The organism is Azospirillum sp. A29, from assembly GCF_042604625.1.
GTDB classification, from domain to species: domain Bacteria; phylum Pseudomonadota; class Alphaproteobacteria; order Azospirillales; family Azospirillaceae; genus Azospirillum; species Azospirillum palustre.
The window spans coordinates 67501-490070 of record NZ_CP170464.1 but is presented as its reverse complement, the minus strand read 5'-3'; the positions used below and the strand labels follow the sequence as shown (position 1 = coordinate 490070).

Here is a 422570-nt window from a genome sequence, read left to right as displayed (position 1 = left end):
CGCCGCGCCGGCTTCACCCCTTATTTTCGTATGGCCGCCAGTTTTAATGTGGGACAGCCGAACGGTCAGGCCGGGAATTCAGGCCGGATCCAGCAGCCGCGGGCCGGCCCCGCCGTCGCCAAGCTCGTCCCACGGGTTGCGCAAGGGACAGTCGCGGATCGACAGGCAGCCGCAGCCGATGCAGCCGTCCAGATTGTCGCGCAGCTTGGTCAGCTTGGCGATGCGGTCGTCCAGCTCCTCCCGCCAGCGCTCCGACATGCGGCGCCAGTCGGCGGTGGTCGGGGTGCGGTCCTCCGGCAGGGCGTTCAGCGCGTCGGCGATGGAGGCCAGCGAAATGCCGAGCCGCTGCGCCACCTTGACCACAGCCACCCGCCGCAGCACGTCGCGGGAGAAGCGGCGCTGGTTGCCGGGATTGCGCCAGCTCCGGATCAGCCCCTGCGCCTCATAGAAATGGATGGTCGAGACCGCCACGCCGGACCGGCGCGCCACCTCCCCCACCGTCAGATCCTTGTCGTACTCCTCCGGCGACAGCATTCCGGCCCTCCCCTCTCCTGCAACCCTCCGTCCCGCCAGTCTGGCGGCTTTTCCGCTTGACCTCAAGTTCTGTTGAGGTTTTAGCCTGCCCCGACTTTGCCGCAGGAATGGGCAAAGTGCCGGTTGGGCAATCAGATATTTGGACCAGGGGAATGGGGACCGAATGACCAGGGGAAAGCTTGCCGCCCTGCGCGAGCGCTTGGCGGGCTTGGGTGCGGTGGTGTTCCGGCCGATCCTGCCCGGCGCCACGCTGCGCGATCGCATGATCGCCTGCTGCGGCGCGCTGCTGGGCATTGCCGCGACGGGGCTGCTCTGCCGCAACATGCTGGACTTCATGTCGAGCGCGCCGGTGCTGGTGGCGCCGATGGGGGCGTCGGCCGTTCTGCTCTTCGCCGTGCCGGCCAGTCCGCTGGCCCAGCCCTGGTCGATCATCGGCGGCAACACGCTGTCGGCCATCGTCGGGGTGCTGGTCGCCGCCGTCATCCCCGACCCGATGCTGGCCGGGGCCGCGGCGGTGGCGCTGGCCATCGCCACCATGTCGCTGACCCGCTGCCTGCATCCGCCCGGCGGCGCCGCCGCGCTGACCGCGGTGCTGGGCGGGCCGGCGGTGACCGAGATGGGCATCAAGTTCGCCTTCTTCCCGGTTGCGGTGAACTCCATCCTGCTGCTGACCGCCGGGCTGATGTTCCACCGGCTGTCCGGCCACCGCTATCCGCACAAGGCGGTCAACACCCACCGCACCAACGATCCGCCGCCGCAGCTGCGCCCCGGCCTGACCCAGGGCGATGTCGACGGCGCGTTGCGCACGCTGGCCGAGACGCTGGACGTCAGCCGCGACGACCTGGGCGCCCTGCTGGTCAATGCCGAGCTGCACGCGCTGGAACGGCTGCATGCCGACATCACCTGCCGCGAGATCATGTCGCGCGATCTCGTCACCGTCACGCCGGATACCCACCCGCAGGTGGCCCGCGCCCGGCTGCTGGAACACGGCTTCCGCACCCTGCCGGTGGTCGATGCGCAGAATGCCGTGGTCGGCATCGTCGGCCACGAACAGCTGTCGCACGGCGACGCCCTGCACCATGGATCGCGGGTCGCCACCGTGATGGCGCCCGCGGCGACCGAGTTGCCCGACACCCCGGTTTTCGCTCTGCTCGGCCGACTGTCCGACGGCCGCACCCACGATGTGATGATCGTCGACCAGAACCGGCGCGTGCTGGGGATGATCACCCAGACCGACCTGCTGGTGGTGCTGGCCCGCACCGCGCTCGCCCGCGCGGTGCAGACTGGGGTCGATGGGCTGAACGATGCCCTGCCCCGCGGTTACCTGCGCGACGTGACGGCCGGGCGGGCATAAAGGCTTGGTCACGGGACCCGCCCCCTTCGCAATCCGGGAGGCGGACGGCTCATTGTCCTGTCCCGGACGGGGCGCGGGAGGAAAATCGCCGCCGTAGGGTCCCCAACCGGCTCGTTTGAACTCTGGTGACGGCGGCCCGTGCGTTCAGGGGGCAATCTCGACGACGATCTTGCCGCCGGCACTGCCGTCCGTCACGGCCGCATGCGCGTCGTCGATCCGGTCCAGCGCAAAGCGCCGCGGGTCAAGACGGGGCAGCAGCTTGCCGGCTTCGACCAGGGCGGCAGCGCGGCGCAGAATTTCACCGTGATGCGGCATTCCTTCTCCCGTCAGCAGGGGCAGCAAGGTGAAAACACCCGAATAGGTTGCCGCACGGAACGAAAGCGGCGCCAGCGCATGCGTTCCCCAACCCAGGCAGCTGACCACATGGCCGAAACGCCGCACCGCCTGGAACGAGGCATCGAGCACCGGCCCGCCGGCCGTGTCATAGACCAGATCGAAACCGCGGCCCTGGGTGTGACGGGCGACGTAGCCTTCGACCGTTTCTGTCCGGTAATCGATGGCGATGGCTCCCAGCTGTTCGACGAGCGCCAGCTTTTCCGCTGATGCCGTCGCCCAGACGGTCGCACCGAACGCGCGGGCGATCTGAACCGCGACATGGCCCACGCCCCCGGCCCCGCCCTGGATCAGAACCGTCTGACCGGCTTGGACGTTGGCACGGTCGACCAGACCTTCCCAGGCGGTGATGGCGATCAGCGGCAGCGCCGCAGCCTCCCGCATCGTCAGGTTCGCCGGCTTGTGCGCAAGCAGGTCGGCCTGGACGGCGGCATATTCCGCCAGCGAGCCCTGCCGGCCGCCGACGCCGCCGATCATCCCATAGACCTGATCGCTGGGCTTGAAGGCGGTGACACCGGGACCGACGGCAACGACCTCGCCCGCCAGATCGATGCCGAGAATGGCGGGCAACGGATGTTTCGCATGTGCCGCGGCGCCGGCACGGATTTTGGTGTCCAACGGATTGACCCCGCTGGCGGCGATGCGGACCAGCACCTGACCGGGCCCGGCCACCGGCCGCGGGATATCGGTCAGCCGGAACGGGGCGCCGTATGCCTCCAGCACCAGCGCCCGCATCGTCTCTGTCTGCTCCTGTGACATGGTCTTGGTCCTCCTTGGGGACATCTCGTGGTTACTGGCTGATAGACTGTCCCCAACGAGCCCGTTTGAAAAACAACGATACTGTCTGAAGTCCATTCATTTCTGTATGATGCGGCATGGAGTGGAGCGACCTTCGAATCTTCCTGGCGATTGCCCGCGAGGGCACGCTCGGTGCGGCGGCGCGGCGGCTTGGACAGAGCCAGCCGACCATGGGACGTCGTTTGCGCGCGCTGGAGGAGGCGGTCGGCCACACGCTGTTCCAGCGGACAGGCGACGGCTTCGTGCTGACCGACGAAGGGGCTGCGGTGTTCCGCCATGCCGAGCGGATGGAAGAGGAAAGCCTGGCACTGGAACGCGAGTTGGCCGGGCAAGGCGGACGGCTGGAAGGCAGCCTGCGGCTGTCGTCCTCGGACTGGTTCGGCCTCCACCTGCTGACGCCGGTCATCCATGAGTTCACGAACCGTCATCCCGGGGTGACGGTGGAACTGCTGACCGAATCGCGGTTGCTGAGCCTGTCCAGGCGCGAGGCCGATCTGGTGTTCCGCATCCGTCCGTTCGACGAGCCGGACGTGGTGCAGCGCAAACTGACCCGGATCGACTATGCGCTTTACGGGACCGCAGGGAGCCGGATGCCGAGCGCTGGCGACGGTGCGGGATGTGCGTTGGTCACCATGGATGCCGCCTTCGGCGACATGCCGGATGTCGCGTGGCTGCGGAGGATGCTTCCGAACGCCCGCATCGCGTTTCGCAGCAACAACCGCGACGTTCAGGCCGCCATGGCCGTTTTCGGCGTCGGATTGGCCGTCCTGCCGCGCCCGATCGGCGATGCGCTGGACGGATTGCGGATCATCGACCTCGGCGAGCCTCTACCCGGACGGGATGTCTGGATCGGTTACCACCAGGATCTCCGTCGGCTGGCACGGTTGCGCGCCCTGGTCGATCTGGCGGTCGAGCGTTTTTCGCAGCCGCCCTCCCGGCCTCTGCCGTAGCCTCAGCCGGTTGGCACTCCACCCGTCCCGGTGTCCAGCCATCCTGCAACGGATAGGCTCGTCTGACGCAGGCCGGGGGTGGAGCGTCACCAGAGTTCAAGAATCGGAGCGGTCCGCGTCACCAAAGTTCAAGAATCGGAATGGCATCAGGCGATGCGCGCGACCACCCGCTCGTTGATCGGCGGACGCGACGGGTGGAGGATCAGACCTTCGCCCGATTCCTCGACACGGGCGTCCGGATAGGCGGCCATGGCGTATTTCAGATTCGGGATGAACTTCGTCTTGAACTGGCGAACCAGAGCATAGCCGGCGCCGAACTGGCCATGCAGTGCCGCCCAGGTGATCGGTGTCGGCTTGTCCAGCGAATGCAGGCGGTAGGCCAGCCAGATATAGACGTCGAGCGCCATCGACTTGCCGCTGATCGCCTTCAGCGCCTCTTCCGCCACCGGCACCGGGTGCTCGCGCAAGGCCTTGAAGAAGCTGTCGCTGAGCCGCACCGTCTCGGTGAACAGGGTGCCCTGGCGGTCGTCGGGCCGGCGCAGCTGGATGGCGTCGGCGACGATCGATTCCTTGCTCTGCCGCCGGCCGCCGTCGGCGTCGGTGAAGAAGGTCAGGTGGCAGGCGGACAGGCGCGCCGCCTGATCCTCCACGTCACGATAGGCCTTGCCGCAGATCGGGATGTCCATGCGCTTCAGCCAGTCGTGCATGGAGCCGCCAAGCTCGACCTCCGGATTCCCGGTCTGAATCGCACGGGTCTGGAGATAGAGCAGAATCATGCGGGCCCGGCTGCCGTAGGGAACGCCGATTCGGCGGGTGACGCCGCTGCGGTCCTCGATCACGCCGGGCTGGATGACCAGCTTCACCTTATGGCCGGGCCGTTCCCAATGCTGGTCGTCGGGAAGCTGGCGGTGCGGCAGCGCGGTCTGGCAGAATCCGGCATAGGTGATGCCGAGCTTGCCGTTTTCCGCGGCCTGGACCGCCGCGGCGATGTCGATCAGCGGCCGTTCCTCGTCCGAAACGAGGGCCAGCGCGCCGTCGCGTCCGTGTGTCTCGATCAAACGATGAATGCTGCCCATGCCGACCTCCAGCTTTTGGCCATCATGACCGTCCTTGTGACGGGCCGATGACCGAACCTGCCAGATACAACACCCCGGATCGCGCCGAAGGCAATTTGAACCTTGGTGACGCAGGCTATTTGGAACCTATTTGAAACCAACTATTAGATTCGTCACCAAAGTTCAGGGGATAAGTCCGAGTCGCGTCACCACAGTTCAAGCCAGGCGTCACCAGAGTTCATGGGGAAGAATCGGGCGCCAGTGGACGAATCGCGGCAGGGAACGGGCCGTTCGCTTGAACCTTGGTGACGCTGGCCTTGTCGATTCGAGGCCGGAGTCGGCCTTCGCCGCCTGCGGAGCGTCACCAAAGTTCAAGGATTCCAGGCAGCTGGGATGGGCGGAATGACGGGCTGCGCGCCGCCTGTCCGGCCCGCTGCCTGTTGAAGGTCATGCCCTTTCCGCCATCCCCGGGAAGGCGGGGATCCGGGCAAATTCCCGTCAAGTTGTTGATTTGAATAGAAACATTCCTTTGCGGCACCCGTGGAGGAGGTGAGGCGACGTTCGCTCCGCCATCCGTCATCGCTTCCCACAGTCCGGGCGTCACCAAAGTTCAAACGCCAGATCGAGTCGGTTTCGAGCCGAGTCGAGGCCCGGAGCGTCACCAAAGTTCAAACCCTGCAAGCGCCCAGCGTCACCAAAGTTCAGGAGTCACGCCGAGTCGGTCCGGCTGTCGGCGTCACCAAAGTTCAAACCCGGACCGGTCCCGTGCCCTCGAAGCGTCACCAAGGTTCAGGACTCTGGCCGCCAGGGAACCGGGCGCCGGGGAACAGGCGGAGCGTGGCGGAGTTTCCTTGCCCTGGGGCCTGACTGGCCGGAGGGGGGCGACAGGATGCGGGATACCATGGCTGAAACATCCGGGGCCGAAACATCTGGTGCGGCATCGGCGGGGGGCAGGGAAGACGGGGAGTCGGGGAAGGTCGTCCTTGCCGCCATCGCGGCCAATCTGGCGATCACCGTCACCAAGTTCGTCGCGGCGCTGATCACCGGCAGCGCATCGATGCTGAGCGAGGCGGTCCATTCCCTGGTCGATACCGGGAACGAGGCGCTGATGCTGGTCGGGCTGAAGCGGTCGAAGAAGCCGCCCGACGAGCGCCACCCCTTCGGTTACGCGCGCGAGCTATATTTCTGGACCTTCGTCGTGGCTCTGGTGATCTTCGCCGGCGGTGCGGTGGTCTCCATCTATGAAGGGGTGGAGAAGATCCTTCATCCGCAGCCGGTGGAGTCCGCCTGGATCAACTTCGTCGTGCTGGGCGTTGCCTTCGTGATGGAGGCGATCAGCTGGGTGGTGGCGCTGCGCGCCTTCAACGCCGACCGCGGCGAGGCCGGCGTGTTCGAGACCGTCCATGCCAGCAAGGACCCGACCGTCTTCATCGTTTTGTTCGAGGACAGTGCCGCCCTGGTCGGGCTGGTCATCGCCGCCGCCTGCCTGTCGGCGGATCTGCTGCTGGACCAGCCGGTCTATGACGGCGTCGGGTCGATCCTGATCGGGCTGGTGCTGGCCGCCACCGCCGCCTTTCTCGCCTATGAGACGAAGAGCCTGCTGATCGGCGAGGCCGCCCGCCCCGACCTCGTGCGCGGGGTGCGCGCCCTGGTGCGGGAGGAGGAGGCGGTCGACCATGTGAACGAGGTGCTGACCATCCATCTCGGCCCCAAGGTGGTGATCGTCAATCTCAGCCTGGATGTGCGGGACGAGGTCAGCGCCGGTGAGGTGGAGCGGACGCTGGCCCGCATCGAACGCCGGGTGAAGGAGCGTTTCCCGGAAATCCGCCGCGTCTTCACCGAGGTGCGGGCGGCAGGCGACCGCCCCAACCTTGCAGACGGCTGAACCTTGCAAATGGCCGAACCTTGCAAACGGCTGGACCGACACCACATGCCGGGCGGAGCGCAATCAGGATGGAGCAGCCCTGCCCGGCAGGCGGGGACCCGATGAACACTTCGCCAAGCGGCCCCAGATGGCCGCGGGGGATCGGATCTCCGGTCGCCCGCGGCGTAACCATATCTTTCTGCATGAGCGATCCGGTCGCTCCCATGCTGCCCGGCCTGGTGCATGGCCCGACCGATGCCTGACGCGCATTACGCTGCCGGCTCTTCTTATCCTCACCTGTTCTGTCGAACGCGGGGTGCCCCAGGCGCCGGCCGCGCGACGACTCATGCCCATTTTTCCAAGGAATCCTTCGATGCTCTCGTTTGAGATCGCCATCATCGTCGCGTTGACGCTCCTCAACGGGGTGTTCGCCATGTCCGAACTGGCGGTTGTCTCCTCGCGCAAGGCCCGGCTCCAGCATCTGGCCGACCAGGGCGACCGCGGCGCCCGGACGGCGCTGCAGCTGATCGAGGAGCCGGGCCGCTTCCTCAGCACCGTCCAGATCGGCATCACCCTGGTCGGCGTCGTCGCCGGCGCCTATGGCGGCGCCACGCTGGGCGACCGGCTGGGCCAGTGGCTGGACGGCTTCCCCGCCCTGGCCGGCAAGGGCGAGATCCTCGGCGTCGGCGGCGTGCTGGTGATCATCACCTATCTGTCCATCGTGCTGGGCGAGCTGATCCCGAAGCGCATCGCCCTGAAGAACCCGGAGCGGATCGCCGCCCTCATCGCACCGCCGATGCGCGCGCTGTCCCGCATCGCCGGCCCCTTCGTCTGGCTGCTCGGCGCCTCCACCGACCTGCTGCTGCGGCTGCTCGGCCTGCATGGCGCCCGCGAGGAGACGGTCACCGAGGAGGAGGTCCGCTCAATGATCTCCGAGGGCACCGAGTCGGGCGTCTTCGCCCCGGCCGAGAAGGAGATGATCGACGGCGTGCTGCGGCTGGCCGACCGCACGGTGCGCAGCATCATGGTCCCCCGCCCGGACGTCGCCTGGCTCGATCCGGGCAAGCCGCAGGCCCAACTGCTGGAGGCGATCCGCAGCTTCGGCCATTCCCGCTATCCGGTGTGCCGCGGCACGTTCGATGAGCTGGTCGGCGTCGTCCACACCCGCGACCTGCTGGGCGCCGTCGTCCAGGGCAGCCCCTTCGATCTGGAGGCCGGGGCCGCCAAGCCGCTGGTGGTGCATGACGGCACGCCGATCCTGAAGCTGCTCGACCTGATGAAGAACTCGGGCCACCATCTGGCGATGGTCGTCGATGAGTATGGCAGCATCGAGGGGCTGGTCACGCTGACCGACATCCTGGAGATCATCGCCGGCGACCTGCCGGAGGCTGGCGAGGCGGTGGAGACCGCGGCGATCCGGCGCGAGGACGGTTCCTGGCTGGTCGAGGGCTGGATGCCGGTGGACGAGTTCGAGGACACCGTCGGCGTGCGCGGCCTGCGCGATGCCGGCGACTTCCACACGCTGGCGGGTCTGGTGCTGCACCGTCTGGGCCATGTGCCGCAGGCCGGCGAGTGGTTCGAGTGGAACGGCGTCCGCTTCGAGGTGGTCGACATGGACGGGCGCCGCATCGACAAGGTGCTGGTGATGCCCAAGCTCGAGCAGCCGGCCGACGCGGAGGAGTGAGGTCCGCCGCCGGCCGAGGGAGCGGGGGTGCATTTGTTGTTGCAACTCCGCACGGGCTCCATTGACAAAGTTCCGGCAACTTGCTCAGACTCCGCCCGGCCGCCGATGGGGGGCGGAGTCCAAGCCGAATGACGGGCGGAATCACGGGAGTGCGGTCGATGGGTGGCGGGGGCGACGAGATGCGCCAGTTGCGCGAGCGCCGCGGCGAGAACCAGACGCAGTTCGCCGACTGGCTGAACGGGCAGCTCGGCCGCAGCTATACCAAGGCGCGGATCAGCCGCTGGGAAAGCGGGGCGGAACGCATCCCGCAGCAGCTCGTCGATTTCCTGACCCGCCACAAGGCGGACGGCCGGCCGCGCTCCGCCACATATCTGGCGGTTGCCAACCAGAAGGGCGGCGTCGGCAAGACCGCCACCGCCGTCAACCTCGCCTATGCCCTGACCGAGGGCGGGGCGCGGGTGCTGCTGATCGACTGCGATTCCCAGAGCAACGCCACCGTCCATGTCGGCATCGGCAACGCCGCCATCGTCGCCTTGGAGCAGCAGCGCAAGACACTCTATTATGTGCTGCGCTCGGAAGAGCCGCTGACCTCGGTCATCATGCCGACGACGGAGAGCGGGCTGGATCTGGCGCCGGCCGGGCTGTCGCTGGCCGATGCCGACGTGGAGCTGGCGGCCGATTCCACCGGCGGGCTGATCCTGCGCGAAAAGCTGGACGAGGTTCGGCACTCCTATGATTTCGTGGTGATGGACTGCGCCCCCAACCTGGGTCTGGTGACCGCCAACGCCCTGTCGGCGGCGGAGCTGGTGGTGGTGCCGGTGCAGACGGAGGCGCTGGCCCTGCTGGGCGTCAAGCGGCTGGTCGACACCATCGGCCGCATCCGCCGCCGGGTGAACCCGGCCCTGCGCATCGCCGGCATCATCCCGACCATGTACAACGACCGGCTGACGCAGGACCGCGCGACGTTGCAGGAACTGCACGAATCCTATGCCGGTCAGGTGCCGGTCTTCGATCCCATCCCGCGCGCCACCGTCTATGGCAAGGCGGCGGCGGCCGGCATGATCACGCTGGCCGGCGATCCCAAGGCGCCGGGAGCCGAGACCTTCCGCGAAGTGGCGCGCCAGATCCGCGCCTATGCCCAGAACCGGGAGACGACCCATGTCGCGTAAGTTCGAACGCAAGACCCGCGAACTGCTGGGCACTGCGGCCGAGCCGGCAGGATCCGCGATGGTTGGCATGGCCGGCGGGCTGACGGTGGGCAGCGACCGGCTGTTCGGCACCTCGGCCGGCTTCCCGCATGTGGTGGAGCTGGACCTCGCCCGCGTCCACCGCAACCCCGACCAGCCCCGCCGCCATTTCGACGAGGCGGAGCTGCGCGGCCTCGCCTCCTCCATCGAGCGGCACGGGCTTCAGAACCCGGTCCTGGTGCGTCCCCTGCCCCAGGGTGAGTATCTGCTGATCGGCGGCGAGCGGCGGGTTCGTGCGCACGAGATGCTGGGCCGCAAGACGGTCTTCGCCATCCTGACCTCCGGCGATCCGGACGAGATCGGGCTGATCGACAATGTCCAGCGCGTCGATTTGAACGCGGTGGAATATGCGGCGGCGTTGGCCCGGCTGATCGACAAGCATGGCTACACCCATGACGAGCTGGCCGCCGTCGTCGGGCGCGACCGCACCGACGTGACCAAGCTGCTGGCGATCATGGGGCTGCCGGCGGAGATCCGGGAGGAATATGCGACCGGGTTCGCCCATGTCTCCCGCTCCGTGATGATCGAGATCGCCGCCGCTCCCGCCGGGTTGCAGGCCGGGCTGTGGAAGCGGGCCAAGGAGGGCGCCAGCGTCAAGGCGGTGCGGCAGGCCAAGCGCGACCATGCCCAGGGCGGCGCCGCGGACGACGTGCCGGCGCAGGAGCCGGATACGAAGGAGGCGGTGCGGGCCTTGCACGCCAGCGTGAAGCGCATCCTGCGCGACGTGGCGGTGGTCCGCGAACAGCGCCGCCATCTCGACCCCGGCAACCGCGACCGGCTGGTGCGGCTGCGGGCCGAGATCGACGCCATTCTGGACGAGGGCGCCTAAACGCCCTCCCCCAGCAGCGACTTGGGTTCCAGGAAGGCGTCGAGGCCGAAGCTGCCATATTCGCGGCCGATGCCCGACTGCTTGAAGCCGCCGAACGGCGCCTTCGGATCGTGGGCGAGGCTGTTGATCAGCACACGGCCGGCGACGATGCGGTCCGCCACCCGGCGGGCACGGGCGGTGTCGCCGGCCAGCACGTAGGCCTGAAGGCCGTAAATTGTGTCGTTGGCGATGGCGACCGCCTCCTCCTCGTCCTCATAGGGGATGATGGAGAGGACCGGGCCGAAGATCTCCTCGCGCGCGATGGTCATGTCGTTGCGGACGCCGGTGAACAGAGTCGGCCGCACGAACCAGCCGCCGGAAAATTCCGGCTGCCCCTCCGGGCGCCCTTCCCCGCCGGTCAGCAGGACGGCGCCCTCCCCCACCCCGATGCGGATGTAGCGTTGCACCCGTTCCCACTGGGTCCGGCTGACCATCGGACCGACACTGGTGGCCGGATCGCGCGGGTCGCCGGCACGCACCGCCTCGACCGCCGCCTTGGTCAGCGCCTCGATCTCGGCGAGGCGGCTGCGCGGAGCCAGCAGGCGGGTACCGGCGATGCAGGCCTGACCGCTGTTCATGAAGGCGGCGCTGACCGCCAGCGGAATCGCCCGCGACAGCTCGGCATCGTCGAGGATGATCGTCGGCGACTTGCCGCCCAGCTCCAGCGTGACGCGTTTCAAGCTGTCGGCCGCCGCGCGCAGGATCGCCTTGCCGGTGGCGGTGGAACCGGTGAAGGAGATCTTGGCGATGTCGGGATGGCTGGAGATCGCCGCCCCCACGCGGTCGCCGCGGCCGGTCACGATGTTGACCAGACCGGGCGGCAGACCGGCGGCATGCAGCGCCTCGGTGACGATCTGCGTCTGGCGGGCGCTCATCTCGCTGGGCTTGATCACCGCGGTGCAGCCGGCGGCGATGGCGGTGGCGAGCTTGCCGCAGATGAAGCCGGCATTGCTGTTCCACGGCGTGATCAGCCCGGCGACGCCGAGCGGCTCCATCCTGACCTCGGCCGTGCCCATCCGGCGGACGAAGGGGTAGTCGGCGAGCAGGGCGGCGGTCTCGCGGAAGGCATTCACCGGGTGATCGACCATGAAGCCGGCGCGCGAGGCCGGAGCGCCATATTCCTCGATCACGGCTTCGAGCAGCTCGTCGCGCCGGGCGGCCACGGCATCGCCCATCCGGTGGAGCAGGGCGATGCGCTCCGCCTTGGCCGTCCGGGAGAAGGCCGGAAAGGTGCGCTTGGCGGCGGCGATGGCGGCGTGCGCATCCTCCTCGTCGGCAAGGCGGACGCGGCCGGTCACGGTGCCGGTCGCCGGATTGTGAAGGTCGAACAGCTCCGTCCCGTGCGGGGTTACGAAGCGGCCGTCGATATAGATGCTGTCGATCTCGTGCATCGGGCTCTCCCGGAACGGTCGGTGGGTGTCGGCCATTCAGGTGGCACAGGGGCCGCCGGGTGATAAGGTGGACAATCCCGCATGCATCGGTGAACGGATCGGGACAATGAGTGTGACCGGACTGGCGGAGCTGGAAGCCGTACAGGCCGTTGCCCGGCATCGCGGTTTCCGCGCCGCGGCGGCCGAGCTGGGGATGTCGCGCTCGGCGCTCAGCCATGCCATCGCGGCGCTGGAGGAGCGGCTGGGGGTGCGGCTGTTCCACCGCACGACGCGTAGCGTGGCGCTGACCCAGGCGGGCGAGCAGTTCGTCGCCGACACCGCCCCTGCCCTGCGCGACATCCGGGCCGCCATAGACCGGCTGTCCGACCATCGGCTGGCACCCGCCGGAACGCTGCGCATCAACAGCTCGGCCGGCGCTGCGCGGATGATCATGAAGCCGGTCATTCTGGAGTATCTGCGCCGCTATCCCGAGATGACGGTCGATCTCGTTACCGAAGGGAAGCTGGTCGACATCGTGCTGGAGGGCTTCGACGCCGGCTTGCGGCTGGCGGAGCAGGTGCCGCAGGACATGATCGCCGTCCCGCTCGGCCCCGCCCTGCGCTTCGCGGTGGTCGGCACGCCGGAGTATTTCGCCGGCCGCACCCTGCCGGAGACGCCGGCCGACCTCGCCGGGCACCGCTGCATCCGCAGCCGCCTGCCGAGCGGCGCCCTCTATCGCTGGGAGTTCGAGCGGCATGGCGAGGCGGTCGCCATCGACGGCACCGGGCCGCTGATCCTGGACGATGCCGACCTGATGCTCGACGCGGTGCGCGCCGGGCTCGGGCTGGGCTATCTGGCGGAATGGCATGTCGCGGAAGACATCGCCGCCGGCCGCCTGCTGCGCGTGCTGGAGGAATGGACGCAGCCGTTTCCGGGCTTGTGTCTTTACTACTCAGGCCGGCGCCATCTGCCGCCGGGGCTGCGGGCGCTGGTGGATCTGGTGCGGGAGCTTGGCGGTCGGCGGTAGGGGGACGATGTGGGACGTCCCACATCGCCCGTCCTGCTGCTCTGCGGTGTAGGATGGGCGATCCGATCCGCAGGGCTGTTTCCAGATCGGCGAGCATATGCGTCCATCGGTCTGCCGTTTCGGCGTTTCGCCGAAGGCCGCGTATTGGACGCGTTTTTTTGCCGGATGCCGGCCAGCATGTCGCAATAGTGGTCGATCCGCTCGGCTTCCTGCCGCACCGCGTCGGCATCCGTCGCCGTCTTCTCGAGCAGACGCTTCAGTTCGTCCCGCCGGTCGGCCGGCACCGGATCCAGCGTGACCCGCATCTGGCGGAAAGGGGCGGGCAGGGGGACGCTTTCGCCACAAGGAAGAATCGTTCGCATAATGGCGGTGCGCCACTGCCGCCGGCCGACGGACGGGCAACAACCGCAGAGGGTGCCGGCTCCGGGTTGGGCACGCGGCAGGGCAGGGGCGGAGACGCCGCACATCACGCGGGTATCGGTGGCGTCGCCGTTCAGCCGGACCGAAAGTTGGCTCACTGCAAATCATCTTGCAAATAAGAATCAATCTCACTAGGCAGGAAAGCGCGACGCGGTCTTGCAGGTGCGCATTCCGCTGGCCCTGACCGGGGGGATCGGCCGGGGCCGCAGCCAATAAAGCAGCCAACAAATCCGTGAATTGACATCAGCACAGCGACGAATGGGGGATCATCGGAATGACGATTGACAGGCAGCCTGGACGCCTTGGGAGACAGAACAGGGGGCGCGTCCGCCTGCTGGCGTCGGTTGCGGCGGCAGCCCTGCTGCTGCCGGCCCTGGCCTTGGCGCAGCCGACGACGAACACGGGGGCCACCGCCTCGTCGGGTGCGATGACGTCCGGGGCGATGACGCTGCCGACCATCGACGTCGGCGCCGACCGCCAGCGCGACGCCAACCCGCCGACCACCGTCGGCTCCAAGCTGCCGCTCGCCCCGCGCGAGGTGCCGCAGACCGTCACCACGATGCCGCGCGAGCGCATCGAGGAACAGAAGCTCATCACGCTCGAAGACGCTATGAAGCAGACGCCGGGCGTCACGGTGGAGCCGATCGACGGCAACCGCCTGCAATTCTATTCGCGCGGCTTCGAGATGACGAACCTGCAGTTCGACGGCGTGCCGACCACGCTGGACAGCCGCATCTTCGCCTCGCCCGATCTGGCGATGTATGAGCGTGTGGAGGTGCTGAAGGGTCCGGCCGGACTGCTGAACGGCATGGGCGGCCCCGGCGGCGCGATCAACCTCGTCCGCAAGACGCCGAAGAAGACGCTGGAAGGCTATGGCGAGCTGACCGCCGGCTCCTACGCCAATTACCGCGGCGAAGGCGACATCACCGGGCCGCTGAACCAGTCCGGCAGCCTGCGCGGGCGCTTCGTCGGTGCCTATCAGGACCGCAACGGCTTCCAGGACTGGACGACGCAGGACCGGGCGGTCGCCTATGGCAGCATCGCCGCCGACCTGACGCCCGACACCACCCTGACCGCCGGCGCCTGGTACCAGCGCATGAGCTACAAGGGCGCCTGGAACCTGCCGGGCTATGCCACGGTGGTGAACGGACAGCCGCAGTTCCGGCTGCTCGACGTCGACCGTTCGACCTCGCTGGGCGAGGAATGGAACCGCGACATCTTCACCACCAAGGGCGGTTTCGCCGATCTGGAGCACCGCTTCGACAATGGCTGGGCGGTGAAGCTGGCCACCCATTACATCGACAACGAGATGGACCGGAAGATGGCCTATGCCTACTCCCCGGTCACGCCGGGGGTGAACCGGACGACGCTCTACGCCCAGAAGGTCCGTTACGACCAGGACCAGATCGGCGCCGACCTGTCGGCCAGCGGCAATTTCGGGCTGTTCGGCCAGACCCACGAGGCGGCGGTCGGCGCCAATTACGAACGCTGGACCTTCCGCCACCGCGCGGCCAACCCGGTCGGCAGCTGGTCGGTGACGCAGAACATCTTCGCCCCCAACGCCTCCGCCCCCGAACCGGCCTGGCGCAACTGGCAGCGGGACACCAAGACCACCACCGACAGCTGGGGCACCTACGGCGTCCTGCGCCTGAAGCTGGCCGACCCGCTGAAGCTGATCGTCGGCGGGCGGATGAACTGGTGGCAGACCAAGGTCGATGCCGACGCGCTGGCCGGCACCGCGGAGAGCAGCGCGTCCGTCCGCGGCAAGGTCACGCCCTATGCCGGCCTCGTCTATGAGGTCAACTCCACCTATGCGCTCTACACCAGCGTGACGCAGATGTACCAGCCGCAATCCTTCGTCGATGCATCCGGCAAGGTGCTGGAGCCGCTGAAGGGCCGGCAGTACGAGGCCGGCGTCAAGGCCGATTACTTCGGCGGACGGTTGCACGCCACCGCGTCGGTCTTCCACATCGAGGAGGAGAACCGGCCGCAGGCCGACCCGCGCTATCCCAACCAGTCGATCTACATCTCCGGCGGCAAGGCGCAGAGCCGCGGCTTCGAGCTGGACGTCTCCGGCGAGATTCTGCCGGGCTGGGACGCCTATGCCGGCTACACCTTCACCCGCGCCAAGAGCCTGGACAGCAGCGCCAACTCCGGCAGCGCCTTCACCGCCATCGCGCCGATGCACCAGTTCAAGCTGTGGACCAACTACCGCCTGCCCGAGAGCATCGACGACCGGCTGAGCGTCGGCGGCGGCGTCACCGCCCAGACCTCGATGTACAACGAGTTCCCGTCGCTGGGCGGCGCCCGCCTGACCCAGGGCGGCTATGCGACGGTGGACGCCCGCGTCGCCTACGACGTGACCGAGAAGGTGACGGCGGCGGTGAACGTCAAGAACCTGTTCGACCGCACCTATTACCAGCGCATCAACAACGTGCAGTCGGGCAACATCTATGGCGAGCCGCGCACCGTGCTGCTGACCCTGCGGGCCAAGCTGTAACGGCGGCTGTGCGGGGGTGGGGAGGGTCGGCCTTTACCCCCGCAAGTCCCCAAGAAATCGCTTGTCCATCGCGGCGGGCGGGCGCAAAGCTCAGGTCTTGCGCCGGTCCTACCCCCTTCGAGGGGGCGGCTGGCTCCGACCTTTTCCCAAGTGCCCCTTGCGATGATGACCCTGTTCCGCCGCGCCGTCCTGCCGCTCGGGCTGGCGGCAGCCCTGCTGTGCCTGCCTGCCCCGGCCATGTCCGACCAGCGCAGCTATGCCGCCACCCATGGGGCGGCTCCCTTCGTGACCCGGCATCTGATCCCCGGATCGGACCTCGACCTCGCCCAGGTCGATCCGACACTGCCATCGGCCAGGGTGGTGGCGCTGACCATCGACGATGGGCCGGACGGGCATGACCCCCAAATCCTCGACATCCTGCGGGCGCATGGGGCGAAGGCGACCTTCTTCTACATCGGCGCCAAGATCCCGGAGCATCACGAGATCGCCAGGATGGTCGCCACCTCCGGCAACGAGGTCGGCAGCCACACCCAGACCCACCCGATGACCACCGACCTGAAGCCGGCCGAGCGCGAGTGGAACCTGGCGCAGGCGGAAAAGGCGCTGGCGTCGGTCGGGGTGACGGCGACGTGGTTCCGGCCGCCCTATGGCGATGTCGACGATGCGCTGACAGCGCTGGCGCGCCGGCACGGCATGGCGACGGTGCTGTGGACCGCCGACAGCCAGGACTGGAAGGACACCGGTCCCGACATCATCCGCCACCGCATCGTCGAACGGCTGGCGCCCGGCGCCGTCGTGCTGATGCACAGCACCAAGGCGGCGACCGTCGCGGCGCTGCCGGCGATCCTGGAGGAAGGGGAGAAGCGGGGCCTGCGCTTCGTCACCATGACCGAATGGGAGGCGGCGATGCGGCAGTCGGTGACCCCGGAACTGGCCCTGCTGCACCCGGCCCCGCGGCGGCGGTGAGTATCCGTGCCGGGGTAGGGATGCAAGGATGTCCCATCGGCGGGGACGCCCTGCCGGTGTAGGATGGCGCGGAGCAGCGCCGGTCCCGTAAGGCCGCTGCCGGGAAAACCGCCATGCCTGTCGAGCCCTTCACCCTGGTCCTCTCGCTGCTCCAGCAGATGTGCGTCTATCTGGTGATCGCCTATCTGCTGAGCCGCACGCCGCTGTTCCTGCCACTGACTCATGTGACGGTGCGCTGGCCGCATAAGCTGGCCTGCTACGTGATCTTCTCGATCTTCTGCATCATGGGCACCTATTTCGGCCTGCACATCGACGACAGCATCGCCAACACCCGCGCCATCGGCGCCGTGCTGGGCGGCATTTTCGGCGGGCCGTCGGTGGGGCTGGCCGTCGGGCTGACCGGCGGGATGCACCGCTATTCGCTGGGCGGCATGTCGGCACTGGCCTGCGCCATTTCCACCATGGCGGAAGGGCTGATCGGCGGGCTGGTCCACCGCCACATGGTTCGCCAGGGCCGGATCGAGCCGCTGTTCAACCCGCTGCGCGTCGGCGCCGTCACCTTCGTGGCGGAGGTAGTTCAGATGCTGATCATCCTGGCGGTCGCCCGGCCCTTCGAGGCGGCGATGCATCTGGTCGAGGTCGTGGCGGCGCCGATGATCGTCGCCAACACCCTCGGCGCGGCGCTGTTCATGCGCATCCTGCTGGAGCGCCGCGTGTTGGACGAGAAGCAGTCCAGCGCCTTTTCCGCCAAGGCGCTGAAGATCGCCGCGCGCTGCGACGGGGTGCTGCGCGGCGGCTTCAACAGCGAGAACAGCACCCGCGTCGCCCGCATCATCTTCGAGGAAACCGGCGTCGGCGCCGTTGCCATCACCGACCGGGAAAAGCTGCTGGCCTTCATCGGCATGGGCGACGACCACCATCTGCCGGGCACGCCGATCAGCTCGCCGCAGACCCATCAGGCCATCGCCAGCAATCAGGTGATCTATGCCGACGGCAACGAGGTGGCCTATCGCTGCTCGATCAGCCCGGCCTGCCGGCTGGGGGCGGCGCTGGTGATCCCGCTGGTCGGCGAGGATGGCGGGGTGATCGGCACCATCAAGCTGTACGAGCCGAAGACCAAGATCTTCTCCACCATCAACCGCACGCTGGGCGAAGGCGTGGCGCGGCTGCTGTCCAACCAGATCCTGGCCGGCCGCTACGAGCAGCAGAAGGCGCTGCTGGCGCAGTCGGAGATCAAGCTGCTGCATGCGCAGGTCAACCCGCATTTCCTGTTCAACGCGCTCAACACCATCTCCGCCGTCATCCGCAACGATCCGGAGCGGGCGCGGCAGCTGGTGCAGAACCTGTCGACCTTCTTCCGCAAGAACCTGAAGCGCCCCAGCCAGATGGCGACGCTGGCCGACGAGGTCGAGCATGTCAGCGCCTATCTCCAGATCGAGCTTGCCCGCTTCACCGGGCGGCTGGCGGTGGAGATCGAGGTGCCGGACGAGCTGCGCCACGCCCGGCTGCCGGCCTTCTCGCTCCAGCCGCTGGTGGAGAACGCGATCAAGCACGGCACCGCGCAGCTTCTCGGCGACGGCCGGGTGCGCATCGCGGCGCGGCGCGACGGCGGCGACCTGCTGCTGTCGGTGGAGGACAATGCCGGGCTCTTCGAGGCCAAGCCGGGCGGCGACGGGCTGGGGATGACCATCGTCGACCGCCGCATCCGCAACCGCTACGGTGAGGAGTACGGCGTCTCGGTCGCCTGCGAGCCGGATGCCTTCACCCGCGTCACTTTGCGCCTGCCTCTTGAAGAGACCGTGCCCGCATGATGTCCCCTGCCATGACCGTCCTGATCGTCGACGACGAACCGCTGGCGCGCGAGGAGTTGCGCCGGATGCTGGAGGAGGCCGCCGACATCCGCATCGTCGGCGAATGCGCCAACGCCATCGAGGCCATCGGCGCCATCAACCGGCAGGCGCCCGACGTGGTCTTCCTCGACATCCAGATGCCGCGGGTCAGCGGGCTGGAGATGCTGAGCATGCTCGATCCCGAGCGGATGCCGCGCATCGTCTTCCTGACCGCGCACGACGAATATGCCGTCCAGGCCTTCGAGGAGCACGCCTTCGACTATCTGCTGAAGCCGGCCGATCCGGCGCGGCTGGCGAAGACCTTGCAGCGGCTGCGCCGCCAGCATGCGCCGCAGGAGCTGTCGGTCCTGCCGGGGGCGGCGGAGCTGCGCCACATCCCCTGCACCGGGGTCAACCGCATCACCCTGATGAAGCTGGCCGACGTCGAGTATGTCGTCTCCCGCCCCGCCGGCGTCTATGTGGTGGGGGAGGACGGGCAGGAGCGCTTCACCGAGCTGACGCTCCACACCATTCAGGAGAAGAGCCCGCTGTTCCGCTGCCACCGCCAGCATCTGGTCAACCCGGACCGCATCCGGGAAATCCGCTTCGCCGATGGCGGGCTGGCGGAAATCCAGACCACCGGCGGGCATGCGGTTCCGGTCAGCAGGCGCTTCCTGGGGGCGCTCAAGGAACGGCTGGGGATGGGGTGAAGCCGGCGATGGCGAGATCCACGGCCGCTTCGGCATGGATGGCGGTGGTGTCGAACAGCGGAACTGCGCTGTCCTCCGGCTTCACCAGCAGCATGATCTCGGTGCAGCCGAGGATGACCGCCTCGGCGCCGCGTGCTACCAGCCGGGCGATCACCTCGCGGTAGGCTTGGCGGGACGCCGCCTCGACCCGGCCCTGGACCAGCTCCTCGTAGATGATGCGGTGGACGATGGCGCGGTCGGCCTCGTCGGGGATCAGAACCTCCAGCCCGTGGCGCCCGGTCAGCCGGCCCTTGTAGAAGTCCTGCTCCATGGTGAAGGCGGTGCCGAGCAGCCCGACGCGGCGGTGGCCGGCGGTACGGATGCGCTCGGCGGTGGGGTCGGCGATGTGCAGCAGCGGGATGGCGACGGCGGCCTGCACCTCGGCGGCCATGCGGTGCATGGTGTTGGTGCAGATCAGCAGGAAGTCGGCGCCGCCGCGCTCCAGCCGGCGGGCGGCGTCGATCATCAGGGCGGTGGCGTCCTCCCAGCGGCCGGCATGCTGCAACGCCTCGACCTCGGCGAAATCGAAGGACCACATCAGGCAGCGGGCCGAGCGCAGCCCGCCCAGCCGGTCGCGGACGCCCTCGTTGACGATGCGGTAATATTCGGCGGAGCTTTCCCAGCTCATGCCTCCGATCAGGCCGATCACCTTCTGCGACACCGGGCGGGTCTCCTGTCCTGGCTTCGGATGGAACGTTTGGAACGCCGTGAAACAGGTTTCGGGGGGCTGTTTACCTGTTCAACGGCCGCTCGCCGCTGCTTCCTCCTTCCTATCATGGAGACCCGTCGGGCGGGTAGGGCGCGATGAAACGGGCTGTCGGGCCCCCGACCATGACCGAATGGCCGCCGCCGGTGTTACCGGGGGAGACGATGCGGGACAGGAGGGGGCGATGGGCAGCGTGCGGCGGGGGTGGGCGATAGTCGTCGATGCGGCATATGGCTGGATGAACGACGACGCGATGAGCATGGCGGCGTCCATCGCCTTCTACACCATCTTCTCGCTGGCGCCGCTGGCGATCCTAGTGATCGCGCTGGCCGGGCTGGTGTTCGGCGACGAGGCGGCGCGCGGCGCGCTGGTCGACCAGCTGACGGCGCTGGTCGGGCACGATGCCGGCCAGACCTTGCAGGACCTGATCGCGCGGGCCGGCGCGAAGGAGACCGGCATCGTCGCCAGCATCATCGGCATCGGCACCATCCTGGTCGGCGCCACCACCGTCTTCGTCGAGCTTCAGGCCGGGCTGAACCGCATCTGGCGGGTGGCGGCGCCCCAGGAATCGACCATCACCTGGCTGGTGCGGGTGCGGCTGAAGGCGCTGGCGCTGATCGGCGCCATCGGCTTCCTGCTGATCGTCTCGCTGGTGGTCAGCGCCGGTCTGGCGGCGGCCGGCCGCTGGGCCTCGGCCTATCTGCCGGCGATGCCGTCGCTGCTGTGGCTGTTCGACGTGCTGGTGTCCTGGACGGTGCTGACCGGCCTGTTCGCGCTGATCTACCGCATCCTGCCCGACGCCTACATCCGCTGGGCCGACGTCTGGCTGGGGGCGGCGGTGAACGCCTTCCTGTTCGCGGTCGGCAAGTTCATGATCGGCTTCTACATCGCCACCAGCGGTGTGGTGACGGTCTATGGCGCGGCCGGCTCCTTCGTGCTGATCCTGCTGTGGGTCTATTATTCGGCGGTCATCTTCCTGTTCGGGGCGGAACTGACCCGCGCCTATTCGGAACGCAGCGGCAGCCGGGCGCGGCTCCCCGGACTGAAGCCCGAGGCCGGCCCCGGTCCCGGCTCCGGTTTGGGCGAGCCGGCTACCGGCCGCAGCAGCCCCGTCCCAGAGTCATCAGGATCTGCCGTGCCTTGAAGGACCGGGGGTCGAGCGGCGGCTCGTCCGGGGCGAGGCGGGCCTGGGCCTCGCGGTAGCGGTCGTAGCTGTCGTCGTTGAACAGGCGGCGCAGGTTGGCAAGCGCCTTGCGCAGGGGGGTACGGGGGCAGGACTCGGTCATCGGAGATCTCTGGCGAAAGCCGGCGCGGCATTGTGGGACGTCCCACCCTAGCGCCGTTGCCGCCCGCGCCGGGCCGCTTTCCGGCGAGCGGCGCTCTGGCGGTTTGAGCGGCGCATTCCGGGGACCTGAGCGGTTTTGGGGTCATGCTGCCGGGTTATCCGACCGCTCCCTGCGCCTCGCCGACCAGCCAGTCGACGAAGCCGGAGACCAGCTTCCCCGCATCGGCCTGGGGGGGAACGAGCGCCACGTACCCCGTTCTCGGAACCCGGATGTCCGGCAGCGGCGTCATCAGCTTGCCGTTGGCGATGTCGATGTCCAGCATCGGCAGCGGGCCGATCCCGATGCCAAGCCCGTCCTCCACCGCCTGACGGGTGACGAAGAAGTGATCGAAGATCTGGCGGGGATGCCCGGCCAGATGCTGGAGCCCCGCCGCATCGAGCCAGCCGGTCCAATCGCCCGGACGGGTTTCGCTGGCGAGCAGGGTGTGGCCCTCGATGTCGGCGGGCTTGCGGATCGGCCGCCGCGCGAACAGCGCCGGGCTCATGATCAGCGTGTCCACATCGTCCAGCACCGGAACGACGCGGTGCTGGGGCCACACATGCTCCCGCGCGGCACCGCGCCGGATCGCCACGTCGACGCCGCCGCGCAGTTCCTCCAGCACGGTCGAAACCGTCGTGACCGCCACCTCGACCTGCGGATGGCCGGCGTGGTAGCGGCCGAGCCGCGGGATCAGCCAGCGCATCGCGAAGCTGGTCGGGGCGCTGACCCGCAGGATGCGCCGCGCGTCGGGACGGCCGCAGGCTTCCGCCGCGACGGCCAGCCGGTCGAAGGACAGCCCGACCTCGGCGGCGAAGATCCGTGCCATCGGCGTCGCCACCATGCGGCGCCCCTCCCTGGTGAACAGCCTCTGCCCGAGCCAGCTTTCGAGCGCGGCGATCTGCCGGCTCACCGCACCGTGGGTGAGGCCGAGTTCGGTCCCCGCCTCGGCATAGCTGCCGGTGCGGGCCGCAACCTCGAAAATGCGCAGGGCGTTCAGCGGGGGAAGGCGGCGCATGGGCGATCCTTGAGAGAAACCCGTGAGGAAAACTGACGCTATCCGTGATTCAAACCACACTAGTCGATGAATCGTCACGGGTATACCCTGCCTGCCCATTCAGACCAGCCGGGCAATGCCTGTGGCGCCTCCGGGAAAGCCATCGAAGATGATTGCGAGACAGTGGTGGACAGAGAAGAAGAAAAGCCTGACGGGCGCGTGTCTTGCCCATGCGGTGCATGACGGCTACACCGACGCCCTCTATGTCTTCCTGCCGGTGTGGCAGGCGCAGTTCGGCCTGTCCTATGCGATGCTTGCCGTCATCCGCGCCCTTTACTCCGGGACGATGGGGGGGCTGCAAATCCCGGCCGACCGGGCCCTTCGCGGCCTGTCGCCGCGGGCGGCGCTGATCCTGTCGACCGTCCTTGCCGCGGCGGGCCTGCTGATCATGGCGTTGCCGCTCGGCCTGCCGGGTCTGTGCGTCGGCCTCGTCGTCGCCGGCATCGGATCGAGCATCCAGCACCCCTGCGGCTCGATGCTCGTCACCGTCAGCTATGGCGCGGCATCGCGCCATCCGCTCGGCATCTACAATTTCTCGGGCGATCTCGGGAAAGCGGCGCTGCCGGCGCTCGTCGCCGTGCTGTTGCCGACGGTCGGCTGGCAACCGGTGCTGGGGATGATGGCGGCCATCGGCCTCGTCCTGTCGGTCGCCCTGCTGCCACTGTTGCCGGCGGTTCCCATCGTCCGGGCCACCAAGACGGCTGCGGCCGGCCGCGGCCGCGGCGGCTTCGGCATCCTGACCGTGATCGGCGCGCTCGATACCGCGACCCGCATGGGCTATCTGCTCTTCCTGCCCTTCCTCATCCACGGCCAGGGCGGCGATTCGGCGACGGTCGGGCTGGCGCTGGCCCTGCTGTTCATCGGCGGTGCGCTGGGGAAGGCGACATGCAGCCTGCTCGGGGAGCGGCTGGGGGTGGTCGGCTGCGTCATGGTGACCGAAGCCGCCACGGCCCTGCTGATCGCGGCGACGCTGTTCACCTCGCTGACGCCGACGCTGGTCCTGCTGCCGCTGCTCGGCATCGTGCTGAACGGCACCTCCTCGGTGCTCTACGGCACCGTGCCGGAACTGTCCAACGGCGACACCGGCCGGGCCTTCGCCGTCTTCTACACCAGCGTCATCGGCTCCGGCGGGCTGGCCCCCATCCTCTACGGCACCATCGCCGACCACAGCAGCCAGACGACCGGCGTGCTGGCCTCGGCGGCGACCGCCGCCCTGATCGTTCCGCTCGTCCTGATGCTGAGGCCCCATCTGAACGCCTCCGCCACGGAACCGCATGGCGAGACCGGCCTGCCGCGCTCCGCCTGACCGTTCCCCTGCCATAAGGAGATCCCTCCCAATGACCACCGTCTCTCAGTCGCCGCTGATCCTGATAACGGGCGGCGGGCGCGGCATGGGTGCCGCAACCGCAAGGCTCGCCGCCGCCCAGGGTTACGACGTCGCGATCAGTTTCGTCTCCGACGAGGCCGCCGCCCATGCCGTGGTGGCGGATGTCGAAGCCCTGGGGCGCCGTGCTCTGGCGGTGCGCGCCGACAGCGCCGATCCGGCGCAGGTCGTCGCGCTGTTCGACGCAATCGACCGCGAGTTCGGCCGGATCGACGTCCTGGTCAACAACGCCGCGGTGCTCGCGCGCCAGTGCCGGACCGAGGATCTCGGCTTCGAACGGATGCAGCGCATCTTCGCGGTCAACGCCATCGGCCCGATCCTCTGCGCCCAGCAGGCGGCCAAGCGCATGTCGCATCGCCACAACGGGCGGGGCGGCGCGATCGTCAACATCTCGTCGGCATCGGCCCGGCTCGGCAGTCCGAACGAATATGTCGACTATGCCGCCTCCAAGGGCGCGCTGGAGACCTTCACCATCGGCTTCTCCAAGGAGGTCGCGCGGGACGGCATCCGCGTCAACTGCATCCGCCCCGGCCACATCTACACCGACATGCATGCGAGCGGCGGGGAACCGGGACGGGTGGATCGCGTCAAGGACTCGATCCCGATGGGGCGGGGCGGTCAGCCCGAGGAGGTCGCGCGGGCGATCCTGTGGCTGGCTGGCCCCGAGGCCTCCTTCATCACCGGCACCTTCCTGGACGTCACCGGCGGCAAGTGAGCGTGGACGGGGCGGCGGCGACCGGCAGAGGACTTGAGCGTCGCCGCTCGCCCCCCGCCCGCTGCCGCTTAGCATCTCCCGGCTGCCGCTCGCGGCATTCCACCCCACGGGAGCAAGCGGCGGGCGTACACCGGCGGCATATCCTTTTCAGGAGAACCGTCATGGATCACGCCCTAACATTTGTGATCGCGACACTCTGCATTCTTGCGCTCTGCTACCGCTTCTACGGCGTGTTCTTCGTGCGCAAGGTTCTCCGTGCCGACGATTCGGAAGTCACCCCGTCCCACGTCCTGGCGGACGGCAAGAACTATGTGCCCACCAAGAAATGGGTGAATGCGGGTCAGCATTTCGCCGCCATCGCCGCCGCCGGCCCGCTGGTCGGTCCGGTGCTGGCCGCCCAGTTCGGCTATCTGCCGAGCTTCCTGTGGCTGCTGATCGGCTGCGTCATCGGCGGCGCGGTGCATGACACCGTCGTGCTGTTCGCCTCGATGAAGCACAAGGGACAGTCGCTGTCCGAAGTCGCCAAGGCCGAACTCGGCCCGGTGGCCGGCTGGTGCACCGGTCTGGCGATGCTGTTCATCATCACCATCACCATGGCCGGCCTGTCGATGGTCGTCGTCCATGCGCTGGAACGCAATGCCTGGGGCGCCTTCGCGGTGTTCATGACGATCCCCATCGCCATCGCGCTCGGCCTCTACGAGAAGATCACCGGTTCGTCCAAGGGCGCCACCCAGGTCGGCATCGCCGCCATCGCCGCCTCGGTCTTTGCCGGCCCCTACATCCAGGGCACGCTGCTGGGCGAGTGGCTGACGCTGCATGCCGAGACGGTCGCCGTCATCCTGCCCATTTACGCCTTCTTCGCCACCGCCCTGCCGGTCTGGCTGCTGCTGACCCCGCGCGGCTACCTGTCCAGCTTCATGAAGGTCGGCGTGTTCGGCGCGCTGGTCGTCGGTGTCGTCTTCATCAACCCGGAGATCCGCTTCCCCGCCCTGACCGACTTCATCCATGGCGGCGGCCCGGTGCTGAACGGCCCGGTCTGGCCCTTCATCTCGATCACCATCGCCTGCGGCGCCATCTCCGGCTTCCATGCCTTCATCGGGTCGGGCACCACGCCCAAGCTGATCGACAAGTGGAGCGACATCCGTCCGGTGGCCTTCGGCGGCATGCTGGCGGAATGCCTGGTCGGCGTCATGGCGCTGATCGCCGCCACCGCCCTGCACCCGGCCGATTACTTCGCCATCAACTCCGCACCGGCCGTTTTCAAGGCCCTGGGCATGACCGTGGTGGACCTGCCGCGGCTGAGCCAGGACATCGGCCTCGACCTCTACGGCCGGACCGGCGGTGCGGTGACCCTGGCGGTCGGCATGACCGAGATCTTCACCCGCGTGCCGTGGTTCAACAGCCTCGCCTCCTACTTCTTCCAGTTCGTCGTGATGTTCGAGGCGGTGTTCATCCTGACCGCCGTGGACAGCGGCACCCGCGTCGCCCGTTACCTGATCCAGGACCTGCTGGGCGATGTCTATGCCCCGATGAAGCGGCTGGACTGGGTCCCCGGTTCGATCATCGCCAGCGTCATCGCCTGCGTGGCCTGGGGGTATCTGCTGACCTCGGGCGACATCAACTCGGTCTGGGCCCTGTTCGGCGTGTCGAACCAGCTGATGGCCTCGGTCGGCCTGATCATCGGCGCCACCATCATCCTGCGGCTGGCCCAGAAGCGGATCTACATGCTGACCTGCCTGGTCCCGCTGGCCTACCTGTTCGTCACGGTGAACGTCGCCGGCTACTGGATGATCGCCAACGTCTATCTGAACAAGGCGGCCAAGGGCTACAACCCCTTCAACGCCGGCATCTCGATCATCATGCTGGTGCTGGGCTTCATCATCCTGCTCGCCGCCTTCCGCAAGTGGAAGGAACTGCTCCAAGCCCGCGCCATCGAGGTTCCGATGGTCGCCACCCCGGCCGAATGACGGTTCAAGCATCGTAGAAAAGCGAACGGGCCCTGTGGAACACTCCACAGGGCCCGTTCGCTTTTGTCCGTTAGCGCTTCCGCGGCAATCAGGCCGCCGCGACGAGCGTCTCTTCCGCCGGCAGCTCGGCGGGGATCCAGGAGATCAGCTCCCGCCCGGTGTTGGCGAGGCGCTTCGGCTCGATGTGGCCGATGACGCGGGTGCCTTCCTTGGCGATGCGCAGGATGTCGCCATCCTCCGGAACCAGCGCGCGTTCGACGCCGCAGCTGCGGGCGAGGCGGGCATGGGCTTCCATATGCTCGATGGTGCCATGGACCGGCACGGCGAAGCGGGGGCGGACCATCCCGTACATGCGGGCGAGGTCGTCGCGCTTCGGGTGGCCGGAGACATGGACCGGCGCCTCGGCCGGGGTGACGATCTCGACACCCATGCCGCGCAGATGCCCGTGGATTTCGGCCAGGGCCTCTTCGTTGCCGGGGATGATGCGGGCGGAGAAGATGACGGTGTCGCCCTCTTCCAGCCACAGCTCGCGGTGCTCGTTGCGGGCCAGACGGCTGAGCGCCGCCCGTTCCTCGCCCTGGCTGCCGGTGCACAGGAACACGAGGTTGTCGCGCGGGGTCCAGGACGCCTCGCGGACATCCATGAAGTCCGGCACATGGTCGAGGTAGCCGCAGGCCTGCGCCGCCTTTTCCATGCGCAGCATGGAGCGGCCGACCAGCACCACCTTGCGCCCGACCGCCGCCGCCGCTTCCGCCACCGCGGTCATGCGGGCGACGTTGGAGGCGAAGCCAGTCACCGCGATGGCGCCCGAGCGGCCGGCGAAGGCGCCGATCAGGCCGGCGCGGGCGTCGGCCTCCGACCCGGTCGAGCCGGGCACGTCGGCGTTGGTGCTGTCGCACATCATGGCGAGCAGCCCTTCGTCGCCCAGGCGCTTCAGCGCGGCGAAATCGGTGCTGCGGCCGACCAGCGGGTTGGGATCGAACTTCCAGTCGCCGGTGTGCAGGACCGTGCCGGCCGCCGTGCGGATCGCCAGCGACATCGGCTCCGGGATCGAATGGGTGACGGCGATGGTCTCGATCCGGAAGGGACCGATGCTCAGCGTGTCGCCGATCTCGAAGGTCTGCACCTTGGCGGCGCGGTGGGCGCCCTTTTCCTTCAGCCGGTCCCGGATGATGTGGGAGGCGAAGGGGCTGGCATAGATCGGGCAGCGCAGGCGCGGCCACAGATGGTGGATCGCGCCGATATGGTCCTCGTGCGCGTGGGTCACCACCAGCCCGACGACGTCCTGCATCCGCTCTTCGATGAAGGCCGGATCGGCCATCAGGCTGTCGATGCCCGGCATCTCGTCGCCGACGAAGGCGACCCCGGCATCGACGATCAGCCATTTGCCGGCGTGACCGTAGAGCGCCATGTTCATGCCGATGCGGGAACAGCCGCCCAGCGGAAGGAACAGGATCTCGTCCTTGCCCGGAACCGGGCCGGTGGGGCCGCCGCCATGGACCGGAGTGGCCGGGGGGCGGGAGCCGTCGAAGTCATCTCGCGGACGCGGGTTGCGGTTGCGTGCGCGGTTGTTCGGCGCCATCCGGCGCCGTTTTGAATCAAACGTCATGCCTCTGTCGTACGTCTCACTTAGGCCGGCATTCGACGCTGCCGGACGGGCGTGCATCGCTCGTCGATGCGGATCCCGGTGTGGACGATCCCTGCCGGAGGCGCCGTGCGGCGGCCGTCGGACGACTGGGATCGAGTGTTTCGTGATGGCTTATGTGGGCAAAGGGGGACGCACGTCAAGGGTGGCCGTGAAAGGTCACACGAAATGGTGGGGCATTGCTGGGATGCGTGGGGGGACCACCGGTCGGGCCGATGGTACCGCCTCCCGTAAACTCCGACGCCCGCTAGAGCTGAGATGCAATCGCCGCCTTGTCGATGACCGACCATACGCTGTCGATGCGGCCGTCACGAAATCGGTAGAAGACATTCTCGCTGAACCGAACCCTGCGGCCGTTGACGGGAATATCGAACAGAAGGCCTTTCGGGGTGCAATCGAACAGCAGGCGACTTGCAACATGGGGAGCCTGCGAGACCAGAAGGTCGATGTTGAATTTCAGATCGGGGATTGCGCGGACATCCGCCTCCAGCATCTCGCGATAGCCTGACAGCCCGAATTCCCGTCCATTGTGCTGGATCTCCTCGTGGACGAAAGTCCCCAGGCTTTGCCAATCACGGTCGTTCAGACAGGCGATGTAGCGGCGGTAAAGGGCGGAAAGATCGGCCTCGGTCATCTGGCAGCTCCCAGTTTCACGCGAATATTGTCATAGGACAGGGCGAAGGGAACCACGGTTCCGGACGCTGTCCTGTATCGCGTGCGGCGACTACCGCAGCGCCACGGTCCCTCCCGATGCTTCCAGAGAGGATATGAACAGCGGCCGGCCGGCACCGCAAAGCCATTCCTCCAGGCTTTGCAGCGCCCCGAACTCCTGGCGCAGGGCCGGGATATCGACGGCGCCCGCGCATCGGCCATCGTCAACGAGTTCGGCGAGCCGCCCGAGGAACCGGTTCTGCGCAAGAAGGCTGTCGGGGAAGCGGTTGTAGGTGATCGTCCTGCCCGCAGCCCGGCTGAAAGCGTCCTGCAATCCTTTGCCGGTCACCGCGTCCCCGGCGATTTCGATGGTGCGGCCGGCGAAGCGGTCCGGATCCGAGAAGATCGTCGCGACGATCCTGCCGATATCGTCGACCGCGATGAGCTGCATCGCCTGATCGGGGCGCATCAGGAACGAGTAGGTTCCATGGTCGAGCCCCATGCCCGGCAGCATCAGGATTTCCATGAACGTCACCGGGCGCACGATGGTGCTGCGGATGCCGAGGCTCCGGACATGCTCCTCGATCTCGGTCTTCATGTCGAAATGGCCGAGGCCGGTGATCCCCTTGCCGGCAGCGGCGACGGATGTGTAGACGAGGTGGCGGACGCCATGGGCCGCGGAAAGGTCGGCGATGGCCTTGCCGTAGCGGAGCTCCTGCTCGTCGGTAATGCCGAAGACGGGACCCTGCCCGGAACTTGGCTGTACGCTGAAGACCCCATGGACGCCGGACATCGCCGCGGCGATGGAGGCGTGGTCGGAAAAGTCGCCCGGATGCAGGTCGACGCCGGCGGCCTCCAGGGCCTTCGCCTTCGTGCCGGCGGGGTCGCGGACCAGCGCTCTCACCAGCCAGCCTTCGGCCCGAAGCGCTCTGGCAACCGCTCCGCCCTGCTGTCCGGTGGCGCCGAACACCAGCACCGTCTTTTCGTCGGCCATCATAAGTTCCTCTTCGTAACCATTGTCGGTTACGAAATGACACCGCTATGAAACCCGCACAAGACGGCACATTTTTGTAAGTCGGTGACAGGAGGTGACTGTTGGAAAAGACGATCCATGGCCGGCCATACAAGGAAACCAAGCGAGGACCGGTCCTCACGCCCTGCGCGCCGAACAGCGTCCTGGCAAGACTGGGCGACAAGTGGACGATCCTGGTGATGAGCATCCTCGCGCTCGATCCCGCCAGACCGTTGCGGTTTTCGGAGATCAGGAACGGAATTCCGGACATCTCGCAACGCATGCTGACCCTGACCTTGCGGAACCTGGAGCGGGACGGCCTCGTCCTGCGCCATTATTTCGCGGAGGTACCGCCGCGGGTCGAATATGAGCTGACGGCGATGGGCAAAACGATGCTGCCAGCTCTCGAAGGATTCACCGGTTGGATCAGGGAGAACTGGCAGGAGATCGAACGGTCCCGCCAAGCCTTCGATGCAGCGGAGGCCAAGCGGCCCGCGTCCGGACCGTAATGTCCGAAAGCGGGCTGCTACCGACGGTGGTCGTTCCGTGGTGACGTGGAAGCGCACCAGCGCCCGCCCGCTGCTATGCGGGCGGGCGCTTTGCGGCTCGACAGGCTTGGGGTCAGTGGTTGTCGCGCGGGATCCCCATGGTCTGCGCCACGCGCTGGTACTTGACCGCCGGCTTCAGCACCATGCCTTCGTCCAGCTGGTCGACAATGCCGCGCTGAATTTCCTGCCACGGGGTCTGCGACGGCGGGGCGGGGTAGCCGCCGGCCGCCTCCAGCGTGGCCTTGCGGTCGGCAAGCTCCGCTTCGGAAATCAGGATGTCGGCGCTGCCGCGGCGCAGGTCGATGCGCACGCGGTCGCCGCTGCGCAGAAGGCCGAGATTGCCGCCGGCCGCCGCCTCCGGCGAGGCGTTGAGGATCGACGGCGAGCCCGAGGTGCCGGACTGGCGGCCGTCGCCGATGCAGGGCAGGGAATGGATGCCCTGCTTGATCAGGTCAGCGGGCGGACGCATGTTCACCACCTCCGCCGCACCGGGATAGCCGATGGGGCCGGCGCCGCGGATGACCAGGATGGTGTAGGCGTCGATTCCCAGCGACGGGTCGTCGATGCGGTGATGGTAGTCCTCCGGACCGTCGAAGACGACGACCTTGCCTTCGAAGGCTTCCGGATCCTTGGGATTGGACAGGTAGCGCTCGCGGAACTCGTCGGAGATCACGCTGGTCTTCATGATGGCGGCGTTGAACAGGGTGCCGCGCAGCACGACGAAGCCGGCGTTGATCTTCAGCGGATCGTCGATCGGGTGGATGACGCGGGTGTCGAGGATCTCGGTGTTGCGGCAGTTCTCGCCGATGGTGCGGCCGTTGACGTTGGGCGCGTCCTCGCGGATCAGGCCCTTGGTCATCAGCTGCCCGACCACGGCCGGCACGCCGCCGGCGCGGTGGAAGTCCTCGCCCAGATACTCGCCGGCCGGCTGGAGGTTGACCAGCAGGGGCACGCCCAGCCCGTGGGTCTGCCAGTCGTCCACCGTCAGCGGCACGCCGATGTGCTTAGCGATGGCGTTGATGTGGATCGGCGCGTTGGTCGAGCCGCCGATGGCAGAATTGACGACGATGGCGTTGAGGAAGGCGTCGCGGGTCAGGATGTCGGACGGCTTGATGTCCTGGCGCACCATCTCGACGATGCGCTTGCCGGTCTCATAGGCGGCCTGCTGGCGCTCGCGGTAGGGGGCGGGGATCGCGGCGGATCCCGGAAGCTGCATGCCCAGCACCTCCGCCAGCGAATTCATGGTCGACGCGGTGCCCATCGTGTTGCAGTAGCCGGTCGAGGGGGCCGAGGAGGCCACCAGCTCGATGAAGCCCTGATAGTCGATTTCGCCGGCCGCCATCATCTGGCGCGCCTTCCAGACGATGGTGCCCGAGCCGGTGCGCTCGCCGCGGAACCAGCCGTTCAGCATCGGGCCGACCGACAGCGCGATGGCCGGGATGTTGACGGTCGCCGCGGCCATCAGGCAGGCCGGCGTGGTCTTGTCGCAGCCGATGGTCAGCACGACGCCGTCGAGCGGATAGCCGTGCAGAACCTCGACCAGCCCGAGATAGGCCAGGTTGCGGTCGATGGAGGCGGTCGGCCGCTTGCCGGTCTCCTGGATCGGGTGGACCGGGAACTCGATGGCGATGCCGCCGGCGGTGCGGATGCCCTCGCGCAGGCGTTCGGCCAGAACCAGATGGTGACGGTTGCAGGGGCTGAGGTCGGACCCGGTCTGGGCGATGCCGATGATCGGCGCGCCGGATTGCAGCTCCTCGCGCGTCAGGCCGAAATTCAGGTAGCGCTCAAGATAGAGCGCGGTCATGTCGGGGTTGGCGGGGTTGTCGAACCACGCGCGCGAGCGCAGACGCCGTTCTGAACCGGGGACCGAACCATCGGCATTGGCGGGGAAGGGGGGCTTCGTCTCGGACATATCGACACCGGTTTCAGGTTGGGGCGCGGACCGTAGGCCCGGCGCCGGAGGTGTGGTTGCGTCTCTTTGGCCTTGTTCAAGACCGTGGTCGGGTCAGGCCGCGCGCATGTCGGCCAGGAAGCGCGACACGCAGCCGCGCAGGTCGTCGGCCTCGCCGGACAGGTCGTCGGCGGCGGACTTGACCTGACGCGAGGCGTCGCTGGTGGCCTGGAAGGCGTGGGTCACGCCGGCGATGCTGTCGCGGACATCCTGGGTGCCGCGCGCGGCGCGCTGGATGCTGCCGCTGATCTCGCTGGTCGCCGCCCGCTGCTCGCCGATGGCGGAGGCGATGGTGCCGGAGACCTCGTTGACCTCGCCGATGACCTTGACGATCTCGGTGATGGCGCCGGCCGCCTCGCTGCTGACGCGCTGGACGGCGGCGATCTGGGCCTCGATCTCCTCGGTCGCCTTCGCGGTCTGGGCGGCGAGGCTCTTGACCTCGTTCGCCACCACGGCGAAGCCGCGGCCCGCCTCGCCGGCCCGTGCCGCCTCGATGGTGGCGTTCAGCGCCAGCAGGTTGGTCTGGGCGGCGATGGAGCCGATCAGCTGCACGACGTCGCCGATCTGGCGGGCGACGCCGGTCAGGCTGCGCACCGTCTCGTCGGTGACGTGGGCGATGCCGACCGCCTGTTCGGTCACCTCGGCGCTGTGGGCGACATGCTGGCTGATGGCGACGATGGAGACGGCCAGTTCCTCGGCGGCGGCGGCTACCGTCTCGACGCTGCCGGTGGTCTCGCCGGAGCTGCGGACGGCGTCGCCGGCAAGGCGGCTGGTCTCGTCGGTGGTCGACTGGATGGTCCGGGCGGTGGACTGGAGCTGGATGGCGGCGCTGGCGACGCGGCCCAGCGTGCTTTCCACCATCCGCTCGAACTCGCGGGTCAGGCGGTCGATGCGCTCGCCGCGGCGGACGCGGGCCTCATGCTCGGCGGCCTTGTCGGCGGCCATGCGGTCGGCCTCGATCAGGCCGGCCTGGAAGACCTGCACCGCCTTGGCCATGCCGCCGATCTCGTCGCGGCGGTCGAGGCCGGGGACGGTCACCGAGCGGTCGCCGCCGGCCAGCCGGGTCATGGCGTCGGTCATGGCGACCACCGGGCGCGACAGGCTGCGGGCGATCAGCAGCGCGGCGGCAAGGCCGAGGATCAGCCCGGCGGCGGATGCTGCGGCCATCGCCTGCCGATAGCCGGCGATGTCGGCGGTGGTGTCGGCGCGCAGCTGCTGTTCGTCGGCGATGCCCTGGTCGGTCAGGCCGCGGGCCTGATCGCCGATGGCGGTGCCGAGCGGGGTCAGGGTGTCGGTGACCAGGGCGTCGCGGCGCTGGGTGGTCTCCACCAGCCGGTTGAAGCCGGCGGCATAGCCGTCGAGCGTCTTGAGGAAGGCGGACACCAGACCGCGCAGCGCCGGGTCGGTCACCGTCTTGGCCATGGTGTCGCCGTTCTGTGCGGCGGTCTTCAGCTCGGTCTTCGTCGCGGTGGCGAGGCCAGCGCTGCCCTCCCCCTGGAAACGGGCGGCGACGGTGCGGGCGGCCTGGACATGCATCGCCGCCTGGGCCGCGAGGTTCAGGGCCTCGACATTGCCGCCGCTCTTGGCATTGGTCAGGATGGTGCTGAGCATGGTCTGCAGCTTCGACCCGAACTTCGCCACCTCGGCCACCGCCTCAGCCCGCTGGCCATGGGCTTCGCGGACGGCGGCGAAGCTGTCGCGGTATTGGGCGACGCGGGCTTTCATCTGCTGCACTGCCGCAGTGTCGCCGCTGCCGGACAGGCGCCGCTCGACGGCGGCGACGAGGTTCGCGGCCTCCGCCGACAGCGAGGCGACGGCGTCGGCATCCTCGTCGCGGCCGTTCAGCAGGAAGGCGGTGGTCTTCAGCCGCATGTCCAGCATCAGCGTCTGCATGCGCCCGAGATCGACCACCTGTTCCGCCAGCACGCCGTTGCGGCGCACCACCGTCTCCGTCTCCGACAGGGCGTCGATGCCCACACCGGCGACGGCGGCGAGGAACAGCAGGATGCCGGCGCTGCCGGCGGTGATCCGGTGGCCGATGCGGGTGCCGAGTTTGATGCCGGCTGCGGTGGGCATGCGGGGGGACCTCCCAGTTGTGGGGGCTGCTACCAGTCGAAGGAGTCGGTGCGGTGCCAGCGGCCGACCATACAGGCGTCGGCGACGAGCGACAGCGGACGGCCGTCCACATCGCTCGCCCCGTCCGCCACCAACCGGTGGAAGTGGCGGTAGATGCGCTGGTACTCGGTGTCGGGCTCGGCCAGCACCGGCACGCCGTCCGCGAACAGGCGGGTGCCGCCATGGGTGAGGTCGAGGCGCCCGTCCACAGTCTCGATGACGATGGACCAGGTCTGCTCGCCCTGCTGGAGGAAGTCGAAGTCGGCGGTGACGCGGCCGATGCGGGACCCGGGGGCAGCCCCCATCTCCAGCGTCGCGGCGATGGGGGTGTCGCGGTTGGCCGGCACATGCAGGTCGGCGGCGCGGACGAAGACCGGGGCCGGCAGGATGTCGGTCAGGATCGACAGGGCGTTGATGCCGGGATCGAAGACGCCGAAGCCGCCGGCCGCGAAGATCCAGTCCTGGCCCGGATGCCAGCGCCGGACATCCTCCTTCCAGGTGATGGCGACGCTGCGGATGTCGGCATCCGCCAGCCTGCGCCTGGTTTCCTCCACCGCCGGGTTGAACTGCGAATGCCAGGCGGTGAACAGGGTGCGGCGCGCAGTCTCCGCCTCCGCCACCAGATCGTGAAGCTCCGACAGGGTGGCGGCGGGCGGCTTCTCGATCAGCACATGGCAGCCGGCGCGCAGAGCCTCCACCGTCAGGCCGTGGCGGACGGCGGGCGGGGTGCAGAGCGCCACGGCGTCGAGGCCGGGCAGGGCCGCCAGCATGTCGGACTGGGAGCGGAAGCTCGGCACGCCCCCCATTATGCCATCTGCGGTCGCACCGTCCGGGCTGACCACGGCGGCCAGATTGAACAGGCCGGTGGCGGCGATGGCCGGGATGTGCTGGTCGCGGGCGATCTTTCCCAGACCGACAAGTCCGAGGGTGGGGAGCGTCATGGCGATATGTCCGGTCGGGGAAGGGGAGGCGGCGGTCACGAGACCGCCGTCAGGCCTTGCCCTTGTTGTAGACGTCGAAGCAGACGGCGGCGAGCAGCACCAGACCCTTGATGACCTGCTGCCAGTCGATGCCGATGCCGACGATCGACATGCCGTTGTTCATCACGCCCATGATGAAGGCGCCGATCACCGCGCCGGTCACCCGGCCGACGCCGCCCGAGGCCGACGCGCCGCCGATGAAGCAGGCGGCGATCACGTCCAGCTCGAAGGACACGCCGGCCTTCGGCGTGGCGGTGTTGAGGCGGGCGGCGAAGATCAGCCCGGCCAGCGCCGCCAGGACGCCCATGTTGACGAAGGTGTAGAAGGACAGGCGGCGGGTGTCGATGCCCGACAGCTTGGCGGCCTTCTCGTTGCCGCCAAGCGCGTAGATGCGCCGGCCGATGGTGGTGTCGCGGGTGACGAAGGCGTAGATGCCGATCAGCAGCGCCATGATGATCAGGACGTTGGGCAGTCCCTTGTAGGTCGACAGCAGCCAGCCGACATAGGCGACCACCGCGAACAGCCCGGCGCTCTTCAGCAGGAACAGGACCAGCGGCTCCTGTTCGATGGCGAAGCGGTGGCGGCGCAGGCGGGCGGCGACGCTGAAGGCGATCAGGATCGCCGGAGTGGCGAGGCACAGCACCATCGTGGTGGTGTGGAAGCCCTCGGTGCCGAAGATGTCCGGGATGAAGCCGGAGCTGAGGCGCTGGAACTCCACCGGGAAGGGGCCGACCGACTGGCCGGCCAGCAGCGCGAGGCTGAGGCCGCGGAACACCAGCATGCCGGCCAGCGTCACGATGAAGGACGGGATGCGGAAATAGGCGACCCAATAGCCCTGGGCGGCGCCGATGGCGGCACCCGCCAACAGGCTGACGATGGCGGTGGGGATGAAGTGCCAGTGGAACTGCACCATCAGAATGGCGGCCAGCGCGCCGATGAAGCCGACGATGGAGCCGACCGACAAATCGATGTGCCCGGCGACGATCACCAGCAGCATGCCCAGCGCCATGATGACGATGTAGCTGTTCTGGAGGACGAGGTTGGTCAGGTTCAGCGGCTGCAGCAGCGTGCCGTTGGTCATGTACTGGAAGAACGCCACGATCGCCAGCAGCGAGATCAGCATGCCGTAATCGCGCATGTGGCTCTTCAGGAACTTGGCCATCGAGGCCTGGCGCGGCGGCGCGGCCGGCAGGTTCAGTTCGGCGCTCATTGCAGGGACTCCCGGGCGGCAGCGGCCACGGCGGCGCGGGCTGCCGTGGCTTTCGAGGCGGACGACATGATGGCGTGCATGATCTTTTCCTGGCTGGCCTCGGCCGCCGGCATCTCGGCGACCAGGGCGCCTTCGTTCATCACATAGATGCGGTCGGCGACGCCCAGAAGCTCCGGCAGTTCCGAGGAGATCAGGATGACGCCGCGGCCCTCGGCCACCAGCTGGTTGACGATGGTGTAGATTTCATATTTGGCGCCGACGTCGATGCCGCGGGTCGGCTCGTCCAGGATCAGCACCTTGGGGTCGGCGAACAGCCATTTGCTGAGCACGACCTTCTGCTGGTTGCCGCCGGACAGGTTGACCGTCTGCTGGAACACGTCCGAACAGCGGATGCGCAGGCGGCGGCGGAACTCGTTGGCGACCTCGATCTCGCGCTCGTGGTGGATGACGCCGCGCTTGGCGACACCGTCCAGATTGGCCAGCGTCACGTTGTGGCGGATGTCGTTGTCGAGCACGAGGCCGTAATGCTTGCGGTCCTCGGTGGCATAGGCGAGGCCATTGCCCATCGCTTTGCTGATGGTCGAAACGTCGATCTCGCGCCCGTCGAGGAAGGCCCGGCCGCGGATGTTGCGGCCGTAGGAGCGGCCGAACAGGCTCATGGCGAATTCGGTGCGGCCGGCGCCCATCAGGCCGGCGATGCCCACCACCTCGCCCCGGCGGACATGCAGGTCGATGTCCTTGACGACGCGGCGGCCGGCATGGATGGGGTGGTCGGCGCTCCAGTCCTTCACCTCGAACAGGATGTCGCCCGGATTGCTGGTGCGGCGCGGGTAGCGGTCGGCGAGGTCGCGGCCGACCATGCCCTTGATGATGCGGTCCTGGCTGATCGGCGCGTCGTGGCAGTCCAGCGTCTCCACCGTGGTGCCGTCGCGCAGGATGGTGACGCGGTCGGCGACCTTGGCGATCTCGTTCAGCTTGTGCGAGATCAGGATGGACGAGATGCCCTGTTCCTTGAAGCGCAGCAGCAGGGCCAGCAGGGCGTCGCTGTCGCTCTCGTTCAGGCTGGCGGTCGGCTCGTCCAGGATCAGCAGCTTGACCTGCTTGGACAGCGCCTTGGCGATCTCGACCAGCTGCTGCTTGCCGACGCCGATGTCGGTGATCAGCGTCTCCGGCGAATCGGTCAGCCCGACCATGCGCAGCAGTTCCCGCGCGCGGGCGGTGGCGGCGACCCAGTCGATGCGGCCGCGTTTCGCCTGCTCGTTGCCGAGAAACAGGTTCTCGGTGATCGACAGCAGCGGAACCAGCGCCAGTTCCTGGTGGATGATGATGATGCCCAGCTTCTCGCTGTCGGCGATGCCGCGAAAGGCGACGGGCTGGCCGCCGAAGCGGATTTCGCCCTCATAGGTGCCGTGCGGATAGACACCGCTCAGAACCTTCATCAGCGTCGATTTTCCGGCGCCGTTTTCGCCGATCAGCGCGTGGATCTCCCCCTCGCGGACCGAGAGGTTGACGTTGTCCAGAGCCTTGACGCCCGGAAACGTCTTCGTGATGCCGCGCATCTCAAGAATGCTGTCCATGGATTGACCTCTGACCGCCCGACCTTCCGCAAGGCGAGGCGCGGGAGGGGATGCCGGATGGCGCCCCGCTCCCGCGCCGTTCACTCACTTGATCTGCGATTCCTTGTAGTAGCCGCCGTCGACCAGGACCTGCTTCCAGTTCGAGGCATCGACGCTGACCGGCTTCAGCAGGTAGGACGGGACGACCTTCTTGCCGTTGTCGTAGGTCTTGGTGTCGTTGACCTGCGGAGTGCGGCCGGCCAGCAGGTCGTCGACCATGCCCACCGTGACCTTCGCCAGTTCGCGGGTGTCCTTGAAGACGGTGGAGCGCTGCTCGCCCGCCAGGATCGACTTGACCGACTGCACCTCGGCGTCCTGGCCGGTGACGACCGGCATCGGCTGCGCCGCCGAACCGTAGCCGACGCCCTTCAACGACGAGATGATGCCGATGCTGAGGCCGTCATAGGGCGACAGCACCGCGTCCACCCGCTTGTTGCCGTAATAGGCGCTCAGCAGATTGTCCATGCGGGCCTGGGCGACGGCGCCGTCCCAGCGCAGGGTCGACACCTTGTCCATCCCGACCTGGCCGCTGCCGACCTTCAGCTTGCCGCTGTCGATGTAGGGTTGCAGCACCGACATCGCGCCGTTGTAGAAGAAGTAGGCGTTGTTGTCGTCGGGCGAGCCGCCGAACAGCTCGATGTTGAAGGGGCCCTTGCCGTCCTTCAGGCCGAGCGCCTTCTCGATGTAGGAGGCCTGGAGCACGCCGACCTGGAAGTTGTCGAAGGTGGCGTAGTAATCGACGTTGGCCGAGCCGCGGATCAGGCGGTCGTAGGCGATGACCTTCACGCCGCGCTCCGCCGCCTTTTGCAGCACGTCGGTCAGCGTCGTTCCGTCGATGGCGGCGATCACCAGAACCTTGTCGTTCTTGGTGACCATGTTCTCGATCTGGGCGAGCTGGTTGGGGATGTCGTCCTCTGCATATTGCAGGTCGGTCTTGTATCCCTTTTCCTGGAAATACTTGACCATGTTGTTGCCGTCGTCGATCCAGCGCGCCGACGACTTGGTCGGCATGGCGATGCCGACGGTCGGCTTGTCCTGGGCCATGGCCGGGACGGCGGCGCCGGTGGCGACCAGGATGCCGACTGCGAGGCCGGCGAATTTCGAAGTGATGGAAGTGCGCTTGGCGGACGACATGGACCGGAATCCTCCCCGTTACTACGGCACGCGATACGCCGCCCCCGCGTTCTGTGGCGCGGATGGCGTTGGACGCGATGGTTGGTGTCCCTAGCAATCCTCCCTTTTCCCATAACTGTCAAATATGATTATTTGGCAAATCGATATGCATTTCGGTATCGGTCGTCACCGTGCTGCGGCAGTGGCGGCGGGGCTCGCGGCGACGAGGCGCATCTTGAGTTCCGAGGCCGCGCGGACGGCCGACAGCACGGTGCGGGCACCGGGCGACAAAGGCCGGTCCTTCAGCCAGAAGATGCCGTAGGGCTCGACGCTGAACCGCTTGTGGAAGGGCATGATGGCGCAGCAGCCGCTGGGCGAGAACACCTGGGCGAGAGCGCGGGCGAAGACGGTGATCGACTCGGTTTCCGCCACCATCGCCATCGAGATGACCGGAGAGGCGCTTTCGATCACCTTGTGCGGCAGCCGGGCGCCTTCGGCGCGGAACAGCGCCTCCACCCGGTCGCGCAGCAGGGTGCCGACGGGCTGGAGGATCCAGGTGGCGTCGGACAGATCCGCCGCGGTCAGCGGGCGGCCGAGCCGGAGCAGCGGGTTGGTGTCATGGCAGATGAAGCACAGCTCCTCGCTGCTGATCTCCTGATACTCGAAGGCGGTGGGGTCGTAATGGCCGGGCAGGCGGCCGATGGCGAAATCCATCACCCCCTGGTGGACCCGGTCGGCCAGCACGTCGCTGGTCTCCACCGCCACGGCGACCTTCAGGTTGGGATGGTCGCGGGTCAGGCTGCTGATGACCGGCACCACCAGCTCCACCGCCGGGGCCATCACCGTGCCGATCGACACCCGGCCGCTGTGGCCGGCGAGCAGGGCGTTCAGCTCCTCGCCCGTTTCCTGCAACTCGCTGAGGATCATCCGGGCATGGCGGATCATCAGGCTGCCGTACCAGTTCGGCTCGATCCCGCGGCCATGGCGGTCGAACAGCTCGATGCCCAGCGTCTCCTCCAGGTCGCCCAGCAGCTTGGAGGCGGCGGGCTGCGACATGTTCAGGCTGGCGGCGGCGCGGTGCAGGTTGCGGTGTTCGTCGAGCGCCGCGAACAGCTGGAGATGGCGCAGCTTCAGCCGCGCCTTCTGAAACCAGTTCGGCGGAAAGCGTTGGGGGGTCACGGGGGAAAGCCTCCGACTGGGGCGGCGGCGCCTTGATGGCAGACGTCGGGATACGACATTTGGTATCGCAAGCGCCGATCTTCGTATTGGACGATTATCAAGAGGCCTCTTATCGTTTGCGCCGTCAACAAATTTGAGAATTCACCGGTGACGGCGATTTGCCGGGGGCGATCTCCGGGACGAGAAGAGCGAAGCGAGGGGGAGTTAAGCGGGATGGCGCAGGAAGCGCGTTGCGTCTGGCAGGCCCGGGCTGTGCTTGGGGAAGGTCCGCTCTGGTCCCCGCGGCAGGATGCCGTCTATTTCGTCGATATCCGCGGATCCCGCATCCTGCGCCACGGCCTTTCGGATGGCACGCAGGCGGGGTGGGATCTGGATGACGCCGCCTGCTGGTTGGTGGAAGGCGCCGACGGCGACGGCTTCATCGCGGGCTTGCGCTCGCGCCGGGTGGTGCGGCTGCGGCTGGAGCCGGGTCAGGCGGCGGTCGTCGGCGAGGAGATCGCGCGGATCGAGCCGGACAAGCCGGGCAACCGCCTGAACGACGGCAAGGCCGACCGCGACGGCCGGCTGTGGGCCGGCAGCATGGACGATGCGGAGGAAGCGCCGGCCGGCAGCTTCTACCGCATCGACCCCAATGGCGCCGTCACGACGGTCGACGAGGGCTACACCGTCGCCAACGGGCCGGCGCTGGCGCCGGACGGGCGGACGATCTACCACACCGACAGCGCGGCGCGGACGGTCTACGCCTTCGACATCGGCGCCGACGGCAGCCTGTCGGGCAAGCGCGTCCACATCCGCTTCACCGAGGCCGACGGCTATCCCGACGGCATGACCTGCGACGCCGAGGGCGGGCTGTGGGTCTGCCATTGGGACGGCGGCCGGGTCAGCCGATTCCGCCCCGACGGCACGCTCGACCGCGCCGTCGCCCTGCCGGTCTCCCGCGTCACCTCCTGCGTCTTCGCCGGTCCGGATCTCGACCGGCTGTTCATTACCACCGCGGCGCACGGCCGGCCGGACGAGCCGCTGGCCGGGGCGCTGTTCGAGTGCGACCCCGGTGTCCGCGGCCTGCCGCCCGGACAGTTCGGGGCCCCGTCGCGCTGATTCCTGACTGCTGACTTCTGTCAGCCGATCCGATTCCGAGGAAGGACCTTACCGCCATGCCGTCCAGCGCCCGCCCCTATCGCGGCGTCTTCCCCGTCGTCCCCACCATCTTCACCGAAGCGGGAGAACTGGACCTCGACGGCCAGAAGCGCTGCGTCGATTTCATGATCGACGCCGGCTCCACCGGCCTGTGCATCCTCGCCAACTTCTCCGAACAGTTCGTGCTGACCGACGACGAGCGCACGCTGCTGATGGAGACCATCCTCGCCCATGTCGCCGGCCGGGTTCCGGTGATCGTCACCACCACCCATTTCAGCACCCGCGCCTGCGCCGACCGCAGCCGCCGCGCCCAGGATCTCGGCGCCGCGATGGTGATGGTGATGCCGCCCTACCACGGCGCCACCATCCGCGTGCCGGAAGCCGGCATCGTCGAGTTCTTCAGCCGCGTGTCGGATGCCATCGACATCCCGATCATGATCCAGGACGCGCCGGTCAGCGGCACCCCGCTGTCCGCCCCGCTGCTGGCGCGGATGGCGCGGGAGATCGCGCAGGTCTCCTACTTCAAGATCGAGGTGCCGCAGGCGGCGGCCAAGCTGCGCACCCTGATCGAGCTGGGCGGCGAAGCCATCGAGGGGCCGTGGGACGGCGAGGAGGCGATCACCCTGCTGGCCGACCTCGACGCCGGGGCGACGGGGGCGATGACCGGCGGCGGCTATCCGGACGGCATCCGCCAGATCGTCGATCCCTATCTGGCGGGCGACCGCGAGGCGGCGGTGGCGGCCTATGGGCGCTGGCTGCCGCTGATCAACCACGAGAACCGCCAGTGCGGCATCGCCACCGCCAAGATCCTGATGAAGGAGGGCGGCATCATCGCGTCCGACGCGATGCGCCACCCGACGGCCAACCCGCATCCGATCAGCCGCGAAGGCCTGCTGGACGCCGCGAAGCGTCTCGATCCGCTCGTGTTGCGCTGGGCGCGCTGAGCGGGATTCGAGTTGCGGCTGCCGAGTTGCGGCGTTCGAGTTAAGGAGAGACCCAAGATGACCATCACCGGCGAGATGCTGATCGGCGCGAGCGCCCACCGCGGCAGCCAGGGCGAGTTCCGCGCTGTCGACCCCGCCACCGGTGAGGCGTTGGAGCCCGTCTTCGGTGGCGGCGGCGCGGCCGAGGTGGAGCGCGCCTGCGCGCTGGCCTGGGCCGCCTTCGACGCCTTCCGCGAGACCGGCCTGGAGCAGCGCGCCGCCTTCCTGGAAACGGTCGCCCAGAACATCCTCGACATCGGCGACGCGCTGATCGTCCGCGCCATGGCCGAGACCGGCCTGCCGCGCGCCCGGCTGGAGGGCGAGCGTGGCCGCACCGTCGGCCAGCTCCGCCTGTTCGCCCAGGTCGTGCGCGAGGGAAGCTGGGTCGAGGCCCGCATCGACCCGGCCATGCCGGCGCGTACCCCGCTGCCGCGTGCCGACATCCGCCAGCGCCACATCGCGCTGGGGCCGGTCGCGGTGTTCGGTGCCTCCAACTTCCCGCTCGCCTTCTCGGTGGCCGGCGGCGACACCGCCTCGGCCTTGGCTGCCGGCTGCCCGGTGGTGGTCAAGGGCCATGGCGCCCATCCCGGCACTTCGGAACTGGTCGGCCGCGCCATCCAGGCGGCGGTCGCCTCCTGCGGCCTGCCGGAGGGCGTCTTCTCCCTGCTGTTCGGCACCGGCAACGAGATCGGCACGGCACTGGTCGCCGATCCGCGCATCAAGGCGGTCGGCTTCACCGGCTCGCGCCGCGGCGGGCTGGCGCTGATGGAAGTGGCATCCAGGCGGCCGGAACCGATCCCGGTCTATGCCGAGATGAGCAGCATCAACCCGGTCTTCCTGATGCCGGCGGCGCTGGGCTCCCGCGCCGAGGCGCTGGGCAAGGCGTTCGTGGCGTCGCTGACCATGGGCGCCGGGCAGTTCTGCACCAACCCCGGCATCCTGCTGGCGGTGGACGGGCCGGACCTCGACCGCTTCGTCGCCGCGGCGGTGGAGGCGTTGGGCGGCAGCGCCGCCTCGACCATGCTGACGCCGGGCATCCATGCCGCCTTCGACAGCGGTGTCGCCAAGCTGGCCGGCAGCGGCACGGTGACGACGCTGGCCCGCGGTCTGGCCTGCAACGGGCCGAACCAGGCGCAGGCGGCCTTCTTCACCACGACGGCGGACGCCTTCCTGGCCGATACGGCGTTGCAGGAGGAGGTGTTCGGCGCCGCCTCGCTGCTGATCCGCTGCGCGGACGTGGCGGCGATGACGGCGGTGGCGGAAAGGCTGGAAGGGCAGCTGACGGCGACCTTGCAGATGGATGGGGCGGACAAGGCCGCGGTGGCCGGGCTGATCCCGACGCTGGAGCGCAAGGCCGGCCGCATCCTGGCGAACGGCTGGCCGACCGGGGTTGAGGTCTGCCACGCGATGGTGCATGGCGGCCCGTTCCCGGCGACCTCGGACCCGCGCAGCACCTCGGTCGGCACGCTGGCGATCCGCCGCTTCCTGCGTCCGGTCTGCTATCAGGACATCCCCGCCGACCTGCTGCCGGAGAGCTTGCGCGACGGCAACCCGCAAGGGATCTGGCGCCGGGTCGACGGGACGCTTGGACGGGAGTAACTGCCGGTCTGACATGACCGGGGCCGGGAACGACCGGCACCACCAACCCGCAACGGCTGCGTCAGAGGGAGCGCTGACGCAGAGGACACTGTCGGACCCGGCATCGCGCCGGGCCTGACGGTCGGGCAGGGCGTGCGTCCGCGCATCGCTGAAGCATCGCTCCCACCCAGTGCATCGAAGCAAAAACAAACCGCATTTAGAGGAAACGCAAATGGTGAGATCAGCTCTGCTGCTTGGCGCAGCCACCCTTTCGCTCGCCTGTGTCATGGCGACCGGTTCCGCCTCCGCCCAATCGAAGTTCGACATCATGCTGGGCGGCGACGCCTATTTCGAAGGCGGTTACGTCAACCAGGACCGCGACTCCGGCCAGCGCAACACCGAGTTCCGCAACCGCCTGCGCCTGCTGGTGACGCCGAAGGCCAAGGCCGACAACGGGCTGGAATACGGCGCCCGCATCCGCCTGCTGGCGGAGAACGGCACCAACAACGCCCGCACCGTCACCAACGACCGCGCCTTCATCTTCGTCAACGGCGGCTTCGGCGTCCTGCATCTGGGCGTCGAGAACGGTCCGTCCGACGACAGCGGCATCATCGCCCCGTCCGACTGGGGCACCGGCGGCGTCGACGGCTCCTTCCCGTCCTGGCTCGGCAACAGCGCGGCCAACGCGCCGGTCACCATCGGCAACATCCGCGCCCTGATCTCCGGCAACAGCGCCACCCGCGCCACCTACTGGACGCCGGAGATCGCCGGCTTCAAGCTCGGTGCCTCCTACCAGCCGGCGTCGGACAGCAGCAACACCGACGTCAACCGCTCCAAGCTGGCGCTCGCCTCGGCCAACCGCACCGGCGCCTATCGCGACGTCTACGAGGTCGGCGGCACCTACACCAACAGCTTCGGCGGCGTGGCGATCAACGGCAGCCTGTTCTACCTGGGCGGCGAGGCCAAGAACTCCACCACCACCCCGTCGGCCAGCTTCGACGATCTGTCCTCGACCCATGCCGGCCTGACGCTGGCCTATGCCGGCTTCAAGATCGGCGGCAGCTATGCCTGGTCGGGCGACAGCGGCTATGCCAAGGCCGGCACCGCCGGCATCGTCAGCCGCGAGAAGCAGGATGTCTGGACCGCCGGCGCGCAGTACACCTTCGGCCCCACCACGCTGGGTGTGGGCTACCTGAACGCCAAGGATGCCGGCGATCTGACGGTGCGCGGCCGCAGCAAGTTCGAGCTGATCACCGTCGGCGCCAAATATGTCGTCGCTCCCGGTTTCAGCCTCGCGCCGGAATACAACCACTTCAAGCTCACCTCCGACGTCGCCGCCAACAGCGACAAGGGCGACATCTTCATCATCCGGACCGATCTGGCCTTCTAACAGCCAGTCGTTCTGAAAAAAGGCCAAACCGACGTCCTGGCCTTTCCGTCTCCTTCGGCTTCGCGCCGCCGCGGTGTTTCTCTCCATCCCGCCGCGGTGGTTGCGTCCCGGCGCGCTCTCCCTCGGGTGCGTCGGCCCCGGTCCAGGCTGGAGCGGGGTCACCTCACGGCCGGGCGGCACTCCGCTGCCCGGCCGTTTTTTTCACCGGATTTCGGGACGCATTTTCGGTGGGATCTGGAACCGAACATATCCTTTTCGGCATCGCATCGGTCGAGAATCGTATTGGACAGTTATGGTTCTGCGTACTTAAAGTGGGCATGACGAACAATTCCGGACCGGGTGGCGATCACGATGTTTCAGCGCCCCGTCCCGACGCCTGCCCCTCGTCCATCGCGCACCGCAATAAAACCTCGCCATAAACACTCAGGGAGTGAATCGGATGTCCAGGAAATGGGTGATCTCCGCCGCCACCGCCGCCGCGGCCCTGTTCATCGGGCTCGGCGCCGTCCAGGCCGCCGACAAGAAGCTGGTGGTCGGTTTCTCGCAGATCGGCTCGGAATCGGGCTGGCGCGCCGCCGAGACCAAGACCGCCAAGGCTGAGGCCGACAAGCGCGGCATCGACCTGAAGATCTCCGATGCCCAGCAGAAGCAGGAGAACCAGATCAAGGCGGTGCGCTCCTTCGTCGCCCAGGGCGTCGATGCGATCTTCATCGCGCCGGTGGTGGCGACCGGCTGGGATTCGGTGCTGAAGGAGGCCAAGGAGGCGAAGATCCCGGTGGTCCTGCTCGACCGCCAGATCGAGACCAAGGACCAGAGCCTCTACATGACCGCCGTCACCTCCGACACGGTGCATGAGGGCCGGGTGGCCGGCGAATGGCTGGCCAAGCAGACCGGCGGCAAGTGCGCCGTGGTCGAGTTGCAGGGCACCGTCGGCTCCTCGCCCGCCATCAACCGCAAGAAGGGCTTCGACGAGATCGTCGCCAAGAATCCCGGCATGAAGATCGTCCGCACCCAGTCCGGCGACTTCACCCGCGCCAAGGGCAAGGAGGTGATGGAGAGCTTCATCAAGGCCGAGAATGGCGGCAAGGGCATCTGCGCCGTCTACGCCCACAACGACGACATGGCCGTCGGCGCGATCCAGGCGATCAAGGAAGCCGGCCTGAAGCCGGGCAAGGACATCCTGGTCGTCTCCATCGACGGCGTGCCGGACATCTTCAAGGCGATGTCGGAAGGCGAGGCGAACGCCACGGTCGAGCTGACGCCGAACATGGCCGGCCCGGCCTATGACGCGCTGATCGCCTTCAAGAAGGACGGCAAGGCGCCGCCGAAGTGGATCCAGACGGAATCGGCTCTGTTCACGCCGGACACCGCCAAGGCCGAGTACGAGCGCCGCAAGGACGCCTACTGATCTGGGTTGAAATCTCCCTCTCCCCCCCGGGGAGAGGGGATAGTCCCCACACATTTCGTTGCGCATCCGGCGAGGTCCGCCATGACGGCATCCACCGCTCTCCCTTCCGCTCCGCTGCTGGCGATCCGCGGGTTGTCGAAGGCGTTTCTCGGCGTCCAGGCGCTCGACGGCGTCGATTTCACCCTGCGCCATGGCGAGATCCATGCCCTGCTGGGCGAGAACGGCGCCGGCAAATCGACGCTGATCAAGACGCTGACCGGCGTCTACCAGCGCGACAACGGCACCGTGGCGCTGGAGGGGCGGGAGATCGCACCGCGCGGGGTGGAGGAGGCGCAGCGCCTGCACATCGGCACCGTCTATCAGGAGGTGAACCTGCTGCCGAACCTGTCGGTGGCGGAGAACCTGTTCCTCGGCCGCCAGCCGATGCGCTGGGGGCTGGTCGACCGCGGCGCCATGCGGCGGCGGGCGCGGGCGGTGCTGCACCCCTACGGCCTGTCCGTCGACGTGACGGCCCCGCTCGGGCGCTTTTCGGTGGCGACCCAGCAGATCATCGCCATCGCCCGCGCGGTCGACATGTCGGCCAAGGTGCTGATCCTCGACGAGCCGACCGCCAGCCTGGATGCGCAGGAGGTGGCGGTGCTGTTCCGGGTGATGCGCACCCTGCGGTCGCGCGGCATCGGCATCGTCTTCGTCACCCATTTCCTCGATCAGGTCTATGAGGTCTGCGACAGCATCACCGTGCTGCGCAACGGCCGGCTGGTCGGCGAGCGGCGCACGGCGGACCTGCCGCGCCTCGACCTCGTCGCCATGATGCTGGGGCGGGAGCTGGAGGCGGCGGCCCACCGCATCGACCTCGGCCCGGCGGAGCTGGACAGCCGTCCGCCACTGGCCAGCTTCAAGGGATTCGGCAAGGCGCGCAGCGTCGAGCCCTTCGACCTCGACATCCGTCCCGGCGAGGTGGTGGCGCTGGCCGGATTGCTGGGCTCCGGCCGCACGGAGACGGTGCGGCTGGTCTTCGGCATGGACCGCGCCGACAAGGGCGAGGCGACGGTGGACGGGCAGGCGGTGCGGCTCAGGGGCCCGCGCGAGGCTGTGAGGCTCGGCTTCGGCTTCTGCCCGGAGGACCGCAAGAAGGAGGGCATCGTCGGCGAGCTGTCGGTGCGCGAGAACATCATCCTGGCGCTTCAGGCGCGGCAGGGCTGGCTGAAGCCGATCCCGCGCCGCCGCCAGGAGGAGATCGCCGACCGCTTCATCCGCCTGCTCGACATCCGCACGCCGGACGCCGAGCGGCCGATCCAGCTGCTGTCGGGCGGCAACCAGCAGAAGGCGCTGCTGGCGCGCTGGCTGGCGACCGAGCCGCGGCTGCTGATCCTCGACGAGCCGACGCGCGGCATCGACGTCGGGGCGCATGCCGAGATCATCCGCCTGATCGAGCGGTTGTGCGCCGACGGCATGGCGCTGCTGGTGGTGTCGTCGGAGCTGGAGGAGATCGTCGCCTACAGCCGCCGCGTCGTCGTGCTGCGCGACCGCCGCCATGTGGCGGAACTGAGGGGAGGGGAGGTCAGCGTGGAGCGCATCGTCGCCGCCATCGCGTCGGAGACGCCTGTTGCAGCCGGATCGGGCGCAGAGGTGCGGCAATGACGTTGTCCGCTCCCGGCCCGGCGCGCAACCTGCCGCAATATGGCGCGCTGATCGCCGTCCTGCTGGCCAACTGGCTGCTGTTTCCCGATTTCTTCGCCATCCGTCTTCAGGACGGCCGGCTGTTTGGCAGCCTGATCGACGTGCTGAACCGCGGCGCCCCGGTGGCACTGCTCGCCGTCGGCATGACCATGGTCATCGCCACCCGCGGCGTCGATCTGTCGGTCGGCGCGGTCATGGCGATCTCCGGCGCCATCGCGGCGACCATGACCGGGGCGGGCTGGAGCCTGCCGGCGGTGCTGGCGGCGTCGCTCGCCGCCGGCCTGCTGTGCGGGCTGTGGAACGGCCTGCTGGTGGCGGTCCTGCGCATCCAGCCGATCATCGCCACCCTGATCCTGATGGTCGCCGGCCGCGGCATTGCCCAGCTGGTGACGGAGGGGCAGATCGTCACCTTCACCAGCCCGGCGCTCGCCTTCATCGGCAGCGGATCCTTCCTGACCGTGCCGATGCCGGTGGTCCTCACCGTCGTCGTGCTGGCGGTGACGGCGCTGCTGGTGCGGGCGACGGCGCTGGGGCTGATGATCGAGGCGGTCGGCGTCAACCGGCTGTCCAGTGCCGGGGCCGGCGTCAACACGCCGGTGGTGCTGGTCGCCGTCTATGTCTGGTGCGGGCTGTGCGCGGCGGTGGCCGGGCTGATCGTCACCGCCGACATCCGCGGCGCCGACGCCAACAATGCCGGGCTGTGGCTGGAGCTGGACGCCATCCTGGCGGTGGTGGTCGGCGGAACCTCGCTGCTCGGCGGGCGCTTCGGGCTGGTGCTGTCGGTGGTGGGCGCGCTGATCATCCAGTCGATGAACACCGGCATCCTGCTGAGCGGCTTCAAGCCGGAATTCAACCTGATCGTCAAGGCGGGCGTCCTGCTGGTCGTCCTGCTGCTGCAATCGCCGACGCTGACCCTGTTCCTGCCGCGGCCCAAGGGCGCGCGGCCGATCGGGACGGTCAAGCCGCCGGTGGCGCCGACCAGCGGAGGGGCGAAACCATGACCGGTGCACTCCAGCGCTTTCTGCCGCTGATCGTCACCACCGCCGTGCTGGTGGTGGGGTTCCTGCTGTGCGCGGCGCAGTTCCCCAACTTCGCCTCCTGGCGGGTGGTGGCAAACCTGCTGACCGACAACGCCTTTCTCGGCATCACCGCGGTCGGCATGACCTTCGTCATCCTGTCCGGCGGCATCGACCTGTCGGTGGGCGCGGTGATCGGCTTCACCACCGTGCTGCTGGCTGTGCTGATCGAGCATGGCGGCTGGCACCCGGTTGCCGCCTTCGCCGTCGCGCTGATCGCCGCCGGCGGCTTCGGCGCCGCGATGGGCGGGGTGATCCATGTCTTCCAGATGCCGCCCTTCATCGTCACGCTGGCCGGCATGTTCATCGCCCGCGGGCTGGGCTTCGTCTTGACCACCGATTCCGTGCCGATCAACCACCCGCTCTATGGCGAGCTGAACGACATGGCGCTGCGCTTCGATTTCGGGCTGAAGCTGAGCCTGCCGGCGCTGCTGATGCTGGGGGTGGTGGTCGCGGCGGTGGTGCTGGCGCATTGGACGCGCTTCGGCGCCAACCTCTATGCGCTGGGCGGCAACCGCCAGTCGGCGGAGCTGATGGGCGTGCCGGTGGCGCGGACGACGGTGGCGGTCTATGGGCTGTCGGGGCTGCTGGCCGGGCTGGCGGGAATTGTCTTCTCGCTCTACACCGGCGCTGGCTATTCGCTGGCGGCGACCGGGGTGGAGCTGGACACCATCACCGCGGTGGTGATCGGCGGCACCCAGCTGACCGGCGGTTACGGCTATGTCGTCGGCACCTTCGTCGGCGTGCTGATCCAGGGGCTGATCCAGACCTACATCACCTTCGACGGCAGTTTGAGCAGCTGGTGGACCAAGATCGCCATCGGCGTGCTGCTGTTCGTCTTCATCCTGTTGCAGAAGGGCCTGCTGGTGGTCTGGGCCGGCCGCGGCGGCGAACCGGCGGAGGCATGATGCCCATCGAGAGTTTCCTGTTCGACACCGTCGAGGGCCATCCGGTGGAGGGCTTCACCCTCTCCGCCGGCGGGTTGGAGGCGACGGTTATCGCCCATGGCGCCCGGCTGGTGCGGATGCTGGTGCCCGGCCGCGACGGAACCAGCGCCGACGTGGTGCTGGGCTTCGACCGGGTGGCCGATTACCTGGCGAGCGACGCCTATTTCGGCGCCACCTGCGGCCGCTACGGCAACCGCATCGGCGGGGCGGCCTTCACGCTGGACGGGGTGCGGTACGGGCTGGCCGTCAACGAGCCGCCGAACCAGCTGCATGGCGGGCCGGACGGCTTCGACCGGCGGATCTGGGCGGCGGAAGTCGATGCAGCGGAAAACGCCGTCACCTTCACCCATCGATCGCCGGACGGCGACCAGGGCTATCCGGGGACGCTGACGGCGACGACGCGCTACCGGCTGACCGACGACGGGGTGCTGGACATCGCCATGACGGCGACGACCGACCGGCCGACCATCGTCAACATCGTCCATCACAGCTACTGGAACCTCGGTGGGCATGGCTCCGGCGACCTGCGCGACCATCGGCTGACGGTGCAGGGCGGCTTCACCACGCCGGTCGGCGCCGACCTGATCCCGACGGGGGAGGTGCGGCCGGTCGACGGCACCCCCTTCGACCTGCGCGGCGGTGTGGAATTGGGCGAGGCGCTGGAGGCGGTCGGCGGCTTCGGCTTCGACCACAACTGGTGCCTGGCGGGGCCGGCCGGCGAGCTGCGTCCGGTGGCGCTGCTGGAGCATCCGGCCAGCGGCCGGCGGATGGAGCTGGCGACCGATCAGCCGGGCTTGCAGGTCTACAGCGGCGGTTATCTCAGCGAGACGGTGGTGGGGAAGGGTGGGCAGCCCTACTGCCGCTTCGCCGGGCTGGCGCTGGAAAGCCAGCGCTTCCCCGGCAGCCCGAACATCGGCCATTTCCCCTCAGCCCGGCTCGATCCCGGCGAGACCTACCGCCACCGGATGCAGCTGCGATTCCGGGCGGGCTGAGCGCAGGGCGGGAACCGTCCCCCGGTTCGCGGGGTTCATCGAAGGCACGGCAGCGGTTCCGCTGTCGCTGCCGCGATGATGCTCACGACGCCGAAGGAATGGTCGACATGGCCGCGATGCCTGACGCCGCCCGCCCAAGCCCCACCTTTCAGGCCGCCCAGCCTGCGGACGGCCCAATTCTGGTGCCCGGCCGGACCTGCTGGCGGATGGAGAAGGCGGACCGCGTTGCGGTCATCATCGACGCCGCTGCCTATTTTGCCCGGATCAAGGCGGCCATCCTGAATGCCCGCCACACGGTGATGCTGATCGGCTGGGATTTCGACACCCGGATCAAGCTGGAACTCGACGACCCGATGCCAGGCGTGCCGAACGAGCTGGGCGATTTCCTGTCCTGGATCGTCCGGGTGCGGCCGGAACTGACCATCAATGTGCTGAAATGGGATCTGGCGGTCCTGAAGATGCCGTTCCGCGGCGGGACGCCGTTGGTCCTGCTCGACTGGATCAGCAGCCGGCGCCTGCGCTTCCGACTGGATTCCGCCCATCCGCCCGGCGCCTGCCACCACCAGAAGATCGCCATCATCGACGATGCGCTGGCCTTCTGCGGCGGCATCGACATGACCACCGACCGCTGGGACACACCCGACCACCGCGACGGCGATCCCCGGCGGGTGCGGCCGAACGGCGAGCCCTACGGTCCCTTCCATGACGTGACGACCGCCGTCGACGGCGCCGCGGCGCGGGCGTTGGGGGAGTTGGCGAGGGAGCGCTGGCACCGGGCGACCGGCGAGATGCTGGCCCCGCCGCCGCCGGTCCCAGCCTTCTGGCCCGACGATCTGGAGCCCGACTTCCGCGACCTCCCCGTCGCCATCGCCCGCACCGACCCGATGGCCGACCATCAGGGGACGCAGAAGACCGGCAAGCGCGGCGTGCGCGAGATCGAGGCGCTGTATCTGGCCGCCATCGCCGCCGCGCGGGATTTCATTTATCTGGAAAGCCAGTATTTCGCCTCGCAGAAGATCGTCGGAGCCATCATCGAGCGTCTGTCGGAACCGGACGGGCCCGAGGTGGTGGTGATCAATCCCGAACGCACGCCCGCCTGGATCGAGGAGGAGTCGATGGGCAGCGCCCGCTCGCTGCTGCTCCAGCGCCTGAACGAGGCCGTCGCCCACCCTCGCTTCCGCATCCTGGCGCCGGTGACCGAGGGCGGCGAGGGCATCTACGTCCATGCCAAGGTGCTGGTGGTCGACGACCGGCTGCTGCGGGTGGGGTCGTCCAACATCAACAACCGGTCCCAGGGGCTGGACACCGAATGCGACCTCGCCATCGAGTGCGCGCCGGGCGAACGGCCGGAGGTCTGCCGGTCCATCCGCTCCGTCCGCACCCGCCTGATGGCGGAGCATCTCGGCGTCTCCGTCGAGGAGGTGGAGCGCACCGAGGAGGCGACCGGGTCGCTGACCGCCACGGTGGACCGGCTGATCCGCCCGGCCGGCCGTTCGCTCCGCCCGCTGGAGCCGCAGCCGCTGACCGAGACGGAGCGCCGGCTGGTGGAGGAGCGGCTGCTCGACCCCGATCGTCCGGAGCCGATGGCGACCACCATCCTGCGCGGGGCGACGGTGTTCGGCGACGTGAACCGGACGGCATGGCGCATCGGCGCCGTGGTGGGCGCCGGGGTAGCCGCAGCGGCGGCGGTGGGGGTCGGACTGGCCCTTCTGGCCCGCCGCAACGGGCGTCAGAAAAAAATGCACGGAGAGTGAATTCTCTGCTTGCGGGCTGCGATCCATCCCGCTACATAAGCGCTCCCCGCGGCGCCCAACGCGGTGCGGGGAAAAGCGCTTGTGGCGGAATTGGTAGACGCGCTAGGTTCAGGTCCTAGTGGCTGAAAGGCCGTGGGGGTTCGAGTCCCTCCAAGCGCACCAACACTTCAAGTGTTGGTGTAGAGGTGCAGAAGTATAGTGGGGCCATAGCTCAGCTGGGAGAGCGCTACAATGGCATTGTAGAGGTCATCGGTTCGATCCCGATTGGCTCCACCACTTCTGAAGAGTTTGGGTAGGTTTAGGTCTTGTCTGTCGGGGTGAAGCCTTGTAAAAGGCGCCGCTCCTCAGCGCGGGTGTAGCTCAGTTGGTTAGAGCGCCGGCCTGTCACGCCGGAGGCCGCGGGTTCAAGTCCCGTCACTCGCGCCACTTTGCGGGCGTAGCTCAGGGGTAGAGCACAACCTTGCCAAGGTTGGGGTCGAGGGTTCGAATCCCTTCGCCCGCTCCATGACTGGAGCGACAGTTTTGGGTTCCCGTGGTCTCGTAGCTCAGCGGGAGAGCACTACGTTGACATCGTAGGGGTCACTGGTTCAATCCCAGTCGGGACCACCATTCTGAAGGCCGCCAACCGGAACGGGTTGGCGGCCTTCGCCGTTTCAGGGCCTTATTTCCAGGCCTCTTGCCGCACCTCCGCGGTGCCCCGCCGCCGGCCCGTCCGCTCCGTTCTCAAATCTCCGCCGGTGGCCTGACCGGGATCGGCCCGCCCGCAACCGGGGGAGGGGCCGGCAGCGACCGCAGCGACGCCCGCGCCGCCTCGCGCATCGGGGCGAAGCCGTCCTCCGGAAAACGGCGGATCAGCGTCTGGTAGGACGCGCGCGCCACCTCCGGGCAGTTCAGGATGCGGAACTGGTCGCCCTGGCGCAGCAGGGCTGCGGCCTCGTCGGTCTTCGGATGGCCGGCGATGGAGGACGCGACTCCGTACCAGCGCCCATAGGCCGACCACAGGTCGCGCACGGCATCGCCGTCGCATCGGCCGGCGGTCAGCGCTTTTTCAAGGGCTTGGCGGTAATCGCTGTCGGGTGCCTGCGACACTTGCGCACAGCCTCCCAGGGCAAGCAGGCAAGCAGCGGCTGCAGCCGCCGCAAGGACGGACAACGTCGTTCCGGACATGGAACCTCCTCAAACGCGGGTGCCCGGGGACCCTAGGACATCACGGTTAAACCAGCGTTCATGTTTGTAAGCGCTGGTTTTCTGTTTCATCACCAACGTTAACCATAGGGGATGGGCGAATTAATGGTTGTTTGTGGCGATCACTCTAAACTCGCATAGAATTTCCAAGTAAAACCCCACATGAATAAAAATTTATCCAGTCTTTAGTAGAACGGAACCATTAAAACCACGTAAAACCAGGGTCGCACCTATGTCTATCCGGGTAACCCAATCTGTTGACATACTGCCTTTCGATAGGTTCTTTTGGGGCTGTGATAAGCATGTGACATCAGCGCAATTGCGTAAAAAACAATGCTTTATCTGCGCTTGCTCGACAATGGAGAATCCAATGCAGGCTTTGCTGATTGAGCCAGCCGATCTGATCGCCGATGCCATCGGCAAGCAACTCGCCCTGTGCAAGGTTAACCATGACCGCCTGGACCTGAATGGACTGCGCGATCTGGTGGGCGGGCATGGCTCCGTCGATATCACCCATGACGCGATCATCATCGGCGATGTCGGCGATACCGAAGCCTGCGTCGCCATGCTGCGCGCCCGCAACGTCACCGCCGCGATCATCTGCCTGATCGAGCGCCGCTGCGCCAACACCACCGCCGGCATCCTGCGGGCCGGTGCCGACGACGTGCTGGTCAAGCCGGTCGTCAGCACCGAAATCCGCGCCCGGCTGGAGGCGATCCGCCGCCGCTCCTACGGGCTGACCAGCAACGCGGTGACGGTGGGCCGCCTGACCGTCTTCCTTGACGGCCGCGATCCGGAGGTGGACGGCGAACGCCTGCGCCTCAGCCAGCGCGAACACGCCATCCTGTCGGTGCTGGCCCTCAACCACCGCCGGGTGGTGTCGAAGGAGCACATCTACGAGGAGGTCTACGGCCTGTCCGGCTCAGACCCGCTCGACAAGGTGATCGACGTCTACATCTGCAAGCTGCGCAAGAAGATCGACACGGCGACCGGCGGCGGCCGCTACATCGAGACGGTCTATGGCCGCGGCTACAAGTTCGAGGCGCCGCCCGACCACGTCGCCCCCGACCGTGGACAGCTGATGCTGGACCGCTGGTCGAACGCCGGTGCGCTGGCCGGAGCCCGCGTGCCCTTCATCCCGCCGGTGGTCTCCCGCGCCGCCGCCCGCGCCGTCGGGCGCTGATCCTCCGCTTCCGAAAGCCGACTACCGAAAACACCGTCCGCCCCGAACGCTTCCGATTTTTTACCCCGGCTTAAACCGGCCCGGTCATCCTCGAATTCGCCGCTCGCGCCCCCGCACAACAGATCGGGAAGGCCGGCGTGAATGGCCCCGGCGTCAGAAAGGCGCCATGCATCTCGCGAATGGAGATACCCATGGCCTCGATTATGACGAACACCTCCGCCATGACCGCGCTGCAGACCCTGCGCCGCGTGACCGGAGATCTGGAGACCACGCAGGACCGCATCTCGACCGGCCTGAAGGTCAACAACGCCAAGGACAACGCCGCCTACTGGTCGATCGCCACCACCATGAAGGCCGACGTCGCCGGCTTCAAGGCGGTCAAGGAATCGCTGGAGCTGGGGTCCGGCACCACCAACACCGCGTCGGTGGCGTCCAAGAACATCGTCGAAAACCTTCAGACGCTGAAGGCCCGCGTCATCGCCGGCCAGACCAACGGCGTCGACAAGTCGCTGATCCAGAACGACGTCGACCAGCTGGTGAAGCTGATCAAGGGCGCCGCCGCCGACGCCTCCTTCAACGGCGACAACCTGCTGCGCGTCACCTATTCGAACGACGGCACGGCCAAGGACAAGAACGTCGCCATCCTCGCCTCGCTGAGCCGCGCCGACGGCACCGTCGATCCGAGCTACATCGATTTCCAGCGCCAGGACATGCGCGTGGAGTCGATCGTCGGCAAGGCCACCATCGAGCAGCAGGTCGACTCGACCAACGCCACCAAGGCCAAGGTCGACATCAAGTTCGGCGCCCCCGGCGACACCTTCATCGACGGCCAGAACCTGGGCCTCGGCAGCCTGACGCTGACCGTGACCAAGGAGAACGGCACGAAGACCGACGTGACGGTCGACCTGTCGGCCCAGACCTACGACACCGATCTGGCGACCACCCAGGGCAACATCGCCACGGCGGTCAACACCGCCCTGACGGCGGCCGGCGGTGACTTCCAGGTCGCCTTCACCGGCGACACCCTGTCCTTCACCGACCAGGACGTGAACACCGACGGCAACTTCACCGCCCAGGTGTCCGGCCTGTGGGTCGGCTCGAAGGAAAGCGACGCCTTCGGCGGCCTCGCCGATCTGACCCAGATCGACGTGGTCAACAACTCGAAGAAGTCGCTGGAGGTCATTAACAAGCTGCTCGACAGCGCCATCGGCAAGTCGGCGGTTATCGGTTCCATCGAGAACCGCGTGTCGGTGCAGAACGACTTCGTGTCGAAGCTGACCGACTCGATGAACAAGGGCATCGGCGCCCTGGTCGACGCCGACATGAACGAGGAATCGAGCCGCCTGCAGGCCCTCCAGGTCCAGCAGCAGCTCGCCATCCAGGCTCTGTCCATCGCCAACCAGGGTCCGCAGAACATCCTGTCGCTGTTCCGCTAAGCCCCTGACGGGCCGTCCCATTGTCCGAACCCCTGGACAATGGGACGGCCCCGCCGGCCATGCCCGTTCATCACGCCAGCCGCCGGACGGAGCGGGCATCGCCGACGGCCATCCGCGTCCGCCATCAAACCCACCGCAACCGGTCCGGCTTCCCGCCGCCAAGGACCCCACCGCAGGGGTGCGCCCATGAGCATCGCCGCCTACCACCAGACCATCGCCGAGTGCGACGATCCGCGAAAGATCGAGTACCGGGTGTTCCTGCGGATCACCCTGGCGCTGGAGAACAACCGCGACGCTGACTGGCGCTCCGCCGCGCTGAAGGACGCGCTGTGGCGGAACCTGGAGCTGTGGAACACGCTCCGCGCCGACCTGCTGGAGGACGGCAACGCCCTGCCGGAGGCGTTGCGCGCCGGTCTGGTCTCGCTCTCCTTCGCGGTGAACCGCAACACCCAGCGGGTTCTGCGCGGCGAGGGCGGCATCGACCTGCTGCTCCACATCAACCGCTCGGTGATGCAGGGCCTGCAAGGGGCTGTTTCTGCGGCGCAGCCCGCGCTGGAACTGGCGACGGAGGATCTGTCCTATGGCACTTAAGCTGCGCCTGAAGCCGTGCGAGCGGGTGGTGATCAACGGCTGCGTCGTGCAGAACGAGAACCGCCGCTACACCCTGACGATCTCCAACTTCGCCCAGATCATCCGTGGCAGCGACATCCTCCAGGAAGAGGACGCGGTGACCCCGGTGCGCCGCGCCTATTTCCTGATCCAGAGCATGCTGCTCGATCCCGAGGTCGCCGCCAATGGCAGCGGAGCGGTGGCGGCGATGATGGCGCAACTCTACACCGCCTTCGCCCGCCCCGACATCCAGGACCGCATCGCCCGCGCCATGGGCCATATCGGCGAGCGCGACTATTACAAGGCGCTGTCCGCCCTGCGTCCGGTGATGGAGTATGAGGGCACGCTGCTGGCGGCGCCGCCCGCCGCGTCCCCCGCTGCGACGCCTTCTGTATCCCCCCCTGCCCCGGCGGCCTCCTTCCAGGCGGACGGCATCGGCCATCACGCGGGAGGATGACGCCATGCCGACCCCCGTCAGCGGCGTGACCGGCCCGTCCGGCGACCGCGCCACCACCAGCAGCGCCGACATCATCGCGGAAGCGCGCCAGCGTCAGGCCGACCGGCTGCGCGCCGCCCAGGCCGAGACGGCCAAGCCGGTGGAGGCGGCCGAGCGGGCCCAAAAGACCGCTGCCGCGAAAGCGGACGCATCCGACGCGGAGGCGAAGCACGCCGCCCGGCCCTACCGCGTCAACCTCGATCCCGACACAAGGCGTCTCTACACCGAGGTGCTCGACACCGCGACCGGGGAGGTCATCATGCGCATCCCCGCCGGCTATGGCGCCGAAACCGATGCGGCCGACGACGATCCGGTCCTCCCGCAGGACAAGGACGGCCGGGATGGGGAGGTCGAGGCATGACGACGCTCGTCGATCTGCGGATGGTCAGCAAGAACCACGACCGCTACGAACAGGCGGTGCGCAGCCGGCCGGCGGTGCAGCGCGCCATCTCCTATTTCCAGGACAACATCGGCAAGATCGCCAGCACCGAAGACTTCATGAAGGACGACAAGCTTTACCGCTTCGTCCTCGACGCCTTCGACCTCGGCAGTCAGGCCAAGTCGCGCGGCCTGATCCGCAAGGTTCTGGAGGAAGGGGTGAGCGACCAGTATTCCACCGCCAACCGGATGAGCGACACCAAGTTCCGCGAGATGGCGACCATCCTCGGCTTCGCCGAGAACGGCGGCGCCAACCTGAAGCAGCCGGCCGTCGTCCAGGCCATCGTCGACCGCTATGTCGCCGTGACGCTGGAGGTCGAATCGGAGGACAGGAACCCGGCGGTGCGGCTCGGCCTCTATTTCCAGCGGCGGTCGGCGAACATCACCAACTGGTATCAGGTCATGGCCGATAATGCCCTGCGCAAGGTGGTCTACACCACGCTGGGGCTGCCCGACCAGACGGCGCTGCTGGACGTCGACAAGCAGAAGGCGCTCTTGGAAAAGCGGATGGACATCGCCGACCTCAAGAGCCCGGACAAGGTCGCCAAGTTCCTCGACCGCTTCGCCGCGATGTACGACATGCAGAACGGCAGCGCCGCTGCGACCGCCGCCATGCCGTCCATCGGGCCGATTTCCCGCCGCGGGCGGGCCTCGATCATCTCCATCGATCCGTCCATCACCATGACGCTGATGAGGTTCCCGCGCTTCTGACAGGGCCGCGGGGCTCGCCCGAGCGGGAGGAGTCCAGCCGTGCAGACGCCAGCCGGCACCCCACCGGACCAAAGGTCCGGCGACTTACAGGACCGCAGGTCCGGGGCCCAACAGGACCGCAAGGTCCGCGACCGCATCCGTCCGCCGGCCACCACCGGGGCCGCCGCCGTGCCTCTGCGCGGAGCGTCCGCGGATGACGAGGATGACGGGCGCGACGCGCTGCACATCCTGCCGCTGTCGATCCTGCCGCTCGAAACGCCGGGACTGCGCCGGGCGCGGCTGATCAAGAATGTCCGGCTGGAGACAGTGGCGGAGCTGTTCAACGACGCCCAGACCGGCAGCGGCCAGATCCGCATCGACCAGCTGTCGAAATGCTTCGGCATCGACGGCCCGGAATTCCGCCGCGACCTGCGCAAGATCGTGCAGATCGGCGAGGCCGCCAGCTTCGACGTCTACAGCCTGCGGCTGGAGCTGCGCCGCCTGAACATCGACGTGGAGGAAGCGGCGGCACTCCGCCTGTCGGCCGCCAAGCGGGCCGAGCTGACCAGCTACATGCGCGTCTTCACCCGGCCGCTGGTGGAGCATGTCTATGGCGTGCAGGGGGCGGACATCGCCAGCATGGACGATCTGGTCCGCCTGTTCGCCCAGCCCGACGTGGAGGAGGCGCGGCGCCGCCTGCAGCTGACCGCCGACCGGCTCGACATTCCGCTGGGCGAGATCCCGGCCTTCCTTGAGGATTATGCCGACATCTTCCTGTCGCTCGCCTATTTCAAGCGCTGCCTGGACGACATCGTGCCCGACGTGCAGGGCTTCCTCGGCTGGATGGCGGAGCTGTATCAGGTCAGCGAGGTGCGCCGCGACGCCCGGCAGAGCCGCATGCTGGACGAGATCGGCCACGACCTGACCGACATCGCCACCTCGATCACCGGGCGCTTCGAGAGCTTCGACAACCGGTCGCGCGACTTCTGGCGCGACATAAACCCGGAGAGCTTCCGCAGCATCCGCGACCTGATCGTCACCCATCACCTGACCATCGGCGGGGTGCTGTGCGGGTTGGCGGTGAAGATGAACCTGTGGAAGCACCGCTTCGGCCGCGGCGGCGGCCCGGTGCGCCGGCTGGAGTTCATCCGCTCGGAAATCCTGCCGGGGCTGGCCCACATCAAGACCATCGAACAGGCCTCGCGCAACAGCATGGGCCGATGAGGGGGCATGGTACCCCCGGGAAAAATCGGCCCCGCGCCCTTGTTTCAAGCGTCGAAACCCTCATCTATTCGAGTGTCGGCGACGCCGACGCTCTTACAGTGCGACACGGCGTGACGTGGCCCTCCGTTCCGGCCGGCGCAGCAACTTCGGTGACTTCCCTTGATCTGAGTTCCCCGGTTTGGCGGCCCGCCGTGGCTTTGCCGACCCTCTCCTCTCCGGCTCCGTGACGCGCAGGCCGCCGCGACCCTCCCCCGTGTCGTAGCGCCGCCGGTGGGGCCGGAGAGGACCCTGTTTTCCTGAATTTCCCGAGCTTTGCATCCGCGATGCGATGCGCGCACGCCGGCAGCGTCGAATGCCGGCCTTCCCGAGGCCGATCCATCGGAAAACCGACCCGACGGATTGGCGTTCGACGCACGCCCCGCGCATCCGGCGCCGGGCCGCCATAAGGAACCCCATGGGTACCCATCAGACCACCGATTTGAAAGCCACCCAAACCCCCCGTTCCACTCTGGGCCGCGCCCTCGTCCTTCACCCGGTCCTTCGCGGGACCGAAACCGACCGCAGCCCCGAAGCCTCGCTGGAGGAAGCCGTCGGTCTTGCCGCGGCCATCGAGCTTGATGTGGTGCGGGCCGCTGCCGTCAAGGTCAGCCAGCCCCGCCCGGCCACCCTGCTTGGCGGCGGCGCCATCGAGCAGTATGCCAAGCTGATCGAAGAGGCGCATGAGGCGGGCGAGGCCATCGACCTCGTCATCGTCGACCATGCGCTGACCCCGGTGCAGCAGCGCAATCTTGAGAAGGCCTTCGGCGCCAAGGTCATCGACCGCACCGGCCTGATCCTGGAAATCTTCGGGGCGCGCGCCCGCACCCATGAAGGCCAGCTTCAGGTCGAGCTGGCGTCACTGAGCTACCAGAAGTCGCGGCTGGTGCGGTCCTGGACCCACCTTGAACGCCAGCGCGGCGGCTTCGGCTTCCTCGGCGGCCCCGGTGAATCGCAGCTTGAGCTTGACCGGCGTCTGATCGGCGACCGCATCGTCAAGATCAAGCGGGAGCTGGAAAATGTCCGCCGCACCCGCGGGCTGCACCGCAAGGCGCGCGCCAAGGTGCCCTACCCGGTGGTGGCGCTGGTCGGCTACACCAACGCCGGCAAGTCCACCCTGTTCAACCGGATGGCCGGCGCCGACGTGTTCGCGAAGGACCTGCTGTTCGCGACGCTGGATCCGACCATGCGGCAGGTGGTCCTGCCGTCGGGGCGCAAAGTGATCCTGTCCGATACGGTCGGTTTCATCTCCGACCTGCCGACTCATCTGGTCGCGGCCTTCCGCGCCACGCTGGAGGAAGTGCAGGCGGCCGACATCATCCTGCATGTCCGCGACATCGCCCACCCCGACACCGAAGCCCAGAAGGCCGACGTGGAGGCGATCCTGGCCGACCTCGGCATCGACCCGGAGCGCGACCCGCGCGTGGTCGAGGTCTCCAACAAGATCGACCTGCTGGCCGGGGCGGAGCTTGACGCGGCGCTCGCCCGCGCCGGGCGGGACGGCAACGCCTGTGCGCTATCCGCCGCGACCGGGGAGCGTCTGGACACGCTGTTCCGCATCCTCGACGACCGGATGACCGCCGGCCGCGAGCTGGTGGAACTGGATGTCGAGCATGGCGACGGGGCGACGCTCGCCTGGCTCTACGCCCATGGCGAGGTGGTCGGCCGCCGCGACGACGACAGCCACGCCCATCTGCATGTGGCCATCGAACCGGCGATGCTGGCCCGTCTGGGCCATCCGGGGCAGGAGCGGGCCGCGGCCTGACCGCGAGGCTCAGTTTTCGAAGAAGAGGGGGCTACCGGAAACGGCGGCCCCCTTTTTTTTATGGAGTCGGACGGGACAGCACATAGGCCGCGGCCCCCGCCATGACCAGCCCGGTACCGGCGAGCACCGGGTATCCGGGCGACGTCAGCACCAGCACGGCGAAGCTGGACGACATCCCGCCGACCGCCATGATCTTCGCCTTCACCGGAATGGCGCCGCGGTCCTGCCACTCGCGGATGGCGCGGCCGAACCGCGGGTCGTTGCGCATCCGCTCGCGCAGTTCGGGATTGCCGCGGGCATAGGCCCAGCCGGCGACCAACAGGAAGGGGACGGTGGGCAGGATCGGCAGGAAGGCTCCCGCGGTGGCCAGCCCCACCGCGCCATGGCCGACCAGCAGCCACAGCCGCCGCCGTCCCTTGCCCATGCCGTTGCTTCCGTCCATCGCCCGCTCGTCCCGCATCCCGGTGCCGGATCATTGAACCGCGCCCGGCGGTGCCGCGCAAGTCGGGGTTGGTCACGACGCCGTGCGCACCATCCCCGGCGTGCCGGCCTTGGCCGTCGCCTCCAGGCTGTACAGCTTCGCCAGCAGCTGCGGTGCCGGCTGTTCGCCTGCCGTCGTCGCCGCCGCTGTTGCCGCCGTTTCCGTCGCCGGGGCGGATTTGCGGCGCAACGCTTCCGCCAGCGATTGGGGGGAGGGCAGGGACGGATCGCCGCCGTCCCCGCCGCCGGTCATCCAGGGCAGCCCTCCGGCCGGCGGCCCTTCCGCCGTCGCGGTCTCCGTTTCGTCTTCCAGCAGGCTGCCGATATGGCCCAGCACGCTGTCGCCGGTGACCTCCTCGAAGGCGACCATGGCGGCGCTGCCGATCAGGCCGGGCAGCCCGCCGAACAGGAAGCCGCCGGCCAGCCGCGCCGGGATCGAGATTCCCTCCCCCGTCGCCTCGCGGTAGACCGACGACACCACCGGCAACTGCTGGAGCGGGTTGACCACGTCGAGCAGGTCCTCGAAGCCGACGCTCATCTTGTCGGCCAGCGTCTCCTCCGGTTCGGCGGGCGCCTTGCGCTGGGCGGTCGGCGGGCTTACGGCCTGGGCGGCCAGTTTCCTGTCGATGCCTGGGGTGTTGACGCTCATGCGTGGTCTCCGAGGGCGGCGAGCAGCGACTCCAGCCGGGCGAAACTCCCGGCGGAGGGGGAGGGGTCGTCCTTGCCCTGGCGCAGGAAGTCCTCCAGCCGCGGGTGCAAGTCGATGGCGGCGTCGGTCTCCGGATCGGTGCCGCGCTTGTAGGCGCCGAGCCGGATCATCTCCTTCATGCCGTCATAGCTGGCGGCCAGCGCGCGGGCGCGGCCGACGATGCGGTTCTCGCGCGCGTCATGGCAGCCGGGCAGGCTACGCGACACGCTACGCAGCAGGTTGACGGCGGGATAGCGCCCCTGCTCGGCGATCTTGCGGTCCAGCACCAGATGCCCGTCGAGGATGCCGCGCACCGCATCGGCAATCGGTTCGTCATGGTCGTCGCCATCGACCAGAACGGTGAAGATGGCGGTGATGTCGCCCTCTCCGCCCTCTTCAGGGCCGGGGCCGGCGCGTTCCAGCAGGCGGGGCAGTTCGGCGAAGACGCTGGGCGGATAGCTCTTGGCGGTCGGCGGCTCGCCCGCGGCCAGCCCGATCTCGCGCTGGGCCATGGCGAAGCGGGTGACGCTGTCCATCAGGCACAGCACATGTTTGCCCTGATCGCGCATCTCCTCCGCCACCGTCATGGTCAGCAGCGCCGCCTGCCGGCGCATCAGCGGCGGCTCGTCGGAGGTGGCGACGATGACGATGGAGCGCGCCAGCCCCTCTGGTCCCAGATCGTCCTGGATGAATTCGCGTACCTCGCGCCCGCGCTCGCCGATCAGGCCGATGACGATGGCGTCGGCCTCGGCATGGCGGGCGACCATCGCCAACAGCGTCGATTTGCCGACGCCGGAGCCGGCGAACACGCCCAGCCGCTGGCCGCGGCAGAGCGGCACGAAGCTGTCGATCACCCGGATGCCGCTGTCCAGCCGTGCCCCCACCCGGCGCCGGGCGCAGGCGGCCGGCGGCGGCTGGCGCAAGCTGCGCGGATGCTCGCCGTTCGCCAGCGGACCCTTGCCGTCGATCGGTTCGCCCAGCGCATTGACCACCCGGCCGAGCCAGCCGGGGCCGGGCCGGAGCGTGAAGGCGGTGTCGTCGGTGACCGCGGCGCAGCCCTCCGCCACGCCGTCGAGACTGTCGAAGGCCATCAGCAGCGAGCGGCCGTTGCGGAAGCCGATGGTCTCGCACAGCACGCGCCCGCCGCGGACGGTCTCCGCATGGCATTTGTCGCCGACCGACAGCACGCGCTGCAACCCGTCGACCTCCAGCGTCATGCCGGCGGCCGAGCGGATTTCCCCGCGCCACCGGCGCGTCGGCAGCCGGTCGAATTCCGCGGCCAGGGTGGCGAGTGCCGGCATCGCTTCTGTCTCCACCATCTCCATCGATGCAAGGCATCCTGGAGCATCGAATTTAAATCCGGCTTTAAACCGGCGGGATCATCGTCCGATCCGGTGTTCCGGCGAGACTTGCCGGCAAGAATTGATGGGCCGAGGTCGCAATGGATTTGGGTAAAATCGGTTTCTTTCAGCTTGCCGGCACGCGGCTGGACTATCTGGCGCAGCGGCAGAAGCTGGTCGCCGAGAATGTGGTGAACGCCAACACGCCCGACTACCAGGCGCGCGACCTGAAACCCTTCGACAGCGTGATGGACGGCATCCGCCCGGTGGAGACCGCCCGCACCTCCGGCCTGCATCTGGCGAGCGCCCGCTCCACCGCCGGCTTCCGCGAGGAGGGCAAGGCTGCCCTGTGGGAGTCGACGCCATCCGGCAACGCGGTGTCGCTGGAGCAGGAGATGATCAAGGGCAGCGAGACCCGCGACGCCTTCGCGCTGACCACCAGCCTGTTCCAGCGCAATGTGCAGATGCTGCGCATGGCCTGGCGAAATAGCTAAGGGAAGAACGGTTAAGGACGGAGACGACCCGATGATGAACGATGTCCTCGGCGCCACGCTGAAGATCGCCGGCGCCGGGCTTCAGGCGCAGTCGACTCGCCTGCGCGTGGTGGCGGAGAATCTCGCCAACGCGGACAGCACCGCCACCGCCAGGGGCGGCGACCCCTACCGCCGCAAGACGGTGTCCTTCGACAGCGTGATGGACCGCGGCGTCGGGGCGGAGCTGGTGCAGGTCAAGCAGATCGGCCGCGACCGCAGCGACTTCCAGCTCGCCTACGACCCCTCGCACCCGGCGGCCGACGACAAGGGCTACGTCAAGAAGCCGAACGTCCAGCCGCTGGTCGAGATGATGGACATGCGCGAGGCCGGCCGCGCCTTCGAGGCCAGCATGAACGTCATCGAACAATCGCGCGCGATGATGACCCGTGTCGTCGACCTGCTGCGCAGCTGAGGAGCCGTTCCATGATCGAGATGTCCGTAGGCCGCGTCGCCGCGGCCTACGCCGCCAACCGCAGCCCCATCGCCAGCGGCGTCGCCGAGACCCAGGCTGCTGCCTCGCCCCTGTCGGCAGCCAACCGGACCGACGCGGTCGCCGCCGGCGCCGAGAGCGATTTCGGCGGCTTCCTCGACAAGTCGATCTCCCAGGCGGTCGACACGCTGAAGGAAAGCGAGCGGGTGTCGATGGCCGCGGTGTCGGGCAAGGCCAGCGCGCAGGAGGTGGTGCGCTCCGTCCTGGCCGCCGAGATGACGGTGCAGAGCGTCGTCGCCATCCGCGACAAGATGGTCCAGGCCTATCAGGAGATCATGCGCATCGCGGTCTGAGCGGGTGCGCTTGAGGAAGGATCCCCCATGAACCAGGCCGACGTGCTGGAAGTGCTGCGCAGCGGCATCTGGACGACCCTGCTGGTCGCCGCCCCGCCGCTGATCGTCGCGGTGGTGGTGGGTGTGTCGATCTCGCTGGTGCAGGCGCTGACCCAGGTGCAGGAGATGACGCTGACCTTCGTGCCGAAGATCGTCGCGATCCTGGTGGTGACGGTGCTGGCGCTGCCCTTCATGTACGGCGCGCTCGCCACCTACGCCGACCGGCTGAGCGACCTGATCGTCGCCATCGACTGACGGCGTCGACCGATGCGCCTCCCCCCGTTGCGAGCGGTCATGGTCCCCCTTCTCGGGCTGCTCGTAAATCCGGCCGGCGGTGCGGCGGCGCCGCCGGCCAACATCTCGCAGATCGGGGTGTGGAGCACCGCCCTCTACGCCCCGCCCAGACAGCCCGCCCCCCAGACGCCGGCCAAAGCCCTGCCGCCCGAAGCGCAGTGCATCGCCGCCATCCTCGATGCGGAGAAGACGGCGGGCATCGCCGACCACCTGCTGCTGGCGATGGGCTTCACCGAGTCCGGCCGGCGGACGGAGGACCGGCTGTTCACCGCTTGGCCCTGGACGGTCAACACCGAAGGGCGCTCCCATTACTTCCCGACGCGCGACGCCGCGATATCCTTCGTGCGCGAGACCCAGGCGCGCGGCGTGCAGTCCATCGACGTCGGCTGCCTGCAAGTGAATCTGCGCTGGCACCCCGACGCCTTCCCCGATCTCGTCACCGCCTTCGACCCGGTCGCCAACGCCCGCTATGCCGCGTCCTTCCTGTCGGCGCTGCGGCGCGACCATGGTTCGCTGGAGACGGCCATCGCCCGCTACCACTCCGCCCAGTCCGAGCGCGGCGAGGCCTATCGCCAGCGGGTGACCGGCAACCTGCGCTGGGTCGCCGGGGCGCTCGGCTACCTGGAGACCCTGGCAGCCGGCCCTGGCAACTCCGCCCCGGTCTGGACAGCGGCGGAGCGTGGGCGCCTGAGCTTCCTGTCCGGCCTGTTCGCCGACGGCCCGGCGCGGCCGCTGCTGCCGACTCAGTGATGCCGAATCGGTGACGGGCCGCGTCGCCCCGCGCCGCCCTTAAATCCCGGTTTTACCGCGCCCCCCTATCGTTGCCGGAACGCCTCTCCTCGACAAACCCGCCCCCTACACAAACCCACCGGGACCACCATGACCCTCACGGATCACGTCCGCAGCCGGTTCGGCCTGATCGGCGACATCGGTCTCGCGAACCGCGACGTGCTGTTCGCGGTCGGCATCCTGTTGGTGCTGGCGGTGCTGTTCCTGCCGGTGCCGTCCTGGTTCCTCGATCTCGGGCTGGCGCTGTCCTTCTCGGTGGCGGTGCTGGTGCTGATGGTGTCCCTGTGGATCCCGCGGCCGCTGGACTTCTCCTCCTTCCCCACCGTTCTGCTGGTGGTGACCATGCTGCGGCTGGCGCTGAACATCGCGTCGACCCGCCTGATCCTCAGCGAGGGGCACAACGGCCACGCCGCCGCCGGCCACGTCATCCAGGGCTTCAGCCAGTTCGTGATGGGCGGCAACTTCGTCATCGGCGTGGTGATCTTCTGCATTTTGGTGGTGATCAACTTCGTCGTCATCACCAAGGGCGCCACCCGCATCGCCGAGGTCGGCGCCCGCTTCACCCTCGACGCCATCCCCGGCAAGCAGATGGCCATCGACGCCGACCTGTCCGCCGGCATGATCGACGAGGTCGAGGCGCGGCGCCGCCGCAAGGAGCTGGAGGACGAGAGCACCTTCTACGGTGCCATGGACGGCGCCTCGAAATTCGTGCGCGGCGACGCGGTGGCCGGGCTGGTCATCACCGTCATCAATGTTCTCGGCGGCATGGCCATCGGCATCGCCCAGAAGGGGATGAGCTTCGACCATGCCGCCTCGATCTACACCACGCTGACGGTGGGCGACGGTCTGGCGACGCAGATCCCGGCGCTGGTGGTGTCGCTGGCCGCCGGCCTGCTGGTGACCAAGGGCGGCAATGTCGGCTCGGCCGAGAAGGCGGTGATCGACCAGCTCGGCGCTTACCCGAAGGCGCTCCTGGTGGCGTCGGGCCTGCTGGTGTCGCTGGCGCTGACGCCCGGCCTGCCGATGGCGCCCTTCCTTGCCATCGGCGCTGCCTTCGCCCTGCTCGGCTGGTACGCGCCGCGCCGCAAGGCCCGCGCCGCCGCCCTCGCCAAGCTGGAGGAAAGCCGCAAGGCGCCCGCCGCCGTGCCGGAGGAGGCGGTGGAGGACATGCTGAAGGTCGACGAGGTGAAGGTGGAGGTCGGCAACCACCTCGTCCCGCTGATCCTCAACAAGAACGGCCCGCTGACCACCAAGGTCAAGACCCTGCGCAAGCGCTTCGCCACCGAGTTCGGCTTCGTCCTGCCCTCGGTCCGCATCAAGGATTCCAGCTTCTTGGCCCCCAAGAGCTACGTCATCAGCATCATGGGGGTGGAGGCGGCGAAGGGCGAGGTGCGGCCGAAGCATCTGCTCGCCATCGATCCCACCGGCGGCGCCGTGCCCGACATCGCCGGCGACGCGACGCGCGAGCCGACCTTCGGCCTCCAGGCCAAATGGATCGACCCGGCCCGCCATGAGGAGGCGGTGGCGAAGGGCTACACCGTCGTCGATCCGGAAAGCGTCATCACCACCCACCTGACCGAGGTCATCAAGGACAACCTCTCCACCCTGCTGACCTTCGCCGCTTTGCAGAAGCTGATCGACGGGCTGGGCCGCGAGTACCAGAAGCTGATCAACGACATGGTGCCGAGCCAGATCTCGCTGGTCGTGATCCAGCGCGTGCTACAACAGCTGCTCTCCGAACGGGTGTCGATCCGCAACCTGCCCGCCATCGTCGAGGCGGTGGCGGAGGCGGTCGGCTGGACCCGCCACATCACGCTGATCACCGAACATGTGCGGATGCGGCTGGGCCAGCAGATCCACCAGGGTCTGGCCGGTCCCGACGGCTTCGTCTCTGTGATCGCGCTCAGCCCGCGCTGGGAGCAGGCGCTGCTCGACAACATCGTGGTGGAGGGCGACGACCGCCGCTTCGTCATGCCGCCCAGTCAGGTGCAGGAGTTCCTGACCGCCGTGCGGCTGAAGATCCAGAAGCACGCCACCTCGCAGATCTGGCCCGCCCTGCTGGTCGGGGCCGAGGCGCGGCCCTTCGTCCGTTCGCTGCTGGAGCGGGTCAGCCCGATGACCCCGGTGCTGAGCCATGCCGAGCTGCACCGCAAGGCGGCGCTCAAGACCGTCGATCAGGTCTGAACATGGACGCCCCCGTGGACGGCCTCAGCCAGTTCCTGACTTTGGAGATCTACCGCGGCCTGCTGGTGCTGGCGCGGGTGGCGGCGGCCATCGGCCTGCTGCCGGGCTTCGGCGAGGCGGCGGTGCCGATGCGGGTGCGGGCGGCCCTGGCGGTCATCGTCACGCTGGTTCTGCTGCCGGGGGTGGAGGGCTTGCCCGACCGCATGCCGGACCAGCCGGTGGAGATGCTGCGGGCGCTGGCCGGCGAAACGCTGGTCGGCGCTTATCTCGGCCTCGGCGCCCGGCTGTTCATGGCCGCGCTCCAGACCGCCGGCGCCGTGGCGGCGCAGGTGGTGGGGCTGAGCAACCCCTTCTCGATGGCGGCGGCGGGGTTCGAGGGCGGGTCGGTGCTGTCCGGCGTGCTGCTGATCGGCGGGCTGGCTCTGCTGTTCGCATCCGACGTGCATTACCTGATGATCGGCGCGCTTGCCCGCTCCTACGGCTCCTGGCCGGCGGGGGTGTTCCCCGACCTCGGCATGGTCGCCCAGCGCTTCGCCGAACTGCTGGCGACCACCTTCCGGCTGGGGGTGGGCTTGGCGGCGCCCTTCATCCTCTATGGGCTGGTGGTCAATCTGGCGCTGGGGCTGGTCAACCGGGTGATGCCGGCGATGCCCGTCTATTTCGTCGCGACGCCGGGCGTTCTGATGATCGGCATGGGCCTGTTCATGGCGACCGCCGGGGCGATGCTGACCGCCTTCGTCGCCGCGCTGGGCGGCTGGCTGTCGGGCTCGTAGCACATGGCGGAGCAGGACGACGAGCAGAAGACCGAGGAACCGACAGAGAAACGTCTGCGCGAGGCGGCGGAGAAGGGCGACGTTCCCCGCGCCCGCGACGTCGGGCTGCTGTCGGCGATGGTCGCCGCCTGGATGATCGTGCTGATGGCGGTGCCCGGCGTGGCGGCGAACCTGTCGGCCCTGCTGCTGCCGCTGATCGAGAACCCGGACGACATCCGCATCGACGGCAGCGCCATCGACGTCATCCACAGCCTGCACTGGCTGATCGGCGGCGTCGCCGTCGCCCTGCTGCCGGTGCTTGGCATCCTGCTGGCCGGGGTGGCGGTGTCGGCGCTGGGGCAGGGGCCGTTCGTGGTGGCGTCCGACCGCATCCGGCCGAAATGGTCGCATTTGTCGCCGGCGTCCGGCTGGACGCGGATCGCCGGCCGGCCGGCGCTGGTCGAATTCGTCAAGAGCCTGGTCAAGCTCGCCATCATCAGCGGTGCCGCCTGGCACGCGCTGGCGCCATACATCGCATGGACGGAGGATACTGTGGGCATGGACGTCGCCGGATTGCCCGTGCTGCTGCGGGACGTGACCTTGCGGCTGCTGCTGGCGGTCCTGCTGGCGACCGTCCTGATGGCGGCGGTGGACGTGCTGTGGAACCGCATGGAATGGCGCCGCCGCCTGCGCATGAGCCATCAGGAGATCAAGGACGAGTTCAAGCAGATCGAGGGCGATCCCAACGCCAAGGCCCGCCTGCGCGACATCCGCCGCTCGCGCTCGAAGAAGCGGATGATGGCGAACGTCCCGCGCGCCACGGTGGTCATCACCAACCCCACCCATTTCGCCGTGGCACTGGAATATGAGCGCGGCCGCACCGCCGCCCCGATCTGCCTCGCCAAGGGCGCCGACCTGATCGCGCTGCGCATCCGCGCCCTGGCCCAGGAGCACGGCATCCCCATCGTCGAGAATCCGCCGCTCGCCCGCGCCCTCCACGCCTCGGCGGAGGTGGATGCGACGATCCCGCTCCAGCACTATCAGGCGGTGGCGGAGGTCATCACCTATGTGCTGAAGCTGAAGGGCGGTCTGGCGCGGCGGGGGTGAGCGAGGGGCCAGCCGGACCATAGGCCGGCAAACAGGCGTCAATTGTTTCAAACAACAAATCTCGAACCTTCCAAAACACCATGCTATCGGCTTGCTAACGCGCGAATATCTGGCGCTACCTCGCAATTGTCACAAATTCGATTGAGAGAGTTGTCATGCGCATTCTGAACATCGCTGCCGTCGCCGCCGTCGCCATGATGGCCGTTCCCGCCATTGCCTTCGCCGATGATTTCGAGGCGCTGTGCACGGCCACCGACAAGTCCGAGCCGACCGTCGCGTCGTGCAAGTGCGCGTCTGGCAAGCTGACGGGCGCCGACCGCACCACCGCCATCGAGGCGATGAAGGCGATGAACGCCGCCATGGCGTCCGGCAAGGCCGAAGACGCCGCCGCGGCCACGCAGAAGCACAGCAAGGGCATCGAGATCGTGATGACCGCGCAGGCCACCTGCATGTAATCCGGCTCACGCCGTCTGCCTGTCGCCTGTCGGTTGTCCGGGCCGTCCATGGGGCGGCCCGTTCCGTTCCAGTGTCTTGCGCATCGTCCGAAAATCCCCACCGGCCTCGCCGTCCAGGGCGGCCCCCCTTGCCATCCCGCCGGTCGCGTGTCAGGAACGGATCCGTCAGTCCGTGACGTGAAGGGGACCTCCGATGCCGCCGCTCTCCGCCAAGCCCGCTGCCAAGGCGGCAGCGCCCAAATCCGCCGCCGGCTCGCTGGCCGGCTTCTGTCCCTGGGCGGGGGAAGAGGGCTTGCGGGTCTACCTCCGTCCGGTCGGGCTGATGCCCATCGCCGCCTGGGCCAAGGGGGCGGCGGTCCCACTTGCCGGCGGACGCTTCGCCTTCTCCACCGCCGAACTGATCGTCCGCGACGCCGGTTCGCGCATCGACCGCGCCTTCGCGCCGCTGTCGGAGATCCTGGCCTGGGGCTGGGAGCGCTCGCGCGCGGTGGCGGAGGCGCTGGACCGCCAGCTCGGCGCCCTGACCCGCGCCCGTGCGCCCTTCGCCGGGCTGTCGCCCGACCGGCCGCAGATCATGGGCATCGTCAACGTCACGCCGGACAGCTTTTCCGATGGCGGCGATTTCCTCGACCCCACCGCCGCCATCGCCCATGGCGAGGCGATGCTGGCGGCCGGCGCCGACATCCTGGACATCGGCGGCGAGTCCACCCGTCCCGGCGCCGTCCCGGTCCCGCCCGAGGAGGAAGAGCGGCGCGTCCTGCCGGTCATCCGCCATTTCGCCGAGAAGGGGGCGACCGTCTCGGTCGACACCCGCCACGCCCGCGTGATGGAGTCCGCCGCCGCGGCCGGCGCCCGCATCGTCAACGACATCGCCGGCCTGTCCGATCCGGACGCGCTGCCGGTGGTGGCGCGCACCGCCATCCCGGTGGTGGTGATGCACATGCAGGGCGACCCCGGCACCATGCAGGCCAACCCGACCTACCGCGACGCCGCGCTCGACGTGTTCGACTGGCTGGAGGAGCGGGTCGCCCGCTGCGTCGCCGCCGGCGTGGCCCCGGAGCGCATCGCCGTCGATCCCGGTATCGGCTTCGGCAAGAGGACGGAGCACAATCTGGAGATTCTGCGCCATACGTCGCTGTACCATGCGCTGGGCTGCACGGTGCTGATCGGCCTGTCGCGCAAGGGCTTCATCGGCCGCCTGTCGCGCGAGGAGCCGCCGAAGGAGCGGCTGGCCGGCTCACTCGCCGCCGGGCTGGAGACGCTGAACCAGGGCGCGCAGATCCTGCGCGTCCACGACGTGGCCGAGACGGCGCAGGCCCGCGCCTTGTGGGAGGGGCTGCATCCTCGGTAAGGGCCGCGACTGTGGCCCCGCAGGCCCATGCCTCTCGTAGGCAAGCGGCCGGACGGCCGCGCCCGCCGATTGAGGGAAAAGACGATCAGCCTGTAACCCTTTCGCGCAGCCGCCGATGGGGTCTTGACCCGGCCCGGCTGCCGCGCGAAGAAACATCCTTCGCTTGCACATCCGGTCCCGCACCCCGACATGCGGGGCCTGGATACCGTTCCTGCACGAGGCTCTCATGACGCGACACCTGTTCGGCACCGACGGCATCCGTGGCACCGCCAACATCGACCCGATGACCGCCGAAACGGCCCTGCGCGTGGCGATGGCGACCGCGTTGCAGTTCCGCCGCGGCGACCACCGCCACCGGGTGGTGATCGGCAAGGACACCCGCCTGTCCGGCTATCTGCTGGAACCGGCGCTGACCGCCGGCTTCATCTCCATGGGGATGGACGTGGTGCTGGTCGGTCCGCTGCCGACCCCGGCCGTCGCCATGCTGACCCGGTCGTTGCGCGCCGACATGGGCGTGGTGATCTCCGCCTCGCACAACCCCTATCAGGACAACGGCATCAAGCTGTTCGGCCCCGACGGCTACAAGCTGTCCGACGAGGTCGAGGCCGCCATCGAGGCGCGCATGGCGCAGCCCTTCGCTCCCGACCTTGCCCGTCCGGCCGATCTCGGCCGCGCCAGCCGGATGGAGGACGCCACCGGCCGCTACATCGAATATGTGAAGAACACCTTCCCGCGCGGCCTGCGGCTGGACGGTCTGAAGATCGTCGTCGATTGCGCCAACGGTGCCGCCTACAAGGTGGCGCCCAAGGTGCTGTACGAGCTGGGGGCCGACGTGGTCCCGGTCGGCGTCACCCCGGACGGCACCAACATCAACAAGGGCTGCGGCGCCACCGCCACCCAGACCCTGCAGGAACAGGTGGTCGCCCATGGCGCCCATCTCGGCATCGCGCTGGACGGCGACGCCGACCGCCTGATCATGGTGGACGAGGCCGGCCGCCCCATCGACGGCGACCAGCTGATGACCCTGATCGCCACCTCCTGGGCGCGCTCGCAGGCGCTTCGCGGCGGCGGCGTCGTCGCCACCGTCATGTCCAACCTGGGCATGGAGCGCCATCTCGGCGGGCTCGGCCTGCATCTGGCCCGCACGCCGGTCGGCGACCGCTACGTCGTCGAGATGATGCGCGAGCGCGGCTACAATGTCGGCGGCGAGCAGTCGGGCCATGTCGTGCTGTCCGACTATTCGACCACCGGCGACGGGCTGATCGCGGCGTTGCAGGTGCTGGCGGTGCTGATCCAGGCCGACGGCCGCTCGGCCAGCGAGGTCTGCCGCGTGTTCGACCCGGTGCCGCAGAAGCTGACCAACGTCCGCTTCACCGCCGGGACCAAGCCGCTGGAGGACGCCGTCGTCCAGCAGGCGATCAAGGAGGGCGAGGCGCGGCTGGCGTCGAGCGGCCGTCTGCTGATCCGCAAGTCCGGCACCGAGCCGCTCATCCGCGTGATGGCGGAGGGCGACGACGCGGCGCTGGTCGACAGCGTGGTCGCCGACATCGCCGGCACCATCCAGGCGAGCGCCGCCCGCAGCCTGGAGGCCGCGCGATGAAAGACGGTACGGTCAATGGCCGCGTCCTGATCGTCGCCGGGTCGGACTCCGGCGGCGGCGCCGGCATCCAGGCGGACATCAAGGCGGTCAGCGCGCTCGGCGCCTATGCCATGACCGCCATCGCCGCCTTGACGGCGCAGAACACCACCGGCGTCTATGGCGTGGTGCCGGTCGATCCCGCCTTCGTCGCCTTGCAGATGAAGCTGGTGCTGGAGGATATCGGCGCCGACGCGGTGAAGATCGGCATGCTCGCCAACGCCCCCGTCATCGAGGCGGTGGCGGCGGAGTACGAGGCGCGCGCGGTCAACGTGCCGCTGGTCCTCGATCCGGTGATGATCGCCAAGAGCGGCCACCATCTGCTCGACCCCGACGCGGTGCTGACCCTGCGCCGGCGCCTGCTGCCGCTGGCCGAGGTGGTGACGCCCAACCTGCCGGAAGCCGAGGCGCTGACCGACCTGCCGATCCGCGACCTCGACGACATGCGGCGCGCCGCCGAGCTGATGCTCAGCTTCGGCCCGAAGTCGGTGCTGCTGAAGGGCGGCCATCTGGAGGACGACACCCTCTACGACCTGCTGCTGACCGAGGAGGGCGAGACGGTGTTCCAGGGCAAGCGGGTGCATACCCCCCACACCCACGGCACCGGCTGCACCCTGTCCTCGGCCATCGCCGCCGGTCTGGCCCAGGGCCTGAACACCCGCGACGCGGTCGCCCGCGCCCGCCGCTATGTCGAGACGGCGATCCTGACCGCCCCCGGCCTCGGCCACGGCCACGGCCCGCTCAACCACCTGCACACGGTGCGGGAGTTTTCGTAAAGGTTGACCGCGGGTGCCCTCTCACGGCACCCGCTTCTTCTCCAGCTTGCGCGCCAGCGTGCGCCGGTGCATGCCGAGCCGCCGCGCGGTCTCGGAGATGTTGAAGTTTGTCTCCACCAACGTTTCGTGGATGCGCTCCCACTCCAGATTCTTGATCGAGGTGGTGCGGACGGTCGGCGCGATGGAGGTGTCGCCCTCGGTGCGGTCGAAGGCCGCCTCGATGTCGTCGGTGTTGGACGGCTTCGCCAGATAATGGCAGGCGCCCAGCTTGATCGCCTCCACCGCGGTGGCGATGCTGGCGAACCCGGTCAGCACGACGATGCGGGTTTCCTCGTCCGCCTCATGCAGTTCCTTCACGCATTCCAGGCCCGATCCGGTGGCGAGCTTCAGGTCGACCACGGCATAGTCGGGGTCCAGCGTTTGCAAAAGCTCCCGCATCTCCTCCAGCCCGGCGCAGGCATGGACCTCGTAGCCGCGGCGCTCGAAGGACCGGCGCAGCGCCTTGGCGAAGGACGCATCGTCCTCGACGATCAGCAGGGTGCGGAGGATTTCCTCTTCCAACTCAATCGTCTCCATCGGAGCCTCCCGGCGACAGGGCGGACAGCGGCAGGGTCAACGTCACGGTGGCGCCGCCGCCCGGCCGGTTCTTGGCCGAAACCGTCCCGCCCAGCTTGCGCAGCACATTGACCACCAGGAACAGGCCGAGCCCGCTGCCCGGCCGCTTCTTGGTGGAGCGGTAGGGCTTGCCCAGCTCCTCCAGGATGGCGGGGTCGAAGCCGGGGCCACCGTCGTTGACCGCCACCACCAGATTGTCGCCCTGCCGCAGGGCCGCGACGCCGATCCAGCCCGGCGAGGCTTCCAGCGCATTGTCCAGCACATTGAACAGCACCTGCTTCAGGGCGAGGTCGGCGATCATCCGTTCCTGCGGGCCGACCGTGTTGTCATAGTCGAAGCGCTTGGGCGACCGGCTGGACAGCCAGTCCTCCACCAGCCCGTCGAGGAAGCCCTTCACCGTCGTGCGCACCGTGCCCTCGCCGCGCGCCTCGCCCGACGACATCAGGATGCCCGACACGATGGTCTTGCAGCGGTCGATCTGGTTCTGCATCTCCGCCATCTCGTCGGCCAGATCGGGGTCGGATGTCAGCGACGGCATGCGGCGCCAGTCGTTGAGGATCACCGACAGGGTGGCGAGCGGCGTCCCCAGCTCATGCGCCGCACCTGACGCCAGCAGCCCCATGCGGACGATGTGCGCCTCCTCCATCGAGCGCTGGCGCAGCTCGGCCAGATAGGCGTCGCGGGCGCGCAGGTTGCGGTTGATCTGGGTGAGGAAGGGAACCAGCAGGCTTGCCGCCAGCACGAAGCAGATGAACATGCCCTGGATGTGCAGGCTGAACAGCTCGCCCTCATAGGCGGGCGGCAGCGGCAGGGGCTGGTGGGTGCCGATCAGCCAGGTGAAGCCGGCGGTCGCCACCAGGACCAGCGCCCAGGCCGACCAGGCCTCCAGCAGCACCGCCCCCAGCGCCACCTGGAGAAGATAGAGCGAGATGAAGGGATTGGACGCACCGCCGCTGAGATAGAGCTGCAAGGTCAGCGCCCAGACGTCGATCAGCAGTTCCAGGAACAGCTGGGTGTTGGAAACGTCGGAGCTGCGGCGGATCTGGATCAGGCTGGCGATGTTCAGCGCGATCAGGACGAAGATGACCGCCGCCATCGGCAGCAGCGGCAGGCGGATGCCCATCTGCGAATGGACGATCAGGATCGTCACGATCTGCCCGACGACGGCAAGCCAACGCAGCTGGACGAGCAGGAACAGGTTTTTGCGGTCGGTGGTGTCGCGCACGAAAGACGTCCTGTTCCTCACCCGGTTCATCAGCCCATCGACTTATATAGAGAGTTACCGGCGGGCGGGGAGTTTTAGGACGCCTGTTTTCCGCTGAGCGTTTTCCGTCGGCGCTTGCCTTCAGGCCCGCCGGCGCCGCATCTCGCTGCGGACCACGAACAGGACGGCGCCGATCAGCATCAGGTCCAGCGCGAACCAGGTCAGCGCATAGCCGAGATGGCTGTTGGGGAAGCTGACCACCGTCAGCCCGCCGACCGGCCAGCCGCCGGGATTGCGGGTGCCGTCGGCGTCGATGAAGTAAGGAGCGGTCCGCTCCAGCCCGGTCGCGGCGGCGATGGCGGCCACGTCGCGGGAATACCAGCGGCCGGCCGCCGGGTCGTTGCTGCGCAGGAAGCCGCCCTTCGGCTCGGTCAGGCGCAGCAGGCCGGTGACGGTCACCTCGCCTTGCGGCTGCCCCTCGGCGCGGGTCGCGGGATCGCGCCTGTCCGGCGGCACGAAGCCGCGGTTGACCAGAACGGTGAAGCCGCGGTCGGTGACCAGCGGCGTCATCACCCAGAAGCCGCCGCCCAGGTCGCTGACGGCCTGCACCAGCGTCTCGCGGTCGTTGAGGAACCGTCCGGTGACGGCGACCCGGCGGTATTCGTCCGACGCGGCGCTGACCGAAGCCCACGCCTCCGGCCCCGGAGCGGGGACGGGGGAGGCGTGGATGCGGGCGTCCACCCGCTCGATCAGGTCGAGCTTCCACACCCGGCGTTCGAGCTGCCAGATGCCGAGCGCGGTCAGGCCCGCGATGCCGGCCAGGGCCAGAAGGCCGAAGAGGGCCAGCGCCCAAGCCGGGCGGGCCCTCTTCACCGAAGAACCGCCCGGCTTGGGCGCGGACGGCAGTCCGGTCACGGCATCTTGCTCATGTCGTGGCCGGGCATCATGTTGGCGTTCAGGTGGTACATCACCCAAAGCGAACCGGCGAACATGATGACCACGACGATGATCGTGAAGATCATCGCCAGCATCGACCAGCCGCCTTCGACACGGCCGTTCATGTGCAGGAAATAGACCATGTGGACGATGATCTGAACCACGGCCAGAGCCAGGATCACGACCGTGGTGGTCGTGTTGTCCAGCGTGCCGTTCATCACCAGCCAGAACGGGATGACCGTCAGGATCACCGACAGGACGAAGCCGATCATATAGCTGCCGAAGGTGCCGTGGGCGCCCGCCGGGTGGCCGTGATCGTCATGGCCATGGCCGCCGTGAGCCCCATGGCTGCCGTGTCCGTGATCGGCGTGGTGGTCGCTGTGCGCGTGGGTGCTCATCGCAGCGCTCCCATCAGATAGACGAAGGTGAACACACCGATCCAGATGACGTCCAGGAAGTGCCAGAACATGCTGAGGCACATCAGGCGCCGGCGGTTCGCCGGGATCAGGCCGCGGCGGGCGACCTGGACCATCAGCGTCACCAGCCACACGCTGCCGAAGGTGACGTGCAGGCCGTGGGTGCCGACCAGCGTGAAGAAGGACGACAGGAAGGCGCTGCGCCACGGGCCGGCGCCCTCATGGATCATGTGGGCGAACTCGAACAGCTCGATGCCCAGGAAGGCGAGGCCGAACAGCAGGGTGATCGCCAGCCAGCCCTGGGTCTGGGCGGTGCGGCCCTTCTCCATCGCCAGCATGGCGAAGCCGTAGGTGATGGACGAGAACAGAAGCATGGAGGTGTTCAGCGCCACCAGCTTCAGGTCGAACAGCTCCTTCGGCGTCGGACCGGCGGCGTAGCTGGTGCCCAGCACGCCGTAGGTCGCGAACAGCACCGCGAAGATGAGACAGTCGCTCATCAGGTAGATCCAGAAGCCGAGCGCGGTGCTGGCTCCCTCGTGGGCGTGCTCGTCCGTCACATGGAAGACGGGCGGGGTGGCGCCGCGCGGGGTGTCGTGCCCCGCGTGGCTGCCATGCATGGCATCAACGGTCGTCGTCATGCTTTACACCTGTCCGGAGAGCAGACGGGTCCGCTCGCTCTCGGTCCGCACCACCTCATCCACGGGGATGTGGAAGTCGCGGTTGTAGTTGAAGGTATGGTTGATGGCGACCGCCAGCAGGCCGATGAAGCTCACCGCCGCCAGCCACCAGATGTGCCAGACCATGGCGAAGCCGAGCGCCGTGCTGATGCCGGCCAGGATGATGCCGGTGCCGGTGTTGCTCGGCATGTGGATCGGGCGGAAGCCTTCCAGCGGACGGGCGTAGCCGCGCTTCTTCATGTCCCACCAGGCATCGTTGTCATGGATGACCGGCGTGAAGGCGAAGTTGTAGTCCGGCGGCGGCGAAGAGGTCGCCCATTCCAGGGTGCGGCCATGCCACGGGTCGCCGGTGACGTCGACCAGCTGCTTGCGCTTCAGGATGCTGACGGCGATCTGGATCAGGAAGGAGCCGATGCCGAGCGCGATCAGGACGGCGCCGAAGGCGGCGATCTGGAACCAGATCTGCAGCGACGGATCCTCGAACACGCGCAGGCGGCGGGTGACGCCCATCAGGCCGAGGACGTAGAGCGGCATGAAGGCGAAGTAGAAGCCGATGACCCAGAACCAGAAGGACATCTTGCCCCAGAACGGGTCGAGGCGGAAACCGAAGGCCTTCGGCCACCAGTAGTAGATGCCGGCGAACAGGCCGAACAGCACGCCGCCGATGATGACGTTGTGGAAGTGGGCGATCAGGAACAGGCTGTTGTGCAGGACGAAGTCGGCCGGCGGCACCGCCAGCAGAACGCCGGTCATGCCGCCGAGCACGAAGGTCAGCATGAAGGCGATGGTCCACATCATCGGCAGCTCGAACCGGATGCGGCCGCGGTACATGGTGAACAGCCAGTTGAAGATCTTCGCACCCGTCGGGATCGAGATGATCATCGTCGTGATGCCGAAGAACGAGTTCACGCTGGCGCCCGAACCCATGGTGAAGAAGTGGTGCAGCCACACCAGGTAGGACAGGATGGTGATGACGACGGTCGCGTAGACCATCGAGGTGTAGCCGAACAGCTTCTTGCCGGTGAAGGTGGAGGTCACTTCCGAGAAGATGCCGAAGCACGGCAGGATCAGGATGTAGACTTCCGGATGGCCCCAGATCCAGATCAGGTTCACGTACATCATGGGGTTGCCGCCCATGTCGTTCGTGAAGAAGTGCGTGCCGGCATAGCGGTCCAGCGACAGCAGGACCAGAACGGCGGTCAGGATCGGGAAGGAGGCGACGATCAGGACGTTGGTGCAGAGCGAGGTCCAGGTGAAGACCGGCATCTTCATCATGGTCATGCCGGGGGCGCGCATCTTCACGATCGTGCAGATCAGGTTGATGCCCGACAGCGTCGTTCCGACGCCCGCCACCTGCAAGGCCCAGATGTAATAGTCGACGCCGACGTCCGGGCTGGCCTCCAGCCCCGACAGAGGCGGATAGGCCAGCCAGCCGGTGCGCGCGAACTCGCCGATGAACAGCGAGGCCATGATCAGGACGGCGCCGCCGACGGTCATCCAGAAGCTGAAATTGTTCAGGAACGGGAAGGACACGTCGCGGGCGCCGATCTGCAGCGGCACGACATAGTTCATCAGCCCCGTCACGAAGGGCATCGCGACGAAGAAGATCATGATCACACCGTGGGCGGTGAAGACCTGATCGAAATGGTGCGAGTTGAGGTAGCCCTCGCTGCCGTTGAAGGCGATGGCCTGCTGGGCGCGCATCATGATGGCGTCGGCGAAGCCGCGCAGCAGCATGATCAGGCCCAGGATCATGTACATGATGCCGATGCGCTTGTGGTCGACGGTGGTGAACCACTCTTTCCACAGATAGCCCCACAGCTTGAAATAGCTGAGGGCGGCGACCAGCGCGATGCCGCCGAGCATGACCGCGAAGAAGGTCGCGACCAGGATCGGCTCGTGATAGGGGAAGGACTCCAGGCTGAGGCGCCCGAAGAGGAAGGTCGTCAGTGTCTCAAGCATGCCGGTGTGCCCAATCAGGGATTGGCCAGCCGCTGCGGTCCGGCCGGGGAGGCGGACGCGCTGATCGGCGTGACGGTGGGGCGCTGCACGGCGCCCGAATTTGCGGCCGCTTCAACAGCCTCGGCAACGGTGCACAGGCCGGTCGCCTGCGTGTCCGGGAACCCGGCCAGCGTGTTGGCCCGCAGGATGGCGTCGGCCGCGGCCTTGCCGCCGGCGTTCAGCCCGCCCGCGCGGTCGATGGCGGCCACGTCGCTCATGCACATGGTGCCGGGACGCACGCACATGTTCACAACGGCGTTGAACAGCTTCGGATCGACGGTGCCGAAATGCTGGACCGGAACGGCCTCGCTCGGCTTTTCCAGCGCCAGATAGGCGTTGCGGTCGAGCGAGCCGCCGGCCGTCTTCACCTTGGACACCCAGCCGTCGAAATCCTGGTTCGACAGGCCGAGGAAGGCGAAGCGCATGTGCGAGAAGCCGGCGCCGCTGTAGTTGGACGAGAAACCCTTGTAGGTCCCCGGCTCGTTGATCACGGCGTGGAGCTTCGTCTCCATGCCCGGCATGGTGTAGATCATGCCGGCCAGCGCCGGAACGTAGAACGAGTTCATCACCGTCGAGGCGGTGAGGCTGAAGCGGATCTGCCGGTCGACCGGGGCCGCCATCTCGTTCACGGACGCGATGCCGTATTCCGGATAGACGAACAGCCATTTCCAGTCGAGCGCCACCACCTGCACGTCCAGCGGCTTGGCGCCGGCCGGAACGGGCTTGTCCGCCGCGATGCGGTCGAGCGGACGGTAGGGATCAAGCTTGTGGGTGGTCACCCAGGTGATGGCACCCAGGCAGATGATGATCAGCAGCGGGGCGGCCCAGATCACCAGTTCAAGCTGCGTCGAATGGTCCCAGTCCGGTTCGTAGCGGGCTGTGTTATTCGACTGACGGTAACGCCAGGCGAACAGCACGGTAAGCGCCATGACCGGGACGATGATCAGGAGCATCAGCAGGGTTGAGATGACCACAAGGTCACCCTGCTGGCTTGCAACGTCGCCGGCCGGGTTCAGCACGACCAGGTTGCAGCCACTCAACGCCGCCATCAATGGCAGCAGGGCGATTGCGCGATAACGGCTCAAGGCAGGACCTGTATCGAAGGTTTGCTTTGGGGAGAGAGCTAGCGGCAATAGCCTAGCCCCGACATTGGACAATTTGTCCAATGCCTCACTCCTGCGCGCTTGACAGATCACCGACTGTTGCGGTGACATATTGTATGATCTGCGGATCATCGCAAGCGAAATTACGCAGCCGGAGCCGACATGATGACTTCATCGATTGCGGCCGTAGAACGGGATGGAAGGCTGGTGAACGCGCGGCATCACGGGATCAATCCCGGTGAGATTGCCATCGGCGTGATCATTGGCCGAACCTCCGAGTTTTTCGACTTTTTCGTTTACGCCATCGCTTCCGTGATCGTTTTTCCGAAGCTGGTGTTCCCCTATGTCGATCCGCTGACCGGGACCCTGTGGTCTTTCGCCATCTTCGCGCTGGCCTTCGTCGCGCGACCGATCGGCACCTTCATCTTCATGGCCATCGACGAGAATTACGGGCGCAGCGCCAAGCTGACCATCGCCCTGTTCCTGCTGGGCATCTCCACCGTGGCGCTGGCCTTCCTGCCGGACTACGAGTCCATCGGCGTCGCCGCCGCATGGCTGCTGGCCCTGTCCCGCATCGGGCAGGGCGTGGCGCTGGGTGGCACCTGGGACGGTCTGGCCTCGCTCTTGGCGATGAACGCGCCGGAGAACCGGCGCGGCTGGTACGCCATGATCCCGCAGCTGGGCGCGCCCATCGGCCTGATCGTGGCGAGCGGCCTGTTCGCCTACATGGTCAACAGCCTGTCGGCGGAGGATTTCTTCGCCTGGGGCTGGCGCTATCCCTTCTTCGTGGCCTTCGCCATCAATGTGGTGGCCCTGTTCTCCCGCCTGCGGCTGGTGCAGACGCCGGAGTTCGAGCGGCTGTTCGTGAACCGGGAACTGCAGCCCGCCCCCGTGGTGGAGACGCTGCAGGTGGAAGGCAAGCGCGTGGTGATCGGCGCCTTCGCCCCGCTGGCGAGCTTCGCCCTGTTCCACATGGTCACCGTCTTCCCGCTGTCCTGGATCTTCCTGAACGCGAATCAGGAGACCGGGGTCTTCCTGGTGATCGAGGTGATCGCCGCCGCCTTCGGTGTCGTGGCCATCGTCGCCTCGGGCTACATCGCCGACCGGGTGGGGCGGCGCACGCTGCTCGGCACCTGCGCCGCGGCGATTGCGGTGTTCAGCGGCTTCGCCCCGATGCTGCTCGACGGCGGCAAGATGGGCGAGCTGGTGTTCATGGTGCTGGGCTTCGTCATCCTCGGCCTGTCCTTCGGCCAGTCGTCGGGGTCGGTGGCGTCGGGCTTCAGCCAGCAATACCGCTACACCGGATCGGCGATGACCTCCGATCTGGCCTGGCTGTTCGGCGCCGGCTTCGCGCCCTTCGTCGCCCTTTTCCTGTCCAGCCATTTCGGGCTGATCGCATCCGGCCTCTATCTGCTGTCCGGCGCGATCTGCACGCTGGTGGCTTTGAAGATCAACAAGACGCTGTCGTCCTGACCGAACGCCTTCATGGTGGATTCTCCCTCTCCCCCCGGGGGGAGAGGGGATCTCCTTCCTGCAACGCATTGACGGTCAGCCGTCCGGCCGGCCAGGAGCGGATCAGGCCGGCGGCGCGCAGTTCCGGCAGGGTGCCGCCGACCTGCTCGGCCGACAGGCCGGTCGCCTCGACCAGGGCGGGGCAGGTCTGCGGCCCGGTCTTCAACGCCGCCAGAACGGCGGCGGTAGCCGTGCCGGGTGCCGACAGCGCCTTGTCCGGGCGCGGCGGGGTCCGGCCGCGGGCGGCGGCGATGATGACCGCGAGCGCGCGCAGCTGTCCTTGCCGGTGCATGGCCTCGCCGCCAGGATCGTCGTGCAGCGACAGCGCCGTGTGGCAGCGGGCGGCAACCCGTGCGAGGGCCGCGAGGTCGTCCCTCCGGTTCGCCACCATGGCGGCCACCGCCTCCTGCGCTAAAGTCTCCAACTCGGCATCCGCAACCGTCCAATCCTGCCGCCCGATGGCATCGAGCAGGTCGTCGCCCAATCTTTCAAAGGCCGAATTAAGCGCGCTCATTCGCCCTCCTCCGAGTCGGGCAGGGCAGGCCAGTCGCCCGGTGTCCAGCGGGCCTGGACATGGCCGGGTGCCGGGTCGGACAGCGGCAACGTCAGGCATTCGATGCGCGGGGCGCTGGCCTCGCTCGCCCGAGGCTGGAACAGCAGGGCGACGCCGCAGTCCCCGATCGCCTTGTCCTCCTCGCCGTTGGCGCGGCAGGTGCGGTTGAAGCGGTGCGACAGCGCCATGCTGTTGACGACGATCACCCGGCAAGACCCGGCGCGCGACGAGGCGCCACCTTCCTTGGCCTGCCAGCGTTCCGTGGTCAGCCCGCTGTCCATCACCGGCGTGACCAGCCAGTCCACCATCATGCCGGACGCGATCCAGGCGCTGGGCTCCGTCCGTCCCAGATCCTCGCAGATGGCAACGGCGAGCCGGCCGAGGTCGGGCAGCTCGAACAGGGTGAAGCGGTCGCCGGTCTCGATATCCTCGCGCGCGCAGTCCAGCAGCCTGCCGTTGCGGTCGCGCAGATCGTAGGAGCGGCACTGGTCGCTGTCGAGGTCCCAGCAATGCAGCTTGGTCTGGCTGCCGGCCATCCGGCCGCAGCGGTCGAGCAGGATCGCGCGGTTGCGCGGCCGGCCAGCCACCTCCTCCTTCACCCCGACCAGGGCGTAGCGGATCGGGCCGTCCACCGCCTGGGCGCGCAGGGCCTGCTGGATTGCCGACAATGTTTCGGGGCCGGCGGACACCTCCGGGAACAGGATGAAGGTGGCGCCTTGCGCCGCCAGCCCGGCGACGGCATCGGCGGCGCGCTGGCTGAGATCACGTGGGGTGGGGTCGTACCAGTCCTCGCCGTCGCGGCGGAACCGGCGGATGGGGAGGTCGCCCTCGGCTTGCGCCAGGGGAACGACGCCGATGACCGGCTCCCAGGCTGGATCGCTCGGATCCCGGTCGGACACCGCGGCAATGCGGCGGTATTCCACGGCGATGCGGCGATCCGGGTCGCCGTCGCGCTCGGCTTCGATGGTCAGGCTGGGCGGCACGACGAGCAAATTGGTGAACAGGTCGACCGGATCGAAGCCATCCGGATCGGCACCCGGTGGCGCCGTCTCGCGGATGTTCATCGCGCGGGCGAGCAGGCCGGGGCGCAGGATCAACTGCCCGTCGGTCGGATCGGCGTTGAAGCGCCCGTGGCGGTTCAGCCGGCGCCGCGCCTCCAGCCGCTCGGGGGCAAGCGGTTCGTCAGCGCGAAAATCGTAGCGGCAGGCCAGCGGCGCGAACCATGCGTCGATGGCCTGCGCCGCCGCCAGGGTCCGCTCCAGCCGCGATCCGGCCCACGCCTCCAGCGCCGGGGCGCCTTGCCGCAGCCGCTCCGCAGCCTCGCCGGCCAGCCGCCCGGCGCGGGCGTGGTCCGCCTCCAGCAAGCGGGCCAGGGTGCGGACCTCGTCGCGGCGCTCCTGAAGCCGGAGCCATAAATCCATGAACAGGTCGGCCGGATGCAGCATCGATGTCAGGATTTCGCGGATTGGCTTTGCGCCTGCTCGAACCGCAGGATCTTCGGCGTCCGCATGTCCTCGCCGATGGGGGCGTCGCTGGCCACACCCCGCATGGCGGAGACCGGGCGGGGGAAGCCGCTGCGGTCGCTGTAGTCCGGCACCGGCAGGCTGCGGTAATAGGCATCCTCCCGGTGCAGCTTCTGGGCGCAGACCGCGTCGAGCGCCGTCACCGCCATCACCGCGCCGAAGGCGATGCGGGCATTGCCGGCGCGCGGGTTGTTCTCCATCCCGGCAGCCAGCGTCGCCATGTCGACGGCGTCGCCGGCGATGCGGCTCCAGATCCAGGGTTTGGGATCGCCGAGCGCCAGCAGGCCGACGCCGGCCGTGATTTCCCGCACGCCATAGGCGCGGATCAGGTTGGTCTTGTCCTCCATCCCCATCCAGCGGGCGATGCTGCGGCCGGCCATCGCTTCGGCGACGCCGAGGCCGATGCTGAACCAGCCCAGCCCGCGGGCGAGCGTGTCTCCGGCCGAGGAGCGGTCGTAATAGGCCATGATGTCACCTCAGGGCTTGAGGACCACCTTGATGCAGCCGTCCCGCTTGTCGCGGAAGGTCTTGTACATCTCGGGTCCCTGGTCGAGCGGAACGGTGTGGGTGATGACGAAGGACGGGTCGATCTGCCCCTCCTGAATCCGGTTCAGCAGATCGTCGGTCCAGCGGTTGACGTGGGTCTGGCCCATGCGCCAGGTCAGTCCCTTGTTCATCGCCATGCCGAAGGGCATCTTGTCGACCAGCCCGCCATAGACGCCGGGGATCGACAGCGTGCCGGCGGGGCGGCAGACATAGATCATCTCGCGCAGCACATGGGCGCGGTCCGATTCCAGCATCAGCGCCTGCTTGGCGCGGTCCATCATGCTGTCGAGCGTGGCGGTGGCGTGCGCCTCCATGCCGACGGCGTCGATGCATTTCTCGGGACCCTTGCCGCCGGTCAGCTCGTTCAGCCGCTCGACGACGCTTTCCTCTTCGAAATTGATGGTGATGGCGCCGCCGGCCTTCGCCATCGCCAGCCGTTCCGGCACGCGGTCGATGGCGATGACCTGCTTGGCGCCGAGCAGGATGGCGCTGCGGATCGTCATCTGCCCGACCGGGCCGCAGCCCCAGATCGCCACGGTGTCGGTCGGCTGGATGTCGCACTGGGCGGCGGCCTGCCAGCCGGTGGGGAAGATGTCGCCCAGGAACAGCACCTGTTCGTCGGTCAGTCCGCCGGGGATCTTGATGTGGGTGCGGTCGGCCATCGGCACCCGCACATATTCGGCCTGCCCGCCGGCATAACCGCCGGTCAAATGGGTGTAGCCGAACAGCCCGGCGGTGGTGTGGCCGAAGACCTTGTCGGCCAGCGCCTTGTTGCGGTTGGAGCGCTCGCAGACCGAATAGTTGCCGCGGCGGCACTGGTCGCATTCGCCGCACCAGATGGTGAAGGGAACCACCACCCGCTCGCCGACCTTCAGGGCGCTTTTGGCCTCGGCACCCACCTCCATCACCTCGCCCATGAATTCATGGCCGACGATGTCGCCCTTCTCCATGCCCGGCATGAAATTGTCGTGCAGGTGGAGGTCGGAGCCGCAGATGGCGCATGTCGTCACCTTGACGATGGCGTCGCGCGGATGCTCGATCTCCGGATCGGGGACCGTGTCGCAGCGGATGTCGTTGGCGCCGTGCCAGACCAGTGCTCTCATGGAAATCTTCCCCCCTTCGGCTCGCTTACGGTCGTCTGGGGGGCAACAGGGCCGGCGGACGGAGCGTTCCGCCGCCGGGCGCCTCCTTACCTTTGGTGGACAGTCAAAGGATCAGTGCCTTCTCGCGGGCGACGCTGCCCGACATGATGGCGGTCTGGCCGTCGTCCAGGCTGTTGCGCAGGGCGGGGAAGTCGATCTCCTCCTCCTGCCGGATGTGGCCGTCGACGATGCGTTTCAGGTCGAGCGCGACGGCGAGCCAGCGCGGATCGTCCTTCGGCGTCTGTTCCAGGGTGAAGAGGTGCATCTTCATCTCGGCGTGCTCGCCGTAGAGATGCTTGGCGTCCTCCTCCTTGCGGGCCTCCTCGTGCAGCATCGGATAGACGACGTCCTCCTCCGCCATGGCGTGGGCGGCGAGCCGGCGCTTCAGCCGCAGCAGCAGCTGGGTGCGGCGGCCCGGCGCGTCGATGGGGGTCTGCACCATCTCCACCAGCAGAGCCTGGATGTGGCGATGGTCGTCGATCAGCGCGTCGATGCCGTCGCGCCCGGCGGCATGGCGGGCGGTGCCGGCCAGCTGCGCCACCACCGGCGGCAGCAGCCGGCTCGCCACCAGGGCCAGCGCCGCGCCGCCGGCCATCATCGCCAGCCCGCGTGGCGACAGCCAGCCCGTGCCGTCGCGATGCGGGTAATCCGATCCTGAGTAACGTGCCATGACGGGACTCCTTCCTGCCGGTTGGGTCATCTCGCCCACCAACAGGCACCCGGGCCCCGGCGTTCCGCTGATCCTTCAGGAGGCGCCCCTTCAGGACCGCCGGGCCGCCCCCGATACACTGCCCGGCGCATCGCCCGGCGCATCGGCGGTCGTCACCAGCAGGTGGAGAAGCATCAGGGCAGTGAAGAACAGGTAGGATTGCAGGATGTTGTAGGAGGTGTCGGCAAGCTCGCTCAGGGGATGGAAGAAGTCGTTGCTGAGGATCGCGAAGCCGGCGCCCAGCATCAGCAGCCGGCCCAGGCTCCGGCGCCGGTCGCCGCCGGTCCGTTCCAGGGCCGCCCGGTCGATCAGCACGAACAGCAGATAGGCGCAGACCGGCAGCAGGACGCCGTAATGCGGGACCCAGGCGATGGGCGTGCCGATGGTGAAGCAGGTGCCGGCCACCAGGAAGGACGCGATCGGCTGCCGCCCGCCCTTCAGGGCGCCGGTCCGGTCCTTGATCCGCCAGAGCAGGCCGAACAGGACGAAGGCCACGCCGGAGACCAGCGTCGCGATGTGGACCAGCGGATGGTAGGGGGCGAAGGCGCTGCCCCGCCATTCGGTGTCGCCGTTGGTGGTCGACATCAGGTTGGGGCCGTTGTGCAGCAGGCGGTGCAGCAGCCCGTTGACGGTCTGGTTGGAGTAGTAGCTCTCGCCATGCTGGCCCAGGAAGGACAGCACGTCGAGGTAGTGCAGCGACGGTCCGAAGCCGTAGAGCGCGCAGGCGGCGGCGAAGCCGGGAAGCACCACGGCGGCCCAGCCGACGGCGAAACCCCATTCCCGCCGCAGCAGCGCCCAGACCAGGAACAGCGACATCTGCGGCTTGATCAGCGTCGAGGCGCCGAGCAGCACGCCGGCCAGCACCCGCCGGTCGCGCAGATAGAACAGGGTGGCGAAGACGAAGGCGGCGTTCAGCCAGACCTGGATCTGGCCGACGGCGAAGGCCTTGACCACCGGGTAGAAGCACAGCGCCGCGACCGCGCCCAGGGCGGCCAGGGTCAGCCGGCTGACGCCGCCGCGCATCGCCCGGTCGAAGCCCATGCGCTCCGCAAATTCGCGCATCAGCAGCGCCATGCCGCCGGCCGTTGCGACGACCATCAGCAGATTGATCAGGGCATAGATGCGCAGATGCATCAGCCCGACCGCCGACAGCGCCTCCATCACCAGCAGCGAGGTCAGCGGATATTGGAACTTCACATGCTGGGTGAAGAAGACGGCGTCATAGACATTCTCCTTCCCATGCTCGCGCAGCCAGGTGAAAGCCGTCATCATGGGTTCCCAGCTGTCGAGCGGTAGCCGTTCCGGCGACCGGCCCGCCACCAGCAGCAGGACATCCCACACCGTGGTGTCGCCGGTGCCGCCATCCAGATAGGGGCGGAAGACGACGCCAAGCAACGTGTCGGCACACAGCACGAACAGGAATGCCACCGACACCGTCCAGGCGGCGAAGCGGTCCTTGGCCAAGATGTCGACCGCAGCAGTCCTGCTGCTGCCCAGCGGTCCTTCCAGCGTTCCTTCCGCCGCGCGCACGAAATCCTTCGATCTCATCGACGACCACTCCCTGGCATTTGTCCCGGCTTGAGGCCGCCGGCAAGTCCGCGAAACTATGCCAGAGCATTGCGTGTGGGGAACGTGCCCCACCCGTGCCGGACCGGAGTAATGCCATTAAGCGCCAGCCACCCGCAGCGGTAGCCGACTACCCCGCCACGACTGGTGCCGGCGCGTTCGGACGAAGAATGGTGGCGTGGAAAGCACCTGGGCCGTGGCCGTCCGGACCGGCTGCCGGCGATTCAAAGTAGGGTCGCCGGCAACCCACCGTTGTCGAACGCATGGAGGTTATGCGTTTTCGGAATCCCTTGTTTTACCTTGGCTTATTGTTCTTAGGGTGCGGAGTATTCTAATGTCAGGCTACCCCCATTTCGGGTTCGGCCGGATGCCGCCCCGACAGAGACAAGCTTCAGGCCCCCGGTGACCCGACGGTGATGGCGTCCTCTCACATAATCGTCGGTGGCGCCACCTGGTTCTACCTGTCGAGCCGGTACGGGATGACCTTCGACGCGGTCGCCTTCGGGGCGGCGATTCTGGGGGCGCTCGCCCCGGACATCGACCATCCGAAATCGACGCTCGGCCAGCTGGTCAAACCGCTGTCCACGGCGATTTCCAACATCTTCGGCCATCGCGGCGTCACCCATTCCGCCCTCGCCATCGTCGGCTGCCTGTGGGTTCTGCACGAACATGCGGCCTATCAGCATGTGCTGATCCCGTTCATCGTCGGCTACCTCACCCATCTGGCCGGCGACATGCTGACGCCGGCCGGCCTGCCGCTGCTGTGGCCGATCAAGCGGCGGCGCAATTTCGCCCTGCCCATTCTGAAGACCGGCGGTTTTTCCGAACAGCTGGCGGTGACGCTGATGGCGGGCTGGATGATCTCCGGCCTGTTCTCCGGCGGCTGGCCGGAATTCCCGCTGCAACGGCCCTGGCGCTCGGTGGTGGCCGCGGCGCAGACCTATCTGGGCGAGGGCGGCATGGAAAAGGCCGCTCCCCCGCTCCCCGTGCGCAAGCCGCCGGAAACCAGCCGGACCAAGCCGCTGAAGGGCTGATGTGAGCCGCTCCGGCTATGCCGGAGCGGCTCGCTTTCAGGCTGCCCGCATTTCCCCGACCAGCCCGTCGACCTGACCGGCCAGCGTCCGCAGCTGCTCCTGCACGGTGGAGGAGGCCGACAGCACGCGGTTGGCCGATTCCCCCGATTCCCGCGCCGCGTCGGCGACGCTGTCGATGTTGCCGCGGACATGCTGGGTGCTGTCCGCCGCCTCGCCGACGTTGCGGGCGATCTCGCGGGTGGCGGCGCTCTGCTGCTCCACCGCGGCGGCGATGGTGGCGGCGATCTCGTTGACCTCGCGGATGGTGCCGGCGATGGAGCGGATGGCGTCGACCGCCTCCTGGGTCACCGACTGCATGGCGGCGATCTGGGCGGAGATGTCCTCCGTCGCCTTCGCCGTCTGGGTGGCGAGGCCCTTCACCTCCGACGCCACGACGGCGAAGCCCTTGCCGGCCTCCCCGGCGCGGGCCGCCTCGATGGTGGCGTTCAGCGCCAGCAGGTTGGTCTGGCCGGCGATGGACTGGATCAGCCCGACCACCTCGCCGATGCGGCCGGCGGTCTGGGCCAGTCCCTCCACCGTGCGGTCGGTGCGCTCCGCCTCGTCGGCGGCCTTGCGGGCGATCTGGCTGGAGGCGTGGACCTGGGTGCCGATCTCCTGGATCGAGGCCGACAGCTCCTCCGTCGCGGCGGCGACCGCCTTGACGTTGCCCTCGGCCTGCTGGGAGCTGCCGGCGGCGGTCGTCGCCTCTCCGGCGGTCAGGTCGGCGCTGCGGCTCATGCGTTCGGCCATGCTCTGCATTTCGCCGGCCGCCTGGGAAACGCGGTCGAGCACGCCGCGCACGCTGCTTTCGAAATTCTCCGCCATCTCGACCATGGCGCGGCGGCGTTCGCCGGCAGCCCGGCCACGTTCGGCCTCGGCCCGCGCGTTGGCGGCCTTCGCTTCGTTGGCGGTGTCGCGGAAGACCATCAGGGCGCGGGTCATGTCGCCGATCTCGTCGGAGCCGGCGGCGGGGATCGCCGCGTCGAGCCTGCCGGCGGCAATCGCCCGCATCGCCTCGGACAGCGCGCTGAGGCGCGCGACGATGTGGCGGCCGACCACCAGCCAGGCCAGGGCGGCGGCACCGATCAGGCTGCCGACCGCGAACAGGATCAGCATCTTGCGGCCGGCGGCGATGATGTCGTCGGTGCCGGCGACGGCGGCCTTGGCCTCCTCCCGCATCGCGGCGATCTTACGGTCCACCGTGGCGGCGAAGCGTTGGGCCAGCTGCCGGTTCTCGGCGAGCATCCGCTCGGTTTCCGCCATCGCCGCCAGTTCGCCGCGGCGCAGCGCGATCACCCCTTCCTCGCCACGGCCGAAGCCGATCAGCGCCTTCACCAGGGCGGCCAGCACCTCGGTGCCGGCGGCATTGTCGCCCGCCTGGGCGCGCAGCGTGCCGATCCGTTCGAACAGGGAGGAGGAGGAGGAGGAGAAGCGCTTTTCCAGCAGGTCGAGCCGGGCGGCGTCGGGGGCCTGCGACGCCTCGTTCAGGGCGCCGGTCAGGGCGGTGCCGTAGGTCGACAGCTCCAGGTTCGTGCGGAACTGCTCCAGCCCGCGGCCGAGCAGATCCTGCACCGCCTCCTGCACCTGGGACCGGATGTCGAAGTTGGCGCGCTTGATGTCGCTCTGCACCTTGCGCAGCGGCGCGTTCAGCAGGGTAAGCAGCTGTGCCGCCTGCGTCCGGGCGTCGGCCAGCCGTTCGGCCAGCTGGCGGTCCGCCGCCGGACCGCCGGTCCCGTCCAATGCCGCGCGGCGCAGGTCGAAGACATTGTCCTTGCCGTAGCCGAACAGGAACAGCGCATCGATCTTGCCGGAGGCGTCGGCCGGCAGCCGGTCGCCCAGCGTGCCGAGCGTGGCCGTCACCTGCGACGAGGCTTCCAGATAGGCCTGCTGCTGCTCGCCGATGGCCTTGGCGTCCTGCGCCGTGCCGGAGCGGTTCATGGCGTCGAGCGCCCCGGCGATGCCGCCGCGCAGGTCGTAGAGCGCGATCATCGAGCGCACCGCGTCCGACAGCGCCCCCATCTCGCGGTCGGTGCCGCCGTCGAGCGCCATGCCCTTTTCCTGCAACGCCTGGCCCGACCCGTCGACCAGCGGCGCCAGGGTCTTCAGGAAACCGTCATAGGTCTGGGCCAGCCGGGTGGAGGCCGCCTCGCGCCGGTCGTGCAGGGACAGGCGCCGGGCCACCCCGTCGTTGAGGCGGTCCAGCGTGCCGATCAGGGCATTGCCGGTTTCGCGCACCTCCGACAGCAGCGGGTCCTGCGGCCGGCGTCCGGCCAGCTCGTCCACCAGGGAGAGGAAGCCGCGGGCGCGCTCCTGCGCCTCCGTGCGAAGGCGCTCCCGCTCCTCCTGGCTGGCGGCGCCGTCCAGCATGGGAGCGGCCGAGGCGATGGCGCCGCTTTCACCGGCCAGCCGGGTCGCCAGCTCCATCTCCGGCAGGTTGGTATCGGCGATCTGCGCCATCGGCCGCTCGACCGCGGAGAAGGACATCAGCCCAACGCCGCTGGCCGCCACCGTCATCGCCGCCATTCCGGCGAAGGCCAGCATCAGCTTCGCCCGCACGCCCAGCTGCATGCCGGGGCGGCGTCCTGCCCTTGTACCGGACAGGTCGGGACCAGAGTGCGGGGCGGAGGGTTCGGCGATGGTCATGGCGTCGGTGTCCCTTGAGAGCGGCTGTGGTCGCTGGTCGATCTGCACGAAACGAGGCCGGCACGAAGGCTGGCCGGGCGCCGGCAGCCTCATCTGAGGACCGCACGTCCGCATTGTGCGAAATTATGGAAATGCAAGCGACACGAGGTGCTTGCGACCATCGGCCACACCGGCCCTTGCATGCTTTTCGACAGCCCGAGCAGCCGTCAACTTCTTTTTCCGTGACCGAGAAAAGATAGTCGCCCTCCTTCCGCTATACGGAAGAGGTAGGCAAAATGGATGGGAAAATTCCGCTCGCAGGAAACACTGGTGCCCACCGCCGGTGGGGTCCGGCCTCCGGTGCCGCAGGGCAGGCGCGACCTGCGTCCCAACGGCCAAGTCCAAGCCCCGGCCTGGGTCTATGCGCAAGGATCATGGCCATAGCGGGCAGCACCAAAGCGATCCGGGCGATCGACCGACCCTATCCCTGTGCTTACCCCCACCGGTGAAAAAGCGATCACTTGGATAGCGGTGCGGCCATACCGATGCCGAGTGGAAGCACCGGGGTGGCGTGGCTAGCTTCAGACCAGCAAGTTTCCCCGAGGGAATTCGAGAATGCCGCAGGATGCCAGCCCGCCTTACGCCAATTCTTCCCGTGAGGGCTTTCAGGCCGCCGGGGCCGCCGGGGGCCTCGGACGTCCGCCCGCCGGCGGTGCCGACGACGAAACGATCGTCGGCATCCGCTCCGTCCTGGCGGAGTGCGGCGGGCTGGCGGTCGATACCGGAACGCTCGCCATCGATGACGATCTCTATGCCGCCGGCCTGACCTCGCACGGCTGTGTCGGCCTGATGCTGGGGCTGGAGGAGCAGTTCGACGTCGAATTTCCGGAAAGGCTGCTGAACCGCCGCACCTTCGAGAGCATCGCCGCCATCCGCGACGCGGTGCGCGGCCTGATCGACGGGGGCGAGGCGTGAACGCGGCCCTGGCCGGCTTGGCCGAGCTGAACCCAGCTTCGGTCCAAGCCCCAGCCAATATTGTGGCCCGCGCGCGCACCATCGGTGCCGAGATCGCCGCGCGCCATGCCGCAGACGTCGACCGCGACGGCCGCTTCCCCAACGAGGCCTTCGACGCCCTGCGCGAGCAGAAGCTGCTGGGCGTCATGATCCCGGCGGACCTCGGCGGCGGCGGTGCGCCGCTGTTCGATGTGGCGGCGGCCTGCCATGCCCTGGCCCGCGGCTGTGCCGCCACCGGCATGATCTATGCCATGCACCAGATCCAGATCGCCTGTCTGGTCAATCACGGCAGCAACGGCTGGCACCGCGACCTGATGCAGCGCATCGCCGCCGGTCAGCTCCTTCTGGGATCCGCCACGACGGAGGCCGAGACCGGCGGCGACATCCGCAACAGCGTCTGCGCCGTTCGGGCGGACGGCGACCGCTTCACCCTGGCGAAGAACGCGTCGGTCATCTCCTACGGCGACCAGTCGGACGTGATCCTGGTCACCGCGCGGCGCAACCCCGACGCCCCGTCGTCGGATCAGGTGCTGGCGGTGGTGACCAAGCAGGATTACCGGCTGGAAAAGACCAGCCTCTGGGACGCGATGGGCATGCGCGGCACCTGCTCCGACGGTTACCGGCTGGAAGCGGCGGGTGTCATCGATCAGATCCTGCCCCTGTCCTACGCCGACCTGTCGGCCCAGACCATGCTGCCGGTCACCCACATCCTGTGGAGCAGCACCTGGCTCGGCATCGCCGCCGACGCCGTCAGCCGCGCCCGCGCCTATGTCCGCTCGGAGGCCAAGCGCAAGCCCGGCACCACCCCGGCGTCGGCCGTGCGGCTCGCCGAGGCGACCGCCAAGCTCCAGCAGATGAAGGCCGTCATCCTGGCCGCCATCCGCCAGTACGAGCTGGCCTGCGGCTCGCCCGAGCGGCTGACCAGCCTGTCCTTCGCCACCGCCATGGGCACGCTGAAGGTGACCACGTCGGAGCTGGTGCGCGAGGTGGTGGAGGCGGCGATCCGCACCTGCGGCCTCGCCGGCTACCGCAACGACACCCCCTACAGCCTGGGCCGCCACCTGCGCGACGCCCATTCCGCCGCCCTCATGATCGGCAACGACCGCATCATGTCGCACATCTCCACTCAGCTTCTCGTCCAGCGCGACGGGTCGGGGGCCTTCGAATGAACATGGTCGACATCACGGCCGCCCAGGCCGCCTATCGCGACGAGCTGGTGGACGCGGGCCTGCTGATTCCCACCGGCGTGGACGGTCTCTATGGCCGCAGCGGCGTCTTCGAGGATGTGGTGGAGCGTTTCGACGCTCTGGTCACCCGCTGGGGCGGCCAGGATGGGGCGGAGGTGATGCGCTTCCCGCCGGCCCTCAACCGTCAATACTTCGAGGAAAGCGAGTATCTGAAGAGCTTTCCCCATCTGGCCGGCACCATCCACAGCTTCGGCGGCGACGAAAAGGCGCACCGCAGCCTGCTGCGCCGGCTGGAGGAGGGCCAGGACTGGACCGAGGATCAGGTCGCGACCGACGTGGTGATGACGCCGGCCGCCTGCTACCCGGTCTATCCGACCATCGCGCGGCGCGGCCCGCTGCCCGGCGAGGGCAAGCTGATCGACGTCTTCTCCTACTGCTTCCGGCATGAGCCCTCCATCGACCCCGCCCGCATGCAGCTGTTCCGCATGCGCGAGTACATCCGCATCGGCACCCCCGATCAGGTGGTGGAGTTCCGCGAGCTGTGGCTGGAGCGCGGGCGCGAGATGATGGGCTCGCTGGAGGTGCCGCTCGACGTCGATGTCGCCAACGACCCCTTCTTCGGCCGGGCCGGCACCATGCTGTCGAACAGCCAGCGCGAGCAGAAGCTGAAGTTCGAGCTGCTGATCCCGATCACCAGCACCGAGAAGCCGACCGCCTGCCTCAGCTTCAACTACCACCAGGACCATTTCGGCCATCTGTGGGACATCCACACCGCCGACGGCGGCGTCGCCCACACCGCCTGCGTCGGCTTCGGCATGGAGCGCGTGGCGCTGGCGCTGTTCCGCCACCATGGCTTCGACACGGCGCAGTGGCCGGCGTCGGTGCGCAAGGTCCTGTGGGGGTAACCGGCACCATGTGGACGCAGCGCCACCCCGACGGCTACGACCGCCATCCCCTGCATCAGGGAGAGCGCATCTGGCCGGAGACCAACTGCTACGTCGATCTGTGGATCGAGGCGCTGCACGCCCGCGGACTGGAACCGCGGGCGATGCTGGGCTTCACCGTCACCCAGGATTTCGAGGGCGACCAGTTCACCTTCTTCAAGGTGCCGCTGGAGGATCTGGAGACGCTGTACGGCCTGCGCGTGCAGGAGCTGGCGATCTACGACAGCGTCGAAGCCCATGTCGCCGAGCAGCTGCGGCGCAGTCCGGCCGATAATTCTGGGGGCGGCGGTCTGGTGCTGGTGGAGGTCGACGGCTTCCACCTGCCGGACACCCGCGGCACCTCCTACGGCACCACCCATGTGAAGACCACGGTCGGCATCGTCCGCATCGACCCGGCCGCCGGGACGATGGACTATTTCCACAATGCCGGCTTCTACCGGCTCGACGGCGCCGATTACCAGGGTGTCGCCGCCGCGGCGGCCGGGCCGCTCTTCCCCTATGTCGAGTTCGTGAAGCCCGGCGGGAAGGCGCTGGAGGGCGGGGCGCTGGTCGCCGCGTCGCTCGACCTGCTGCGCCGCCATCTCGCCCGCCGTCCGGCCGGCAACCCGGTGACGGCCTACCGCGCCGCCTTCCCCGAGCATCTCGACCGGCTGCTCGCCCGGCCGATGGAGTATTTCCACCTCTACGCCTTCAACCTGCTGCGCCAGCTCGGCGCCAACTTCGAACTGCTGGGCGCCCATCTCCGCTGGCTCGACGGCCCTGGGGAAGCGGTGGAGGCCTGCCAGTCCATCGCCGAGGGCGCCAAGGCGATGCAGTTCCAGCTGGCCCGTACCGTCGCCCGGCGCAAGGCGCCCGACCTGACCGACAGCTTCGACCGGCTGGAGCGCGGCTACGACACCGTCATGGGCAGTCTGGCCCGCCGGTACGGGTGAGCGGCGATGGCCCGACTCCGAGCGGTCACGGGACAGCGGCGGACCCTTCTGGATCGGGAATGGACGCTGACCGTCTCGGCGCCCGGCGGCCCGGAAGGCGGGGAGGGCATTCCCGCCCCGGTTCCCGGCACCGCCGCCCAGGCGCTTCAGGCCGCCGGCCTGTGGTCGGCGGAGGACCCTGCGCCGCTGCACGACAGGGATTTCGTCTACCGCACCCGCCTCAACGGCCATGGCCCCCATGTCCTGCGCTTCCACGGCCTCGCCACCATCGCCGAGGTGCGGCTGGACGGCGAGTGCATCCTGACATCCGACAGCATGTATCTGGCCCATGAGGTGCCGGTGACGCTGAACGGCGAGGCGGAGCTGTCCATCCGCTTCCATGCTCTGCACCCGGTGCTGGCGGCGAAGAAGGGCCGGGCCCGCTGGCGCCCCAAGCTGGCCGAGCCGGCGGGGCTGCGCTTCGTCCGCACCACCCTGCTGGGCCATATGCCGGGCTGGTGCCCGCCGATCCATGCCGTCGGCCCGTTCCGCCCGGTGGAGCTGGTGGAGGACACCGGCCCTTGCCGCGTGATGGCCGCTGACTTGCGCAGCGGCTATGACGGGCGGGACGGCCATCTGTCGCTGCGGCTGACGGTGGAGGGGGCCGCGGCCGGCACGACAGGGTCGGTCGAGGTCGCCGGCCACACGGCGCCGCTCGTCTTCGACGGGGTGGACGGCTTCGCCGCCGACCTGACCCTGCCGGGCGTCGAGCCCTGGTGGCCGCACACCCATGGCGAGCCGGTCCTGCACGGCGTCGCCGCCCGGATTGGATCGGTCGAAGTGGAGCTTGGCCGTGTCGGCTTCCGCTCGCTGGCCGTCGACCGCGGGGCGGACGGCACCGGCTTCGCGCTGCTGGTGAATGGCGAGCGCGTGTTCTGCCGGGGCGGCTGCTGGGTGCCGGTCGATCTGGTCGGGCTGTCGTCGGACCGCGCGGTCTACGAGCCGGAGCTGCGGCGGATGCGGGAGGCCGGCGCCAACATGGTCCGCGTCGGCGGCACCATGCTGTATGAGGGCGACGCCTTCTTCGAGCTGTGCGACGAGCTGGGCCTTCTGGTCTGGCAGGACGCCATGTTCGCCAATTTCGATTATCCGACCGACGCCGCCTTCTTGGGCAGCGTGCGTGCGGAGATCGCGCAGTTGCTCGACCGCACCCAAACCTCGCCGTCGCTGGCGGTGCTGTGCGGCGGCAGCGAGATGGAGCAGCAGGCGGCCATGCTGGGCCTGCCCCGCGCCTCCTGGACGCAAGCCGCCCTGACGGCGGTGATCGCGGAGGAGACGACGGCCCGGCGGCCCGACCTGATCCAGGTGCCGAACTCGCCCAGCGGCGGGCCGCTGCCCTTCATCGCCAATGCCGGGGTGACCCATTACTACGGCGTCGGCGCCTACATGAAGCCGCTGGAGGATGCCCGGCGGGCCGGCGTGCGCTTCGCCAGCGAATGCCTCGCCTTCGCCAACTTGCCCGAGGAGGATCCGCTCGGCGTCCCGGCGCTCCACCATCCGCGCTGGAAGCAGCGGGTGCCGCGCGACCCCGGCGCCTCCTGGGATTTCGAGGATGTGCGTGAGCATTATCTGGAGACGCTCTACGCCGTCGATCCGCGCCGCCTGCGCTACGAGGACCCCGACCGCTACCGCCGCCTGTCGCGCGCGGTGACCGGCGAGGTGATGCAGGCGGTGTTCGACGAATGGCGGCGCGCTGGCTCCAGTTGTACCGGCGGGCTGGTCTGGCAGTGGCGCGACCCGTGGCCGGGCGCAGGCTGGGGCGTGGTCGCCTCCGACGGCACACGCAAGCCGGCCTGGTACGCCCTGAGGCGCGCCTTCCGACCGCTGCGGGTGATCCTGACCGACGAGGGCGTCAACGGGCTGGCCGTGCATCTGGTCAACGACGCCGCCCGGCCGGTGGAGGCTCTGCTGCGGCTGACCGCTTGGCGTGACGGGTCGGTCCCGGTCCTGAAGGCGGAGCGTCCGGTGACGATTCCGGCGAGGGGTACGGTGGCGCTGGCCGCCGCCGAGATGTCCGACCGCTTTTTTGACACGACCTACGCCTACAGGTTTGGGCCTATCTCGCACGATGTGGTCACGGCGCAGGTGCTGCTGGCCGAAAGGGACGCGGAACCAATTGACGAGTCTCATTATTTTCCCAAGGGACGCTCGCTGCCGCGCGTCGACCTGGGGTTGACGGCAGTGGCCGAGCGCCAAGGGAGTTCAGGCGGCGACGATTGGGCGTTGCGGCTGGCGACAGGACGGTTCGCCTGTTCGGTGCATGTGGAGGACGAGCGGTTCCAGGCGGATGACGGCTGGTTCCATCTCGCTCCCGGCGTCGAGCGGGTTGTCCGCCTGCGGCCGCGGGCCGGTTCGCGGAATGGGAATGGGTCTCGGGTTGGGGTTACGGACGGGACGGCATCGGCCGGACGGATGGTGCCAGACGGCGAGGTCCATGCGCTGAACGCGCTGGCGCCCGTCCGCTACAGGGGGAACGCATGAAGCCGACACCGGTGGTGTTCGAGGGTTGTTTCGGATGGCTGCACCCGGCCGAGGGGTTGCGCGGGGTGGTCCTCTGCGGTCCCTACGGGTACGAGGAGCTGTGCGCCCACCGGGCCTGGAAGAGCTTCGCCGAAAGCTTGGCGTCCGCCGGGCTGCCGACGCTGCGGTTCGACTATCCCGGCTCCGGCGATTCGGCCGGCGACGACGGCGAGCCCGACCGGGTGCGTGCCTGGCTGGACGGCGTCAAGGCGGCGGTCCGCCGCCTGCGCGAGGACACCGGCGTCACCGACGTGACCCTGGTCGGCTTCCGCATGGGCGCGCTGCTCGCCACCGCCGCCGCGCTGGAGATGGCGGAGGACGGCCACGGCATCGACAGGCTGGTCCTGCTGTCGCCGATCACCTCGGGCCGCAAGGCGGTCCGCGAAATGCAGACCCTGTCGACCATCGTGCTGCGTCCGGTCTGCAACCCGGAACCGCCGGAGCGCTCGTCCTGGCTGAACGTCATCGGCATGCCGCTGACGCCGGAAACCGCGCTGACGCTGGGCGGCCTCAACCCCTGCGACGCACCGGCCCTGCCGGCGCCGCGCATCCTGATCGCCGACCGGCCGGAGGGGAAGACCCCGGTGAAGCTGGCCGCGCGCTGGCGCACGCTGGGTGCGGTGGCGGAGCCGATGGGCGTCAGCGGCATGATGGAGCTGACCCAGCAGCCGCAGCGCGCCCAGGCCGCCGCCGCGTTCGAGCCGGTGCTGCGCTGGATCGTCGCCGCCGCCCCGGTCGCCACCGGCGCCACCCCGCCGCCGGACCGCCCGGCCGGGCTGATGATGCCGACCGCGGTCGAACGCCCGATCTTCTTCGGCAGCGCGCCGGAGCTGTTCGGCATCTGCTGCACGCCGGTCCTGGCCGATCCGGCCGGCAACCGGCCGGCCATCCTGTTCCTGAACAGCGGCGCCACCCACCATGTCGGCTCCGGCCGCGCCACGGTGGTGCAGGCGCGGCGGCTGGCGGCGCGCGGCTACACCTCGCTGCGCATCGACGCCGCCGGCATCGGCGACAGCCCCGACCGTCCCGGCTTCCCCGACAATCTGCTCTACAACAAGGAGGTGATGGACGACGTCCGCGCAGCGCTCAACTGGCTGGAGGAGCAGGGGCACGAGCGCATCGTCGTCATCGGCCTGTGCGCCGGCGGCACGCCCGCGCTGCATGCCGGCCTTGGCGATGACCGCGTCGTCGGCCAGATCGTGCTGAACCCCGGCCGGTTCGAGATGGGCGGCGGCATCGCCGTGTCGGAGCTGATGCGGACGGTCGCCTTCCGCTCCACCAAGGAATATCTGATCGAGGCGCTGAAGCCGGCCCGGCTGCGCGCCAGCTTCCGCAAGCCCGCCCGCCTGACCGGGCTGGCCAGGCGTCTGGCCGGGCGCTTCTTCCGCAAGGTGCTTCTCCGCACCGGCCTGACCCGCCACGCGCTGCGCATGTTCCGCCGCCTGTCGGCGGAAGGCCGGCGGGTGCTGGTGGTCTACAGCAGCGGCGACATGACGCTGGCCGAATTCTACCTGCATCTGGGCGAGGGCGGCCGGGCGCTCGACGGCCTGTCCGGCATCGAGGTGGCCTATCTCGACCGCTCCGACCACAGCCTGACGGTCTGGGAGGCGCGCGACCGGCTGGACCGCATGATCGACCGCCATCTGGCCAGTCTGGACAGCGCGGCCCAGGCGGACCCCGCCGCGTCAGACCTGACCGGCTGGGGGCTGGATCTATCATCGGGAGGGCTGCCATCCGGCGAGCGGGTGGGGTAGGGAGCGCATCCGGGACGGGCACGGGAGGCGTATTGACAGGGGGTCCGGTTGCGGCGGAACGTCGGCTGGATCGCCATGTCCTGCGGAGACCGTTCCGATGCACCGGGTCGAGCTTTCGGACGTTCCGGCCGACTGCGCATTGTATCGGCAGCTCCCGGCGGCGGACTTCCACGATTCCTACCGCTTTCCCGTGCCCGATCCGGGGCTGTCGCCGCTGGAACTCCTGATCGAGGTGCTGGCCGCCAGCCCGCCCTGGATCGAGCGGATGATGTGGCTGCGCAACAAGGCGGTCCGTCTGCTCGGCCTGAAGGATCTGGGCGCGCTTGGCGCCGTCGATCCCGCCCGGCCGTCCGGCTCCTACCGGCCCGGCGACCGGATCGGCATCTTCACGCTGGTCGAAAGCCGGGAGGACGAGGTGGTGGTTTGCGACCGCGACAGGCATCTCGACGTCTGGCTGTCGGTGCGCAAGCTCCCCTCCGACGGCGACCGCCAGCTGGCGGCGGTCACCACGGTGGTGAGGACGAAGAACCGGCTCGGCAAGGCCTACATGCTGGTGGTCAAGCCGATGCACAAAATGATCGTCCCGGCCTCGCTGCGCAGCTATCTCGCCCGCAAGGCCGGGTGATTTATGTCGACAGACTCTGACCTATGCCCTCCGACCCGGACCGCATGGTGCGGGAGGCGCTACTCCGTGCGGCGCACCGCACCCGCCCGGCGTGCCTTGACGAGGGCGATGAATTTTCGCCGGAGATCGTCGAAGAAGCGGGCGGGCAGCAATCCGTAACTGACGCTGCCCGCATCGTCCGGTCGCGATGGGCGAAGGTCCGGCCCAGGCCAGACGAACCGGTTCGCCTCCGTCAGCACCACCCAGGACCGGTCCGTGTCGAGGCCGAGACGCGCCTTGGTCGCCGCCGGAATTTCGACGGCGAAGGCCGGGTCCGCCGGTGGCGAATGGGTGATCGGCAGGACCGTCACGCAAAGATCGGCCTCTTCGGTCATGGTCGTCAGGACCACGGCGCAGGGGCGGTCCTTGACCCCCTCCTCTTGTCCACGCAGATGTTCCGCCCGCCAGAGATAGCTGTAGCGGATGACGAGACCGGGAACCGGGGTGGGGAACAGCACGGCTTTCAGGACGCTTTGGGCAGTTCGTCGTCGAAGGCCTCGGCATCGGCCGGAGGGCGGGCGGCTTCCAGCGCCGCGATGTCGGCTTCGGTGAAGTCCTCCGGCCCCATGACACGCCGTTCCCGCCGCTTCAGGCGGCGGTACTCTTCGGTCGAGATCAGCACCGTGCTTTGCCGCCCGTCACGTGTCACGGTGACAGGCTGGCTCAAGGCAATGTCCTGGTATCGACTGATGTCACGTTGGAACTCGGCGTCCGACACCCTGATGACGGCCATGGCACTCACCCTCCGCAGACCACTAAAAAATTAGAGGTGCTGCATGGGTTTGTCCAGTTCCCCCTCCTTACCCCAGCAGCTCCGCCAGCGACCGCGCGACCACCTGGGTCGCCTTGCGCAGATCCTCCAGCACCAGCTTCTCGTCGGCGCGGTGGCCGTTGGCTTCCAGCAGGTCGCGCGGGCCGGCGCCGTAGAGGATGGTCGGGATGCCGGCCTCCGAATAATGGCGGGCGTCGGTGTAGAGCGGGATGCCGGTCTGGCCGACCGGAACGCCCAGAACCTCCTGCGCATGGCCGGCGAACAGCGCCGCCAGCCGCGGCGCGTCGCCGACCGAGCGGAAGGGGCGGGCCAGCAGGATGCGGCGGATGGAGACGCGGATTCCCTCCCGGCCGGCGGCGACCCCTTCGATCAGGACGCGCAGTTCGGCCTCGACCTCCGCCGGGTTCTCTTCGGGGATCATGCGGCGGTCGAGGCGGATGGTGACACGGTCGGGCACCACGTTGGTGTTGATGCCGCCCTGGATCAGCCCGACGGTCAGCGACGGGTGGGTGATGCCGGCGACGGCGGAGTGGCGCGTCGCCAGCTCCGGCCGGTGGGCATAGAGCGCGGTCAGGATGCCGGTCGCCGCCTCCAGCGCGTCATGGCCGGTGTCGGGGCGGGCGGCGTGGGCGGACTTGCCGTCGACCTGCACCTCCAGATGCAGGCAACCGTTGTGCCCGGTCACCACCGAATAGGCGAAGCTGGCCGACACCGCGTAATCCGGCTTGGAAATCCCCTGGTCGAGCAGCCATTTCGGCCCGATCTCGCCGCCGGCCTCCTCGTCGTAGGTCAGGTGCAGTTCGACCGTGCCCTTCAGCGGCGCCTTTGACTCCATCAGCGCCCGAAGCGCGAAGGCGTAGCTGGCGAAGTCCGACTTCGAAACCGCGACGCCGCGGCCATACATCACGCCGTCGCGGATCTCGGCGCCGTAGGGATCGCTCGACCAGCCCTCGCCCGGCGGCACCACGTCGCCGTGGGCATTCAGCGCGACCGTCGGGCCAGGGGTCGGGCCATCGCCAAAGCGGTGGCGGATCACCAGATTGGTGGCGCTGATCATGCCGTTGGCCCGCACCAGCTCTGCCGGCACCGGGTGGCGCTCCACCGTGAAGCCCATCGCCTCCAGCAGTTCGGCGGCGCGGACGGCGTGGGGGGCGCAGTCGCCCGCCGGGTTGTCGGACGGCACCTTCACCAGCTCCGCCAGGAAACGGACCTCCTCGTCGAAGCGGGCATTCACCGCCTCATCCAGAGTGGCGGCGAGGGAGGGGGACAGGTCGGTCATGGCAGGCGGTCCGTCACGGGATGGAGGTTGCGGGCTGGAAATGTTCGACGAAGCGGGCAAGCACGCGGGCGCCGGCCTCGGCGTCGGCGTCGGTGATGCGTTCGGCCGGGTTGTGCGAGATGCCGCGGTCGCAGCGCACGAACAGCATGGCGATGTCGGTCAGCGCCGCCACCGCCATCGCGTCGTGGCCGGCGCCGCTCGGCAGCTCCGGCGCGTCCAGCCCCTCGGCCTCGGCGGCGGCGGCGAACTGCGCCATCAGCGCTGGGTGGCAGGCGACGGCCGGGCTTTCATGCAGCGTCTCGAAGCCGATGGCGACACCGCGGGCATCGGCGATGGCCTCCAGCCGGGCGCGGACGGCGCCGACCCGTTCCAGCCGCAGGGGATCGCGGTCGGCGCGCAGGTCGATGGTGAAGCGGACCTTGCCGGCGATGACGTTGGTGGCGCCGGGCGACGCCTCGATCCGGCCGACGGTGCCGACCAGCCGCTCCTGGCCGGAGCACAGCTGCTCCACCGCCAGGATCATCTCGGCCGCGGCCGCCAGCGCGTCGCGGCGCAGAGTCATCGGCACGGTGCCGGCATGGCCGGCCATCCCCTCCACCGTCACCGCCAGCCGGGTGGCGCCGGCGATGGCGGTGACCACGCCGACCGGCCGGCCCAGCGCCTCCAGCACCGGCCCCTGTTCGATGTGCAGCTCGGCATAGGCCAGCACGTCGTCGGCCTTGTATGCGGCAGTGGCCCAGGCGGCGGGGTCGAGGCCGAAGGCGGTCATGGCGTCGGCCAGCCGCGTGCCGGCGGCATCGCGTGTCTCCAGCACCGCCGGGTCGAAGGTGCCGGCGATGGCGCGGCTGCCTATCAGCGTGGACTGGAAGCGGGTGCCCTCCTCGTCGCCGAAGCCGATCACCTCGACGGCGAAGGGCAGGCGCCGGCCGCGGGCGTGCAGGTCGGCGACCACGGCGATGCCGCTCAGCACCCCCAGCATGCCGTCATAGCGTCCGGCATCGCGCACGGTGTCGAGGTGCGAGCCGATCAGCAGGGCCGGCAGCCCCGGCCGCTCGCCTTCATAGCGGCCGACAATGTTGCCGACCGCATCCTCGCGCACGCTCATGCCTGCGTCCCGCATCCAGCCGGCGACGAGGTCGTTGGCGCGGCGGTGTTCCGGCGTCAGATAGAGGCGCGACAGCCGCCCCTCCTCCGCGCTGATCGCCGCGAGCGCGTCGATGCGGTCGAGGAGGGCCACTCCTGACAACGGAGAATCGGACAGCAGGGGATCGGGCATCGGCGGTTCCGAAATGCGCTGAGGAAGCGGGACGATGAAATCAGGACGATGGAAGCGGTTATACGCCGAAGCCGCGCTGCCGCCCTAGCCCCCGGCCGGCGAAGACAGTTTCAAAGAATCCCGGAAAGGCGCGGCCTCAGCACCGTTCGCTTGTGCCGCAGCGCAAAAAGACAGGCCGGAATTCGTTGGTGGTGCCGAATAATGCCTACCACCCTCTGGAACACTCGGGCAGACTTCATAGATGAGGATGAACAAAATCGCCCGATCAAGGGACGTATCGGGGCGCGTATTTGCTGCGAGTGCGAAAGAAACAGCTGAGGGGAGGTGCGTCCATGACGTCTTTCGATCCCGACATGCCTTTCGAGAACGCAACGCCGATTGGCCGGCCCGGTGCCGGCCTGTGGTTCAACAACCGGACCGAGCTGGTTCAGGCCCGCACGCTGGCGGGGTGGATCACGCTGCTGGCGGAGGACCGCGAGCTGGACGACCGCCAGCTGGCCGTCGCCACCGGGCTCGACATCGAGGATGTGCGCGCCGTGCGCGAGGGGGCCGTGGCGATGCTGCCGCCCCGGCTGCTGAACCGGGCCCTGGCCCGGCTGGAGGGCCGGAACGACGAAGGGCGGCTGCAATAGCTGCAAACCGCCCTTCGCCAAATCTGAAGACCGTGGCGTCGCCTCAGGCGACGGACAGGACATCCACATACATGTTGGCCGGCGCCGACAGGTGGATGCGGTACAGCATGCCGGACTGGTCGACGATGATGTCGGCGACCGGGTTCTTGGTCGACAGGTCGGTGACCGCGGCGCGGACGTTGCGCGGCAGCTGGTCCAGCTCGACGTCGCGGTAACCGGTCTTGTCGGAAAGCTTGATGGTCTTGTTGCCCATGATGGCAGATGCTCTGTTCCAGAAGGCTTGAGAGGGGATACTCGATTGGCCGCGGGACAATGGTCCCCGACGGTTAACCAACGGTTAAGCAGCCTCTCCGGTCCTTTGACCCCCGGCGCAGGGCAGCAGCGCATCCGGTGCAGGGGGCAATTGCCCCCCTGCAACCCATTGATTCAGCGCCGGTCGCGCCCGCCGCTGCCGGCCATGGCGTCCCCGTGCCGCAGGGTGTCGTCTTCCGGCAGCGGCTGCTTGCCCAGCACCATGGAGCTGTTGTCGAGCGCCGCCACCATCGCGTCCCGCGCCGGGGCGCCGGGGCCGGTCACGCTGCCCTCGCCCTGCGGGGCCGCCGGTTCCACCCGTTCGCCGATACCGGCGGAGGTTGCCCCGCCCGGCGCGGTCCGGTTGGCGACGCGCAGGTCGTTCTGGACATGGCCGACGCCCGACACGCTCTCGGCGATGTCCTCCGCCCGGCGGCGCGCGGCGCGGTCGGTCACGGTGCCGGACAGTGTCACCTCACCGCCCTCCACCTTGACCCCGATGTCGGAGGCGTCGATGTGGTGGTCGTCGGTCAGGCGCTCGTTGATGTCCTCTAGGATGCGGTCGTCGGAGCGGCGGTAGTTGCGCGGGCCGACGCCGCGATAGTGGGCCTGCGGGCTCATCTTGACGAACTCCTCGCTCCAGGGATGGCGGTGCATGGCGGCCTCCGTCTTGCCGATTCCAGGGTCCTTTCCGTTCAACAAAAGTCTTGCCGGTCGCGTTCCGGCGCACCCGTAAGGTCAGCCCTGCGGGGTGAAAGGCGATACAGGTCCGAACAGGCCGCAACCTTGGCCGTGCCCGGCTGTTCGGTCCGAAAAGCTTTCGGTCGAGGTGCGTGCCATGAAACAGTCCGAATCCAACATTGCCCTCTGGGCGATGGTCATCCTGCTGGCGGTTCTGGGGCTGGGGGCGCTGGGCGGCGGCCTGTGGCTGATCCTGCTGGGCGGCTCCTGGTACTACGCCGTCGCCGGCCTGCTATTCCTCGCCACCGCCGCCTTGCTGGCGAAGCGGTCGCCGGTGGCGCTGTCGGTCTATGCGCTGCTGGTGATCGGCACGCTGATCTGGGCCTTGTGGGAGGTCGGGCTGGACTGGTGGCCGCTGTCGGCGCGCGGCGACGTGATCGCGGTGGTGGGAGTCCTGCTGCTGCTGCCCTGGATCACCCGCCGCCTGGGCGAGCGCCAGCCGATGGCCGGCGAACCGGCGCCGGGGGCTTTTCCCGTCGGCGTCTTCCGCGGCACCGGCCTGCCGCTGACCGCCTCGCTGGCCGTCGTGCTGCTGGTCGCCGTCGCCTCCTGGTTCACCGACCCGCACCGGATCGACGGCACCGTTCCGTCACGCCAGCAGACCGCATCCGCCGCGGCTCCCGCCGGTGGCGCGGGTCCAGCGGTCCCGGACGGGGAGTGGCAGGCCTATGGCCGCACCGGCTTCGGCCAGCGCTTTTCGCCGCTGACCGGCATCACGCCGGAGAATGTGGACAAGCTCCAGGTCGCCTGGAGCTATGAGACCGGCGACCAGCGCGGCCAGCCCGGCGACCCGAAGGGAAACCACCTTCGAGGTGACGCCGCTGAAGATCGGCAACCGCCTGTTCCTCTGTTCGCCGCACCAGCATGTCATCGCGCTCGACGCCACCACCGGCAAGGAGGTCTGGCGCCGCGATCTTCAGATCGACCCCAAGCAGCTGGCCTTGCAGCACCTGACCTGCCGCGGCCTGTCCTACCGCCCGGCGTCGGAAGCCGCGACGGCCACGACCAGTGGCACCTGTGCCGCCCGGCTGTTCATGCCGACCGCCGACGGCCGTCTGGTGGCGCTGAACCCGGAGGACGGGTCGATCTGCACCGGCTTCGGCGAGAACGGGCAGGTCAATCTGTGGGCCAACATGCCGAATGTCCGGCCCGGCGCCTATTATTCGACCTCGCCGCCGGTGGTGACCGCCAAGCTGATCGTTGTCGGCGGCACGGTGCTGGACAATGTCTCGACCAAGGAGCAGTCGGGCGTCGTCCGCGCCTTCGACGCCGACAGCGGCCGGCTGGTGTGGAACTGGGATTCGGCGAAGCCGGACCAGACCGCACCGATTGCCAGCGACCAGACCTACACCGTCAATTCGCCCAACAGCTGGTCCATCGCCAGCGTCGACGAGGCGCTGGGCATGGTCTATCTGCCGCTGGGCAACCAGCCGCCCGACCAGTTCGGCGGCAACCGCAGCCCGGAGGTGGAGCGCTTCTCCTCCTCCGTCGTGGCGCTCGATCTGGCGACGGGGCAGGTGCGTTGGGTCTTCCAGACCGTGCATCACGACCTGTGGGACTATGACGTGCCGGCGCAGCCCAGCCTGATCGACCTGACCGTCAACGGCCAAACCGTCCCGGCCCTCGTCCAGCCGACCAAGCAGGGCGAGCTGTTCGTGCTGGACCGCCGCACCGGCCAGCCGGTCCTGCCGGTGACCGAGAAGCCGGCGCCGCAGGGGGCTGCCGAGGGCGACCATGCCGCCCCGACCCAACCGGTCTCGGCCCTGTCCTACGACCCGCCGCCGCTGAGCGGGGCGGACATGTGGGGGGCGACGATGTTCGACCAGCTCGCCTGCCGCATCGCGCTGAAGCGCCTGCGCTACGACGGCCGCTTCACCCCGCCGTCCTTGCAGGGCTCGCTGGTCTATCCCGGCAATTTCGGCGTGTTCAACTGGGGCGGCGTCGCCGTCGATCCCCAACGGCAGGTCGCCTTCACCACCCCGACCTATCTCGCCTTCGTCTCGCAGCTGGTGCCGCGCAAGAACGACACCGACCTCTATGTCCAGGGCGGCGAGCGGCCGCAATTCAGCCTGCCGGCGCTGAACGAGAATTTCGGCGCGCCCTATGCGGTGAAGCTCGGACCCTTCGTCTCGGTGCTCGGCCTGCCCTGTCAGGCGCCGCCCTGGGGCTATGTCGCCGCCGCCGACCTGACGACCGGCAAAGTGGTGTGGAAGCACAAGAACGGCACCACCCGCGACGCCTCGCCGGTCCCGCTGCCTTTCCGCATGGGCGTGCCCAACTTGGGCGGCCCGATGATGACCGCGGGCGGCGTCGCCTTCCTGTCGGGCACCATTGACTATTATGTGCGGGCCTACGACGTCTCCACCGGCAGGCAGCTGTGGGAGAGCCGTCTGCCGGCCGGCGGTCAGGCGACGCCGATGACCTACCAGGGCGGGGACGGCCGGCAATATGTGCTGGTGGTGGCCGGCGGGCACGGCTCGCTGGGGACCAAGGGGGGTGATTCGGTGATCGCCTACGCTCTGCCGAAGTGAAGTCCGTCCGTAGAAGGTGGTGTAGGATCGCCACTCTCCGCGATTCAACCGATCCCGAGAAGGTAGTTCATGACCATCATCGTCCATCATCTCAACAACAGCCGGTCGCAGCGGATCCTGTGGCTGCTGGAGGAGCTGGAGCTTCCCTATGAACTCCGCTTCTACCACCGCGACAAGATGACCAATCTGGCGCCGCCGGAACTGAAGGCGGTGCATCCGCTGGGGAAATCCCCGCTGCTGGAGATCGACGGACGGATCGTCATGGAGTCCGGCGCCATCGTCCAGCATCTGTGCGAGCGTGCCGGCCGTTTCCTGCCGCCGGCCGGCTCGGACGACGCGCTGCGCCATCTCCAGCTGATGCATTTCGCCGAGGGCTCGGTGATGACCCCGGTGCTGCTCGACCTCTATGTCGGGCGGCTGGGCGAGGCGGGGGCGCCGCTGCATCCCCGCATCCAGGAGCAGTTGGCCAGCCATTTCGACTATCTGGAGTCCGAGCTTCGCCCGTCCGGCCATTTCGTCGGCGACAGCCTGACCGGTGCCGACATCATGCTCAGCTTCCCGGTCGAGATTGCGATGATGAAGGGCAACCGCAGCCGCTGGCCGAAGCTGGCCGTCTTCGTCGACGCCATGCACGCCCGTCCGGCTTGGCAGCGCGCGCTCGCCAAAGGCGGCGCCTACTTCAAGTAAGCACCGATAAAAAAGGCCCGCCCCGGTCTCTCAGGGCGGGCCTTCTTCACAAAACCTGCAATCCTCAGCGCGTCGGCACCGGCGGCGTCTGCGAATAGTCGTAGAAGCCGCGGCCGTACTTCTTGCCGATCCAGCCGGCCTCGACATACTTCACCAGCAGCGGGCAAGGGCGGTACTTGCTGTCGGCAAGGCCCTCGTACAGCACCTGCATCACAGCCAGACAGGTGTCCAGCCCGATGAAGTCGGCCAGCTCCAGCGGGCCCATCGGGTGGTTGGCGCCCAGCTTCAGCGCGGTGTCGATGGCATCGACGCCGCCGACGCCCTCATACAGCGTGTAGACGGCCTCGTTGATCATCGGCAGCAGGATGCGGTTGACGATGAAGGCCGGGAAATCCTCCGCCACCGCGGCGGTCTTGCCGATGGCGAGCGTCAGTTCCTTGATGGCCTCGAAGGTCGGCTCGTCGGTCGCGATGCCGCGGATCAGCTCGACCAGCTGCATCACCGGCACCGGGTTCATGAAGTGCATGCCCATGAACTTGGCCGGACGGTCGGTCGCCGCCGCCAGACGGGTGATCGAGATCGACGAGGTGTTCGTCGCGATCAGCGCTTCCGGCTTCAGGTGCGGAACCAGCTTCTTCAGCAGGTCGCGCTTCAGCGCCTCGTTCTCGGTCGCGGCCTCGACCACCAGATCGGAGTCGCCGAAGATCGACAGGTCGGTGCCGGTGACGATGCGGCCCAGCGCCGCCGTCTTGTCCGTCTCGCTCAGCTTGCCCTTCTGGATCTGCCGGTCGAAGTTCCGGGAGATGCCGGCGAGCGACTTTTCCAGCGCCGCCTCGCTGATGTCGGACAGGACGACATCGTAGCCGGCCTGTGCACAGACCTGGGCGATGCCGCTGCCCATCTGGCCGGCGCCGATGATGCCAATCTTCTTGATCGTGGTCATGGAGGCTGTCCCGCGAAGGATGTGGGGTGGTTGGTCCGCCGCGGCGGTCACCGGTTCAATCCGGCGACCGCCGCGGCGGCCTGGATCAGCGCGCCTTACCCAAGCTTTTCCGTCAGCTCCGGCACGGCCTTGAACAGGTCCGCGACGAGGCCGTAATCGGCGACCTGGAAGATGGGCGCTTCCTCATCCTTGTTGATCGCGACGATGACCTTGCTGTCCTTCATGCCGGCCAGATGCTGGATCGCCCCCGAGATGCCGACGGCGATGTACAGCTCCGGCGCCACGATCTTGCCGGTTTGCCCGACCTGATAGTCGTTCGGCACGAACCCCGCGTCCACGGCGGCGCGCGAGGCACCGACCGCGGCACCCAGCTTGTCGGCCAGCGCCTCCAGCAGCGGGAAGTTCTCGCCCGACTGCATGCCGCGCCCGCCCGACACCACCACGCGGGCGGCGGTGAGTTCCGGACGCTCCGACTTGGTCAGCTCGGCCGAGACGAAGCTCGACAGCCCGGCGGCACCGGCGCCCGCGACCTGCTCGACGGCGGCCGAACCGCCTTCGGATGCTGCGGTCTCGAAGGCGGTGGTGCGGACGGTGATCACCTTGACCGCATCGGCCGACTGCACGGTGGCAATCGCGTTGCCGGCGTAGATCGGCCGCTCGAACGTGTCGGCGGAGACCACGGCGGTGATGTCGGAGATGGCGGCGACATCCAGCAGCGCGGCGACGCGCGGCAGCAGGTTCTTGCCGACCGAGGTGGCGCCGGCCAGCACATGGCCGTAGCCAGTCTTGGCAATCGACACCACCAGCGGGGCGACGTCTTCCGGCAGCTGATGCTCGTAAGCCGCATCGTCGGCCAGCAGCACCTTGGCGACGCCGGCCACCTTCGAGGCTGCCTCGGCAGCAGCCTGCGCGCCCTTGCCGGCGACCAGGATATGGACATCGCCGCCGATCTTGCCGGCAGCGGTGACGGCATTCAGCGTGGCGGGCTTCAGCGAGGCGCCGTCGTGGTCGGCGATGACGAGAATGTTGGCCATGGTCAGTTCATTCCCCTCAGATCACGCGGGCTTCGGTCTTGAGCTTGTCGACCAGCGTGGCGACGTCCGGCACCTTGATGCCGGCCTGACGCTTCGGCGGCTCGGCGACCTTCACCGTCTTCAGGCGCGGCGTGACGTCGACGCCCAGGCTGTCCGGCGTGATGGTCTCCAGCGGCTTCTTCTTCGCCTTCATGATGTTGGGCAGCGAGGCGTAGCGCGGCTCGTTCAGGCGCAGGTCGGCGGTCACCACCGCCGGCAGCTTCAGCTCCACCGTCTCCAGCCCGCCGTCGATCTCGCGGGTCACCGCGACCGTGCCGTCACCGGCGGCGATCTTCGAGGCGAAGGTGCCCTGGCCCCAGCCGAGCAGGGCGGCCAGCATCTGGCCGGTCTGGTTGCAGTCGTCGTCGATGGCCTGCTTGCCGAGGATGACGAGGCCGGGGGCCTCCTTCCCGACCAGCGCCTTCAGGACCTTGGCGACGGCCAGCGGTTCGGTCGTCACGTCGGTCTGCACCAGGATGGCGCGGTCGGCGCCCATGGCGAGTGCCGTGCGCAGCGTTTCCTGGGCCTGGGTCGGGCCGACGGAAACCACCACGATCTCGGTCGCCTTGCCGGCTTCCTTCAGGCGCACGGCTTCTTCGACGGCGATCTCGTCGAAGGGGTTCATGCTCATCTTCACGTTGGCGGTCTCGACGCCGCTGCCATCCGCCTTGACGCGGATCTTCACGTTGTAGTCGACCACTCGCTTAACGGGGACGAGGACTTTCATAACTCACCCTGGCTGCTGAGCGCGCGCCTGTTACGGCGAACACCGCGAAAATTGCTGTGGTTGCGAACGGACCATAGGATCTGGCATTACCACTGTCAATGACGCGCCGGACACGCAAACGGCGTCGCGTGCCGCCCCGATTGTCGCGGCAGGGGTGAATGCGCAGCGCCAATCGGAATGCGCCTACTCAACGGTTGGCGCCGGGCACCCACAGCACGTCGTCCGCCCCGTTGCGGTTCACCACCCGGCTCAGCACGAACAGGTGGTCCGACAGCCGGTTGACGTATTTCAGCGCCGCCGCGGTCACCGGTTCGTGCCGCGCCAGAACGGTCATCAGACGTTCCGCCCGGCGCACCACGGTGCGGGCCAGATGCAGATGCGCCGCCGCCGCGGAGCCGCCGGGCAGGATGAAGGAGGTCAGCGGCGCCAGACCGGCGTTCATCGCGTCGATCTCCGCCTCCAGCCGGTCGACCTGGGCCTGGACGATGCGCAGCGGCGGGTATTTCGGCTCCTCCTCCTCCGGCGTGCAGAGGTCGGCGCCCAGATCGAACAGATCGTTCTGGATGCGGCCCAGCATGGCGTCGGCGTCCGGCCAGTCGCCCCCGTGCAGGCCATGGGTGTGCAGGCGCGCCATGCCGATGACGGCGTTCGCCTCGTCCACCGTGCCGTAGGCGGCGACGCGGCGGTCGCCCTTCGGCACCCGGCTGCCGTCGCCGAGCGAGGTTTCGCCGGCGTCGCCGCCGCGCGTGTAGATCTTGGTCAGCTTTACCATGGGGGAAGCGTCAGCCTTGGGTCAGGATGGCGAGGACGAACAGCAGCAGGGCGGCGCCCTGGAGCATCACGCGCAGCCGCATCGCCTTGTTGGAGCGGCGCGGGTCGCCCCTCCCGCCGCGGGCCATGAAGAAGAGGCCGACGAACAGCGAGCCGACCACCGCCAGCATCGCCATGACCAACAGGATGGGGAAGAGAGTCTGCATCGGCTCACTATATCCCAGCATCCGGCCCGCGCCTACGGCGACGGAATCGGGACTTGGGGTAATCACCCGGTTGCCAACGCCGTTGGACTGCCTACAGTGCGCGGCGTCGGGACCGGGGGAAGCCGGCGGAACGGGCCGGCGGAACCGTTACGAATTTGGAGAAGCAGGCGATGCAGCGGCGGACTTTCCTGAAGACGGCCCTGAAGGCGACCGCGGTCACCGCGGCCGGCACCGGCGCCCTGGCGGCGCTGAGCCGTCCGGCCGTCCTGGCTGCTCCTGGGGCCGCTCCCGCCGCCGCCGTCCCGTCGGTGTCCTTCCCGATGGACTTCCTGTGGGGCGTCTCCACCTCCAGCTACCAGATCGAGGGTGCCGTCGCCGAGGATGGGCGCGGCCCGAGCGTCTGGGACACCTACAGCCATTCCTACGGGCGGATCGCCAACGGCGACACCGGCGACGTCGCCTGCGACCATTACCACCGCTATGCCGAGGATGTGGATCTGATGACGAGGGCCGGGATGAAGGCCTACCGCTTCTCCATCGCCTGGCCGCGGGTGATGCCGCAGGGCACCGGCGCGGTGAACGTCAAGGGTCTGGACTTCTACGACCGGCTGACCGATCAGCTGCTGGCCAAGGGCATCCAGCCGTGGCCCTGCCTGTTCCATTGGGATCTGCCGCAGGCGTTGCAGGACAAGGGCGGCTGGACCAACCGCGACATCGCCGGGTGGTTCACCGACTACGCGCTGGCGGTGACCGCCCGGTTGGGCGACCGCGCCCGCAACTGGGCGATGCTGAACGAGCCGTCGGTGGTCGCCATCTTCGGCCACGGCACCGGCGGGCATGCGCCGGGTCTGACCGGCCGCCAGAACTGCCTGAAGGCGATCCATCACCAGAACCTCGCCCAGGGCACTGCCCTGGCTGCCCTGCGCCAGGCCGGCGGCAAGAACTGGCGGCTCGGCACCGTGCTGTCGCTCCAGCCGTCCTGGCCGGTCGGCGGGCTCGACTCGAACTATCCCGCCTCGCTGATGTGGGACGCGCTGTGGAACCGCTCCTGCCTGGACCCGCTGTTCAAGGGCCGCTTCCCGGAGCAGCTGGAGGCCGAGTTCACCCGTATCGCCAAGCCCGACGATCTGGCCCGCATCAAGCAGCCGGTCGATTTCCTCGGCGTCAACTACTACAGCCGCATGCACCAGCAGCCGGACGGGCAGGGGCTGTTCGGCACCGGCTACGGCTCGGCGCCCGAGGGCACGCGCAAGACCGGCATGGAATGGCCGGTCGAGCCGGACGGCCTCAGCGAGATCCTGGCCGAGCTGCAGGAGAAATACGGCAACCCGCCGGTCTATGTGACGGAGAACGGCGCCGATTACCCCGACAGCGTCGGCCCGAACGGCCGGGTCGAGGACCGCGATCGCATCGCCTACCTGCGCGACCATCTGCTGGCCGCCGCCAAGTCGATCGACGAGGGCTGCAATCTCAAGGGCTACATGGCCTGGACCCTGCTGGACAATTTCGAATGGTCGGAGGGCTACCGCCGCCATTTCGGCCTCGTCCAGGTCGACCGCAAGACGATGGCCCGCACGCCCAAGGCCAGCTACGACTGGTACGCCTCGGTCATCCGCAACAACGCCGTTCCGCTGGTCTGAGCAACCGCGCTAGACTGCGGCCATGCCGACCCCCCGCCCGACCCAGCCCACCCGATTCGCCATCCAGAAGGCGCGCGGCAAGGGTTGGAAGACACTGGAGGTGGGGGAGGAGCTGGCCCACGCCAAGGCGCGCTTCGACCGGATGGTCGGCGTCAACCCGCGGGCCTATTTCCGGCTGATCCAGCTCGATTACAACGCCGACTCCGGCTATGAGGGCATGGAGTTCAACTGGACGCTGATCGAGCTGTACGACCCGACCCAAGGCGGCCGGGTCAGACCGGCGGCGAAGCCGGTTCCGCCCAAGCCCGTCCCGGCGCCCCCGCGCAAGCCGGGCAGCAAGCGCAAGGCGGACGAGGCGGTCGCCCTGCCGCTGCGCATCTATCTGGCGGTGATCCTGATCGGCACGCTGGCAGGCGGCCTCGTCTATCTGCACTTCGCCGGTGGCCGGTAGAGCCTCACTCCGCCGTGTAGCCCTTGCGGCGCATGCACTGGGCGAAGATTTCCTTGCGGTAGCCGAACTGCGGCGTTTCCGGCAGCGGGCGCAGTGGATAGCCGCGCAGGCGCATGGTGGTGTCCACCTGCTCGGTGCATTCGTCATAGGCGACGGTCGGCACGTCCCGGCTGGCGGTCCATTCGCGGTAGGCGGGCGGGCTGCTGCACCCGGACAGCAGGACCAGGGCGGACAGCGCCGCGGACAGGCAGGCCAGCCCCGGCAAGGCCGCCAGGAGTCGCGGGCCTGCGGTGTCGGTTCCGGCCCTGGCGCCGGTCATGGTCCCGGTCATGGCGTGCGTCCTGTTCCTTTTTCGCCCCCGATTTGACGCTACCACGTCCGGCCCTTTCCGATCCATTTTCGCGCACCATTTCCGGGAGCGCGCCTTTTCGGCAACGCTGCGCGGCTGACAAAGCAGACGCCGAAAAATCGCCGCCGGAAATGCGACGCAATCTGGTAACACGATCCTAGTCCCCGATTCGGGGGGAGTGTCGTGGCTCTGAAGTCGGTCTGGCGTCACGGACGAAAGGGAGAGGCAATGTCTCGGATTTCGCGGCGGGTGCATGGTGGCGCCGCGGTGGCGGCTGTCACGCTGGTGGTTTCGGCCCTGACGGTGGGAGCGCCGGGCCCGGCATGGGCCGAGGCGTCGGTCGCCGACATCCAGTGGGCGCAGACCATCCTGAAGGACAAGGGTTACAACATCGGCGGCCGGGCCAAGGGCCAGATGACGCCGGAAACCCGCTCCGCGCTCAGCGCCTATCAGAAGTCGGCGGGCCTTCCCGCCACCGGCAACCTGGATCAGGCCACCATCGCCAAGATGATGGGCGAGCGCGAGAGCAAGGCCGCGCCGACCATGGGCAGCCTGTCCAAGAGCCAGGTCGGCCAGACCCGCCACGACAAGGAGGTGGCGCCGCGCGCCGCCCCGACCGGCCGGGTCGAATCCGGCAACGAGAGCGTCGGCGGCATGGCCCAGTTCGGCGGCGCCCCGGTATCGTCCTCTTCCTCGTCGTCTTCCTCCTCTGCGTCGTCCTCGGCCAATCACAGCGCGCCCGCCGCGGCACCGGCGGCCCGTCCGTCGCCGTCTGCCGTCGCGACGTCCGGCGCGGCGCCCCAGAGCGCTCCGCGCCCGTCAGTCAACGCCCCGGCGGCCAGCGCATCCGCCAATGCATCGGCCAGCGCATCCGAGGGGCCGACTCCGCAAGCGGCACCCCGCGGAGCGGTGGCGGCGACCACGCCGGACGGCAAGCCGGCCCCGGTCGAGGAGCCGGCGGCGGTCGGCGCCGCCCCCTCGATCTGGCAGTCCAACGCGGCGCGGGCCGGCGTCGCCGGGCTGATCGCCGCGACGCTGGGCGGCATCGGCTTCGCCTGGTGGCGCAGCGGCCGCGGCGTCGATCCGCTCAGCCGGCCGCCGGCCGGCGACGACCGTCCGCGTGAAAACCGCGTCGAGCCGAGCTTCGGCACCCCCCGCCGCCGCGAGGAACTGACCACCGGCCCGCGGCTGACGGCGGAGGCCCGGCGGCGTTGAGCGTCGCTGCCCCGGTCACGTCATCGATCACATCATCATCGGGCAACCGCCGCCGCTGCAGCCACCGGGGCCGCAGGCGGGGGCGGGCGCCGGCTGGGACTTTCCGACGCGCGGCGCCATGATGGCCTTGGCGGCCTCGGTGCCGCCGCAGGACGGGCAGGGGATTCCGGCGGCCTTTTCGGTGTCGTAATCGGCCATATTGTCGAACCACTGGTCGAAATCATGGCCGCAGGCGCAGTGCAGGGCGTAGACGATCATCGCGGGAGCCTCGAAAAGCGGAATTCCGGGCGCTCTTCTAGTCAGCCCGCCGGTGTCTCGCCAGGATCTGCATCAATCGCGGCATTCGGCCTTTCCTGGTGACTCCCACCGGCCGGTTGCATGGACGGTAGCGGACAGAGGGTGGCGCGGCCATTCGCCCTTGTGGCTCCATCAGGTGTCCGATTGCCCGAATATCTGAAGTATTTTCTGATACCACCAGAGTGGTAGTGGAAACTCAACTGCTTGGTAAAATATATGTTATCCGGTGAGGCTGTGATGGCGTAGAGTTTCATTTCAATTTCTGACTTGAGGATTTTCTTCGCTTCTTAAAATTTTATCTCAAGGGGACGTTTACGCCAATGTATTTACGGCTGAAGCATCAGAAGACGGATAAAGACATTTTGTATGACTTTTACATCGGCGGCATGCCGTGTCCGGTTTCGGTGGGTGCGTTCACCTACTTCTCGGCGCCGCCTGAACTCGTTGCCTATGCGGAATCCGGGCAGATCACGATTGGACGATTCTGCTCGATCGCCGAGGGGGTGCGCATACATTTCGGTGGCATGCATGCGATGAACGGTGCATCGACCTATCCGGTGGAAATGCTGGCGGACTGGATGCCCGAACTCAATGGACCGCACAGCACCTTCAGCAAAGGGCCGGTCATCATCGGCAATGATGTCTGGATCGGTGACGGCGCCTCCGTCCTTTCCGGCGTCACGGTGGGTGACGGAGCCGTGATCGGAGCGTCCGCGGTCGTTTCGAAGGACGTGCCGCCTTACGCTATCGTTGCCGGCAACCCGGCCAAAGTCATCCGCAAGCGTTTGCCGGACGCCGATATTGAGTTTCTTCTGTCGCTGCAATGGTGGTCATGGCCGTTTGAAAAGCTGCGGAAATATGCCCCCTATCTGTTCGGCAAGTGCGACATCGACGCGCTTCGCAGTGCCCTGAGCCGCGATCCGGATGGCCGCTGACGCTCGCCTTTCCTCAGCGTGACCCGGTGACCCCCACCCGTGCGCACATCGACAGCAGCGGGCAGGTGGAGCAGCGCGGCCGTTCGCCGGTGCACACCCATTTGCCAAAGGGCACCAGCCGCTCGTTGATCTCGACCCAATAGCGTTTCGGCAGCACCGCCAGCAGCGCGGCCATCGTCTTTTCCGGCGTGCGCGCCTGCACATAGCCCCAGCGGTTGACGATGCGGTGGACATGGATGTCGACCGCCAGCGCCGGGATGCCGAAGCCGACCGCCAGCGTCAACGCCGCGATCTTCGGCCCCACCCCATGGAAGCGCATCAGCCCGTCCGGCGTGTCGGGCACCTCGCCGCCCTGTTCCTCGACGATGCGGCGGGACAGCGCGCGGATGTCGCGCGCCTTGGGTTCCGGGAAGGTGGCGCCGTGCAGCAGCTGGACCAGCCGCTCCTCCGGCAGGGCGGCCATGGCGGCCGGCGTGCCGGCGACGGCGAACAGCCGTTCGGCGACCTCCAGGCTGGTTTCGTCCCGCGTGCGGGCGGAAATCAGGCTGGCGACCAGCTGCTGGAACGGGGTGGCATAGCCGCGGTCGCGCAGCTCGAACATCGCAGCCTTGGGATAGGGGGCGACCGCGACCCGCAGGCGGTGGAAGACCTCGTCGATGTCGAAGTCCTGGGACGTCGCGGGCTGTATGCTCACGGGAGGCCACCTCCGGGGAACGGGGCCGGGGAACTAGGCGCTGAAGAGCCCCGTCCGGTAACCGGCAAATCCCCCGATTGTTCCGCTTACAGCGCCTTGATCTGCATCTTGATCGGCCCGTCCGCCCGGCCATGGACGAACTGGTCGACATAGGCGTTGCCCGAATTGTCGATGTCGCGGGCGTGGCCGGTCCAGATGATCCGGCCCTGGTAGATCATGGCGATGCGGTCGGCGATCTTGCGGGCCGACGCCATGTCGTGGGTGATGGTGACCGCGGTGGCGCCGAGATCCTTCACGCACTGCACGATCAGCTCGTTGATGACGTCGGCCATGATCGGGTCGAGGCCGGTCGTCGGCTCGTCGAAGAAGATGATCTCCGGCTCGTCGGCGATGGCGCGGGCGAGGCCGACGCGCTTCTGCATGCCGCCCGACAGCTCCGAGGGCGACAGCTCCGCCACGTCGGGGGTGAGGCCGACGGCGCCCAGCTTGGCGACGGCGATCTCCTTGGCCTGGGCGCGCGGCATGTGGGCGCCCTGGATCAGGCCGAAGGCGACGTTCTCCCAGACCTTCAGGCTGTCGAACAGGGCGGCGCCCTGGAACAGCATGCCGAACTTGTGCAGCAGCTTCTCGCGCTCGCGCGAGCGCAGCCGGGTCGTCTCGACGCCGTCGACCTGGATCGAGCCGGAATCCGGCGTCAGCAGGCCGAGGATGCTTTTCAGCATCACCGACTTGCCGGTGCCCGACCCGCCGATGACGACCAGCGACTCGCCCTTCGCCACCTCCAGATCGATGCCGTTCAGCACCTTCTTCGGGCCGAAATGCTTGGTGACGTTCTTGAGCGCGATCTTGGGAACGGTCATGTGATGGCGCTCACTTGGTCGAGAAGAAGAGGCCGGTGATCAGGTAGTTCCACACCAGGATCATGATCGAGGCCGACACCACCGCGTTGGTGGTCGCAGCCCCGACGCCCTGGGCGCCGCCCTTGGAGTGGTAGCCGTGGTAGCAGCCCATCAACGCGATCAGGAAGCCGAAGATCGCCGCCTTGACCAGACCGGAGATGACGTCGACCGGCTGGAGGAATTCCCAGGTGCGGTTGATGTAGCTGGCGGCGTTGAAGTCCAGCCGGTAGACGCCGACCAGGAAGCCGCCGAACACGCCGATGATGTCGGCGACGATGACCAGCAGCGGCACCATGGTCAGACCGGCGATCAGCCGCGGCGCCACCAGATACTTGTACGGGTTGGTCGACAGGGTGGACAGGGCGTCGATCTGCTCGGTCACCCGCATGGTGCCGATCTCCGCCGCCATGGCGGCGCCGATGCGCCCCGCGACCATCAGGCCGGCCAGCACCGGCCCCAGCTCGCGCGTGATCGACAGCACGACGACGGTGGCGATGGCGCCCTCCGCCTGGAAGCGGGAGAAGCCGCTGTAGCTCTGCAACGCCAGCACCATGCCGGTGAACAGCGCGGTCAGCCCGACCACCGGCAGCGAGTAATAGCCGATGTCGATCATCTGCCGCAGGATCTGGCGCGGATAGAGCGGCGGCCGCACGCAGTGCGACAGGGCGGACCCGGTGAACAGGGCAAGGCGTCCGGTCGCTTCCAGGAAGATCAGGAAGGCCCGGCCGGTGGCGGCAAGGAAACCCATCAGTCGGACCGCATCCTTGGTTTGAGACTCATTTGGGCGATGCGGTCATAGCACCGATGAACGGCTAGGTCATCCTTGGACTTTGCAATGGTGGGACGAGGCGCCGCCCTCTCCCGCCCCGGGAGAGGGAAAGCTTGTCACCCACCCACATAAACCCGGTGATAGCGCTGGCCGAGCGAGGTCAGGACCTCGTAGCCGATGGTGCCGCCCTCCGCCGCCACGGTGTCGACCGGGCGGCTGGGGCCAATCAGCTCGACCATGCGGCCGGCCTGGGCCACGCTCTCCGGCAGGCCGGTGACGTCGATGGTGATCAGGTCCATCGAGATGCGGCCGACGATGGGGGCGGCGACGCCGTCGACGAAGACGTGCCCCTTGCCGCTCAGCGAGCGCAGATAGCCGTCGGCATAGCCGACGCCGATGGTGGCGATCCGCGCCGGGCCGGTGACCTTGTGGGCGGCGCCGTAGCCGACCGTCATCGGTGCCGTGCAGTTGCGCACCTGCAAGAGCCGCGCGTCCAGCCGCACCGTGCCGCGCATCGGGTTGGGCAGATGCGGCGTCGGGTTCACGCCATAGAGCGCGCAGCCCGGCCGGGCGAGGTCGAAATGATGGTCCGCGCCGTGGAAGATGCCGGACGAGTTGGCGAAGCTGGCCTTCGCCTTGGGCAGCCGGGCCAGCGCGCCGCGGAACCGCTCCAGCTGCTCCCCGGTCATCGGGCTGTCGAACTCGTCGGCGCAGGCGAGGTGGGTCATCCAATAGCGGACGTCGATGCCCTCCAGCCATTCCGGATGGCCGGCCAGCTCGTCCAGCTCGTCGGGGCCGAGCCCCAGCCGGTTCATGCCGGTGTCGATGTGGATCACCGCCGGCAGCACCTCGCCGCGCGAGGAGGCGAAGGCCCGCCACGCCGCGATGTCGCCCAGGTGGTTCAGCACCGGAAGGATGCGGCCGGCGAGGAAATCGCCCTCATGGCCCGGCGGCAGCCCGCCCAGCGAGAAGACCTGCGCGTCCGGAGCGACCGGCTCCAGCGCCCGGCGGACGGCCAGAGCCTCCTCCAGCTGGGCGACGACGAAGGTCCGGCAGCCGGCCGCGGCCAGGGCCGGCACCACCCGTGCCACCCCCAGCCCATAGGCGTCGGCCTTGACCACGGCGGAACACTCCGCCGGAGCCACCCGGTCGCGCAGCTGCGTCCAGTTGGCGACGACGGCGCCGAGATCCACGGTGAGGATTGCGCAGGCGCGCAGGCTCTGGTCGCTGGTCACTGTGGTCACTCGTCGGTCTGGTGGTGCTGGTCGAGATCGCCGAACTTGGTGAACTGACCGTCGAAGTAGAGGCGGACGGTGCCGATCGGACCGTGACGCTGCTTGGCGATGATCACCTCGGCGGTGTTGTGCACCTCGCCCAGGCGCTGCTGCCAGCGCTGGTAGCGGTCGTTGAACTTGTCGTCGCTCTCGTCGGGCCGGCGCGACGGCTCGGCGCGCTCAAGATAATACTGTTCGCGGAAAACGAACATCACGACGTCGGCGTCCTGCTCGATCGAGCCCGATTCGCGAAGGTCGGCCAGCTGCGGGCGCTTGTCCTCGCGCAGTTCCACCGCGCGGCTCAGCTGCGACAGCGCCACCACCGGCACGTCCAGCTCCTTGGCGATGGCCTTCAGGCCGCGGGTGATCTCGGAGATTTCCTGCACCCGGTTCTCCGCCCCGCGCGACGACGAGCCGCGCAGCAGCTGGAGATAGTCGACCACCACCATGCTGAGGCCCGAGGTCCGCTTCAGCCGGCGGCAGCGCGTGCGCACCGCGGCGACCGACAGGGCCGGCGTGTCATCGACATAGAAGGGGCAGCGCGCCAGATCCTGGCTGGCCTGGACGAACTTGGGGAAGTCGGTGTCGCGGATCTCGCCGCGGCGGATCTTGTCGCCGGGCACCTGCACCTCGTCGGCGAGGATACGGGTGGCGAGCTGTTCCGCCGACATTTCCAGCGAGAAGAAGCCGACGACGCCGCCCTCCTGGCCGGAGGAGCGCATGTGCGCCTTGGCGGCGTTGAAGGCGATGTTGGTGGCCAGCGCCGTCTTGCCCATCGAGGGCCGGCCGGCGAGGATGATCAGGTCCGACGGGTGCAGGCCGCCCAGCTTGCGGTCGATGTCGATCAGGCCGGTGGTGACGCCGGTGACGTGGCTGGAGCGGCGGAAGGCCGCCTCCGCCGTCGTGATGGCGTGCTTCACCGACTCGCCGAACGCCACGAAGCCGCCCTGCACATCGCCGGTCGAGGCGAGGTCGAACAGCTGCTTTTCCGCCTCGCCGATTTGGTCCAGCGCGGTGATGTCGAGGTCGTGGCGGTACGCCTCGTTCACCATGTCGGTGCCGACCTCGATCAGCTGCCGGCGGATGAACAGGTCGTGGATGGTCTTGCCGTAGTCGCCGGCATTGACCACTGTCACCACGTTGGCGGCCAGTTCCGCCAGATAGGCGCTGCCGCCTTCGACCGCCAGCTCGGGATCGTTGTCGAACAGGGCCTTCAGCGTGACCGGGTTCGCGATCTGGCCGCGGTCGACCATCTTGGTGATGGCGGCGAAGATGCGCTGGTGGGCCGGATCGTAGAAATGCTCCGGCCGCAGGAACTCGCCGACCTTCTCATAGGCCTTGTTGTTGACCAAGATCGCGCCCAGCAGCGCCTGCTCCGCCTCCTCGTTGTTGGGAGGCGTTCGGTATTCCGCCGTCGGCTTGACCGCGGCGGAGGGGCGGGGATCGAACAGCGATGAGGTCTGGTTGCTCATGGAGGACACAGTATCAGAAACAGAACGCGAACGCTCGGTGAAGGGCGGGGAGCCATCCACAAAAGCTGTGCACAGAAGTTATCCACAGGTTGGGAAGTCTGGGGATAACGGCGGGAAGGGCCGATGACGCCTGAAAGACGCCGCCTCACATCTTCCTGGGCTGGGCCGGATGCGCCGCGTCGGGCATCGCCCCAAGAGCCTCGAACACGCCGTCGACATGGTCGGCGACGCGGTAGAGGGCGGAGCGGTCGATGCGGGCGAAGCCCTGGGCGACCATATGGTCGATCAGCCCCAGGAGCGGGCGCCAGTAGCCGTCGACGTCGGCGATGACGATGGGCTTGTCGTGCAGCTGAAGCTGCTTCCAGGTCAGGATCTCGAAGGCTTCGTCCAGCGTGCCCAGGCCGCCCGGCAGGATGACGAAGGCGTCCGACCGCTCCACCATCATGCGCTTGCGGGTGTGCATGCTGTCGACGACGTGCAGCTCGGTCAGGCCGGTGTGCTCCACCTCGGCCGACTGGATGTGTTCCGGGATGATGCCGACTACCTCGCCGCCGGCGGCGATGGCGGCGTCGGCGGCGATGCCCATCAGCCCGACCCGGCCGCCGCCATAGATCATGCGCATGCCGCGCCGCGCCAGCCCGTCGCCCAGCGCGTGGGCGGCCTCCTTGTGGACATCGGCGACACGGGACGACGCACCGCAATAGACGCAGACGGACGACAGGCTCTTCATCGCGGGTCAACCTTTCTCGCCGCCGCCATCCATAGGGGGCGGGGCCGCAAAAAAATCTGGCGAATGCCATGGAATATCGGGTGGGGGCGGCGCGTCAACAGCGGCACAGGCACCGTTTAAGCCACGGCATCATCGGGAGGGACCACATGAGCAACCGGGTCGTCAATGTTCTTGCGGCGGCATCCGTCGCCGGTCTGATGTTCACGCTGTTCGGCATGTCGGCCGGCGCCGCCGGCGCGGCCGATCCGGCCGAGCAGGTCAAGGACCGGCAGCAGACCATGAAGAAGCTGGGCGGCGGCATGGGCGCCGTCGCCAAGTTCGTGAAGAACGAGGGCGCCACCGCCGAGGATGCGGCCAAGGGGGCGGAAGCCGTGCTGGCGGTGTCCAAGATGGACCCGAAGAAGATCTTCCCCGAAGGCACCGCCGTCGGCGTGGCCGACAGCGCCGCCAAGCCGGAGCTGTGGAAGAGCTGGGCCGAGACCCAGAAATACTGGAGCGCCGTCCAGCCCGCGGCCGAGAAGCTCGACGCCGCCATCAAGGGCGGCGACCGCGCGCAGATCGCCCAGGCGCTCGGCGCCACTTCCAAGACCTGCGGGAGCTGCCACGAGGACTTCCGCGTCAAGAAGAACTGACCGGTGCGGCGTGTCCTGACCGCCGCTGCCCTGCTGCTGCCGCTCGCCTTCGCGGGCGGCAGTGCGCGTGCTGCCGGTGATGTGCCCACAGGCGACGCTGCAAAGGACGCCGTCGGCCGGGGCGCCTACATTTTCAACGCCGCCGGCTGCCTCGGCTGCCACACCGACGAGAAGGGCGGCGGCCAGCCGCTGGCCGGCGGCCGGGCGCTGGCGACCCCCTTCGGCACCTTCTACACCCCGAACATCACCGCGGACCCGGTGAACGGCATCGGCCGCTGGAGCGACGCCGACTTCATCCGCGCCGTCCGCGAGGGCGTGCGGCCCGACGGCGCCGCGCTGTTCCCGGCCTTTCCCTATACCAGCTACACGCGGATGACCGACCGCGATCTGCTGGACCTGAAGGCCTATCTGCTCAGCCTGCCGGCGGCCCCGGCCGCCAACAAGCCGCACGACCTGTCGCCGCCCTTCTCCTGGCGCTTCCTGGTGCCGGTCTGGCAGTGGATGTACCTGACCCCCGGCCCGGTCGCCGACAACCCGGCCAAGCCGCCGGTGTGGAACCGCGGGCGCTATCTGGTCGATGCGCTCGGCCATTGCGCCGAATGCCACAGCCCGCGCTCCCAGCTCGGCGGGCTGGATTCAGACCGCTACCTCGCCGGCAATCCGCAGGGGCCCGACAACGACAAGGTGCCGGGCATCACCAACTCCAAGGCCAAGGGCAAGGGGATCGGCGACTGGTCGGACGGCGATCTGGCGCTGTTCCTAGAAGCCGGCCTGACCCCGGACGGCGATGTCGCCGGCGGCGCCATGGGCGAGGTCGTGCGCAACACCACCTCCAAGCTGACGGCAGACGACCGCGCCGCCATCGTCGCCTATCTGCGGACGGTGCCGGCGAAGGAGTGAGGCTTGGCGCCGGCCCGTCCGCACCGCGATGCGTCCTTACGGTTGAAGAAAGCAGGTGAACTGACGTTCCGATACCCGGTATCCTCGGTTGGACCGACAACCACCGACCGAGGATCCCGGACCGATGTCCCCCCAGCGCTACTCCGTCACCCCCCAGCCCATCGACACTCTGCTGGCCTGGGTCCGGTCCGGAGAGATCGCCATTCCCGAGATACAGCGTCCCTTTGTCTGGGACGCGACGCAGGTGCGCAATCTTCTGGACAGTCTCTACCGGGGATTCCCGGTCGGTTATCTGATTGCGTGGCGGAACCCGAACGTGAGGCTGAAGGATGGAACGCTGTCGGCCGGCAAGCGTATCCTGATCGACGGGCAGCAGCGGGTGACGGCGTTGATGGCTGGCCTGCTGGGCCGGCAGGTACTGACCAAGGATTACGAGGCGGTTCGCATCCGCATCGCCTTTCATCCCCTCAATGAGAAGTTCGAGGTGTTCAACTCCGCCATTGAGAACGACTGTTCTTGGATCTCCGACGTTTCGACCATATTCGAATCGGGCGGCAGCATCTACGGGCTGGTTGACGCCTATGCGACGGCCAATCCCGGCACCAGCAAGGACGACCTGTTCCGCCGGATCGAGCGGCTGCGCGGCATCGTCAACAATCAAATGGGAATCATCGAACTGGCCCCGGATCTCGACATCGAGACGGTGACGGAGATCTTCATTCGCGTGAACTCGGCTGGCGTATCGCTCAGCCAAGCAGATTTCGCCATGTCCAAGATCGCCGCCAACGAAAGCTATGGCGGGAACACGCTGCGCAAGGCGATCGAGTATTTCTGCCATATGTCCGTGAAGCCGGACTTTCACGACATAATCAGGGAGCGAGACACCGCCTTCGCGGACACCGACTATTTTCAGAAGATGCGCTGGCTGCGCAACGTGCAGGACGACATTTACGATCCCAGCTACACCGACATGCTGCGCGTCGCCTTCACCAGCGAATTCGGCCGGGGCAAGCTTCAGGATCTGGTGGCCTTGCTGTCGGGGCGCAATTTCGAGACCAAGCAGTATGAGGATGCCATCGCGGAGGACAGCTTCGCCCGCCTGCGCCAGGGCGTTCTGCGCTTCATCAACGAAACCAGCTTCAAGCAGCTGGTCATGATCCTGCGCTCCGCGGGCTTCGTCAGCAGCGACCTGATCGGCGGCAGGAATGCCGTCAATTTCGCCTACATCCTCTATCTGCGTGGCAAGGCGGCAGGCATGAATCCGGCGGCCATCGAGCGGATGGTGCGTCGCTGGTACGTCATGTCGGTGCTGACCGGACGCTATGCCGGCAATCCGGAGACCTCGTTCGACTTCGACATCCGCCAGATCGAAGCGAGGGGGCCGGAGGTTTATGTCGAAAGTGTGATCGAAGGTGAATTGTCAGATGGATTCTGGCGCACCCTGCTTCCGCAGAACATGGAGACCTCGTCCGCTTCCAGCCCCTATTTCCTGGTCTATCAGGCCGCCCAGGTGAAGATGGGCGACAAGGGGTTCCTGTCACGCGACATGACGGTGCAGGACCTGATCCTGCACAAGAGCGATGCCCATCATCTGTTTCCGCGCAACCTGCTGAAGAAGCAGGGACTGTCCCGTGGCCGCTACAATCAGATCGCAAATTTTGTCGTCGCGCAGAGCGAGATCAACATCCGCATCAGCGACAAGGCGCCATCGGTCTATTTCGCGGAGCTGCTGAGCCAGTGCGATTCGGGCAAGCCGCACTACGGCGGGATCATCGAACTGGACGTTCTGAAGGAAAATCTGCGCATGCATTGCATTCCGGAAGCCATCTTCGGGGCGCTGTCCGACGATTACGACGGCTTCCTGGCGGCGCGCCGAAGCCTGATGGCCGACAAGATCAAGGCTTACTTCGCAATGCTCTGAGCTGGCAACAGGCTCCGATTTGGTGCGGAATCATGATCCATTCGGGCAATCGAGCCCGATTGGCGGATGGATCCGCTCCAACGGCGCCATTCTTTTGCGACCTGTCCTTCTGCTATAGTCGGTCACCCTGCCAGTGTGGCGGGCCGCCGGATGGGTGCTCAGGTGAAACGAAACGCGTTGTTCGCAGCTTTGGGCGTGGCTCTGATGGGTGGGGCGGCGGCGATTGCCCTTTGGCCCGCCGGGAAACCTGCGACCGTGACGGCGACCGGACCGGCGACCCTGGCCTCCGCTCCGGCCCCCGTTCCCACGGCGGCACCGGCACAGACGGCGACGCGGACCGACACGCAGAAGGCGGCACCGGTGGCGGCAACTCCGGAACCGGCGAAGGAGCAGGCGAAGGAACCGGCCAAACCCGCGGCGCCCAGCTTCGACGTGGTGCGGGTGGCGCCGGACGGGGCGACGGTGATGGCCGGCCGTGCCGCCCCCGGTTCGGAGGTGACGGTCACCGACGGCGGCACCCGCGTCGCCTCGGCCAAGGCCGACCAGCGCGGCGAATGGGTGATGCTGCCCGACAAGCCGCTGTCGCCCGGCACCCGCGAGTTGAACCTGACCGAGACCCGTCCCGGCGCCGACGCGCCGCTTCCCGCCGACAAGGTGGTCGTGGTGATGGTGCCGGAACCCGCGGCGAAGCCCGGACCCGAATCGCCGGCCGCACCGGTCGCGGTGGCGGTGCCGCGCGACGGCTTGGCCGGCGCGGCGCCGGCCATGGGCGGCAGCTCGATCCTGCAGGCCCCGCCGCTTCCCGACAATGGCGCCCCGCCGCCGCCGGGCGGCGTGTCGGTGGAGACGATGGACTACGATCCCGCTGGCCGGGTGGCGCTGGGCGGGCGGGCGGCGCCGAACAGCGCGGTGCAGCTCTATCTCGACAACATCCTCGTCGGCAGTGCCCACAGCGACCCCAAGGGCAACTGGCGCCTGACCCCGGAAAAGCTGATCGACCCCGGCCTCTACACCCTGCGCGCCGATCAGGTCACCCTGTCCGGCAAGGTGGTGTCGCGGGCCGAACTGCCGGTCCAAGTCTCCGCCATGCCCGTCGCCACCGACGGGCGGAACATCGTCGTCCAGCCCGGCAACAGCCTGTGGCGGCTGGCACGCCGCACCTATGGCGACGGCATGCTCTACACCACCATCTACACCGCCAACCGCGAGCAGATCCGCGACCCGGACATGATCTATCCCGGCCAGATCTTCACGCTGCCGCAGGTGAATTGAGGCGCGCGGTCCCCCTTTGAGGCGGCGAGTTTCCGGAACTCTCAGCCCGCCGGCTTCCGCCCGATGGCGGCCCAGCCGAGCGGGGTGAGGCGCAGCACCTCCGGCCCTTCGCCGGCCGGATTCGGGTCGAGCGCCACCAGTTCGCGATTCTCGAACCAGGCCCAGCGCGCCACCTCGGCGGTGGTGCCGGTCCAGCCGTCGGCCAGACGCTTCAGAACCTCCAGGTCGGCCGACGCGATGGGAAAGCGCGGCTTCGCCACCGCCGGCTTGGCGGCCGGCGCCGGTGCGGCGGCCGGCAGCGGCGGGGCGTCGGCCCCGGCGCGGGTGCGGATCCACTCGGTCTGGTAGCCGCGCAGCGCCTGTTCCAGTTCCGTGCGCGCGGCCTCCACCGGGCAGCGCAGATAGGCGTCCAGCAGGGCGTGCAGCGTGTTCGTCGCGTCGGTCATGTCCGTCACCAAACTCCAAAACCAACCATGTCAAAGGTGCCGATCCAAGCGGGCCACCCCGATCCGGGACCGCCCGGCCGGGGTGCCGTCACAGCCATCCCGTTCGCCGGAAGCGGACATACAGCGCGGTGCAGACCACGGCGATCACCGCCAGCACCGCCGGGTAGCCGTACCGCCAGTGAAGCTCCGGCATATGCTCGAAGTTCATGCCGTACAGGCCGGCAACGGCGGTCGGCACGGCGAGGATGGCGGCCCAGGCGGCCAGCTTGCGCGTCACGTCGTTCTGCCGCGCGGTCGCCAGGATCATACTGGTTTCGAAGGCGAAGGACAGCACCTCGCGCAGCGAGCCGATCTGTTCGTTGACGCGGATCACATGGTCCTGCACGTCGCGGTAATAGGGCCGGATCGCCGGATCGATCATCGGCAGGTCGAAGCGCTCCAGCCGCGAGCAGACCTCCAGCAGCGGCGAGGCGTTGCGGCGCAGCCGCTCAAGGTCGCGGCGCAGCTGGTGGATGCGCTCGATTTCCCCCGTGCTGGGCGGGCGGGCGATCAGCATGGCGTCCAGTTCGTCCACCGTGGTCGCCATCTGGTCGAGCACGGGGAAGTAGCAGTCCACCACATAGTCCATGATGGTGTAGACGATGAAGTCCTCTCCATGCTTCAGCAGGTGCGGCGCGCTTTCCGCCCGTGCCCGCACCGGCGAATAGCTGGTCGAGGCGCCATGCCGGACGGTGACGACATAGCCGCGGCCGGCGAAGACATGGGTCTCGCCCAGCACCAGCTCGCCTTTTTCCAGCCGGGCGGTGCGCAGGACCATGAACAGGCTGTCGCCATAGACGTCCAGCTTCGGCCGCTGGTGGGCGTGCAGGGCGTCCTCCACCGCCAGTTCATGCAGGCCGAACTGCCGCTTCACCTCCATCAGCAGCGCCTCGTCCGGCTCCCACAGGCCGATCCAGACAAAATGTCCATCTTTCGCGGCCCAGGCGCCGGTCTCGCCGATGGGCACCTCGGCGATGCGGCGGCCGTCGCAATAGGCGGCGCTCGCCACCACGGCGCTGCGGGGCCGGTCGGGGGAAGGATCGGGAGACGGGGCAGGGGAGGGGGAGGGCAGCTGCGTCATGGAGTGGAAAACCGGAAGAGGGGCGGCAGGTCGCCGCCACTCTAAAGAGGTTCCCCGGCAGCGTCGACGGATCCGCCGCCGCCTTGCGGGCGGAGAGGCGGTCTCGTGCGTTGACACCGCCAAGGACCAGCTTGCAGGAAGGCGAGGGCGATGTTCGAATCGGCGGCACGCGGCATGTATTTTCTGGCGGCGGTGACGCTCGGCCTGTTCGCCCTGATGTTCATCGCCCTGTCGGCCCTGACGGTGGTGGAGGGGGTGGTGGCGCTGGACAGCGCCGTCCTGACCTCGGCCATGCTCGACGGGGTGGGGATGATCGTGCTGGCCATCGCGGTGTTCGAGATCGCCAAATACCTCTACGAGGAGGAGATCGTCCGCGAACGCGAGCTGCGTCGCGCCGACGAGGCCCGCCGCACCCTGACCAAGTTCCTGACCACGATCATCATCGCCGCCAGCCTGGAGGGGCTGGTGCTGGTGTTCGAGGCGCGCACCAGCGAGATTTCCGCCATTATCTATCCGGTGATGCTGCTGGGCGTGGTCACCCTGCTGGTCGTCGGACTCGGCGCCTTCCAGCTGCTGGCGCGCAAGGCGGAGAGCATCCATGTCGATCCGGCGGCCTCCGAAGCGGACGAGGCCGAGGCGGACAAGCGGCCGGGGGGCCAAGCCGATGGCGATTAGGCCGACGATGTCGGCCTTTTGCCGTGCCGCCTTTTGCCGTGATTGACCCGCCCATACTGCCTGCGCCAAGCTTGCTGCCGTCCAAGGTGGCAGAGGGAGAAGGGGCATGGCCCGCAATACGGGCAACTACACGGCCGTCTATGGCTTTCCGGAATCGGCGGACGCCGCGCGCCGTCTGGCCCAGGCGCTGGAGATCTCCTGCCACATCGCCGAGCTGCACCGCTTCCCCGACGGCGAAAGCCTGGTCCGGCTGCCGGAGCCGGTGGAGCGCGCCATCGTCTACCGCTCGCTCGACCGCCCGAACGACAAGCTGGTGGAGCTGACGCTCGCCGCATCGGTGCTGCGGCGCCAGGGGGCGACCGACCTCTGTCTGGTGGCGCCCTATATGGCCTACATGCGCCAGGACGCCATCTTCAGGCCGGGCGAACCGATCAGCCAGACGGTGGTCGGCGACTGGCTCGGCCGCTGTTTCGACCGCTTCGTCTGCGTCGAGCCGCATCTGCACCGCACCCACACGCTGGACGAGGTCTTCGTCGGCCGCCCGTCCGTCGCGCTGAGCGGTGCCGCCCCCATCGCCGAGCATCTGCGGGCGAACGGCGTGGCGTCGGGCACCGTCATCGTCGGGCCGGACGAAGAATCCGCCCCGCTGGTGGAGGCGGTGGCCGGCCCGCTCGGCCTGACCGGCATTGTCGGCCGCAAGGAGCGGCGCGGCGACCGCGACGTGACGGTGGCGCTGCCCCCCGACGCGCCGATCCATGGCCGGCCGGTGGTGATCGTCGACGATGTCATCAGCTCCGGCGAGACGATCTTCTCCTGCGCCCGCGCGGCACGGGTCCTGGGGGCCAGCCGGGTGCAGGTCTATGGCGTCCATGCCCTGTTCAGCGACATCGTCGCCGAACGCTTCACCGCCGAAGGGCTGGGCCGCCCGCTGTCCTGCGACGGCGTGCCACACCCCTCCAACGCCCTGTCGCTCAGCGGCCTTCTCGCCGATGCAATCGGGTCGTTCTCGAACACCTGAAGCATGAAGGGCGCATGGGGCGGCGGCTTCGGTCCATGCCGATAGTTTCCGGTTCGCCGCGCGTCAGCCCATCTGTAATACTAACGTTCGTGGTAGAAACTGGTGTAGTCTGGCCTCCGGGCCGTCGAGGGCGGCGGTCCGGATCTGGCGATGCGCGGGGGCGGTCCGTTGAGCGGAGGCGTGTGATGTCGAAGGTGACGGACGTCGTTCTTCGGATGGCCCGCAAATTGACCGAGGACATCGCGGCACTGGCCCGCCTGCGTGCCGCCGGCAAGCCGAAGACCTTTCCGCGCTTCCGCGAAATCCGGGCGGCCTATCTCGACATCCAGGGCCTGATCTTCTCGATCCAGGAAAGGCTGGAGGCCGCCGGCAAGGAACTGCCGTCGAATTTCCCGCAATGGGTGCTGCGGCAGAAGCTGAGCGCCATCGCCATCTTCACCGACATCAGCCATTCCTTCGTCAGCGACCCGCCGCTGGCGCTGACCGCCTCGCTGGGCGCCTTCGACGTGCTGGTGGCGGAACAGAAGGCCTTCAACGAGACGCTGCACACCTTCGACACCATGCTGATGGAAGCCGGCATCGACGACAGGATGGCCGACGAGCTGGACGCCACCCGCAGCAAGATCGAACAGATACTCGGCATGATCGAAAAGCTTCTGCTGACCAGCCCGAAGATCCTAGAGGAGTTCTGATGCCGGAACCGGCAGCCGATCCCAAGGCAGATCCCGTTGCGGACAGCCCGTCGGCCTCCGGTCCGAACCCGACAACCCGTCGCGTCATGAGCAATCTCCACGTGCCGGTGGCTGTCCCCCTGCTGGCCCTGATTGTCGGCACCGGCCTGTCCCTGCTGGCGATGCTCCAGTCCGAGCGCCTGCTGGGCCGCGAGGAGGCGCACCGCTTCTCCGCGCGGGTCGAGGAAATCCACGGCCAGCTAGCCGACCGCATCAAGGTGTACGAGCAGGTGGCGCGCAGCGCCGCCTCGCTGGCGATGACCTTCCCCGACCTGCACTGGACGCAGTGGAACCGCTTCGTCGAGGCGCTCGACATGCCGCAGCGCTACCCCGGCATCATCTCTATCGCCCATGCCCGCGCCGTCGCGGCCGACCGGTCGGGCGATCTGGTGGCGTCGATGCGGGCCTCCGGCCTGACGGCCTTCCGCATCTGGCCGGAGCATGCCGGGGCGGACCGGGTGGTCAACATCTTCACCGCCCCGGTCAACGAGGCGAATGCGCGGGCCATCGGCTTCGACATGATGTCGGAGGCGGTGCGGCGCTCTGCCATCGAACGGGCGCGCGATAGCGGCGAGCCGGCGGCCACCCGCGCCATCACCCTGAAGATCGACGAGGCGTCGGGGGCCAAACCCGCCTTCATCCTCTATCAGGCGACCTACCGCGGCGATCCCCTGCCGCCGTCGCTGGAGGCGCGCCGCGCCTCCTTCACCGGCGTGGTGCTGACCCCGGTCCGGATCGGCCCGCTGGTGGACGGGCTGATCGACGGCCAGCGGGCCGACACCGGCCTGGAGATCTACGACGTCCCGCCGGCGGAGGCCGAGTTTCCGCTCTACCGCAGCCACCGCCCGCTGGAGGCCGCGCCCACGATCAGCCTGAGCCGCGAGCTGCCGGTCGGCGGGCGCGTCTGGACCGTCCGCTACGACAGCCTTCCCGACGGCGTGATCACCGCGCATGACTGGGTGCCCGGCGCCCTGCTGGCGGTCGGCATCGCCCTCAGCATCGCGCTGTCGCTGGTCCTGCGCATGGCGCTGGTGACCCATTCCCGCGCGGTCGAGCTGGCCGGCGAGATGACCGCCTCGCTGCGCCTTCAGGAAGCCGAGCGGCAGCAGCTGTTCACCCAGGCGCCGCTGGGCATCGCGCTGGTCGGCACCGACGGGCTGGTGATGGACTGCAATCCGGCCTTCGCCAGCGCCGCCGGCCTGCCGCGGCAGGAGCTGCTCGGCACCGACGCCCGGCTGCGCTTCGGCGACCAGGCCTCGGTCTTCGCGCTGGAGGCGGCGCTGCATGGCGAGAGCGGCAAGCTCGAATCCGACCAGCCCCTGCTGATGGGCGGCAGGCGCAGCCATTTCAGCCTGCATTTCCAGCCGGTCACCGCCGGGGGCGCGCTGAAGTTCGTGCTCGCTTTCGCCGAGGACATCGGCGAGAAGCGCCGGGCCGAGCAGCACATCCAGTATCTCGCCCATTTCGACGCGCTGACCGGCCTGCCCAACCGCGTCCTGCTCTACGACCGTATCGCCCAGGCCCTGCGCGAGGGGCGGCGCGACGGCACCAAGGTGGCGGTGCTGTTCATCGACCTCGACCGCTTCAAGGTGATCAACGACAGCCTGGGCCACAGCTTCGGCGACGAGGTCCTGCGGTCGGTGGCGCGCCGGCTCCAGGCGGGGTTGCGGGAATCCGACACGGTCGGCCGGCTGGGCGGCGACGAGTTCCTGATCGTCGTCCGCCGGGTGGCGGAGCCGCTCGACGCCGCCCGCGTGGCGGAGAAGGTGGTGGCGCATCTGGCCAGCCCCTTCGCCGTTGGCGGCCAGAATTTCGTGGTGACGCCCAGCGTCGGCATCAGCCTGTACCCGGACGATGCCGACGATCCCGAAGGGCTGATCCGCTGCGCCGACATCGCCATGTACCATGCCAAGGAGCAGGGGCGGAACGGCTTCCGCTTCGTCACCAAGGAGATGGGCGCCAAGTCGCGCGAGCGCATGGATCTGGAGGGCGCGCTGCGTCAGGCGATCCGCGAGGGCGAGCTTTTCCTGGTCTACCAGCCCCAGGTCGACACCCTGACCGGCCGCATGGTCGGTCTGGAGGCATTGGTCCGCTGGCGCCATCCCGAAGAGGGTCTGATCCTGCCCGGCCGTTTCCTGCCGGTGGCGGAGGAGACCGGGCTGGTTCTGGCGATGGGCGACTGGGTGCTGTTCGAGGCCTGCGCCCAGATCCGGCGCTGGCGCCAGCGCTTCGACCTGTCGATCCCGGTGGCGGTCAACGTCTCCGGCGCCCAGTTCCGCGACGGCCAGCTGCCGGTCAAGGTCGCCCGCGCGCTCGACGCCAACGGCCTGAGCGGCTGCGAGCTGGAAATCGAGGTGACGGAAAGCACGCTGATCGACGACATCGAATCGGCGGCGGCCACCCTGGCGGCGCTGAAGCAGCGCGGCGTGCTGATTGCGCTGGACGATTTCGGCACCGGCTACTCCAGCCTCAGCTATCTGCACCGTCTGCCCATCGACAAGCTGAAGATCGACCGTTCCTTCATCCACGACCTGTCCATCGGCGCCAGCGACGCCTCCGTCCCGCGCGCCATCGTCGGTCTCGGCCGCAGCCTGGGCCTGTCGGTGATCGCCGAAGGGGTGGAGACGCAGGAGCAGTTGCAGCTCCTGCGCGATCTGGCTTGCGAAAGCTACCAGGGCTTCCTGTTCAGCCGCCCTATCCCGCCCGAGGAGGTGGAGCGGCTGCTGGAGAAGCTGACGGCGATGCAGCCCCCCGTGCAGCCCCCCATACAGCCCGTGTCGGCGGAGTAGGGCGCTGTGCCTCACTCATACACGGCGTCGCGCGGGCCGGTATCTCCCAACGCCATCTTGACGAAGGCGTCGGCCGTCAGGTCTGCGTCGAGCAGCGCGCCATGGCGGGCGAAGCGATCGCTCCGGTCGAGCCACAGCCGGTCGCACAGCGCATCGAGCGAGCCGGAAGCGCCGGGGAAGACCTCGTGCGACATCTCCTTGGTACAGATGAACCGGTCCGCCGGGAAGGTGTCGGCACCCCATGCGGCGCGTCCGCAACGCGCGAACTCGTAGTTCAGGAAGTCCATCTCGTTCTCATAGGCATGGGCCACCAGAAGATCCTCGCCCAGAAAGGCGAGAAGCGCGTCGGCCACCTCGGGAAAGCGGGGCGCCGCCTTCAGGTCGGCGGGCTTGATGCCGTGCACCTTGATGGCGTCGGGATGGAGGGGGGCGTCGGGGTTGACCCGCGACTCCCAATTGCGCGCTTTCCTCCAGCCATCGCCCTCGCGGACGAGTTCGAGACACCCGATCTCGATGATGATTCCGGGCTGGCGCAGGCCCTTTGGTGCCTTACGGATGTCCTGGAGGCTCGGCAGGCGCCGTCCGGTCGTCTCGATGTCGATCGCGACCAGCCGGTCACGTCCTTCCCATGGTTGCATGCTCATTGAGATCCAATCTTTCTTCGGTGGAGCCACCTGTGGCACGGATGTGAAACAAGCACAACGCTCCGTCACACCGCCCAGGGTAGCATGGCGAAAGCGCCATGATCGGCGCGACCACTGGCGAGCAAGGAGTATCGCTGTGAAAATTCCCGGCCCCGAGCATCCCATCACGATCATCCCCAACCCGAATCGGATCCGTGTCGTCTTTGCCGGCCGGGTCGTCGCCGAAACGGCACGCGCCCTGACGCTGACGGAGGCGAATTTGCCCATGGTCCACTATATTCCCCGCGCGGATGCCGACATGACGGCCTTCGAGCGCACGGCGCACACGACGCATTGCCCTTACAAGGGCGATGCCACGTACTACAGCCTGCGCGTGGGTGATCGCGTCGCGGTCAACGCTGTCTGGACCTACGAGACTCCCTATCCCGCCGTGGCCGCCATCCGCGACCATTTGGCGTTTTATCCGGAACGCGTCGATGGCATCGAAGAGCACGCGGTCCCATAGCGGCAGCCGGCGGAAGACTCCGCATGCGGTGTGGTTTTCATCGCAATGCCCGACGCGTCCGTCCCGCGCGCCATCGTCGGTCTCGGCCGCAGCCTGGGCCTGTCTGTGATCGCCGAGGGGGTGGAGACGCAGGAGCAGTTGCCGCTGCTGCGCGATCCGGCCTGCGAAAGCTACCAGGGTTTCCTGTTCAGCCGCCCCCTCCCAGCCGCGGAGGTGGAGCGGTTGGAGCGCCTGAGTACGGCTGCGGGTGCCAAGAAGGCCCTGCTCGAGAGGTTCAAGGCGCAGCCCATGGCGGCGGTGAAAACGACCCGCGAAGCCCGCTATGCGGCCTGCAAAGCCAGAAGCCGATAATGCCGCGGATGGCTGCCGAGCCTGGGCGCGGAGCAGCCCGGCATTGGACAGCAGAGGGTGGGAAGCGAAATTTCGGGAAACCCTGCCATTCCGCTTCAAGTCTCCACAGGCCATGCGATAGATCCCGCGCATGGCTGGCAAGCATCCGGTTTCGTTCCTGAACACCGAATAAACTTGATATTGCGGCGCAATACCTTATTATACACATATTGATCGCTGGAGGCTTGAACGTCTCTTGAGTGAGACGCGGTAGGTTTCATGGCGTGGCGCCCTGCTGCGCCCCCCAGCAAGTCGCAACTCCCTCGTTCGACCCCCCTCCTGGCGAGATAGCCGGCGCTTGACCGTTCCCCGACCGGGGGGTGGCCCGCTTTGCGCCGTCATGCTTGTGGAAGGCTCCACTCCTTGTCCGAACTGATTGTTACTGAACAGACTTTCGCTGACCTTGGCATTCATTCCAAGATCGCCCAGGCTCTCGGTGAGCATGGCTACACCACGCCGACGCCGGTCCAGGCGGCGGCCATCCCGCCGGCGCTGGCCGGTCGCGATATCCTCGCCACCGCCGAAACCGGCACCGGCAAGACCGCGGCCTTCATGCTGCCGGCCTTGACCCGCGTGGCCGAAATGCCGGTTCCGGGGATTGCCGCGCCGCGCATCCTCGTGCTTGCCCCGACGCGTGAGCTGGCCAGCCAGGTTACCCAGGCGGCGCGCAAGTATGCCAGGCCGCTGCGCATGAACATCATCGACGTGGTCGGCGGCATGCCGTACGGCGAGCAGCTTCGCATGCTGTCACGCCCGGTTCATGTCGTGGTGGCGACCCCCGGGCGCCTGATCGACCACATCGACCGCCAGCGGATCGATCTCAGCGCCGTCGAGGTTCTGATCCTCGACGAAGCGGACCGCATGCTGGACATGGGCTTCCTCGACGATGTCGAGCGGATCGCCGATGCCTGCAAGGCCGACCGCCAGACGTTGCTGTTCACCGCCACGCTGGACCGCCGCATGGGCCAGCTTGCCGGCAAGCTGCTGCGCAACCCGGATCGTGTCGCCGTCGAAAGTCAGGCGACCGCGATCAACGTGGAACAGCGCCTGCACCATGCCGACGACATGGACCACAAGCGCCGCCTGCTGATGCACTTCGCCGGCCAGGAAGAAGTCGGCAAGGCGATCATCTTCGCCGCGACCAAGCGCGATGCCGACGCGCTGGCCGAGGAGTTGAGCGCCGCCGGCCATGCCGCGGCCGCCCTGCACGGCGACATGGACCAGTCCAAGCGCAACCGCACGCTCCAGCGCCTGCGCACCGGTCAGGTCCGCCTGCTGGTGGCGACCGACGTGGCGGCGCGCGGCATCGACGTGCGCGACATCACCCATGTCATCAACTTCGACCTGCCACGCTCGGCGGAGGACTATGTCCACCGCATCGGCCGCACCGGCCGGGCCGGCGCTTCGGGTATCGCGGTGTCCTTCGCATCCCGATCCGATCGCGACACGTTGTCCCGCATCGAACGCTTCACCGGCGCGACGCTGGCGATCCACACGATTTCGGGCATGGAGCCGCAGCGCTCCTTCTCCGGCGGTGGCGGACGGCCGGCGGGCCGCCCGGCCGGCGGTCGTGGAGGAGCGAGGCCGTGGCAGCGCGACGGCGGCCAGGGCAGGCCGTCACAGGCCCGGGCCGGACGCTGGTAAGCGCCGTTCAGGCAGGATTTGAGCAGATCAGGCGCGGTTCCCCCGGAACCGCGCCTGATGTCTTGTGGGCCTGAAGCGAGCGTCGGGCGATCTCACGGAAACGGCGTAATCCAGCCTGTTCTGTCGCAAAGTTCGACGGTGGGCGCGGAGAGTCGTGGCGTCCGCGTATCGGGCGGCCACACCGAACAGGCGGGCGATTAAGGCGGCCTCGGCGGGCAGGCATCGTCAAGGTGGCGTCGGCGCAGGTGCCGGCGGCAGCTGGCCCGGGGTTTGGCGCGGGTACGACGACGCGCCCTGAACGCCCCTACGCTGGCGACCGCTCGTCAGCCGCAGCTTTACCGACGGCTCGCTTTCGCGACAGCGCCGGGGATTTCGGCTATTCCAGTTCTGAACGAGGGGCGCGACGGCTGCCGGCTTTGCCCACCCCGTTCCAGGGGCAGGCGAAGCCGGCATGGTCGCCGTCAGCTGCGCTTGATCGCGCTTTCCCAATGACGATGAAGCGCTGCGACGTCGCCGCTGGTCAGGATCGGCATGGCATCCCGCAACTGGTCGTCGGACCAATCCCACCACGTCATCTCAAGCAGCAACGCAACAAGGCGATCATCGAACCGCTTCCGGATCGTTCTGGCGGGGGAGCCACCCACAATCGCATAAGGCTCGACGTCCCGCGTCACCAGCGACCTTGTGCCGATCACCGCACCGTCGCCAATCGTGATGCCGGGCATGACGATGGCTTCCGAACCGATCCAGACGTCATTGCCGATCACCGTGTCGCCTGCGGGCCGGTAGCCGTTCTGCGCGCCGGCGAATGCCGGCACGTCGGGCATCCAGAAGAAGGGAAACGTGCTGATCCAGTCGTTCCGGTGGCCTTGGTTGCCCGCCATGATGAAGGCTGCACCAGACCCGATCGAGCAGAAACTGCCGATCACCAGCTTGTCGACCCCTTCGTCCGGGAGAAGGAATCGGGCGCAGTCATCGAAGCTGTGGCCATGGTAATAGCCGGAATAATAGCTGTAGCGGCCAAAAACGATGTTCGGGTTGGTGACCTGCTTTTCCAGAAGGATGCCCTTGAAGGGGTTTTCGAAAAAGTTCTTCATCGGATCGCTCCGCTGCATCTGAGCCGCCAGATAGGCGGTTTCCTGTCCGCGTGGGCGCGCAGACAATCGACGCGAGCCGCCAATCAGCGGTGCTCGCGGTAACGCTCTTCGCGTCAAGCGCGCCAGAGCGCGATGCAGGTGGTACTTGGTGCGGCCTTCATGGCGAGAATATTTGCAGCGGAACAGTCGGATCGCAAGAGCGAGGGGGCAAGACTTCCGCTGTGCCAATGGAGCGCGCCCCCATCTCCATTTTCAAAGAACGCCGCCGAAAAGGAAAATTTTCCTGTAATCTCCCCGCAAGCCCCCCTCACTTGCGGAGTCCCGCCATGCCTCTCGATCCCCGCAGTTTCACCGACGACCGCTTCCCCCGCTGGGCCGAAGAGCCGCCGACCCCGTCGGACGGCGCGCTGGTCCCCGGTTCGCAGTTCCATGAGGAGCAGTGGATCATGGCTGCCGGTATGCTGGCGCGCGGCAACAGCTTCCTTCAGGTCTCGCGCGCCATGGGATGCAGCCGCACCACGCTGTGGCGGGCCTATTACGGTTCCAAGGACTTTCGTCACAGGGTCTGGTGGGAACGGCAGGCGCTGAATCGCGAGGCCGAGCTGCGCCTGTCCTCTCTGCGCATCCTGGTCGCCGAGCAGATCGAGCGGCTGGTCACCTCGGGCGATCCAGCCACCGTGCGCTGGCTGGCCGAGCGGCTCGGCCTGTTCGCCGGCCTCGACCTGCCCGCGGCCAAGCGGCAGGCCGCCCAACCCGATCAGCCGCCTGACCAACAGCCCGCCGCCAAACCCGCCCCGAAACCGGAAGACCCGCCCGCCGTCATCGTCCCTGAACTGGATGACGACGACATCCCCGGCGCTCTGCGCGAACGCCATCCGCCCAGCCCGGCGCTGGTCGCCGCCGTCCTGGCCCAGCCGGAGGCAACGGGACCGAAGGGCGTCTTCCCCTATACGCTCAACCAGTATGAGGAATACCCCAACCTCAACCCCGGCCCGGTCAGTCGCCGCGCCGCCGGTGCCTTCGGACGGCGGTAGATGGAACGTCCGGCGGACTCTGTTCCACGCCGTTCCATCCGCCAGCCCGACCGCAGCGCCGGTGCCGTCAGAAGCGCAGCCCGCCGACCTCCGCCGCATTCCCCAGCAATTCCAGCGTCGCCAGCGCCATCACCTGCGCCGACTGCACCATGTCGTCGATGCCGACCCATTCGTCGGGCTGGTGGGCGAGGTCGAGGATGCCGGGGCCGTAGGCGATGCAGTCCTTCAACTGGCCGACGCGCACCACATGCTTCTGGTCGTAGGTGCCGGGGGACACCACATGCTGCGCCGGGCGGCCCAGCACCGTCTCGATGGCGGCGGCCACCGCCCGCACCACGGGGGCGTCGGCGTCGGTCATCGTCGGCAGGAAGGCCAGCACCTCGCGCAGCTCGTAGTCGAAGCCGGGACGGCTGCGGCGCAGGTCTTCCAGGATGGCGACGATCTCGCCGCGCACCGCGTCCGGGTCCTCCTCGATCAGATAGCGGCGGTCGATCACCATGCGGCAGCGGTCGGGCACCATCGGGCTGGGCAGCCCGTCATGATCCTCGCGCTGGCCGCCATGGATGGCGTTGATGTTGATGGTCGACTGGCGCGCCCCCTCCGGCACCACCGGCATGTCGGTGCGCTTGGCGGCGAGGCGCGGGATCAGCTCGGTCTCGATCCGGTGCAGCACGGCGCCCATGTGGCGAACCGCGCAGTTGCCGAGGAAGGGCATCGAGCCGTGGGCGACGCGGCCCTTGGTCTCGATCTCCGCCCACCAGACGCCGCGGTGGCCGATGCAGACGCGGTCGACGTTCAGCGGTTCCGGGATGATGACGTGATCGACCCTGGGCCGGGAGAAATAGCCGAGCTTCGCCAGATGCCCGACCCCGCCATAGCCGCCGGACTCCTCGTCCACCGTGCCGGAGATCTCCAGGGCGCCCGCCGTCAGCAAGCCTTCCTCCAGCAGCGATTCCACCGCGATGATCGAGGCGGCGATGCCGCCCTTCATGTCGCAGGCGCCGCGGCCATAGACCCTTCCGTCCTTCACCACCCCGCCGAAGGGATCGACGGTCCAGCCCTGGCCGGCCGGCACCACGTCGATATGGCCGTTGAAATGCACGCAGGGTCCCGGCCGCGGCGCCTCGATGCGGGCGACGACGTTGGTGCGCGGATAGCGGTCGCTGTCGCCGGCCGCCCCCTCCGCCCGCACATACTCCACCGCGAATCCGCGCGCCGCCAGCCTCCGGCCGATCAACTCGGCGCAGTCGGTGTAGACGTCGCCGGGCGGGTTGACGGTGGGGATGCGGATCAGGTCCTGCGTCAGCGCGACCAGCTCGTCGCGCCGCGCCTCGATCCGGTCGAAAAGCCGGCGGAACAGCTGTGTGGTAGCGGCGTCGGTGTCGGAACGCATGGCCTCTCCCGCGGCAAGGGCTCCATCAGTGTCGCCGCATCCCGATGGTCCGTCCACCCCGCCTTTCGGGAAGCGGCCCTGTTGGCGGTCTTGTGCAGCGCACTTTCCCGGATCGTCCGGGACCGCTACAGTCGCGGCGCCTCTCAGTGGAGATCCTCTATGACCGTCACGCATCCCATCGGGCTGAGCGCCCCGACCCTGGCCGACCCGGTGATCGCCGAGGCTGCGGCCCGCTTCGTCGACGCCCGCCGCAGCGCGACCGGCCTTGCCGATTTCCCCGGCCCGCTGCCGGCCGACCTCGCCACCGCCTACGCCATCCAGGCGACGGCGACCGCCGCCTGGCCCGACGAGGTCGCCGGCTGGAAAGTGGCGCGGGTGCCGCCGGCCCTGGAGGAGACGCTGGGCGCCATGCGCTACATCGGCCCGATCTTCGCCGGCACTGTGGTGACGGGTGCCGGCGGTCCCTTGACCTTCCCGGTCATCCCCGGCGGCTTCGGGGCGGTCGAGGCGGAGTTCGCGGTGCGCATCGCCGCCGATGCCCCCGCCGACAAGCTGGATTACAGCCCGGCGGAGGCCGCGGCCTTCATCGCCGCCGTCCATGCCGCCATCGAGGTGGCGGGCGGTCCGCTGGCCCCGGTCAACACGCTCGGTCCGACCGCCTCCACCGCCGTCTTCGGCAACAACAACGGCCTGATCGTCGGCGAGGAAATCGTCGGCGGCGTCGAGGGCAGCGATGCCCTCCGCGCCGAGGTGCTGATCGACGGGCAGAGCGTCGGCGTCGGCAGCAGCGCCAAGCTGCCGGGCGGCCTCGCCGCCGCGGTCGCGGTGGCGCTGAGCATCGCGGTCCGGCTCGGCCGTCCGCTGAAGGCCGGGCAGTGGATCTCCACCGGCGCGCTTACCGGCGTGCACGCCATCGCCATCGGCCAGCAGGCGCGCATTGCCTTCACCGGTCTGGAGCCGATGTCCGGCACCGCCGTCGCAGCAGGCGCAATCAGCTGACGGTTCACTCCCTTCACCATCAGCACCGCGGCCGGTGCAATCCAGGGTATGGCGCCGGTCATGGCCCGACACGGCCTTGACGGAAGCCAAATGGCGGCGGGGATGCTTCAATAGCCTCCCCCCTCCAGTCCCCGGATTTTTCCCCTTGTCCCAGTCCAGCCTGTCTTCCGAAGCGACCGCGCCCGACCTGTCCGGGGCGCGCCTGCTGCCCATCCAGATGCTGGCCGGGCTGGGGCTTGCCGTGGCCGGGGTGGTCGCCTTCTCGCTGCGGCCGGTCATCATCAAGCTGGCCTACCGCTACAATGTCGATCCGGTCACGCTGATCATGCTGCGCATGGTCTTCGCGCTGCCCTTCTTCCTGGGCATGGCGCTGTGGGCAGGGGCCAGGAAAGGGGAAAAGGCGCCGATTGCCGGACGCGACCTCGCCCTGACGGTGGCGCTGGGCGTCACCGGCTATTACGCCGCCAGCTTCTGCGATTTCCTCGGGCTGCGCTATGTCACGGCCGGGATGGGGCGGCTGCTGCTGTTCCTCTACCCGACCATCGTCGTGCTGCTGTCGGCCCTGTTCCTCGGCAAGCGGATCGGCCTGCGCGAGGTGGTGGCGCTGGTCGTCTCCTATGCCGGCGTCGCCCTGGTGGTCTGGTCGGAGATCGGGACCGGCCATTCCGATTTCATGACCGGGGCGGCTCTGGTCTTCATGGGGGCCTTCCTCTATTCGATCTATCTGGTCGGCAGCAGCCGGGTGGTCCAGCGGATCGGCTCGATGCGCTTCACCGCCTATGCGATGACGGCGGCCTGCCTGTGCTGCATCCTGCAATTCCTGGTGCTGCGGCCCCTGTCGGCGCTGGACCTGCCGCTGCCGGTCTATGGGCTGTCGGCGGTGATGGCGGTGGTCTGCACCGTGCTGCCGGTGCTGATGACGGCGGAGGCGCTGCGGCGGGTCGGCCCCAATCTGGTGGCGCTGAGCGGCGCCATCGGCCCGGTCTCCGCCGCGGTCTTCGGCTATCTGGTGCTGGCCGAACCGATGGGCTGGCTGCAACTGGCCGGTGCCGCCCTGACTGTCGCCGGCGTCATGATCATCAGCCTGTGGAAGACGGCCTGAGTTTTTCCCCTGAGTTTTTCCAGGGAATAACCGTGCGCTTTCCGTCGTCTCATCTTCCAACAGAATGAAAGGGATATCCGAGATGACGAACTATGCGACCACATCGGCGGGATATGGCGCCGCCACCACCGGGCAGGACGCGCTGCTGCTGGCGGCCCGCGTGCTGCTCGGCGCCATCTTCGTGCAGAGCGGCTTCGGCAAGCTGATGGCGCTCAGCGGCTTCATCGCCGGGATGGAGAGCCAGGGCGTGCCGATGGCCACCATCGTCGCCCCCATCGGCGCGCTGGTGGAGGCGTTCGGCGGGCTGGCCATCGTGCTGGGTGCGTGGACCCGGCTGGCAGCGCTGCTGGTCGCGGTCTTCACCGTCGCCGCAACGCTGATCGCCCACCGCTATTGGGATGCGGCGCCCGACGCCGCGAAGATGCAGCAGATCCAGTTCATGAAGAACCTCGCCATCATCGGCGGCTTCCTCTCGCTGGTCGCATCCGGCGGCGGGCGCTTCAGCGTCGACGGCTGGCTCAGCCGCCGCTGAACGGCCGAACCGGCCTGCCGATGGCCTACGAATCGTACGCCATCAGCGAGAGGCTGGGCACGTCGATCCGGCTGTGGCCGTTCAGGAAGGTCAGCTCCACCAGGAAGGCGGCGGCGCGGACGTCGGCGCCGACCTGGCGCAGCAGGCTGATGGCGGCGGCCATGGTGCCGCCGGTCGCCAGAAGGTCGTCCAGCACCACCACGCGCTGGCCGGGCTTCACCGCGTCGGCCTGCACCTCGATGGTGTCGGTGCCGTATTCGAGGTCGTAGGAATGGGCGATCTTGTCGCCCGGCAGCTTGCCGTGCTTGCGCACCATGATGAACCCGATGCCCAGCGTCAGCGCCAGCGGGGCGGCGACCAGGAAGCCGCGCGACTCGATCCCGACCAGCAGGTCCGGCTTGTGCGGGCGCACCGCCTCGGCCAGCGCGTCGATGGCGGCCTTCCAGGCGGCTCCGTTCGCCAGCAGCGGCGAGACGTCGTAGAACAGGATGCCGGGCTTCGGGAAATCCGGGATGTCGCGGATATGGTCTTTGAAGTTCATCGGAGGTCTTGTCCGTAAAGAATCGCAAGCCGGCATGCATGACCCGGTCCGCCTTCCGGCACTCTAGCCGCTGGCCACCCCGGCGCAAAGCCGCGATTGGCCGCAGACTTAAGGTGTCGCCTTGCCCCGGCTGAACCGGATTTGCCGGATGGGGTTGACCATCCGGCGATGCTCCGCCACGTTCCAGACGTGCCGGCCGAACGTACCGGTCAATGTGCGGATGCGTGCGGCGGAGCCTGTGGCAGCGACTTTAGCGAAGGACGGAGCGGCGAAGGTTGGGGCCCGGATCGAAGCCGGGAACGATCCGGGCTTGGCCGACGGCGGGTGGCGGATCGCCGCCGCCGGGCGCTGGACCCTGCAATGGGCGACGGCCGCGTCGGATGCGCTGGACCGTGCGCCCAAGCCGCCGGGCGGTGCCGCGGTGCGGCTCGATCTGGCGCGGGTGGAGGCGCTCGACACCGTCGGCGCCTATCTGCTGAACCGCCTGGCCGAACGGCTGGGGGCCGACGGGCATGCCGTGTCGGTGGCTGGCCTCCGGCCGGAGCATTCCGCCCTGTTCGACGCCGTGCGCGACGCCGGCAAGGCGCCGCCCCACCCGATCGAACGCGAACATCACCCGATCCTCGACATGGTGGTGCGCACCGGCCAGACGACGGTGAACGCCGCCAAGGAAATCCTCGATCTCGTCGGTTTCCTCGGCCTCGTCACCGTCACCTTCGCCCGGCTGATCCTGCGCCCGTCGCGCCTGCGCCTGACCTCCGTCCTGTTCCACATCGAGCAGACCGGGCTGAACGCCCTGCCGATCCTGGGGCTGCTGTCCTTCCTGATCGGCGTGGTACTGGCCTTCCAGGGGGCCGACCAGTTGAAGCGCTTCGGGGCGGAACTGTATGTGGTGAACCTGCTGGGCATCTCCGTCCTGCGCGAGATCGGCATCCTGATGACGGCGATCATCGTCGCCGGCCGCTCCGGTTCCGCCTTCACCGCGCAGATCGGCACCATGAAGGTCAACCAGGAGGTCGACGCCATCGGCACCATGGGCCTCGACCCGGTGGAACTGCTGGTGGTGCCGCGGGCGCTGGCGTTGATGATCACCCTGCCGCTGCTGGCCTTCTACGCCGACGTGATGGGGCTGTTCGGCGGCGCCGTGATGGCCTATGCCACGCTGGACATCACCTTCGGGCAGTTCATCCGCCAGCTTCACAGCGCCGTCGGCATCAACACGGTGATCGCCGGGCTGATCAAGGCGCCGGTCTTTGCCCTGGTGATCGCCATGGTCGGCTGCTACGAGGGGCTGAAGGTCTCCGGCAGTGCGGAAAGCGTCGGCGTCATGACCACCAAGGCGGTGGTGGAGGGCATCTTCCTGGTCATCGTCATCGATGCGGTCTTCTCAGTCCTCTTCTCCATGCTGGGGGTATGATGGCCGGCGCTCCCGTCATCCGCGTGCGCGGACTGGTCACCCGCTTCGGCCCGCAGACCGTCCATGACGGCCTCGACCTCGATGTCGAGCGGGGGGAGGTGCTCGGTGTCGTCGGCGGTTCCGGCACCGGCAAGTCGGTGCTGCTGAAGGAAATCCTCGGCTTGATCGACCCCGCCGCCGGCCGGATCGAGCTGCTGGGCCACGACACCGCCGAACTGGACCGGGCGGAGCGTACCGCGTTGCAGGCCCGCACCGGCGTGCTGTTCCAGAACGGCGCCCTGTTCAGCTCGATGACGGTGGCGGAGAATGTGATGCTGCCGCTGAAGGAGCACACCGGCCTGCCCCCGGCGCTGATCGCCGAGGTGGCGCGGGTGAAGATTGCCATGGCCGGGCTGCCGCCCGATGCCGGCACCAAGCATCCGGCCCAGCTGTCGGGCGGCATGATCAAGCGCGCCGGCCTCGCCCGCGCCCTGGCGCTCGACCCCGACATCCTGTTCCTGGACGAGCCGACCGCCGGCCTCGACCCCATCGGCGCCGCCGCCTTCGACACGCTGATCCAGGGCTTGCAGCGCAGCCTGGGGCTGACCGTCTTCATGGTCACCCACGATCTGGACAGCCTGACCTCCATCTGCGACCGCATCGCCGTGCTGGTCGACAAGAAGATCCGGGTGGGCACCCTGGCCCAGCATCTGGCCGATCCCCACCCGTGGATCCACGACTATTTCCACGGACCGCGCGGCCGCGCGGCCCTCGACGCCAGAGAGCGCAATCAGGCTCGACGCCACGAAGAAGAAGACGCCAGGCGTCTTGCGAAAGGGTAGGGGCACGTCATGGAAACCCGCGCCAGCTACATTCTGGTCGGCAGCTTCGTGCTGGCTCTGGTCGCCGGCCTGCTGGTCTTCACCGCCTGGATCGCCAAGGTCCAGCTCGATGAAACGCGCGAGACCTACCGCATCTATTTCACCGGCTCCGTCACCGGGTTGCAGCAGGGCAGCCCGGTGCGCTACCGCGGCGTGCCGGTGGGAACCGTGTCGGACATCCGGCTCGACCCCGACAACGTGACGCGGGTCCGGGTGACGATCATGGTGCAGAACGGCACGCCGATCATGTCCGATTCCATCGCCTCGCTGGAGGTGCAGGGCATCACCGGCGGCGCCTATGTCCAGATCTCCGGCGGGAATGTGGGGGGCAAGCGCCTGACCGCCACCGATGCCGACGGCGTGCTGACCATCCCGTCGCGGCCCAGCTCGCTGACCGCGGTGGTCGACAGCGCGCCGCAGCTGGTCAACCGCTCGCTGGAGGTCATCACCAAGCTGGGCGAGATGCTGAACGGCGAGAACCAGAAGGCCATCGGCGACATCCTGGCCAACGCGCGCACCATCAGCGCCGAGCTTGCCCGCGCCAGCGCCGGCCTGGAGGAAACCATGACCCAGGCGCGCCAGACCCTGCACGGCTTCGAGACGGTAGGACCCCAGCTGGACCGCACGCTGGCGCAGGCGCACGACACGCTGGCGACGGTCGACGGCACCGCCAAGCAGCTGGGTGGCGAGACGCGCGAGCTGTTGCGCTCGCTGAAGCGCACGTCGGACACACTGAATTCGCTGGTCGCCGAAAACCGCGAGCCGGTGCGCGACTTTACCGCCACGGGGCTGTATGAATTGACGCTGCTGATCACCCAGTTGCGCGATCTGTCCGGACAGCTGTCGCGGGTGGTCACCCGGATCGAGAACGACCCGTCGAACTTCCTCTTCGGCGGGACGCGGCAGGGCGTGGAGGTGCGTGGGAAATGAGGCGGGTGACGATGGTGCGTAGCAGGTTTGCAGGGGCTATCGTGCGTGGGATGTGCGGGGCGGCCCTGCTGCTGGGGCTGGCCGCCTGTTCGACGCTGAACCCGACGGCGCCGCATCTCTACACCCTGACCCCGCGGGCCAGCGTCGCCGCCGGCCCGAAGGCCGACTGGCAGCTGCTGGTGGAGACGCCGGCGGCGGCGGCGGGGATCGACACGCCGCGCATCGCGCTGGCCCGCACGCCGACCTCGCTCGACTATTTCGCCGACGTATCCTGGGCCGACCGGGCGCCGAACATGGTGCAGGGGCTGATCGTCCAGACCTTCGAGGACAGCGGCCGCATCGTCTCGGTCGGGCGCGACACGGTGGGGCTGCGCTCCGACTATGTGCTGAAGTCGGAACTGCGCGATTTCCAGGCGGAATACGCCACGCCGGGTTCGGCCATGCCGGACCGGGTGCATGTTCGGCTGTCGGCCAAGCTGGTCGCCATGCCGCGTCGGACCATCGAGGCCGGCGAGACCTTCGAGGCGTCGGCGCCGGTGCGCGGCCGCTCCTTCACCGACGTGATCGCCGCCTTCGACCAGGCGCTGGGACAGGTCACCGGCGAACTGGTCAGCTGGTCGCTGTCGCAGCGCTTCCGCCCTTCCGGCAGTTGACGGCCGGCAAGCGCAGGCGGGACTGCAACCGCAGGCGCGATGTCCGAAAAGACCTTGCCACGCCCGTATAGCCGCGTACGTAATAGGGATGTTCGCGCAGCACAGGATCGGGCGATGACGGATTTGTCGGACGTGTCGCGGGAAGAGTTGGAGGCGATGGCCGAGGCGGGACGCGAAGTACGCCTGTGCCAGCGCGTTCTCGCCAAGACCGGTGACACGGTGGTGGGCGAGCTACTGCGCGGCCACGGCACGCTGTACGAGTGGAAGCATTATCCGCCGGGCGACGTCTACGACGCCGAGTTCCATGCCCAGTATTATTACCACTGCCATCCCGAAGGCGAGCGGCCGCATGGTGAGCATGGCCATTTCCACACCTTCCTGCGCCCGCACGGCATGCCGCCGGGCCTGCGGCCGGCGCCGCTGGCCGATTTCATGGCACCGGACAACGACAACGACGCGCTGTCCCACCTGATCGGCATCGCCATGGACGTCGCCGGCCAGCCGGTGCGGCTGTTCACCACCAACCGCTGGGTGACGGGCGAGACCTGGTACAAGGCGGACGACGTGATCGCCATGCTCGACGCCTTCGAGATCGATCACGCCCGGCCGTCCTGGCCGGCCAACCGCTGGATCACGGCGATGATGCGGCTGTTCCGTCCCACCGTCGTCGCCCTGTTGAGCGAACGCGACACCGCCATCCGGCATTGGGCCGACAGCCATCCCGATGCCTATGTCTATGAGGACCGCGGGCTGGAGGTCGCCTCGCAACGCCACATCTCTGTGGAGCAGCAGATCGCCGAGGTGGCGCTGCAGCTGCGCGGGACGCGCCGCCGCGGCTCCATCCTGCCGGAACCGCCCAGCTTCGTCGAAATCCCGTGATCCGCTTCCCGGCGGATGGGCTTATGACCGCAGGGCGTTAAGGAAGGTTCAACCGTTTCGGAAGATCCTGAACGTGTGGACAAGTCTCCGCCCACACCCGCGCGGGTTTTGCGTTCCGCGTCCAATATGGAGACGGACCAGGGCAGGAAGGGTCCGGGACCCATGAGTGACGATTTCAAGTCGGGTCATCTGACCCAGCAGGACGTGGCGCGGCTTCTGGCCGACCCGTCGCCGAACAGCCGGACCGATCTGGCCGCCAAGCTGTCCCAGCAGTTCGACAGCCCCGAGCTGTCGCAGGCGGAGCGCAAGCTGGCGGAGGACATCATCCGCGTCATGGTCAAGGACACGGTCCTGCGTGTCCGCCAGACCCTGGCGGAAAACCTGAAATCCAGCCCCTCCCTGCCGCGGGACGTCGCCCTGACCCTGGCCCGCGACGTGGAGGCGGTGGCGATTCCGGTGCTGAGCGTCTCCACCGTGCTGACTCCGGCCGATCTGGTCGAGATCGTGCGCTCCGGCGCCGATGCCAAGAGCACCGCCATCGCCCAACGCCCGACCGTGCCGGCCGCCGTCGCCGACGCGCTGATCGAAAGCGGGTCCGAACGCGCTGTCGCAGCATTGGTCGCCAACGAGGGGGCGGAACTGGGCGAGCAGAGCCTGGGCCGCGTCATCGACCGTTTCGGCGCCAGCGAGGCGGTACAGGACCCGCTGGTCCACCGCTCCAGGCTGCCGATCACCATCGCCGAACGGTTGGTGGCGGTTGTGTCGGAACGGCTGCGCCAGCATCTGGTCTCGCACCACGAACTGCCGTCGAAGGTCGCGTCGGAGCTGATTCTGCAGAGCCGCGAGCGGGCGACCGTCGCCCTGTTCACCGGTGAAAGCGACGAAGGGGCGCTGGACCGTCTGGTGACGCAGCTTGCCCGCACAGGCCGCCTGACGCCGTCGCTGCTGGTCCGTTCTCTGTGCACCGGCGACATCGCTTTCTTCGAGACGGCGATGTCGCGCATGGCGAATGTGCCGATGACCAATGCCCGGCTGCTGATCCACGATGCCGGCCGGCTGGGGCTGAAGTCTCTGTACGACAAGGCGAAGCTGCCGCCGGCCTTGTTGCCGGCCTGCCGCATCGCCATCGACGTGCTGAAGGAGACCCCCTATGACGGCGAGCCGGGCGACCGCGAACGCCACCGCCGCCGGGTCATCGAGCGCATCCTGACCCAGTATGAGGATCTGGCGCCGGAGGATTTGGAATTCCTGCTGGCGAAGCTGGGCGACATGATGCAGCCGGAAAACGCGGCGGCGTGACCAACCCGACCTTTTTCTCCGGTCCCGGCCAGCCGGCAGGCGGCGGTCCGGCCGACGCCGTCCGCCGGCTGGAACGCCGCATTGCCGAATTGGAATCCGCTTTGCGCCAGAGCGAGGCGCGGGCCGGCGAAGCACGCTTCCGATCGCTGTTGCGGACGGCGGCCAGCATCATCCTGGTTCTGGGCGACGACGGCCGCATCGTGGAGGCCAACCGCGACGCCGAGCGCGCCTTCGGGCTCGAGGCCGGCAGCGCCATTGGCCGTCTCTGGGCCGAGGCGATGAGAGAGCAGCCGACCGGCCCCTTCGCCGCCCAGCTTGCCGTCGCCGCGATGGGCACGGAGGTCCGCAACTTCGAGCAGGTCCTGCGTGAGCAGGATCGCATGAGCGAGCGGGTGCTGCTGTGGAACCTGAACCGCCTGCCGAAGGCCGATGGCGCTTCCGGGGGCATCCTGTGCGTCGGCCAGGACATCACCCGGCGCAAGCGGGCCGAACTGGCAGTGCGGCAGGCCCGTGACGAGCTGGAGATGCGGGTGGCGGAGCGCACCCGCGCGCTGATGCAGGAGGTTCAGGAACGCCGCCGCGCCGAGCAGGCGCTGATCCAGGCCAAGGAGCAGGCCGAACTGGCCAACCGCGCCAAGAGCGAGTTCCTGGCCAACATGAGCCATGAGCTGCGCACGCCGCTGAACGCCATCATCGGCTTTTCCTCGATGATGGAGAGCGAGATCGTCGGGCCGCTCGGCCATCCCAAATATCTCGACTATGCCAAGGTGATCGGCAAGTCGAGCCAGCATCTGCTGGCGGTCATCAGCGACATCCTGGACGTCGCCAAGATCGAGGCCGGCAAGCTGGAAATGCACCCCCAGCCGATGGATGTCCGTGACGCGGTGGAAAGCTCTCTCCTGCTGATCGCCGAGCGGGCGGAGGAGGGCGGACTGACCCTGTCCCAGGACATCGCCCCCGACACCCCCCACCTGCTGGGCGACCCCGTGCGGGTGAAGCAGATCCTGCTGAACCTGCTGAGCAATGCGGTGAAGTTCACCCCCGTCGGCGGCAGCGTCGCCCTGCGGGTCCGTCCGGAGGGCGGCCGCATCCTGATCGAGGTCACGGACAGCGGGATCGGCATGAGTGCGGAGGGCATCGCCATCGCCCTGCAACCCTTCGGTCAGGTTGACAGCCAGCTGTCCCGGCGGTCCGGCGGCACCGGACTGGGCCTGCCGCTCGTGCGGTCCTTCGTCGATCTGCTGAACGGCACGCTGGACATCCGCAGCCGCGAAGGGGAAGGCACGACGGTCAGCGTGCGCCTGCCGGTGGCGTTGCCGTACGACGGGGAATAGCCAGGGCCCGAACCAATCAGGGAATGACATGTCTGAGATACAGGGGCCGGCGGCGCAGGACGGCGACCGGAACGATGTGCCGTTGTCCGTCGCGATGGTGTTCGGGATTTCCGGGGTCGATCCGCTGGATTGGGATGCCTGTGCCGCCGGCAAGGGGCCGTTCGTGAGTCATGCCTATCTGACGGCGTTGGAAGAAAGCGGTTTGGCAGGCCCGGACTTCGGCTGGCGTCCCGCTCATATGATCGTGCGGGAGGCGTCTGGCCGGTTGGTCGGCGTGGCTCCCCTCTATCTGCGCGACCGCTCGACGGACGAATTCTGGCCGGATCAGGCCTGGGTCGATGGCTATCAGGCTTCGGGTGGGCGCTATTTCCCGAAGCTGGTCATGGAGATTCCCTACACGCCTGTGACCGGGCCGCGCATCCTGCTGCGGAATGGGGCGCCGTCCGGCACGGCCGATGCGCTGATCGGCGCCCTGCGGTCGCTTGCCCACAAGCACGGACTGTCGTCCATCCATGTCTGCTTTCCCGACGAAGAGGACCGGGCCCGTTTCGAGGCGGCCGGATGGCTGACCCGCCATGCCGTCGATTACGAGTGGCGGAACGAGGGATATCGCGACTTCGCCGATTTCACCGCCGCCCTGTCGAGCCGCCGGCGCAGAGTGATGCTGTGGGAGCGCCGCAAAATCGTTGCGAGCGGGGTGCGGTTCCGCGAGGTGCCGGGCAGCCGGGTCGCGGAGGCCGATGTCGCGATTTTCCTCGACTTGCTGAGCGACCTTCATCTCCGCCGGGGGAGGCGTCAGGCACTGACCATGGATTTCGTCTTGCGGCTCTGTGCCGTCCTGGGCGATGCCGTGATGCTGACCTTCGCCGAATCCGGCGGCGTTGCGATCGGCGCCCTGATGACGGTGGAAGGGGACGATTGCCTCTATGTCCGGACCTGGGGGGCAAGGAAGGAAGCGCGCTTCGTTCATTTCGAAACCTGCTATTACCGCAGCATCGAACGGGCGATTGCCCATGGCCTCAGCCGGGTGAATGGTGGGCGCGGCGGGCCGCACAAGCTTGAACGCGGTTTCCTGCCGGTGCTGGCCCATGCCTGCCACTGGTTCCTTCACACCAACATGCGCGGCGCGGTCGCGGAAGGGTTGGAACTGTACAACGCAAAGGCTCTCGCCAAATTCGCACAGGAGCAGGCCCGCTCCCCTTACCGGCAACGGGATGGCCGATAGGTGCTTGCACGGCATGGTGAGGCGGGCCACCTTGCCTCTTTGAATGGACGAGGGGCGGAGTAGGACATGACTGTAAGCCGCGACGATCTGAAGACGCGCATCGGGCAGGCGCTGGGAGAGGCGAAGGCCGATCTGGTCATCAAGAACACGCGCTTTCTCAATGTCGTGACCGGCGAGATCGCGGAAGGTGACATCGCCGTCTGCGGCGAGGTCATCGTCGGCACCTACGAGTCCTATGATGGGGTGGAGGAGATCGATGGGCGCGGGCTGACCGTGGTTCCCGGCTTTATCGATACCCATGTCCATTGCGAGTCCACCTGCGTCACCCCGCAGGAGTTCGACCGCTGCGTCCTGCCGCGTGGCACCACCACCGCCATCTGCGACCCGCACGAGATCTGCAATGTGCTGGGGGAGCAGGGGCTGCGCTATTTCCTCGACAGTGCGGGGGGGACGGCGCTCGACCTGTTCGTGCAGTTGTCCTCCTGCGTGCCGGCGACGGAGCTGGAAACGTCGGGCGCCCGGCTGGAGGCGCCGGACCTGATGCGCCACATGGACCATCCCCGCGTGCTGGGGCTGGCGGAGTTCATGAACTTCCCCGGCGTCTTCCACAAGGTGGACGGGGTGCTGGACAAGCTGGCCGCCTTCGACGGGCGCCACATCGACGGCCACGCCCCGCTGGTGTCGGGGAAGGAGCTGAACGCCTATCTCTCCTGCGGCATCCGCAACTGCCACGAGACGACCAGTGCGGATGAGGCGATGGAGAAGCTGCGCAAAGGCATGCAGGTGCTGATCCGCGACGGGTCGGTGTCGAAGGATGTCCATGCCCTGGCCGAAGTGATCACGCCGGAGACCTCCCCCTTCCTCGGCCTCTGCACCGATGACCGCAATCCGCTGGACATCGCGGAGGAGGGGCACATGGATCACCTGATCCGCAGCGCCATCCGCCTCGGTGCGCCGGTCGCCCATGTCTATCGTGCCGCCACCTGGTCGGCGGCACGCGGTTTCCGCCTCTATGACCGCGGGCTGGTGGCGCCGGGGCATCGCGCTGACCTCGTCCTGCTCGACGATCTGGAGGACTGCGCGGTCAACCGGGTCATCCGCAACGGCAAGATCGTCGGGCCGCACAGTTTCGACGGCCGGCCGGCGGTAACGCCGGTGGGGCTCGCTTCGGTGAAGCTGGAGCCGGTGGCGGACGAGGATTTCGTCGTGCCGGCCGGCGGGTCGGTCCAATCGGTGATCGGGCTGGAGCCGGGCAGGATCCTGACCGAACACCGCCGGATCGAGGTGCCGGTGGTGGGCGGCCGGATGGTGGCCGATCCGTCGCGCGACCTGCTGAAGATCTGCGTCTTCGCCCGCCATGGCAGCAACCGCAACATCGGCCGCGGTTTCGTCCAGGGCTTCGGCATCGCGGAAGGGGCGCTTGCCTCGTCGGTCGGGCATGACAGCCACAACATCTGCGTGGTCGGTGCCAGCGACGCCGACATGCGCGTCGCGGTCAACCGGCTGATCGAGCTTCAGGGCGGCTTCGTCGCCGTGCGCAACGGGCAGGTGGTCGGCGAATTGGCCCTGCCGCTGGCCGGGCTGATGAGCCTGGAGCCGTTCGAGACGGTGGAGGTGAGGCTGCGGTCCCTGCGCGCCGCCGTCCGCGCCATGGGCTGCCCGCTGGCCGAGCCCTTCCTGCAATTGGCCTTCCTGCCGTTGCCGGTCATCCCGCACCTGAAGATCACCGACCGCGGCATGGTCGATGTCGACCGCTTCGAGCTGATTGCCGCCTGAGCGGGCGAACTGCCCAGGAAAACGGCAAAAGCCTGAGGATCGAGCGGATGCGGTCGGTTGGGAGGCCGGGAGCCTGGCCATCTGACGGCCCCCTCTCCGCTTGTGGGAGAGGGGCGGGTGAGGGGTCGCAAACACAGGGTTTCCATCGGCCTACCGGCTGCCACCTCCCTCACTCCAACCCTTTTCCCGCAGGGGACGAGGGGCTTTCATCGGGGTGGGAAACGGCCGAAAGATTTATACAATTTGGTGCAGGCGCTCTGGCACGGGCTTTGCCACGACAACACATGTTTCGTTGTCTGTCATCGAGCGAGCCCGACCCGCCATGACCCATCTGGCCCCGATGATCCATCCGTTGCACAGCCTGCTGCCGGTCCGGCCGCCGGAAACCGTGTCGATGCGGACGCGGGACGGCATTCGGCTGGATGCCGACCTTTACCGCCCCGATGCCGTGGGGACTTGGCCGGTCCTGCTGCTGCGGGTTCCCTGCGGCCGTCGCGTTGCCTTGACCAGCCATTACGCCCACCCGCGCTGGTATGCGGCGCGCGGCTATGTCGTGGTGGTGCAGGATATGCGCGGCTGCGGCACCTCGGACGGCCGGTTCCGACCCTTCGAGGCGGAACGGGAGGATGGGGCCGACGCCATTGCCTGGGCGGCGTCCCTGCCGGGATCGTCGGGGGCGGTGGCGATGTATGGCTGCGGCTATGCCGGCATGGCGCAGTGGCTGGCACTGGCCGAGGCGCCGCCGGCCCTGCGGGCGGTGGCGCCGGCCTTCGCCGGCTGGGACGTGTTCTCCGACTGGGCTTACGAGGGTGGGGCGTTCCGGCTGGCAGATGCCATGAGCTGGGCCCTGCACACCGCCGCCGACGCGGCACGGCGGGTCGAGGACGGCACCGGCCACCGGGTGCTGTCGGACGCGGCGCGCAGCCTGCCCATCGATGATGAAATTCCGTCGAGGCCGCAGGCCCTGCGCGACTATGCCCGCTACACCCATTACGACGACTGGCTGACCAACCCGGTGCCCGGACCGGCCTGGGCCGCGCTGTCGCCCAGGGCCATGCAGGACAGCATGCCGGCCGATGTGGCGGTCCTGCAGGTCGGCGGCTGGTACGATCCGCGGCTGGCCGGCATGCTGGATGCCCATGACCGCCTCAAGGAACGCGGGCGGGCGCCGGTGCGGCTGGTGGTCGGCCCCTGGGGCGCTGACGGACCGGCCGCGGCACCCGGGCAGGCTCCGACGCTCGACACGCTGCAGCTTGCCTGGTTCGAACGGGTGCTGAAGGGAGAGGTGGCCGACCGCGGCGGTCCGGTCCGCCTGCATGACGTGGAAGCGGGACGCTGGCACGACCTGCCCGACCTTCCTGCGGCCGAGGCCGTCCTGCATCTGTCCAGCGATGGCCTCGCCAACCGGCAGGGCGGGCGGCTGGAGTTGGAGATGCCCGAAATGGAGGCACTCGACGTGGTGGTCCACGATCCGCGCGCGCCGGTGCCGACGGTGGGCGGCCATGCGGTGCCGGACGCTTGCGGCCGCCCCGACCGCGCCGCCGTGGACCGCCGCCCGGATGTCGCCACCTACACCAGCCTGCCGCTGGACGAACCGTTGACGCTGGCCGGGCGGGTGGCGCTGGAGCTGTGGGTGGAGGCCGACGCTCCGTCCTTCGACATCAGCGCCGTGCTGTCGGTGGTGCGGCCCGACGGGCAGGTGCTGCCGCTGACCCAGGGCCATGCTCGGGTGGAACCGGGCGACCCGACCCGGCCGCTGACCGTCGCCATGCGGGCGGCCTGTGCCACCCTGGCGCCGGGATCGGCCTTGCGCCTCAGCCTTGCCGGCTCCTGCTTCCCGGCCTATCCGGTCAATCCCGGCACCGGGGCGGAACCGGGCGAGACCCGCCGGGTCGATGCGTTGCCGATCACGTTGCTGATCCACAGCGGTCCCGACCGGCCGTCGCGCCTGCGCCTGCCGGCCGCGCTGTCCGCTTAAGGCGTCTCGTCTCCGTCTGTGCCCTGGCCGGCGGCCTCCAGGCAGAAGTCGAGGCTCTGCGACAGGAAGCGCAGCATCAGGTCGCGGAAAGGCGTCTTGTCGCCAACCGCCCAGGCCCGCTCCACAAGATCCAGATAGAGGCTGCGGTCGTCGGCGCCGATCACCACCGGCGGATAGCCCGCGCGGTTCAGGATCAGGTTGCACAAGAGCAACGCGGTCGCCCGGTTGCCGGTATCGAAGGGGCGGATGGCGCTCAGCCGGTGATGCGCCTCGAAGGCGGTGTCGGGGCCGGCGTCGGACTTGCGCATCCAGGTCGACAACGCCGACATCGACACGCGCAGCTTGGCCGGATCCGGTGCGGTTTCCGCCGGGTCGTCCTTCGGCGCAGCATTGCGGTATTTGCCGGCGTCGTCGTCGATCCCGCGATAGAGCACATTGTGGAAGGCGGTGACGGTGCGCTCGGTGACCGCCCCCGACGGGTCGAAGGACAGCCGCGCCATCAACTCCAGGGCGGCGCGGTGGTTCAGGACGAATCGCTGCTCCTCGACCGCACGGTGGCGCAGGACGCTGCCGCGCTCCAGTATGGCCTTCACGTCGGCGCGCTTGAGCGGATAATCCTCCAGCGCCGCGGCGGCGGCGGTCAAATCCAGCTCGAACCGGTCGGCGATGCCGTGGACGACCTCCTGCGGCAGGGGGCGTGCGGCGTCCAGCGCCCGTTTCTTCTCCGCGATCTCGTCGAGCAGGGCCATCGGTTACTCTGTCGCTTTGGCAGGGGAGGGGGGAGCGCACCGCGCATCTTACCGCCCCCTGCGGGGATTTGCCGCTTGGACTGGCACGGTTGCCGGTTTTAGGATCCCTGTCAAGATGTCCACAACCCTGCCATGGCCGGCCGCAACCGCTTGATTCCGCGGGATGCACCTGCAATTGCGGGATGCGACGGGGAAGATCGCTGCGATGAGCTATGTCGTCTGGGACGAATCCATGAGCGTCGGCGTGCCCGTGCTCGACGACGAGCATCGGCGGCTCCTCGACCTGTTCAACGGCCTGCTGGAAAGCGGCATCACCCCCGCCAACCGCGAGGAGCTGTCCAGCCTGCTCGCCAGCCTCCGCGACTATGTCGCCGTCCATTTCGCGCGGGAGGAGGCGATGATGGTGCGCTGCGGCTATCCCGACCTCGACGGCCACCTCGCCGCCCACCGCTATTTCGCCGACGAGGTGGAAAAGCTGGCCCGCGACTTCGAGGGCGACAACCCCACCATGCTGCGCGTGGACCTGATACTGCTGCTGAAGGACTGGTTCGTGGAGCACATCCAGCAGACCGACAGCCAGTACAAGCCCTATGTGGGGGAGCTTGCATAAGGCGGGACAATTCCCTCTCCCCCGAAGGAGAGAGGGGCTTTTTCACTGCTTCGCGGCGGCTTTCTGGTCGGGCAGGCCCTTGTCGAGCTTGGCCTGGATGGCTCCCTTGTCGGTCTCCTCGTCGGCGCTGCGCAGCGCACGCATCCACTGGAAGCGGGCCTCGTTCCGGCGGCCGGCCCGCCAATAGGCGTCGCCGAGATGGTCGTTGATGGTCGGATCGCCCGGCTTCAACTCGACCGCGCGTTCCAGCTTGGCGACCGCCGCCTCGTAATCGCCCAGCGTGTAGAGCGCCCAGCCCAGGCTGTCGACGATGTAGCCGTCGCGCGGGCGCAGTTCCACCGCGCGCTCCACCATCGCCCTGGCCATGGGCAGATTCTCGCCGCGATCGATCCAGCTGTAGCCGAGGAAGTTGAGCAGCGACGGCTCGTCCGGGCGCAGCTTCAGCGCGGTTTGCAGGTCGGCTTCGGCCTGTTGCCACTGCTTGGTCTTCTCGAAGCACATCGCACGGGCGTAGAGCAGCGGCCAATGCCGCTCCTGCGGCGTGCCGATCCGCTCCAGCGCCGTGGTGTAGGCAGGGATCGCCTCGGCGTAGCGCTTGGAGTAGCGGTAGATGTCGCCAAGGCGGGTGATCGCATCGGTGCGCTCCGGCCGTTCGGCGGAGAGATCCTCGAGAATCGCGATGGCCTCGTCGTTGCGGTCCATGCGGGCGAGGCTGTCGGCCTCGCGCATGCGGGCGGTCCAGCCCAGCAGCGGATCCGTCTCCAGGCGCTTGTAGGCGGCCAGCGCCTCCTCGTGATGGTCGCGCGAGGCGGTGATGTCGCCGATCAGCAGATGGGCCAGCGCCAGATCGTCACGCAGATGCAGGGCGATGCGGCCGAACAGCAGGGCCGGCTCGTCGGCATTCTCGTGGTGCAGCGCACTGCCCAGGTCGAACAGCGCTTCCGCCAGACCGGACCGGGCATTGGGAACCGGGCGGGCTTCCGACGGTGCGTTCGCCATGGCGGCCAGCGCCGGCTCCACCAGCAGCCCGTCGGGGTTGTTGCCCTGGAAGGTCTGATAGAGCTTGCGCGCCTCGTCCTTGCGGCCGGTGCGCGTCATGAAGTTGCCGACGATCTGCACCACCCGCAGCGGCGCGTCGGTGTCCGTCACCTTGGCGTAGCGGGCCGCCGCCTCGTCGTTGCGGCCGGCAAGATCGAGGATCAGCGCGGCATGCAGGTTGTAAAGCGCCTCGAAGCCCTTGACGTCGGCCAGCGGCTGCAGAGCCGCCAGCGCCTCGTCCGTCTTGCCGCGGGCAGTCACCAGCCACGCGCGGGTCAGCGGCGTCAGGAAGCGGCCGAGCCCGTCGGACGGCAGCCGGGCGGCATAGCCGTCGGCCTCGTCCAGCTTGCCCTTGGCCAGCGCATCGGCGGCCAGCAGGGTCAGCGCCATCTGCGGCTCGCCCTGGCCGTTGAGCAGCCGGTTGGCATGGTCGATCGCCGCTTCGATCCGCCCCTCGCCCAGCCGCAGCAGGAAGGTGCGGCCCAGCAGGGCGGGGTCGTCCGGGTCGGCGGCCAGCGCCTGCGCGGTGAAGCGCGCCGCCGCGGTCCAATCGTCCTGGTGCTGGGCATAGCGGCCGGCCAGATAGCTGCCGGTGGCCGATCCACCGCCATCCGCGCCCCGGTCTACACCGGAGCCCGCACCGGGACCGGCGGCAAGGGCGGGCGTCAGGGTGGTCCCGGACATCAGGATGGCCAGGGAGACCGGCAGCAACCGGCGTCGGAACCTCGTCATGCTCTCGTCACCTCGTTTTCCGAGTCGGTATCCCATCATCTTCGGCAGGGCGCGGGCAAGAGACTTTCGTACGCGTCCCCTTTTCGCATTTGCTAACGCCACTCCCGCCGCACCTGCTCGATCCGTTCCGGTCGCAGAATGTCGGTGGCGTGGGCGTCCATATGGGTGCGCAAGTCTTCCGGCATGCCCGGCGACAGGCTGGCACCCTCCACCGACCAGCGGGCCATCCAGGACAGGGTGCGCAGCCAGGTCAGCCGGCGCAGTGGCTTCAGCCAGGGCAGCACCTCGTCGGCGAGGTCGCCCGGCACCGCCATCGCCCAGGCTGCGACGAAGGCGTCGATGTCCTCCGGGGCCAGTTCCGCATTCACCGCCGGGTCCCATCTGGTCGAGGTGTAGAGGCTGGCATGGGCCAAGTCGCTGGCCGGGTGGCCGTATTGCAGCTTCTCCAGGTCGGTAAACCACGCCTTGCCGTGGCCGTCGATCAGGAAGTTGCCGGGATGCACATCCACCCCGACCGCGGTCAGGGGCATCGGCGTTTCGGGTGGCGGTACGAGGTCGCCGACACGGGCGGCGGCAAGCTCCTCCGCGATCAGGACGCGGGCCTCGGTCGACAGGGGGGCATTGTCGAACCACGCCGCCTGCCGTTCGACCTGGGCCAGCAATGCGGCGACAGGATCGGGCGGGGCGGGCAGCGGCTCGTAGAAGTCCGGCGGCGCCATGCGGTGCAAAGCCGCCAGTGCGCGAGCGATGGCCGGCATGTCGCCGGGCAGGACGGGCGTCCGCCCCTCGACCTCGCCGACCACCAGGGCGCCCAGCGTCAGCCCCTCGCCGGGCGGCAGCAGGCCGGCGAAGCGCGGGGTGTGGCCTGACATCTCCGCCCGCCGGAAGGCGGCGGCCTGCCGGTCCAGTGCCGTCCAGGCATCGAGTCCGAGCTGGCTCCAGCGCGGGATGCGGGCGACCAGCCGCCGGTCGCGCAGCCGCACATGGTCGTGGGCGACGCCCTTCAGCGGCATCGGCTCCAGCGCGTCGGCGGAGAGATCGGCAAGGCGCGGCAGCCGGATCAGGGCGGCGTGCAGCGCCGCCATCGAAAAGCCCAGGGGTTCGCTCACGCCATATGCTCGCGCAGGCGGGGCATCAGTTCCACCAGATTGCAGGGGCGATGCCGGTTGTCGAGCTGCCAGACCAGGATGTCGTCCCAGGCGTCGCGGCAGGCGCTGGGCGAGCCGGGCAGGGCGAAGATGTAGGTGCCGTTGGCGACGCCGCCGGTCGCCCGGCTCTGGATGGTGGAGGTGCCGACCTTGGCATAGCTGAGATAGCGGAACAGCTCGCCGAAGCCGGAGATCGCCTTCTCATACAGGGCCTCGACTGCCTCGGGCGTCACATCGCGGCCGGTAACGCCGGTGCCGCCGGTGGTCAGGACCACGTCGATCTGCGGATCGGCGATAAAGGCCTGTACCTGGGCCCGGATCGCCGCGATGTCGTCCCGGACGATGGTGCGGACGGCGAGCCGGTGGCCGGCCCCGGCGATCCGCTCCGCCAGGGCATCGCCGGAGCGGTCATCGGCGGCGCTGCGGGTGTCGGACACCGTCACCACGGCGATGTTCACGGGAAGGAAGGGGCGGCTCTCGTCGATCTTCGGCATGGCGGCAGACGTGTCCTCATGTCGGGCCGAAGCCCGACATGGGCGCCGGCGGTCAGGGTATCGGGCTGGCCTCTCCCCGCTCAGCAACCGTTTCAACCGGCACCGTCACTGGCGCCGTTTCCACCGGGTCCGGTGCCGCAGCGACCGGCAGGTCGGCGACCGGGGGAGCCGCTTTCGCCGCAGGCTGCGGATCGGGACGGGCAGCGACCTGGGGCGGACGGCCGTCCATGGGAACATAGGCCGGCCATTTCCCGTCGGCGACGGCGGTGAGCGAGGCGGTCTCCTGGCCCAGCCGAAGCTGGTAGATCCAGAAGTTCGCCATCACCTTCTCCACATAGTCGCGCGTCTCGCCGAAGGAAAGGCTTTCGATGAACAGCAGCGGATCGGTGATGTCGCTCAGATCCCGCCGCCAGCGCGCCAGCGTGCCCGGCCCGGCATTGTAGGCGGCCGTCGCCAGGAACATGTTGCCGTCGATCTCCGGCATGCCCAGCAGTTCCGACAGGTAGCGCTGGCCAAGCTCCATGTTGCGGGACGGGTCGAACAGGGCGTCGCGGTTGGCGTCGTCGCTGCCGATGTCGGCGTTGCGCTCCCGCACATGCTGGGCGGTGCTGGGCAGGATCTGCATCAGCCCTGTCGCACCGGCGGAGCTGACCAGCCGCGGGTCGAAGCGCGATTCCTGCCGCATCACCGCGAAGACCAGCGCGCGGTCGACCGCGAAGCCGTCGCGCGGCGTCCAATGGGGCAGCGGGTAGAGTGCCGCAGCATAGGGGGCGCCGTCCGGACCGGCCACCGCATTGCCGAGCCGCAGCGCCAGCGAGGCCACCCCGGCGCGGTCGGTCAGCGCGACCATCGCCTGTTCGATCAGCGGCTCGCCCTGCGGGTCGATGCGTTGCAGCTCGAGCCCCGCCAGTTCGCGCTGACCGGCCTGGAGCAGGGCGATGGCACGGGATCCTGCCGGCTTGGCCGCCATCGCCGCCAGCTGCCGCCCGGTCAGATCCGGTGCCTGCCAGCGCACGTCGCCCAGGCTGCCCAGCGTCTGCAGGGCGATCAGGCCATAGAAGGTGTGGGGATAGCGGGCGGCGGCGGTCAGATGCTCCGCCGCCTCCTTCTCCTTGCCGGGCTTGCGGGCCAGCGCGCGGGCCGCCCAGTAATCGGCCGCGGCGGCCTTCCAGGGATTACGTGGGCCGGCGGCGGCCATGCCGGTGAAATGGCGGGCGGCGCGGTCGGTCTGCTTCAGCCGCCAAGCGGCCAGACCGGCGATCCAATGCGCCTCGGGCAGCATGTCGCCCGACCGCGCGGCACTGGCCGAGGCGAGCGTCAGTGCCTGGGCCGTCTCGCCGGCATAATAGAGGGTAGCCGCGATGCGGGCGCGGGCGGCGTCATACTGCACGGTGTCGAGCTTGCCGCCGAACTCGTCCTGGCCCAGCAGGCTCAGCGCGCTGTTGGTGCGGCCGGAGCGCAGCAGCTCTTCCACCCGCGCCACTGCCGCCCGGTCGCTGCGGGCACGGGACATTGTGCGGCTGCGCGGGGCGACGGTGACGCTGTCGTCATCGTCCTCCTCGTTGCTGGCGACGGTGCGCAGGCCGCCCAGCCGCTCCAGCGACCCGACGAGGCGGACACGCTCCTCGCCGCGCGGCGGCTTCGGCGCCCGCTGGCCGGCGGGCTGGCGTTTCTGGGCCAGAGCGTAGACCCGCTCCGCCCCGGCGAGGTCGCCGTAATCCTGCATCCAGCGGGCGAGTTCCTCGTAGCCGGCGCGGCGGTCGGGGTGGAGATAGCGCTGGCGCAGGACATAGCCGATCAGCCGGCGGTCCTTCAGCTTCACCATCTCCGCGTCGGCGGCGTCCCACTCCGCCCGCTCCTGGGCTGCGAAGATGCGGCGGTAGCGGGCGGCATCCTCCTCGTCCAGCTGGACGGCGCGGGCCTCGTCGTCGGTTCCCAGCAGCAGGGGCGCTCCAGCGGGGGCGGCGGGCATCTCGTCCGCTAACGGGGCCGCCGGTGCGTCAGCCGGCGGGCTGTCCGAGGCGGTTGGGTTGGAAATGTCGGGGAGCCCCGCGGCGGGATCGCTTGGCGCGTCACCGAAAACGGAGCTGTCGGGGTCAGGCACGGAATCCCCGCCGGGCGGGACGGCAGCGTGACCGTCCGGCGCGTGGATGATGAGGGCAGCGCAAGCGGGCCGGAGCCCGACCGCACCGTCGGGTCCCAGGGTGTAAGCCACCGTGAGACCCAGCACCCCCAGAAGGTTCCGCCGCAGCAGGGTCGCGCTCGCGACCCGGTGTGCTGCACTGCAAAATATCCGGAGCATGACTCCGGGATACCCTACGGCCGCGAGAACCGCAAGCAACGGATTCCCACGGATTGTGTCAGCGAGGGTAATCGCCAAATGTTACAACGGCTTAACAAGCCTGGGAAAAAGGCTCTAGCCCATTGGGAAGGTGCCTTTCGGCAAGTCTTGATAGCATTTGTGCGCCGCGCTGGCCGCGATCATACGAACGATTTCGGCGACACTGTGACATCGCTTTTATTACTAGATTTACTTGATCCCTTCTTCGGCGATCCTTTGCTGCAACGCAAGCATGTCCCGCCACGCTTCCCGTTTTGCGATAGGGTTGCGCAAGAGGTACGCCGGATGGAGCATGGGCATCAGCGGGACGGGGGTTCCTGCAACCTCGTAGGCCCGCCATTGCCCGCGCAGGCGGGTGATGCCCTCCGCCCGGTTCAGCAGGGTCTTGGCCGAAACCCCTCCCAGCGCCACCAGCAGCTTCGGCCGCACCAGTTCCACATGCCGCTCCAGGAAGGGCAGGCAGGCGGCGATCTCCGCCTGGGTCGGGCTGCGGTTGCCGGGCGGGCGCCAGGGCAGGATGTTGGCGATGTAGACGGCGCTGCGGTCCAGGCCGATCTGGGCCAGCATGCGGTCCAGCAGCTTGCCGCTGACCCCGACGAAAGGCTTGCCCTGCCGGTCCTCGTCCTCGCCCGGCGCCTCGCCGATCAGCATCACCCGCGCCTGCGGGTTGCCGTCGGCGAAGACGGTGTTCATCGCCGTCGCCTTCAGCGGGCAGCCGTCGAAGCTGCGCAGGGCCGCCTCCAGCGCCTCCAGCGTCTGCGCGTCTCCGGCGCGGGCACGGGCCTGGATGCCGGCCTCGCTGGCGCCCAGCGGCTGGTCGGGCGAGGCGAAGAGGGCCGTTGCAGGACGTGCTGCCGCCGGGGCCGGCGCCCGAGTCGGGGTGGGACCGCGCGCCGCGTTGGGCCCCGCAGCAGGGCCGGAAGCCGCGCCACCGGCCGCGGCTGCGCCGGCGGACGGTGCGCGTGTGACCGGCCGGGCGGTGAGGGCGGCCCAGTCGGTCGGCTCGTCGCCGATGGCCTCGTCGCAGCCGATATCGGCATGCCAGCGCAGCGCGTCGAGGATGTCGCATACGTCAATCATCGTTTGACCTTACCACAGATCGTGTGGTCTTACATGTCCAGATACCCAATTTGGGTGCGGCGCAAACCGTGCTACAAGCACGCGCCCGCAAAAAGACCATAGGGCGTCCCGAGGGAAACAGTACCAAAACAAGACGGTGGGGGAGTGTGGTGATGGAACGCGAACCGCGCGAGGTCATGGAATACGATGTTCTGATCGTCGGCGCCGGCCCGTCGGGCCTGAGCGCCGCGATCCGTCTGCGGCAGCGCGCGGCCGAGACCGGGCAGGAACTCAGCGTCTGCGTGATCGAGAAAGGGTCGGAGGTGGGTGCGCACCTGCTGTCCGGCGCCGTCTTCGAGCCGCATGCGCTGGACGAGCTGATCCCGGACTGGAAAGAAAAAGGCGCTCCCCTCACCACCAAGGCGCGCGAAGACCATTTCCTGTTCCTGACGGAAAGGAAGGCCTACAAGTCGCCCTTCGCCCCGCCGCAGATGAACAACCACGGCAACTACATCATCAGCCTGGGCAATCTGGCCCGCTGGATGGCGACGCAGGCGGAAGAGCTTGGGGTCGAGATCTACCCCGGCTTCGCCGCGGCGGAAGTGCTGTACGACGACAAGGGTGCGGTGAAGGGTGTCGCCACCGGCGACATGGGCATCGGCAAGGACGGCGAGAAGACCGGCAACTACACGCCCGGCATGGAGTTGCACGCCAAGCAGACCATATTCGCCGAGGGCTGCCGCGGGTCGCTGACCAAGACCCTGTTCGAGAGGTTCGATCTGCGCCGCGACTGCCAGCCGCAGACCTACGGCATCGGCATCAAGGAGCTGTGGGAGGTCGATCCCTCCCAGTCGAAGCCGGGCCTGATCGTCCACACCATCGGCTGGCCGATGGACCCCAAGACCTATGGCGGGTCGTGGCTGTATCACATGGAAGGGAATCTGGTGTCGGTCGGCTTCGTCGTCGGCCTCGACTACTGGAACCCCCACATGAGCCCGTTCGAGGAGTTCCAGCGCTACAAGACCCACCCGGCGATCCGCCCGACCTTCGAAGGCGGCCGGCGTCTGTCCTATGGCGCCCGCGCGCTGTCGGAGGGCGGTTTCCAGTCGATCCCGAAGCTGACCTTCCCCGGCGGCCTCCTCATCGGCGACGGCGCCGGCTTCCTGAACGTGCCGAAGATCAAGGGCAACCACACCGCCATGAAGTCGGGCATGGTCGCGGCCGAGGCGGTGTTCGACCACCTGACCGGCGGCGCCGACAACGGTCCGGAGGTCATCGCCTATCCGGAGCGTCTGAAGCAGTCCTGGGTCTGGCCGGAGCTGTACGCCGTCCGCAACATCCGCCCGGGCTTCCAGAAGGGCCTGTGGGCCGGTCTGGCGAACGCCGCCTACGAGACGGGGCTGAAGGGCAAGTCGCCCTGGACGCTGAAGCACCATGCCGACCACACCACCCTGGTGAAGGCCAGCGAGGCGCCGAAGATCGCCTACCCCAAGCCGGACGGCAAGGTCAGCTTCGACCGCCTGTCCTCGGTCTACCTCTCCAACACCAACCATGAGGAAGACCAGCCGCCGCACCTGACGCTGAAGGACAAGTCGGTCCCGATCAGCGTCAATCTGGCGCTCTACGACGCGCCGGAGCAGCGCTACTGCCCGGCCGGTGTGTACGAGATCGTCCGCAACGATGACGGCAGCGATCCGCGGTTGCAGATCAACGCGCAGAACTGCGTGCACTGCAAGACCTGCGACATCAAGGACCCCACCCAGAACATCAACTGGGTCGTGCCGGAAGGCGGCGGGGGGCCGAACTATCCGGGCGGCATGTAAGACGCTTTTGTCTCCCTCCGACCCACGGCTTCGCCACGGGTCGGAGGGGGCATGCGCATGCGCCGAAGCCACATGCAGATGGATGACCGGCACCACCCCGCGGGTGCCGGTTGCGCCGCGCGCCACTCCTATCTATAAGGCAAGCGGTAACCTTTCTGCGACGGCGCGATGATCGTTTCCTGTCCGACCTGTTCGACGCGCTATACCCTCTCTGACGAATCGCTCGGGCAGGATGGCCGGAAGGTTCGTTGCGCCCGCTGCGGTCACACTTGGTGGCAGATGCCCGACCGGGCGGAGCTTGAGCCGGTCGTCCCCGATGCCCTGACCGAACTGCGGCCCGCAAAGCCCGCAGCGAAGGCCGCCGGGAAATTCGCAGAAAAATCCAAAAGCAAATCACCGAAGGCCCCGCACGCCAAGCCGGCCCGCAGCACGGTGATCGGCTTCGCGGTGTTGGGGCTGCTGGTCGTCGGGTCCGCCGCCGGCGCCTATTTCGCCCGCGATGCCATCGTCCGCAGCTGGCCGCCCGCGGCATTGCTCTATGACGCCGTCGGCATGCCGGCCGAACCGCCGGGTTTTGGGCTGGAGCTGCGCAACATCCGCTCGGAACAGAAGCTCGAAGGCGGGAAGACCATGCTGCTGCTGGAGGGGGAGGTCGCCAACACGACCGACACCGAGCGCACGCTGCCGCCGCTGCGCGTCAACACCTTCGGTCCGGAGCACAAGCTGCTGCAAAGCTGGGCCATCGAACAGTCGGCCGAAACGCTCGGCCCTGGTGCCGCAGCGGGATTCCACCACAGCCAGCCCGATCCCGGCCCGGTGACCGAAGTGACGATCACCTTCGGCGGTCCGCCTCCCGGCCTGGAGCCGCCCGCTGCCGAGAAGCCTGGCGAGAAGGCCCCGGAAAAGCCGGCTGCTGCGAAGCCGGCTCCGGAAAAGCACCCCCCTGAAAAGCACGCGGCCCCGGCCAAGGGCCACTGATCAGGATCGGGGCGGCACTCTTCACCGCTCCGGGATGCCGTATTTCCGCAGCTTGTTGGCGATCATGGTGTGCGAGGTGTTCAGCCGCGCCGCCAGCTTGCGGCTGGACGGAAAGCGCGGGTAGAGCCGGCGCAGCAGCGTCCGCTCGAACCCGTCCACCGCATCCTCCCAGCTGCCGGCATCCTCCGCCGGCACTTCGGCCGCCTGCATGCCGGCACCGGCCAGTTCCAGGTCGGCGGCGTCCAGCGTGCCGCCGTCGCTCATCGTCACGGCGCGGAAGATGACGTTCTCCAACTGCCGCACATTGCCGGGCCAGCGGTTGGCGAGCAGCGCCGCCGCCGCCGCCGGGGTCAGCCGGCCGGGCGGGCGTCGGGCCTGAGCAGCGGCGCGCGCGATGAAATGGCGGGCCAGCAGCAGGATGTCCTGCCCACGCTCCCGCAGGGGCGGGACATCCAGAGTCAGCACGTTGAGGCGGTAGAACAGATCCTCGCGGAAGCTGTGGTCGGCGACCATCGCCTCCAGCGAGCGGTGGGTGGCGCTGATGACGCGGACATCGACCTTCTGCTCACGCTCACCGCCCACCCGGCGGAAGCTGCCGTCATTGAGGAAACGCAGCAGCTTGGCCTGGAGATAGGCCGACATCTCGCCGATCTCGTCGAGGAAGACGGTGCCGCCATGGGCCAGTTCCAGCAGGCCGGGCTTGCCGCCGCGTTGCGCCCCGGTGAAGGAGCCGGGGGCGTAGCCGAACAGCTCGCTCTCCGCCAGATTCTCCGGGACGGCGGCGCAGTTCAGCGCCAGGAAGGGCTTGTCGCGGCGCGGGCTGGCGCGGTGGCAGGCGTGGGCGATCAGTTCCTTGCCGGTGCCGGTCTCGCCCAGGATGAGCAGCGGCGCCTCCATCGCGGCGACGCGCGCGGCGCGTGCCTTCAGCGCCCTGACCGGCGGCGATTCGCCGAGGATGCGGTCGAAGCCGCCCTCATCGAAATTCTGGATCGCATCCAGCCGTTCGCCAAGGCGCGACGGGGTGAACAGGGTGATGACGGCACCCGCCGCCTCGACATCGACGATAGGCGTCACCTCCAGCAGGAAGGGCTGGCCGTTCAGCGTCACCTCGCGCCCGGACATGCGGAAACCGCCCGCGGTCAATTCACCCGTCAGGCCGGGTTCGCCGAACAGCTCCCCCAGATCGAGCCCGGCGAGGCGGGCTTCCGGCAAACCGGCAACCTGGGCGGCGGCTGCACTCGCCACCACGACGCGGGCCGCACGGTCGACCGCCAGCACCGGGTCGGGCAGGGCGGCGAGCAGCGCATCCAGATGCAGCCGCCGCCGCGTGCCCGGCAGCATGTCGATGGCCGCCACCGACCGCACCCCGACAATGCCCCGCAGCGCGTCGGAAAGAGCCGGCAGGGCCGCCGGATCGAGGCCGGGGGCGTCGATGTGGATCAGCGGCGGGTCGACCTCGACACCGACCACATTGAGCCGGCGCAACGCCAGCACGGCGAGGATCTCATGGGCGATGCCGACACGGTCGGTGAAGGTAACTTCGATGCGCATGGGCGTGGCGTTGGCAGTGGGGACGACCGACACTCACTGTACACATATCGTTACGCCGTATCAAAATCTTTACACCGCTTCAAGTCGTTGATTTCCAACATCCTAGTCCGGAAAGGCTGCCCCCCTGTAAATATGCGCATACACCAGATCACCCACCGCACCGCCCGCATTGCAGCAAATCCGCCATTTCCCGGACTGGCACGGTGTTTGCGAAACACCCACCCAAGCGAAGTCATCCATCCCTCGGGGAGCCAGTCTCATGCGCGTGATCGTTCTGGGCAGCGGCGTCATCGGTGTCACCACCGCCTATTATCTGGCGCGCGCCGGGCATGAGGTGACCGTGATCGACCGTCAGGCCGGTCCGGCGCTGGAGACCAGCTATGCCAACGCGGGCGAGGTGTCGCCGGGCTATTCCGCTCCCTGGGCGGCGCCGGGGCTGATGCTGAAGGCCGCCAAGTGGATGATGATGAAGCATTCGCCGCTGGTGATCCGGCCGAAGCTGGATCCGGCGATGTGGTCCTGGTGCCTGAAGCTGCTGGCCAACGCCAACGAGGCGAGCTACCAGCTGAACAAGAGCCGCATGGTCCGCGTCGCCGAATACAGCCGCGACTGCCTGAAGGCCCTGCGCGCCGAGACCGGCATCACCTATGACGAGCGCACCCAGGGCACGCTCCAGGTGTTCCGCACCCAGAAGCAGATGGACGCCGCCGGCTACGACATGGCGGTGCTGGAGCGCTACGGCGTTCCCTACAGCCTGTTCGACCGCGACGGCCTGACCTCGGTCGAGCCGGCTTTGGCCCATGTGAAAGAGAAGCTGGTCGGCGCGCTGCACCTGCCGGGCGACGAGACCGGCGACTGCTTCCAGTTCACCAACAAGCTGGCCGCCTATGCCGCCAAGCGCGGGGTGGAGTTCCGCTACGGCGTCTCCATCCGCGGGCTGGAGAGCGACGGTCGCAAAATCACCGGCGTGCTGACCGACCAGGGCACGTTGACCGCCGACAGCTACATCGTCGCCATGGGCAGCTATTCGCCCAAGCTGGTGAAGCCGCTGGGCATCGACCTGCCGGTCTATCCGGTGAAGGGCTATTCGCTGACCCTGCCGATCACCGACGCCGCCCATGCGCCGGAATCGACGGTGATGGACGAGACGCACAAGATCGCCGTCACCCGCCTGGGCGACCGCATCCGCGTCGGCGGCACGGCGGAGCTGTCCGGCTTCGATCTCAGCCTGCGCGAGAGCCGCCGCGGTCCGCTGGACCATGTGGTCAGCGACCTGTTCCCGAAGGGCGGCGACCTGTCGAAGGCGGAGTTCTGGACCGGCCTGCGCCCGAACACCCCGGACGGAACGCCGATCCTGGGGGCGACCAATGTCCGCAACCTGTACCTCAACACCGGCCACGGCACGCTGGGCTGGACGATGTCTGCCGGCTCCGCCCGCGTGCTGGCCGACGTGGTCAGCGGCCGTCAGACCGAGATCGACATGGAAGGCCTCAGCGTCGACCGCTACGGCCGCAAGCCGTCGGTGGCGGTGTCGCGCCCGGCCGCCGTCCGTCCCGCCTGACCTGGGCCGGCTCGACCTGAATATGTGACCCGCGCCGTACGGCGGACGCGGGTCATCGCCAGCTCAAGAAGGGCGGCGTCGGTGATCTCGGCTCCATCCAGCCGATGTCGTCCGCGCCGCCCTTCGCATTTCTCCACCCGGTGTCCGAGGCGCCTGAGATGCAGGATCGCCTCGTAGAGCCGGGTTGGCGGTTCTGCGCTCGGACGGGCCGTCACGGATGGACCACCAGGACGACCAGCCGCTTCGGCCCATGAACGCCGTAGGCCAGCGTCTGCTCGATGTCGGCGGTCTTGCTGGGACCCGACACCAGCAGAACGTTGGTCGGCATCGCCTGCGCCCATCCCTGGTCGCGCATCGCCTGCAGGAAGGTGTCGTAGAGGGCGTCCGCACGCAGCAGCGCGATGTGGATGTGCGGGACCAGCGAGAGGGTGCGCGGTTCGTCGGCCGTCGGCCACAGGATCAGGCTCCCCGTCTCGGCGATGGCGCCACGGGTGGTGGTCAGGCCGGCTTCGATGGAGTCGAACAGCTGGGGCTTGAGGTCTTCGAGCGGGCGGTCGTAGGGGATCAGGGCGGTGGAACCTGCGCCCCACCCCTCGACCAGCCGCTTTCCCGTCTCAGTCTCCGGCGCGTAGACCAGCGACCCCACCCCCTCGCGTGCCAGGAACTCGCGCAGCACCGCCGGCCAATCGGCCTCGGCCGCGTCGAGAAACTCGGTATGCACCGCCTCCATCAGGCGGCGGATGCGGGGCAGCCGCTCCTCCTCTGCCCATTGCTTCGCTTCGATCGGCGCGAAGTCCGAGACCGGCGGGGTGAGCGGGTGGGCGTCGCGCGTCTTGCGCAGCTTCGTCAGGATCGAGTTGCGGGCGTCAGACATCGGGAATCCTCTTGGCGCGGGCGAGGTCGTGCAGGGTGCGGCTGGCGAAGCGCGGCTTGGTGCGGACATTCGTCCACTCCTTCAGCATGGGCAACGACGACGGCGCCGCGTTGCCGAGCTTGCTCATCGCCAGCGTGGCGACGCGGTAGGCGGTTGGCGAGGCGTTCATCGCCGCCCAGCCGCTCCACACCATCGCTTCCGTCCGGCTGGCCTTGGCGCCGCCGTCCTTGACCGCACCGCTGGGCTTCACCGCCTCGACCCGCAGGCGCCCCATGATCTCGACGATGGGGATCTTCACCGGGCAGATCTCGACGCAGGCGTTGCACATGGTGCAGGCGTGGGGCATGGCGCCGCGCTTGGCCAACCCCTCGATCTGCGGCACCAGGATCTTGCCGATGGGGCCGGGATAGGGCGCCTCATAGGCATGGCCACCGACCTTGGTGTAGACCGGGCAATGGTTCATGCAGGCGCCGCAGCGGATGCAGCGCAGCGTGTCGCGCAGTTCCGGGTCGGCGTAGATGCTGGAGCGGCCATTGTCGAGGATGACCAGATGCACCTCGCGCGGGCCGTCCTTCTCACCCGGCTTGCGGGGACCGGAGATCATGTTGACGTAGGTGGTGATCGGCTGGCCAGTGGCAGAGCGCGGCAGCAGGCTGATGACCGGCGGCACATCCTCCAGCTTTTCGACGACCTTCTCCAGCCCCATGAAGGCGATGTGGACCGGCGGCACCGTGGTGCACATGCGGCCGTTGCCCTCATTCTCGATCAGGCAGAGGGTGCCGGTCTCCGCCACCGCCGCATTGACCCCGGACATGCCGACTTCGGCGGCCTGGAACTTGGCGCGCAGAACCCGGCGGGCGAGGTCGGTCAGATACGCGGCATCCTCGCGGCTCTCGGCGTCCTTGATCTTGCGCTTGAACAGATGAGCGATCTGCTTGGTGTTCAGGTGGATCGCCGGCATGATGATGTGCGACGGCATGGTGCCGTCCAGCTGCACGATGTATTCGCCGAGGTCGCTTTCCAGAACCTCGATGCCGTCCTTTTCCAGGACGGCGTTCAAATGCATCTCCTCCGTCACCATTGACTTGCCCTTGACCACCAGCGTGGCATTTGCCTTGTGCAGGATGTCGAGGGCGATGGCGTTGGCCTCGTCCGTCGTGGCGGCCCAATGGACGGTGATGCCGTTGCGGGTGCAGTTTTCCTCCAGCTTTTCCAGCAGTTCCGGCAGCTTCGATAGGGCGCGCAGCCGGACCGAGGCGGCCAGCGCCCGCACCCCCTGCCATTCGCCGGCATCGGCGAACTGGGCGGCGCGCTTGCTCATCAGCCCGTCCATCGCGCGGCGGAAATTGCCGCGCAGCTGCGGGTCGGCCAGCGCCGCGTGCGAGGCGGCGGCGAAATCCGGTGCGTTACCGTCCATGGATGCGCTCCTTCAGGAACTGGGCGATGTGCTGGCCGCGCGCGGCCTTGGCTCCGGCCTCCAGCGCGCCACCGATGTTCAGCAGGCAGCCGCAGTCACCGGACACCACGCGGGCGGCCCCGGTGTCCTCGATGTCCGCCACCTTGTCGCCGACCATCGCGGCGGAGATGTCCGGATGGCGCACGGCGAAGGTGCCGCCGAAGCCGCAGCATTCCTTCTCCCGCTTCAGTTCGACCAGCTCGACATTGGCGAGCTGGCGCAGCAGGGACTTCGGTTCCTCGACGACGCCCATCTCGCGCTGGGCATGGCAGGAGGCGTGCCAGGTGACGCGCACCGGCTCCCCCTTGTCGGTGAGCTGGACGTCGAGGACATGGACCAGGAACTGCGTCAGCTCCCAGACGCGGGCCGCAACCTGCACCGCCTTGGCCTCGTCCGGCTCGCCATGGAACAGGTCGGGCCAGTGCTTCTTCATCATGCCGGCGCAGGAGCCCGACGGCACGACGATGGGATCGTCGCCGGGAAACAGGTCCAGCTGGGCGCGGGCGACTTTCAGCGCGTCGGCGCGGTAGCCGGAATTGTAGGCGGGCTGGCCGCAGCAGCTCTGCCCCTGCGGAAAGACGACGGTCAGGCCCTGCGACTGCAACAGCTCGATCCCCGCCATCCCGGCATCGGGAAAGAACAGGTCGACGAGGCAGGTGCCGAAATAATAGACGCGGGTGGGTTTAGGGGTCGCGGACATCGGGCGCTTCCTCGGGAATAATCGTGTCGGCGGGCGTCGTTCAGAAGGCCGGTTCCGCCACTTGCGTCGTCGCCTCGGCCTTCGCCGTCGCGCAGGCGTCGACCAGATAGACGATGGACCGGTAGGGAACGCCCGCCTTGTCGGACAGGCCGATCTCGCAGGTCCGGCTGGTGGAGTAGCCCGACGCGCAGCCTTCCGGCACCGTGGCCGGCAGGTGGCGAAGGGCGTGGGCGTTCAGTTCCGGCGTGGTGAAGCCCTTGTCGCCGGCGAAGCCGCAGCAGCCGACGTCGGGCGGCACCACCACCGTCTCGGCGCAGGCTTTCGCCACGGCGGTCAAGGAGCCGTCCAGCCCCATCCGGCGGGTGGAGCAGGTCAGGTGCAGCATCACCGGTTCCGCCGTCTTGGCGATGTCCAGGCGGGGCAAGGCGAACTCGCCGAGGAACTCCGCCACGTCGAGGATGCGCAGCCCCGCGTCGGTCAGCCGCTTCTTCAGCCGTAGGGCGCAGGGGCTGGTGTCCATCACCACCGGGTAGCGGCCGCCCCGGCTCGCCTTCGACAGAGCGGCCAGCATGGCGTCGGCCTTGGCGTCGGCGGCCTCGATCAGGCCCTTACTCTCAAGCGGCATGCCGCAGCATTGGCCATCCGCCGCTTCCGGATAGAGGATGCGGAAGCCGGCCTTGCGCATCACCGATTCGACGACCTCGGGCAGCGGGCGCTGCTGGGGATCGCCAGCGGCTGGGCCCATAGTGCGGCTGACGCAGCTGGGGGCGTAGACCACCGTCGGCACGTCGTCGTCGGTGACCGTTTCCGCCTTTGACGAGAAGGTCGCGGCGGTCGGCAGGTTGCGCGGCAATGAGGGCAGGGCGCCGCCGGTCAGCACGCGTGCTGCGGCCTCGGCGACCCCATGTCCGACCGTGCGGCGGGCGAAATCGGCCAGACGCAGGCCGGTGCGGGCGAGGCCCAGCGTTCCTTCCATATGGTCGGCGACCAGAGCCCCCGCCTTGCGGGCCACGGCACCGCGCCGCTCGCCGCGCATGGATTTGATCAGCAGCCCGGTCTCGATCCCCACCGGGCAGGCGGTCGCGCACAGGCCGCAGGCGGCGCAGGTGTCGATGCCCTGGTAATCGTAGGCGGCGGCGATCTCGGCTAGGCGCCCGGCATCGTCACCGGCGGATTCCAGCCTCGCCAGTTCGCGCCGGCCGACGATGCGCTGGCGTGGCGACAGGGTGAAGCGGTGGGACGGGCAGGTCGGTTCGCAGAATCCGCACTCGATGCAGGTATCGACCAGCGGGTCGGCTGGCGGCATCGGCTTCAGGTTCTTCAGGTGGGCCTGCGGGTCACCGTTCAGGATGACGCCCGGATTCAGCAGCCCGTCGGGGTCGAAGAGATCCTTGATTTCCTTCATCAGCCCATAGGCCTGCGGACCCCATTCCATCTCGACGAAGGGAGCCATGTTGCGGCCGGTGCCGTGCTCCGCCTTCAGCGAGCCGTCGTAACGGGTGACCACAAGCTCCGCGACATCGTCCATGAAGCGGCGGTAGCGGTCGATCTCCGCCTGGGTGTCGAAGGCCTGGGTGAAGACGAAGTGCAGGTTCCCTTCCAGCGCGTGGCCGAAGATGATCGCCTCGCGGTAGCCGTGGCGCTCGAACAGCGCCTGCAATTCGCGCGTCGCGTCGGCCAGCCGGGGCAGGGGGAAGGCGACGTCCTCGATGATGACGGTGGTGCCGGTCTGGCGGATGGCGCCGACCGCCGGGAATAGGCCCTTGCGGATCTTCCAGAAGCCTTCGCAGGCCTTGGCGTCGGTGGTGAAGCTCGTATCGCCGATGGTGACGCAGCTGGCCAGCACCGCAGCGATCTCCGCCACGTTGGCGTCGAGCGCCGTGGCGCTTTCGGCCCGGGTCTCCACCAGCACGGCCGCCACCTCAGGGCCGAAGCTGCGGATCTGCGGCGGCATGCCCGGCTTGTCCTGGATGGAGCGGAGCGAGGCGCGGTCCATCAGCTCGGCGGCGTCGACCGGGGCGGCCTTCAGCAGCGCCACCGCGCGGCAGGCCTCGGCGATGTCGGGGAAGAACAGGAGCGCGCTGGCCTTGTGCGGATGCTCCGGCACGGTGCGCAGCGTGATGGTGGAGATGAAGCCCAGCGTGCCTTCCGACCCGATCATCAGGTGCTGGAGGATGTCGACCGGGTCCTCGTAATCCACCAGGGCGTTCAGGCTGTAGCCGGTGGTGTTCTTGATGCGGAACTTGTCGCGGATGCGGGTCGCCAGCGCTTTGTCGGCGCGGGTGCGGGATCCCAGCGCCGCCAGCCGGTCGAGCAACGCGCCGTTGCTTTGCTGGAAAGCACGGCAGCTGGCCGCATCCGCGGTGTCCAGCACCGTGCCGTCGGCCAGCACCAGCCGCATCGATTCCAGCGTGCGGTAGCTGTTCTGCGCGGTGCCGCAGCACATGCCGCTGGCGTTGTTGGCGGCGATGCCGCCGATCTTCGCCGTGGCGATGGAGGCGGGATCGGGACCGATCTTGCGGCCCAACGGGGCGAGGCGGCGGTTGGCCTCCGCCCCGATCACGCCGGGTTGCAGGGTGACGGTGGCCGCGGCCGGACCGATGGTGCAGCCCCGCCAGCCGTCCCCCAGCACCACCAGCACGCTGTCGCTGACCGCCTGGCCCGACAGGCTGGTGCCGGCGGCGCGGAAGGTCACCGGCACGCCGTGCCCGCGGGTGATGCGCAGCAGCCGCACCACCTCCTCCTCCGTTTCCACCAGCGCCACGATCTTCGGGATCAGCCGGTAGAAGCTGGCGTCGGTGCCGTAGGCCAGCGTGCGCAGCGGGTCGGTGACCAGCCTTGCCTGCGGGATGACGGACTGAAGCTCGGCCAGCACACGGTCGTAAGGGGCGGGCAGCATTGGCGGCGGCTCCTGCTTGGGGGAGGAGGACGTGGAGGTGGAAGGACCGGCCGCTTAGCGGCCGATCACCATCAGGGTGAAGGGCCAGAGATAGGCCTGCGCCATCACCAGCAGGCCGACCAGCGCGGTCAGCGCCAGCGAGTGCCAGATGACGAAGCGCAGGATCTTGCCCTCATGTCCATGCCACTTGGTGGCGACGGCGGCGACGACGATGCTCTGGGCGTCGATCATCTTGCCCATCACGCCGCCCGAGCTGTTGGCGGCGGCCATCAGCGTCGGCGGCAGGCCGAGCTGTTCCGACGACACCTTCTGCAGGCTGCCGAACAGCACATTGGACGCCGTGTCCGACCCGGTCAGCGCCACGCCGAGCCAGCCCAGGAAGGTGCCGAAGAACGGGTAGAGGAAGCCGGAATTGGCGAAAGCGAGGCCCAGCGTGGTGTCGAGGCCCGAGTAGCGGGTGGTGTAGCCGAGCGCCAGCATCGCCGAGATGGTCAGCAGCGAGTTGCGGATGGCGTAGAGGGTGCGGCCGTAGGTCTTCACCATCTCGACCGGCGAATAACCCATCAGGAATCCGGAGATGACGGCGGCGATGAAGATGCCGGTGCCGGTGGCCGACAGCCAGTTCAGGGTATAGACGGCCGCTTCCGGATGGGCCTTGGCAACCACCGGGGGAACGCGCATCACCATGTTGTGCAGGCCATCGATCGGGAACTTGAAGATCGACACGCCGTCAAGGAAGGCCTTGACCTCGGGGATGCCCCACAGGAAGACCAGCACGCTGAGGATCGCCCAGGGCATCCAGGCACGGCGGACTTCCGCGGCGCTGTAGCCGTGGCTGCGGCGCGCCTCGCCTTGGACCACGGCGGCGCCGGCGGACTGCGTCATGGCGGAGGCGCCGCCGGCGGTGTGCCAGATCGCCTTCGGGTGCCAGACCTTCAGGAACAGGGTGACGCAGACCAGCGAGACGATGGCGGCGGCGACGTCCACCAGCCAGGGGCCGTGATAGTTCGACACCAGATACTGCGGGACGGCGAAGGAGACGCCGGCGACCAGGATGGCCGGCCAGATCTGGATCATGCCGCGCCAGCCGGCAAAGGCGACGATCAGCCAGAACGGCACCAGCACCGAGAAGAACGGAAGCTGACGGCCGATCATCGCCGACAGGTCCAGCAGAGGCAGGCCGGTGACCGCCGCCAGCGCCAGCACCGGCGTGCCGAGCGCACCATAGGCGACCGGGGCGGTGTTGGCGATCAGCGACAGGCCCGAGGCGGCCAGCGGGGTGAAGCCCAGCCCGATCAGCATGGCGCCGGTCACGGCAACCGGCGTGCCGAAGCCGGCGGCACCCTCGAAGAAGGCGCCGAAGCAGAAGGCGATCAGCAGGAGCTGGAGCCGGCGGTCGTTGGTAATGCCGGTGATGCTTTCCTGCAGGATCTTGAACTGCCCGCGCTGCTCGGTCAGGTGATAGAGGAAGATGATGTTGACGACGATCCAGCCGATCGGCAGGAGACCGTAAGCCGCACCCAGCAGCGCGGTCTTTCCCGCCATCGCCACCGGCATGCCGAACACGGCGACGGCCACCGCCAGCGCCGTCGCCAGACCCAGCAGGGCGGCGCGGTGCGCCTTCATATGGAAGATGCCGAGACCGCCCAGCATCACCAGGACCGGCAGCGACGCGAACAGCGTCGACAGCCAGATGTTGTTCATCGGGTCGTAGACTTGCGACCAGCTCATCGTCAGGGGTCTCCTTCTCGGGGAGTGATGTCGGTCCGAACGGTGTCCCGGGAGAAGGAGGGCCGATTTTGCACGCATCCTGCCTGCCCGCGCCTGGAGGACGGCGCGGGAGGAAGGCCGGATGTCGGCAAAGCGGAAGCGTTCACCGCCGCCGGGGTCTTGCGGCCCCGATGCTCACGGTGCGGATGCGCCCTTGCGGGTGCTGGTCCGTCCTGTCCCGGTACGTTGTGGATGCACTTTCCGCTCCGGCCGGTTTGGGGAAAGCCCCTTGCCAGTCCGGCGGCGATGGACATCTCTTATCCATACGGTGTGCGTTGGATAAAATATTTTACCAGACTGTGCAATGGCTGAATCGTTTGTCAGCCGACCAACTTTGGTAGGGGGGTGCGACCTCGCCGGTCGCCGCCGCTCTGGACGCCTGTTCCGTCCATCGCTATTGAAGAGGATCGGGACGCACAGGGAGAGGCCGCCCACCCAATGCAGGGGACGATCAAACCGGCCAAGCTGGCCGACGCCATTGCCGAGCATCTGGAACGGCTGATCCTGGAAGGCGCGCTGCGTCCGGGGGAAAAGCTGCTGGCCGAACGCGAGCTGGCGGTGAAGCTGGACGTGTCGCGCCCGTCGCTGCGTGACGCCATCGCCAAGCTGGAGGAGCGCGGCCTGCTGGTCAGCGGGCGCGGCGGCACCCATGTCGCCAGCTTCCTGTCGCAGATCGCCGATCCGCTGATGACGCTGATGCGCAACAAGCCGGACGCGTCCTTCGACTATCTGGAGTTCCGCCGTTCAATCGAAGCGGCCGCCGCCGGGCTCGCGGCCCAGCGGGCGACCGACCTCGACCGCGACGGCATCCGCGCCATCGTCGCCCGGATGCAGGCCGCCCACGGCAAGGACGACAGCTCGGAAGAGGCGGATTCTGACGCCGACCTGCATCTGGCGATCTACGAGGCGGCGCACAACGTCGTCATGCTGCACATCATGCGGACGCTGTCCGATCTGCTGCGCAACGACGTGTTCTACAACCGCACCGACCTCTATTCCCGGCCGGGCGTGCGCGAGTTGCTGCTGCAACAGCATCTGGCCATCGCCAATGCGGTGCTGGACGGCGACGCGGATGCTGCGAGTGCGGCGGCCGAGGGCCATGTGGAGTTCACCTTGCAGACCCTCCGCGAGATCCGCGAGCACAACGCCCGCGTCCAGGTCTCGTTGCGGCGGATCGGCCGGACCGACCTGATCGACAGCGGGGTGTGAGAGGGCCCGGACCGCTCCGGATCTCTGCCCGGCGGGGCGTCATGGCGAAGGTACTATGTCTGTGGGCTTGCCCTGACTGGCGGCAAGCCTTTGGCCGGGTTACACTGTGGCATTGCTCAGTGCCGCCGCCTGCCTGACTGGACTTGCCTTATCCACGCTGCCCGAGTGCCGCCCTTGTCTTCCTTGTCCACTTCCTCGTCCTCTTCCAAGAAGCGCCGGATCCTGCTGATCGAGGATACGGTCCCGCTCGCCAAGCTCTACATCGAGTTCCTGCGCGCGGACGCGCATGAGGTCGTTCACTGCATCCGCGGGGGCGAAGCGCTGGACGCTGCGGCCTCCTCCCCGCCCGACGCAGTGATCCTGGACCTGAAGCTGCCGGACATGGACGGGCTGGAGGTGTTGCAGGCGCTGCATGCCCGCGACGCAAGCGTGTCGGTGGTCATCATCACCGCCCATGGCTCCATCGATCTGGCGGTGGAGGCGATGAAGCTCGGCGCCTTCGATTTCATCGTGAAGCCGTTCAACGCGGACCGGCTGAACCTGACCCTGCGCAACGCGCTGGAACGGCGGACCCTGGCCCGTATGGTGGAGGGATACCGCAAGGATCTGGACCGCGGGCGCTTCCATGGCTTCATCGGCAGCTCGCCCGAGATGCAGGCGGTCTACCGCACGATCGAGAGCGTGGCCGCCAGCCGGGCCAACGTCTTCATCACCGGCGAAAGCGGGACCGGCAAGGAGGTGGCGGCCCAGGCCATCCACCGCGCCAGCCCGCGTCGCGACGGCGCCTTCGTCGCGCTGAACTGTGCCGCGATCCCCAAGGACCTGCTGGAATCGGAGATCTTCGGCCATGTGAAGGGCGCCTTCACCGGAGCGGCGGGCGACCGGCCCGGTGCGGCGCTGCTGGCCGACGGCGGCACGCTGTTCCTGGACGAGATCTGCGAGATGCCGTTCGATCTGCAGAGCAAGCTTCTGCGCTTCGTCCAGACCGGCACGGTCAACCCCGTCGGCAGCGGCCGGGAGGAGCGGGTGGACGTGCGCTTCGTCGCCGCCACCAACCGCGATCCGCTGGCGGAGGTGCAGGCCGTCCGTTTCCGGGAGGATCTCTATTACCGCCTGCACGTCATCCCGCTGGCCCTGCCGCCGCTGCGCGACCGCGGCGACGACGTGATCGAGATCGCCCGCTCCTTCCTGTTCGACTATGCGCGGGAGGAGGGGAAGGCACTGGCGGCCTTCACGCCGGAGGTGGAGGCGAGGCTGCGCGCCCATGACTGGCCGGGCAACGTGCGGCAATTGCAGAACGTCATCCGCAATGTCGTGGTCCTGAACGACGGGCCGCAGGTCACCCTGGACATGCTGCCGCCGATGGGCGGCCCGGATGGCTCTGCTGCCTCCTGCGACTCCTGCGGTTCGCCGTCCGCCGATCTGCCGGAAGGGGACGATGCCGTGCAGCCGTTGTGGCAGGTCGAGAAGGAGATGATCCGGAAGGCGCTGCGGCTGACCGGCGACGATGTGCCACGCGCCGCCCTGATGCTGGAGATCAGCCCCTCCACCATCTACCGCAAGCTTCAGCAATGGCGCAGCGCCGGGGAGACGGCTGCGTGAGTGCGGATCCGGTCGAGGGGCCAGTGCCGGCCGCCCTGCCGCCCGATGAGAGCGGCCGGCTGGCGGTTCTGCACTCCTACTGCATCCTCGATACGGCACCCGAGCCGGGGTTCGACAACATCACCCGGCTGGCCCAACATTTCTTCCGGACCCGCATCGCGCTGGTGTCGCTGATCGACCGCGACCGCCAGTGGTTCAAGAGCCACGCCGGGCTGGAGGCGACGGAAACCCACCGCGACTTCGCCTTCTGCGCCCATGCCATTCTGGACGATGGCGTGCTGGTGGTTTCCGACGCGACCAAGGACCGGCGGTTCGCCGGAAATCCGCTGGTCACCGGCGAGCCGCACATCCGCTTTTATGCCGGTGCACCGCTGGTGGCGGACGGGCGGAAGCTGGGGACGTTGTGCGTCATCGACGATAGGCCCCGTGACGGTTTCGATGCCCGTGAGGCGGAGACGCTGGCCCAGCTCGCCCGGCTGGTGGTGGACGAGATGACGCTGCGCCGCGAGGTTGCCCGGCGCGAGCTGGCGGAAGCGGAACTGCGCGACCGGTCGCGCCTGCTAAATCTCGCCGAGGAGATTGGCCAGTTCGGCCACTGGTACGTCGACTTCGTCACCGATATCCGCCGCTGGTCCGACGAGGTCTACCGCATCCTGGGCCTGCCGCCGCAGCAGCAACAGCCGACCGTCGGGCTATCGCGCGCCTGTTATCACCCCGACGACCGCGAGCCCCTAACCGATCTGGTCGAGCGGGCACGGAAGACCGGCGAGGGGTTTTCAATCGAGGCACGCGTCATCCGGCCCGACGGGGCGCTGCGCCATGTTTTCATCCGCGGCATGGCCGAATGCGGCGACGACGGCCGGCCGGTCGGCCTGCTTGGCGTCGTCCAGGACATCACCGACGCCAAGCGGGAGGAGGCGGAGCTGCGGTCGAACCGCGAGCTTCTCGACCTGACCGTCCAGGCGACGCGGGACGGCATCTGGGACTGGAACCTGGAAGGCGGCGGGATCTGGTTCTCCCCCACCTGGAAGGAGCAACTCGGTTACCGTGACGGCGAGCTGGAGAACAGCCTGGACATGTGGGCCGGCCTGATCTTCGAAGAGGACCGGGTCGCCGCGCTGGAGATGGTCCGCGCCTACAATGCCGGGCTGATCCCGAAGTTCGAGGCGGTGCAGCGCTTCCGCCACAAGCGGGGCCACACTGTTTACATCCTCAGCCGCGCCATCCACATCCGCGACGCCGAGGGCCGCGTCGTGCGCATGGTCGGCGCCCATACCGACATCACGCGCGACAAGCTGACGGAAGAGGAGCTGAGGCTCGCCAAGCAGGCGCTGGACGATGCGATCGAGGCGGTGCCGGAAGGGCTGGCCTATTTCGATGCCCACGACCGGCTGATCCTGTGCAACGAGCGCTATCGCGAAGCCCATCCGCTGACGGCGCCGCTGATGATCCCCGGCCGCCCGTTCGAAGATATTCTGCGCGCCGCCGTGGTGAACGGCGAGTTCGCCGGCAATCCGGACGGGTCGAACGACGAAACCTGGATCCAGGCCGAACTGGCCCAGCACCGCAACCCCGGCGCGCCGTTCGAGCGGGAACTGCCCGACGGCCGCTGGATCGTGGTGGCGGAGAACCGGACCAGCAACGGCTCGCTGGTTTGCACCCGCACCGACATCACCGAACGCAAGCGCTTCGAGGCGGAGTTGCAGCGCCAAGCCGCCGACATGTGCGCGCTGGCCGAAGGGCTCGACGCCGCCCGCGAGGAGGCCGACGCCCTGCGCGCCCGTGCCGAGGCGGCGACCCAGGCGAAGTCGGAATTCCTGGCGGCGATGAGCCACGAGATCCGCACGCCGATGAACGGCATCCAGGGCATGACCGAGCTGCTGTTCGACACCCCGCTGTCCGACGAGCAGCGCCAGTTCGCCCAGGCCATCCGCAGCTCGTCCAATGCGCTGCTGACCATCATCAACGACATCCTCGACATCTCCAAGCTGGAGGCCGGCCGGGTCACCATCGAAACGCTGCCCTTCGACGCCGCCGATCTGGTGGAAGGGGTGGTGGAACTGCTGACGCCTCGCGCCCACGAGAAGGGGATCGAGATCGGCTTCTACATCGATCCACTGCTGCGCCGCACCCTGTTGGGCGATCCGACGCGCATCCGGCAGATCCTGGTCAATCTGGTCGGCAACGCGGTGAAGTTCACCGACCGGGGATCCGTCGCGGTGGAACTGGAGGTGCTGGACGCCACCGACGCCCATCTGGTGCTGCGCATCACCGTGACCGACACCGGGATCGGCATCCCCGCCGAAGCGATGCCGATCTTGTTCAACAAGTTCCAGCAGGTGGACGGCTCGATCACCCGCAAGTTCGGCGGAACCGGCCTGGGGCTGGCGATCTGCCGCCAGCTGTCGGAACTGATGGGCGGCAGCATCGCGGTGGAAAGCAGCCTGGGCATCGGCAGCCGTTTCCTGGTCGACCTGCCGCTGGCCCTGTCGGAAGAGGCTCTGCCGCCGGCCGAACAGCCGCTGGCCGGGCGCAGCGTGCTGGTGGTGGACGATCTGGCGGTGAATCGCCGGGTCCTGGCCTCGATGCTCGACAGTCTGGGTGCCCGCCCGACCTGTGTGGAGAGCGGGCTCGACGCGCTGGAGGCATTGCGGTGCGGTGCGGCCGGCGGCCGTCCCTTCGACGTGGTGCTGGCCGACCAGACCATGCCCGGCATGGGCGGCGATACGCTGCTGGCGACGGTCGCCGGCGATCCGGCGCTGATCGGGACGCGGCGCGTGCTGATCGTCACGCTGGGGCCGGCGGTGCGCGGCGAAAGCGGACCGGCGCCCGGTTTGGCCCATGCAACCCTGAACCGCCCGCTGCGCCAGAGTTCGGTGGCCGCATGCCTGACCGGGCTGTTCGCCGCTGCGGCCCCCGCCGCGTCTGCCGCTCCGCCGGCCGAAGCGAAGGTGGAGGACGTGCCCCGCCGCGGCCGCATCCTGCTGGCGGAGGACAACCGCACCAACCAGCTGTTCGCCACCACCCTGCTGCGCCGGCTGGGCTACACGGTGGAGGTGGCGGAGGATGGCGAGCAGGCGGTGGCGGCGGCCTGCCGCGGCGGCATCGATCTGGTGCTGATGGATGTCCAGATGCCGGGAATGGACGGGCTGGAGGCTGCCCAGGCGATCCGCGCGCGGGGCGGCGCGCTGGCTGCCCTGCCCATCATCGCCCTGACCGCCGATGCCATGCCCGGAACGCGCGAATTGTGTCTGCGTGCGGGGATGAGCGATTATCTGACCAAGCCGATCAGCCGCGCCGGCCTGCTGTCCGCGCTGGATCGCTGGATCGGCACGGCGGAACCGCCGGCCGCTGCGGCGGAGGCGGGCAAGGGGAGCGATCGGGGCAGCACCGCCGGGAACGATGATGGCAGCGGCGAGGACGGCGAGGCGCTGGACGAGGCGGTGCTGGACGATCTGGTGGAAACGGTGGGTGCCGACAGTCTGGCGCTGATCGTCGACAGCTTCCTTGAGGATGTCTCGCACCGGCTGGAGCGGCTGTCGGCGATGGATGATGCCATGCCGGCCGGCACCGTCGACCTGCGCGCGCTGGCCCAGGAGGCGCACGACCTGTCCAGTCTCGCCGGCAGCTTCGGTGGCATGGCGGTCATGCACATCGCCTGGCGCATGGAGGTTCTCTGCCGCAACGGCGACAGGGATCAGGCGGCCCGGCTTCTGCCGGTCCTGTTGCGCGAGGCCGCGCGGCTGGAGCGGAGCCTGCGCGAGCGCACCGGCGTGCCGCGGCCGGTGGTGTGAGGCCGGCGGGCTGAAGCCGGTGCGCCGCGGCTGTCCGGAACCGGCGTCAGCCGGTGCCGGGCTGGGTCGAGCCGTCGGTATCCTCGGCCCGCTCCCGCAGTTCCTTCGACGACAATCCAGCCGGGGTGGCGTCCTGCAACGTGCCGTCGCCCGGCGTCTTGGTCATGTCCTCGCGCGGGGAGCGCTCGCCGGCCGGGGTCTGGTCATGGGTGTCCGCGCCGGATTCCGCACCGGATTTCTTCGGCTGGGGCATTCCTTCGGAGGGGGTGCGCGTTTGAGGCGTGTCGGTCATGATGTCCTCTGCTATCTTCTGCCTCTGCAATCTTCTGGAGGAGTCAACGACCAGGATGGGTGCGTGTTCCGCATCCGGCCTATCCTTCGGAGGGTTGAAGGAAGACGTCTCCGTCCAAGGAGACCGGGAGAAGACGGCGCGGCGCCCCGCAGGGTGCCGAAGCGCGCAGTCCCAGTGCGTGCCAAAGTCGGGCCAACCACCAAGGTCCGGCAGCGGAGGCCGCGAGCCGCCGCCCAGCCGGCCAGCAAGGAGTGTGAAAAGGTCATGGAATCGAGCAAGCACACGCCGCATGGCGATGTGACCCAGGTCGGCACCGTCACGCTGACCGACGACGCCACCGGCAAGACTTTGAAGCTGCCGCTGCTCGGCGGGTCCACCGGTCCCAACGTGATCGACATTCGCAAACTCTACACCGAAACCGGCTATTTCACCTACGACCCCGGCTTCACCTCCACCGCCGCCTGCGATTCGGCCATCACCTACATCGATGGCGACGAGGGCGTCCTGCTGCACCGCGGCTATGCCATCGCCGACCTTGCCGAGAATTGCGATTTCCTTGAGGTCTGCCATCTGCTGCTGAACGGCGAACTGCCCAATCCGCAGCAGAAGGCCGATTTCGAGCGCACCATCACCTACCACACGATGGTGCACGAGCAGCTGGCCAAGTTCTACAGCGGCTTCCGCCGCGACGCCCACCCGATGGCGATCATGTGCGGCGTCGTCGGTGCCCTGTCGGCCTTCTATCACGACTCCACCGACATCTTCGATCCGGTGCAGCGCAAGATTGCGGCGCACCGCCTGATCGCCAAGATGCCGACCATGGCCGCCATGGCCCATAAATACACGGTCGGCGAGCCCTTCATGTATCCGCGCAACGACCTGTCCTACGCGGAAAACTTCCTCTACATGACGTTCGGCACGCCGTGCGAGGAATGGAAGGTCGATCCGGTCCTGTCGGAAGCGATGGACAAGATCTTCATCCTGCATGCCGACCACGAGCAGAACGCCTCGACCTCCACCGTCCGCCTGGCCGGCTCGTCGCACGCCAATCCGTTCGCCTGCATTGCGTCGGGCATCGCGGCCCTGTGGGGTCCGGCCCATGGCGGCGCGAACGAGGCCGTGCTGAAGATGCTGGAGGAGATCGGCTCGGTGGAGCGTATCCCCGAGTTCGTCCGCCGTGCCAAGGACAAGAACGACAGCTTCCGCCTGATGGGCTTCGGCCACCGCGTCTACAAGAACTACGATCCGCGCGCCAAGATCATGCGCGAGACCTGCTATCAGGTTCTCGACCGGCTGGGCATCCAGGACGAGCCGCATCTGGCCATCGCGATGGAGCTGGAGAGGATCGCCCTGTCGGACGAGTACTTCATCGAGAAGAAGCTCTATCCGAACGTCGATTTCTACTCGGGCATCATCCTGAAGGCGATGGGCTTCCCGACCAGCATGTTCACCGTGCTGTTCGCGCTGGCCCGCACCGTCGGCTGGATCAGCCAGTGGAAGGAGATGATCGAGGATCCGGCCCAGAAGATCGGCCGCCCCCGCCAGCTCTTCACCGGCCACGCCGCCCGTCCCTTCGTCCCGTTGGACAAGCGTTGACCCCACACCATCGGCCGCCCCCTCTTCGAAAGGAGAGGGGCGTACCGTGACCCAATCTCTCCAACTGGGCCTGTCGGTCGCCATCGTGGCGGTGACCGGCGGGACGCCGCGCGTCGTGACGGTGCGCAGCGGCTTTGCCGTGCCGGATAACCACCGGCGTGGTGACGAGCCGTTGCCGCATCGCGACGCGCTGCCCGGCGCACCCTTCGAACCCGACCGCTTCCGCACCCTGCAGGACGGCGTCCGCGCGGTGGCGGAGGGGTTGTCGGGCCTGGCGCTCCGCTATGTCGAGCAGCTCTACACCTTCGGCGACCGGTACCGCGACCCGCACGAGCTGTTCGGCGGTCCGCGCTCGGTCGTGGTCGGGTATCTGGCGCTGGTCCGGGACGGCCCCCTGGGCGGCGGCGGCTCGGCCGAATGGCGCGACCTCTACGACCATTTCCCGTGGGAGGACTGGCGCGACCAGCGCCCGCCGCTGCTGGACGGCGTGATCGCCCCGGCGCTCGGCGGCTGGATCGCCTCGGCGCCCGACGAGGAGACCCGGCTGCGCCGGGCCGAACGCGCCCAGATGGCCTTCGGCCTGGACGGTGCCGATTGGGACATGGAACGCGTGCTGGAGCGGTTCGAACTGCTTTACGAGGCCGGGCTGGTGGTGGAGTCCTTCCGCGACCGCGATCTCGCCGCCCGGGTCGAACCGTCGGTGTTGGCCGGCGGGCCGATGCCGCGCGCGCTCGGCCGGCCGATGGCGCGCGACGGCCGGCGCATCCTGGCAACCGCGCTGGAACGGCTGCGCGGCAAGCTGCGCTACCGCCCCATCGTGTTCGAACTGCTGCCGCCGACCTTCACCCTGCATCAGCTCCAACTGGTGGTGGAGGCGCTGTCCGGCGAACGGGTCCACAAGCAGAATTTCCGCCGCCTGATGATCACCGGTGGCTTCGTCGAACCCACCGGCCAATATGAAAGCCAGACCGGGGGCAGGCCGGCCGAGTTGTACCGCTTCCGCCGTCAGGCCATCCACGAACGCACCAGCGCCGGTGCCATTCCGTCCGCGGACGGATAAGGGGAAAATCCATCGGAAACGTCGACGCGCGGCATTGGGCGCAGTTGTCAACGGGCGGCTGCAAGGGGATACTGGTGGAACCGTTTTAAACCCGGACTATCCTTGTCCGGAAATTCCATTCTCGGAAAATCAATGTCGCACCGCATCCTGATTGCAGACGACCACCCGCTGATGCGTACCGCTTTGACCCAGACCATCGGTCAGGCGATTCCCGGCGCCGTGATTCTGGAAGCGTCGCGGTTCGAACAGATCAAGCCGCTGCTGGACACCGGGGAGCCGCCGGACATCATCCTGCTGGATCTGCACATGCCCGGCATGAGCGGCCTGATCGGCCTGATGATGCTGCGGTCCGAACATCCGGCGATCCCGGTGATCGTGGTGTCGGCATCGGAGGATCCGGTGACGATTCAACGCTCCATCGATTATGGCGCCTCCGGCTTCGTGCCCAAGTCGGCGCCGAACACCCAGATCGTCGAGGCGATCCACGCCGTGCTGGACGGCGAGCTGTGGCTGCCGGAGATCAACGGCGGCCCCGAAACCGAAGCCCCCGACCCGGCGCAGCGCGCTGCTACCCTGACGCCCCAGCAGCTCCGCGTCCTTGCCGGCATCGCCGAGGGCAAGCTGAACAAACAGATCGCCTATGAGATGAACGTCGCCGAAACGACGGTGAAGGCGCACGTCACCACGATCCTGCGCAAGCTGGGCGTGCTGACCCGCACCCAGGCCGCCGTGCTGGCGAGCCAATTGGCGCTGTCCGCCGTACCGCCGCCACCGGTGGAGTAGAGGCGGGCGCACCGGATCGTTGCCGGCACGCCCGCTGCCCTGGCTTCAATCGCGGGACTTCAATCCCTGGGCATCAAACCCGGCGGGCGCCGGTGTGGATCATGGTGCCGACATGCTCGCCGCGCAGCGCGGCGGTCAGCCGTCCCGGAACCAATCCGTTCACCAGCTGGACGCGGGTGATGTGGCGGGCGTTCGCCAGCACCTCGACGAATGCCCGGTCCACCGGCAGGGGACCGTCGTGGGCAGCCAGATCGGCGGCCGTGATCTCCGGCAACAGACGGGCCGTGGCACCGTCCGAACCTTTGGGATCGGTGCTGTATATGCCGTCCACATCCTCGACGATGGTCAGGCTGGCGGCCCCCAGCGCGTCGGCCAGCAGGAAGGCCCCGGTGTCGGCCCGGTGGGACGGAATGCGCGAGGTCGGGAATTCGTGATGGTGGTAGGGCGGGAAGGCGCTGCCCACCACCGCGCGGGCGGCCGACAGATGGACGGCCAGCTGGCTGGCGATGGTCGGATGCTCCACATAGGAGACGCCGTCCGGTGCCAGCAGCGAGGCCAGGATATGGCCGTTCTGTCCGGCCTCGCTCGCCGCCAGCGGCGCCAGCGAGCCGACCGGCAGGCCGAGATCGAGCCCGACGCTGTAGAGATGGCGGGCGCGGATGCCGGCACCGGTCAGGATCAGCAGACGGTATTCCGGCAGGATGCGGCGGATTTCCTCGACGACCGGCAGGATCGCGTCGCGGCCTCGATCCATGATCGACCGGCCGCCGATCTTCACCACATGCAGCCAGGGCAGCAGCGCGATCGGCCGGCCGCCGGCGACCGGACGGGTCAGGTCGTCGTTGAGAAGGGTCTGCCGCGCGAGCGGCGAGGCCACATGCTTGATGGTGTTGATGGTCTCGGACATGTCCCGGCTCCTCAGCTCGCGGTGATGATGGTGCCGACATGCTCGCCGGCGAGTGCGCGGGTCAGGTTGCCGGGGACCAGACCATTGGCGATCTGCACCTCGCGGACATGGCGCGCGGCCTTCAGCAGGTCGAGCACCGGGAATTCCAGGATCGAGTCCTGAAGCCCCTTCGCCTTCATTTCGTCGACCGAAATCTTGGGAATGAAGGTCGCATCCTTGGACGTCTTCGGGTTGGCGGTGTAGAGCCCGTTCTCGTCCTTCACATAGATCATCCGCTTGCAGCCGAACTGTTCGGCGACCAGGAAGCAGCCGGCGTCGGTGCGGTAGGGCGGGATGACGCCATTGGCCGGCGGGCGCATCCACAGCGTGTAGGGCGGCATGCCGCTGAACACCACCGCGTTCACCTCCGCCAGATAGAGCGGGACCACGGACAGGCCGGCGCCGTCCACGGCGGAGACGCCGTGCTTGGCAAGGAGCTGCCCCAGCATGGCGGCATTCTGGTCGGCGACCGAGGCGCCGAGCTGCGACAGCACGCCCGCCGGCAGGCCGAGGCCGGCGGCGATGGAATAGAGATGCCGGGCGCGGGTGCCGGCGCCGGTGCCGATCAGCAGCTTGTGGGCCTTGCGCGCCGCCGCGATCTCGTCCACCAGCGGGTAGACCGCCGACCGGCCGCGGTCGATGACGCTCTGTCCACCGATCTTGATCACCGTGGCATCGGGGAGGATGCGGAAGTCCGCCGCCGTTTCCGCCATAGCCTGAAGCTCGGCATCGGTCAGCGGACGCTGCATCAGCAGCGCCTCAAGTTCCGCAGTCGAATGTGCCGTGGAATTTGCCGCCGTGGGATTCACCATGGTAGGGCAATCCTTTCGTTCCGTCATTGCACGTCAATACCTGCCGGCGGCACCGCTGCTGCATCCTTTGTGGAACCCATCCTCCCGACGGTTCCGGACGAAGCCGCAAGGCGCCTCCCCAGTATTCGCATCCTGCCTGACGGAGCCTGTTCGGATCGTGGAGTCCGTTGACCGGAAGCTCCAAGGCTGGCCGTGACGGTCGATGCCCCGGAACCGTATGGCTCCGCGTCTCAACCGTCAATAACATCAATTTCTTTATGGTTTAATTTCGGTGCGGTTAACCTGCCACCCGCTGCCTTTCCGCGAGCAGCTGACCCAGCAACGCCCGCAGTGCGCCCGGACGCACCGGCTTGTACAGCAGCCGGCAGCCGGCCGCCTCGATGTCCTCGCGCACGGCGGCATCGCGGTCGGCGGTGACGACGGCGGCGGGGATGTCGCTGCCCAGCGAGGCGCGCAGGGTGGCCAAAGCCTCCACGCCGGTCAGGCTGCGGTCGAGGTGGTAGTCGGTCAGGATCACGTCCGGCGTCCGCCCCTCCAGCTTCGCCAGTGCAAGGTCGGGGGCGACGGCGGTGACGACGCGGCAGGACCAGCTGGACAGCAGATCCTCGGTGGCGCGGGCGATGGCCGGCTCGTTCTCCAGGCAAAGGACCAGCACGCCGCGCAGGTCGCGGCCGCGCGGGCGGACCACGACGGCACGGGCGGCAACCGGCTCGTCGGTCAGCGGCACCAGCACGGAGAAGGCGCTGCCCCGCCCGACCTTGGAGCGCACCTGCACCGTGTGGCCGAGGATGCCGGCCAGACGCTCGACGATGGCGAGACCCAGCCCCAGCCCCTTGCCGCGGTCGCCCCGATCGTCGCCGTCATTGTCGAGCTGGCGGAACTCCATGAAGATTTCCGGCACCTTGTGTTCGGGGATGCCGGGCCCGGTGTCCCACACCTCGATGGACAGGAAACTCCCCCGCCGCCGGCAGCCCAGCAGGATGCGGCCGGTGCGGGTGTAGCGCACCGCGTTGGCGAGATAGTTCTGGAGGATGCGCCGCAGCAGCGTCGGGTCACTGCGGACGATGGCGGAACAGTCGACCACCCGCAGCCCCAGCCCATGGCGGCTGGCCAGTACGGTGAATTCCTCACCCAACGGCTTCAGCAACTCCTCGATCCGCATCGGCACCGGGTTCGGCTTCACCACGCCGCTGTCGATCTTCGACACGTCCAGCAGATCGCCCAGGATCGTTTCCACCGACCGCAGCGAGGTGTCGATCTGGCGGATGGCGCTGTCGCCGTTGCGTTCGCCCAGAGCCGACAGGAACAGCCGGGCGGCGTGCAGCGGTTGCAGCAGGTCGTGGCTGGCAGCGGCCAGGAAGCGGGTCTTGCCGCGGTTGGCGCGCTCGGCCTCTGCCTTCGCTTCCGACAGGGCGTGGGTGCGCTCCTCGATGCGGCGTTCCAGCGTTTCGTTGGCCTCGCGCAGGGCGGCGGCGGCGCGGTGGCGTTCGGTGACGTCGGTGTAGACGGCGACGAAGCCGCCACCGCCGGGCCGTCCACCGGGCCTTTGACCCGGCATCGGGTTGGTGGCGATCTCCAGCACCGTGCCGTCGGGCCGCACCCGCTCATAGACGTCGGGCTTGTTGCGGCGGCGCGGGTCGGACCGGCGCTCCAGCAGGGTCTCGATCTCGCCGTTGCGGCCATACTCGCCGCGCCGGGCGATCAGCCCGACGATGTCCTGCAGCGAGGTGCCGACCTGGACGAAACCGTCCGGCAGTTCCAGCAGGACGACGAACTGGTTGTTCCAGGTAGCGACGCGCCAGTCCTCGTCGAACACGGCGATGCCCTGGGGCACATTCTCCACGGTGGCGCGCAGCAGTTCGTGCTGCTTCAAGATGGCGCGCGAGGCTTCGTCGATGATCGACCGCGCATCGGTGCGCGACAGCCGGCGGTCGGACAGCAGCCCGGCCACCACGACGCGGGCCGACGCCGAACCGACGGCGCCGGCGAGCAGACGCTCGGTCAGCTGGATCGCCTCGCCGTCGGTGCGCATCAGCAGCGCGGTGCGCAGGTCGCCGTCCGCCACGCCGGTGAAGCGGCGGAAGGCGGCATCGGCGCGCGACTGTCCGACATAGCGCATGGCCAGATCGTGCAGGTCGGCCAGCGTGGCGCCGCGCGGCCCGTGAGGCTCGCCATCGGAGGCGCGGCGCAGGCTCATGAAGCGGGCGGCCTGCTGGCGCTCCAGCGTCGACGGACGGGTCAGCAGCGAGACGACAACGAACAGCAGAATGTTCGGCCCCAGGCTCCACAGGGCGGCGTTGGTCAGCGGGTCGATGCCGGCGATGCCGGCGAGCGCCACCGGGCTGAGGCCGGTCAGGCCGAACGGCCCCTCGCGCAAGGCGCTGGAGGCCAGCCATCCGGCATCGGCGAAGGACGGCAGCAGCATGGTGTAGGCCCAGCCGACGAAGCCGGCGCAGATGCCGGCGAAGGCGCCGCTGCGGCTGGCGCGGCTCCAGATCAGTCCGCCCAGCAGGGCCGGGGCGAACTGCGCCACCGCGGTGAAGCTCATCATCCCGATGGTCGCCAGCGGAAAGGCCGGGCCGATCAGCCGGTAGCAGCCGTAGGACAGCAGAACCAGCACGATCACCGCCGACCGCCGCACCAGCAGCAGGATCCCCGCCGGATCGTCGCGCAGCCGCCGGTCGTCCGGGCGCAGCGCCATCAGCAGCGGGACGGCGACGTCGTTGCAGATCATGGTGCTGAGCGCCACCATCTCCACCAGGATCATGCTGGTAGCGGCCGACAGACCGCCGATGAAGGCGGCCAGCGCCAGCCACGGCCAGCCCTGACTCAAGGGGATCGACACCATGAAGGTGTCGGCGTTCGTGGTACCGTCCGGGAACAGCATCAGCCCGGCCAGAGCCACCGGCAGGACGAAGATGTTGATGGCGACCAGATAGGCCGGGAACAGCTTCGCCGACGACCGCACGTCGCCGCCATGGGTGTTCTCCACCACCGCGACGTGGAACTGTCGCGGCAGGCACAGGATCGCCAGCCCCGACAGCAGGCAGGCCACCCACCAGTCGGTGCCGATGCTGTCCATCCGGATCAGTTCCAGAAAACCCGGATGGCGGACGGCGGCATCGAAGAAGGTCGCCGGGTCGCCGAAGACGGAAAAGGCGATGGTCCCGCCCACGCCCAGCGCCGCGGCCAGCTTCACCACCGACTCCGCGGCGATGGCCATCATCAGGCCGCGGTGATGTTCGTTGGCCGACACGCTGCGCACGCCGAACAGGATGGCGAAGGCCGCCATCAGCAGCGCCGCCATCAGCGCCGTTCCGCCCGGCATCTGGCTGAGGTCGGTGCCCAGCGAGGCCCCTGCCAGGATTTCGAAGCTGACGCTGATCGCCTTCAATTGCAGGGCGATGTAGGGCAGCAGCCCGATCACCGCGGCGACGGTGACGAGTGCTGCCAGGCTGCGGCTCTTGCCGTAGCGCGCAGACAGGAAGTCGGAGATCGAGACGACGTTCTCCGACTTCGCCACCCGGACGATGCGGGCCAGCACCGGCCAGCCCAGCCCGATCATCAGGATCGGTCCGATATAGATGGGCAGGAAGTAGAAACCGCCGGTCGCCGCCCGCCCGACCGCGCCATAGAAGGTCCAGGAGGTGCAATAGACGCCGAAACTCAGCGCGTAGAGCCAGGGCGTGCGCCGGTCGCCGCCATGGGTGCCGGTCCGGTCGCCGTACCACGCGATGGCGAACAGCGACAACAGATAGGCCAGCGACGCGGCCAGGATGAACCAGCTTTCCATGGGGCTTTGCGCCTCCGGTTCTTTATTTTCACTCCCTGCGGGCAGCAGCCTATCACAAACCGGTCATTGTCGCCGCGCCTGCGATCCGCATCCGCTCGCGGTCTCCACTTTCGGCAGAGCGCAAAGGGATGCGCCCGGTTGTGTGGGGAGCAAAGGGGGCCGTCCTACCGCACGGCCAATCCCGTCGGGACACTTCCCATCCTTTGGTGTTCTTCCTGCAAGGCTGCAAAGCCTTTGGTCGAACACGAAAAGGTGAAGGAGAGTCCGAATGGTTTCGGTCAGCGCCGGTTCCCAGTCCAGCCTCAACACCGACGCGCTTGATGTGACGAACATCCAGGGCGGCACGATCACCGGTGCCACGCCCGACCAGCTCGTCATCACCTATCCCGGCAACCGGTTCACCGATTTGCGCGGCAATTTCACCTATGATCCGCTCACCAAGTCCCTGACCGGGGGCACCGTCACCAGCGTCACCAACGCGAGCAACGGCGTTCTCGACGTGGCGGTGTCGGATCTGAACCTGCCGGTGGCGACGGCTCTGAATTGGGCGAGCACCGGCACCAGCCCGGAGGCGATCCGCGCCGCCCTGCTGGGAGGCAATGACAGCCTGTCCGGGTCGGACCTCAACGACACGCTGCGCGGCTATGCCGGCGACGACACCATCAAGGGCGGCATGGGCGACGACCTGCTGGATGGCGGCAGCGGCGTCAATGTCATCGACGGCAGCGACGGCATCGACACGGTCGTCCGCCACGCCTCGCTGGCCGACAGCGGCGCCGTCAAATACAATGGCGAGATCTATGCGATCGACGCCAACGGCTACGACCGGCTGACCAACGTCGAGTTCATCCAGTACACCGACCAGACGGTGGCCGGCGCCTCGGCCCCGGTGTTCGACGGTCTGTCCTATCTCGCCGCCAATCCGGACCTTGCCGCCGCCTATGGGATGGACAGCGAGGCCGCTTTCGACCATTACCGCTCCTTCGGCTGGAGCGAGGGGCGGTCGCTGACCTTTAACGCCGCCGGCTATCTGGCCGACAATCCAGATCTGGCCGCGGCCTTCGGCACCAACACGGCCGACGCCACCCGCCATTACATCGAGACCGGCCGCAATGAGAACCGCCGGTTCGATTTCGATGCCGAAGCCTATCTGGCTGCCAATCCCGACCTGATCCAGGCCTTCGGCAACGACCCGACGGCGGCGGCGTTGCATTACGCCACCATCGGCCGGACCGAGGGGCGGAGCCTGGGCTTCGACGCGCAGGCCTATCTGGCGCGCTACCCGGATCTGCAGGCGGCCTTCGGCAGCGACCTTCAGGCGGCGACCGCCCACTATGTCGCCGAAGGCTATGAGGAGGGCCGCGTCGCCGCACCGCTCGCCCCCGCCACCGGCGCCGCCTTCGCCGTGGACGATGCCGCCCAGCGCAACGCGACGCTGACCATCGCCTGACGGCGAACGGGCGGAGGCTGAATGGAAAACGGGCGGAGGGTCATCCCCTCCGCCCGTTTTCCTTGTCAGACGTTCATGCGGCCGCGGTCAGTCGTGCTGGTAGATGTCCACGTCCTTGGTTTCGCGGACGAACAGCAGGCCAATCACCAGGGTTGCCGCGGCGATGATGATCGGGTACCAGAGGCCGGAGTAGATGTCGCCGGTGGCCGCCACGATGGCGAAGGAGGTTGTCGGCAGGAAGCCGCCGAACCAGCCGTTGCCGATGTGGTAGGGCAGCGACATCGAGGTGTAGCGGATGCGGGTCGGGAACATTTCCACCAGCATCGCGGCGATCGGCCCGTAGACCATCGTCACGTAGATGACCAGAACCGTCAGCAGGGCGATGACCATCACTGTGTCGATGCGGGCCGGATCGGCCTTGGCCGGGTAGTTTGCGGTCTTCAGCGCATCGCCCAGTCCCTTGTCGAAGGCGGCACCGGCCGCCTTCGCGTCGGTCGGGGTGGCGGCGGTGGCCGGGCCGTGGCTCAGCGACACGGTGGTGTTGGCCTGCGGCACAGCCGTATAGCTTGGGATGACCGTGCTGCCGACCTTGATCGACGCCACGGTTCCGGCGGGCGCCACTTCATTGGTGTAGGGGATGCCGCGCTTCACCAGGGCGCTCTTGGCGATGTCGCAGGAACTGGTGAACTGGCTGGTGCCGACCGGGTTGAACTGGAACGAGCACTCGTTGGGATCGGCGACGACGACGACCGGCGCGGTGGCGATCGCTTCCTCGAGCGCCGGGTTGGCGTAGTGGGTGATGCCCTTGAACAGCGGGAAGTAGGTCAGGCAGGCCAGCAGCAGCCCGGCCATGATGATCGGCTTGCGGCCGATCCGGTCGGCCAGCGTGCCGAAGATCACGAAGAAGGGAGTGCCGATCAGCAGGGCCGCCGCGATCATCAGGTTGGCCGCCTGGGCGTCGACCTTCAGCGTCTGGGTCAGGAAGAACAGGGCATAGAACTGGCCGGTGTACCAGACCACCGCCTGACCGGCGACGAGGCCGAACAAAGCGAGCAGGACGATCTTCAGGTTCTTCCATTCACCGAAGGATTCGGTCAGCGGCGCCTTCGAATGCTTGCCTTCGTCCTTCATCTTCTTGAAGGCGGGCGATTCGTTCAGCATCAGCCGGATCCACACCGAGATGCCGAGCAGAACGATGGAGATCAGGAACGGGATGCGCCAGCCCCAGGCATTGAAGTCCTCCGGAGACATGGCGACGCGGCAGCCCAGGATGACCAGAAGCGACAGGAACAGGCCGAGCGTCGCGGTTGTCTGGATCCAGGAGGTGTAGTTGCCGCGGCGGCCGTGCGGTGCATGTTCGGCGACATAGGTCGCGGCACCGCCATACTCGCCGCCCAGCGCCAGACCCTGCAACAGGCGCAGGCCGATCAGGATGATCGGGGCGGCGATGCCGATGGAGGCGTAGTTGGGCAGGATGCCGACGATGAAGGTCGACAGGCCCATGATCAGGATGGTGACCAGGAAGGTGTATTTGCGGCCGATCATGTCGCCGAGGCGGCCGAAGACCAGGGCGCCGAAGGGACGGACCGCGAAGCCGGCGGCGAAGGCCATCAGCGCGAAGATGAAGCCCGCGGTCGGGTTGACGCCGGAGAAGAACTGCGCGGCGATGACCGCGCTGAGTGATCCGTAAAGATAGAAATCATACCATTCGAAGACGGTCCCGAGCGAGGATGCGAAGATGACTTTCCTCTCCTCGCCCGTCATCGGTCGGACGGCGTCCGATGTCGAAGCCGCATAGGCCATGGTCTTCACCCTCCCAAGTGAATAGTCCACAACTTTGGTTGGTTTTTTGCGTGCGGTGCCTGCCGGTCACGTGATGTGATGACCGAGCCCACGCCTTGGTTATGTCACCGATAGTTGCGTGCACGAACAGTGTGCGTCACCCCCGACCATGGTCGGGGGTATCGAGAGCACGGTAATGGGTTACGCTATTCTTTTGGACAGATACCGGGCTTACTGGAACACGGGGGCATAGAGCAGGCCTCCTTGGGTCCAGGGCCGGTTCAGGCCGCGGTCGAGCTTGAAGGGCGACCGGTTCCCGAGATTGCGTTCGAAGATCTCGCCGTAATTGCCGACCTGCACCACCGCCTGATAGGCCCAGTCCGGCCGCAATCCCGCTTTCGCCGCCACCTCCGGCATGCCGGACAGCAGGCGGCGCATTTCGCTGTTGCCGGTGATGCGCTGGAAATTGGCGTTGGCGCCGGACACCCCGGCATCGTCGGTCAGGAACAGGGCGAACATGGTCCAGCGCACCGCCGCCATCCAGTTGCGGTCGCTGTTCGGCGTCAGCGGGGCCAGCGGCTCGCGCGAGGCCAGGGACGATGGGATGTCGGCGATCTCCACCGCGTCCTGCGGTGTCTCCAGCATGTGCAGCGCCGTGGTCAGCAGCGCGCGGTCGGCGCTGATCGCCGCGCAGTCGCGGCTGAGAAAGGCTTCCAGCGTATCGGGCCAGCCGGGGAAGCTGCGCAGCTTCCAGGGCCGCTTCCCGCCGCCGATCAGCGTTTCCAGCTCGGCCTGGGTGGTGGTTCCGGCCGGCACACAGACCGTGAGGTCGCCATCCAGCGCCGAATGGCCGTCGGGCAGCCGCCATGCGGCAAGCCCCTGCACGTCGTAGAAGATCGGCGGCCCGAAATCGACGGCATAGGTGGCGTCGCGCGTCAGTGTCCAGGATGTCTGGGCGAAGGAGACGTCGACCTCGCCGGTGGCGACGGCGGCGAACTCCTGCGGCTTGGACAGACGACGGATTTCGATGGCGTCGGCCTTGCCCAAAACCGTAGCGGCCAGCGCCCGGCACAGGTCGACCATGAAGCCGACCGGCCGCCCGCCATCGTCGTTGGCGGCGAAGCCGGGATTGAAGGACACCCCGCAGCGCACGACTCCGCGCCGTTCGATCTCCGCAAGGACCGGGCGGTCGCCGTTGCGTGCGGCGGCCGGCTGTGCCGCGACGGTTCCGGCGGACAGCAACGGTTGCAGCGCCAGCAGCAGGCCGACTGTGGCGGCAACAGGCTTCGACCCCATCCTTCTCCCCTTATCCGACGGCCGCGCTATGATACGCTGCCGGCGCGGCCACGCAAACGATGCGCAGCCGAGGGAAGCGGGAACGGGAATGGCGGGCGACAGCAAAGCGGGGCCAAGCGGTTCCGGATCGAGCGGTTCCGGGTCGGGAAAGGCGCCGGGGAAGGCTGGCATGGTCAGGATCGGTGTCGGCGCCCGATTGTTCGGTGCGCTCGCCTTCAACGGTCTGGTCGCCTTCCTGATCGGGCTTGGCGCTTATATCGCCTTCGACGGGCTGCATGCCGGCATCACCAAAGTCACGTCCGAGCAGTTCCCGGCGGTCGTCGCTTCCGCCAAGCTGGAGCGCCAGCACCAGCGGATCATGCGGACCCTGGAACAATTGGCGCTGTCGCAGGAGAATTTCGGACGCGAAACGATCAAGCAGGGGTTGGCCGACCAGCTGGATGGCTATGACCGGCTGCTGGCGGAGATGGACTCCTCCGACGGCCGGCAGACCCAGCGGATCACCGGGCTGAAAAGTCAGCGCGACGAGATCCTGCGGCTACGCGACGCCATCGACCGCGGCGTGACCGCCCGCATCACCGCCCGCCGTGCCCTGGCAGAGCGCAACCGAGACGTGCGGCGGATGGCCGACGCCCTGGCCGAACCTGCCCTGCGCGGGGTGGAGGATGCAGGCGTGCAGCGCTGGCTGGCGATGGCGGAACGGCTGCTGTTCCTGATCGCTTCGGTCCATCAGGCGGAGAACAGCTTCGCGCTCACCCGGCTGGCCGACAGCGCGGTGGCGCAACTGTCGGCGCTGGATGGGTCCGCCCCGGTCGGTCCGGCGGACGGTTCAGGTGACAATGTGGCGGACCGGCTCGCCCGGCTGGCGGAGGGCATGCGCTCGGTGGTGGAGGGCGACCGCTCCGTCTTCCGCCAGCGGCAGGCGGAGTTGCAGGCCTCGGAGATGCTGAACGGGCTGGTCGACCGCGCCAATCAGGTGTCGCTGGTCAACACCGGCCTCAACACCGGCATCTTCGTCGAGCAGACCAAGGCGGCGGAGGAAAGCCGCCAGCAGGTGATCGAGGTGTCGACCACCTACACCCGCCTGTTCTTCGCCTCGGTCGGGGTGGTGGTGCTGGGAATGGTTCTGTCGGTGCTGTATGTGCGGCGCAAGGTGCTGGCCCGGCTGTGGGCGGTCAGCGAGGCGATCCGCGACCGCACCGGCGGCGGCCGGGCGGAGGTGCCGGTGACCGGCGCCGACGAGATCGGCGAGCTTGCCCGGGCCCTGCGCTTCTACATCCAGGAGACGGAGGACAAGAGCGAGGCGCTGCGCCGCAACGAGCAGTGGCTGCGCACGGTGCTGGAGGCCGCACCGGTCCCGCTGGTGATCTCCGGCCGTGCCGACGGCCAGATCCGCTTCGTCAACCGCCGTGCCGCCGACCTGTTCGAGGTCGACGAGGCCGGCGAGTTGCTGGGCCGCCCCGCCGCCAGCGTCTGGTACGTCCCGCAGGTGCGCGACGAGTTCGTCCGCGACGTCTTCACCAGCGGGCTGGCACTGGATGTGGAGACCGAACTGGTGACCCGCTCCGGCCGCCGGCTGTGGGGCCTGCTGTCCGGCATCGCCTTCGAATTCCAGGGCGAGGAGGTGCTGCTGAGTTCGGTGGTCGACATCACCCGCCGCCGCGAGGCGGAGGAGCTGCTGCGCCGGACCCAGGCCTTCCTGGACGCCGTCATCGACAATGTGCCGAGTGTCCTCTACGTGCTGGACGGCGACAGCGGCCGCGTCCTGCTGTGGAACCGGGCGGCGGAGGATTGCTTCGGCACCCGCCGCGCCGACATCGAGGACCGCACGCTGGCCGATGTGCTGGGGCCGGAGACCGGCCGGGCGCTCGCCGGCGGCGATCCGGGATCCATGCGCTCGCTGGGGGTGGAGGAGCTGGTTCTTCCCCGCAACGGCGAGAACACCGTCTTCGCGTTGCAACGCCATCCCTTCGAATGGTCGGGCGACGGCCGCTGCCGCATCATCTGCGTCGCCAACGACATCACCGCGTCGCGCCGGGCGCGCGAGGAGCTGCGGCAGGCCAAGGAGCGGGCGGAGCGCGCCGACGCCGCCAAGACGGAGTTCCTCGCCACCGTCAGCCACGAGATGCGCACGCCGCTGAACGGCATCCTCGGGCTGTGCCGGCTGCTGCTGACCGGGCAACTGCATGCCGGGGAGCGCCGCTATGCCATGTCCATCATGCGCTGCGGCCACGGGCTGCTCGATCAGGTCAACGACATCCTAGACCTGCGCAAGATCGAGGACGGCAAGCTGGACCTCGACCCGGCTCCCTGCGCCCTGCTGCCGGTGCTGGAGGAGGTCGTTGCGACCGTGGAAGGACTGGCGAACGAGAAGGGGATCTACCTCGACCTCGACATCGCGCCGGAGGTTCCGGAACAGGTGGTCATCGACCGCCAGCGGTTGCGGCAGATTCTGGTGAACCTCGTCGGCAATGCGGTGAAGTTTACCGAGCGCGGCGGGGTGGACCTGCGTGTCGACATCGAACCGGGTCCGGAACGTTCCGGTGCCGGAGAGATGCTGCGTCTGGCAGTGCGAGACACCGGGATCGGCGTGCCGGCCGACCGCCGCGCCGCCATCTTCGAAAAGCTGGAGCAGGCCGATCCGACCATCGCCCGGCGGTTCGGCGGCAGCGGACTGGGGCTCGCCATCGTCCGCCATCTGCTGGACGCCATGCAGGGCAGCATCCGTGTCGACAGTGTGGAAGGGCTGGGCAGCGTCTTCACCGTCACCATCCCCTTGCTGCGGGTCGATGAGCCGGCGCTGCCGACGCGTCCCGGACGGCTGCTGCCGATCAGCCGGGTGCGGTCGCTGGCCCTGCTGCTGGTGGAGGACGATGCGATCAACCGGGAGGTGGCGCTGGGGCTGCTGTCCGACGCCGGCCACCGCATCACCGTCGCCGAAACCGGGGAGAGCGCGCTGGAACTGGCGACCCGGCGGCACTTCGACGCCATTCTGCTGGACATCCGCCTCCCCGACATCGACGGGCCGGAGGTGGCGCGCCGCATCCGTGCCCTGGAGGATGCCGATCGTGCGGCGGTGCCCATCGTCGCGGTGACCGCCAACGTCTTCGCCGCCGACCGTGCCCGCTACATCGCCGCCGGCATCGATGCGGTGATCGAGAAGCCGATCTTCCCGGAGCGGCTGATGCACCTGCTGTCGAACGCCGTCGCCCCGCGTGACGACGACGATGAGGAGCCGGGGGCGGGGATGCGCCCGGCGGAAACGTCGCCCCGCCCGCGGGTGGTCGAGGACGATGTGAACGAGGAGATTCTGGAACGCTACATCCGCTCCCTCGGCCCCGCCCGCTTCGCCACCATCCGCGGCCTGCTGCTGGAATCGGCCCAGGAAGGGCTGCCCCGCCTGACTGCCGCCGACACCCCCGACGACGAGATCGAGGACATCGCCCACCGGCTTGCCGGGGCCGCCAGCCATTTCGGCCTGACCGCCTTCGTCGGGCTGATGCGGGCGGTGGAGGACGGCATGCGCGAAGGCCGCCGGGTGGAGGCGCAGGAGCTTGCCGCCACCGCGGAATCGGCCTTCAGCCGCGGCCTCGCGGCGATGGACGCGGTGCGCGGGGTGCTGGAAGGGGTTTGAGGCGGAGGGTCGTCCCCCGCCTCAGGCCGGTTCGCTCACGCGCCCTTGGCGGCGCGATAGGCGTCCATCAGCTGGCGGCCGGCGGCGAGGATGCCCTCGCGGTCGCCCTTCTTGACCAGGGTTTCATCGACCAGCTTGCCGCCGGCGCCGACGCAGGCAACGCCGGCCGCGACATAGGAGGCCACGGTGGTGGCATCGATGCCGCCGGTGGGGACGAAGCGGACGCCGGGGAAGACCGACTTCAACGCCTTGATGTGCGCCGGGCCGACGGTGGAGGCCGGGAAGATCTTGATGGCGTCGGCGCCGGCGGAGATGGCGGCATGCACCTCGGTCGGGGTCAGGGCGCCCATCAGGCAGGCCACGCCATGGTCGCGGCAGGCGGCGGCCACCTTCGGCACGACGCAGGGCGACACCACATACTTGGCGCCGGCCTTCACCACGTCGGCGACGGCGGCGGGGGTCAGGACGGTGCCGGCGCCGATCAGGGCGCCGCCCTCCGCCGACAGTTCCTCGATCAGGCCGACGGCGCCGGGGGTCGTCATGGTGATCTCGAAGGTGCCGTAACCGGCCTCGCGCAGCCAAGTCACTGCGGTGCGCGCCAGATCGGCGGAGCTGTTGCGGATGACCGGAACGACGCCGTAAGCGACGAGCTGGTCCAGGATTTCGTTCGGGGTTTGCGTGGTGGACATCAGGATTCCTCGGTTTTTTTTCGGGTGACGGAAGACGCGGAGTTTGAAACGGGAGCCGGCCGCTCCGGCGCGCGGTGGTGCCCGGCCAGGACGGCCTTGATGCGGGCGAGACGGCGGTCGAGGCCGGGCGGTGCCTGCAGGCCGACGGCGACGGTCAGCACGTCGATCAGCGCCAGCTGTGCCAGACGGGAGGCCATCGGGGTGTGGACCGCGGTGTCCTCATCCACATCGACGGTCAGGCGGATGTCGGCGCGTTCGGCCAGCGGGGTCGCCGATGCGGTGATGGCGATCACCGTCGCCCCGCCGTCGCGGGCGATGGCGGCGACGTCGAAGATCTCGTCGCTGGTGCCGGTCTTGGAGATCGCCAGCAGCGCGTCGCCGGGGCCAAGCGTCGCGGCGGCCATCGCCTGGAGATGGGCGTCGGTGCTGGCGGTGACCTGCGGCAGCAGGCGGAACAGCTTATGATGGGCGTCCAGCGCCACGGCACCGGACGCGCCGACGCCGACGATCTGCACCCGCCGCGCCCGTGCCAGCACCCCCGCCGCCTTTTCCAGCGCCATGCTGTCGAGCCGGCCGCGCAGGCGGACCAGCGCGTCGATGGAGCGGTTCAGCACCTTTTCCGCCGCGCTGGCGACGCTGTCGCCGGGCGAGAGGTCGCGCACCAGCGGGGTCGGGCGGTCGCCTGCCTCTTCACGTGCGGCCGAGGCGGCCAGATGCTGGGCCAGCGCGATCTTGAATTCCTGGAACCCGCCGAAGCCGGCGGAGCGGCAGAAGCGCAGGACCGACGGTTCGCTGACCCCCGCCTTGCCGGCAAGCTGGGCCAGGCTGTCGCGCACCGCCGCCCCGGGATCGGCCAGGACGCTGCGCGCCACCGCGGCTTCCGCGCGGCGCAGGCTGTCGAGGGAGGAGGCGATGCTGTCCAGCATGGGAGGACCGGAGTGGCTGCCGAAGGAGCAGCGGATGGAGGCGTATCGGAACCGAATGTAGTTTTACTACAGACAGACCGCTTTGTCGACCCGCCTGTGAAGCAATGCTACAATTCGTTCGCTCCCCCCTTTACTTTCCGCGCCGTCCGGGCAGGATCGGCCGGCACCGCCGTCCTGTCGGAGGCAACCTCCTTATCTGGAAGGGTTTTTCATGAAACTGCTGCGCTACGGCCCGCCGGGCCAGGAAAAGCCGGGCCTGCTGGATGCCGATGGCCGCATCCGCGATCTGTCCGCCCATGTCGACGACATCGCCGGCACCGCTCTGCTGCCGGACGGGCTGGACCGTCTGCGGGCCATCGACCCGGCATCGCTGCCGCTGGTGGAGGGTAACCCGCGCCTCGGCCCCTGCGTCGGGCAGGTGGGCAAGATGGTCTGCATCGGCCTGAACTTCTCGGACCATGCGACGGAGACGGGCATGGCGGTGCCGCCGGAGCCGATCATCTTCATGAAGGCGACCAGCGCCATCGTCGGCCCGAACGATCCCATCGAACTGCCGCGCGGCTCGGAAAAGACCGATTGGGAGGTCGAACTGGCCTTCGTCATCGGCAAGAACGCCAAATACGTCTCGGAAGACGAGGCGTTGGACCATGTCGCCGGCTATTGCATCGTCAACGACGTGTCCGAGCGTGCCTTCCAGATCGAACGGCAGGGCCAGTGGACCAAGGGCAAGAGCTGCGACAGCTTCGGCCCGACCGGTCCGTGGCTGGTGACCCGCGACGAGATCGAGGATCCGCAGGCCCTGAAGATGTGGCTGGAGGTCAACGGCCACCGCTATCAGGACGGCAGCAGCGCCACCATGGTCTATGGCGTGCGCTATCTGGTGTCCTACCTGTCGCGCTTCATGAGCCTTCAGCCGGGCGACATCGTCTCCACCGGAACGCCGCCCGGCGTCGGCATGGGCCAGAAGCCGCAGGTCTTCCTGAAGGCCGGCGACGTGGTGGAACTGGGCATCGAAGGGTTGGGCACCCAGCGCCAGACGGTGGTCCAGGGCTGAAACCGCTTCGGGACTGAGAAACGAAGGGCCCCTCTTCCCCGCGGGGAAGAGGGGCCCTTCGCTGGCATCATGCCGACCGCACCTGACTGAGGAAGCGGTCGATCTGCTGCTGGAGACGGCCGGTCTGGCTGGAGACCTCCTGGGCGACCGACAGGACTTCCTGGGCCGACTGGCCGGTCTGGCCGGCGGCGGTCCGCACCTGACCGATGTTCTGGGAAGCCTGGGCGGTGCCGCCCGCCGCCTGCTGGACGTTGCGGGCGATTTCCGAGGTGGCGGCACCCTGCTCCTCCACCGCCGCGGCGATGCTGGCGGCGATGTCGTTCAGGCGGCCGATGGTCAGGCCGATGCTGCGGATGGCGCCGACCGCCTCGCCGGTCGCCTGCTGCATGGTGCCGATCTGGCCGGCGATCTGCTCGGTGGCCTTCGCCGTCTGGCTGGCCAGCTGCTTCACCTCGCTCGCCACCACGGCAAAGCCCTTGCCGGCTTCCCCGGCGCGCGCCGCCTCGATGGTGGCGTTGAGCGCCAGCAGGTTGGTCTGGCCGGCGATGTCGGAGATCAGGTCCAGCACGGCGCCGATGCGGCTGGCCGCCTCGTTCAGGTCGCGCATGGTGCTGTCGGTGCGCTCGGCCTCATTGGCGGCCTTGGCGGCGATGGTCGCCGATTCGGTCACCTGCCGGGCGATCTCGCTGATCGACTGCGACAGCTCATGGGCGGCCGAAGCGGCGCCATCCACGTTGACGGATGCGGTTTCTGCCGCCTCTGCCGCATTGCCGGCTTGGCGCGAGGTGTCGTCGGCGGTCGCCACCATGCCGGCGGCGGTCTGGTGCATCTGGGTGGCGGCGGCGGACACCGTTTCAACCACCGTCTTGACGCCATTCTCGAACTGGTCGGCCAGCGACAGCATGGTCTGGCGGCGTTCGCCGGCGGCCCGCTGGCGTTCGGCCTCGGCGGCGGTGCGGGCGGTCTCCACCTCGCGTGCGGTGTCGCGGAAGACCAGCAGTGCGGCACCCATCTCCGCGATCTCGTCCTTGCCGGTCAGCGCGATCTCGGCATCGAGGTCACCGGCGGCGATGCGGTCCATGCCGGTCTTCAGATCCATCATGCGGCGGATGACGATGCGGCCGATATAGAGCCAGACCACCAGGATCGACACCAGGATGCTGATCCCCGCGACGGCGATCTGCGTCATGCGGCTGTTGTCCAGCATATGGGTGGTGGCGGCGCTGGCCTCCGCGATGCTGCTCTTCTGCCCGTCCACCAGGGTGGAGATGCCCTTGGCCAGCGTGGTGGTCAGGGCATGGTTGCTCTCCAGCAGCTGGGTGAAATAGCCCTCGATGGTCAGTTCCTTCTGCCGCAGGGTGACCATGGAGTTTTCGCCGATGGAAAAGCCGTTCAGCAGTTCCGCCTGCTTGGTGGCCACGGCGGCCAGCCGTTCCGGCAGTGCCTCCGCGTTGTTGGAAAGCCCGGCGAGCGACACGCCCACCCGCGTCTCGATGATCGCCAGCCGCTGGTCGTCCCTGGTGGTCGACGCTTCCATCAGCATGTTGCGGATGTTGGCGGCTTCCGCCGTGACGATGGCCAGCGGCTTCTTCTGCGCCATCACCTTGTTCAGGGTGGCCGCCGCCTCGCGCATCGCCTCAGGGGCGGCATCCGGCTCCGCCAGGGTGGAGCGGGCCTGCTCCTCGTCATTGTTGAGGACGGAGGTCCAGGGGGCGGCGAATTTCTGGATTTCCGCTTCGGCCGCCATCACCTTCGGCATCATCGCCATGCGTTCGGCACCGAGCGCCACCCGTTCGGCCGCAGCCTGATCGAGCTGCGCCAGATTGCCGAGCAGTCCCTGCGATGCCTCCTCGATTGCGGCGAGCTGAGCGCCGGCGGAACCGGTGGCCCGCAGCCGGGACAGGCGCGCGTTGAACTCGTCCTTCGCGACGGCGATGCGGGCGGAGACCGCCTCGCGCGCGGCAGCGGTGTCGGCGGAGGTCAGGGCCGGGGCCAGCGCCACCAGCCGTTCGGCCTGCTGCGCCACCGCCATGCCCTCGGTCATCGCCGGCACCGCTTGGCCGACGATGGCGTCGATGGTGGTGCGCACGTTCGCATAGCCGATCAGCGCCACCGCGGCAGCGACCAGCGTGCCGGACAGCACCACGCCGATGGCGATCATCAGCTTGGCGCGCAGCCCGGAATACCATGCACCGCCCTTGGTGGGTGCGCCATGGCGCGTCATGCTCTGGCTATCCTTCGACATCCCATCCTCCCCCTTCGGTGCTCGGACACCGACGCTCCACAAGTCATTGCGGCTGGCCGTTCCGGCTCTCGCCGCACCTTCATTCCACCGAACCTGCCTGCGACGGTCGCGGGCGGTTCGCAGGCGATGTCGCAGAAAAGGAACAATTGCAAATAATCTGGCCGTTCCGTGACTAGGAAAGCGCCAAATCGCTTAAGAAAGAAATAAGGAGAATCCACGATTCTTCCGTGACGCCCTGCGAATCGTGCCGCAGTGCAATGATCGGCCAGTCGGCCCCGGTTCGATTTCACGAAAAGCGCGCATGGCTCGGCCGCCGCAAGCCGGAATGATGATCCAGGCCGGCCGCCGACATATATAAAACTGGTGATATAACAGATTTACTCACAACCGGCGGGCGCACCGACCTCGCGGTCCGCCGGGCGGGTAGAAAGAAGGCCGGCCTTCGAAAAGGCCGGCCCATCCAGTTCGGAGGCAAAGCGGTGTCGGCGTCGCGTCAAGCAAGCGCTTCGCGCGGGCCGAAGAACTCATGCACGATGGCCGACTCCGGCAGGCCGAGCGCGGTCAGCGCCCTGACCACCGCAGCCATGAACGGCTTCGGACCGACGACGTAGGCGGCGACCCCCGGCTCCTGCGGCAGCAGCTTGCCCAGCCGCTCCTCGTCCAGCAGGCCGACCATGTGCGGCTGGTCGCCGGGTTGCGGGTCGGCATAGCAGTAGACCGGCTTCAGCGCATCATGCAGGGAAGCCAGTTGGTCGACCTGCCGGCGGAAGGCATGGACCGAGCCGTTGAGTGCCGCATGGACGTAGATGACCTTGCGGCCGGCGGCCAGCGCCTGTTCGGCCAGCGGCAGGGCGGGGGTCTGGCCGACGCCGCCGGTGATCAGGAGCAGCGGACCGGCGCCCTCGCGCAGCACGAACTCGCCGGCGGGCGGATAGACGTCGATCTCGTCGCCGACCTGCACGCGGTCATGAAGGAAGCCGGAAACCAGCCCCTGCTGTTCCCGCTTCACCGAGATGCGGTAGTCCTTGCCGTTCGGCGAAGCCGACAGGCTGTAGTTGCGGTGGACGGTCTCGCCGTCGATGGTCAGCCGCAGGCCGAGATACTGGCCGGGATGGAAGTCCATCACCTTCCCGCCATCGACCGGCGCCAGCCGGAAGGAGGTGATGACGGCACTCTCCGGCGTCTTCTCCGCGATGCGGAAACGGCGGGCGCCGCGCCAGCCGCCGGTCAGCGCCGCCTTGCGGGCATATTCCTTCTCTTCCGCGGCGATCAGCAGCTCTGCCAGCTGCCAATAGGCGGCCCCCCAGGCGTCGGCGACCTCGGCGGTCACCGCGTCGCCCAGAACCTTGCCGATGGCTTCCATCAAGCAGGTGCCGACGATCTTGTACTGATCCGGCGTGATGTTCAGCGAGACGTGCTTCTGCACGATCCCGTCCACCGCCGGACCCAGCACCTCAAGCCGGTCGATGTTGGAGGCGTAGGCGATGATGGCGTTGGCCAGCGCTTCCGGCTGGGCGCTGCTGCGCTGGTGGCTCTGGTTGAAGACGGCGCGCACCTCGGGGAAACGCTCGAACATCAGCGGATAGAAAGTGCCGGTGATCTTGTTGGCGTTGGCGGCGACGGCGGGAGCGGTGGCCTTGATGACGGCGATCTGGGCAGGCGTCAGCATGGGAGGGAGCAATCCTTTTGCGCGTCACGATGTCGCAACCAGATGGCAAGCCCTGTGCCAAAGCGACGCAGCGCGGGAATCCGCCCTGCATAGAAGCCGCGTTGTCAAAGTGACCGCGCGCGGTATGATGTCGGATGGACAACGATGCGGTCATTTCGACACCATTGCTTCCACTGGAAGAGGCCGGAGCGCTGGTGCAGGCGCTGGACGATCCGGCACGGCTGTGGCCGTTGCTGCTCGATCTGATGGCGCGCCATCTGCCTTGCGATGCCTGTGCGCTGCTGCGGCGGGACGACCGCGGCGGAACCGGGCGGGCGGGGGAGGGGTTGCTGGTGCCGCTCGCCACCCGCGGCCTCAGTCCCGACACGCTGGGGCGGCGCTTCGAACTGGACGAGCATCCCCGCCTGAAGGCGATTGCCGAGGCCGGGGACGGACCGTTGCGCTTCCCCGCCGGCTGCGAGCTTCCCGATCCCTATGACGGGCTGATCCCCGACCTGCGCCAGCGGCTGCATGTCCATGACTGCGTCGGTGCGCCGCTCAGCGTCGATGGGCGGCCGTGGGGCATGCTGACCCTGGATGCGCTGAACGAGGGGCGCTTCGAAGGGTGGGAGGGGGCGATTGCCGCCTGGGCCCGGCTCGCCGCCGACCTTGCTGCGGCGATGGAGCGGCGTGCCGCCCTGGCCGGCGATGGCGGCACCACCCTGCGGATCATCGACGATCCGCCGCAGGGCCCCGACTTCGACCCCATCGGCGCCAGCCCGGCGATGGCGAGCCTGCTGACGGAGATCGACACCGTAGCGGCCAGCGACCTCGTCGTGCTGGTGCTGGGCGAAACCGGGGTGGGCAAGGAGTTGGTGGCGCGACGGCTGCACGCCCGTTCCCCTCGTGCCGCCGGACCGCTTGTCCACGTCAACTGTGCCGCCCTGCCGGACGCGCTGGTGGAAAGCGAACTGTTCGGCCATGTGCGCGGCGCCTTTTCCGGTGCGGTTGCCGACCGGCGCGGCAAGTTCGAACTGGCCGACGGCGGTACCCTGTTTCTGGACGAGGTCGGCGAACTGCCGCTGGCGGCGCAGGCGAAGATGCTGCGGGCCTTGCAGAATGGCGAGATTCAGCGCGTCGGCTCCGACCGCCACATCACCGTCGACGTGCGGGTGGTTGCCGCCACCAACCGCGACCTTGCCGCGGAGGTGCGGGAGGGCCGCTTCCGCGCCGACGTCTATCACCGGCTCAGCGTCTATCCGCTTCGGGTGCCGCCGCTGCGCGACCGCGGCACAGACGTTCTGCGGCTGGCCGGCCTGTTTCTGGAGCGCAACCGGGCGCGGCTGGGCTTGCGCAACCTGCGCCTGTCGGTGGCGGCGGAGCGGCGCATGCTGGCCTATCCCTGGCCCGGCAATGTGCGTGAGTTGGAACACGCCATCGGCCGTGGCGCCATCCGTGCCCGCGTCGCCCGCCCGCCGGACGGCGGCGTACTCACCCTCACCCCCGCCGACCTTGGGCTGGAAGAGGGAGAGGGGAGCGCCGTGACCGCTACCGTCCCGGTGCGGCAGCCCCACCTACCGGAGGTGGCGGACCTACCCGAGTTGCCGCTGCGCGACGTGGTGGAGGATCTGGAACGCCGGATGATCCGCGAGCATCTGGCCCGCCATGACGGCAATTGGGCGCAGGCGGCGCGGTCGCTTGGGCTGGACCGCAGCAACCTGTTTCGACTTGCCCGGCGGCTGGGGCTGCGGGAATGAACCGGGAGGGGCTGTGCTGGCGTGCGGACATCGATGCGTTGGTCTTCCGGCCAGCCGGGCATGGCGGCTGGTGCGCCGTCCACCGGTTGGCCTTCCGCGCCTTGCTGGACCGGCGGGAACCGACGCCGGAGGACTGTCTCGCCTTCGCCGCCGGCCACCGCGCCTCGTTCGAGGCCGCGGCGGCCGGCAAGATCGCACAGCGGGGCTACGGCGCCGCGGCCAGTTTGCATCTGACCAGCCGCGACGTTGCCCGTCTCCTCTAGAACCCCATATGCCGCGGCATCCACAGCGCCAGATCCGGCCAGACCACCACGGCGGCAAGCGTCAGGAACATGGTCAGGATCAGCCACAGCACCCAGGGGATGGTGCTTTCGATGGTACAGCCGGCGATGCGGCAGGTGACCATCAGGTTGACGGCCATCGGTGGGGTGAACTGGCCGATGGCGATCTTCAGCGTCAGCAGCACGCCGAACCAGACCAGATCCCAGTGATAGGTCATGGCGATGGGGATCAGAAGCGGCAGCAGGATGATGAAGGTCGAAACGCCGTCCAAGAAGGTCCCGATGACGATCAGCATGATCATCAGCAGGAACATCACGCCATATTCCCCGATGCCGAGATTGACGATGCCGTTGGCGATGGGATCGATGATCGACAGGGTGCTCATCGCCCAGCCGAAGACGCTGGCGAGCGCGATGACGGTCAGGATGATCGCCGAGATCTCCGCCGCTTCGACCATCATCGAATAGAGGTCGCGGACCTTGATCGTCCGGTAGACCACCATGCCCAGCAGCAGGCCGTAGGCGACCGCGATCACCGCCGCCTCGGTCGGGGTGAAGATGCCGAGCCGCAGGCCGCCCAGGATCAGCACCTTCGCGAACATGCCGAGCGACGCGTCCCACAGGCTGCCCCAGAAGGGCGGGCGCGGCTCATTCGCCATGTTGCCGCCCAGATTGTAGCGCCGGGCGAGCCACAAAGTGGGAACGATCAGCGCCAGCCCGGCCAGCGTTCCCGGAATGATGCCGGCGGCGAACATCGCGGTGACCGGGGCTGCCGGAACCAGCACGCTGTAGATGATCAGCGCCACCGACGGCGGGATTAGGATGTCGGTGGCAGCGGCCGCGGCGATGACGCCGGCGATGTAGGGGCGCGGATAGCCGGCGCGGATCATGCTGGGCGCCATCACGCCGCAGACCGCCGCGGCGATGGCGGGGCCCGATCCGGCGATGCCGCCCATCATCATCGCCACCACCACGGCGATCACCGCCAGCGCGCCCTTGCCCTGGCCGATGACGGCGGTGGCGAAGCGCACCAGCTTCTGCGCCACGCCCGAGCGGTCGAAGATGGTGCCGGCGAGCACGAACATCGGGATGGTCAGCAGCGGATACTTGGCGATGCCGGTATAGACGCTGGTCGGCACCGAAATGACGCCGAGATGGGCGAAGCCGATGGCGGCGGTGCCCGCCAGACCCAGGGCGACCGCGATCGGCACCCCCAGCAGCAGCATGAACAGGAAGGACCCGAACAGCATGGTGGTGATCATGCCTCGCCCTCCAGCTTTTCCGTCCGCCGGGCGATCCGGATCATGCGACCGATGGCGCGCAGGGTGACGACGGCCGACAGCAGCGGCAGCCAGATCGTGTAGATCCACTGCGGCAACCCCAGCGCTGGCGAGGTAACCTCGAACCGGTAATCGTCCCAGGTCGCCCAGGCGCCGTAGCCCACCAGCAGGGCGAACATGGCGGCGGTGCAGGCCATCGCGAAGATCTCGGCCCGGCGGCGGTTGGCGAGCGACAGCTTGCTGGTCAGGAAGGTGATCCGCATGTGGCGGTCCTTCACCACCGCGGCCGACGCGCCGAGGAAGGTCATGATGACCATCAGCGCAATCGAATATTCCTCGGTGAAGGCGAAGGAGACGTCGGTCAGGTAGCGCACCACGACGTTGGCGAAGGTGATCAGGGCCACCACCGCCATGGTGATGGCGACCAGCACTTCTTCGATGCCCAGGGGGACGCGGGGTTTCGGCACCGGCCGGACGACGGTGGGGTCGTGTTCGCTCATATTGCCAGGGTCCAGATTGAGGGAGCGGGATTATTCCCTTCACCGGGCAATCATTGCAAGAAACGATCTCCCAGCCGGATTACTCCGCCGGCATGTCGGCCATCCCGTCTTCGCAGAGCGTCTCCTTGGACAGCGGGATCCGCAGGGTGAAGACGCTGCCCTCGCCCAGCCGGCTGTCCAACGTCACCGTTCCGCCATGCAGTGCTGCGATGCGGCGGACCATGTTCAGCCCGACGCCGCTCCCCGCCGCGGTCCCGGTGTTGGACGCGCGGAAGAAGCGGTCGAACACCCGGTTCCGCTCGCTGTCCGGGATGCCGATGCCCCGGTCGGCTACCGACAGCGCCAGCCATGGTCCATCCACCGCCGCCACTTCCCGGGCCCGCAGCCCGACCGGCGTGCCGGAGGCGGAGTATTTCAGCGCGTTGTTCAGCAGGTTGTGGACGCACAGTTCCAGCATTGGGCCGTCGCCCATTACCCAGTGCGGGCAGCCGTCCAGATCCAGTTCGATGCGCCGGCCGGGCGCGGCGTCGCCCTGGGCCGAGGCGGCGGCGCGCAGCAGGGCCGGCAACGCCAGCCGGTCGCGGCGCAACGCAAAGGCGGGATCGTTCAGCCGGTCGTCGGCAAGGCAGGTTTCCAGGATGTTGATCTGCCGGCGCACGGCGCGGCGGATCTTCTCCAGCCGAGGCAGCATGCCGGGGGCCTTCACCTCCGCATCCATCAGCAGAAGCTGGGCCGCCCCGTCGATGATGGCGAGCGGCGTCTTGAACTCGTGCGCCGCCATCGACAGGAAGCCGTTCAGCGCCCGCTTCGCCTCCTGCTCCGCCACCAGCCGCTCTTCCGCCTCCAGACGGGCGAGGTCGAGGCGGCGCACGGTGTCCTCCAGCCGCATCTCGGCCCTATGGCGGTGGGTGACGTCGCGCAGCATCAGCAGACAGCCGACCTCGCGCCCGCCGCCGCCCGCCGTCAGCGGTACCCAGGTCACCTCGAAGCTGCGCGGAGAGCCGCCGCAGTCCAGAGTCAGCGGTCCCGGCGCCGTTGCCGGCATGGCGCCGACCATGGTGGACAGGGCCGACAGCCCGGGCAGGTCGGCAAGCCGTCGCCCGATGGCGGCATGATCGCCGGCAAGCGCCTGTGCCGCCGGATTGGCTTCCACCACGGTGCCGTCGCCGTCCAGCACCAGCACCGGATCCGGCACCGCGTCCAACAGCGCATCGCGGGCCACCGGCAACAGTTCGAAAAGGCGCCGCCGGGTGATCAGCCAGTAGAAAATCCCGTCCATCATCAGGAAGCTGAAGGCGGTGGGATCCAGGTCGAACAGGGTCAGGTTGCCGAAGACATAGCCGGCATTGGCGGCCCACGGGACGGCCATCACCACCAAGAAACCCAGGTAATGGGTGCGGTAAGCCGGCGTCGCCCGGTGGATGCCGCTGGCGGTGACGACGATGCTCATCACCATGAAGGCATAAATATAGATGGTGACGGCGTAGAAGAGCAGCCCGTGGCTGTAGACCAGGGCTGCGCCCGGCTCCGCGTTGACCGGCTGGATGGCGGTGTAGAACAGATGGTGGGCGTCGTTGGTCATGGCCACCGCCCAGGTCGCCAATCCGATCGTCACCAGCACCAGCCGCCAGCGTGCCGGCAACTCGCCCCTGGTGTAGGACCACAGGAAGAACGCCCACAGGCTCGGTGTACAGACAATGCCCAACCAGGCCATTTCCGCCCACAACAGCTTGTCGGCGGGCGCCGGCACCATGCTCTCGACGGCGACGGCCGTCGACCACCAGGCGGCCGACAACTGCATCAGCACGAAATCGGTGCGGCCGGGGAAGGCGGGCAGGGTCCAGCTGCGCGCTGCGATCCACAAGGTGGCGACGACCGCGGCCAGAAGCAGGGCTGACGGAAGGGTCATCGCGGAGCGTGCATGGTCGGGGCTTCGGCGGTGGTCGGTTGCGGCGGACGGGAAGTGCAGAGAATGAACCTTTCCGTCGAAGCTGCGCAAGCTTCTCCGCGGAAAAGGAAAAGCGCGCCGAAGTCGGCGCGCTTTCCCAGCCGGGCGGTTTGCCCGGACATTACCGGATCGTGGAGCCGGTCACTCCTTATTCCTTGTTGCCGCCGCCGCCCTGACTGTGCTCGCCACCCTTCTTGCCGGCCTCGGACGCGCGTTCGGGATCGTTCTTGAAGTTACCGCCCGACGCCTGACCGCCCTTCTTGCCGGCTTCGGCCGCACGCTCCGGATCGTTCTTGAAGTTGCCGCCGGAGTGCTGGCCGCCAGCGCTGCGCCCTTCGTTCTGGTTCGCCATGATGTGTTCTCCATCCTGTGTGATGATCGAAAGGTCGTTACCGTGCGGAAACGCAACGGTGCAGATCAGAACAGGGCGCCGGTGGGATGGTCGCGCCGCCCCCGCCATCGGTTCAGTGCGGCCTTACCGGAAGTGGCAAGCCCCAGCCGGTTGCGGATTCGGACGTACGGGCCGATAAGGTAAGCCTGCTCTGACAAGGAACGGGGACGGCGGGAGTGAGTGAGCGGGAACGGTTCTCCGAAGTGCGGCAGGGCGACGCGGCGCTGCTGCGCAGCCGGGCGATTCCCTCGCTGTTCGAGGCGCTGGAAACCCAGTCCGAAGGAACGGTGGCGGTCGACCGCCACGCCCGGGTCGTGTGGATCAATGAGAAATACGCCCGGATGCTCGGCATCTCCGACCCCGCCGAGGCCATCGGCCGCGAGGTGGAGGAGATCATTCCCCATTCGCAGATGCGCCAGATCCTGGCGACCGGCCAGCCGATCCTTCTCGACCTGATGCTGTTCGGAACCCAGCGGCTGGTGGTCTCGCGGTTTCCGCTGACCGACGATGCCGGCACGGTGATCGGCGCCGTCGGCTTCGTTCTCTACGACAGCCTGCACCGGTTGAAGCCCCTGCTGGCCGAACTGTCGCGGCTGGAGGCGGAACTGGCGGCGACCAAGCGCCGGCTCGATGAGGGCCGGCAGCCGCGCTACACGCTGCAAAGCTATGTCGGCGACAGCCCGGTCTGCCTGGAGGTCAAGCGCAAGGCCCGTCTCGCCGCCCGCACCGATGCGCCGATCCTGCTGCTGGGGGAGACCGGCACAGGGAAGGAACTGATCGCCCAGGCCATCCACGGCCTGTCGGCGCGCAGCGGCCGGTCCTTCGTCGGCGTCAATGTGGCGGCGATCCCGGAAACGCTGCTGGAGGCGGAGTTCTTCGGCGCGGTGCCCGGCGCCTATACCGGCTTGGACCGCCGCGGGCGGGAAGGACGATTCAAGACCGCCGACGGCGGTACCCTGTTCCTCGACGAGATCGGCGACATGCCGCTGGGGCTCCAGGCCAAGCTGCTGCGGGCCTTGCAGGAGCAGGAGATCGAGCCGCTGGGGTCCGACCGGCCGGTGAAGGTGGATGTGCGGGTGATCGCGGCGACCAACGTCGATCTGGAACAGCGGATCCGCGACGGCCGCTTCCGCTCCGACCTCTATTACCGTCTGAACGTGCTGCCGATCCGCCTGCCGGCCCTGGCGGAAATGGGCGGCGGGCTGGAGGCCATCGCCGAATCCATCCTGCAGGAGATCGCCGCCCGCACCGGGCTCCCGCTGCGCGGCCTGACCCCGGAGGCGGTCGAAGCGCTGGGCCGCCACCGCTGGCCGGGCAATGTGCGCGAACTGCGCAATGTGCTGGAGCGTGCCTGCCTGCTGACCGACAACCGCCGCCTGACCGCCGCCGACCTTGCGGAGGCCTTGCCGGATCTGGGTGAGGCTGCTTCGCGTGAAAGTCCTTCGATGCCGATCAGCACGGCAGTCCGGGCGGAACCGCAATCGCTGCCTCTGCCGGGCTATGACCAAGCCTACGACGAGTTCGAGCGCGGGCTGCTCGGCCGGGCGCTCGCGGCCAGCGGCGGCCGGGCGACGGAGGCGGCACAGGCGCTCGGCATTTCCCGCGCCGCCTTCTACAAGAAGCTCGCCCGCCTGGGGATGCGCGCCGGCGGGTGAGGCCGGCGCACGTCAGCTCAGACCGGCAGCTGCTTCATCGCCGCGACGGCGGTCATCACGCCGCGGATCTCGGCCAGACCGCGCAGACGGCCGATCATCGGATAGCCGGGGTGGGTCGGCTTGCCGACGTCGTCCAGCAGCTCGTGACCGTGGTCGGGGCGGAAGGGCAGGCGCCAGTTGTCGTTGCCGGCGTCCTGGCGGCGCTTCTGCTCCTCCAGCAGGGTGGTGACGACCGACACCATGTCGACGTCGCCGCCCAGATGGTCGGCTTCCTCGAAGGACCCGTCCGGATCCTTGGCGACGTTGCGCAGATGGACGAAGTGGATGTCCTCGACGAAGCGCTTCGCCATCGCCGGCACATTGTTCGTCTGGCCCGCCCCCAGCGAGCCGGTGCAGAAGGTCAGGCCGTTGTTGGGCGACTTCACCGCGTTGATCAGGTGGGCGAGGTCATCCTCGGTGCTGACGATGCGGGGCAGGCCGAACAGCGGACGGGGCGGGTCGTCGGGATGGATCGCCATGCGGATGCCGACCTCTTCCGCGGTCGGGATGACCTCGCGCAGGAAGCGGGCCAGCGTCTCGCGCAGGCCGTCGGCGGACATGCCGTTGAAGCGCGCGATCATCTTGCGCAGGCCGGGGATGTCGTAGCGGTCATAGGCGCCCGGCAGGCCGGCCATGATGTTGGTCAGCAGCTTGGCGCGGTCGCTTTCCGACGAGCGGTCGAACCATTCCTTGGCCTTGGCAAGAACCGCCGGCGAATGGTCCTCCTCCGCGCCCGGACGCTCCAGCATGTAGACGTCGAAGGCGGCATGCTCATGGGCGTTGAAGCGCAGCGAGGTGCCGCCGCCCGGCAGCGCCGCCGCCAGTTCCGTCCGCGTCCAGTCCAGCACCGGCATGAAGTTGTAGCAGATGGTCGTCACGCCGCAGGCGGCGAGGTTGCGCATCGACTGGCGGTAATTGTCGAACAGTTCGGTCAGATCGCCTTCGCCGATCTTGATCGCCTCATGCACCGGCAGGCTTTCGGTGACCGTCCAGCTGAGGCCGAGTTCCTTGTCGGACTCGATCATCGCCTTGCGCTTCTGGATTTCCTCGACCGACCAGACCACGCCGTAGGGGATGTGGTGCAGGGCGGTGACCACGCCGGTGGCGCCGGCTTGGCGGATGTGGTTCAGCTTGATCGCGTCTTCGGGACCGAACCAGCGCCAGGATTGTTCCATGGCTGCGAACTCCTTGGAGTAGAGAGGGGGCTTTGGAAGTCTGGAAAATCAGCGGAAAAGCAGGCTCGGCAGCCACAGCGACAGGGCCGGGATGTAGGAGACTAGGAACAGGATCAGGATGTTGCAGAGCAGGAAGGGCCAGATCGCCTTGGTGATGGCGCCCAGCGAGATCTTCGCGATGTTGGCCGCGACGAACAGGCAGACGCCGACCGGCGGGGTGGTCAGGCCGATCATCAGGTTCAGCACGGCGAAGGTGGCGAAATGGATCGGATCGATGCCGACCTGGGTTGCCACCGCCAGCAGCGGCGGGAACAGGATGATCAGCGCCGCAATCGTCTCCATGAAGGTGCCGACGATCAGCAGCAGGATGTTGATCAGCAGGATGATCAGATACTTGTTGGTGGTCAGCGCCAGCATCGATGAGGCGATGGCCTGCGGAATCTGCTCGCTGGTCAGGATCCAGCCGAAGACGTTGGCGAGGCCGACCAGCAGGATCAACCCGCCCGATCCGATGGCGCTTTCCAGCAGGATGCCGGGCAGTTGGCGCAGCTTGAAGCCCTTGTAGACGAAAAGCCCGATGACGAAGGCGTAGATCGCCGAGACGATGGAGGCTTCGGTCGGGGTGAAATAGCCGCCGACGATGCCGAACAGGATAATCGCCGTCATCAGCAGCGCCCAGAAGGCGCCGCGGCTGGCGCGGACCAGCGCGCCGAAGCCCTGCCAGGGCTCGCGGGGATAGTTGCGCGCCCGCGCCAGGATCCAGACCGTCAGCATCATGCCGAGGCCGAGCAGCAGGCCAGGAACGGCGCCGGCCATGAACATCTTGCCGACCGACAGGCCGGTCAGCGTGCCGACGATGATCATCGGCACGCTGGGCGGGATGATCGGCCCGACGGTGGAAGCCGCGGCGGTCACGGCGGCGGCGAAGGGGGCGTCGTAGCCGGACTTGCGCATCGCCGGGATCATCACGGCGCCGATGGACGCGGTTTCCGCCACCGCGGTGCCGGAGATGCCGGCGAACACCATCGACCCGGTGACGTTGGCAAGGCCGAGGCCGCCGCGGATATGGCCGACCAGCCGGTTGCTGAACAGCACGATCTGGTCGGTGATGCCGCCGCCGTTCATCAGGTTGCCGGCCAGCACGAAGCCGGGGATGCAGAGCAGGACGAAGCTGTCCATGCCCGCATACATGAACTGCGGGACCACCGCGAGGTCGATGTCGCTGCCGACCAGATAGACCGCCGACGCGCCGCCCAAGGCGATGCCCACCGGCGCGCCCAGGATCAGCAGGACGGCGAAGGTGACGAACAGTGCGGTGACCATCAGACGGTTTCCCCATGGCTGGGCGGCGCGGAGTCGCGCCCGAGCCCGGCCAGCCGGGCAATCGAGAAGAAGGCGAGCGAGACAGGGATGATCAGCGTCACGACATAGACCCAGATCATCGGGACGTTGATGGAGCGTGCGCGCTCACCCAGGCTGCCGACGACATAGTCCCAGGCACCGGGAATGATCGCGATGGCGAAGACCAGGATGGCCACGTCGACCAGCCGCGCGACGGCGGTCTGCATCGGCTTGGGCAGCAGCAGGATGAACATGTCGACGTTCACCAGCTCGCCGCGCAACAGCGCCAGCCCGCAGGAGAAGGCGACGAGATGGACCAGCGCGAAGCGGGCCACCTCCTCGGTCCAGGGCGGCGAGGGAAAGCCCGGTATTCGGCCCATCACCTGGATGGTCACGACAATGATAAGGACGCCGATGGCCGCCAGGGTTCCCCAGCGGCAAAGGGCGGAGACGGCCGACACCAGGGCGGCAAAGGCGTTGCGCATGGACATGGCTCTTGCGGTTGGAGGGAGAAGCAAGCCCTCTACCGGGACGGGAGAGGGCTTCGGTTTCTCCCTCACTTCACCGCGAGGATTTCGTCGTAGATCGGCTTGATCTCCGGAGACAGCGCGGCGACGACGGCCGGACGGCCCTTCTCGGCGAAGGCGGCCTTGTCGACGGCGATGAACTCCATGCCCTTGGCCTTCAGGTCGGCGGCCAGCTTGGCCTCGTCCTCGATGAACAGCTTGCGCTCGGCAGCCTGGGCAGCCTTGGCGGCCTCCATGATGGCGGCGCGCTGTTCGGCCGGCAGCTTGTTCATCTTCTTCGAGCCGCCGACCAGATAGATCCAGCTGATGACGTGCTCCGTCTGGTTCACATACTTCTGAACCTCGTAGAAGCTCGCCGACTTGATCAGCGCCAGCGGGTTCTCCTGCGCCTCGATGGTGTCGTTCTGCAGGCCGGTGAACACCTCCGAGAAGGCCATCGGCGTCGGCTTGGCGCCCAGCCCCTGCCAGAAGGACACGAACAGCGGCACGTTGGGAACGCGCATCTTCAGGCCGTTCAGCTCGTCCGGCGACTTGATCGGGCGCTTGCTGGTCAGGTTGCGCGGGCCGCGGGCGAAGTAGGTCAGCGGGACCAGTTGGGTCTTCTGCTCGATGGACTCGGCGATCTTCTTGCCCGGCTCGCCGCTGACAACCTTGTCGAGGTGATCGAGGTCGCGGATGGCGTAGGGCACCGCCAGCAGCGCCGCGGCCGGCGCCCAGTTCTGCAGGGACTCGCCGGTGATGGTGAAGTCGATGGTGCCGAGCTGGATGCCCTTGATCAGGTCGGTTTCCTTGCCGAGCTGCTCGTTGGGGAACACCTTGACCTCGACCGCGCCATTGGTGCGCTTGGCGACTTCCTCGGCGAAGACCAGCGAGGCCTTGTGCCAGACATTCTCTTCGTTGGCGAGATGGCCGAGCTTCAGCGTCGTCTTGGCCTGGGCACGAACGATGGCTGGGGCGGCGATGCCGCCCAGCAGCGTCGCACCGGCGGCGATTCCGGCGCCGAGGCCGATGCTCTTGGCCAGCGTGCGGCGCGAGATCGGGGTCTTGCTGTTCATCCTGGTGTCCCTCCGTTTTGGGCGGATCGGGTCCGCCATTGCTTGACTTATGTTTGCCGGTCGGCAGGTGGTCAGCTTTCGAAGTCGAGCTGGACCTTGATGGTGCTGGACGGGTCGGTCTCGATCAGCGAGAAGGCGCTCGCCGCGTCGGCGATGGGGAAGACCTGGGTGATCATCGCCGCCGGCTTCAGCTTGCCGCTTTCCAGCCACTCGATGACCTGTGGCAGCAGGCGGCGGTTCAGGCGCGAGCCGACCAGTGTCAGCTCCTTCTTCACAATCTCCTGCTGGCTGATGTTGCAGGGGGCCGGCGAGAAGCCGAGCAGGCCGATGCGTGCCGCCGGGCTGGCGAGGCGGCAGGCCTCCTCCAGCAGGGCGGGCACGCCGGCGCCGTCGATCACCACCGTGGGGCCGAGCCCGTCATTCTCGTCGCGCACCGCGTCGGGCACCGACACCCGCGAGGAGTTGAGGACGACATCGGCGCCAAACTCCTTCGCCCGCTCCAGCCGCTTGTCGTCGAGGTCGGCGACGATGCAGCGGGCGCCGTGCAGCTTGGCGACCTGCACCACCGTCAGCCCGACCGTGCCGGCACCATAGACCAGCAGCGTGTCGTCGGCGCCGATGCCGGTGCGCGACAGCACGTTGGCGGCGATGGACAGCGGTTCCGCCAACGCTGCAATCGAGATCGGCAGGTCGGAGCGCACCTTGACCGCATTGCTGGCCGGCACGACGACATGATTGCGGAAACCGCCGTCGCGGTGGACGCCGAACACCTCCAGATTGGCGCAGACATTGGTGCGCCCGGCCCGGCAGGCATAGCAGCGGCCGCAGGATACCACCGGATCCACCACCACATGGTCGCCGGCCGCGACGTTGGTCACGCCGTCGCCGACCGCTTCCACCGTGCCGGCGAACTCGTGGCCGATCACGCGGGGGTAGACCGCGAAGGGGTTGGAACCGTGGTAGATGTGCAGGTCCGACCCGCAGATGCCGGCACGCTGGACACGCACCAGCACCTCGCCGGCCTTGATCGGCCCGGCAGACGGGGTGTTCTCGGGACGGAGCGCCAGCACATGCGGCTTTTCAACGGTCAGGGCAACCACGGGACTACTCCCTGCTGAAGAGGATGCGGTGAAACGGGCTCAGGCGGACGCCGCTACGACGGCGCGGGCGCCTTCGGCGAACAGGCGCTTGAGTGCGGCGGTGACCGGGGCGGTGAAGCGCGGATCGCGCGGCAGATCCTCGCCGAACACGGCGGTCAGGCCGAACAATGCCTCGGCCAGCCGGTCGGGATTGCCGGCGGTGGCTGCTGCGATCTCCGCCAGCTTGGCGGCCAGCGGATCGCGCACGTCGATGGGCTGGCCCTTCTCGTCGGTGCCGGCGACGTAGCGCATCCAGGCGGCGACAGCCAAGGCCAGCCGGTCGATGGGCAAGCCGGCGGCAAGCCGGTCGCGGATCGGGTTCAGCAGGCGCTGCGGCAGCTTCTGCGTGCCGTCCATGGCGATCTGCCAGGTGCGGTGGCGCAGTGCCGGATTGCGGAAGCGGGTGATCAGCGCGTCCTTGTACTGCTCCATATCCGCACCCGCAGGCATGTGCAGCGTCGGCCCGGTCTCCCAGTCCATCAGGTTGCGGACCAGCGTGGCGAAAGCCGGGTCGGCCATGGTGTCCGACACCGTCTCATAGCCCGCCAGATAGCCGAGATAGGCGATGGTGGAGTGGCTGCCGTTCAGCAGCCGCAGTTTCATCGTCTCATAGGGATGGACATCGGCGACCAGTTCGACCCCGACCGTCTCCCAGGCCGGCCGACCGGCGGGGAAGCGGTCCTCGACCACCCACTGGGTGAAGGGCTCCGTCACCACCGGCCAGGAATCCTGCACGCCGAGCGCCAGTGAAACCCGCGCGCGGTCGGCCTCGGTGGTCGCGGGGACGATGCGATCGACCATGCTGTTGGGGCAGGCGACCGTCTCGGCCACCCAGGCGCCGAAGGCCGGGTCGCGCAGTTCGGCGAAGCGGCGCAGGATGCGGGCGACGGTGTCGCCGTTGCTCGGCAGGTTGTCGCAGCTCAGCACGGTGAAAGGGGCCAGCCCGGCGGCGCGGCGGCGGGCCAGCGCCTCGGCCAGGAAGCCGATGGCGGTGCGCGGCCTGCCCGGTTCGTCCAGGTCGTGGCGGATGTCGGGATGGGCTTCGTTCAGCGCGCCGGTCGCCGGATCGTGGCAATAGCCTTTCTCGGTCACCGTCAGGGTGACGATGCGCACCGACGGGCGGCACATCCGCTCCAGCACCGCCTCGGGATCCTCGTGCGCGACCAGCAGGTCCAGCAGGCAGCCGATCACCCGCAGCCGCTCCCCCTCCGCATCGCGCACCGCGACGGTGTAGAGCCCGTCCTGCGGTTCCAGCGCATCGCGGGTGTCGGGGCTGCGCAGGCTGACACCCGCGATGCCCCACGGCCCGAACTGCTGCTCCAGCAGGGCGTCGGTATAGGCCGCCTGATGGGCTCGCTGGAAGGCGCCGACGCCGAGATGGACGATCCCGATGTCGAGGTCCTTGCGGTCATAGCCGGGCCGGGCCACCGTCGCCGGCAGGGTGGACAGGCCGGAGACGCCGAGGCGCCGCGACGGGGCGCCGGAAGGAGGGACGGTGGACGCGGGCGATTGCATGGGGAGCATTTCCTTCCAGCCGAGCAGTTGGCTCACATTCTTGTATGGTAGTATGTCAAGAAGCGTGGAGAAGGGCAACCCGGATTGTCATCCTGGCGAACCATATAGTCCTGCTACTGCCGTCTGTGCATCCGGCCGGCCCTGAAATTCCGTGCCGATCAGCGCAGGGCGGCAACCCGTGACCGGCCGCTGCTTCGGGAGGTCGTCTTGGGTGCCGGCGGGGTTCCGGCGTCCTCAAGGGTGAACAGGTCGGGGAACTTGCCTTCCAGCTCGGGCAGCGAGGTCAAGATCTCGCGCAGATGCAGCCCCATCGCCGCCTCCGCCTTGACCGGGTCGCGGGCGACAATCGCCTCCAGCACCGCCTGATGCTGCGAGATCAGCCGGCGGATCGGCGTGGCGTAGGGAACGCTGAGATAGCGGACGCGGTCCATCTGCGCCTTGGTCTCCTCGACGATGCGCCAGGCATAGTCGCACTCCGCCCCGATGGCGATGGCGCGGTGGAAGGCCTCGTCCAGTTCGAGGAAGCGCACCGGCACCGGTTCGTCGGCGATGTCCCACTGGGCCTTCAGATTGTCGCGCAGCTCGGCGATGCCGGCCGGCGTGATGGTTTCGCATGCCTTGCGCACCACGGCGGTTTCCACCGCCTCGCGGACGAAACGGGCGTCCAGCACCTGCTTGACAGAGATTTTGACGACGAAGCTGCCGCGCTGCGGCCGGATGGTCAGCAGGCCGGCTTCGCTCAGCTTGATGAAGGCCTCGCGCACCGGCTGGCGGCTGACGCCGAGCTGGTCGGCGATCTCCTGCTCCGACAGGGCCTGGCCGGGGCGGAACTGCATCGTCACGATGGCTTGGCGCAGCACCCGGTACACGCGCCGCGCGATCGGTTCGCCGGATTCCACGTCGATCTTGTTCAGCATCGGCACGTCATGGTTTAGGGCGCCTCGAAACCTGCCCGAAGGGCCGGAGCGAATGACTGGTCTATCAGGATACTACCATACCAAGCGGCCGGCAAGAGTATTTCCCGCCGACGCTGCTTGGTCCGATGCGGATTACTCAACGAAAGCTTGTCCGGATCAAACAGACCTCGTCAGAGTTCCACAAAGAAACTGCCGGCCTGTGTGGGTTGAAATTACGGGAACCCCGTTCAGGATCATGATGTTGGCATTACAGCCTTGAACGGGGCAGGCATGGACAGCGGACTTATGCCGCCGGACGCTTGCCGCGGCCGACGATCTGGGTCGGATTGACGAAGCGCAGGGCGACGATCAGCCAGACCAGCGTTGTCACCATATAGATGACCGCCATGGCGTCGATCGACTGCACCGCCCGGACGCCGGAGGCGAACACCGCGTAATAGAGCGCCACCACCAGGGTCTGGCTGCCGGGTCCGGAGACCAAGAAGGTCAGCTCGAACATGCCGATGGTGCGGACCAGCACCAGCAGCAGCGCCGCCAGCACGCCCGGCATCAGCATCGGCACCAGCACATGGACGAACATCTGGAAGATGTTGGCGCCGAAGACGCGGGCCGCCGCCTCGGTGCGCGGATCGATCTGCTCGATGAAGGGGATCATCACCAGCACCACGAAGGGCACAGTGGGCACCAGATTGGCCAGGATGACGCCGGTCAGCGTGCCGCCCAGCCCCGCCTTGTAGAGCACCGTCGCCAGCGGGATGCCGTAGGTGATCGGTGGAACCAGCAGGGGCAGCAGCAGCAGCAGCATCACCGCCCGCTTGGCCGGAAACTCGCGCCGCGCCAGCGCATAGGCGGCCGGGACGCCGAGCAGGCCGGACAGCAGGACCACCGCCCCGACCGCCTGGAAGGTGACCCACAGCACGTCGCCCAGCTGGAACTCGTCCCAGGCGGCGAAGTACCAGCGGGTGGTGAAGCCGGCCGGCAGCCAAGTGCCGAGCCAGCGCGTCGCCACCGACGAGGTCACCACCGAGGCGATGAGCCCCAACAGATTGATCAGAAACAGCCCGATCACCGCCCAGACGGCGAAGACCCACAGGCGGGACATGATGGATTTCTGCATTGCCGCCTCTCCTCAGCCTTTGGCGCCCGCGGCGGGGCCGCGGTAGAACAGCGAGCGGCAGCCGAGAACCGCGACGACCACCAGCAATTGGACCGCCCCCATGATCATCGCGATGGCCGAGGCCATGGAGTAGTCGTACTCCTCGAACGCGGCCTGATAGGCGGCGATGGAGATGACGCGCGTGGCGCCGGCCGGATCGCCGACCAATACCGCCGACGGCAGCACCGAATAGGCCTGGACGAAGGACAGGCAGAAAGTGATGGCGAGACCGGGGATCAGAAGCGGCAGGAAGACCTCGCGGAAGCGGGCGGCCGGGCCGGCGCCCAGCGTCGCCGCCGCATTCTCCAGCGATGGGTCGATGCCGGTGACGTAGGACAGCGTCAGCAGGAAGGTGAAGGGGAAGCCGGTCAGCACCAGCGAGATGAAGACGCCCCAATAGCCGTTCAGCACGGAGATCGGGGTGGACAGCAGCCCGACCGCCATCAGGGCGCGGTTGAACCAGCCCTGCGGCCCGAAATAGAACAGCATGCCTTCGGCCACCAGAACGGTGCCCAGCGTGATCGGCAGCACCAGCAAGGTGGTCAGCAGACGCTGGCGCCGCATCAGCCGGACGCGGAAGGCGATGGGAATGGCGATCAGCAAATTCAGCAGCGTGACCGGGAAAGCCAGACGCAGCGTCTTGAAGATGGTGCCGTAAAGGAAGGGATCGCTGAAGAACCGGGCGTAATTGCCGAACAGCGATCCGTCCTTGGGCTCGAAGGACAGCATCAGCCCATAGAGGAACGGGTAGATGAACAGCCCCAGGATCAGCGCCACGCAGGGCAGCACCAGCAGGGTCGCCCCATCGATGCCGCGGGCGGCCAGCCGCTGGCGCAGGGTCGGCCCCTCGGCGCGGCCTTCGAGGACGGCGCTCATCGCGCGTCTCCGAACACCAGCACGCGGCCGGCATCGGCGCCGAGCCGGACGGCGGTGCCCCGCTGCAACGGATAGGGGGAGGCGAAATGCAGCTCGGTGCCCGACGCGGTGACGCCGACGCCGTGGAAGCCGCGCCCGCGATACTCCACCGCCTCCACCCGCACCGGGATGCCGCTGTCGGTGCCGGTCGGCTCCAGATCGTCGGGGCGGATCGCGGCGACGGCCGCCTTGCTCGCGGAAGCGGCACGCATCCGGCCGCGGATCACCGTGCCTTCGATATTCAGCAGGGCGTCCTCGCCCTCCATCCCGACCAGTTCGCCGTTGACGCGGTTGCGGAAGCCCATGAAGTCGGCGACGTCGAGATGGGCGGGCAGGGCGTAAAGCTCCGCCGGGGTGCCGACCTGCCGGATGGCGCCGTCGCGCAGGACGACGATGCGATCAGCCAGCGACAGCGCCTCTTCCTGGTCGTGGGTGACGTAGATGGTGGTGGAGCCGAGAGACTGGTGGATGCGGCGGATTTCCTGGCGCATCTCCAGCCGCAGCTTGGCGTCGAGGTTGGACAGCGGTTCGTCCATCAGCACCAGCGGCGGCTCGACCACGATGGCGCGGGCGATGGCGACGCGCTGCTGCTGGCCGCCCGACAGTTGGCCCGGCAGCTTTTCCGCCTGCGATTCCAGCCGCACCGCCGCCAGGGCGGCGTCGACGCGCTTTTCCAGTTCCGGCTTCGGCACGCCGCGCATGCGCAGGCCGAAACCGATGTTCTTGCGCACGGTCATGTGCGGGAACAGGGCGTAATTCTGGAAGACCATGCCGAAGCCGCGCTCTTCCGGACGCAGCACGTCGACCCGCCGGTCGTCCAGCATGATGCGCCCGCCGCTGACCGGCAGCAGGCCAGCGATGCAGTTCAGCGCGGTTGTTTTGCCGCATCCCGACGGGCCGAGCAGGGCGATGAACTCGCCCCGCTCGATGGTGAGGTCCAGCCCTTTCAGCGCCGTGAAGGCGTCGAACTCCCGCCTCACTCCCTGAAGGTGCAGTTGCTTGAAGGTGGTGGCTCCGACGGTCATTCCGGGGTCCTGTGGCTGGATGGGGCGCTGTCTTCGGAGGGTCCCGTCGCCCGGTGCCGGGCGGAGGGACCTTCCGTTTCACGTCGTCGGCGGGTGCGCGGTCACTTGCCCGTTACTTGCCCTTGCGCGCGCCGATCTCCTCGTCCCAGCGGCGGAAGGCCTGCACCAGCTTGTCGGCGGCGAGCGGCAGTTCGATGGGGTGGTCGGCGATCAGCTTGTCGTAAGTCGGGCGCCCGAACTCGGCGATGGCATCCTGGCTCTCCTTCGGCGCCATGGCGAGCGTCACGCCCTTCACCGCCGGGCCCGGATAGAAATAGCCCTCGTCATAGGTGTAGGCCTGCTGCGCCGGGGTCAGCAGATGGTTCATCAGGTCCAGGAGGACGGCGAGCTTTTCCGCCGACACGCCCTTGGGGATGCACATGTAATGGGCGTCGGCGACCCAGCGGAAATTCTCCACCGCGAAGACCTCGGCCGACTTCGGCACCACGCCGAGCACCCGCGGATTGATGTCCCAGCCGGTGGTCGACACGATGATGTCGAGCGACCCTTCGCCTAGCGCCTTCATGGTCGGCGTGGTGCCGCCCGGATAGGCCTCGATGGTCTCGCCCAGTTCGCGCAGGTAAGCCCAGGTCTTTTCCCAGCCATTGACGGGATCCTTGGGATCCTTGTCGCCCAGGATGTAGGGCAGTCCCATCAGGAAGGTGCGCCCGGGACCGGAGTTGGCCGGGCGGGCATAGGCGAAGCGCTTCGGATTGGCCTTCGCCCAGGCCAGCAGTTCCGCCGCCGTCTTCGGCACCTGCTTCACCCGTTCCGGCGCATATTCGAACAGCGGTCCGGAGGGGTAGTAGGTGACGACCACGCCCTGGCCTTCGGCGAGACCCTGCATGCGGGCGGCAGGCTCCAGATAGATGTCGGACAGTTTCGGCAGGTCGCCGGCGCGGTCCGGCAGCAGATTGACCCACAGCTTCTGGTCGATGCCGGCGGACAGCACGTCGGTGCCGGTCAGCACCAGATCGATGTCGACCCGGTTGGCGTCCTGCTGCGCCTTCAGCTTGCCGGGGAGTTCCGGCGCCGGCGCCTTGGAGAAGACGATGCGCGAAGCCCAGTCGGGCTTGGCCTTGCGGTAATTCTCGATGGCCTTCTGGGTCAGCGCCAGATTGCCGGCGACGTCCACCACATTCAGCGTGACCGGGCTCGCCGGCTTCGGCAGGGCCGCGAACACCGGCCGGCCGGTCGTCAGAAGCCCGGCGGTCCCGGCGGACGCCGCGAGGAAGCAGCGTCGTGAAATCCCGTGGTCGATCATAGGTTTCCTCCCGTTTCTACGTATTTTCAAATTGCGGTGGTTCGAGCTGCGGCGGACATACTGAAGCGGCCGGGAAGCCATGGCGGTTTGCCTGACGGGACCGGTCGGAAAACAGGATCGCGGAAGATGCGGATAATTTGTTCCTAGTCCAAATGCTAGTATGGTAGTGCCGGCTCCGCAAGCGGAAACTCGTATGGTAGTAGCTTGTCGTGTTGGATGCGGTGGGGAAGAGCGCAAGTCCCGTCCGATGGCCGTTGAGTGCCGCCGCCTCCCGCAATGGACCGTCGCCACAATGTCAAGCTGTGGAAACGATTGCGCATTGGCGTATGAGCGCTCCAAATTCATCTGCCGGTGTGCTATGGCTTGATGCCGGTCGAGTTCCTGTATCGCTTCGATGACAGCGTCTAAATTCTAGAAGGTTTATCTGGTGAAGCTATACAGAAAAGATAAAATTATAATTTGGATATATCCGTCAAAATATTAATGAAGTAAGAGAAGATTTGAGATTTTGATTTCCGGTTTTGTCAAAAATCAAGGCGATTGTTTATGCCGCGATAGAGCTTGTATCTTTCTGTGCGCTTCCCATTCCATTGGTGGTGCAGATCGGATCTTGATGATTTGGATGTGAATAAATGACAACGATTCCGAAAATATTTAAAGAAAAAATAGATGGTTCTCTTGGAAAATTGAAGGTCATTTTTGAAAGAAAAGAACCAAAAATTCTTTTATTCACGGAGAATGATTTTTTATTTCCTAAAGATTTTGATAAAGATTTTTGCGACTCTTATTACAAGGTAGAAATTTCATCTAATCAATCAATTTCCGATGATCAAAATTTTGATTTTGATATCGTAATTCTGTGCAATCACCTAAAGAGCGAAGAAATACTCGCCTGGAAATTGCAAAGCATGCCGGGGCAGCCTTTTGTTGCCCTGTGGGCATGGGACAATCATCATGAGCCCGCCCTCAACAGCCGGGCGGCTATGATCGCCGATGCGGTGTTTCCCGCCCATTGGTTCGCACATGAAGACATGGCAAATGCAGCCACCCTCATAGCGCCGCACCTTCCGCTTTGCGTAACGCAGTGGAGCAGCGTCTTCCTGGCGTCGATGGAGGAGAGCATCGTTGCTGCCGGGCGATGCGACAAATTATATGGCGGTTTCTTCAACCATGCGGACGCAAAAGAAAGGAACGGCTTGATCGCGTCGTATTGGGAACGATATCCCAATGAGCATGTATTCACTCTCGGACTCGATAAAAGGCCAGCGTATTTTTCATTCAGCCAAGAGCAAAGATTGCTCGATTGGTCCTCCTACAAGGTCAGTGTGATTCTTCCCTTGAGAAACGACATTTCGCAGCGGCTGTTCGATGCTCTGGCATGTGGTCTGATTCCCATCGTTCCGCCTGAGTTTCCCGATCTTGATCTGGTGATTTCACGACACGATCAGCACTCCTTGCCGATCGTCCGGATGGAAAGCTATTCCGTCGAAGGCATTGCGGATGCCCATACCCGTGCATTGAAGCTGTTCGATCGGGACGGCAAACAAGGTGTGGTGCGCAGGCATCGGTTCGCCCGCGACAATCACGGATTGCGCAACAGAATAGATCGATTGGTCAGCCTGTTCCGCCAGGGCACGGCGTTTTCAAAAGTTCAAATCAGCTTCGAGAATGGAATTCACATATACTTGAAATGAATTTGGGAAGACCATACCAAAATTGACATGATTCTTGGCAGTATGATTGGCGGCATAGTGTTAATGTACAATCTTCGACTCGAAGAGTATGTAATTGCTACGCCGTCATGATTCTAGGAAAACTCCCACACGAGGCGATGGCCTTTCCATGATCATTCTCCTGACGACCCCGGAACACCAATACACGCTTCGCAGCATTGCCGAAGGCCAGTTCGGCGTGCCGGTTCCGGACATCAGGAGCCTGACTTACGATCAGGTTCTTGCGGCATCCACGTTGCCGAGAGCCACCTATGTTTTCGCGGATCTCGAGCGGCTTTCGACATCCCGCCTGAGACGGGCCGCCGGCCTGTACCGGAAATTGCGAGATCTTGGGGTGCGCTGCTTGAACGATCCGGCCCGCGCGATGAGCCGCGTGGAACTCCTGACCAATCTCAGCGAGAAAACCGGCAATCCCATCGAGGTCAATCGGGCGGACATGCGTCCCAGGCCATCGCGTTTTCCCGTCTTCCTGCGCCTTGAAGACGAGCATGAGATGCCGTCGGACGCACTCTATTACAGCCAAGGCGAACTCGACGAGGCTCTTGCCGCCCAACGCCGGGATGGAGTGCCTTTGCGCGGCCTTCTCGTCCTGGAAAAGGTCGATGCGACGTACAATGACACCCTGTGGGCCAAATGGGGCAGTTGGCGGATCGGGGACCGGATCGTCGTGGAGCATATTGCCGTCGAAGACCGGTGGATGGTCAAGTATGGCCGGCACGACTGTCTTACGGAAGACATCGTCTCCGACGAGTTCGACGCCGTATCGACCAATCGGTTCGAACCTTTGCTCAAGCCGGCGTTCGAGACCGCCGGGATCGAGTATGGTCGCGCGGACCATGCCGCCACACCGGATGGAGCGGTGGTGTTCGAGATCAACACCAACCCGTTTCTCGGCAACTATGTGCCGGACCCTTGGTTGAAACGTCGTGACACTCAGATGCTGGCGAGACAGCGCTGGAGCGAGGCGATGCAAGCGATCGACACGCCGTGCTGACTGCCGGCTGAGGAGGCTTCCATGATGGACGGACATTGCGGGGCCATGGCTTGCCATGGCCCCGCAACCTCAACCTGCAATGGCAAGTCTTGGCAGGTCAGAGGACTGCATTATCAAGAAAAGAACGGCGAAGGGGGCGGCGGCGGCGGGGGCGGACCAAGAGGCAGATCGGTTTCGATGGAGAAGGACATGCTTTCCATTCCTAAGTTATAGGGTCATTTCAAACGAAGGCTGAGCAGGAACATCCTTCGAGACAATGATAATCATTGCTCCAGACGTTCCCGTCAAGATTGTGTCTTGTGGATTGGACGGAAATTTGTGGCGGCGCTCTCGTCACGCAGGCATGTCCCAATCCGCAACGTCCGGCTTTACCGGATGATAGATCATGCTGCTCCGGCCGAAGCCGCTTGGGTCCTCGGCAAAATAGCGCGGCCAGGAGGGGCGCCATATCAGGGTGCCCGGTTGGAGGCATTCGTCCTGCGGGGTGTTCTCGTAATTGGTTCCGCGCCGGGCAGGCGGACAGAGCGGACCCTGCCCGCCGATGTCTTCGACGGTGAAACCACCGGCGAGCGCGACGGTCGGCAGGGTGAACTCGTAATGGCCGCGCCAGCCGGCTAAGGACATGATCAGCCCATAGGTCCGCGCGAAATGGCGGGACAGGCGCATGATCGGGTGAAACGCCCGGTGGGCGAGGTCGGGGCTGACCGACGCCGGCATCGCTGCTGACTGCCAATAGTACCAATCGCGACTTGCGGCGAGCGGCTGGACGGTCGTCGTCAGAAGATCGGACGCGTTCCGGCTGAACTGGTCGAAAAGCTGCATCCAGTCGCCGGAATAATCGACGTCGTATTCGACGATCCAGACGAAATCGGCGTCGAGCGAGAGGACGCAGGGAATGATCGCCACATCCAGGTAGCCCCGTTGAACGCCGCCATGCGCAGCCATCTCCCGATAACGGGCCGGCATGCAGGACTCAGGCCGCCGATAGGCGAAATCGACTTGCGGTTCCGCCCGGTTGTCCGGATTGAACAGGAAATGCCAGTCGATCATGTGCCCGGTCTGATCGACGAGGCGCCGGAAATGCCGCTCGATCCGTTCGGAACGGACATGACAGACGAACAACCCGGCGACCTTGAAGGGAGGAACGGGCTTCATCGCTTACCTTGGCTCTCCGGTCTGTGAATCGGCGGAATCCCGCCAGCTCATAGTACGGGTCGGACGCCGGCCATTGGAAGGAAATCATGGGCTTGGCGCCGGCACACCGCCCAATCGAGCCGCGTCCCCAGGCAGGGGAGAGAGGTGGAGCGGACATGGGATATGCGACGTCGCATTTCTCAGCGCTGCGACTTATGGAAATTATCTCGCACCAGTACACGGACGGTTGAAACTTCCGACAGAATCGGCATGCTGTCGCCGATGGTCTGACCACTTCGCGTGCAGGGGGTGCCTCCTGCACGAAAAATGATCATCCTCGTTCGCGCATCGACCCGTATCCGTCCATCCTCGACCAGGAAACCGTCGCCCATGTCCGCCATCCTGCTGCAGGAAAGTTCTGAGACGAAGGACCAGCCGCTCCGCGAAGACATCCGCCTGCTGGGGCGCATCCTGGGCGACACCGTCCGCAGCCAGGAAGGGGAGGCGGTGTTCGACATCGTCGAGCGCATCCGCCAGACCTCGATCCGCTTTCACCGTGAAGAGGACCAGGGCGCCCGCAAGGAGCTGGAGGCGATCCTGAACAGCCTGTCGCCGCCGCAGACGGCGCGGGTGGTGCGGGCCTACAGCTTCTTCTCGCATCTCGCCAACATCGCGGAGGATCAGCACCACATCCGCCGCACCCGCGCCCATGCGCTTGCCGGGTCGGCGCCGCGCGAAGGCACGATGGACCATGCGCTGGACGAGGCGGCGAAGGCCGGCATCACCACCCAGCAGCTGAAGGAGTTCTTCGACGGCGCGCTGGTCAGCCCGGTTCTGACCGCCCACCCGACCGAGGTGCAGCGCAAGAGCATCCTGACCGTGCAGATGCAGGTCGCCAAGCTGCTGGCCGAGCGCGACCATGGGCCGATGACGCCGGAGGAGGAGGACACCAACCTCGAATCGCTCCAGCGCGCCGTGCTGACCCTGTGGCAGACCGCGATCCTGCGCGCCACCAAGCTGGCGGTGACGGACGAGGTGGCCAACGGCCTGACCTTCTACGACTACACCTTCCTGCGCGAGATGCCGCGCTTCTACGCCCAGCTGGAAGACCATCTGCGCAAGACCGACCCGTCCTGGACGACGACGGAGCTGCCGTCCTTCCTGCGGATGGGCAGCTGGATCGGCGGCGACCGCGACGGCAATCCCTTCGTCACCGCCCCCGTGCTGCGCCAGGCGATGCGAATGCAGAGCACCCGCGCCCTGCAATTCTATCTGGACGAGCTGCACACGCTGGGGTCGGAGCTGTCGCTCAGCACCCGCGTCATCGACGTGTCGGAGCCGCTGCGCCAGCTGGCCGAGCGTTCGCCCGACCCGTCGCCGCACCGCAAGATGGAGCCCTACCGCCGCGCGATTTCCGGCATCTATGCGCGGGTCGCCGCGACGCTGCGGACGCTGGACGGTCTGGAGGCGCCACGCCACGCCGTGGGCGACGCACCGGCCTACCAGACCCCGGCGGAATTCCGCGCCGACCTCGACATCATCGACCGCTCGCTGACCGTCAACGGCTCGGCCGCACTGGCGAAGGGCCGGCTGCGTCACCTGCGCCGCGCCGTCGACCTGTTCGGCTTCCATCTCGCCAGCATCGACCTGCGCCAGAACTCCGACGTGCATGAGCGTTCGGTGGCGGAGCTGCTGTCCTTCGCCGACGCCGGCGTCGATTACACGGCGCTGTCGGAAGACGAGCGGATCGAGGTCCTGGTGCGCGAGCTGGACACCAACCGCCCGCTGGCCTCCAGCTACGCCGACTATTCCGAGGAAACCAGTTCCGAACTGGACATCCTGCGCACCGCCGCCGAAGCCCGCGTCCGCTTCGGCACCGATGCGGTGGTGAACTGCGTCATCTCCAAGACCGACGGCGTGTCGGACATCCTGGAGGTCGCCGTCCTGCTGAAGGAAGCCGGGCTGCTGCGGCCGAAGGACAAGGCGCTGGACCTGAACATCGCCCCGCTGTTCGAGACCATCGGCGACCTGCGCAACTGTGCCGCCACCATGGACCGGCTGCTGTCGATCCCGGCCTACCGGCGTTTCCTGGAAAGTCGCGGCAATCTGCAGGAGGTGATGCTCGGCTATTCGGACAGCAACAAGGACGGCGGGTTCCTCACCTCCGGCTGGGAGCTGTACAAGGCCGAGATCGCGCTGGTCGAGGTGTTCGCCAAGCATGGCGTGCGTCTGCGGCTGTTCCACGGCCGCGGCGGTTCGGTCGGCCGCGGCGGCGGCCCCAGCTATCAGGCGATCCTGGCCCAGCCGGCCGGCGCCGTGCAGGGCGCTATCCGCATCACCGAGCAGGGCGAGGTCATCGCCGGCAAATACTCCAACCCGGAGGTCGGCCGCCGCAACCTGGAAACGCTGGCCGCGGCGACGCTGGAAGCCACGCTGCTGCATCCGGAATCGGCCGCCCCCTGCACCGACCAGTTCCTCCAGACCATGGAGGAACTGTCGGAGCATGCCTTCAAGGCCTATCGCGGGCTGGTCTACGAGACCGAGGGCTTCGAGAAGTATTTCTGGGAATCGACGGTGATCGGCGAGATCGCCAACCTCAACATCGGCAGCCGCCCGGCCTCGCGTAAGAAATCGACCAGCATCGAGGATCTGCGCGCCATTCCCTGGGTGTTCAGCTGGGCGCAGTGCCGCCTGATGCTGCCGGGCTGGTACGGCTTCGGGTCGGCGGTGAAGGCCTATCTGGCCCAGCGTCCCGACGGGATGGAGCGGCTGCGCGCCATGCACCGCGATTGGGGCTTCTTCAGCACGCTGCTGTCCAACATGGACATGGTGCTGTCCAAGTCGAACATAGCCATCGCATCGCGCTATGCCGGGCTGGTGTCGGACCCGGCGCTGCGCGACGCCATCTTCACCCGCATCCGGGCGGAGTGGCAGGACAGCATCGACGCCCTGCTGGCGATCACCGAGCAATCGGCCCTGCTGGAGAAGAACCCGCTGCTGGCGCGGTCGATCCGCAACCGCTTCCCCTATCTGGACCCGCTGAACCACGTCCAGGTCGAGTTGCTGAAGCGTCACCGCACCAGCGACAGCGGCGAGCAGATCGCACGCGGCATCCATCTGACCATCAACGGCATTGCCGCCGGCCTGCGCAACAGCGGCTGATCTCCCTGCCGTTTACTTGCCGCAGCGCAGCGGCGGGCGACGTTCCGCCGCATGGTTGCCGACAAAAACGCCCTTCCTCCACCGCGAGGAAGGGCGTTTTATGTTTGCGGACGAACGGCTTGGTCCGTCTTGTCCTTTTCTTGTGCAATGCACGATCAACTCTTCGGCATCGCAAAACAAAGCTCGGTCGTTGGTGTTGAGGCCAAAATAAGTCACGACAGATCTGCCGAAAATCGCAGTTGATCGTCGATGAGTATTTTGATACCTCATGCCTCCCCGAGAGGAGAAATGGTATGACCACTCAGTCCCAGCAGCAGCAAATGGCCCAGCCGCATCAAGAGCGGGCCGCCACCGGCACCCAGGGCAACCGCAGCACCCAGGGCGGCGCCACCGACACCCATGAGGAATTCTGCGGCGGCGCCTGCGGTGCCGGTGCCGGCGCCGCGGTGATCTGGCGCCCGATCACGGTCGAGACCCGGCGCTGACCAGCGACGGTCTTCGCATGAGAAAAGCCCCTCTCCGCTGACGGGAGAGGGGCTTCTTTCTTTCGGTTCTGTTTTTGGTTTTCTGCGGCCCCAGCGGCCCGGTCAGCCCGCCCGCATGCGGTTGACCAGACTGTCGACCTGCGAGCCCAGCGAGCGCACCTCGTCCGCGACGGTGGAGGAGGCGGTCAGCACACGGGTCGCGGACTCGCCCGACTCCGCGGCGGCGCGGGCGACGCTGTCGATGTTGCGCCGGACATGCTGGGTGCCGTCCGCCGCCTCGCCGACATTGCGGGCGATCTCGCGGGTGGCCGCACTCTGCTGTTCGACCGCGGCGGCGACGGTGGCGGCGATTTCGTTGATCTCGCGGATGGTGCCGGCGATGGAGCGGATGGCGTCCACCGCGTCCTGGGTCACCGCCTGCATCGCCTGGATCTGGCTGGAGATCTCCTCCGTCGCCTTGCCGGTCTGGTTGGCGAGGCTCTTCACCTCGCTCGCCACCACGGCAAAGCCCTTGCCGGCTTCACCGGCGCGGGCCGCCTCGATGGTCGCGTTCAGCGCCAGAAGGTTGGTCTGGCTGGCGATGTCGTTGATCAGCTGCACCACCTCGCCGATCTTGTTGGCCGACTGCGACAGGCCCTCCACCGTGCGGTCGGTGCGCTCGGCCTCGGTCGCCGCCTTGCGGGCGATCTGGCTGGAGGCGTGAACCTGGCTGCCGATCTCCTGGATGGAGGCCGACAGCTCTTCGGTCGCGGCGGCGACCGCCTTGACGCTGCCTTCGGCCTGCTGGGACGTGCTGGCGGCGGTCGCCGCCTCGCCGGTGGTGGCCTCGGCGTTGCGGCTCATCCGCTGGGCCATGTCCTGCATCTCGCCGGCGGCGCGGGCGACGCGGTCCAGCACGCCGCGCACGCTGCTTTCGAAATTCTCGGCCATCTCGACCATGGCGCGGCGGCGCTCGCCGGCGGCACGGCCGCGTTCGGCCTCGGCCCGCGCATTGGCGGCATTCGCCTCGTTGGCGGTGTCGCGGAAGACCATCAGGGCGCGGGTCATGTCGCCGATCTCGTCCGAACCGGCGGTGGGGATCGGTGCGTTCAGGTTGCCGGCGGCAATCGCCCGCATGGCATCGGACAGCTGGCTGAGGCGCGCGACGATGTTGCGGCCGACCACGAACCAGGCCAGCGCCGCGGCACCGATCAGGCTGCCGACCGCGAACAGGATCAGCATCTTGCGCCCGGCCGACAGCGCGTCGGTGGCCCCGGCGGCGGCGGTGTCCGCCTCCTGCTTCATCGCGGCGATCTGGCCGTCGACCATGCCGGCGAACTGCCGGGCGATCTGGCGGTTCGCCGCCAGCACCTTCTCGTTCTCCGCAGCGGCGTCGAGTTCGGAGCGGCGCAGCTTGAACAGGCTGTTGTCGCCCTTGCCGAAGCCAGCCAGCAGTTCGGCACTCTTCACCAGCTTCGGCAGCCCGTCGTCACCGGCGGCCTGGAGCGCCTTCAACCGCTCCTCCATCGCCTTGGCGGCGGTGGTGAAGCGGGTTTCCAGCATGGCCAGCCGGTCGGCGCTGGGCGCCTGCGTCGCCTCGTTCAGCGCGCCGACGGTGGCGGCGGCGTAGGTCGACAGTTCCAGATATGTGCGGAAGCGCGCCAGACCGTCGCCCAGCAGATCCTGCATCGAGTCCCGGGTCTGCGAACGGATGTTGACGCTCGACAGCTTGATCTCGGCCTTCAGCCGCATCAGCGGCGATTCCATCTGGTCCAGCAGAGTGGCCTGCCGGCGGGCGGCATCGGCCAGGACCTCGGTCGTCTTCTGGCGGATGGCGTCGCGTTCGGCACTGCCGGCCGGCGATTCCAGCGCCTTGCGGCGCATGTCGAAGACGCCGTCGGCGCCGTCCCCCAGCAGGAAGAAGGCGTCCAGCCCGTCCGAGGTCTCCTTGCTCAGCCGGCTGCCGACCTGGGCGGTGGCGCTGACCATGCGGGCGGCCGCTTCCAGATAATTCTGCTGGAACTGGGTGACGGCGAAGGCGGTTTCGGCGCCACCGGCGCGCGTCAGCGCTTCCGATGCGAGCCCCAGGTCGCCGCGCACCTCGTACATGGTGATCAGCGAGCGGATGGCGTCGCCCAGCGAATTCATGTCGCGCTCGGTACTGCTGTCCAGCGTCTCGCCCTTGCCGCGCAGCGTGGCGCCGGCCCGCTCGGTCAGCGGAGCGAGGTTGGCGAGGAAGGCGTCGTAGGACTTGGCCAGATCGACCGCCATCGTCTCGCGCGTGCCGCGGACGGACAGGCGCAGGTTGGCGGCGGCGTTGCCGCGTTCCAGCGTCGCGATCAGCCCCTGGGTCTTGGCGCGCAGGTCGCCGATCCGCGGATCGCCGGCCCGGTGGCTCGCCAGTTCCTCCACCAGGGCGCCCAGCGCCTTGCCGTTGCCCATGATCTCGCCATAGACGCGCTCGCGCTCGCTCTGGCTTTCGGCGGCGGCAAGCACCGGAGCGGCGGCGGCGATGCCGCTGCTCTCACCGGACAGGCGCTTCGCCAGCTCCATCTCCGGCAGGCCGGTGCCGACGATCTGCGTCAGTGGCTGTTCCACCGCCGAGAAGGAGGTCAGCCCGACCATGCTGGCGGCGACAGTCATGCCGGCCATGCCGGCGAAGGCGAGCAGAAGCTTGCCGCGCACGCCCAGCCTGCGGCCGCCTGCGGCACCGGTTGGGCGGTGGGGCATCGAGGTGTCGTCGCGCGCGTTCATCGTCATATGCGTCTTGCTCCCCGGAAAGTGCGTCCGCTCTGGGCTTTTTGCCCGTTTTGTTCGTTGCTGCCGGCTGCAAACCGCTCCCCCGCTCCCAGGGACTGTTCCGATCCACACTGTTTGGCCGGCCAACCATACCGCAGTGTGGTTGACAGATCCTTACGTGGGAACTCTCATTTTCTGCCTTCACCGGTCATAATCCAATCGTCACACCCTGTTCGGATGGTGATTTCGGCGTGCGTCATTATGACCATCCGCAGCCCACGAACGTTGTAGGGCCTCTTCCCGTTCCCAGCCGCATGATAGTCTCAGGCTGGAAGTCATCGATGATGGGGAGAGGCATGCGGGTCTGGCAGTCGGCGTTTGCACCTCCCGGGGCGGAGCTTCCTCCGCAGTCCGCCGATCTCGTCTTGGTTTTCGGTTCCGTCGACATCTTCGACAGTCCAGGTTTCGCCAGCCGACTGACTGCCGCCTACCCCGGCGCGATAACGGTGGGATGCAGCACGGCGGGTGAGATCGCCGGGGACAGCGTCCTCGACGGTTCCTGTGTCGCCACCGCCATCCGCTTCGGCAAGGGCACCGCCGTCACCGCCACGGAGGCGGGCATCGCATCCGCCGACGACAGCCAGCGCGCCGGCGAGGCGAGCGGGGAGGCGCCGACCGCCCGGCCGGACCCGCCGGGGGGGCTGCCGTTCGCTCGCGGCGTCTCTTATGGAGAGATCGGGCCAATGCGCGATCCAGTCGATCACCGGCTGCACAACCAGACGATGGCAGTCGCCTTGCTGACGAAACGCTGACCGCATGCATCGCCTTCTGCAAAGCCAGTTCAAGCGGGTGCTGGGCCTGCCGACCGCCGAGGCGACGGACTCCGTCCTGACGGAGTTGAAGGCGCTCGCCGGTACCGCCGGTCTGTCGGCGGAGGCGGCGCGGATGCTGGAGACGCTGCCGGCGCTGTTCGCCCGCATCGGCCAGAGGTATGAGCAGGCCGACCGCGACCTGACGCTCCGGGCTCGCAGTCTGCGGTTGAGTTCCGAGGAACTGGTCGACACCAACGAGCGCCTGCTGCGTGAGGCGGCGGCGCAGGCTCATGCCATCCGCCGGCTGCGCGGCATCGCCAACAGCCTGTTGCGGGCGGACAGCCTTCTCGAGATGCCGGATGCGGCCGACAGCAGCCCGGCCGACAGCCTGGAACAGCTGAGCCAACTGATGGCAGGGCTGGTGGAGGAACGCTCCGCCGCGCAACGGGCACTGGAACAGCAGAAATTCGCGCTCGACCAGCATGCCATCGTCAGCATCACCGACCACCGCGGCATCATCACCTACGCCAACGACAAATTCTGCCAGATCAGTGGTTTCCCCCGCGAAGAACTGCTGGGCCGGTCGCATCGCATCGTCAACTCCGGCCACCACCCCTCCGGCTTCTTCGCGGAGATGTGGCACACCGTCATGGACGGGCAGGTCTGGCACGGCGAGATCTGCAACCGCACCAAGGCGGGCGAGGAATACTGGGTCGCGGCGACCATCGTCCCGCAATTGGCCGCCGACGGCCAGCCACACCAGTACATCGCCATTCGCACCGACATCACCGAGCGCAAGCGGATGGAGGCGGAGCTTGAGGACAGCCGCCGCTTCCTGCAAAGCATCACCGACAGCATGGGCGAGGGCGTCTACTCGCTGGACCGCAACGGCTTCTGCACCTTCCTGAATCCGGAAGCCGAACGGTTGCTCGGCTGGTCGCTGGAGGAGCTGCGCGGCATTACCCTGCATGACGCCGTGCATTACAAGGACGGGCAGGGACGGCCGGTCGCCGGCAAGGACTGCACCGTCCTCAACAGCGTCCGGCGCGGCGAGATCCATCGCTCGGAAGTCGATCATTTCGTCCGGCGCGACGGCACGATCTTCCCCATCGCCATCACCGCGGTGCCGCTACGCGAGGATGGCCGCATCGTTGGCTCGGTCACCGTCTTCCAGGACATCACCGAGCGCCAGCGCATGCTGACCGCTTTGCAGGAAAGCGAGGAGCGGCTGACGGTGGCGCTGGACGCCTCCATCACCGGACTGTGGGACTGGAACCCGGTGACGGACCATGCCTATTTCTCCGACCTCTGGCTCGGTATGCTCGGCTATGCGCCCGGCGAACTGCCGGGCAAGGGCGCCACTTGGTTGACGCTCTTGCACGAGGGCGACCGCGACCGCGTGCTGGCGACGCTGGAGGATCATGTGGCCGGCCGCACCCCGGTCTATGAGGCCGAGTTCCGCATGCGCCACAAATCGGGGGCCTGGGTCTGGATCCTGTCGGCCGGCAAGGTGACGGACCGCGACGACGACGGCCCGCCGACCCGCATCACCGGAATCCACAAGGATGTGACCGACCGCAAGCGGACCGAGGACGAGCTTGCCCGCGCCAAGGAGGAGGCCGACCGCGCCAACCGGCAGAAGAGCGATTTCCTGGCCAACATGAGCCACGAGATCCGCACGCCGATGAACGCGGTGATCGGCCTCAGCCACCTGATGATGAAGACGGAGCTGACGCCGCGCCAGCGCGATTACCTCGACAAGATACACGCTTCCTCGCGCGGCCTGCTCGGCATCATCAACGACATCCTCGACTTCTCGAAGGTCGAGGCCGGTAAGCTGACGATCGAGACGATCCCCTTCCACCTCGGCGACGTGTTGCAGGAGGTGGCGACCGTCGTCCTGCCCAAGGTGCGGGAAAAGGGGCTGGAACTGATCGTCGACCTGCATGGCGGCGTGCCGGGCACGCTGGTCGGCGACCCGCTGCGGCTGGGGCAGGTCATCCTGAACCTCGTCTCCAACGCCGTGAAATTCACCGAACGGGGCGAGGTGGCGGTGACGGTCGGCGGGCACATCGGCACCGCCGACGATTACCGGCTCGAGGTGGAGGTCTGCGACACCGGCATCGGCATGTCGCCAGAACAGGCCGCTACCCTGTTCCGCCCCTTCACCCAGGCCGACAGCTCCACGACACGGCGTTTTGGCGGCACCGGGCTCGGGCTGGCGATCTGCCGGCAACTGGTGGAACTGATGGGCGGCACCGTGTCGGTCGAAAGCCGGCCGGGCGAGGGCAGCATCTTCCGCTTCTCCATCCGCTGCCGGATCGCGGCCGGCGACACTACTGACGACCGGCTGCCGTGCGACCTGATGGACCGCCGCGTGCTGGTGGTCGACGACAGCGACGCCGTGCGCTCAATTCTGACCGACATGCTGCAACGCTTCGGCCTGACCGTCAAATCGGTCGGCGACGGCTTGGCGGCGTTACGCCGGGTTGAAGAGGGGCAGGCCGGCATCGGGCCGCCGGTGGAGCTGGTGGTGCTGGACTGGCGCATGCCGGAACTGGACGGGGTAGAGACGCTGCGCCGCCTGCGCGCGTTGCCGGGTGCCCAGCCGCCTGTGGTGATGACCACCGCCTACGGCGCCGACGGGGTGCAGGCGGCGCTGGACTGCGCGCTGGAGAACAATGGCGCGGCCGGTCCCGACTGGCCGGTCACCGCCGTGCTGGAAAAGCCGGTGACGCCGTCCGCCATGTTCGATTCGGTGATGATGGCCTTGGGCGGGGCTGCGGCCCGGCCCGCCGAGTCCGCGCGCCGCATGCATGATCCGGCCCAATCGACGGAGCTGTCGGCGCTGGTCGGCCGCAGCGTGCTGCTGGTGGAGGACAATCTGGTCAACCAGCAGGTCGCCTGTGGCTTGCTGGAACTGGTCGGCATCGAAGCCACCGTCGTCGGCAGCGGCGAGGAGGCTCTGCAATGCCTGCGCGAGGTGAAGTTCGACCTCGTGCTGATGGATGTGCAGATGCCGGGCCTCGATGGCTACGAGACGACGCGGCTGATCCGGCGGAAGCTGGAGCTGTCGAGCCTACCCATCGTCGCCATGACCGCCCACGCCATGGCCGGCGACCGCGAGCGCTGCCTCAATTCCGGCATGAACGACCATGTCTCCAAGCCGATCGACCCGGAGACGCTCTATGCCGCACTCGCCCGTTGGCTGAAGCCGGTGCGCGACTCGGCGGCGGCGCGGCGGCGGCGGCCACCGGGAATGTCGCGATGACGGCGGTCTCCGCGGTATCGGCCGCCCAGGCGCTGCCGGACAGCCTGCCGGCGCTCGACCTCACGGTCGCCCGGCGCAATGTGAACGGCAACCTCGCCCTGCTGCGCCGGATCCTGATCGATTTCGCCGCCACCCACGAAGGGGAGGCGGTGCGTCTGTCCACCGCCGTTTGCGAGGAGCGTTGGAAGGACGTGCTGCGGCTGTCCCACACCTTGAAGGGCACCGCGGCCACCATCGGCGCCATGGAGCTGTCCGGTCTGGCCGGCCGGGTGGAAGCCGGCGCGATGACGGTGCCGCCGGCCATCGAGGACGGCCTGCTCGACCGGCTTGCCGACGCCCTTGCGCGGGTGGTGGAGGAAATCGGCACCCTCGGCCGGCCGGTTGCGGACATCACCACGATGCCCGAACCGCCGGCGCCGGCCGGCCTTCCGCGTGACATGCTGTGCGCGGCGCAATCGCTGTCCGACCGGCTGGGCGGCCTGCTGATCGCCGGAGATCCGGAAGCGAGCGATCTGGCCGATGCGCTTGCCCGCCTGCTGGCCGGCAGCCCGGTGACGGCCCTGGCCGAGCGGGTGAAGCGCCATGCCGGCGCCTTCGATTTCGATGACGCCTCCACTGCCCTGACCGAACTGCTCGACCGCCTACGCGATTTGAGAGAGACTGCGACATGAGCCTGCCGCACCCGGTTGGACAGCCGAACGGCGACAAGCCGCGCATCCTGATCGTCGACGACGAGCCGATCAACCTGAAGGTCATGGCCGATCTGTTGCGCGATAGCTACGGGCTGATCGTGGCGAAGGACGGCCCGCAGGCGCTTGCCCGTCTGGCCGGCGACCCGCTGCCCGACTTGATCCTGCTGGACGTGATGATGCCGGGCATGGACGGGGTCGAGGTTTGCCGGAGGCTGAAGGGCGACGCCCGCACCCGCGGCGTGCCGGTGATCTTCATCACCGCCATGGGGCAGGTCCATGACGAGACCCGCGGGTTCGAGGTGGGTGCGGTCGATTACATCACCAAGCCGATCTCCCCGCCGGTAATGCTGGCGCGCGTTCGCACCCACATCGCCCTGCGCGAGGCGCAACGCGCGCTCGCCGACCAGAACCGGCAGTTGGAGGACCGGGTGGCAGAGAGGACGCGCGACCTGCTGCGCGCCCAGGACGCCACCATCCGCGCCATGGCTTCTCTGGCGGAAACCCGCGACAACGAAACCGGCAACCACATCCGCCGGACCCAGAACTATGTTTTGGCGCTCGCCCTCCATCTCAGCCGCGACCCGCGCTATGCCGGCCAGCTGGACGAGGAAACCATCGAGCTGCTCTACAAATCGGCGCCGCTGCACGATGTCGGCAAGGTCGGCATCCCGGACTCGATCCTGCTGAAGCCGGGCAAGCTCAGCGACGACGAGTTCGAGGTGATGAAGACCCATGCGGCCCTGGGGCACGACGCCATTTTCGCCGCCGAAGGGCAGGCTGAACCCGCAATTGCCGGCGGAAACTCGTTCCTGCGCATCGCCCGCGAGATCGCCCACGGCCATCACGAGCGCTGGGACGGCACCGGCTATCCCCAGGGACTGGCCGGGGAGGCGATCCCGCTGTCGGCCCGCCTGATGGCGGTCGCCGACGTGTACGATGCGCTGATCAGCCGCCGCTGCTACAAGCCGCCCTTCCCACACGAACAGGCGGCCTCCATCATCCGCGAAGGCAGCGGCAGCCATTTCGATCCCGCTGTCGTCGTCGCCTTCAACGCCCTGGAGGACGAGTTCACGGACATCGCCAACCGCTATAAAGACGAGGAGTGAGGTTCGGGCGCTATATGGCCCCCATCCTCAAAACAGCTCGATCTCGACGTCGCGCCGGCCAATCACCGCAGCCTCCTGGCCGTCCAAGTCCAGAATGCGGATCGGATCCCCGTCGCAATCGTCCGACATCGCCTGGGCGATCTCAAGCAGTTTAATCGGCAGCCGCATACGGCCATTCGGCAACCGGTCGGCGCGGCAGGGGGCGATGGTGACGGTGATGGCCATGGAGGGTGTTTCCGTTTGAACTGAACCGCGACCAAGGGAGCAAGGCTCATACCAAGGTAGGACAGTAAAGCTCTCGATCAGGGAAAGACTTATGCGCGCGAAAGACTGTAGCGCCACGCGGCCGTGATCGGCCCCCTCCACCCCGTCACGGAGCGCGCGCCTGTTAACCATGGCTCGGATCGTCAGGAGGATTCCATTCCTCGACGCTGCATTCTGCGACGCAACAGGCAATCGCAGACTGCAAAATCGCGAGCCGGACCGAACCTGCCCGTAACCATAGGCTCAGACCCAGAAATCGTCCCCGCCGCTGCCGCCATCGTCGAAGGACGGATCGTCGTACGATGCATCGTCGGCCGGCGGCGGATCGGGCGCATAGGCGGCGTCCTGCGCCGTGTCGCCGCCCGCATCGCTTTGCGGGCCCTGGTCGTCACCGTAATAGTTGTTGGTGATCACCGTCTCGTTGATCGTTTCGCCGGCCATGGGCTGGGCCATCGCCGTGCCGAAGGGGCCGGGAGAGTGGTGCAGCAGGGAGGAAATGGCGCTCGCCGCCAGCATGCCGCCGGCCACGCCCGCCGCGGTCTGCGCCGCACCGGCGAAGAATCCGCCGCCGCGCGGGGCCATGCCCGGCTGCGGGAAAGGGGAGGGGCTGTATTGCTGCTGCGGATAGGCGGCACCCGGCGCCGCACCCCAGGGGCTGCGCCCGGCGGCCGGCTGCTGCGGCTGCCCTTGGGGTGCCTGCGGATAGGAGGGGGCAGGGGGAGGTTCGGCCCCGCGGCCCCACGGGCTGCGTCCGATGCCGAGCGCATTGGACAGGAAGCTGCCGCCGGACTGGGCCGGCTGGGCCGGACGCTCGCGCAGCTGGCGCTCCAGTCCTTCGATCCGGGTCTGTGCCGCGGTCAGCGCCTGCTGCTGGACCAGGACGGTCTGCGCCATGTAATAGGACGACAGCGGCTGGTCCTGCACCGACCGGCGGATGAAGTCCTCCGCTTCGGCGTCGCGCGGCTGGGAGGTCTGCTGGGACTCCACCTCGCGCAGGCGACGGAACAGGTCGGACAGAAGCGTGCGTTCTTCGGGGGTCATCGACGTCTCCTAAGACATGGCGCCCATCGCAAGGGGACGCCGCCCCTACATGTGGAGTGGCCATCCCCCGCAGGACAAGTCCCTTGTGAGGTGTCCCTGCCCAGAGAGACTGTCCCGCCCCACAACACCGCACCGGTCAGTTAATTTCGCGTCTTAAGCAATATTGCGCAAAAATCCCAACGACTTGCCAGAGGTTCCGAACTTGGGTCATTGGATGGTGGGTTGTCGGGCTGACCATTGTGGGAAGTGGGCAGCTATATCGGCTATGGCGTCGCGGGATTAACATATGACATTGACGGGGGTGCCTTTTTTCCCATCGATAGGCCACATTTGTGATGCGACCGCCCGGCGGCGCCGGTTGAGAAGCCGAGACCAAGATGAACAGGCGCCGAGCGATGGTGGAACTGACCGACCTGGAGCGCGATGCGCTGACCGAGTTGGTGAATATGGGGGTCGGCCGCGCCGCCACCCATCTCAGCCGCATGGTCAACGACCAGGTTCTGCTGTCCGTGCCGACCGTGGACATCGTCAGCCGGCAGGAGGCTTCTGATTTCCTGTCTGCGCGCGAGCGCAGCGGGCTGGTGGCGGTGGAGCAGCAGTTCCAGGGCTCCTTCGACGGCCGCGCCATGCTGATCTTTCCGGAGGCCAACAGCCTGGAACTGGCCCGCGCGGTCCTGGGCGGCGACCTGACCTTGGCGGAAATCGTCGATCTGGAGCAGGACGCCCTGGCGGAGATCGGCAACATCATCCTGAACGGTTGCCTGGTGATCGTCGCCAACGCGCTGAAGGACCGGCTGAGCATCTCGCTGCCGGCAGTGTTGCGCGGCGACGGCGCCAACATCCTCAAGGACAAGGTCGGCGGCGGCGGCGATGAGCTGGTGCTGTTCCTCTACATCGATTTCACCATCCGCAGCCGCAGCATCCGCGGCTACATCGCCCTGCTGATGGGGGTTTCGTCCCTGCAGTCTCTGAAGCAACTGATCCACGCCTTCATCGAAGGCATCGCCACCGAAGAACCCACATCCGCTGGAACGTCGTCTCATGGCTCCCAGATTGCCTGAACAACCCACCTGGGCACTGGATGTCCTCGGCGCGCTGGATGCCGGCATCCTGCTTCTGGACCGCCATTGCCGCGTTCTCTACTGGAACGGCTGGATGGAGCAGGCCTCCACCCTGACGGCCAGGGAGATCCTCGGGCACGACCTGTTCGACGCCCTGCCCAACCTGCGGGAATCGCGCCTGCATATCGCCGTGCGCGACACGCTGGCCACCGGCGCGCCCGGCGTCCTGTCGCACACGCTGAACCCGATGCTGTTCCCGCTCCGCTTGCCGGACGGGCGGCGGATGGTCCACAATGTGGTGATCCGTCCGCTGCCGTCGCACGCACCCTCGCCTCATTCGCAATCCGCGGGCAACGAGGCGCGCTGCCTGATCCAGGTGACCGATGTCACCGCGTCGGTGAACCGCGAACGGGTGCTGCGCGAACAGCGCGACGCGCGCTATCGCGCCATCGTCGACACTGCCCCCGACGCCATCATCACCACCGACACCCGCGGCATGGTGCAGTGGATGAACGGCACCGCCACGCGTCAGTTCGACTATCGCCCTGACGAGCTGATCGGACGGAGCGTCGCCGTGCTGCTGGGCGAGGATGCTCCCGACTGGATCGCCATGGCGGAGGGCAGCGGGCCGGGTGCCGCCGGTATGGATAGCGCAGCCCAGCCGGTGGAGCTGTCCGGCCGGCGCCGCGACGGCAGCCACATCGACCTGGAACTGTCGATGGCGCGCTGGGAATCGGAAGGGCGCAGCTTCATCACCGGCATCCTGCGCGACATCACCGAACGCCGCCGCACCCGGGAAGAGCTGCGGACCAGCGCGCTTGCCATGCGCCAGCTCGCCGAGCAGACCAAGGCGACGCTGGACGCGTTGCCGGCCTTCATCGCGGTGCTCGACCGCTCCGGCCACATCGTCTCGGTCAACCGGGCCTGGGCCGAAGCCGGGCCGGAGACGACCTTCCTCGGCCAGGGCTGCATCGTCGGCGACAATTATATCGACCATTGCGGTCGGGGCGAGACCGCCGACCCGCGCGCCGACACCGTGATGGACGGCCTGCGCAGGCTGCTGAGCGAAGGCGGGCCGCCGGTATCGGCGGAATATGTCACCAACAACCAGCACTGGTTCCGCTGCCTCGCCGCCCCGATGCCGGCGGGCCCCTTCGGCGGCACCGTGCTGATGCACATCGACGTGACGGAGATCAAGTCGATGGAGGCGGCGCTGCGCAAGCTGGTCGGCCAGAAATCGACCCTGCTGCGCGAGGTCAACCACCGCGTCAAGAACAGCCTGCAACTGGTGTCCAGCCTGCTGACCCTGCAGACGCTGAGCCTGCCCGACGAGGGGGCGCGGGTGCATTTCCAGGATGCCCGCAGCCGCATCGAGGCGATTGCCCGCGTCCACAACCGGCTCTATCAGGCCGACCAGTTCCAGACCATCGAGTTCGGCACCTACCTGAACGAGCTGTGCGAGGATCTGGCGCGCGCATCCGGCGGCGACAGCATGTGCGACATCGTCGTGCGGTCGGATGTGATCGACCTGCCGATCGACCATGCCGCCCCGCTCGGCCTGATCGCCAACGAACTGATCACCAACGCGGTCAAGCATCGCGGCAACGGTGCGGCACGGGTGACGGTCACCTTCCGGCGCGAAGGCGAAACACTTGGCCTGACCGTTTCGGATCGCGGTCCCGGCCTGCCGTCGAACTTCGACATCCGCAAGAGCCGCAGCCTGGGCATGCGCCTGATCTCCAGCCTCGCCGGCCAGATCCGGGCCAGCGTCGACATCGACACTACCACGCAGGGAACCACCTTCTGCATCGAGTTTCCGGTGCCGGACGAGGTGCCACTGCTGGAGACCTCCTCGCCAGAGGAGATCTCGGGATGAAGATCCTGCTGGTTGAAGACGAGGTGCTGATCGCGCTCGAACAGCAGCTCTATCTGGAGAATGTCGGCCACACCGTCATCGGCCCGGCAGTCACTGCCGTGGAAGCGATGGAAATCGCCGCGGACGACAAGCCGGATCTTGCCCTGGTCGACGTACATCTGGGCATGGGCACCAACGGCATCGACGCCGCACGGGGACTGAGCAGGCTGGGTGTGCCCTGCCTGTTCATCACCTCCTTCCGCGACGAGTTGAAGAAGGACGGCCCGCTGACCGGCATCGGCTGCCTGCCCAAGCCCTTCACCGAAAGCGGCCTGCTCGCCGCCGTCGACGTCGCCCGCGCCATCCTGGCAGGGGAGACGCCGCGCAACGTGCCACAGACGATGGAACTGTTCGTGTGAGGGGACGGTCGGAGCCCGTCCGGTGCCCGTAGAGGCGCCGGGCAGACTCTAGCCCCCGATCCGCCGGACCGGCTCCGGCGCGGATTGCTGTTCGAACAGGCGGCGATAGAGCCCGCCCGGCCGGTGGAGCAGGGCGGCATGGCTGCCTTCCTCCACAACACGGCCCTGGTTGAAGACCAGGATGCGGTCCAGCGTGCGCACGGTGGACAGGCGGTGGGCGATGATGATGGCGGTGCGGCCTTGCATCAGCCGCTCGATGGCCTCCTGATCAGCCCCTCCGATTCCGAATCCAGGCTTGAGGTCGCCTCGTCGAGAATCAGGATCGGCGCATCGGCCAGGAAGGCGCGGGCCAGCGCCACCCGCTGCCGCTCGCCGCCCGACAGCTTGACGCCGCGCTCGCCGACCAGCGTCGCATAGCCCTTCGGCAGGCGGACGATGAAGTCGTGGGCGTTGGCGAGCTTCGCCGCCCGCTCGATCTCCGCCATCGACGCGCCGGGGCGGCCGTAGGCGATGTTCTCCGCGAGCGTGCGGTGGAACAGGATCGGCTCCTGCGGGACGATGGCGATCTGGGAGCGCAGGGAGTGCTGCGTCGCCCCCGCCACCTCCTGCCCGTCGATCAGCACCCGGCCGTCGGTCACGTCATAGAGGCGCTGGATCAGCTTGACGAAGGTGGTCTTGCCCGACCCCGACGGCCCGACCAGCCCGACCCGCTCGCCCGCCCTGATGGTCAGCGACAGGTCGCGGTAGAGCGGCGTGGTGTGGCCGCCATACTGGAAGGTGACGCGGTCGAAGCGCACCTCGCCCGCCCGGATGCGGATCGGGGCGGCGTCCGGCCGGTCCTCCACCCCCAGCGGCTCGGCATGGATCGCCACCAGCTCCTCCATCTCATTGACGGAGCGCTGGAGGTGGTTGATGTGCATGCCGATGTCGCGCAGATAGCCATGCACGACGAAATAGGTGGTCAGCACATAGGCGACGTCGCCCGGCGTCGCCTGCCCGCGCCACCACAGCCACAGCGCGGTGGCGACCACCGCACTGCGGATCAGCAGCAGCACCACCAGCTGGACGGTGCTGTGGCGGGTGTGGCGGGTCCAGGTGCGGTGGGTGCGGCGGCTCCATTTGCCGACGACGCCGGCCAGCCGCTCGTCCTCGCGCGGTTCGGCGCCGAAGGCCTTGACCACGGCGTTGCAGCCGATGGCGTCGGCCAGCGTTCCGCCGAGCTTGGTATCCCAGGCGTTCGACAGCCGGGCGGCCGGCGCGATGTAGAGGGTGGAGAACAGCACCGTCATCGCGATGTAGATTGCGGTGCCGAGCGCGATGACCAGCCCCATTGCCGGCCAATGCAACCCCAGCGTCACCATGGTGCCGATCAGTACGACCAGCGACGGCCACAGCGCCAGCAGCAGCGTGTCGTCCAGCGTGTCGAGCGCCCACATGCCGCGGGTGATCTTGCGCACCACCGATCCGGCGAAGCTGTTGGCGTGCCAGTCGGTGGAGAAGCGCTGGATGCGGTGGAAACTGTCCTGGCCGACATCCGCCATGATGCGCAGGGTGAAGGGGATAACGCTGCTCCAGGCAATGTGACGCATCACCACCATGCCGACGCCGAGCGCCACCATGGCACCGAAGGCGGTCAGCGCCGCATGCAGCGCCGCGTCGCGGTCGCCCGGCAGCATGGTGAGGGCATCGACCAGCCGGCCGGCGAACAGCGGCATGAAGACGTCGGCCAGCGTCGACAGGGCAATGGCGCCGGCGATGCCGACGGCCAACGGGGTCTGGCGGCGCCAGTGACGGAAGGTGAAGGCCAGAACGCTGCGGATGGCGTTCGGGCGCGGGGTGCGTTTCGACTGTGCCATGGGAATCCAACCGGGGCAGGGGCCGGCCATACGGGCGGCGGCCCCGCCAAAGGAGCCATTGGGAAATGCAGCAATGAGCGCCCTCTCTCCCCCGGGGAGAGGGAGGGGACCCACGAAGTGGGGAGGGTGAGGGGGATGCGTGGCGGGACGTTGCGAGAATCCTCGCCACGCATCCCCCTCACCCTGACCCTCTCCCCAGGGGGGAGAGGGGAATAGGCCGTGTGCGCTTTAGCGTTACCGGCCCTTCAAATTGGTCTGGCGCGGCTTCATGCCGGACGGCTTGCCGCCAGCCCCGGCGGCCGGCTTCGCACCCGGCGCCTTGCCCACCGGCGGCACCACACGGCGGCCCTGGCCGGCCTGCTGGGTCAGGAAGGTCTTGCCCCCCTTCTCCCGCGGCTTGGCGGTGGCGCCGACCGGTTGCCAGCCCGGAATCAGATGCTCCTCGCCCGGGCCGATCAGGTCCTCGCGGCCCAAGCGCTTCAGCGCCTCGCGCAGGATCGGCCAGTTCTCCGGGTCGTGGTAGCGCAGGAAGGCCTTGTGCAGGCGGCGCTGCTTCAACCCCTTCGCCGACGAGACGATTTCCGATCCGACGCGGCGGACCGGGCGCAACGGGTTGCGCTCGCTGTGGTACATCGCGGTCGCCAGCGACATCGGCGAGGGCAGGAAGGTCTGCACCTGATCCGCCTTGAAACCGTTCCGCTTCAGCCACAAGGCGAGGTTCATCATGTCCTCGTCCGTGGTGCCGGGATGGGCGGCGATGAAGTAGGGGATCAGGTAGAGCTTCTTCCCGGCCTCCTTCGCGGCCTTGTCGAACATCCGCTTGAACTCGTCGTAGGCCCCCATGCCGGGCTTCATCATCTTGCCTAACGGCCCCGGTTCGGTGTGTTCCGGCGCGATCTTCAGGTAACCGCCGACATGGTGGGTCACCAGCTCCTTCACATATTCCGGATTGCGGACGGCGAGGTCGTAGCGCAGGCCCGACGCGATGTGGATTTCTTCACCCCTGGCACGGCGCGGGCCTTGCGGTAGAGCTGGACCAGCGAGGAATGGTCGGTGTTCAGGTTCTTGCAGATGTCGGGGAAGACGCAGGACGGACGCCGGCAGACCGACTCCGTCTCCTTGTCCTTGCAGGCGAGGCGATACATGTTGGCGGTCGGCCCGCCCATGTCGGAGATGACGCCGGTGAAGCCCTTGGTCTTGTCGCGGATATGCTCGATCTCGCGCAGGATCGACCCTTCCGACCGGCTCTGGATGATGCGCCCCTCATGCTCGGTGATCGAGCAGAAGGAACAGCCGCCGAAGCAGCCGCGCATGATGTTGACCGAGAAGCGGATCATCTCCCACGCCGGGATGCGCGCATCGCCGTAGGACGGGTGGGGCGCGCGGGCATAGGGCAGGTCGTAGACGCCGTCCATCTCGTTGGTTTCGAGCGGGATCGGCGGCGGGTTCAGCCAGACGTCGCGGTCGCCGTGACGCTGTACCAGCGCGCGGGCGTTACCGGGGTTGCTCTCCTGATGCAGCACGCGGCTGGCATGGGCATAGAGCACCTTGTCGGCCGTCACCTGCTCGAAGCTCGGCAACCGCACCGCCATGCGGTCGGCGCCGGCTGCACGCGGCGAGACTGGGGCGGACGGGTCGTCGATGGAGCTGCTGTCCACCACCGTCCAGCCGTCCGGCAGGGACGAGCGCATGATCGCGGTGCCGCGGATATCGGTCATCGCCTTGGGCAATTCCCCCTTCAACGCGCGCTGGGCGATCTCGATGATGGCGCGTTCGGCATTGCCGTAGACCAGCATGTCCGCCTTGGAATCGACCAGGACGGAGCGGCGAATTTCCTCGCTCCAGTGATCGTACTGGGCGATGCGGCGCAAGCTGGCCTCGATGCCGCCAAGGACGATGGGCACGTCCTTGAAGGCTTCGCGACAGCGCTGGGAATAGACGATGACGGCGCGGTCCGGCCGCTTGCCGCCCTCGTCGTTCGGCGTGTAGCTGTCGTTGTGGCGCAGGCGGCGGTCAGCCGTGTAGTGGTTGACCATCCAATCGATGTTACCGCCGGTCACCCCCCAGAACAGCCGCGGCTTGCCCAGGATTTTGAACGGCTCCGCACTGCTCCAGTCCGGCTGGGCGATGATGCCGACGCGCAGCCCCTGCAATTCCAGCAGCCGGCCGATGATCGCCATGCCGAAGCTGGGATGGTCGATATAGGCGTCGCCGGTGACGACGATCACGTCGCACTGGTCCCAGCCCAGCCGGTCCATTTCCGCGCGCGACATCGGCAGGAAGGGCGCCGCCTTGGGGCGCACGCTCCGGTCCGGGCGGTGGGCGAACAGGTTGGGGGCCGCGAGCATCGCGTTCTCCGGGTCTCAATCAACAATGCGGATGGATAAGCCGACAGTCTTACCTTGTCGGCCGGCAAATTCCCACCGCTGATAACGCAGCGGAGCAATGGGACATTGTGCGGCGTGGCGCGACAGCTATGTGGGACGCCCCACAGCCGGTGCAAGGGCCGGCCAAGGGGCAAGGCACGGGAGAGGGCAGGGCGGTGGCGGCGAAGAGTCAGGCCGCAACGCCGCCCGCTTCTCCCGCCCGGCCGTTGCGCCGCGCCACCACCCAGCCGATCAGCGCCCCGGCTAGCATCACCAGGGCTGCGATCAGGAAGGCGGCGCCCGGATGCGGGAACAGGGGATCGCTGCCCACCGAGGCGGAATAGACCGTGCCGAAGAAGACCGGCGCCAGGATGCCGGCGACGCTGGCCACGCTCATGTTGGCGCCCTGCAACTGGCCCTGTTCGGACGGGCCGACCCGCTGCGTCATCAGCGACTGGATGGTCGGCATCGCCAGCCCCCACAGCGCGTTCGGCACGATGGCGAAGGCGAACCAGCCGCCATCCGGCGCCAGCCCCATGCAGGCCAGCCCGACCGCCCCGCCGAACAGGCCGACGATCATCGTGCCACGGTCTCCCAGCCACTTTACCACGCGCGACACCACCAGCCCCTGCATGACCATGTCGAGCGCACCGACCATCGACAGCAGAAGCCCGACGTCCCAGGCACTCCAGCCATAGCGGTGCGCGGCATAAAGCACGAAGACGGCGGGGAAGACCTGGTGGGAGACGTGCAGCATGAAATTGACCATCGCCAGACCCGACAGTTCCGGGTGCGAGCGCAGCAACTGGAACGCTCCGAACGGGTTGGCCCGGCGCCAGGAAAAGGCCATGCGGCTTTCCTGCGGAAGCGATTCCGGCAGCACCGCCAGACCATAGAGGAAGGCAAGCCCGCTGAGCAGGCCGGCACCCCAGAAGGGTGCCCGTGGCGAGATCTCGCCCAGCACTCCGCCCAGCAGCGGTCCGGCGATGAAGCCGGCGCTGAAGGCGGCGCCGATCAGGCCATAGGCGCGCGCCCGCTGCTCCGGCGGCGTCACGTCGGCCATATAGGCGAAGACCGTGGTGAAGCTGGAGGAGGTGATGCCGGCAACGGCACGGCCGAGCACCAGCCACCACAAATTCGGCGCCACCGCCATCAGCACATAGTCCGCCGCCAGCCCCAGCGCCGACAGCAGGATCACCGGACGCCGGCCAAAACGGTCCGACAGCGACCCGATCACCGGCGAGGAAAAGAACTGCATCGGCGCCCACAGCGCCACCAGCGCGCCGTTGATGGTGCCGGCCTGCGCATCGGCCCCGGCGAACTCCTCAATCAGCGCCGGCAGCACCGGAATGACAATGCCCATTGCCACGATGTCGAGTGCGGCGGTGACGAGAATGAAGGCTATCGCGGCCTTGCGCGGACGAACGGACGACATGGAAAACCTTTGGAATCAAAAGATGTAAGCGCCCAAAAGGGGCGCGGGCGTGCCCCGGCCGGAATCGGCGGGCCGGACGGCATCGCGGAGTTGGGGCGGATCATAGGCTGCATGCGGCCTGTTGTGAAGCGAAATATTTCCGATGGCGGATATGTTTTGCCGGGTGGGCGTGCGTCTCTCTTCATCATGTGCCGCGACGGACTCCGGATCTGCTCCGGCTGCGGATGGCTGTATTTCATGAAATCGGCTTGTTCGCCGTCGCCATCGGTAAAATCATTCATGTACTGCCGCTTCCTCGGCGGCACAGCAGGAGGAAGGTCGCCATGCAGAGGATCAAGCTTTCCTTTTGGGGGCTTCTGGCGCTGTTGAGCGTGCTGTGGTTCGCCGCCGACCCCTCGATTCTGCAATGGACCGGCTACTTCGCGTTCCGCGCCGCCATGGTCCAGCACAGCGGCGTGATCGCCATCGGCTGCATGAGTGTCGCCATGATCCTGGCTTTGCGCCCACGCTGGCCCGAAACATGGTTCGGCGGCCTGGACAAGATGTACCGCCTGCACAAATGGCTGGGCATCGGCGCCCTCGCATTTGCAATCGTCCATTGGCTTTGGGCACAGGGAACGAAATGGGCGGTGGGTTGGGGCTGGCTGGACCGGCCGCGGCGCGGTCCGCGTGCAGCGCCGGGTACGGCATCGGGTGCAACGCCGGACAACCCGGTCGCCCAAACATTCATCGACCTGCGCGGCACCGCGGAAGCTGTCGGCGAATGGGCATTCTATGCCGTCCTGCTGCTGATCGTGCTCGCACTGATCAAGAGCTTCCCATACCGGCTGTTCCTTCGGACTGACCGGCTGCTGCCGATCGCCTATCTGGTGCTGGCCTTCCACACCGTCATCCTCACCAAATTCGCTTACTGGACCGCGCCCGTCGGCTGGGTTCTCGGGGCGTTGCTCGCCAGCGGCACATGGGCCGCCGTCCTGTCCCTGCTGGGCCGCGTCGGTGCCGGCCGGCGGGTTCCGGGCATCATCTGCGCCCTCCATACCTATCCGGACCTGCGCGTGCTGGAGGCGGAGATCGACGTGCCGCAGGGATGGCCCGGTCACAAGGCGGGCCAGTTCGCCTTCGCCATGTCGGACGCCGCGGAGGGCGCACATCCCTATACCATTGCCTCCGCCTGGAACGAGGCCAAGCACCGCATCGTCTTCATCATCAAGGAACTGGGGGACCATACGCAGCGCCTGCCGAGCACGCTGCGGGTCGGTCAGGCGGTGACGGTCGAGGGGCCGTACGGCTGTTTCACCTTCGACGACCAATGTCCTCACCAGATCTGGGTGGGCGGCGGCATCGGCGTGACGCCCTTCATCGCCCGCATGAAGTATCTGGCGATGCATCCGGAGCGGCCTCCGCAAGCCATCCACTTTTTCCACACCACACGCGATTATGACGAGGACGCCATTGCCAGGCTGACCGCCGACACCGCTGCCGCGGGCGTGTGCCTGCACCTGCTGGTCGATGGCCGCGATGGCCGGCTTACCGGGGAGCGTATCCGCGCAGCCGTGCCGGGATGGCGCGACGCCAGCGTCTGGTTCTGCGGCCCGACAGGATTCGGGCAGGCGCTGCGGCAGGATTTCGCGGCTCACGGAATGCCGGTGGAACAGCGCTTCCACCAAGAGCTTTTCGAAATGCGATGAGCGCCTCAGTGGAGGCGGAGGGCGTCCTCTCCCGTGGTCGAGCCTGTAAAAACAATCAGTGACACGCCAGGATGAGCCTACCAGGAGACTGACACTTCTATATTGCGAGGGACTGACATTCTGACATTGCGTTTACACCGGAAAAACATATAAGAATGATTATGGAAATACTGCGAGCGTTTCCAACGTCCACAAGACGGAATGCCGCCGGCCCTCCCCAATGCGGGAAAGACCGGCAGCGCAAACAACCTCAGCCGAAACGGCCGGTGATGTATTCGGACGTCTTTTCCTTGGTCGGGTTGGTGAAATCTCTTCCGTGTTCCCGAACTCGATCAGTTCGCCCAGATACATGAAGGCGGTGAAGTTGGAGATGCGGGCCGCCTGCTGCATGTTGTGGGTGACGATGGCGATGCAGTAGTCGGACCGCAGCTCGTCGATCAGCTCTTCGCACTTGGCGGTGGAGATAGGATCGAGCGCCGAGGTCGGCTCGTCGAGCAGCAGGACCGACGGCTTCACCGCAATGGCTCGGGCGATGCACAGGCGCTGCTGCTGGCCGCCGGACAGGCTCATGCCGTTCTGGCGCAGCTTGTCCTTCACCTCGTCCCACAGGGCGGCACGGCGCAGCGAAAACTCGATCCGCTCGTCCATGTCGGCGCGGGACAGCTTCTCGTACAGCTTCACGCCGAAGGCGATGTTGTCGTAGATCGACATCGGGAACGGCGTCGGCTTCTGGAACACCATGCCGACGCGGGCGCGCAGCAGGTTCAGGTCCTGCTTGGGCGACAGGATGTTCACGCCGTCCAGCATGACCTCGCCGGTGGCGACCTGCTTGGGGTAGAGGTCGTACATCCGGTTCAGGATGCGCAGCAGCGTCGACTTGCCGCAGCCCGACGGGCCGATGAAGGCGGTGACCTGACGGTCGTAGAGCGGCAGCGAGATGCTCTTCGCCGCCCGATAGCCGTCATAGAAGAAGTCCAGGTTGCGGACGCTGATCTTCTCGGGCAGGCCGGCACCGGCGATTGCGCGCTCGGCGACTGTCCCGGCGAGCATGCCCGGAGGCATCTGGTGGCTGCCGTGGGCGGGGCTGTTGGCGTCCATGTGGGTCATCGTCATGGTTACTTTCTCGTCGTGCCGAGACCGGCCAGCAGCCGGGCGCCGATGTTGAGGAGCAGGATGGCGACCGTGATCAGCAGCGCGCCGCCCCAGGCCAGCTGGCGCCAGTCCTCATAGGGCGACATCGCGTACTGGAAGATGACCACCGGCAGGTTGGCCATCGGCGCGTTCATGTCCGCGCTCCAGAACTGGTTGTTCAGGGCGGTGAACAGCAGCGGTGCGGTTTCGCCACTGATGCGGGCCACAGCCAGCAGCATGCCGGTGATCATGCCGTTGCGGGCGGCACGGTAGGCGACCATCGTGATCACCTTCCATTGCGGAGCACCCAGGGCGGCGGCGGCCTCGCGCAGGCTGTTGGGCACCAGCTTCAGCATGTCCTCGGTCGTGCGGACGACGACCGGGATCACCAGCACCGCGAGCGCCATGGCGCCCGCCCAGGCCGAGAAATGGCCCATGCGGACGACCAGCACCTCGTAGACGAACAGGCCGACCATGATCGACGGCGCGCTCAGCAGCACGTCGTTGATGAAGCGCACCACCTCGGCCAGCTTCGTGTTGCGCCCGAACTCGGCCAGATAGGTTCCGGCCATGACGCCGACCGGGGTGCCGACCGCGGTGGCGACTGCGGTCATGACGACGCTGCCGAAGATGGCGTTCAGCAGGCCGCCCTCGCCGCCCGGCGGCGGGGTGTTCTCGGTGAACAGGCTGAGGTTGATGGCCGACAGCCCGTTGTAGAGCAGCGTCCACAGGATGGCGACCAGCCAGAACAGGCCGAAGCCGGCGGCTCCGAGCGCCAGGGACAGCGCCAGTTTGTTGGCGATGCGCCGGCGGTGATAGAGCCCGCCGATGGGCGTCGCCAGCGTCGCGGAATTGGACATCGTCATGGGCCTCAGACTCCGGCCTTGCGCTGCAGGCGCAGCAGCATCAGCTTGGCGATCGACAGGACGGCGAAGGTGATCAGGAACAGGATCAGGCCGAGCGCCACCAGCGAGGAGGTGTAGACGTCGCCCACCGCCTCGGTGAACTCGTTGGCGATGGAGGCCGAGATCGTCGTGCCCGGTGCCATGATCGAGGAGCTGATGCGGTGCGCGTTGCCGATGACGAAGGTCACCGCCATCGTCTCGCCCAGCGCGCGGCCCAGCCCCAGCATCACGCCGCCGACGACGCCGGTGCGGGTGTAAGGAAGCACCACGTTCCACACCACCTCCCAGGTGGTGGCCCCCAGCCCGTAGGCGGATTCACGCACCATCGGCGGCACCGTCTCGAAGACGTCGCGGGTGATGGAGGTGATGAAGGGCAGAACCATGATGCCCAGGATCAGGCCGGCGGTCAGGATGCCGATGCCGTAGGGCGGGCCCATGAACAGGTTGCCGATGCCGGGGATCTGGCCCAGCGTATTGATCAGGAAGGGCTGGATGGTCGACTGCATGAAGGGGGCGAAGACGAACAGGCCCCAGATGCCGTAGATGATGCTGGGGATGCCGGCGAGCAGCTCGATGGCGACGCCGAGCGGACGCTTCAGCCAGGCGGGGCACATCTCGGTGATGAACAGGGCGATGCCGAAGCTGACGGGAATGCCGACAGCCATGGCGATGACCGAGGTTACCAGCGTGCCGTAAATGGGGGCGAGCGCGCCGAACTGTTCGGACACCGGGTTCCAGACTTCGGTGCCGACAAAGCCGAAGCCGAACGCGCGGAGTGCCGGAAGCGCGCCGTCGATCAGGGAAACAGTGACGCCGCCCAGGATCAGCAGGACGAGCAGCGCGAATGCGAGGGTGGCGTTGCGGAAAGCCGCATCCTGCAGGCGCTGGCGGCGGGCCCGTCGGGCGGTGGAGGCGTGTGCGTCGGTCAAGGTCCGCGCGATCTCGGTCATGGCCGCTCCGTGAGGCGTGCGGTGGGGACGGCGCAATTTCCGTCCCCTCCGGCGATCATGCCCCCGGGCGCGCCAACCAGCGGCCCGCCCGGGGTCGGTTGGCCGTCGTTACTTGGCCGACGCGGTCCAGACCGGCTTGCCGTCGGCCTGGATGGTCTGCGACCAGGTCTTCTGGACCAGCGACACCACGGCGTCCGGCATCGGGACATAGTCCAGATCGGTCGCCATCTTGGAGCCGTTCTTATAGGCCCAGTCGAAGAACTTCAGCGCCTCGGCCGAAGACGCCGCGTCCTGCGGGGTCTTGTACATCAGGATGAAGCTGGCGCCGGTGATCGGCCAGCTCTCCGCACCCGGCTCGTCGGTCAGCAGGACGTAGTAGCCCTTGGCATTGGCCCAGTCGGCGTTGGCGGCGGCGGCCTGGAAGGCCTCGATCTTCGGGGAGACCGTCTTGCCGTCCTTGTTCTGCAGGTCGAGGTGGGTGATGTTGTTCTGCTTGGCGTAGGCGTATTCGACGTAGCCGATCGAGCCGTCCGTCTGCTTGACCATGTTGGCCACGCCCTCGTTGCCCTTGGCGCCGATGCCGGCCGGCCACTGGACGGAGGTGTTGGCGCCGATCTGGGTCTGGAACTTCGGGCTGGTCTTCGACAGGTAGTCGGTGAACAGGAAGTTGGTGCCCGACCCGTCAGAGCGGTAGACCGGGGCGATGGCGGTGTTCGGCAGGTTGACGTTGGGGTTCAGCACCTTGATCTGCGCGTCGTTCCACTTGGTGATCTCGCCCATGTAGATGTTGGCGAGAACGGTGCCCGACAGCTTGACCTCGCCGGCCTTGATACCCTTCAGGTTCACGACCGGAACCACGCCGCCCATGATCATCGGGAACTGGATCAGACCGGCCTGCTCCAGCTCTTCCGGCTTCAGCGGCATGTCCGACGCGCCGAAGGTGACCGTCTTGGCCTTGATCTGCTTGATGCCGCCGCCCGAACCGATCGACTGGTAGTTCAGGCCCGTGCCCGTCTCCTTCTTGTAGGCGTCGGCCCACTTGGCATAGATCGGGTACGGGAAGGTGGCGCCGGCGCCGGAGATGTCGGCGGCCGAAGCGACCGAAATCGGCGCGACCGACACGGACAGGACGGCCAGGGCACCGAAGGCGGCGCAGCGAACGAACGCCGAGGTCATGGTTTTCACGGCTAAACTCCCGATAGGTTTGGACGGTTTGGTTGGGTTTTTCGGAAAAGCCCGGCCTTGGCCGGATGACGTAACCCGCCTTCTTCGTCGCGGTGACCATAGCCGCCGCCGGTGACGGGTTTGTTTTGTTTACGTGTCAGTTTTATGAAACCGACCCGTTCGCGACCGGGAACGCGAAGTCCTGGGAAGGCTCATCGCGCGGCCCGGATTTCCTGGAGGAACAGATGCACCGCGGAGCCGAGGCTGGTCGCCTCGTGCGACAGGCCTTCCGCCACCAGCAGCACATCGCCGGCTTGGGCGCGCACCTTGGCCGCGGCCTCGGACAGGCCGGCGACATGGTCCGACGCCGCCTGGGTGCCAACCGCCACGCGGTGGGAGCTGTCGACGATGCTCGACGTGATGGTCGCCTGCTCCTCCACCGCCGCGGCGATGGCCGAGGCGTTGGATTCGATGCGCTGGACGCTGCCGGCCATGGCCGCCACCACCTCCGCCGTCTCGCGGCTGGCCGCCTGGGTCGCGGCGATCTGGCGGGCGATCTCGGCGGTGGCCTGGGCGGTCTGGCCGGCAAGGGCCTTCACCTCTCCGGCGACCACCGCGAAACCGCGGCCCATCTCCCCTGCCCGCGCCGCCTCGATGGTGGCGTTCGCGCCAGCAGGTTGGTCTGGCCGGCGATTTCGTCGATCAGCCCGACGACGGTGCCGATCTCTCCCGCCGTGCTCGACAGGTCGGCGACGGTGGCCTTCACCTGCTCCGCGCCTGCGGCGGTGTCGCCGATGATGCGGGCCAATTTGCCGGTGCGCTTGCTGATCTCGGCGATGGACTGGGAGATTTCCGAGGCGGCGGTCGCCACCTGCTGGATCCCCGCCGCCATCTCGCCGGACAGCTGCATCGCGGCCTCGGCGCGGTCGTTGGCGTTGGCGGCGATGTCAGTCAGCGAGCGGGCGCGGGCAGCCATCTGGCGCGCGGCCTCGGCCAGCGTTTCGACGCTGCTCAGCACGTTGCGTTCGAACTGGTCGGCGATCTCCAGCATGCTGGTGCGGCGGGCCGACGCGGCGTTGCGGCGCTCGATCTCCACCTTCTCGTGCGCCTCTTCCATGGCGCGGGCGTTGGCGATGAAGACGAACAGTGCGCGGGCCATGTCGGTGATCTCGTCATTGCCGTCGGCCTTCTGCTCCACCGTCAGGTCGCCGTCGGCAACCCGGCGCATGGCATCGGCGAGCGTCTCCATCCGGCCGACGACGCGGCGGCCGACATAGAGCGAGACGATCAGACCGGCCAGCAGCACGCCGGCGGTCGCCAGCAGGATCTGGACCTGGTTGGTGCGCTCCAGCGCCTCGTGGGCGGCGGCGGCCCCGTCGGCGGTCGCCTTCTCCGCCGCCTGGACCAGCCCGTCGACCATCGCGGTCAGGGCGGCGCCGGTGCTGCGGTTGCTGTCGATCAGCGTGGCATTCTCGGCATAGGCCGCCAGCTCGCCGGTCCGCAACGCCAGGATGCCGTCGTTGCCGAAGCCAAGCTCCAGCAGCCGCTCCGCCAGCCGGCGGACCTCGGCCCCCAGATCGTCCCCGGAAGCGGTCAGGGTGCTGCGGATCGTTGCCGCCAGCGGGTCCAGCATGCGGCGGGCGGCAGCCAGACGGGCCGGCGTCTCGGCGTTGCCGGCTTCCGCCAGCTTGCCGGCAAGCAAATTGGCGTCGGCCATCAGGCCGCTCAATGCGGTGTAGCGCTGCTGCGCGGCCGGGACCATGTTGGTGGACCGATCCTGCATCCGCTCGGCGATCGCATTGCCGGCCTCGGCGATGCGGCCGCGCGAATTCAGCATCAGCGGCAGCATGCGGGCGTTGGCGTCGCGGTCCAGCCGGACGATGTCGTCGACACCGGCGGCCAGCGATTTGGCCAGCTTCTGCGCCTCCACTTCCGGAATGCCGGGGGTGAGCTGGCGGACGCGGCGGGTGTAGACGCTGACATCGCCGTCGCCGAAAGCGGCAAGCTCGTTGATCGTCGACACCACCGGAGCCGCCGCCTCGCTTTTCGCCAGCGGACGCAGCGCACCCTGAAGGTCGGACAGGGCGGAGTTGAAGTCGGTGGACAGCGACATCACCTTGGACCGGTTGGTCTCGAAGGCGCCGATCAGCAGCGATTTGGCGAGGGCCGCCTCGGCACCGCGCAGCTGGAACAGCGGGATCACCGTCTGCCCCAGCTCGGCGCCGATCACCGCGGAGGATTTGGAGGTCGCCTGAACCATCGCGGAAATCGCCTGGGCCAGCTGCTCTCGCGAGGCCTGCATGTCCGGCTTCAGCGCGGCGAGCAGCCGGGCATGGGCATCGCTCAGCTCCGCCAGCCGGCCGCTGCGCTGTTCCTGCAAGGTCAGCCGCCGTCCGGTCGCCGTCCCCAGCGCGTCGATGGTGCCCAGCAGAGAGCGCGCGGTGCCGGTCAGTTCGGAGACGCGGGCCGCATCGCCACCAGTATGGCCCTGTCCGACGGCCAGCTGGGCGAGCTGACCGTTCAGCCCTTGGCGCTGCTCGCCCGCCGCGTTGCGCAGCCGGACCAGATCCTCTTCTGACGATGCGGCGTCGATCAGCGGCCCCAGCGCCAGCACCCGCGCGGTGGTGGTGGCAAGGCCGTGGGCGGCGCTGAGCACCGGCACCTGGGTGCCGGTGATGTCGGCGACATGGCCGCGGACGGCGCCGTAGGACATCCAGCCGACCACCGCCGCGATGCAGGGCAGTGCCGCCACGGTTCCGAAGGCGATCAGCATCTTCGACTTGATGCCGGACCGCCGGCGCTGGTCGATAGGCTTTGCCATATGGGCCACCCGTGGCTTGGAGGTTGTCCGTACCGCGCCCGCGGTTCTCCGCAAGCCGGCCGGTGCCATGGGTAGCCCTTCTGGTTGGATGAATCGGTGACGGTTGGATGAAGTTTTCGCTACGCACAATCGAAAGATTGCTGCGCGCCGGAAATCATCGGTCGCCCGGCCGTTCTTGGTGAATTGAACGTAAACAGCGCGTGAAACGAATAGCGGCGCCCAACTGGGCCGGGCGCCGCGTTACTGCACGCATACCGCGTAAAATCTGGAAGGAGCGTCGACGTTACACCGGCGGTGCCGTCCGCCGCAGGCTGTCACGGTCAGAGGCCTTGGTGAACCAGCCGGTCAGTGCCGGACGCCCCTCACGCCAATCCTCGTGCCCGAAACGGAAATCCAGGTAACCGAGCGCCACCAGCACCGACAGGCTGCCGATGGTGGCCTCCCCCTCCAGCGACGCGGCTTCCGCCTCCAGCAGGTCGAGCGAACGGGCCACCGCCTTGCGCTGGCGCTCCATCCAGTTGGCCGATTTCTCGCCATCCGGACGCATGGATTCCAGCCGGCGCAGGATCGCGGCGTCGCAGATGCCGTCGGCGATGGCCTGCTGGCGCAGCGCCGTCCAGCGCGCCGGGCCGGCCGGCGGGAACAGCGGCGCCCGGTCGCCCAGCGAATTGAGATACTCGACGATCACCGGGCTGTCGAACAGCGTGATGCCGTCCTCCAGCGTCAGGGCGGGCACCTTGCCCAGCGGATTGTCCGTCGGCAGGTCGGTGTCGGCAGACCAGGGATCGGTCGTCACCCGCTCCACCCGGTCCTCCAGCCCGCGTTCGATCAGGACCATCATCACCTTGCGCACGTAGGGCGAGGTGGGGCTCCAGCGCAGCTTCAACATGCACATTCCTTCCAATTCAATTCTGTTGATCGCAGTCTGGCGTCAGGCCGGACCGCCGGCCAGTCTGCACCCCTCATCCCCGGAAATGGTCCTTGCGCCGGCGCAGTTCGGCGAACACCTCCACCGACGGGGCGCCGGCCATACCGATGGCGGCCTGGACACCGGGATCGTCGGCGCGCAGGAAGGGGTTGGTGCGCCGTTCCATGCCGATGGTGGTGGGAAGCGTCGGCTGGTTCCGCTCGCGCAAAGCCGCAACATCCTCCATCCGCTGATGCAGAGCGGCGTTGGCGGGATCGACGGTCAGGGCGAAGCGGCCATTCGACTGGGTGTATTCGTGACCGCAGTAGACCAGGGTCCGGTCGGTCAGCGCCCGCAGGCTTTGCAGCGAGTCCCACATCTGGGCCGGCGCGCCTTCGAACAGCCGGCCGCAGCCAAGCGAGAACAGCGTGTCGCCGCTGAACAGGGTTTCCGCCGCCTCGAACCAGAAGGCGATGTGGCCGCTGGTGTGGCCGGGCACGGCGAAGACGCGGGCCGTCTGCTCGCCGAACACCGTCCGGTCGCCGTCGCTGAGCGCCACGTCCATGCCGGGAATGCGGTGGGCGTCGGCGCGGGCACCGACCACGCTGGCGCGATAGCGCTCCTTCAGCGCCGCCGCTCCGCCGATATGGTCGTCGTGATGGTGGGTCAGGAAAATGTGGGTCAGGGACCAGCCGCGCCGGTCCAGCTCGGCCTGCACCGGGGCTGCGTCGCCGGGATCGACCACACCGACCTTGCCGGATGCCGCGTCGCGCAGCACATAGATATAGTTGTCGGCGAAAGCCGGAACGAGAATGACCTCCACGGCAGCGGACTCCCTGCTGTTGCGATACGAAACCCGTGTTACGCTTGGGATACCATGTACACAGATATCGTCGATCTGAGGGAGTTCTACGAGTTCGGATTGGGGCAGACGGCCCAGCGGATGATCCGCCGCCGCATCCGGACCATCTGGCCGGACGTGCGCGACCAGATCGTCCTCGGCGTCGGCTACACCACGCCCTACCTGCGGCCCTTCATGGGCGAGGCCGACCGGGTGGTGGCGGTGATGCCGGCCAGCCAGGGCGTCAGCTTCTGGCCGGCGGAAGGGCCGGGCATGGTCGCGCTGGGCGACGAGGCCGACCTGCCCTTCGGCGACAACACCATCGACCGCGTGCTTCTGGTCCATGGGCTCGAGGGCACCGAGCAGCTGCGCCCGATGATGCGCGAAATCTGGCGCGTGCTGGCCGGCGGCGGCCGGGTACTGGCGGTGGTGCCGAACCGCCGCGGCCTGTGGGCGCGCGCCGACTGGACGCCCTTCGGCCACGGTTTCCCCTATTCCGCCTCGCAGCTGAAGCAGGTGCTGCGCGACACCATGTTCGTGCCGGAACGCACCCGCCACGCCCTGTTCATGCCGCCCCTGCGCTCGCACTTCCTGCAAAAGACGGCGCCCGCCTGGGAAGAGGTCGGCGGGCGCTGGTTCAAGGCCTTTGCCGGGGTGACGATGATCGAGGCATCAAAACGAATCTTTGCCGGCGTGTCGCGCCGGGCGGCGCAACAGCCGGTGAAGCGCCGGCTGATCGTGCCGCTGCCGGGTGGTGCGGCCCCCGCCGCCCGAAGCGGCAGTCCCCGCACCACCATTGTCGGCGGCTACTTCGTCGACTGCCAGCAGCCTTATCCGCGCACCTGACGCAGCGCGTCGGTGACGCGGCCGGCGAGACCGCTGCCCAGGCTGCCGGCCCGCTCCGCGATGCTGCGGCTCAGCGCCGTCAGTTCCTCCAGATTGCGGGTCACGCCCCCCAGCGTCTGTTCGGCATCGCCGATCCGCTGTTCCGCCGCGATGGCGTCCTGACGCGAGCGGTCGAGCGACCGCGCGACGTCCGAGGTCAGGGTCGCCTGCTCGTCGATAGCGGCGGCGACGGTGCCGTTGATCGCCTGGATCGAGCCGATGGTGGAATGGATGCGGCCCAGCGCCTCGTCCACCGCGGCGGTTTCCTTTTGCAGATTGGCGACCTGATCGGCGATCTGCTTGGTCGCGTCGGCGGTCTGGCGCGACAGCGCCTTCACCTCGTTGGCGACGACGGCGAAGCCCCGCCCTGCCTCCCCCGCCCGCGCCGCCTCGATGGTGGCGTTCAGCGCCAGCAGGTTGGTCTGGCTGGCGATGGCATTGATCAGCTTGACCACGCTGGCGATCTGTTCCGCGGCGGAGCGCAGCGAGTTCATCACCGTGGTGGCGCGGTCGCTGTCCGACGCCGCGGCAAGGCTGATCTCCCGCGCCTTGCTGGTGTCGCTGGAAATCTGGTCGGAGGTGGAAGCCAGCCTGTCGAGCATGCCGGCGATGGCGCTGACCGAGCCATCCACGGCACGCGCCGCCCCCGCGGCGTCGGCAGCCTGCCGCAACCCATCCGTCCCGGCGGAGCGGACGGCCGCGACCGCCGATTCCAGCCTGCGCCCGGCATCGGCCAGCTCGGTGGCGAACCCACCGACTTCGCGTTCGACCCGCTCCGTCAACTCACGCATCAGGGCGACCCGGCGCGTTTCCGCCGTTTCGGCCCGCAGGGTCGCCAGCACCCAATGGCGCGCGAGGCGGGCGAACCGGCGGGCCTGATCGGCCGGCGCCGCGATGGCGAGCGCCCCGACCCGCTCTCCGTCCAGTTCGATGGCAATGGCATAGCCTTCCCGCATCGTGCCGCCCGACTTGGCGGCCTCATCGCGGGTGACGGCGCGCTCGTCCAGCCGGCGGGCCACGATGTCGCTGGCGACCGGATGGCTGGTGCCGATCCGCTCCCGCGCGGTGGAGGCGATGACGGCACCGCTCTTGCCCGCAATGGAGACAACGGAGTCCAGTTCCCGGCCGATGGAGTTGCAGAGATCCTGTGCGATGGTGGCGCTGATGTCCAAGACGCTTCTCCCCTTCTTCCCGATTATGGTTTTCAATTGGATTTTACGGCACCACCCGCCATGACGGGATGTGCCGGCCGTCCAACTACCGCGTGGAGAGCATCGCTTTCGCCCACACGCAATCTTCAGACAGTACACACAACACTTGCGAACGAAGAGTTGAAAGAATGACGCAGCCGACCGTTCTGGTGCTTCCCGGTCTGGGCAACTCCGGCCCCGATCACTGGCAGAGCTGGCTGGAAGGCCGTCTGCCGGCCCTGACCCGCGTCGATCTGGGCGATTGGGACGCGCCGGAGCCGGACCGCTGGGTGGAGCGGCTCGACGCCGCGGTCCATGCCGCACCCGGTCCGGTGGTGCTGGTCGCGCACAGCCTTGCCTGCATCCTCGTCGCCCGCTGGGCCGCCACCGGCGGCAGGACGGAAACGGTCGCCGCCGCCCTGCTGGTCGCCCCGCCCGACGTCGAATTGCCCCAAACCGTGCCGGCCGAGGCCTGCCGCTTCGCCCCGGTGCCGACCGATCCCCTGCCCTTCCCGGCGGTGGTGGTCGGCAGCCGCAGCGATCCCTACTGCACCGCCGCCCGCGCCTGCGGCTTCGCCGCGCTGTGGGGCGGTGACTTCATCGATGCGGGCGAGGTCGGTCACATCAACGGCGGCAGCGGCCATGGCCCCTGGCCGATGGGAGAAACGCTGCTGAAGGACATGCTGGCCCAAATCTAACCTCCCCTTGCCGCTGCGGGCGAAAGGGTGCGACACAGGAGCGTCGTCGCGCGCCCGCCAGCGGATTGGAGCTTATGACCGGTCTTCCCATCGTCGAGGCCGCCCCGGCCAAGCTGAACCTCTACCTGCATGTCACCGGCCGGCGCGCCGATGGCTATCACGAGTTGGACAGTCTCGTCGCCTTCGCCGGGTTCGGCGACAGCATCGCCCTGACGCCGGCTGCAGCGCGGGTGGCCCTGCGCGGTGCCGACCTGCCGCCGGCCGGCCCGCGTCTGGCCATCGCCGGTCCTTTCGGCCCGGCCCTGATGGGCGAGGCCCCCGCCAGCAATCTGGTGATGCGCGCCGCCCATGCCCTGGCCGTCCGGCTGGGGCGCGAGGCCGACGTGATGATCGCCCTGACCAAGGCGCTGCCGGTCGCATCGGGGATCGGCGGTGGATCGGCGGACGCCGCCGCCTGCCTGCGGGCGCTCGCCCGGCTGTGGGGAGTGGCGCCGGACGACCAGGCGCTGTTCGCGGTGGCCGCCGGGCTGGGCGCCGACGTGCCGGTCTGCGTCGCCGGGCGAAGCTGCTATTTCGGCGGCATCGGCGATGAACTGGACGAGGCGCCGGACCTGCCGGAAACCCATGTGGTCTTGGTCAACCCGAATGTCCCGGTGCCGACCCCGGCGGTGTTCAAGGCGATGGCCGCCGCCCGCGCCGAAAGCGGCGGCACCTTCTCCGCCCCGGCCCGCTTCACCCGCAAACCGGCCGACGCGGCCGACCTCGCGGCCTTGCTGCTGGAGCGCAGCAACGACCTGACCGCCCCGGCCCTGACGGTGGCGCCGGTGATTGCCGACGTGCTGGCGGTGCTGGAGCGCAGCGCCGGCTGCCTGCTGTCCCGCCTGTCCGGCAGCGGCGCGACCTGCTTCGGCCTCTACGCCACGGCGGCGGCGGCTGAGGCGGCTGCCAAATCCATCGCTGCGGCGTCGCCCGGCTGGTGGGTCAGGCCGACCCGCCTGCTCCCAACCCCGGCCGGCGCCCCCGCCTTGCCGCGCGGCATCGTCGCCGATCCGGCGGCAGCCGTCCCGCCGCCCCCGGTCCCCTTTCTGGACACCGGCGGCTGGGGCGTGGGCTGAGGAGGGCTCCCCCAGGGTTCCCGATGGCTTACGCCCGCATGTAGCCCCAGCCGTCCGCCTGCGCCTCGGCGATGTCGAGGACGCCGGCGGCGACCACCGTCAGCCCCTCCGCGGTCCGGCCGGTCTTCGCCAGCGTGTTACCGCAGACCCGCAGGAGCCGGTCGGTCTCATCATCCGGGCTGTCGAGGGCTGCCGCGACCGCACCGGCATTGACGACGATGCGCACCTCCGCATCCGGCCGCGCCTTCAGCAGGTTGCGGGCATTGTTCCGCGCCCGCTCCAGCGCGGCCGGGGTGGGGGCGTGGATGACCAGCCGCAGGGGAGACGCCATGCCCGGAGACGCCATGTCCGTCACTTCCTCGTCGCCGCGTCATGGAAGGTGAAGTCGAACAGCGCGTCGACATCCACCGGTTCGGTGATCTGGGCCAGCGATTGCTGGAAGGCCTGCATCTGCTTGGTGGAGTCCAGGATCACCCGCGGGTCGTCGATGAAGGTCGTCGCGTCGGAGGTCAGCGCCGCCCGCATCACGTCGCGTTCGACCAGCCCCTTGCCGATGATGTCGGTCACCAGTTGCGCCGTGCGGTCCGGGTTGGATTTGGCGAAGGCGGTGGCGCGGATGTGCAGCTTGACCAGTTCGGCCACCGCGTCGCGATTTTTGGCGATGGCATCCTCCGTCACCACCAGCACTGCACCCGGCTGCCTGGGGAACATGCTGCCGGCCTTGGCGATGATCGCTGCATCCTGAAGACGCGACTGCACCAGCGTCAGGATCGGCTCCAGGATCGATGCGCCGTCGATGGCACCGGTCAGCAGCGCCTGCTGCAGGGGCTGTTCGCCCATGCCGACGATCTCGATATCCTCCGAGGGGATGCGGGCGATTTCCGCCATCCAATAGCGCAGCACCGTGTCCGGCACCGATCCGGCGGGCAGCGAGCCGATCTTCGGCCGCCGGCCGTTGGCGGCGTGGAAGGCCTTGACCCCCTCGGCCGGGCTGGCGGCGCCGGCCATCGCCTTCACCAGCGGGCCACGGCCGATCAGCGCCACCTGATCGATGACGTTGGCGGCGACGACCTTCAGCTTCACCCCTTTCGAGCGGGCGATCATCGCCGGGCCGATGCCGACATAGGCGACATCCAGCGTCCCGGACGCGAGCGCCTGGATCATCGCCGGCCCCGACTGGAAGCTGGTGGTTTGCAGCGTCAGCCCGGCATCCGCAGCCCAGCCCTCACCCGTCAGCACGTAGAGCTGCGTCATCGGGATGATCGGAATGTAGCCGACCCGCAGGCCGGTCGCCGCGAAGGCCGGCAGCGGAAGCGACGCGGCAGCAGCGGCGATGCCCAGGGCCGCCGCGCCCAGCAGAAGCTCGCGCCGGCTGACGTCGGGGGCGGTCGGACGGTCGGAATTGATGAAGTGGCTCGGCGGGGTCTGCGGCATCACGGTCTCCTTTTGCCGCGCCAGCCTAGTCGGGCCGGCCGCAAATTTCAATTCACGGCCGGTCCCGACAGGAGGAACACCAATTCAACACTGTACGCTTGTTTTATCATCAGGCCGGCAACCGGCGACGGACCGGGCGGATCAGCCACAGGTTCAGCGCCAGACTGACCAGCGCCGCACCGCCGATCACCCCTGCCATCGGCATGGCGGTGCCGTCGGCCATCAACCCGACCGCCCAGCCCGACAGCGCGCCGGTGCTGAATTGCAGCATGCCGGCAAGCGCCGACGCGGTGCCAGCCATCTGCGGGAAGGACTGCAACGCCCCGGCCATGGAGTTGGCGAAGCAGAATCCGGTCACCGACATGAACAGGAACAGGCAGCCGACCAAGCCCCACAGCCCGCCCCAGCCGCCCAGCACGCAGGCGACGAGCAGGATGCCGGTGGCGGCGGCCAGCCAGACGCCGATCCGCAGCATCACGTCCGAACCGAAGCGCATCACGGCGCGGCTGTTCAGCGTGTTGACGATGATCATGCCGACGATGTTCAGCCCGAACAGGAAGCCGTAATTCTCCGGCCGCACACCGAACAGCTCGATGTAAACGAAGGGCGAGCCGGAGATGAAGGCGAACATCCCCGCATAGATGAAGGACGATCCCACCGCATAGCCCAGGTAACGGCGGTCGGTCAGCAGCTTGCGGTAGGCCTCTCCCAGCACCATCGGGCGCAGGCTGGTGCGCCGCGAGTCGGGATGGGTTTCCGGCAGGCTGGCAAGCGCCAGCAAGGCGACGATGCCGAAGGCGGCCTGGGCCCAGAAAATCCAGCGCCAGTTCGCCCACACCAGGATCTGGCCGCCGATCAGTGGCGCGATGATCGGGGCGGCCCCCATCACCAGCATCATCATCGACAGCACGCTGGCCGCCCGGTCGCGCTCGAAGACGTCGCGGATCATGGCGCGAACCAGCACCGGCCCGGCACAGGCCCCCACCGCCTGCACGAAACGCCATGCCGCGAGATGGCCGACATCGACGGTCATCGAACAGCCGACGCAGCCGATGGCGTAAAGCAGGATGCCGGTCGCCACCGGAATCCGCCGGCCGAACCGGTCACTCAGCGCCCCCCACAGCAACTGCCCGACGCCGAACCCCAGGAAGAAGGCGGACAGCGTCCACTGCACCTGATCCTGCGCCGCATGCAGATCCCGGCTGATCGCCGGCATGCCGGGCAGATACATGTCGGTGCCCATCGGCCCGAACGACATGAGCACGCCCAACGCTGCAATGAAGAACGGGCTGTCGGAAGGCGAACGGGAACGGACGGCGGCAAGGCGCGCGAGCATCAGAAAATCCGGATATGAATGAATGGGGAAGTCGGCCGGACGGAATCCGCAGCTTTTAAGCTGATACCTTCGCTGCCGGACGCAAAGTCCTGTCTCGGCATGGCAGCCTTGAGCAAGCCGCGACGTAACGCCGCCGCGACAATCCAGGTTCTGGTCAAATCACCGCGGTCGCAGCGTAATAAAATTCTGGTTCACCCCCATGATCCATGCCTAAAATTGAACCCGGATCACAGGCTTCCACCCAGCCAGAGGCCGCGCCATGCCGCACCCCACCCGCCGGTCGGTCCTGTCCCTCGGTGCCGCCGGCACCGCCCTGGCGCTGCTTCCGCACCACGCGCATGCCGCAGCCGTCCAGCCCGGACTGGTCCCCGGACTTGTCTATGCCGCCGGGCAGAAATTCGACAAGAGCTTCAACGAGGGCGCCTTCACCGGGGCGGAGCGGTTCAGGAACGCAACCGGCATCACCGTCACCGAATATCTGCCCTCCACGCCCGTGCAGTTCGATCAGGCGGCGGCCTCGCTGCTGCGGCGCGGGGTGACCGATCTGGTCGCCATCGGCTTCTATTACGCGACACCGCTGGCGCGGCTGGCCCCAGCGCACCCGGCGGTCCGCTTCACGCTGATCGATGCGGTGGCGGAGGGGCCGAACATCCGCTGCGTCACCTTCAAGGAGCAGGAGGGGTCCTTCCTGGTCGGCGTGCTGGCGGCACTGGCGTCGAAAAGCGGGACCGTCGGGTTCATCGGCGCGCTCGACATCCCCCTGATCCGCAAATTCATCGCCGGTTACGAGCAGGGCGCCCGCCATGCCCGCGGCGACGTCAAGGTGCTGGTGAATTTCGTCGGCACCACGCCGGCCGCCTTCAACGATCCCGCCAGCGGGGCCGAGGTGGCGCGCAGCCAGTTCCAGCGCGGCGCCGACGTGGTGTTCGCCGGGGCCGGCGTCTCCAACTTCGGCATCTTCGCCGCGGCGAACGAGGCAAGGCGGCTGGCCATCGGCGTCGACAGCAACCAGAACTACCTCTATCCCGGCTCCATCCTGACCTCGATGCTGAAGCGGGTCGATCTGGCCGTGGAATTCAGCTTCGAGGCGGCCCGCCAGGGCCGATGGACCGCCGGCACAGTTGCGCTCGGCCTTGCCGAGTTCGCGGTCGATTACGCGCTCGACGAAAACAACCGCGATCTGGTGACGACCGCGATGGTGGAGACGGTGGAAGCCGCCCGCCGCGGCATCGTCTCCGGCCGCATCCCGGTGGCCGACGGAAGCTGAACCGCGATTATGCCGGCTCCTCGAACGGCTGCCAGCCGCGGGCACCGGTCAGGTCGGCGCCCTTCAGCGTGGCGAAGCTGGTCTTGATCGCGGTCAGGTCTGTGCCGCGCAGCACCACGCCGGCAAGGCTGGCGTCGCGCAGGTCGGCGCCGTTCAACCGCGCCTTGGCGAAGCTGGTCGGCCACAGCCGGCTGCCGTCGCCGCTAAGGTCCACCTTGCGGAACTTGGCCCGCCACAGCTTCGCTCCGGCCAGATTGGCACCTTCCAGATTGCAGCCGGACAGGTCGGCGCTGGTGAAGTCGGCATCGCGCAGGTCGCTGTAGGACAAATCGGCCATCATCAGCTTGGCGCCCGAGAAATCGGCCCCGCGCAACCCGCAGAACCGCATCACCGCCCCGCACAGCAGCTGGTTGGCAAAGTTGTAGCCGCGCAGATCGACGCGCTGGAGCTGGATGCGGTCGCCACCCTTGCCGAGCTTGTCGACCCGAATCTGATGCTCGGCGATCAGCTCGCTCATCCGCGCCGCGGTGGTGGTCAGGCCGGTGCCGTCGACATCGATGCCGTGCCGCTCCAGCGCCGTACGCAGCTCGTCGTTCAGCCGGGCGCCGCACATCAGCACGCCGTCCAGCGTCGTCTTGCGCATGGTCGCCCCGGTCAGGTCGGCCCCGATCAGGATGGCGCCGCTGAGGTCGCTGCCGGTGAGGTCGGCGCCGGACAGGTCGCTGCCGCTGAAATCGCACTGCGCCATCCGGCAATCGGTCAGCACCGCCTCGGACAGGGTGCAGCCGACGAAGGTGGTGGTACCGTCCGTATTGCCGGCGGCCCGGAACTCGCCGCTGTCCAGAACCATGCCGCGACGGAGGTCGGCGCCCTGGAGGTTGGCATTCTGCAACCGGGCGCCATCCACCCTGGCGCCGCGCAAATCCGCCCCCTGCAACTGCGCCCCGGTCAGGTCGGCCTTCGACAGGTCGGCACCATACAGATCCGCCTTGGACAGCAGGGTGCCGACCAGCCGCGCCCGTGTCAGGCTGGCGCCGGTCAGCTTGGCGCCCGACAGGTTGACGCGGTTGAGGCCGAGCCCGGCCAGATCGTAGAAACTGAGGTTGGCGCGCCGCCCCTTCCCTGCCGGGTCGCGCAGAAGCCACTGCTGGTGGCGCACCAGCGCATCGCGAACCGCCCGGAGGTAGCGTTCATCCATCATGCGGCGCGTCGTTGCCCCGGCATTTCCGTCCCGGACACGCTGTCCCGGACTGTTGGCGTCCTGGATGTTAGAGAAATCGGTTCAATTCCGGAAGATGCCAGCCGTCGAACCTTGGGCGGATCGGCAAGAATTTTTGGGTGCAGGGGACATTTCCGGTCCGACATAGGCCGGCCCGCCGGTCACGACCGCGTGATCGATGCCTCCTCCGGCTTGGGTAGGGGGAATGGCGACCCAATATAGTGGGCCCAGAACACCGACCATCTGCATGGGAGACCGGCGGCATGCCCGAATCGGACAAGACAGCATCGGCCAAAAGCGAACAGGAGTGGAAGCAGGACCTGTCGCCCAACCAGTTCAAGGTTCTGCGCGAGCACGCCACCGAATATCCGGGCACCAGCCCGCTGAACGACGAGAAGCGCCACGGCGTCTACCGCTGTGCCGGCTGCGGCCAGCCGCTGTACGCCAGCGACACCAAATACGAAAGCGGGTCGGGCTGGCCCAGCTTCTGGGAGCCGCTGCCGGGAGCGGTCGAAACCTCCACCGACCACAAGCTGGCCTATCCGCGCACCGAAGTTCATTGCGCATCCTGCAAAGGCCATCTCGGCCATGTCTTCGACGATGGGCCGCGGCCGACAGGCAAGCGCTATTGCATAAATGGCGTCGCCATGAGCTTCGAGCCCGAAGGAAAGTCCGACTGACCGGCAGAACTATGACCGGCCGCCGGCTTTCCTTCGCCTTGTCGCCGTCCGGTCATAAACCCTAATAAAAAAGGCGAGTTTGCCCCTATTTCGGCTAAAAATGACAACCCCGACACGGAGCGCGATGGTATGATCCGCCCCGTGCGACGGGTTGTCGCGAGGGCATCGCCGCCCTTCGCCGGTCGTGGCACCATGCGTCGATGGACCGGCGCAGGCATTCGGTGCGGCTGGCGGAGGGCGAATGGTCATTTCGGCCGAATTCCTGGGGATGCTGGTTCTGATCGCCAGCGCCGCCGCGCTCGGACTTTCCATCGTCGTCGATGTCGGCCGCGTCAGCGCGGAAAAGACCCGCGAGGCGATGAACCAGCGTCAGTACGACAAGAAACGCGCCGCACTCGCCGAATGGCGCCAGAAGACGGAGCGCAAGCACGTCGACCTGACGACCCTGCAAGCCCGCCTGACCGAATTCAACGGCCGGCGCCAGAAGGCGTTGACCGAGCTGCGCGCCCTGGAATTCTCCAAGATCGAACTGGTCCACGAGCTGGGCGAGCAGGACAGCGACGGCGACATCTATTGGGCGCAGCTGGCGGTCGGTCCCAATTTCAACGAGCTGGACCGCAAGGACATCGTCTTCTCGCGCCAGATTTGGGAATACCGCAACGTCTCCCACATCACCGCTCCGTCCGCCGAACTGGCCCACGCCACGGTGCGGAGCAGCTTTTCCCAGCGCAACGGCGTGATCTGCTCTCCCGTGGTCCCCCTGGCGCTCGCTCCCGACCCCGAGGTCGAGGCTGACGCGGCATGATCGAGGGATTTATGAGGGGGACGGCGCCATGACCGGCATGATGCTGTATTTCGCGCTGGGCCTGATGGTGCTGACCGTCCTGTCCAACCGCTACTGGCGCCGCCAGCTGGTTGTCACGCGGATCGCCATGTCCAAGCTGAAGGACAAGGTGGAGGACGTGACCAAGGAGGTCGCCGACGTCGCCTCCGACTACGCACAGCTGGCGCACCACTATGCGGACATGGAAAAGCGCGTCCAGAAGGCGGAGATCGACATGCAGGCCGCCATTCTGGAACTGGACCAGAAGAAGTCGGCCCCGATGCAGCGCTACGTCGTCTTCGACCGGAACGAGCCACGCACCGGCCGTTTCTGGGAGGTTGCGGTGCGCTGTCACCCCATCGGCGTCAGCCTGTCCGACCAGCGCGGATATCGCGGCTGGACCGGGGTACGCCGCTTCCTGCTGATCGCCGATGGCGAGCGCGAGGCCCGCGAACGGGTCGCCGCCCGCTATCCCCGCAAGGCCGGTTTCGAAGTCGTCGAGGTCGCCGGCTGCCGCCTGAACGGCCTGACCGTCAACCGCATTTCCGAACTCAGCACCTTCCGCAAGCCGGCCAAGCCGGAGGAGGACGGCGCAGCCGCCGCCCGCCCGCAACGCCGGACCTCGCCCGCGCAGTCCTGAGGCCGTCTCTCCTTTCCGGCGTTCCCTTTTTCATTGCCCTTTCCCGTCACCGGCTGCGCCCTATCTGCTGTCGGGCCATGCCAAGACGTGCCCTGAAACGACCAGGACTGAACCCCTGGGTTTTCGCCCCTCTCCTGCTCATGCCGCTTCTGGGCGCCTGTTCCGGCCCGCAGATCGTCGATGCGCTCACCCCACGGTCGGGCTCTACACGGTCGCCACCGACCTGCCCTTCGCCGACGATCCGCGCCTGCGGCTGGATCTCTACCGGCCCGACCGGCCGGCGCTGGGGGCGCCGACGGTGGTGTTCTTCTATGGCGGCAATTGGGAGACCGGCGACAAGAGCATGTACCGCTTCGTCGCCCAGGCGTTGACCAGCCGCGGCTACAGCGTCGCCATCCCCGACTACCGGCTCTATCCGCAGGTGCGCTATCCCAAGTTCCTGCGCGATTCCGCCGCCGCAGTGGCCTGGATCCGGCGCCACGGTGCCGAATACGGCGCCCAGCCCGGGCCGGTGGCGGTGATGGGCCACTCGGCCGGGGCCTACAATGCCCTGATGCTGGCGATGGATCGCCGCTGGCTCGCCGAACAGGGGCTCGACCCCGCCCGCGACCTGCGCGCCGCGGTGGGACTGGCCGGGCCCTACGACTTCCTGCCCCTGCAAAGCGACATGCTGAAGGACCTGTTCGGCCCGGAGAGGACGCGGCCGGACACCCAGCCGATCACCCATGTCGCCGCCCCGCTGCCGCCCCTGTTCCTCGCCACCGGCACCGCCGACGAGACGTTCCTGCCCCGCAACAGCCGCAATCTGGCAGCCGAGGCCCGCGAGGTCGGCGGAAGCGTGCGCACGGTGGAGTATGACGATACCGGCCACATCCGCATCGTCGCCGCTCTCGCCGCGCCCTTGCGCTGGCTGAACCCGGTGCTGGACGATGTCGATGGTTTCCTGAAATCGCTGCCGCAAATCGGAAGCTGATCAATCCACCGCAGCCTGGAACATGTATCCCATACCATGGACGGTGACGATGCGGGTGGGGTCGGCGGGGTCGTGCTCCACCACCCGGCGCAGGCGGCGGACCAGCCGATCGATGGAGCGGTCGTACGGCACCGAATCGCCGCGCAAGGTCAGGTCGAGAAGGTCGTCGCGGCTCAGCACCCGCCCCGGATTCTCGACGAAGGCGGCGAGCAGTTCGAATTCGGCGGAGGTCAGACGCGCGTCCTCCCCATCGGGACCGCGCAGCCGGCGCTTGTCCAGATGAAGCTCCCACCCGTCGAACCGCTTCACCCGCCCGCCGGCCGGCCTGGTCGGCTTGACGATGCGGCGCAGCAGGCTGCGGGTGCGCGCCAGGATCTCGCGGGGTTCGAACGGCTTGGTGATGTAGTCGTCGGCGCCCAGTTCCAGCCCGATCAGCCGGTCCATGCGGTCGGACCGCCCGGTGATCAGGATGATGCCGATGTTGGAGGCTGCCCGCAGTTCCCGCGTCACCGCCAGACCGTCCTTGCCGGGCAGCCGGATGTCCAAGAGCAGCAGATCGATGCGCCCCCGCGCCAGCAACGCCGACAGCTGGTCGCCATCCCGCGCCAGCATCACCCGATAGCCCTCCCCTTCCAGGTAGGCCTTCAGGGTCTCGCGGGTGATGGGATCGTCGTCGACCACCGCGATGGTGTGCATTGTCCCCCGTACCGGATTGAGACGGGTGGCGGATTGTCTGCCACACCCAGCACCGAAACTATCGGTTCCGGCAATTTGACACAAGCTGGAGTGTAACGGAACTGCGACAGGGATCGGCAGATTGTTCCGCCCCGCCACAGTGGCCGATAGGGACAATCGCAGGCGATCTTGCCAGCAGGTCGGGACAATGCCACATTTGTCCCCATGACAAACTGGACCCCGAACCTGGAGGGCCGTCCCGGCCCGCTCTATCGCGTCATCGCCGACGCGCTGGCCGACGACATCGCGGAGGGCGTGCTGCCGACCGGCACGCGGCTGCCGACGCACCGCGACCTCGCCTTCCGCCTCGGCGTGACGGTGGGAACAGTGACGCGCGCCTATACGGAAGCTGAGAAGCGTGGCCTGATCGGCGGCGAGGTCGGCCGCGGCACCTTCGTCCAGGGGCAGCGTCCGCCAACCACCCCCCTGCCGCTCGGCTGGCCGCCGGCCGGGGAGATCTCGGCGGGTCCCGCCATCGTCAACATGACCACGGTCCATCCCGAACATGCCGTGGCGGTGCAGACCTTCGGCCAGACGCTGTCCGCCATCGCGGCATCGGGACATGCGGCGAAACTGATCGGCTACGGCCCTCATGCCGGCCTGCCCGACCACCGTGCCGCCGCGGCATCCTGGCTGGAGCGCCAGCACCGGGTAAAGGCAACGCCTGAGTCGGTGCTGCTGACCACCGGGGCGCAGAACGCGCTGGCGGTGGCGCTGGCCGCCGTTGCCCGTCCCGGCGACGTCATCCTGGCGGAGCGGCTGACCAACATCGGCACCAAGGCGCTGGCCGCCACCCAGGGCTATCATCTGGAAGGCGTCGCCATCGACGAGCATGGTCTGGTGCCGGACGCCTTCGACAGCGCCTGCCGCCGGCTGGGGCCAAAGGCGGCCTATCTGGTGCCGACCCTGCAGAATCCGACGGCTGTCGTCATGCCCGCCGCCCGCCGGCGCGAGATCGTCGAGATCGCCCGCTGCTATGGTGTGATCCTGATCGAGGACGACGTGTTCGGCTTCATGGTGCCGGATGCCGTGCCGATCCAGACCATGGCCCCCGACATCACTCTCTATGTGTCCAGCGTGTCGAAGAGCCTCGCCGCCGGCCTGCGGCTGGGCTTCGTCGTCGCCCCGGCGGAGCTGCGCACCCGTGTCGAGACCGCCATCCGGGCCCTGCAATATTCCGCTCCCGCCCTGCCGGCGGAGGTGGCCACGCGCTGGATCAGGACGGCACCGCCGACCGCATCGTCGCCACCCAGCGGGAGGAGGATTTGGCGCGCCAGCGGCTTGCCCGCTCCATCCTGCCGGCCGAGACCGTCTATGGCCATCCGGCGGCCCAGCATCTGTGGCTGGTCCTGCCCGAACCCTGGCGGCGCGAGGACTTCATCGGAGAAGCGCGCCGCCGCGGGGTGATCGTCACCGGTGCCGACGCCTTCGCCGTCGGCCGCGCCAGTGCCCCTCATGCGGTGCGTGTCGGCCTGTGCATGCCACGCAGCCGCGACGAGGCCGCCCGCGGCCTGCGCGCCCTCGCCGATGCGATCGACGCGCCGGCGGCGGCGATGCTGTCCATCGTCTGACCGGAGCGCGGGCACGGCGGCGGCGATATGTAGCGCCGCTGGGTAAATCCTGCCGCCCCGCCGGTCCAAACCTGCCGCCCGGCACCGATGAGCCTGCCACAACCTTTGTCAAATCAATAGCTTAGCTCTGGCCCACATCCTGCACACCCTTCGATTGTCATTTCCTGACGGGAATGTGGAACGAGGGGAGCGCACCATGGTCAGCCTGTCCAGTTACGCCGATGTCGGCAGCATGGCCCAGAGCCTGCAGCAGTCGATCGACGCCGCGGTCAAGCGCGTGCAGCAGCAGGCAACGGGCAATGGTGGCGCGACCGGCAAGGTCCAGGAGTACGAGCAGACCGTCAACAAGTCGGCGATGAACGCCGCACCCTTCGCGACGAGCATCGGCACCCTGGCGAAGGACACCAGTCGGCTGAACGTCTTCAGCTCGCTGGCCTCCAACGATCCGGCCGATTTCTACAAGTTCAACGTGCCCACCTCCGGCGCCGTGACGCTGGGAACGGTGGGCGATGCCGGCGTCCGGCTTCAGCTGATGGACCGTGGCGGCAAGGTCGTCGCCGACAGCAACAAGGATGCCGGCGCCAGCTATGACGCCTTCCAGAAGCTGAAATCCGGCCAGATGACGCTGGACAAGGGCGACTACACCCTGCGCGTTGCCCGCGACAAGGATGTCCCGGTCAAGGATGCCAAGAGCTACGGTGTCCAGCTGCGCATGGGCAACTACAGCAAGGACTACGACACCATCGCCAAGCAGCCGGCCAAGGGCGACAACCCCTTCGGCGGCAACACCAAGCTTCAGAGTTTGGCCTCGATCCTGGGCGCGGGCAGCGCCTCGCTCAACCCGTCGGCGATGCTGCTGGGCGGGTCGGGCGGCAGCTATGGCGGGCGCGGATCGCTGCTGAACGCGATCCTGTGATCGCCGCGCCCGTCAGACCAGACGGTCGCGCCCCGATTCCTTGACCAGTAGAACCGCCTGGGTGCGGCTGCCGACGCCCAGTGCCTTGAGCACGCCGGTGACGTGGGTCTTCACGGTGGACAGGTTCAGGCCCAGCCGCTCGCCGATCTCCTGGTTGGACAGGCCCTGGGCCAGCAGGTCCAGAACCTCCAACTGGCGGCGGGTCAGCCCGTCGAAGATGCTGGGGGCCACGGCACGCGGGGTCCCGGCAGCCGCGTGGGCCGGTGCGCCCGGCATGCCCAGCACCGGCGGCACGTGGATCCGCCGGCCATCACCAGCCGCAGGATGTTCACCACCAGGACGTCGTCGGTCGATTTCGGAATGAAGGCACGGACGCCGCGCGACAGAACCGCGCGCATTTCGTCTGGGAATTCGATCATCGAGAAGATGGCGACCGGAACCGGCGCGACGCGCTTGACCAGCGCCTCGACATCCTCCAGCCCGCCCAGACCCGGCATGCGCAGATCCATCACGATGAGGTCGAACGCGGCTCCGCCGTCCTGCATCGCGCCGTCGAGGATGGCGTTCAATTGGCTGAAGCTGGTGGCGGCCACCACAGTGGCCTGCTCGTCCAGTTCACCCACCAGATGGGTCAAGCCGCTGCGGACGATGGAATGATCGTCGGCGATCAGAACCTGCATGTAACGTCTCGGACCGAAGATGCCTTGGGTACCGTATCGTCATACGCTGACGCAACGGTCCGCGCTACCTCCTTCGCACATCCGGCACCTTTGCTCCATTGCCGCGATGCCTGGAAGGATTGCAGGCGCCTGCGGGGGAGAGGCGCTCGCCCCTCCCCCCTTTGCCGTTCAGGAGATCTTGATCATGATCTGGGCACGGCGGTTCGACGGCTCGCGCACGTTCGGACCGGTCGGGACCATCAGCTGGTTCTCGCCGACGCCTTCGATGGAGATGATGTTGGCCGGTGTGCCATGCTTGATCATGGCCTGCCGCACCGCCTCGGCGCGGCGGAGCGAGAGCTTCTGGTTGTAGGACGGCGCGCCCGAGGTGTCGGTGTGGCCGATCACCTGGATGCGGACGGCGCGGGCACGGCTGGCGCCATCGGCGGCATCGGCGATGATCTTGTCGGAATTCGGCGTGATGACCGCCTTGTCCCAATCGAAGAACACCTGATACTCGCTCTGCGGCTGGGCGGCCATCGGCGGGGCGGCCGGTGCCGGGGCGGCGATGGGCGTCGCACGCTCCGGACCGCCGAAGGTGTAGCGCAGGCCGGCCAGGATCGTGTGGTTGCGGTACTCGCCCTTCGAGGTCACCGGGCCCAGCTCGAACTCCGGATCGACGGTGGCGAAATACCGGTAATCCAGCGTCAGCACGACATTGTCGTTGATCGCATAGGATGCGCCGATGATGCCCTGATAGGCGAAGACCCAGTCGCGGTCGCTGGCGCCGTTCAGCGACTGCTTGACGCCGGCGATACCGGCACCGGCACCGATATAGGGAGTGATCGGCAGGCCGATGTTGATGTCGTACAGCAGGTTGCCCATGAAGGCGACCGAACTCATCTTGCCGCCCAGATTGTTCAGGCCGGGGGTGGCGCTGCTGGTGCTGTCGACGCTGTTGCGCCACCGCCAGGCGGCCTCCAGCTCGGCGCGCAGGCCCATCGCGGTGGCGTAGCCGACCGACAGGTCGCCGATGCCGCCGATCTTGAATTCCTCCTTCAGGCCCAGGCCGGGAGCCGGATAGCTGCTGAGGTCGGCATCCTCGGTCCAGTTCACGCCGGCGCCAGCACCGACATAGAAGCCTTCCGTACCGGCGAAAGCGGCGGTCGGGACGGCCAGCGAAGGTAGGGCGACGGTCAGTGCCGTGCCCAGCAAAATCCCACGCATCGTCATGTTCTTGTTCCCATCGTTGACGGCGTTGGTCGATCGGGACATCCCGGCCTGCGGCGAAGTGCGTGACAGAACGGGCTCCGGCCCCGACAATGGATACGGATCCGCAGCTTCCAATCCTGCTGCCGCAGGCCCATTTTTCCTGTTGCAGATTTGCCTCAGCCGGCTCAGAGGCATTTCCTGTCGCGATAACAATAGCTTGGACAGACACCGCGATGCTTTCTACTCCGGACGGCTCGGTCGAATACCCCCTCTGCACCACTCCCGATCCCGGCGGCTGGCAGGAGGTTGCGCCCGGTGTGCTGTCGATCCGTCTGTCCCTCCCCTTCCAGCTCGACCACATCAATGTCTGGGCGCTGGACGGTGGTGCCTTCGGCTGGACCCTGGTCGATTGCGGGCTCGGCGATCCGCGCAGCCGCGCGGTGTGGGAGGTGCTGCTGCGCGATGCGCTGGGTGGGCGCCCGGTGGAGCGGGTGGTCGTCACCCATTTCCATCCCGACCATATCGGTGCCGCCGCCTGGCTGGTGGAGCGGACCGGCGCTGGTTTCGCCACCTCGCTGACCGAATGGCTGTTCGCCCGCACCCTGTCGGCCGGCAACGATGCCGCCACCGACGCGGTGGTCGAGCAGTTCTATCGCCGCTGCGGCCTGGAGGAGGATACGCTGCAATCGCTGCTCGCCCGCAAGGGGGCCTACAGCCGCGGCGTGCCCGCCGTGCCGGCGACGCTGACCCGACTGCGGGCCGGCGACCGGCTGCCGGTGGGTGACCGCCACTGGACGGTGATCGGCGGCAGCGGCCATACGGCGGAACCGGTCAGCCTCTACCGGCCGGCCGGCGGCGGCTGCCCGGACCTGCTGATTTCGGGCGACCGAATCCTCCCCCGCATCAGCCCGAACATCAGCGTCTGGCCGTCGGAACCGGACGCCGATCCGCTCGCCGACTATCTCGCCAGCCTTGAGGGATGGAGCGTCCTGCCGGCGGACACGCTGGTCCTGCCCTCCCACGGCCGCCCCTTCCGCGGCCTGCACCGGCGTGCGGAGGAGCTGGCTCTCCACCATGGGGAGCGGCTGGCCGAGATCGAGACGCTGTGTTCAAACTCCCGGACCGCCGCGGCGGTGACACGGGCGCTGTTTCCGCGCCCGCTCGACCCGCAGCAGATGCTCTTCGCCGTGGGCGAGGCGGTGGCCCACCTCAACCACCTGATCCGCAAGGGGCGGCTGGAGCGGGTCGCCGGGCCGGCTGTCGGGCCGGCTTCGCTTCCGCCGGCCGACCTCTACCACCGGCCGGGCCGCCATCGCAGCGGCCTGACGGCGGTTATTCAGTGACGATCTCGAACTCGTGCGGATCGAGCAGCGTCGCCACCGACAGGGTCTTCAGCGTCTTCGGGTCGTCGGTACGCTTCATCTGGGCATGCTGGGTGCCCATGCCGTCCTTGCGGATGGCGATCACTTCCCAATAGCCGCCGCTGGGGGACAGCTTGCGGTAAATCTGTCCCTCGACCACCTCGCGCTTCCTGCGCATTTTCGTTCTCCAAAACCCGTCCCATGCCGGCGACCGTCACAGTCGCCGCGAAGGGCGCCATTGAAGCACAAAAACCCCCTGCCGTGGCGAGTGTCCGTTCGGTGACCCTTTGCCGATGCCGCATTTGCGTTGTTGCGATGCAGCACGTCCGGGGCACCCCCGATGACCCTTTGCCGCAGGGCTCTTTCAGAGTGGAACTAAAGCCACGGCTGTGGGTTCATAGCGGTCATGAACACCGATCTCGACGTGCTTGTCTTCGCGACCCGCCTGGTTGATGAACTGGGTGAAACCGCAATTCGAATGAGCCGCGTTCGTCTTGTCGAACTCACGGCCGCCAATCACACCCGCGCCGCCGCCTTCTGGCGGGAGGTGATGGGCACATGCGAACGGCTGCTGACCGAGCGGTCGGGCCGGCGTGTGGCGACCGGGCTCTCCTCCCAGACAATTGCTGCGGCGCAGCCAGCCATGGCCCAGCACCGCGTCGCCTATGTTCCCCGACCTATTCCCTGACCGCCTCATTCATTAAGCACGGACGCTTCTTTAAATCTTCAAAGAAAAAGGGCCGGCACAAAGTACCGGCCCTTTCGCGCGGAACGCAGAAGCGTTTCGCTTACTTCACTTCGGCGTACTGGCCGTTGTGCCACTTGTACCAGACATAGGCCGGGCTGGTGACGTCGCCCTTGGCGTCGAACCCGATCTTGCCGATCACGGTGTCGTAGCTGCCCTTGCGCATGACGTCGGCAACCTTGGCAGCGTCGGTCGAGTTCGCCTGCTTCACCGCGTTCGCCCAAATCTGGAGAGCGGCGTAGGTGTACAGGGTGTAGCCTTCCGGCTCGTAGCCCGCCTTGCGGAACTTCTCCACGACGGCCTTGGCGTCCGGCTTCTCGCGCGGATCCGGACCGAAGGTCATCATGGTGTCCTCGCCGGCGTCGCCGGTGATGGCCCAGTACTCGTTGGTCACCAGCGCGTCGCCCGACACGATAATGGCCTTCAGGCCCTGGTCCTTCATCTGGCGGGCGATCAGGCCGGCCTCGGTGTGGTAGCCACCGACATAGACAGCGTCGATGTTCGCCTGCTTCAGCTTCGACACCAGGGCGGAATAGTCCTTCTCACCGGCCGTGTAGGCTTCGTAGATGGCTTCCTTCTGGCCGCCGGCGTTCAGCGCCTTCTGCGTCTCATCGGCCAGACCCTTACCATAGGCCGACTTGTCGTGCAGGATGGCGATGTTCTTGCCCTTGTACTTGTCCAGCAGATACTTGCCGGCAATCAGGCCCTGCTGGTCGTCACGGCCGCAGACGCGGAAGACGTTCTTCAGGCCCTGCTCGGTCAGCTTCGGGTTGGTCGAAGCCGGGAAATCTGCATCATCCCTTCCTCGGCATAGACCTGGCTGGCCGGGATCGACGAGCCCGAGCAGAAGTGACCGGCCACGAACTTCACACCGGCCTTGGCCAGCTGGTTGGCGACGGCCACGGCCTGCTTGGGATCGCAGGCGTCGTCGCCGACTTCCAGCTTCAGCTTCTGGCCCAGAACACCGCCGGCGGCATTGATGTCCGCAACGGCCTGCTCCATGCCCTTCTTCATCTGCTCGCCGAAGGTGGCGTATTGGCCGGTGATCGGGCCGGCGGTGGCCACCGCGATGTCGGCCTTGGCGGCCGTGGCGGAGAGCGCGGTCGCCGCGATCGCGGCGAGAAGGGACAGCTTGAATTTCATGGGTGTGCTTGCTCCCTGTTCTATGAAGTGGTCCCTGTTGCAACATACCCCCGGCCCTTTCGGGCCTTGCCGCCGGGTCCCCTCCGGCGGGTTCCAGAATACCATACCCCGAGTGGCGCACAGTGCGACAGTTTCGCGGGCACCAATCAGCCGTACGGTCTAATTCCTTATGTCTAGTCGCACCTGCTTAACCGGCCCTGCTCAACCGGCGGTGCCGGTGCGGTCGCGCCAGGCGAACGGTCCCGCGCGCTCATAGAGCCACGGATACTGGTTGACCATGCGTCGTGCGATGGCGATGCGGTGTGCGGTGAGCGTGATCAGCCCGATCACCACCGTGTGGACGATGAAGCCCCAGAGCGACAAAAGTTGCTCGCCGAACAGGCCCCAGGCGAGGAAGCGGTCGCCCACCCCCAGCAGCAGCGAGTAGGCCAGCACGCTGGAGACCGGCTTCCAGCCTTCAGCCAACGTCTGCCCGGTCAGAACCCCGCAGCCGCCGAACGCCAGCACCGTCAGGAACACGAACACCGGAAGCGAAGAGCCAAGGATCGTTTCCATCTCAGTGTCCCCCTTCCAGATAGGCCGCGCGAACCTCCGGGTCGGCCAGAAGCTGCGCCCCGGTCCCCGTCATCGTGATCTTCCCCGTCACCATCACATAGGCCCGGTGCGCCAGCTTCAGCGCATGGAAGGCGTTCTGCTCCACCATGAACACCGTCATCTTCTGTTCCCGGTTGATCTCCTGGATCACCTGGAAGATCTGCTTCACGATCAGCGGCGCCAGACCCAGCGACGGCTCGTCCAGCAGCAGAAGCCGCGGCTGGCTCATCGGCGCCCGCCCGATCGCCAGCATCTGCTGCTCGCCGCCCGACATCGTCCCGGCGCGCTGGTTGATGCGCTCCTTCAGGCGTGGGAACAGCGTCAGCACCCGCTCAAGCTCGCGCTCGAAGCTGCCGGGCTGCGCCACGATGGAGCCCATCTGCAGGTTTTCCAGCACCGTCATGCGCGGGAAGATGCGCCGGCCCTCGGGAGACTGCGCGATGCCGCGCCGCACGATCTCGTGGGTCGGCAGGTCGGTGATGTCCTCGCCCTCGAAGAACACCCGGCCCTGGCGCGCCCGCGGACTGCCGCAGATCGTCATCAGCAGCGTCGACTTGCCGGCCCCGTTGGCGCCGATCAGCGAGACGATCTCGCCGGCGCCGATCTCGATGTCGATCCCCTTCAGCGCCTCGATGGCGCCGTAGAAGGTGTGGACGCCCGATACCTTCAGCATGGCTCAGGCTCCCTTCTGGCCGGCGGTGGGCGCGATGTTCAGGTCGGCGGCGATCTCCGGCGGCAGGGCTTCGTCCTCGTCCTCGCCCAGATAGGCGCGGATCACCGCCGGGTCGTTCTTCACATGCTCCGGATCGCCGTCGGAAATCTTCCGGCCATAGTCCAGCACCACCACATGGTCGGAAATGCGCATCACCACGCTCATGTCATGCTCGATCAGCAACACCCCGGTGCGGTGGCCCTGCGGCGTCTGCACGTCGCGGATGAAGGTCAGGATCTCGGCCAGCTCCCCCAACTGCGCGGGTTCAGCCCGGCCGCCGGCTCGTCCAGGCACAGCAGCACCGGCTCGGTGCACATCGCCCGGGCGATCTCCAGCCGGCGCTGGGCGCCGTAGGGCAGGTTGCCGGCTTCCCAGTCGGCGAACTCGGTCAGGCGGACCCGGTCGAGCCAGTATTTCGCCAGCTCCACCGCCTCATGCTCGGCCTTGCGGAAGCCGGGCAGGCCGAGCAGGCCGGCGATGGCGAAGCCCGACGCCCGCATCAGCTTGTTGTGCTGGGCGACGATCAGGTTCTCCAGAACGCTCATGCCGCTGAACAGCCGGATGTTCTGGAAGGTGCGCGCCACCCCGGCCAGCTGGGCGATGCGGTAGCCCGGCATCCGCTCGAGCAGGAACTCCTTGCCGGCGGGATGGCGCAGCGTCAGCCGCCCCACGGTGGGCGTGTAGAAGCCGGTGACGCAGTTGAACAGCGTCGTCTTGCCGGCGCCGTTCGGGCCGATCAGCGCGGTGATCTCGCCCGCCCGCGCCTCGAACGACACGTCATTGTTCGCCACCAGACCGCCGAAGCGCATGGTCAGGTGTTCAACCGACAGAAGCGGCTTTTCAGTCAACCCAACTGTGTTCATGGGGGCGCTCATTTCGCGGCTCCCGCCGGGATCGGCTTCTTGCCGCCATGCAGGAGGATGGTCGGGTCGCGGTGGGCCAGCAGGCCGCGCGGACGCCACAGCATGATCACCACCATGCCGGCGCCAAACGCCAGCATGCGGTAGTCGGCCAGCTCGCGGAACGCTTCGGGCAGGCCGATCACCAGCAGGGTGGCGACCACCACGCCGATCTGGCTGCCCATGCCGCCCAGCACCACGATGGCCAGGATGATCGCCGACTCGATGAAGGTGAAGCTCTCCGGGCTGATGAAGCCCTGGCGCGTGGCGAAGAAGGAGCCGGCGAAGCCGCCGAACATCGCGGCAATCGCAAAGGCCGCCAGCTTCATGTTGGTGCGGTTGATGCCGAGCGAGGCGCAGGCGATGTCGTCCTCGCGCAACGCTTCCCAGGCGCGGCCCAGCGGCAGCTTGCGCACTCTGAGCGTGAACAGGTTCACCACCAGCGCGAGCGCCAGGATGAGGTAGTAGAGGAAGACGATGCGGTGGAGCGGCGAGAATTCCAGCCCGAACAGCTCGTGGAAGGCGGCCATGCCCTCGGAGGGCGTGCGGGAGAAGTCGGCGATGCCGAAGAAGCTCGGCCGCGGGATGCCGGAGATGCCGTTGGGGCCGCCGGTGAACTGGTACCAGTTGACCAGGATGATGCGGATGATCTCGCCGAAGCCCAAGGTCACGATGGCGAAATAGTCGCCGCGCAGCCGCAGGACGGGGAAGCCGAGCAGCACGCCAGAGCAGGCGGCGAGCAGCCCCGCCAGCGGCAGGCAGAGCCAGAAGCTGAGGCCGAAGTAATGGGCGAGCAGGGCGTAGCTGTAGGCGCCGACGGCGTAGAAGGCGACATAGCCGAGGTCGAGCAGGCCGGCCAGCCCGACGACGATGTTCAGGCCCCAGCCCAGCATGATGTAGGTCAGCAGCAGGATGCCGATGTCCAGCAGCATGCGGTCGGCCAGCGGCGTCATCGGCAGGATGGCGGCGAAGACCACGGCGACCGGGCCGATGTATTTGCTGGCGTGCTGCACCTTGGCGGCGACGCGGTCCATCCGCTTGTCGCGGTCGGCCTGGGACAGCTTGGAGCGGCCGGTGGCGACGGTCATGGCGGCGCGCAGCGCGATGACGCCGCCGCCCAGCACCAGCACCAGGCGCAGCACCTGGGTCGGCATCGGCAGCACCAGCCCGACGCCGGCGCAGACCAGCGCCACGATCAGCACCGGCAGCGCCATGCCCTGGCGGATCAGCCCGAGCCCGAGGCGGCCGAGGAAGACGAGGAGGAGCGAGGCGACCACCTCCTCCGGCCGGGCTTCGATGCCGAGGCCGGTGGGGCGGTCGACGGTGCGCAGGCCGACCAGCGGCACGGTCAGCAGCAAGGCGACGAAGGCGGCGAGGCCGGCGTCCTTGATCGTGGCGGCCCAGTCGACGCCGCGCGGGGCGGTGCGCGCGCCCGATGAGACGGTGTTGGAGTGCAGGGTCATGGCGCTTACACCTTCTCGATCTCGGGCCGGCCGAGCAGGCCGGTGGGCCGGAAGATCAGGACGAGGACGAGGATGGAGAAGGTTGCGACGTCCTTCCATTCGGAGCCGACATAGCCGGACCAGAAGGCCTCGATCAGGCCGATGACCACGCCGCCGAGCATGGCGCCGGGCAGCGAGCCGACCCCGCCGAGCACGGCGGCGGTGAAGCTTTTCACCCCGGCCAGGAAGCCGATGTAGAAGTCGATGACGCCATAGATCAGCAGCACCATCATGCCGGCGACGGCGGCGAGCGCGGCGCCCATGACGAAGGTCAGCGAGATGACGCGGTCGACGTTGACGCCGAGGAGCCCGGCCATCTTCTTGTCCTGCTCGCAGGCGCGCTGGGCGCGTCCGAGCGAGGTGCGGTTGATCAGCATGGTGAAGCCGACCATGAGGACCAGGGTGATGACGATGGTGGCGAGGCGGACGTAGCTGACGGAGACGGCGCCGTCCATCAGGGTGAGGTTGCCGGGCAGGATGGGCTGCAGCGGCTTGGAGCGGGCGCCCTGGAGGATCTGGATGTAGTTCTGCAGGAAGATCGACATGCCGATGGCGGAGATCAGCGGCGCCAGCCTTGGCGAGGAGCGCAGCGGCCGGTAGGCGATGCGCTCGACCGTCCAGCCATAGACGCTGGTGAACAGCATGGAGGCGAGCAGCATGATCAGCAGCGCCAAGGGCACCCAGGTGATGCCGAGCGCGCCGATGGCCAGGAAGGTGATCAGCGCCACGAAGGAGCCAATCATGTAAATCTCGCCATGGGCGAAGTTGATCATCCCGATGATGCCGTACACCATCGTGTAGCCGATCGCGATCAGGCCGTAGATCGCTCCAAGCGACAAGCCGTTGATCAATTGCTGAAGAAAATATTCCATATCCTCATCCCACCTTCAGCGCGGCGCAAAGGCAGGGTGCGGCGGCACGGGCACACTCGGCACACCGGTCTCGCAACAGCAGCCCCCCTGTCTGGTGCACTCTGTCTGGTGCAGCCCTTCCATTCACCAAACGGAATGCCGTATCGTCCGGAATTCCGTCTATTGGTCTGACGGACCAAGATTTTTCCTGTTCGGAGGCGGCTCCTGCAATCCGGCCGGGCCGTCCGGCAAGTGCCTCTCCTGACCTTTTCGGTAGTACCAGCCTGACGGATTTTTGCAAGACAGATTTGTGTTGTCCGCATGCGTCGCGGCGAAGGGCAAGGGCCGGAAACGCGAAACGCCCCACCGGCGGTTGCCGGCAGGGCGTTCTGCAAGACGACGCAAACCGTTGGAAGGTCAGCGAACAGCGACGGACTGCTTGGTCGGGGCGGCGGCGACCTTCTGCTTCGGCTTAGCCGGAGCGGCGGCCTTGGCCGGCTTCGCCTTGGCAGTCGTGGCCTTGGGCGCTGCCGGAGCCGGCGCGGCCTGGGCGACGGCGAAGACGGGGTCCGGATTGCTCACAACCTTCACGTCGCAAAGCGGGCGGCTGGCCAGATGCATCAGGCCGGCATTCTTCTCGTCGCTGGTCAGGGTGCGCAGGTCGTCCGCCGTCAGGTCCTTCGCGGCGACCGAGCGGTCGACGAAGTTGGCGCAATATTGCGGGATGCCGATGGTCGCGGCGCGACGGCTGATCTCGTTCGCCAGCTCCGTCCGGAACATGTCGAACTGGCGGGTGGCGTTGCCGCCGGCACCCGAACGCTTGTAGAAGCTGATCAGCGACGCTTCCGAGCTGGACAGCAGGGCGCGGTTCTTGACCGAGAAATCCTGGTACAGGTCGAACGGCTTCTTGTCCGGCATGACCGTGCGGCAGGTCAGACCGACCACCATCATCTCGGTGTGCATGCGCATCAGCTGCTCGGCCGCATGTTCGGCGCGGTTGTAGCAGGCGGGCGTGGCCGGGGCGCTGGACTTCGCCGGGCGCGCAGCCTTGGCGGCGGCCGGCTTCGCCGGCTCCTTGGCGGCAGCGCCGGCGGACGCCGGCAGGGCGAGCAGCGCGCCGAGGACGGCGGCGCCGGTCAGGGCTTTGAGGGAATGGCGGAGGGCGGCGCGCTGGCGACTTATCAGGGGCTCCGGTGGCGCGGTACGACAGGACGGGTTCGGGCGGGAAACGGTATTGCCCGACAGTCGGCGACCTTCTACCCGAACGCCGTGACGGGTCAATGGGATTTGGCCGATGCTTGCGTTTTGTCCCATCGGCGCGGCGGCGACGCAACGCCGGATCGCCGAAGGTCCCTCCCCCTCCCGATGGAGGAAGCGTGCGCTGCTGGACGGGAGCGGGCCGGCGACGCTATGGATTGGCAGAGCACAGTCGGACAGGTGACAGGGCATGGCAGCCACCGGATCGCAATCGGCCGGAACAGGGGCCGCGACAGAATACCGGAGCGGGCACCGCATCGGCATCGACCTGGGCGGCACCAAGACCGAGGGTATCCTGCTCGACCGTCAGGGAAACCAGCTGGTGCGCCACAGAGTTCCGACGCCGAAAGGCGATTATGACGGCACCGTCGCGGCCATCCGCGATCTCGTGGCCCGGCTGGAACGGGAAATCCCCGCCGGAAGCAGGGCGACGGTGGGTTTGGGCATTCCGGGCGCCATCTCCCCGGCGACCGGGCTGGTGAAGAACGCCAACTCCACGTGGCTGATCGGGCGCGACTTTACGCGCGACCTGACCCGGGCGCTGGCCCGGCCGGTGCGGATCGACAACGACGCCAACTGCCTTGCGGTGTCGGAAGCGACCGATGGCGCCGGGGCCGGCTGTGACGTGGTGTTCGCGGCGATCCTCGGCACCGGCTGCGGCGCCGGCATCGTCGTTGACGGCCGGGTGCTGGGCGGGCGCAACGCCATCGCCGGTGAGTGGGGCCACAACCCGCTGCCCTGGCCGGCCGACGACGAGCGGCCGGGGCCGGCCTGCTATTGCGGCAAGCAGGGCTGCCTGGAGAGTTTCGTATCGGGGCCTGCGGTCGCGGCCGACCATTTCGCGGCGACCGGCGAGAGGCTGGACGCCGCGGCCATCCTGGCCCGCGCCGCCGACCCGTCGGCCGGCGACGCCGAGTGCAGGGCGACCGCGGACCGGCTGGTCGGCCGGCTCGCCCGCGGTCTGGCGGCGGTCGCCAACCTGCTGGACCCCGACGTCATCGTGCTGGGCGGCGGCCTGTCGAACGCGGAATTGCTGTATGACCGGCTGCCGGCGGCGATGCAGCCCTGGGCCTTCAGTGACCGGCTGGATACGCCGGTGCGCCGCGCCCGCCACGGCGATTCCAGTGGCGTGCGCGGCGCGGCATGGCTGTGGCGGCCGGGAGAAATGCCAAGCGAGTAACCGCAGCTCAGTCGCGGCGTGCAGTCCGCGGGACTGGCGGAGCGTCGGCACTCTGCGGCGCCGCCATAATGCGCTTGGCGGCGGCGGGATCCACCGGCGGCGGCGTTAGCGAATGGGAGGCGGAGTAATGCTTGTCCGTCCGCTTCACGTCCGTGCCGTAGCGCGCCATGCCGGCCCGGTCCTTGCCCGCCTTCATCGCCCCCCAATGGGACGGCGCCGGGCCGGGCAGCGGTTGGGCCTGATCCAAGTTGCGCAGCAGCGGGCCGGTCGGGACCATCTGGTCGTACACCCAGGGCGCATATTCATGCTTCTGGGCGTGGGCCGGCAGCGACAGCGTCATCACCGCCAGAGCGGCGGCAACGGCGGTCCGGATGGCGGTATCGGCAGAGAAGGCAATGCGGGTCATCGAACAGGCACCTTTCGTCCGGGAAAACGGATCGGAAGGGGCAGTCGAGCGCAAAGCACCCGCGCCGTCCAATGCGGAGGCGCGTTACCCACCCCGGTCGCCGCATGCCCAAGCGGGGCATGGCTCCCGCCTTACGATAGGGCGCCGGGGCGATTCCGTTAGGAGGCCCCGTTAGGAGGCCGGCAGGCGGTAGAGCGTCAGGTGCAGGCGCTTGCCGGTGTTGTAGTTGAAGCCCGACAGATCGGCCAGCGGCAGCGGCGTGACGGTGCCCAGGCTGTCGAGGAAGGCCGGCGCTTCACGGTCCTCCACCAGGGCCAGCGCGCAGGCGCGGTCCGCCGTCAGATGCGCGGCAGCACCGGCACCATGGACCAGCTTCGTCGGCGTGCCAAGCAGGAAGACCAGGCTCGGCTCCGAATAGCCGGCGGTCGCCACCACGCTGTCCGGGCAGGGCCGGACCTGCACCACCGCGCGGGCGGCCTGCCGGCTGACCCACACGCCGTCGATGTTCGGCAGCACGGCGGCATAGGTCCCGGCATAGAGCAGCGCCGCGGCACCGACCCCGGCGGCAAGCCCGCTCCGCCGCTCCCCATGCAGAAGCGAGCGCAGGGCGAGCGCGAAGAGGCCGCCCACTGCCGGCACCAGCGCCACCCCGACCGGATCGATCCGGCCATCGACCAGCCAGGGGATCACCGCCACCGCCAGCGTCAGGGCGCCGAAACCGATCACGCCCAGCGCCACCGCGGCGGCGACCAGCCAGCGGCGCGGCTTTTCGCGACTGCGGTCGAAGCCGTCGATCAGGGCCGCCGCGGCGACGGCGGCGATGGCCGGGAAGACCGGCAGGGTATAGTGCAGCAACTTGGTCGGCACCGCCTCGAACACCAGCCAGCTCGGGATGATCCAGGCGATGCAGAAGCGCACGGCATCCAGCCGGCGCCGCGCCCACACCCAGGGAACGGCCAGCAGGGCCAGCAGCGACCAGGGGGCGAAGGTCACCCAGAAGGTGCCGAGGTAATAGCCGGGCGGCAGCCCCTTGCCCTCCTGCCCGCCCGACACCTTGCCCAGCATGTCGTGGCCGACGGATTCGGCGAAGAAGGCGCCCTTGCTCTTGATGGCGATGGCGATCAGCCAGGGGGCGGCGATGGCGACGACGATGCCGAGCCCGGCCAGCGGCTTCAGCCGCTTAAGCCACCCGGCCTCGCGGTCCCACAGGGCCAGCACCAGCGCCGTGCTGCCGGACACCAGCAGGACCATCGGCCCCTTGACCAGCACGCCGATGCCGGCGGCGATCCAGAAGACCAGCGGAGCGGTCCAGGCAGCGCGCCCGGCGGAAACGGGCCCGCGGCGGCCGAGATAGAGGTAGGCGAGCACCGCCTGCCCGATCACCACGGTGGCGAGCAGCACGGCGTCGGTCTTGGCCATCCGCGCCTCGACCCCCAGCACGACGCAGGAGGCCATCATCAGCCCGGCGATGAAGCCGGCCGGGCCGCCGAACAGCCGGGCCGCCGTCCAGGCGCTGGTGAGGACGGCCAGGACGGCGCCCAGGAATGAGGGGATGCGGTAGGTCCAGATGACCTTGTCGGCGCCGACCGGAATGCCGCGCACGGCATCGGCGGCAGCGGTCGCCGCACTCTGCAGCCAGTAGATGCCGACCGGCTTCTTGTAGCGCGTCTCGTCCTGGAAGCGGATGTCGACATAGTTGCCGCTGTCCAGCATCTGCGACGATGCCTGGGCGAAGCGCGCCTCGTCCCGGTCGAAGGGCGGCAGCACGGTAAAGCCCGGCAGAAACAGCGCCGCGGCGATCAGCGCCAGCAGCGCATAGGCCCAGATCGGCAAATGGCGGGCCGGCAGATGGCCTTGCGGCGAGGACGCTGCGGTCACGGCTTGCTCGGCACCGCGCCGCCGGTGGCTTGCGACTTCTTGTGCGACCAGACGAAATAGACGTTGCGGGCGTAGATCACCAGACCCATACCCTGCCCCAGCATGAAGACCGGGTCGAAGCGGTAGAAGGCGTAGGCGAACAGCATGACGCCGCCGCCCAGCGAGAAGTACCAGAACATCTCCGGCACCACGCTGCGGCGCGCCTTTTCGCTGGCGATCCACTGCACGATGAAGCGCATGGTGAACATCAACTGGGCGAAAAAGCCGATGCCGACCCAGATCAGGTCGGTGGTGCTTTGCCCCTGGAACCACGCTGCGGCGCGCTCAATCATCGTAGAATCCTGTCGCGAATGGGTCGCTGTGAAGGTCGATCGGCTTTATTAAAAGACGTCAGAGGCGTTCGGAGACCGGCGACATTTTCGTCCGCCGCTTCAGCCAGTAAACGCCCAGCAGATCGACCACGCCGATCAGCCCGCGCCGCCAGTTGTTGTATTTTGACACGCCGCGTTCGCGCGGGCGATGGTTCACCGGCACATAGGCCACCGGATGGCCGTGGGCGCGGAACAGCGCCGGCAGGAACCGGTGCATCGCCCCGAAGAAAGGCAGATCGAGGAAGGCGTCGCGGCGGAACAGCTTCAGCCCGCAGCCGCTGTCGGTGCAGCCGTCCTGCAGGAAGGACTGGCGGACGGCATTGGCGATCTTCGAGGCCCAGCGCTTCGACAGGGTGTCCTGCCGCTTCTTCCTGAGGCCGCCGACCAGCACCGGCGCTCCCGCCTCGCCCGTCGACACCAGGGCGAACAGCGCCGGGATGTCGGCCGGATCGTTCTGGCCGTCGCCGTCGAGCGTCACCACGAACTCGCCGCGCGCCGCCTTGACGCCGCTGCGCACCGCCGCACTCTGGCCGGAGCGCTGGACATGGCGCAGCACGCGCAGCCGGCCGGCTTCGACCGCCGGGGCAAGACGCGCCTGGGTGTCGTCGTCGGACTGGTCGTCGACGAAGATGACCTCGAAACCGCCGACCGGAGCCAGTGCCCGCTCGATCTCTTCGAGCAGGGGCAGCACGTTCTCGGCCTCGTTGAAAACGGGGACAACGACCGACAGCCGCACCGGCTGGCCGCTCTCCGGATAAATGCTCACGGTTTGCCATCCCATTCGCCAAACGGGCGGCAAATTACTCTCGCGGCGCGGCGAACGGTAGCGGAAAAGGATGAGACGGAAGCGGGGCAGATCCCCGCTTCCGTCCGATATGCTGATGCAGAGGCCGGATTACCCCTTCTTACCACCGGTCTCGGGGACCAGCGGCAGCGGCACATAGCGCAGGTCGCCACCGCGGCTGACCAGCATCAGCAGGGTCTTGCGCCCCTGTTCCTTCGCCTTGGCGATGCGGGTTTCCAGATCGGCGGCGGTCGCCACTGGTTCCTGCCCGGCCTCTACGATGACGTCGCCGAGGTCGAGCCCGCGCTGCGAGGCTGCGCTGTCGCGGTCGACCTCGGTGACCACCAGACCGTCGACATCCTCGCCGATGGCGAAGGTCTCGCGCAGGCCGGGGGTCAAGGGAGCCAGCTTCAGGCCGAGCGCCGACTTGCTTTCCTCCGGCTGGGCGGAACGTGGGGCGCCGCTCGATCCCGACATCGCCAGTTGCTGTGGCTCGTCGCGCAGTTCGCCGACGGTGACCTGGATCGACTGCTGCTTGCCGCCACGCAGCAGGGTTATCGGCACGGTGCGGCCGATCTGCGTGGAGGCGACGAGGCGGGGAAGCTGGCGCATCTGCTCCAGCGGGTCGCCGTTGAAGGCGGTGATGACGTCGCCCTGGCGCAGACCGGCCGAGGCGGCGGGACTGTCGGGCGAGATGCTGGTGACCAGAGCGCCGCCGGAGCCCTCCAGGCCCAGGCTCTCGGCGATGTCCGGCGTCACCCGCTGGACCTGGACGCCCAGCCAGCCGCGGCGCACCTTTCCGCCGTCCTTCAACTGGTCGATGATCGGCTTGGCCAGCGAGGACGGGATGGCGAAGCCGATGCCGACCGATCCGCCGGTCGGCGAATAGATCGCAGTGTTGATGCCGATCACCGCACCGTCGGCGTCATAGAGCGGACCGCCGGAATTGCCGCGGTTGATGGCGGCGTCGGTCTGCAGATACTCGTCATAGGGACCCTGCTGGATGTCGCGGGCGCGGGCCGACAGGATGCCGGCGGTCACCGAACCGCCGAGGCCGAAGGGGTTGCCGATGGCGACCACCCAATCGCCGACCTCCACCGTTTCGCTGTCCCCCCAATGGGCGGCGGTTAGCGGCTTGGCGCTCTCGACCTTCAGCAGGGCGAGATCGGTCGGCGCGTCGGATCCCACCAGCTTGGCCGGCAGCTTGGTGCCGTCATGCAGGGTGACGGCGATCTCGGCCGCATCGGAAACGACATGGTTGTTGGTGACGATCAGGCCCGACGGATCGATGATGAAGCCGGAGCCGAGCGCCATGCTGGGCAGACCTTGCGGACCGCCGTTCGGCCCGCTTTCCGGCGAGCCGTTGTCCTGGCCGCCCCGTTGCCGGTTGCGGAATTCGCGGAAGAATTTCTCCAGCGGCGAGCCGGGTGGAATGTCCATCCCTTCCGGCAGCCGGCCACCACCCGCCGAGGGCTGGGGCGCCTGGGTGCTGGAGATGTTGACGACGGTGTCGATCTGCGTGCGGGCGAGGTCGCGGAAGGACGGCGGCGCGTAGGTTCTGCTCGCCCCCGGCTGCCCCCCGACGGCGGGCGCATCCTGGGCTGCGGCCGGCAGCGCCGGCAGGAACACCGCGCCGGACAGCAACGCGCACAGCGCCGCGGCCGGAAGGCGTCGGAAGATCGGGTACGAACGCGGCACGGGCGCATGCGGCATGGACGGTCTCCGCAAAAAACGGTTGGGCAAATGCAGAAGAGTCGCGACCGACGACTCCCCAAAAGACCCTGGGCGAGAAACCACCGAATGGCGGGCCCCGGTCGGGTTTGTTCTGAAACTGCAAACACGGAACCCCCCGTCCGGGGTCCATCGCACTTTTCAAAAGTCCGGCGACCGGAAGATGCCGGCGGCGGACTCGTTCCACTCTGGGTTTCGGGGCGCCAGCAGTTTTTAAAACCGCGGGCCTTCCACCAAGCATCGTGACCAGTTGTGACACCGGATACAAAATCACGATTCCGTGCAAAGTTATGCTGGCATTTTTGAGAAGAGTTTCCGATAGTCATCCATACCGAAAACATCGCCCGCCAGCGTGAAGCCTCGATGCTGCTGACGCACGCGCCCGCGTGGTCCCGCGTCCGAAGCGTGCGGTCCGGGTGGACATGCTGACGAATGACTGAAAATTCACTTTGGCAACCGAGCGATATAATGAACGCAGAAACCGGGAGCGAACCGGAGTCTCCCAAGAAGCGTGGGCGCATTCCGCAGTCGGCGTGGCCCCAAATTCTTGATCGCTACCGCAGCGGTGCAACCCTTTCGGCCATCGCACGCGAATTCGAATGCACCCCCAGTGCCATCTCCTACATCATCAAGAAGGCAGAGGCCGCCAGCGGCCAGGGCGATGCCGTCTCCGGTGATGCGCAGGACGATGCACAGATCGCCGACGCCGGCGCGTCCGCCGACGCGAACACGGCAGGCGAAGCCGCCGCTCCGGTGACGGCTGCTCCGGAAACGCCGGCCGAAACGCCGGTGGCCGCGCCCGCCGAACCCGCCCCGGCACCGGCTGCCGAGGCGCCGGCCGAACCGCGCCGCGCCGCCGGCCGCACCGGCCGGACCACGCTGACCCGCGCCTCCCGGCCGGAACCGGCTGCCGAACCGGCCCCGGCCGAAGCACCGGCACCGGCAGCGGCACCAGCGCCCGCTCCGGCGCCGACGGAAACGCTGCGCCTGAACCGTCCGGACGCCACCCCGGCGGCCCCTGCCGCCACGCCGGCTCCGGCCGCACCGGTGGCCGCCGCGCCGGAGGCCCCGCGGGCTCCCGGCCAGCCGACCCCGCCGGTGGATGCGATCGAGGGCCGCCTGCGCGACACCGCCAAGGCCTGCATCTCCGCCTATCGCGGCTGGCGTCAGCAGCCGAGCGAGGCGACGATCCAGTCCCTGTCCGACACTGTGCACGAACTGCGCAAGGCCCTGGCCCGCGTGGAAATCGACATGTCGGCCAGCCGCCGCGAGGAACAGGCGATCCGCCCGATCCCGATCCCGGCGCATCGGGCTTCGCGCCGCCCGAACTGAGTGGACTTTTGAAAAAGCGGGTTTGAAAAAGCCCCTTTGAAAAGCCTCCGTCCCCCCGTGGGACGGAGGCTTTTTGTTGCCGCTTTCGTTGCCGCGCCTCCGCTTGCGTATTTCGTGCAAAAGGGTCTTGACGACCCCCCTATCGAAAGGCTACTCATCTGCGCCCCGATGGAAGGGTGGCCGAGTGGTTAAAGGCAGCAGACTGTAAATCTGCCCGCGTACGCGTACGCTGGTTCGAATCCAGCCCCTTCCACCATCCTTGCGAAATCAATGCTTCGCAGGGCCGCCGTTCCGGACGGCGACTGTGCTGCAAACTTCCTCCTGGTTACAGCGATCCTGCGCCGTCGATGCGCGGCTTTATTGTTCGTTCGGCAGCGAGACATGGCCGACGGTGTAAAGTTGCATCGCCTCCGTCACCCCCGGCGGCAGCCCGGCCCAGAGCGTGACTTTCGTCATCTTCCATCCCGTCGGATCGAACGCGGCAACGGCGGCCAAGGCGCCGGCGTCAATCGCCGACTTTGCCTCCGCGATGGCATTGTCCCGCTGTGAAGCCAGATCCGAATAGGCGCCAATCGCAGCGATGTCGCGGGTCGCGTAAGTCGCGGCTTTCAAATTCCCCGTCAGTTCCGCATGCCAAACCAGCCATGTCTGCACCGACGGCCAGCCGAAATCGCGTGTCAGTGCCGCAAAACCCGGACTGGAAAGGAAGCTGTCGATCCCTTCCGGCTCATCCCACAGGTAAAATGGCGCATAGAGGTTTTCTGCACTGGCAAAGCCGGCATCCTGCTTTCTTGCCGCGAGATAGGCTTTGAAACGCAGGCGTGGAAAGCCGTCGAGCAGCGGCCCCCTCTCACGAATGCGGCGGTCGATGATCGCCATGTCGTAATCGGCGGGCAGCACGAAGCTGTATTGCATGGCGATCATCGGGAAAGTTCCCCCTGCTCGACGGCTTCCATCCAGTGAACGGCAGTGCCGTCCCGCACCGGCTGGACGCTGATATAGCTGAACGGGCTGGACGGCGCCGCGCCATGCCAATGGCGTTCACCGGGCGCGAACCAGACGGTGTCCCCGGTACGGACCTCGATTGGCTCGCCACCCTCGCGCTGCACGAGACCGACACCGTCGAGCACGAAAAGAAGCTGGCCGGACGGATGGCTGTGCCAATGGGTCACGACGCCCGGCGGGATGAAGGCGCGCATCGCCGTCATCTCGCCCTCTGTCCGGCTCGACAGCAGCATTTGGACGAGGAAGGAGCCGTTGGCGATCCCTTCGGGCGCGGCAACAACACCTTCGCCGGCGCGTAGGACGGTCATGGCCGGCGGACAGGACATCTGCATTTCAAAGTAGCCGGTCATTGGGGCGCCTCCTGCGCCGGCAGTCCGGCGGACACACCGGATGCGAAAGACCAATCCTCGAAGGTCGAATCGGCGATCACGATCATCACGTCTTCCGGCCGCACGCCCGGCGACGCCGCAAGGGTCTCGACCAGCCGCCGGTAGAAGCGCGCCTTGGTTTCCGGCGACCGCAGCTTTCCGGTGGTGATGTGAAAGACGATGAAGTCATCCGAGCGCGGACCGCCACGATAGGTCCGGTCAAAGATCAATTCATGCGGTTGATGCTGATGAATGGCCACGAAGCGGTCGTTCTCCGGAACCTCGAAGCAGTCGACCAGCGCACGGTCCAGACTGTCGGAAACGGCCGCGAGATAGGCCAGCGATTTGCCCGCGAGCAAAGAAATCCGTGTGAAGGGCATGGCATGCCGCTCCTGTTTGAGCGATTGACAGCCCCAGTATGGATGGAGATTATCATCCTGATAATCAGATTATTCTGAATGAATCGTCCTGTTTTGCGGGATTTTTAAAATGCGCCTGACCAACCTCGACATGGACGCGCTGCGCAGTTTCGTCGCCGGCATCGACGCCGGATCCTTCGCTCAGGCCGCCGACCGGCTCGGGCGGTCGACATCGGCGGTCAGCGCCCAGCTCAAAAAGCTGGAGGAGCAGGCCGGGACGGCGCTGGTGCGCAAATCGGGTCGCGGGTTGACGCTCACCGATGGCGGCGAGGTGCTGCTCTCCTATGCCCGGCGTCTGTTGAGCCTGAATGACGAGGCGATGAGCGCCGTTCGCGGCGCGGGGCTGGAGGGCTGGGTCCGGCTGGGAATCCAGGAGGATTTCGGCGAGACCGTGCTGCCGCAGGTTCTCGGCCGCTTTGCCCGCGCCCACCCCAAGGTCCGGATCGAGGGACGCATCGCCCGCAACAGCGAGCTGTCCGAAAAGATCGCCTCCGGCCATCTCGATCTGGCTCTGGCATGGGACGACGGCAGCGCATCGGCCACCGAACGGATCGCGTCATTGCCGCTGTGCTGGCTGACCGCGGCGGAGGAGGCGCCAATCTGGCGGGCCGACGGGAACGAGCCGTTGCCGCTTGCCGCATTGGAGGCGCCATGCCTGCTGCGCACCATCGCCTGTGACCATCTGGACCGGCATGGAATTGCCTGGCGCATCGCCTTCGTCAGCCCGAGCCTGGGCGGCCTATGGGCGGCGACGGCGGCGGGGCTCGGCATCGCCCTGCGGACACCGGTGGGCCGGCCGGCGGCGGTGCGCGTGCTCGATCCCGTCGCCTGCGGCTTGCCGCAACTTCCGTCGCTCGGCCTCAGACTTTTGCGGTCCGACAAGGGGCCGAACCCGATTGGCGATCATCTCGCCACCATCATCCGGCAGGCGTTACGCGAAACACTGCCGGTCGGCTGGATGCCGGAGACGCCACACACCGGCTGACGCCGGCCTCAAAGCGGCAGCGGATCGGCCGGCGTCACACGCGGGAAGCGCAGCGTGAAGGCAGTCCCCGCCGCCGGCCCGCTCTCCAGCCGCAGCCGGCCGCGCAGGGTGCGCGTGACCAGCCTGTAGACGATGTTCAACCCCAGCCCGCTGCCGCCGCGGTCGCGGCTGGTGGTGAAGAAAGGCTCGAAGATTTTGCCGTGCAGGTCGGCCGGAATGCCGCGCCCGTCGTCGGCATAGACCAGTTCCACCTCTCCGCCCGTCACCGTGACCGTCACGGTCAGCCGGCCGCGCACGCCGGGCTCATAGCCGTGCAGGAGCGAGTTGATGACGAAATTGGTCAGGATCTGGCCGAAAACGCCGGGGTAGCTGTCGAGCGTCAGACCCTCCGGACAACGCACCTCGACCGAATGCCCGCTGCGGCGGATGCGCATGCCCAGGCTGCACAGAATCTCGTGGATGTACTGGTTCAGTTCGAAGACGCGGCGTTCCTCGCTGGCCTGGTCGACGGCGATCTGCTTGAAGCTCTGGATCAGCCGGGTCGCGCGCTCGATGTTCAGCAGCATCAGTTGCGTCGCCTCGTCGGCGATGTCGATGTAGTCCGCGAAATCGCCGCGCCGCAGGCTGCCGGCTTCGAAGAGATGCCGCAAGGCACGGGTCTTCTCCGCCAACAGCGAGGCGCCGGTCAGGGCAATGCCGACCGGCGTGTTGATCTCGTGCGTCACGCCGGCCACCAGCGATCCCAGGGCCGCCATCTTCTCCGCCTGGATCAGTTGGACCTGCGCCTCCTTCAAATCCTGCAAGGCCCGCTCGGCCTCATCCTTGGCGACGCGCACCGCCTCGGCCGCGTGAACGCTTTCGGTGACGTCGGTATGGGCGCCGACGATGCGGACGATCCGGCCGTCATTTCCCGCCACGGCCAGCACGCGGGTTTCCAGGAAGATCGTCTGGCCGGACCGGTGGCGGAAACGCTGGATCTGGCGGCTTTCCGACCGGCGGCCGGTCGCCAGCTCCTCCACCATCTCCAGCGCGGCGTCGCGGTCCTGCGGATGGAGCAGTTCCTCCCAGCGGCGGCGGCTGTTGTCCATTTCCGCTTCGGAATATCCCAGCAGTCCCCACCATTGCGGGGAAAACCACACCTCCCCGCTGTGCAGGTCCCATTGCGAGATGCCCTCGCGCGCCGCCCGGATCGCCTGTTCCAGCAATTCCCGGCTGGAGGCCAGCTCGCGCTCCGCCTGCTTGCGGCGGGTGATGTCGGTGTAGGTGGTGACGAATCCGCCGTCGGGCAGCGGCAGGGTCACCGTCTCGATGATGACGCCATCGGGCAGGACACGCTCGTTGTAGAAGGGCCAGGGCGCCTTGCGGATATGGTGCAGCCGCTGCGCCACCAGATCGTCGACATTGCCGCGGCCGTAGCCGCCCTGTTCCGCGATGTGGCGGACCACCGCCTCGTAAGGCTGGGCGTAGCACGGGAATCCGGGGTCGATGTAGAGCAGCTCCAGCACGCGCCGGTTCCAGGCGACCAGCCGGAGGTCGCGGTCGAAGGCCATCACCCCCTGGCTGAGGCAGTCGAGCACCGAGCTGGTCTTCGCCCACGGTTCATGCTCCGCCGGGATGCCGGCAACGGCCGCCTCGACCGCCGTCAGCAGCCATTCGCCCGCTCCGCCGCTTCCCAGCGCCAATGTGACGGCGCTGCCGTCGGGAAGCCCAGACGTCATCGGCCGGCCGCGGCGCAGATCGGCCATCGCACCGCCCAGCAGGCTGCCGAACAGACCATCCAGCGTCGTGTTGCCAGCCACGGCGAACCGGGCCGCGAAGGCGGCATTGGCCCACACCAGACGTTCGTCGGCATCGAAGCGGGCGAACCCGGTTTCCCACATGCCCGTGCCTACTCCCTCCGCTCAGTCCGCCAGCCACCGAAGTCGCGCGAAGACCCTACTCCAAATAGGATTGATTACGGGAATACTCACGAATTCAGACACGCAGATAGATTTGTCGTTTGCATTCTTATATCTCTGAAGTTGCCGGGCAAGCGCCATTGCGGGACTATTCCCGGGAAATCCCACGGACAGGCCTCTTGATTTTACGCGACCACGAAGCCTAATCCAGCGCCTGTCGTGGGGTGCGGCAGTCAAGCCGTTGACGGGAAAAGGATTTGCATGATGGGGGATGTCGCGGCCTATGGCAGCCTGTTCCTGGTGGCGCTGGTGGCCGCGACGATTTTTCCCGCCCAGTCCGAGCTTCTGCTCGCCGGGCTGCATGCTTCCGGCAACTATCACGACGGCCTGCTGATTCTGGTGGCGACTGTCGGAAATGTCGCCGGCTCCACGATCAACTGGGCGCTCGGCCGCTATCTGATGCATTTTCAGGACCGCCGCTGGTTCCCGGTTTCCCGCCCGCTGGTCGAACGGGCGACCGGATGGTACCAGCGTTTCGGCGTCTGGTCGTTGCTGCTGGCCTGGGTGCCGGTGATCGGCGATCCGCTGACGCTCGTCGCCGGCATCCTGCGCGTCGACCTGCGCCTGTTCCTGCTGCTGGTGACCGTCGGCAAGCTGGGACGGTACGTTGCGCTGATTGTTGCAATTTAGCACAGTATAGTAGCAGTATTGTTCGTGATACCGTTTGAATCCGACAACAATGAGCTTGTGAACGGGCCCGCCGGCACAGTATTAACGGACCCCGAAACGCGGATCCCTCGAACCGGTGGAAAGCCTCGGACCTGAAGGGGCTTTTCGGAATATCGACGTTGTTTGACAGAGGTCAAACGCGCCGCATCGGCGGTCGACTATGCTCCGCGCCAACGTGGAACCGGAAATCAGGCGCATCGACATGCCAGACGGAAGCATCGTTCAGCAGGGCCCCGCCCAACCCGCCAAGGTTCCGCTGTACGAAAACCATAAGACGATTCATCCGAAGGCGGTCAAGGGCCTCTATCGCCGCCTGAAGACCGTCACCTTCTCCGTTCTTCTGGCACTGTTCTTCATCGCCCCCTGGATCCGCTGGGAGCGCGGTCCCGATGCGCCGGCCCAGGCGGTGCTGTTCGACCTGACCACGCCGCGCTTCTTCCTGTTCTGGATCGAGATCTGGCCGCAGGAGATTTACTACCTCACCGGACTCCTGATCGTCGCGGCGCTGGGCCTGTTCCTGGCGACGGCGCTGGCCGGGCGTGTCTGGTGCGGCTTCGCCTGCCCGCACACGGTGTGGACCGACCTGTTCGTGTGGATCGAGCGCGTCTTCGAAGGCGACCGGGCGGAGCGCATCCGCATGGACAAGCAGCCCTGGACGACGCGCAAGATCCTGCGCAAGGCAGGCAAGCATGCCGGCTGGATTGCGCTGAGCCTCGTCACCGGCTTCGGCTTCCTCGCCTATTTCACCGACGCACCTGCCCTGCTGCACGATCTGGCCACCTTCCAGGCCAGCTACGAGGCGACGTCGTTCTTCGGCATCTTTGTCGGCATGACCTATGTGATGGCCGGCTGGACGCGCGAGCAGATGTGCATGTACATGTGCCCGTGGCCGCGCATCCAGAGCGCGATGTTGGACGAACATTCGCTCGTCGTCACCTATCAGGTCGACCGCGGCGACAACCGCGGCCCGAAGCGCAAATCGCAGAGCTGGGACGAGCGCCGCGCCCAGGGCTTCGGCGACTGCATCGACTGCGGCCAGTGCGTGCAGGTCTGCCCGATGGGCATCGACGTGCGCACCGGCGAGCAGTCAGACTGCATCAACTGCGGCCTGTGCGTCGACGCCTGCGACAGCATCATGATCCAGCAGGGCCTGCCCACCCGCCTGATCGCCTTCGATTCGCTGGCCGCCCAGGATACGCGGGCTTCCGGCAAGAGCTACCAGTGGCACCTGTTCCGTCCGCGCGTCATCGTCTATGCCCTGATGATGCTGGTCATCGGCGGTGCGATGGCCTGGAGCTTCGCGCTCCGCCCCAGCCTGAACATCACCGTTCTGCGCGACCGCGCCCCGCTGTTCGTGACGCTGTCGGACGGGTCGATCCGCAACGCCTACACCTTCAAGGTCGCCAACAAGACCCGGCAGAACCGCTCCTACACCCTCAGCGTCGCGGGCCTGACCAATGCCGACATCAAGGTGATCGGCGAGGCGGAAGACGAGGCCGCCGCCCACACCGCCATCATCTCGGCGGAGCCGGACAGCGTCGCCACCTACCGCGTCTATGTGACGGCCCCGCGCACGGCACTCACCGCCGCCTCCCTTCCCCTGACCTTCCAGCTGTCCGACACCGGCACCGCCGAGAAGAACAGCCGCGACAGCGTCTTCCTCGGCCCCGCCAACTGACGGTCGCCAACACCTCGGCATGAGCGCAAAAGGCGGTGGCCGTCGGAACGGCCTACCGCCTTTCGCTTTTGTGCGCAAAGGAGGGACGCCCGCATGGACAGTTTGCGCGGGCACCCGAGCCACTCACCTGACTCAAGCGAACACAGACTGGGCCACGGGAACACCGTGCCGCCCGGCAGCTTGGTGACGGGTGGCAGCGAGGTGAAATCCCATGCTTTTTGAATTCGAACCATCGGGCATCAACGACACCTATCTGCGCCTGATCCGCAACGGGCTGTCCTGCATCGTTGCACCGGCCGGGGCATGGAACGGGCTCGTCCGGGTGAATTACATCGTGGCCGGCACCCCCGGCAGCAGCGAACCCTACATGATCTTCCGCAGCCTCGATGTCGGCTGGGACGATGGCCGCTTCTGCTGGAAGGGGCGCGCGTCGCCGGTGACGACCAGCTCGGCCATGGTCGACATCCTGCTGGATCGCGGGATGGTGACGGAGGCGGAGGCGGAAGGGTTGCTGTTCGGCATCAACACGCCGGCGGCCGGCGCCACGTCGGACGAGTCGCTGATGATCCGCGCTCTGCTCGCCGGCTGCAGTTTCACCCCCGTCTACGATCAGCAGCCGCTCAGCAGCGAACCGCCGACGGTTGCCGGCTTCGCCATGCGCACCCTGTCCGATCCCGGCGCCTTCATGCTGGAGGCCCGCAACGGCATCCCCGTTCTGGACAGCGAGGCGCGCGACGCCCTGCGCCGGCTGGTCGGCGTGGTGATGTGACGCCCCCTGCCCTCCGTCTTTGGTCGAAGATTGCGGCGAAAGAGACCGATTCCCGGCCCAAAGGCGTAGGGGTTAGACCTTCGGGCGATAGAAACTGTCACAGTGCCAGGACATTCTTATTGCAACTGCTCACAGGAGCCACGCCGCCGCCGACTTAACCCCTTGCGAGAGAGTCCGATCAGCCATGAACGCCAGACTGTCCCACCGCTGCACCTCCCTGTTCGACCGCGCCCGCGCTGCTTGGCTCAGCCAACCGCTGGCCCGCAGGCTGTCCTCCCGCAAGGCCGCCGGACGCCCCCGGATATCGATGGAACTGCTGGATCTGGAACTCTTCCGCATCGACATCGGTCATTGAGGACCGTAGTCCGGCCCCATTCGGTGAGTGCGCTATTTCAACAGATGCTCGTACCGCGCATCGGTCAGCGTCTTCATGAAGGCGACCAGCGCCTTGACGCGGCGGGTATCCAGGGCGGGCGCCGATTCCAGTTCCTTTGACGACAGGTTCGCCGCCACCTCCGGCGGTCCCCACGGCTTGCCCGTCTCCGGGTTGAGCGCAGCCTTTTCCGTCCGGTTGTTGTAGTGGTCGTAGAAGCGGACCACCGTTTCCAAATCCTTGAACACCCCGTTGTGCATATAGGGGCCGGTCACCGCGACGTTGCGCAGGGTCGGTGTCTTGAATTTCCCCTCGTAAGCGGGCTTGGCCGCTGCCGGATTGTCGTGCAGCCCGCGGTCGGCGAACCCTGCCTTGGCCGTCGCCTCGCGCAGGGCGGGATTGGCCGGCACGCCGATGTTGTGGTGTTCGTAATTGGTGAAGGTCTCGCCCACGGCGGCCGGCATCGGCTTCAACTTGTGGCACTGGTTGCAGTTGGTGAACTGGGTGGAGAAGAACAGGGTCATCCCCAAATCCTCCTCCGCCGTCATCTTGTACTCGCCGCGCAGGGAGCGGTCGTATTTCGAGTCGAAGGGCGCAAAGCGGTCGGTCTTCTCGAAGGCGGCGATGCTGTCGCTCATCGCGTCATAGGCACGCTCCGCATCGTCCAGCACGCCGGCGCCGTAGAGCGCCACGAAGGCACGGGCATAGTCGGGATTCTCCGCCAGCCGGGCGCGTGCCTGCTCCTTGGACGTCAGCCCCATCTCCGCCGGATTCAGCGGCGGGCCGCCGGCCTGATCCTTCAGGGTGGCGGCGCGGCCGTCCCAGAACTGTCCGCCGACCGCCTTGCCGTCGGCCCTGATGTGGAAGGACGGCGTGAAGGCGGCATAGCTCGCCGTCGGCGCGTTGCGGTCGCCCACCGATTTGCCGTTGTCGCCGACCGACGCCGCCCCACCCGACCCGCCGGTGCGCGGATCGGCAAAGCCGAAATCCGGGTTGTGGCAGTCGGCGCAAGACTGGGTGCGGTTGGCCGACAGGGCGGTGTCCGAGAACAGCGCCTCCCCCAGCCTCTCCTTGCTTGAAAGATCGGCAGCGAACGCCGCCCCGCCTCCCGCCAGACCGGCCGAAAAGAGCGCCAGCACCAAGGCACGGGGCAGGAAAACGGGGAGAGTGGACATGATGACGCTCCTGGCAACGGCCACTGACTGAGGCCGACACTGAGCGTCAAAGGTTAAACGAGAGTGAGAATTGTTATCAATTGACCTGCGCAGAAGAGGGGTGGGGCGAAAGGTCGCTGGCCGGCAAAGGCGCCGGCACGATCAGGTCGGCCCGTTTCCATCCCCCTCGGTCAGCAGCCGGCGGATGGCGTTGACCAGCGGCTTCATGTGGAAGGTCGAGTCCGGAGAAACCGCGACGGTTCCGCCGGCCGCCTCCACCGCCTCGGCCACCACCGGACCGACGGCGGCGATGCGCGTCCTGGCGAAGCCCTGGCGGAAGGCGTCGCCAAGGCCGCAGGCCTCCGCCACCTCATGCAGACGCCGCACCTGGGGGGAGGCGGTGAAGGCGACGAAGTCGATGCGCCCCTCCGCCATGTCGCGGATCGCCGCCTGGACGGCGCCGGTCTCCGAATCGTTGGCGTAGCGGTAGGGGGTGACCGCCACCGGCAAGCCACCGCGCGCCCGCACCGCCTCCAGCAGCGGTTCGTTCGGGTTGTCGGGATAAAGCTGGATACCGACGCGGCGGCCGGACAATCCTCGTCCCCCAGCATGGCGATGACGCCGTCGGTGGTCGGGGCAGGAGCGGATTTGTAGGGGGCGCAGCCGATCTCGCGGAGCGCCTTCACCGGCTTCGGGCCACGGACGAAGACCCGCGCGCGGCCGATGGCGGCGATCACCTCGGTCTCGCGCTCTATGGCGCGGGCGACGGTCATCAGTCGCCGCAGCCCTTCGCCGGTCAGCAGGACGATGTCGTCGAACCCCTCGGTCAGCAGCCGCTCCAGCCACGCCCGTGCCGGTGCCGGGTCGTCGAGGTCGAGGATTTTTACCATCGGACAGCGGATCGTCTCGGCGCCATGCTGTTCCATCATGCCGGCGAACAGGTCGAGGTCCCGGCTTTCCGGCACCAGAATCCGCTTCCCCGCCAGATCGCCGCTCTGTCCGGCCATGGTCCCGCTCCCGTGATCGCCTGTGTGGTGCCGCCGAGACTAACAGCAGGCGGCGGGCGCGGTCACGCGGGATGGAGCGGTGGAGCCCAGCCGGAGACCGGCGAACAGCCTTGACAAGCGATCCGCAGGCATCTCCCCATCACGCGGCCCCACGAGGGCCGCGTATGACGATCCGGAACGACGCTATGGCTTTCTCCCCGCTCCTGTCGGTTTTCCTCTTCGCGGTGGCAATCTGCGCGTCCTGGGCCATTCTGCGCCTCGTTCCCCGTCCGCTTCGCCCGCAGGCCTGCCCCGAAAGCAGAAATGACGGCCGGTACGCCGCCATCGACGGGATGCGTGGGCTGCTGGCCTATGCCGTGTTCATCCATCACGGCATCATCACCTGGCAATACCTCCACACCGGCCTTTGGGCGCTGCCGCCCTCCCGGCTCTACACCCAACTGGGACAGGCCAGCGTGGCGCTGTTCTTCATGGTCACCGCTTTCCTGTTCTGGGACAAGCTGCTGAAGGCCGGTCCGGACATGGATTGGCTGGGCTTCGTGTCGTCCCGCTGTTACCGGGTCTATCCGGTCTATGCGGTCGCCGTGCTGCTGGTCGCGGTGCTGGCGCTGGCCTCGACGGGCTTCGAAGTCAGGACCGGTCCGCTCGACCTGCTGCGCCGGCTGGTTGGCTGGGCGACCTTCAAGGCTCCGCCCATCAATGGCATGGAGAATACCGGGCAGATCGTCGCCTATGCCACCTGGTCCCTACCCTACGAGCTGCTGTTCTACGCGGCGCTGCCGGCACTCGCCTTCCTGTTCACGCCGGCCCGCCGGCTGCGACCGGCTCTCGTCTCCATCGCGGCAACGCTGATCCTCCTGCTCTATTTCCGCAATTTCAGCCTTGCGGTGCTGGAGTGCTTCCTGGGCGGCATCGCCGCCGCCTGTGCGATCCACCGGCCCGGTCTCTTGCGGTTCGCGCGGTCGAACCGCGGTCTGGCTGTGGCGCTCGCCGGCCTGTCGGCGGCTGTGGCGGGCTTCGACACCGCCTATGCGCCGCTCCCCGTGCTGGGGCTCGGTCTGTTCTTCGTCGCCGTCGCCGCCGGTCAGAGATTCCGCGGAGCCCTGACCTGTCAGCCGGTTCTGTGGCTGGGGGAAATCAGCTACGGCGTCTATCTGCTGCACGGCATCGTGATCTGGACAGCAATCACCGCCAACGCTCCCGTGCGTTCGCTTGTCGGGGAGGATGCAGGGCTGTACGCGCTGGCGCTGGCGGGGACAGGCATCCTCGTCGTGGCGGTCGCCAGCCTCGTCCATCTGGCGATCGAGCGGCCGGCGATCATGGCCGGCAGGCGGAGCCGCGCCCTGCGTCGGAACGACCGTGCCGAGCGCGTCCCAGCCTGACGGATCGCGCTGATTACACTCTAGCCACGCCGGCAGTGCAGCAGGCTGAACAGCCCGAAGGGCGGCAGCGTGCGGATGCTCTCCACCGCCAGCCGCGACCCGGTCATCATCGCATCGAGCGTGAAGTCCGGCCGCCAGCCGAGCTTCTTCGACAAGGGCGACAGCCACCCCTCCACCGCGCGGCGGACACCGGCTTCGGGGGCGGCGAAGTGGTTGACGATCACGATGTCGCCGCCGGGTTTGCAGACGCGCTCCAACTCCGCCATCGTGCCCTGGGGGTCGGGGACGACGGTCATCACATACATGGCGACCACCACGTCGAAGCTGCCGTCGGCGAAGGCCAGCTTGCCGGCATCCATCTCCAGCAGCCCCTCGACATGGTCGAGCTTCTCGCGCTCCACCCGGTCCTGCGCCACCTTCAGCATGTCGGTGGACAGGTCGATGCCGACGACGCGGTTGTCCTTGCGATAGTCGGACAGCGACAGGCCGGTGCCGACGCCGACCTCCAGAATACGCAGGCCGCCGCGGCGGTTCAGCCACTCCACCGCCGCATGCCGGCCCGATGCCAGAAGCACCCCGAACACGCGGTCGTAGAAGCCGGCGTAGCGGCGATAAGCGGCGCGAATGGATTCGGCGTCCATGATCCTGTCCCCCCGTTTCGATCCCGTTGCCGGCAGTTGCGGCAAGGTCGAGCCCAAGCCGTCGGCGGCGCACCATAGCCGGCTTTCGTGCACCATGAAAGTGACGCAAACAACAAAACCCGGCCAATGTCACGGATCGGACGGCTGTTCATTTGACATAGGCATAGAAATGATTCCCCGTCATTTCCTGTCCGGACTTTCTTGATTAAACGTTCATTCAAAATCCGGCGCTGCTTTACCGCTCCGTCGCTCCGTCGGAAAAGGCGCTGGACAGCGTCGCCCCGGCGGCTCCATAGACAGGCATGGTCGACACCGTTCCCCCCCGTCCGCTGCGCCGCCGCAGGATGGCGATCCTCGTCGCGGCGCTGGCCGCGGTGACGGCATTGGCCTGCTGGGGCGCCTATCGCTGGGCAGAGGCGGAGGCGCGGGCGGCGCTGACCCTCAACGGCGACCAGCGTCTCGGCCTCTATGCCAGCAGCATCCGCAACGCGGTCGGCCGTTACGACTATCTGCCCTTCCTGCTCGCCCGCGACCATGAGGTGCTCGACCTGCTCGACGCGCCTTCGGACCTGCAGCGGGACGCCGTGAACCGGCGGCTGGAGACGGCGAACGCGGCGGCCGGATCGGCGGCGCTCTATGTGGTGGACCGCAAGGGATTGGCGTTGGCGGCCAGCAACTGGGCCGATCCGGTGCAGAGCTTCATCGGCCATACTTACGACTTCCGCCCCTATTTCCGTCAGGCGGTGGAGAGTGGCAGCGGCCGTTACTTCGGCATCGGCGTCACCACCGGGCTGCCCGGCTATTTCCTGTCGCATGCGGTGCGTCGGGGCGAGGCGCTGACCGGCGTCGCCGTGGTCAAGATCGATCTGGAACCGGTGCAGCGCGACTGGGCGGCTGGCGGCGAGCGGGTGCTGGTGACCGACGAGAACGGCATCGTCTTCCTGTCCAGCCATGCCGAATGGAAATACCGCGCCCTGCGCCCGCTGCCCGATGCGGTGACGGACAGGCTGGCCCAGACCCGCCAGTATGACCACAGCGACCTCCCCCCGCTCGGCCTGCATGACGGCCCGCTGATGGAATACGGCGCCCGGCTGGTCAGCCTTCCGATCTCTGCCCCGGGGGCCTCCGGCCCGGGCGCAACCCGCCGCGCCTTTCTGATGCAGGAGCTTGCGCTGCCGGAGTTCGGATGGACCATCCGCTTCCTGTCCGATCTGGAACCGGTGAAGGCGGAGGCCACCGGTGCCGCCATACTGACTGCCATGGGCATCCTGCTGCTGGCCGCCGCAACGGCGCTGGGCTGGCAGCGGCGCCAGACCCTGCGGCTCCAGCGTGAGGCGCGGGTGACGCTGGAACGCCGGGTGGAGGAACGCACGGCCGAACTGGTGACCGCCAACCGCATCCTGCGCGACGCGCAGGAGGAGCTGGTGCAGGCCGGCAAGCTGGCGGCACTCGGCCAGATGTCGGCGGCGCTGGCCCATGAGATCAACCAGCCGCTGGCCGCCATCCGCACCTTCGTCGCCTCCACCCGGCTGCTGGCCGAGCGGGGGGAAACGGCGATGGTCCGCGACAACCTCGCCATGATCGGCGATCTGGCGGAGCGGATGGCGCTGCTGTCCGGCCATTTGAAAGAGTTCGCCCGCAAGGGGCCGGCACGGGTGGAGGCCGTTCCGGTCGCCCGCGCCATGGACCGCGCGCTGGCCCTGCTGACCTCCCGCCTGCGCGAGGAAGAGGTGCAGGTTGACCGGTCGATCCCGCCCGACGCCTTTGTTCGCGGCGACGCGGTGCGGCTGGAGCAGGTCTTCGTCAACCTGCTGCGCAATGCTGCCGACGCCATGGAGGACAGCGGGGACCGGCGCCTGACCCTGACCGCCACCCGCAATGCCGCTCCAAACGGCGACAACTGGGAAATCCGCATCCGCGACACCGGCACCGGCATTGCCGAGGCGCACCAGTTCCAGCTGTTCGACCCCTTCTTCACCACCAAGGAGGTCGGACAGGGGCTTGGCCTCGGGCTGTCACTATCCTATGGCATCGTGCGCGACTTCGGCGGCACGCTGCGGGCGGAGAACAATCCCGAGGGCGGCGCCTGCTTCGTCGTTCAGCTGCCGGAGGCACAGTGAGGGCCAGATGAAGACCGATCCGCTTGCCACCTCCGTGCTTTTCATCGACGACGAGTTGGCGATGCGCGTGTCGGTGACGCAATGGCTGCAACTGGCCGGCTTCGCGGCACAGGGCTTCGAGACGCCGCAGCCGGCGCTGGACCTGCTGTCGCCCGACTTTCCTGGCGTGCTGGTGACCGACGTGCGGATGCCGCGGATGGACGGCATGGCCGTGCTGGAGCGGGCGCTGGAGCGCGACGCCGACCTGCCGGTGATCCTGGTGACCGGCCATGGCGACGTGGCCCTGGCGGTGGAGGCGATGCGGCGCGGCGCCTACGACTTCATCGAGAAGCCCTTCGAGCCCGACAATCTGGTCGCCGTCCTCCGCCGCGCGGTGGAGAAGCGCCGTCTGGTGCTGGAGAATCGCGGCCTGCGCCGCCGCGCGGCCGGCGGCGGGATCGAGGCGCGGCTGATCGGCACCTCTCCCGCCATCGCCGAGTTGCGGCGCGACCTGATCGACCTCGCCGCCACCAGCGCCAGCGTGCTGATCCATGGCGAGACCGGCACGGGGAAGGAACTTGTCGCCCGCTGCCTGCACGATTTCGGTCCCAGAGGCTCAAAGGGCGCTTTCGTCGCCGTCAATTGCGGCGCCATCCCCGACAGCATGGCGGAGAGCGAGCTTTTCGGGCACGAGCCCGGCGCCTTCACCGGCGCCACCCAGCGCCGCACCGGCAAGCTGGAGCATTCCAGCGGCGGCACCCTGTTCCTCGACGAGATCGAGAGCATGCCGCTCGCCATCCAGGTCAAGCTGCTGCGCGCGCTCCAGGAACGCACCATCGAACGGCTGGGCTCCAACAAGCAGGTCGCGGTCGATCTGCGGCTGGTCGCGGCGACCAAGATCGACCTGCTCGACCTCAGCGAGGAGGGGCGCTTCCGCGCCGACCTCTATTACCGGCTGAACGTGGCGGAACTGCACATCCCGCCGCTGCGGGCGCGGGCGGAGGATATTCCGCTGCTGTTCGACTATTTCACCGCCGAGTTCGCCACCCGCCATGGCCGCGAACCGCGTCCGCTGGAGCCGGCCGACCTCGACGCCCTGCTCGCCCACGACTGGCCCGGCAATGTGCGGGAGCTGCGCAATCTGGCCGAACGCCACGTCCTGTCGGTGGGGCGCAGCGGCGTTGCCGGCCTGCTGCGCCGCCGCCCCGTCGGGGGAGAGACGGCGGCACCGCCGCGCGCCCTGGCCGATCAGGTCGATGCCTTCGAAAAACGGGTGATCGAACAGGCGCTGGAGCGCTGCAAGGGCGACATCAAGGCGGTGATGGACCTGCTGGACATCCCCCGCCGCACCCTGAACGAAAAGATGGCCCGCCACGGGCTGGACCGCACCCGCTTCCTGCCACGGGGATAGCCGACCGTCACCACCAGTGGCGCTGCTGGCGGCCGGTGCGCAGGCGGGCCATTTCGACGGTCGTTGCCGGTTCCTCCGGCTTGCGCAGATCCTTCACCACCGCCAGCAGCGCGCCGTCACGCTCGACCTCCGCCACCGTCGGGCCGGCCATCAGCGTGTCGCAATCCTCCTGCGTCGGCGCGATGAAGAAGTCGGCGCGGGTCCAGTCGGTGACCCAATGCAGGTTGGCCGGCGCCAGCTTCTCGAAAGCCAGCGGTTCGGCGCAGACGGCGACGCTGTAGCTGCGGTGGCGGTGGGTGCGCGCCTCCTCCGCGGCGATGACCTCCGACAAATCCTCGACCGCTTCGGGCAGGCTGTTGGCCCAGTAATCGACATCGTACCTGCGCACCGCGCCGGCGACGCCGCCGACCAGCTCGTTGAAATAGACATATTCGTTGGGATGCAGCGACTCCAGGACCACCGCCTCGCGCCCCAGGACCAGCGCCAGCGCAAGTCCGGCCAGCACGGTGGCCGATAGCCCGCGCCCGGTTCGCTGGGACACGCCGAACCTCCAGGCGCCGGCCCAGCCGAGCAGCCGGTCGAGCCCGATGCCGCCCAGAACGGCCAGCGGCGGCAGCACGAACAGGAAATGGCGGATCGCCGTATAGCCGGGCGCATGGGTGACGGTAAACCAGACCACCGGAAACAGCGCCGCCAGCGCCACCAGCCCGCAACCGACCGCGCGGGCGATGCCCTCCCCACCGGCCAGCCGGTCCCGATGCATGGCCGCCGGCAGAACCAGCAGCCCCAGCACGGCACCGCCCAGCATCACAAGCGGCAGCTTGATCCCGAGATACCAGACCAGATAGCTGCGCGGCACCTCATACATCCAATATTCCGAACCGCCCAGCAGGGTGCGGATCGGGTAATGGAAGTGCGAGAAATCGGCCAGCGCCCGCAAGGGGTTCAGCGGCTCCAGCACCGCCCAGGGCCAGAAGACCGCCATCAGCCCATAGGCGACCGGCAGCGCCGGCAGCAGGCGCGGCGTTCCCCGCCCGGACTCGCGAAGCCGGGCAACGGAGACGCCGCCCAGCAGCAGCCAGCCCGCCAGCAGCGCCGCCGCATAGCCAAACAGCAGCAGCGCCCCGACCCGGATGCCCAGCGCCAGCCCGGCGACGACACCGAATCCCAGCACCGTGGGCAGGCTCGGCCGTGGCATCTGCCCGGCCAGCCGGACCAGCAGCGCCACCCCCGCCATCATCAGCACGGCAAAGGGCACGTCCTTGGTGTGGTTGAACAGCCCGCCATACCAGGGACCGCACAGCGCCAGCAGCGCCCCGGCGAGGAATCCGGCCCGCGGCCCTGCCAGCCGGCGGCCGACGCCCCACACCACTGCGATCCCCGCCACCCCGATCAGGGCACAGAGCAGATGCCGCGTCTCGTACGGGTCGAAGGGCAGCAGCGGCGCCAGCGCCACCGCCGCCATGTCGAACAGTCCGCCATAGAGATAGAGGTTCTTGTAGGAGAAGGCCGAATCGTCGCAGAAGCCGCTGCGGTACCAGTCGATCAGCTTGGCGCCGTAGACATGCTGCACCTCCTCATCGTTGGAGATGCCGTACTGCCGGAAGGTGACGGCGACCAGTACCAGCAGGGCCAGCAGTCCCAATACCGCGGCAAGGTCCCACGGCTCGCCGATCGGACGGCGCAAAAAGCTGGTCCTCCCCGTCACCCCACTCCCCCGCTTCCCGTCCGCCTGCATGCCGAAGTCCGAGCGCAGGAAGCACCGGCCGCCGTGGCTTGTCATGTGAAATCTCTGCCACAGTGGCACCGCGCCGTCCGCAGACCGGGTGTCGCGGCGCAGGACGGGACAGCCTGACAGGACATAAAGCCTGCTTTAGCTCATTGACGTTGACTTGCCCCCGCCACCCGTGGCGAAATCGTCGGCACAGGGGATTGTTCATGGCCGAACGGGATCGGGTATATGGCGTGACGGAGCTGGCGGCGGAGTTCGACCTCACGCCGCAGGCGCTGCGCTATTACGAGGAAAAGGGGCTGCTGGCACCGCAACGCGCCGGAGGGCGGCGGGTGTTCACCTACCGCGACCGCGCGCGGCTGATGATGATCCTGAAGTTCCGCCGGGTCGGCTTCTCGCTGGAGCAGATCGCCGAATATCTCGCCCACTACCGCTCCGGCCGGCCGAGTGCCGGGCAATACCGCGACGGGCTGCGCAAAATCCGCGCCCGCCTCGTTGAGCTTGAGCGGATGCGCTCCGAAATCAGCGAGGTGATCCTTGAGCTGGAGGCGATGGAGGCCGACGCCGAACGGCGGCTCACCGCCTGCACGCATGACGATGCCCCACCACCAGACGACCCAAAACCAAACTGTCCAAAACCAGAAGCGACCGAACCGGGAGTGAAACGATGCTGCGCGGAATGATGATGAATGGCCCCCTGCTGGTGACGTCGATCCTGCGTCACGCAGCGCTCTACCATGCCGACACCGAGATCGTGTCGCGCACCACCGAGGGGCCGATCCACCGCTACACCTACGCCGACGCCTGGGTCCGCGCCCAGAAGCTGGCGAACGCGCTGGCGGCCTTGGGCATGAAGCCGGGCGACCGCATCGGGACGCTGGCCTGGAACGGCTACCGCCATTTGGAATGCTATTACGGCATCGGCGGTTCGGGCATGGTCTGCCACACCATCAACCCACGCCTGTTCCCGGAACAGATCGCCTACATCGTCAACCACGCCGAAGACCGGCTGCTGTTCACCGACCTGACCTTCGTGCCGCTGCTGGAGGGCATTGCCCACGAGCTGACCGGGCTGAAGGGCATCGTCGTGATGACCGACCGCGCCAACATGCCGGCCTCCAGCCTGCCCAACCTGCTGTGCTACGAGGATCTGCTGGCCGACCAGCCGGACGGCTTCGACTGGCCGGAGCTGGATGAGAACACCGCCTGCAGCATGTGCTACACCTCCGGCACCACCGGCAACCCGAAGGGCGTGCTGTACAGCCACCGCTCCTCCTACCTGCATGCCATCGCCGCCTGCCTGCCGGATGTGTTCGGCCTGTCGGCGTCGGACGTGGTGCTGCCGGTGGTGCCGATGTTCCACGTCAATGCCTGGGGCACCCCCTATGCGGCGCCGATGGTCGGCGCCAAGCTCGTCTTCCCCGGCGGCAAGCTGGACGGCGCCAGCCTGTACGAGCTGTTCGAGAGCGAGAAGGTCACCAACAGCGCCGGCGTGCCGACCGTCTGGCTCGCCTTGCTGAACTGGCTGGACGCCAACAAGAAAAAGCTGACCACGATGCGCCGGATCGCCATCGGCGGTTCCGCCTGCCCGCCGGTGATGATCCAGCGCTTCCAGGAGATGGGGGTGGAGGTCCTGCATGCCTGGGGCATGACGGAGACCAGCCCGCTCGGCCTCGCCAACAGGCCAAAGGGCAAGCATCACGGACAGGATGCCGAGGCCGCCCTGGCCCTGGCCTCCCGGCAGGGGCGACCGATCTGCGGCGTGCAGTTCCGCGTCGTCGACGGCTCCGGCAACGATGTGGCACGCGACGGCACCAGCTTCGGCCGGCTGCTGGTGCGCGGCCCGACCGTCTGCTCCGGCTATTTCGGCGTGACGGAAAGCCCGGCCCACCAGACGGTGCCGGGCTGGTTCGAGACCGGCGACGTGGTGACGATGGACGCCGACGGCTATGTCCAGATCGTCGACCGCACCAAGGATGTCATCAAATCGGGCGGCGAGTGGATCAGTTCCATCGACCTCGAGAACATCGCCGTCGGCCATCCCGGCGTCCAGGAAGCCGCCGCCGTCGCGGTGCCCGACGAGAAATGGGGCGAGCGCCCGATGCTGGTCGTCGTCCGCAAGCCGGACTCCGCCGTGACGCGCGAGGAGTTGCTGGCGGTCTTCGAGGGCAAGGTGGCGAAATGGTGCATCCCAGACGATGTCCGCTTCGTCGACAGCCTGCCCCACACCGCCACCGGCAAGCTGCTGAAGAGCGAGATCCGCCACATGCTGGCCGACCGCGAAGGGGTCTGACCGGAGAAGAATCGGGCCGGAAAAGAAACGGGCCGGACGGCAGCGACCGTCCGGCCCAGTGTCCCCGCTAACCGGCGAGGACGACGCACCCGAGGGAGGAGCGCGCAACCGAAGTCAGATTACCGGCAGCGGATCGGGGCCACTTGCCCGTCTGCGCCAGAAACTCTGCAAATTCCCGCCATCGAAGCCTTCAACGCTCCGACCGCACCCGCGCCACGGCGTCGCGCCAGCCGCCATAGAGGCGGTCGCGCTTGCCCTGCTCCATCCGCGGTTCGAACCGGCGCTCGCTGCGCCAGGCATCGGACACCGACTCCAGCCCGTCGAACACGCCGACCTTCAGCGCGGCGAGGCAGGCGGCGCCGAGCGCCGTGGTCTCGATCACCTTCGGCCGTTCGACCGGCATGTTCAGCAGATCGGCCAGGAACTGGCAGAGCCAGTCGTTGGCGGCCATGCCGCCGTCGATGCGCAGCGCATTGATGGTGCCGCCCCAGTCGCCGGCCATCGCCTCCATCAGGTCGCGGGTCTGGAAGGCGACCGCCTCCAGCGCCGCGCGGGCGATGTGGGCCGGGCCGACATCCAGCGTCATGCCGAAGATCGCGGCGCGGGCGGCCGAGTCCCAGTGCGGAGCGCCCAGCCCGACGAAGGCCGGGACGAAATAGACGCCGTGGCTGTCAGGCACGCGGGTCGCCATGTCGTCGGTCTGGCTGGCATGGGTGATGATGCCGATGCCGTCGCGCAGCCACTTGATGGCCGCACCCGCGACGAAGATCGAGCCTTCCTGCGCGTAAGCGGTCTTGCCGTTCAGCCGGTAGGCGACGGTGGTCAGCAGCCGGTTCTTCGACACCACCGGCGTCTCCCCGGTATTGATCAGCGCGAAGCAGCCGGTGCCGTAGGTCGATTTCGCCATGCCCGGCGTCAGGCAGGCCTGCCCGAAGGCCGCCGCCTGCTGGTCGCCGGCAACGCCCGCGATGGGGATCGGCCGGCCGAGCAGCTCCGGCTCGGTGGCGCCGAAATCGTCGGAGCTGTCGAGCACCCGCGGCAGCATGGCGCGCGGCACGCGGAACAGCCTCAGCAATTCGTCGTCCCAGTCCTGGGCATGGATGTCGAACAGCATGGTGCGCGAGGCGTTGGTCGCGTCGGTCGCATGCACCTGCCGCCCGGTCAGGTGATAGATCAGGAAACTGTCGATGGTGCCGAAGCATAGCTCGCCCCGCTCGGCCCGCGCGCGGGCTTCCGGCACATGGTCGAGGATCCAGGCGATCTTGGTGGCGGAGAAATAGGCGTCGATCAGCAGGCCGGTCTTGGAACGCACCAGCTCGGCATTGCCCGCCGCCACCAGATCGTGACAGAGCGCGGCGGTGCGGCGGTCCTGCCAGACGATGGCGCGGTGGATCGGCTCGCCGGTCGCGCGGTCCCACACCACGGCGGTCTCGCGCTGGTTGGTGATGCCGATGGCGGCGATGGCGGACGCATCGACCCCGGATTTCTCCACCGCTTCGCGCGCCACGGTGCGCACGTCGCGCAGGATGTCGGCGGGATCATGCTCGACCCAGCCGTCGCCGGGGTAATGCTGGGGGAACTCGCGCCGTGCTTCGGCCAGCGGCGTCCCCCGGCCGTCGAACAGGATCGCCCGCGACGAGGTGGTGCCCTGGTCGATGGCGAGGATGTGGCCGGCCTTGCTCATGGAAGCATTCCCTCGTGAATTTTTGGACTTTATACCTCTCCCGCCCCGGGAGAGGGAGGGGACCCACGGCAGAGCCGTGGGGAGGGTGAGGGGCGATCCGAACATGGATCTTGTTCCTTGGATGACCCCTCACCCTTCCCAAGCTTTCCTTGGGCCCCTTCCCTCTCCCGGGACGGGAGAGGGAACCTCCAGAAAAATAAAGTCGGGGCGGCAGCATGCCGCCGCCCCGCAGTTTACCCCTGGCCCAACCAGGACGAAGCGCCAGGAGGAGAACGTTCTGCCAGCCCGTTACTGGGCGCGGCCTTCCTTCCACGCCTTCAGCAGGTCGTCATAGGCGATGGTCTGGCCCTTGGGCTTCTCGTTGTCGAGCTTGGCCTTCGGGGCGCCGGGGGCGGCGAACCACTCCTTCGGATCCTTCTTCGGGTTCAGCTTCGGCGCGCACTCGCCACCGATGTTGGCACGCTCCATGCGGGCCAGAACCTGCTCCATCTGCTCGGCCAGATTGTCCATCGCCTGCTGCGGGGTGCGCTCACCCGTCACGGCTTCGGCGATGTTCTGCCACCACAGCGGGGCCAGCTTCGGATAGTCCGGCACGTTGGTGCCGGTCGGCGTCCAGGAGACACGGGCCGGGCTTCGGTAGAACTCGACCAGACCGCCCAGCTTCGGCGCCACCTGGGTCATCGCGTCGGACTTGATGTCGCTTTCGCGGATCGGCGTCAGGCCGACCAGCGTCTTCTTCAGCGACGCGGTCTTCGACACGGTGAACTGGGCGTAGAGCCACGCGGCCTTGCGGCGCTCCGCCGGGGTGGACTTCAGCAGCGTCCACGACCCCACGTCCTGGTAGCCGAGCTTCATGCCCTGCTCCCAATACGGACCGTGCGGCGAGGGGGCCATGCGCCACTTCGGCGTGCCGTCGGCGTTGACCACCGGCAGGCCCTGCTTGGTCATGTCGGCGGTGAAGGCGGTGTACCAGAAGATCTGCTGGGCGACCGCACCCTGGGCCGGAACCGGGCCGGCTTCGGAGAAGGTCATGCCGGCGGCTTCCGGCGGGGCGTACTTCTTCAGCCAGTCGATGTACTTGACCAGCGAGTAGACGGCGGCCGGGCCGTTGGTGTCGCCGCCGCGGGCGACCGAGGCGCCGGCCGGGCGGCAGCCCTCGACGCGGATGCCCCACTCGTCCACCGGCTTGCCGTTGGGCAGGCCCTTGTCGCCGGCGCCAGCCATCGACAGCCAGGCGTCGGTGAAGCGCCAGCCGAGCGACGGGTCCTTCTTGCCGTAATCCATGTGGCCATAGACGCGGACGCCGTCGATTTCCTTCACGTCATTGGTGAAGAACTCGGCGATGTCCTCGTAGGCCGACCAGTCGAGCGGGACGCCCAGATCGTAGCCGTACTTGGCCTTGAACTTCTCCTTCAGGTCGGGACGGGCGAACCAGTCAGCGCGGAACCAGTAGAGGTTGGCGAACTGCTGGTCGGGCAGCTGGTAGAGCTTGCCGTCCGGACCGGTGGTGAAGCTGGTGCCGATGAAGTCCTTCACGTCCAGCGTCGGCAGGGTGACGTCCTTGCCTTCGCCGCCCATGAAGTCGGACAGCGCGATGGCTTGGCCGTAGCGGACATGGGTGCCGATCAGGTCGCTGTCGTTGACGTAGGCGTCATAGACGTTGCGGCCCGACTGCATCTGCGTCTGCAGCTTCTCGATGACGTCGCCTTCCTGGATCAGGTCGTGCTTGAGCTTGATCCCGGTCAGCTCGCTGAACAGCTTGGCCAGCGTCTTCGATTCGAACTCGTGCGTCGTCAGCGTTTCGGAGACGACGTTGATCTCCATCCCCTTGTAGGGCTCGGCGGCCTTCACGAACCACTCCAGCTCCTTCATCTGCTCGTCCTTGGACAGCGTGGAGGGCTGGAGTTCCTCGATGATGCGCTTGGCGACGGCTTCCTGGTCCGGCGTCATGGCGGCGGACGGGCCGGCCGAGGCCATCGCCAGCAGAACACCGATGCCGCCGGCCATCACGGCCCCGGTCAGGCGGCGCCGCAGAGAATGACGCGAAGTCTGTTGCTGAAGCATGCTTCCTCCCACTTGATCGACTTGGTGTCGGGTTGACGTTTCGTATTGCTCTCACCGGCGGAAACTGCCGCTCACCTCGTCATCCGCTGCCTTGGCGGCGGTGACGAACCCCTTTGAAACTCCGTCTTTCCCTCACCCGAAGCGGATGACCAGGGCGATCCACGCCAGCGCGACCGCAGAGGCGCCCCACAGCGACGCGTCGGTCGCGGCGAGCCAGCCCAGATGGATGAAGGCGCTGCCGAGCAGGCCGATGAACAGGCGGTCGCCGCGGGTGGTGCGCATCGGCAGGAAGCCCTTAGCCTCCACCGTCGGCGACACCACCTCCCAGACCGTCATGCCGGCCAGCATCAGGGCGATGCACAGGAAGAAGATCGCGGTCGGCGTGGTCCACGCCATCCAGTCCATATCCATGACGCGGAGCCTCCCTCAGACCCGGCCCAGGGCGAAGCCCTTGGCGATGTAGTTGCGGACGAACCAGATCACGAGCGCGCCCGGCAGGATGGTCAGCACGCCGGCGGCGGCCAGCAGGCCCCAGTCCATGCCCGACGCGCTGACGGTGCGGGTCATGGTGGCGGCGATCGGCTTGGCATCGACCGAGGTCAGCGTGCGGGCCAGCAGAAGTTCGACCCAGCTGAACATGAAGCAGAAGAAGGCGGTGACGCCGACGCCGGCCCGGATCATCGGCAGGAACACCGTGCCGAAGAAGCGCGGGAAGCTGTAGCCGTCGATATAGGCCATCTCGTCGATCTCGCGCGGCACGCCCGACATGAAGCCTTCCAGGATCCAGACCGCCAGCGGCACGTTGAACAGGCAGTGGGCCAGGGCGACGGCGATGTGCGTGTCGAACAGCCCGACCGTCTGGTAGAGCTGGAAGAAGGGCAGCAGGAACACGGCCGGCGGCGCCATCTTGTTGGTCAGCAGCCAGAAGAAGACGTGCTTGTCGCCAATGAAGCGGTAGCGCGAGAAGGCGTAGGCCGCCGGCAGCGCCACCGTCAGCGAGATGATGGTGTTCAGCGTCACATAGTAGATCGAGTTGATGTAACCGCTGTACCAGCTGGGATCGGTGAAGATGACGGCGTAATTGCGCAGCGTCGGGTTGTGCGGATACAGCGTCAGGCCCGACAGGATCTCCTCGTTCGTCTTGAAGGACATGTTGACCATCCAGTAGATGGGCAGCATGAGGAAGATTATGTAACAGACCAGGACGATGGTCCTGTTGGACACCCGCGCCGAGGAGCGGCGGATGTTTGCCGGGGCCGCCAGCGAACCGGGAGCGAGAACCGCAGCCTTGCTCATTTCTTCTCTCCCTCGCCGGTGCGGGTGATGATGGTGTAGAAGATGAAGCTGAACAGCAGCACGATCAGGAAGTAGACGATGGAGAAGGCCGCGGCCTTGCCGATGTCGAACTGACCCACCGCCATCTGCGTCAGATACTGGCTGAGGAAGGTGGTGGAGTTGCCGGGACCACCGCCGGTCAGCACGAACGGCTCGGTGTAGATCATGAAGCTGTCCATGAAGCGCAGCAGCACCGCGATGATCAGGACGCCGCGCATCTTCGGCAGCTGGATGTAGCGGAACACCGCCCATTTCGACGCGCCGTCGATCTTCGCCGCCTGATAGAAGGCCGGCGGGATCGACTGCAGCCCGGCGTAGCACAGCAGCGCCACGAGGCTGGTCCAGTGCCAGACGTCCATCACCAGAACGGTGATCCAGGCATGATACGAGTTGTTGGTGTAGTTGTAGTCGATGCCGATGGCGCGGAAGGTGGCGCCCAGGAGGCCGATGTCGCCGCGGCCGAAAATCTGCCAGATCGTGCCGACCACGTTGAACGGGATCAGCAGCGGCAGGGCCAGCAGCACCAGCGTCAGCGACGTCTTAGCGCTGCGACCGCCGGGCATGCCGAGAGCGATCAGGATGCCCAAGGGGATCTCGATGGCCAGCACCGCCAGCGAATAGATGATCTGGCGGACCAGCGCGTCGTGCAGCCGCTCGTCCTTCAGCACAACCTCGAACCATTCGGTGCCGACGAAGAACGTCTGGCCGGGGCCGAAGATCTCCTGCACCGAGTAGTTGACCACCGTCATCAGCGGCACCACGGCGCTGAAGGCGACGATCAGAAAGACCGGGATGATCAGGAACCATGCCCGGTTGTCCTGGACCTTATCCATGGCTCATGGCTCCTTAACCGACCAGATGGCTGTCGCGGTAGAGCTTGGTCCACCGGGTGGGGAAACGGATGGCGGCGTCCAGCGCCGGGATTTCCTGCTCCTCGCTCAGCCGTACCTTCAACGTGTGGCTGTTCAGCCGCACGGTCGCCAGCTTGGAGGTGCCGAGATCGTCGACGCCGGTGACCTGCACCGGGATGGCGCCGGCATTGCCGCTGCGGGTTAGCTCGAGGAATTCCGGCCGGATGCCCAGCTCGAACCTGCCGCCCACCCGGCCACCGGCCGAATGCACGGCGCGGTCGGGCAACGGGATGGCGATGCCGTCGACCAGAGCATGGTCGCTGCCCAGTGTGCAGGGCATCAGGTTGATGCCGGGGCTGCCGATGAAATAGCCGACGAAGGTGTGCTCGGGGTTCTCAAACAGCTCCTGCGGGGTGCCGAGCTGGACCATGGCGCCTTCGTACATCACCGCGACCTTGTCGGCGAAGGTCAGCGCCTCCACTTGGTCGTGGGTAACGTAGATCATGGTCAGGCGGTATTCCTCATGGATATGGCGCAGCTTGCGGCGCAGGATCCACTTGGTGTGCGGGTCGATGACGGTCAGCGGTTCGTCGAACAGGATGGCCGCCACGTCGGACCGCACCAGACCGCGGCCCATCGAAATCTTCTGCTTGGCGTCCGGCGTCAGCCGCTGGGCACGCTTCTTCAGATCGGCGGTCAGGTCCAGCGCCTCGGCCACCTGCCGCACGCGGCGGTCGACATCCGCCGCCGGAACCTTGCGGTTGCGCAGGGGGAAGGCGAGGTTCTCGTACACCGTCATGGTGTCGTAGATGACCGGGAACTGGAACACCTGGGCGATGTTGCGCTCTTCCGGGGTGCAGCGGGTCACGTCCAGCCCGTCGAACAGCACCCGACCCTCGCTGGGCACCAGCAGGCCGGAGATGATGTTCAGCAGCGTGGACTTGCCGCAGCCGGACGGCCCCAGCAGCGCATAGGCCTTGCCGTCCTCCCACTCCTGCGACAGGCGGCGGAGCGCGTAGTCCTCAGGCTTGCTGGGGTGCGGGTGATAGGAGTGGCCGAGATTGTCGAATTGGATGGTCGCCATCGCTCCCGCCCCCCTTAAGCGATGTTGCGCAGCGCGCCGCGCCGCCAGTTGGGTGCCGCCACCAGCTTGCCCACGGAGGAGAAGACGAAGATGCGGTCGGGATCGGCATAGACCTGGATGTCGCTGCCGATCGGGTGGCTGTGCACCCCCTCCTCCCGCGCGATCAGCGTGCTGTCACCGTGGCGCAGATGGACGAAGGTCTCCGACCCGCTGATTTCCGACAGGGCTACCTTGCCCCGGATCGGCACCAGCCGCTCGCTCCGCCGCAGCACCGTCAGGTGGTTGGCGCGGATGCCGACCTTGCAGGGACCGGCCGGCAGGTTGCGGTCGTGGGCGGACAGCGGCAGACCGGTGCCGTCCGACAGCGCCACGCGGTCGTTGGTCAGGATCGCGTCCACCACATTCATCGGCGGGTCGCTGAACACCTGCGCGCATTCCAGCGAGGCCGGCGTGTGGAACACGTCGCCGGTCGCCCCGGTCTGCAGCATCCGCCCCTCGTGCAGCACCGTCACGTTGCCGCCGAGGATCAGCGCCTCCTGCGGTTCGGTGGTGGCGTAGACGACGGTGGTCTTGCCGTCGGCGAAGATCTCGCGCAGTTCGGCCCGCAGCTCCTCGCGCAGCTTGTAGTCGAGGTTGACCAGCGGCTCGTCGAGCAGAAGCAGGCCTGCGCCCTTCACCAAGGCCCGCGCGATGGCGCAGCGCTGCTGCTGGCCGCCCGACAGCTCGGCCGGCAGCCGGTCGAGATAAGGCGTGATGCGCAGCATGGCGGCGGTGCGCCGCACCTTGGCGTCGATCTCCGCCTTGTCCTTGCCCTGGCGGCGCAGTGGCGAGGCGATGTTCTCGAAGACCGTCATCGCCGGATAATTGATGAACTGCTGATAGACCATCGCCACGTCGCGATGGCGCACCGATGTGCCGGTGACGTCCTTGCCGTTTTCCAGCACGCACCCGGCGCTGGGCGCGTCCAGCCCGGCCATCAGCCGCATCAGCGTCGTCTTGCCGGCCAGCGTCCGCCCCAGCAGCACGTTGAAGCTGCCGGGTTGCAGCTCCAGCGACAGGGGATGGAGATGCTGCTCGGCGCCGACGCGCTTCGCCACGCCTTCCAGTGTGAGTGTCACCGCATTCCTCCCATCGACCGCAGGGTGGCGGTATCGCCGCCCGTACCCCTGTTGGCCGTTGCTTCGCGGCGCCGGTCGAACCAGCCGCCGATGGCCTCCCGGACATTTGCGTCCAGGTGCAGCCCAAGTTTGGAGCGCCGCCACAGGAAGTCGTCGCCGGTCATGGCGAACTCCTCCCGCGCGGCATAGTCGAGTTCGGACTCATGGACGCCGCCCCCGAAATCGATGCCCAGATCGTCCAGCCCCTTGGCGTCGCCCAGCAGCCGCTCGACCCGCGTGCCGTAGGCGCGCGCCAGCCGCAGGGCCAGCGCATCGGGCAGCCAGGGCCGGCTGCGCTTCAGCCCCGCCAGGAAGCCGGCGAAATCGGCGTTGGCGATGTCGCCGCCGGGAAGCGCCACGTCGGCGGTCCAGGTGATGCCGCCCTTGCCCAGCGCCTTGCCCAGCTTTTCCGTCGCCTCCTCCGCCAGCCGGCGGAAGGTGGTGATCTTGCCACCGAAGATCGACAGCATCGGCGCGTCGCCGGCCGGCTCGTCCATCTCCAGCACATAGTCGCGGGTGACGGCCGAGGCGTTGCCGCTGGCATCGTCGAACAGCGGCCGGACGCCGCTGTAGGTCCACACCACGTCGCTTTCGTGCACCGGCTTGGCGAAGTAGCGCGACACCGCCCGGCACATGTAGGCGATTTCCTCGGGGGAGATCGCCACCGCGCCGGGATCGCCCGAATAATCGAGGTCGGTGGTGCCGATCAGGGTGAAATCGCGCTCGTACGGGATGGCGAAGACGATGCGTCGGTCGTCGTTCTGGAAGATGTAGGCATGGTCGCCGTCGAACATCTTCGGCACGACGATGTGGCTGCCCTTGACCAGACGGACCGACTTGTCGACGGTGACGCCGGTGCGCTTGGCGATCATTTCGCGCACCCAGGGGCCGGCGGCATTGACCAGCGCGCGGGCGCGGACGGTGCGGGTGGCGCCGGTGTAGGTGTCGACCAGCGTCGCTTCCCACAGGCCGCCCTTCCGTTCGGCCTTCTCGCAGCGGGTGCGGGTCAGGATCTCCGCGCCGCGGGCCCTCGCATCCATCGCGTTCAGCACGACCAGCCGGCTGTCCTCGACCCAGCAGTCCGAATATTCGAACGCCTTGGTGAAGCCGCCCGCCAGCGGCTTGCCCGCCGGCGAACTGGTCAGGTCGACGCCATGCGACCCCGGCAGCAGCTTGCGCTTTCCAAGATGATCGTAAAGGAACAGGCCGATGCGGACCATCCAGGCCGGGCGCATGCTGCTGTCGTGCGGCAGGACGAAGCGCAGCGGCCAGATGATGTGCGGCGCGGCGCGCAGTAGAACCTCGCGCTCTTGCAAAGCCTCGCGCACCAGACGGAATTCGTAATATTCGAGATAGCGCAGGCCGCCGTGAATCAGCTTGGTGCTGGCCGACGAGGTGGCGCCCGCAAGGTCGCCCTGTTCGCACAGCACCACCGACATCCCGCGCCCGACCGCGTCGCGGGCGATGCCCGCCCCGTTCACGCCGCCGCCGACGATCAGAAGGTCGGTAACCGCGGACTCGTTTGCCATGGGTTCCTCTCCGTACCGCGGCGGTTCCTTCTCGAACCCGGCCGCTTTCGTTTCGGAACATAGAATGTTCGTTCGCGTTTGAAAAGGAAAATGTTTGTTCAACGGACCATGTTTTTGAGGCTACGCCGGATCGGGCATCTTTCCTATCGGAAATAAGGTTGATCCGGCTCCCCTCCCCGCACCCGGCTCACGCCGCGCGGATGCGGCCCAGCAGACGGTCGATATCCTCGCTCAGGCTTTCGGACCGTTGCGAAAGCGCGCGGGTGGCGTCCACCACCTGGGCGGCGGCGCTGCCGGTGCGGTTCACCGCATCATCCACCGACACCACCGTGTCGGCGATGCTCTGCACCGCGTCGGAGGCGTGGTTGATGCTGCGCGCGATCTCGTCGGTGGCGGCGGACTGCTCCTCCACCGCGGCGGCGACCATGGCGGTGATCTCGTCGATGCGGCTGATGGTGCGGCCGATGTCGTCGATGGCCGACACGGCTCCCTGCGCCGTCGTGCGCACCGCCTGGACCTGCTGGGCGATCTCCTCCGTCGCCTTGGCGGTCTGACCGGCGAGGCTGCGCACCTCCTCCGCCACCACGGCGAAGCCCTTGCCCGCATCGCCAGCGCGCGCCGCCTCGATGGTGGCGTTCAGGGCCAGCAGGTTGGTCTGCCCGGCGATGGCGTTGATCATGCCGACCACGTCGCCGATCTTCTGCGCGGCGGCAGCGAGTTCCACCATCAGGTCGTTGGTGCTGCGCGCCTCCGCCACCGCACTGCGGGCGATCTGGCTGGAATCACCGACCCGCCGCGTGATCTCGCCGATGGAAGCGGAAAGCTGGCTGGCGGTGGCGGCCACCGTCTGCACGTTGGTCGCGGTGTCGGCGACGGCCGACCGCACGTCGGTCATGCGGCGGCAGGTCTGCTCGGCGGTGGCGGACATCCCCTCCGACGCCTCGCGCATGTCGGCCGATGCGGTGCCGATGTGGCGTGACGCCTCCTTCACGCTGGCCTCGATGCTCGCGGTGATGGACTGGATGGTGCGCGACCGCTCGGCATCGGCCGCCTGCTTCATCGCGTCCTGTTCCTCCTGCAAGCGGGCGATCTCGGCGCTCTTGTCGCGGAAGACGCCGACGATCCCTGCCATCTCGGCGATCTCGTCGCGCCCGCCAACCGCGGCGTCGGCAGCCAGATTGCCGCCGGCCACGGCGCGCATGGCGTCGATCACCCGCATCAGCCGCCGGGTCAGGCGGTTGCGGACATAGAACCACGCGATCAGCAGGCTCGACAGCACCACGACCGCCGCAGCGCCGCCCTGGACCGCGACCGCACCGGAAATCGCCGTTTCGGTCCGCGTCACGTCGGCGTCGGTGCGCTCCTGCTGGTGGGCGACCACTGCATCGATGGTGCCGTTCAGGTCAGTGGTCAGCCGCACCGTCTCGGCCAGCGCGCTTTCGATATCGGTGGTGATGCGCGCCTGTTCGTCGCGCAGGCGGAAGACGCTGCCGGCGCCGGCGCCGAAAGCGGCGAGCCCATCGCGCGCCTTGACCAGCGACGGCCGGTCCGGGCTGTCCTTCGGCAGGGCGCCGATGGCGTTGTCGACGCGCAGCAGCGCCCAATTGTACTTCGACCGGATGTTGTTCAGCGTCGCCCCATGCGGCACGCTGGAGGCGGCGGCGATCATGCCGAAGGCGAGGTTGCCGTTGGCCTGCACGTTCATCAGCTGGGTGATGACCGGCAGTTCTTCCTGCGCCAGCCGGCGGCCCAGCCCGGTTGCGGTGTCGACCGCCTGCGCGGCGGCCAGATCACCCACCACATTGTTGACCGACAGGGTCGACACCTCCAACAGCGGCGCCACCAGATCGGTGAAGTCCTCGTGCGCCATCACCGCGTCGGCGACCAGCGTGTTGAGCTTCTCCTCCATCGCCAGCCGTTCGGCGGTGCGCTTGCCCAGCGTGTCGAGTGCGGCCCCCATGCGCTCCAGCAGCTTGGCGACCGCGTCCGCATCCGCAGTCATGCCACCGGCCTGCCCACCGCTTCCTCCGCCGGCCTGGCTCCGCATCGCCCCGATGCGGTCGCGCAGGCCCGCCAGCCGCCTGGTCAGGCCGTCCATCCGCTCCGTCAGTTCCGCTGAATCGCGCGAGGCCGCCACCGCAGGCGCGTCGGCGGCGATCGCGGTGCAGTCCTTCGCCAGAGTGAGCGAGCGGACGATGGCCGGCACGCTGCTGCGGCCAATTTCACCCATTGAGCGCCCGGTCTCGGTCAGCGACCACCATGCCATCACGCTGGCGAAGGCGGCGAGCATCGCCACCCCGCCGAAAGCCAGAAACAGCCGCCCCTGAATGCCGAGCCGAACACTTCGCCGCCCCCCGGCTGGCGTCAGTTGCGTCATATCCCTCTCCTATACGTTATCTTTATGTCGGCAGGCCGGACCGTTGAACGTCGCGACAAGTTTGAAGGATGGCGGCGACAGCCGTCAGTCGCGGCAAACCCCGTGGGCTGACGCCATCGGGCAGACATCGGAACCGCATGGATCCTGTCATAGCATGCGCGTTCATTTTCGTAAAGAAACATGCTTGTGCTACGAACAATATCGGGCGTACATATCAGCCGTACGGGGCCGTAGGTGTGCCGGGTGCCGGACTCGCCCGGCCCGCCCGGGATGACGTTGGGATCGAAGCCGGGATGAACGCCGACGGGGCCGGCGGTTTTCGCTTTGACCCATCGCGCGCATCTGATTCACTCACGACCCTTTCGAGACCGGAGACAGCCCACCGATGGATGCGCGCCTGGACGCCGAACGCCGCCAGCAGGAAATCGTGGCCCTGGTCCATGCCAGGGGCATGGTGCAGATCCAGTGGCTGGCCGAACATTTCGACGTCACGCCGCAGACCATCCGCCGCGACATCGAACATCTGGCCGGCCAGTCGGCCGTGCGCCGCTTCCGCGGCGGCGTCACCGTGCCGTCCAGCGTGGAGAACATCGCCTATTCCACCCGCCAGACCCTGATGGCGGAGGAAAAGCGCCGCATCGCCGAACTGGTCGCCCGCCATGTGCCGGAGGACGCCTCGCTGTTCCTCAACATCGGCACGACGACGGAGGCGGTGGCCCAGGCCCTGCTCGGCCACAAGCGGCTGCGGGTGCTGACCAACAACCTGAACGTCGCCACCATCCTGCACAAGAACACGAACTTCGCCCTGTCCATCGCTGGCGGCCTCGTGCGCGAGCGCGACGGCGGCATCATCGGCGAGGCGACGGTGGAGTTCATCCGCCGCTATAAGGTGGACATCGGCATCATCGGCATCAGCGGCATCGACAGCGAAGGCGACCTGCTGGATTACGACGAGCAGGAGGTCCGCGTCGCCCGCGCCATCATCGAAAGCTCGCGCCGGGTCTTCCTGGTCACCGACCACACCAAGTTCGGCCGCAACGCGATGATCCGGATGGCCGACGTCAGCGTGCTCGACGCGCTGTTCACCGACCGCCTGCCGCCCGCCGAACTGATGGAGGTGCTGAGCAACGCCGACTGCCAGGTGCATGTCGCCGACGGCAGCGACGCGGCCAACGGCGACGGGGAGGAGGCGGAGGAGTAGGCGGATACCCCTCGTTTAAGCGAAACAGCTTCAAACGCGGCACCCCGGCCTGCGGCCCCGACGCCGCTTGCCGAACCGCGTCATCGCCTCCACTCTGTGATGTTGGGCCTGATGAAAAGCGGCTGGCCCACCCAACAGAGATGAGTAGGTGTGCGGTGATCATCGAAAGCGACCTCAAGCTCGACTTCAAGGATGTGCTGATCCGGCCGAAACGCAGCACGCTGCAGAGCCGCAACGACGTGGACGTCAACCGGACCTTCACCTTCCTGCACACCCAGCGCGACTGGACCGGCTTCCCGCTGATCGCCGCCAACATGGACGTCACCGGCAGCATGGGCATGGCCCGCGCGCTGTCTCGCTTCGGCGCGATGACCGCCTTGCACAAGCACTACAAGGCGGACGAGCTGGCTGACTTCTTCCGGGCCGAGGCTGAATCGGCCACCCTGTCCAACGTCTTCTATTCGATGGGCATCGCCGAGGCCGACCACGAAAAGTTCCTGGCGGTGAAGACCAAGGCGCCGGTGGGGAAGATTTGCCTGGACGTCGCCAACGGCTATACCGAGCGCTTCGTCGAGGTGATCTCCCGCCTGCGCCAGGAGAATCCGGACGCCGTCATCATGGCCGGCAACGTCGTCACCGGCGACATGACGGAGGCGCTGCTGCTGGCCGGTGCCGACATCGTCAAGGTCGGCATCGGGCCGGGTTCGGTCTGCACCACCCGCAAGATGACCGGCGTCGGCTATCCCCAACTGTCGGCCATTATCGAATGCGCCGACGCCGCCCACGGGCTGAAGGGGCAGGTCTGCGGCGACGGCGGCTGCACCGTACCGGGCGACATCTCCAAGGCTTACGGCGCCGGCGCCGACTTCGTCATGCTCGGCGGCATGCTGGCCGGCCATGACGAGTGCGAGGGCGAGATCCGCTACGAGGACCAGGACGGCAACCGGGTGCCGGTCGCCATGACCTTCTACGGCATGTCGTCCGACACCGCGATGCACAAATATTCCGGCGGCGTCGCCTCCTACCGTGCCTCGGAAGGCAAGACGGTGGATGTCCCCTATCGCGGCCCGGTGGAGAACACGATGCAGGAGATCATGGGCGGCGTGCGCAGCATGATGACCTACATCGGCGCCACCCGGCTGAAGGAAGTGCCGAAACGCACCACCTTCGTCCGCGTCGGCGCCCAGCTGAACACCGTGTTCGGCGGCTGACCGGCCTCCCGACCGCATGGCAGGGTCCTGCGGCACCCCGTCGGAATCGCGTCATCCAATTCTTGTCTCTTGGTCCCGTTCCGTTCTACTGCTTGGGTAAGCGGCAAATCGAATACTTGCGGGAACGAGAGAGCTTATGGACGGGGTGCCCGGCAGCGGAGCGGACGTGATCCGCGCCCAGTTGCCGACCCTTCCGGACACGCCCGGCGTCTATCGGATGCTGGCGGCCGACGGGTCGGTCCTTTATGTCGGCAAGGCGAAGAACCTGAAACGGCGGGTGGCCAGCTACACCCGGACCGACGGGCTGCCCAACCGCACCCGGCGGATGGTGTCGCTGACCCGCTCCATGGAGTTCGTCACCACCCATACGGAGGCCGAGGCGCTTCTGCTGGAAGCGAACCTGATCCGCAGCCTGCTGCCGCCCTTCAACATCCTGGTGAAGGACGACCGCTCCTTCTCCTACATCATCATCGGGAAAGGACATGATTTCCCCCGCCTGATGCATCACCGCGGCAGCGCGGAGCGGCGTGGCACATCGGGAAAGGGCAACCGCCGCGAGTCCGACCTGTTCGGCCCCTACGCCTCGCCGCATCTGGTCGGCATGACCATCGCCGCCCTGCAACGAGCTTTCCTGCTGCGCACCTGCGACGACGGGGTGTTCGCCTCGCGCACCCGGCCCTGCCTGCAACACCAGATCAAGCGCTGCTCCGCTCCCTGTGTCGGCCGCGTCGACGAAGAGGAGTATGCCGCCCAGGTCCAGGGCGTGCGCGACGTGCTGTCCGGCCGCAGTGCGGAGGTGCAGGCGGAGTTCGCCCGCCACATGCTCGACAGTTCCGACCGGCTGGAATACGAGGACGCCGCCCGCTGGCGCGACCGCATCCGCGCCCTGACCGCGCTGCAAAGCCGCCAGGACATCAATCTGGAGGACACGCTGGGCGATGCCGACGTGCTGGCCCTGCACCGGGAAGGCGGTGCCGCCTGCGTCCAGGCCTTCTTCTTCCGCGGCGGCCGCAACCAGGGCACCCGCGCCTTCTTCCCGCGCGTGGATGCCGAGGAGGAGCCGGGCGACATCCTGGCCGCCTTCGCCGCCCAGCTCTATACCGACACCCCGCCGCCGGGCCTGCTGCTGCTGAGCGACCCGGTCGAGTCAGCGGAGCTGCTCGAGGAAGCGCTGAGTCTGTCCGCCGGGCGCCACGTCGCCGTCGAATGCCCGAAACGCGGGCCGAAGCGCCGCGCCGTCGAGCACGCGCAGACCAACGCCCGCGACGCGCTGGGCCGCCGGCTGGCCGAGCGTTCCACCCAGGCGACGCTGCTGGAGGGGGTGGCGCGTGTCTTCGGCCTGCCCGACGCGCCGCGCCGGGTCGAGATCTACGACACGTCGCATATCCAGGGCTCCTTCCCGGTCGGCGCCATGGTGGTGGCGGGGCCGGAAGGGTTCCAGCGCAATGCCTACCGCCGTTTCTACATCCGCGATCCGGAGGCGGCCGGCAACGATTACGCCATGCTGCGCGAGACCTTCACCCGCCGCTTCCACCGCAGCAGCGATGCCGGACGGGATTCCGGACAATGGCCCGACCTCGTCCTGATCGACGGCGGTCTCGGCCAGTTGAACGCGGTGAAGGACGAACTGGCAATGCTCCAGATCACCGACATCCCGCTGGTCGCCATCGCCAAGGGGCCGGATCGCAACGCCGGACGGGAGCGCTTCTTCCGTCCCGGCCGGCCGCCGCTGACGCTGGAGCCCAACGATCCGGTGCTGCATTTCCTGCAAAGGCTGCGTGACGAGGCCCACCGCACCGCCATCGACAGCCACCGCGCCCGCCGGATGAAGGCGATCTCGCACAGCCGCATCGACGGCATCCCCGGCATCGGCCCGGCCCGCAAGAAGGCGCTGCTGCACCATTTCGGCAGCGCCACCGCCGTCGCGTCCGCCGGACTGAAGGATCTGGAGGCCGCCCCCGGCATCAGCGAGGCGATTGCGCGAAAGCTCTTCGAACATTTCCACGGATAGGCGGTTACGGCACGCTCTTCCCCGTGAACGGATTCCAACCCAGCGCCGCCAGCGCCGCCCAGGCGGTGGCGCCCAGATGGGGCCGGCGGTAGTAGAGGAAATCGTCGGTCTTGCTGTCCGGCCCGATGGCGAGCCCGGTGGACAGCACCTGCGGCCGGGTGGCGTAGAGATAGCCGCCGGGACTGACTTCCTTCAGAATCTCACTGAACAGCCGGTCGGCATCGCCGCGGCGGCCGACGCTGCGGTAGGCGAGCGCCGCCTGCGCCGTGCCCTCCACCCACATGCCGTCGCGGTCGTCGTTGAAGTCGAACCCGCCGTCGGCGCCATGGGCGCGCTCCGCATAGGCGAGTGCCGCCCGCCACGCCTCCGGCGCCTTCGGCAGCAGCAGCGGCCAGAGTTGCGCATCGAGGCCGGAGGTCGAGGTGCTGACCGTCACCCCGTCCGGCGCGGTGCCGATGGGGAAATGGTCGCCGCCCGCTGTCCACAGCGTGTCGAGGAAGGCACGCGCCTCGCGCTCCGGTCCGGCGAAATCGTCGCCCGAACTGTCTCTGGAACTACTGTCTGCGGAACTCTTGCCGAGCCAGGCGAACAGCGCGACCAGATCGGTGTTGTGCTCCGTCGATTTCCAGGTCAGCGGCTGCGGCGCATCGTCGAAGCCCTGGACGCCGCCGTTGAAGCCGCCGGGACCGCGCGGGTCGCGGGTATGCTCCACCACCCAGCGCGCCAGTTCGACCGCACCGTCGCGGAAGCGCTTTTCGCCGGTGGCGTCGGCCAACGTCAGCAGGGCAAGACCGGCCCAGGCGACGTTGCCGGTGGCGGTGCCGACCTGATAGGGGTCCTCGCCCCAATGGTTGCCGACGGCATCCCACCAGCCGTTGGGCGGGATCGGCCGCTGCTTCTGCGCACCGGCCCGATAGGTGTTGCGCAGCCGCCCCTTCCAGCCGGCACGGTCGAGCGACACCGCGTCGAGCAGCGCCTCGCCGATGCGCAACGCCTTGTCGCGCTGGCCGCAGGCGGTCAGCGCCATGATCGCCAGCGCGTTGTCGTAGGTGAAGGCGGCATTGGACAGCGCCGGCTCCGAGGTCGGGCCGGGCGCATAGGAATTGTCGTAGCTGCGCAGGAACAGCGGCCCGCGCCCGGACACTTCGTCGACGCGCGCGGTCAGCGTGCCACAGGTCTTCTGCGCCAGTTCCTTCGCCGGCGGAGCCGGCGCGGCGGTTGCGGGGGTCATCAGGGCGGAAACTCCCAGCAAGACCGCCGCGGCCGTGGCGCGGCCGAACCAGCCACCCCGCCGCGGGAGCATTCGCATGAAGCTGACACGCTTGGACATCGACACCGCCGGCCAATTCAAAGAGGCCCCTGATATGGCCCCTTTGCCGGCCGGGGGCAACCGAACGGACTCCGCCCTCTCCCCGGAGGGGAAAGGGCGGAGCCAACCGGCTTACAGCGGCGCCAGACCGGCCATGATGTGCGTCTTGCGCTCGGCATAAGCGCTGCCCAGCTCGGCGGCGCGGTCGTCGTCGAGAGCCTCCTTGGCCTCCTCGAACAGCTCCTCCTCCTCCTCGTCCAGGTGGTGGCGGACCAGTTCGCCCAGCACCTGGAGCTTTTCCTTCCAGCCGCTGTCGGTGGTCTTCATCGCGTTCAGCTCGTCCAGCAGGCCGTTGATGAGGTGATGCTCGTTCAGCCCCTCGACGGTTTCCGACTTCGCTTCCTTCACCTTCTTCAAAGAGGCGTAGAAGACGCCCTCCTCCACCTTCGAATGGGCCCACAGCTCGCGCTGCAGTTCCTCGAACACGGCGCGGCCGCTGCCGTTGGCCTTCTCGGTCTTGTCCAGAAGGCTGCGGATGGTGTCGTGGTCGGTCTTGATGCGGGCGAAGATGTCGGCCTGGGTACCGGTGGTCTTGCTGGCCATCGTCGGGGTCCTTGGCAATTGGGGGCAATCGTTCTGCGAACATGGTGAACGGTTGCCAGTAGAACCCCGTCGCGGCCGGGCTGTTCCCAGCCGCGTCCCTTTCGGCATGGCCTTACACCTTTACCCGCGCGGGTGCGTTTCCACGAATTCGCGCAGGGTGTACATCAGATCCACCGCATGGGTGACCTGCCCATGGGCACAGGCCTCCGCGATGTCGTCGGCGATGATGTGGGCGATGCGGTCGGCCCCGCCGGGGCAGTGGGCAAGGCAATGCCCCATCTCCACGGCGACCATTTCCGGAACATGTTCGTGTTCGGCAATCGCGTCGATCTCGGCTTCGGTGAGATCGCTCAGCGCGATGCAGTCCTTGATCGTCAACATGGCGCGTTCCTCCCGGGAACGGCCGGACTGCCCTGCTGGCAGGGTCGTAGGACGGTCCTGCTTTAAACGGCATCTCTGCAAATGCCGGAGCCGCACGGGCCCCCGCCAACTGAAGGCGGCGGGGAAACCGCGCGGCCGAAGACCGGCAGAAATCAGTGAGCCATCAGAACCGGCAGCCCGGCGTGGTTCAGTACGTAGCGCGTGACACCGCCCAGGATCATTTCCCGCATCCGGCTGTGGCCATAGCCGCCCATGACAAGCAGGTCGGCGCCCAGCTCAACGGCTTTCTTGGTGACCGTCTCCCCAACGGGTTCCGATCCCGGATGCAATACAGTTAACTCAGGGTTAACACCCTGCCAAGCGAGATATTGGGCAATGCGACGTCCTGTCGCGCCCTCCGTAACCGAAGTTTCGGCGGTCAGCACATGGGTGCGGTCGGCGCTGCGCAGGAAGGGCAGAGCCGCGGCGACGGCGCGCGTCGCCTCCGTCTTGCCGTTCCAGGCGACGGCGACGGTGTGGCCGATCTCCGCCGGCAGGGTCTTCGGCACCAGCAGCACCGGCCGGGCGGAACCCAGCAGCGCCGTTTCCATGGTGGTGTAGCCCTGCGTGTCGGCCTCGATGGAGGTGTGGGCGCAGACGATCAGGTCGGACAGGCGGCCTTCCGCCGGCACGACGTCCTCGATCCGGCCGACCACCTCGCGCCAGGAGGCGGACGGCGCCTCAACCCCGCCGGGGACGTCGCGGATCTCGAACCCGGCCTCGGCGACCGCGCTGTCAAAATGGCGGCGGGCGGCGGCGCGATGGTTGTTCGACTCCGTCTCCGCCGCGCGCATGATCTCGTCCACCATGGCGCCGGACATGCCTTCGCCCAGCATCGGCACGGCATCGCGCGGGTCGAGGCGGACGAACAGGCCGACGAGGTGGGCGTCGAAGTCCCGCGCCACCGCCACCGCGCCCTTCAGGGCGACCGGATCGTTGTCACTGCCGCACAGCGGCACAAGGATGGTCTTGTAGGTCATGGACTCCTCCCGGACCGGTCGAGCGGCCCTTCCCGGACGGCGGCGGCCCACCCGCCGGTGTGGCGGGCGATTCTCACCCTTGCCGTCATTTGCCCCGTCATCGCTGCGGTCCGCGGCCCGGGGCGGAGGCCGCCAACCTTTAAAGATATGGCCCTTAACGCGTTGTCTCACCTCGAATTAGGCCAAGCTTGCACGGGCGTCGTCCAGCACATCCGACGCAACCCTGCCAGAATCCAGGCGCGCCCAGCCGATGCTCCCCAGATCGTAGGATTCCTGCCGTTCCACCACCTCGGCGGTGGCATCGGAGGCATCGTTGCGACGATTGGTCACACGCTCCACCCGCTCCGTCAGCGGTGCCTCCAGCCAGATGCCGTCGAAGCGGACCCCAGCCGCGGCGGCGACCTCCGCGATCCGGTTGCGCTCATCGGGCCGGGCGCTGACCGCATCGACCACCACGGCCTGACCGGCGGCCAGCACCGCCGCGGCACGCCGATAAAGCTCGCCATAGACCCGTTCCGTCATCGCCGGGCCATAACCCTCGGCCGGCAGCCGGTCGCTGTCGGCCACCCCGCACAGCCGCTTGCGCAGCACATCGCTGCGCAGGACCACCGCACCGGGCGGCGGTCCCAACTCCGGCGCGATCGCCTGGGCCAGCCGTGTCTTGCCGCTGCCGGACAGCCCGCCGACCGCGACCAGCCGCGCCGGCACCGGGTCGAGCACGGCAAGCGCCTGCTCCAGATAGCGCCGAGCCTCCCCGGCCAAAGCCTCGTCCGCCGTCCCCTCCAGCCGCAGCGTCGCGGCCGACACCTTGGCCCGCACCGCGGCCCGCAGCGAAAGGAACGGCGGCAGCGCCGCCAGCCCGGCGTAATCGCCCGTCTCTTCCAGATAGCGGTTCAGCACGGCATTGCCCAGAGGCCGCAGTCCGCGATGATCCAGGTCCATCAGCAGGAAGGCGAGATCGTAGAAGACGTCGGCGACCGCCAGCGACTCGTCGAACTCGATGGCGTCGAACAGGGTCGGCTCGCCGTCCAGCAGGACGATGTTGCGCAGATGCAGGTCGCCATGCCCATGGCGGACGAACCCCGCCCGCCGCCGCTCCTCCAGCACCGGCGCCAGCCGGTCGAGCGCATCGCCGGTGCGCTCCGCCAGCAGGTCCACCATCGTTGCGGGGAACAGGTCCGGATCGGCCCGCAGATCGGCGATATTGCCGTCGGCCACCTCCCGCATCGCCTCCACCCCGCCGCCATCCGGCCGGGGAGTGGCCTCCCGGTGGAAGGCGGCGATCCGCTCGGCCAGACGGCGCATCAGGGCGGGCATCAGCGCCTGCCGTTCCGCCATGCGGTCGAACAGCGCCTCGTCCGGGAAGCGCGCCATCGACACCAGCCAGTCGATGGCTCCGCCTGCACCCCCGCTCTCGTCCAGCCGAAGCCGGCCATCGTCCCCGCGGCGGATGGCAACCACGCCGCGGTAGAGCGTCGGCGCGGTGCGGCGGTTGATCGCCAGTTCCTCGACGCAGGCGTCGTGGCGCTTCCCGACCGTCGAGTAATCGAGATAGGGATAGCGCACCGCGCGCTTCAGCTTCAGCGCCCGGTCCCCCGCCAGGAACACCGATGCCGCATGGGTGTCGATTCGCTCGACCGCCAGCCCGCCATGGGTGAGCGGATCGCCGAGAAAGGCGATCACCTCCTCTTGCTGCCCGGCGGCGGAACACCGGCCGGCAGGCGGTTCGGCGGGATGCGCGGTCATGACGACAGAGTAACAGACCATGAACCTGCCCCGCTCCTGCTTTCATGGTTGAAACGCAGATGGCGATGACGACATCCTAGGGGTAGTGCCGATACACCATGGGTCAGTTGCCACGCCCCTTCGTTATAGTGGCCGGACCTCATGGTCCGACCCGATTTGCCATAAAGAAGGCCATGGGGAGGGGGTGCCCGTGAAACGCCTGCGCAGCAGCCACCAGAGGAACCGCCTGCCGGCCGTCCTGGCCGCCAGTCTGCTCGGGTTCGCCCTGACGGGGGGTGAAGTTGCGCGGGCGGAGTCGATCGACGCCGACGGCCGGTTCGGCAACTGGGCGCTGGGCGGCCTCGCCTACAGCCTGCAGCCACCGCCGGAAAGCAACCTCACCGTCCTGAACAGCAAGGTGCGGATCGGATCCTCGCTGGTCCCGCAGATCGAACCCTATGTCAACATCCAGCCCTGGATCGGACCGGGTACCGGCAGCAGCGTGACCCCGCGCGGCGCCGTGAACAGTCTTTCCGGCGGCCTTTCCGGGGGCATGAGCGGCGGCGTGCTGGTCGATGTGCCGCTCGGCTCCTTCGTCTTCACCCCCAGCGTCGGCGCCGGCACGCTGCCCACCGCCCGGCGCGAAGGCGCCCCCACCACCGAATTCCGCTCGCAGCTGGAATTGGGCTATGAGTTCGACAACAAGTCGCGCTTCAGCCTGGGCTACAGCCGCATCGTCAACGACGCCGCGGCGGGCGATCCGGCGGCCGGCACCAACAACGTCTTCGGCTTTTACTATCGCCTGCCTTTCGGCGGCCCGTGACCGCCCGGCCCAAGGCCGGGACATCGTGCCACGGTGCCCGGTGCGATGAAAACGCGCGCAACGGTAGCGTCTTAACCGCATTTTAAACATGGTTGGCTCAAGTGGACGCGGACCGAACGCTCCCTGGGGAACCCACCATGGCCACCAAGCGCAAGACCGCCTCCACCGCCGCTCCCGCAACCGCTCCTGCCGCTGCTGCCGTCGCCGCGCCGGTGTTCGAAGCTCCGGTGGAAAGCTGGGCCGACACCATCCTGCGCACCAACTTCGCGTCGGTGGAACAGGACAGCATCGCCCTGCTGCAGGCGGCCGGCGCCCTTCTGGAGTCGGACTCGCCGGACAAGGTGACCGTCACGCTGGACCAGAACCTGAAGCTGTGGATCGCCATCAAGACGGTCCTGCTGAACAGCGACTGCCCGGTGGAGCCGGAGGTGAAGGCCAACCTGCGCAATCTGGCGCAGTATGTCGTGTCCACCACCATGCTGGCGACCCAGGGCACCATCGAGACTGCCAAGCTGGTCTCGCTCGCCCGCCTGAACATGAACATCGCCGAGGGGCTGCTGAGCGGCCACCGCAACCGCATGATCCAGGAGCGCGCCTATCAGATCTGGGAAGAGGACGGCCGTCCCGAAGGCCGCGAGCAGGAGCACTGGCTGCGCGCCGAGGCGGAAGTCTCCGGCCTGTTCAAGGCCCAGTCCTGACGGACAACTGAAGCGGGTTTACGCAACACCGCCATTCCCCACCGGCATGACCGCCCGCGTCGCGACACCGTGACGCGGGCGGCAACGCTTGGTAGGCTCGGCGCACCGTGACAGTCCCGCCTCAATCCACCCCCCTCACGCACAAGCGCGTCGACGACACGCCCCGCGGCATCGCCTCGATGCTGATGTCGGTGCTGTTCTTCTCGCTGATGAATGTCCTGGCGAAGCTCCTAATGGACCGCTTCCCGGTGACCGAAGTGATGTTCTTCCGCAGCCTGTTCGCACTGATCCCGGTCTGCCTGTCGATCCATCTCGGCACCGGATTCGCCACCACGCTGCGCACCCGCTATCCCTGGGGCCATATGGGGCGGTCGCTGATCGGGCTGACCACCATGGTCGCCATGTTCTGGTCCTTCCACCTGCTGCCGCTGGGCGACGCCATCGCGCTGAACTTCGCAGCCCCCCTGTTCCTCACCGCCCTGTCGGTGCCGCTGCTGAGCGAGAAGGTCGGCATCCATCGCTGGAGCGCCGTTCTGGTCGGCTTCGCCGGCGTGCTGATCATCGTGCGGCCGAGCGGCGACGTGCTGAACCTGGGCGCCATCATCGCGCTGTGCGGCGCGCTGACCAACGCGCTGGCGATGATCGCCATCCGCCAGTTGAGCCGGACGGAACGGCCGGACACCATCGTCTTCTACTTCACCCTGCTGACCACCGTCCTGCTCGGGCTGTCGCTGCCCTTCTCCTGGGTCACGCCGGACCCGATGGACTGGTTTCTGCTGCTGGTGACCGGCCTGTTCGGCGGCTGCGGCCAGCTGATGCTGACCCGCGCCTATTCGCTGGCGCCGGCAGCCGTGGTGGCGCCGCTGAACTACACCTCGCTGCTGCTGGCGGTCATCTTCGGCTGGTTCATGTGGGGCGAGGTGCCGACCGCGACCATGGCCGCCGGGGCCGCCGTGGTGATGGCGAGCGGCCTCTACATCCTGCACCGCGAAACCCGGCGCCGCACCACCGTGACCAAGCCGCTGCCGGCCGGCGACGGCGACTGAGCTTTCGGCCCCCCGAAATTTCGGCCGACCGCCGCGCGTCATAGTTTCGCCATCCCGTGATGATGGGCTGTACCATCGATTTGAGGTGAGCGAACCGGCGGGCAAAAACCGCCGGCGGCGCCTATATGATTGGTTCGCGAGAAGCATCACCGGTCCGCGGCGGTCGAGACGCCGGACCGGCTGCCTTACGGCGCGAAGGGGGCAGCATGAAGCAGAACGAGCGGCGCGGCGAGCCCGGGGTTGAGCGAGGGCGGAACGCAGACCCGGCGGACGGCGTGACGGAACCCCGGTTCCGCCTTGCCCAGGCGCGCGCGGCGCTGCTGTGGGAACGGCTGGGGCCGGCCTTGTGGGCGCCGCTGTCGGTGCTGGGCGGCTTCCTGGCGCTCGCCCTGCTCAACCTGCCGATCCTGCTGCCGGGCTGGCTGCATGGGTTGGCCCTGCTGGTGCTGGCCGCCGCCTTCCTGTGGTCGCTCATCATCGGTGTCCGGCGTTTCCGCGCCCCGGTCGAGGATGAGGCCCGCCGCCGGCTGGAGCGCGACAGCGGCCTTTCCCACCGTCCGCTGCACACCCTGCGCGACCGCCCTGCCGGCAACGACCCGACCGCACAGGCGCTGTGGCGCCTGCATCAGGAACGCACGCGCGCCGCCATGCGCGGCCTGCGCGTGGCGTGGCCGGGAACCGAGGTGCCATCGCACGACCGCTATGCCCTGCGCGCCCTGGTGATCCTGACGCTGGTGGTCGCCGGAGCCGCCGCCTGGGGCGACTGGCGCCCGCGGATCGCCGCCGCACTGACCCCGCAGTTCTCCGGCGGCACCGCCACCGCGGCGGCGACGCTGGATCTCTGGATCAACCCGCCCGACTACACCGGCCTGCCGCCGGTCTTCCTGAAATCCGGCTCCGCCGCGAAGCCCGCCGTCCAGCCCGGAGCCCAGCAGACCGCAGCCGGCACCCCTGCCGCGGACCAGCCAGTCCACATCCCGCAGGGCAGTCTGGTGCTGGCCCGCGTCACCGGCGGCAGCGGCACTCCCAGCCTGGAGGCCGGCGACCAGACCGGCCCGTTCGAGGCGGTGGACTCCAGCAATTTCCAGGTGCAGAAGCCGGTGACCGGCGGCACCCGCATCGCCGTCACCCAGGGTGGGCGCACGCTGGGCTCCTGGCCGATCCAGGTGGTGCCCGACCGCGCACCGATCATCGCCCACGCCAGCCCGCCCGCCGCCGGCGAACGCGGCGCGTTGAAGCTGGACTATGCCGCCCGCGACGATTACGGCCTGACCGAGGTGAAGGCGCAAATCCGCCTTGCCCCGGAGACGCCGCCCGCCCCTGCCCCCGGCGCGGCGAAACCCGATACAGCGCCCAAGCCGGAAAAGGCCGGCACCGAACAGGTGCTCGAATTCCCGCTGTCGCTCCCCGGCGTCCGCCCGAAGGACGCGCGCGGCACCGCCTTCCAGGACCTGACCGCCCATCCCTGGGCCGGCATGCCGGTGACGGTGCGGCTGACCGCGGCCGACGGCGCCGGCCAGACCGGCCGCTCGGAGGATGCGGCGATCATCCTGCCGGAACGCACCTTCAACCACCCCGTCGCCCGCGCCATCGTCAACCAGCGCAAGATCCTGACCCGCAGTCCGCAGGAATCCCGCGTCCAGGTCGCCCGCGCGCTGGCGGAGATCTCCGCCCGGCCCGACAGCTACGGCAACGACATCGTCGCCTTCCTGTCCCTGCGCACCGCCCTGGCCCGGCTGATGCTGGACCAGAGCGCAGAGGCCGTCCCCGCCCTCCAGCAGCTTCTGTGGGAAACCGCGCTGCGCATCGAGGACGGCGGCCTGTCGCTGGCCGAGAAGGACCTGCGCGACGCCGAAAAGCGGCTATCCGAGGCGCTCGACAAGAACGCCTCCGACGAGGAGCTGAACCGCCTGATGGACGAGTTGCAGGCGGCGCTCGACAAGTTCATGGACGCCATGGAACAGCGGATGCTGGAAGCCATGCAGCGCGGCGAGCAGATCCCGATGGTCCCGCCGGAGATGGCGGACAAGATGACCGACCGCAACGACCTCCAGCAGATGCTCGACCGCATGCGCGAGATGGCGCAGACGGGGTCGCGCGACGCCGCCCGGCAGATGCTGTCCCAGCTTCAGCAGATGCTGGAGAACATGCGCTCCGGCGCCATGGCCCAGATGAACCAGCAGAACGGCCAGCAGCAGCAGAACCAGACCTGGGAGATGATGCAGCAGTTGCAGAAGCTGGCGCAGCAGCAGCAGCAACTCCTCGACCAGAGCTTCCGCCAGTCGCAGGAGTCGATGGACCAGCAGGGGCAGCAGGGCGACCAGCCCCGCGGCCGCCAGCCCAACCAGCGCCGGAACCAGCAGGGCCAGCAGCAGAACTCGGGAAGCCCGACCATGCAGAAGCAGGCCGAGCAGCAGGAGGCGCTGCGGCGCCAGCTGGGCGAGCTGATGCGGCGCATGGGTGAACAGCAGGGCGGCGAGATTCCGCAACCGCTGGGCCGCGCCGAACGCGCCATGCGTGACGCCGCCCAGGCCTTGCAGCAGGGTGCCCCCGGTGCTGCGGTTCCGTCGCAGACCGAGGCGATGGAACAGCTTCAGCAGGGCATGCAGGGGATGGCCGAACAGATGGCCCAGCAGATGATGGGCCAGGGCGGGCCGGCGATGATGGGCCAGCAGGGCCAGATGCCCCGCCAGGGCCGGGGCCGCGACCCGCTTGGCCGCCGCCCGTCCGGCTACGGCATGCAGGATTCCAACGACGTGAAGATCCCCGAGCAGTCGGAACTCCAGCGCGCCCGTGAAATCCTGGACGAACTGCGCCGCCGCTCCGGCCAGTACGGCCGCCCGCAGGAGGAACGCAACTACATCGACCGGCTGCTGAAGCAGTTCTGAGGCGGCGCCGGAACGCAAAACGGGACCGGATTGTGCCGGTCCCGTTCGGGAACCCGATCGACCGTTGCCGAGGGTCAGTCGGCGGGACGTTCCCCCGCCGGGCGCTCGTCGTCCGGATTGTGGTTGGCGGCGTGGTCCTGCATCTGTTCGGTCTGCACGGCCTTGCTGTCCAGGCCGCGGGCGTCGGAATGACGGGACTTGTCGCGGTTCGACAGCACCGCATTGTCGCCGATGGAACCGGCCGGCAGGTCGGTGGTGGCCCCGGTGCCGGTGCCCTTGCCCTGCCCGCTGGGGCTCATGTGCTTCTTGCTGGCGTTCGCCATCGCGTGTTCTCCGTCGGTTGGCCATCACGGCCGCCGGGAGGTGGAATCCCGGCGGCTGGACGGCTGGGTTTCAGGAAATCGCTACCGGATCACTGCTGGTTCGGCTGCGGGTTGCGCGGCTGGGTGCTGTCCAGGCTGTTGGCCGTGCCGTGGGCCGCGTCGCCGCCGGCCGCACCCGTGTTGTGACCGGTTGCACTGTGGTCGGCGCTGCTGCCGCTGGCGCGGTCGCCGTGGCGCTTGCCCAGCGAGACGGTGGTGTCGTCGTACTTGAATTCCGCCATCTGCTTGACCTGATCCTCGGTCACTTGGGCAGCGACGACGCGGTCGCCGTCGGAGCGCAGCAAATTGTAGTCCAGCGCCACATGCTTGGCGCCGATCCCCAGGATGCCGCCGCGGTTCAGGATCACCTGGGTGGCCTTGCCGGTCTGGGCGTCGAGGATGATGTCGGCGACGTCGCCCAGCTTCTTGCCGTTCTCGCCATAGACATCCTTGCCCATCATCTTTTCGAAGCTTGTGCTCTGCTGGGTAGCATCGCCGGCAGAGGCAAGGGCCGGGCGCAGGTCGCGGACCTGGCGCAGATGCTGCTCCAGCGTCGGCAGGCTCTGTTCGGCGAAGCGCCGCAGGTCGGCGTCCTTGCCGTTTTCCGCCTGCTGGCGGAACAGGGTGACGGCGGTCTGGTGGGCGTCCATCTGGCCCTGGAGATAGGCGGAGTCGAACTGGTCGCCCTTCAGGCCGCGCAGCTTGTCCAGCTTCTGCTGGTGTTCGGAATCGAGCTTGGTCGGCAGGGTCATCGACTTTTCCCGGGCCATGGTCTTCATGGCGTCGGAGGTCTTGGTATGGTCGGCGACCATGTGGCTGCCGAACTGCTTGACACCTTGTTCCTTCGCCTGATCCTGCGCCAGCTTGCCCGCCTGGATTTCGAACATGTCGCTGATCGCCGCCTTTTCGGCGAAGGCCATGTCCTGCTGCGACAACTGGCCCTTCTCGGTCACCGTCTTGGCCGGCGCAGGCGTCTGGGCCAGCGACAGCGCAGGCGCCGTGAACAGAAGCATGGTGGCGGTCGCAAGAAGATGGTGGCGTTTCATGGCGGCGGCTCCTCGAATTGCATTGGGAATTGCAAGGTTTCCGGTGCCGGGCGGCCGAGCCTGCGGCCGGGCCGAAGCACCCCTCTTCACCTTCTCAACCGTTGGGCGCGGCGGTCGTTCCCTCCCGGTCGAGGGCCGTCCGGTTCGTCCGGGGTGCCGCGCTTTTGCAGCGTCCGGATCAAGGAGGACGCGCCGGGGGTATATCCGAATGAGTGCTCGGTCTAGGCCACGCGTCCGGGGCAAGAAAGGGGGCTTATGACCCCGGTATGCTTATGTCCCCAGTACGGAGGCCCGCTTGCTTCGTGACGCCCGCCATGTCCTGAACGGCACGCACATCGACTGCGATCTGTGCGTGATCGGTGGCGGTGCCGCCGGCCTGACCATCGCGCGCGAACTGGCGGGCGGCAGCTTGAGCGTCGTCCTGCTGGAAGGCGGCGGGCTGGAGGTCGACGGCATTTCCCAGGCGCTGTACGCCGGCCGCAACGTCGGTCTGCCCTATGAGCGGCTGACCACCGCGCGCAGCCGCTATCTGGGCGGCAGCACCAACTGCTGGGGCGGCTTCTCCCGCCCGCTGGAGCGGACGGACTTCGCCGAGCGCCCCTGGATCCCCGGCAGCGGCTGGCCGATCCCGCGCGACACGATGATGCCCTATTACGAGCGCTCGCACAGCGTGCTCGGCCTCGGCCCCTTCGAGTACGACAACGACTACTGGATGGAGCAGGTCCGCGGGCCGAAGACCGAGCTTATTCCGGTGGAGAACGAGGACGGCAGCGCCAGCGCCTTCGAGAACCGCGTCGCCCAGCTCAGCCCGCCGATCCGCATGGGCGAGGCCTATCGCGCCGAGATCGGGCGAGCCGCCAACATCACCGCCTTCCTGAACGCCAACGTCACCGGACTGGACACCAACCATTCGGCAACGGCGGTGGAACGGGTGCAGGTCCGCACGCTGGACGGCCCCGGCTTCACCGTCGGTGCCCGGCTGTTCGTGCTGGGCTGCGGCGGCATCGAGAATGCGCGCATCCTGCTGCTGTCCAACAAGGTGCAGGCGGCGGGCCTGGGCAACGGCAACGATCTGGTCGGCCGCTACTTCGCCGATCACCCGCGCTTCAAGACCTCGCCGATCCGCCTGACCCGGCAGGGGCATCACCGCACGCTCTACGACGTCAGCCTGTGCCTCGCCCGGCGGCGGCTGCGGCGGCCGCACCCGTCGATCGCGCTGGCCCTGTCGCCGACCGAGGATCTCCAGGAACGGCACGCACTGCCCAATTCCCGGACCTATCTGGTCGCCTCCTACCATTCGGCAGCGCTGGACGCCTTCAAGGCGATGCGTGACCTGCGCATCCTGCCGTCGCGCCACCGCTGCCGCCGCTTCGGCGTGTCGGAGGACGAGGCGGCGAGCCTGCTGCGCAACGCCGGCCCGCGCATCCTGCGCAGCATGCCGCAGTTGGCCCATGCGCTGTTCGACAGCACCATCGATCCGGGCTGGCTGCCCCGCCGCTTCACCCTGGAAACGGTGCTGGAGCCGGTGCCCAACCCCGAAAGCCGGGTGACGCTGGACCACGCCACCGACCCGTTCGGCCGCAACCTGCCCAAGGTGGACTGGCGCCTGACCGCCCAGGATCGCTGGGGTGCCGCCGAAACCCAGCGCCTGCTGCGCGAGGACCTGCTGCGCCGCGGCCTGATCACGGTGGAGGACGCGGAGAACAAGGCCGAGGCGACGATGGCCGATGTCGGCTGGTGCTGGCACCATATGGGCACCACCCGCATGCATGAATCGCCGCGCCACGGGGTGGTCGACCCCGATGGGCGCGTCCATGGCGTCGGCAACCTCTACATCGCCGGCAGTTCCGTCTTCCCGACCATGGGCGCCGACCACCCGACCATGACCATCGTGGCGCTGGCCCTGCGCATGACCGACCGCGTCCTGGCCCTGTTACAGGACGAACGCGGCAGCCCACCCGCACCCGCGGTGGCCGCCTCGCTTTGAGCGGGGCGGCAGCGTCCTATATTCCTCTCCCTTGCGGAGAGGATGCGATTGCCATGGATCTGTTCGACGACGTTCCGACCCCTTCCCCGCAGGGATTGCCCCCTCCCGCCGGGCCGCTGCCGGACATCGTGGCGCCGGGGCTCGACTGCCTGTTCGTCGGCTTCAATCCCGGCCTGCGCTCCGGCGCGCTCGGCCATCACTATGCCGGGCGCGGCAACCAGTTCTGGCGCCTGCTGCATGAGGCCGGGCTGACGCCGCGCCTCTACCGGCCGGAGGAGGACGTCACCCTGCCGGCCATCGGCCTCGGCTCCACCAACCTCGTCGCCCGCGCCACCGCCAGCGCCGCCGACCTGTCGCGGGCGGAACTGCGCGGAGGCGTGCCGCGGCTGGCGCGGATCGTCGGTTTCGTCCGGCCGCGGGTGCTGGCCTACACCGGCAAGGGCGTCTATCTGGCGGCGACCGGCCTGCCCGACGCACCCTGGGGGGTGCAGGAGCGCAGCCTGTTCGACGGCGTCGCCGACGTGGTGGTGCCCTCGCCGAGCGGCCTCGCCCGCCTGCCCTTCGAAGACAAGCTGCGCTGGTTCCGCGAAGTGCGGTTGGAGATCGAGCGTCGGCGCTGATGGAAACCTCCCGGCCGCCACATGGACGGCCGGGATCGTCACCCGTCTCAGCTGACGATGCCACCCCGGCTGAAGGGCAGCGTCTGCAACGGCTGTCCGGTCACCGAGAAGACGGCGTTCGCCACCGCCGGTGCCACGGTCGGGACGCCCGGCTCGCCGGCGCCGGTCGGCCGCTCGTGCGACGGCACGATGTGGACCTCCACCACCGGCATGTCGGACATCCGCAGCGGCAGATAGCTGTCGAAGTTGGCCTGATCCACCACGCCGTCGGTCATGGTGATCTCGCCGCGCAGCGCATGGCCGATACCCCAGCCGGCACCGCCCTCCATCTGCGCCTTGACGATGTCCGGATTGACGACCTCGCCGCAATCGACGGCGACGACGATCCGGTCCACCTTGATCTGCCCCTTGGCGTCGACCGTCACGTCGGCGACATGGGCGACATAGGTGTTGAAGCTTTCATGCACGGCGACGCCGCGGCCCTTGCCCTGCGCAAGAGGCTGGCCCCAGCCGGCCTTCTCGGCCGCCAGCTTCAGCACGCCGGCCAGACGCGGATGGTCCTTCAGCATTTCCATGCGGAAGGCCACGGGGTCCTTACCGGCCGCCTTGGCGAGGCGGTCGATCATCACCTCCTTGGCATAAGCCGTGTGGGTGTGCCCGACCGACCGCCACCACAGGGTGGTGACCGGCGAGGCGACGGTGTGGGCATCGACCGCGAGGTTCGCCACCGGATAGGCCATATCCGAGGCGCCCTCGACCATCGTCGCGTCGACGCCGTCCTTGACCATCACCGCCTCGAACGGCGTGCCGGCCATGAAGCTCTGGCCGACGATGCGCTGCTTCCAGCCGACGAGCGCACCCTTGGCGTCGACCGCCGCGGTGATCCTGTGCAGGAACAGCGGGCGGTAGCGGCCGCCCTTGATGTCGTCCTCGCGCGTCCAGACCAGATGCACCGGGGCCTTGGGATAGGCCTTGGCGATCATCACCGCCTCGGCGATGTAGTCGGCGTTGGTGGTGGCGCGCCGGCCGAAGCTGCCGCCGGCCCACTGGGTCTCGATCTTCACCTGCTCCGGCTTGCAGCCAAGGATGTGGGCGGCGGTCATCTGCTCGACCGTCTGGAACTGCGATCCGGCCCAGATGGTGCAGCCACCCTCCGGGTTCAGCGCCACCACGGCGTTCAGCGGCTCCATCGGCGCATGGGCGAGATAGGGGAAGACGAATTCGCCGTCCACCGCATGGCCGCCCTTGGCCTTGGCGTCAGCAATGGCCTTGTCGGCATCGCCCTTGTTCGCCGCGACCGAGCCCGGCTTTTCCGCCGCCTTGCGGTAGTCGGCCAGCATGGCGTCGGTGCCGCGGGTCTCGGCCTTGGCATCGTCCCAGGCGACCGTCAGCGCCTCGCGGCCCTTCATGGCGGCCCAAGTGTTCTTGGCAATCACCGCGACGCCGACCGGCAGGCTGATCAGGTCGATGACGCCCGGCACCTTGCGGGCGGCGGCATCGTCGACGCTCTTCACCGTGCCGCCGAAGCGCGGGCTGCGGGCCAGCACCGCCGTCACCTGACCGGGGCGGCGGATGTCCATCGAGAAGATGGCGGTGCCGTTGGTCTTGCTGATGTGGTCCAGCCGGTGCAGGTCCGGCTTGCCGATCAGCACATAGTCCTTCTGCTCCTTCAGCTTGACCTGCTGCGGCACCGGCAGCTTGGACGCCTCTTCCGCCAGTTCGCCGAAGGTGGCGCTGCGGTTGCTGGCGGCATGGCGGACCACGCCCTTCGACACCGTCACCTCGCCGGCCGGAACCTTCCAGCGGGCGGATGCCGCGGCGACCAGCATGGCGCGGGCGGCGGCGCCGGCCATGCGCAGCTCGTCCCAGCTGTTGGCGACGGCGGTGGAGCCGCCGGTGCCCTGGATGCCGAAGAAATGATTGGCGTACAGCTTGGCATCGGCCGGAGCGAAGGCACCGCGCACCTGGGACCAGTCGGCGTCCAGTTCCTCGGCCGCGATGGTGGCGATGCCGGTGACGATGCCCTGGCCCTTGTCGAGATGCTTGGCCAGCACGGTGACCGTGTTGTCCGGCGCCACGATGATGAAGGCATGCGGACGCGGGTCGGCCGGTCCGATGATCTTCGGAGCGGCCTCAGCCGCCAGTGCCGGCATCGGCAGATGCGCGCCGACGACCAGCACGCCGGCCCCGGCGCCGATGGCCTTCAGGAAGCCGCGGCGCGAGGGTGCCGGCAGCGCTGCCGGCGACAGCCCGTCGCCGAAGCCATGTTGGGCGGCTTGGCGGATCAAGTGATGCAGCATGGATCAGGCCCTCATCGTCTGGGCGGCATCCTTGATCGCCGCGCGGATGCGGACATAGGTGGCGCAACGGCAGACGTTGCCGTCCATCGCCGCGTCGATGTCCTGGTCGGTCGGGTTCTGGTTGTCGGTCAGAAGCGCGACGGCGCTCATGATCTGGCCCGACTGGCAATAGCCGCACTGGACGACGTCCAGCTTCTGCCAGGCCGCCTGGACCGCCTGGGCGGCCTTGCCCTTCACGCCTTCGATGGTGGTGACCTTGCTGTCCGGCGTCAGCATGCCGACCGGGGTCTGGCAGGCACGGGTCGGCGTGCCGTCGACATGGACGGTGCAGGCGCCGCACTGGGCGATGCCGCAGCCGAACTTGGTGCCGGTCATGTTCAGCTCGTCCCGCAGAACCCACAGGAGCGGCATGTCCTCGGGAACGTCGACCTGACGTTCCGCGCCGTTGACGTTGATGCGAACCATGGCTCTTGCCTCTTTCTCCCTGAACGGAACCGCCGGCCTGCCCTGACGATTTGAGGGAGGACGACGACAGGTCCGCTGCCCGGTTATGGGCGTTGGCTACGGAATATTTTTTTTCGATTGATGGCTGTTGGATCAGCGCTGGCTAGACAGAATACACCGTCCAGTGCACAATGAACTAGGATGCTTTGGTTCATATCGTCATGAAAGCAATTCATAACCCGGCGCTCGACCTCAACCTGATCAAGGTGTTCGACGCGCTGCTGGAAACCCGCAACGTTTCCCGTGCGGCCGAGGCGCTGGGCGTCAGCCAGTCGGCGGTCAGCCACGCGCTGGGCCGGCTGCGCGCGCTGGTGGGCGATCCGCTGTTCGTGCGCACCGGCAACCGGATGGAACCGACGCCGCGCGCCCAGCGTCTGGCCGAACCCCTGCGCGACCTGCTGGTCGGCGCCGCCCGTGCCCTGTCGGCGGCGGAGGATTTCGACCCCCTCCGGGAGGAGCGGAGCTTCACCATCTCCACCCCCGATTCGATGCAGGCGGTGCTGCTGACCGGCATCCTGCGCGACGCGGCGGAGGGCGACCTGCGCGTCTCGGTCTCCCTGCTCAGCCTCGACCCCGACGCCATGCTGAACGCGCTGGACGATGGCACGCTGGACCTCGCCATCGGCTATCTTCCGGAGACGCGGCGCTGGCACGACCGGCAGGTGCTGTACCATGAAACCCATGTCTGCCTGTTCAACCCGGCCCTCGTCCCGGTCACCCCGCCGATCGGCCTGGAGGACTACACCCGCTATCCGCATCTGATGCCGTCGCTGCGCGGCGGGCTGACCAGCTTCATCGACGACGAGCTGGCGGCGCTCGGCACCCGGCGGCGGGTCGCCGCCTCGACCACGCAGTTCCTGGCGATCCCGATGATCCTGACGCGGGCGCCGATGCTGACCTCGCTGCCCGCCCGGCTGGCCCGGCTGTGCGCCGACGCGCTGGGCCTTGCCACCAGCCCGCTGCCCTTCGACATCGGCGACTACGAGGTCTCGATGATCTGGCACCGCCGCAACAGCGGCTCCCCCTCGCATGGCTGGCTGCGTCAGCGCATGAGCGAAGAGGCGGCGAAGCTCTGACACGAGAAAGGGCGCCCGTATCGGGGCACCCTTCCTTTGCCGTTCTGTCCGTCGCTCGTCAATCGGCGGTGACGGAGCGGATTTCGTCCTGACTGAAGCGTTGCTGCTCCTCCATCACCATCTGCGACAGCTCGCGCTTCAGGCGGTTGAACTCCGGGGCGGAGCCGTCGCGCGGGCGCGGCATGTCGACGGCGACGTCGCGCTTGATGGTGCCCGGCCGGTAGGTCATCACGATGATGCGGTCAGCCAGATAGATGCTCTCCTCAATGGAATGGGTGACGAACAGGATGGTCTTGCCGACCTCCTCCCAGATGCGCAGCAGCTCGTCCTGAAGCGTGCGGCGGGTCAGGGCGTCGAGCGCGCCGAACGGCTCATCCATCAGCAGGATCGGGCTGTCGAGCGCCAGCACGCGGGCGATGGCGACGCGCTGGCGCATGCCGCCCGACAGATCCTTCGGAAAGCGGTTGCGGAAGTCGTGCAGATGCAGCTTCTGCAGCAGCCATTCCACCCGCTCGGCGATCTCCGCCTTGGACATCCCCTTGATCTCCAGGCCGAAGGCGACGTTCTGCGCCACCGTCATCCAGGGGAACAAAGCATATTCCTGGAACACCATGCCGCGATCGGGACCGGGCTCGGTGATGATGCGGCCATCGACGGTGACGGTCCCCGTCGTCGGCGGCTGGAACCCGGCGACCGCGTTCAGCAGCGTGGACTTGCCGCAGCCCGACGGGCCGAGCAGGCAGACGAACTCGCCCTTGCGGATGTCGAGGTCGATGTTCTGCAAGGCGACGATCTTCTGCGCCCCGACGGCGAAGGTCTTCTCCACCCCGCGCACCTGGATCTGCACAGGCGCCGTGTCGGCAACGGGCATGATGTCGGAAACGGTCTTCAGCATGGGCGTCATCTCCATCCCCTCCCCATCAATTCTCAAGCCCGCGGTGCCAGCGCAGCAGGTGGTTGTTCAGGCGGTTCATGCCGATGTCGATGGCGAGGCCCAGCAGGCCGATGGTGAACATCCCGGCAATGATCTTGTCGGACCACATGAACTCGCGCGCTTCCAGGATGCGGAAGCCGAGGCCGGAATTGACGGCGATCATCTCCGACACGATCACGACGATGAAGGCGGTGCCGATGCCGATCCGGGCGCCGGCCAGGATGTAGGGGGTGGCGGCCGGCAGGATGACGCGGACGAACATGGTCAGCTTGCCGGCACCCAGGTTGCGGGCGGCGCGCAGATAGATCCCGTCGACATGACGCACCCCGGCAATGGTGTTCATCAGCACCGGGAAGAAGGCGCCGATGGCGATCAGGAACACCGCCGGCGCGTTGCCCAGCCCGAACCACAGGATCGCCAGCGGGATGTAGGCGATGGGCGGGATCGGCCGCAGCACCTGCATCAGCGGGTCGAACAGCGCGTAGATGCGCGGGTTGCCGCCCATGGCGAGACCCAGCGGAAGCGCCAGCCCGGCGCCGACGGCGAAGCCCAGCACCACGCGGTACAGGCTGGACCAGGCGTCGAACAGCATCTCGCCCGACAGCGCCCAGAGGATCCAGCTGGACTGCGCCGGATCGTAGGCCTCGGTCGGCAGCAGATAGGCCCACCAGCGCACGACCACCTGCACCGGCGACGGCAGCACCACCGGGTTGATCAGGCCGGACGTGGACAGGATCTGCCACAGCGCGATCACCAGGACCGGCACCAGGGAGCCGCGCAGCAGGACCGCGGGCGAAAAACGGGGCTTGGCTTGGGACATGGAACGTCCTCCTTCCGCTGGGTGGGGCTCAGTTCGCCTTCACGGTGCCGGCGCCGGCGTCATTCGCGGCGGCCTTGGTGGACTTCGCCTTTTCCAGCAAATCCAGCTTGACCCAGTCGGCGGCCTTCGGCGGGTTGTCCATGCGGCCGACGCCGAACTTCTGCATCATGTCGGTCGTGACCTGGACGTGATGGACCGACAGGTCGTAGCTATAGGGCGAGTTGCCGATCGCGTCCCTGAAGTCCTGGCTGGAGATCTGGCCCTTGAACATCTGTTCGCGGACATATTTCTCGGCCAGATCGGGGTTGGCGATGAAGGTCGCCGTCGCTTCGACGAAGCAGTTGACCAGACGCTGGGCGACGTCGGGCTTCTTCTTGTAGAAGTCCTCGGTGATGACCAGCGAGCGCACCGGCTCGCCCAGTTCGGTGTCGTAGGGCTTCACCACCTCGACGCCGAAGCCCTTGTTGATGGCCTGGCTCGACTGCGGCTCGGACTGCGACATGGCATCGATGCTGCCGGCCAGCAGGGCCTGATTCATGTCGGCGTAGGCCATGTAGACGATCTGCACGTCCTTGCCGGAACGATCCGACCAGCTGAGGCCGTGCTTCGCCAGCTCGGCCAGCAGGATCAGCTCCTGCGCGCCGCCGCGCGGGGTGGCGACCTTCTTGCCCTTCAGGTCGGCAACGGTCTTGATGCCGGCATCCGGCTTGGCGACGATGCGCGCCCCGCCCTTGGCGAAGCCGGCCACCGCATAGATCGGCACGCCCGACGCCCGGCCGGCGATGGCCGCGTCCACCGCACTGGCGGCGACGTCGATCTCGCCGGCGACGATGGCCGGCAGGATGTCGATGCCCTTGGGGAAAACCCGCTCCTCGATCTTCAGGTCGTACTTGCCGGCGATCTCCTTCATGTAGGACACCGCGCCGTAATGGGCGAATTTCAGGTTGCCGAGTCGGACCAGATCGGCGGCCGAGGCGCCCTGGGCGGCGAGTGCTGCGGCAGCGAAGGCGGTGGCGGCGAGCAGAATCTTCCGGAGCATCGTGTCTCTCCCATGGGGCTTGATCCGCGACCCGTCGCCGCGGTTGGCCTGGAAGAGAGCAAGGGGCGTGCCATTGTCAGTTCGCCGCGCAAACAGTTGAAAAGCCTGGAGCCGGCCTTCGGTGCCATGGCCCACATCGGCGGAAAGCCGCCGATGGCGTTGCACGGGCAGGCGGATTTCCGCCGACACCCGTCCCTGCGGCAGGTCGCCGCGCCGGGTGAAAGCCGCCGTTGCCCCTTACGACAAGTCATCGCAGCGCAACGAAAATGCGTGTAGAAGATGCTGCATCTGCGAACCAACGCACGCGCTCAACGATAGGGACAAGAAACATGGCCGAGAGCATGGGAATCGAGACCATCGGCGTCATCGGCGCCGGACAGATGGGCAACGGCATCGCCCAGGTCTGCGCCGTCGCCGGCCTGACGGTGGTCATGACCGACATCTCCGAAGAGGCGGTGCAGCGCGGCCTGTCGACCGTCGGCGGCAGCCTGGACCGTCTGGTCAAGAAGGAGAAGATGACCGCCGCCGACCGCGAGGCCGCCGTCGCGCGCATCACCGCCACCACCGACAAGTCGAAGCTGGCAGCTTGCGATCTGGTGATCGAGGCCGCGACCGAGAATGAAGACCTCAAGGTCAAGATCCTGAAGGATCTCTGCGCCACCCTGAAGCCGGAAGCGCTGGTCGCCACCAACACCTCATCGATCTCCATCACCAAGCTGGCGACGGCCACCGACCGTCCGGACCGCTTCATCGGCCTGCACTTCTTCAACCCGGTGCCGCTGATGGCACTCTTGGAGATCATCCGCGGCATCCAGACCAGCGACGACACCCACGCCAAGGCGATGGCCTTCGCCAAGCGCGTCGGCAAGTCGCCGATCACCGCAAAGAACAGCCCCGGCTTTGCCGTCAACCGCATCCTCTGCCCGATGATCAACGAGGCGATCTTCGCGCTTCAGGAAGGCATCGCCACCGCCGAGGACATCGACGCCGGCATGAAGGCGGGCTGCAACCACCCGATCGGCCCGTTGGCGCTGGCCGACCTGATCGGTCTCGACACCATGCTGTCGGTGATGGAGGTCTTCTATGAAGGCTTCAACGATCCGAAGTACCGCCCGGCCCCGCTGCTGAAGGAGATGGTCGATGCCGGCTATCTCGGCCGCAAGACCGGCCGCGGCTTCTACGACTACAGCAAGTAACTGCTGCGGCGAGGGAGGGCCCAGGCGCCCTCCCTGCCAAATCCGCTCGGGCCGGGAAGCGGGTGCGCAGAACCGTCAAAAGCGGTTCGGATGGAGCAATCACCCGGCCGGGCATCCCCATAGGATCGGTGCAGTCCAGCGCCATCACGGAGATGCCCCATGACGGCCCGCCTTCGCGCGGCGGCGGTCGCCCTTTTGCTGTGGACCGGTCCGGCCTATGCAGCCGATCCGCCACCGCTGACCAACACCCGCTATGACGAGGATTACCGTTACCTGCTCCCATCGGGGGCGGGGACCGGTGCCTATTGGGAGCGGTTCAAGGCCATCCCGGTCACGCCGGACGGCTTCACCTCGCTCTCCACCGGGCTGGAGCTGCGCCTTCGCGGCGAGGCGATCCGCAACAGCGGCTGGGGCCAGGACGAGCCGCGCAACGACGCCTATGGGCTGTGGCGCGCCCTGCCCTACGCCGACCTGCGTATGGGGGCGAGCCTGCGCCTGTTCGGCCAGCTGATCATGGCCGACGCGGTGGGCAAGCTGGACCCGCTGGCGCCGCCCGATTCCGACCGCATCGACCTGATGCAGGGCTTCGCCGACCTGAACGCCCCGCTGGGCGAGGCCCAGGGCACGCTGCGCGTCGGCCGCCAGATGCTGGCCTACGGTTCGGAGCGGCTGATCTCCATCCGCTACGGCGCCAATGTCCCACGCGCCTTTGACGCGGTGAAGGGGATCGTCACCGCCGGCCCCTGGCGGGTCGACGCCTTCTACGGCCGTCCGATCCAGCCGACGCCGGAGCTGTTTGACGACGGCCGCGACGCCAGGCGCTCCGCCTGGGCGCTCTACGCCACCCGTCCAGTGGATTTCGGGTGGGGCGGCAGCGCCGGGCTCGATGCCTATTACATCGGCTATCGCAACCGCCGCGCCAGCTTCGACGCCGGCAGGGCGAACGAACTGCGTCACACCGTCGGGCTGCGCAGCTTCGGCAAGGCCGACGGCTGGGACTGGAACTGGGAAGCGATGGGCCAGTTCGGCCGTTTCGGCAGCGGGTCGATCCGGGCTTGGTCGCTCGCCACTGACAGCGGCTATCGCTTCACGGACCTGCCGCTGCAACCCCGGCTCGGCTTGAAGGCCAACATCGCCAGCGGCGACAGCAACCCCCGCGACGACCGGCTGGAGACCTTCAACCCGCTGTTCCCGCGCGCGAAATATTTCGGCGAGCTGACACCCATCGGCCCGTTCAACCTGATGAACCTGCATCCGTCGCTGGACCTCGCCCTGTCCGACGCATTCAGCTTGTCGGCCTCCGCCATCGCCTTCTGGCGCGAAAGCCTGGACGACGGCGTCTACGACCTGACCGGCGGGCTGCTGCGCTCCGGTGCGGGATCGAAGGCGCGCTATGTCGGCACGCAGGGCGAACTGGTGCTGTCCTACAGCTCCGGCCGCTCCTTCGAGGGGCTGATCTCCTACTCGGCATTCCGGCCCGGCCCTTTCCTGAAGGACAGCGGTCCGGCCAAGACCATCCACTTCGCCGGGATGGAGGCGGTCTTCAAATTTTAGGATCAGTCTGGTGCTTTTGGGTTTCCGTGTGATTCACGCTTCAAGCGATTCCGCTTGAACCGATCACACTCTAAAACGCAAGCCTTGCAGCCGGACGGCAGTCTCATACGTTCAGACAATCGGGGCTTTCGACAAGCCCCGTACGGACAGACGGCGGATGCGGGAAGCGGTGGAACGGAGACTTCAGGACAGACGGCGGACCAAACCATCCTTGCGCAAAGGGCGGCTTCTCCATGTCCGCTCCGGCCTGTCGGCGGAAAAGACCCTGCTGCTGCGCGTCGGCATCGTCGCCGCCCTGATCACCCTGGTCATCGCAGTGTTCTGGTTCGACCGCGACGGGCTGAAGGACCAGATCGACGGCCACATCAGCTTTCCCGACATCCTCTACTTCGCCATGATCACGGTGACCACCGTCGGTTATGGCGACATCGTTCCGGTCAGCCACACCGCCCGGCTGATCGACGCCTTCGCCGTCACGCCGATCCGCATCTTCATCTGGTTCATCTTTCTCGGCACCGCCTATGAGCTGGTGGTGCAGAGGATCGTGGAGGAATTCCGGTTGAGCCGCATTCAGAAGCAGCTGCAGGGCCACATCGTGCTGTGCGGCTTCGGACACAGCGGCTTCATCGCCGCGCAGGAGACCGTCTCGAAGGGCCATCCGGCCGACCACATCGTCGTCATCGACGAGTCCGAGGATCGCATCCAGCTGGCGGCCGACTGCGGCTTCGTCGGCCTGCTCGGCGACGGCACCAGCGAAGAGACGCTGAAGAACGCCTGCGTCGGCAAGGCGAAGGCGGTAATCGTCAGCACCGGGCGCGACGACACCACCATCCTGGTGATCCTGACCGTACGCCACCTATCCGCCGCCACCAAGATCGTGGCGAACATCAAGCAGGAGGAGAATATCAAGCTCGCCAACCTCAGCGGCGCCGATCTGGTGGTGTCGCCGCCCAAGATCGGCGGCTACCTGATGGCCGACGCGGTGGAGACGCGCTACGCCACCCCCTTCCTGTGCGACCTGATGTCGGCCGGCGGGCAGATGGTGCTCAGCGAACGGCGGGCGGAAGCGGACGAGGTCGGCCTGACCATGGCGGAGGTCACCGCCGGCATGGTGGTGCAGGTCCACAGCCACGGCCGCGACATTCCCTTCACCGAGCGCAACCGCTACATCATCCAGCCGCAGGACACCCTGCTGATCATCAGCCCGCCGACCGACGCAAAGATCCCCTCTCCTCCGGAGGGCTAAAGCATTCACACAAATGAGTTTGCGGGTTTGCTGTGTCTCTGATTCTCTTTGGCGGAGAGGGCTGGGGAGGGAAGGATGGAGGCTGTGGTGCTGGGGCGGTTCACTCAAGGCCTTCCATCAGCGTCTTCGTGACGCCGGAAAGCCGGGAAAGGTCGTCGGCAAAACGCCGTTGGCGTTTGGCCGATACCGCCCCGGAAAGGGAGAAGGGCTTTGCGTCAAAAACACCCTCTTCGGGTGCGACGGACCCGGGCTACGGCCCGTCCGCCAGCTCGCGCAGGGCGGTCACGTCGCAGCGGAAGCGGTTGGGCCGCAGTTCCTCCAGCAGGCCCTGCCGCTTCAGTTCGGCGACGGCGCGGCTGGCAGTCTCGGTGGTGATGCCCAGCACAGCGCCGACATCCTCCCGACCGAAGAAGTCGCACTCGCCCCGGTCGTCCACCAGGGTCAGGAACAGCCGGGCGACCCGCGCCCGCGCGCTGCCGGTGCCGAGTTCGACCAGAAAGGCGTCGGCCCGCTCCACCGCCTGGTGCCAGCGGCGCATCAGCTGCTGGTGCAGGTGCTGCGTCTCTTCCGACAGGCGCTGGATCACCGCGCGCGGGATGCGGCAGGTCAGGACCGGGTGGATGGCGATGGCGGTGTGGCGGTAGGGCTCGCCCAGCGCCGCCTCCAGCCCGGCGGTGTCGCCGGTGCGCAGGAGCCGGACGATGCGCTGGCTGCCGTTGGGCAGATACTGCACCAGCTTCACCAGCCCGCCGCGCACGGTGTAGAGCGCCGCCGGCTCGTCGCCGACATGGTAGAGCGCCGCCCCCGGCGCCACCGTCATCTCGTCGATCGGCAGATGGATCAGGTTGAAATCGGGTTCCGTCAGGTCGGCGAACAGCGCCGAATCCCGGATGCCGCACCCCCGGCAGTTCGCCAGCCCCCGCCATGCCGCGTTGATGCCGGTCTTCTTCACGCTCATGTCCATGGCAATGCGGGGCGGCTGCTTCTGTGGGTGCCAACGGTGACCGCCGCGCAGTGTGGCAGCTTTTCGGACGGGTTCCAAGGTTCCGGGAGACGGCCGGTCAGGCCGCGCTTTCCTCCATCGGCCGGACCGGCGGCACCTCCTCCCGCAGGGTGACGGCGCCGTTGGTGCGCTCCAGCACCAGCTTGCGGCCGTGGTGGGCGGCCAGCCCGGCATGGTGGCCGATGGTCAGCAGGGTGGCGTGCGGCAGTTCGCGCTCCATCAGCGACAGAAGCTCCTCCTCCGCCGGCGGATCGAGGCTGTCGGTCGCGTCCTCCAGGAAGATCCAGTCGGGGCGGCGGATCAGCAGCCGGGCGAAGCCCAGCCGCTGGCGCTCGGGCACCGACAGCACCTCGTCCCAATGGTCGATGCTGTCCAGCCGGCCGACGAGGTCGGGCAGCCCGACGCTGACCAGCGCGCCGGCCGCCTTGTCGTCGTCGACCGACGATGCCGTACCGGGATAGGCCAGCACCGCGCGCAGGCTGGCATGGGGCAGATAGGGGCGTTCGGGCATGAAGAAGACGCGGGTGTGGGCCGGCAGGGTGATCAGCCCGCGCCCCCAGGGCCAGACGCCGGCCACGGCGCGGAACAGGCGAATGGTCGCCGTGGCGTCGCCGCCGATCAGCACGCGGTCGCCCGGCCGCACCTCCAGGTCGAAGGGATGGACGACCGCCGTGCCGTTCGGCTCGTCGATGGCGACGCCGCGGAAGGTCAGCCTGTCGTGCTCGTCGGAGCGCACCAGCTGGATGTGAGCGTCGGGCACCTCGCAGACATTGCGGTCCAGCCGCACCAGCGCGTCGTGCAGGTTCAGCACGCGTTCCACCGACGCCCGCCATTCGGCGACGCGCGGCAAATTGTCGATGGGCCAGGACAGGGCGCCGACGGTCTGCTGGAAGGCCTGCGCCGTCTGCATCAGCACGCCGAGCGTGATGGTGCCGGCGATGTAGCGCGGGGCGGCGACGAGAACCGGAAAGGCGGTGGACAGCACGGAATAGCTGGCGCTGAACACCATCATGTGGCTGAGCGCCCGGGTCTGGCCGTTCCAGCCCCGCACCACCCCGCCGAACAGGCCGGAGAGATGCCCGCGCTCCGCCGATTCGCCATGCAGCAGGGCGATGGTCTGGCCGTTCTCCCGGATGCGGGCCAGCGCGAAGCGGAAATCGGCCTCGTAGCCCTGGCGCCGGTTGACCGCATTGACCAGCGGCTGACCGATCAGCATGGCGATGGTGGTGCCGACCGCGGCATAGAGCAGCGCCACGAACAGCAGGTGGCCCGGCACCGCCAGCTCCATCCCCAGCAGCGTGACCGACAGGGTGCCGGAGAGCATCCACAGGATGTTGGTGAAGCTGACCAGCAGCAGTGCACAGTAGGTCAGCGAATGGCCGAGGTCGATGGCCATCTCCGCGGTGATGCGGATGTCCTCGGCGATGCGGCCGTCGGGGTTGTCGTGCTCGCCCGGCATATAGGCGATCTGGTGATGGCGGCCGCGGCGCAGCCAGTCCTCCAGCAGCTTGCGGGTCAGCCAGTCGCGCCAGCCCATCTGCAACCGGCGCTTCACCCGCAGATGCAGCACGACGATGACGATGTTGTAGAGGATGATCAGCCCGACCAGACCGATCATGGTCAGGAAACGGTCCATGGAGCGCTGTTCCAGCGCGTCGAACAGCCGCTCGCTCCACAGGTTGATCAGGACGGGGACCGAAACCTGCCCGACCGTCAGCACGACCAGCGCCACGGTCAGCGCCCACACGGTCATCCGCGAGCGTCCGTGCCAATAGCCGCCCGCCAGACTCAAAAAGCGGCGGGCGAAGCCGGGAGCCTTGCCGCCGGAATCATCGCCGCCCTTGCCAGCTCCCTTGCCGGCGCCAGCGCCGCCGCCTGTATCCTCGGTCATCCCGCCCATTCCGGGCCTCCGCACAATCCTTCAACATCCGTATAACCAACGAATAGGATGCGACAGACCGAAAGTACAGGGGCAGCGGCGAAAGAAGGGTTAAAGCCGTCCAGTTCTGACAACCTCCGCGAGGAAGCGGTAACTGTCCTTGGGCGTGCGCTCCAGCGTATCGTAATCGACCCGCACGATGCCGAAGCGCTTCGACAGGCCGAAGGCCCATTCGAAATTGTCCAGCAGGCTCCAGCACAGATAGCCTTTGACGTTGCAGCCGTCGGCCAGCGCCTGCGCTACCGATTCCAGATGCTCGCGGTAGTAAAGCACCCGCTCGGCATCGTGGATCTGGCCGTCCGGCGTCACCACGTCGTCATAGGCGCAGCCGTTCTCCGCGATGAAGACGGCGGGGTTGCCGTAATCGGTGCGGAGTTCGCTCAGCAGGTCGTAGAGCCCCTCCGGCTGCACCGGCCAAGCCATGCCGGTCCAGCGCCGGCACTGCGCTTCGCCCCAGCCGACAGCGAAGGGCCGCCCTTCCTCATGCTTCATCGTCATGCGGGAGTAGTAGTTGATGCCCAGCAGGTCGATGGGATAGCGGATCGCCTCCTCGTCGCCGGGCAGTACGAACTCCGCCATTTTGTCGGCCAGCAGCGCCGGAATCTGCCCGCGCATCAGCCCGTCCAGCGTCACCCGGTTCCACACCGCATCCCAGCGGGCGGCGGCTGCGACATCCTCTGGCCGGTCGCTGTCGGGAACGCTGGGCTGAAGGTTGAGGACGGTGCCCAGCGTCAGGCCCGAATGCTCCGCCGCGATGGCGCGCAAGGCCGCCCCCTGCGCCAGATTCTGGTGGTGCAGCGCACGCAGGATGCCCTGTTCGCCCAGCCAGTGGCCGGGGGCGTGCTCGCCCACGCCATAGCCGAAGATGGCGACCACGTTCGGCTCGTTCAGCATCATCCAAGTCTTGACCCGGTCGGCCAGCCGGGCGGTGACGATGCGGGCATACTCGGCGAAGGGGCCGACGATCTCCCGCCCCTGCCAGCCGCCGGCATCCTCCAGCGGCTGCGGCAGATCCCAATGATAGAGGCAAGCCATCGGCGTGATGCCGGCCTCCAGCAGGCTGTCGACCAGCCGGTCGTAGAAGTCGAGGCCGCGCGTCTCCACCGCCCCGGTTCCCGTCGGCAGGATGCGCGGCCAGGCGATGGAGAAGCGGTAGCTGTCGAAGCCCGCCGCCTTCATCAGCGCAATGTCTTCCGGGTAGCGGTGATAATGGTCGCAGGCGACGGCGGCGCTGCTGCCGTCCATGATACGGCCTTCAGCGGTGAAGCTGTCCCACACGCAAGGCCCGCGTCCGTCGACAGTCACCGCCCCTTCGATCTGGTAGGCGGCGGTCGATGCACCCCAGCGGAAGTCCGGTGGGAAACTCAGCGGCTTGGCGTCGGCGGCCTGGGACACGGGCTGGCTGAAGCTGTCCATCTTTATCCTCCCACGGGGACGGTCCGTTTTCCTAAGCATGCCCCAGCCCGGCCCGCTTCGCCATGGGGCAAGCATGCGGACGGTCAGGGCGCGACGCGGTGGCGCAGCCACAGGTGGTTGCAAACGGGCACTGTGCCGCTCTGTCCGAAAGGCGTAGCCTGATCCCCCAAGACGGCGGCCAGCCGCTCCGTTTACGGAGGAAACGCAAGATGCCCAACACCAACAAACCCAACACCACGAAGATCGTCTTCATCGGCGCCGGCAGCGCCGCCTTCGGGCTCAGCCTGTTCCAGGATCTGTTCTCCACCACCGAACTGTCCGGCAGCACCCTGACGCTGGTCGACACCAACCCGGAGGCTCTCGACCGCATGGCGGCGCTGGCCGAGGTGCTGAACCGGCACGGGACCGCCGGCCTCACCATCGAGAAGAGCACCGACCGCAAGGCCGCCCTCCAGGGTGCCGGCTTCGTGCTGTGCGCCATCGCCATCGACCGCAACCGCCTGTGGAAACTCGATTTCGAGGTGCCGAAGAAGCACGGCATCCGCCACACGCTGGGCGAGAATGGCGGTCCCGGTGGACTGTTCTTCACGCTCCGCACCCTGCCGCTGATCGTCGACATCGCCCGCGACGTCGAGGCGATCTGCCCCGACGCACTGTTCATCAATCTGTCGAACCCGGAAAGCCGCATCGTGCTGGGGCTGTCGCGCTGCACCGGCGTGCGGACGCTGGGGCTCTGCCACGGCATTTTCCTGGCGCGCTGGTTCATCTGCCAGATCCTGGGCATGGCCGAGAAGGAGGTCGATGTCTGGGGCGCCGGGCTGAACCACTTCCAATGGCTGATCGCCATCCGCGAGAAGGCGACGGGCCGCGACCTCTATCCCCTGCTGCGCGAACGGGAGGCGACGCACGACCCGGCCTTCACCCCGCTGGCGCGCCGCCTGTTCCACGCCTTCGGCTTGTGGGTCACCCCCAGCGACGACCACACCGGTGAATTCCTGCCCTATGGCTGGGAGGCCGGGGAGCACGGCTTCGACTTCCGCCACGATGAAGAGGGCCGCGTCATCCTGCGCGACCTGATGGACGGGGTCATCGACGGCAGCCGGCCGATCCCCGACGACTGGACCAAGCCGTCCTGGGGCGAGCGGGCGGTGGCGGTGATCGCCGGCCAACTGCACAACCAGAAGCGCTTCATCGAAAGCGGCATCGTCATCAACCGCGGCGTCATCCCCGGCCTGCCCGACGAGCTGGCGGTCGAGGTGCCGCTGGTGGCCGACGCCGCGGGCGTCCACCCGGTGTCGCTCGGCCGGCTGCCCGACGGCATCGTCAAGTTGCTGTCGGTCCAGGCCAGCGTGCAGCAACTGTCGGTGGAAGCGGCGCTGCACGGGTCGAAGAAACTGGCGTTGCAGGCCCTGCTGATCGACCCCGTCATCACCTCCAGCACCGCCGCCGCCGCCATACTGGAAGAGTTGTGGGAAGCGAACCGGCCTTACATCCGATCCTGCCTATGACGGGCAATGCTATAACCCTGAGCGGTTCGCGGAAGCGGGCAATCAACTTCTTCTTGCACCGTCGCGTTTATCGCGCTCTGATTTAAGGCATCGGGTAAGTTGCCGTAGCGACGCCCTTGGCATCGAAATTCCGGAATAAGGAAGAAAGACTTCATGACCCGCCTGGTTCTGGTTGCCCTGTCCGCTCCAGTTGCCTTGACCATTCTCGCCGGCTGCGTGACCAAGGCCGAGGCTCCGATTGTCGATATGGAAGGCGTCGACATCGTCAAATACAACCGCGACCTTGCCGACTGCGAGCTCAGCACTCCGGTCGTCTCGCTTGGCAGCTACCTCACCAAATGCATGCATGAAAAAGGATACAAGATCCTTTTGGCCCGCTGAGTCGAATCGCGCCTTCACCGCCGCCGGATCAGCCGGGCCGAGGCAAAGCCCAGCCCGGCGGTCAGCGCGCCGACGCCGAGGAACAGCGGCCCGAAGCCGGTGTGGGTGGAGATATAGCCGTACAGCACCGGGCCGATGCCCTGGCCGATGAAGAAGCTCGACGCGAACAGGGCCAGCGCCGACCCGCGGGCGGTGGGGGCCAGTTCCGTCGCCTGGGTCTGCATGGTGTTGTGCAGCATGTAGAAGCCGAAACCGGCGACCAGGAAGGCGAGACTGACCACCGGCCAGGGCACCGGGAAGGCGATGACCAGATAGGCTAGACCCGCCGCCAGCCCGCCCGCCTTCATCATGCCCCATTGGCCGAGCGAGGCGATCAGGCGCCGCACCACGGCGCTGTAGACGACGCCGCCGATGGCGAAGGCGGCGATGGTCAGCCCGGCCTGGAAGGCGCCGGCCGCGCCATGTTCGATCAGCACCGGCGCCACGAAGGGGAAGACGCCGAAGATCAGCAGCCCTTCCGCCGCCACCGTGGCGAAGACGAAGAGCGAGGCCGGGTTGGTCAGCACGGTGGCATAGCGCCGTTGCGCCTCCGCCACCGACAGCGGCGAGCGGGTCTCGACCTCGCGCGCCAGCCCGATGAGGGCGGAGGCGCAAATCAGCGCGGTCAGGCCGGCGGACAGGCCGAACACCGCGCGCCAGCCGAAGGCCTCGGCCAGCGCGCCCGACACGGCGGAGCCCGACATCTGCCCCAGGATCACCGCCAGCAGGAAGCGGCTGATGGCGATCTGCCGCTCCTCATAGGGGACCCGGTCGCCGATCAGTGCCATGGAGGCCGGGATGATGCCGCCGGCAAAGGCGCCGGCCAGGATGCGCCCAGCCATCACCGTGCCGTAGGTGGGCGCGATGGTGGACAGCACCAGACCGACCGTCAGCACCGACAGGGCCAGCCGGACCAGCCGCGACTTGCCGATGGCGTCGCCCACCGGCCCCAGCACGATCTGCATCAGCGCATAGGGCAGCGTGTAGGCCGAGGCCAGCAGCGCCGCCTGCCGCACCGTCACGTCGAGATCGTCGGCGATCAGCGTCAGCATCGGATCGGTGGTGCGCAGGGAGAAGGCGCTGGCGAAGCCGGCAAGGCCGAGCAGGAAAATCAGGCGCATGGAGGATCCGAACGGCAGCGGGACGGTGCAGGACCTTAACCGGATCGCGCACCCACGTACCGCAGTGCGGCAGTGATGGCAGGCATGCGCCTGCCGCAGGAACGTTCGTGTGCGTCATTACCTGCCATGTAATCGATTCCGGTCCCTCCGCCGGGCAACCTTGTGTTCGCCGGGACGATCCGGCGGACAGCAGGGGGAGGAGGGACATCATGGGCTTCATCGAAACCGACGACGGCGTGCGCCTGTTCTATCGCGACTGGGGCAACAGCGAGGGCAGCCGGGATCGCCTCCGTCCCATCGTCTTCGTGTCGAGCTGGTCGCTGACCTCCGATGCCTGGGCCTACCAGATGGCGCCGCTGTCCGAACAGGGATGCCGCTGCATCGCCTTCGACCGCCGCGGCCATGGCCGGTCGGACGAATCGCCCTCCGGCTACGGCTTCGACCGGCTGGCGGACGACATCGCGGTAGTGCTCGACGGGCTGGATTTGCGGGAGGTGACGCTGGTCGGCCATTCGATGGCGACGGGAGAGATCGTCCGCTACCTGACCCGGCACGGTGTCGGGCGGGTGGCGGGGCTCGTGATGGTCGGGACCATCACGCCGCTGATGGCGCGGACCGCCGATAACCCCGACGGCGTCGATCCGGCGCTGTTCGAAGCCTTCCGGACGGACCAGCTGCTGCGCGACTTTCCGAAATGGCTCGGCGACAACATCGACCCCTTCGTGAACGCCGAGACCTCGACTGAGATGAAGGGCTGGATCGTGGGCATGGCCCTGCAATCCTCGCTGATGGCCCTGCTGGAGTGCAACCGCGCCATCACCGCGGCCGATTTCAGGGAGGAGTTGCCGGCCATCGCCGTGCCGACGCTTGTCATGCATGGCGACCGCGACGTGACGACGCCGCTGTCGCTCGCCGAACGCACGGTGGCGCTGATGCCGAACGCCAGGCTGTCCTTCTACGATGGGGCGCCGCACGGCCTGTTCATCACCCACCGCGACCGTTTCAACGCGGAACTGCTGGCCTTCGCCCGCGGATGACGGCAACCCTAGGCGGCGACCCCGGTTCGGAGCCAAGTCCCATGCCCCATGGCACCTCGCAGACCAACGCGCGCAACGGCAGGGCTCCGGCCGCGCCACCGTCCCCACCACCGGTCGGCGCCCTGCTGCGGTCCTGGCGCCAGCGCCGCGGTCTCAGCCAGCTCGATCTCGCCTGCGAGGCGGATATCTCCACCCGGCATGTCAGTTTCCTGGAGACCGGGCGGTCGCAGCCCAGCCGCGGCATGCTGATCCATCTGGCCGAACGGCTGGACGTGCCCTTGCGTGAGCGCAACGCCCTGCTGGTCGCCGCCGGCTTCGCGCCGGTCTACAGCGAACACAGCCTGGACAGCCCGGCGATGCAGGCGGCGCGCAAGGCGGTCGATCTGGTGCTGACCGGGCATGAGCCCTTTCCAGCTCTGGCGGTGGACCGGCATTGGCAGCTGCTGGCGGCGAACCGGGCGGTGGCGCCGCTGCTGGAGGGGGTATCGGCGGAGTTGCTGGCCGGGCCGGTCAATGTCCTGCGCCTCAGCCTGCATCCCGGCGGGCTGGCCGGCCGCATCGGCAACCCGGCGCAGTGGCGCGAGCATGTGCTGTCCCGCCTGACCCGCCAGATCGAGGCAAGCGCCGACCCGGTTCTGGTGGCCCTGCACAGTGAATTGCAAGCTTATCCGGCCCCGGCTTCCGATTCGGAGGGCGGCAGCGAAGCCGGGCATCATCCCGACGTGGTTGTGCCGCTGCGGCTGCACACGTCCTTCGGGCTGCTGAACCTGTTCAGCACCACGACCGTCTTTGGGACGGCGGTGGACGTGACCCTGTCCGAACTGGCGATAGAGGCGTTCTTCCCGGCGGATGCCGAAACGGCGGAGAGGATGCGCGGGGCTCTTGCCGAAATCCCCTCTCCCTCCTGGGGAGAGGGTTAGGGTGAGGGGGGCGCGCGGCGAGGATCTTCAAGGTCCGCGTACGTCCCGATTTCCACCAGAGCCACGCTGTGTATCCCCCTCACCCCGACCCTCTCCCCAAGGGGGGAGAGGGGGATTTCGGTCAGCTCATCGCCACGAGGCTCGCGTTGCCGCCGGCCGCGGTGGTGTTGACGCTGAGCGAGCGCTCGTTCATCAGCCAAGCGATCTCCACGCCCGCGCCGCCGGCCGGAACGCCCTGGGTCAGGACGAGGGGGCCGGGCAGTTCGGCGATGCGGCGGCCGGCGGCCAGCAGGCGGGCCGAGTCGCCCTCCACCAGCGCACCGGCCAGTGGCCCGAAGCCGGTCCAGTTCGCGGTCACCCGGACACGGGATGCCAGTTCCGCCGGCAGGCCCTTCAGGCTGGCGGTGACGGCGCCGTCGCCATCGACCACCACCTCGTTGCCGGCGGCGAGTGCGGCACCGGCCAAGCGGTACAACCCATCCTCGGTCTGCGGCAGCAGCAGGATCCGGCCGCGCGGGATCAGGCTGTAGACGTTGCTCTCGCCGACCGGGCCGGCCAGCTCGACGCTGCCGCCGACGGGGGAGCGCTTCGCCAGCGCGCGGACGCCGGTGGCGATCTCCGCCTTGCCCTGGTCGGCCAGCCAGTCGGCAAAGGCCTGGGCCGGCGCACGTACGGCGTCGTCACCCCGCACACCGACATCGAGAGACGGACGTACGGACAGCAGGCGCGACAGGTACAGCGGGCCGCCGGCCTTCGGGCCGGTACCGGACAGGCCATGGCCGCCGAAGGGCTGTACGCCGACCACCGCGCCGATGGTGTTGCGGTTGACGTACAGGTTGCCGGCCTCGATCCGGCTCGTCACCCGGTCGATGGTGGCGTCGATGCGGGTGTGCAGGCCGAAGGTCAGGCCATAGCCGGTGCCGTTGATGGCATCGACCAGCCGGTCCAGATCGTCGCGGCGGAAACGCAGGACGTGCAGGACCGGGCCGAACACCTCGCGCTCCAGATCGGCGATGCCGTCGATCTCGATGATGGTCGGCGCGACGAAGGTGCCATCGGCGGTCTCCGCCGGCAGTGGCAGCGACTCGACCCGGCGGCCCTTGGCCCGCATCGCCTCGATGTGGCGGGCGATGCCGTCGCGCGCCTCCGCCGTGATGACCGGGCCGACATCGACAGCCAGCCGGTCAGGGCTGCCGATGCGCAACTCGCGCATCGCACCCTTCAGCATGGTCAGGGTGCGGTCGGCGACATCCTCCTGCAGGCAGAGGATGCGCAGGGCCGAGCAACGTTGGCCGGCGCTGTCGAAGGCCGAGGCGATGACGTCGCCGACCACCTGCTCCGCCAGAGCGGAGCTGTCGACGATCATGGCGTTCTGGCCGCCGGTCTCGGCGATCAGCGGGATCGGCGTCCCTTGCGGCGACAGGCGCTCGGCCAGCTGGCGCTGGATCAGGCGGGCCACCTCGGTGGAGCCGGTGAACATCACAGCACGGGTGCCGGCATGACCGACCAGGGCGGCGCCGACTTCGCCCGCACCGGGCAGAAGCTGGACCGCGCCGGCCGGAACGCCGGCGGCGTGCAGGATGCGCACGGCCTCCGCCGCGACCAGCGGGGTCTCCTCCGCCGGCTTGGCCAGCACCGGGTTGCCGGCGGCGAGCGCCGCGGCGACCTGACCGGAGAAAATGGCGAGCGGGAAGTTCCACGGGCTAATGCAGACCACCGGCCCCAGCGGCAGGTGGGTGTCGTTGGCGAAGCCGTCGCGAACCCGGGCGCCGTAATAGCGCAGGAAGTCGATGGCCTCGCGCACCTCGGCGATGGCGTTGGCGGTGGACTTGCCGGCCTCGCGGATGATCAGGCCGAGCAGGGTCGGCATGCGCGCCTGCATCGCGTCGGCGGCGCGGAACAGGCAGGCGGCGCGCTCGGCCGGCGGGGTGGCCGCCCAGACCGGAGCGGCAGCCTCGGCGAACAGGAAGGCGTCGGCGATGTCGGTGGGGCCGGCCTCGATGCAATGCCCGACGACGTCGCGGTGGTCGGCCGGGTTCAGCACCGGTTGGGCCTTCCCGGAATTTCCGCCGTTGCGCTCGCCGTCAGCCAGCAGCGGGGCGGCGGTCCAGGCGACGGTGGCGCTGTCGCGCAATGCTGTGGACAGGTCGGCCAGGACCGTCTCGTTCGACAGGTCGAGGCCGGCGGAGTTCGCCCGCTCCGCGCCGTAGAGATCGGTCGGCAGGGAGATCAGCGGGTTCTTGGCACCCACCGGCAGGGCGGCGCGGGCCAGCGCCACCGGGTCGGCGACCAGATCGTCGATGGACACGCTCTTGTCGGCGATGCGGTTGACGAAGGAGCTGTTGGCGCCGTTCTCCAGCAGACGGCGGACCAGGTAGGCCAACAGCGTCTCGTGCGTACCGACCGGGGCATAGATGCGGCAGGGCCGCTTCAACGGACCGACGACCTCCGTGTAGAGCGGCTCGCCCATGCCGTGCAGGCACTGGAACTCATACTGGCCGACCTTGAACTCGCCGTTCAGGTGCGCCGCCGTCTGGTAAATGGTCGCCAGCGTCTGGGCGTTGTGGGTGGCGAACTGCGGGAACACCGCGTCGGGGGCGCCCAGCAGCCGGCGGGCGCAGGCGACATAGGACACGTCGGTGTGCAGCTTGCGGGTGTAGACCGGGAAATCCTCCAGCCCGTCGACCTGGGCGCGCTTGATCTCGCTGTCCCAATAGGCGCCCTTGACCAGACGCACCATCAGCCGGTGGCCGCTGCGCCGGGCCAGATCGACGACGAAGTCGATGACAAAGGGGCAGCGCTTGCCATAGGCCTGGACGACGAAGCCGATGCCGTTCCAGCCCTTGAGATCCGGATCGAAGCACAGCGCTTCCAAGAGGTCGAGGGACAGCTCCAGCCGGTCGGCCTCCTCGGCGTCGATGTTGAGGCCGATGTCGTAGCTGCGGGCCAGCCGGGCCAGTTCGGTGACGCGCGGCAGCAGCTCCGCCATCACGCGGTCGGCCTGGGCACGCGAATAGCGTGGGTGCAGGGCCGACAGCTTGATCGAGATGCCGGGGCCGTCATAGATGCCGCGCCCGGCCGACGCCTTGCCGATGGCGTGGATGGCCGTCTCGTAGTCGGCGTAATAGCGGTCGGCATCGGCGGCGGTGGTCGCCGCTTCGCCCAGCATGTCGTAGGAATAGCGGAAGCCCTCGGCCTCCATCTTGCGGCTGTTGGACAGCGCCTCGTCGATGGTCTGGCCGGTGACGAACTGCTCGCCCATCATCCGCATGGCGAAATCGACGCCGCGGCGGATCAGCGGCTCGCCGCCGCGCAGGATCAGCTTGGTCAGCGCCGACGACAGCGCCTGCTCGCCGCCGAAGCCGGTGCCCAGCACGCCCGTCACCTTGCCGGTGACCAGCAGCCCCCAGGTCGCGGCGTTGACGAACAGCGACGGGCTGTTGCCGAGATGGGCGCGCCAGTCGCCGCCGGCGATCTTGTCGCGGATCAGCGCGTCGCGGGTGGCGCGGTCGGGAATGCGCAGCAGCGCCTCCGCCAGACACATCAGCGCCACGCCCTCCTGGCTCGACAGGCTGTATTCGTGGATCAGCCCCTCCACCCCGCGCCCCTGCGGCTTGGCGCGCAGGGCCGAGATCAGCGTGCGCGCGGTCTGGGCCGCCGCAGCCGTGACCTCCGCCGGCAGCGCCGCCTGCTCCACCAACCATGCCACGCAGTCCGGTTCCGGCCGGCGGTAGGCGGCGGTGATCGCCTGACGCAGCGGGCTGGCCGGACGAACGACGGGGGCGAAGGCGGCGAAGGGGGCGCCCCCGGTGGTCAGGGCCCCGCTGGAGAGGGACGGCTCGGAAGCGGAGGCGGCGCTCGGGTCGATCATCTGGTTCATCGCGTGGGTGGCTCTGGTCGGGGGGCTTGGGGCGGCGGCTTCGAAAAGCCCGTGTCCGGCAGTCGGTGAGGCCGGTCCAACGCCTGTCAGGCTAACCGATTTTCCAGGATCCTTTCCATCTGGTATTTACACCATTTTTCCATATAAAATTCTGATTTAGTGCGTTTATGTCGCACAAATAACGGGTTTTGCGGCAAAATATCAGAACATCCGCTCTGTTTCCGGGGGGACGTTTCCGGCAACTCCCTTTTTGCAGAATAAAATTCGGATTTACGACTTCATATCCGACAATTTTCGTCGATTTTCGGGTCTTCTTCGGAAGATTTGACGGGATGCTGGGGCGAACGCCCGAACGGCCGAGATCCGTGCCATCGCGCCCAAAGCCTGACACATCGGGCTTTGCACTGCTCTCGCTCGGCTTCCATCCCGACATGCGAGACGCCGTGGCTGATCAGCCGGGCAAGCAGCTCACAATGCCCATCGGCAGTGTTGACGAGGTGGAGCTTGTCTTCCGCTCCAAAAGCGCAACATCCAGACGGGATTTGCCGCAGTCGATCCCTGCGGTGACGGCAATGGTCGACATCCTTGGTTCCTGCCTTGGTGCGGGCCCAAACCCGAGCAACCGTTCGGACTTCAAGGAAGGGAGGCCGCCCCAAGCTCACCCACGGTTTCCAAACCAAGGGGAAAACGGGCTCGGAATTCCTGGGATGGCCCCGCCTTATCGCCTTACCCCTTGTAATGCCGCCCGAAGCGGTTGTTCAGGAAGGCGTCCAGCGGCACCTGTTCCTGCCGGATGAAGCCGGCCTGCGGGATGGAGCCCTCGCGCAGCAGATCCAGCACGGCGCAGATGCCGGCGGCGGTGGTGACCTGGATGGCGCTCCAAGTGCGGCCGGCGATGGGCTTGCTGTAGATCTTGGTGGCGAAGGTCTCCTGCCGCAGTTCGCCGTCCTGCATGCCGGTGGCGGTCGCCAGCACCAGAACCACGTCCTGCAGGGTCAGCGGCACCGCGGTTTCCAGCACGTCCTTCAGCAGGTGGCGCCGTTCGCCCAGCCGCAGGTCGCGGATCAGCAGGCGGACGATGTCGCGGTGGCCGGGGTAGCGCACGGTCTTGTAGTCGAGGTTCCGCACCTTACCGGCCAGCGTCTCACACAGCGAGCCCAGACCGCCCGAGGTGTTGAAGGCCTCGTAATCGACACCGTCCAGCGCGAAGCGCTCGTCGCCCTCCAACGGCATCACCTCGTGCGGGCGACCGTCGACGATGGCCTCGCACGGGTTGCAGTATTCGTTGATCAGCCCGTCGGTGCTCCAGGTCAGATTGTATTTCAGGGCGTTGGTCGGGTATTGCGGCAGGGCGCCGACCCGGAGATGCAAATTGTGCAGCTCGTCGAAGCGGCGGGCAAGGTCATGGCCGACGATGGAGATGAAGCCCGGCGCCAGACCGCATTGCGGGATCAGCGCCGTGCTGGCGGTCTCCGCCAGCATCTTCACCTTGCGGGTGGCGGCGACATCCTCGGTCAGGTCCAGGTAATGGGCGCCGGCCGCAACGGCGGCGGTGGCGATGGCGGGGGTCAGGGTGAAGGGACAGGCGCTCAGCACCGCCTGCTGGCCTTCCATGGCGGCGCGCAGCGAATCCTGATCCTCGACATCGACGCGCGTCACCCGCAGCCCGGCATGTTCGGCGCGGTAGAGCAGCGCCTCGTCCCGGTCGCCGATGGTGACGGCGAAATCGCCGGTCTCGGACAACAGCGTGCCGATCATCGAGCCGATCTTGCCGGCACCCAGAACCAAAACCTTCATCGTTGCCATCTCTCCCGCTCCTTTGTTCAGCCGTGTGTATTGGCGGGCTGCGCCGATGGTTTGGCCCGCACACGAAACATGTCGGCGGATGCGGCCGGGCAGAACCGGGCAATGCGCCGGTGGCGCTTGAGTTTTCCGGCGAAATGACGGAAATCCCGTTGAAATGACGGAGATGCTTTATCCCTCGCACCACGGGGGCGGCGGCGCTAAGGTCGCAGCCGGTTTCCCCAAATCCGGCCCGCACTCATGACCCTGCGCCAACTGACCGCCCCGCACGCCGTCCTGCTGGAGGAGCCGCAGAACGGCATCGCCCAGACCAGCGAGATGATCCGCGGCGAGCGCTTCCGCATTCTGGAGGAGCGTGACGGCTGGCTGCGGGCGGAGAACGCCTTCGACGGCCATGTCGGCTGGCTGCCCCCCGGCACCGCGCATCGGGAGCCGGTGGCCCCCACCCACCGCGTGCGGGCTCTGCGCGCCGACCTGCACCCCGGCCCGACGCACCGGGCGCCGCCGGTGGCGACGCTCAGCTTCGGGTCGCTGGTGACGCTGGACGGCCGGGCCGAAAACGGCTGGGTAGGCACCGACGACGGGCTGTGGCTGTTCGCGGGCTGGCTGGAGCCGGTGGACGCCGCCCCCGCGACCGACCACATCGCCACCGCCCTGCGCTTTCTGGAGACGCCTTATGTCTGGGGCGGGCGCAGCAGCTTCGGCATCGACTGTTCCGGGCTGGTGCTGACCGCCATGGCGGCGGCCGGGACGGTCTCCCACCACAGCAGCGGCATGCAGCGCAAGGACGAGCGGCTGGGGGAGTGGCTCTCGGGGGACGGCAACGGCGTCGAGTATCGGCGCGGCGACATCGTCTTCTTCCCCGGCCATGTCGGGCTGATGGTGGACGGGACGAACCTGCTGCACGCCACCGTCTTCACCATGTCAGTCGTGATCGAACCCCTGAGCGAGGTCGCCGAGCGCGCGGAGGTCAATGGGGTCCGCCGTCCCGGCCAGGGCATCCACCGCCCCGCTTTGACGGGGGCGTAGCGCCTCCCCCACGAGCAGCAGGGTCGGCCCTTTGCCGGCGGCCACACCCTGCTCCGCCATCCGGCCGAGCGTCGTCCAGTACCGCCGCTCGTCGGGCCGGCAGCCATTCTCCGCCGCCAGAACGGGCGTCCCTGCCGGCAGCCCGGCACCGGTCAGCCCCTGGCCGACCGCACGGGCCTGCTCGCGTCCCATATAGATCGCCAGCGTGCCCTGCGGATCGGCCAGCCGCGCCCAATCGGGCTCGAACCGCTCGCCGTCGCGGCCATGGGCGGTGACGAAGGTGACGGCGCGCGACACCCCGCGCTTCGTCAGCGACAACCCGGTCGAGGCGGCGCAGCCGAGCGCCGCGGTGATGCCGGGGATGACGCGCACCGGAATGCCGACACTGTCGAGATGCTCGATCTCCTCGCCGGCCCGGCCGAACACCATCGGGTCGCCGCCTTTCAACCGCACCACCCGCTTGCCGCGCCGGGCATGGAAGGCGATCAGCGCGTTGATCTCCCCCTGCGGCAGCGAATGCCGGCCGGACCGCTTGCCGACGCAGATGCGCTCGGCCTTCGGATGGGAGAGGTCGAGGATGCCGTCGCCGACCAGCGCGTCGTAGAGCACGACTTCGGCCGCCGACAGCGCCTTGACCGCCGCGACGGTCAGCAGATCCGGGTCGCCGGGACCAGCGCCGACCAGGGTCACTTGCCCGCACTCTTTTTGCCAACCGGAGCAAGTTCCCCTCTCCCCCCCGGGGAGAGGGTTAGGGTGAGGGGGACGCGCAGCGGCCCTGTCCCAAAAATCCAGTATGTGCATCCCCCTCATCCCGGCCCTCTCCCCGGGGGGGAGAGGGGGAAAGGACGAAGCACCGCCGCCGGCACCCGCGAACCGCGGGACCAAGAGGCGCGCCAGCGCCGCAAGACCATCAAGCCACTTCGCGCTGGTGGGCATGACGAAGCACCTCCTTGAGTTCGGGAACGCAGGAACCACAATTCGTCCCGGCCTTCAACGCCACGCCGATCTCCGCCACGCTGGTCAGCCGGCGGTCGCGGATGGTACCCACCAGCCGGTTGATGCCGACGCTGAAGCAGGCGCAGACGATCCGCCCCTCATCCGCCAGCGCCCCCGGCGCCCGGCCGGCAAGCAGCCCGGCCCGCGCGCCGTCCTCCAGACTGTCCGTCTCCAGCAGCCCGGCGAGCCAGCCGCGCGGCGGCAGACGCCCGTCGGCGGCGACGAACAGGCAGGCCTCCAGCCGGTCGCCCTTCATCCAGGCCATGCGCAGGCCGCCACGCGCCTCGTCGCGGAACTCGACCACCGCCTCGGCCGGATCGAGGCCGGGCAGCCAGGATTCCACCGCCGGAATCGCCCCCGCCCCCGCCATCTCGACAAGATGCCCGCCCGCCACCGCGCGGCGCGCCCAATAACCGCCATGCCCGGGCTCCACGGCATGGCGGACCAGCAGGAAGGCGGTCCAGTCCGGCCGCCAGGGCAGGACCGTCGCCGGCATCCGCTTCAGGTCGGGCTGGCCGGAGAGCGGGTCCACCGCCTCGTCATCGACCAGCCGGCCGATGACGCAGGCACCGGTGAAGCGCTCGGTCCAGTGCATCGGCAGGAAGACCGTGCCTTCGCCCTGGGCATCGGTGACGCGGACGCGGGCCAGTGCCTCCCCGGCCGCCGTCGTGATGCGAGCCAGCCCGCCATCCGCCAGCCCCCGCGCCAGCGCGTCGGCCGGACTGACGTCCAGCCGCGGTTCCGGCGCATGGGCGGACAGCCGGGCCGACAGGCCGGTGCGGGTCATGGTGTGCCACTGGTCGCGCAGCCGGCCCGTGTTCAGCAGCAGGGCGCCGTCCGGCACACTGCGCGGCAGCGGCTTCGCCGTGACCGCCAGCATCCGGGCGCGCCCGTCCGCGGTGAAGAACCGGCCGTCGCCGAACAGCCGCTTCTGCGGCTCGCCCCCCGCCCGCCAGGGCCAGGGGAAGGGCGACAGCGCGTCGTAGCCGGCATCGTCCAGCCCGCTCAACGCGCCGATGTCGAAGGCCCGTGTTCCGCCATTCTCGAACGCCGACAGCGCGGCATGCTCGCGGAACAGCTCGGCGGCGCTCTCATAGGGAAAAGCCTCGGCGAAACCCATCCGCCGGGCAACCTGGGTGACGATCCACCAGTCGGCCCGTGCCTCCCCCGCCTCCGCCTTGAAGGCCCGCTGGCGCGAGATGGTGCGGTCGGAGTTGGTGACGGTGCCGTCCTTCTCGCTCCAGCCCCTGGCCGGCAGGCGGATATGGGCGAAGCGGCCGGTATCGGTGTCACGGATGCAGTCGGAGACCACCACCGTCTCGCAGCGCTCCAGCGCCCGCCGCACCCGGCCGGCGTCGGGCATGCTGACGGCGGGATTTGTCGCCATGATCCACACCGCCTTGACCGTCCCGGCCTCGATGGCGCGGAACAGGTCGACCGCCTTCAATCCGGGTTTGGCCGTCACGCGCGGTGTGTTCCAGAAACGGCCGACCCGGTCCACCTCTTCCGCCGTGAAGCCCATATGGGCGGCGAGCTGGTTCGCCAACCCGCCGACCTCGCGCCCGCCCATGGCGTTCGGCTGCCCGGTGACGGAGAAGGGGCCGCAGCCGGGCCGGCCGATGCGCCCGGTCAGGAAATGCAGGTTCAGGATGGCGTTGACGGTGTCGCTGCCCTGGGAGGACTGGTTCACGCCCTGCGAATAGACCGTCACCACCCGGTCCGTCGCGGCGAACTCGGCATAGAAGGCGGCGACCTCCGCCTCCTCCAGCCCGCAGCGGCGGGCCACCGTCGCCACATCCGGCGCATCGGCGCGGGCGGCGGCCAGCGCCTCCTCGACCCCCTCGGCATGGGCGGCGACGAAGCCGGCATCGCGATGGCCGCGGCTGTCCAGATAAGCCAGCAGACCGTTGAACAGCAGCGCATCGGTGCCGGCCTTCAGCGCCAGATGGCGGTCGGCGGCATCGACGCAATCGGTGCGCCGCGGATCGACGACGACGATCCGCGTGCCGCGCTCGGCCCGCGCCGCCAGCAGCCGCTGGTTCAGCACCGGATGGCACCAGGCGAGGTTCGACCCCACCAGCACCACCAGATCGGCGCACTCGAAATCCTCGTAGCTCCCCGGCACCGCATCGGCGCCCAGGCCCCGCTTGTGCCCGACCACCGATGAGGCCATGCACAGCCGCGAATTGGTGTCGATGTTCGCCGAGCCGATGAATCCTTTCATCAGCTTGTTGGCGACGTAGTAATCCTCGGTCAGCAGTTGGCCGGAGACGTAGAAGGCGACCGAATCCGGCCCATGCTTGGCGATGGTGTCGGAAAAGCGCCGGGCGACCTCGTCCAGCGCCTCGTCCCATGACACGCGCTGCCCGTCGACTTCGGGATGGAGCAGCCGCCCGTCCGGCACCAGCGTGTCGGCCAGCGCCGATCCCTTGGAGCAGAGCCGTCCCCGGTTCGCCGGGTGGTCGGCATCGCCGCGAACGGTCACGGCACCAGTCGCTGCCACCGTCGCGATCACCCCGCACCCGACCCCGCAATAGGGACAGGTGGTCTTCACCTCCCGTTTCGGCCCGGAGGACGGCCCCCCGCTTGGGTCAGGCCCGTCAAACATGGCCGCAGGCCTTGCGGCAACCGCCGCGCGACAGCTTGGCCTCACCGAGCGCGATGGCGACGCTGCGCCCCTCGACCCGCACCGGAACATGGCCGGTGCGGCCTTCGTCGGGTGCGACGGCCTCGCCGGTCGCCAGCTCGATCACCCAGTTGTGCAGCGGGCAGGTGACGCGGCGGCCGTGGACGATGCCCTGGGACAGCGGCCCCTGCTTGTGCGGGCAGGCATCCTCCAGGGCGAAGACCTCGTCGGCCGCCGTGCGGAACAGGGCGATGTCGCCGCCGGGGGTGCGGACGACGCGCGAGCCCAGCACGGGGATGTCGTCGATGCTGCCAACCTGGGTCCAGACGGTTTCCGAGATGGTGGGCTCGGAGACGGCGTTTTCCACGATGATGCTGTCCATGATCCGTTACCCCACTTCGGCGAGCAGATTGAATTCGTGACGGTCGACGCCCTTGGCGGCGCGTTCCGCCCACGGGTCGTCCTGCGAGAAGGTCTGCGAGAACAGGAAGCGCGCGTTCAACGCCCGGCGCCGCTCCGGATCCTCGACCAGCGCCGCCTTGATGTGGTCGAGGCCCACACGCTCCACCCACGGCGCGGTCCGCTCCAGATAGCGGGCCTCCTCGCGGTAGAGCTGCATGAAGGCACCGGTGTATTCCAGCACCTCCTCCTCCGTGCCCACGCGGACCATCAGGTCGCAGGCGCGGACATGCAGGCCGCCATTGCCGCCGACATGCAGCTCGTATCCGCTGTCGATGCAGACGACGCCCAAATCCTTGATGGTCGCCTCGGCACAGTTGCGCGGGCAGCCGGACACCGCCAGCTTGACCTTGTGCGGGGTCCAGGTGCCCCAGGTCAGCCGCTCCAGCTTGACGCCCAGCCCCGTCGAGTCCTGCGTGCCGAAGCGGCACCATTCCGAACCGACGCAGGTCTTCACCGTGCGCAGCCCCTTGGCATAGGCGTGTCCCGACACCATCCCGGCGGCATTCAGGTCGGCCCAGACCGCCGGCAGATCCTCCTTCTTCACGCCGAACAGGTCGATGCGCTGGCCGCCGGTGACCTTCACGGTGGGGATGGCGAACTTGTCGACCACGTCGGCGATGGCGCGCAGCTCGGCGGCATTGGTCAGGCCGCCCCACATGCGCGGCACGACCGAATAGGTGCCGTCCTTCTGGATGTTGGCGTGGGCGCGCTCGTTGATGTAGCGCGACTGGTAGTCGTCCCGGTACTCGCCCGGCCAAGCGCACAGCAGATAGTAGTTCAGCGCCGGCCGGCAGGAGGCGCAGCCGTCGGGTGTCGTCCATTCCATCGCCTGGAACAGCTCGGGCATGGTCTTCAGACCACGCTCGACGATGGCCGCCCGCACCTGATCATGGGTGTGGTGGGTGCATTTGCACATCGGCTTGACCTTGGGCGCCGCCGTGAAGCCGTCGCCCAGCGTCACCGCCAGCAGCCGCTCCACCGTGCCGGCGCAGCCGCCGCAGGAAGCCGACGCCTTGGTGTGGGCCTTCACCTCGTCCAGGCTGGTCAGGCCCTTCTCGGTGATCGCCTTGACGATGGTGCCCTTGCACACGCCGTTGCAGCCGCAGATCTCGGCAGAGTCGGGCAGTGCCGCGATGGCGGCGTTCGGGTCGCCGGCATCGCCGCTGCCGAACCCTTGCCCGAAGATCATGGTGTCGCGCTCGGCCGAGATATCGGCGCCGTCCTTCAGCAGCGAGAAGTACCAGGCGCCGTCCTTGGTGTCGCCATACAGCACGGCGCCCAGCAGCTTGCCGTCCTTCAGCACCAGCCGCTTGTAGACGCCGCGCGCCGCATCGCGGAACACGATGTCCTCGGTCCCCGCCCCGCCCGAGAAATCGCCGGCGGAGAACACATCGACACCGGTGACCTTCAGCTTGGTCGAGGTGACGGAGCCGGTGTAGGCGGCATCCTCCCGACCGGCGAGGTCATGGGCCAGCACCTTCGCCATCTCGAACAGCGGAGCGACGAGGCCCCAGGTGACGCCACGATGCTCGACGCATTCGCCGACCGCGTAGATCGACGGGTCGCTGGTGCGCATCCGGTCATCGACGCGGATGCCGCGCCCGCACTCCAACCCGGCGGCCTTGCCCAGCGCCATGTTGGGACGGATGCCCACCGCCATGACGACGATGTCGGCCGGCAGCTCGCGCCCATCCCGCAGCCGCACCGCGCTGACCCAGTCGTCGCCCCCCGGATTACTTCCAACGATTTCCGCCGTGTCGGCGCCGGTCAGCACTTCGATGCCGCGGCGCTCCAGTTCGCGCTGCAGCAGCATGCCGGCCGACGGGTCGAGCTGGCGCTCCATCAGCGTCGGCATCAGATGGACGACGGTGACCTCCATCCCCTTGACCCGCAGGCCGTTGGCAGCCTCCAGCCCGAGCAGGCCGCCGCCGATCACCACGGCCCGCCCGCCCTTCGCCGCCGCCGCCAGCATGGCGTCGACGTCGGCCAGATCGCGGAAGCCGATGACGCCCGGCAGGGTCGATCCCGGCACCGGGATGATGAAGGGCATGGATCCTGTGGCGATCAGCAGCCGGTCATAGGGAACGACACGGCCGGACTGCGAGACGACGGTCTTGGCCTCGCGGTCGATGCCCTCCACCGGCTCGCCGGTCAGCAGGGTGATGCCGTTGGCGTCGTACCACTCGCGGCTGTTCAGCACGATCTGGTCGAAGGTCTTCTCCCCCGCCAGCACCGGCGACAGCATGATGCGGTTGTAGTTGGGATGCGGCTCGGCCCCGAAGACGGTGATGTCGAAGCGGCCGGGCGCCTTGGCCAGCAGCTCCTCAACCGTCTTCATGCCGGCCATGCCATTGCCGACCACCACCAGCCGTTCCCTGACCGGGCCGACGCTGTGCAGTTCTGCTTCGTTGGATTCGACGGCGGGCCCGTTGTTCGATGAGAGATGCATGTCCATGGCGCGTCTGCCTCGTCTATCGTGTCCGGCCTGCTGCGAAGTCAGGCACGGGGCCAAAAAGAAAGGCGTCCGAACGGGCCTGAATCCCTGCTTGGCGAATGGTTCGCGAAGGCGGGAGCAGACCTGTTCGGACGCCGTTGTCCGGGCGGTTCGTCGTCGAACCAGAGCCAAACCCGCGCGTCGTCGCGTGGGCTTCGGCGGTGTCGCGGGCACTGGCGACGTTGCTGGCGCCCGCTGTTGTCTCGGCATCCCCTTCGCAATCCGCGTGCCAATCGCTGCGTGACCGACTGCTAACGGCAAAACTCCAGGGATTCCGCGGCCTCGCCTGCCTCACCCCGCCCGATACCTAGGTGCCTATTTTTGGATCATGCTTAGGTATTGCACAAAGCATCGCCATCCAGCTTTGTGTGCGCCGCAAAAAACGGCAGACGACCCAATACCCTTGACAGGCGGCTCATACCTTCCGCCGGGTCATAGCCAACGGATTCAACCGCTCCGGCCGATTTTTCAGCAAAAGCCATCCTTTGGCATGAGGCTTGCGAAGAGGGGGCCAAAGACGCGCCAACGACGGTGCGTACATCCCAAGCGTCCAATGATGGGCCAGCCCCCGGCAGTGTTGCCGACCCCATCGACAAGCCTTTCCATAAGGCTTTTCCGGTCGATCCCGCTGGACGCTTTCGACGGCCAAGGCACCTCTACAGCCATCTGCCCGAAAAACAGCCAGTCCGGGACTTGCCCAGAAAATCGTCACCGGTGTCGCATGCCCGACCGCTGGTCCGGATTTCAGAGATGGAGCAACCGACGTGGCCCAAATCTCCCGCACCGCCTCCTGCACCCTCCGCCACCTTCTCGCATCCGCTGCTGCGGCCGTCGCCCTGACCGCAGGCGTCTCTGCCATCGCCGCCCCGCTCGACGTCGAAAAGGAACAGCTGAAGCTCGGCTTCATCAAGCTGACCGACATGGCGCCGCTCGCCATCGCCGTCGAGAAGGGCTTCTTCGAGGATGAGGGCCTGTCCGTCACGCTGGAGCCGCAGGCGAACTGGAAGGTTCTGCTCGACCGCGTGATCTCCGGCGAACTGGACGGCGCCCACATGCTGGCCGGCCAGCCGCTGGGCGCCACCATCGGCTTCGGCACCAAGGCGCACATCGTCACCGCCTTCTCGATGGACCTGAACGGCAACGGCATCACGCTGTCGAACGACGTCTGGCGGAAGATGAAGGCCAACGTGCCCAACGGCGCCGACGGCAAGCCGCTCCACCCGATCAAGGCCGACGCGCTGAAGCCGGTGATCGCCCAGTACAAGGCCGAAGGCAAGCCTTTCAACATGGGCATGGTCTTCCCGGTCTCGACCCACAATTACGAGCTGCGCTACTGGCTGGCGTCGGGCGGGATCAACCCCGGCTTCTACAGCCCGACCGACGTGTCGGGCCAGATCGGCGCCGACGCGCTGCTGTCGGTCACCCCGCCGCCGCAGATGCCGGCGACGCTGGAGGCCGGCACCATCTACGGCTACAGCGTCGGCGAGCCGTGGAACCAGCAGGCGGTGGTCAAGGGCATCGGCGTGCCGGTAATCACCGACACCGAGATCTGGAAGAACAACCCCGAGAAGGTCTTCGGCGTCACCGACGACTGGGCGAAGAAGAACCCCAAGACCCATCTGGCCGTCGTCAAGGCCCTGATCCGCGCCGCCCAGTGGCTGGACGAGAACAACAACGCCAACCGCGCCGAAGCGGTGAAGATCCTCGCCAAGTCCGAATATGTCGGCGCCGACGCCACGGTCATCGCCAACTCGATGACCGGCACCTTCGAGTACGAGAAGGGCGACAAGCGCGACGTTCCCGACTTTAACGTCTTCTTCCGCTACAACGCGACCTACCCCTTCTATTCCGACGCCGTCTGGTACCTGACCCAGATGCGCCGCTGGGGCCAGATTGCCGAGGCCAAGCCGGACGCCTGGTACGACGAGACTGCCCGCAAGGTCTACAAGCCGGACGTCTATCTCCAGGCCGCGAAGCTGCTGGTCGAGGAAGGCAAATCAAAGGAAGCCGACTTCCCGTGGAAAAGCGACGGCTACAAGCCGGTCGACAACGGCTTCATCGACGGCATTCCCTATGACGGCCACAAGCCGAACGACTACCTCGCCAAGCAGCCCATCGGCCTGAAGGGCGACCAGAAGATCGAGGGCGGTCAGGTGGTGGGCGGCTGAACAGTATTGCCCTCACCCGCCCAATCCTCCCTCTCCCCCCGGGGAGAGGGTCGGGGTGGGGGGACGCACAAGCCGAACTGATTTCGGCTGCGCCGAACCCCCTCATCCTAACCTTCTCCCCAGGGGGGAGAAGGGATCTTTCCAAGGGGAAGACTTCCATGACCAGCCTAACCGACACCTCCGCCGACCTTGCCCGCGCCCAGCGCAAGGCCCGCCGCGCCCACACCCTCAACCGCGTCGCCTCCGCGCTGACCGCCGTCGGCCTCGGCTGGCTGGCGCCGCTGCTGCGGCTCGCCGCCGGCGAGAATCCGCGCCAGCAGGGCGTCGAGCTGTGGCGCCAGATGGGCATCCCGCTGACCGCCATCCTGCTGTTCCTCGCCGCCTGGGGCTGGGCCGCCCCGCAGGTGCAGACCAGCCTCGGCGCCATCCCCGGCCCGGCCCAGGTGTGGGAGCAGGCGACCAACCTCTATGCCGACCACAAGGCCGAACGCGCCAAGGAGGCCGCTTTCTACGACCGGCAGGCCAAGCGCAACGCCGAGATCCTGGCCAAGGATCCGAAGGCTGAGGTCAAGACCCGCCCCTACGCCGGCAAGCCGACCTATTTCGACCAGATCGTCACCAGCCTGAAGACGGTCTTCACCGGCTTCCTGCTCGGCGCCCTGGTGGCGGTGCCGCTGGGGGTGGCGAGCGGCCTGTCGCCGACCGTCAATGCCGCGATCAACCCGCTGATCCAGATCTTCAAGCCGGTGTCGCCGCTGGCTTGGCTGCCGCTGGTCACCATGGTGGTCAGCGCCACCGTGTCGGGCAGCGACCCGCTGTTCGAGAAGTCCTTCCTGACCTCGGCCATCACCGTCACGCTCTGCTCGCTGTGGCCGACCCTGATCAACACGGCGGTCGGCGTCTCCTCCATCGACCGCGACCTGATGAATGTCGGTAAGGTACTTCAGCTCTCCGGCTTCACCATGGTTCGCCGCCTCGTGCTGCCGTCGGCCCTGCCCTTCATCTTCACCGGCCTGCGCCTGTCGCTGGGCGTGGGCTGGATGGTGCTGATCGCCGCGGAGATGCTGGCGCAGAACCCCGGCCTCGGCAAGTTCGTCTGGGACGAGTTCCAGAACGGCTCCGCCAGCTCGCTCGCCAGGATCATGGTCGCGGTCTTCACCATCGGCCTGATCGGCTTCCTGCTCGACCGCGTGATGCTGGCGCTCCAGTCCGCCGTCAGCCACAGCCCCGCCCGCTAAGGAGACCGGCCATGGCGATCCTGGACCTGAAGGGTGTGTCGAAGTCCTACGGCGGCACGCAGGTGCTGCGCGACATCGACCTGTCGATCGAAGAGGGCGAGTTCGTCGCAATCGTCGGCTTCTCCGGCTCCGGCAAGTCGACCCTCATCAATCTGATCGCCGGTCTGGCGATGCCCGATACCGGCGAGGTGCTCTACCGCGGCAAGCCGGTCACCGGCCCCGGCCCGGAACGCGGTCTGGTCTTCCAGTCCTACTCGCTGATGCCCTGGCTCAGCGTGAAGGAGAATGTCGCCCTGGCGGTGGACGCCGTCCACAAGGCGAAGGGCGGCGCCGAACGCGGCGTGCTGACCCGCCGGGCGGTGGAGACGGTCGGCCTGGGCCACGCCACCGACCGCCGGCCGAAGGAGTTGTCGGGCGGCATGCGCCAGCGCGTCGGCTTCGCCCGCGCGCTCGCCATGAGCCCGGAGATGCTGCTGCTGGACGAGCCGCTGTCGGCGCTCGACGCCCTGACCCGCGCCAAGCTTCAGGACGAGATCGAGGCGATCTGGCGCAAGGACCGCAAGACCGTCATCCTCATCACCAACGATGTGGACGAGGCGATCCTGCTGGCCGACCGCATCGTGCCCCTGACCCCCGGCCCGAACGCCACGCTCGGCCCCGCCTTCACCGTCGATCTGCCGCGCCCGCGCGACCGCACCGCCGTCAACCATGACGAGGACTTCAAGCGCCTGCGCGCCGAGGTCACCGCCTATCTGATGGAGGTCGGCGTCGCCCGCGGCACCGGCGGCGATGACGACCTGACCCTTCCTGACGTGAAGCCGATCACCGCCTCGCCCCCGCCCAAGGCCTATATCGAGGCGATGGGCGGGCGCGGGATGGAGGACCGCTATCTCGAATTCACCCGCCTGACCAAGATTTTCGCCACGCCGAAGGGTCCGCTGACCGTGGTGGACGGCTTCGACCTGAAGATGCGCAAGGGCGAGTTCGTCTCGCTGATCGGCCATTCCGGCTGCGGCAAGTCCACCGTGCTGTCGATGGTGGCGGGGCTGGCCGACATCACCAGCGGCGGCATCATCCTGGACGGCAAGGAGGTCGACGGCGCCGGTCCGGACCGCGCCGTGGTGTTCCAGGCGCCCAGCCTGTTCCCCTGGCTGACGGCTTACGAAAACGTCATGCTGGGCGTCGACCGCGTCTTCCCCCATGCGAGCAAAGGCGAGCGCGCCGACATCTCCCGCTATTACCTCGCCCGCGTCGGTCTTGGCGATAGCATGGACAAGAAGGCGTCGGAACTGTCCAACGGCATGAAGCAGCGCGTCGGCATCGCCCGCGCCTTCGCCCTGTCGCCCAAGCTGCTGCTGCTCGACGAGCCCTTCGGCATGCTCGACAGCCTGACCCGCTGGGAGTTGCAGGAGGTGCTGATGGAGGTGTGGGCACGCACCAAGGTCACCGCGGTCTGCGTCACCCACGATGTGGACGAGGCGCTGCTGCTGGCCGACCGGGTGGTGATGATGACCAACGGCCCGAACGCGAAGATCGGCCACGTCCTGAGCGTCGACATCCCCCATCCCCGCACCCGCCAAGCCCTGCTGGAGCACCCGCGCTACTACGACTACCGCGAGGAGCTGCTGAACTTCCTCGAAGGCGGCCATGCCGGGGCGCCGAAAAAGGCGGCCTAACGGCGTCCCATCCCCCGGAAAGCCCACCGAAGATCCATCGACAAGCTGGCCCCGCGAGGCCAGCTTGTTGTCTTTCGGCGATTGAGACGGGAGAGAGGAAGATGAAGCGCGTGACCCTGCCGGACGGCACCGAGGTCCCGGCTCTCGGCCAGGGCACCTGGATGATGGCGGAGGGCCGCGGCGACCGCGCCGCCGAGATCGCTGCGCTGCGGACCGGCATCGACCGCGGCCTGACCCTGATCGACACCGCCGAGATGTATGGCGACGGCGCGTCGGAGGAGTTGGTGGGTGAGGCCATCGCCGGCCGGCGCGACGGGCTGTTCATCGTCACCAAGGTCCTGCCCAGCAATGCCTCGCGCATCGGCACGGTCAAGGCCTGCGAGCGCAGCCTGAAGCGGCTGGGGATCGACCGCATCGACCTCTACCTGCTGCACTGGCGCGGCGGCGTGCCGCTGGAGGAGACGGTCGAGGCGTTCCAATCGCTGATCCAGGCCGGCAAGATCGCCCGCTGGGGCGTCTCCAACTTCGACGTCGACGATCTGGAGGAGCTGGCGGAGGCCACCGATCTGCACGGCTGCGCCGTCAATCAGGTGCTCTACAACCCCGAATACCGCGGCATCGAATACGACCTGCTGCCCTTCCAGCACACCGCCCGCATGCCGGTGATGGCCTATTCCCCCATCGGCCAGGGCGGCCGCCTGCTGCGCTCTCCCGCCTTGCTGGCGGTGGCGAAGCGCCACGGCGTGACACCGGCCCAGGTCGCGATCGCATGGGCGCTGCGGCAGCAGGGGGTGATCGCGATCCCCAAGGCCGGCACGACGGCGCATGCCCTCGAGAATGCCGAGGCGGTCAAGCTGGCTTTGACCGGCGAGGACATCGCGGAGATCGACAAGGCCTTTCCGCCGCCGAAACGCAAGCAGCCGCTGGCGATGATCTGAGCGATGATCTGGGGATGGCCGAAGGAGCGGAACGCCCTGGTCACAGCGCCAGATCGGACGACAGAGGCTGGTCCAGACCGAGCCAGGCATCGGCCAGCGGACCGACGGTCAATGCCCCGTCGATCCGGCAGTCGGCCAGGGCGGTGCTAAAGGTTTCGTGCAGGTCGGCCAGGGCGGCGGACGGCAGGCCCATCGCCAGACGCAGGGTCACGTCCAGCCGCCTGCCGGCCAGCGTCGCCATCAGCTGCACCGGGCCCAGCCGCTGCGGCCGGGCCTGAAGCACCAGAGTGATGCGGTCGGACAGCCCGTCCTCGATCCCGACGGCACAGAGCAGCCCGTCGTCGCTGTCGAGCAGGGGCACGCGCGACAGCCGCCACAGCCGTCCGTCCACCGGCTGGAAACGCGACGCCAGCGCCCGGTCGCACTCGTCGATCAGCAATCCGCCGTCCAGATCCGCCAGCCGTGCCGCCGCGTCGGCTCCGACCCAGCTGCGGCAGCCGCCGGCGGTCGCCGCCAGGAAGAGGGCGAGCGCTGCGCCGAACGTCGAATCGCAGCGCGGCAGGCAGCCGCGCGCGAGCACCGCATCGGCCGGCGACAGCGAATCCAGCAGGTCGAGCAGACGGCGCACCAGCGCCGGCGCCTCGTCGCCATCGGCCGTGGCCTGGACATGGGCGGCGGGTGACGGCGGCGAGGCGAAATGCGCCGCCAGCAGGCTCGGCGGCGGCACATGCCGGGGAACGAGGTCGCGCCCCGCCATTCAATCGGCCTCCATCCGGATGGTCCCCATTCCGTGGCGCTCCGCTCAATAGACGACGGCGTCGGCGTCGTCGGATTGCGGGATGATGATGGTGCCGTCCTCCGCCATCGCCTTGGCGACGCGAACGATCTCCGCCTGGGCGTCGTTGACGTCGCGCATGCGCAAGGGGCCCATGTTCTCGATCTCGTCCAGCAGGATCAGGCGGGCGCGTTCCGACAGGACCGACAGGAAATGGTCGCGCTGGGCCACGGGCGCGCCCTTCAGCGCGATGGCGAGTTGGCCGGTGTCGCAACGGCGGATCACCGCCTGCAGCGAGACGCGGTCGAGCCGCATCAGATCCTCGAAGGTGAACATCAACTGCTTGATGCGCTGGGTCGGCTCCGGCATCACGGTTTCCAGATCGTCGAAGATCTCGGTCAGCGTCTCGCGGTCGATGCGGTTGAAGATGTCGGCCATCCGCTCCAGCGAGTCGTTGCCGTGGGTGCGGGCGTAATTCGCCATGAACTCGTTGTGCAGGATCGATTCGATGTCCAGCAGCACCTCGCGCTGCACCGATTCGATCTGGATCATGCGCTCGATCACCTCGGTTCGCGCGGCCGGCGGCAGCAGGACCAGCACCTTGGCGGCGTGGTCGGCGCGCATCTTGGACAGGATGACCGCCGCCGTCTGGGGATATTCGCCGGCCAGATAGCTGGCGAGCACCCCCTCGTTCACGTTGGACATCTTCTCCCACATGGTGCGGCCGGCCGGGCCGCGGATCTCGCCCATGATCTCCGTCACGCGGTCGGCCGGCAGGAAGCGGTTCAGCATCCGCTCCGTGCTGTCGTAGGACCCGACGACCGAGCCGGCATTGGCGAAGCGTTCGGTGAAGATGCGCATCAGCGTCTCCACTAGATTAGAGGTGACGTTGCCCAGCGTCGCCATCGCCCGGCTGACGAGGCGGATCTCGTCCTCGTCCAGCCGCTCCATCAGCCGGGAACCGCGTTCCTCGCCCAGCGCCAAGAAGATGACCGCACTCTTCTCCACGCCGGTCAGGCTCTTGTAGTTCTCACGGATCTTGATCGGCGTTCCCATGGCGGCACCTCAGAATGAGCAATCGGCGGAGGGGGCGGAAGATGGGGCGGTATCGGACGCGTCGGCCGGCGGCAGGGCCAGCGCACGGTCATGGCGGAAGGCCACCGCCATCACCGCCCCGGCCACCAGCAGCAGCGGATGCGGGATCAGCGGGTTGGGATCGAGGACCCTGAGCAGCCCGGCAACGGAACCGTCCTCCGGCACCGCCACCCCGCGGCGGCGGGCCAGCGCCAGCAGGCTGTCGGCCAGACTGGCGGTGGGACTGGCTGAAATGTCGGAGGGCGTGTCGTCCATCGCCTCACACCCCATAGGAGCGGATCAGGCTGCCGGCGATCAGGAACCAGCCGTCGGTCAGCACGAAGAAGATGATCTTGAAGGGCAGCGCGATCATCACCGGCGGCAGCATCATCATGCCCATCGCCATCAGGATCGCCGCCACCACCATGTCGATCACCAGGAAGGGCAGGAACAGCAGGAAGCCGATCTCGAAGGCGCGGCGCAGTTCCGACAGCAGGAAGGCCGGCATCAGCAGCCGCAGATCGACGCTTTCCGCCGTCACCGGCCGCTCGTCCCGTGCCGGTTCCGTATTCTCGCCGGCCGGCTTCGGCTTTGCGGTGAAGGCGGCGAAGGCGGCCAGATCGCGGTCCCGGACATGCGAGGCCATGAAGCCGCGGAACGGTTCGATCATCCGCTCCAGCCCCTGCTCCTGCGTCACCTGCTCGTTCAGCAGCGGGCGCAGTCCGTCCTGCCAGGCGCTGTCGATCACCGGCCCCATGATGTGGAAGGTCAGGAACATGGCGAGGCTGACCAGCACCATGTTCGGCGGCGACTGCTGCAACCCGAGGGCGGAGCGCAGCAGCGACAAGACAACGATGATGCGGGTGAAGCAGGTGACCATGATCAGCAGGCCGGGCGCGACGCTGAGCACCGTCAGCAGCACGATGCCCTGGACGATCCGTCCCGACAGGCTCCCCCCGTCCGCCAGCGATCCGAGTGCACCGAGATTGAGGTCGAGCGGCGCCGCCGCGGCCGGACCGGCGGCGAGGAGGACGGCTATGAGGATCAGGAGGCGCATGCGGGTGCTTTCGGGAAAGTAACGATAGTCGCCCTCTCCCGTCCCGGGAGAGTGAGTTTCGAGGATTCCCCCTCAGTCGATCTCCAGTTCCGTCCGCACGATCTCGGTCAGCGTCACGCCGAGCCGCTGGTCCTCGACGATCACTACTTCGCCGCGGGCGACCAGACGATGGTTGACCAGCACCTCGACCGGTTCGTCCACCTTGCGCTCAAGCTCCAGCACGGCGCCGCGGCCGAGCTTCAGCAGTTGCGCCACCAGCATGCTGGTGCGGCCCAGCACGACCTGCACGTCCACCGGCACGTTGTAGATGGCGTTCATCGGCCCGTCGTACGCCTTGTCGCCGGCCTTTTCGGGGGCCTTCTCCGCCTGCTTGGGATCGTCGTCGAGAATGTCGAGGTTCAAGGGAGGCATGAGGAGTCTCGCTTCACATCGGTTGGGGCTTGTCGGAGGACAGTGCCGGCGCCAGGGCGGCGACGGCGCGGTCGGTGAGGTCGGCGACGGCGGCCTCGAAAACGGCTGGATCGCGGCTGACGGAGCCGGCGCCCCAGTTCGCCTCCAGGGCGCCGACGGCCAGCGCCGGGTCGCCCTGGATGTCGAGGCGGCCCTGGAAGACGCCCTGCCCGGCCAGCCGCTCCTCCAGCGGGCGGCAGAGCGACGGGTGCAGGCGCAGGGTCAGGCGGGGGGCCTGCCCGGCGGCGCGCAGGGCATCGACGGCCAGACGCTCCACCTCGGCGCGGGCGACCTCATCGAGCAGGCGCGGAGCCATGCGGCGGACCAGCGCCAGCAGAACGAAGGCGCCCTGGGCCTCCAACCGCTCCATCAGAGCGGCATGGTCGGCGTCGAGCGCGGCCATCCGCTGTGCCAGCTGGTCGAGGGTGGCCGACAGCTCCGCCTCGATGCGGCGGGCGGCGGCCAGTTCGCCGTCGCGCCGGCCCTGGGAGAGGCCCTCGGCGAGCGCGATCCGGCGGGTTTCGTCCAGTGCCGTGCGATGGTCGCGCTCGGACAGGCTCGGCAGGTCGAGCGGATCGACGGCCTCCGCCTCGTCCGGTTCCGCCACCGCGGCGGGCGCGCCGAAGCTGTGGTCGAAGCGGTAGCGCGGATAGGCGGCCATCACGCCACCTCCTCATAAAGCCAGGAGCGCAGGATATCGATGGCCTCGTCCGGGTACTGGTCGACCAGCTCGCCCAGCCGGCGGATGGAGGAGGCGCGGACGCGGCCCTCCACGGTGCGCAGCTCGATCAGCTGGTCCATCGTCTCCTCGATGCCGAGCTGCGGCGCCATCGGCGCTGCGGCCAGCGCGGCCTCCGCCTCCCCGCCGTCGCCCAACGCGGCACCGGCCGCAGCGGTGACAGCGGGGCCGGTCAGCTGCGGCATGGCGCCACCGGCCGCAGCCGCCAGCGCCGGGGCGGCGGTCTCCGCCGCCACCGGTTCCGGCGCCGGGAAGACGCGGCGGATCAGCGGACGCAGCCCGACCAGGATCACCAGAGCGGAGAGCACCAGCAGGATCACCCACTGGATCAGCGTCATGACGTTGCGGGTCAGCGTCTCGGCGATCTCGTCGCCCAGCGGGCGCGGCGCGAGGTCGGGGGCCAGATCGACAAATTCCAGATTGTCCACCGTCACCCGGTCACCGCGCGCCTCACTGAAGCCCATGGCGGAGCGGACCAGTTCGCCCAGGCGCTGAAGCTCCTCCGCCGTGCGCGGCTCGTACTGGCGGGTGCCGTCGGGTGCGGTCTTCCAGGTGCCGTTGACCAGAACGGCGACGCTGAGGCGGCGGACGTCGCCCGGCTCGATCACCGTCTCGCGGCTGACGTTGGAGATCTCGTAATTGACCGTCTCCTCCTGCCGCTTGGTGTCGTTGGAGGATTGCGGCCCCTGCGACTGGGCGCGCACGTCGCGCTGCGGCAGGTTCTGTTCGGCGGTGACCGGCGGCTCGCCGTTGCTGTCCTGGCTGCGCTCCTGCTCCTGCACGGACTGGGTGGAGCGGATCACTTGGCTGTTGGGGTCGAAGGTCTGGCTGCGCACCACCTCGCGCTTGGTCTCGACCTCGGCGGCGACCTGGACGCGGACGTTGCCGGCACCGAGCCGGGCGGTCAACATCTGCTCGACCGCGCGGGCGACGCGGGTTTCCGCCGCGACGCGCAGCCCGTCGGTACGCGCCGACGCCAGCCCCGGCCCGTCATCCTCGGTCAGCAGAAGCTCGCCGGAGGAGTCCATCACCGTCACGGCGCTCGGCCTCAGGTTCGGCACCGCGGCGGAGACGAGATGGCGGATCGACAGGGCCTGTTTGCGGTCCATCGACCCCCGGCCGCGCATGCGCACCACCACCGACGCGGTCGGCTTGGGCGCGCTGCGCGAGAACTCCTCGCGCTCCGGCAGGACGATGTGGACGCGGGCCGCCTCGACGCCGGACAGCGTCTCGATGGTGCGGCCGAGTTCGCCCTCCATGGCGCGCAGGCGGTTGATGCGCTGCATGAAGCTGGTGATGCCGAGCGGCTTGTCGGTGTCGAACAGCTCGTAGCCGACACCGCCATGCGCGGGCAGGCCCTTCTCCGCCAGCGCCATGCGGACGCGGGAGACGTCGGCCTGCGGCACGCTGATCGTCGTGCCGTCGAAGCCGGCATTCACCGGCACGCCCATGTCCTGGACCGCCTTGGCGATGCGGCCGGCCTCCGCCGGTTCCAGCCCGCTGTAGAGGGCGGTCATGTGCGGCTGCGACAGCAGCAGCGCCATGCCGGCGACGGCCAGGACGATGCCGAGGCCGGTCCCCGCCAGCACGAGCAGCCGACCGCGCCCCAACGACCGCAACGTGTCGATCAGACTGTCCACGGTTCCCCGCACCTTTAAAGTTTCTGAAAATCGGCGGGCCTAGTCTTCGCCCTGCGCACCCCGTCACGCTAACGACGCGACTTTTAAGCGGAGTAAAAAACGGGGATGTCGCCAAAGACAAAGCCGCTAAAACTTTAAAGAATGCTCGGTTGATTAAAATTTTCGGCAATGTCCGGTGGGATGGAGCGATGATTACACGGTTCGGCATGGCGAAGACAGGGACGGGAGCCGCACGGGACGAGGTGCTCGACCGGCTGCGCGGATCGGGACGGATCCTTGTGGTGGCCTTGCCGGTCGCCCGGCTGCTCGCCGGCATTGCGGCGCTCGGCGCGGTGGCGGCGGCCGGGCTCGGCGGCTACTGGCTGGCTGCCGGCCCGCAGGCGGTCGAGCGGCTGTGGACCCGCTCGGCGGAGACGGCGCCGGCCGATGCCGTGGTCGACATGCCGGAACTGGTGGTCAATCTGCGCCGCGACACGCCGTCCCGCTTCCTGAAGATCGGCCTGTCCCTGGCTGTCGCCCACCGCGACCGGCAGGTGCTGGAACAGGCGATGCCGCAGCTGACCGACAGCCTGCAGGAGTTTCTGCGCAATCTGGACCAGGACGACCTCGAGGGGTCGGCCGGGCTTCACCGCCTGCGCAGTGAGATCAAGCGCCGCTTCAACCTGATCCTGTCCGATCCCGCCGGCCGGCGCGACGTCGTCACCGACGTTCTGCTGCGCAGCCTGCTCACGCAATAGCGACCTCCAGAGGCACCGGATGACGACCGACACCCCCGCTCCACCTTCCACGACCATGCCAGCCCCCCAATCCCCGCCGGCCGAGGATGCGGACTGGTCGGACGCCGCGTGGGAGCTGGCTGCCGCACAGCAGACCGCCGCCCCCGCCCCGCCCCCGGCCGAAGAGGCCGCAGCGATGGCGGAAGCGATGCGGGAGGCGCTGGCCGGCGAGACCAAGACGCTGAGCCAGGAGGAGATCGACCGGCTGCTGAATTTCGGCGCCCCGGAAGGCGGCGGGCCGGAGATGAGCGCCATCCAGCGGCTGGTCAGCTCGACCACGGTCAACAAGGACCGGCTGCCGATGCTGGACGTGGTGTTCGACCGCATGGTGCGGATGCTGAACACCTCGCTGCGCCAGTTCGCCTCGACCAACGTCGAGGCGTCGCTGTCGAAGATCGAATGGCTGCGCTACACCGACTTCCAGGACGCCATCGAGCTGCCCGCCCTGATCGGCGTGGCCCGCGCCGAGCCGTGGGACAACCAGATGCTGGTGACCATCGACAGCGCGCTGATCTACTGCATGATGGACGTGCTGCTGGGCGGGCGGCGGTCGCGGCCGGGGCGGATCGACGGGCGCGCCTACACCTCCATCGAACGCAAGATGACCGAGCGGATGATGAAGGTGGTGCTCCAGGATCTGGGGCAGTCCTTCGACCCGCTGGCCCAGGTCGATTTCGTCTTCGACCGGCTGGAGGTGAACCCGCAGTTCGCCACCATCACGCGGGCCACCAACGCCATCATCCGCGTGCGCATCGCCGTGGAGGTGGAGCGCCGCACCGGCCACATCGACATCGTCATCCCCTACGCCACGCTGGAGCCGGTCCGCGGCAAGCTGGTCCAGATGTTCATGGGCGAGAAGTTCGGCCATGACTCGGTGTGGGAAAGCCACCTGAAGAACGAGCTGATGCGCTCCAAGCTGGAGCTGGTCGCCGTGCTGGCGGAGACCAAGGTCCCGCTGGGCGAGGTGCTGGCCTGGCAGAAGGGCCAGTCGCTGAAACTGCGCATCAGCCCGGATCAGACCGTCCTGGTCTTCAGCAAGACCATCCCGCTGTTCGCCGGCCACATGGGACAGCGCAACGACAACATCGCGGTGAAGATCGACACCGATCTCGACACCAAGCAGGAGCTGATCGATGGTCTCCTTTCTCATTGACGCGGCCCTGGCGGTGATGCTGGTCACGGCGACCGCCTATCTGGTCATCGTCAACAAGCGGCTGAAGCTGCTGCGCACCGGCCAGTCCGAGATCAACGCCCTGGTGTCGACCTTCTCCAAGTCGATCGACGACACCGACGCCTCGATGAAGCGCATGGTGGCGTCGGCGACGGAGATCGCCGCCCGGCTGTCCGACGATCTCGACCGCGCCCGGGGCATGAAGGAGGACATGGGGCTGATCCTGGGCTCCTGCGAGCGCACCACCGCCCGCATGGAGGAGTCGGTCCAGCATGCCCGTGCCCTGCTGCGCCGCCTGGATGAGGGCGCGATGGCAAGCTCTGCGCGCGCCACCCGCAACCGGACGCGACCGGACGAGGGTGACGAGGCCGGGACCGTCGCAAAGCCGCAGGAAGCGGAACCGGCGCCATCCTCTCCCCTTCTTTCGGCGCTGAAAGCGGCAGAGGTGGACAAGAGCGAGTTTCAGGCGCTGAAAACGGCTCTGCGCGCGGTGGCCGGCCAGCCTGTTGAAGCCGCCTCTCCCGCACCGTCCGGCCCGGCGAAGGCGGCGGCCAGCGCCTTCTATGCGCGGCTGCGCACCGTCGGGTCGGAGGCGTCGGCATGATCCCGCGCATCCTGCCCATCACCCTGGTCGCCGTGCTGATGGTGCTGCCGCTCAAGCTCGGCGCCCTGGTCGACGGCTTCCCGGTCATCGCCCAGCAGTTCGACCGCGAGTTCGGCGCCCATGAACGGCCCTGGGCGACCGATCTGAAGGCGAACGACGGCAAGGCGACGGCGGAGGCGGCACCCGCCCCGGCGCCGGTGCCGCTGCCGGTGTCCACGCCGGTCGCCGAGGTCCCGCCGCCGGTGGCGCTGGCGCCGCCGAACTGCACCGATCCGCTGCTGCGCGCCGCCATCGACGAGCAGAAGGCCGACACGTCCGGCCGGCAGAACCGCCTGCGCGAGGCCGAGGCGGTGCTCGCCGCGACCGAGGCGCGGGTCGGCACGCAGATCCAGCGGCTGAACGGCGTGAAGCGCGAGGTCGAGGCGCTGATGACCCAGCGCTCCACCCTGGCGCAGGAGGATCTGAAACGGATGGTGGCGATCTACGAGGCGATGAAGCCGCGCGACGCCGCCCGCATCCTGACCGACATGGAAACCGACATGGTCGTCGATGTGCTGGACCGCATTTCCGAACGGCGCGCCGCGCCGATCCTGGCCGAGATGGCCGACGCCAAGGCGCGCGAGGTGACGCGGCTGATCCTGCAACGCCGCGCCCTGCCCGGCGACCGCAAGGCCGCTCCGGCGGTCGTCGGGGCCGCAGTCCCCGTCACCGCCATGCCGCGCCCCACCCTGACCAATTGAGCGCCATGACCAGCATGCCCGATGCCGTCGCGACCCCGTCGCGCCCGGCTCCGACTTCTGCCCAGCGCGGCGGTTCGGCCGGCGACGATGCGCGCGACGAGGATTTCGCCAGTCTGGTGGACGAGACCGCCGACGAGGACCCCGACGATGCGGCCCACCTCGACCGCTTGCGCAAACGCAAGGACCCGCGGCCGGACGATCCCGTCGCCGCGCAGGGCGCGATCATCCAGGCCGTGGTGCAGGCCGGCGGCACCGACGCGCCGCTGATGCCGTGGATGGTGGCCGCAACGCCGCCGCCGGACGCGGCTCCCACCGTCCCGCCATTTCAAACAGTGGCGGTCCCTGAAGCAGGGCCGGACTCCACCGCGCCCAAGGCCGGACAGGCCACGGGCAACGGCATGCACCCTGCCGAGCAGGCCGCGGGGACCGCATCGGCGACCGCAGCGGCAGCCATTCCGCAGCCGACGCCGGAACCGTCCGCACCGGCTGCGAAGAGCGGACCGGAACAGACGGCGCCGGCCGATGCGGCGGCACAGGGCAGCACCGGACAGACGGCGGAGGCTCCGGAGCCGCTCCAGGCCGTACAGGCCACCCTACCGGCCGCAACATCCGCGACACCAGGCACGACCGCAGAGGCAACGCCCTCCCCGGATGGGCGGGAGAGCCGGCGTGACGAAAGCACCGATCCCCGCACCGCCGTCCGTGGCATGCACGGCGGTCGTCAGGGTGCCGCTGCCGACAAGGCCGGCCAGCCGGCCACGGCCTCTGTGACACCCAGGTCCGGTCAGGCTGCGCCCGATGCCGCTCCCGCCCCGGCCCCGGCCGGCCGGGACGCGGCCCCGCCTTTCACCGCCCCTCCAACCACCGGCGGCGATTCAGCCGCCACCGGGTTCGAGGCGGTGCCGCCCCTGCCGGCCCAGGCGGCGACGCATTATGCAGCCGCCGCCGCCTCCGGCCGGGCCGCCACCGCGCACAGCCCGGCGATGGCGCAGCTGGCGGCCCCGCTGGTCCGCGTGGCGGAGTCCGGCGGCGGCGAGTTCCACATCGACCTCGCCCCGGCGGAGTTGGGCCGCATCCGCGTCGTCGCCGACGTCAGCGACGGCAAGGTCTCGCTGACCGTCCAGGCCGAACAGGCCGACACGCTGGCCCTGCTGCGGCGCGACCTGACGCAGCTGGAACGCGCGCTCGGCGATGCCGGCCTGTCGCTCGACAGTTCCAGCCTTCAGTTCTCGTTGCAGGGCGACGGCCAGTCGCGCGGCTTCGCCGCTCCCGACCGGGGCAGCAGCTCCGGCGGCTGGCGCGTGCAGGCCGAGGCTGTTCCCGAACCCGTTGCCGACCGACCGATGCGCCCGATCGACGGGCTGGTCGACGTCACCGTCTGAACAGGAAAGACTGTCCCGCCATGACCACAACGCCCAGCACCGCCCCGACGACGGCCGCCACAAAGTCGGCCGCCACGGAAGAGCCCAAGAAGGCCACCGTCGATTACGAATCCTTTCTCAAGCTGCTGACCGCGCAGCTGCGCAACCAGGACCCGCTGGCGCCGATGGACGCCACCCAGTTCATGACCCAGCTGGCGCAGCTGTCCACGGTGGAACAGTCGATACGCTCCAACGACACGCTGGGCAAGGTGCTGGACACGCTCAAGAGCAGCGGCATGCGCATGGACATGGCCCTGCTCGGCCGCAAGGTGGAGGTGGCGTCCGACCAGCTGTCGCTGACCGGCGGCAAGGCGGAGGCCGCCTACACCGTCGACGGCACGCCGGCTTCCGTGAAGCTGGAGGTGCTGAACAGTGCCGGCAGCGTCGTCTACAGCACGCCCGGCTCGCCGAAGGCCGGCCGGCAGGTCTTCGACTGGACCGGCAGGACCGCCAGCGGCGGTACGGCGCCGGACGGGGTCTACACGCTGCGGGTGACGGCGAAGGACAAGGACGGCAAGGCGCTGAACAGCGCCACCGTCGTCAGCGACACGGTGGCCGAGGTGCGCAGCGTCGACGGCGCCAGCAAGTTCGTGCTGAAGAACGGCGCCACGGTGGATTCGAGCGCGGTGCTGTCGGCGTCGTGAAGATATGCCCTCTCCCGGGACGGGAGAGGGAGCATCTCAGGTTCGTCACAGCCGCGTGTTGTCCTGGCGCAGCAGGCGGTCGATCAGCACGGCGCGGATCGGCTGGGCGGTCTCGCGACCGGTGAGGGAACCGTTGGCGCCGGCCAGCAGCGCAGTGGCGACGCCCTGCGGGTCGACCGCCGGGCCGTTGAAGCGGCCATGGCCGGCGAGGTCGAACAGGGCCTCCAGCATGGCGCTGCGGGCGTGCGGCAGGCGGCGGCGGACCAGCAAGGCGTCGTCGGCGCTGCCGGCTTCCAGCGTCACCTGGGTCAGGATGAAGGCGATGGTCCGCCCGCGCTCCAGCATCGGCACCACCAGCTGGCCGGCCTCCACGTAATAGGGGCCGCCGACGACGGTTTCCGCGGGAGCGGCGGGGGTGGGGCCGGCGCCCTGCGGGGCCTCGAACCGGCCGAAGCCGTAGCCGCCGGCGAAGGCGAGCGCCGCGGCCACGGCGAACAGCAGGACGGCTTTCATGGCGCGGGCTCCCGAACAGGCCGGATCATCAGAAGGGCCAAAGGCATCAGAAAGGCAGAATCACGTCCAGCACCTGCTGGCCGTAGCGCGGCTGCTGCACGTCGGTGATCTGGCCGCGGCCGCCATAGGTGATGCGCGCCTCGGCGATCTTGTCGTATTCGATGGTGTTGGCGTTGCTGATGTCCTCGGGCCGGATGACGCCGGCGATGCGCATCTCGCGCAGCTCGTAGTTCACCCGCACCTCCTGCCGGCCGGCGATGACGAAATTGCCGTTGGGCAGCACCTGGGTCACCACGGCGGCGACGCGCATGGCGATGCGCTCGTTGCGCTGGATGGTGCCGTTACCGCTCGACGTGCTGGAGCTGTCGAGATCGACCAGGCTGGACGGATCGACCGCGTCGGGCAGGATGGCGGGAAGGCGGCTCTCCAGCCCGAAGAAGTTGGGCAGTCCGGCCTTCTCGTTGTTGGTGCGCCCGCGCTGGGTGCTGTTGCGCAGCTGCGCCTGGTCGGAGATGTCGATGACGACGGTCAGCAGGTCGCCCACCGCCTTGGCGCGGGGATCGCGGAAGAAGTCGCGCGACCCGGTGCGCCACAGCGAGCTTGGGATCTGTTCGGCCATCGACGGCTGCGGCATCGGCAGCGAGATGACGCGGGCTTCCGGCTGCATCGCCGGGTTGGAAATCTCCGACAGGGAAGGAGGGCTGCCGATGTCGGCCAGCCGCGCGCAGCCGCCGGCGCCAAGCGACAGCAGCAGGATGGGGACGAGCGCGGTGCGCATCTGGGAAGCTCCCTTCATCGGATATCTCAGGGCCTTGCTGCTTGCGGGACGCGCGGGCCACTGACCGAGACGGTCTCGGCCCCGGTCACGGTGCCGGTGACGACGGTGCTGCTGGCGATGTTCATGACACGGACGCTGTCGCCGACGCCGCCCTCCTGCAACGCCCGCCCGCGGGCGGCCAGCAGCAGCGCGCCGTCCTCGTAGACCAGCGTCACCGGCCGGTTGCGCTGGACGACGATGGGGGCGCCGACCGAACCGACCTGGACCAGCCGCCCGGCGGAGAGCTGCCGGCGCGGCGACTGGCCGACCAGCGCGTCGGCGGTGGCGATGAAGCCGGCCCCGGCACGGTCCAGCGACAGGCGGACGGTGGTCAGGTCCGACACCTCGATCACCTCGCCCGGCCGGATGCGGCGGACCGGCACCGGCATCGTCACCTCCACGTCGGCCCGGCCGCTCAGCTCGACCGGGTGGCCATTGCTGAGGATGCGGGCCTGGAAAATGCCGGTGCGGGGGTCCAGCCCGATGTCGCGCACGGCATCCACCGGCCCGTCGAAGGGGCGGCCCAGCGTCAGCGCCACCTGGGCGTCCGGCGGAACCGCGGGGCCGAGGGAAGCCAGAAGCTCCTCCGCCAGCCGCGTTTCGACAGGACCGGCAGCAGCCGGAACGGGAAGCGCCAGCATGGTCCCGAGCAGGAGAACGGAGAGCCGCCGGCGGAGGGGGTGCTGCACGATGATCACCGCATGTTGGTCATGGTGGAGGCCATCTGGTCGCCGGCCTCGATCACCTTGGCGTTCATCTCGTAGGCGCGCTGGGCCGAAATCAGCTCGGTGATTTCCTGCACGACGTTGACGTTGGAGGATTCCAGGTATTTCTGGCGGATGGTGCCGAAACCGGCTTGGCCTGCCAGCCCCTCCTGCGGTTCGCCCGACGCCGGGGTGGCGCGGAACAGATTGTCGCCGAGCGCCTCCAGCCCGCTGTCGTTGACGAACACCGTCATCGCCAGCTGGCCCTGGTTGACCGGCTGGGCCTTGCCGTCGACATAGGCCAGCACCTCGCCGGAGCGGTTGATCACCACCTCGCGCGTGCCCTGCGGCACGGTGATGCCGGGGGCGACGGTGAAGCCGTCGGCGGTGACGATGGTGCCCTCCGGCGACAGCTTGAAGCTGCCGGCGCGGGTGTAGACGGTCTCGCCGCCGGGCTGGGTCACGTTGAAATAGCCGCGCCCTTCGATGGCCAGATCCAGCTCGTTGCCGGTGGAGGTCAGGTTGCCGGTGGTGTTGATGCGGTTGACCGAGGTCGGCCGCACGCCCAGCCCCACCTCGACGCCGGTCGGCACGATGGTGCCGCTGTCGGTCGACTGGCTGCCCTGACGCTTTTCCGCCTGATACATCAGGTCCTGGAATTCGGCGCGCGAGCGCTTGAAGGCGGTGGTGTTGATGTTGGCGATGTTGTTCGAGATGACCTCGACGTTCATCTGCTGGGCCATCATCCCGGTGGACGCGATGCTGAGCACGCGCATGGACGGACTCTCCCTGTGGGGACTTTAAGAGGATTTGCCGAGGCGGTTGATGGCGGAGCGCAGCAGGTCCTGGCCGTCGTCCACCATCTTGGTCACCGCCTGATAGTTGCGGGTCAGGTCCATCATGCGGCCGATCTCGACGATGCCCTGCACGTTGGACCGCTCGACCTTGCCCTCCACCAGCCGGGTATCGGGGGCGGGGCGCGCCTCCATGCCGTCGGCCGGTTCGAACAGCAGGTCGCCGGTCTGCTTCAGCGCCTGCGGGTTGTCGAAGCGCGAGACGGCGATGCGGGAGACCACGGCGCCGTCGGCCGACAGCAGCCCGTCGGAGCCGATGGTGATCCTGGACGCATCGGACGGGATGACGATGGGCCGACGGCCGTCGTCGAGTACGGCGTACCCGTTGGGGCCGACCAGCGTGCCGTCGGCATCGCGGCGCAGCCGGCCATCGCGGGTGTAGCGCACGCCGTCCGGCGTCTGCACCGACAGGAAGCCGTCGCCGTCCAGCGCCACGTCATAGGGGTTGCCGGTCTCGGTGAAGGCGCCGGCCCGCAGGTCGGTGTAGGTGGAGCGGTCGATGGTGAAGGCGATGCGGTCGGTAGGCTTGCGTCCGCCGGCCTCCATCGCCGCTTCGAACAGCGTGCGTTCGCCACGGAAACCGACGGTATTCATGTTGGCGACGTTGTTCGCCACGACGTCCAGCTGCCGCCGCAGCGCCATCTGGCGCGACAGTCCGATGTAAAGCTGGTTCTCCATCGCCGAACACTCCGGTTTTGAACTCCGCCTTAATCTGGACGAGGCAGTTTAAAGCCGGGTTTCAACCTGAGCCGATCCTGCCGATGCCTTGCGGGACTTGGCAAGGGTTTGGCAATCATTTCGATAAAATGCGAGACGACTGTGATGAAACGGCGCCCGGATACCGCATTGACGCTTGGTTCGACGCTGGTTCTCGCCCTGCTGGCGGCGCCGGGGCCGGCGCAGGCCGCCGTCCGCGCGCAGCTGGGCGATCATGGCAACTATTCGCGGCTGGTGCTGTCGGTGCCGAAGGGGGTGGAGCCGGTCGCGGTCGTCGACGGCTGCGTCCTGCGCATCGCCGTGCCCGATCCGGTGCGCTGGCCGCTGGCGAGTTTGCGCGACAGCTTTTCCCGCCGGCTGTCGGACTTCGTCACGGCGGATGGCGGGCGCAGCCTGACCGCGACGGTGCCCTGCGGGGCGCGGGTGGCCAGCTTCATGGAACGGCGAAACCTGATCGTCGATGTCGGCGGGCCGCCGGTTCCGGGGGTCAAACCGGGAGCACCGGGGGAGGGGGCGGTGGAGGGGACGCCGGATGCGGTGGTCGCGGCTGCGCCGCCGGAGGTTGGCGCTGTCAGTATCGCCGGAGTCGTCGAAGCGCTGAACCCCATCGGCACGGCGAACGCGGCGCCTGCCACTCTAGCACCTCAGGAGCAATCCCCTCTCCCCCCCGGGGAGAGGGTTAGGGTGAGGGGGGAACGCGGCGAGGAGTCTCGGGATAGCCACGCAATTTATCCCCCTCACCCCGACCATCTCCCCGGGGGGGAGAGGGAGAAGGAGGGGGGGAGAGAGAGTGCGCCCCTCCCCGTCGTCGCCAGCCTGGAAGGCGAGGTGCGCGACAGCATCCAACAGACCCTGCGGCAACTGGAGCGCATGCCGGAGCGCACGCCGAAACCCGTCCCGCAGGCCGCAGAGCCGCCCAAGCCGCCCGCTCCGCCGCCCATCGGGGCGATGGATCTCGCCGGCTGGGCCGGGGACGATTTCAACCGCACGCGCGAGGCTCTGCAAAGCGCGCTCGACACGGCGCAGGGCCGCGCGCGAGTCGAGGCGCAGATCGCGCTGGTCCGCTTCCTGCTCGCCCGCGCCATGGACGAGGAGGGGCGCGCGGCGCTGGAGACGGCGGCCAGCCTGTCGCCGGCGCCTGACCAGCGCTATGCCTTGCGCATCCTGGGCGACGCCTTCCGCGCGCTCGACCACGAGGACGCGCCCGACGACAACCTGTTCGTCCAGCTGCCGGCCGGCGCCATGCCCGACCACCATGTCTGGCGCAGCGTGGCCCTGGCGCCGACCCGCTGGACGACGGCGAAGGAGGGGCTGCCCATCGCGCTCCGCCGGCTGCTCGACTATCCGGCCGACCTGCGCAGCCGGCTGCTGACCACGCTCGCCGCCGCGGCGGACGAGGCCGGAGACAGCGCGGCGCTGAACCTGATCGTGCTGGAGATGATCACCGTCGATTCGAAGGGCATGGCCGATGGCCGGCTCGATTACTTCCGCGGCCGCTTGGCGGAGCTGAAGGCGACGCCGGACGCGGCTCTCGAGCGCTATGACGCCGCGGCGGCCTTGCGCCGCGGTCCCTTCGCCCGCCGGGCCGAGGTGCGCGCTATCGAGCTGCGCCGCGGACTGGGGCGGCTGGACGAGGACGGCGCCATCCAGGCGCTGGAAGCCCTGCGCTTCGCCTGGCGCGGTGACGATGTCGAGACGGATGCGCTGGCCGCGCTCGGCGGCGCCTATGCCCGCAGCGGCAGGACCGACGCGGCGCTCGACATCTTCGGCCTGCTGGGACGGCGCTTCGGCGCCACCGCGCGCGGGCGCGACGCGCTGGCCGCCGGGCGGACCCTGCTGACCGCGGTGCTCGACCGGCTGGAACGGTCGCCGCCGGGCGGGCTCTATGCTCTGGCGTTGCAGGCGCGGCACGGCCGGCTGGTGACGCTGGTTGACGGCCCGGACGGCGGGCTGCGCCTGAGGCTCGCCACGCTGCTGCTGCGCGACGGTTATGGGCTGGAGGCGACCCGCATCCTGCATGCGCTGACGGAAGGCGCCACCGGGCCGCGCCGGGCGGAGCTTGGCGCCACCCTGGCCCGCGCCCTGATCGACGGCGGGCGCGAGGGGGAGGCGCTGGATGTGCTCGCCCGCACCGGCGGGTCGGCGTTGGAGCCGGCCCTGGCCGAACGCCGCGCCCTGCTGCGCGCCCACGCGCTGCTCGGCGACGGCGACACCGTGCGGGCGCTCGACGCGCTGCGCGGCCTGGGCGGGGCGGAGGCGGCGCGGCTGCGGGCCGAGGGGCTGTTCGCCGCCGGCGAATGGCGGGCGGCGCGGAGCGCCTTCGCCGAACTGGCCGCCACCGGGGCGGAACCGACGGCCGACGATCTGGCCTTGCAGGGGTTGTCGGCCTATCTGGCCGGCGACGCGGAAAGCTTGCGCGGCTTCGGCCCGGCCCAGCGGGCGCGGCTGGCCGGCACCCGCTGGGCCGGGCTGCTCGATGCGCTCGCCCCGCCGCCCGCCGACGGGCCGCTGCGCGCGGAGTCGGTGGAGCGTGACCTTGCCGCGGCGACCGCGCTCGACCGGCTGGCGCGCGGGTGGCGGAAGTCCCCCTGACCTTTGGGCCCCGATCCGTAAAGCCGCTTTAAACGGCGGGCTGTAGCGTCGGCGGACCGTTGCCCCCAATCGCGATGGCCTTTGCACATCCGGAGAAGAAGACATGCGCTTGATGTTCGGGTTGATCGCGGTGTTTGCCAGCGTGCTCGGCGGGTTCTACGCGATGGGCGGGCGGATGGCGGTGCTGTGGCAGCCGGTGGAGATCGTCATCATCATCGGCGCCGGCATCGGCGGCTTCGCCATCGCCAACAGCCCGGCGGTGCTGCGCGACACGCTGCGCGCCGTCGGCACCATCGCCCGAGGCCGGACCACCCCCAAGAACGACTATCTCGACATGATCGCGCTGGTCTACGGGCTGCTGCGCGTCGCCAAGTCCAAGGGCATGTCGCAGATCGAGGCCGACATCGACAAGCCGGCCGACAGCCCGCTGTTCACCCAGTATCCCAATGTCCTGCGCTATGACCGCTGCATCACCTTCCTGTGCGATTACCTGCGCCTGATAGCACTCGGCCAGGACAACCCGCACGACCTGGAATCGCTGATGGCGGAAGAGCTGGACACGCTGGGCCGCGAGCTGAACCAGGTGCCGAAGGCGTTGCAGAACCTTGCCGACGCGCTGCCGGCGCTGGGCATCGTCGCCGCGGTGCTGGGCGTCATCAACGCCATGGGCGCGATCAGCGAGGCGCCGGAGGTGCTGGGCCGGATGATCGGCGGCGCGCTGACCGGCACCTTCCTCGGCGTGCTGCTGTCCTACGGCATGGTCGGTCCCATCGCCAGCGCCGCCCGCCAGCGCCGCGAATCGGAACTGAACATGTATTTCTGCATCAAGGCGGCGCTGTGCGCCTATCTGCGCGGCAGCCCGCCGCAGGTCTGCGCCGAATATGCCCGCAAGGTGCTGTACACCGACATCCAGCCCAGCCTTGCCGAGGTGGAGGTCGCCACCGCTCTGTCGTCGCAGGCCAAGGCCCGCGACGGCCGCCAGGCGGCGTGACCGGCCATGCCGCGCAAGACCGCCCTGCCCCCGATCATCGTCAAGCGCCACCTCGGCGGCCACGAGGAAGAGGAGCACAACGGAACCTGGAAGCTGGCCTACGCCGACTTCGTGACGGCGATGATGACCTTCTTCCTGGTGATGTGGCTGATGAACATCACCACAACCGAACAGCGCAAGGGCATCGCCGACTATTTCAACCCGGTCGCGGTGTCGCAGAGCAACTCCGGCGCCGATGGCATGCTGGCCGGCCGTTCGGTCGACAAGAGCGGATCGTTGACCACCCCGAACGCCGCCGGCGATCAGGCGAGCCCGGTCGCCTCCCCGCCCGTCGTCGCGTCGGTCGGCGACAGCGACCGCCAGCCGGCCGGCCGCAGGGACCCGATGCCTCACCCGCCGGGCGGCACTGTTCCGCCGGTGGACCTGCTGCGCCCCGCGAAGGAGAGCGCGCCCCCGGCATCCCCCACCGAAGCACCACCCCCCACTGTCCAGGCCACCCGCGCGGAGCTGGAGGCGCTGCTCGACCGCCAGTCCTCCGAACTGACGGAGAAGGTGGCGCTGGAGTCGCTGGAACGGGATCTCCGCCAGCGCATCGCCGCGTCGCCGGATCTCAGCGCCCTGCAAGGCAGTCTGGTGATCCAGCAGGTGCCGGAGGGCTTGCGCGTCCAGCTGACCGATCAGGCGCGCTTCTCGATGTTCAAGGTCGGCTCGGCCCAGATGAACGACCAGGGGCGACGGCTGATGCGGATGGTGGCCGCGGCGCTGGCGTCGGTGCCGAACCCCATCGGCATCACCGGCCACACGGATGCGCTGGGCTATGCGCCGGATGCGAAGTACGGCAACTGGGAACTGTCGAGCGACCGCGCCAACGCCGCCCGCCGCGAGCTGCTGGCCAGCGGCATTCCGGGCGGGCGCATCGTCCGGGTGGAAGGGCGTGCCGATCTGGACCATTTCGGCGCCAGCGACCCGCTCGACCCCAGCAACCGGCGGATCAGCATCACGTTGCTGCGGCGGCCGGCGGGGCAATAGGCGGGTGCAATCAAGGCGGGAAACAATCAAAAGAAAAAGCCTTACACATTTTAACAAAACCGCCCGCTTTTTCCTTTAAAGCCCCTTTAAAACCCCTTCGCTACCGTTAACCCCGCCAGTCATCCGCGGAGAATCCCGGAACGCACAACTTCCCTTCCGTTCGTCGTCACTGCGACGGCCCGTTCGACGGTTGACCAGAGGATTCCAAGGATGAGCCTTTACAGCGCCATGCGGTCCGGTGTCAGCGGCATGTCCGCGCAAAGCTCGCGCCTTGCCGCCATTTCGGACAACATCAGCAATTCGCAGACGGTCGGCTACAAGCGGGCGACTGTGGATTTCTCCACCCTGGTCACCTCGCCCGGCAGCCGCAGCACCTACACCGCCAGCGGCGTGCAGTCCGCCACGCATTATCAGATGCAGCAGGACGGCACCATCCTCGGGACCAGCTCGTCCACCGACATGGCGATCGGCGGCAACGGCTTCTTCGTCGTCGGCAACAAGGCCTCAGGCACGCCGCAATATTCGCTGACCCGCGCCGGCAGCTTCCTGCCCGACGAGGCCGGCTTCCTGCGCAACAATGCCGGCCAGTATCTGGAAGCCTGGAAGCTGAACCCGGACGGCACCATGCCGAACGTCAGCAGCTCCCGCTTCGACGACCTCCAGTCGGTGAATGTCGGCAACCTCGTCTATGGCGGCAGCAAAACGACGCAGATGGATTTCTCCGGCAACCTGCCGGCCCAGGCCGCCACCGGCGACAGCTTCACCAGCAGCCCGACCTTCTATGACGGGCTGGGCAATCCGCTCGACCTGTCGATGACCTGGACCAAGGCCGCCGGCCCCAACCAGTGGACGCTCACCGCCACCGGCCCCACCGGTTACACCGTGACTGGCGCCCCGGCGACGCTGACCTTCGCCGCCACCGGCCCCTACGCCGGCAAGCCGGTGGACGGCGCGGGCCTGCCGCTTGACCCGATGCCGGGCCTCACCGTCACCTCGCCGGCCACGCCGACCGCCGACAGCTTCACCATGTCGCTCGGCAACCTCACCCAGCTGAACGGCGATTACGTGCCGACCGTCACCGGCGACGGGGCCAAGGTCGGTCAGGTCACCTCGGTCGACATCGACGACAGCGGCAAGCTGTGGGTGATGTACGACAATGGCGCCCGTCAGGCGCTGTACCAGATCCCGATCGCCACCGTCACCAACCCCGACGGGCTGGTCGCCCAGGACGGCAACTCCTACACGCTGGGGGCGGACACCGGAACCCTGACGCTGGGTGCGGGCAAGCAGGGCGGCGCCGGCAGCGTCGTCGGCAGCGCGCTGGAGCAGTCGAATGTCGACATCGCGACCGAGCTGGTGTCGCTGATCGAGACGCAGCGTGCCTACTCGTCCAGCGCCACCCTGGTGCGCACCGCCGACGAGATGGTCGAAGAAACCACGCGCCTGAAGCGCTGAGCCCAGTTCCGACGGAGTCCCGGCCATGAGCGTTCAACTCGCCCTCACGTCCGCCCTGTCCGGCCTGCGCACGACGCAGCAGCAGGCGGCGATGGTGTCCCACAACCTCGCCAACGCCACCACCGCCGGCTATGTGCGCCGCGACCTCGATCTGTCGGCGGTCACCACCGCCGGCCGTGGCGCCGGGGTGAGGGTCGACGCCGTCGCCCGCAAGGTGGACGAACTGCTGATCCGCGACGCGCGGTTCGAAACCAGCCGCTACAGCGGGCAGGAGGCGCGCGCCTCGGCGCTGGCCGACTATGCGCTGGTGCTGGGCCAGCCGCAGGACGAAAAGTCGGTCTCGACCCAGCTGTCGAAACTGCAGCAGGCCTTCTCCCGCCTGCACGACATGCCCAACGACGACGCGGCCCGCAACGCCGTGGTGTCGCAGGCGACGGCGCTGGCCGGCGGGCTGAACCGCGCCGCCGAGGCGGCGCAGACGGTGCAGGACGATGCCAGGGGCCGGCTCCAGACCTCCGTCGATGTGGTGAACACCTCGCTCCAGCGCATCAGCGACCTGAACGGCAAGATCGCGACGCTGGAGACGCGCGGCGGCGATGCCGGCGACCTGCGCGACCAGCGCGACCGCCTGCTCGATCAGGTCTCGCAGGAGATCGGCATCCGCACCTACAGCCGCGAGGACGGCCAGGTGGTGGTGATGACCCGCAATGGCCAGACCCTGCTCGACCACCCGCTGGCACCGGGCGAACAGCCGCTGACGCTGCTGGGGGACGAGGTGATGGCGAACGGCGTCGCCCTGTCGGCCAACCCGGACAGCGAAATCCAGAGCGGCCGCATCATGGGCTATGTCCAGACCGTCAAGCAGGACATGCCCCGCGCGATGGCGCAGCTGGACGAGCTGGCCGTCGGCCTCGTCCAGGCCTTCCAGGGGGCGGAGGCCGATCCGACCCAGCCCGGTCTGTTCACCGATGCCGGGGCGGCCTATGGCGCCACCGCCGGGCTGGCCTCGCGCATCGCCGTCAACGGCGCGGTGCGGACGGAAAGCTGGCGGGTGCAGAGCGGCGTGCAGGCGGCGGCCCCGCTCCAGCCGGGCGACCAGACGCAGATCGAGAAATTCCAGGCCGTCTTCACCGGCACCCGCAGCTTCGCCGCCACCGACATGCCCGCCAACGCGACGCTCGGCAGCTACGCCACCGCCATGGTGTCGGCCCAGCAGGGCTACCGCACCGGTGCCGAGTCGGAGATGAACGCCCGCAAGATCAGCGCCGACACGCTGGAGACCGCCCGCATCAACCGCGACGGCGTCAACATCGACGACGAGATGCAGAAGCTGCTGCTGATCGAGCAGAGCTATGGCGCCAGCGCCCAGGTGGTGCAGGTCGCCGGCCGCATGATCGACATCCTGTTGCAGATCAAGGGATAAGCCGATGCTGTACAATGCCCTGTCCACGCTGGGGATGAGCCGGTCGCTGCAAAGCACCATGACCCGGCAGCAGATGGAGCTGACCAGCGCCAACGAGGAGGTGTCGACCGGCGTCCATGCCGACGTCGCCGCGACCATCGGCGCCGGCACCGGCCGCGACATCGCGCTGCGCAACCTGTTCGACCGCACCGACGAGTATGTGAAGACCACCGACCTGCTCGACGGCCGGATGAAGACGATGGACAGCGCGATGACCAGCATCCTCGCGTCGGGCACCGACCTGCTGGCCGCCGCCTCCACCGGGCTGGGACAGCAGTCGCCGACCGGGACGTCTCTGCAAATCCGCGCGCGCGGCGTACTGGACCAGGTGGTCGGGCTGCTGAACGCCTCGTCCGGCAACAGCTATCTCTTCGCCGGCACCGCGCTGGACCAGCCGCCGATGCGCAATGTCGACGGCGACAAGTCGGGCCTGCGCTCGCCGATGCAGATCGTCCGGGACGCCATCCAGTCGGCCACCGGCGGCACCGACATGCCGAAGACGGCGGCGGAGACCGCGGCGGTCGTCGCCCGGCTCGACGAGCTGTTCGCGGTGCGCGATCCGGCGACGCCGGCCCCCGCCCCACTGACCGACAGCTTCGAAGGCGGCTTCTACACCGGCACCACCGCGCTCCAGCCCGGCGGCGCCGCGTCGCCGCGCGTCAGCGGCCAGCCGGCGGAGTCTACCGGCATCGCCTATGGCGTGCAGGCCAACGACCCGATGATGCGGCAGATGCTGGAAGGCATCTACATGCTGGCGGCGGTCGATACCTCGCAGATGGATGTCGACGCCTATCCCGACTACATCAGGACGGCGGTTGACAAGCTGTCCGGCGGCCTCGGCAAGCTGCGGGAGGCGACGGCGCAGCTCGGCATCCAGCGCGCCCAGCTCGCCACCCTGGCCGAACAGCACAAGACGCAGAAGTCGATCCTCAGCCTGCAGATCGACAATCTGGAAGGGGTCGATCCCTACGAGGCCAGCACGCGGATCAGCCAGCTGGAGGCGCAGATCGACGCCACCTCCAGCGCCACCGCGCGCATCGCCAAGCTGCACCTGACCAACTACCTCTAGGCCTATCGCAATGAGCCCCGGCATCCAGGTCCCCCTATCGTACCGGCTCCGGCCCGCCTTGCGCCGCGCCATGGTGCTGGCCGGCGGGCTGCTGCTGGCGCTCGGCATGCTGTCGGCCGTGCCCGCGGCGGCACAGACGCGGGTGAAGGATCTGGTCACCTTCGACGGGGTCCGCCGCAACCAGCTGGTCGGCTACGGGCTGGTGGTCGGGCTGAACGGCACCGGCGACCGGCTGATCAACACCCCCTTCACCGAGCAGAGCCTGAAGGGGATGATGGAGCGGCTGGGCATCAACACCCGCGGCGAGACGCTGCGCACCCGCAACGCCGCGGCTGTCATGGTGACGGCCAGCCTGCCGCCCTTCCCGCGCCAGGGCACGACGGTCGATGTCACGGTCTCGGCGCTCGGCGACGCCACCAGCCTGCTGGGCGGCACGCTGGTGGTGACGCCGCTGCTGGGGGCCGACGGCGAGGCCTATGCGGTGGCCCAGGGGCCGCTGTCGGTCAGCGGCTTCACCGCCGGCGGAGCGGCGGCGACGGTGACCAAGGGCGTGCCGACCACCGCCCGCATCGCCAACGGCGCCACGGTGGAGCGCGAGCTGAAATTCGCGCTGAACGATGTCGGCGCGGTGCGGATGGCCCTGCGCAATCCCGACTTCACCACGGCGATCCGCATCGCCGACGCGGTGAACGGCCGGCTCGGCACCGGCAACGCCCGGGTGGTCGACCTGACCACCGTCGACGTGCGGATCACCGGCGCCTATGTCGGCAACGTCTCCCGCCTGATTGGCGAGATCGAACAGCTGGCGGTCCGCCCCGATGCCATCGCCCGCGTGGTGGTGGACGAGCGCAGCGGCACCATCGTCATCGGTGACGACGTCCGGGTCAGCCGCGTCGCCATCACCCAGGGCAACCTGACCGTCCGCGTGGTGGAGACGCCGCAGGTGTCGCAGCCGCAGCCCTTCAGCAACGGCTCCACCGTCGTCGTGCCGCGCACCGACGTGCAGGTGCAGGAAGGCAACGGCCGCCAGTTCGTGACCGTCGGCGGCAATGTCAGCCTGCAACAGCTGGTCAACGGGCTGAACGCGCTGGGGGTGGGGCCGCGCGACATGGTGGCTATCCTCCAGGCCATCAAGGCTGCCGGCGCCCTGCACGCCGATCTGGAAATCATCTGACCCCCGAAGACCAGGATGGAGAGACGACGATGGACATCGCCGCAACGACCCTCCGCAGCCCTGCGACGCCGACGCCGGCAACCACGACGCCGGCCCTCCCCAACCCGGAAGCGGCCGACAAGGTCGCGAAGGAATTCGAGGCGATGCTGGTCGGCCAGCTGATGGAAAGCATGTTCGCGGGCATGCGCGAAAGCCCGCTGTTCGGCGGTGGCGGCCCGGCGGAAAAGCCGTGGCGCAGCATGATGTTGCAGGAATACGGCAAGGCCATCGCCGAATCCGGCACGCTCGGCATCGGCAGGATGACGCACGACGAGATCGCCCGCCTCTACGCCTCCCAAGCGGAGCAGCGCTCATGAGCGTCACCCTCAAGGACCTGATCCACGAATTCGCCCCCGACCGCCGGCCCGAACAGGCCGAGGCCGAGGGACCGGCCGTTCCCGATCCCGGCTATGACGGCGCCACCGCCCTGCTGGTGCGCGACTTCCTCGACGCGGTGGAAGCGCTGTCCGCCGTGCTGGAGGAGGAATCCGCCTGCATCGCCGCCGGCATGCTCGACCGGCTGGAGGTCTTCGCCCACCGCAAGGCGGCGATGGCCGAACAGTTGGAGGGTGCCGTCCTGCGCGCCCGCGACGAAGGCATCCGCCTGCCCGACAATCTGCGCGCGATGACGCTGGAGCGCATCGACCGGCTGGAACGGGCGGTGTCGGTCAACGCTTCCAGCCTCGTCGCCCTGCGCAAAGCGGTGCTGACCATCAACCGCAACCTGCTGACGGCGCTGGAAAAGGCGTCGAGCGACGGCACCTATGCCCGCGACGGACAGGCGCGCCGGCCGGTGGAACTGTCGGCCTCCGGTCTGAACGCCACGCTGTGACGCCTGTTAGAGTCTGATCGACTTTAGCGGCCCTTCACGCTGGACAGCTCGCCGGCCTGTTCCAGCTTGATGATGCTGGCGACCAGTGCGCGCTGGAAGCCGCGGGCATCGGACGGCAGCGACACGCCGGCGCCGGTCGGCCAGAATTCGACGAAGGCGAGGCTGCCCTCCTCCCCCACACCCGGCCATTCGAAGGCGACGCCCAGCCCGATCTCCTTCGTCGTCCGCCGATGGTCGGTGACGAGGATCTGCGCTTCCCAATGCATGCCGCCGGCGCCCTTGTCGGCCCGCTGCTGGCTCCAGTTCCGCAGATAGTCGCGGAAGGTCTCCGACTGGCGGTCGAGCCGCACGTAGCTCGACCGGTCGGTCACCGTCTGCGCCAGCTTCGTGGTGTAGCGCGCCTGGGCAAGCGCCCGCGTCACATCGGCGCAAAGCTCCTCGATCTGGGCGAAGCTGCGCTTCACCGTGTCGGCAAGCGCCGCCGCCAGGGCGGAACCGGTCAGCGCCGCCGCGGCGTGGTCCTTGCGATACATGTCGAAGAGATCGTCCGAATCACCCATCGCCACCCCCTGCCGCCGTCATCCGACGGCTCCCGCCCCTGTTATCCTTCGGCAGGGCAGCAGCTTGCAACCGGTTCGATACCTAAGCTATTGGGTCGGCTCAGATGGAATTCACGGAAAGCGTATAGCTTCCGAACGTCGCATCCTTCGACAAAACCCGGAAATTGAACACCGCGGTTTCCAGGGCAGTGAAAATCAGCTTGGCATCCAACCCGGTTCCACCATTGTCATCGGATGCCACCACGGCGAAGCTGAGGGTGCCACCGGATGTGATCCCCGAACCAGGGGGACCGACCGGTGTTCCACCCACTCGGGTCAGATAGCCGCCTTCGACATACGGATCTGCAAGCGTCCCTCCCCCGCTGGACCTGCCCCGGGCTTCGACCAGATATTTCTGGCCGGCCTGCATTCCGATGCCCGAGTAGCTTGCGCCATTTTGATCGAAGAAACCCACGGTCTGGAAGTGGATCTCTTCGACCTGTGTCGGCGGACGGCTTGGAGTCACATCGGTCGGACGGCTTTCGGTTGACGGTGTCTCCACCGCCTTGACCGTGATCGCCCGATTTTCCTGCCAGCCTGTCATGACATAATGCTGCAAAGCGGCGCTTGCATCAGCCTTGAGCGCGGTTGAAAGATCCGTGTTGGCCGCCAGATAGGCCGAAGCATCGAATGACGTCAACGAACGGTTTTCATTCGCTCCAAAATTGATGTAGTGCTGTGCGGCCGTTTGTGTGGTGAAACCGGCAGCCAGAAGATCGCGATTCGATGCCAGGTATTCGGCGGCATTGAAGCTGATGCTCCGATTCTCTTTCCATCCGCTCGTGATGTAATGTCGAAGAGCCGCCGATATATCGGTTTTGAACGCGCTGCGCAGATCGGAATTGGATGCGAGGTAAGCAGCACTGTCAAAGGCTGTCGGCCGCCCTTCCCTCTGACTGAAGGCCAGGTAATGCTGCTCCGCGTCAGAGAGCGAAAGACCGGCCTTGAGGAGGTCAGAGTTTGCAGCCAGATAGCTGCCGGCATCGAAACTGGCTAAACCCATGACACACCTAAAGGTTGGCTAATACGTACAATTTGCTTGATACGTTTGAAAAATACAAGGCTGGTGCATTTAATTTCGAATTGCTTTACAGGGTTGTGGCATGGACCGCCATCGCAGCCGGCATGACCGACGAGCACCGAAGCAAAACGCCAAACGCCCCATCTCTTTCGAGGCGGGGCGTTTCCGATCAGTGTGAAGATGCAAGCGTGCGTGCTTTGGTTTGAAGCGTCTCTTGTGCCTGAGCGACCTGGCGGCGACCTACTCTCCCACGTCTTAAGACGCAGTACCATTGGCGCGGAGGCTTTTCACGGCCGAGTTCGGGATGGGATCGGGTGTTTGACACCTCGCCATGACCACCAGGTCACCGAGGCACAAGACCGACGCATCGTTACCGAAAGCGCATATGCTTGTTCGTGCAAGTGAGGATGAGGATGTATCGAACGGCGATGCGCTGGTCAAGCTGCTGTTTTCGAGCAGGCTTGCTGCTGCGCATGGCGCGGTTAGTGGTGTCGAGATCAAGCCGATCGAGCGATTAGTAAGGCTTAGCTTCAGGCATTGCTGCCCGTCCACATGCCTCCTATCGACGTGATGGTCTGTCACGGCTCTCAAGGGAGTTCTGGTTTAGAGGTGGGTTTCCCGCTTAGATGCTTTCAGCGGTTATCCCGTCCATACTTAGCTACCCGGCCATGCCACTGGCGTGACAACCGGTGCACCAGAGGTATGTCCATCCCGGTCCTCTCGTACTAGGGACAGATCCTCGCAAAACTCCGACACCCACGGCAGATAGGGACCGAACTGTCTCACGACGTTCTAAACCCAGCTCACGTACCACTTTAATCGGCGAACAGCCGAACCCTTGGGACCTGCTCCAGCCCCAGGATGTGATGAGCCGACATCGAGGTGCCAAACGACTCCGTCGATATGGACTCTTGGGAGTCATCAGCCTGTTATCCCCGGCGTACCTTTTATCCGTTGAGCGATGGCCCGTCCACGTGGAGCCACCGGATCACTATGGCCGACTTTCGTCTCTGCTCGACTTGTCAGTCTTGCAGTCAGGCGGGCTTATGCCATTGCACTCGTCGAGCGATTTCCGACCGCTCTGAGCCCACCATCGCGCGCCTCCGTTACACTTTGGGAGGCGACCGCCCCAGTCAAACTACCCGCCATGCAGGGTCCCGGACCCGGATAACGGGCCACGGTTAGATGCCAGAGACTTCAAGGGTGGTATTTCAAGGTTGGCTCCACACGAGCTGGCGCCCATGTTTCCAAGCCTCCCACCTATCCTACACATGAAGTCCCTAGCACCACTGCAAAGCTGTAGTAAAGGTGCACGGGGTCTTTCCGTCTGACCGCGGGAACTCCGCATCTTCACGGAGAGTTCAATTTCGCTGAGTTGGTGTTGGAGACAGCGGGGAAGTCGTTACGCCATTCGTGCAGGTCGGAACTTACCCGACAAGGAATTTCGCTACCTTAGGACCGTTATAGTTACGGCCGCCGTTTACCGGGGCTTCAATTCAGAGCTTGCACTCCTCCTCTTAACCTTCCGGCACCGGGCAGGCGTCAGACCCTATACGTCGCCTTGTGTGGCTTCGCAGAGCCCTGTGTTTTTAGTAAACAGTCGCTACCCCCTGGTCTGTGCCCCCCGCCATGGCTTGCGCCACAACGGGGCCCTCTTCTTCCGAAGTTACGAGGGCAATTTGCCGAGTTCCTTCAACACCATTCTCTCAAGCGCCTGGGTATACTCTACCAGTCCACCTGTGTCGGTTTGGGGTACGGTCTGTAAGGCGGGGCTATTTCCTGGAACCGGTCCACAGCACGATCAATCCGATAAGATCGTACACGCTTTCCAATCCGTCACCTCCGCCAGGCCCACGAATATTAACGTGGTTCCCATCGACTACGCCTTTCGGCCTCGCCTTAGGGGCCGGCTCACCCTGCGTGGATTAACCTTGCGCAGGAACCCTTGGACTTTCGGCGACAGTGTTTCTCACACTGTTTGTCGCTACTCATGTCAGCATTCTCACTTCCGATACCTCCAGGCGGCCTCACGGACACCCTTCGCAGGCTTACGGAACGCTCCGCTACCACGCGATCAAAGATCGCATCCGCAGCTTCGGTACACGGCTTGAGCCCCGATACATTTTCGGCGCAGGCCGGCTTAACTAGACCAGTGAGCTATTACGCTTTCTTTAAAGGATGGCTGCTTCTAAGCCAACCTCCTGGTTGTCATGGCCTTCCCACATCCTTTCCCACTTAGCCGTGATTTGGGGACCTTAGCTGGCGGTCTGGGCTGTTTCCCTCTCGACGATGGACCTTAGCACCCACCGTCTGTCTGCCGGACTGCACTCTGCGGTATTCGGAGTTTGGTTAGGTTTGGTAAGGCTCGCGCCCCCCTAGCCCATCCAGTGCTCTACCCCCGCAGGTGATATCCGACGCGCTACCTAAATAGCTTTCGCGGAGAACCAGCTATTTCC

The 422570-nt window shown here is 67.9% G+C and carries 362 protein-coding genes, 6 tRNA genes, 2 rRNA genes and 7 pseudogenes (1 of these 377 running past the window's edge); 185 read left to right on the top strand and 192 right to left on the bottom strand.

The features are described from left to right. Positions 1–78 precede the first annotated feature (78 nt). On the bottom strand, positions 79–534 hold the full coding sequence (gene soxR / locus ABNQ38_RS14315) for a redox-sensitive transcriptional activator SoxR (RefSeq protein ID WP_377807633.1): 456 nt from the start codon (positions 532–534) through the stop codon (positions 79–81). Between the two features lie 163 nt (positions 535–697). On the opposite strand from soxR, the gene ABNQ38_RS14310 reads away from it, so the two are divergent. Beyond that, the gene (locus tag ABNQ38_RS14310; protein WP_377807632.1) at positions 698–1888 is read left to right on the top strand and encodes an HPP family protein; all 1191 of its coding nucleotides are present in this window, start codon (positions 698–700) and stop codon (positions 1886–1888) included. Positions 1889–2032: 144 nt separating this feature from the next. On the opposite strand, the gene ABNQ38_RS14305 is transcribed toward ABNQ38_RS14310, so the two are convergent. Next, entirely contained in the window at positions 2033–3040 is a 1008-nt protein-coding gene (locus ABNQ38_RS14305; protein WP_377807631.1) for a zinc-dependent alcohol dehydrogenase family protein, read from the bottom strand. Between the two features lie 116 nt (positions 3041–3156). Between ABNQ38_RS14305 and ABNQ38_RS14300 the strand changes: the two genes are divergently transcribed. Next, positions 3157–4029, top strand: a complete 873-nt coding sequence (locus tag ABNQ38_RS14300) for a LysR family transcriptional regulator (RefSeq protein WP_377807630.1) — start codon at positions 3157–3159, stop codon at positions 4027–4029. A gap of 146 nt (positions 4030–4175) precedes the next feature. Here the strand turns inward: ABNQ38_RS14300 and ABNQ38_RS14295 are convergent, their stop codons facing one another. After that, positions 4176–5105, bottom strand: coding sequence for a replication protein RepA (locus ABNQ38_RS14295; RefSeq protein WP_377807629.1), 930 nt, complete (start codon positions 5103–5105; stop codon positions 4176–4178). An 880-nt stretch (positions 5106–5985) separates the two neighbouring features. Here ABNQ38_RS14295 and ABNQ38_RS14290 point away from each other — a divergent pair. The 4 genes from ABNQ38_RS14290 (at position 5986) to ABNQ38_RS14275 (ending at position 10708) form a co-directional block, all read left to right on the top strand. Further along, complete coding sequence (locus tag ABNQ38_RS14290) at positions 5986–6969, top strand: cation diffusion facilitator family transporter (protein WP_377807628.1); 984 nt, start codon at positions 5986–5988, stop codon at positions 6967–6969. Between the two features lie 352 nt (positions 6970–7321). After that, positions 7322–8632: a hemolysin family protein gene (locus tag ABNQ38_RS14285; RefSeq protein WP_377807627.1), complete on the top strand. Its 1311-nt coding sequence runs from the start codon at positions 7322–7324 to the stop codon at positions 8630–8632. 128 nt (positions 8633–8760) lie between these two features. Beyond that, on the top strand, positions 8761–9801 hold the full coding sequence (locus ABNQ38_RS14280; protein ID WP_376965194.1) for an AAA family ATPase: 1041 nt from the start codon (positions 8761–8763) through the stop codon (positions 9799–9801). Next, complete coding sequence (locus tag ABNQ38_RS14275; protein WP_377807626.1) at positions 9791–10708, top strand: ParB/RepB/Spo0J family partition protein; 918 nt, start codon at positions 9791–9793, stop codon at positions 10706–10708. The genes ABNQ38_RS14280 and ABNQ38_RS14275 overlap by 11 nt, the downstream gene beginning before the upstream one ends. On the opposite strand, the gene ABNQ38_RS14270 is transcribed toward ABNQ38_RS14275, so the two are convergent. After that, positions 10705–12138: an aldehyde dehydrogenase family protein gene (locus ABNQ38_RS14270; RefSeq protein ID WP_377807625.1), complete on the bottom strand. Its 1434-nt coding sequence runs from the start codon at positions 12136–12138 to the stop codon at positions 10705–10707. The genes ABNQ38_RS14275 and ABNQ38_RS14270 overlap by 4 nt on opposite strands. 106 nt (positions 12139–12244) lie before the next feature. Between ABNQ38_RS14270 and ABNQ38_RS14265 the strand changes: the two genes are divergently transcribed. The 5 genes from ABNQ38_RS14265 (at position 12245) to btsR (ending at position 19569) form a co-directional block, all read left to right on the top strand. Beyond that, positions 12245–13144, top strand: coding sequence for a LysR family transcriptional regulator (locus ABNQ38_RS14265; RefSeq protein WP_377807624.1), 900 nt, complete (start codon positions 12245–12247; stop codon positions 13142–13144). Between the two features lie 694 nt (positions 13145–13838). Beyond that, positions 13839–16064, top strand: a complete 2226-nt coding sequence (locus tag ABNQ38_RS14260; RefSeq protein ID WP_377807623.1) for a TonB-dependent siderophore receptor — start codon at positions 13839–13841, stop codon at positions 16062–16064. A gap of 162 nt (positions 16065–16226) precedes the next feature. Then, positions 16227–17030, top strand: a complete 804-nt coding sequence (locus tag ABNQ38_RS14255) for a polysaccharide deacetylase family protein (protein WP_377807622.1) — start codon at positions 16227–16229, stop codon at positions 17028–17030. A 113-nt stretch (positions 17031–17143) separates the two neighbouring features. Then, positions 17144–18841 carry a LytS/YhcK type 5TM receptor domain-containing protein gene (locus ABNQ38_RS14250; protein WP_377807621.1) on the top strand — a complete coding sequence of 566 codons (1698 nt, stop codon included), beginning with the start codon at positions 17144–17146 and terminating at the stop codon, positions 18839–18841. Between the two features lie 11 nt (positions 18842–18852). After that, entirely contained in the window at positions 18853–19569 is a 717-nt protein-coding gene (btsR, locus tag ABNQ38_RS14245; protein WP_377807841.1) for a two-component system response regulator BtsR, read from the top strand. Here btsR and ABNQ38_RS14240 read toward each other — a convergent pair. Continuing rightward, positions 19544–20269: an aspartate/glutamate racemase family protein gene (locus ABNQ38_RS14240; RefSeq protein WP_377807620.1), complete on the bottom strand. Its 726-nt coding sequence runs from the start codon at positions 20267–20269 to the stop codon at positions 19544–19546. The two genes, btsR and ABNQ38_RS14240, sit on opposite strands and share 26 nt — an antisense overlap. 229 nt (positions 20270–20498) lie before the next feature. On the opposite strand from ABNQ38_RS14240, the gene ABNQ38_RS14235 reads away from it, so the two are divergent. Beyond that, positions 20499–21458: a YihY/virulence factor BrkB family protein gene (locus ABNQ38_RS14235; RefSeq protein WP_377807619.1), complete on the top strand. Its 960-nt coding sequence runs from the start codon at positions 20499–20501 to the stop codon at positions 21456–21458. Here ABNQ38_RS14235 and ABNQ38_RS14230 read toward each other — a convergent pair. Then, positions 21406–21600 carry a hypothetical protein gene (locus ABNQ38_RS14230; RefSeq protein WP_376965176.1) on the bottom strand — a complete coding sequence of 65 codons (195 nt, stop codon included), beginning with the start codon at positions 21598–21600 and terminating at the stop codon, positions 21406–21408. The genes ABNQ38_RS14235 and ABNQ38_RS14230 overlap by 53 nt on opposite strands. A 154-nt stretch (positions 21601–21754) precedes the next feature. After that, positions 21755–22654, bottom strand: coding sequence for a LysR substrate-binding domain-containing protein (locus ABNQ38_RS14225; RefSeq protein WP_377807618.1), 900 nt, complete (start codon positions 22652–22654; stop codon positions 21755–21757). A 148-nt stretch (positions 22655–22802) separates the two neighbouring features. Between ABNQ38_RS14225 and ABNQ38_RS14220 the strand changes: the two genes are divergently transcribed. The 3 genes from ABNQ38_RS14220 to ABNQ38_RS14210 all read left to right on the top strand — a co-directional run bounded on the left by ABNQ38_RS14220 (position 22803) and on the right by ABNQ38_RS14210 (position 26759). Beyond that, on the top strand, positions 22803–23999 hold the full coding sequence (locus ABNQ38_RS14220) for an MFS transporter (protein ID WP_377807617.1): 1197 nt from the start codon (positions 22803–22805) through the stop codon (positions 23997–23999). Positions 24000–24030: 31 nt separating this feature from the next. Continuing rightward, the gene (locus ABNQ38_RS14215; RefSeq protein WP_377807616.1) at positions 24031–24792 is read left to right on the top strand and encodes an SDR family oxidoreductase; all 762 of its coding nucleotides are present in this window, start codon (positions 24031–24033) and stop codon (positions 24790–24792) included. A gap of 161 nt (positions 24793–24953) precedes the next feature. Continuing rightward, entirely contained in the window at positions 24954–26759 is a 1806-nt protein-coding gene (locus tag ABNQ38_RS14210; protein ID WP_377807614.1) for a carbon starvation protein A, read from the top strand. An 88-nt stretch (positions 26760–26847) separates the two neighbouring features. Here ABNQ38_RS14210 and ABNQ38_RS14205 read toward each other — a convergent pair whose 3' ends face one another. The 3 genes from ABNQ38_RS14205 to ABNQ38_RS14195 form a co-directional block, all read right to left on the bottom strand. Continuing rightward, on the bottom strand, positions 26848–28368 hold the full coding sequence (locus ABNQ38_RS14205) for a ribonuclease J (RefSeq protein WP_377807613.1): 1521 nt from the start codon (positions 28366–28368) through the stop codon (positions 26848–26850). A gap of 283 nt (positions 28369–28651) precedes the next feature. Next, positions 28652–29038 carry an ester cyclase gene (locus tag ABNQ38_RS14200; RefSeq protein ID WP_377807612.1) on the bottom strand — a complete coding sequence of 129 codons (387 nt, stop codon included), beginning with the start codon at positions 29036–29038 and terminating at the stop codon, positions 28652–28654. 90 nt (positions 29039–29128) lie between these two features. Continuing rightward, complete coding sequence (locus ABNQ38_RS14195; protein WP_377807610.1) at positions 29129–30052, bottom strand: NmrA/HSCARG family protein; 924 nt, start codon at positions 30050–30052, stop codon at positions 29129–29131. Between the two features lie 98 nt (positions 30053–30150). Here ABNQ38_RS14195 and ABNQ38_RS14190 point away from each other — a divergent pair, with 98 nt between their 5' ends. Beyond that, positions 30151–30576, top strand: coding sequence for a winged helix-turn-helix transcriptional regulator (locus tag ABNQ38_RS14190; RefSeq protein WP_377807608.1), 426 nt, complete (start codon positions 30151–30153; stop codon positions 30574–30576). Between the two features lie 112 nt (positions 30577–30688). Here the strand turns inward: ABNQ38_RS14190 and ABNQ38_RS14185 are convergent, their stop codons facing one another. From ABNQ38_RS14185 to ABNQ38_RS14155, 7 genes are all read right to left on the bottom strand, one after another. After that, a complete protein-coding gene (locus ABNQ38_RS14185; RefSeq protein ID WP_377807607.1) occupies positions 30689–32527 on the bottom strand; it encodes an IlvD/Edd family dehydratase in 1839 nt (612 codons plus the stop codon). A gap of 93 nt (positions 32528–32620) precedes the next feature. Further along, positions 32621–34642: a methyl-accepting chemotaxis protein gene (locus tag ABNQ38_RS14180; protein ID WP_377807606.1), complete on the bottom strand. Its 2022-nt coding sequence runs from the start codon at positions 34640–34642 to the stop codon at positions 32621–32623. Positions 34643–34671: 29 nt separating this feature from the next. Beyond that, positions 34672–35622, bottom strand: coding sequence for a Gfo/Idh/MocA family protein (locus ABNQ38_RS14175; protein WP_377807605.1), 951 nt, complete (start codon positions 35620–35622; stop codon positions 34672–34674). Between the two features lie 49 nt (positions 35623–35671). Further along, the gene (gene mmsB, locus ABNQ38_RS14170) at positions 35672–36871 is read right to left on the bottom strand and encodes a multiple monosaccharide ABC transporter permease (RefSeq protein ID WP_109048183.1); all 1200 of its coding nucleotides are present in this window, start codon (positions 36869–36871) and stop codon (positions 35672–35674) included. Continuing rightward, on the bottom strand, positions 36868–38448 hold the full coding sequence (mmsA, locus tag ABNQ38_RS14165; RefSeq protein WP_377807602.1) for a multiple monosaccharide ABC transporter ATP-binding protein: 1581 nt from the start codon (positions 38446–38448) through the stop codon (positions 36868–36870). Before mmsA ends, mmsB begins: the two co-directional genes overlap by 4 nt. A gap of 84 nt (positions 38449–38532) precedes the next feature. After that, a complete protein-coding gene (gene chvE, locus ABNQ38_RS14160) occupies positions 38533–39621 on the bottom strand; it encodes a multiple monosaccharide ABC transporter substrate-binding protein (RefSeq protein ID WP_377807601.1) in 1089 nt (362 codons plus the stop codon). 165 nt (positions 39622–39786) lie between these two features. After that, on the bottom strand, positions 39787–40779 hold the full coding sequence (locus ABNQ38_RS14155) for a LysR family transcriptional regulator (RefSeq protein WP_377807600.1): 993 nt from the start codon (positions 40777–40779) through the stop codon (positions 39787–39789). Between the two features lie 213 nt (positions 40780–40992). Here ABNQ38_RS14155 and ABNQ38_RS14150 point away from each other — a divergent pair, with 213 nt between their 5' ends. The 15 genes from ABNQ38_RS14150 (at position 40993) to ABNQ38_RS14080 (ending at position 54333) form a co-directional block, all read left to right on the top strand. Further along, the gene (locus ABNQ38_RS14150; protein ID WP_377807599.1) at positions 40993–41877 is read left to right on the top strand and encodes an SMP-30/gluconolactonase/LRE family protein; all 885 of its coding nucleotides are present in this window, start codon (positions 40993–40995) and stop codon (positions 41875–41877) included. Positions 41878–41933: 56 nt separating this feature from the next. Further along, positions 41934–42860 carry a dihydrodipicolinate synthase family protein gene (locus ABNQ38_RS14145; protein ID WP_377807598.1) on the top strand — a complete coding sequence of 309 codons (927 nt, stop codon included), beginning with the start codon at positions 41934–41936 and terminating at the stop codon, positions 42858–42860. A gap of 57 nt (positions 42861–42917) precedes the next feature. Continuing rightward, positions 42918–44498, top strand: coding sequence for an aldehyde dehydrogenase (NADP(+)) (locus ABNQ38_RS14140; RefSeq protein WP_377807597.1), 1581 nt, complete (start codon positions 42918–42920; stop codon positions 44496–44498). 211 nt (positions 44499–44709) lie between these two features. Continuing rightward, complete coding sequence (locus tag ABNQ38_RS14135; RefSeq protein WP_377807596.1) at positions 44710–45867, top strand: porin; 1158 nt, start codon at positions 44710–44712, stop codon at positions 45865–45867. A gap of 439 nt (positions 45868–46306) precedes the next feature. After that, on the top strand, positions 46307–47275 hold the full coding sequence (gene ytfQ, locus ABNQ38_RS14130; RefSeq protein ID WP_098735378.1) for a galactofuranose ABC transporter, galactofuranose-binding protein YtfQ: 969 nt from the start codon (positions 46307–46309) through the stop codon (positions 47273–47275). Between the two features lie 81 nt (positions 47276–47356). Further along, positions 47357–48916 carry a galactofuranose ABC transporter, ATP-binding protein YtfR gene (ytfR, locus tag ABNQ38_RS14125; protein WP_377807595.1) on the top strand — a complete coding sequence of 520 codons (1560 nt, stop codon included), beginning with the start codon at positions 47357–47359 and terminating at the stop codon, positions 48914–48916. After that, positions 48913–49956 carry an ABC transporter permease gene (locus ABNQ38_RS14120; protein ID WP_377807593.1) on the top strand — a complete coding sequence of 348 codons (1044 nt, stop codon included), beginning with the start codon at positions 48913–48915 and terminating at the stop codon, positions 49954–49956. Before ytfR ends, ABNQ38_RS14120 begins: the two co-directional genes overlap by 4 nt. Beyond that, positions 49953–50939, top strand: coding sequence for a galactofuranose ABC transporter, permease protein YjfF (yjfF, locus tag ABNQ38_RS14115; protein ID WP_377807592.1), 987 nt, complete (start codon positions 49953–49955; stop codon positions 50937–50939). The genes ABNQ38_RS14120 and yjfF overlap by 4 nt, the downstream gene beginning before the upstream one ends. Then, positions 50936–51970, top strand: a complete 1035-nt coding sequence (locus tag ABNQ38_RS14110; protein WP_377807591.1) for an aldose epimerase family protein — start codon at positions 50936–50938, stop codon at positions 51968–51970. The genes yjfF and ABNQ38_RS14110 overlap by 4 nt, the downstream gene beginning before the upstream one ends. Positions 51971–52077: 107 nt before the next feature. After that, a complete protein-coding gene (locus ABNQ38_RS14105) occupies positions 52078–53724 on the top strand; it encodes a phospholipase D-like domain-containing protein (RefSeq protein WP_377807590.1) in 1647 nt (548 codons plus the stop codon). Positions 53725–53799: 75 nt separating this feature from the next. Further along, positions 53800–53886, top strand: a tRNA-Leu gene (locus tag ABNQ38_RS14100). A gap of 38 nt (positions 53887–53924) precedes the next feature. Beyond that, positions 53925–54000 (top strand) — tRNA-Ala (locus tag ABNQ38_RS14095). 73 nt (positions 54001–54073) lie between these two features. Then, positions 54074–54150: transfer RNA gene (locus ABNQ38_RS14090), tRNA-Asp, on the top strand. A gap of 4 nt (positions 54151–54154) precedes the next feature. Beyond that, a tRNA-Gly gene (locus ABNQ38_RS14085) sits at positions 54155–54229 on the top strand. Positions 54230–54258: 29 nt separating this feature from the next. Continuing rightward, positions 54259–54333 (top strand) — tRNA-Val (locus ABNQ38_RS14080). A gap of 114 nt (positions 54334–54447) precedes the next feature. Here the strand turns inward: ABNQ38_RS14080 and ABNQ38_RS14075 are convergent. Continuing rightward, complete coding sequence (locus ABNQ38_RS14075) at positions 54448–54813, bottom strand: hypothetical protein (RefSeq protein WP_377807589.1); 366 nt, start codon at positions 54811–54813, stop codon at positions 54448–54450. A gap of 466 nt (positions 54814–55279) precedes the next feature. Between ABNQ38_RS14075 and ABNQ38_RS14070 the strand changes: the two genes are divergently transcribed. The 8 genes from ABNQ38_RS14070 (at position 55280) to hflX (ending at position 62786) form a co-directional block, all read left to right on the top strand. After that, complete coding sequence (locus tag ABNQ38_RS14070) at positions 55280–56092, top strand: response regulator transcription factor (RefSeq protein ID WP_109049412.1); 813 nt, start codon at positions 55280–55282, stop codon at positions 56090–56092. A gap of 191 nt (positions 56093–56283) precedes the next feature. Next, positions 56284–57528, top strand: coding sequence for a flagellin (locus tag ABNQ38_RS14065; protein WP_377807588.1), 1245 nt, complete (start codon positions 56284–56286; stop codon positions 57526–57528). 186 nt (positions 57529–57714) lie between these two features. Then, on the top strand, positions 57715–58119 hold the full coding sequence (locus ABNQ38_RS14060) for a flagellar biosynthesis regulator FlaF (RefSeq protein ID WP_377807586.1): 405 nt from the start codon (positions 57715–57717) through the stop codon (positions 58117–58119). Continuing rightward, positions 58109–58594: a flagellar biosynthesis repressor FlbT gene (locus ABNQ38_RS14055; RefSeq protein WP_377807584.1), complete on the top strand. Its 486-nt coding sequence runs from the start codon at positions 58109–58111 to the stop codon at positions 58592–58594. The genes ABNQ38_RS14060 and ABNQ38_RS14055 overlap by 11 nt, the downstream gene beginning before the upstream one ends. Before the next feature lie 4 nt (positions 58595–58598). Continuing rightward, positions 58599–58994: a hypothetical protein gene (locus ABNQ38_RS14050; protein WP_377807583.1), complete on the top strand. Its 396-nt coding sequence runs from the start codon at positions 58599–58601 to the stop codon at positions 58992–58994. Continuing rightward, a complete protein-coding gene (locus tag ABNQ38_RS14045; RefSeq protein WP_109049417.1) occupies positions 58991–59782 on the top strand; it encodes a DUF1217 domain-containing protein in 792 nt (263 codons plus the stop codon). Before ABNQ38_RS14050 ends, ABNQ38_RS14045 begins: the two co-directional genes overlap by 4 nt. A gap of 39 nt (positions 59783–59821) precedes the next feature. Beyond that, entirely contained in the window at positions 59822–60985 is a 1164-nt protein-coding gene (locus ABNQ38_RS14040; protein ID WP_377807582.1) for a hypothetical protein, read from the top strand. Positions 60986–61439: 454 nt separating this feature from the next. Continuing rightward, complete coding sequence (hflX, locus tag ABNQ38_RS14035) at positions 61440–62786, top strand: GTPase HflX (protein WP_377807581.1); 1347 nt, start codon at positions 61440–61442, stop codon at positions 62784–62786. Between the two features lie 58 nt (positions 62787–62844). On the opposite strand, the gene ABNQ38_RS14030 is transcribed toward hflX, so the two are convergent. From ABNQ38_RS14030 to fliI, 3 genes are all read right to left on the bottom strand, one after another. Next, a complete protein-coding gene (locus ABNQ38_RS14030) occupies positions 62845–63228 on the bottom strand; it encodes a YbaN family protein (protein WP_377807580.1) in 384 nt (127 codons plus the stop codon). A gap of 72 nt (positions 63229–63300) precedes the next feature. Beyond that, complete coding sequence (locus ABNQ38_RS14025; RefSeq protein WP_377807579.1) at positions 63301–63915, bottom strand: hypothetical protein; 615 nt, start codon at positions 63913–63915, stop codon at positions 63301–63303. Next, entirely contained in the window at positions 63912–65255 is a 1344-nt protein-coding gene (fliI, locus tag ABNQ38_RS14020) for a flagellar protein export ATPase FliI (RefSeq protein WP_377807578.1), read from the bottom strand. Before fliI ends, ABNQ38_RS14025 begins: the two co-directional genes overlap by 4 nt. Positions 65256–65395: 140 nt before the next feature. On the opposite strand from fliI, the gene ABNQ38_RS14015 reads away from it, so the two are divergent. The 12 genes from ABNQ38_RS14015 to thiD all read left to right on the top strand — a co-directional run bounded on the left by ABNQ38_RS14015 (position 65396) and on the right by thiD (position 75993). Beyond that, a complete protein-coding gene (locus tag ABNQ38_RS14015; RefSeq protein ID WP_377807577.1) occupies positions 65396–65788 on the top strand; it encodes a flagellar biosynthesis protein FlgG in 393 nt (130 codons plus the stop codon). 31 nt (positions 65789–65819) lie between these two features. Next, a complete protein-coding gene (gene flgC, locus ABNQ38_RS14010) occupies positions 65820–66239 on the top strand; it encodes a flagellar basal body rod protein FlgC (RefSeq protein WP_109049423.1) in 420 nt (139 codons plus the stop codon). An 11-nt stretch (positions 66240–66250) separates the two neighbouring features. Next, positions 66251–66610, top strand: a complete 360-nt coding sequence (locus ABNQ38_RS14005) for a flagellar hook-basal body complex protein FliE (protein ID WP_377807576.1) — start codon at positions 66251–66253, stop codon at positions 66608–66610. A 27-nt stretch (positions 66611–66637) separates the two neighbouring features. Continuing rightward, entirely contained in the window at positions 66638–66904 is a 267-nt protein-coding gene (gene fliQ / locus ABNQ38_RS14000) for a flagellar biosynthesis protein FliQ (RefSeq protein ID WP_109049425.1), read from the top strand. Between the two features lie 39 nt (positions 66905–66943). Continuing rightward, a complete protein-coding gene (locus ABNQ38_RS13995) occupies positions 66944–67693 on the top strand; it encodes a lytic transglycosylase domain-containing protein (RefSeq protein ID WP_377807575.1) in 750 nt (249 codons plus the stop codon). Positions 67694–67822: 129 nt separating this feature from the next. Further along, positions 67823–69916 carry a flagellar biosynthesis protein FlhA gene (gene flhA, locus ABNQ38_RS13990; RefSeq protein ID WP_377807574.1) on the top strand — a complete coding sequence of 698 codons (2094 nt, stop codon included), beginning with the start codon at positions 67823–67825 and terminating at the stop codon, positions 69914–69916. A gap of 2 nt (positions 69917–69918) precedes the next feature. After that, complete coding sequence (locus tag ABNQ38_RS13985; protein WP_377807573.1) at positions 69919–70689, top strand: flagellar biosynthetic protein FliR; 771 nt, start codon at positions 69919–69921, stop codon at positions 70687–70689. Between the two features lie 3 nt (positions 70690–70692). Continuing rightward, a complete protein-coding gene (locus tag ABNQ38_RS13980) occupies positions 70693–71775 on the top strand; it encodes a flagellar biosynthesis protein FlhB (protein WP_377807571.1) in 1083 nt (360 codons plus the stop codon). A gap of 155 nt (positions 71776–71930) precedes the next feature. After that, the gene (locus ABNQ38_RS13975) at positions 71931–72230 is read left to right on the top strand and encodes a hypothetical protein (RefSeq protein ID WP_377807570.1); all 300 of its coding nucleotides are present in this window, start codon (positions 71931–71933) and stop codon (positions 72228–72230) included. 193 nt (positions 72231–72423) lie between these two features. Further along, entirely contained in the window at positions 72424–73581 is a 1158-nt protein-coding gene (gene folP, locus ABNQ38_RS13970; RefSeq protein WP_377807569.1) for a dihydropteroate synthase, read from the top strand. Positions 73582–73807: 226 nt separating this feature from the next. Further along, a complete protein-coding gene (gene glmM / locus ABNQ38_RS13965) occupies positions 73808–75181 on the top strand; it encodes a phosphoglucosamine mutase (protein ID WP_377807568.1) in 1374 nt (457 codons plus the stop codon). Beyond that, the gene (gene thiD, locus ABNQ38_RS13960; protein WP_377807567.1) at positions 75178–75993 is read left to right on the top strand and encodes a bifunctional hydroxymethylpyrimidine kinase/phosphomethylpyrimidine kinase; all 816 of its coding nucleotides are present in this window, start codon (positions 75178–75180) and stop codon (positions 75991–75993) included. Before glmM ends, thiD begins: the two co-directional genes overlap by 4 nt. A 21-nt stretch (positions 75994–76014) precedes the next feature. On the opposite strand, the gene ABNQ38_RS13955 is transcribed toward thiD, so the two are convergent. The 7 genes from ABNQ38_RS13955 to cyoA all read right to left on the bottom strand — a co-directional run bounded on the left by ABNQ38_RS13955 (position 76015) and on the right by cyoA (position 82927). Then, complete coding sequence (locus ABNQ38_RS13955) at positions 76015–76569, bottom strand: response regulator transcription factor (protein ID WP_377807566.1); 555 nt, start codon at positions 76567–76569, stop codon at positions 76015–76017. After that, on the bottom strand, positions 76556–77833 hold the full coding sequence (locus tag ABNQ38_RS13950) for an ATP-binding protein (protein WP_377807565.1): 1278 nt from the start codon (positions 77831–77833) through the stop codon (positions 76556–76558). The genes ABNQ38_RS13955 and ABNQ38_RS13950 overlap by 14 nt, the downstream gene beginning before the upstream one ends. A gap of 120 nt (positions 77834–77953) precedes the next feature. Next, positions 77954–78727, bottom strand: a complete 774-nt coding sequence (locus ABNQ38_RS13945) for an SURF1 family protein (protein WP_377807563.1) — start codon at positions 78725–78727, stop codon at positions 77954–77956. Continuing rightward, the gene (gene cyoD / locus ABNQ38_RS13940) at positions 78724–79146 is read right to left on the bottom strand and encodes a cytochrome o ubiquinol oxidase subunit IV (protein ID WP_377807562.1); all 423 of its coding nucleotides are present in this window, start codon (positions 79144–79146) and stop codon (positions 78724–78726) included. Before cyoD ends, ABNQ38_RS13945 begins: the two co-directional genes overlap by 4 nt. Continuing rightward, entirely contained in the window at positions 79143–79802 is a 660-nt protein-coding gene (gene cyoC / locus ABNQ38_RS13935) for a cytochrome o ubiquinol oxidase subunit III (protein ID WP_377807561.1), read from the bottom strand. Before cyoC ends, cyoD begins: the two co-directional genes overlap by 4 nt. 3 nt (positions 79803–79805) lie before the next feature. Further along, complete coding sequence (gene cyoB, locus ABNQ38_RS13930; RefSeq protein ID WP_377807560.1) at positions 79806–81803, bottom strand: cytochrome o ubiquinol oxidase subunit I; 1998 nt, start codon at positions 81801–81803, stop codon at positions 79806–79808. A 14-nt stretch (positions 81804–81817) separates the two neighbouring features. Continuing rightward, positions 81818–82927, bottom strand: coding sequence for a ubiquinol oxidase subunit II (gene cyoA / locus ABNQ38_RS13925; RefSeq protein ID WP_377807559.1), 1110 nt, complete (start codon positions 82925–82927; stop codon positions 81818–81820). Between the two features lie 180 nt (positions 82928–83107). On the opposite strand from cyoA, the gene ABNQ38_RS13920 reads away from it, so the two are divergent. Next, the gene (locus ABNQ38_RS13920; RefSeq protein WP_377807558.1) at positions 83108–84418 is read left to right on the top strand and encodes an MFS transporter; all 1311 of its coding nucleotides are present in this window, start codon (positions 83108–83110) and stop codon (positions 84416–84418) included. 10 nt (positions 84419–84428) lie between these two features. Here ABNQ38_RS13920 and ABNQ38_RS13915 read toward each other — a convergent pair whose 3' ends face one another. The 6 genes from ABNQ38_RS13915 to ABNQ38_RS13890 form a co-directional block, all read right to left on the bottom strand. After that, entirely contained in the window at positions 84429–84971 is a 543-nt protein-coding gene (locus ABNQ38_RS13915) for a hypothetical protein (RefSeq protein WP_377807557.1), read from the bottom strand. After that, a complete protein-coding gene (locus ABNQ38_RS13910; protein WP_377807556.1) occupies positions 84968–86431 on the bottom strand; it encodes a nitrilase-related carbon-nitrogen hydrolase in 1464 nt (487 codons plus the stop codon). Before ABNQ38_RS13910 ends, ABNQ38_RS13915 begins: the two co-directional genes overlap by 4 nt. Before the next feature lie 29 nt (positions 86432–86460). Then, the gene (locus tag ABNQ38_RS13905) at positions 86461–87000 is read right to left on the bottom strand and encodes a cyclase dehydrase (RefSeq protein WP_377807555.1); all 540 of its coding nucleotides are present in this window, start codon (positions 86998–87000) and stop codon (positions 86461–86463) included. A 9-nt stretch (positions 87001–87009) separates the two neighbouring features. Next, positions 87010–88182: a zinc-dependent alcohol dehydrogenase gene (locus tag ABNQ38_RS13900; protein WP_377807554.1), complete on the bottom strand. Its 1173-nt coding sequence runs from the start codon at positions 88180–88182 to the stop codon at positions 87010–87012. A gap of 103 nt (positions 88183–88285) precedes the next feature. After that, on the bottom strand, positions 88286–88891 hold the full coding sequence (locus ABNQ38_RS13895; protein ID WP_377807552.1) for a hemerythrin domain-containing protein: 606 nt from the start codon (positions 88889–88891) through the stop codon (positions 88286–88288). 90 nt (positions 88892–88981) lie between these two features. Next, positions 88982–90478 carry a glycosyltransferase family 87 protein gene (locus ABNQ38_RS13890; RefSeq protein WP_377807551.1) on the bottom strand — a complete coding sequence of 499 codons (1497 nt, stop codon included), beginning with the start codon at positions 90476–90478 and terminating at the stop codon, positions 88982–88984. 434 nt (positions 90479–90912) lie between these two features. Here ABNQ38_RS13890 and ABNQ38_RS13885 point away from each other — a divergent pair, with 434 nt between their 5' ends. Further along, positions 90913–91530: a metal-dependent hydrolase gene (locus ABNQ38_RS13885; RefSeq protein ID WP_098735337.1), complete on the top strand. Its 618-nt coding sequence runs from the start codon at positions 90913–90915 to the stop codon at positions 91528–91530. Positions 91531–91566: 36 nt separating this feature from the next. Here ABNQ38_RS13885 and ABNQ38_RS13880 read toward each other — a convergent pair whose 3' ends face one another. Next, the gene (locus ABNQ38_RS13880) at positions 91567–94212 is read right to left on the bottom strand and encodes a methyl-accepting chemotaxis protein (RefSeq protein WP_377807550.1); all 2646 of its coding nucleotides are present in this window, start codon (positions 94210–94212) and stop codon (positions 91567–91569) included. Between the two features lie 594 nt (positions 94213–94806). Here ABNQ38_RS13880 and ABNQ38_RS13875 point away from each other — a divergent pair. The 7 genes from ABNQ38_RS13875 to ABNQ38_RS13845 all read left to right on the top strand — a co-directional run bounded on the left by ABNQ38_RS13875 (position 94807) and on the right by ABNQ38_RS13845 (position 103206). Beyond that, positions 94807–95166 carry an acyl carrier protein gene (locus tag ABNQ38_RS13875; protein WP_377807548.1) on the top strand — a complete coding sequence of 120 codons (360 nt, stop codon included), beginning with the start codon at positions 94807–94809 and terminating at the stop codon, positions 95164–95166. Next, complete coding sequence (locus ABNQ38_RS13870; RefSeq protein ID WP_377807547.1) at positions 95163–96374, top strand: acyl-CoA dehydrogenase family protein; 1212 nt, start codon at positions 95163–95165, stop codon at positions 96372–96374. The genes ABNQ38_RS13875 and ABNQ38_RS13870 overlap by 4 nt, the downstream gene beginning before the upstream one ends. Then, entirely contained in the window at positions 96371–97297 is a 927-nt protein-coding gene (locus ABNQ38_RS13865; protein ID WP_377807546.1) for an amino acid--[acyl-carrier-protein] ligase, read from the top strand. The genes ABNQ38_RS13870 and ABNQ38_RS13865 overlap by 4 nt, the downstream gene beginning before the upstream one ends. A gap of 8 nt (positions 97298–97305) precedes the next feature. Then, positions 97306–98268 (top strand): DUF1839 family protein, encoded by a 963-nt coding sequence (locus ABNQ38_RS13860; RefSeq protein ID WP_377807545.1) that lies wholly within the window; start codon positions 97306–97308, stop codon positions 98266–98268. A gap of 6 nt (positions 98269–98274) precedes the next feature. Next, positions 98275–100788 (top strand): glycoside hydrolase family 2 protein, encoded by a 2514-nt coding sequence (locus ABNQ38_RS13855; RefSeq protein ID WP_377807544.1) that lies wholly within the window; start codon positions 98275–98277, stop codon positions 100786–100788. Then, a complete protein-coding gene (locus ABNQ38_RS13850; protein WP_377807542.1) occupies positions 100785–102581 on the top strand; it encodes an alpha/beta hydrolase in 1797 nt (598 codons plus the stop codon). The genes ABNQ38_RS13855 and ABNQ38_RS13850 overlap by 4 nt, the downstream gene beginning before the upstream one ends. 97 nt (positions 102582–102678) lie before the next feature. Continuing rightward, a complete protein-coding gene (locus ABNQ38_RS13845) occupies positions 102679–103206 on the top strand; it encodes a DUF2867 domain-containing protein (RefSeq protein WP_377807541.1) in 528 nt (175 codons plus the stop codon). A gap of 59 nt (positions 103207–103265) precedes the next feature. Here the strand turns inward: ABNQ38_RS13845 and ABNQ38_RS13840 are convergent, their stop codons facing one another. The 4 genes from ABNQ38_RS13840 to ABNQ38_RS13825 all read right to left on the bottom strand — a co-directional run bounded on the left by ABNQ38_RS13840 (position 103266) and on the right by ABNQ38_RS13825 (position 106572). Then, positions 103266–103703: a hypothetical protein gene (locus ABNQ38_RS13840; protein ID WP_377807540.1), complete on the bottom strand. Its 438-nt coding sequence runs from the start codon at positions 103701–103703 to the stop codon at positions 103266–103268. Positions 103704–103708: 5 nt separating this feature from the next. Further along, on the bottom strand, positions 103709–103978 hold the full coding sequence (locus ABNQ38_RS13835) for a type II toxin-antitoxin system Phd/YefM family antitoxin (RefSeq protein ID WP_377807539.1): 270 nt from the start codon (positions 103976–103978) through the stop codon (positions 103709–103711). Positions 103979–104045: 67 nt separating this feature from the next. Next, positions 104046–105296, bottom strand: coding sequence for a M20/M25/M40 family metallo-hydrolase (locus ABNQ38_RS13830; RefSeq protein ID WP_377807538.1), 1251 nt, complete (start codon positions 105294–105296; stop codon positions 104046–104048). A gap of 13 nt (positions 105297–105309) precedes the next feature. Beyond that, positions 105310–106572, bottom strand: coding sequence for an allantoate amidohydrolase (locus ABNQ38_RS13825; RefSeq protein ID WP_377807537.1), 1263 nt, complete (start codon positions 106570–106572; stop codon positions 105310–105312). Positions 106573–106904: 332 nt separating this feature from the next. Here ABNQ38_RS13825 and ABNQ38_RS13820 point away from each other — a divergent pair, with 332 nt between their 5' ends. Next, positions 106905–107204 (top strand): hypothetical protein, encoded by a 300-nt coding sequence (locus ABNQ38_RS13820; RefSeq protein ID WP_098735530.1) that lies wholly within the window; start codon positions 106905–106907, stop codon positions 107202–107204. 43 nt (positions 107205–107247) lie between these two features. Here the strand turns inward: ABNQ38_RS13820 and ABNQ38_RS13815 are convergent, their stop codons facing one another. Further along, positions 107248–107457, bottom strand: coding sequence for a hypothetical protein (locus ABNQ38_RS13815; RefSeq protein ID WP_295830216.1), 210 nt, complete (start codon positions 107455–107457; stop codon positions 107248–107250). A 173-nt stretch (positions 107458–107630) separates the two neighbouring features. Further along, on the bottom strand, positions 107631–108152 hold the full coding sequence (locus ABNQ38_RS13810) for a BON domain-containing protein (RefSeq protein WP_377807536.1): 522 nt from the start codon (positions 108150–108152) through the stop codon (positions 107631–107633). A 181-nt stretch (positions 108153–108333) separates the two neighbouring features. Here ABNQ38_RS13810 and ABNQ38_RS13805 point away from each other — a divergent pair. Both ABNQ38_RS13805 and ABNQ38_RS13800 read left to right on the top strand, forming a co-directional pair. Next, positions 108334–110767: pseudogene (locus tag ABNQ38_RS13805) on the top strand (membrane-bound PQQ-dependent dehydrogenase, glucose/quinate/shikimate family). Positions 110768–110836: 69 nt separating this feature from the next. After that, on the top strand, positions 110837–111454 hold the full coding sequence (locus ABNQ38_RS13800; protein WP_377807535.1) for a glutathione S-transferase: 618 nt from the start codon (positions 110837–110839) through the stop codon (positions 111452–111454). 64 nt (positions 111455–111518) lie between these two features. On the opposite strand, the gene ABNQ38_RS13795 is transcribed toward ABNQ38_RS13800, so the two are convergent. The 5 genes from ABNQ38_RS13795 to ABNQ38_RS13775 form a co-directional block, all read right to left on the bottom strand. Beyond that, positions 111519–112397: a 3-hydroxybutyryl-CoA dehydrogenase gene (locus ABNQ38_RS13795; RefSeq protein WP_377807534.1), complete on the bottom strand. Its 879-nt coding sequence runs from the start codon at positions 112395–112397 to the stop codon at positions 111519–111521. Between the two features lie 95 nt (positions 112398–112492). Then, positions 112493–113431: an electron transfer flavoprotein subunit alpha/FixB family protein gene (locus tag ABNQ38_RS13790; RefSeq protein ID WP_377807533.1), complete on the bottom strand. Its 939-nt coding sequence runs from the start codon at positions 113429–113431 to the stop codon at positions 112493–112495. A gap of 16 nt (positions 113432–113447) precedes the next feature. Beyond that, positions 113448–114197: an electron transfer flavoprotein subunit beta/FixA family protein gene (locus tag ABNQ38_RS13785; RefSeq protein ID WP_377807532.1), complete on the bottom strand. Its 750-nt coding sequence runs from the start codon at positions 114195–114197 to the stop codon at positions 113448–113450. A gap of 187 nt (positions 114198–114384) precedes the next feature. Beyond that, positions 114385–114969, bottom strand: a complete 585-nt coding sequence (locus ABNQ38_RS13780) for a cob(I)yrinic acid a,c-diamide adenosyltransferase (protein ID WP_377807531.1) — start codon at positions 114967–114969, stop codon at positions 114385–114387. 10 nt (positions 114970–114979) lie between these two features. Beyond that, positions 114980–115174: a twin transmembrane helix small protein gene (locus ABNQ38_RS13775; protein WP_377807530.1), complete on the bottom strand. Its 195-nt coding sequence runs from the start codon at positions 115172–115174 to the stop codon at positions 114980–114982. 170 nt (positions 115175–115344) lie between these two features. Here ABNQ38_RS13775 and ABNQ38_RS13770 point away from each other — a divergent pair, with 170 nt between their 5' ends. Together ABNQ38_RS13770 and ABNQ38_RS13765 are read left to right on the top strand one after the other, a co-directional pair. Beyond that, entirely contained in the window at positions 115345–116814 is a 1470-nt protein-coding gene (locus tag ABNQ38_RS13770; protein ID WP_377807529.1) for a GH1 family beta-glucosidase, read from the top strand. A 22-nt stretch (positions 116815–116836) separates the two neighbouring features. Further along, on the top strand, positions 116837–117265 hold the full coding sequence (locus ABNQ38_RS13765) for a hypothetical protein (RefSeq protein WP_377807528.1): 429 nt from the start codon (positions 116837–116839) through the stop codon (positions 117263–117265). 4 nt (positions 117266–117269) lie between these two features. Here ABNQ38_RS13765 and ABNQ38_RS13760 read toward each other — a convergent pair whose 3' ends face one another. Next, positions 117270–117596 carry a hypothetical protein gene (locus ABNQ38_RS13760; RefSeq protein WP_377807527.1) on the bottom strand — a complete coding sequence of 109 codons (327 nt, stop codon included), beginning with the start codon at positions 117594–117596 and terminating at the stop codon, positions 117270–117272. Positions 117597–117842: 246 nt separating this feature from the next. Here ABNQ38_RS13760 and ABNQ38_RS13755 point away from each other — a divergent pair, with 246 nt between their 5' ends. Then, on the top strand, positions 117843–118829 hold the full coding sequence (locus ABNQ38_RS13755) for a peptidoglycan-binding domain-containing protein (protein ID WP_377807526.1): 987 nt from the start codon (positions 117843–117845) through the stop codon (positions 118827–118829). Between the two features lie 27 nt (positions 118830–118856). Here the strand turns inward: ABNQ38_RS13755 and ABNQ38_RS13750 are convergent, their stop codons facing one another. After that, the gene (locus tag ABNQ38_RS13750; protein ID WP_377807525.1) at positions 118857–119087 is read right to left on the bottom strand and encodes a DUF1178 family protein; all 231 of its coding nucleotides are present in this window, start codon (positions 119085–119087) and stop codon (positions 118857–118859) included. Between the two features lie 359 nt (positions 119088–119446). On the opposite strand from ABNQ38_RS13750, the gene ABNQ38_RS13745 reads away from it, so the two are divergent. Further along, on the top strand, positions 119447–120061 hold the full coding sequence (locus ABNQ38_RS13745) for a CatB-related O-acetyltransferase (RefSeq protein WP_377807524.1): 615 nt from the start codon (positions 119447–119449) through the stop codon (positions 120059–120061). Positions 120062–120074: 13 nt separating this feature from the next. Here the strand turns inward: ABNQ38_RS13745 and nth are convergent, their stop codons facing one another. The 6 genes from nth to ABNQ38_RS13715 all read right to left on the bottom strand — a co-directional run bounded on the left by nth (position 120075) and on the right by ABNQ38_RS13715 (position 125899). Further along, positions 120075–120755, bottom strand: coding sequence for an endonuclease III domain-containing protein (gene nth, locus ABNQ38_RS13740; RefSeq protein WP_377807523.1), 681 nt, complete (start codon positions 120753–120755; stop codon positions 120075–120077). Between the two features lie 86 nt (positions 120756–120841). After that, positions 120842–121615: an ABC transporter ATP-binding protein gene (locus ABNQ38_RS13735; RefSeq protein WP_377807522.1), complete on the bottom strand. Its 774-nt coding sequence runs from the start codon at positions 121613–121615 to the stop codon at positions 120842–120844. A 10-nt stretch (positions 121616–121625) separates the two neighbouring features. Next, positions 121626–122402: an ABC transporter permease gene (locus ABNQ38_RS13730; protein WP_109049940.1), complete on the bottom strand. Its 777-nt coding sequence runs from the start codon at positions 122400–122402 to the stop codon at positions 121626–121628. Positions 122403–122539: 137 nt separating this feature from the next. Further along, positions 122540–123658 (bottom strand): alanine racemase, encoded by a 1119-nt coding sequence (gene alr, locus ABNQ38_RS13725; protein ID WP_377807520.1) that lies wholly within the window; start codon positions 123656–123658, stop codon positions 122540–122542. A 5-nt stretch (positions 123659–123663) separates the two neighbouring features. Further along, complete coding sequence (locus ABNQ38_RS13720) at positions 123664–125169, bottom strand: replicative DNA helicase (protein ID WP_109049942.1); 1506 nt, start codon at positions 125167–125169, stop codon at positions 123664–123666. Positions 125170–125314: 145 nt separating this feature from the next. Next, on the bottom strand, positions 125315–125899 hold the full coding sequence (locus ABNQ38_RS13715; protein ID WP_377807519.1) for a TIGR00730 family Rossman fold protein: 585 nt from the start codon (positions 125897–125899) through the stop codon (positions 125315–125317). Between the two features lie 146 nt (positions 125900–126045). Here ABNQ38_RS13715 and ABNQ38_RS13710 point away from each other — a divergent pair, with 146 nt between their 5' ends. The 4 genes from ABNQ38_RS13710 to ABNQ38_RS13695 all read left to right on the top strand — a co-directional run bounded on the left by ABNQ38_RS13710 (position 126046) and on the right by ABNQ38_RS13695 (position 130624). Further along, positions 126046–126531, top strand: a complete 486-nt coding sequence (locus tag ABNQ38_RS13710; RefSeq protein WP_109049944.1) for a cytochrome c — start codon at positions 126046–126048, stop codon at positions 126529–126531. 3 nt (positions 126532–126534) lie between these two features. Further along, on the top strand, positions 126535–127431 hold the full coding sequence (locus ABNQ38_RS13705; RefSeq protein WP_377807518.1) for a c-type cytochrome: 897 nt from the start codon (positions 126535–126537) through the stop codon (positions 127429–127431). A gap of 124 nt (positions 127432–127555) precedes the next feature. Then, positions 127556–129352, top strand: a complete 1797-nt coding sequence (locus ABNQ38_RS13700; protein WP_377807517.1) for a DUF262 domain-containing protein — start codon at positions 127556–127558, stop codon at positions 129350–129352. A 255-nt stretch (positions 129353–129607) separates the two neighbouring features. After that, positions 129608–130624 (top strand): LysM peptidoglycan-binding domain-containing protein, encoded by a 1017-nt coding sequence (locus ABNQ38_RS13695; RefSeq protein ID WP_377807516.1) that lies wholly within the window; start codon positions 129608–129610, stop codon positions 130622–130624. 41 nt (positions 130625–130665) lie between these two features. On the opposite strand, the gene ABNQ38_RS13690 is transcribed toward ABNQ38_RS13695, so the two are convergent. Next, positions 130666–131070 carry a hypothetical protein gene (locus tag ABNQ38_RS13690; RefSeq protein ID WP_377807515.1) on the bottom strand — a complete coding sequence of 135 codons (405 nt, stop codon included), beginning with the start codon at positions 131068–131070 and terminating at the stop codon, positions 130666–130668. 88 nt (positions 131071–131158) lie between these two features. Next, positions 131159–132190, bottom strand: a complete 1032-nt coding sequence (gene corA / locus ABNQ38_RS13685) for a magnesium/cobalt transporter CorA (RefSeq protein WP_377807514.1) — start codon at positions 132188–132190, stop codon at positions 131159–131161. 150 nt (positions 132191–132340) lie between these two features. On the opposite strand from corA, the gene ABNQ38_RS13680 reads away from it, so the two are divergent. The 4 genes from ABNQ38_RS13680 (at position 132341) to ABNQ38_RS13665 (ending at position 137403) form a co-directional block, all read left to right on the top strand. Next, positions 132341–132865 (top strand): hypothetical protein, encoded by a 525-nt coding sequence (locus ABNQ38_RS13680; RefSeq protein ID WP_377807512.1) that lies wholly within the window; start codon positions 132341–132343, stop codon positions 132863–132865. 106 nt (positions 132866–132971) lie between these two features. Continuing rightward, a complete protein-coding gene (locus ABNQ38_RS13675) occupies positions 132972–133883 on the top strand; it encodes a ribose-phosphate diphosphokinase (protein WP_377807511.1) in 912 nt (303 codons plus the stop codon). A 185-nt stretch (positions 133884–134068) separates the two neighbouring features. Next, entirely contained in the window at positions 134069–134575 is a 507-nt protein-coding gene (locus tag ABNQ38_RS13670) for a hypothetical protein (RefSeq protein WP_377807510.1), read from the top strand. Between the two features lie 86 nt (positions 134576–134661). Beyond that, the gene (locus ABNQ38_RS13665; RefSeq protein ID WP_377807509.1) at positions 134662–137403 is read left to right on the top strand and encodes an EAL domain-containing protein; all 2742 of its coding nucleotides are present in this window, start codon (positions 134662–134664) and stop codon (positions 137401–137403) included. An 11-nt stretch (positions 137404–137414) separates the two neighbouring features. Here the strand turns inward: ABNQ38_RS13665 and ABNQ38_RS13660 are convergent, their stop codons facing one another. Next, positions 137415–138047, bottom strand: coding sequence for an exonuclease domain-containing protein (locus tag ABNQ38_RS13660; RefSeq protein ID WP_377807508.1), 633 nt, complete (start codon positions 138045–138047; stop codon positions 137415–137417). A 136-nt stretch (positions 138048–138183) separates the two neighbouring features. Here ABNQ38_RS13660 and ABNQ38_RS13655 point away from each other — a divergent pair, with 136 nt between their 5' ends. The 3 genes from ABNQ38_RS13655 (at position 138184) to ABNQ38_RS13645 (ending at position 140586) form a co-directional block, all read left to right on the top strand. After that, complete coding sequence (locus ABNQ38_RS13655) at positions 138184–138552, top strand: DUF427 domain-containing protein (RefSeq protein WP_377807507.1); 369 nt, start codon at positions 138184–138186, stop codon at positions 138550–138552. Between the two features lie 45 nt (positions 138553–138597). Beyond that, on the top strand, positions 138598–138903 hold the full coding sequence (locus ABNQ38_RS13650; protein ID WP_377807506.1) for an EAL domain-containing protein: 306 nt from the start codon (positions 138598–138600) through the stop codon (positions 138901–138903). Between the two features lie 402 nt (positions 138904–139305). Beyond that, positions 139306–140586 carry a DEAD/DEAH box helicase gene (locus tag ABNQ38_RS13645; RefSeq protein ID WP_377807505.1) on the top strand — a complete coding sequence of 427 codons (1281 nt, stop codon included), beginning with the start codon at positions 139306–139308 and terminating at the stop codon, positions 140584–140586. Positions 140587–141047: 461 nt separating this feature from the next. Here the strand turns inward: ABNQ38_RS13645 and catB are convergent, their stop codons facing one another. After that, entirely contained in the window at positions 141048–141683 is a 636-nt protein-coding gene (gene catB, locus ABNQ38_RS13640) for a type B chloramphenicol O-acetyltransferase (RefSeq protein ID WP_377807504.1), read from the bottom strand. Between the two features lie 326 nt (positions 141684–142009). On the opposite strand from catB, the gene ABNQ38_RS13635 reads away from it, so the two are divergent. Beyond that, positions 142010–142717 carry a hypothetical protein gene (locus ABNQ38_RS13635; RefSeq protein ID WP_377807503.1) on the top strand — a complete coding sequence of 236 codons (708 nt, stop codon included), beginning with the start codon at positions 142010–142012 and terminating at the stop codon, positions 142715–142717. 67 nt (positions 142718–142784) lie between these two features. Here the strand turns inward: ABNQ38_RS13635 and ABNQ38_RS13630 are convergent, their stop codons facing one another. Beyond that, entirely contained in the window at positions 142785–144110 is a 1326-nt protein-coding gene (locus ABNQ38_RS13630; protein ID WP_377807502.1) for an acetylornithine deacetylase/succinyl-diaminopimelate desuccinylase family protein, read from the bottom strand. Between the two features lie 159 nt (positions 144111–144269). Between ABNQ38_RS13630 and ABNQ38_RS13625 the strand changes: the two genes are divergently transcribed. The 3 genes from ABNQ38_RS13625 (at position 144270) to ABNQ38_RS13615 (ending at position 146743) form a co-directional block, all read left to right on the top strand. Next, entirely contained in the window at positions 144270–145109 is an 840-nt protein-coding gene (locus ABNQ38_RS13625; RefSeq protein ID WP_377807501.1) for a 2-keto-4-pentenoate hydratase, read from the top strand. A 145-nt stretch (positions 145110–145254) separates the two neighbouring features. Then, a complete protein-coding gene (locus ABNQ38_RS13620) occupies positions 145255–146211 on the top strand; it encodes a DMT family transporter (protein ID WP_377807500.1) in 957 nt (318 codons plus the stop codon). Positions 146212–146293: 82 nt separating this feature from the next. Beyond that, positions 146294–146743, top strand: a complete 450-nt coding sequence (locus ABNQ38_RS13615) for a DoxX family protein (RefSeq protein ID WP_377807499.1) — start codon at positions 146294–146296, stop codon at positions 146741–146743. Between the two features lie 25 nt (positions 146744–146768). Here the strand turns inward: ABNQ38_RS13615 and ABNQ38_RS13610 are convergent, their stop codons facing one another. Next, positions 146769–147284: an adenine phosphoribosyltransferase gene (locus tag ABNQ38_RS13610; protein ID WP_377807498.1), complete on the bottom strand. Its 516-nt coding sequence runs from the start codon at positions 147282–147284 to the stop codon at positions 146769–146771. 310 nt (positions 147285–147594) lie between these two features. Between ABNQ38_RS13610 and ABNQ38_RS13605 the strand changes: the two genes are divergently transcribed. The 10 genes from ABNQ38_RS13605 to ABNQ38_RS13560 all read left to right on the top strand — a co-directional run bounded on the left by ABNQ38_RS13605 (position 147595) and on the right by ABNQ38_RS13560 (position 159635). Beyond that, on the top strand, positions 147595–148701 hold the full coding sequence (locus ABNQ38_RS13605; RefSeq protein ID WP_377807497.1) for an ABC transporter permease: 1107 nt from the start codon (positions 147595–147597) through the stop codon (positions 148699–148701). Continuing rightward, the gene (locus ABNQ38_RS13600) at positions 148698–149522 is read left to right on the top strand and encodes an ABC transporter ATP-binding protein (protein ID WP_377807495.1); all 825 of its coding nucleotides are present in this window, start codon (positions 148698–148700) and stop codon (positions 149520–149522) included. Before ABNQ38_RS13605 ends, ABNQ38_RS13600 begins: the two co-directional genes overlap by 4 nt. A 9-nt stretch (positions 149523–149531) precedes the next feature. Continuing rightward, complete coding sequence (locus ABNQ38_RS13595) at positions 149532–150491, top strand: MlaD family protein (RefSeq protein WP_109049962.1); 960 nt, start codon at positions 149532–149534, stop codon at positions 150489–150491. A gap of 50 nt (positions 150492–150541) precedes the next feature. Further along, the gene (locus ABNQ38_RS13590; RefSeq protein ID WP_377807840.1) at positions 150542–151144 is read left to right on the top strand and encodes an ABC-type transport auxiliary lipoprotein family protein; all 603 of its coding nucleotides are present in this window, start codon (positions 150542–150544) and stop codon (positions 151142–151144) included. Between the two features lie 114 nt (positions 151145–151258). Then, positions 151259–152023 carry a DUF6969 family protein gene (locus ABNQ38_RS13585; RefSeq protein WP_377807494.1) on the top strand — a complete coding sequence of 255 codons (765 nt, stop codon included), beginning with the start codon at positions 151259–151261 and terminating at the stop codon, positions 152021–152023. Between the two features lie 162 nt (positions 152024–152185). Beyond that, positions 152186–153322 carry a DUF2336 domain-containing protein gene (locus tag ABNQ38_RS13580; protein WP_098735181.1) on the top strand — a complete coding sequence of 379 codons (1137 nt, stop codon included), beginning with the start codon at positions 152186–152188 and terminating at the stop codon, positions 153320–153322. Then, on the top strand, positions 153319–154656 hold the full coding sequence (locus ABNQ38_RS13575) for a PAS domain-containing sensor histidine kinase (RefSeq protein ID WP_377807492.1): 1338 nt from the start codon (positions 153319–153321) through the stop codon (positions 154654–154656). Before ABNQ38_RS13580 ends, ABNQ38_RS13575 begins: the two co-directional genes overlap by 4 nt. Before the next feature lie 28 nt (positions 154657–154684). Next, a complete protein-coding gene (locus ABNQ38_RS13570; protein WP_377807490.1) occupies positions 154685–155881 on the top strand; it encodes a GNAT family N-acetyltransferase in 1197 nt (398 codons plus the stop codon). A 66-nt stretch (positions 155882–155947) separates the two neighbouring features. After that, entirely contained in the window at positions 155948–157657 is a 1710-nt protein-coding gene (gene ade / locus ABNQ38_RS13565; RefSeq protein ID WP_377807489.1) for an adenine deaminase, read from the top strand. 322 nt (positions 157658–157979) lie between these two features. Then, entirely contained in the window at positions 157980–159635 is a 1656-nt protein-coding gene (locus ABNQ38_RS13560) for a CocE/NonD family hydrolase (protein WP_377807488.1), read from the top strand. Here the strand turns inward: ABNQ38_RS13560 and ABNQ38_RS13555 are convergent. Continuing rightward, the gene (locus ABNQ38_RS13555; protein ID WP_377807487.1) at positions 159632–160384 is read right to left on the bottom strand and encodes a Fic family protein; all 753 of its coding nucleotides are present in this window, start codon (positions 160382–160384) and stop codon (positions 159632–159634) included. The genes ABNQ38_RS13560 and ABNQ38_RS13555 overlap by 4 nt on opposite strands. 205 nt (positions 160385–160589) lie before the next feature. Between ABNQ38_RS13555 and ABNQ38_RS13550 the strand changes: the two genes are divergently transcribed. Then, positions 160590–160994: a bacteriohemerythrin gene (locus ABNQ38_RS13550; protein ID WP_377807486.1), complete on the top strand. Its 405-nt coding sequence runs from the start codon at positions 160590–160592 to the stop codon at positions 160992–160994. Positions 160995–161036: 42 nt separating this feature from the next. On the opposite strand, the gene ABNQ38_RS13545 is transcribed toward ABNQ38_RS13550, so the two are convergent. From ABNQ38_RS13545 to ABNQ38_RS13525, 5 genes are all read right to left on the bottom strand, one after another. Then, positions 161037–162764 carry a tetratricopeptide repeat protein gene (locus ABNQ38_RS13545; RefSeq protein ID WP_377807485.1) on the bottom strand — a complete coding sequence of 576 codons (1728 nt, stop codon included), beginning with the start codon at positions 162762–162764 and terminating at the stop codon, positions 161037–161039. Between the two features lie 92 nt (positions 162765–162856). Then, on the bottom strand, positions 162857–163873 hold the full coding sequence (locus ABNQ38_RS13540; RefSeq protein ID WP_377807484.1) for an aminoglycoside phosphotransferase family protein: 1017 nt from the start codon (positions 163871–163873) through the stop codon (positions 162857–162859). Continuing rightward, positions 163870–164406 (bottom strand): molybdenum cofactor biosynthesis protein B, encoded by a 537-nt coding sequence (gene moaB, locus ABNQ38_RS13535; RefSeq protein ID WP_377807483.1) that lies wholly within the window; start codon positions 164404–164406, stop codon positions 163870–163872. Before moaB ends, ABNQ38_RS13540 begins: the two co-directional genes overlap by 4 nt. 52 nt (positions 164407–164458) lie before the next feature. Then, positions 164459–166378 (bottom strand): lytic transglycosylase domain-containing protein, encoded by a 1920-nt coding sequence (locus ABNQ38_RS13530; RefSeq protein ID WP_377807482.1) that lies wholly within the window; start codon positions 166376–166378, stop codon positions 164459–164461. Positions 166379–166936: 558 nt separating this feature from the next. Then, entirely contained in the window at positions 166937–167827 is an 891-nt protein-coding gene (locus ABNQ38_RS13525; protein ID WP_377807481.1) for a uracil-DNA glycosylase family protein, read from the bottom strand. Positions 167828–167979: 152 nt separating this feature from the next. On the opposite strand from ABNQ38_RS13525, the gene ABNQ38_RS13520 reads away from it, so the two are divergent. Beyond that, positions 167980–169629: an electron transfer flavoprotein-ubiquinone oxidoreductase gene (locus ABNQ38_RS13520; protein WP_377807480.1), complete on the top strand. Its 1650-nt coding sequence runs from the start codon at positions 167980–167982 to the stop codon at positions 169627–169629. A gap of 168 nt (positions 169630–169797) precedes the next feature. After that, positions 169798–170607: a zinc-ribbon domain-containing protein gene (locus ABNQ38_RS13515; protein ID WP_377807479.1), complete on the top strand. Its 810-nt coding sequence runs from the start codon at positions 169798–169800 to the stop codon at positions 170605–170607. 21 nt (positions 170608–170628) lie between these two features. Here ABNQ38_RS13515 and ABNQ38_RS13510 read toward each other — a convergent pair whose 3' ends face one another. Next, a complete protein-coding gene (locus ABNQ38_RS13510; protein ID WP_377807477.1) occupies positions 170629–172158 on the bottom strand; it encodes a sigma 54-interacting transcriptional regulator in 1530 nt (509 codons plus the stop codon). A 259-nt stretch (positions 172159–172417) separates the two neighbouring features. Between ABNQ38_RS13510 and ABNQ38_RS13505 the strand changes: the two genes are divergently transcribed. Further along, positions 172418–173719 (top strand): D-amino acid dehydrogenase, encoded by a 1302-nt coding sequence (locus ABNQ38_RS13505; protein WP_377807476.1) that lies wholly within the window; start codon positions 172418–172420, stop codon positions 173717–173719. 211 nt (positions 173720–173930) lie between these two features. Here the strand turns inward: ABNQ38_RS13505 and ABNQ38_RS13500 are convergent, their stop codons facing one another. Genes ABNQ38_RS13500 through ABNQ38_RS13480 form a run of 5 tightly spaced genes read right to left on the bottom strand, consistent with a single transcriptional unit; the run spans position 173931 to position 181379 of the window. Further along, positions 173931–174593: a lactate utilization protein C gene (locus ABNQ38_RS13500; RefSeq protein ID WP_377807475.1), complete on the bottom strand. Its 663-nt coding sequence runs from the start codon at positions 174591–174593 to the stop codon at positions 173931–173933. Then, positions 174586–176010 carry a LutB/LldF family L-lactate oxidation iron-sulfur protein gene (locus ABNQ38_RS13495; RefSeq protein WP_377807474.1) on the bottom strand — a complete coding sequence of 475 codons (1425 nt, stop codon included), beginning with the start codon at positions 176008–176010 and terminating at the stop codon, positions 174586–174588. The genes ABNQ38_RS13500 and ABNQ38_RS13495 overlap by 8 nt, the downstream gene beginning before the upstream one ends. Next, positions 176000–176749, bottom strand: coding sequence for a (Fe-S)-binding protein (locus tag ABNQ38_RS13490; RefSeq protein ID WP_377807473.1), 750 nt, complete (start codon positions 176747–176749; stop codon positions 176000–176002). Before ABNQ38_RS13490 ends, ABNQ38_RS13495 begins: the two co-directional genes overlap by 11 nt. 40 nt (positions 176750–176789) lie before the next feature. Then, positions 176790–179648 (bottom strand): FAD-binding and (Fe-S)-binding domain-containing protein, encoded by a 2859-nt coding sequence (locus ABNQ38_RS13485; protein ID WP_377807472.1) that lies wholly within the window; start codon positions 179646–179648, stop codon positions 176790–176792. A 54-nt stretch (positions 179649–179702) separates the two neighbouring features. Beyond that, the gene (locus ABNQ38_RS13480) at positions 179703–181379 is read right to left on the bottom strand and encodes an L-lactate permease (RefSeq protein ID WP_377807471.1); all 1677 of its coding nucleotides are present in this window, start codon (positions 181377–181379) and stop codon (positions 179703–179705) included. A 477-nt stretch (positions 181380–181856) separates the two neighbouring features. On the opposite strand from ABNQ38_RS13480, the gene ABNQ38_RS13475 reads away from it, so the two are divergent. The 3 genes from ABNQ38_RS13475 (at position 181857) to ABNQ38_RS13465 (ending at position 188023) form a co-directional block, all read left to right on the top strand. Then, entirely contained in the window at positions 181857–182627 is a 771-nt protein-coding gene (locus tag ABNQ38_RS13475) for an FCD domain-containing protein (RefSeq protein ID WP_377807470.1), read from the top strand. A gap of 183 nt (positions 182628–182810) precedes the next feature. Then, a complete protein-coding gene (locus ABNQ38_RS13470; protein ID WP_377807838.1) occupies positions 182811–184229 on the top strand; it encodes a sigma-54-dependent transcriptional regulator in 1419 nt (472 codons plus the stop codon). Then, a complete protein-coding gene (locus ABNQ38_RS13465) occupies positions 184226–188023 on the top strand; it encodes a response regulator (protein ID WP_377807469.1) in 3798 nt (1265 codons plus the stop codon). Before ABNQ38_RS13470 ends, ABNQ38_RS13465 begins: the two co-directional genes overlap by 4 nt. A 46-nt stretch (positions 188024–188069) precedes the next feature. Here ABNQ38_RS13465 and ABNQ38_RS13460 read toward each other — a convergent pair whose 3' ends face one another. Next, a complete protein-coding gene (locus tag ABNQ38_RS13460) occupies positions 188070–188315 on the bottom strand; it encodes a hypothetical protein (RefSeq protein WP_377807468.1) in 246 nt (81 codons plus the stop codon). Positions 188316–188579: 264 nt separating this feature from the next. Between ABNQ38_RS13460 and gltA the strand changes: the two genes are divergently transcribed. The 3 genes from gltA (at position 188580) to ABNQ38_RS13445 (ending at position 191754) form a co-directional block, all read left to right on the top strand. After that, positions 188580–189911, top strand: coding sequence for a citrate synthase (gene gltA, locus ABNQ38_RS13455; protein ID WP_377807467.1), 1332 nt, complete (start codon positions 188580–188582; stop codon positions 189909–189911). Between the two features lie 46 nt (positions 189912–189957). After that, on the top strand, positions 189958–190971 hold the full coding sequence (locus ABNQ38_RS13450) for a hypothetical protein (RefSeq protein ID WP_377807466.1): 1014 nt from the start codon (positions 189958–189960) through the stop codon (positions 190969–190971). Positions 190972–191103: 132 nt separating this feature from the next. After that, entirely contained in the window at positions 191104–191754 is a 651-nt protein-coding gene (locus tag ABNQ38_RS13445) for a response regulator (protein WP_377807465.1), read from the top strand. A gap of 73 nt (positions 191755–191827) precedes the next feature. Here ABNQ38_RS13445 and ABNQ38_RS13440 read toward each other — a convergent pair whose 3' ends face one another. From ABNQ38_RS13440 to ABNQ38_RS13430, 3 genes are all read right to left on the bottom strand, one after another. Beyond that, positions 191828–192661 carry a molybdenum storage protein subunit alpha gene (locus ABNQ38_RS13440; protein ID WP_377807464.1) on the bottom strand — a complete coding sequence of 278 codons (834 nt, stop codon included), beginning with the start codon at positions 192659–192661 and terminating at the stop codon, positions 191828–191830. Positions 192662–192672: 11 nt separating this feature from the next. After that, positions 192673–193512, bottom strand: a complete 840-nt coding sequence (locus ABNQ38_RS13435; protein ID WP_377807463.1) for a uridine kinase — start codon at positions 193510–193512, stop codon at positions 192673–192675. A gap of 277 nt (positions 193513–193789) precedes the next feature. Next, positions 193790–197305: a NahK/ErcS family hybrid sensor histidine kinase/response regulator gene (locus ABNQ38_RS13430; RefSeq protein WP_377807462.1), complete on the bottom strand. Its 3516-nt coding sequence runs from the start codon at positions 197303–197305 to the stop codon at positions 193790–193792. A gap of 268 nt (positions 197306–197573) precedes the next feature. Between ABNQ38_RS13430 and ABNQ38_RS13425 the strand changes: the two genes are divergently transcribed. Continuing rightward, entirely contained in the window at positions 197574–198755 is a 1182-nt protein-coding gene (locus ABNQ38_RS13425; RefSeq protein ID WP_377807461.1) for a hypothetical protein, read from the top strand. Positions 198756–198842: 87 nt separating this feature from the next. Here ABNQ38_RS13425 and ABNQ38_RS13420 read toward each other — a convergent pair whose 3' ends face one another. Both ABNQ38_RS13420 and ABNQ38_RS13415 read right to left on the bottom strand, forming a co-directional pair. Beyond that, a complete protein-coding gene (locus ABNQ38_RS13420) occupies positions 198843–200558 on the bottom strand; it encodes an MFS transporter (RefSeq protein ID WP_377807459.1) in 1716 nt (571 codons plus the stop codon). Between the two features lie 210 nt (positions 200559–200768). Next, positions 200769–201833 carry a transporter substrate-binding domain-containing protein gene (locus ABNQ38_RS13415; RefSeq protein ID WP_377807458.1) on the bottom strand — a complete coding sequence of 355 codons (1065 nt, stop codon included), beginning with the start codon at positions 201831–201833 and terminating at the stop codon, positions 200769–200771. Positions 201834–202002: 169 nt separating this feature from the next. Between ABNQ38_RS13415 and ABNQ38_RS13410 the strand changes: the two genes are divergently transcribed. Next, a complete protein-coding gene (locus tag ABNQ38_RS13410) occupies positions 202003–205467 on the top strand; it encodes an ATP-binding protein (protein WP_377807456.1) in 3465 nt (1154 codons plus the stop codon). Positions 205468–205502: 35 nt separating this feature from the next. On the opposite strand, the gene ABNQ38_RS13405 is transcribed toward ABNQ38_RS13410, so the two are convergent. Together ABNQ38_RS13405 and ABNQ38_RS13400 are read right to left on the bottom strand one after the other, a co-directional pair. Continuing rightward, positions 205503–206156 (bottom strand): bifunctional 4-hydroxy-2-oxoglutarate aldolase/2-dehydro-3-deoxy-phosphogluconate aldolase, encoded by a 654-nt coding sequence (locus tag ABNQ38_RS13405; protein ID WP_377807455.1) that lies wholly within the window; start codon positions 206154–206156, stop codon positions 205503–205505. Beyond that, a complete protein-coding gene (locus ABNQ38_RS13400; protein WP_377807454.1) occupies positions 206156–207082 on the bottom strand; it encodes a MurR/RpiR family transcriptional regulator in 927 nt (308 codons plus the stop codon). The genes ABNQ38_RS13405 and ABNQ38_RS13400 overlap by 1 nt, the downstream gene beginning before the upstream one ends. A 211-nt stretch (positions 207083–207293) precedes the next feature. On the opposite strand from ABNQ38_RS13400, the gene ABNQ38_RS13395 reads away from it, so the two are divergent. Continuing rightward, positions 207294–208136, top strand: a complete 843-nt coding sequence (locus ABNQ38_RS13395; protein ID WP_377807453.1) for a fumarylacetoacetate hydrolase family protein — start codon at positions 207294–207296, stop codon at positions 208134–208136. Between the two features lie 67 nt (positions 208137–208203). On the opposite strand, the gene ABNQ38_RS13390 is transcribed toward ABNQ38_RS13395, so the two are convergent. Together ABNQ38_RS13390 and hmpA are read right to left on the bottom strand one after the other, a co-directional pair. Further along, positions 208204–210381 (bottom strand): methyl-accepting chemotaxis protein, encoded by a 2178-nt coding sequence (locus ABNQ38_RS13390; protein WP_377807452.1) that lies wholly within the window; start codon positions 210379–210381, stop codon positions 208204–208206. Between the two features lie 493 nt (positions 210382–210874). Continuing rightward, positions 210875–212050 (bottom strand): NO-inducible flavohemoprotein, encoded by a 1176-nt coding sequence (hmpA, locus tag ABNQ38_RS13385; RefSeq protein WP_377807451.1) that lies wholly within the window; start codon positions 212048–212050, stop codon positions 210875–210877. A gap of 134 nt (positions 212051–212184) precedes the next feature. On the opposite strand from hmpA, the gene norR reads away from it, so the two are divergent. Further along, positions 212185–213786, top strand: a complete 1602-nt coding sequence (norR, locus tag ABNQ38_RS13380) for a nitric oxide reductase transcriptional regulator NorR (RefSeq protein ID WP_377807450.1) — start codon at positions 212185–212187, stop codon at positions 213784–213786. After that, complete coding sequence (locus tag ABNQ38_RS13375; protein WP_377807449.1) at positions 213783–214049, top strand: hypothetical protein; 267 nt, start codon at positions 213783–213785, stop codon at positions 214047–214049. Before norR ends, ABNQ38_RS13375 begins: the two co-directional genes overlap by 4 nt. Here ABNQ38_RS13375 and ABNQ38_RS13370 read toward each other — a convergent pair. The 4 genes from ABNQ38_RS13370 to ABNQ38_RS13355 form a co-directional block, all read right to left on the bottom strand. After that, entirely contained in the window at positions 214046–215329 is a 1284-nt protein-coding gene (locus tag ABNQ38_RS13370; protein WP_377807448.1) for a TRAP transporter large permease, read from the bottom strand. The genes ABNQ38_RS13375 and ABNQ38_RS13370 overlap by 4 nt on opposite strands. Beyond that, positions 215326–215847: a TRAP transporter small permease gene (locus ABNQ38_RS13365; protein WP_109051202.1), complete on the bottom strand. Its 522-nt coding sequence runs from the start codon at positions 215845–215847 to the stop codon at positions 215326–215328. The genes ABNQ38_RS13370 and ABNQ38_RS13365 overlap by 4 nt, the downstream gene beginning before the upstream one ends. Before the next feature lie 79 nt (positions 215848–215926). After that, a complete protein-coding gene (locus tag ABNQ38_RS13360; RefSeq protein ID WP_377807447.1) occupies positions 215927–217756 on the bottom strand; it encodes a histidine kinase N-terminal 7TM domain-containing protein in 1830 nt (609 codons plus the stop codon). 187 nt (positions 217757–217943) lie between these two features. Next, the gene (locus ABNQ38_RS13355; RefSeq protein WP_377807446.1) at positions 217944–218147 is read right to left on the bottom strand and encodes a general stress protein; all 204 of its coding nucleotides are present in this window, start codon (positions 218145–218147) and stop codon (positions 217944–217946) included. Between the two features lie 215 nt (positions 218148–218362). On the opposite strand from ABNQ38_RS13355, the gene ABNQ38_RS13350 reads away from it, so the two are divergent. After that, positions 218363–219841 carry a sigma-54 interaction domain-containing protein gene (locus ABNQ38_RS13350; protein ID WP_377807445.1) on the top strand — a complete coding sequence of 493 codons (1479 nt, stop codon included), beginning with the start codon at positions 218363–218365 and terminating at the stop codon, positions 219839–219841. 17 nt (positions 219842–219858) lie between these two features. On the opposite strand, the gene uxuA is transcribed toward ABNQ38_RS13350, so the two are convergent. The 11 genes from uxuA to ABNQ38_RS13295 form a co-directional block, all read right to left on the bottom strand. After that, on the bottom strand, positions 219859–221055 hold the full coding sequence (uxuA, locus tag ABNQ38_RS13345; RefSeq protein WP_377807444.1) for a mannonate dehydratase: 1197 nt from the start codon (positions 221053–221055) through the stop codon (positions 219859–219861). A 48-nt stretch (positions 221056–221103) separates the two neighbouring features. Continuing rightward, entirely contained in the window at positions 221104–222378 is a 1275-nt protein-coding gene (locus tag ABNQ38_RS13340) for a TRAP transporter large permease (protein ID WP_377807443.1), read from the bottom strand. Then, entirely contained in the window at positions 222378–222881 is a 504-nt protein-coding gene (locus tag ABNQ38_RS13335; RefSeq protein ID WP_377807442.1) for a TRAP transporter small permease, read from the bottom strand. The genes ABNQ38_RS13340 and ABNQ38_RS13335 overlap by 1 nt, the downstream gene beginning before the upstream one ends. Positions 222882–222952: 71 nt before the next feature. Further along, positions 222953–223978, bottom strand: a complete 1026-nt coding sequence (locus ABNQ38_RS13330) for a TRAP transporter substrate-binding protein (protein WP_377807441.1) — start codon at positions 223976–223978, stop codon at positions 222953–222955. 71 nt (positions 223979–224049) lie between these two features. After that, complete coding sequence (locus tag ABNQ38_RS13325; protein WP_377807439.1) at positions 224050–225078, bottom strand: Zn-dependent oxidoreductase; 1029 nt, start codon at positions 225076–225078, stop codon at positions 224050–224052. 39 nt (positions 225079–225117) lie between these two features. Beyond that, complete coding sequence (locus ABNQ38_RS13320; protein ID WP_377807438.1) at positions 225118–226632, bottom strand: mannitol dehydrogenase family protein; 1515 nt, start codon at positions 226630–226632, stop codon at positions 225118–225120. A gap of 158 nt (positions 226633–226790) precedes the next feature. After that, positions 226791–227549: a GntR family transcriptional regulator gene (locus tag ABNQ38_RS13315; protein WP_377807437.1), complete on the bottom strand. Its 759-nt coding sequence runs from the start codon at positions 227547–227549 to the stop codon at positions 226791–226793. Between the two features lie 283 nt (positions 227550–227832). Further along, positions 227833–228666, bottom strand: a complete 834-nt coding sequence (locus ABNQ38_RS13310; protein ID WP_174470666.1) for an ABC transporter permease — start codon at positions 228664–228666, stop codon at positions 227833–227835. 12 nt (positions 228667–228678) lie between these two features. Beyond that, entirely contained in the window at positions 228679–229581 is a 903-nt protein-coding gene (locus tag ABNQ38_RS13305; RefSeq protein ID WP_098735235.1) for an ABC transporter permease, read from the bottom strand. Next, the gene (locus ABNQ38_RS13300; RefSeq protein ID WP_377807436.1) at positions 229578–230645 is read right to left on the bottom strand and encodes an ABC transporter ATP-binding protein; all 1068 of its coding nucleotides are present in this window, start codon (positions 230643–230645) and stop codon (positions 229578–229580) included. Before ABNQ38_RS13300 ends, ABNQ38_RS13305 begins: the two co-directional genes overlap by 4 nt. Positions 230646–230757: 112 nt before the next feature. After that, complete coding sequence (locus ABNQ38_RS13295) at positions 230758–231948, bottom strand: extracellular solute-binding protein (RefSeq protein WP_377807435.1); 1191 nt, start codon at positions 231946–231948, stop codon at positions 230758–230760. Positions 231949–232580: 632 nt separating this feature from the next. Here ABNQ38_RS13295 and ABNQ38_RS13290 point away from each other — a divergent pair. Then, complete coding sequence (locus ABNQ38_RS13290; RefSeq protein WP_377807433.1) at positions 232581–233642, top strand: hypothetical protein; 1062 nt, start codon at positions 232581–232583, stop codon at positions 233640–233642. Between the two features lie 148 nt (positions 233643–233790). Then, positions 233791–234675, top strand: coding sequence for a hypothetical protein (locus tag ABNQ38_RS13285; protein ID WP_377807432.1), 885 nt, complete (start codon positions 233791–233793; stop codon positions 234673–234675). Positions 234676–235008: 333 nt separating this feature from the next. Here the strand turns inward: ABNQ38_RS13285 and ABNQ38_RS13280 are convergent, their stop codons facing one another. Then, complete coding sequence (locus tag ABNQ38_RS13280; RefSeq protein ID WP_377807430.1) at positions 235009–235830, bottom strand: hypothetical protein; 822 nt, start codon at positions 235828–235830, stop codon at positions 235009–235011. A 179-nt stretch (positions 235831–236009) separates the two neighbouring features. Next, on the bottom strand, positions 236010–236201 hold the full coding sequence (locus tag ABNQ38_RS13275; protein WP_146255516.1) for a hypothetical protein: 192 nt from the start codon (positions 236199–236201) through the stop codon (positions 236010–236012). On the opposite strand from ABNQ38_RS13275, the gene ppc reads away from it, so the two are divergent. Both ppc and ABNQ38_RS13265 read left to right on the top strand, forming a co-directional pair. Beyond that, a complete protein-coding gene (ppc, locus tag ABNQ38_RS13270) occupies positions 236200–238971 on the top strand; it encodes a phosphoenolpyruvate carboxylase (RefSeq protein WP_377807429.1) in 2772 nt (923 codons plus the stop codon). The two genes, ABNQ38_RS13275 and ppc, sit on opposite strands and share 2 nt — an antisense overlap. 293 nt (positions 238972–239264) lie before the next feature. Beyond that, positions 239265–239456, top strand: coding sequence for a hypothetical protein (locus ABNQ38_RS13265; protein WP_377807428.1), 192 nt, complete (start codon positions 239265–239267; stop codon positions 239454–239456). 102 nt (positions 239457–239558) lie between these two features. Here ABNQ38_RS13265 and ABNQ38_RS13260 read toward each other — a convergent pair whose 3' ends face one another. Then, positions 239559–242195: a methyl-accepting chemotaxis protein gene (locus tag ABNQ38_RS13260; RefSeq protein ID WP_377807427.1), complete on the bottom strand. Its 2637-nt coding sequence runs from the start codon at positions 242193–242195 to the stop codon at positions 239559–239561. Between the two features lie 404 nt (positions 242196–242599). Here ABNQ38_RS13260 and ABNQ38_RS13255 point away from each other — a divergent pair, with 404 nt between their 5' ends. From ABNQ38_RS13255 to ABNQ38_RS13240, 4 genes are read left to right on the top strand one after another with little or no spacing between them, the layout of a single operon-like run. Beyond that, positions 242600–242986: an FIST N-terminal domain-containing protein gene (locus ABNQ38_RS13255; RefSeq protein WP_377807426.1), complete on the top strand. Its 387-nt coding sequence runs from the start codon at positions 242600–242602 to the stop codon at positions 242984–242986. Between the two features lie 4 nt (positions 242987–242990). Further along, a complete protein-coding gene (locus ABNQ38_RS13250; RefSeq protein ID WP_377807834.1) occupies positions 242991–246257 on the top strand; it encodes a PAS domain S-box protein in 3267 nt (1088 codons plus the stop codon). Continuing rightward, entirely contained in the window at positions 246254–246928 is a 675-nt protein-coding gene (locus tag ABNQ38_RS13245) for an Hpt domain-containing protein (RefSeq protein WP_377807833.1), read from the top strand. Before ABNQ38_RS13250 ends, ABNQ38_RS13245 begins: the two co-directional genes overlap by 4 nt. Next, positions 246925–248055 carry an HD-GYP domain-containing protein gene (locus ABNQ38_RS13240; protein ID WP_377807832.1) on the top strand — a complete coding sequence of 377 codons (1131 nt, stop codon included), beginning with the start codon at positions 246925–246927 and terminating at the stop codon, positions 248053–248055. Before ABNQ38_RS13245 ends, ABNQ38_RS13240 begins: the two co-directional genes overlap by 4 nt. Positions 248056–248082: 27 nt before the next feature. On the opposite strand, the gene ABNQ38_RS13235 is transcribed toward ABNQ38_RS13240, so the two are convergent. After that, positions 248083–248280, bottom strand: coding sequence for a hypothetical protein (locus ABNQ38_RS13235; RefSeq protein ID WP_377807831.1), 198 nt, complete (start codon positions 248278–248280; stop codon positions 248083–248085). Positions 248281–248562: 282 nt separating this feature from the next. Further along, positions 248563–249360, bottom strand: a complete 798-nt coding sequence (locus ABNQ38_RS13230) for a DUF2076 domain-containing protein (protein ID WP_377807830.1) — start codon at positions 249358–249360, stop codon at positions 248563–248565. Between the two features lie 377 nt (positions 249361–249737). Here ABNQ38_RS13230 and ABNQ38_RS13225 point away from each other — a divergent pair, with 377 nt between their 5' ends. Genes ABNQ38_RS13225 through ABNQ38_RS13215 form a run of 3 tightly spaced genes read left to right on the top strand, consistent with a single transcriptional unit; the run spans position 249738 to position 252695 of the window. Beyond that, the gene (locus tag ABNQ38_RS13225; RefSeq protein ID WP_377807829.1) at positions 249738–250421 is read left to right on the top strand and encodes a chemotaxis protein CheX; all 684 of its coding nucleotides are present in this window, start codon (positions 249738–249740) and stop codon (positions 250419–250421) included. Further along, the gene (locus tag ABNQ38_RS13220) at positions 250402–252297 is read left to right on the top strand and encodes a PAS domain S-box protein (RefSeq protein WP_377807828.1); all 1896 of its coding nucleotides are present in this window, start codon (positions 250402–250404) and stop codon (positions 252295–252297) included. Before ABNQ38_RS13225 ends, ABNQ38_RS13220 begins: the two co-directional genes overlap by 20 nt. Continuing rightward, a complete protein-coding gene (locus ABNQ38_RS13215) occupies positions 252294–252695 on the top strand; it encodes a response regulator (RefSeq protein WP_377807827.1) in 402 nt (133 codons plus the stop codon). Before ABNQ38_RS13220 ends, ABNQ38_RS13215 begins: the two co-directional genes overlap by 4 nt. A gap of 48 nt (positions 252696–252743) precedes the next feature. Here ABNQ38_RS13215 and ABNQ38_RS13210 read toward each other — a convergent pair. The 3 genes and pseudogenes from ABNQ38_RS13210 to ABNQ38_RS13200 form a co-directional block, all read right to left on the bottom strand. Next, positions 252744–254551 (bottom strand): annotated as a pseudogene (locus ABNQ38_RS13210) (ABC transporter ATP-binding protein). 234 nt (positions 254552–254785) lie between these two features. Continuing rightward, positions 254786–256899: pseudogene (locus tag ABNQ38_RS13205) on the bottom strand (YgiQ family radical SAM protein). A 208-nt stretch (positions 256900–257107) separates the two neighbouring features. Further along, on the bottom strand, positions 257108–258352 hold the full coding sequence (locus ABNQ38_RS13200; protein ID WP_377807826.1) for a TCR/Tet family MFS transporter: 1245 nt from the start codon (positions 258350–258352) through the stop codon (positions 257108–257110). A 323-nt stretch (positions 258353–258675) separates the two neighbouring features. Between ABNQ38_RS13200 and ABNQ38_RS13195 the strand changes: the two genes are divergently transcribed. Further along, the gene (locus tag ABNQ38_RS13195; protein WP_377807824.1) at positions 258676–260040 is read left to right on the top strand and encodes a ferric reductase-like transmembrane domain-containing protein; all 1365 of its coding nucleotides are present in this window, start codon (positions 258676–258678) and stop codon (positions 260038–260040) included. A gap of 250 nt (positions 260041–260290) precedes the next feature. Here ABNQ38_RS13195 and pstB read toward each other — a convergent pair. From pstB to gloB, 8 genes and pseudogenes are all read right to left on the bottom strand, one after another. Next, a pseudogene (gene pstB / locus ABNQ38_RS13190) lies at positions 260291–261102 on the bottom strand (phosphate ABC transporter ATP-binding protein PstB). Between the two features lie 53 nt (positions 261103–261155). Further along, a complete protein-coding gene (pstA, locus tag ABNQ38_RS13185; RefSeq protein WP_098735252.1) occupies positions 261156–262037 on the bottom strand; it encodes a phosphate ABC transporter permease PstA in 882 nt (293 codons plus the stop codon). A 5-nt stretch (positions 262038–262042) separates the two neighbouring features. Then, complete coding sequence (gene pstC / locus ABNQ38_RS13180; RefSeq protein WP_377807823.1) at positions 262043–263026, bottom strand: phosphate ABC transporter permease subunit PstC; 984 nt, start codon at positions 263024–263026, stop codon at positions 262043–262045. 108 nt (positions 263027–263134) lie between these two features. Next, positions 263135–264202: a phosphate ABC transporter substrate-binding protein PstS gene (pstS, locus tag ABNQ38_RS13175; RefSeq protein ID WP_377807836.1), complete on the bottom strand. Its 1068-nt coding sequence runs from the start codon at positions 264200–264202 to the stop codon at positions 263135–263137. A gap of 200 nt (positions 264203–264402) precedes the next feature. Next, positions 264403–264822 carry a methyl-accepting chemotaxis protein gene (locus tag ABNQ38_RS13170; RefSeq protein ID WP_377807822.1) on the bottom strand — a complete coding sequence of 140 codons (420 nt, stop codon included), beginning with the start codon at positions 264820–264822 and terminating at the stop codon, positions 264403–264405. After that, the gene (locus ABNQ38_RS13165) at positions 264786–267011 is read right to left on the bottom strand and encodes a HAMP domain-containing protein (protein WP_377807821.1); all 2226 of its coding nucleotides are present in this window, start codon (positions 267009–267011) and stop codon (positions 264786–264788) included. Before ABNQ38_RS13165 ends, ABNQ38_RS13170 begins: the two co-directional genes overlap by 37 nt. Before the next feature lie 283 nt (positions 267012–267294). Continuing rightward, positions 267295–267900 (bottom strand): glutathione S-transferase N-terminal domain-containing protein, encoded by a 606-nt coding sequence (locus ABNQ38_RS13160; protein WP_377807820.1) that lies wholly within the window; start codon positions 267898–267900, stop codon positions 267295–267297. 73 nt (positions 267901–267973) lie between these two features. Continuing rightward, on the bottom strand, positions 267974–268741 hold the full coding sequence (gene gloB / locus ABNQ38_RS13155; protein ID WP_377807819.1) for a hydroxyacylglutathione hydrolase: 768 nt from the start codon (positions 268739–268741) through the stop codon (positions 267974–267976). Positions 268742–268795: 54 nt separating this feature from the next. Here gloB and ABNQ38_RS13150 point away from each other — a divergent pair, with 54 nt between their 5' ends. Continuing rightward, positions 268796–269605, top strand: coding sequence for a class I SAM-dependent methyltransferase (locus tag ABNQ38_RS13150; protein WP_377807818.1), 810 nt, complete (start codon positions 268796–268798; stop codon positions 269603–269605). On the opposite strand, the gene ABNQ38_RS13145 is transcribed toward ABNQ38_RS13150, so the two are convergent. Beyond that, the gene (locus tag ABNQ38_RS13145) at positions 269590–270816 is read right to left on the bottom strand and encodes a methyl-accepting chemotaxis protein (RefSeq protein WP_377807817.1); all 1227 of its coding nucleotides are present in this window, start codon (positions 270814–270816) and stop codon (positions 269590–269592) included. The genes ABNQ38_RS13150 and ABNQ38_RS13145 overlap by 16 nt on opposite strands. Before the next feature lie 167 nt (positions 270817–270983). On the opposite strand from ABNQ38_RS13145, the gene ABNQ38_RS13140 reads away from it, so the two are divergent. Together ABNQ38_RS13140 and ABNQ38_RS13135 are read left to right on the top strand one after the other, a co-directional pair. After that, positions 270984–271532 carry an RBBP9/YdeN family alpha/beta hydrolase gene (locus tag ABNQ38_RS13140; RefSeq protein WP_377807815.1) on the top strand — a complete coding sequence of 183 codons (549 nt, stop codon included), beginning with the start codon at positions 270984–270986 and terminating at the stop codon, positions 271530–271532. A 74-nt stretch (positions 271533–271606) separates the two neighbouring features. Beyond that, the gene (locus ABNQ38_RS13135) at positions 271607–272647 is read left to right on the top strand and encodes a 4-(cytidine 5'-diphospho)-2-C-methyl-D-erythritol kinase (RefSeq protein WP_377807814.1); all 1041 of its coding nucleotides are present in this window, start codon (positions 271607–271609) and stop codon (positions 272645–272647) included. A 28-nt stretch (positions 272648–272675) separates the two neighbouring features. Here the strand turns inward: ABNQ38_RS13135 and ABNQ38_RS13130 are convergent, their stop codons facing one another. From ABNQ38_RS13130 to ABNQ38_RS13120, 3 genes are all read right to left on the bottom strand, one after another. Then, entirely contained in the window at positions 272676–272993 is a 318-nt protein-coding gene (locus ABNQ38_RS13130; protein WP_377807813.1) for a hypothetical protein, read from the bottom strand. 5 nt (positions 272994–272998) lie between these two features. Continuing rightward, a complete protein-coding gene (locus ABNQ38_RS13125; RefSeq protein ID WP_377807812.1) occupies positions 272999–274081 on the bottom strand; it encodes an ABC transporter substrate-binding protein in 1083 nt (360 codons plus the stop codon). A 109-nt stretch (positions 274082–274190) separates the two neighbouring features. Then, on the bottom strand, positions 274191–275417 hold the full coding sequence (locus ABNQ38_RS13120) for a Bcr/CflA family multidrug efflux MFS transporter (RefSeq protein WP_377807811.1): 1227 nt from the start codon (positions 275415–275417) through the stop codon (positions 274191–274193). Positions 275418–275676: 259 nt separating this feature from the next. On the opposite strand from ABNQ38_RS13120, the gene ABNQ38_RS13115 reads away from it, so the two are divergent. Continuing rightward, entirely contained in the window at positions 275677–276684 is a 1008-nt protein-coding gene (locus ABNQ38_RS13115; protein WP_377807810.1) for a BMP family protein, read from the top strand. 7 nt (positions 276685–276691) lie between these two features. Here ABNQ38_RS13115 and ABNQ38_RS13110 read toward each other — a convergent pair whose 3' ends face one another. Further along, complete coding sequence (locus ABNQ38_RS13110) at positions 276692–277885, bottom strand: pentapeptide repeat-containing protein (RefSeq protein ID WP_377807809.1); 1194 nt, start codon at positions 277883–277885, stop codon at positions 276692–276694. 281 nt (positions 277886–278166) lie between these two features. On the opposite strand from ABNQ38_RS13110, the gene msrB reads away from it, so the two are divergent. The 4 genes from msrB (at position 278167) to ABNQ38_RS13090 (ending at position 281019) form a co-directional block, all read left to right on the top strand. Further along, the gene (gene msrB / locus ABNQ38_RS13105) at positions 278167–278583 is read left to right on the top strand and encodes a peptide-methionine (R)-S-oxide reductase MsrB (protein WP_377807808.1); all 417 of its coding nucleotides are present in this window, start codon (positions 278167–278169) and stop codon (positions 278581–278583) included. 241 nt (positions 278584–278824) lie between these two features. Then, positions 278825–279388 (top strand): hypothetical protein, encoded by a 564-nt coding sequence (locus ABNQ38_RS13100; protein WP_377807806.1) that lies wholly within the window; start codon positions 278825–278827, stop codon positions 279386–279388. 28 nt (positions 279389–279416) lie between these two features. Next, on the top strand, positions 279417–280046 hold the full coding sequence (locus tag ABNQ38_RS13095) for a hypothetical protein (protein WP_377807805.1): 630 nt from the start codon (positions 279417–279419) through the stop codon (positions 280044–280046). 298 nt (positions 280047–280344) lie between these two features. Beyond that, positions 280345–281019: an alpha/beta hydrolase gene (locus ABNQ38_RS13090; protein WP_377807804.1), complete on the top strand. Its 675-nt coding sequence runs from the start codon at positions 280345–280347 to the stop codon at positions 281017–281019. On the opposite strand, the gene ABNQ38_RS13085 is transcribed toward ABNQ38_RS13090, so the two are convergent. Then, positions 281020–281715: a response regulator gene (locus ABNQ38_RS13085; RefSeq protein WP_109051248.1), complete on the bottom strand. Its 696-nt coding sequence runs from the start codon at positions 281713–281715 to the stop codon at positions 281020–281022. 204 nt (positions 281716–281919) lie between these two features. Here ABNQ38_RS13085 and ABNQ38_RS13080 point away from each other — a divergent pair, with 204 nt between their 5' ends. The 3 genes from ABNQ38_RS13080 (at position 281920) to ABNQ38_RS13070 (ending at position 284241) form a co-directional block, all read left to right on the top strand. Continuing rightward, entirely contained in the window at positions 281920–283161 is a 1242-nt protein-coding gene (locus ABNQ38_RS13080; protein ID WP_377807803.1) for a PLP-dependent aminotransferase family protein, read from the top strand. Next, positions 283158–283325, top strand: coding sequence for a hypothetical protein (locus ABNQ38_RS13075; protein WP_377807801.1), 168 nt, complete (start codon positions 283158–283160; stop codon positions 283323–283325). The genes ABNQ38_RS13080 and ABNQ38_RS13075 overlap by 4 nt, the downstream gene beginning before the upstream one ends. A gap of 196 nt (positions 283326–283521) precedes the next feature. Further along, the gene (locus ABNQ38_RS13070) at positions 283522–284241 is read left to right on the top strand and encodes a hypothetical protein (RefSeq protein WP_377807800.1); all 720 of its coding nucleotides are present in this window, start codon (positions 283522–283524) and stop codon (positions 284239–284241) included. A gap of 12 nt (positions 284242–284253) precedes the next feature. Here the strand turns inward: ABNQ38_RS13070 and ABNQ38_RS13065 are convergent, their stop codons facing one another. The 3 genes from ABNQ38_RS13065 to ABNQ38_RS13055 all read right to left on the bottom strand — a co-directional run bounded on the left by ABNQ38_RS13065 (position 284254) and on the right by ABNQ38_RS13055 (position 286127). Next, positions 284254–284472 carry a response regulator transcription factor gene (locus ABNQ38_RS13065; protein WP_377807799.1) on the bottom strand — a complete coding sequence of 73 codons (219 nt, stop codon included), beginning with the start codon at positions 284470–284472 and terminating at the stop codon, positions 284254–284256. Further along, the gene (locus ABNQ38_RS13060; protein ID WP_377807797.1) at positions 284445–284921 is read right to left on the bottom strand and encodes a response regulator transcription factor; all 477 of its coding nucleotides are present in this window, start codon (positions 284919–284921) and stop codon (positions 284445–284447) included. Before ABNQ38_RS13060 ends, ABNQ38_RS13065 begins: the two co-directional genes overlap by 28 nt. Before the next feature lie 168 nt (positions 284922–285089). After that, a complete protein-coding gene (locus tag ABNQ38_RS13055) occupies positions 285090–286127 on the bottom strand; it encodes an OmpA family protein (protein ID WP_377807796.1) in 1038 nt (345 codons plus the stop codon). Positions 286128–286345: 218 nt separating this feature from the next. On the opposite strand from ABNQ38_RS13055, the gene ABNQ38_RS13050 reads away from it, so the two are divergent. Further along, entirely contained in the window at positions 286346–287455 is a 1110-nt protein-coding gene (locus ABNQ38_RS13050) for an MBL fold metallo-hydrolase (RefSeq protein WP_377807795.1), read from the top strand. Here ABNQ38_RS13050 and ABNQ38_RS13045 read toward each other — a convergent pair. After that, complete coding sequence (locus ABNQ38_RS13045; RefSeq protein WP_042696427.1) at positions 287445–287651, bottom strand: hypothetical protein; 207 nt, start codon at positions 287649–287651, stop codon at positions 287445–287447. The genes ABNQ38_RS13050 and ABNQ38_RS13045 overlap by 11 nt on opposite strands. Positions 287652–287879: 228 nt before the next feature. Between ABNQ38_RS13045 and ABNQ38_RS13040 the strand changes: the two genes are divergently transcribed. After that, positions 287880–288161 carry a hypothetical protein gene (locus tag ABNQ38_RS13040; RefSeq protein WP_377807794.1) on the top strand — a complete coding sequence of 94 codons (282 nt, stop codon included), beginning with the start codon at positions 287880–287882 and terminating at the stop codon, positions 288159–288161. A 100-nt stretch (positions 288162–288261) separates the two neighbouring features. Here ABNQ38_RS13040 and ABNQ38_RS13035 read toward each other — a convergent pair. The 7 genes and pseudogenes from ABNQ38_RS13035 to ABNQ38_RS13005 form a co-directional block, all read right to left on the bottom strand. Then, positions 288262–289361 (bottom strand): annotated as a pseudogene (locus tag ABNQ38_RS13035) (branched-chain amino acid ABC transporter substrate-binding protein). Between the two features lie 201 nt (positions 289362–289562). After that, on the bottom strand, positions 289563–289916 hold the full coding sequence (locus ABNQ38_RS13030; protein WP_377807793.1) for a DUF6867 family protein: 354 nt from the start codon (positions 289914–289916) through the stop codon (positions 289563–289565). Position 289917: 1 nt separating this feature from the next. Continuing rightward, on the bottom strand, positions 289918–290628 hold the full coding sequence (locus tag ABNQ38_RS13025) for an ABC transporter ATP-binding protein (protein WP_377807792.1): 711 nt from the start codon (positions 290626–290628) through the stop codon (positions 289918–289920). Positions 290629–290631: 3 nt separating this feature from the next. Beyond that, positions 290632–291542: pseudogene (locus ABNQ38_RS13020) on the bottom strand (ABC transporter ATP-binding protein). Beyond that, on the bottom strand, positions 291539–293029 hold the full coding sequence (gene livM / locus ABNQ38_RS13015) for a high-affinity branched-chain amino acid ABC transporter permease LivM (RefSeq protein ID WP_377807791.1): 1491 nt from the start codon (positions 293027–293029) through the stop codon (positions 291539–291541). The pseudogene ABNQ38_RS13020 and the gene livM overlap by 4 nt, the downstream one beginning before the upstream one ends. Before the next feature lie 5 nt (positions 293030–293034). Beyond that, complete coding sequence (locus ABNQ38_RS13010; protein ID WP_377807790.1) at positions 293035–293940, bottom strand: branched-chain amino acid ABC transporter permease LivH; 906 nt, start codon at positions 293938–293940, stop codon at positions 293035–293037. Between the two features lie 396 nt (positions 293941–294336). Further along, a complete protein-coding gene (locus ABNQ38_RS13005) occupies positions 294337–295200 on the bottom strand; it encodes a hypothetical protein (RefSeq protein ID WP_377807789.1) in 864 nt (287 codons plus the stop codon). A 166-nt stretch (positions 295201–295366) separates the two neighbouring features. Between ABNQ38_RS13005 and ABNQ38_RS13000 the strand changes: the two genes are divergently transcribed. Further along, the gene (locus ABNQ38_RS13000) at positions 295367–296356 is read left to right on the top strand and encodes an ROK family protein (protein WP_377807786.1); all 990 of its coding nucleotides are present in this window, start codon (positions 295367–295369) and stop codon (positions 296354–296356) included. 7 nt (positions 296357–296363) lie between these two features. On the opposite strand, the gene ABNQ38_RS12995 is transcribed toward ABNQ38_RS13000, so the two are convergent. The 5 genes from ABNQ38_RS12995 to ABNQ38_RS12975 all read right to left on the bottom strand — a co-directional run bounded on the left by ABNQ38_RS12995 (position 296364) and on the right by ABNQ38_RS12975 (position 301508). Next, the gene (locus tag ABNQ38_RS12995) at positions 296364–296762 is read right to left on the bottom strand and encodes a hypothetical protein (protein ID WP_377807785.1); all 399 of its coding nucleotides are present in this window, start codon (positions 296760–296762) and stop codon (positions 296364–296366) included. 171 nt (positions 296763–296933) lie between these two features. Continuing rightward, a complete protein-coding gene (locus ABNQ38_RS12990; RefSeq protein WP_377807784.1) occupies positions 296934–298640 on the bottom strand; it encodes an ArnT family glycosyltransferase in 1707 nt (568 codons plus the stop codon). Continuing rightward, positions 298637–298972, bottom strand: a complete 336-nt coding sequence (locus ABNQ38_RS12985; RefSeq protein WP_377807783.1) for a lipid-A-disaccharide synthase N-terminal domain-containing protein — start codon at positions 298970–298972, stop codon at positions 298637–298639. The genes ABNQ38_RS12990 and ABNQ38_RS12985 overlap by 4 nt, the downstream gene beginning before the upstream one ends. A gap of 58 nt (positions 298973–299030) precedes the next feature. Then, entirely contained in the window at positions 299031–299792 is a 762-nt protein-coding gene (locus ABNQ38_RS12980; protein ID WP_109448429.1) for a glycosyltransferase family 2 protein, read from the bottom strand. A 114-nt stretch (positions 299793–299906) separates the two neighbouring features. Next, entirely contained in the window at positions 299907–301508 is a 1602-nt protein-coding gene (locus tag ABNQ38_RS12975) for a DegQ family serine endoprotease (protein ID WP_377807782.1), read from the bottom strand. Between the two features lie 486 nt (positions 301509–301994). Between ABNQ38_RS12975 and ABNQ38_RS12970 the strand changes: the two genes are divergently transcribed. Further along, positions 301995–302858, top strand: coding sequence for a hypothetical protein (locus ABNQ38_RS12970; RefSeq protein WP_377807781.1), 864 nt, complete (start codon positions 301995–301997; stop codon positions 302856–302858). Between the two features lie 170 nt (positions 302859–303028). After that, a tRNA-Tyr gene (locus ABNQ38_RS12965) sits at positions 303029–303114 on the top strand. A gap of 101 nt (positions 303115–303215) precedes the next feature. Here ABNQ38_RS12965 and ABNQ38_RS12960 read toward each other — a convergent pair. From ABNQ38_RS12960 to ABNQ38_RS12950, 3 genes are read right to left on the bottom strand one after another with little or no spacing between them, the layout of a single operon-like run. Further along, on the bottom strand, positions 303216–303782 hold the full coding sequence (locus tag ABNQ38_RS12960; RefSeq protein WP_377807780.1) for a DUF4865 family protein: 567 nt from the start codon (positions 303780–303782) through the stop codon (positions 303216–303218). Next, a complete protein-coding gene (locus ABNQ38_RS12955; RefSeq protein ID WP_377807779.1) occupies positions 303779–304213 on the bottom strand; it encodes a cupin domain-containing protein in 435 nt (144 codons plus the stop codon). Before ABNQ38_RS12955 ends, ABNQ38_RS12960 begins: the two co-directional genes overlap by 4 nt. Next, positions 304210–304611, bottom strand: coding sequence for a tautomerase family protein (locus ABNQ38_RS12950; protein WP_377807778.1), 402 nt, complete (start codon positions 304609–304611; stop codon positions 304210–304212). The genes ABNQ38_RS12955 and ABNQ38_RS12950 overlap by 4 nt, the downstream gene beginning before the upstream one ends. Positions 304612–304720: 109 nt before the next feature. Here ABNQ38_RS12950 and ABNQ38_RS12945 point away from each other — a divergent pair, with 109 nt between their 5' ends. Further along, positions 304721–305635 (top strand): LysR substrate-binding domain-containing protein, encoded by a 915-nt coding sequence (locus ABNQ38_RS12945; RefSeq protein ID WP_377807777.1) that lies wholly within the window; start codon positions 304721–304723, stop codon positions 305633–305635. A gap of 8 nt (positions 305636–305643) precedes the next feature. On the opposite strand, the gene ABNQ38_RS12940 is transcribed toward ABNQ38_RS12945, so the two are convergent. Next, positions 305644–307515 (bottom strand): PAS-domain containing protein, encoded by a 1872-nt coding sequence (locus ABNQ38_RS12940; RefSeq protein WP_377807776.1) that lies wholly within the window; start codon positions 307513–307515, stop codon positions 305644–305646. 282 nt (positions 307516–307797) lie between these two features. On the opposite strand from ABNQ38_RS12940, the gene ABNQ38_RS12935 reads away from it, so the two are divergent. The 4 genes from ABNQ38_RS12935 to ABNQ38_RS12920 all read left to right on the top strand — a co-directional run bounded on the left by ABNQ38_RS12935 (position 307798) and on the right by ABNQ38_RS12920 (position 311064). Beyond that, positions 307798–308223 (top strand): YqaA family protein, encoded by a 426-nt coding sequence (locus ABNQ38_RS12935; RefSeq protein ID WP_109452952.1) that lies wholly within the window; start codon positions 307798–307800, stop codon positions 308221–308223. Between the two features lie 241 nt (positions 308224–308464). Beyond that, entirely contained in the window at positions 308465–309940 is a 1476-nt protein-coding gene (ccoG, locus tag ABNQ38_RS12930; RefSeq protein WP_377807775.1) for a cytochrome c oxidase accessory protein CcoG, read from the top strand. A gap of 211 nt (positions 309941–310151) precedes the next feature. After that, entirely contained in the window at positions 310152–310709 is a 558-nt protein-coding gene (locus ABNQ38_RS12925; protein WP_377807774.1) for a hypothetical protein, read from the top strand. Between the two features lie 184 nt (positions 310710–310893). Beyond that, positions 310894–311064 carry a hypothetical protein gene (locus ABNQ38_RS12920; protein WP_377807773.1) on the top strand — a complete coding sequence of 57 codons (171 nt, stop codon included), beginning with the start codon at positions 310894–310896 and terminating at the stop codon, positions 311062–311064. Positions 311065–311096: 32 nt separating this feature from the next. On the opposite strand, the gene ABNQ38_RS12915 is transcribed toward ABNQ38_RS12920, so the two are convergent. From ABNQ38_RS12915 to ABNQ38_RS12905, 3 genes and pseudogenes are all read right to left on the bottom strand, one after another. Further along, on the bottom strand, positions 311097–312257 hold the full coding sequence (locus ABNQ38_RS12915) for a cytochrome-c peroxidase (protein ID WP_377807772.1): 1161 nt from the start codon (positions 312255–312257) through the stop codon (positions 311097–311099). Between the two features lie 141 nt (positions 312258–312398). Continuing rightward, entirely contained in the window at positions 312399–312830 is a 432-nt protein-coding gene (locus ABNQ38_RS12910; protein WP_377807771.1) for a uroporphyrinogen-III synthase, read from the bottom strand. Positions 312831–312901: 71 nt separating this feature from the next. Further along, positions 312902–313126, bottom strand: a pseudogene (locus ABNQ38_RS12905) (uroporphyrinogen-III synthase); the annotation flags it as partial. 302 nt (positions 313127–313428) lie between these two features. Here ABNQ38_RS12905 and ABNQ38_RS12900 point away from each other — a divergent pair. After that, the gene (locus ABNQ38_RS12900) at positions 313429–314625 is read left to right on the top strand and encodes an acyltransferase family protein (protein ID WP_377807770.1); all 1197 of its coding nucleotides are present in this window, start codon (positions 313429–313431) and stop codon (positions 314623–314625) included. A gap of 20 nt (positions 314626–314645) precedes the next feature. Here ABNQ38_RS12900 and ABNQ38_RS12895 read toward each other — a convergent pair whose 3' ends face one another. Further along, positions 314646–315266 (bottom strand): class I SAM-dependent methyltransferase, encoded by a 621-nt coding sequence (locus ABNQ38_RS12895; RefSeq protein ID WP_377807769.1) that lies wholly within the window; start codon positions 315264–315266, stop codon positions 314646–314648. Here ABNQ38_RS12895 and ABNQ38_RS12890 point away from each other — a divergent pair. The 3 genes from ABNQ38_RS12890 to ABNQ38_RS12880 all read left to right on the top strand — a co-directional run bounded on the left by ABNQ38_RS12890 (position 315265) and on the right by ABNQ38_RS12880 (position 318776). Continuing rightward, complete coding sequence (locus tag ABNQ38_RS12890) at positions 315265–315471, top strand: hypothetical protein (protein ID WP_377807768.1); 207 nt, start codon at positions 315265–315267, stop codon at positions 315469–315471. The two genes, ABNQ38_RS12895 and ABNQ38_RS12890, sit on opposite strands and share 2 nt — an antisense overlap. 97 nt (positions 315472–315568) lie before the next feature. After that, complete coding sequence (locus tag ABNQ38_RS12885; protein ID WP_377807767.1) at positions 315569–317386, top strand: ATP-binding protein; 1818 nt, start codon at positions 315569–315571, stop codon at positions 317384–317386. 7 nt (positions 317387–317393) lie between these two features. Then, positions 317394–318776, top strand: a complete 1383-nt coding sequence (locus ABNQ38_RS12880) for a sigma-54-dependent transcriptional regulator (RefSeq protein ID WP_377807766.1) — start codon at positions 317394–317396, stop codon at positions 318774–318776. Positions 318777–318783: 7 nt separating this feature from the next. Here the strand turns inward: ABNQ38_RS12880 and ABNQ38_RS12875 are convergent, their stop codons facing one another. Then, entirely contained in the window at positions 318784–320559 is a 1776-nt protein-coding gene (locus tag ABNQ38_RS12875) for a glycosyltransferase family 39 protein (RefSeq protein WP_377807765.1), read from the bottom strand. A 155-nt stretch (positions 320560–320714) separates the two neighbouring features. Between ABNQ38_RS12875 and ABNQ38_RS12870 the strand changes: the two genes are divergently transcribed. Together ABNQ38_RS12870 and ABNQ38_RS12865 are read left to right on the top strand one after the other, a co-directional pair. Beyond that, positions 320715–321191: a MerR family DNA-binding transcriptional regulator gene (locus ABNQ38_RS12870; RefSeq protein ID WP_377807764.1), complete on the top strand. Its 477-nt coding sequence runs from the start codon at positions 320715–320717 to the stop codon at positions 321189–321191. Then, complete coding sequence (locus ABNQ38_RS12865) at positions 321176–322801, top strand: 3-(methylthio)propionyl-CoA ligase (protein ID WP_377807763.1); 1626 nt, start codon at positions 321176–321178, stop codon at positions 322799–322801. The genes ABNQ38_RS12870 and ABNQ38_RS12865 overlap by 16 nt, the downstream gene beginning before the upstream one ends. A gap of 190 nt (positions 322802–322991) precedes the next feature. On the opposite strand, the gene glpK is transcribed toward ABNQ38_RS12865, so the two are convergent. The 9 genes from glpK to ABNQ38_RS12820 all read right to left on the bottom strand — a co-directional run bounded on the left by glpK (position 322992) and on the right by ABNQ38_RS12820 (position 334882). Beyond that, positions 322992–324485 carry a glycerol kinase GlpK gene (gene glpK, locus ABNQ38_RS12860; protein ID WP_377807762.1) on the bottom strand — a complete coding sequence of 498 codons (1494 nt, stop codon included), beginning with the start codon at positions 324483–324485 and terminating at the stop codon, positions 322992–322994. A gap of 288 nt (positions 324486–324773) precedes the next feature. Then, positions 324774–326549, bottom strand: a complete 1776-nt coding sequence (locus ABNQ38_RS12855; RefSeq protein ID WP_377807761.1) for an ABC transporter substrate-binding protein — start codon at positions 326547–326549, stop codon at positions 324774–324776. A 132-nt stretch (positions 326550–326681) separates the two neighbouring features. Then, on the bottom strand, positions 326682–326960 hold the full coding sequence (locus tag ABNQ38_RS12850; RefSeq protein WP_377807760.1) for a DUF2160 domain-containing protein: 279 nt from the start codon (positions 326958–326960) through the stop codon (positions 326682–326684). A 15-nt stretch (positions 326961–326975) separates the two neighbouring features. Beyond that, positions 326976–327728 carry a carbohydrate ABC transporter permease gene (locus ABNQ38_RS12845; RefSeq protein WP_149201473.1) on the bottom strand — a complete coding sequence of 251 codons (753 nt, stop codon included), beginning with the start codon at positions 327726–327728 and terminating at the stop codon, positions 326976–326978. A gap of 113 nt (positions 327729–327841) precedes the next feature. Then, on the bottom strand, positions 327842–328717 hold the full coding sequence (locus tag ABNQ38_RS12840) for a carbohydrate ABC transporter permease (RefSeq protein WP_377807759.1): 876 nt from the start codon (positions 328715–328717) through the stop codon (positions 327842–327844). A 13-nt stretch (positions 328718–328730) separates the two neighbouring features. Further along, entirely contained in the window at positions 328731–329819 is a 1089-nt protein-coding gene (locus ABNQ38_RS12835) for an ABC transporter ATP-binding protein (protein ID WP_377807758.1), read from the bottom strand. Between the two features lie 14 nt (positions 329820–329833). Then, the gene (locus ABNQ38_RS12830) at positions 329834–330937 is read right to left on the bottom strand and encodes an ABC transporter ATP-binding protein (RefSeq protein ID WP_377807756.1); all 1104 of its coding nucleotides are present in this window, start codon (positions 330935–330937) and stop codon (positions 329834–329836) included. Continuing rightward, positions 330934–332505, bottom strand: coding sequence for a glycerol-3-phosphate dehydrogenase (glpD, locus tag ABNQ38_RS12825; RefSeq protein ID WP_377807755.1), 1572 nt, complete (start codon positions 332503–332505; stop codon positions 330934–330936). Before glpD ends, ABNQ38_RS12830 begins: the two co-directional genes overlap by 4 nt. 187 nt (positions 332506–332692) lie before the next feature. Beyond that, entirely contained in the window at positions 332693–334882 is a 2190-nt protein-coding gene (locus tag ABNQ38_RS12820) for a methyl-accepting chemotaxis protein (RefSeq protein WP_377807754.1), read from the bottom strand. Between the two features lie 397 nt (positions 334883–335279). Between ABNQ38_RS12820 and ABNQ38_RS12815 the strand changes: the two genes are divergently transcribed. The 3 genes from ABNQ38_RS12815 (at position 335280) to uvrC (ending at position 339305) form a co-directional block, all read left to right on the top strand. After that, the gene (locus ABNQ38_RS12815) at positions 335280–336083 is read left to right on the top strand and encodes a DeoR family transcriptional regulator (RefSeq protein ID WP_377807835.1); all 804 of its coding nucleotides are present in this window, start codon (positions 335280–335282) and stop codon (positions 336081–336083) included. Between the two features lie 155 nt (positions 336084–336238). Further along, positions 336239–337294, top strand: coding sequence for a GMP reductase (locus tag ABNQ38_RS12810; protein WP_377807753.1), 1056 nt, complete (start codon positions 336239–336241; stop codon positions 337292–337294). A gap of 136 nt (positions 337295–337430) precedes the next feature. Then, the gene (gene uvrC / locus ABNQ38_RS12805; RefSeq protein WP_377807752.1) at positions 337431–339305 is read left to right on the top strand and encodes an excinuclease ABC subunit UvrC; all 1875 of its coding nucleotides are present in this window, start codon (positions 337431–337433) and stop codon (positions 339303–339305) included. A 4-nt stretch (positions 339306–339309) separates the two neighbouring features. On the opposite strand, the gene ABNQ38_RS12800 is transcribed toward uvrC, so the two are convergent. The 5 genes from ABNQ38_RS12800 to ABNQ38_RS12780 all read right to left on the bottom strand — a co-directional run bounded on the left by ABNQ38_RS12800 (position 339310) and on the right by ABNQ38_RS12780 (position 344384). Then, complete coding sequence (locus tag ABNQ38_RS12800; RefSeq protein ID WP_377807751.1) at positions 339310–340536, bottom strand: hypothetical protein; 1227 nt, start codon at positions 340534–340536, stop codon at positions 339310–339312. A 210-nt stretch (positions 340537–340746) separates the two neighbouring features. Beyond that, on the bottom strand, positions 340747–341217 hold the full coding sequence (locus tag ABNQ38_RS12795; protein WP_174471142.1) for a hemerythrin domain-containing protein: 471 nt from the start codon (positions 341215–341217) through the stop codon (positions 340747–340749). Between the two features lie 120 nt (positions 341218–341337). Beyond that, a complete protein-coding gene (locus tag ABNQ38_RS12790; protein ID WP_377807750.1) occupies positions 341338–341598 on the bottom strand; it encodes a hypothetical protein in 261 nt (86 codons plus the stop codon). A gap of 152 nt (positions 341599–341750) precedes the next feature. Further along, a complete protein-coding gene (locus ABNQ38_RS12785) occupies positions 341751–342617 on the bottom strand; it encodes a universal stress protein (RefSeq protein WP_377807749.1) in 867 nt (288 codons plus the stop codon). Between the two features lie 177 nt (positions 342618–342794). Continuing rightward, a complete protein-coding gene (locus ABNQ38_RS12780) occupies positions 342795–344384 on the bottom strand; it encodes an AAA family ATPase (RefSeq protein ID WP_377807747.1) in 1590 nt (529 codons plus the stop codon). A gap of 169 nt (positions 344385–344553) precedes the next feature. Here ABNQ38_RS12780 and ABNQ38_RS12775 point away from each other — a divergent pair, with 169 nt between their 5' ends. The 4 genes from ABNQ38_RS12775 to ABNQ38_RS12760 all read left to right on the top strand — a co-directional run bounded on the left by ABNQ38_RS12775 (position 344554) and on the right by ABNQ38_RS12760 (position 349797). Beyond that, positions 344554–345165, top strand: a complete 612-nt coding sequence (locus ABNQ38_RS12775; RefSeq protein ID WP_377807746.1) for a hypothetical protein — start codon at positions 344554–344556, stop codon at positions 345163–345165. Between the two features lie 137 nt (positions 345166–345302). Continuing rightward, positions 345303–345863: a DUF2934 domain-containing protein gene (locus ABNQ38_RS12770; RefSeq protein ID WP_377807745.1), complete on the top strand. Its 561-nt coding sequence runs from the start codon at positions 345303–345305 to the stop codon at positions 345861–345863. A 107-nt stretch (positions 345864–345970) separates the two neighbouring features. Further along, entirely contained in the window at positions 345971–346909 is a 939-nt protein-coding gene (locus ABNQ38_RS12765) for a DMT family transporter (RefSeq protein WP_377807744.1), read from the top strand. Positions 346910–347184: 275 nt separating this feature from the next. After that, a complete protein-coding gene (locus tag ABNQ38_RS12760) occupies positions 347185–349797 on the top strand; it encodes a TIGR02302 family protein (RefSeq protein WP_377807743.1) in 2613 nt (870 codons plus the stop codon). A 74-nt stretch (positions 349798–349871) separates the two neighbouring features. Here the strand turns inward: ABNQ38_RS12760 and ABNQ38_RS12755 are convergent, their stop codons facing one another. Together ABNQ38_RS12755 and ABNQ38_RS12750 are read right to left on the bottom strand one after the other, a co-directional pair. Then, positions 349872–350120 carry a hypothetical protein gene (locus ABNQ38_RS12755; protein ID WP_377807742.1) on the bottom strand — a complete coding sequence of 83 codons (249 nt, stop codon included), beginning with the start codon at positions 350118–350120 and terminating at the stop codon, positions 349872–349874. 89 nt (positions 350121–350209) lie between these two features. Next, the gene (locus ABNQ38_RS12750) at positions 350210–351205 is read right to left on the bottom strand and encodes a DUF4142 domain-containing protein (protein WP_377807741.1); all 996 of its coding nucleotides are present in this window, start codon (positions 351203–351205) and stop codon (positions 350210–350212) included. Positions 351206–351500: 295 nt separating this feature from the next. Between ABNQ38_RS12750 and ABNQ38_RS12745 the strand changes: the two genes are divergently transcribed. Then, positions 351501–353192, top strand: a complete 1692-nt coding sequence (locus ABNQ38_RS12745; protein WP_377807740.1) for an FAD-dependent oxidoreductase — start codon at positions 351501–351503, stop codon at positions 353190–353192. Between the two features lie 53 nt (positions 353193–353245). Next, the gene (locus tag ABNQ38_RS12740) at positions 353246–353812 is read left to right on the top strand and encodes a mismatch-specific DNA-glycosylase (RefSeq protein ID WP_377807739.1); all 567 of its coding nucleotides are present in this window, start codon (positions 353246–353248) and stop codon (positions 353810–353812) included. 47 nt (positions 353813–353859) lie between these two features. Here the strand turns inward: ABNQ38_RS12740 and ABNQ38_RS12735 are convergent, their stop codons facing one another. Continuing rightward, positions 353860–356112 (bottom strand): molybdopterin cofactor-binding domain-containing protein, encoded by a 2253-nt coding sequence (locus ABNQ38_RS12735; RefSeq protein WP_377807738.1) that lies wholly within the window; start codon positions 356110–356112, stop codon positions 353860–353862. Between the two features lie 3 nt (positions 356113–356115). Next, entirely contained in the window at positions 356116–356577 is a 462-nt protein-coding gene (locus tag ABNQ38_RS12730) for a (2Fe-2S)-binding protein (RefSeq protein WP_377807737.1), read from the bottom strand. Between the two features lie 200 nt (positions 356578–356777). On the opposite strand from ABNQ38_RS12730, the gene ABNQ38_RS12725 reads away from it, so the two are divergent. Further along, positions 356778–357692, top strand: a complete 915-nt coding sequence (locus ABNQ38_RS12725; protein ID WP_377807736.1) for a LysR family transcriptional regulator — start codon at positions 356778–356780, stop codon at positions 357690–357692. Positions 357693–357750: 58 nt separating this feature from the next. Here the strand turns inward: ABNQ38_RS12725 and ABNQ38_RS12720 are convergent, their stop codons facing one another. Genes ABNQ38_RS12720 through ABNQ38_RS12710 form a run of 3 tightly spaced genes read right to left on the bottom strand, consistent with a single transcriptional unit; the run spans position 357751 to position 360485 of the window. Next, positions 357751–358587: an ABC transporter ATP-binding protein gene (locus ABNQ38_RS12720; protein WP_377807735.1), complete on the bottom strand. Its 837-nt coding sequence runs from the start codon at positions 358585–358587 to the stop codon at positions 357751–357753. A 25-nt stretch (positions 358588–358612) separates the two neighbouring features. After that, on the bottom strand, positions 358613–359446 hold the full coding sequence (locus tag ABNQ38_RS12715) for an ABC transporter permease (protein WP_377807734.1): 834 nt from the start codon (positions 359444–359446) through the stop codon (positions 358613–358615). A gap of 28 nt (positions 359447–359474) precedes the next feature. Continuing rightward, entirely contained in the window at positions 359475–360485 is a 1011-nt protein-coding gene (locus ABNQ38_RS12710; RefSeq protein ID WP_377807733.1) for an ABC transporter substrate-binding protein, read from the bottom strand. A gap of 12 nt (positions 360486–360497) precedes the next feature. Here ABNQ38_RS12710 and ABNQ38_RS12705 point away from each other — a divergent pair, with 12 nt between their 5' ends. From ABNQ38_RS12705 to ABNQ38_RS12690, 4 genes are all read left to right on the top strand, one after another. Then, positions 360498–360761: a hypothetical protein gene (locus ABNQ38_RS12705; RefSeq protein WP_377807732.1), complete on the top strand. Its 264-nt coding sequence runs from the start codon at positions 360498–360500 to the stop codon at positions 360759–360761. 53 nt (positions 360762–360814) lie between these two features. Then, positions 360815–361681 carry a 3-hydroxybutyryl-CoA dehydrogenase gene (locus tag ABNQ38_RS12700; protein WP_199235306.1) on the top strand — a complete coding sequence of 289 codons (867 nt, stop codon included), beginning with the start codon at positions 360815–360817 and terminating at the stop codon, positions 361679–361681. 159 nt (positions 361682–361840) lie between these two features. Then, positions 361841–363235, top strand: a complete 1395-nt coding sequence (locus tag ABNQ38_RS12695; protein WP_377807731.1) for an alginate export family protein — start codon at positions 361841–361843, stop codon at positions 363233–363235. A 211-nt stretch (positions 363236–363446) separates the two neighbouring features. Then, on the top strand, positions 363447–364481 hold the full coding sequence (locus ABNQ38_RS12690; protein ID WP_377807730.1) for a potassium channel family protein: 1035 nt from the start codon (positions 363447–363449) through the stop codon (positions 364479–364481). Positions 364482–364731: 250 nt separating this feature from the next. Here the strand turns inward: ABNQ38_RS12690 and ABNQ38_RS12685 are convergent, their stop codons facing one another. From ABNQ38_RS12685 to ABNQ38_RS12675, 3 genes are all read right to left on the bottom strand, one after another. Next, a complete protein-coding gene (locus tag ABNQ38_RS12685) occupies positions 364732–365445 on the bottom strand; it encodes a Crp/Fnr family transcriptional regulator (RefSeq protein WP_377807729.1) in 714 nt (237 codons plus the stop codon). Between the two features lie 97 nt (positions 365446–365542). Next, complete coding sequence (locus ABNQ38_RS12680; RefSeq protein ID WP_377807728.1) at positions 365543–367375, bottom strand: ABC transporter ATP-binding protein/permease; 1833 nt, start codon at positions 367373–367375, stop codon at positions 365543–365545. Between the two features lie 99 nt (positions 367376–367474). Next, positions 367475–368839, bottom strand: coding sequence for a GH1 family beta-glucosidase (locus ABNQ38_RS12675; RefSeq protein WP_377807727.1), 1365 nt, complete (start codon positions 368837–368839; stop codon positions 367475–367477). Between the two features lie 209 nt (positions 368840–369048). Between ABNQ38_RS12675 and ABNQ38_RS12670 the strand changes: the two genes are divergently transcribed. Both ABNQ38_RS12670 and ABNQ38_RS12665 read left to right on the top strand, forming a co-directional pair. After that, positions 369049–370347, top strand: a complete 1299-nt coding sequence (locus tag ABNQ38_RS12670; protein WP_377807726.1) for an alpha-glucosidase/alpha-galactosidase — start codon at positions 369049–369051, stop codon at positions 370345–370347. A 153-nt stretch (positions 370348–370500) separates the two neighbouring features. Continuing rightward, positions 370501–370728 (top strand): hypothetical protein, encoded by a 228-nt coding sequence (locus ABNQ38_RS12665; RefSeq protein WP_377807725.1) that lies wholly within the window; start codon positions 370501–370503, stop codon positions 370726–370728. Positions 370729–370742: 14 nt separating this feature from the next. Here the strand turns inward: ABNQ38_RS12665 and ABNQ38_RS12660 are convergent, their stop codons facing one another. Then, the gene (locus ABNQ38_RS12660; RefSeq protein WP_174471164.1) at positions 370743–371888 is read right to left on the bottom strand and encodes an MFS transporter; all 1146 of its coding nucleotides are present in this window, start codon (positions 371886–371888) and stop codon (positions 370743–370745) included. A gap of 209 nt (positions 371889–372097) precedes the next feature. Here ABNQ38_RS12660 and ABNQ38_RS12655 point away from each other — a divergent pair, with 209 nt between their 5' ends. Then, positions 372098–372925, top strand: a complete 828-nt coding sequence (locus ABNQ38_RS12655; RefSeq protein WP_377807724.1) for an alpha/beta fold hydrolase — start codon at positions 372098–372100, stop codon at positions 372923–372925. A gap of 41 nt (positions 372926–372966) precedes the next feature. After that, positions 372967–373845 (top strand): helix-turn-helix domain-containing protein, encoded by an 879-nt coding sequence (locus ABNQ38_RS12650; RefSeq protein WP_377807723.1) that lies wholly within the window; start codon positions 372967–372969, stop codon positions 373843–373845. 121 nt (positions 373846–373966) lie between these two features. Here ABNQ38_RS12650 and putA read toward each other — a convergent pair whose 3' ends face one another. From putA to ABNQ38_RS12635, 3 genes are all read right to left on the bottom strand, one after another. Next, complete coding sequence (gene putA / locus ABNQ38_RS12645) at positions 373967–377725, bottom strand: trifunctional transcriptional regulator/proline dehydrogenase/L-glutamate gamma-semialdehyde dehydrogenase (protein WP_377807722.1); 3759 nt, start codon at positions 377723–377725, stop codon at positions 373967–373969. Between the two features lie 451 nt (positions 377726–378176). Further along, positions 378177–378308, bottom strand: coding sequence for a hypothetical protein (locus tag ABNQ38_RS12640; protein ID WP_377807721.1), 132 nt, complete (start codon positions 378306–378308; stop codon positions 378177–378179). Positions 378309–378451: 143 nt separating this feature from the next. Continuing rightward, complete coding sequence (locus ABNQ38_RS12635; protein ID WP_377807719.1) at positions 378452–379531, bottom strand: saccharopine dehydrogenase family protein; 1080 nt, start codon at positions 379529–379531, stop codon at positions 378452–378454. 237 nt (positions 379532–379768) lie between these two features. On the opposite strand from ABNQ38_RS12635, the gene ABNQ38_RS12630 reads away from it, so the two are divergent. Beyond that, positions 379769–380557 (top strand): NlpC/P60 family protein, encoded by a 789-nt coding sequence (locus ABNQ38_RS12630; RefSeq protein ID WP_377807718.1) that lies wholly within the window; start codon positions 379769–379771, stop codon positions 380555–380557. Here the strand turns inward: ABNQ38_RS12630 and cobA are convergent. From cobA to nirB, 4 genes are all read right to left on the bottom strand, one after another. Beyond that, positions 380453–381247 carry a uroporphyrinogen-III C-methyltransferase gene (gene cobA / locus ABNQ38_RS12625; protein WP_377807717.1) on the bottom strand — a complete coding sequence of 265 codons (795 nt, stop codon included), beginning with the start codon at positions 381245–381247 and terminating at the stop codon, positions 380453–380455. The two genes, ABNQ38_RS12630 and cobA, sit on opposite strands and share 105 nt — an antisense overlap. 220 nt (positions 381248–381467) lie before the next feature. Then, on the bottom strand, positions 381468–384161 hold the full coding sequence (locus ABNQ38_RS12620; RefSeq protein ID WP_377807715.1) for a molybdopterin-dependent oxidoreductase: 2694 nt from the start codon (positions 384159–384161) through the stop codon (positions 381468–381470). Further along, positions 384154–384561 (bottom strand): nitrite reductase small subunit NirD, encoded by a 408-nt coding sequence (nirD, locus tag ABNQ38_RS12615; protein WP_377807714.1) that lies wholly within the window; start codon positions 384559–384561, stop codon positions 384154–384156. The genes ABNQ38_RS12620 and nirD overlap by 8 nt, the downstream gene beginning before the upstream one ends. A gap of 6 nt (positions 384562–384567) precedes the next feature. Then, on the bottom strand, positions 384568–387096 hold the full coding sequence (gene nirB / locus ABNQ38_RS12610; protein WP_377807713.1) for a nitrite reductase large subunit NirB: 2529 nt from the start codon (positions 387094–387096) through the stop codon (positions 384568–384570). 803 nt (positions 387097–387899) lie between these two features. On the opposite strand from nirB, the gene ABNQ38_RS12605 reads away from it, so the two are divergent. From ABNQ38_RS12605 to ABNQ38_RS12590, 4 genes are all read left to right on the top strand, one after another. Then, positions 387900–389303: a CmpA/NrtA family ABC transporter substrate-binding protein gene (locus ABNQ38_RS12605; protein ID WP_377807712.1), complete on the top strand. Its 1404-nt coding sequence runs from the start codon at positions 387900–387902 to the stop codon at positions 389301–389303. A gap of 158 nt (positions 389304–389461) precedes the next feature. Then, the gene (locus ABNQ38_RS12600; RefSeq protein WP_377807711.1) at positions 389462–390541 is read left to right on the top strand and encodes an ABC transporter permease; all 1080 of its coding nucleotides are present in this window, start codon (positions 389462–389464) and stop codon (positions 390539–390541) included. 11 nt (positions 390542–390552) lie between these two features. After that, entirely contained in the window at positions 390553–392217 is a 1665-nt protein-coding gene (locus tag ABNQ38_RS12595) for an ABC transporter ATP-binding protein (RefSeq protein ID WP_377807710.1), read from the top strand. A gap of 101 nt (positions 392218–392318) precedes the next feature. Continuing rightward, entirely contained in the window at positions 392319–393155 is an 837-nt protein-coding gene (locus ABNQ38_RS12590; protein ID WP_377807709.1) for an aldo/keto reductase, read from the top strand. 40 nt (positions 393156–393195) lie between these two features. Here the strand turns inward: ABNQ38_RS12590 and ABNQ38_RS12585 are convergent, their stop codons facing one another. The 7 genes from ABNQ38_RS12585 to fliF all read right to left on the bottom strand — a co-directional run bounded on the left by ABNQ38_RS12585 (position 393196) and on the right by fliF (position 398890). Beyond that, the gene (locus ABNQ38_RS12585; protein ID WP_377807708.1) at positions 393196–393912 is read right to left on the bottom strand and encodes a hypothetical protein; all 717 of its coding nucleotides are present in this window, start codon (positions 393910–393912) and stop codon (positions 393196–393198) included. A gap of 45 nt (positions 393913–393957) precedes the next feature. Then, the gene (locus ABNQ38_RS12580; protein WP_377807707.1) at positions 393958–394986 is read right to left on the bottom strand and encodes a flagellar motor switch protein FliG; all 1029 of its coding nucleotides are present in this window, start codon (positions 394984–394986) and stop codon (positions 393958–393960) included. Positions 394987–394995: 9 nt separating this feature from the next. Further along, a complete protein-coding gene (locus tag ABNQ38_RS12575; RefSeq protein WP_377807706.1) occupies positions 394996–395280 on the bottom strand; it encodes a hypothetical protein in 285 nt (94 codons plus the stop codon). A 4-nt stretch (positions 395281–395284) separates the two neighbouring features. After that, positions 395285–396061, bottom strand: a complete 777-nt coding sequence (fliP, locus tag ABNQ38_RS12570; RefSeq protein ID WP_377807705.1) for a flagellar type III secretion system pore protein FliP — start codon at positions 396059–396061, stop codon at positions 395285–395287. Between the two features lie 72 nt (positions 396062–396133). Further along, entirely contained in the window at positions 396134–396472 is a 339-nt protein-coding gene (gene fliN, locus ABNQ38_RS12565; RefSeq protein WP_098735505.1) for a flagellar motor switch protein FliN, read from the bottom strand. 13 nt (positions 396473–396485) lie between these two features. Next, positions 396486–397172: a flagellar assembly protein FliH gene (locus tag ABNQ38_RS12560; protein ID WP_377807704.1), complete on the bottom strand. Its 687-nt coding sequence runs from the start codon at positions 397170–397172 to the stop codon at positions 396486–396488. Further along, positions 397172–398890, bottom strand: coding sequence for a flagellar basal-body MS-ring/collar protein FliF (gene fliF / locus ABNQ38_RS12555; RefSeq protein ID WP_377807703.1), 1719 nt, complete (start codon positions 398888–398890; stop codon positions 397172–397174). The genes ABNQ38_RS12560 and fliF overlap by 1 nt, the downstream gene beginning before the upstream one ends. A gap of 188 nt (positions 398891–399078) precedes the next feature. On the opposite strand from fliF, the gene fliL reads away from it, so the two are divergent. From fliL to ABNQ38_RS12525, 6 genes are read left to right on the top strand one after another with little or no spacing between them, the layout of a single operon-like run. Then, complete coding sequence (gene fliL, locus ABNQ38_RS12550) at positions 399079–399627, top strand: flagellar basal body-associated protein FliL (RefSeq protein WP_377807702.1); 549 nt, start codon at positions 399079–399081, stop codon at positions 399625–399627. 19 nt (positions 399628–399646) lie between these two features. Then, positions 399647–400819, top strand: coding sequence for a flagellar motor switch protein FliM (gene fliM, locus ABNQ38_RS12545; protein WP_377807701.1), 1173 nt, complete (start codon positions 399647–399649; stop codon positions 400817–400819). Further along, positions 400800–401441 (top strand): DUF6468 domain-containing protein, encoded by a 642-nt coding sequence (locus tag ABNQ38_RS12540; protein ID WP_377807699.1) that lies wholly within the window; start codon positions 400800–400802, stop codon positions 401439–401441. The genes fliM and ABNQ38_RS12540 overlap by 20 nt, the downstream gene beginning before the upstream one ends. After that, positions 401438–402181 (top strand): MotE family protein, encoded by a 744-nt coding sequence (locus ABNQ38_RS12535; protein WP_377807698.1) that lies wholly within the window; start codon positions 401438–401440, stop codon positions 402179–402181. Before ABNQ38_RS12540 ends, ABNQ38_RS12535 begins: the two co-directional genes overlap by 4 nt. A gap of 5 nt (positions 402182–402186) precedes the next feature. Next, on the top strand, positions 402187–403563 hold the full coding sequence (locus ABNQ38_RS12530) for a flagellar hook-length control protein FliK (RefSeq protein WP_377807697.1): 1377 nt from the start codon (positions 402187–402189) through the stop codon (positions 403561–403563). A 20-nt stretch (positions 403564–403583) separates the two neighbouring features. Continuing rightward, a complete protein-coding gene (locus ABNQ38_RS12525) occupies positions 403584–404246 on the top strand; it encodes a flagellar hook assembly protein FlgD (RefSeq protein WP_377807696.1) in 663 nt (220 codons plus the stop codon). A gap of 45 nt (positions 404247–404291) precedes the next feature. Here the strand turns inward: ABNQ38_RS12525 and ABNQ38_RS12520 are convergent, their stop codons facing one another. Genes ABNQ38_RS12520 through flgF form a run of 5 tightly spaced genes read right to left on the bottom strand, consistent with a single transcriptional unit; the run spans position 404292 to position 407812 of the window. Beyond that, the gene (locus tag ABNQ38_RS12520) at positions 404292–404759 is read right to left on the bottom strand and encodes a hypothetical protein (protein WP_377807695.1); all 468 of its coding nucleotides are present in this window, start codon (positions 404757–404759) and stop codon (positions 404292–404294) included. A gap of 46 nt (positions 404760–404805) precedes the next feature. After that, the gene (gene flgH, locus ABNQ38_RS12515) at positions 404806–405537 is read right to left on the bottom strand and encodes a flagellar basal body L-ring protein FlgH (RefSeq protein ID WP_377807694.1); all 732 of its coding nucleotides are present in this window, start codon (positions 405535–405537) and stop codon (positions 404806–404808) included. A 26-nt stretch (positions 405538–405563) separates the two neighbouring features. Beyond that, positions 405564–406265, bottom strand: a complete 702-nt coding sequence (flgA, locus tag ABNQ38_RS12510) for a flagellar basal body P-ring formation chaperone FlgA (protein ID WP_377807693.1) — start codon at positions 406263–406265, stop codon at positions 405564–405566. A 5-nt stretch (positions 406266–406270) separates the two neighbouring features. After that, a complete protein-coding gene (gene flgG / locus ABNQ38_RS12505) occupies positions 406271–407056 on the bottom strand; it encodes a flagellar basal-body rod protein FlgG (RefSeq protein WP_109050682.1) in 786 nt (261 codons plus the stop codon). 24 nt (positions 407057–407080) lie between these two features. Beyond that, entirely contained in the window at positions 407081–407812 is a 732-nt protein-coding gene (gene flgF / locus ABNQ38_RS12500; protein WP_377807692.1) for a flagellar basal-body rod protein FlgF, read from the bottom strand. Between the two features lie 144 nt (positions 407813–407956). On the opposite strand from flgF, the gene ABNQ38_RS12495 reads away from it, so the two are divergent. From ABNQ38_RS12495 to ABNQ38_RS12455, 9 genes are all read left to right on the top strand, one after another. Further along, positions 407957–410443 (top strand): hypothetical protein, encoded by a 2487-nt coding sequence (locus tag ABNQ38_RS12495; protein WP_377807691.1) that lies wholly within the window; start codon positions 407957–407959, stop codon positions 410441–410443. Between the two features lie 103 nt (positions 410444–410546). Further along, the gene (gene motA, locus ABNQ38_RS12490) at positions 410547–411434 is read left to right on the top strand and encodes a flagellar motor stator protein MotA (protein WP_377807690.1); all 888 of its coding nucleotides are present in this window, start codon (positions 410547–410549) and stop codon (positions 411432–411434) included. 6 nt (positions 411435–411440) lie between these two features. Next, entirely contained in the window at positions 411441–412463 is a 1023-nt protein-coding gene (locus tag ABNQ38_RS12485) for a flagellar motor protein MotB (protein ID WP_377807689.1), read from the top strand. Between the two features lie 210 nt (positions 412464–412673). Continuing rightward, a complete protein-coding gene (locus ABNQ38_RS12480; RefSeq protein ID WP_377807688.1) occupies positions 412674–413918 on the top strand; it encodes a flagellar hook protein FlgE in 1245 nt (414 codons plus the stop codon). A 25-nt stretch (positions 413919–413943) separates the two neighbouring features. Further along, positions 413944–415341: a flagellar hook-associated protein FlgK gene (flgK, locus tag ABNQ38_RS12475; protein WP_377807687.1), complete on the top strand. Its 1398-nt coding sequence runs from the start codon at positions 413944–413946 to the stop codon at positions 415339–415341. Between the two features lie 4 nt (positions 415342–415345). Further along, positions 415346–416449: a flagellin gene (locus ABNQ38_RS12470; RefSeq protein ID WP_377807686.1), complete on the top strand. Its 1104-nt coding sequence runs from the start codon at positions 415346–415348 to the stop codon at positions 416447–416449. 10 nt (positions 416450–416459) lie between these two features. After that, positions 416460–417623 (top strand): flagellar basal body P-ring protein FlgI, encoded by a 1164-nt coding sequence (locus ABNQ38_RS12465; RefSeq protein WP_377807685.1) that lies wholly within the window; start codon positions 416460–416462, stop codon positions 417621–417623. 29 nt (positions 417624–417652) lie between these two features. Continuing rightward, positions 417653–417979 (top strand): rod-binding protein, encoded by a 327-nt coding sequence (locus ABNQ38_RS12460; protein ID WP_377807684.1) that lies wholly within the window; start codon positions 417653–417655, stop codon positions 417977–417979. Further along, positions 417976–418494 (top strand): flagellar protein FlgN, encoded by a 519-nt coding sequence (locus ABNQ38_RS12455; RefSeq protein ID WP_377807683.1) that lies wholly within the window; start codon positions 417976–417978, stop codon positions 418492–418494. The genes ABNQ38_RS12460 and ABNQ38_RS12455 overlap by 4 nt, the downstream gene beginning before the upstream one ends. 23 nt (positions 418495–418517) lie before the next feature. Here the strand turns inward: ABNQ38_RS12455 and ABNQ38_RS12450 are convergent, their stop codons facing one another. From ABNQ38_RS12450 to ABNQ38_RS12435, 4 genes are all read right to left on the bottom strand, one after another. Beyond that, on the bottom strand, positions 418518–419054 hold the full coding sequence (locus tag ABNQ38_RS12450; RefSeq protein ID WP_377807681.1) for a hypothetical protein: 537 nt from the start codon (positions 419052–419054) through the stop codon (positions 418518–418520). Positions 419055–419154: 100 nt separating this feature from the next. Beyond that, complete coding sequence (locus tag ABNQ38_RS12445; RefSeq protein WP_377807680.1) at positions 419155–420096, bottom strand: hypothetical protein; 942 nt, start codon at positions 420094–420096, stop codon at positions 419155–419157. Between the two features lie 245 nt (positions 420097–420341). Beyond that, positions 420342–420457 (bottom strand): 5S ribosomal RNA (rrf, locus tag ABNQ38_RS12440). Between the two features lie 150 nt (positions 420458–420607). Next, positions 420608–422570, bottom strand: a 23S ribosomal RNA gene (locus ABNQ38_RS12435) (it continues 782 nt past the right edge of the window).

Excerpts from the sequence above, each read along its gene's own strand:
- corA (WP_377807514.1), bottom strand. The coding sequence starts at position 132,190 with ATGACGCAGCTGCCCTCCCCCTCCCCTGCCCCGTCTCCCGATCCTTCC.
- ABNQ38_RS14135 (WP_377807596.1), top strand. The coding sequence starts at position 44,710 with ATGGTGAGATCAGCTCTGCTGCTTGGCGCAGCCACCCTTTCGCTCGCC.
- ABNQ38_RS13825 (WP_377807537.1), bottom strand. The coding sequence starts at position 106,572 with ATGCCCGATCCCCTGCTGTCCGATTCTCCGTTGTCAGGAGTGGCCCTC.
- ABNQ38_RS12495 (WP_377807691.1), top strand. The coding sequence starts at position 407,957 with ATGAAACGGCGCCCGGATACCGCATTGACGCTTGGTTCGACGCTGGTT.
- ABNQ38_RS12680 (WP_377807728.1), bottom strand. The coding sequence starts at position 367,375 with ATGACCGAGGATACAGGCGGCGGCGCTGGCGCCGGCAAGGGAGCTGGC.
- ABNQ38_RS13045 (WP_042696427.1), bottom strand. The coding sequence starts at position 287,651 with ATGCGCAGGAAGCGCGAGGTGGTCGAGGGACAGATTTACCGCAAGCTG.
- ABNQ38_RS12840 (WP_377807759.1), bottom strand. The coding sequence starts at position 328,717 with ATGGATAAGGTCCAGGACAACCGGGCATGGTTCCTGATCATCCCGGTC.
- flgF (WP_377807692.1), bottom strand. The coding sequence starts at position 407,812 with ATGGAGAACCAGCTTTACATCGGACTGTCGCGCCAGATGGCGCTGCGG.
- ABNQ38_RS13340 (WP_377807443.1), bottom strand. The coding sequence starts at position 222,378 with ATGGTCACCGCACTGTTCGTCACCTTCGCCGTCCTGCTGATCCTGGGC.
- ABNQ38_RS13280 (WP_377807430.1), bottom strand. The coding sequence starts at position 235,830 with ATGAAGCCCGTTCCTCCCTTCAAGGTCGCCGGGTTGTTCGTCTGTCAT.
- ABNQ38_RS13690 (WP_377807515.1), bottom strand. The coding sequence starts at position 131,070 with ATGACCGACGCGACGAACACGCTGCACGCCCTGCTGGACGCCTATCTG.
- ABNQ38_RS13845 (WP_377807541.1), top strand. The coding sequence starts at position 102,679 with ATGCACCGGGTCGAGCTTTCGGACGTTCCGGCCGACTGCGCATTGTAT.
- ABNQ38_RS12470 (WP_377807686.1), top strand. The coding sequence starts at position 415,346 with ATGCTGTACAATGCCCTGTCCACGCTGGGGATGAGCCGGTCGCTGCAA.
- ABNQ38_RS13955 (WP_377807566.1), bottom strand. The coding sequence starts at position 76,569 with ATGGAGACGATTGAGTTGGAAGAGGAAATCCTCCGCACCCTGCTGATC.
- ABNQ38_RS13040 (WP_377807794.1), top strand. The coding sequence starts at position 287,880 with ATGAACACCGATCTCGACGTGCTTGTCTTCGCGACCCGCCTGGTTGAT.
- ABNQ38_RS13660 (WP_377807508.1), bottom strand. The coding sequence starts at position 138,047 with ATGAGCATGCAACCATGGGAAGGACGTGACCGGCTGGTCGCGATCGAC.
- ABNQ38_RS14215 (WP_377807616.1), top strand. The coding sequence starts at position 24,031 with ATGACCACCGTCTCTCAGTCGCCGCTGATCCTGATAACGGGCGGCGGG.
- ABNQ38_RS13130 (WP_377807813.1), bottom strand. The coding sequence starts at position 272,993 with ATGGCGTCTCCGGGCATGGCGTCTCCCCTGCGGCTGGTCATCCACGCC.
- ABNQ38_RS12640 (WP_377807721.1), bottom strand. The coding sequence starts at position 378,308 with ATGTCGACCATTGCCGTCACCGCAGGGATCGACTGCGGCAAATCCCGT.
- ABNQ38_RS13820 (WP_098735530.1), top strand. The coding sequence starts at position 106,905 with ATGACGTCTTTCGATCCCGACATGCCTTTCGAGAACGCAACGCCGATT.
- ABNQ38_RS12450 (WP_377807681.1), bottom strand. The coding sequence starts at position 419,054 with ATGGGTGATTCGGACGATCTCTTCGACATGTATCGCAAGGACCACGCC.
- ABNQ38_RS13125 (WP_377807812.1), bottom strand. The coding sequence starts at position 274,081 with ATGCCGCAGACCCCGCCGAGCCACTTCATCAATTCCGACCGTCCGACC.
- ABNQ38_RS14310 (WP_377807632.1), top strand. The coding sequence starts at position 698 with ATGACCAGGGGAAAGCTTGCCGCCCTGCGCGAGCGCTTGGCGGGCTTG.
- ABNQ38_RS13195 (WP_377807824.1), top strand. The coding sequence starts at position 258,676 with ATGCAGAGGATCAAGCTTTCCTTTTGGGGGCTTCTGGCGCTGTTGAGC.
- pstC (WP_377807823.1), bottom strand. The coding sequence starts at position 263,026 with ATGACCGAGATCGCGCGGACCTTGACCGACGCACACGCCTCCACCGCC.
- ABNQ38_RS14200 (WP_377807612.1), bottom strand. The coding sequence starts at position 29,038 with ATGACCGAGGCCGATCTTTCCGCCCTTTACCGCCGCTACATCGCCTGT.
- ABNQ38_RS13815 (WP_295830216.1), bottom strand. The coding sequence starts at position 107,457 with ATGGGCAACAAGACCATCAAGCTTTCCGACAAGACCGGTTACCGCGAC.
- ABNQ38_RS14175 (WP_377807605.1), bottom strand. The coding sequence starts at position 35,622 with ATGACGCTCCCCACCCTCGGACTTGTCGGTCTGGGAAAGATCGCCCGC.
- uxuA (WP_377807444.1), bottom strand. The coding sequence starts at position 221,055 with ATGGAACAATCCTGGCGCTGGTTCGGTCCCGAAGACGCGATCAAGCTG.
- ABNQ38_RS12705 (WP_377807732.1), top strand. The coding sequence starts at position 360,498 with ATGGGGCTTGATCCGCGACCCGTCGCCGCGGTTGGCCTGGAAGAGAGC.
- ABNQ38_RS13495 (WP_377807474.1), bottom strand. The coding sequence starts at position 176,010 with ATGGACGGTAACGCACCGGATTTCGCCGCCGCCTCGCACGCGGCGCTG.
- ABNQ38_RS14280 (WP_376965194.1), top strand. The coding sequence starts at position 8,761 with ATGACGGGCGGAATCACGGGAGTGCGGTCGATGGGTGGCGGGGGCGAC.
- ABNQ38_RS12800 (WP_377807751.1), bottom strand. The coding sequence starts at position 340,536 with ATGACCCCCGCAACCGCCGCGCCGGCTCCGCCGGCGAAGGAACTGGCG.
- ABNQ38_RS13445 (WP_377807465.1), top strand. The coding sequence starts at position 191,104 with ATGTCGCACCGCATCCTGATTGCAGACGACCACCCGCTGATGCGTACC.
- ABNQ38_RS14015 (WP_377807577.1), top strand. The coding sequence starts at position 65,396 with ATGGATTTGGGTAAAATCGGTTTCTTTCAGCTTGCCGGCACGCGGCTG.
- ABNQ38_RS14305 (WP_377807631.1), bottom strand. The coding sequence starts at position 3,040 with ATGTCACAGGAGCAGACAGAGACGATGCGGGCGCTGGTGCTGGAGGCA.
- ABNQ38_RS14060 (WP_377807586.1), top strand. The coding sequence starts at position 57,715 with ATGAGCATCGCCGCCTACCACCAGACCATCGCCGAGTGCGACGATCCG.
- ABNQ38_RS13140 (WP_377807815.1), top strand. The coding sequence starts at position 270,984 with ATGACGCAGCCGACCGTTCTGGTGCTTCCCGGTCTGGGCAACTCCGGC.
- ABNQ38_RS12780 (WP_377807747.1), bottom strand. The coding sequence starts at position 344,384 with ATGGTCTGTTACTCTGTCGTCATGACCGCGCATCCCGCCGAACCGCCT.
- ABNQ38_RS14230 (WP_376965176.1), bottom strand. The coding sequence starts at position 21,600 with ATGACCGAGTCCTGCCCCCGTACCCCCCTGCGCAAGGCGCTTGCCAAC.
- ABNQ38_RS13245 (WP_377807833.1), top strand. The coding sequence starts at position 246,254 with ATGACGGCGGTCTCCGCGGTATCGGCCGCCCAGGCGCTGCCGGACAGC.
- ABNQ38_RS12955 (WP_377807779.1), bottom strand. The coding sequence starts at position 304,213 with ATGACCGGCTACTTTGAAATGCAGATGTCCTGTCCGCCGGCCATGACC.
- ABNQ38_RS13890 (WP_377807551.1), bottom strand. The coding sequence starts at position 90,478 with ATGAGATCGAAGGATTTCGTGCGCGCGGCGGAAGGAACGCTGGAAGGA.
- ABNQ38_RS12530 (WP_377807697.1), top strand. The coding sequence starts at position 402,187 with ATGACCAGCATGCCCGATGCCGTCGCGACCCCGTCGCGCCCGGCTCCG.
- ABNQ38_RS13110 (WP_377807809.1), bottom strand. The coding sequence starts at position 277,885 with ATGATGGATGAACGCTACCTCCGGGCGGTTCGCGATGCGCTGGTGCGC.
- ABNQ38_RS13615 (WP_377807499.1), top strand. The coding sequence starts at position 146,294 with ATGACGAACTATGCGACCACATCGGCGGGATATGGCGCCGCCACCACC.
- ade (WP_377807489.1), top strand. The coding sequence starts at position 155,948 with ATGACTGTAAGCCGCGACGATCTGAAGACGCGCATCGGGCAGGCGCTG.
- cyoD (WP_377807562.1), bottom strand. The coding sequence starts at position 79,146 with ATGAGCACCCACGCGCACAGCGACCACCACGCCGATCACGGACACGGC.
- livM (WP_377807791.1), bottom strand. The coding sequence starts at position 293,029 with ATGACCCTGCACTCCAACACCGTCTCATCGGGCGCGCGCACCGCCCCG.
- ABNQ38_RS13555 (WP_377807487.1), bottom strand. The coding sequence starts at position 160,384 with ATGGCCCTGCTCGACGAGATCGCGGAGAAGAAACGGGCGCTGGACGCC.
- catB (WP_377807504.1), bottom strand. The coding sequence starts at position 141,683 with ATGAAGAACTTTTTCGAAAACCCCTTCAAGGGCATCCTTCTGGAAAAG.
- ABNQ38_RS14045 (WP_109049417.1), top strand. The coding sequence starts at position 58,991 with ATGACGACGCTCGTCGATCTGCGGATGGTCAGCAAGAACCACGACCGC.
- ABNQ38_RS14185 (WP_377807607.1), bottom strand. The coding sequence starts at position 32,527 with ATGTCCGAGACGAAGCCCCCCTTCCCCGCCAATGCCGATGGTTCGGTC.
- ABNQ38_RS14300 (WP_377807630.1), top strand. The coding sequence starts at position 3,157 with ATGGAGTGGAGCGACCTTCGAATCTTCCTGGCGATTGCCCGCGAGGGC.
- ABNQ38_RS14255 (WP_377807622.1), top strand. The coding sequence starts at position 16,227 with ATGATGACCCTGTTCCGCCGCGCCGTCCTGCCGCTCGGGCTGGCGGCA.
- ABNQ38_RS12635 (WP_377807719.1), bottom strand. The coding sequence starts at position 379,531 with ATGGCAACGATGAAGGTTTTGGTTCTGGGTGCCGGCAAGATCGGCTCG.
- ABNQ38_RS12520 (WP_377807695.1), bottom strand. The coding sequence starts at position 404,759 with ATGAAAGCCGTCCTGCTGTTCGCCGTGGCCGCGGCGCTCGCCTTCGCC.
- flgC (WP_109049423.1), top strand. The coding sequence starts at position 65,820 with ATGATGAACGATGTCCTCGGCGCCACGCTGAAGATCGCCGGCGCCGGG.
- ABNQ38_RS12980 (WP_109448429.1), bottom strand. The coding sequence starts at position 299,792 with ATGGGATGGCAAACCGTGAGCATTTATCCGGAGAGCGGCCAGCCGGTG.
- ABNQ38_RS14120 (WP_377807593.1), top strand. The coding sequence starts at position 48,913 with ATGACGTTGTCCGCTCCCGGCCCGGCGCGCAACCTGCCGCAATATGGC.
- ppc (WP_377807429.1), top strand. The coding sequence starts at position 236,200 with ATGTCCGCCATCCTGCTGCAGGAAAGTTCTGAGACGAAGGACCAGCCG.
- ABNQ38_RS12755 (WP_377807742.1), bottom strand. The coding sequence starts at position 350,120 with ATGGCGAACGCCAGCAAGAAGCACATGAGCCCCAGCGGGCAGGGCAAG.
- ABNQ38_RS13360 (WP_377807447.1), bottom strand. The coding sequence starts at position 217,756 with ATGACCCTTCCGTCAGCCCTGCTTCTGGCCGCGGTCGTCGCCACCTTG.
- pstA (WP_098735252.1), bottom strand. The coding sequence starts at position 262,037 with ATGACGATGTCCAATTCCGCGACGCTGGCGACGCCCATCGGCGGGCTC.
- ABNQ38_RS13910 (WP_377807556.1), bottom strand. The coding sequence starts at position 86,431 with ATGGATTTATGGCTCCGGCTTCAGGAGCGCCGCGACGAGGTCCGCACC.
- glpK (WP_377807762.1), bottom strand. The coding sequence starts at position 324,485 with ATGAGCAAGGCCGGCCACATCCTCGCCATCGACCAGGGCACCACCTCG.
- ABNQ38_RS12725 (WP_377807736.1), top strand. The coding sequence starts at position 356,778 with ATGAAAGCAATTCATAACCCGGCGCTCGACCTCAACCTGATCAAGGTG.
- ABNQ38_RS12730 (WP_377807737.1), bottom strand. The coding sequence starts at position 356,577 with ATGGTTCGCATCAACGTCAACGGCGCGGAACGTCAGGTCGACGTTCCC.
- ABNQ38_RS13170 (WP_377807822.1), bottom strand. The coding sequence starts at position 264,822 with ATGGGCCGCGGTTTCGCGGTGGTCGCCGGAGAGGTGAAGGCCCTTGCC.
- ABNQ38_RS12665 (WP_377807725.1), top strand. The coding sequence starts at position 370,501 with ATGACCCGCCTGGTTCTGGTTGCCCTGTCCGCTCCAGTTGCCTTGACC.
- ABNQ38_RS12880 (WP_377807766.1), top strand. The coding sequence starts at position 317,394 with ATGAAGACCGATCCGCTTGCCACCTCCGTGCTTTTCATCGACGACGAG.
- mmsA (WP_377807602.1), bottom strand. The coding sequence starts at position 38,448 with ATGGACAGCATTCTTGAGATGCGCGGCATCACGAAGACGTTTCCGGGC.
- flgH (WP_377807694.1), bottom strand. The coding sequence starts at position 405,537 with ATGCGCACCGCGCTCGTCCCCATCCTGCTGCTGTCGCTTGGCGCCGGC.
- ABNQ38_RS13240 (WP_377807832.1), top strand. The coding sequence starts at position 246,925 with ATGAGCCTGCCGCACCCGGTTGGACAGCCGAACGGCGACAAGCCGCGC.
- ABNQ38_RS13055 (WP_377807796.1), bottom strand. The coding sequence starts at position 286,127 with ATGCGTGGGATTTTGCTGGGCACGGCACTGACCGTCGCCCTACCTTCG.
- ABNQ38_RS13420 (WP_377807459.1), bottom strand. The coding sequence starts at position 200,558 with ATGGCCTATGCGGCTTCGACATCGGACGCCGTCCGACCGATGACGGGC.
- ABNQ38_RS13610 (WP_377807498.1), bottom strand. The coding sequence starts at position 147,284 with ATGAACTTCAAAGACCATATCCGCGACATCCCGGATTTCCCGAAGCCC.
- ABNQ38_RS12945 (WP_377807777.1), top strand. The coding sequence starts at position 304,721 with ATGCGCCTGACCAACCTCGACATGGACGCGCTGCGCAGTTTCGTCGCC.
- ABNQ38_RS13545 (WP_377807485.1), bottom strand. The coding sequence starts at position 162,764 with ATGACGAGGTTCCGACGCCGGTTGCTGCCGGTCTCCCTGGCCATCCTG.
- hflX (WP_377807581.1), top strand. The coding sequence starts at position 61,440 with ATGGGTACCCATCAGACCACCGATTTGAAAGCCACCCAAACCCCCCGT.
- ABNQ38_RS13315 (WP_377807437.1), bottom strand. The coding sequence starts at position 227,549 with ATGCTGAACAAGATCGACGTGGAATCCGGCGAACCGATCGCGCGGCGC.
- ABNQ38_RS13585 (WP_377807494.1), top strand. The coding sequence starts at position 151,259 with ATGACGGATTTGTCGGACGTGTCGCGGGAAGAGTTGGAGGCGATGGCC.
- ABNQ38_RS13975 (WP_377807570.1), top strand. The coding sequence starts at position 71,931 with ATGCGCATTCTGAACATCGCTGCCGTCGCCGCCGTCGCCATGATGGCC.
- ABNQ38_RS12785 (WP_377807749.1), bottom strand. The coding sequence starts at position 342,617 with ATGACCTACAAGACCATCCTTGTGCCGCTGTGCGGCAGTGACAACGAT.
- ABNQ38_RS13800 (WP_377807535.1), top strand. The coding sequence starts at position 110,837 with ATGACCATCATCGTCCATCATCTCAACAACAGCCGGTCGCAGCGGATC.
- ABNQ38_RS13320 (WP_377807438.1), bottom strand. The coding sequence starts at position 226,632 with ATGCAATCGCCCGCGTCCACCGTCCCTCCTTCCGGCGCCCCGTCGCGG.
- ABNQ38_RS13475 (WP_377807470.1), top strand. The coding sequence starts at position 181,857 with ATGCAGGGGACGATCAAACCGGCCAAGCTGGCCGACGCCATTGCCGAG.
- ABNQ38_RS13050 (WP_377807795.1), top strand. The coding sequence starts at position 286,346 with ATGCTTTCTACTCCGGACGGCTCGGTCGAATACCCCCTCTGCACCACT.
- msrB (WP_377807808.1), top strand. The coding sequence starts at position 278,167 with ATGCCCGAATCGGACAAGACAGCATCGGCCAAAAGCGAACAGGAGTGG.
- ABNQ38_RS12740 (WP_377807739.1), top strand. The coding sequence starts at position 353,246 with ATGGATCTGTTCGACGACGTTCCGACCCCTTCCCCGCAGGGATTGCCC.
- ABNQ38_RS13850 (WP_377807542.1), top strand. The coding sequence starts at position 100,785 with ATGAAGCCGACACCGGTGGTGTTCGAGGGTTGTTTCGGATGGCTGCAC.
- ABNQ38_RS13665 (WP_377807509.1), top strand. The coding sequence starts at position 134,662 with ATGAGCAATCTCCACGTGCCGGTGGCTGTCCCCCTGCTGGCCCTGATT.
- ABNQ38_RS13680 (WP_377807512.1), top strand. The coding sequence starts at position 132,341 with ATGTTCGAATCGGCGGCACGCGGCATGTATTTTCTGGCGGCGGTGACG.
- ABNQ38_RS13200 (WP_377807826.1), bottom strand. The coding sequence starts at position 258,352 with ATGTCGTCCGTTCGTCCGCGCAAGGCCGCGATAGCCTTCATTCTCGTC.
- ABNQ38_RS12870 (WP_377807764.1), top strand. The coding sequence starts at position 320,715 with ATGGCCGAACGGGATCGGGTATATGGCGTGACGGAGCTGGCGGCGGAG.
- ABNQ38_RS13310 (WP_174470666.1), bottom strand. The coding sequence starts at position 228,666 with ATGCAGAAATCCATCATGTCCCGCCTGTGGGTCTTCGCCGTCTGGGCG.
- ABNQ38_RS12535 (WP_377807698.1), top strand. The coding sequence starts at position 401,438 with ATGATCCCGCGCATCCTGCCCATCACCCTGGTCGCCGTGCTGATGGTG.
- ABNQ38_RS13750 (WP_377807525.1), bottom strand. The coding sequence starts at position 119,087 with ATGATCGTCTACGCCCTGCACTGCGCCTGCGGCCATGATTTCGACCAG.
- fliQ (WP_109049425.1), top strand. The coding sequence starts at position 66,638 with ATGAACCAGGCCGACGTGCTGGAAGTGCTGCGCAGCGGCATCTGGACG.
- ABNQ38_RS12540 (WP_377807699.1), top strand. The coding sequence starts at position 400,800 with ATGGTCTCCTTTCTCATTGACGCGGCCCTGGCGGTGATGCTGGTCACG.
- ABNQ38_RS13405 (WP_377807455.1), bottom strand. The coding sequence starts at position 206,156 with ATGTCCACCACGCAAACCCCGAACGAAATCCTGGACCAGCTCGTCGCT.
- ABNQ38_RS13860 (WP_377807545.1), top strand. The coding sequence starts at position 97,306 with ATGTGGACGCAGCGCCACCCCGACGGCTACGACCGCCATCCCCTGCAT.
- ABNQ38_RS13390 (WP_377807452.1), bottom strand. The coding sequence starts at position 210,381 with ATGTCGAAGGATAGCCAGAGCATGACGCGCCATGGCGCACCCACCAAG.
- nirD (WP_377807714.1), bottom strand. The coding sequence starts at position 384,561 with ATGGACAGCATCATCGTGGAAAACGCCGTCTCCGAGCCCACCATCTCG.
- ABNQ38_RS13995 (WP_377807575.1), top strand. The coding sequence starts at position 66,944 with ATGGTCCCCCTTCTCGGGCTGCTCGTAAATCCGGCCGGCGGTGCGGCG.
- ABNQ38_RS13410 (WP_377807456.1), top strand. The coding sequence starts at position 202,003 with ATGGTCAGGATCGGTGTCGGCGCCCGATTGTTCGGTGCGCTCGCCTTC.
- ABNQ38_RS12575 (WP_377807706.1), bottom strand. The coding sequence starts at position 395,280 with ATGGACGACACGCCCTCCGACATTTCAGCCAGTCCCACCGCCAGTCTG.
- ABNQ38_RS13530 (WP_377807482.1), bottom strand. The coding sequence starts at position 166,378 with ATGCCCGCCGCCCCCGCTGGAGCGCCCCTGCTGCTGGGAACCGACGAC.
- ABNQ38_RS14140 (WP_377807597.1), top strand. The coding sequence starts at position 42,918 with ATGACCATCACCGGCGAGATGCTGATCGGCGCGAGCGCCCACCGCGGC.
- ABNQ38_RS13080 (WP_377807803.1), top strand. The coding sequence starts at position 281,920 with ATGACAAACTGGACCCCGAACCTGGAGGGCCGTCCCGGCCCGCTCTAT.
- ABNQ38_RS12660 (WP_174471164.1), bottom strand. The coding sequence starts at position 371,888 with ATGCGCCTGATTTTCCTGCTCGGCCTTGCCGGCTTCGCCAGCGCCTTC.
- ABNQ38_RS13370 (WP_377807448.1), bottom strand. The coding sequence starts at position 215,329 with ATGATCACCACCATGCTGTTCGGGTCCTTCCTGTTCATGCTGCTGCTG.
- ABNQ38_RS13365 (WP_109051202.1), bottom strand. The coding sequence starts at position 215,847 with ATGAGCGAACACGACCCCACCGTCGTCCGGCCGGTGCCGAAACCCCGC.
- ABNQ38_RS13025 (WP_377807792.1), bottom strand. The coding sequence starts at position 290,628 with ATGCTGAAGGTATCGGGCGTCCACACCTTCTACGGCGCCATCGAGGCG.
- ABNQ38_RS13460 (WP_377807468.1), bottom strand. The coding sequence starts at position 188,315 with ATGACCGACACGCCTCAAACGCGCACCCCCTCCGAAGGAATGCCCCAG.
- ABNQ38_RS13885 (WP_098735337.1), top strand. The coding sequence starts at position 90,913 with ATGGCGTCCTCTCACATAATCGTCGGTGGCGCCACCTGGTTCTACCTG.
- ABNQ38_RS13915 (WP_377807557.1), bottom strand. The coding sequence starts at position 84,971 with ATGAGCGCGCTTAATTCGGCCTTTGAAAGATTGGGCGACGACCTGCTC.
- ABNQ38_RS12630 (WP_377807718.1), top strand. The coding sequence starts at position 379,769 with ATGACCCTGCGCCAACTGACCGCCCCGCACGCCGTCCTGCTGGAGGAG.
- ABNQ38_RS14205 (WP_377807613.1), bottom strand. The coding sequence starts at position 28,368 with ATGACGTTTGATTCAAAACGGCGCCGGATGGCGCCGAACAACCGCGCA.
- ABNQ38_RS13500 (WP_377807475.1), bottom strand. The coding sequence starts at position 174,593 with ATGTCTGACGCCCGCAACTCGATCCTGACGAAGCTGCGCAAGACGCGC.
- flgG (WP_109050682.1), bottom strand. The coding sequence starts at position 407,056 with ATGCGCGTGCTCAGCATCGCGTCCACCGGGATGATGGCCCAGCAGATG.
- norR (WP_377807450.1), top strand. The coding sequence starts at position 212,185 with ATGGACAACGATGCGGTCATTTCGACACCATTGCTTCCACTGGAAGAG.
- ABNQ38_RS13285 (WP_377807432.1), top strand. The coding sequence starts at position 233,791 with ATGATCATTCTCCTGACGACCCCGGAACACCAATACACGCTTCGCAGC.
- ABNQ38_RS13085 (WP_109051248.1), bottom strand. The coding sequence starts at position 281,715 with ATGCACACCATCGCGGTGGTCGACGACGATCCCATCACCCGCGAGACC.
- ABNQ38_RS14050 (WP_377807583.1), top strand. The coding sequence starts at position 58,599 with ATGCCGACCCCCGTCAGCGGCGTGACCGGCCCGTCCGGCGACCGCGCC.
- ABNQ38_RS12720 (WP_377807735.1), bottom strand. The coding sequence starts at position 358,587 with ATGCTGAAGACCGTTTCCGACATCATGCCCGTTGCCGACACGGCGCCT.
- mmsB (WP_109048183.1), bottom strand. The coding sequence starts at position 36,871 with ATGAGCGCCGAACTGAACCTGCCGGCCGCGCCGCCGCGCCAGGCCTCG.
- ABNQ38_RS13835 (WP_377807539.1), bottom strand. The coding sequence starts at position 103,978 with ATGGCCGTCATCAGGGTGTCGGACGCCGAGTTCCAACGTGACATCAGT.
- ABNQ38_RS14250 (WP_377807621.1), top strand. The coding sequence starts at position 17,144 with ATGCCTGTCGAGCCCTTCACCCTGGTCCTCTCGCTGCTCCAGCAGATG.
- ABNQ38_RS12875 (WP_377807765.1), bottom strand. The coding sequence starts at position 320,559 with ATGACAAGCCACGGCGGCCGGTGCTTCCTGCGCTCGGACTTCGGCATG.
- ABNQ38_RS12790 (WP_377807750.1), bottom strand. The coding sequence starts at position 341,598 with ATGTTGACGATCAAGGACTGCATCGCGCTGAGCGATCTCACCGAAGCC.
- ABNQ38_RS14110 (WP_377807591.1), top strand. The coding sequence starts at position 50,936 with ATGATGCCCATCGAGAGTTTCCTGTTCGACACCGTCGAGGGCCATCCG.
- chvE (WP_377807601.1), bottom strand. The coding sequence starts at position 39,621 with ATGTCGTCCGCCAAGCGCACTTCCATCACTTCGAAATTCGCCGGCCTC.
- ABNQ38_RS13920 (WP_377807558.1), top strand. The coding sequence starts at position 83,108 with ATGATGACTTCATCGATTGCGGCCGTAGAACGGGATGGAAGGCTGGTG.
- ABNQ38_RS13600 (WP_377807495.1), top strand. The coding sequence starts at position 148,698 with ATGATGGCCGGCGCTCCCGTCATCCGCGTGCGCGGACTGGTCACCCGC.
- ABNQ38_RS13305 (WP_098735235.1), bottom strand. The coding sequence starts at position 229,581 with ATGAGCGCCGTCCTCGAAGGCCGCGCCGAGGGGCCGACCCTGCGCCAG.
- ABNQ38_RS13670 (WP_377807510.1), top strand. The coding sequence starts at position 134,069 with ATGTCGAAGGTGACGGACGTCGTTCTTCGGATGGCCCGCAAATTGACC.
- thiD (WP_377807567.1), top strand. The coding sequence starts at position 75,178 with ATGAAAGACGGTACGGTCAATGGCCGCGTCCTGATCGTCGCCGGGTCG.
- ABNQ38_RS12995 (WP_377807785.1), bottom strand. The coding sequence starts at position 296,762 with ATGACCCGCATTGCCTTCTCTGCCGATACCGCCATCCGGACCGCCGTT.
- ABNQ38_RS12715 (WP_377807734.1), bottom strand. The coding sequence starts at position 359,446 with ATGTCCCAAGCCAAGCCCCGTTTTTCGCCCGCGGTCCTGCTGCGCGGC.
- ABNQ38_RS13675 (WP_377807511.1), top strand. The coding sequence starts at position 132,972 with ATGGCCCGCAATACGGGCAACTACACGGCCGTCTATGGCTTTCCGGAA.
- ABNQ38_RS13980 (WP_377807571.1), top strand. The coding sequence starts at position 70,693 with ATGGCGGAGCAGGACGACGAGCAGAAGACCGAGGAACCGACAGAGAAA.
- ABNQ38_RS13905 (WP_377807555.1), bottom strand. The coding sequence starts at position 87,000 with ATGGCCTATTACGACCGCTCCTCGGCCGGAGACACGCTCGCCCGCGGG.
- ABNQ38_RS13250 (WP_377807834.1), top strand. The coding sequence starts at position 242,991 with ATGCATCGCCTTCTGCAAAGCCAGTTCAAGCGGGTGCTGGGCCTGCCG.
- ABNQ38_RS12820 (WP_377807754.1), bottom strand. The coding sequence starts at position 334,882 with ATGACGCAACTGACGCCAGCCGGGGGGCGGCGAAGTGTTCGGCTCGGC.
- fliI (WP_377807578.1), bottom strand. The coding sequence starts at position 65,255 with ATGCCGGCACTCGCCACCCTGGCCGCGGAATTCGACCGGCTGCCGACG.
- ABNQ38_RS13095 (WP_377807805.1), top strand. The coding sequence starts at position 279,417 with ATGACCGGCATGATGCTGTATTTCGCGCTGGGCCTGATGGTGCTGACC.
- ABNQ38_RS13520 (WP_377807480.1), top strand. The coding sequence starts at position 167,980 with ATGGAACGCGAACCGCGCGAGGTCATGGAATACGATGTTCTGATCGTC.
- ABNQ38_RS13720 (WP_109049942.1), bottom strand. The coding sequence starts at position 125,169 with ATGAGCAACCAGACCTCATCGCTGTTCGATCCCCGCCCCTCCGCCGCG.
- ABNQ38_RS13650 (WP_377807506.1), top strand. The coding sequence starts at position 138,598 with ATGCCCGACGCGTCCGTCCCGCGCGCCATCGTCGGTCTCGGCCGCAGC.
- ABNQ38_RS12735 (WP_377807738.1), bottom strand. The coding sequence starts at position 356,112 with ATGCTGCATCACTTGATCCGCCAAGCCGCCCAACATGGCTTCGGCGAC.
- ABNQ38_RS14295 (WP_377807629.1), bottom strand. The coding sequence starts at position 5,105 with ATGGGCAGCATTCATCGTTTGATCGAGACACACGGACGCGACGGCGCG.
- ABNQ38_RS12845 (WP_149201473.1), bottom strand. The coding sequence starts at position 327,728 with ATGCTGCCCATCTACTGGATGGTCAACATGTCCTTCAAGACGAACGAG.
- moaB (WP_377807483.1), bottom strand. The coding sequence starts at position 164,406 with ATGCCGAAGATCGACGAGAGCCGCCCCTTCCTTCCCGTGAACATCGCC.
- ABNQ38_RS13625 (WP_377807501.1), top strand. The coding sequence starts at position 144,270 with ATGACCGTCACGCATCCCATCGGGCTGAGCGCCCCGACCCTGGCCGAC.
- ABNQ38_RS14260 (WP_377807623.1), top strand. The coding sequence starts at position 13,839 with ATGACGATTGACAGGCAGCCTGGACGCCTTGGGAGACAGAACAGGGGG.
- ABNQ38_RS13235 (WP_377807831.1), bottom strand. The coding sequence starts at position 248,280 with ATGGCCATCACCGTCACCATCGCCCCCTGCCGCGCCGACCGGTTGCCG.
- ABNQ38_RS13730 (WP_109049940.1), bottom strand. The coding sequence starts at position 122,402 with ATGGGTTTCCTTGCCGCCACCGGCCGGGCCTTCCTGATCTTCCTGGAA.
- ABNQ38_RS12675 (WP_377807727.1), bottom strand. The coding sequence starts at position 368,839 with ATGGACAGCTTCAGCCAGCCCGTGTCCCAGGCCGCCGACGCCAAGCCG.
- ABNQ38_RS14145 (WP_377807598.1), top strand. The coding sequence starts at position 41,934 with ATGCCGTCCAGCGCCCGCCCCTATCGCGGCGTCTTCCCCGTCGTCCCC.
- ABNQ38_RS14265 (WP_377807624.1), top strand. The coding sequence starts at position 12,245 with ATGAGTGTGACCGGACTGGCGGAGCTGGAAGCCGTACAGGCCGTTGCC.
- ABNQ38_RS13785 (WP_377807532.1), bottom strand. The coding sequence starts at position 114,197 with ATGAAAGTCCTCGTCCCCGTTAAGCGAGTGGTCGACTACAACGTGAAG.
- ABNQ38_RS12580 (WP_377807707.1), bottom strand. The coding sequence starts at position 394,986 with ATGGGAACGCCGATCAAGATCCGTGAGAACTACAAGAGCCTGACCGGC.
- ABNQ38_RS13700 (WP_377807517.1), top strand. The coding sequence starts at position 127,556 with ATGTCCCCCCAGCGCTACTCCGTCACCCCCCAGCCCATCGACACTCTG.
- ABNQ38_RS12960 (WP_377807780.1), bottom strand. The coding sequence starts at position 303,782 with ATGATCGCCATGCAATACAGCTTCGTGCTGCCCGCCGATTACGACATG.
- ABNQ38_RS13480 (WP_377807471.1), bottom strand. The coding sequence starts at position 181,379 with ATGAGCTGGTCGCAAGTCTACGACCCGATGAACAACATCTGGCTGTCG.
- ABNQ38_RS13550 (WP_377807486.1), top strand. The coding sequence starts at position 160,590 with ATGAGCTATGTCGTCTGGGACGAATCCATGAGCGTCGGCGTGCCCGTG.
- ABNQ38_RS13030 (WP_377807793.1), bottom strand. The coding sequence starts at position 289,916 with ATGGAAACGATCCTTGGCTCTTCGCTTCCGGTGTTCGTGTTCCTGACG.
- ABNQ38_RS12685 (WP_377807729.1), bottom strand. The coding sequence starts at position 365,445 with ATGGACATGAGCGTGAAGAAGACCGGCATCAACGCGGCATGGCGGGGG.
- ABNQ38_RS14225 (WP_377807618.1), bottom strand. The coding sequence starts at position 22,654 with ATGCGCCGCCTTCCCCCGCTGAACGCCCTGCGCATTTTCGAGGTTGCG.
- flhA (WP_377807574.1), top strand. The coding sequence starts at position 67,823 with ATGACCCTCACGGATCACGTCCGCAGCCGGTTCGGCCTGATCGGCGAC.
- ABNQ38_RS12855 (WP_377807761.1), bottom strand. The coding sequence starts at position 326,549 with ATGCTTCAGCAACAGACTTCGCGTCATTCTCTGCGGCGCCGCCTGACC.
- ABNQ38_RS12850 (WP_377807760.1), bottom strand. The coding sequence starts at position 326,960 with ATGGATATGGACTGGATGGCGTGGACCACGCCGACCGCGATCTTCTTC.
- ABNQ38_RS13770 (WP_377807529.1), top strand. The coding sequence starts at position 115,345 with ATGCAGCGGCGGACTTTCCTGAAGACGGCCCTGAAGGCGACCGCGGTC.
- glmM (WP_377807568.1), top strand. The coding sequence starts at position 73,808 with ATGACGCGACACCTGTTCGGCACCGACGGCATCCGTGGCACCGCCAAC.
- ABNQ38_RS13330 (WP_377807441.1), bottom strand. The coding sequence starts at position 223,978 with ATGAACAGCAAGACCCCGATCTCGCGCCGCACGCTGGCCAAGAGCATC.
- ABNQ38_RS13375 (WP_377807449.1), top strand. The coding sequence starts at position 213,783 with ATGAACCGGGAGGGGCTGTGCTGGCGTGCGGACATCGATGCGTTGGTC.
- fliL (WP_377807702.1), top strand. The coding sequence starts at position 399,079 with ATGATTACACGGTTCGGCATGGCGAAGACAGGGACGGGAGCCGCACGG.
- ABNQ38_RS12865 (WP_377807763.1), top strand. The coding sequence starts at position 321,176 with ATGCTGCGCGGAATGATGATGAATGGCCCCCTGCTGGTGACGTCGATC.
- cyoB (WP_377807560.1), bottom strand. The coding sequence starts at position 81,803 with ATGCTTGAGACACTGACGACCTTCCTCTTCGGGCGCCTCAGCCTGGAG.
- ABNQ38_RS14290 (WP_377807628.1), top strand. The coding sequence starts at position 5,986 with ATGGCTGAAACATCCGGGGCCGAAACATCTGGTGCGGCATCGGCGGGG.
- ABNQ38_RS13000 (WP_377807786.1), top strand. The coding sequence starts at position 295,367 with ATGGCAGCCACCGGATCGCAATCGGCCGGAACAGGGGCCGCGACAGAA.
- putA (WP_377807722.1), bottom strand. The coding sequence starts at position 377,725 with ATGAACCAGATGATCGACCCGAGCGCCGCCTCCGCTTCCGAGCCGTCC.
- ABNQ38_RS13985 (WP_377807573.1), top strand. The coding sequence starts at position 69,919 with ATGGACGCCCCCGTGGACGGCCTCAGCCAGTTCCTGACTTTGGAGATC.
- ABNQ38_RS12465 (WP_377807685.1), top strand. The coding sequence starts at position 416,460 with ATGAGCCCCGGCATCCAGGTCCCCCTATCGTACCGGCTCCGGCCCGCC.
- ABNQ38_RS13760 (WP_377807527.1), bottom strand. The coding sequence starts at position 117,596 with ATGACCGGGACCATGACCGGCGCCAGGGCCGGAACCGACACCGCAGGC.
- ABNQ38_RS13855 (WP_377807544.1), top strand. The coding sequence starts at position 98,275 with ATGGCCCGACTCCGAGCGGTCACGGGACAGCGGCGGACCCTTCTGGAT.
- ABNQ38_RS12900 (WP_377807770.1), top strand. The coding sequence starts at position 313,429 with ATGGCTTTCTCCCCGCTCCTGTCGGTTTTCCTCTTCGCGGTGGCAATC.
- ABNQ38_RS12920 (WP_377807773.1), top strand. The coding sequence starts at position 310,894 with ATGAACGCCAGACTGTCCCACCGCTGCACCTCCCTGTTCGACCGCGCC.
- ABNQ38_RS13765 (WP_377807528.1), top strand. The coding sequence starts at position 116,837 with ATGCCGACCCCCCGCCCGACCCAGCCCACCCGATTCGCCATCCAGAAG.
- ABNQ38_RS12935 (WP_109452952.1), top strand. The coding sequence starts at position 307,798 with ATGGGGGATGTCGCGGCCTATGGCAGCCTGTTCCTGGTGGCGCTGGTG.
- uvrC (WP_377807752.1), top strand. The coding sequence starts at position 337,431 with ATGGACGGGGTGCCCGGCAGCGGAGCGGACGTGATCCGCGCCCAGTTG.
- ABNQ38_RS13440 (WP_377807464.1), bottom strand. The coding sequence starts at position 192,661 with ATGTCCGAGACCATCAACACCATCAAGCATGTGGCCTCGCCGCTCGCG.
- ABNQ38_RS13715 (WP_377807519.1), bottom strand. The coding sequence starts at position 125,899 with ATGAAGAGCCTGTCGTCCGTCTGCGTCTATTGCGGTGCGTCGTCCCGT.
- ABNQ38_RS13295 (WP_377807435.1), bottom strand. The coding sequence starts at position 231,948 with ATGATCGACCACGGGATTTCACGACGCTGCTTCCTCGCGGCGTCCGCC.
- fliN (WP_098735505.1), bottom strand. The coding sequence starts at position 396,472 with ATGCCTCCCTTGAACCTCGACATTCTCGACGACGATCCCAAGCAGGCG.
- ABNQ38_RS14070 (WP_109049412.1), top strand. The coding sequence starts at position 55,280 with ATGCAGGCTTTGCTGATTGAGCCAGCCGATCTGATCGCCGATGCCATC.
- ABNQ38_RS13010 (WP_377807790.1), bottom strand. The coding sequence starts at position 293,940 with ATGGAATATTTTCTTCAGCAATTGATCAACGGCTTGTCGCTTGGAGCG.
- ABNQ38_RS13780 (WP_377807531.1), bottom strand. The coding sequence starts at position 114,969 with ATGGTAAAGCTGACCAAGATCTACACGCGCGGCGGCGACGCCGGCGAA.
- ABNQ38_RS12985 (WP_377807783.1), bottom strand. The coding sequence starts at position 298,972 with ATGATTGAGCGCGCCGCAGCGTGGTTCCAGGGGCAAAGCACCACCGAC.
- ABNQ38_RS12940 (WP_377807776.1), bottom strand. The coding sequence starts at position 307,515 with ATGTGGGAAACCGGGTTCGCCCGCTTCGATGCCGACGAACGTCTGGTG.
- ABNQ38_RS12700 (WP_199235306.1), top strand. The coding sequence starts at position 360,815 with ATGGCCGAGAGCATGGGAATCGAGACCATCGGCGTCATCGGCGCCGGA.
- ABNQ38_RS13300 (WP_377807436.1), bottom strand. The coding sequence starts at position 230,645 with ATGACCGTCGGAGCCACCACCTTCAAGCAACTGCACCTTCAGGGAGTG.
- ABNQ38_RS12695 (WP_377807731.1), top strand. The coding sequence starts at position 361,841 with ATGACGGCCCGCCTTCGCGCGGCGGCGGTCGCCCTTTTGCTGTGGACC.
- ABNQ38_RS13895 (WP_377807552.1), bottom strand. The coding sequence starts at position 88,891 with ATGGCACGTTACTCAGGATCGGATTACCCGCATCGCGACGGCACGGGC.
- ABNQ38_RS12975 (WP_377807782.1), bottom strand. The coding sequence starts at position 301,508 with ATGCCGCATGCGCCCGTGCCGCGTTCGTACCCGATCTTCCGACGCCTT.
- ytfQ (WP_098735378.1), top strand. The coding sequence starts at position 46,307 with ATGTCCAGGAAATGGGTGATCTCCGCCGCCACCGCCGCCGCGGCCCTG.
- ABNQ38_RS12525 (WP_377807696.1), top strand. The coding sequence starts at position 403,584 with ATGACCACAACGCCCAGCACCGCCCCGACGACGGCCGCCACAAAGTCG.
- ABNQ38_RS13745 (WP_377807524.1), top strand. The coding sequence starts at position 119,447 with ATGTATTTACGGCTGAAGCATCAGAAGACGGATAAAGACATTTTGTAT.
- gltA (WP_377807467.1), top strand. The coding sequence starts at position 188,580 with ATGGAATCGAGCAAGCACACGCCGCATGGCGATGTGACCCAGGTCGGC.
- ABNQ38_RS13515 (WP_377807479.1), top strand. The coding sequence starts at position 169,798 with ATGATCGTTTCCTGTCCGACCTGTTCGACGCGCTATACCCTCTCTGAC.
- ABNQ38_RS13425 (WP_377807461.1), top strand. The coding sequence starts at position 197,574 with ATGGTTTCGGTCAGCGCCGGTTCCCAGTCCAGCCTCAACACCGACGCG.
- ABNQ38_RS13570 (WP_377807490.1), top strand. The coding sequence starts at position 154,685 with ATGTCTGAGATACAGGGGCCGGCGGCGCAGGACGGCGACCGGAACGAT.
- ABNQ38_RS12915 (WP_377807772.1), bottom strand. The coding sequence starts at position 312,257 with ATGTCCACTCTCCCCGTTTTCCTGCCCCGTGCCTTGGTGCTGGCGCTC.
- ABNQ38_RS13485 (WP_377807472.1), bottom strand. The coding sequence starts at position 179,648 with ATGCTGCCCGCCCCTTACGACCGTGTGCTGGCCGAGCTTCAGTCCGTC.
- ABNQ38_RS12925 (WP_377807774.1), top strand. The coding sequence starts at position 310,152 with ATGCTTTTTGAATTCGAACCATCGGGCATCAACGACACCTATCTGCGC.
- ABNQ38_RS12585 (WP_377807708.1), bottom strand. The coding sequence starts at position 393,912 with ATGGCGGGGCGCGACCTCGTTCCCCGGCATGTGCCGCCGCCGAGCCTG.
- ABNQ38_RS13400 (WP_377807454.1), bottom strand. The coding sequence starts at position 207,082 with ATGCTGGACAGCATCGCCTCCTCCCTCGACAGCCTGCGCCGCGCGGAA.
- ABNQ38_RS13560 (WP_377807488.1), top strand. The coding sequence starts at position 157,980 with ATGACCCATCTGGCCCCGATGATCCATCCGTTGCACAGCCTGCTGCCG.
- ABNQ38_RS13355 (WP_377807446.1), bottom strand. The coding sequence starts at position 218,147 with ATGGCGAACCAGAACGAAGGGCGCAGCGCTGGCGGCCAGCACTCCGGC.
- ABNQ38_RS12795 (WP_174471142.1), bottom strand. The coding sequence starts at position 341,217 with ATGGCCAGCAAGACCACCGGTACCCAGGCCGACATCTTCGCCCGCATC.
- ABNQ38_RS13735 (WP_377807522.1), bottom strand. The coding sequence starts at position 121,615 with ATGACCGTTCCCAAGATCGCGCTCAAGAACGTCACCAAGCATTTCGGC.
- ABNQ38_RS13165 (WP_377807821.1), bottom strand. The coding sequence starts at position 267,011 with ATGGCAAAGCCTATCGACCAGCGCCGGCGGTCCGGCATCAAGTCGAAG.
- ABNQ38_RS12455 (WP_377807683.1), top strand. The coding sequence starts at position 417,976 with ATGAGCGTCACCCTCAAGGACCTGATCCACGAATTCGCCCCCGACCGC.
- ABNQ38_RS13290 (WP_377807433.1), top strand. The coding sequence starts at position 232,581 with ATGACAACGATTCCGAAAATATTTAAAGAAAAAATAGATGGTTCTCTT.
- ABNQ38_RS13580 (WP_098735181.1), top strand. The coding sequence starts at position 152,186 with ATGAGTGACGATTTCAAGTCGGGTCATCTGACCCAGCAGGACGTGGCG.
- ABNQ38_RS12480 (WP_377807688.1), top strand. The coding sequence starts at position 412,674 with ATGAGCCTTTACAGCGCCATGCGGTCCGGTGTCAGCGGCATGTCCGCG.
- ABNQ38_RS13590 (WP_377807840.1), top strand. The coding sequence starts at position 150,542 with ATGTGCGGGGCGGCCCTGCTGCTGGGGCTGGCCGCCTGTTCGACGCTG.
- ABNQ38_RS13230 (WP_377807830.1), bottom strand. The coding sequence starts at position 249,360 with ATGACCCCCGAAGAACGCACGCTTCTGTCCGACCTGTTCCGTCGCCTG.
- soxR (WP_377807633.1), bottom strand. The coding sequence starts at position 534 with ATGCTGTCGCCGGAGGAGTACGACAAGGATCTGACGGTGGGGGAGGTG.
- ABNQ38_RS14195 (WP_377807610.1), bottom strand. The coding sequence starts at position 30,052 with ATGATGGCCGACGAAAAGACGGTGCTGGTGTTCGGCGCCACCGGACAG.
- cyoC (WP_377807561.1), bottom strand. The coding sequence starts at position 79,802 with ATGACGACGACCGTTGATGCCATGCATGGCAGCCACGCGGGGCACGAC.
- ABNQ38_RS13635 (WP_377807503.1), top strand. The coding sequence starts at position 142,010 with ATGCCTCTCGATCCCCGCAGTTTCACCGACGACCGCTTCCCCCGCTGG.
- ABNQ38_RS13775 (WP_377807530.1), bottom strand. The coding sequence starts at position 115,174 with ATGCAGACTCTCTTCCCCATCCTGTTGGTCATGGCGATGCTGGCGGTG.
- ABNQ38_RS13275 (WP_146255516.1), bottom strand. The coding sequence starts at position 236,201 with ATGGGCGACGGTTTCCTGGTCGAGGATGGACGGATACGGGTCGATGCG.
- ABNQ38_RS14220 (WP_377807617.1), top strand. The coding sequence starts at position 22,803 with ATGATTGCGAGACAGTGGTGGACAGAGAAGAAGAAAAGCCTGACGGGC.
- ccoG (WP_377807775.1), top strand. The coding sequence starts at position 308,465 with ATGCCAGACGGAAGCATCGTTCAGCAGGGCCCCGCCCAACCCGCCAAG.
- ABNQ38_RS12895 (WP_377807769.1), bottom strand. The coding sequence starts at position 315,266 with ATGGACGCCGAATCCATTCGCGCCGCTTATCGCCGCTACGCCGGCTTC.
- ABNQ38_RS14210 (WP_377807614.1), top strand. The coding sequence starts at position 24,954 with ATGGATCACGCCCTAACATTTGTGATCGCGACACTCTGCATTCTTGCG.
- ABNQ38_RS12460 (WP_377807684.1), top strand. The coding sequence starts at position 417,653 with ATGGACATCGCCGCAACGACCCTCCGCAGCCCTGCGACGCCGACGCCG.
- ABNQ38_RS14180 (WP_377807606.1), bottom strand. The coding sequence starts at position 34,642 with ATGCCCACCGCAGCCGGCATCAAACTCGGCACCCGCATCGGCCACCGG.
- ABNQ38_RS12950 (WP_377807778.1), bottom strand. The coding sequence starts at position 304,611 with ATGCCCTTCACACGGATTTCTTTGCTCGCGGGCAAATCGCTGGCCTAT.
- ABNQ38_RS13060 (WP_377807797.1), bottom strand. The coding sequence starts at position 284,921 with ATGCAGGTTCTGATCGCCGACGATCATTCCATCGTCCGCAGCGGCTTG.
- ABNQ38_RS13510 (WP_377807477.1), bottom strand. The coding sequence starts at position 172,158 with ATGCGCATCGAAGTTACCTTCACCGACCGTGTCGGCATCGCCCATGAG.
- flgK (WP_377807687.1), top strand. The coding sequence starts at position 413,944 with ATGAGCGTTCAACTCGCCCTCACGTCCGCCCTGTCCGGCCTGCGCACG.
- ABNQ38_RS13755 (WP_377807526.1), top strand. The coding sequence starts at position 117,843 with ATGTCTCGGATTTCGCGGCGGGTGCATGGTGGCGCCGCGGTGGCGGCT.
- ABNQ38_RS13215 (WP_377807827.1), top strand. The coding sequence starts at position 252,294 with ATGAAGATCCTGCTGGTTGAAGACGAGGTGCTGATCGCGCTCGAACAG.
- ABNQ38_RS12970 (WP_377807781.1), top strand. The coding sequence starts at position 301,995 with ATGAACGCAGAAACCGGGAGCGAACCGGAGTCTCCCAAGAAGCGTGGG.
- yjfF (WP_377807592.1), top strand. The coding sequence starts at position 49,953 with ATGACCGGTGCACTCCAGCGCTTTCTGCCGCTGATCGTCACCACCGCC.
- ABNQ38_RS13900 (WP_377807554.1), bottom strand. The coding sequence starts at position 88,182 with ATGAGAGCACTGGTCTGGCACGGCGCCAACGACATCCGCTGCGACACG.
- ABNQ38_RS12620 (WP_377807715.1), bottom strand. The coding sequence starts at position 384,161 with ATGTTTGACGGGCCTGACCCAAGCGGGGGGCCGTCCTCCGGGCCGAAA.
- ABNQ38_RS14235 (WP_377807619.1), top strand. The coding sequence starts at position 20,499 with ATGGGCAGCGTGCGGCGGGGGTGGGCGATAGTCGTCGATGCGGCATAT.
- ABNQ38_RS13135 (WP_377807814.1), top strand. The coding sequence starts at position 271,607 with ATGACCGGTCTTCCCATCGTCGAGGCCGCCCCGGCCAAGCTGAACCTC.
- ABNQ38_RS12670 (WP_377807726.1), top strand. The coding sequence starts at position 369,049 with ATGCCCAACACCAACAAACCCAACACCACGAAGATCGTCTTCATCGGC.
- ABNQ38_RS12655 (WP_377807724.1), top strand. The coding sequence starts at position 372,098 with ATGGGCTTCATCGAAACCGACGACGGCGTGCGCCTGTTCTATCGCGAC.
- ytfR (WP_377807595.1), top strand. The coding sequence starts at position 47,357 with ATGACGGCATCCACCGCTCTCCCTTCCGCTCCGCTGCTGGCGATCCGC.
- ABNQ38_RS13595 (WP_109049962.1), top strand. The coding sequence starts at position 149,532 with ATGGAAACCCGCGCCAGCTACATTCTGGTCGGCAGCTTCGTGCTGGCT.
- glpD (WP_377807755.1), bottom strand. The coding sequence starts at position 332,505 with ATGGCAAACGAGTCCGCGGTTACCGACCTTCTGATCGTCGGCGGCGGC.
- ABNQ38_RS12885 (WP_377807767.1), top strand. The coding sequence starts at position 315,569 with ATGGTCGACACCGTTCCCCCCCGTCCGCTGCGCCGCCGCAGGATGGCG.
- fliM (WP_377807701.1), top strand. The coding sequence starts at position 399,647 with ATGACGACCGACACCCCCGCTCCACCTTCCACGACCATGCCAGCCCCC.
- ABNQ38_RS13335 (WP_377807442.1), bottom strand. The coding sequence starts at position 222,881 with ATGCGCAACGCCTTTGCCGCCCTGGTGTCGGCCGTCTCCGCCCTTTGC.
- ABNQ38_RS14285 (WP_377807627.1), top strand. The coding sequence starts at position 7,322 with ATGCTCTCGTTTGAGATCGCCATCATCGTCGCGTTGACGCTCCTCAAC.
- btsR (WP_377807841.1), top strand. The coding sequence starts at position 18,853 with ATGACCGTCCTGATCGTCGACGACGAACCGCTGGCGCGCGAGGAGTTG.
- ABNQ38_RS12710 (WP_377807733.1), bottom strand. The coding sequence starts at position 360,485 with ATGCTCCGGAAGATTCTGCTCGCCGCCACCGCCTTCGCTGCCGCAGCA.
- ABNQ38_RS14150 (WP_377807599.1), top strand. The coding sequence starts at position 40,993 with ATGGCGCAGGAAGCGCGTTGCGTCTGGCAGGCCCGGGCTGTGCTTGGG.
- ABNQ38_RS13880 (WP_377807550.1), bottom strand. The coding sequence starts at position 94,212 with ATGACCATCGCCGAACCCTCCGCCCCGCACTCTGGTCCCGACCTGTCC.
- ABNQ38_RS13795 (WP_377807534.1), bottom strand. The coding sequence starts at position 112,397 with ATGACCACGATCAAGAAGATTGGCATCATCGGCGCCGGCCAGATGGGC.
- ABNQ38_RS14025 (WP_377807579.1), bottom strand. The coding sequence starts at position 63,915 with ATGAGCGTCAACACCCCAGGCATCGACAGGAAACTGGCCGCCCAGGCC.
- nirB (WP_377807713.1), bottom strand. The coding sequence starts at position 387,096 with ATGGACATGCATCTCTCATCGAACAACGGGCCCGCCGTCGAATCCAAC.
- folP (WP_377807569.1), top strand. The coding sequence starts at position 72,424 with ATGCCGCCGCTCTCCGCCAAGCCCGCTGCCAAGGCGGCAGCGCCCAAA.
- ABNQ38_RS12595 (WP_377807710.1), top strand. The coding sequence starts at position 390,553 with ATGGCGATCCTGGACCTGAAGGGTGTGTCGAAGTCCTACGGCGGCACG.
- ABNQ38_RS13150 (WP_377807818.1), top strand. The coding sequence starts at position 268,796 with ATGTACACAGATATCGTCGATCTGAGGGAGTTCTACGAGTTCGGATTG.
- hmpA (WP_377807451.1), bottom strand. The coding sequence starts at position 212,050 with ATGCTGACGCCTGCCCAGATCGCCGTCATCAAGGCCACCGCTCCCGCC.
- ABNQ38_RS13160 (WP_377807820.1), bottom strand. The coding sequence starts at position 267,900 with ATGTTGAAGCTGCGCTGGAGCCCCACCTCGCCCTACGTGCGCAAGGTG.
- ABNQ38_RS13220 (WP_377807828.1), top strand. The coding sequence starts at position 250,402 with ATGGCTCCCAGATTGCCTGAACAACCCACCTGGGCACTGGATGTCCTC.
- ABNQ38_RS14270 (WP_377807625.1), bottom strand. The coding sequence starts at position 12,138 with ATGCACGAGATCGACAGCATCTATATCGACGGCCGCTTCGTAACCCCG.
- ABNQ38_RS12650 (WP_377807723.1), top strand. The coding sequence starts at position 372,967 with ATGCCCCATGGCACCTCGCAGACCAACGCGCGCAACGGCAGGGCTCCG.
- ABNQ38_RS14065 (WP_377807588.1), top strand. The coding sequence starts at position 56,284 with ATGGCCTCGATTATGACGAACACCTCCGCCATGACCGCGCTGCAGACC.
- ABNQ38_RS14105 (WP_377807590.1), top strand. The coding sequence starts at position 52,078 with ATGGCCGCGATGCCTGACGCCGCCCGCCCAAGCCCCACCTTTCAGGCC.
- ABNQ38_RS13710 (WP_109049944.1), top strand. The coding sequence starts at position 126,046 with ATGAGCAACCGGGTCGTCAATGTTCTTGCGGCGGCATCCGTCGCCGGT.
- ABNQ38_RS13115 (WP_377807810.1), top strand. The coding sequence starts at position 275,677 with ATGCCGCACCCCACCCGCCGGTCGGTCCTGTCCCTCGGTGCCGCCGGC.
- ABNQ38_RS13395 (WP_377807453.1), top strand. The coding sequence starts at position 207,294 with ATGAAACTGCTGCGCTACGGCCCGCCGGGCCAGGAAAAGCCGGGCCTG.
- ABNQ38_RS13490 (WP_377807473.1), bottom strand. The coding sequence starts at position 176,749 with ATGTCCGCGACCCCTAAACCCACCCGCGTCTATTATTTCGGCACCTGC.
- ABNQ38_RS13260 (WP_377807427.1), bottom strand. The coding sequence starts at position 242,195 with ATGACGATGAACGCGCGCGACGACACCTCGATGCCCCACCGCCCAACC.
- ABNQ38_RS13875 (WP_377807548.1), top strand. The coding sequence starts at position 94,807 with ATGCCGCAGGATGCCAGCCCGCCTTACGCCAATTCTTCCCGTGAGGGC.
- ABNQ38_RS13865 (WP_377807546.1), top strand. The coding sequence starts at position 96,371 with ATGAACATGGTCGACATCACGGCCGCCCAGGCCGCCTATCGCGACGAG.
- ABNQ38_RS13430 (WP_377807462.1), bottom strand. The coding sequence starts at position 197,305 with ATGGAAAGCTGGTTCATCCTGGCCGCGTCGCTGGCCTATCTGTTGTCG.
- ABNQ38_RS12770 (WP_377807745.1), top strand. The coding sequence starts at position 345,303 with ATGGCCACCAAGCGCAAGACCGCCTCCACCGCCGCTCCCGCAACCGCT.
- ABNQ38_RS12590 (WP_377807709.1), top strand. The coding sequence starts at position 392,319 with ATGAAGCGCGTGACCCTGCCGGACGGCACCGAGGTCCCGGCTCTCGGC.
- ABNQ38_RS12600 (WP_377807711.1), top strand. The coding sequence starts at position 389,462 with ATGACCAGCCTAACCGACACCTCCGCCGACCTTGCCCGCGCCCAGCGC.
- ABNQ38_RS13505 (WP_377807476.1), top strand. The coding sequence starts at position 172,418 with ATGCGCGTGATCGTTCTGGGCAGCGGCGTCATCGGTGTCACCACCGCC.
- ABNQ38_RS13415 (WP_377807458.1), bottom strand. The coding sequence starts at position 201,833 with ATGGGGTCGAAGCCTGTTGCCGCCACAGTCGGCCTGCTGCTGGCGCTG.
- ABNQ38_RS12750 (WP_377807741.1), bottom strand. The coding sequence starts at position 351,205 with ATGAAACGCCACCATCTTCTTGCGACCGCCACCATGCTTCTGTTCACG.
- ABNQ38_RS13265 (WP_377807428.1), top strand. The coding sequence starts at position 239,265 with ATGACCACTCAGTCCCAGCAGCAGCAAATGGCCCAGCCGCATCAAGAG.
- ABNQ38_RS13225 (WP_377807829.1), top strand. The coding sequence starts at position 249,738 with ATGAACAGGCGCCGAGCGATGGTGGAACTGACCGACCTGGAGCGCGAT.
- ABNQ38_RS13830 (WP_377807538.1), bottom strand. The coding sequence starts at position 105,296 with ATGACCGACCTGTCCCCCTCCCTCGCCGCCACTCTGGATGAGGCGGTG.
- ABNQ38_RS13435 (WP_377807463.1), bottom strand. The coding sequence starts at position 193,512 with ATGGTGAATCCCACGGCGGCAAATTCCACGGCACATTCGACTGCGGAA.
- fliP (WP_377807705.1), bottom strand. The coding sequence starts at position 396,061 with ATGCGCCTCCTGATCCTCATAGCCGTCCTCCTCGCCGCCGGTCCGGCC.
- pstS (WP_377807836.1), bottom strand. The coding sequence starts at position 264,202 with ATGACCTCGGCGTTCGTTCGCTGCGCCGCCTTCGGTGCCCTGGCCGTC.
- ABNQ38_RS12890 (WP_377807768.1), top strand. The coding sequence starts at position 315,265 with ATGATCCTGTCCCCCCGTTTCGATCCCGTTGCCGGCAGTTGCGGCAAG.
- ABNQ38_RS13525 (WP_377807481.1), bottom strand. The coding sequence starts at position 167,827 with ATGATTGACGTATGCGACATCCTCGACGCGCTGCGCTGGCATGCCGAT.
- ABNQ38_RS12485 (WP_377807689.1), top strand. The coding sequence starts at position 411,441 with ATGCCGCGCAAGACCGCCCTGCCCCCGATCATCGTCAAGCGCCACCTC.
- motA (WP_377807690.1), top strand. The coding sequence starts at position 410,547 with ATGCGCTTGATGTTCGGGTTGATCGCGGTGTTTGCCAGCGTGCTCGGC.
- ABNQ38_RS13810 (WP_377807536.1), bottom strand. The coding sequence starts at position 108,152 with ATGCACCGCCATCCCTGGAGCGAGGAGTTCGTCAAGATGAGCCCGCAG.
- ABNQ38_RS12445 (WP_377807680.1), bottom strand. The coding sequence starts at position 420,096 with ATGGGTTTAGCCAGTTTCGATGCCGGCAGCTATCTGGCTGCAAACTCT.
- ABNQ38_RS13100 (WP_377807806.1), top strand. The coding sequence starts at position 278,825 with ATGGTCATTTCGGCCGAATTCCTGGGGATGCTGGTTCTGATCGCCAGC.
- ABNQ38_RS12835 (WP_377807758.1), bottom strand. The coding sequence starts at position 329,819 with ATGGCGACCATCCAATTCGACAATCTCGGCCACTCCTATCACCCGCAC.
- ABNQ38_RS13790 (WP_377807533.1), bottom strand. The coding sequence starts at position 113,431 with ATGGCCAACATTCTCGTCATCGCCGACCACGACGGCGCCTCGCTGAAG.
- ABNQ38_RS13070 (WP_377807800.1), top strand. The coding sequence starts at position 283,522 with ATGGTCAGCCTGTCCAGTTACGCCGATGTCGGCAGCATGGCCCAGAGC.
- ABNQ38_RS14055 (WP_377807584.1), top strand. The coding sequence starts at position 58,109 with ATGGCACTTAAGCTGCGCCTGAAGCCGTGCGAGCGGGTGGTGATCAAC.
- ABNQ38_RS14275 (WP_377807626.1), top strand. The coding sequence starts at position 9,791 with ATGTCGCGTAAGTTCGAACGCAAGACCCGCGAACTGCTGGGCACTGCG.
- ABNQ38_RS13120 (WP_377807811.1), bottom strand. The coding sequence starts at position 275,417 with ATGCTCGCGCGCCTTGCCGCCGTCCGTTCCCGTTCGCCTTCCGACAGC.
- ABNQ38_RS12560 (WP_377807704.1), bottom strand. The coding sequence starts at position 397,172 with ATGGCCGCCTATCCGCGCTACCGCTTCGACCACAGCTTCGGCGCGCCC.
- ABNQ38_RS14005 (WP_377807576.1), top strand. The coding sequence starts at position 66,251 with ATGATCGAGATGTCCGTAGGCCGCGTCGCCGCGGCCTACGCCGCCAAC.
- ABNQ38_RS13630 (WP_377807502.1), bottom strand. The coding sequence starts at position 144,110 with ATGCGTTCCGACACCGACGCCGCTACCACACAGCTGTTCCGCCGGCTT.
- ABNQ38_RS14030 (WP_377807580.1), bottom strand. The coding sequence starts at position 63,228 with ATGGACGGAAGCAACGGCATGGGCAAGGGACGGCGGCGGCTGTGGCTG.